Source organism: Ktedonobacter sp. SOSP1-85, from assembly GCF_016587415.1.
In the GTDB taxonomy this organism is placed as follows: Bacteria; Chloroflexota; Ktedonobacteria; order Ktedonobacterales; family Ktedonobacteraceae; genus Ktedonobacter.
The window spans coordinates 115343-576715 of record NZ_BNJI01000001.1 but is presented as its reverse complement, the minus strand read 5'-3'; the positions used below and the strand labels follow the sequence as shown (position 1 = coordinate 576715).

Annotated in this window: 428 protein-coding genes, 14 pseudogenes and 1 other annotated feature (2 of these 443 only partly in view); of the genes and pseudogenes, 242 read left to right on the top strand and 200 right to left on the bottom strand. The window is 53.8% G+C overall.

Annotated elements, in window-relative coordinates; genetic code table 11:
- The 7 genes from KTE_RS02765 to KTE_RS02735 form a co-directional block, all read right to left on the bottom strand.
- A protein-coding gene (locus KTE_RS02765; protein WP_201378257.1) for an HPr family phosphocarrier protein crosses the window boundary here: on the bottom strand, window positions 1–104 show its 5' portion. It extends 178 nt beyond the left edge of the window; the window shows 104 of its 282 coding nt (coding positions 1–104); it begins with the start codon at window positions 102–104; the stop codon falls past the left edge of the window.
- 96 nt (window positions 105–200) lie between these two features.
- The gene (locus KTE_RS02760; RefSeq protein WP_201378254.1) at window positions 201–605 is read right to left on the bottom strand and encodes a PTS sugar transporter subunit IIA; all 405 of its coding nucleotides are present in this window, start codon (window positions 603–605) and stop codon (window positions 201–203) included.
- Between the two features lie 193 nt (window positions 606–798).
- Window positions 799–1251, bottom strand: coding sequence for a PTS glucose transporter subunit IIA (locus KTE_RS02755; protein WP_201372203.1), 453 nt, complete (start codon window positions 1249–1251; stop codon window positions 799–801).
- 98 nt (window positions 1252–1349) lie between these two features.
- On the bottom strand, window positions 1350–2927 hold the full coding sequence (nagE, locus tag KTE_RS02750; protein ID WP_201378252.1) for an N-acetylglucosamine-specific PTS transporter subunit IIBC: 1578 nt from the start codon (window positions 2925–2927) through the stop codon (window positions 1350–1352).
- 370 nt (window positions 2928–3297) lie between these two features.
- Entirely contained in the window at window positions 3298–4206 is a 909-nt protein-coding gene (locus KTE_RS02745; protein WP_201378251.1) for a MerR family transcriptional regulator, read from the bottom strand.
- 451 nt (window positions 4207–4657) lie between these two features.
- Window positions 4658–4861 (bottom strand): hypothetical protein, encoded by a 204-nt coding sequence (locus KTE_RS02740; RefSeq protein WP_007904321.1) that lies wholly within the window; start codon window positions 4859–4861, stop codon window positions 4658–4660.
- A gap of 74 nt (window positions 4862–4935) precedes the next feature.
- A complete protein-coding gene (locus tag KTE_RS02735) occupies window positions 4936–5784 on the bottom strand; it encodes a hypothetical protein (protein WP_201378250.1) in 849 nt (282 codons plus the stop codon).
- 277 nt (window positions 5785–6061) lie between these two features.
- Between KTE_RS02735 and KTE_RS02730 the strand changes: the two genes are divergently transcribed.
- From KTE_RS02730 to KTE_RS02710, 5 genes are all read left to right on the top strand, one after another.
- Window positions 6062–6298 carry a hypothetical protein gene (locus KTE_RS02730; RefSeq protein ID WP_007904316.1) on the top strand — a complete coding sequence of 79 codons (237 nt, stop codon included), beginning with the start codon at window positions 6062–6064 and terminating at the stop codon, window positions 6296–6298.
- Between the two features lie 328 nt (window positions 6299–6626).
- Entirely contained in the window at window positions 6627–9383 is a 2757-nt protein-coding gene (locus tag KTE_RS02725; RefSeq protein WP_201378249.1) for an alpha-L-rhamnosidase, read from the top strand.
- Between the two features lie 200 nt (window positions 9384–9583).
- Complete coding sequence (locus tag KTE_RS02720; RefSeq protein WP_201378243.1) at window positions 9584–10405, top strand: sugar phosphate isomerase/epimerase; 822 nt, start codon at window positions 9584–9586, stop codon at window positions 10403–10405.
- Window positions 10406–10481: 76 nt separating this feature from the next.
- Window positions 10482–11555 carry a Gfo/Idh/MocA family protein gene (locus KTE_RS02715; protein ID WP_201378241.1) on the top strand — a complete coding sequence of 358 codons (1074 nt, stop codon included), beginning with the start codon at window positions 10482–10484 and terminating at the stop codon, window positions 11553–11555.
- A gap of 29 nt (window positions 11556–11584) precedes the next feature.
- The gene (locus KTE_RS02710; protein WP_201378239.1) at window positions 11585–12304 is read left to right on the top strand and encodes a glycine/sarcosine/betaine reductase selenoprotein B family protein; all 720 of its coding nucleotides are present in this window, start codon (window positions 11585–11587) and stop codon (window positions 12302–12304) included.
- Window positions 12305–12381: 77 nt separating this feature from the next.
- Here KTE_RS02710 and KTE_RS02705 read toward each other — a convergent pair whose 3' ends face one another.
- Window positions 12382–13998, bottom strand: a complete 1617-nt coding sequence (locus KTE_RS02705) for a peptide ABC transporter substrate-binding protein (protein ID WP_201378237.1) — start codon at window positions 13996–13998, stop codon at window positions 12382–12384.
- Window positions 13999–14591: 593 nt separating this feature from the next.
- Here KTE_RS02705 and KTE_RS02700 point away from each other — a divergent pair.
- Entirely contained in the window at window positions 14592–15242 is a 651-nt protein-coding gene (locus tag KTE_RS02700; RefSeq protein WP_201378235.1) for a CAP domain-containing protein, read from the top strand.
- Between the two features lie 41 nt (window positions 15243–15283).
- A complete protein-coding gene (locus tag KTE_RS02695; RefSeq protein WP_201378233.1) occupies window positions 15284–15865 on the top strand; it encodes a CGNR zinc finger domain-containing protein in 582 nt (193 codons plus the stop codon).
- Between the two features lie 41 nt (window positions 15866–15906).
- Here KTE_RS02695 and KTE_RS02690 read toward each other — a convergent pair whose 3' ends face one another.
- Window positions 15907–16638 carry a hypothetical protein gene (locus KTE_RS02690; protein ID WP_201378231.1) on the bottom strand — a complete coding sequence of 244 codons (732 nt, stop codon included), beginning with the start codon at window positions 16636–16638 and terminating at the stop codon, window positions 15907–15909.
- A 613-nt stretch (window positions 16639–17251) separates the two neighbouring features.
- Window positions 17252–18094, bottom strand: a complete 843-nt coding sequence (locus KTE_RS02685) for an MBL fold metallo-hydrolase (RefSeq protein ID WP_201378229.1) — start codon at window positions 18092–18094, stop codon at window positions 17252–17254.
- 351 nt (window positions 18095–18445) lie between these two features.
- Here KTE_RS02685 and KTE_RS02680 point away from each other — a divergent pair, with 351 nt between their 5' ends.
- The 4 genes from KTE_RS02680 to KTE_RS02665 all read left to right on the top strand — a co-directional run bounded on the left by KTE_RS02680 (window position 18446) and on the right by KTE_RS02665 (window position 22021).
- Window positions 18446–19120 (top strand): HAD family hydrolase, encoded by a 675-nt coding sequence (locus KTE_RS02680; protein WP_201378227.1) that lies wholly within the window; start codon window positions 18446–18448, stop codon window positions 19118–19120.
- Window positions 19121–19635: 515 nt separating this feature from the next.
- Window positions 19636–19908, top strand: coding sequence for a hypothetical protein (locus KTE_RS02675; protein ID WP_201378225.1), 273 nt, complete (start codon window positions 19636–19638; stop codon window positions 19906–19908).
- A 5-nt stretch (window positions 19909–19913) separates the two neighbouring features.
- The gene (locus KTE_RS02670; RefSeq protein WP_201378222.1) at window positions 19914–21032 is read left to right on the top strand and encodes a nodulation protein NfeD; all 1119 of its coding nucleotides are present in this window, start codon (window positions 19914–19916) and stop codon (window positions 21030–21032) included.
- Between the two features lie 107 nt (window positions 21033–21139).
- The gene (locus tag KTE_RS02665; protein WP_201378220.1) at window positions 21140–22021 is read left to right on the top strand and encodes a slipin family protein; all 882 of its coding nucleotides are present in this window, start codon (window positions 21140–21142) and stop codon (window positions 22019–22021) included.
- Window positions 22022–22109: 88 nt separating this feature from the next.
- On the opposite strand, the gene KTE_RS02660 is transcribed toward KTE_RS02665, so the two are convergent.
- The gene (locus KTE_RS02660; RefSeq protein ID WP_236038093.1) at window positions 22110–22760 is read right to left on the bottom strand and encodes an orotate phosphoribosyltransferase; all 651 of its coding nucleotides are present in this window, start codon (window positions 22758–22760) and stop codon (window positions 22110–22112) included.
- 567 nt (window positions 22761–23327) lie between these two features.
- Between KTE_RS02660 and KTE_RS02655 the strand changes: the two genes are divergently transcribed.
- Window positions 23328–25292 (top strand): ABC-F family ATP-binding cassette domain-containing protein, encoded by a 1965-nt coding sequence (locus tag KTE_RS02655; protein WP_201378218.1) that lies wholly within the window; start codon window positions 23328–23330, stop codon window positions 25290–25292.
- Between the two features lie 61 nt (window positions 25293–25353).
- Here KTE_RS02655 and KTE_RS02650 read toward each other — a convergent pair whose 3' ends face one another.
- Both KTE_RS02650 and KTE_RS02645 read right to left on the bottom strand, forming a co-directional pair.
- Entirely contained in the window at window positions 25354–25626 is a 273-nt protein-coding gene (locus KTE_RS02650) for a hypothetical protein (RefSeq protein WP_201378216.1), read from the bottom strand.
- Window positions 25627–25637: 11 nt separating this feature from the next.
- The gene (locus KTE_RS02645) at window positions 25638–27098 is read right to left on the bottom strand and encodes a tetratricopeptide repeat protein (RefSeq protein WP_201378214.1); all 1461 of its coding nucleotides are present in this window, start codon (window positions 27096–27098) and stop codon (window positions 25638–25640) included.
- A gap of 287 nt (window positions 27099–27385) precedes the next feature.
- Between KTE_RS02645 and KTE_RS02640 the strand changes: the two genes are divergently transcribed.
- The 8 genes from KTE_RS02640 (at window position 27386) to KTE_RS02605 (ending at window position 36726) form a co-directional block, all read left to right on the top strand.
- The gene (locus tag KTE_RS02640) at window positions 27386–28015 is read left to right on the top strand and encodes an IS607 family transposase (RefSeq protein ID WP_201378212.1); all 630 of its coding nucleotides are present in this window, start codon (window positions 27386–27388) and stop codon (window positions 28013–28015) included.
- Complete coding sequence (locus KTE_RS02635; RefSeq protein WP_201378210.1) at window positions 27975–29270, top strand: RNA-guided endonuclease TnpB family protein; 1296 nt, start codon at window positions 27975–27977, stop codon at window positions 29268–29270. The genes KTE_RS02640 and KTE_RS02635 overlap by 41 nt, the downstream gene beginning before the upstream one ends.
- A 184-nt stretch (window positions 29271–29454) precedes the next feature.
- Window positions 29455–30060, top strand: coding sequence for a dephospho-CoA kinase (gene coaE, locus KTE_RS02630; RefSeq protein ID WP_201378208.1), 606 nt, complete (start codon window positions 29455–29457; stop codon window positions 30058–30060).
- Window positions 30061–30540: 480 nt separating this feature from the next.
- The gene (locus tag KTE_RS02625; protein ID WP_201378206.1) at window positions 30541–31860 is read left to right on the top strand and encodes a branched-chain amino acid ABC transporter substrate-binding protein; all 1320 of its coding nucleotides are present in this window, start codon (window positions 30541–30543) and stop codon (window positions 31858–31860) included.
- Window positions 31861–32085: 225 nt separating this feature from the next.
- Window positions 32086–33099: a branched-chain amino acid ABC transporter permease gene (locus tag KTE_RS02620; RefSeq protein ID WP_201378204.1), complete on the top strand. Its 1014-nt coding sequence runs from the start codon at window positions 32086–32088 to the stop codon at window positions 33097–33099.
- A gap of 53 nt (window positions 33100–33152) precedes the next feature.
- Window positions 33153–35138, top strand: a complete 1986-nt coding sequence (locus KTE_RS02615) for a branched-chain amino acid ABC transporter permease (RefSeq protein WP_201378202.1) — start codon at window positions 33153–33155, stop codon at window positions 35136–35138.
- Between the two features lie 15 nt (window positions 35139–35153).
- On the top strand, window positions 35154–36017 hold the full coding sequence (locus KTE_RS02610) for an ABC transporter ATP-binding protein (protein WP_201378200.1): 864 nt from the start codon (window positions 35154–35156) through the stop codon (window positions 36015–36017).
- A 1-nt stretch (window position 36018) separates the two neighbouring features.
- Window positions 36019–36726 (top strand): ABC transporter ATP-binding protein, encoded by a 708-nt coding sequence (locus KTE_RS02605; RefSeq protein ID WP_201378198.1) that lies wholly within the window; start codon window positions 36019–36021, stop codon window positions 36724–36726.
- A 106-nt stretch (window positions 36727–36832) separates the two neighbouring features.
- On the opposite strand, the gene KTE_RS02600 is transcribed toward KTE_RS02605, so the two are convergent.
- Complete coding sequence (locus tag KTE_RS02600) at window positions 36833–37015, bottom strand: hypothetical protein (RefSeq protein ID WP_201378197.1); 183 nt, start codon at window positions 37013–37015, stop codon at window positions 36833–36835.
- Window positions 37016–37057: 42 nt separating this feature from the next.
- Entirely contained in the window at window positions 37058–38398 is a 1341-nt protein-coding gene (locus KTE_RS02595; RefSeq protein ID WP_201378196.1) for a PD40 domain-containing protein, read from the bottom strand.
- A gap of 157 nt (window positions 38399–38555) precedes the next feature.
- Here KTE_RS02595 and KTE_RS02590 point away from each other — a divergent pair, with 157 nt between their 5' ends.
- Both KTE_RS02590 and KTE_RS02585 read left to right on the top strand, forming a co-directional pair.
- Window positions 38556–40247 carry an ATP-binding protein gene (locus KTE_RS02590; RefSeq protein ID WP_201378195.1) on the top strand — a complete coding sequence of 564 codons (1692 nt, stop codon included), beginning with the start codon at window positions 38556–38558 and terminating at the stop codon, window positions 40245–40247.
- Entirely contained in the window at window positions 40240–40944 is a 705-nt protein-coding gene (locus KTE_RS02585; RefSeq protein WP_201372234.1) for a response regulator transcription factor, read from the top strand. Before KTE_RS02590 ends, KTE_RS02585 begins: the two co-directional genes overlap by 8 nt.
- 35 nt (window positions 40945–40979) lie before the next feature.
- On the opposite strand, the gene KTE_RS02580 is transcribed toward KTE_RS02585, so the two are convergent.
- The gene (locus tag KTE_RS02580; RefSeq protein ID WP_201378194.1) at window positions 40980–43013 is read right to left on the bottom strand and encodes an APC family permease; all 2034 of its coding nucleotides are present in this window, start codon (window positions 43011–43013) and stop codon (window positions 40980–40982) included.
- A 790-nt stretch (window positions 43014–43803) separates the two neighbouring features.
- Between KTE_RS02580 and KTE_RS02575 the strand changes: the two genes are divergently transcribed.
- The gene (locus KTE_RS02575) at window positions 43804–45204 is read left to right on the top strand and encodes a bifunctional UDP-sugar hydrolase/5'-nucleotidase (RefSeq protein WP_201378193.1); all 1401 of its coding nucleotides are present in this window, start codon (window positions 43804–43806) and stop codon (window positions 45202–45204) included.
- Window positions 45205–45313: 109 nt separating this feature from the next.
- Here the strand turns inward: KTE_RS02575 and KTE_RS02570 are convergent, their stop codons facing one another.
- From KTE_RS02570 to KTE_RS02560, 3 genes are all read right to left on the bottom strand, one after another.
- Window positions 45314–45847, bottom strand: a complete 534-nt coding sequence (locus KTE_RS02570) for a PadR family transcriptional regulator (protein ID WP_201378191.1) — start codon at window positions 45845–45847, stop codon at window positions 45314–45316.
- 241 nt (window positions 45848–46088) lie between these two features.
- Complete coding sequence (locus tag KTE_RS02565) at window positions 46089–47345, bottom strand: cytochrome P450 (RefSeq protein WP_201378189.1); 1257 nt, start codon at window positions 47343–47345, stop codon at window positions 46089–46091.
- Between the two features lie 114 nt (window positions 47346–47459).
- Window positions 47460–47702, bottom strand: a complete 243-nt coding sequence (locus KTE_RS02560) for a ferredoxin (protein WP_201378187.1) — start codon at window positions 47700–47702, stop codon at window positions 47460–47462.
- A gap of 395 nt (window positions 47703–48097) precedes the next feature.
- On the opposite strand from KTE_RS02560, the gene KTE_RS02555 reads away from it, so the two are divergent.
- Together KTE_RS02555 and KTE_RS02550 are read left to right on the top strand one after the other, a co-directional pair.
- Window positions 48098–48688 (top strand): Clp protease N-terminal domain-containing protein, encoded by a 591-nt coding sequence (locus tag KTE_RS02555; RefSeq protein ID WP_201378185.1) that lies wholly within the window; start codon window positions 48098–48100, stop codon window positions 48686–48688.
- Between the two features lie 36 nt (window positions 48689–48724).
- Complete coding sequence (locus KTE_RS02550; RefSeq protein WP_201378183.1) at window positions 48725–49519, top strand: class I SAM-dependent methyltransferase; 795 nt, start codon at window positions 48725–48727, stop codon at window positions 49517–49519.
- 145 nt (window positions 49520–49664) lie between these two features.
- On the opposite strand, the gene KTE_RS02545 is transcribed toward KTE_RS02550, so the two are convergent.
- Both KTE_RS02545 and KTE_RS02540 read right to left on the bottom strand, forming a co-directional pair.
- Window positions 49665–50723 (bottom strand): hypothetical protein, encoded by a 1059-nt coding sequence (locus KTE_RS02545; protein WP_201378181.1) that lies wholly within the window; start codon window positions 50721–50723, stop codon window positions 49665–49667.
- Window positions 50724–50845: 122 nt separating this feature from the next.
- A complete protein-coding gene (locus KTE_RS02540) occupies window positions 50846–51481 on the bottom strand; it encodes a TetR/AcrR family transcriptional regulator (protein ID WP_201378179.1) in 636 nt (211 codons plus the stop codon).
- Window positions 51482–51836: 355 nt separating this feature from the next.
- On the opposite strand from KTE_RS02540, the gene KTE_RS02535 reads away from it, so the two are divergent.
- The 5 genes from KTE_RS02535 to KTE_RS02515 all read left to right on the top strand — a co-directional run bounded on the left by KTE_RS02535 (window position 51837) and on the right by KTE_RS02515 (window position 55439).
- Window positions 51837–52658: an alpha/beta fold hydrolase gene (locus KTE_RS02535; protein ID WP_201378177.1), complete on the top strand. Its 822-nt coding sequence runs from the start codon at window positions 51837–51839 to the stop codon at window positions 52656–52658.
- A gap of 294 nt (window positions 52659–52952) precedes the next feature.
- Window positions 52953–53159 carry a WD40 repeat domain-containing protein gene (locus tag KTE_RS02530; RefSeq protein WP_201378176.1) on the top strand — a complete coding sequence of 69 codons (207 nt, stop codon included), beginning with the start codon at window positions 52953–52955 and terminating at the stop codon, window positions 53157–53159.
- A 159-nt stretch (window positions 53160–53318) separates the two neighbouring features.
- The gene (locus tag KTE_RS02525; protein WP_201378174.1) at window positions 53319–53867 is read left to right on the top strand and encodes a helix-turn-helix domain-containing protein; all 549 of its coding nucleotides are present in this window, start codon (window positions 53319–53321) and stop codon (window positions 53865–53867) included.
- A 38-nt stretch (window positions 53868–53905) separates the two neighbouring features.
- Window positions 53906–54604, top strand: a complete 699-nt coding sequence (locus KTE_RS02520; protein ID WP_236600254.1) for a transposase — start codon at window positions 53906–53908, stop codon at window positions 54602–54604.
- Between the two features lie 70 nt (window positions 54605–54674).
- The gene (locus KTE_RS02515) at window positions 54675–55439 is read left to right on the top strand and encodes a class I SAM-dependent methyltransferase (RefSeq protein ID WP_201378172.1); all 765 of its coding nucleotides are present in this window, start codon (window positions 54675–54677) and stop codon (window positions 55437–55439) included.
- Between the two features lie 182 nt (window positions 55440–55621).
- On the opposite strand, the gene KTE_RS02510 is transcribed toward KTE_RS02515, so the two are convergent.
- Window positions 55622–56431, bottom strand: a complete 810-nt coding sequence (locus KTE_RS02510; protein ID WP_201378171.1) for a carboxymuconolactone decarboxylase family protein — start codon at window positions 56429–56431, stop codon at window positions 55622–55624.
- A gap of 234 nt (window positions 56432–56665) precedes the next feature.
- On the opposite strand from KTE_RS02510, the gene KTE_RS02505 reads away from it, so the two are divergent.
- The gene (locus KTE_RS02505) at window positions 56666–57889 is read left to right on the top strand and encodes an MFS transporter (protein ID WP_201378170.1); all 1224 of its coding nucleotides are present in this window, start codon (window positions 56666–56668) and stop codon (window positions 57887–57889) included.
- 32 nt (window positions 57890–57921) lie between these two features.
- On the opposite strand, the gene KTE_RS02500 is transcribed toward KTE_RS02505, so the two are convergent.
- A complete protein-coding gene (locus tag KTE_RS02500; RefSeq protein ID WP_201378169.1) occupies window positions 57922–58569 on the bottom strand; it encodes a hypothetical protein in 648 nt (215 codons plus the stop codon).
- A gap of 9 nt (window positions 58570–58578) precedes the next feature.
- Complete coding sequence (locus KTE_RS02495) at window positions 58579–59127, bottom strand: cysteine hydrolase family protein (RefSeq protein WP_201372253.1); 549 nt, start codon at window positions 59125–59127, stop codon at window positions 58579–58581.
- Window positions 59128–59296: 169 nt separating this feature from the next.
- Between KTE_RS02495 and KTE_RS02490 the strand changes: the two genes are divergently transcribed.
- Window positions 59297–59830 carry a hypothetical protein gene (locus tag KTE_RS02490; RefSeq protein WP_201378168.1) on the top strand — a complete coding sequence of 178 codons (534 nt, stop codon included), beginning with the start codon at window positions 59297–59299 and terminating at the stop codon, window positions 59828–59830.
- Between the two features lie 234 nt (window positions 59831–60064).
- On the top strand, window positions 60065–61222 hold the full coding sequence (locus KTE_RS02485; RefSeq protein ID WP_201378167.1) for a glycoside hydrolase family 76 protein: 1158 nt from the start codon (window positions 60065–60067) through the stop codon (window positions 61220–61222).
- On the opposite strand, the gene KTE_RS02480 is transcribed toward KTE_RS02485, so the two are convergent.
- Both KTE_RS02480 and KTE_RS02475 read right to left on the bottom strand, forming a co-directional pair.
- The gene (locus KTE_RS02480) at window positions 61219–61356 is read right to left on the bottom strand and encodes a hypothetical protein (RefSeq protein WP_201378166.1); all 138 of its coding nucleotides are present in this window, start codon (window positions 61354–61356) and stop codon (window positions 61219–61221) included. The genes KTE_RS02485 and KTE_RS02480 overlap by 4 nt on opposite strands.
- Before the next feature lie 157 nt (window positions 61357–61513).
- Window positions 61514–61768, bottom strand: coding sequence for a hypothetical protein (locus tag KTE_RS02475; RefSeq protein ID WP_201378164.1), 255 nt, complete (start codon window positions 61766–61768; stop codon window positions 61514–61516).
- 21 nt (window positions 61769–61789) lie between these two features.
- Here KTE_RS02475 and KTE_RS02470 point away from each other — a divergent pair, with 21 nt between their 5' ends.
- Window positions 61790–62029 (top strand): hypothetical protein, encoded by a 240-nt coding sequence (locus KTE_RS02470; RefSeq protein WP_201378162.1) that lies wholly within the window; start codon window positions 61790–61792, stop codon window positions 62027–62029.
- 67 nt (window positions 62030–62096) lie between these two features.
- On the opposite strand, the gene thyX is transcribed toward KTE_RS02470, so the two are convergent.
- The 4 genes from thyX to glnA form a co-directional block, all read right to left on the bottom strand.
- A complete protein-coding gene (thyX, locus tag KTE_RS02465) occupies window positions 62097–63017 on the bottom strand; it encodes an FAD-dependent thymidylate synthase (RefSeq protein ID WP_201378160.1) in 921 nt (306 codons plus the stop codon).
- A 416-nt stretch (window positions 63018–63433) separates the two neighbouring features.
- Complete coding sequence (locus tag KTE_RS02460) at window positions 63434–63640, bottom strand: helix-turn-helix domain-containing protein (RefSeq protein ID WP_007922981.1); 207 nt, start codon at window positions 63638–63640, stop codon at window positions 63434–63436.
- Window positions 63641–63842: 202 nt separating this feature from the next.
- On the bottom strand, window positions 63843–64838 hold the full coding sequence (moaA, locus tag KTE_RS02455) for a GTP 3',8-cyclase MoaA (RefSeq protein ID WP_201378158.1): 996 nt from the start codon (window positions 64836–64838) through the stop codon (window positions 63843–63845).
- Window positions 64839–65094: 256 nt separating this feature from the next.
- Entirely contained in the window at window positions 65095–66528 is a 1434-nt protein-coding gene (gene glnA, locus KTE_RS02450; protein ID WP_201378156.1) for a type I glutamate--ammonia ligase, read from the bottom strand.
- Between the two features lie 518 nt (window positions 66529–67046).
- Between glnA and KTE_RS02445 the strand changes: the two genes are divergently transcribed.
- Entirely contained in the window at window positions 67047–67454 is a 408-nt protein-coding gene (locus tag KTE_RS02445) for a DUF3626 domain-containing protein (RefSeq protein WP_201378146.1), read from the top strand.
- On the opposite strand, the gene KTE_RS47275 is transcribed toward KTE_RS02445, so the two are convergent.
- Together KTE_RS47275 and KTE_RS47270 are read right to left on the bottom strand one after the other, a co-directional pair.
- The gene (locus tag KTE_RS47275) at window positions 67451–68029 is read right to left on the bottom strand and encodes an IS630 family transposase (RefSeq protein ID WP_236600253.1); all 579 of its coding nucleotides are present in this window, start codon (window positions 68027–68029) and stop codon (window positions 67451–67453) included. The genes KTE_RS02445 and KTE_RS47275 overlap by 4 nt on opposite strands.
- Window positions 67966–68457, bottom strand: coding sequence for a winged helix-turn-helix domain-containing protein (locus KTE_RS47270; RefSeq protein WP_236600252.1), 492 nt, complete (start codon window positions 68455–68457; stop codon window positions 67966–67968). The genes KTE_RS47275 and KTE_RS47270 overlap by 64 nt, the downstream gene beginning before the upstream one ends.
- Before the next feature lie 59 nt (window positions 68458–68516).
- Between KTE_RS47270 and KTE_RS02435 the strand changes: the two are divergent.
- The 4 genes and pseudogenes from KTE_RS02435 to KTE_RS02420 all read left to right on the top strand — a co-directional run.
- Window positions 68517–69230, top strand: a pseudogene (locus KTE_RS02435) (DUF3626 domain-containing protein); the annotation flags it as partial.
- A 319-nt stretch (window positions 69231–69549) separates the two neighbouring features.
- Window positions 69550–70866, top strand: coding sequence for an ABC transporter substrate-binding protein (locus KTE_RS02430; RefSeq protein WP_201378142.1), 1317 nt, complete (start codon window positions 69550–69552; stop codon window positions 70864–70866).
- A 5-nt stretch (window positions 70867–70871) separates the two neighbouring features.
- Window positions 70872–71360, top strand: a complete 489-nt coding sequence (locus tag KTE_RS02425; protein ID WP_201378140.1) for a hypothetical protein — start codon at window positions 70872–70874, stop codon at window positions 71358–71360.
- Window positions 71335–72654: an extracellular solute-binding protein gene (locus tag KTE_RS02420; RefSeq protein WP_201378138.1), complete on the top strand. Its 1320-nt coding sequence runs from the start codon at window positions 71335–71337 to the stop codon at window positions 72652–72654. Before KTE_RS02425 ends, KTE_RS02420 begins: the two co-directional genes overlap by 26 nt.
- Before the next feature lie 143 nt (window positions 72655–72797).
- On the opposite strand, the gene KTE_RS02415 is transcribed toward KTE_RS02420, so the two are convergent.
- Window positions 72798–74111: an RNA-guided endonuclease TnpB family protein gene (locus tag KTE_RS02415; RefSeq protein WP_201378136.1), complete on the bottom strand. Its 1314-nt coding sequence runs from the start codon at window positions 74109–74111 to the stop codon at window positions 72798–72800.
- Window positions 74112–74274: 163 nt separating this feature from the next.
- On the opposite strand from KTE_RS02415, the gene KTE_RS02410 reads away from it, so the two are divergent.
- From KTE_RS02410 to KTE_RS02340, 15 genes and pseudogenes are all read left to right on the top strand, one after another.
- Window positions 74275–74973: a hypothetical protein gene (locus KTE_RS02410; RefSeq protein WP_236600251.1), complete on the top strand. Its 699-nt coding sequence runs from the start codon at window positions 74275–74277 to the stop codon at window positions 74971–74973.
- Window positions 74974–74989: 16 nt separating this feature from the next.
- Window positions 74990–76195: an RNA-guided endonuclease TnpB family protein gene (locus KTE_RS02405; RefSeq protein WP_201378134.1), complete on the top strand. Its 1206-nt coding sequence runs from the start codon at window positions 74990–74992 to the stop codon at window positions 76193–76195.
- Window positions 76196–76308: 113 nt separating this feature from the next.
- Window positions 76309–76599, top strand: coding sequence for a hypothetical protein (locus KTE_RS02400; RefSeq protein WP_201378133.1), 291 nt, complete (start codon window positions 76309–76311; stop codon window positions 76597–76599).
- A 74-nt stretch (window positions 76600–76673) separates the two neighbouring features.
- The gene (locus KTE_RS02395; protein WP_201378132.1) at window positions 76674–76850 is read left to right on the top strand and encodes a hypothetical protein; all 177 of its coding nucleotides are present in this window, start codon (window positions 76674–76676) and stop codon (window positions 76848–76850) included.
- A 263-nt stretch (window positions 76851–77113) separates the two neighbouring features.
- The gene (locus KTE_RS02390; RefSeq protein ID WP_201378131.1) at window positions 77114–77272 is read left to right on the top strand and encodes a hypothetical protein; all 159 of its coding nucleotides are present in this window, start codon (window positions 77114–77116) and stop codon (window positions 77270–77272) included.
- Window positions 77273–80290 carry a LuxR C-terminal-related transcriptional regulator gene (locus tag KTE_RS02385; RefSeq protein WP_201378130.1) on the top strand — a complete coding sequence of 1006 codons (3018 nt, stop codon included), beginning with the start codon at window positions 77273–77275 and terminating at the stop codon, window positions 80288–80290.
- Window positions 80291–80486: 196 nt separating this feature from the next.
- A complete protein-coding gene (locus KTE_RS02380) occupies window positions 80487–80702 on the top strand; it encodes a hypothetical protein (RefSeq protein ID WP_201378129.1) in 216 nt (71 codons plus the stop codon).
- A gap of 25 nt (window positions 80703–80727) precedes the next feature.
- Window positions 80728–81339: a UbiX family flavin prenyltransferase gene (locus KTE_RS02375; RefSeq protein ID WP_201378127.1), complete on the top strand. Its 612-nt coding sequence runs from the start codon at window positions 80728–80730 to the stop codon at window positions 81337–81339.
- A 62-nt stretch (window positions 81340–81401) separates the two neighbouring features.
- Window positions 81402–82913 (top strand): UbiD family decarboxylase, encoded by a 1512-nt coding sequence (locus KTE_RS02370; protein WP_201378125.1) that lies wholly within the window; start codon window positions 81402–81404, stop codon window positions 82911–82913.
- Window positions 82914–83068: 155 nt separating this feature from the next.
- Window positions 83069–83683, top strand: a pseudogene (locus KTE_RS02365) (MFS transporter); the annotation flags it as partial.
- A 59-nt stretch (window positions 83684–83742) separates the two neighbouring features.
- Window positions 83743–84330, top strand: a complete 588-nt coding sequence (locus tag KTE_RS02360) for an MFS transporter (protein WP_374226795.1) — start codon at window positions 83743–83745, stop codon at window positions 84328–84330.
- A gap of 112 nt (window positions 84331–84442) precedes the next feature.
- Window positions 84443–84652, top strand: a complete 210-nt coding sequence (locus KTE_RS02355) for a hypothetical protein (RefSeq protein WP_201378119.1) — start codon at window positions 84443–84445, stop codon at window positions 84650–84652.
- Window positions 84649–84828 carry a hypothetical protein gene (locus KTE_RS02350; protein WP_201378117.1) on the top strand — a complete coding sequence of 60 codons (180 nt, stop codon included), beginning with the start codon at window positions 84649–84651 and terminating at the stop codon, window positions 84826–84828. The genes KTE_RS02355 and KTE_RS02350 overlap by 4 nt, the downstream gene beginning before the upstream one ends.
- A gap of 44 nt (window positions 84829–84872) precedes the next feature.
- The gene (locus KTE_RS02345) at window positions 84873–85403 is read left to right on the top strand and encodes a sensor histidine kinase (RefSeq protein WP_236600249.1); all 531 of its coding nucleotides are present in this window, start codon (window positions 84873–84875) and stop codon (window positions 85401–85403) included.
- 17 nt (window positions 85404–85420) lie between these two features.
- Window positions 85421–85681 carry a ubiquitin carboxyl-terminal hydrolase 14 gene (locus tag KTE_RS02340; protein ID WP_201378113.1) on the top strand — a complete coding sequence of 87 codons (261 nt, stop codon included), beginning with the start codon at window positions 85421–85423 and terminating at the stop codon, window positions 85679–85681.
- A 69-nt stretch (window positions 85682–85750) separates the two neighbouring features.
- On the opposite strand, the gene KTE_RS02335 is transcribed toward KTE_RS02340, so the two are convergent.
- Genes KTE_RS02335 through cofE form a run of 5 tightly spaced genes read right to left on the bottom strand, consistent with a single transcriptional unit; the run spans window position 85751 to window position 89256 of the window.
- Entirely contained in the window at window positions 85751–86158 is a 408-nt protein-coding gene (locus KTE_RS02335) for a PPOX class F420-dependent oxidoreductase (RefSeq protein ID WP_201378112.1), read from the bottom strand.
- A 54-nt stretch (window positions 86159–86212) separates the two neighbouring features.
- A complete protein-coding gene (gene cofC / locus KTE_RS02330; RefSeq protein WP_201378111.1) occupies window positions 86213–86827 on the bottom strand; it encodes a 2-phospho-L-lactate guanylyltransferase in 615 nt (204 codons plus the stop codon).
- Between the two features lie 36 nt (window positions 86828–86863).
- Window positions 86864–87796: a 2-phospho-L-lactate transferase gene (gene cofD / locus KTE_RS02325; protein WP_201378110.1), complete on the bottom strand. Its 933-nt coding sequence runs from the start codon at window positions 87794–87796 to the stop codon at window positions 86864–86866.
- Between the two features lie 17 nt (window positions 87797–87813).
- On the bottom strand, window positions 87814–88467 hold the full coding sequence (locus tag KTE_RS02320) for a nitroreductase family protein (protein WP_201378108.1): 654 nt from the start codon (window positions 88465–88467) through the stop codon (window positions 87814–87816).
- A gap of 21 nt (window positions 88468–88488) precedes the next feature.
- Window positions 88489–89256 (bottom strand): coenzyme F420-0:L-glutamate ligase, encoded by a 768-nt coding sequence (gene cofE / locus KTE_RS02315; RefSeq protein WP_201378106.1) that lies wholly within the window; start codon window positions 89254–89256, stop codon window positions 88489–88491.
- Between the two features lie 222 nt (window positions 89257–89478).
- On the opposite strand from cofE, the gene KTE_RS02310 reads away from it, so the two are divergent.
- Together KTE_RS02310 and KTE_RS02305 are read left to right on the top strand one after the other, a co-directional pair.
- A complete protein-coding gene (locus tag KTE_RS02310; RefSeq protein WP_201378095.1) occupies window positions 89479–89850 on the top strand; it encodes a DoxX family membrane protein in 372 nt (123 codons plus the stop codon).
- A 227-nt stretch (window positions 89851–90077) separates the two neighbouring features.
- Window positions 90078–91022 (top strand): class I SAM-dependent methyltransferase, encoded by a 945-nt coding sequence (locus tag KTE_RS02305; protein WP_201378093.1) that lies wholly within the window; start codon window positions 90078–90080, stop codon window positions 91020–91022.
- 75 nt (window positions 91023–91097) lie between these two features.
- Here the strand turns inward: KTE_RS02305 and KTE_RS47265 are convergent, their stop codons facing one another.
- The 7 genes from KTE_RS47265 to KTE_RS02275 form a co-directional block, all read right to left on the bottom strand.
- On the bottom strand, window positions 91098–91640 hold the full coding sequence (locus KTE_RS47265; RefSeq protein ID WP_236600248.1) for a hypothetical protein: 543 nt from the start codon (window positions 91638–91640) through the stop codon (window positions 91098–91100).
- Window positions 91601–92383 (bottom strand): transposase, encoded by a 783-nt coding sequence (locus tag KTE_RS47260; RefSeq protein ID WP_236600247.1) that lies wholly within the window; start codon window positions 92381–92383, stop codon window positions 91601–91603. The genes KTE_RS47265 and KTE_RS47260 overlap by 40 nt, the downstream gene beginning before the upstream one ends.
- 169 nt (window positions 92384–92552) lie before the next feature.
- Window positions 92553–94385, bottom strand: coding sequence for a cellulase family glycosylhydrolase (locus KTE_RS02295; RefSeq protein WP_201378091.1), 1833 nt, complete (start codon window positions 94383–94385; stop codon window positions 92553–92555).
- A gap of 49 nt (window positions 94386–94434) precedes the next feature.
- A complete protein-coding gene (locus KTE_RS02290) occupies window positions 94435–96327 on the bottom strand; it encodes a phospholipid carrier-dependent glycosyltransferase (protein ID WP_201378089.1) in 1893 nt (630 codons plus the stop codon).
- A 53-nt stretch (window positions 96328–96380) separates the two neighbouring features.
- Window positions 96381–97664 carry a glycosyltransferase gene (locus tag KTE_RS02285; RefSeq protein WP_201378087.1) on the bottom strand — a complete coding sequence of 428 codons (1284 nt, stop codon included), beginning with the start codon at window positions 97662–97664 and terminating at the stop codon, window positions 96381–96383.
- Window positions 97665–97757: 93 nt separating this feature from the next.
- Window positions 97758–99530, bottom strand: a complete 1773-nt coding sequence (locus tag KTE_RS02280; RefSeq protein ID WP_201378077.1) for a hypothetical protein — start codon at window positions 99528–99530, stop codon at window positions 97758–97760.
- A 42-nt stretch (window positions 99531–99572) separates the two neighbouring features.
- Window positions 99573–101810 (bottom strand): serine/threonine-protein kinase, encoded by a 2238-nt coding sequence (locus KTE_RS02275; RefSeq protein WP_201378076.1) that lies wholly within the window; start codon window positions 101808–101810, stop codon window positions 99573–99575.
- 372 nt (window positions 101811–102182) lie between these two features.
- On the opposite strand from KTE_RS02275, the gene hisI reads away from it, so the two are divergent.
- Both hisI and KTE_RS02265 read left to right on the top strand, forming a co-directional pair.
- On the top strand, window positions 102183–102635 hold the full coding sequence (hisI, locus tag KTE_RS02270) for a phosphoribosyl-AMP cyclohydrolase (RefSeq protein ID WP_201378074.1): 453 nt from the start codon (window positions 102183–102185) through the stop codon (window positions 102633–102635).
- Window positions 102636–103157: 522 nt separating this feature from the next.
- Complete coding sequence (locus KTE_RS02265) at window positions 103158–104498, top strand: ISKra4 family transposase (protein WP_201378069.1); 1341 nt, start codon at window positions 103158–103160, stop codon at window positions 104496–104498.
- A gap of 368 nt (window positions 104499–104866) precedes the next feature.
- Here KTE_RS02265 and KTE_RS02260 read toward each other — a convergent pair whose 3' ends face one another.
- The 3 genes from KTE_RS02260 to KTE_RS02250 all read right to left on the bottom strand — a co-directional run bounded on the left by KTE_RS02260 (window position 104867) and on the right by KTE_RS02250 (window position 108497).
- On the bottom strand, window positions 104867–106213 hold the full coding sequence (locus KTE_RS02260) for an FAD-binding oxidoreductase (protein ID WP_201378067.1): 1347 nt from the start codon (window positions 106211–106213) through the stop codon (window positions 104867–104869).
- On the bottom strand, window positions 106189–106377 hold the full coding sequence (locus tag KTE_RS02255; RefSeq protein ID WP_201378065.1) for a hypothetical protein: 189 nt from the start codon (window positions 106375–106377) through the stop codon (window positions 106189–106191). Before KTE_RS02255 ends, KTE_RS02260 begins: the two co-directional genes overlap by 25 nt.
- Before the next feature lie 638 nt (window positions 106378–107015).
- Window positions 107016–108497 (bottom strand): diacylglycerol kinase family protein, encoded by a 1482-nt coding sequence (locus KTE_RS02250; protein ID WP_201378063.1) that lies wholly within the window; start codon window positions 108495–108497, stop codon window positions 107016–107018.
- Window positions 108498–108890: 393 nt separating this feature from the next.
- Here KTE_RS02250 and KTE_RS02245 point away from each other — a divergent pair, with 393 nt between their 5' ends.
- Window positions 108891–109151 (top strand): transposase, encoded by a 261-nt coding sequence (locus KTE_RS02245; protein WP_236600246.1) that lies wholly within the window; start codon window positions 108891–108893, stop codon window positions 109149–109151.
- Window positions 109152–109302: 151 nt separating this feature from the next.
- On the opposite strand, the gene KTE_RS02240 is transcribed toward KTE_RS02245, so the two are convergent.
- From KTE_RS02240 to KTE_RS02225, 4 genes and pseudogenes are all read right to left on the bottom strand, one after another.
- The gene (locus KTE_RS02240) at window positions 109303–110529 is read right to left on the bottom strand and encodes an MFS transporter (protein WP_201378061.1); all 1227 of its coding nucleotides are present in this window, start codon (window positions 110527–110529) and stop codon (window positions 109303–109305) included.
- Between the two features lie 127 nt (window positions 110530–110656).
- Window positions 110657–111092: pseudogene (locus tag KTE_RS49420) on the bottom strand (Rrf2 family transcriptional regulator).
- Between the two features lie 262 nt (window positions 111093–111354).
- Window positions 111355–111840, bottom strand: a pseudogene (locus KTE_RS02230) (nitrilase-related carbon-nitrogen hydrolase); the annotation flags it as partial.
- Window positions 111841–112011: 171 nt separating this feature from the next.
- Window positions 112012–112482 carry a MarR family winged helix-turn-helix transcriptional regulator gene (locus KTE_RS02225; protein WP_201378058.1) on the bottom strand — a complete coding sequence of 157 codons (471 nt, stop codon included), beginning with the start codon at window positions 112480–112482 and terminating at the stop codon, window positions 112012–112014.
- Window positions 112483–112712: 230 nt separating this feature from the next.
- Between KTE_RS02225 and KTE_RS02220 the strand changes: the two genes are divergently transcribed.
- Window positions 112713–113180: a recombinase family protein gene (locus tag KTE_RS02220; RefSeq protein WP_201378049.1), complete on the top strand. Its 468-nt coding sequence runs from the start codon at window positions 112713–112715 to the stop codon at window positions 113178–113180.
- Between the two features lie 288 nt (window positions 113181–113468).
- Here KTE_RS02220 and KTE_RS02215 read toward each other — a convergent pair whose 3' ends face one another.
- Complete coding sequence (locus KTE_RS02215; protein WP_201378047.1) at window positions 113469–114053, bottom strand: PadR family transcriptional regulator; 585 nt, start codon at window positions 114051–114053, stop codon at window positions 113469–113471.
- Window positions 114054–114201: 148 nt separating this feature from the next.
- Between KTE_RS02215 and KTE_RS02210 the strand changes: the two genes are divergently transcribed.
- The 8 genes from KTE_RS02210 (at window position 114202) to KTE_RS02170 (ending at window position 122777) form a co-directional block, all read left to right on the top strand.
- Entirely contained in the window at window positions 114202–115128 is a 927-nt protein-coding gene (locus KTE_RS02210) for an oxidoreductase (protein ID WP_201378045.1), read from the top strand.
- Window positions 115129–115603: 475 nt separating this feature from the next.
- Window positions 115604–115774: a hypothetical protein gene (locus tag KTE_RS02200; protein WP_201378042.1), complete on the top strand. Its 171-nt coding sequence runs from the start codon at window positions 115604–115606 to the stop codon at window positions 115772–115774.
- A gap of 264 nt (window positions 115775–116038) precedes the next feature.
- The gene (locus KTE_RS49415) at window positions 116039–116551 is read left to right on the top strand and encodes an NAD(P)H-binding protein (protein WP_201378040.1); all 513 of its coding nucleotides are present in this window, start codon (window positions 116039–116041) and stop codon (window positions 116549–116551) included.
- Between the two features lie 109 nt (window positions 116552–116660).
- Complete coding sequence (locus KTE_RS02190) at window positions 116661–119834, top strand: LuxR C-terminal-related transcriptional regulator (RefSeq protein WP_201378038.1); 3174 nt, start codon at window positions 116661–116663, stop codon at window positions 119832–119834.
- 187 nt (window positions 119835–120021) lie between these two features.
- Window positions 120022–120240 (top strand): hypothetical protein, encoded by a 219-nt coding sequence (locus tag KTE_RS02185; protein ID WP_201374027.1) that lies wholly within the window; start codon window positions 120022–120024, stop codon window positions 120238–120240.
- A gap of 51 nt (window positions 120241–120291) precedes the next feature.
- Entirely contained in the window at window positions 120292–121905 is a 1614-nt protein-coding gene (locus KTE_RS02180) for an amidase (RefSeq protein WP_201378037.1), read from the top strand.
- A 31-nt stretch (window positions 121906–121936) separates the two neighbouring features.
- Window positions 121937–122341, top strand: coding sequence for a PPOX class F420-dependent oxidoreductase (locus tag KTE_RS02175; RefSeq protein WP_201378036.1), 405 nt, complete (start codon window positions 121937–121939; stop codon window positions 122339–122341).
- 22 nt (window positions 122342–122363) lie between these two features.
- Entirely contained in the window at window positions 122364–122777 is a 414-nt protein-coding gene (locus KTE_RS02170) for a hypothetical protein (protein ID WP_201378031.1), read from the top strand.
- A 325-nt stretch (window positions 122778–123102) separates the two neighbouring features.
- Here KTE_RS02170 and KTE_RS49410 read toward each other — a convergent pair whose 3' ends face one another.
- The 3 genes from KTE_RS49410 to KTE_RS02155 form a co-directional block, all read right to left on the bottom strand.
- Window positions 123103–123255, bottom strand: a complete 153-nt coding sequence (locus KTE_RS49410) for a Tn3 family transposase (protein ID WP_374226794.1) — start codon at window positions 123253–123255, stop codon at window positions 123103–123105.
- Between the two features lie 314 nt (window positions 123256–123569).
- Window positions 123570–123950 carry a tyrosine-type recombinase/integrase gene (locus tag KTE_RS02160; RefSeq protein WP_201378026.1) on the bottom strand — a complete coding sequence of 127 codons (381 nt, stop codon included), beginning with the start codon at window positions 123948–123950 and terminating at the stop codon, window positions 123570–123572.
- Between the two features lie 98 nt (window positions 123951–124048).
- On the bottom strand, window positions 124049–124453 hold the full coding sequence (locus KTE_RS02155; RefSeq protein WP_201378022.1) for a phage integrase N-terminal SAM-like domain-containing protein: 405 nt from the start codon (window positions 124451–124453) through the stop codon (window positions 124049–124051).
- Window positions 124454–124957: 504 nt separating this feature from the next.
- Here KTE_RS02155 and KTE_RS02150 point away from each other — a divergent pair.
- Window positions 124958–125767, top strand: coding sequence for an MBL fold metallo-hydrolase (locus tag KTE_RS02150; RefSeq protein ID WP_201378020.1), 810 nt, complete (start codon window positions 124958–124960; stop codon window positions 125765–125767).
- Between the two features lie 73 nt (window positions 125768–125840).
- On the opposite strand, the gene KTE_RS48755 is transcribed toward KTE_RS02150, so the two are convergent.
- Window positions 125841–125969 (bottom strand): hypothetical protein, encoded by a 129-nt coding sequence (locus tag KTE_RS48755; RefSeq protein ID WP_255552802.1) that lies wholly within the window; start codon window positions 125967–125969, stop codon window positions 125841–125843.
- A gap of 335 nt (window positions 125970–126304) precedes the next feature.
- Here KTE_RS48755 and KTE_RS02145 point away from each other — a divergent pair, with 335 nt between their 5' ends.
- Both KTE_RS02145 and KTE_RS02140 read left to right on the top strand, forming a co-directional pair.
- Entirely contained in the window at window positions 126305–129496 is a 3192-nt protein-coding gene (locus tag KTE_RS02145; RefSeq protein ID WP_201378018.1) for a LuxR C-terminal-related transcriptional regulator, read from the top strand.
- 126 nt (window positions 129497–129622) lie between these two features.
- On the top strand, window positions 129623–130837 hold the full coding sequence (locus tag KTE_RS02140; protein WP_201378016.1) for a cytochrome P450: 1215 nt from the start codon (window positions 129623–129625) through the stop codon (window positions 130835–130837).
- Window positions 130838–131118: 281 nt separating this feature from the next.
- Here the strand turns inward: KTE_RS02140 and KTE_RS02135 are convergent, their stop codons facing one another.
- Window positions 131119–131664 (bottom strand): hypothetical protein, encoded by a 546-nt coding sequence (locus KTE_RS02135; protein WP_201378014.1) that lies wholly within the window; start codon window positions 131662–131664, stop codon window positions 131119–131121.
- A 1364-nt stretch (window positions 131665–133028) separates the two neighbouring features.
- Window positions 133029–133205: pseudogene (locus KTE_RS02130) on the bottom strand (transposase); the annotation flags it as partial.
- A 630-nt stretch (window positions 133206–133835) separates the two neighbouring features.
- Here KTE_RS02130 and KTE_RS02125 point away from each other — a divergent pair.
- The 3 genes from KTE_RS02125 to KTE_RS02115 all read left to right on the top strand — a co-directional run bounded on the left by KTE_RS02125 (window position 133836) and on the right by KTE_RS02115 (window position 138819).
- Entirely contained in the window at window positions 133836–134735 is a 900-nt protein-coding gene (locus KTE_RS02125) for a hypothetical protein (RefSeq protein WP_201378012.1), read from the top strand.
- 754 nt (window positions 134736–135489) lie between these two features.
- Window positions 135490–137055 carry a LuxR C-terminal-related transcriptional regulator gene (locus KTE_RS47240; RefSeq protein ID WP_236600242.1) on the top strand — a complete coding sequence of 522 codons (1566 nt, stop codon included), beginning with the start codon at window positions 135490–135492 and terminating at the stop codon, window positions 137053–137055.
- A 72-nt stretch (window positions 137056–137127) separates the two neighbouring features.
- A complete protein-coding gene (locus KTE_RS02115) occupies window positions 137128–138819 on the top strand; it encodes an FAD-dependent monooxygenase (RefSeq protein ID WP_201378010.1) in 1692 nt (563 codons plus the stop codon).
- Here the strand turns inward: KTE_RS02115 and KTE_RS49405 are convergent.
- Together KTE_RS49405 and KTE_RS02105 are read right to left on the bottom strand one after the other, a co-directional pair.
- Entirely contained in the window at window positions 138787–139098 is a 312-nt protein-coding gene (locus tag KTE_RS49405; RefSeq protein WP_201378008.1) for a VOC family protein, read from the bottom strand. The genes KTE_RS02115 and KTE_RS49405 overlap by 33 nt on opposite strands.
- A gap of 26 nt (window positions 139099–139124) precedes the next feature.
- On the bottom strand, window positions 139125–139529 hold the full coding sequence (locus KTE_RS02105; RefSeq protein ID WP_255552966.1) for a helix-turn-helix domain-containing protein: 405 nt from the start codon (window positions 139527–139529) through the stop codon (window positions 139125–139127).
- A gap of 231 nt (window positions 139530–139760) precedes the next feature.
- Between KTE_RS02105 and KTE_RS02100 the strand changes: the two genes are divergently transcribed.
- Window positions 139761–141332 (top strand): hypothetical protein, encoded by a 1572-nt coding sequence (locus KTE_RS02100; RefSeq protein WP_201377998.1) that lies wholly within the window; start codon window positions 139761–139763, stop codon window positions 141330–141332.
- 10 nt (window positions 141333–141342) lie between these two features.
- Window positions 141343–143385 carry a DUF4132 domain-containing protein gene (locus tag KTE_RS02095; protein WP_201377996.1) on the top strand — a complete coding sequence of 681 codons (2043 nt, stop codon included), beginning with the start codon at window positions 141343–141345 and terminating at the stop codon, window positions 143383–143385.
- A gap of 441 nt (window positions 143386–143826) precedes the next feature.
- On the opposite strand, the gene KTE_RS02090 is transcribed toward KTE_RS02095, so the two are convergent.
- The gene (locus KTE_RS02090; RefSeq protein ID WP_201377995.1) at window positions 143827–144771 is read right to left on the bottom strand and encodes a LysR family transcriptional regulator; all 945 of its coding nucleotides are present in this window, start codon (window positions 144769–144771) and stop codon (window positions 143827–143829) included.
- A gap of 134 nt (window positions 144772–144905) precedes the next feature.
- On the opposite strand from KTE_RS02090, the gene KTE_RS02085 reads away from it, so the two are divergent.
- The 5 genes from KTE_RS02085 (at window position 144906) to KTE_RS02065 (ending at window position 147919) form a co-directional block, all read left to right on the top strand.
- Entirely contained in the window at window positions 144906–145760 is an 855-nt protein-coding gene (locus KTE_RS02085) for an oxidoreductase (RefSeq protein ID WP_201377990.1), read from the top strand.
- A gap of 225 nt (window positions 145761–145985) precedes the next feature.
- On the top strand, window positions 145986–146429 hold the full coding sequence (locus KTE_RS02080) for an NAD(P)H-binding protein (protein ID WP_201377981.1): 444 nt from the start codon (window positions 145986–145988) through the stop codon (window positions 146427–146429).
- Window positions 146417–146620 (top strand): hypothetical protein, encoded by a 204-nt coding sequence (locus KTE_RS02075; RefSeq protein ID WP_201377979.1) that lies wholly within the window; start codon window positions 146417–146419, stop codon window positions 146618–146620. Before KTE_RS02080 ends, KTE_RS02075 begins: the two co-directional genes overlap by 13 nt.
- 160 nt (window positions 146621–146780) lie before the next feature.
- Window positions 146781–147125: an epoxide hydrolase N-terminal domain-containing protein gene (locus KTE_RS02070; RefSeq protein WP_201377977.1), complete on the top strand. Its 345-nt coding sequence runs from the start codon at window positions 146781–146783 to the stop codon at window positions 147123–147125.
- Window positions 147101–147919: an alpha/beta fold hydrolase gene (locus KTE_RS02065; protein ID WP_201386937.1), complete on the top strand. Its 819-nt coding sequence runs from the start codon at window positions 147101–147103 to the stop codon at window positions 147917–147919. The genes KTE_RS02070 and KTE_RS02065 overlap by 25 nt, the downstream gene beginning before the upstream one ends.
- Before the next feature lie 323 nt (window positions 147920–148242).
- Here the strand turns inward: KTE_RS02065 and KTE_RS02060 are convergent, their stop codons facing one another.
- Entirely contained in the window at window positions 148243–148428 is a 186-nt protein-coding gene (locus KTE_RS02060) for a hypothetical protein (RefSeq protein WP_201377975.1), read from the bottom strand.
- 109 nt (window positions 148429–148537) lie between these two features.
- Entirely contained in the window at window positions 148538–148918 is a 381-nt protein-coding gene (locus KTE_RS02055; RefSeq protein ID WP_201386935.1) for an MFS transporter, read from the bottom strand.
- A 274-nt stretch (window positions 148919–149192) separates the two neighbouring features.
- On the opposite strand from KTE_RS02055, the gene KTE_RS02050 reads away from it, so the two are divergent.
- Both KTE_RS02050 and KTE_RS02045 read left to right on the top strand, forming a co-directional pair.
- Window positions 149193–149864 carry a tyrosine-type recombinase/integrase gene (locus tag KTE_RS02050; RefSeq protein WP_201377973.1) on the top strand — a complete coding sequence of 224 codons (672 nt, stop codon included), beginning with the start codon at window positions 149193–149195 and terminating at the stop codon, window positions 149862–149864.
- A complete protein-coding gene (locus KTE_RS02045) occupies window positions 149861–150091 on the top strand; it encodes a hypothetical protein (RefSeq protein WP_201377964.1) in 231 nt (76 codons plus the stop codon). Before KTE_RS02050 ends, KTE_RS02045 begins: the two co-directional genes overlap by 4 nt.
- A gap of 5 nt (window positions 150092–150096) precedes the next feature.
- Here KTE_RS02045 and KTE_RS02040 read toward each other — a convergent pair whose 3' ends face one another.
- Complete coding sequence (locus KTE_RS02040; RefSeq protein WP_201377962.1) at window positions 150097–150444, bottom strand: DUF2625 family protein; 348 nt, start codon at window positions 150442–150444, stop codon at window positions 150097–150099.
- A 241-nt stretch (window positions 150445–150685) separates the two neighbouring features.
- Between KTE_RS02040 and KTE_RS02035 the strand changes: the two genes are divergently transcribed.
- The gene (locus KTE_RS02035) at window positions 150686–151441 is read left to right on the top strand and encodes a tetratricopeptide repeat protein (protein WP_201377960.1); all 756 of its coding nucleotides are present in this window, start codon (window positions 150686–150688) and stop codon (window positions 151439–151441) included.
- A 307-nt stretch (window positions 151442–151748) separates the two neighbouring features.
- Here KTE_RS02035 and KTE_RS02030 read toward each other — a convergent pair whose 3' ends face one another.
- Window positions 151749–152387, bottom strand: a complete 639-nt coding sequence (locus KTE_RS02030; RefSeq protein WP_201377958.1) for a TetR/AcrR family transcriptional regulator — start codon at window positions 152385–152387, stop codon at window positions 151749–151751.
- A 328-nt stretch (window positions 152388–152715) separates the two neighbouring features.
- Here KTE_RS02030 and KTE_RS49400 point away from each other — a divergent pair.
- Window positions 152716–153932, top strand: a pseudogene (locus KTE_RS49400) (IS110 family transposase).
- Between the two features lie 20 nt (window positions 153933–153952).
- Here KTE_RS49400 and KTE_RS47225 read toward each other — a convergent pair.
- The 3 genes from KTE_RS47225 to KTE_RS02010 are packed head-to-tail and all read right to left on the bottom strand — an operon-like array spanning window position 153953 to window position 155648.
- On the bottom strand, window positions 153953–154612 hold the full coding sequence (locus KTE_RS47225; protein WP_236600241.1) for a hypothetical protein: 660 nt from the start codon (window positions 154610–154612) through the stop codon (window positions 153953–153955).
- Between the two features lie 12 nt (window positions 154613–154624).
- The gene (locus KTE_RS02015; protein ID WP_201377956.1) at window positions 154625–154819 is read right to left on the bottom strand and encodes a hypothetical protein; all 195 of its coding nucleotides are present in this window, start codon (window positions 154817–154819) and stop codon (window positions 154625–154627) included.
- Complete coding sequence (locus KTE_RS02010; protein WP_201377954.1) at window positions 154803–155648, bottom strand: NAD(P)-dependent oxidoreductase; 846 nt, start codon at window positions 155646–155648, stop codon at window positions 154803–154805. Before KTE_RS02010 ends, KTE_RS02015 begins: the two co-directional genes overlap by 17 nt.
- Window positions 155649–155829: 181 nt before the next feature.
- On the opposite strand from KTE_RS02010, the gene KTE_RS47220 reads away from it, so the two are divergent.
- The 3 genes from KTE_RS47220 (at window position 155830) to KTE_RS02000 (ending at window position 157513) form a co-directional block, all read left to right on the top strand.
- Window positions 155830–156183, top strand: coding sequence for a helix-turn-helix transcriptional regulator (locus tag KTE_RS47220; protein WP_236600240.1), 354 nt, complete (start codon window positions 155830–155832; stop codon window positions 156181–156183).
- Window positions 156168–156650 carry a hypothetical protein gene (locus tag KTE_RS47215; RefSeq protein WP_236600239.1) on the top strand — a complete coding sequence of 161 codons (483 nt, stop codon included), beginning with the start codon at window positions 156168–156170 and terminating at the stop codon, window positions 156648–156650. The genes KTE_RS47220 and KTE_RS47215 overlap by 16 nt, the downstream gene beginning before the upstream one ends.
- Before the next feature lie 245 nt (window positions 156651–156895).
- The gene (locus KTE_RS02000) at window positions 156896–157513 is read left to right on the top strand and encodes a TetR/AcrR family transcriptional regulator (protein WP_307811981.1); all 618 of its coding nucleotides are present in this window, start codon (window positions 156896–156898) and stop codon (window positions 157511–157513) included.
- Here the strand turns inward: KTE_RS02000 and KTE_RS01995 are convergent.
- The 4 genes from KTE_RS01995 to KTE_RS01980 all read right to left on the bottom strand — a co-directional run bounded on the left by KTE_RS01995 (window position 157504) and on the right by KTE_RS01980 (window position 160817).
- Entirely contained in the window at window positions 157504–158547 is a 1044-nt protein-coding gene (locus KTE_RS01995) for a medium chain dehydrogenase/reductase family protein (protein WP_201377949.1), read from the bottom strand. The genes KTE_RS02000 and KTE_RS01995 overlap by 10 nt on opposite strands.
- 101 nt (window positions 158548–158648) lie before the next feature.
- On the bottom strand, window positions 158649–158882 hold the full coding sequence (locus KTE_RS01990) for an alpha/beta fold hydrolase (RefSeq protein WP_201377947.1): 234 nt from the start codon (window positions 158880–158882) through the stop codon (window positions 158649–158651).
- 424 nt (window positions 158883–159306) lie between these two features.
- A complete protein-coding gene (locus KTE_RS01985) occupies window positions 159307–159942 on the bottom strand; it encodes an MBL fold metallo-hydrolase (protein ID WP_201377945.1) in 636 nt (211 codons plus the stop codon).
- 233 nt (window positions 159943–160175) lie between these two features.
- On the bottom strand, window positions 160176–160817 hold the full coding sequence (locus KTE_RS01980) for a TetR/AcrR family transcriptional regulator (protein ID WP_201377943.1): 642 nt from the start codon (window positions 160815–160817) through the stop codon (window positions 160176–160178).
- A 932-nt stretch (window positions 160818–161749) separates the two neighbouring features.
- Between KTE_RS01980 and KTE_RS01975 the strand changes: the two genes are divergently transcribed.
- From KTE_RS01975 to KTE_RS01930, 10 genes are all read left to right on the top strand, one after another.
- Window positions 161750–162739, top strand: a complete 990-nt coding sequence (locus KTE_RS01975) for an acetamidase/formamidase family protein (protein ID WP_201377941.1) — start codon at window positions 161750–161752, stop codon at window positions 162737–162739.
- 70 nt (window positions 162740–162809) lie between these two features.
- Window positions 162810–163103: an alcohol dehydrogenase catalytic domain-containing protein gene (locus KTE_RS01970; protein ID WP_201377939.1), complete on the top strand. Its 294-nt coding sequence runs from the start codon at window positions 162810–162812 to the stop codon at window positions 163101–163103.
- Between the two features lie 267 nt (window positions 163104–163370).
- Window positions 163371–164264 carry an NmrA/HSCARG family protein gene (locus KTE_RS01965; protein ID WP_201377937.1) on the top strand — a complete coding sequence of 298 codons (894 nt, stop codon included), beginning with the start codon at window positions 163371–163373 and terminating at the stop codon, window positions 164262–164264.
- 22 nt (window positions 164265–164286) lie between these two features.
- On the top strand, window positions 164287–165288 hold the full coding sequence (locus KTE_RS01960; protein WP_201377935.1) for an LLM class flavin-dependent oxidoreductase: 1002 nt from the start codon (window positions 164287–164289) through the stop codon (window positions 165286–165288).
- Between the two features lie 253 nt (window positions 165289–165541).
- Window positions 165542–166177, top strand: coding sequence for a TetR/AcrR family transcriptional regulator (locus KTE_RS01955; protein ID WP_201377933.1), 636 nt, complete (start codon window positions 165542–165544; stop codon window positions 166175–166177).
- Window positions 166178–166192: 15 nt separating this feature from the next.
- Window positions 166193–167020, top strand: coding sequence for an alpha/beta fold hydrolase (locus KTE_RS01950; RefSeq protein ID WP_201377931.1), 828 nt, complete (start codon window positions 166193–166195; stop codon window positions 167018–167020).
- A 551-nt stretch (window positions 167021–167571) separates the two neighbouring features.
- Window positions 167572–168711, top strand: a complete 1140-nt coding sequence (locus KTE_RS01945) for a hypothetical protein (RefSeq protein WP_201377929.1) — start codon at window positions 167572–167574, stop codon at window positions 168709–168711.
- Entirely contained in the window at window positions 168686–169165 is a 480-nt protein-coding gene (locus KTE_RS01940) for a hypothetical protein (protein ID WP_201377927.1), read from the top strand. The genes KTE_RS01945 and KTE_RS01940 overlap by 26 nt, the downstream gene beginning before the upstream one ends.
- Window position 169166: 1 nt before the next feature.
- Window positions 169167–169904 (top strand): HAD family hydrolase, encoded by a 738-nt coding sequence (locus tag KTE_RS01935; protein WP_201377925.1) that lies wholly within the window; start codon window positions 169167–169169, stop codon window positions 169902–169904.
- 105 nt (window positions 169905–170009) lie between these two features.
- Window positions 170010–170852, top strand: coding sequence for an HAD family hydrolase (locus tag KTE_RS01930; RefSeq protein ID WP_201377923.1), 843 nt, complete (start codon window positions 170010–170012; stop codon window positions 170850–170852).
- An 85-nt stretch (window positions 170853–170937) separates the two neighbouring features.
- Here the strand turns inward: KTE_RS01930 and KTE_RS01925 are convergent, their stop codons facing one another.
- Complete coding sequence (locus KTE_RS01925; protein WP_201386933.1) at window positions 170938–171462, bottom strand: NADH-quinone oxidoreductase subunit B family protein; 525 nt, start codon at window positions 171460–171462, stop codon at window positions 170938–170940.
- A gap of 689 nt (window positions 171463–172151) precedes the next feature.
- Between KTE_RS01925 and KTE_RS01920 the strand changes: the two genes are divergently transcribed.
- On the top strand, window positions 172152–174722 hold the full coding sequence (locus tag KTE_RS01920; RefSeq protein ID WP_201377921.1) for a PAS domain S-box protein: 2571 nt from the start codon (window positions 172152–172154) through the stop codon (window positions 174720–174722).
- A gap of 143 nt (window positions 174723–174865) precedes the next feature.
- On the opposite strand, the gene KTE_RS01915 is transcribed toward KTE_RS01920, so the two are convergent.
- The 9 genes from KTE_RS01915 to KTE_RS01875 all read right to left on the bottom strand — a co-directional run bounded on the left by KTE_RS01915 (window position 174866) and on the right by KTE_RS01875 (window position 186527).
- A complete protein-coding gene (locus tag KTE_RS01915; protein ID WP_201377919.1) occupies window positions 174866–175360 on the bottom strand; it encodes a DinB family protein in 495 nt (164 codons plus the stop codon).
- Window positions 175361–175816: 456 nt separating this feature from the next.
- Window positions 175817–179113, bottom strand: coding sequence for an isoleucine--tRNA ligase (ileS, locus tag KTE_RS01910; protein WP_201377917.1), 3297 nt, complete (start codon window positions 179111–179113; stop codon window positions 175817–175819).
- 73 nt (window positions 179114–179186) lie between these two features.
- Window positions 179187–179912: an alanyl-tRNA editing protein gene (locus KTE_RS01905; protein WP_201377914.1), complete on the bottom strand. Its 726-nt coding sequence runs from the start codon at window positions 179910–179912 to the stop codon at window positions 179187–179189.
- A 51-nt stretch (window positions 179913–179963) separates the two neighbouring features.
- Window positions 179964–180275 (bottom strand) — a binding site (T-box leader).
- A gap of 216 nt (window positions 180276–180491) precedes the next feature.
- Window positions 180492–181637, bottom strand: a complete 1146-nt coding sequence (locus KTE_RS01900; protein ID WP_201377913.1) for a site-specific integrase — start codon at window positions 181635–181637, stop codon at window positions 180492–180494.
- A gap of 65 nt (window positions 181638–181702) precedes the next feature.
- On the bottom strand, window positions 181703–181999 hold the full coding sequence (locus KTE_RS01895) for a helix-turn-helix domain-containing protein (RefSeq protein ID WP_236600238.1): 297 nt from the start codon (window positions 181997–181999) through the stop codon (window positions 181703–181705).
- A 2-nt stretch (window positions 182000–182001) separates the two neighbouring features.
- Window positions 182002–183342, bottom strand: coding sequence for a replicative DNA helicase (dnaB, locus tag KTE_RS01890; protein ID WP_201377903.1), 1341 nt, complete (start codon window positions 183340–183342; stop codon window positions 182002–182004).
- 6 nt (window positions 183343–183348) lie between these two features.
- A complete protein-coding gene (locus KTE_RS01885) occupies window positions 183349–184323 on the bottom strand; it encodes a helix-turn-helix transcriptional regulator (RefSeq protein WP_201377901.1) in 975 nt (324 codons plus the stop codon).
- Window positions 184324–184383: 60 nt separating this feature from the next.
- Window positions 184384–184869: a hypothetical protein gene (locus tag KTE_RS01880; protein ID WP_201377900.1), complete on the bottom strand. Its 486-nt coding sequence runs from the start codon at window positions 184867–184869 to the stop codon at window positions 184384–184386.
- Window positions 184870–185657: 788 nt separating this feature from the next.
- Window positions 185658–186527, bottom strand: a complete 870-nt coding sequence (locus tag KTE_RS01875; RefSeq protein ID WP_201377899.1) for a phosphoadenosine phosphosulfate reductase family protein — start codon at window positions 186525–186527, stop codon at window positions 185658–185660.
- 155 nt (window positions 186528–186682) lie between these two features.
- Between KTE_RS01875 and KTE_RS01870 the strand changes: the two genes are divergently transcribed.
- Window positions 186683–187807: a pentapeptide repeat-containing protein gene (locus KTE_RS01870; protein WP_201377898.1), complete on the top strand. Its 1125-nt coding sequence runs from the start codon at window positions 186683–186685 to the stop codon at window positions 187805–187807.
- A 28-nt stretch (window positions 187808–187835) separates the two neighbouring features.
- Here the strand turns inward: KTE_RS01870 and KTE_RS01865 are convergent, their stop codons facing one another.
- The 11 genes from KTE_RS01865 to KTE_RS01815 all read right to left on the bottom strand — a co-directional run bounded on the left by KTE_RS01865 (window position 187836) and on the right by KTE_RS01815 (window position 193164).
- A complete protein-coding gene (locus KTE_RS01865) occupies window positions 187836–188027 on the bottom strand; it encodes a hypothetical protein (RefSeq protein ID WP_201377897.1) in 192 nt (63 codons plus the stop codon).
- 88 nt (window positions 188028–188115) lie between these two features.
- Window positions 188116–188337 (bottom strand): hypothetical protein, encoded by a 222-nt coding sequence (locus KTE_RS01860; protein WP_201377894.1) that lies wholly within the window; start codon window positions 188335–188337, stop codon window positions 188116–188118.
- A gap of 12 nt (window positions 188338–188349) precedes the next feature.
- A complete protein-coding gene (locus tag KTE_RS01855) occupies window positions 188350–188871 on the bottom strand; it encodes a hypothetical protein (RefSeq protein ID WP_201377892.1) in 522 nt (173 codons plus the stop codon).
- 330 nt (window positions 188872–189201) lie between these two features.
- Window positions 189202–189438, bottom strand: coding sequence for a hypothetical protein (locus KTE_RS01850; RefSeq protein ID WP_201377890.1), 237 nt, complete (start codon window positions 189436–189438; stop codon window positions 189202–189204).
- Complete coding sequence (locus KTE_RS01845) at window positions 189435–189743, bottom strand: hypothetical protein (protein ID WP_201377888.1); 309 nt, start codon at window positions 189741–189743, stop codon at window positions 189435–189437. Before KTE_RS01845 ends, KTE_RS01850 begins: the two co-directional genes overlap by 4 nt.
- Window positions 189744–189746: 3 nt before the next feature.
- Window positions 189747–190439, bottom strand: a complete 693-nt coding sequence (locus KTE_RS01840) for a glucosaminidase domain-containing protein (protein WP_236600237.1) — start codon at window positions 190437–190439, stop codon at window positions 189747–189749.
- A gap of 148 nt (window positions 190440–190587) precedes the next feature.
- Entirely contained in the window at window positions 190588–190776 is a 189-nt protein-coding gene (locus tag KTE_RS01835; protein ID WP_007909315.1) for a helix-turn-helix domain-containing protein, read from the bottom strand.
- Window position 190777: 1 nt separating this feature from the next.
- Window positions 190778–191356 carry a hypothetical protein gene (locus KTE_RS01830; protein ID WP_201377886.1) on the bottom strand — a complete coding sequence of 193 codons (579 nt, stop codon included), beginning with the start codon at window positions 191354–191356 and terminating at the stop codon, window positions 190778–190780.
- A gap of 18 nt (window positions 191357–191374) precedes the next feature.
- Window positions 191375–192316 carry an ABC transporter permease gene (locus tag KTE_RS01825; protein WP_201377884.1) on the bottom strand — a complete coding sequence of 314 codons (942 nt, stop codon included), beginning with the start codon at window positions 192314–192316 and terminating at the stop codon, window positions 191375–191377.
- A gap of 192 nt (window positions 192317–192508) precedes the next feature.
- Window positions 192509–192787, bottom strand: coding sequence for a hypothetical protein (locus KTE_RS01820; RefSeq protein WP_201377882.1), 279 nt, complete (start codon window positions 192785–192787; stop codon window positions 192509–192511).
- A gap of 26 nt (window positions 192788–192813) precedes the next feature.
- A complete protein-coding gene (locus KTE_RS01815; protein ID WP_201377880.1) occupies window positions 192814–193164 on the bottom strand; it encodes a hypothetical protein in 351 nt (116 codons plus the stop codon).
- Window positions 193165–193675: 511 nt separating this feature from the next.
- Here KTE_RS01815 and KTE_RS01810 point away from each other — a divergent pair.
- Entirely contained in the window at window positions 193676–194539 is an 864-nt protein-coding gene (locus KTE_RS01810; protein WP_201377878.1) for a helix-turn-helix domain-containing protein, read from the top strand.
- 122 nt (window positions 194540–194661) lie between these two features.
- Window positions 194662–195177: an HD domain-containing protein gene (locus tag KTE_RS01805; protein ID WP_201377870.1), complete on the top strand. Its 516-nt coding sequence runs from the start codon at window positions 194662–194664 to the stop codon at window positions 195175–195177.
- Between the two features lie 126 nt (window positions 195178–195303).
- Here the strand turns inward: KTE_RS01805 and KTE_RS01800 are convergent, their stop codons facing one another.
- Together KTE_RS01800 and KTE_RS01795 are read right to left on the bottom strand one after the other, a co-directional pair.
- Window positions 195304–198555: a COR domain-containing protein gene (locus tag KTE_RS01800; RefSeq protein ID WP_201377868.1), complete on the bottom strand. Its 3252-nt coding sequence runs from the start codon at window positions 198553–198555 to the stop codon at window positions 195304–195306.
- 281 nt (window positions 198556–198836) lie between these two features.
- Window positions 198837–199163, bottom strand: a complete 327-nt coding sequence (locus KTE_RS01795) for a hypothetical protein (protein ID WP_201377865.1) — start codon at window positions 199161–199163, stop codon at window positions 198837–198839.
- A 338-nt stretch (window positions 199164–199501) separates the two neighbouring features.
- Between KTE_RS01795 and KTE_RS01790 the strand changes: the two genes are divergently transcribed.
- The 14 genes from KTE_RS01790 to KTE_RS01725 all read left to right on the top strand — a co-directional run bounded on the left by KTE_RS01790 (window position 199502) and on the right by KTE_RS01725 (window position 221312).
- Complete coding sequence (locus tag KTE_RS01790) at window positions 199502–199714, top strand: hypothetical protein (RefSeq protein WP_201377864.1); 213 nt, start codon at window positions 199502–199504, stop codon at window positions 199712–199714.
- Between the two features lie 237 nt (window positions 199715–199951).
- Window positions 199952–200929, top strand: a complete 978-nt coding sequence (locus tag KTE_RS01785; protein ID WP_201377863.1) for a DarT ssDNA thymidine ADP-ribosyltransferase family protein — start codon at window positions 199952–199954, stop codon at window positions 200927–200929.
- Between the two features lie 33 nt (window positions 200930–200962).
- Window positions 200963–202426, top strand: coding sequence for an ADP-ribosylglycohydrolase family protein (locus KTE_RS01780; protein ID WP_201377862.1), 1464 nt, complete (start codon window positions 200963–200965; stop codon window positions 202424–202426).
- Between the two features lie 403 nt (window positions 202427–202829).
- On the top strand, window positions 202830–204893 hold the full coding sequence (locus KTE_RS01775; RefSeq protein ID WP_201377861.1) for a class I SAM-dependent DNA methyltransferase: 2064 nt from the start codon (window positions 202830–202832) through the stop codon (window positions 204891–204893).
- Window positions 204893–206254, top strand: a complete 1362-nt coding sequence (locus tag KTE_RS01770; protein ID WP_201377859.1) for a restriction endonuclease subunit S — start codon at window positions 204893–204895, stop codon at window positions 206252–206254. Before KTE_RS01775 ends, KTE_RS01770 begins: the two co-directional genes overlap by 1 nt.
- Entirely contained in the window at window positions 206251–209193 is a 2943-nt protein-coding gene (locus KTE_RS01765; RefSeq protein WP_201377857.1) for a type I restriction endonuclease subunit R, read from the top strand. Before KTE_RS01770 ends, KTE_RS01765 begins: the two co-directional genes overlap by 4 nt.
- 1015 nt (window positions 209194–210208) lie before the next feature.
- A complete protein-coding gene (locus tag KTE_RS01760; protein ID WP_201377855.1) occupies window positions 210209–210862 on the top strand; it encodes an HNH endonuclease in 654 nt (217 codons plus the stop codon).
- 297 nt (window positions 210863–211159) lie between these two features.
- Window positions 211160–212125, top strand: coding sequence for a DNA recombination protein RmuC (locus KTE_RS01755; RefSeq protein WP_201377853.1), 966 nt, complete (start codon window positions 211160–211162; stop codon window positions 212123–212125).
- An 830-nt stretch (window positions 212126–212955) separates the two neighbouring features.
- Entirely contained in the window at window positions 212956–215790 is a 2835-nt protein-coding gene (locus tag KTE_RS01750) for a 2-oxoglutarate dehydrogenase E1 component (RefSeq protein WP_201377851.1), read from the top strand.
- Complete coding sequence (odhB, locus tag KTE_RS01745; RefSeq protein WP_201377849.1) at window positions 215780–217072, top strand: 2-oxoglutarate dehydrogenase complex dihydrolipoyllysine-residue succinyltransferase; 1293 nt, start codon at window positions 215780–215782, stop codon at window positions 217070–217072. The genes KTE_RS01750 and odhB overlap by 11 nt, the downstream gene beginning before the upstream one ends.
- A 212-nt stretch (window positions 217073–217284) precedes the next feature.
- Complete coding sequence (locus tag KTE_RS01740) at window positions 217285–218709, top strand: FHA domain-containing serine/threonine-protein kinase (protein ID WP_201377847.1); 1425 nt, start codon at window positions 217285–217287, stop codon at window positions 218707–218709.
- A 27-nt stretch (window positions 218710–218736) separates the two neighbouring features.
- Window positions 218737–219279 carry a DUF6391 domain-containing protein gene (locus tag KTE_RS01735; protein ID WP_201377839.1) on the top strand — a complete coding sequence of 181 codons (543 nt, stop codon included), beginning with the start codon at window positions 218737–218739 and terminating at the stop codon, window positions 219277–219279.
- Between the two features lie 17 nt (window positions 219280–219296).
- Window positions 219297–220211, top strand: coding sequence for a sulfurtransferase (locus tag KTE_RS01730; protein WP_201377838.1), 915 nt, complete (start codon window positions 219297–219299; stop codon window positions 220209–220211).
- Between the two features lie 15 nt (window positions 220212–220226).
- Window positions 220227–221312, top strand: coding sequence for a phosphotransferase enzyme family protein (locus KTE_RS01725; protein WP_201377836.1), 1086 nt, complete (start codon window positions 220227–220229; stop codon window positions 221310–221312).
- Between the two features lie 100 nt (window positions 221313–221412).
- Here the strand turns inward: KTE_RS01725 and KTE_RS01720 are convergent, their stop codons facing one another.
- Both KTE_RS01720 and KTE_RS01715 read right to left on the bottom strand, forming a co-directional pair.
- Complete coding sequence (locus tag KTE_RS01720) at window positions 221413–222171, bottom strand: zinc ribbon domain-containing protein (protein WP_201377827.1); 759 nt, start codon at window positions 222169–222171, stop codon at window positions 221413–221415.
- Between the two features lie 5 nt (window positions 222172–222176).
- Entirely contained in the window at window positions 222177–223049 is an 873-nt protein-coding gene (locus KTE_RS01715; protein WP_201377825.1) for a serine/threonine-protein kinase, read from the bottom strand.
- Window positions 223050–223534: 485 nt separating this feature from the next.
- On the opposite strand from KTE_RS01715, the gene KTE_RS01710 reads away from it, so the two are divergent.
- Together KTE_RS01710 and KTE_RS01705 are read left to right on the top strand one after the other, a co-directional pair.
- A complete protein-coding gene (locus tag KTE_RS01710; protein ID WP_201377821.1) occupies window positions 223535–224671 on the top strand; it encodes a class II histone deacetylase in 1137 nt (378 codons plus the stop codon).
- Window positions 224672–224694: 23 nt separating this feature from the next.
- Window positions 224695–225624, top strand: a complete 930-nt coding sequence (locus tag KTE_RS01705; protein WP_201377820.1) for a DMT family transporter — start codon at window positions 224695–224697, stop codon at window positions 225622–225624.
- A 77-nt stretch (window positions 225625–225701) separates the two neighbouring features.
- Here KTE_RS01705 and KTE_RS01700 read toward each other — a convergent pair whose 3' ends face one another.
- Window positions 225702–226331 carry a LysE family translocator gene (locus KTE_RS01700; RefSeq protein WP_201377819.1) on the bottom strand — a complete coding sequence of 210 codons (630 nt, stop codon included), beginning with the start codon at window positions 226329–226331 and terminating at the stop codon, window positions 225702–225704.
- A gap of 370 nt (window positions 226332–226701) precedes the next feature.
- On the opposite strand from KTE_RS01700, the gene KTE_RS01695 reads away from it, so the two are divergent.
- Window positions 226702–227709, top strand: coding sequence for a TIGR00730 family Rossman fold protein (locus tag KTE_RS01695; RefSeq protein ID WP_201377808.1), 1008 nt, complete (start codon window positions 226702–226704; stop codon window positions 227707–227709).
- Between the two features lie 474 nt (window positions 227710–228183).
- Here KTE_RS01695 and glgB read toward each other — a convergent pair whose 3' ends face one another.
- Entirely contained in the window at window positions 228184–230247 is a 2064-nt protein-coding gene (gene glgB / locus KTE_RS01690) for a 1,4-alpha-glucan branching protein GlgB (protein ID WP_201377806.1), read from the bottom strand.
- Window positions 230248–230535: 288 nt separating this feature from the next.
- Between glgB and KTE_RS01685 the strand changes: the two genes are divergently transcribed.
- The 4 genes from KTE_RS01685 (at window position 230536) to KTE_RS01670 (ending at window position 233720) form a co-directional block, all read left to right on the top strand.
- On the top strand, window positions 230536–230937 hold the full coding sequence (locus KTE_RS01685; RefSeq protein WP_201377804.1) for a TraR/DksA family transcriptional regulator: 402 nt from the start codon (window positions 230536–230538) through the stop codon (window positions 230935–230937).
- 168 nt (window positions 230938–231105) lie between these two features.
- Window positions 231106–231660: a signal peptidase II gene (gene lspA / locus KTE_RS01680; RefSeq protein ID WP_201377802.1), complete on the top strand. Its 555-nt coding sequence runs from the start codon at window positions 231106–231108 to the stop codon at window positions 231658–231660.
- Window positions 231661–231699: 39 nt separating this feature from the next.
- Window positions 231700–232653, top strand: a complete 954-nt coding sequence (locus KTE_RS01675) for an RluA family pseudouridine synthase (RefSeq protein ID WP_201377800.1) — start codon at window positions 231700–231702, stop codon at window positions 232651–232653.
- A 260-nt stretch (window positions 232654–232913) separates the two neighbouring features.
- Entirely contained in the window at window positions 232914–233720 is an 807-nt protein-coding gene (locus KTE_RS01670; RefSeq protein ID WP_201377798.1) for a hypothetical protein, read from the top strand.
- A gap of 112 nt (window positions 233721–233832) precedes the next feature.
- Here the strand turns inward: KTE_RS01670 and KTE_RS01665 are convergent, their stop codons facing one another.
- Together KTE_RS01665 and KTE_RS48740 are read right to left on the bottom strand one after the other, a co-directional pair.
- Window positions 233833–234192, bottom strand: a complete 360-nt coding sequence (locus tag KTE_RS01665) for an HU family DNA-binding protein (RefSeq protein WP_201377796.1) — start codon at window positions 234190–234192, stop codon at window positions 233833–233835.
- A gap of 428 nt (window positions 234193–234620) precedes the next feature.
- Window positions 234621–234755: a hypothetical protein gene (locus KTE_RS48740; RefSeq protein WP_255552794.1), complete on the bottom strand. Its 135-nt coding sequence runs from the start codon at window positions 234753–234755 to the stop codon at window positions 234621–234623.
- 33 nt (window positions 234756–234788) lie between these two features.
- On the opposite strand from KTE_RS48740, the gene KTE_RS01660 reads away from it, so the two are divergent.
- Complete coding sequence (locus KTE_RS01660) at window positions 234789–235442, top strand: zinc ribbon domain-containing protein (RefSeq protein WP_201377794.1); 654 nt, start codon at window positions 234789–234791, stop codon at window positions 235440–235442.
- A gap of 61 nt (window positions 235443–235503) precedes the next feature.
- Here KTE_RS01660 and KTE_RS01655 read toward each other — a convergent pair whose 3' ends face one another.
- Complete coding sequence (locus tag KTE_RS01655; protein WP_201377792.1) at window positions 235504–236661, bottom strand: mandelate racemase/muconate lactonizing enzyme family protein; 1158 nt, start codon at window positions 236659–236661, stop codon at window positions 235504–235506.
- A gap of 247 nt (window positions 236662–236908) precedes the next feature.
- Here KTE_RS01655 and KTE_RS01650 point away from each other — a divergent pair, with 247 nt between their 5' ends.
- The gene (locus KTE_RS01650; RefSeq protein ID WP_201377790.1) at window positions 236909–237643 is read left to right on the top strand and encodes a FadR/GntR family transcriptional regulator; all 735 of its coding nucleotides are present in this window, start codon (window positions 236909–236911) and stop codon (window positions 237641–237643) included.
- Window positions 237644–237945: 302 nt separating this feature from the next.
- Here KTE_RS01650 and KTE_RS01645 read toward each other — a convergent pair whose 3' ends face one another.
- The 3 genes from KTE_RS01645 to KTE_RS01635 are packed head-to-tail and all read right to left on the bottom strand — an operon-like array spanning window position 237946 to window position 240646.
- Window positions 237946–238614 carry an NUDIX hydrolase N-terminal domain-containing protein gene (locus KTE_RS01645; RefSeq protein WP_201377788.1) on the bottom strand — a complete coding sequence of 223 codons (669 nt, stop codon included), beginning with the start codon at window positions 238612–238614 and terminating at the stop codon, window positions 237946–237948.
- Window positions 238615–238616: 2 nt separating this feature from the next.
- Complete coding sequence (locus KTE_RS01640; RefSeq protein ID WP_201377786.1) at window positions 238617–239309, bottom strand: response regulator transcription factor; 693 nt, start codon at window positions 239307–239309, stop codon at window positions 238617–238619.
- A complete protein-coding gene (locus tag KTE_RS01635) occupies window positions 239306–240646 on the bottom strand; it encodes a sensor histidine kinase (protein WP_201377784.1) in 1341 nt (446 codons plus the stop codon). The genes KTE_RS01640 and KTE_RS01635 overlap by 4 nt, the downstream gene beginning before the upstream one ends.
- A gap of 298 nt (window positions 240647–240944) precedes the next feature.
- Here KTE_RS01635 and KTE_RS01630 point away from each other — a divergent pair, with 298 nt between their 5' ends.
- The 4 genes from KTE_RS01630 to KTE_RS01615 are packed head-to-tail and all read left to right on the top strand — an operon-like array spanning window position 240945 to window position 246322.
- Entirely contained in the window at window positions 240945–241712 is a 768-nt protein-coding gene (locus KTE_RS01630) for an ABC transporter ATP-binding protein (RefSeq protein WP_201377782.1), read from the top strand.
- The gene (locus KTE_RS01625) at window positions 241709–244246 is read left to right on the top strand and encodes an ABC transporter permease (protein WP_201377780.1); all 2538 of its coding nucleotides are present in this window, start codon (window positions 241709–241711) and stop codon (window positions 244244–244246) included. Before KTE_RS01630 ends, KTE_RS01625 begins: the two co-directional genes overlap by 4 nt.
- 35 nt (window positions 244247–244281) lie before the next feature.
- Window positions 244282–244881 (top strand): hypothetical protein, encoded by a 600-nt coding sequence (locus KTE_RS01620; RefSeq protein ID WP_201377778.1) that lies wholly within the window; start codon window positions 244282–244284, stop codon window positions 244879–244881.
- Complete coding sequence (locus tag KTE_RS01615; protein ID WP_201377776.1) at window positions 244865–246322, top strand: S41 family peptidase; 1458 nt, start codon at window positions 244865–244867, stop codon at window positions 246320–246322. Before KTE_RS01620 ends, KTE_RS01615 begins: the two co-directional genes overlap by 17 nt.
- A 332-nt stretch (window positions 246323–246654) precedes the next feature.
- Here the strand turns inward: KTE_RS01615 and KTE_RS01610 are convergent, their stop codons facing one another.
- On the bottom strand, window positions 246655–249879 hold the full coding sequence (locus KTE_RS01610) for a bifunctional cytochrome P450/NADPH--P450 reductase (RefSeq protein ID WP_201377774.1): 3225 nt from the start codon (window positions 249877–249879) through the stop codon (window positions 246655–246657).
- Between the two features lie 69 nt (window positions 249880–249948).
- Window positions 249949–250578 carry a TetR/AcrR family transcriptional regulator gene (locus tag KTE_RS01605; RefSeq protein ID WP_201377764.1) on the bottom strand — a complete coding sequence of 210 codons (630 nt, stop codon included), beginning with the start codon at window positions 250576–250578 and terminating at the stop codon, window positions 249949–249951.
- Window positions 250579–250786: 208 nt separating this feature from the next.
- Between KTE_RS01605 and KTE_RS01600 the strand changes: the two genes are divergently transcribed.
- The 3 genes from KTE_RS01600 to KTE_RS01590 all read left to right on the top strand — a co-directional run bounded on the left by KTE_RS01600 (window position 250787) and on the right by KTE_RS01590 (window position 253438).
- Window positions 250787–251713, top strand: a complete 927-nt coding sequence (locus tag KTE_RS01600; protein ID WP_201377762.1) for a sucrase ferredoxin — start codon at window positions 250787–250789, stop codon at window positions 251711–251713.
- 8 nt (window positions 251714–251721) lie between these two features.
- A complete protein-coding gene (locus KTE_RS01595; protein ID WP_236600632.1) occupies window positions 251722–252696 on the top strand; it encodes an ABC transporter substrate-binding protein in 975 nt (324 codons plus the stop codon).
- A 145-nt stretch (window positions 252697–252841) separates the two neighbouring features.
- Window positions 252842–253438, top strand: a complete 597-nt coding sequence (locus KTE_RS01590; protein WP_201377758.1) for a GNAT family N-acetyltransferase — start codon at window positions 252842–252844, stop codon at window positions 253436–253438.
- Between the two features lie 495 nt (window positions 253439–253933).
- Here KTE_RS01590 and KTE_RS01585 read toward each other — a convergent pair whose 3' ends face one another.
- The 3 genes from KTE_RS01585 to KTE_RS01575 all read right to left on the bottom strand — a co-directional run bounded on the left by KTE_RS01585 (window position 253934) and on the right by KTE_RS01575 (window position 259243).
- Complete coding sequence (locus KTE_RS01585) at window positions 253934–255166, bottom strand: MFS transporter (protein WP_201377756.1); 1233 nt, start codon at window positions 255164–255166, stop codon at window positions 253934–253936.
- Between the two features lie 296 nt (window positions 255167–255462).
- On the bottom strand, window positions 255463–257502 hold the full coding sequence (locus tag KTE_RS01580) for a prolyl oligopeptidase family protein (RefSeq protein WP_201377754.1): 2040 nt from the start codon (window positions 257500–257502) through the stop codon (window positions 255463–255465).
- A 253-nt stretch (window positions 257503–257755) separates the two neighbouring features.
- A complete protein-coding gene (locus KTE_RS01575; protein WP_201377752.1) occupies window positions 257756–259243 on the bottom strand; it encodes a PLP-dependent aminotransferase family protein in 1488 nt (495 codons plus the stop codon).
- 145 nt (window positions 259244–259388) lie between these two features.
- On the opposite strand from KTE_RS01575, the gene KTE_RS01570 reads away from it, so the two are divergent.
- From KTE_RS01570 to infA, 5 genes are all read left to right on the top strand, one after another.
- A complete protein-coding gene (locus tag KTE_RS01570; RefSeq protein WP_201377750.1) occupies window positions 259389–260468 on the top strand; it encodes an SIS domain-containing protein in 1080 nt (359 codons plus the stop codon).
- Window positions 260469–260668: 200 nt separating this feature from the next.
- Window positions 260669–261190, top strand: coding sequence for a DinB family protein (locus KTE_RS01565; RefSeq protein ID WP_201377744.1), 522 nt, complete (start codon window positions 260669–260671; stop codon window positions 261188–261190).
- Between the two features lie 150 nt (window positions 261191–261340).
- Entirely contained in the window at window positions 261341–261781 is a 441-nt protein-coding gene (locus tag KTE_RS01560; RefSeq protein ID WP_201386927.1) for a GNAT family N-acetyltransferase, read from the top strand.
- 575 nt (window positions 261782–262356) lie between these two features.
- Window positions 262357–262776: a pentapeptide repeat-containing protein gene (locus KTE_RS01555; protein WP_007903705.1), complete on the top strand. Its 420-nt coding sequence runs from the start codon at window positions 262357–262359 to the stop codon at window positions 262774–262776.
- Window positions 262777–262797: 21 nt separating this feature from the next.
- Window positions 262798–263037, top strand: a complete 240-nt coding sequence (infA, locus tag KTE_RS01550) for a translation initiation factor IF-1 (RefSeq protein ID WP_007903704.1) — start codon at window positions 262798–262800, stop codon at window positions 263035–263037.
- A gap of 70 nt (window positions 263038–263107) precedes the next feature.
- Here infA and KTE_RS01545 read toward each other — a convergent pair whose 3' ends face one another.
- The 4 genes from KTE_RS01545 to KTE_RS01530 all read right to left on the bottom strand — a co-directional run bounded on the left by KTE_RS01545 (window position 263108) and on the right by KTE_RS01530 (window position 271316).
- Window positions 263108–264886 (bottom strand): ABC transporter ATP-binding protein, encoded by a 1779-nt coding sequence (locus tag KTE_RS01545; protein ID WP_201377742.1) that lies wholly within the window; start codon window positions 264884–264886, stop codon window positions 263108–263110.
- A complete protein-coding gene (locus KTE_RS01540) occupies window positions 264883–266676 on the bottom strand; it encodes an ABC transporter ATP-binding protein (protein WP_201377740.1) in 1794 nt (597 codons plus the stop codon). Before KTE_RS01540 ends, KTE_RS01545 begins: the two co-directional genes overlap by 4 nt.
- A 572-nt stretch (window positions 266677–267248) precedes the next feature.
- The gene (locus KTE_RS01535) at window positions 267249–268499 is read right to left on the bottom strand and encodes an MFS transporter (RefSeq protein WP_201377738.1); all 1251 of its coding nucleotides are present in this window, start codon (window positions 268497–268499) and stop codon (window positions 267249–267251) included.
- Between the two features lie 453 nt (window positions 268500–268952).
- The gene (locus tag KTE_RS01530; RefSeq protein ID WP_201377737.1) at window positions 268953–271316 is read right to left on the bottom strand and encodes a xanthine dehydrogenase family protein molybdopterin-binding subunit; all 2364 of its coding nucleotides are present in this window, start codon (window positions 271314–271316) and stop codon (window positions 268953–268955) included.
- A gap of 286 nt (window positions 271317–271602) precedes the next feature.
- Between KTE_RS01530 and KTE_RS01525 the strand changes: the two genes are divergently transcribed.
- The 13 genes from KTE_RS01525 to KTE_RS01465 all read left to right on the top strand — a co-directional run bounded on the left by KTE_RS01525 (window position 271603) and on the right by KTE_RS01465 (window position 285475).
- Window positions 271603–272301: a FadR/GntR family transcriptional regulator gene (locus KTE_RS01525; RefSeq protein ID WP_201377736.1), complete on the top strand. Its 699-nt coding sequence runs from the start codon at window positions 271603–271605 to the stop codon at window positions 272299–272301.
- A 53-nt stretch (window positions 272302–272354) separates the two neighbouring features.
- Entirely contained in the window at window positions 272355–273236 is an 882-nt protein-coding gene (locus KTE_RS01520; RefSeq protein ID WP_201377735.1) for an NAD(P)-dependent oxidoreductase, read from the top strand.
- An 18-nt stretch (window positions 273237–273254) separates the two neighbouring features.
- Entirely contained in the window at window positions 273255–274268 is a 1014-nt protein-coding gene (locus KTE_RS01515) for a thiamine pyrophosphate-dependent dehydrogenase E1 component subunit alpha (protein WP_201377734.1), read from the top strand.
- Window positions 274261–275268 (top strand): alpha-ketoacid dehydrogenase subunit beta, encoded by a 1008-nt coding sequence (locus KTE_RS01510; RefSeq protein WP_201377733.1) that lies wholly within the window; start codon window positions 274261–274263, stop codon window positions 275266–275268. Before KTE_RS01515 ends, KTE_RS01510 begins: the two co-directional genes overlap by 8 nt.
- A 24-nt stretch (window positions 275269–275292) precedes the next feature.
- Window positions 275293–276594, top strand: a complete 1302-nt coding sequence (locus tag KTE_RS01505) for a Xaa-Pro peptidase family protein (protein WP_201377732.1) — start codon at window positions 275293–275295, stop codon at window positions 276592–276594.
- Between the two features lie 80 nt (window positions 276595–276674).
- Complete coding sequence (locus KTE_RS01500; RefSeq protein ID WP_201377731.1) at window positions 276675–277985, top strand: dihydrolipoamide acetyltransferase family protein; 1311 nt, start codon at window positions 276675–276677, stop codon at window positions 277983–277985.
- 182 nt (window positions 277986–278167) lie between these two features.
- Window positions 278168–279418: an amino acid ABC transporter substrate-binding protein gene (locus KTE_RS01495; RefSeq protein ID WP_201377730.1), complete on the top strand. Its 1251-nt coding sequence runs from the start codon at window positions 278168–278170 to the stop codon at window positions 279416–279418.
- Between the two features lie 173 nt (window positions 279419–279591).
- Window positions 279592–280470 carry a branched-chain amino acid ABC transporter permease gene (locus KTE_RS01490; RefSeq protein WP_201377729.1) on the top strand — a complete coding sequence of 293 codons (879 nt, stop codon included), beginning with the start codon at window positions 279592–279594 and terminating at the stop codon, window positions 280468–280470.
- Window positions 280467–281528, top strand: a complete 1062-nt coding sequence (locus KTE_RS01485; protein ID WP_201377728.1) for a branched-chain amino acid ABC transporter permease — start codon at window positions 280467–280469, stop codon at window positions 281526–281528. Before KTE_RS01490 ends, KTE_RS01485 begins: the two co-directional genes overlap by 4 nt.
- Entirely contained in the window at window positions 281525–282256 is a 732-nt protein-coding gene (locus KTE_RS01480; protein WP_201377727.1) for an ABC transporter ATP-binding protein, read from the top strand. The genes KTE_RS01485 and KTE_RS01480 overlap by 4 nt, the downstream gene beginning before the upstream one ends.
- A 4-nt stretch (window positions 282257–282260) precedes the next feature.
- Window positions 282261–282983 carry an ABC transporter ATP-binding protein gene (locus KTE_RS01475; RefSeq protein WP_201377725.1) on the top strand — a complete coding sequence of 241 codons (723 nt, stop codon included), beginning with the start codon at window positions 282261–282263 and terminating at the stop codon, window positions 282981–282983.
- Window positions 282984–283019: 36 nt separating this feature from the next.
- The gene (locus tag KTE_RS01470) at window positions 283020–284084 is read left to right on the top strand and encodes a S9 family peptidase (RefSeq protein ID WP_201377724.1); all 1065 of its coding nucleotides are present in this window, start codon (window positions 283020–283022) and stop codon (window positions 284082–284084) included.
- Between the two features lie 143 nt (window positions 284085–284227).
- A complete protein-coding gene (locus tag KTE_RS01465; protein ID WP_201377716.1) occupies window positions 284228–285475 on the top strand; it encodes an FAD-binding oxidoreductase in 1248 nt (415 codons plus the stop codon).
- A gap of 172 nt (window positions 285476–285647) precedes the next feature.
- Here KTE_RS01465 and KTE_RS01460 read toward each other — a convergent pair whose 3' ends face one another.
- The 3 genes from KTE_RS01460 to KTE_RS01450 form a co-directional block, all read right to left on the bottom strand.
- Window positions 285648–286115: a CBS domain-containing protein gene (locus KTE_RS01460; protein ID WP_201377714.1), complete on the bottom strand. Its 468-nt coding sequence runs from the start codon at window positions 286113–286115 to the stop codon at window positions 285648–285650.
- A gap of 271 nt (window positions 286116–286386) precedes the next feature.
- On the bottom strand, window positions 286387–286560 hold the full coding sequence (locus KTE_RS01455; protein WP_201377706.1) for a hypothetical protein: 174 nt from the start codon (window positions 286558–286560) through the stop codon (window positions 286387–286389).
- Entirely contained in the window at window positions 286557–286835 is a 279-nt protein-coding gene (locus KTE_RS01450) for a hypothetical protein (protein WP_201377704.1), read from the bottom strand. Before KTE_RS01450 ends, KTE_RS01455 begins: the two co-directional genes overlap by 4 nt.
- 528 nt (window positions 286836–287363) lie before the next feature.
- Here KTE_RS01450 and KTE_RS01445 point away from each other — a divergent pair.
- On the top strand, window positions 287364–288683 hold the full coding sequence (locus KTE_RS01445; protein WP_201377701.1) for an MFS transporter: 1320 nt from the start codon (window positions 287364–287366) through the stop codon (window positions 288681–288683).
- Window positions 288684–289037: 354 nt separating this feature from the next.
- Here the strand turns inward: KTE_RS01445 and KTE_RS01440 are convergent, their stop codons facing one another.
- Window positions 289038–289862: a family 16 glycoside hydrolase gene (locus KTE_RS01440; protein WP_201377699.1), complete on the bottom strand. Its 825-nt coding sequence runs from the start codon at window positions 289860–289862 to the stop codon at window positions 289038–289040.
- A gap of 285 nt (window positions 289863–290147) precedes the next feature.
- Here KTE_RS01440 and KTE_RS01435 point away from each other — a divergent pair, with 285 nt between their 5' ends.
- Entirely contained in the window at window positions 290148–291227 is a 1080-nt protein-coding gene (locus tag KTE_RS01435; RefSeq protein WP_201377697.1) for a zinc-binding dehydrogenase, read from the top strand.
- Here the strand turns inward: KTE_RS01435 and KTE_RS01430 are convergent.
- Together KTE_RS01430 and KTE_RS01425 are read right to left on the bottom strand one after the other, a co-directional pair.
- On the bottom strand, window positions 291133–291780 hold the full coding sequence (locus tag KTE_RS01430) for a TetR/AcrR family transcriptional regulator (protein ID WP_201377695.1): 648 nt from the start codon (window positions 291778–291780) through the stop codon (window positions 291133–291135). The genes KTE_RS01435 and KTE_RS01430 overlap by 95 nt on opposite strands.
- Before the next feature lie 129 nt (window positions 291781–291909).
- Entirely contained in the window at window positions 291910–292554 is a 645-nt protein-coding gene (locus tag KTE_RS01425) for a ThuA domain-containing protein (protein ID WP_201377693.1), read from the bottom strand.
- Between the two features lie 154 nt (window positions 292555–292708).
- Here KTE_RS01425 and KTE_RS01420 point away from each other — a divergent pair, with 154 nt between their 5' ends.
- From KTE_RS01420 to KTE_RS01410, 3 genes are read left to right on the top strand one after another with little or no spacing between them, the layout of a single operon-like run.
- Entirely contained in the window at window positions 292709–293743 is a 1035-nt protein-coding gene (locus tag KTE_RS01420; RefSeq protein WP_201377691.1) for a Gfo/Idh/MocA family protein, read from the top strand.
- Between the two features lie 30 nt (window positions 293744–293773).
- Entirely contained in the window at window positions 293774–294346 is a 573-nt protein-coding gene (locus KTE_RS01415) for a lactate utilization protein (protein WP_201377689.1), read from the top strand.
- Window positions 294347–294399: 53 nt separating this feature from the next.
- Complete coding sequence (locus KTE_RS01410) at window positions 294400–296760, top strand: LUD domain-containing protein (protein ID WP_201377687.1); 2361 nt, start codon at window positions 294400–294402, stop codon at window positions 296758–296760.
- Window positions 296761–297309: 549 nt separating this feature from the next.
- Here the strand turns inward: KTE_RS01410 and KTE_RS01405 are convergent.
- The 7 genes from KTE_RS01405 to KTE_RS01375 all read right to left on the bottom strand — a co-directional run bounded on the left by KTE_RS01405 (window position 297310) and on the right by KTE_RS01375 (window position 305855).
- Entirely contained in the window at window positions 297310–297588 is a 279-nt protein-coding gene (locus tag KTE_RS01405) for a phage integrase N-terminal SAM-like domain-containing protein (RefSeq protein WP_201377679.1), read from the bottom strand.
- A gap of 366 nt (window positions 297589–297954) precedes the next feature.
- Entirely contained in the window at window positions 297955–298653 is a 699-nt protein-coding gene (locus KTE_RS01400) for an ABC transporter ATP-binding protein (RefSeq protein ID WP_201377677.1), read from the bottom strand.
- Window positions 298653–299798: an ABC transporter ATP-binding protein gene (locus KTE_RS01395; RefSeq protein ID WP_201377675.1), complete on the bottom strand. Its 1146-nt coding sequence runs from the start codon at window positions 299796–299798 to the stop codon at window positions 298653–298655. Before KTE_RS01395 ends, KTE_RS01400 begins: the two co-directional genes overlap by 1 nt.
- Before the next feature lie 9 nt (window positions 299799–299807).
- Window positions 299808–302759 carry an FtsX-like permease family protein gene (locus tag KTE_RS01390; RefSeq protein ID WP_201377673.1) on the bottom strand — a complete coding sequence of 984 codons (2952 nt, stop codon included), beginning with the start codon at window positions 302757–302759 and terminating at the stop codon, window positions 299808–299810.
- Between the two features lie 337 nt (window positions 302760–303096).
- Window positions 303097–304578: a cell wall metabolism sensor histidine kinase WalK gene (locus KTE_RS01385; protein WP_201377671.1), complete on the bottom strand. Its 1482-nt coding sequence runs from the start codon at window positions 304576–304578 to the stop codon at window positions 303097–303099.
- Window position 304579: 1 nt separating this feature from the next.
- A complete protein-coding gene (locus KTE_RS01380) occupies window positions 304580–305263 on the bottom strand; it encodes a response regulator transcription factor (RefSeq protein WP_201377669.1) in 684 nt (227 codons plus the stop codon).
- Window positions 305264–305525: 262 nt separating this feature from the next.
- A complete protein-coding gene (locus tag KTE_RS01375; RefSeq protein ID WP_236600235.1) occupies window positions 305526–305855 on the bottom strand; it encodes a transposase in 330 nt (109 codons plus the stop codon).
- A 476-nt stretch (window positions 305856–306331) separates the two neighbouring features.
- Here KTE_RS01375 and KTE_RS01370 point away from each other — a divergent pair, with 476 nt between their 5' ends.
- Both KTE_RS01370 and KTE_RS01365 read left to right on the top strand, forming a co-directional pair.
- A complete protein-coding gene (locus KTE_RS01370) occupies window positions 306332–308032 on the top strand; it encodes a DEAD/DEAH box helicase (protein WP_201377667.1) in 1701 nt (566 codons plus the stop codon).
- 212 nt (window positions 308033–308244) lie between these two features.
- A complete protein-coding gene (locus KTE_RS01365; protein ID WP_201377665.1) occupies window positions 308245–308979 on the top strand; it encodes an HAD family hydrolase in 735 nt (244 codons plus the stop codon).
- A 16-nt stretch (window positions 308980–308995) separates the two neighbouring features.
- Here KTE_RS01365 and leuA read toward each other — a convergent pair whose 3' ends face one another.
- On the bottom strand, window positions 308996–310678 hold the full coding sequence (gene leuA, locus KTE_RS01360) for a 2-isopropylmalate synthase (protein ID WP_374226793.1): 1683 nt from the start codon (window positions 310676–310678) through the stop codon (window positions 308996–308998).
- A 676-nt stretch (window positions 310679–311354) separates the two neighbouring features.
- Here leuA and KTE_RS01355 point away from each other — a divergent pair.
- Together KTE_RS01355 and KTE_RS01350 are read left to right on the top strand one after the other, a co-directional pair.
- Window positions 311355–312200, top strand: coding sequence for an AraC family transcriptional regulator (locus KTE_RS01355; RefSeq protein WP_201377661.1), 846 nt, complete (start codon window positions 311355–311357; stop codon window positions 312198–312200).
- An 89-nt stretch (window positions 312201–312289) separates the two neighbouring features.
- Complete coding sequence (locus tag KTE_RS01350; protein ID WP_201377660.1) at window positions 312290–312688, top strand: ankyrin repeat domain-containing protein; 399 nt, start codon at window positions 312290–312292, stop codon at window positions 312686–312688.
- Between the two features lie 37 nt (window positions 312689–312725).
- Here KTE_RS01350 and KTE_RS01345 read toward each other — a convergent pair whose 3' ends face one another.
- Complete coding sequence (locus KTE_RS01345; protein WP_201377658.1) at window positions 312726–313970, bottom strand: hypothetical protein; 1245 nt, start codon at window positions 313968–313970, stop codon at window positions 312726–312728.
- A 234-nt stretch (window positions 313971–314204) separates the two neighbouring features.
- Here KTE_RS01345 and KTE_RS01340 point away from each other — a divergent pair, with 234 nt between their 5' ends.
- The 4 genes from KTE_RS01340 (at window position 314205) to KTE_RS01325 (ending at window position 317149) form a co-directional block, all read left to right on the top strand.
- A complete protein-coding gene (locus tag KTE_RS01340) occupies window positions 314205–314864 on the top strand; it encodes a hypothetical protein (RefSeq protein WP_201377656.1) in 660 nt (219 codons plus the stop codon).
- Between the two features lie 130 nt (window positions 314865–314994).
- Entirely contained in the window at window positions 314995–315384 is a 390-nt protein-coding gene (locus KTE_RS01335) for an aminoglycoside phosphotransferase family protein (protein WP_236600233.1), read from the top strand.
- 61 nt (window positions 315385–315445) lie between these two features.
- A protein-coding gene (locus KTE_RS01330; RefSeq protein WP_201377654.1) for an IS1 family transposase occupies window positions 315446–316185 on the top strand; the annotation gives its coding sequence in 2 pieces (ribosomal slippage) (window positions 315446–315701 and window positions 315701–316185; 741 coding nt in all).
- Between the two features lie 46 nt (window positions 316186–316231).
- A complete protein-coding gene (locus tag KTE_RS01325; protein ID WP_307811864.1) occupies window positions 316232–317149 on the top strand; it encodes an MFS transporter in 918 nt (305 codons plus the stop codon).
- 146 nt (window positions 317150–317295) lie between these two features.
- Here KTE_RS01325 and KTE_RS01320 read toward each other — a convergent pair whose 3' ends face one another.
- From KTE_RS01320 to KTE_RS01310, 3 genes are all read right to left on the bottom strand, one after another.
- Entirely contained in the window at window positions 317296–317784 is a 489-nt protein-coding gene (locus KTE_RS01320; RefSeq protein ID WP_201377650.1) for an SRPBCC domain-containing protein, read from the bottom strand.
- A gap of 80 nt (window positions 317785–317864) precedes the next feature.
- The gene (locus KTE_RS01315) at window positions 317865–318290 is read right to left on the bottom strand and encodes a hypothetical protein (RefSeq protein WP_201377648.1); all 426 of its coding nucleotides are present in this window, start codon (window positions 318288–318290) and stop codon (window positions 317865–317867) included.
- A 123-nt stretch (window positions 318291–318413) separates the two neighbouring features.
- Window positions 318414–319361 carry a methionyl-tRNA formyltransferase gene (locus KTE_RS01310; RefSeq protein ID WP_201377646.1) on the bottom strand — a complete coding sequence of 316 codons (948 nt, stop codon included), beginning with the start codon at window positions 319359–319361 and terminating at the stop codon, window positions 318414–318416.
- 67 nt (window positions 319362–319428) lie between these two features.
- Here KTE_RS01310 and KTE_RS01300 point away from each other — a divergent pair, with 67 nt between their 5' ends.
- The 5 genes from KTE_RS01300 to KTE_RS01280 all read left to right on the top strand — a co-directional run bounded on the left by KTE_RS01300 (window position 319429) and on the right by KTE_RS01280 (window position 325255).
- Window positions 319429–320034, top strand: a complete 606-nt coding sequence (locus KTE_RS01300; RefSeq protein WP_236600232.1) for an oxidative damage protection protein — start codon at window positions 319429–319431, stop codon at window positions 320032–320034.
- A gap of 17 nt (window positions 320035–320051) precedes the next feature.
- The gene (locus KTE_RS01295) at window positions 320052–321461 is read left to right on the top strand and encodes a CUAEP/CCAEP-tail radical SAM (seleno)protein (protein WP_201377644.1); all 1410 of its coding nucleotides are present in this window, start codon (window positions 320052–320054) and stop codon (window positions 321459–321461) included.
- 179 nt (window positions 321462–321640) lie between these two features.
- Entirely contained in the window at window positions 321641–322120 is a 480-nt protein-coding gene (locus KTE_RS01290) for a YbaK/EbsC family protein (RefSeq protein ID WP_201386923.1), read from the top strand.
- A 34-nt stretch (window positions 322121–322154) separates the two neighbouring features.
- The gene (locus KTE_RS01285) at window positions 322155–324701 is read left to right on the top strand and encodes a hypothetical protein (RefSeq protein ID WP_201377635.1); all 2547 of its coding nucleotides are present in this window, start codon (window positions 322155–322157) and stop codon (window positions 324699–324701) included.
- Window positions 324702–324724: 23 nt separating this feature from the next.
- Window positions 324725–325255 carry an FtsX-like permease family protein gene (locus KTE_RS01280; RefSeq protein ID WP_201377633.1) on the top strand — a complete coding sequence of 177 codons (531 nt, stop codon included), beginning with the start codon at window positions 324725–324727 and terminating at the stop codon, window positions 325253–325255.
- 270 nt (window positions 325256–325525) lie between these two features.
- On the opposite strand, the gene KTE_RS01275 is transcribed toward KTE_RS01280, so the two are convergent.
- Window positions 325526–326644 carry an integrase core domain-containing protein gene (locus KTE_RS01275; protein WP_201377631.1) on the bottom strand — a complete coding sequence of 373 codons (1119 nt, stop codon included), beginning with the start codon at window positions 326642–326644 and terminating at the stop codon, window positions 325526–325528.
- A 515-nt stretch (window positions 326645–327159) separates the two neighbouring features.
- A complete protein-coding gene (locus KTE_RS01270) occupies window positions 327160–327552 on the bottom strand; it encodes an SCO5389 family protein (protein WP_201377629.1) in 393 nt (130 codons plus the stop codon).
- A gap of 521 nt (window positions 327553–328073) precedes the next feature.
- Between KTE_RS01270 and KTE_RS01265 the strand changes: the two genes are divergently transcribed.
- From KTE_RS01265 to KTE_RS01240, 6 genes are all read left to right on the top strand, one after another.
- Window positions 328074–328328 carry an FmdB family zinc ribbon protein gene (locus KTE_RS01265; protein ID WP_201377627.1) on the top strand — a complete coding sequence of 85 codons (255 nt, stop codon included), beginning with the start codon at window positions 328074–328076 and terminating at the stop codon, window positions 328326–328328.
- Between the two features lie 49 nt (window positions 328329–328377).
- Window positions 328378–329028, top strand: a complete 651-nt coding sequence (locus tag KTE_RS01260) for a GNAT family N-acetyltransferase (protein WP_236600230.1) — start codon at window positions 328378–328380, stop codon at window positions 329026–329028.
- A 19-nt stretch (window positions 329029–329047) separates the two neighbouring features.
- Window positions 329048–330391, top strand: a complete 1344-nt coding sequence (locus KTE_RS01255) for a GTP-binding protein (protein ID WP_201377623.1) — start codon at window positions 329048–329050, stop codon at window positions 330389–330391.
- A complete protein-coding gene (locus KTE_RS01250) occupies window positions 330379–331434 on the top strand; it encodes a WD40 repeat domain-containing protein (protein ID WP_201377621.1) in 1056 nt (351 codons plus the stop codon). The genes KTE_RS01255 and KTE_RS01250 overlap by 13 nt, the downstream gene beginning before the upstream one ends.
- Window positions 331435–331449: 15 nt before the next feature.
- The gene (locus KTE_RS01245) at window positions 331450–332496 is read left to right on the top strand and encodes a GTP-binding protein (protein WP_201377619.1); all 1047 of its coding nucleotides are present in this window, start codon (window positions 331450–331452) and stop codon (window positions 332494–332496) included.
- Window positions 332497–332659: 163 nt separating this feature from the next.
- Window positions 332660–333082 (top strand): (2Fe-2S) ferredoxin domain-containing protein, encoded by a 423-nt coding sequence (locus KTE_RS01240; protein ID WP_236600229.1) that lies wholly within the window; start codon window positions 332660–332662, stop codon window positions 333080–333082.
- A gap of 103 nt (window positions 333083–333185) precedes the next feature.
- Here the strand turns inward: KTE_RS01240 and KTE_RS01235 are convergent, their stop codons facing one another.
- From KTE_RS01235 to KTE_RS01210, 7 genes and pseudogenes are all read right to left on the bottom strand, one after another.
- Window positions 333186–333767: a Fur family transcriptional regulator gene (locus KTE_RS01235; protein WP_236600228.1), complete on the bottom strand. Its 582-nt coding sequence runs from the start codon at window positions 333765–333767 to the stop codon at window positions 333186–333188.
- Complete coding sequence (locus tag KTE_RS01230) at window positions 333748–334047, bottom strand: hypothetical protein (protein ID WP_201377615.1); 300 nt, start codon at window positions 334045–334047, stop codon at window positions 333748–333750. Before KTE_RS01230 ends, KTE_RS01235 begins: the two co-directional genes overlap by 20 nt.
- Window positions 334048–334108: 61 nt before the next feature.
- Window positions 334109–334528 (bottom strand): metalloregulator ArsR/SmtB family transcription factor, encoded by a 420-nt coding sequence (locus tag KTE_RS01225; protein WP_201377613.1) that lies wholly within the window; start codon window positions 334526–334528, stop codon window positions 334109–334111.
- A gap of 32 nt (window positions 334529–334560) precedes the next feature.
- Window positions 334561–335562, bottom strand: a complete 1002-nt coding sequence (locus KTE_RS01220) for a metal ABC transporter permease (RefSeq protein WP_236600227.1) — start codon at window positions 335560–335562, stop codon at window positions 334561–334563.
- A 26-nt stretch (window positions 335563–335588) separates the two neighbouring features.
- On the bottom strand, window positions 335589–336092 hold the full coding sequence (locus KTE_RS49395; protein WP_374226765.1) for a metal ABC transporter ATP-binding protein: 504 nt from the start codon (window positions 336090–336092) through the stop codon (window positions 335589–335591).
- Between the two features lie 104 nt (window positions 336093–336196).
- A pseudogene (locus KTE_RS48730) lies at window positions 336197–336448 on the bottom strand (ATP-binding cassette domain-containing protein); the annotation flags it as partial.
- Window positions 336449–336469: 21 nt separating this feature from the next.
- Entirely contained in the window at window positions 336470–337429 is a 960-nt protein-coding gene (locus tag KTE_RS01210) for a metal ABC transporter solute-binding protein, Zn/Mn family (protein ID WP_201377611.1), read from the bottom strand.
- A 464-nt stretch (window positions 337430–337893) separates the two neighbouring features.
- On the opposite strand from KTE_RS01210, the gene KTE_RS01205 reads away from it, so the two are divergent.
- The 3 genes from KTE_RS01205 to KTE_RS01195 all read left to right on the top strand — a co-directional run bounded on the left by KTE_RS01205 (window position 337894) and on the right by KTE_RS01195 (window position 340373).
- Window positions 337894–338715, top strand: coding sequence for an IS6 family transposase (locus tag KTE_RS01205; RefSeq protein WP_201377606.1), 822 nt, complete (start codon window positions 337894–337896; stop codon window positions 338713–338715).
- A 49-nt stretch (window positions 338716–338764) separates the two neighbouring features.
- Window positions 338765–339835: a cytochrome P450 gene (locus KTE_RS01200; protein WP_201386917.1), complete on the top strand. Its 1071-nt coding sequence runs from the start codon at window positions 338765–338767 to the stop codon at window positions 339833–339835.
- A 169-nt stretch (window positions 339836–340004) separates the two neighbouring features.
- Window positions 340005–340373, top strand: coding sequence for a DoxX family protein (locus KTE_RS01195; RefSeq protein ID WP_201377603.1), 369 nt, complete (start codon window positions 340005–340007; stop codon window positions 340371–340373).
- Between the two features lie 451 nt (window positions 340374–340824).
- Here KTE_RS01195 and KTE_RS01190 read toward each other — a convergent pair whose 3' ends face one another.
- From KTE_RS01190 to KTE_RS01180, 3 genes are read right to left on the bottom strand one after another with little or no spacing between them, the layout of a single operon-like run.
- Entirely contained in the window at window positions 340825–341472 is a 648-nt protein-coding gene (locus KTE_RS01190; RefSeq protein ID WP_201377600.1) for a polysaccharide deacetylase family protein, read from the bottom strand.
- Window positions 341473–341527: 55 nt separating this feature from the next.
- Complete coding sequence (locus tag KTE_RS01185; RefSeq protein WP_201377597.1) at window positions 341528–342064, bottom strand: carboxymuconolactone decarboxylase family protein; 537 nt, start codon at window positions 342062–342064, stop codon at window positions 341528–341530.
- Between the two features lie 2 nt (window positions 342065–342066).
- A complete protein-coding gene (locus tag KTE_RS01180) occupies window positions 342067–343083 on the bottom strand; it encodes a VOC family protein (RefSeq protein ID WP_201377593.1) in 1017 nt (338 codons plus the stop codon).
- A 514-nt stretch (window positions 343084–343597) separates the two neighbouring features.
- On the opposite strand from KTE_RS01180, the gene KTE_RS01175 reads away from it, so the two are divergent.
- Window positions 343598–344812 (top strand): IS110 family transposase, encoded by a 1215-nt coding sequence (locus tag KTE_RS01175; protein ID WP_236600225.1) that lies wholly within the window; start codon window positions 343598–343600, stop codon window positions 344810–344812.
- Between the two features lie 1081 nt (window positions 344813–345893).
- On the opposite strand, the pseudogene KTE_RS49390 reads toward KTE_RS01175, so the two are convergent.
- Window positions 345894–346761: pseudogene (locus KTE_RS49390) on the bottom strand (IS5 family transposase).
- A gap of 268 nt (window positions 346762–347029) precedes the next feature.
- Here KTE_RS49390 and KTE_RS01160 point away from each other — a divergent pair.
- Window positions 347030–347344 carry a transposase gene (locus KTE_RS01160; RefSeq protein ID WP_236600224.1) on the top strand — a complete coding sequence of 105 codons (315 nt, stop codon included), beginning with the start codon at window positions 347030–347032 and terminating at the stop codon, window positions 347342–347344.
- Window positions 347345–347647: 303 nt separating this feature from the next.
- On the opposite strand, the gene KTE_RS01155 is transcribed toward KTE_RS01160, so the two are convergent.
- Window positions 347648–347842: a hypothetical protein gene (locus KTE_RS01155; RefSeq protein ID WP_201377573.1), complete on the bottom strand. Its 195-nt coding sequence runs from the start codon at window positions 347840–347842 to the stop codon at window positions 347648–347650.
- Window positions 347843–347925: 83 nt separating this feature from the next.
- On the opposite strand from KTE_RS01155, the gene KTE_RS01150 reads away from it, so the two are divergent.
- The 4 genes from KTE_RS01150 to KTE_RS01135 all read left to right on the top strand — a co-directional run bounded on the left by KTE_RS01150 (window position 347926) and on the right by KTE_RS01135 (window position 350897).
- Window positions 347926–348444 (top strand): helix-turn-helix domain-containing protein, encoded by a 519-nt coding sequence (locus KTE_RS01150; protein WP_201377570.1) that lies wholly within the window; start codon window positions 347926–347928, stop codon window positions 348442–348444.
- Complete coding sequence (locus KTE_RS01145) at window positions 348444–349058, top strand: transposase (protein WP_201386915.1); 615 nt, start codon at window positions 348444–348446, stop codon at window positions 349056–349058. Before KTE_RS01150 ends, KTE_RS01145 begins: the two co-directional genes overlap by 1 nt.
- Window positions 349059–349138: 80 nt before the next feature.
- On the top strand, window positions 349139–349354 hold the full coding sequence (locus tag KTE_RS01140) for a hypothetical protein (protein WP_201377566.1): 216 nt from the start codon (window positions 349139–349141) through the stop codon (window positions 349352–349354).
- A 397-nt stretch (window positions 349355–349751) separates the two neighbouring features.
- Window positions 349752–350897 carry a glutathione-independent formaldehyde dehydrogenase gene (locus KTE_RS01135; protein WP_201386913.1) on the top strand — a complete coding sequence of 382 codons (1146 nt, stop codon included), beginning with the start codon at window positions 349752–349754 and terminating at the stop codon, window positions 350895–350897.
- Window positions 350898–351019: 122 nt separating this feature from the next.
- On the opposite strand, the gene KTE_RS01130 is transcribed toward KTE_RS01135, so the two are convergent.
- From KTE_RS01130 to KTE_RS01120, 3 genes are all read right to left on the bottom strand, one after another.
- The gene (locus KTE_RS01130) at window positions 351020–351238 is read right to left on the bottom strand and encodes a hypothetical protein (RefSeq protein ID WP_201377564.1); all 219 of its coding nucleotides are present in this window, start codon (window positions 351236–351238) and stop codon (window positions 351020–351022) included.
- 86 nt (window positions 351239–351324) lie between these two features.
- Complete coding sequence (locus tag KTE_RS01125; protein ID WP_236600221.1) at window positions 351325–351552, bottom strand: pentapeptide repeat-containing protein; 228 nt, start codon at window positions 351550–351552, stop codon at window positions 351325–351327.
- A gap of 72 nt (window positions 351553–351624) precedes the next feature.
- The gene (locus KTE_RS01120) at window positions 351625–352446 is read right to left on the bottom strand and encodes an IS6 family transposase (protein WP_201377561.1); all 822 of its coding nucleotides are present in this window, start codon (window positions 352444–352446) and stop codon (window positions 351625–351627) included.
- Window positions 352447–352561: 115 nt separating this feature from the next.
- Here KTE_RS01120 and KTE_RS49385 point away from each other — a divergent pair, with 115 nt between their 5' ends.
- Entirely contained in the window at window positions 352562–352762 is a 201-nt protein-coding gene (locus KTE_RS49385; RefSeq protein ID WP_201386911.1) for a hypothetical protein, read from the top strand.
- Between the two features lie 157 nt (window positions 352763–352919).
- On the opposite strand, the gene KTE_RS01110 is transcribed toward KTE_RS49385, so the two are convergent.
- Both KTE_RS01110 and KTE_RS01105 read right to left on the bottom strand, forming a co-directional pair.
- Window positions 352920–353987, bottom strand: a complete 1068-nt coding sequence (locus tag KTE_RS01110; RefSeq protein ID WP_201377557.1) for a hypothetical protein — start codon at window positions 353985–353987, stop codon at window positions 352920–352922.
- A gap of 18 nt (window positions 353988–354005) precedes the next feature.
- Window positions 354006–354812 carry an acyl-homoserine-lactone synthase gene (locus tag KTE_RS01105; protein ID WP_201377554.1) on the bottom strand — a complete coding sequence of 269 codons (807 nt, stop codon included), beginning with the start codon at window positions 354810–354812 and terminating at the stop codon, window positions 354006–354008.
- A gap of 267 nt (window positions 354813–355079) precedes the next feature.
- On the opposite strand from KTE_RS01105, the gene KTE_RS01100 reads away from it, so the two are divergent.
- Complete coding sequence (locus KTE_RS01100; RefSeq protein WP_201386909.1) at window positions 355080–355790, top strand: IS6 family transposase; 711 nt, start codon at window positions 355080–355082, stop codon at window positions 355788–355790.
- Between the two features lie 704 nt (window positions 355791–356494).
- The gene (locus KTE_RS01095) at window positions 356495–356722 is read left to right on the top strand and encodes a hypothetical protein (protein ID WP_201377551.1); all 228 of its coding nucleotides are present in this window, start codon (window positions 356495–356497) and stop codon (window positions 356720–356722) included.
- Window positions 356723–356937: 215 nt separating this feature from the next.
- Here the strand turns inward: KTE_RS01095 and KTE_RS01090 are convergent, their stop codons facing one another.
- From KTE_RS01090 to KTE_RS01080, 3 genes are all read right to left on the bottom strand, one after another.
- A complete protein-coding gene (locus KTE_RS01090; RefSeq protein ID WP_201377548.1) occupies window positions 356938–357468 on the bottom strand; it encodes a hypothetical protein in 531 nt (176 codons plus the stop codon).
- A 422-nt stretch (window positions 357469–357890) separates the two neighbouring features.
- Window positions 357891–358409, bottom strand: coding sequence for an HIT family protein (locus KTE_RS01085; protein ID WP_201377545.1), 519 nt, complete (start codon window positions 358407–358409; stop codon window positions 357891–357893).
- Window positions 358410–359121: 712 nt separating this feature from the next.
- Window positions 359122–360018: a class I SAM-dependent methyltransferase gene (locus KTE_RS01080; RefSeq protein WP_201377542.1), complete on the bottom strand. Its 897-nt coding sequence runs from the start codon at window positions 360016–360018 to the stop codon at window positions 359122–359124.
- Between the two features lie 732 nt (window positions 360019–360750).
- Between KTE_RS01080 and KTE_RS01075 the strand changes: the two genes are divergently transcribed.
- Both KTE_RS01075 and KTE_RS01070 read left to right on the top strand, forming a co-directional pair.
- Window positions 360751–360906, top strand: a complete 156-nt coding sequence (locus tag KTE_RS01075; RefSeq protein ID WP_201377540.1) for a hypothetical protein — start codon at window positions 360751–360753, stop codon at window positions 360904–360906.
- Window positions 360897–361139 carry a transcriptional regulator gene (locus KTE_RS01070; protein WP_201377525.1) on the top strand — a complete coding sequence of 81 codons (243 nt, stop codon included), beginning with the start codon at window positions 360897–360899 and terminating at the stop codon, window positions 361137–361139. Before KTE_RS01075 ends, KTE_RS01070 begins: the two co-directional genes overlap by 10 nt.
- 187 nt (window positions 361140–361326) lie before the next feature.
- Here KTE_RS01070 and KTE_RS01065 read toward each other — a convergent pair whose 3' ends face one another.
- Entirely contained in the window at window positions 361327–361587 is a 261-nt protein-coding gene (locus tag KTE_RS01065; protein WP_201377522.1) for a hypothetical protein, read from the bottom strand.
- Window positions 361588–361950: 363 nt separating this feature from the next.
- Between KTE_RS01065 and KTE_RS01060 the strand changes: the two genes are divergently transcribed.
- The gene (locus tag KTE_RS01060; protein ID WP_201377519.1) at window positions 361951–362511 is read left to right on the top strand and encodes a hypothetical protein; all 561 of its coding nucleotides are present in this window, start codon (window positions 361951–361953) and stop codon (window positions 362509–362511) included.
- Between the two features lie 356 nt (window positions 362512–362867).
- Here the strand turns inward: KTE_RS01060 and KTE_RS01055 are convergent, their stop codons facing one another.
- Both KTE_RS01055 and KTE_RS01050 read right to left on the bottom strand, forming a co-directional pair.
- Window positions 362868–363776 (bottom strand): LLM class flavin-dependent oxidoreductase, encoded by a 909-nt coding sequence (locus KTE_RS01055; RefSeq protein ID WP_201377516.1) that lies wholly within the window; start codon window positions 363774–363776, stop codon window positions 362868–362870.
- Window positions 363777–364158: 382 nt separating this feature from the next.
- Window positions 364159–364914 (bottom strand): SDR family NAD(P)-dependent oxidoreductase, encoded by a 756-nt coding sequence (locus KTE_RS01050; RefSeq protein ID WP_201377513.1) that lies wholly within the window; start codon window positions 364912–364914, stop codon window positions 364159–364161.
- Window positions 364915–365109: 195 nt separating this feature from the next.
- Between KTE_RS01050 and KTE_RS01045 the strand changes: the two genes are divergently transcribed.
- The gene (locus KTE_RS01045; RefSeq protein WP_201377510.1) at window positions 365110–365997 is read left to right on the top strand and encodes a LysR family transcriptional regulator; all 888 of its coding nucleotides are present in this window, start codon (window positions 365110–365112) and stop codon (window positions 365995–365997) included.
- A 449-nt stretch (window positions 365998–366446) separates the two neighbouring features.
- Window positions 366447–366653 carry a hypothetical protein gene (locus KTE_RS01040; RefSeq protein WP_236600220.1) on the top strand — a complete coding sequence of 69 codons (207 nt, stop codon included), beginning with the start codon at window positions 366447–366449 and terminating at the stop codon, window positions 366651–366653.
- 266 nt (window positions 366654–366919) lie between these two features.
- Here the strand turns inward: KTE_RS01040 and KTE_RS01035 are convergent, their stop codons facing one another.
- The 4 genes from KTE_RS01035 to KTE_RS01020 are packed head-to-tail and all read right to left on the bottom strand — an operon-like array spanning window position 366920 to window position 369318.
- Entirely contained in the window at window positions 366920–367522 is a 603-nt protein-coding gene (locus KTE_RS01035; protein ID WP_201377507.1) for a hypothetical protein, read from the bottom strand.
- Window positions 367523–367564: 42 nt separating this feature from the next.
- Window positions 367565–368935, bottom strand: a complete 1371-nt coding sequence (locus KTE_RS01030) for an IS66 family transposase (RefSeq protein ID WP_201377505.1) — start codon at window positions 368933–368935, stop codon at window positions 367565–367567.
- Window positions 368936–368956: 21 nt separating this feature from the next.
- Window positions 368957–369109: a hypothetical protein gene (locus tag KTE_RS01025; RefSeq protein WP_201377502.1), complete on the bottom strand. Its 153-nt coding sequence runs from the start codon at window positions 369107–369109 to the stop codon at window positions 368957–368959.
- A 56-nt stretch (window positions 369110–369165) separates the two neighbouring features.
- On the bottom strand, window positions 369166–369318 hold the full coding sequence (locus KTE_RS01020; RefSeq protein WP_236600219.1) for a hypothetical protein: 153 nt from the start codon (window positions 369316–369318) through the stop codon (window positions 369166–369168).
- A gap of 58 nt (window positions 369319–369376) precedes the next feature.
- On the opposite strand from KTE_RS01020, the gene KTE_RS01015 reads away from it, so the two are divergent.
- Together KTE_RS01015 and KTE_RS01010 are read left to right on the top strand one after the other, a co-directional pair.
- The gene (locus KTE_RS01015) at window positions 369377–370024 is read left to right on the top strand and encodes a reverse transcriptase domain-containing protein (protein ID WP_307811980.1); all 648 of its coding nucleotides are present in this window, start codon (window positions 369377–369379) and stop codon (window positions 370022–370024) included.
- A pseudogene (locus KTE_RS01010) lies at window positions 369927–371107 on the top strand (IS3 family transposase). Before KTE_RS01015 ends, KTE_RS01010 begins: the two are co-directional and overlap by 98 nt.
- A gap of 74 nt (window positions 371108–371181) precedes the next feature.
- Here KTE_RS01010 and KTE_RS01005 read toward each other — a convergent pair.
- A complete protein-coding gene (locus KTE_RS01005) occupies window positions 371182–371856 on the bottom strand; it encodes an IS3 family transposase (protein ID WP_236600630.1) in 675 nt (224 codons plus the stop codon).
- Window positions 371857–371873: 17 nt separating this feature from the next.
- Complete coding sequence (locus KTE_RS01000; protein WP_201377496.1) at window positions 371874–372161, bottom strand: transposase; 288 nt, start codon at window positions 372159–372161, stop codon at window positions 371874–371876.
- A gap of 552 nt (window positions 372162–372713) precedes the next feature.
- On the opposite strand from KTE_RS01000, the pseudogene KTE_RS00995 reads away from it, so the two are divergent.
- Window positions 372714–373311 (top strand): annotated as a pseudogene (locus KTE_RS00995) (IS6 family transposase).
- Between the two features lie 899 nt (window positions 373312–374210).
- Here KTE_RS00995 and KTE_RS00990 read toward each other — a convergent pair.
- Window positions 374211–374672, bottom strand: a complete 462-nt coding sequence (locus KTE_RS00990) for a hypothetical protein (RefSeq protein WP_201377493.1) — start codon at window positions 374670–374672, stop codon at window positions 374211–374213.
- A 584-nt stretch (window positions 374673–375256) separates the two neighbouring features.
- Between KTE_RS00990 and KTE_RS00985 the strand changes: the two genes are divergently transcribed.
- Together KTE_RS00985 and istB are read left to right on the top strand one after the other, a co-directional pair.
- Window positions 375257–375520 carry a hypothetical protein gene (locus tag KTE_RS00985; RefSeq protein ID WP_201377490.1) on the top strand — a complete coding sequence of 88 codons (264 nt, stop codon included), beginning with the start codon at window positions 375257–375259 and terminating at the stop codon, window positions 375518–375520.
- A 656-nt stretch (window positions 375521–376176) separates the two neighbouring features.
- Window positions 376177–376946: pseudogene (gene istB, locus KTE_RS00980) on the top strand (IS21-like element helper ATPase IstB).
- Window positions 376947–377003: 57 nt separating this feature from the next.
- Here the strand turns inward: istB and KTE_RS00975 are convergent.
- Window positions 377004–377198 carry a hypothetical protein gene (locus KTE_RS00975; RefSeq protein ID WP_201377470.1) on the bottom strand — a complete coding sequence of 65 codons (195 nt, stop codon included), beginning with the start codon at window positions 377196–377198 and terminating at the stop codon, window positions 377004–377006.
- A gap of 736 nt (window positions 377199–377934) precedes the next feature.
- Between KTE_RS00975 and KTE_RS00970 the strand changes: the two genes are divergently transcribed.
- From KTE_RS00970 to KTE_RS00960, 3 genes are all read left to right on the top strand, one after another.
- Window positions 377935–378174 (top strand): hypothetical protein, encoded by a 240-nt coding sequence (locus KTE_RS00970; protein WP_201377467.1) that lies wholly within the window; start codon window positions 377935–377937, stop codon window positions 378172–378174.
- Between the two features lie 235 nt (window positions 378175–378409).
- A complete protein-coding gene (locus tag KTE_RS00965; protein WP_201377464.1) occupies window positions 378410–378580 on the top strand; it encodes a hypothetical protein in 171 nt (56 codons plus the stop codon).
- On the top strand, window positions 378577–379449 hold the full coding sequence (locus tag KTE_RS00960; protein ID WP_201377461.1) for an IS3 family transposase: 873 nt from the start codon (window positions 378577–378579) through the stop codon (window positions 379447–379449). Before KTE_RS00965 ends, KTE_RS00960 begins: the two co-directional genes overlap by 4 nt.
- A 259-nt stretch (window positions 379450–379708) precedes the next feature.
- On the opposite strand, the gene KTE_RS00955 is transcribed toward KTE_RS00960, so the two are convergent.
- Window positions 379709–380587 carry an SMP-30/gluconolactonase/LRE family protein gene (locus KTE_RS00955; RefSeq protein ID WP_201377458.1) on the bottom strand — a complete coding sequence of 293 codons (879 nt, stop codon included), beginning with the start codon at window positions 380585–380587 and terminating at the stop codon, window positions 379709–379711.
- 138 nt (window positions 380588–380725) lie between these two features.
- Between KTE_RS00955 and KTE_RS00950 the strand changes: the two genes are divergently transcribed.
- Window positions 380726–381202, top strand: coding sequence for a transposase family protein (locus KTE_RS00950; RefSeq protein ID WP_201377455.1), 477 nt, complete (start codon window positions 380726–380728; stop codon window positions 381200–381202).
- Window positions 381124–382494, top strand: coding sequence for an ISL3 family transposase (locus KTE_RS00945; protein ID WP_307811861.1), 1371 nt, complete (start codon window positions 381124–381126; stop codon window positions 382492–382494). Before KTE_RS00950 ends, KTE_RS00945 begins: the two co-directional genes overlap by 79 nt.
- 198 nt (window positions 382495–382692) lie before the next feature.
- Here KTE_RS00945 and KTE_RS00940 read toward each other — a convergent pair whose 3' ends face one another.
- The 10 genes from KTE_RS00940 to KTE_RS00895 all read right to left on the bottom strand — a co-directional run bounded on the left by KTE_RS00940 (window position 382693) and on the right by KTE_RS00895 (window position 391992).
- Window positions 382693–382944 (bottom strand): helix-turn-helix domain-containing protein, encoded by a 252-nt coding sequence (locus KTE_RS00940; RefSeq protein ID WP_201377449.1) that lies wholly within the window; start codon window positions 382942–382944, stop codon window positions 382693–382695.
- 524 nt (window positions 382945–383468) lie between these two features.
- The gene (locus KTE_RS00935; RefSeq protein WP_201377446.1) at window positions 383469–384185 is read right to left on the bottom strand and encodes an alpha/beta fold hydrolase; all 717 of its coding nucleotides are present in this window, start codon (window positions 384183–384185) and stop codon (window positions 383469–383471) included.
- A gap of 144 nt (window positions 384186–384329) precedes the next feature.
- Entirely contained in the window at window positions 384330–384824 is a 495-nt protein-coding gene (locus KTE_RS00930) for a cupin domain-containing protein (RefSeq protein ID WP_201377443.1), read from the bottom strand.
- Between the two features lie 322 nt (window positions 384825–385146).
- Window positions 385147–385452 (bottom strand): zinc-binding dehydrogenase, encoded by a 306-nt coding sequence (locus tag KTE_RS00925; protein WP_236600216.1) that lies wholly within the window; start codon window positions 385450–385452, stop codon window positions 385147–385149.
- A 332-nt stretch (window positions 385453–385784) separates the two neighbouring features.
- Window positions 385785–386057, bottom strand: coding sequence for a response regulator (locus KTE_RS00920; protein ID WP_236600215.1), 273 nt, complete (start codon window positions 386055–386057; stop codon window positions 385785–385787).
- Window positions 386058–386066: 9 nt separating this feature from the next.
- Window positions 386067–388997, bottom strand: a complete 2931-nt coding sequence (locus KTE_RS00915; protein ID WP_201377440.1) for a PAS domain S-box protein — start codon at window positions 388995–388997, stop codon at window positions 386067–386069.
- A gap of 325 nt (window positions 388998–389322) precedes the next feature.
- Window positions 389323–389625, bottom strand: coding sequence for an SDR family oxidoreductase (locus tag KTE_RS00910; protein WP_201377437.1), 303 nt, complete (start codon window positions 389623–389625; stop codon window positions 389323–389325).
- 2 nt (window positions 389626–389627) lie between these two features.
- The gene (locus KTE_RS00905) at window positions 389628–390584 is read right to left on the bottom strand and encodes an NADP-dependent oxidoreductase (RefSeq protein WP_236600214.1); all 957 of its coding nucleotides are present in this window, start codon (window positions 390582–390584) and stop codon (window positions 389628–389630) included.
- Between the two features lie 310 nt (window positions 390585–390894).
- Complete coding sequence (locus KTE_RS00900; RefSeq protein WP_201377434.1) at window positions 390895–391125, bottom strand: dihydrofolate reductase family protein; 231 nt, start codon at window positions 391123–391125, stop codon at window positions 390895–390897.
- Window positions 391126–391275: 150 nt separating this feature from the next.
- Window positions 391276–391992, bottom strand: coding sequence for an alpha/beta hydrolase (locus KTE_RS00895; protein WP_201377431.1), 717 nt, complete (start codon window positions 391990–391992; stop codon window positions 391276–391278).
- Between the two features lie 412 nt (window positions 391993–392404).
- On the opposite strand from KTE_RS00895, the gene KTE_RS00890 reads away from it, so the two are divergent.
- From KTE_RS00890 to KTE_RS00880, 3 genes are all read left to right on the top strand, one after another.
- The gene (locus KTE_RS00890) at window positions 392405–392662 is read left to right on the top strand and encodes a hypothetical protein (protein WP_201377428.1); all 258 of its coding nucleotides are present in this window, start codon (window positions 392405–392407) and stop codon (window positions 392660–392662) included.
- A gap of 1478 nt (window positions 392663–394140) precedes the next feature.
- The gene (locus tag KTE_RS00885) at window positions 394141–395034 is read left to right on the top strand and encodes a transposase (protein WP_201377425.1); all 894 of its coding nucleotides are present in this window, start codon (window positions 394141–394143) and stop codon (window positions 395032–395034) included.
- A 52-nt stretch (window positions 395035–395086) separates the two neighbouring features.
- Window positions 395087–396258 (top strand): IS3 family transposase gene (locus KTE_RS00880; protein ID WP_374226764.1). Its coding sequence is split into 2 segments (ribosomal slippage): window positions 395087–395342 and window positions 395342–396258, totalling 1173 coding nucleotides; the frame shifts between segments, so codons are not numbered across the junction.
- A gap of 604 nt (window positions 396259–396862) precedes the next feature.
- Here the strand turns inward: KTE_RS00880 and KTE_RS00875 are convergent.
- Window positions 396863–397075: an IS1 family transposase gene (locus KTE_RS00875; protein WP_201377423.1), complete on the bottom strand. Its 213-nt coding sequence runs from the start codon at window positions 397073–397075 to the stop codon at window positions 396863–396865.
- Between the two features lie 398 nt (window positions 397076–397473).
- Between KTE_RS00875 and KTE_RS00870 the strand changes: the two genes are divergently transcribed.
- The 5 genes and pseudogenes from KTE_RS00870 (at window position 397474) to KTE_RS00850 (ending at window position 402429) form a co-directional block, all read left to right on the top strand.
- Window positions 397474–398478: a GlxA family transcriptional regulator gene (locus KTE_RS00870; protein WP_201377421.1), complete on the top strand. Its 1005-nt coding sequence runs from the start codon at window positions 397474–397476 to the stop codon at window positions 398476–398478.
- Between the two features lie 418 nt (window positions 398479–398896).
- A complete protein-coding gene (locus KTE_RS00865) occupies window positions 398897–400375 on the top strand; it encodes a PAS domain-containing sensor histidine kinase (RefSeq protein ID WP_201377419.1) in 1479 nt (492 codons plus the stop codon).
- 289 nt (window positions 400376–400664) lie between these two features.
- Window positions 400665–400874 (top strand): annotated as a pseudogene (locus KTE_RS00860) (phosphohydrolase); the annotation flags it as partial.
- A 65-nt stretch (window positions 400875–400939) separates the two neighbouring features.
- Window positions 400940–401191, top strand: a pseudogene (locus KTE_RS00855) (IS6 family transposase); the annotation flags it as partial.
- A 689-nt stretch (window positions 401192–401880) separates the two neighbouring features.
- Window positions 401881–402429: an IS6 family transposase gene (locus KTE_RS00850; RefSeq protein WP_236600212.1), complete on the top strand. Its 549-nt coding sequence runs from the start codon at window positions 401881–401883 to the stop codon at window positions 402427–402429.
- A gap of 470 nt (window positions 402430–402899) precedes the next feature.
- Here KTE_RS00850 and KTE_RS00845 read toward each other — a convergent pair whose 3' ends face one another.
- Both KTE_RS00845 and KTE_RS00840 read right to left on the bottom strand, forming a co-directional pair.
- On the bottom strand, window positions 402900–403058 hold the full coding sequence (locus KTE_RS00845; RefSeq protein WP_201377415.1) for a MarR family transcriptional regulator: 159 nt from the start codon (window positions 403056–403058) through the stop codon (window positions 402900–402902).
- Entirely contained in the window at window positions 403055–403291 is a 237-nt protein-coding gene (locus tag KTE_RS00840) for a hypothetical protein (RefSeq protein WP_201377411.1), read from the bottom strand. The genes KTE_RS00845 and KTE_RS00840 overlap by 4 nt, the downstream gene beginning before the upstream one ends.
- 187 nt (window positions 403292–403478) lie before the next feature.
- On the opposite strand from KTE_RS00840, the gene KTE_RS00835 reads away from it, so the two are divergent.
- From KTE_RS00835 to KTE_RS00825, 3 genes are all read left to right on the top strand, one after another.
- Window positions 403479–403778, top strand: a complete 300-nt coding sequence (locus tag KTE_RS00835) for a hypothetical protein (protein WP_201377408.1) — start codon at window positions 403479–403481, stop codon at window positions 403776–403778.
- Window positions 403779–403893: 115 nt separating this feature from the next.
- Window positions 403894–404643 carry a vWA domain-containing protein gene (locus KTE_RS00830; RefSeq protein WP_201377405.1) on the top strand — a complete coding sequence of 250 codons (750 nt, stop codon included), beginning with the start codon at window positions 403894–403896 and terminating at the stop codon, window positions 404641–404643.
- Between the two features lie 15 nt (window positions 404644–404658).
- Window positions 404659–405570 carry a serine/threonine-protein kinase gene (locus tag KTE_RS00825; protein ID WP_201377402.1) on the top strand — a complete coding sequence of 304 codons (912 nt, stop codon included), beginning with the start codon at window positions 404659–404661 and terminating at the stop codon, window positions 405568–405570.
- Window positions 405571–405598: 28 nt separating this feature from the next.
- On the opposite strand, the gene KTE_RS00820 is transcribed toward KTE_RS00825, so the two are convergent.
- From KTE_RS00820 to KTE_RS00790, 7 genes are all read right to left on the bottom strand, one after another.
- On the bottom strand, window positions 405599–406900 hold the full coding sequence (locus KTE_RS00820) for a toll/interleukin-1 receptor domain-containing protein (protein ID WP_201377399.1): 1302 nt from the start codon (window positions 406898–406900) through the stop codon (window positions 405599–405601).
- Window positions 406901–406902: 2 nt separating this feature from the next.
- Window positions 406903–410973, bottom strand: coding sequence for a type VII secretion protein EccCb (eccCb, locus tag KTE_RS00815; protein WP_201377396.1), 4071 nt, complete (start codon window positions 410971–410973; stop codon window positions 406903–406905).
- A 4-nt stretch (window positions 410974–410977) separates the two neighbouring features.
- Window positions 410978–411352: an EsaB/YukD family protein gene (locus tag KTE_RS00810; protein ID WP_201377393.1), complete on the bottom strand. Its 375-nt coding sequence runs from the start codon at window positions 411350–411352 to the stop codon at window positions 410978–410980.
- A gap of 139 nt (window positions 411353–411491) precedes the next feature.
- Complete coding sequence (locus tag KTE_RS00805) at window positions 411492–411842, bottom strand: hypothetical protein (RefSeq protein WP_201377390.1); 351 nt, start codon at window positions 411840–411842, stop codon at window positions 411492–411494.
- A gap of 108 nt (window positions 411843–411950) precedes the next feature.
- On the bottom strand, window positions 411951–412961 hold the full coding sequence (locus KTE_RS00800) for an EndoU domain-containing protein (RefSeq protein WP_201377387.1): 1011 nt from the start codon (window positions 412959–412961) through the stop codon (window positions 411951–411953).
- A 110-nt stretch (window positions 412962–413071) separates the two neighbouring features.
- On the bottom strand, window positions 413072–413395 hold the full coding sequence (locus KTE_RS00795) for a hypothetical protein (RefSeq protein WP_201377384.1): 324 nt from the start codon (window positions 413393–413395) through the stop codon (window positions 413072–413074).
- A 119-nt stretch (window positions 413396–413514) separates the two neighbouring features.
- Complete coding sequence (locus KTE_RS00790) at window positions 413515–413811, bottom strand: WXG100 family type VII secretion target (protein WP_201377382.1); 297 nt, start codon at window positions 413809–413811, stop codon at window positions 413515–413517.
- An 810-nt stretch (window positions 413812–414621) separates the two neighbouring features.
- Between KTE_RS00790 and KTE_RS00785 the strand changes: the two genes are divergently transcribed.
- The 5 genes from KTE_RS00785 to KTE_RS00765 all read left to right on the top strand — a co-directional run bounded on the left by KTE_RS00785 (window position 414622) and on the right by KTE_RS00765 (window position 418966).
- A complete protein-coding gene (locus tag KTE_RS00785) occupies window positions 414622–415260 on the top strand; it encodes an HD domain-containing protein (RefSeq protein ID WP_201377379.1) in 639 nt (212 codons plus the stop codon).
- 149 nt (window positions 415261–415409) lie between these two features.
- Window positions 415410–415841 carry an alcohol dehydrogenase catalytic domain-containing protein gene (locus tag KTE_RS00780; RefSeq protein WP_201377376.1) on the top strand — a complete coding sequence of 144 codons (432 nt, stop codon included), beginning with the start codon at window positions 415410–415412 and terminating at the stop codon, window positions 415839–415841.
- Window positions 415842–415863: 22 nt separating this feature from the next.
- Entirely contained in the window at window positions 415864–417042 is a 1179-nt protein-coding gene (locus KTE_RS00775) for an NAD(P)H-binding protein (protein ID WP_201377371.1), read from the top strand.
- Window positions 417043–417470: 428 nt separating this feature from the next.
- Window positions 417471–418700 (top strand): MFS transporter, encoded by a 1230-nt coding sequence (locus tag KTE_RS00770; protein WP_201377368.1) that lies wholly within the window; start codon window positions 417471–417473, stop codon window positions 418698–418700.
- Window positions 418697–418966, top strand: coding sequence for a hypothetical protein (locus KTE_RS00765; protein ID WP_201377365.1), 270 nt, complete (start codon window positions 418697–418699; stop codon window positions 418964–418966). Before KTE_RS00770 ends, KTE_RS00765 begins: the two co-directional genes overlap by 4 nt.
- Before the next feature lie 260 nt (window positions 418967–419226).
- Here the strand turns inward: KTE_RS00765 and KTE_RS00755 are convergent, their stop codons facing one another.
- Entirely contained in the window at window positions 419227–419823 is a 597-nt protein-coding gene (locus tag KTE_RS00755) for a transposase (RefSeq protein WP_201377361.1), read from the bottom strand.
- 691 nt (window positions 419824–420514) lie between these two features.
- On the opposite strand from KTE_RS00755, the gene KTE_RS00750 reads away from it, so the two are divergent.
- A complete protein-coding gene (locus KTE_RS00750) occupies window positions 420515–420910 on the top strand; it encodes a hypothetical protein (protein ID WP_201377358.1) in 396 nt (131 codons plus the stop codon).
- Between the two features lie 947 nt (window positions 420911–421857).
- Window positions 421858–422484, top strand: a complete 627-nt coding sequence (locus KTE_RS00745; protein WP_201377355.1) for a hypothetical protein — start codon at window positions 421858–421860, stop codon at window positions 422482–422484.
- Window positions 422485–422594: 110 nt separating this feature from the next.
- Here the strand turns inward: KTE_RS00745 and KTE_RS00740 are convergent, their stop codons facing one another.
- From KTE_RS00740 to KTE_RS00725, 4 genes are all read right to left on the bottom strand, one after another.
- Entirely contained in the window at window positions 422595–422777 is a 183-nt protein-coding gene (locus KTE_RS00740) for a hypothetical protein (RefSeq protein ID WP_201377352.1), read from the bottom strand.
- 267 nt (window positions 422778–423044) lie between these two features.
- The gene (locus tag KTE_RS00735) at window positions 423045–423566 is read right to left on the bottom strand and encodes a hypothetical protein (protein ID WP_201377349.1); all 522 of its coding nucleotides are present in this window, start codon (window positions 423564–423566) and stop codon (window positions 423045–423047) included.
- Window positions 423469–423756, bottom strand: coding sequence for a hypothetical protein (locus KTE_RS00730; protein ID WP_201377346.1), 288 nt, complete (start codon window positions 423754–423756; stop codon window positions 423469–423471). The genes KTE_RS00735 and KTE_RS00730 overlap by 98 nt, the downstream gene beginning before the upstream one ends.
- An 86-nt stretch (window positions 423757–423842) precedes the next feature.
- Window positions 423843–424703 carry a class I SAM-dependent methyltransferase gene (locus KTE_RS00725; RefSeq protein WP_201377343.1) on the bottom strand — a complete coding sequence of 287 codons (861 nt, stop codon included), beginning with the start codon at window positions 424701–424703 and terminating at the stop codon, window positions 423843–423845.
- A gap of 72 nt (window positions 424704–424775) precedes the next feature.
- Between KTE_RS00725 and KTE_RS00720 the strand changes: the two genes are divergently transcribed.
- Complete coding sequence (locus KTE_RS00720) at window positions 424776–425156, top strand: hypothetical protein (RefSeq protein WP_201377341.1); 381 nt, start codon at window positions 424776–424778, stop codon at window positions 425154–425156.
- A gap of 766 nt (window positions 425157–425922) precedes the next feature.
- On the opposite strand, the gene KTE_RS00715 is transcribed toward KTE_RS00720, so the two are convergent.
- Both KTE_RS00715 and KTE_RS00710 read right to left on the bottom strand, forming a co-directional pair.
- Window positions 425923–427674: an FAD-dependent monooxygenase gene (locus tag KTE_RS00715; protein WP_201377338.1), complete on the bottom strand. Its 1752-nt coding sequence runs from the start codon at window positions 427672–427674 to the stop codon at window positions 425923–425925.
- Window positions 427675–428796: 1122 nt separating this feature from the next.
- Entirely contained in the window at window positions 428797–430386 is a 1590-nt protein-coding gene (locus KTE_RS00710) for an ISL3 family transposase (protein ID WP_201377336.1), read from the bottom strand.
- A 30-nt stretch (window positions 430387–430416) separates the two neighbouring features.
- Here KTE_RS00710 and KTE_RS00705 point away from each other — a divergent pair, with 30 nt between their 5' ends.
- Together KTE_RS00705 and KTE_RS00700 are read left to right on the top strand one after the other, a co-directional pair.
- Window positions 430417–432252: an ISL3 family transposase gene (locus tag KTE_RS00705; RefSeq protein WP_307811859.1), complete on the top strand. Its 1836-nt coding sequence runs from the start codon at window positions 430417–430419 to the stop codon at window positions 432250–432252.
- 213 nt (window positions 432253–432465) lie between these two features.
- Window positions 432466–432870 (top strand): VOC family protein, encoded by a 405-nt coding sequence (locus KTE_RS00700; RefSeq protein ID WP_201377330.1) that lies wholly within the window; start codon window positions 432466–432468, stop codon window positions 432868–432870.
- A 149-nt stretch (window positions 432871–433019) separates the two neighbouring features.
- Here the strand turns inward: KTE_RS00700 and KTE_RS48715 are convergent, their stop codons facing one another.
- The gene (locus tag KTE_RS48715) at window positions 433020–433295 is read right to left on the bottom strand and encodes a transposase (protein ID WP_255552960.1); all 276 of its coding nucleotides are present in this window, start codon (window positions 433293–433295) and stop codon (window positions 433020–433022) included.
- Window positions 433296–433313: 18 nt separating this feature from the next.
- Here KTE_RS48715 and KTE_RS00690 point away from each other — a divergent pair, with 18 nt between their 5' ends.
- From KTE_RS00690 to KTE_RS00630, 13 genes and pseudogenes are all read left to right on the top strand, one after another.
- Window positions 433314–436517: a LuxR C-terminal-related transcriptional regulator gene (locus KTE_RS00690; RefSeq protein ID WP_236600211.1), complete on the top strand. Its 3204-nt coding sequence runs from the start codon at window positions 433314–433316 to the stop codon at window positions 436515–436517.
- Between the two features lie 142 nt (window positions 436518–436659).
- Window positions 436660–436869 carry a hypothetical protein gene (locus tag KTE_RS00685; RefSeq protein WP_201377322.1) on the top strand — a complete coding sequence of 70 codons (210 nt, stop codon included), beginning with the start codon at window positions 436660–436662 and terminating at the stop codon, window positions 436867–436869.
- A gap of 92 nt (window positions 436870–436961) precedes the next feature.
- Window positions 436962–437390: pseudogene (locus tag KTE_RS49380) on the top strand (nuclear transport factor 2 family protein); the annotation flags it as partial.
- A gap of 21 nt (window positions 437391–437411) precedes the next feature.
- Window positions 437412–437858 (top strand): nuclear transport factor 2 family protein, encoded by a 447-nt coding sequence (locus KTE_RS49375; protein ID WP_201386905.1) that lies wholly within the window; start codon window positions 437412–437414, stop codon window positions 437856–437858.
- A 195-nt stretch (window positions 437859–438053) separates the two neighbouring features.
- On the top strand, window positions 438054–438683 hold the full coding sequence (locus KTE_RS00670; RefSeq protein ID WP_201377320.1) for an LUD domain-containing protein: 630 nt from the start codon (window positions 438054–438056) through the stop codon (window positions 438681–438683).
- A 51-nt stretch (window positions 438684–438734) separates the two neighbouring features.
- Window positions 438735–440282, top strand: a complete 1548-nt coding sequence (locus tag KTE_RS00665) for an NAD(P)/FAD-dependent oxidoreductase (RefSeq protein WP_201377308.1) — start codon at window positions 438735–438737, stop codon at window positions 440280–440282.
- A 35-nt stretch (window positions 440283–440317) separates the two neighbouring features.
- The gene (locus tag KTE_RS00660) at window positions 440318–440464 is read left to right on the top strand and encodes a hypothetical protein (RefSeq protein WP_201377305.1); all 147 of its coding nucleotides are present in this window, start codon (window positions 440318–440320) and stop codon (window positions 440462–440464) included.
- Between the two features lie 43 nt (window positions 440465–440507).
- Window positions 440508–440909 carry a hypothetical protein gene (locus KTE_RS00655; RefSeq protein ID WP_201377302.1) on the top strand — a complete coding sequence of 134 codons (402 nt, stop codon included), beginning with the start codon at window positions 440508–440510 and terminating at the stop codon, window positions 440907–440909.
- Between the two features lie 421 nt (window positions 440910–441330).
- Window positions 441331–443415, top strand: a complete 2085-nt coding sequence (locus tag KTE_RS00650) for a multicopper oxidase family protein (protein ID WP_201377300.1) — start codon at window positions 441331–441333, stop codon at window positions 443413–443415.
- A 339-nt stretch (window positions 443416–443754) separates the two neighbouring features.
- Window positions 443755–443943, top strand: coding sequence for an FAD-dependent oxidoreductase (locus KTE_RS00645; RefSeq protein WP_201377298.1), 189 nt, complete (start codon window positions 443755–443757; stop codon window positions 443941–443943).
- A gap of 127 nt (window positions 443944–444070) precedes the next feature.
- Entirely contained in the window at window positions 444071–444355 is a 285-nt protein-coding gene (locus tag KTE_RS00640) for a hypothetical protein (protein WP_201377296.1), read from the top strand.
- Window positions 444356–444689: 334 nt separating this feature from the next.
- Window positions 444690–444890 (top strand): hypothetical protein, encoded by a 201-nt coding sequence (locus KTE_RS00635; RefSeq protein ID WP_201377294.1) that lies wholly within the window; start codon window positions 444690–444692, stop codon window positions 444888–444890.
- 264 nt (window positions 444891–445154) lie between these two features.
- Window positions 445155–447440, top strand: a complete 2286-nt coding sequence (locus KTE_RS00630) for a hypothetical protein (RefSeq protein WP_201377292.1) — start codon at window positions 445155–445157, stop codon at window positions 447438–447440.
- On the opposite strand, the gene KTE_RS00625 is transcribed toward KTE_RS00630, so the two are convergent.
- A complete protein-coding gene (locus KTE_RS00625) occupies window positions 447382–448920 on the bottom strand; it encodes a DNA-3-methyladenine glycosylase 2 (RefSeq protein ID WP_201377290.1) in 1539 nt (512 codons plus the stop codon). The genes KTE_RS00630 and KTE_RS00625 overlap by 59 nt on opposite strands.
- A 185-nt stretch (window positions 448921–449105) precedes the next feature.
- Here KTE_RS00625 and KTE_RS00620 point away from each other — a divergent pair, with 185 nt between their 5' ends.
- The 3 genes from KTE_RS00620 to KTE_RS00610 all read left to right on the top strand — a co-directional run bounded on the left by KTE_RS00620 (window position 449106) and on the right by KTE_RS00610 (window position 453837).
- Window positions 449106–451355, top strand: coding sequence for a molybdopterin oxidoreductase family protein (locus KTE_RS00620; protein WP_201377288.1), 2250 nt, complete (start codon window positions 449106–449108; stop codon window positions 451353–451355).
- Between the two features lie 248 nt (window positions 451356–451603).
- Window positions 451604–452350, top strand: a complete 747-nt coding sequence (locus KTE_RS00615; RefSeq protein ID WP_236600209.1) for an SDR family NAD(P)-dependent oxidoreductase — start codon at window positions 451604–451606, stop codon at window positions 452348–452350.
- A gap of 971 nt (window positions 452351–453321) precedes the next feature.
- The gene (locus tag KTE_RS00610) at window positions 453322–453837 is read left to right on the top strand and encodes a putative immunity protein (protein ID WP_201377284.1); all 516 of its coding nucleotides are present in this window, start codon (window positions 453322–453324) and stop codon (window positions 453835–453837) included.
- A gap of 182 nt (window positions 453838–454019) precedes the next feature.
- On the opposite strand, the gene KTE_RS00605 is transcribed toward KTE_RS00610, so the two are convergent.
- Together KTE_RS00605 and KTE_RS00600 are read right to left on the bottom strand one after the other, a co-directional pair.
- Window positions 454020–454364 carry a hypothetical protein gene (locus tag KTE_RS00605; protein ID WP_201377275.1) on the bottom strand — a complete coding sequence of 115 codons (345 nt, stop codon included), beginning with the start codon at window positions 454362–454364 and terminating at the stop codon, window positions 454020–454022.
- A gap of 92 nt (window positions 454365–454456) precedes the next feature.
- Window positions 454457–454717 carry a hypothetical protein gene (locus KTE_RS00600; protein WP_201377273.1) on the bottom strand — a complete coding sequence of 87 codons (261 nt, stop codon included), beginning with the start codon at window positions 454715–454717 and terminating at the stop codon, window positions 454457–454459.
- 904 nt (window positions 454718–455621) lie between these two features.
- On the opposite strand from KTE_RS00600, the gene KTE_RS00595 reads away from it, so the two are divergent.
- The 4 genes from KTE_RS00595 to KTE_RS00580 all read left to right on the top strand — a co-directional run bounded on the left by KTE_RS00595 (window position 455622) and on the right by KTE_RS00580 (window position 459887).
- On the top strand, window positions 455622–456101 hold the full coding sequence (locus KTE_RS00595) for an ester cyclase (RefSeq protein WP_201377266.1): 480 nt from the start codon (window positions 455622–455624) through the stop codon (window positions 456099–456101).
- A 240-nt stretch (window positions 456102–456341) separates the two neighbouring features.
- Complete coding sequence (locus KTE_RS00590) at window positions 456342–456983, top strand: IS6 family transposase (RefSeq protein WP_255552784.1); 642 nt, start codon at window positions 456342–456344, stop codon at window positions 456981–456983.
- A gap of 810 nt (window positions 456984–457793) precedes the next feature.
- Entirely contained in the window at window positions 457794–459050 is a 1257-nt protein-coding gene (locus tag KTE_RS00585; RefSeq protein WP_201377264.1) for a PQQ-binding-like beta-propeller repeat protein, read from the top strand.
- A 312-nt stretch (window positions 459051–459362) separates the two neighbouring features.
- Entirely contained in the window at window positions 459363–459887 is a 525-nt protein-coding gene (locus tag KTE_RS00580) for a DUF3592 domain-containing protein (RefSeq protein ID WP_201377263.1), read from the top strand.
- On the opposite strand, the gene KTE_RS00575 is transcribed toward KTE_RS00580, so the two are convergent.
- Both KTE_RS00575 and KTE_RS00570 read right to left on the bottom strand, forming a co-directional pair.
- The gene (locus KTE_RS00575; RefSeq protein ID WP_201377262.1) at window positions 459811–460212 is read right to left on the bottom strand and encodes a hypothetical protein; all 402 of its coding nucleotides are present in this window, start codon (window positions 460210–460212) and stop codon (window positions 459811–459813) included. The two genes, KTE_RS00580 and KTE_RS00575, sit on opposite strands and share 77 nt — an antisense overlap.
- Window positions 460213–460347: 135 nt before the next feature.
- Window positions 460348–461373, bottom strand: the 3' end of a protein-coding gene (locus tag KTE_RS00570) for a tetratricopeptide repeat protein (protein WP_201377261.1). Its footprint extends 1557 nt past the window's final position; only the last 1026 of its 2583 coding nucleotides appear in the window; the start codon falls outside the window, past its right edge — the gene reads right to left on this strand; it ends in the stop codon at window positions 460348–460350.

The window sequence follows — 461373 nt, the reverse complement described above, 5'->3', positions numbered from 1 at the left end:
GAGATGGCCGAGGCGTATTGCGCGGCCCTTTTGGCAAAGAGGGCCGCTGGGCGTGCATGCAGCCCAACTTCATGTTGAATGATAACTTCCTGTGATGTAGCCAAAGGTATCTCCCTTTCCGGTATGCTCTACTCTCAAAGATGGGGGTAACGTTTGGGTTGCTCCTGTTACCTTTCTGAAGAACGGTTGTGAAGGTGGGCTTATTCGTCTTCGTCAGCAGGCTGACCACTGAGGCGAATGACCCCTTCGCGTGCGGTTTGAACCGCGAGGCTGGCTAACTCTTGCAGCGTCGAATTCTCGCGCTGGGTAAGCATCTCCAGGAGCATAGGTAGATTGGTGCCACAAATGACCTCTGTGTCGCTCTTGGCCAGGTGCAGTCCGATATTGGCCGGACTCCCGCCGAGAATATCTACAAGGACGAGTGCTCCTCCCTGGTCTCCAACTTGCAGGAGCGCGGCCTCTATTTCATGACGCAACGTGGCAAGATCCGCCTGAGGAGGCATGCCAATCGCGATCAGCCGCTCCTGAGGACCAATAATCATCTCCGCTGCATTTTTGAGACCTTCCGCCAGTGTGCCATGCGACACAAGGACAATCCCAATCAAGTGTTTCCCTCTCTTTGGTGCAAGCAAGGAGACACCAGGTGTGGTCGTGCAGGTGTCTCAAGGTACTGCCTCTTCGGAAACCTGAGCGCGTGAACGCTAGCCACGAGAGTGGCGCCGCGCCCCCGAGTGGGGGTTGGTTTCCGTCTAAGAAGGTAGTGAACGTTGAACGAATAGCCAGGAATAGAATACTAATCTAGACTTCCAGGACAAAAAGCACATCTCGCCCAGCTTTAACAGGCCCCTGGGCATGCTGTGTGACTGTTCCCGCACCCGAAGAGACGACGGGGCTGATGACGGATTTACCCAGGCGTTCGATGGTAGCCCGATTGAAGCGTACAATCGGCGTTCCAGCCTCAACGTGCTGGCCCTCGGTGGCGATATTCTCAAAGCCCTCACCGCCCAATTCAATTGTGTCCAGGCCAATATGGACGATCAGTTCCACACCTTCGGGAGTGGCGATACCAAAGGCGTGACCGCCAGGGAAGAGCTTGATGAGGTCGCCGCTCACGGGTGCGACCGCGACCGCACCTTCTGGCGCGATGGCGACGCCGTCTCCGGCCATCTTCTGCGCGAAGACTTCATCGGGAACGGTTTCCAGGGCGACGGCTGTGCCATCAATGGGTGCTAAAATGGGAATACGTGCCATTATGTTCCTTCCATCCAGGTAAAATGTAAAAACCAGGTATGCTAGCCGTATGAGTAGCCAGTCTATACAATGACTGGCTACTCATACGGCATCAGGCGTTAAGCGTTTTCTTCGACAGTGGTCTTCTCTTTAATAATGCGGCCCATACGAGCAGCGATGCGATCCGACTGGGTTCCCATCACTACCTGTACAACTTTACCGCGTTTGACAACCCCAGAGGCGCCAAGACTCTTCAAGCGAGGCTCGTCAATCGAATCAGGCTCGTTGATGAAGAGGCGCAGGCGCGTGATGCAGCCTTCAACGCTCTGGATGTTCTCTTTGCCACCCAGGGCATCAACGACGTTGCGCGCCAGGACTGTATCTTTGTCTTCATCAGCCGTGGTCGCCGTTGCGGTGGCAACAGTGCCTGGTTTGGGGCCGCGCTGGCTCTCGGGGAGAATCCAGTCCGCGCTCAGACCGGTGGATTCTTCGCCGCGTCCAGGTGTCCCCAGGTTGAAGCGCTTGATGCAGAAGCTAAAGACAAAGTAGTAGACGACGCCGTAGATGAGACCGATGAGCAAGAGTAACAGCGGGTTGGTCGTATTCGACTTGTTAAAGTTCAGGGCATAGTCGATAAAGCCAGCTGAGAAACCGAAGCCGATTTTAATGTTGAGCAGGGTACAGATGGCTAGCGCGGTTCCTGTGAGCAAGGCATGGATGACGAAGAGAACTGGCGCGACAAACAGGAACGCGAACTCGATAGGCTCTGTGATACCGGTCAGGAACGAGGCGAAAGCGGCGGAGAGCAGGATACCAGCCGCGACCTTCGGGTATTTCGCCTGGCGAATCATGGCCAGACAGGCGCCTGGTAGACCGAACATCATCATGGGGAAGAAGCCAGCCATGAAGTTGCCGGCGGTGGGATCGCCCGCGAAGTAGCGGTTCAGATCTCCATGAACCACGCCAGTCGCACCATTGTATGTGCCGAGCTGGAACCAGACATACGAGTTCAGCACGTGATGCAGACCAACGGGAATCAGCAAACGGTTCAAAAAGCCATAAATACCAGTGCCGATAGGACCAAGGGAGACGATGCCCAGGCCCACACTATTGATGCCCTGCTGGATAGGGGGCCAGATATAGCCCAGGACAATACCCAGAATAAGCATTGTGAAGGCGGTAATGATGGGGACAAAGCGGCGTCCGCCGAAGAAGGCCAGGTAATCAGGGAGGCGAATATCATGGAAACGTTTATACAGCCCGGCTGTGATGAGTCCAACCATAATACCAGAGAGGACGCCCATATTAATGCTGGGATCGGGCTTACCATCGACCTGAGGGATAACGGTATTGAAGACTGCCGTAAAGACCAGGAAGCCTACCAGGCCTGCGAGAGCGGCTGCGCCCTCACCACCAGCAAGACCGATGGCGATGCCGATAGCAAAAATTATTGGTAGGTTGCTGAAGACCGCATTGCCTGCTGCCGCCAGCCAGGGACCAAAGACATGGCTCCCGATAGCCACCATCCAGGGTAATTGTACGAAGTCGTCCTGTCCAAAGCGCAGCAGCAGGGCGGCGGCTGGCAGAACGGCGATAGGTAGCATAAGCGAGCGGCCAATACTTTGCGCGCCGCCTAAAATACGGTCCCATCCGCTCGATTGAGAGGATGTGGAGACAGCTGAATTGCCAATACTCATGTGTTGTGCTCCTCTTTCCTTGCGAGTCTGGCGTAATGAAAAGTCGCTTGTATGAAGGGGACCTTTCTCTACGCATTCCATTGCGCGTGAACCTCTGATCCGAACACCCTGAGCGCGACGCGCTAGACACGTATGTGGCGTTGGGTTTCGGAATAAGATCGAAGTCGAAAAATGAGAAAACGAGTGCTGTTTTGATACAAACATTGTATCGAAAGGACGAACGTTGTCTTTGTGGATTCACCTCCTTTTGCGTCTATGGTGCTCCATTGACATAGACTTTTCTTATTGGCCACATGCGCGTGAAAAACGAACAAAATGTGCTATCAGAACCTCTTGCTCGGGTTGAGCGACAGGGAAAGAGCAAGCGGACTCAACCCTTGGGTGTACCAACTCCATGGCCCTGGCGTGTCTGTTGACCGAAAAAGAAGGACGATTTGCTGGTATTGCTACTATCGCGCTTCTCAACGGGAAATTGAATCTCAGTGATATAAGACTCAAAATCCCCTTCGCGTTGCAGACAGACCTTGCGGCAATGGCCGGTAATAGTGTAGTCATTGACCTGGAGCCACATGCCCAATGCCTGGTAGGCCTCCATCATGGTATCGGGACTGCCGTGATGGAGGAGTGTTGCCATGGTATTGACTCCCGGAAGCTCGCGTACCGTGATTTTTCCACCGCTCTGCTCCACAATGTTGCCAACGGAGGAGCTATGCACGGGAACAGCGATCTCAATGCCACTGGTATCATCTTCGTGATAGCCACCATCTTGTTCGATATAGAGAAGATGATCGACCTGCTTTACGCCCTGGCGTTGAAGAAAGTCAAGCATCTCGTTCGCAAGTTGATGTCGTTGTGTGCTATTTGCCACAACCTTTCGGCTTGAAGCGACGATTTGAGGTTTAATCTTTTTGATGGCCACTTCGTGAGTAGGTTTCGCATCATCCATCTCAATCTGTTTGAGACGAGATTCGACACGTGCCAGCCGTTCTTGTTCTGCCTGGACACGTTGCTGGAGTTCGATTTGTTTGAGTCGGAGCATGCCACGTATTTGCGCAGGAGGAACCTCTTCGTCCAGGAGCTGGACGATTTGCGAGAGCTCAAATCCCAGGTCTTTAAAGGCCAAAATACGGTTCAGACGGGGTAACTGGTCAATCGAGTAGTAGCGATACCCCGTTGTGGGATCGACCTGTACTGGTTTGAGCAGCCCAATTTCATCATAGTAGCGAAGTGTGCGCATGGACACCTGACTCAACTTTGAGAAATCGCTAATTTTGAACAAGGCTTGCGTTCCTCTTTCTCTTGCAGAATCTCCAGGGATAGGTAGAACTCGTCATCGCGTTCTTGCTGAAGTTATTACTAAGCATAAACTTTGCCGTGACGTGAAAGTCAAGTCTTCTTCAGACGAATTTTTCTCTTGAGAGAAATGTAGCAGAAAAATAGTAAGCAAGCTATTGTGTAGAGAGAAATGTAGCAGAAAAATAGCAAGCAAACTATTGTGTAGAGAGAAATGTAGCAGAAAAATAGCAAGCAAACTATTGTGTAGTAGGTAGTGTGGCATGCTCTCGTAGCCTCAGGCTACGAGAGCATGCCACACTACCTACTACACAACGAGCGCCGCAGGCGCGAGGAGTCAAGTTAAATGCAGAGGCAGGAGAGAGGATATATGCTTCCTCTCTCCTGCCTCTGTCTCGCGTCTAGAGTCTTGCTTGAAGCAGCTCTAGGAGCGAGATTTAGCGCTCACGCGTGTTGGTGTTGCGCGGGGACTGTTTCTGCGAGCCTGAACTCATTTGCTGACAGGTGTCCATCAGGTTTTGTGCGGCCTGCTCGGGAGTGATGCCGGCCGCCTGAGCGGCAGTAACAATATCGCTCTGGGTGATATTGCGGCTATCACCATGATTGTCATTCACTTTGCCGCAACCACAGCTAACGCACATAGTAGATGCTCCTTATGCTGACTAACGATGTAAAAAAAGTCTCTCTCAGTGAACCCGTTACGGGCCAGTGCTGGCTAAACGCGAGCATAGGCCTCTTGCACCACACGATCAATCGTGTAATGAAGTTTTTGCGCGTAGAGAGCCGTCTTCTCACCAGTGAACCAGGCGGCTTCGCGAGCAGCCTGAAGTTGGCGGCTATCGTTGGGAAGACCACGCGCAATCGGGGTGCGTGGAGTCAGGCGATCATAGTTTTCGCGCAGGCTGAAGCGCTGCTGTACGGGTGATGTGCCCAGATCGACATAGCCACCATCGACGCCGAGCTGGCGGAACTGCCAGTAGTGTCCATCATTGGCGTTGAACCAGGTGATATAGCCACCGGGAAGCACCTGGCGGGGCTCAGTAATGGCGCCGGTGTAGCTATAGCGCTCGCCGTTGGCGCGCACAGGCTCATAGTAGTGAGGTGTGCAGAAGTCGGAGACGAGGATGTCATTGACGGTGTAGGCCAGTTCCGCGCCCTGACAGGGATCGCAGATGCCAAGGAGGTACTGAACGCGACCATGCTCTCTCTTCAAAGAGGGGCCGGCAACCAGGCGATTCCCATAAGGATCGGCCAGCATCTCCAGGCACTCATGGCTGGCGCTGAGTGACCAGCTATTGGAGTACTGGACGAGTGCGTAGGGCTGACCCTGCTCATCGAGGTGGAAGCCGAGTGCGTGATCAGGAACATTGGCGCGAACGATGATGGGCCAGTAACCCAGGGGCACATCCTCCAGGCGGCTGAAGGCATCAACGGTTCCATAGATATTCCAGATGGGGGAAAAATCGCGGGTTACCTGCTTTTGGAGTGCCGCGGCGACGCGAGTCAGTTCTGGCATGCTAATGGCATCGATCTCCGACACCAGGGCAATGTGTGAAAACATCATAGTATCTTTTTCTCCTGAATACTGTATCTGGCAGGAAATATGTTCCGTAAAAAGGAAGCGAGTGGCCAGTTGGCCTGCGCTCTCTTTTTGTTTCTACACCCAACGTACCCCTGCCGAAGCAAATACGCATTTGCAAAAGAGAACTCAAGAATGAGAGCAATAGAGTGGCATATAGAAAGAAGCCTTTCTTCCTGGCTTACCTAATCTTTAGCTTTTTCTGCTCGGTATAATGGCAATGGGAAAGAGCACCATGCAAGGAAAAAGGAGTGAGATAGCTATGTCGCAATGTGAACAATGTGGCAATGAGTATGACAAGGCCTTTGAGGTCAACATGTCCGGAAAGAGGCATGTGTTTGATAGCTTTGAGTGCGCCATCGCAGCTCTAGCGCCTACCTGTCAGCACTGTGGCTGTCGGATTGTGGGGCATGGAGTAGAGACGCATGGCTCGATGTATTGCTGCGCCCACTGCGCGCGCAAGGCGGGCGCGCAGGACATGCGTGACCGCGACGCTTAAGCAAACACAGATACTATTTTTGATATTGCTTATAGCCAAGTAGAGAGGGAAGCTGAATCCTATAAGTTTTAGCTGTATAGGGGGCTTCCCTCTTTTATTACAAGAAAAAGGAGAACAGCAGGGTCCCAATCCATTCTTTCTCAACTTTAAATTGACAAATATTTTTCTCGCAGTTACACTTTCGTTAATTACGAATTACTACTGATCCGAAAACCCTGAGCGCGAAGCGCTAGACACGCCAGTGGCGTTGGGGTTCGGAATAAGATTTTAATGTATTGGCCATAATGTGTTGGCAGAAAAAACTCAATGCTTGAAAGAGGGGTTAAGGATGACCAGGATTGCTGCGCTGCGCTGTGAATATGCCCAGAATCCACTCGGTATCGATTGTGTGTATCCCCGTTTCTACTGGCGTCTGGAGGCCTCCCAACGTGGGGCTCGCCAGAGCGCCTATCAAATTCTTGTTGCGTCTAGCCCCGAGGCATTAGCGAAGCGAACCTCGTTGCTCTGGGATAGCGGCAAGGTGCTTTCGGAGCATTCAACCCATATTGCATATGCAGGTCTCTCTCTCCAATCACGACAACGGGTCTGGTGGCAGGTGCGTATCTGGGATGAGCAGGGCCAGGTAAGTGATTATAGCGAGCCTGCATGGTGGGAGATGGGCCTATTGCAACGTGATGATTGGCGTGGGCAATGGATGGTTGTACCAGAGCCAGAGCAAGCTGCAGCCCATTTTTCTCCACACCTTGCACAGCAGTCAGGGGTGCTGGCGGAAGAAATTGAGCGCTGGCAACACATCCAGGCTGAATTTGACGAGAAGGCTCGCCCTTGTCCGCTGGTGCGCAAGGAGTTTCGGGTTGGCGCCGGACTCAAACAGGCGCGTCTCTATGCGACCGCGCGCGGCCTCTATCTCCTCTCGCTCAATGGGCAGCGTGTTGGTGATGACTATTTCCGCCCTGGTTGGACCGACTATCATCAGCGTTTACAGTACCAGACCTATGATGTGACTTCGCTCCTTGTGCCGGGCGAGAACGCTCTAGGCGTTATTCTGGGGGATGGCTGGTATCGTGGAGTCATGAGCTGGCTAGGCCAACGCAATTTTTATGGCCAGTCGGTGCAAGCCCTGGTGCAGCTTGAACTGGAGTATAGTGATGGCTCGCGTGAAGTCGTTGTCTCAGACGAATCCTGGAAAACGGCGACCGGGGCCTTACAGTACTCAGATATGTTGATGGGCGAGGCCTATGATGCACGCCTGGAGCAGCCTGGATGGGACCAGGCTGGCTTTGATGAGGCGCACTGGCAAGCGGTCACTATTCAGCCTCTGGATGCGACCTTACTCGTGGCACAGTATGGACCGGGTGTCCAGAAGGTGGCTGAGTTAACGCCGCAGCAGATTCGAGAGCTACAACCCGGTACCTATCTTGTCGATCTGGGGCAGAACATGGTTGGCTGGATGCGGCTACGCGTGACGGGGCCAGCCGGGACAACGGTGCAACTGCGTTTCGGCGAGATGCTGCAAGCTGATGGGACGCTCTATACCGAGAACCTGCGCACGGCGCGAGCGACGGATCTCTACACACTCAAAGGCGAGGGTGAAGAGGTGTATGAGCCACATTTTACCTTCCACGGCTTCCGCTATGTCGAGGTTACGGGCTATCCTGGTCAACTCACCAATGAGCATATTACTGGTATTGTTGTACAGACCCCGACGCCGCCAACAGGTTCCCTCCTGAGTTCAAACGCTATGCTTAATCAGCTTGTGCATAATATCGAGTGGGGGCAACGCGGCAACTTTTTAGAGGTCCCAACGGATTGTCCCCAGCGCGACGAGCGCCTGGGCTGGATGGGTGATGCCCAGATCTTCGCGCGGACCGCGACCTATAATGCAGATGTGGCCGCGTTCTTTACCAGGTGGCTGAGTGATGTGGCGGATGCCCAATCTCCCGAGGGCTGGCTGCCAAATATTGTCCCCAGCATCATTGATCCCAGGGCTGGCGCTCCGGCCTGGTCAGATGCCGGCATTATCGTTCCCTGGACGCTGTACCTGGCCTATGGCGATACCCGCCTGCTTGCACGCCAGTACACGTCGATGACGCGCTGGCTGGAGTTCCTGGTCGAGGCCAATCCCGATGGGCGCTGGCGCAAACGACGCAATGGCGGGGGTGAGGGGCAATGGGACTTTGGTGACTGGCTTTCTATCGAGGCTGAGACACCAAAGGACGTCATTGCCGATGCCTTTTTTGCGCACAGTGCCGCTCTCCTGGCAAAGATCGCACGTGTCCTGGGGCGCGAAGACGACGCAATGCGTTACGATAAACTCTTTGCGCGCATCCAGACTGCGTTCCAGACCTCGCATATCACGCCAGACGGGCGGGTGGCGGGCGAAACGCAGACTGGCTATGTTCTGGCTCTGCGCTTCGGCCTTATGCCTGAGGCTCTGCGCCCTATAGCCACACAACACCTGGTTGAGGATATCCAGCGTCGAGGCGGCCATCTCTCGACTGGCTTTGTAGGCGTTGCGCATCTCCTGCCAACGTTGACCGAGAATGGGCGCGTTGATGTTGCCTACCAACTCCTGCTTAAGGACACTTTTCCCTCCTGGGGCTACTCTATTCGGCATGGCGCGACCACCATCTGGGAGCGTTGGGATGGCTGGACGGCTGAAAAGGGCTTTCAGACCCCGCTGATGAATTCGTTCAACCATTACTCCTTTGGTTCGGTGGGAGAGTGGCTCTATCGCTATGCGGCGGGTATTGAAACCCAGGAGATGCCTGAGCCCGCCTTCAAGCAGAGCATATTGCGCCCCTTCCCGGACCCCTCTCTGCAACGCCTGCGCGCCGTCTATGATTCGATTCATGGCCGCATCGTAAGCGCCTGGGCCTATGAGGAGTCAACCTTTACCTGGCAGATTGAGCTACCGCCCAATACCACCGCAACGGTCTATGTTCCAGCCGCTCCAGGAGCGCTCATCAATGACCAGGAGCCCCAGGCGCTTCGGGAAGAGGGCCTCACCTTTGTACGACGCGAGGAGAATGCCGCTGTCTACACAGCGCAAGCAGGTCATTACCAGTTCACGGTTAGTATGTAGATAGAAAGCGACATTGTGGCAGCAATACTCTGGCAGGGGGAGAATGAGGCGCTCAGCGTGACGCTCTTATAGTCAACGCAGCAGGCCTTGCACTGGCACAAGCGAGCGCATTGGTGGCCTGAATTTCTTTTCCTGAAGAGGTGTATTGTGGCATACTACAACGTATAGCACAGTGGTTTAAAGCGAAGAGGGGAGATGTTATGGAAGACCCACAGAAGCGTATATCGTTTATGGGAGCCAACTATGTCGCTCAGCAGGTTGGCTATCATATGACGCAGGGTTGGGGCGAGGGCGATAGCTCCACCAATGCCTATTTTCGGCCCATTGAGACCTTCGCGCAGCGTTTCGAAGCCTTACTACTCGCTATTCGAGGGATGGGCTTTTCGCTGATGGATCTCTGGATGGCCCAGTTAAACTGGTCGTGGGCTACTCCTGAGCATGTCGCCATCGCGCGCGATCTGCTCCAGCGTTATGATGTTCGCGTCGTCAGCCTGGCGGGATACTTTGGCACGACCAGGAGCGAGTTTGAGGCTGCTTGCAGCCTGGCGCGGGACCTGGATGTCTCAATTCTTGGCGGCTCGACTGGTCTGCTGGCCGATGATCGTGCCTTGACGGTTGCCATTCTCAAGCAGTATGGCGTCCGTTTAGGGATCGAGAATCATCCTGCGGAGAAGACTGCTCAGGATATGCTCGACCTCATTGGTGATGGCGGAGATGGCTTTATCGGAACCGCGGTTGATACCGGCTGGTACGCCACTAATGGCTATGATGCCGTACGTGCCATTGAGGAGCTCTATCCTCATCTTGTCTATGTGCATCTCAAAGATGTGCTGGCGCCTGGTGCTCACGACACCTGCCGCTATGGTCAGGGCTGCGTTGATATCCCCAAGTGTGTTGAGACGCTAGAGCGCCTGGGGTATCAGGGGGTCTACAGTATCGAACATGAGCCAGAGCATTTTGACCCGACCGAAGATTGCATCGCCATGCGTGAAATGCTATTGAAGTGGCTCACACAGGCGTAGTTGGCTATGGACTGAACCGGGTAGGCAAAGGGAAGTGCGCCTACCTTTCCTCTCACCCTAAAAAGGAATAAACACTATGGAGAAAAAGCCATTTCGTATTGCCGTCGTTGGTTGTGGAAATATTGCTGGCGCCTATGCCAAAACCCTGGAGCCTTATTCTCATATTCAATTATTGGGTGCGACTGATGTGGATCTCACGCGCGCGGAAGCCTATGTCTCGACCTATGGCGGCCAGGTCTACGCCTCGTTAGATGAGCTGCTGGCGGATGAAGATGTAGACCTGGTAGTCAATTTGACCATTCACCATGCCCATGTCGAAGTGATCCGCAAGTGTCTGCTTGCCGGAAAGCACGTCTATAGCGAGAAGCCCCTGGCGCTGGATGGGCAGGATGCCTGGGAACTGGTCAAGCTGGCTGAGCAGCAGGGCAAACGTCTAAGCTGTGCGCCGATGACGATTCTCGGAGAGGCGCAGCAGACCGCCTGGAAGCTTATTCGCGAAGGAGCCCTGGGAACGGTACGCCTGGCGTATGCCGAGGTTAATTGGGGGCGTATTGAGTCCTGGCACCCGGCGCCGGGTCCCTTCTACGAGGTGGGTGCGCTCTTCGACGTAGGCGTGTATCCACTCACGATCCTGACTTCGATCTTTGGTCCGGCGCGGCAAGTGACCGCTTTTGGCAAGGTACTCTATCCAGATCGGGTGACGAAGGAGAATGTGCCTTTCCATATTAGTACGCCTGACTTTGCGGTGGCGGCCATCGAATTTGCCTCGGGCGCAGTTGCTCGCCTGACGACCAATTTTTATGTTGGCCATCATAGTCCTCAGAAAGGCATCGAGTTCCACGGCGATAAGGGTTCCTGCTTCCTGAATGACTGGCAAAATTTCTCAGGGAAGGTCGAGTTCACCGAGTTTGGGGGTAGCTACCAGCTGGTACCTTATGTGAAAGAGTCATTCCAGGGAACCGAGTGGGCGCGTGGTGTTGTTGAACTGGCTGAGGCTATCGAGGAGGACCGACCTGCGCGCATCACCGGGGCCCAGGCCGCCCATGTCGTCGATATCCTCTGCGCCATTCAAACCTCCTTTGGTGAAGGTCACCCAGTTGCCATCGCTTCGGAGTTTGCGCCTCCTGCTCCCATGGACTGGGCGCGCTAGTTTACATACATAAGAAGGAGATCTGGCGGATGCCAATGTCCAAACGGTGTATTCCCTACACCCCGCGCTCGCGCGAGCTAGCGGATAGCGTTATTGCGCTGGTGAGTACTGCGGGCGTGCACCTGCGCGAGCAAGAACCCTACAATGTGGATGGGGACAACGCCTGGCGCCTTCTTCCCGGCGATGTCAGCGCGAACCAGCTCATGGTGACTCATAGCCACTATAATCATCAGGATGCGAACCAGGATATTAATTGTGTGTTCCCTATTGATCGTTTACGCGAACTGGCTGCTGAGGGGATCATTGGGGGCATCAATGATAAACATCTTGGCTTTATGGGCTATACTCAGAACTTTCGTGACCTGTATGAGCGCGTGGCGCCAGAGATGGCGAAGCTTATTTCTCGCTCAAAGGCCGACGCTGTTGTGCTCACTGCTGGCTGCCCACTCTGTCATCGCGTGGCGGCGGCGTTAGCGCGTGAGATAGAGATGACGGGCCTACCCACCGTCTTTATCAGCGTCGCGCCAGATCAGACGAAGCAGGCTGGTCCTCCACGTGTCCTGGCCCCACAGCATTTTAAGCTTGGCAATAGCCTGGGAGGGCCTGGTCAGCGGGACCTGCAACGCCAGGTTTTGTTGGATGCCCTACGCCGTCTGGAAGCGCGCGAGGAGCCAGGTCGCTTCTGGGAGCTCGAGTACCCCGCATATGATAGCAGTCAGTGGCAGCCTATCAACCTTCAAGAAGGATAAACAGGGTAGTACATAGGCATAAAAAATTTCCAGGGGGCAGGCCTGCCCCTGGAAATTTTTTATGCCTATGTACTACCTTATGAGAGATAGACGTTGGACCAGTCACCGAAGTAGAGTCCGCCACCGTTCAAAACGACGCCATGGAGATTAGCGGGGATGATGCCCGCCAGTGTCTGATGCGAGAGCGGGAGCCAGCCCACATCATCGATAGCGACTCGCTCGGCCTGGGCATAGAGATCCAGGCGCTCCTGGCCTGATTTCTGTTCGGCCTGAGCCACCAGGCTATCGAACTTCGGATTGCTCCAATCGCCATTGTTATTGGCCGAGGTGGAGAGCAGGCTCAGGTCCAGCCATTCATAGGGATCGGGGAAGTAGACCCCCCACTGGGTAAAGCCAAACTGGACCGTGTGTTTCGAAGTCTCGCTATTATACGAGGTCAGTTCCATCGGATTGAGCTTGACCTGCACACCAAGGGCCGACTGCCACATTGCCTGCAAGGCTGTTGCCGCGTCCTGGGGAAACTGTGAACCAGGATACGAAAACGTCACGGGCGGCATCTTACTGACATCTGGGTAGACCGACTGGAGGAGCTGTTTGGCCCTGGTCATGTTATATGAAATGCCGGAATAATCTGGTTGGGCGCCGGGCTGGCCCGGCGGGATGATTGTGCTAGCGGGTGTAACAGAATCTTTAAAGATGTTTGTCGCCAGAAGGTTTTTATTTATAGCCGCGGCAAAGGCCTGGCGAACGGCCGACTTGTTGAAAGGCGCGGTCTTATTGTCAAAGAAGAGCAGATTGCTTTGCAGGATAGGCTTGCGAATGAAACCAGGCAGATTTTTCGCCGTCTCCTGGTCGTGTGGGGTAATGCCCCAGGTAAAGTCGTATTGTTTGGCCTGATACGCTTTATAGGCGGTCTCTGGTTCTTTGACGAAGAACATTTCGACCTTCTTCAACTTTGTTTTTGCCCCATAGTAGTTGGGATTGGGTACCAGGTCCATTTTGACCCCATGTTGCCAGGACTGGACGATGAAGGGACCTGTCCCCGCGCCCTGCCCTGCCACGTGCTGTGCCCAGTCGACCTGCCCATACTTGTCAATCAGCTTCTGATTGAGCGGATAAAAGAGGTTGACGGTCAGTAGTTGGAGGAAATAGGCGGTGGGACGTTCCAGCGTGACCTGGAGCGTCTGGTCATCGAGCGCCTTTACTCCCTCTAGCGTCGTGGTCTTGCCACTATTGACATCTTTGGCGCCGACAATGGCCTCCTCCAGGACTGGCGCGATAGGAGACTTCACCTCGGGTAGCAAGGCTCGTGTCCAGGTATAGACATAGGTCTGCGCAGTAACAGGAGTGCCATCAGAGAAGGTGATACCCTTCTTAAGATGGAAGGTGTAGACCTTGTTATCCTTTGAGATATCCCAGGTGGCCTGGTCTGGTTGAGCGCTCAGGTTCTGATCCGCCTTTACCAGGCCTGTGAAAAGCATGTTGATGGCCAGGTTAGAGTTAGAGTCGGAACCGCTGGCGGGATCAAGCTTGCCAATGTCATTGGTTCCAACGTTGGGGAAGCGCAGGACCTGGTTGTTTGTGGATTGATTGTTCTGCTGTGTGCCTCCGCAGGCTGCTAGGAGGAGGATTGCCAGGCTACTCAAGAGTAAAAAGGGCAACAGGTGTGTGCGCTGTTTCTGTGTATCGTGCATACACAGTCTCACTTTCTATGGTTCAGATATAGAGGGATGAGTCACGCTGGCCCAGGCTATTCTCTCTGCACAAAATACAGTTATCAACTTCGATATTATTTTCATGAACTTGTCAGAAAAGCGTTCCGGGTCGTGTATGACTTCTGGGTAGATGAGGCTATCTCCTCTTTAAGAAGATAGTTCTCTATAATAATACTCTATTGCTTGCTAAAATGGATATATTGGTGGGCTTCTCATTTATGTATCGGCTTGCTACCAGGCTTTCTCCATATCAAACAACTATATGGTAAAAAGTCAGGTCGAATTGTGGGGGCATGTTTTTCTTTAGCTCCGGCTATGATCTTATTCCGAAACCCAACGTCACTGGCGTGCCTGGCGCTTCGCGCTCAGGGTTTTCGGATCAGAAGTATGCAGGAAGTACCAGAAATTCGCAAATGCTTACTGTATCGGCGATTGTCTATGTTATGGTAGATAGGAGAATGGATCTGTACGAATGGAGGCGCTTTGCTGTGAAAAAACGCTTGTGTATTTTATTAGTGCTAGCTGTATGTATATTTCTGGTTGCCTGTGGCGCATCTTCAGGTTCTGCGGCTATGCCCGGTAAGAAAAGCGCGTCGGCGACATCAACCTCTACGCAGAAGCAAATGGGGACAGAGGTAGCGGAGCGTCCTCTCGCGACGCCAACGCCGAAAAAATCAGTTCAACCAACGCCAACACCACAACCTACGCAGGTCCCTACCCAGGGAGGAGCGAATGGTGGGAATACTGGTGGAAGCAGTGGTGGAGGCAATGGCGGTGGTACCCCTCCTGTTTCGAGCACGGATCAGCAGTTAGCGCAGCAGCTCTTCGCGCTGGTGAACCAGGATAGAGCCGCTCAAGGTCTGCCAGCGTTTACCTGGACGCCCACGCTTGTGGTGAGTGCGTCTCGACATACCCAGGTTATGGCAGGAGGGTGTGGGCTTTCGCACCAGTGTCCAGGCGAGAGTAGTCTGGGGACGCGCGAAACGAATGCGGGAGTCAACTGGAATGCCTGTGGCGAAAATATTGGTACAGGTGGTCCTGCCCCTTCCTACAATGCGCAGTGGAGCATGGCCTCAGGCCTTCATCGGAGTATGATGAATGAGACCCCTCCTAATGATGGGCATCGTCGTAATTTGTTGAGCAGCACTTTTCATCGTATTGGGATTAGCATCTTTGTCGATGCACACAATACGCTCTGGTTAACCGAGGATTTCGCGAATTAGCTGTATGAGGACTTTGTTCTCGTTCCTGGAGGAGATGTGTGATGGAAGTGCTGGCTCTCGATTTTTTAAATAGTGATTATCGTGATTATCGTGGAAGCGGTCGTGCAGAGAATCGCTTCCTGCAACTTGCCTGGCGCCAGCAATTTCTGGCGCGCTGGCACTTAGACGTGGATGCAGCAGCTCTAGATGAGAGTATGGTGCGTTCTCTGATCACACTTCGATCACACTTATGGGACTATGCGGCTCGCCTGGCGCGGGGGGAGCCGCTCGCTGTGGCTGATATGACGCAACTACAGCCGTATCTCCAGGCCTCTGCTGCGCGGCGAACTCTCTGTCAGGACCAGGATGGTCATTGGCGAATTGTGTTGGAGCCGTTGCAGAAGGATTGGCTCTGGGTACAGAGTGAGATCGTGACCTCTTTTGTGGAGTTGGTCACAACGCAAGAGACTGCACGCATAAAGATCTGTGAGAACGATGCCTGTGGCTGGATCTTTTTTGACGCAAGCAAGAACCGTAGTCGGCGCTGGTGTGCGGGGTACGCTTGTGGCAATATGATGACGGTACGGCGTTATAGAGCACGCCAGGCGCGTGATAGCCAAGCGATAGTAAGCGAGGATCACTAAAGTTCCTCGCTTACTATCGCTTGTGTTTTGCCTCTGCTGGGTCACGACGTTTTCTTCAGTTTGATATATGCATGCTGTTTGGGATCATAGCGGTAGACGGGATTGCCATCTTCATATTGCAGATCACCGCCTTTGCTTGATAGCCACATCAGAACCTGCGTATTCGGTGGGAGGTTTGTGTTCCATTGCCAGTGCCCCAGGGCCTGTGAACCCGTGACGCCATAGAGCCATATTCCGCCATCATCGTCAATAGTGTTAGGTGAGAGTTTACGACAAGGGACCATGTCATCGTCTTGCTGCCCCTCAAGGGTAAAATCGCAGGCTCGTAGCATCATCTTCTCTACCGTTGTGTGTGGTTCAAGATAGGGATAATTATCCAGGCCCGGCACCTTTTGTGGTTGCATCATTGCCAGCGCCCAGACCCATGAACCAACCTGGACATGCATATCAGTTGCGACAAAGAGGCTCACCGTATCGTTGTTGGTAATCTGGATCTGTAAATTGCAGCCACCGCTGCAATCAACATATCTATTTGCCTCCGCCTGCTGTCTGATGGTTTGTGGCAAGTGAATCAGAGGCGTAGGTGTTGGCTTCACAAACGAGGGTTCACTAATTTTGCGCACAATGCCACCGATGGCGACCAGGGGCGACTGAGGTTGGAGTGGGATGACGGCCCCGACTGTTAAATTCTGACAATTCTGACCAAAGACACGGTTCAACGCTTGTATAGAATTTTTTTGCGCGTCGTTAAAAATTTTTGTTGATTGCCCCATGTTCATTTGATTGGCCAGGATTTCATTACAGGAATCGCCATCTTGAATGGTGTAGGGAATAACTCCCATCTGTGGTGAGACGGCGGGAAACGGAAATGATGTATGAGGTGGTGGAAGGTCCGCATGTGCGCCGGTAATAGTTGAAAAAATTTGTGAAAGACTTAAAAGGCCGCTATTTGCAATAAATAGAGAGCAAGCGAGAAAAGGTAAGAAGCCAACAAAGCATATAACAATTCCAATAATAGTTTTCCACGGTAGCGAACGAACAATAATATCCACGTTCTCTGCCGATGAAGACCTGGGAAGAAATCGGCGGGACATGATATACTCCAATCTTAGCCTTCTATTGTTTATAACTTACATATTCTTATTATAAGAAGTACCGTAAAAGTTATAATGAAAACTATTTAAATATGCAGTTTGTTTTATGATAGGTATTTCATATAGGGATTGGTTTTGTGCGTTGGTTTTTCTTAGCAAGGACGCCTTCTATATCTAATCCCGTGGGTAAGTGCTTTCGGGTAGTATGTGTGATGCATGCCAGCCGATGGCTGGCATGCATCACACATACTACCCAGGCGAGCGCCGCAGGCGCGAGAGCCATGAAGCTTTGCTATTTCGTATAGACGAAACGTTTGCCATGCGTTGGCAGATGGCAGGAGATGTGTGGATGAAAGGTGCGAATGTAGTCAGCAAAGAAGCCTACGCGCCCGGTATTGGCGGCAAACATCTCATAGTGGGTCGGAATGACGCAATCTATGCCAGCGGCAGCAGCCAGGTCTGCGGCCTCGCGTTCATCCATATTCCCTACAAGTTGCTGTTGCTCGCGGAAGTAGTTTCGTCCGTTGATGGGGAGCAGGGCCAGGTCAATTGCATGGGAACGTAAGTGTGCGGCCATGCCATCATAGACAAGCGTATCTCCGGGATGATACAGGCATACGTCATCGAGGTCCAGGACATAGCCCAGGTAGCGATACTGCCCCTCGCTCTCCTCAAAGCCAAAGTTGTAGATTGCGGGAGGGCATTGAATTGCGTGTACAGCGGGAACGGGCCTGAGCCGACAGGTCCCTAACATATGTTCCTCGCCAGGCTGGACACCAAGAATGCGCTCGCTCTCTATCCCCATTTCAGTGAGTTGCCCGATGATAGGACGAGGAACGACGAAGCGGAGTTGTGGCTGACGCTGAGCCAGCTTTTGTAGGACAGGGAGATCCAGGTGGTCCAGGTGCTCATGTGTGCAGAGCACAAAGTCGATCTCTGGCGCGGTCGTGGCGCTAAAAGGAGGAACGACCAGCCGTCCCTCATGCTCTGAGAGGAAGGGGTCAATAAGCATGGTCAACGAAGCACTTTTGATGGCAAAGCCTGCCTGTCCCAGCCACCATAGGGCAATACTTCGGGTTGGTAGTTTTTCTGTGGCGCTTATCTCCTGAGCGCAAGTATGTGGATAGGTTTCCATAAAAAAAGCCTCCTTCTGGGATGCTTCCAACTTCATGGCTGGCAGATAGGTACAGCCCAGGTCTCTAGCATCTGGTGCCGTGTCTCTTGAGGAGAGATACCAGCCATACTAATTATTTTACTTCGAAAAATCCCTAATTGGATATGCATAGTGTAGATGATAAAAGCGGATCTGATCCGCACCGAAATTATTCCCGTAACGCATGGTCTACAGAAGCTTTGTGCCAGGATCTATGATGCTGTGCATATTCGTCGCCACATATTTTTCGTGAATGCTAACATTTGCATTTATGAATAAAGAGCGCTACACTTGAGCCATGATAGCTGACCTTTTTTAGAAAAGAGAGACACAATGCAGCAATGGTTGTTTGTAGATGCGGACGATACGCTCTGGGAGAATAATATCTATTTTGAAGAGGCCATCCATCGTTTTATTGAGTTCCTTGCTCATAGTAGCATGCAGGTGCATGAAGTTCGAGCCGTACTCAACGAGGTCGAGCATACTGCTGGATATGGCTCTAAAAACTTTGCGCGTAGCCTGGTAGAGACCTATCATCGCCTTGTCGAGCGGGAAGTGAGGGGCGAGGACCTGGACTATGTCAAGCGCCTGGGCGAGGAGATTGCGCACCATCCCCTGCAAATTCTAGAGGGTGTTGAAGAGACGCTCAAAGAACTCGCGCAGAAGCATCACCTTGTCCTTCTGACCAAGGGGGAGCGCGAGGAGCAGCAACTGAAGGTTGAGCGCTCTGGCCTGGAGTCTTACTTCCAGCGTATTGTGGTCGTAGAAGAGAAAAACACCCGCACCTATGAACTCTTGACACAGGAGTTTCAATGTCCTCTCGCGGACACCTGGATGATTGGGAACTCTCCTAAATCTGATATTAATCCCGCTTTAGAGGCAGGCCTGAATGCCGTCTTCATTCCTCATGAGCATACCTGGGTTCTTGAGCACCAGGAGCTGCGCGAACCGGGACCAGGCCGGTTGCTGATCCTGGACACCTTTGCCGATCTGCGCGCACTCTTCTAAGATCTTATTCCGAAACCCAACGTCACTGGCGTGCCTAGCGCTTCGCGCTCAGGGTTTCGGATAAGTAGTAAGCAGTTCCAGGCAGAGTCGAACAGCAAAGGAGCCACCAGAGGGAACAAGCTGTATGTATCAGCTAAGCCTCTAGTGGCTCCTTTGCTGTCTGTTCTTTAGAGGCATGCTAATTCTATATCCACCTTTTGAACGCTTTATCATGAAAAATGCTTGACAAGGAAAATAGCAATAAGCTATAATAGATATAGCTAAAAGTTATTATTAACTAGAGGTGAGAGTGCTACGGCAAGGCCGCAATTGCGGCACGTGTTGGCCTCCGTTGAGGCGCGCAAGAAGGTCGTAAGGATTGGCTCAGCCAATGAAATGCGGAGTTTCTTGGGCAAATATGGCTCGTAACTGGCGAGCGAACATGCTATTATATGGGTGTTTGCTGTCTCTTTAAATATGTTCTTTGATATTTATGGTTGTGGCGCGTCTTCACTATTATGATGGAGGATATGCGTATGTACTCGCGCCAGAAGAGAGCTCATTGGTCTTATTGGCTTGGGGCAGGCCTGTTACTTGCCTGCGCCCTGGTGTTCCAATTTGGCACTGGTTCATCGGTTGTCCTGGCAGAGACCAGGGCCACTGCCCATGTTGACCGGGTGGTTCTCAATAGTGATATCAATGCTTCTTCATTGCGCCTCCTTTCGCGGGCCATAGAGAGTGCCTCAAGTGACGGAGCACACGCGCTCGTGGTCGAGGTGGATTCTCCGGGGGCGACCTGGATTCCATGAAGGCGATGACGCAGAAGATCCTTGCCAGCACGGTCCCTGTGGTGGCCTATGTGGCGCCCGCGGGTGGACGAGCGGCTTCAGCGGCGGCGTTTGTCACCCTGTCGGCGCAAATCGCGGCTATGTCTCCTACGACGCGCATCGGCGCAGCCAGCCCGGTGACGAGCACTGGTGGCGATATTGAGAGCACCTTGAAGGCCAAGATTACCAACGATCTTGTCGCCTCGATGACCAGTATTCAGCAACGTTATGGACGCAATGTCTCCCTGGCCGTGCGGATGGTGACCAACGCCAGTTCCTACGATGATGCGACCGCGATTCGCTCCCACATTGTAGACCTGGGCGCCCCCAACCTGAACAGCTTACTGACGAGCATTGATGGGCGGCAGGTGCGTCTAAATAATGGGCAGCAGGTGCGCTTGCAGACGGCGGATGTCGGCATCCAGGATGTGAGCGAGACGCCCGCCGATGTGTTCTACAATTTTCTCCTTGATCCAACGGTCATTTTCTTCCTGTTCCTGGTCGCTATGCTGGGAGTGTACCTGGAGGTATCCCATCCGGGCGCGATTGTGCCTGGTGTGACTGGCGCCATTGCCTTACTCCTCTTCCTGTTTGGAGCAGGCTCACTTGCGCCAAACTGGGCGGGCTTGGCGTTGATGCTTCTGGCCTTTGTGTTGCTTGTGCTGGATGTGCGTCTCCCAACGCATGGTGCGCTGACCATTGGAGCTGTGGTCTCGCTGATTGTGGGCTCGCTGATTTTCTTCAACAGTGGCGGCGCATATAATGCAGCCTACCTCAACCCGTGGATCATTTACGGCGCGGGCGTGGTGGTTGGTTTGATGGGCCTGAGCATCGTCGCGTACGCTGTACGAGTGCGTCGAGCACCGGTACGAAGTGGCCAGGAGGCGATGTATGGCGCGAAGGCTGTGGCCTTAACACCGCTACAGCCTGAGGGACGTGTTAGCTATCAGGGCGAGAATTGGGCTGCACTCCTGGATGTTCCGGATCTGGCGGTAGATAGTGGTACGGAGCTTGAGATTGTCGCAGTGGAAGGGCTGCGTTTGCGCGTTCGCCCCCTGGTAACTCCTGGTGTGGATACTGGTAAGATTGCTCCACCTCTTGAGTAAAGAGGCGATTTCATTCATCTATTCGTTGTTTTGCATATGCATGAATGTCTACAAAGTAGACCGTTGGAATGAGCAGGCTCGTTTCAGCGCGTGCAGGAGGTTTTTTTATGGATGCCTTACTTGGTTTTGGCACATTCTTCATCATCTTCGTTATCATCGTGGTGGTGATCTTAGTGCTCTCTGGCCTGCGTGTGGTGCAGGAGTATGAGCGTGGCGTCGTCTTTGTCCTGGGTAAGTCGACGGGAGCGAAGGGGCCAGGCGTCTTCTGGGTGCCCCCATTCATCTCGCGCATGATTAAGGTCGATCTGCGTATCGTGACCTTAAACGTGCCCGCTCAAGAGGTGATTACGCGTGATAATATCACGATTAAAGTCACAGCGGTTGTCTATTTTTACGTGGTAAATCCTGAGGCTGCGGTCATTCGCGTCTTGAATTTTATCCAGGCAACCACCCAGATTGGGCAAACAACCTTACGTAACGTACTTGGTCAGTCTGAATTGGATGAGTTGCTTGCCCAGCGCAACAAGATCAACCAGGAGCTACAGAGCATTATCGATGAGCATACCGAAAGCTGGGGTGTGAAAGTCACGGCGGTCGAGATTAAGGATATCGAGTTGCCAGCGACGATGCAGCGCGCGATGGCCAAACAGGCCGAGGCTGAGCGCGAAAAGCGCGCGAAGATCATTCACGCCGGTGGCGAGTTGCAAGCCTCTGCACAACTGGCTCAGGCGGCTGGTGTCATCGGTTCGCAGCCCGGTGCCTTGCAGTTGCGCTACCTGCAAACCTTGACGGAGATTGCGGTTGAGAAAAACTCGACCATTATCTTCCCGCTTCCCATGGACCTGATCGAGCCACTGTTGCAAACAGCACGCCGCGATAGTGCCAATGGGCAGGCGAATGTCGAGGTTCCTCGCTATACACCGCCCACGCCCGCCCGTCCGCAGACGCCACCGGCACCAACTCAGCAGCCCCGCCATCCTCAAGAGTAGGTGGCATAGAAAAACGCGAGCAGGGACACACATACACATGCGTGTGCCCCTGCTCGTGCATACGTGAATGCGGCTCCCACTAGATGGCCTAGAGGTGAGGAGAGGAGTTATTCTCTCCCTGTTTCGCGCGGAGGTACTCAGCGCAGGCGCGATAGGTTTCCTCTGAGATGAGTCCCCTCGACATATAGTGGTTAAGCATCACATCTAGCTTTAAAATACTCATCAGGTTGTAGCCATGACGACGCAGGCGCTCAGCGGCACCATGCTCGCGGTCTACGAGGACAATAACATCTTTGACCGCCAGGCCATTTTCTTGCAGTAGGGATGCGGTCTCTACAATGCTACTGCCCTGGGTGACGAGATCGTCGATGATGAGGGCGGTATCACCCTTCGTAAAACGGCCCTCGATGCCTCGGTTCCCGGTTCCTTCTGGGCGAATACGGGCATAGATAAGCGGTGTGTTGTTTTCAAGGGAGTACGCGGTTGCCAGGAGAAGGCCACCAACCGGCACACCTGCCACAACATTAAAGGGATGTACCCGCGAACGGCGTAGTGATTGTGCCAGTTGAATCTCTTGCTGCATCAGTTTGCTGGCAACGCGAAGGGCGGTTGGATGACTGATTAAAACCTTGGGATTGACGAAGACCGGCGAACTGACCGCGGACTCGCTCACGGTAAAGTTGCCAAATTGAACGCCTCCCAGGTCGAAGAGAATCTGTGCCAACCAGAGATTATCCAAAGACTGCTCTTTTGCCACCTTAGCACTGCGGCGCAGTAGCTCTCTTTCAGAAGAGAGATGCACCGCCTCCTTTCTTTGCTCTAAACTCTCTGATGCATATGAAAACAAGCGAACATATGAGAAATGGAACCCTTCTTTTACGCGAAACCTGCATGCTCGCTTGCATCAGATAAGAAGGATGCGCTATTTCAGTATATCATAGTTCCTGAGTTGATAGCTAGGCAGGGGAGAAGGGCTTCTCAAACGTTCACCTTCTGGCCCTTTGGGTTCTATGCAAGGTTGTCGATTATGGTTAGGAGAGAAGGGTAAGTGTGCGCCAGATGCTGCGACCCCCTTTCAGTCTGCTCCTGTACCATATTTACGCAGGGCGAGGGCGAGGGATGGCGAGGAAAAAGCCGCGAAACAATGCTATAATATGCGCATAACATGACGCGATCGCTCTCTGTATACACCTCAGGATGCCATCTGTGTCGAGCATTTAGAAGAGAGACCTTCGTAGCGTGCGTGGAAGCGTAGGAGGTCTCGTTGTTCTCCATATTCAAAGAAATATAATTTAGGTGAGACTACATGCCTATTGTAAGTGTTATTCAATTGGGAAAATCCTTTGGTGCCGAGCGTATCTTCTCTCAGCTCAATTTTCAGATTGATCCCCTGGATCGTATTGGCCTGGTTGGCCCCAATGGCGCGGGAAAATCTACCTTGATGAATATCCTGGCCGGTCTTGAGGAGCCAGATGAAGGGACTGTAGCGGTCGGACGTACTATCCGTATGGGCTATCTCACGCAGATCTCTGCTTTTGACCCAGATAATACACTGCATGCCGAGATGCTGACGGTATTTGCGCAAATTCAGGAGTGGGAGCGCGAACTCAGCGACCTGGCTACCTTGATGGCGGCCCCTGATGCTCAGCAGGATCACGCGCTCTATGAGCGTATGCTCGCTCGCTATGCTGAGCTGCAAACGCGTTTTGAGCATGCTGGCGGGTATACCTACGAGAATCGCGTAGAGCAGGTCCTCGATGGCCTGGGCTTCACACGTGAGCAGCAGCACGCACCATTTAAGCATTTGAGTGGCGGCCAGCAGACGCGAGCCTCGCTAGGTAAGCTTCTGTTGCAGGAGCCAGATGTCTTGCTGCTGGACGAGCCAACCAACCACCTGGACCTGGACGCCCTGGAGTGGTTAGAGACCTATCTCTCTACCTGGAAGGGCGCGATTGTCATCGTGGCCCATGATCGCTACTTCCTGGACAAGATCGTCACGCGTACAATTGAGCTGGCGTTCGGGCGTATTGAGGAATATCCAGGCAACTATACCAAGTACCTGGAGCTGCGCGAGGAGCGTATGGAGCGCCGCCTGCGTGAGTACGAAGCGCAGCAAGCCTACATTGCGCATACAGAAGAGTTCATTCGGCGTTATAAAGCGGGCCAGCGCAGTAAAGAGGCGCGTGGTCGCCAGACCTTGCTGAATCGTATGGAGCGCGTGGAGCGACCGCAAGATTTCCAGACGATGAACTTTAAGTTCTCGCCTGTGGTAGACAGTGGCACAATTGTGTTTTCTACGCGTAAGCTCTTGATCGGCTATGGAGTGCGTGCGCGCCAGGATGTTCCCGCCGCGCAGGAACCGAAGGTGCTTGTGCAGGTGGCCGATGTTGAGTTTATGCGCGGCGACCGTGTTGGCTTGCTTGGTCCCAATGGTTCAGGGAAGACGACCCTCTTGCGCACCTTAACTGGCGAGCTCTCTCCGGTTGGTGGCCAGCTCCAGCTCGGACACAATGTGCGGGTGGGCTATTATTCCCAGACACACGAAGGGCTAAATATGGAGCGGACTATTCTGGACGAGATCCGCCAGGTGAGTGCCTTGAGCGAGGAGGGCGCGCGCACCTTCCTGGGACGTTTCCTCTTTTCAAATGATGATGTCTTCAAGCAGATCGGCTCCTTGAGCGGCGGTGAGCGCAGTCGCGTTGCCCTGGCCAAATTAACCCTCCAAGGTTCCAACTTCTTGATCCTTGACGAGCCAACCAACCACCTGGATCTGCAATCGCGACAATTTCTCGAAGAGGTGCTCAGCGACTACGATGGAACCCTGCTGTTTGTTTCGCACGACCGCTACTTTGTAGATCGCCTGGCGACAAAAATCTGGTCCATTGAACAAGGGGTCCTGATTCCCTACATGGGCAATTACACGGAGTACCGCACCTTCAAGCGGCCCCTGGTCCTTGATGTGCCCCAGCCACTGCTGGCGCCAGCCGTAAACAAGCAAGTGACAGAGCCAGAGCCAAAAAGCGCGAGCCCGGCTCGGCCTGCTGGCAAGAAGGGGAAAGGGAAGGTCAAGACTCGCACCATCGAGGATGTCGAGAAAGACATCGAGAAGGCGGAGACGCGGGTAAAGTCTCTGGAAGAAGAACTGTCCGAAGCAGCATTACAGGCAGATGCGGCACGACTTACTACGTTAAATGAAGCCTACGAACAGGCGAAAACGCAGGTGGAGGAGCTCTTAGCCGAGTGGGAGCAGCTGGCCGATGTTGCCAGTTAAGAATAGTTTGTCTGTAATAAAAAGCGCGGTGCTGAGCACCGCGCTTTTTATTACAGACAAACTATTCTTTGCCGCGTTTGCGTAGGCGATTGATCAGTCCCGCGATATAGCCGATGATGGCGAGGAAGAGGGCTAGCGTGCTTAGGATGGGCAAAGCAATCGCGAAGAAAATGGTTGGCTCAAGCAGCGAGGGATGCGTCTTAAATAAACTGATGAGGCGTGTCTCGCCGAATTTATAGGCTCCTCCCACAATGGCGAAGCCTACGAGGCTGAAGAGCAGCGTCGTGAACACGCTCTTAAGGCCATGGCGGAAGGCGCCAAGGAAGGCATGCACACATAAGAGTCCTAGACCAATACTGGCGATAAGCAGGCCAAGAGGCGCTGGAAGCTTTGGAACGAGAAGGAGAGCCAGCCCACCAATGGCGAGAAGTGTGCCCAGGAATTGCAGAGCGAGACTCCCCAGGAATCTTCCAGGGGGGAGGTGGTCGCGGCCTCTTTGCTCAGAGGCGTCATGGGACTTTTGCCGTTAGAGCTCTGGGCTGAGGCCAGGCTGGCCATGATATTGGTTTTGATCCCATAGGTCTCAGGATTATTGGGGTTGAGTTCCAGGGAGCGTTCTATGGCGACCAGGGCTGCCTGGTACTGACCACTGTTATTGAGCAGGACGGCACGCATGCTCCAACCAAGCGCGTTATTGGCATCAACCTGGATTAACTGGTCGACGGCCGTGAAGGCCTCGCGGGTGCGACCCAGCGAGCCGAGCAGTTGGCATTTGAGCGTCAGGGCTTCAACATTTGTTGGCTGCACCTGCAAGGCTTGTTCAAGTAGTTGCAGCGCGTAGGGTTGATTATTTTGTTGCAGTTGTTGTTGGGCCTGCGCTACTAACTGCGCGCTCTGTTGCTCTTTTTGCGCATTGGCATTGAGCTGCTGAGGAGGACCAGGAGGGGGAGCAACCTGGGTCGCAGTCGCAGTGCCAAAGTTGCCGGTAGTGGTATGCAGGGGTTGGTGCGCAGGTGATGAGCCTGCGGTGGCACGAACAGGCTCCACGGCTTGAGAGGTTGATTCTCCTGACAGTAGGAAGGGGGCCTGGAGTTGACCAATCGCGGTGATTTTATGCTGCTCATCCAGGTTTTGTGCCAGGACGCTCTGGAGCTGTTGGAAGGTAATATTCCCGCTCTGGGGATCTCTGGCGGGGCCGCAGAGGCCCGCAATCATGCGGTGAGCGAAAATGCCCAGGCCTTGTTCTCCGCGCTCCTCACCAAACTCATTGCCGCGACAGGAGAAGGTAAGCAGGTGTTTAGTTGGTTGCAGGCTGCCGGAGAGGGTGCGCCCAAGCAGGGGCGTAAAATCGAAGGGTGAGGTCCGGCGCATACTCCAGAGCTGCCCAGTCTGATAGCAGTCGAAGACGAACACAAGCTGTGAGGCGCGACTTTGGGGTAAAATCTGGCGTATCAGGGTCCCCAGGTGGAGTGCAGTCTGTGTATTCTGCATCTGTGTGTTTGCCAGGGCCAGGTAGCCATCACCGGTTCGCTCATCCACGAAGGCCTGCCCGGCAAAATAGAGCAAGACCTGGTCGCCGGGTGCCGCAAGCTGTGTACACATTTGTGACACGAGTGATTTAAATAATTCATGCGTAACATGCTGACCTTGGATCAACTGCACATCACCGGGTGACCACTTTCCACCCTGATTATTCACAAGCCACTGTGCAAGCGCGCGTGCGTCGTTCTCCGCGTAGCGCAACGGTCGAAAAGCGGGATCTTGAAACGTATTTATGCCAGCAATGAGGCCCAACCGCCTACTCATCTGAACTCCTTGATTATCCTGTGTATTTGGTCTGGCTATTGGGTTATTGTACGATATGAATTATGGAGAATGTAAGAAACAAGCAATAACAAGTACTTTTGGGAGAGCGTCTGCGTCGGAGCGCTACAGAAGGCGCGGCGTTCATCGATGAGGGCGTATGCGTGTCTGCTATCGACGGGCGCTGCTCTCGCGTGCTTTGCTCTTGTCTTATGTCTATCTTAACATGCCGAAAGGGAGATCTGTACTAGGTATTGACAACGTGTACGAAAGTGAGCTAAAATCATTACATGTACTCAGTAGCACAGTTTGCCAAGCAGGTGGGCGTCAGCGTGAAAACCTTGCAGCGCTGGGATCGGGAAGGCCGTCTCAAAGCGAAACGAACCCTTTCTGGGCGGCGCTACTATGATGAGGCCGATCTGGCTACGGCGCTCAACCTTCCTCAACGGCCAGCCATCCGCCGAACGGTGGCCTATTGCCGGGTGTCGAGCCCTGCTCAACGGCCGGATTTACAGAACCAACGGGCCGCCTTAGAGCGTTACGCCGTTTCCAAGCCACTGGTGGTGGATGAGTGGATCATGGAAATCGGGGGCGGCCTCAATTTTGAGCGCAAACAGTTTCTCAGGCTTGTAGACGCCATTGTCGAGGGAGAGGTTTCGTGCCTGCTCATCGCCCATGAGGATCGGCTGGCTCGCTTTGGCTTTGCTCTGCTCAAGCATCTGTGCGAGACTCACCACACGGAATTGGTCGTGATGAACACCGAGACGCTCTCGCCCGAACAAGAGGTAGTGCAGGACTTGATGAGTATTGTCCACGGTTTTAGCTCACGCTTGTATGGCCTCAGGACGTACCGCAAAGCCTTAGAGGAAGCGCTCAAGGATGAAAACCGCGCACAAGATCCGGATGAATCCCACCCCTGAACAGGTGGAGTATCTCAAACGAGCCTGTGGCACCAGACGTTTTATCTACAACTGGGGACGGGAACAATGGGAGAAGCAGTATCAGGCGTATAAAGCTGAGCAGGAAAGCGTTCCCGAAGAGCAGCGCGTGCTCACGCCTCCCAATGCGTTCGCGCTCAAAAAACAGTTCCACCAGATTCGGGAACAAGACTATCCTTGGACCTACCAGGTCACCAAATGTGTCGTAGAGGGAGCCTTCGACGACCTCAAGAAAGCGTATGACAACTTCTTTGCAGGCCGAGCGAACTACCCGCAGTACAAGAAAAAGGGGAAGTCGCACGAGTCGTTCTATCTCTCCAACGATAAATTCACCTTGGGAAGCCATTGGATCTCGATCCCCGGGCTTGGTCGCTTCATCCTCGATCAACGCCAAACGAAGAAGGACCGAGGCAAGCTGCTGCGCAAGCTTGGAACGGTCAATCTGGCAGAAAAGCTGCGCTTTGTCGAAAAGGGGAAGGCAAGCGTTCCCACGAAGAAACGCAACCAGCGCAAGCAGGTCGTGTGCGAACGAGTCAAGATTCTGGGGGGAACCGTCAGCTGTGAAGCAGGCCACTGGTACGTCTCCATTCAAGTAGACATCACACGGGAGCGTCCCAAAGCTCCCGAACCAGTGGTGGGGGTGGATGTGGGCTTGAAGCAAGCTGCTGTGGTGAGCGATGGACGCAGGCTTGAGAACCAAAGGCCATTAGCGCTCCATCTCAAGAAACTCGGCAAGCTGCAACGCAAGCTGTCAAAGAAACAGAAGACGAAAGACCTTCAAACCAAGCGAACCGTCTTCAGCAAGCAGTATGAGAAGCAACGACTCAAGGTAGCGCGCAAGCATCAGCAGATCGCCAACATCCGGCGGGATGTCCAGCACAAGTTCACGACCGAACTGGCGCGAACCTGCGGGGCCATCGGCATCGAAGACCTCAACATCCTGGGGATGATGGCCAACCGGAAGCTCTCGCGTGCCGTGGCCGATGCCGCGATGGGGCAACTGTTGCAGTTTTTGAAGACCAAAGTGGCCAACGCCGGGGGCGATCTCTTCATCGCCTCGCGCTGGTTTGCTTCGACCAAACGCTGTTCGTGCTGTGGGCAGGTCAAAAAGCGCATGCCGCTCAAACACCGCACCTATCAGTGCCTGGCCTGTGGGCTGGTCATCGATCGGGATCTCAATGCCGCCTTAAATTTGCTGTGGTTCGCAACACAACAGCTTCGCCAGCTTCACGCGTAATGCTGGCCGTCCTGGAGAGTGGCTACCGCCGGACGTAAAATGCCTGGGGAGTTGATGTGAGACCGAAACGGGAGGGCCGATCCAAAGGTTCCCGTGCGCTGGCTATCGACGATGAAGCAGGAAGAACTGACCGCTTGAGGGTGAGTTCGCGCACTTTCGAGTATGAGAAAGGTAGCAGATGCCAATGCCATATATATTGGGCCTGACTGGAAACATTGCCTGTGGCAAAACTTCCGTGGGTCAGATGCTGCTCGCCTCAGGTGCGCAGCGCTATATTGATGCTGATGCCGTCGTACATCGACTCTATGAAAAAGACCAGCCCATTGCGCGCCAGGTCGCCGCCGCCTTTGGTAACAGTGTGCTGAGTCCTAACGGCGATGTGGACCGTAAAGCTCTAGGAGCTATTGTGTTTTCTGATATAGAGGCCATGAAGCGCCTGGAGGCAATTGTGCATCCAGCGGTGAGTCGCGCGCTACAGGCTGAATTACAGCAGGTGGGTGAGAAGGATATCGTGGTGCTCGACGCGGTAAAGTTACTTGAAGGTGGCTCAGGCGCACTGTGCCAGGCAAAATGGCTGGTTGTCTGTACGCAAGAGCAGCAGCTGCGCCGCTTGATCCAGCGGAACGCGCTGAGTGAGGAGGATGCCTGGGCACGTTTGCGTGCGCAAGCGCCAGTTGAGCCGAGGAAGAAGCTGGTGGATGTTGTGATTGATAACAGTGGAACGCTTGAGGAGACGCGCAAACAGGTAGAGGCAGCTTTCACACATTTTTGCGAGCAATTTGTATATTAAAGGGCCCTGATAGGTGGTGTGGTGCGCCTGGGCAACCTTTGGTTGCCCAGGCGCACCACACCACCTATCAGGGCGAGTTTGCGAGCCGAGACGCAAGAGCATAGAAGCCGTTTGAGCAGTCCCAGGAGACAAAAGAAGGTATATTGACAGAAAACATTGTACTACGTATAATCGTCGCAACCTTAGCTTAGTTTCGTTTGGAGGACATTTCGCCAGGTTAGCGGGTGTTAATCGCTCACATGGTTTTCATAAGGGGAAATGGTTTTTCGGAGGGAACAGATTGGGGGACCTGAAAGTTCTGGTGAGATTTACGGTTTGAAGAACGTAATTCTTATTAAAGAGGTCACTGGAGCCGATCTATGACCAGTCGTTTTTTATCATCTGCCTGGCGTAGAATGCTTGCTTCCATTGTGTCCTACTTCCATAGTTATCGATGTGGCATGAAGGATAAGTGCTATTTCTAAGGAGGCTAACGTGCGTATGCAAAAACGTTGGACACGGATGTGTGCCCTGGCGTTGGGCGTTCCGCTGTTGCTGGCAATCCTGGCGGCTTGCGGCCCCGGCACTGCTACCACAGGCTCAAACGGTGGTGGTTCTGGCTCAACCATCATCAAAGTGGCAACCGACTTTCCCGCCTCTGGTCAGGATACCGCCAATGGTAAACCTGCTCAGAACGGCGCAGAATTGGCAGTTAATGAGTCCAAGAATTTAATCCCCGGCTACACACTGCAATTCGTACCCAAGGACGACGTGGGTGCGCAGGGTGTTAATGATCCAGATACCGGCAAAAAGAATGTGACCGAACTGATCGGTGACGCGCTGGTTGCTGGCATTGTTGGCCCCTTCAATAGTGCGGTCGCCCAGGCTGAGATGCCGGTCGCGAACCAGGCCCCCATCGTTCTTATCAGTCCCTCCAACACCAACCAGTGCCTGACCCAGGAAGGCGCCAATGTTGGTTGTACCGGTGCGCAGGACAAGGTTCCCACACTGCGTCCCTCTGGTAAAGTGACCTATTTCCGCCTGGCCACCACTGATGATCACCAGGGTAGCGTGATCGCTGACTTCCTCTTCCAGAAGAAGGGTTTGAAGAAGGCCTATGTGGTTGATGATACCACTGTCTATGGTGTCGGTATCTCCAATGTCTTCGTCCAGGAATGGAAGAAGCTGGGTGGCACCATCGTGGGCAACCGCGAGAGCAAGCAGAAGAGCAATGACTACGGCGGCACCGTCGCCAACGTCAAAGCCGCCAATCCCGACGTCGTCTTCTATGGTGGTACCGATAGCCAGGGTGGCACGCAGTTGCGCCAGCAGTTGCTGAACGACTCCGGTACCGCGAACCTGGCCTTTGCTGGTGGTGATGGTATCGTGACCACCGCCTTCGCCCAGGCCATTGGCACCAAGGGCGGCCCAACCTATGGAACCGTCGCGAAGGTCAATGAGACCGTGCTTCCCGCTGCCAAGAGCTTTATCGACAGCTACAATAAAGCCTACGGTGCGGACCAGTATGGTGCGTATAGCGCGGGCGGCTATGACTGCATGAAGGTGCTGCTCAACGCCATTAAGAGTGCTATTGATAGCGGGGCCAAGACACCAAAGGACTCCAACGATTCTGCCGGTGCCAAGACCTTCCGCCAGGCCGTCATCGACGCGATGATGAAGACTGACTACAATGGTATCACTGGCCACCATACCTTTGATAAGAATGGTGATACTACCAACAAGGTCATCTCCATCTACCAGGTCGCTGACGTCAATAGCAAACCTGACTTCAAGTTTATTGATCAGATTGCTGCGAAATAAGAGCAGGCGCATATGTCAGGAGGAGTAGAGGATGCTCTGCTCCTTCACTCTTGCAACGAAGCTTGGACAAGGCGCAATCGGCTACCTAAGGATTGTAGGTAGCTATGAACGACGCTGGGGGGAGTCAGCGACAGGTGTTGATCTGTGGCTACTCCTCCTTTGCTATTGAGGGTTACTCCCTGAAGGCGTGTGCCTCTCTTTGACAAAGACGGAGAAAAGACGTACATGATACACTTTTTTCAAGTCCTGACGATTGGCCTGGTGGCGGGCGCGATTTATGCCCTGATCGCGCTAGGATATACCATGGTCTATGGTATTATTGAACTGATCAACTTCGCGCATGGCGATATCTTCATGATCGGCTCGATGCTTTCTATTGCGGCGTTGACTTTGATGGGCGTGACTGGAAGCTCTCACCCCACTGGACTCGCGTTGGCAGGCTTATTGATTGTGTCGTGCCTCTTTGCTATGCTTGGCTGCGCGGTGTTGGGCGTATTAATCGAGCGTATTGCCTACCGGCCCCTACGCAATGCTCCCCGCTTAGCTCCGCTGATCTCGGCTATTGGTGTCTCCTTGATCCTTGAGGATATTGGCAAGCTCTGGAATGGCATTAACTTTGTTCGCTTTCCACAAATCTTCCCTCGTTATGACTACTGCCTCTGGCCTATCTCGCTCGATTCTGTTTTTCCTCCTCATGTGACCTGTCTTGCCAAGCCTGCGGATACCGTTATTATCACAAGCAATAACCTGCTCGACATCATTATGGCGGTTGTGCTGATGATTGCGTTGCAGTGGCTGGTGTCACGCACGAAACTAGGGCGCGCCATGCGTGCAGTTGCCCAGGATCGCGAGGCCGCAGCTTTAATGGGTGTGAATGTCGACCGTGTCATTTCAATGACCTTCTTTATTGGCGCGGCACTGGCTGGCGCAGCAGGCTTTATCTATGGCTTGCAGTATGGCAACACCATTTATTCTATTGGCTTCGATTATGGCCTGGTTGCCTTTATTGCCGCGGTCTTAGGTGGTATCGGCAATATTCGAGGCGCCATGCTTGGCGGCCTTTTTATCGGCGTCATCGAGGCGATGACGTCCTTTATCCCCGACTCCAATGTCTATGGCTTTGGCCTTCCCCATGGTGGTGGAGCCTGGACGCGTGCCGTTATCTTCGCCATCCTGATCCTGATCCTGGTGTTTCGTCCCTCGGGCTTGTTGGGTCAGCAAACACCTGAAAAGGTCTAGACAGAGACTAGAAATGCTCTTGCTGTCTTCCTATTCTCTTATGAGGTGAGGTTATGTTGTCTGCTCGTATGCTTCTTCCTCCACCCGAGACACGAAAGTTGTTGCTCAAGTGGGTCATCGCGCTTCTCATCCCGCTTGCGGTGTTTACCTTTGTCTGGAGTGGCGAAGGCATTATCAACAACGTCTTTTTGAGCTATGTCTCTCCGGGGGAGGCTATACTTCCGTTCGCAGATTGGCCCTCGCTGATCGAGGCCACTGTCTTTATCGGGCTCTTATACCTGACGATTATCGCGCTGGTAGGCTATCTGGTCGCTGCTGATAGTGGACGCCGTGGCATGAGCGAACTCTGGATCGATATGCTCTTCCAGGTGGTGGCTCCCCTGCTGCTGGTCCAGGCCCTGGGCCTGATTATGGGGCTGGCTGCCAGCATCATCGTCTGGGGCCTCTATGCCTTTGGACGCACCAGGATTCGCCAGGCGCTCAAATATGTGCCTCCAGCCCCTCAGGCCAGTCTGGATATCCTAACCGAGGAGGGGCGTGCGCAGCGCGTGCAGCAGGCTACTGCGGCGGGCCTCTGGTTTGCCCTCGCTTTTGCTCTTGTCTCTCTGGTGCTCGATATTGTCTACTACATCGCTGGCTCAATTCCCAATACATTGTTGATATGGATTGTTGCGCGCACGCTCTTGTTGCCAGTGGCAGGCTATTTCCTGGGTCGTCTTGGTGGTAGGCTCGCGATGCGCCGGGCGCTTCAGGCCAGCGGGAATGGCACGAATGGGAATGGCGCGGCCAAACGCACTGAGCGCCAGATTGCCGCCCTCTCTCTCTCTCGGGCGAAGGAGAAAATTCGCGAGATTGTGCCCACTGACCTGCCACTGCTGAGCCAGGGGGCGCAACGCTTCTATATGCTGTTGATTATAGCGTTCGCGCTCTTCTATCCCGTGTTGGACCCGCTCCTGTTTGGCTACGGTACGGATGGACGCCTGGCGGCATACGGCGATGCTGGGTATTATGTGATCCTGGCGCTGGGCTTGAACATCGTGGTTGGTTTCGCGGGTCTGCTGGACCTGGGCTATGTCGCATTCTTCGCCATTGGCTCCTATGTTTGGGGCTTCTTTGGCTCTACTCAGTTTCAGATCGTGACGGGCATTACAATTGCGCCAACCACCTGGGCCTGGCTCTTCTGGCCCATGGTCATTGTGGCGGCCCTGATCGCGGCCCTGTGGGGTGTGATTCTAGGTGCGCCTACCCTGCGCCTGCGCGGTGACTACCTGGCGATTGTGACACTGGGCTTTGGTGAGATCGTCCCGGTGATCTTTAAAGAACTGGATAAGTACACTAATGGCATCAATGGTATCGTCGGTGTCTACTCGCCAGCTTTCCCAGGGGTGAACTGGACCTCGATTACCGCGGGTCCCTATTACTACCTGATCCTGGCTCTGATTGCCCTGTGCGTCTTCGCTAACCTGCGCCTGCGCGACTCACGCCTGGGACGCGCCTGGATCGCCATTCGCGAAGATGAGATCGCCGCCTCTTCCTCTGGTATTAACCTGGTGAACACCAAACTGCTCGCCTTTGGCGCGGGCGCCTTCTTCTCTGGTATCGCGGGCGCCTATCACGCTGCCAAACTGGGAACGGTCTCGCCTGATAACTTCAATTTCAGCGACTCGATCATCTACCTGGCCATGGTGGTCATTGGTGGTCTGGGGAGCATTCCAGGTGTGGTTGTTGGCGCTATCGCCGTCTACGCGATCAATCTGCAAATCCTGGGGCAGCTCGATACGCTAGCGGCCGATCCCAACAATTTTCTGCATGTGTTCAAAACGCTTCCCAACTTTGCTTTTAGTAATATTCGCGGCTTGATCTTTGGCGTCATTCTGGTCGTGATCGTGATATATCGGCCAGAGGGATTGATTCCAAGTGCGCGTCGTAGGCGCGAGTTGCACCATGAGGAGGAGAAGATTCCAGAGGCGGATGCCGGAGATGCCCTGGAGGTTCCCCCAGGAACAACTGATTTTGAAGAAGGCGTGCGTGTTGAATAAGTCAGGAGCAAGAGCATGAGTGAGATGCAAGCAGAACGTGTTGAAGGCACGCCCTCTGAGCCTATAACAGGCGAAGCCTTGCTGGCGTTGAAGAACGTCACCAAGGCCTTTGGTGGCCTGACCGCCGTAGGCGACCTTGACCTGTTTGTGCGGCCTGGGGAAATTGTGAGTGTGATTGGTCCCAATGGTGCCGGCAAAACGACCGTGTTTAACCTGATTACCGGGATCTATCGGCCAACAAAGGGCGAGATTACCCTGGATGGGACGTCTATTGTGGGTCTGAACCCAGACCAGGTGCTGGTGCGTGGTATCGCTCGTACCTTCCAGAACATTCGCCTCTTCAATAACATGACAGTGCTGGAGAATGTCCTGGTGGGGCAGCATACGCAACTGAAGGCCAGTGTCCTGGGTTCGCTTTTTCGCACGCCGCGTGTGCGCCAGGAAGAAGAGGCGGCACGCGAACGGGCTATAGAGCTGCTGAGCTTCTTTGGCTCCTCCCTGGTGGATCGGCAAGATGAGTATGTTATTAACCTCTCCTATGCGGAGCGCAGGCGTGTTGAGATCGCGCGCGCGCTGGCGGCGAAGCCTAAGCTCTTACTGTTGGACGAGCCGACGGCTGGCATGAACGAGGCCGAGACATTGGAGGCAGTGGGCTATGTCCGGCGCCTGCGTGAAGAATTGGGCCTGGCGATTCTCTTGATCGAGCATAAACTGGCGGTCACGATGGGCATCTCAGATCGTATTGTCGTGCTCGATTATGGACGCAAGATCGCTGAGGGCCTCCCCGAAGAGGTGCGCCGCGATAAGAAGGTTATTGCTGCGTACCTGGGGCAGTCCGCTGAGGAGCCAGAACAGACAGAAGAGCACGAGGTCAAGTAGGATGTTACAACTCAGCAATGTCAATACATTTTATGGTCCCAGCCAGGTGCTCCACGAGGTGTCCCTGGAGGTGCAGAAAGGCGAGATCGTCTGTCTGCTAGGCGCGAACGCGGCGGGCAAGACCACGACCATGAAAACCATTTTTGGCCTGGTGCGTCCACGCGGTGGCTCTATCCTCTTCGATGGCAAGCCTATCGAGCGCCGTTTGACGGGCGATATTGTCGCCTCTGGCCTGGCGTTAGTTCCTGAGGCCAGGCGCATCTTCCCGCGCATGTCGGTGCTGGAGAACCTGGAGATGGGAGCATACACACGCAAGAGTCGCGCGGAGCTTAGCCAGGATCTGGAGCATGTGTGTGATATCTTTCCTCGTCTGAGGGAGCGCCTGAAGCAGGCGGCAGGCACGATGTCGGGTGGCGAGCAGCAGATGCTGGCCATGGCACGCGCCCTGATGTCGCATCCACGTATGATTTGTATGGACGAGCCCTCGATGGGACTCTCGCCCATTATGGTGGAGACCGTCTTTGAGACGGTCCAGCGCATCCGTAACGAAGGTGTGACCGTCTTCCTGGTTGAGCAGAATGCCTCCATGGCCTTGAAACTGGCGGACCGTGGGTATGTCTTGCAGACAGGCAAGATTGTGCTTAGCGATACGGCCACCAACCTTTTGACCAACGACCTGGTGCGCCAGGCCTACCTGGGCGGTGCCTAGTCGCCACTGACCAGAGGGGGACAACGCTACTAAAGTACGCGTCTACATATCCTGGTACGGGGCATCTCGTACGATGGATATGTAGACGCGTACTTTAGTAGCGCCGCTATGCCTTGGCGTCGAGCTTCTGGTGCAGTTCTTTGATCTGTTGGATGACATCGTCTAGTGTACGCACATTGAGCTCCTCCATGTCCTCGCGCAGCGTCTCCAGCCGCTCAAGAAGCTCCATGTCGTCGTATTCCTCCTCGTCAAAATCCTCGTCAAAGCTCTCGTCCTGGTGTTTATTCATCTGTGCTGTTTTCCTTCCTACGTATTGTTTTCCTTGTCCTGTTTAAAACAGGAAGGAGGTATTGGGGTCCTGGTAAGTCCAGCCGGGCTGGCTAATTGCGCCCGTTGCAACCAGGGTAGGCACCCCTTGTAGACCTCCATCAGGTGTCAGGGATACAGTATAAAGACCCTCTCCCTGGGCCAGGCGTTTCCCCTGCCAGGAGAGACGCTGCTGTGTCAGGAAGAGGAAATGCTGGCTATCGGCTGCCCAGGGACTATTGGGCAAGGGCTGGAGCAGCGCTTTGCTATCGACCGCGTTTCCTAACTGACCCCCTGTACCAGCGGGGCTGCTCAGGAGGGTCTGGGTACGTTGATGGGCGACATCTATCAGTATCAGGCTGTGTGGACTATTGAGCAAGAGAAAGCGGCCATCAGGCGACCAGGAGGGCGTGCTCTCTTGATCGGCATGGAAGCAGAACGCATGTCGCTGGTTGAGAGGTAAAATAGTAAATGAGGTACCGGTTGTATAGAGAATCGCGTTGCCATCGGGACTCCAGGCAAACTGCGTGCAGGCGCAGGTTGCCAGCACGCGTTGCTCTCCCTTTAGAGAGCGCAATATCAATTGTACCTGTGCCGGGTGTCCAGAAGATGCGGGCTGAGAATCCATGCTTTGCGCATACAGCAGACTCGTATCCTGGTGTTGTGGTTGCCAGAGCACGCGTTCGAGTCCAGCAGGAAGGGGATGCCCGGTGAGTCCCTGGTTGGTGAGCGCGCGTTGTTGTGTGCCAGCCAGGATTGTGGTGAAGAGTCCTTTATCAGCAATTCCCGCGACAAGATCATTCGTATAGCCGAAAGAAGGGAACGCATAGCTGGTGGGGAAGATTTTGGCGGCGATCCCACCGGGCTGATCGTTCTGGGTGAGCCACCAGGTGGCATCGCCAGCCTGAAAAGTATCGCCTACACTCGTTTGGCGGAGCAGGAGGCGATTCCCAGATGGATTCCAGGTGGCATTGCTATAACGTGCGTTGGTGTTTGAGAAGGCGACAACTATGGGCGTGCCACCATCGATTCCAACGGTACTGACGGCGCCAGGGGCATCCTGTATTATGCCACCTGGCCTCTGCTCTGCCAGGACACTTCTGGCTGCCGGGGTACGTGCGAAGTCCGTATCGAGCGTGCGAAAGGCCACAATCTGATGATTGGGCGACCAACTATACCCGATGACTGGCACATCTTGTTTGGCGATGGCGAAACTATTGGCGCCATTGGCGTCAACCGTCCAGAGTTGTCCATCTTTGAGATAGCCAATGATCTTTGTTCCATCATGCCCAGGTTGGCAGGCGATGAGGAGCAGGCTAGCCAGCAGTAGCAGGAGGGCGAGAATCGCCAGATCTTGTCGTTTCATGCTTGCAGTATATGCGCCACGGGCCGCGTGGTCAAGAGAGTTTTAACCAGGGCTTACAGTTACTTCTGAGATGTGCTATGCTTCTTTTTGGCAGTCAATTGTGAGGTTGTGCTGTGTCTCTAGATGGGGTTTGTGTGTAGTATATAGGCTCATCACTATGAAAAGAATAATCGAGCAACTTTTGTTCCTCAAAGCGGATAAGGGGCAGAAGGGACAGCTTTATATCATCGACTCATGCCTGGGAATTCTGAGTTCTCTGGCAGTGACGCTTTGTCTCTACCTTCTTAGACTGTATCCAACGATCCCAAACGTCTCGCTCATCTATTTACTTATTGTGCTGGTGCTGGCAAGTACACGGGGACTCTATGCCGCGACGGTGGCCTCTGTCGTTGCTTTCCTTTCTTTTGATTATTTTCTTGTCCCACCATTCTATACTTTTTCCATTGCTAAGTCTGAGGAATGGTTAGCGCTCTTCATTTTTCTCGTCACGGCTATTTTTACCGGTCAGCTAGCGGCTGCTCTGCGACAGCGCGCCCAGCAGGCAACAATGCGTGAAAGTGAGACGCGTGCGTTGTATGAACTGGTGAGCGCTACCACGAATGAGGCGAGTATGGAGCGCCAGCTCCAGGTGGTGGCCCAGGCGGTTGTGCGCGAGTTTACCTCGTCAGGGGTGCGCGATTGTGCTATTCTTCTCCCCAATGAGAAAAATCAGCTTGTTTTACATGCCGACGTAAAACAGACACCAGGTACAGTCATGGAATTAGTACCTGACGAGCAGGTGACGGCCATGACGGCCATGCGCGAAGGAAAGGTGATCGACCTCCATAGCGATGCGTTGGTCTCGGCGCGTGACCCTATCCGGTACTGGTATCGTCGCAGGATGGATGCCGACGCCTCAAAGCGGGGATACATTCGTATGTTGCCCTTGATGTTGGGACAACGCAGCGTTGGTGTCGTGCGTCTGTTGATGAATGAGGATCCACAGCAATTTATGCTGGGGACGCGTGCGCGTGGAAGAGGCGAGCAGCTCTCACAGAGAGCCGCGTTCTTCTGGACCTTTATGGACCAGGCGGCGGCGGTTATTGACCGGGCGCGCCTCCGACGTGAAAGCATGCAGGTTGAGCTATTACGGCGCACCGATGCCTTGCGCTCGGCACTGCTGTCTTCGGTTTCCCATGATTTGCGCACGCCGCTGGCCTCTATCAAAGCGGCGGCCAGCAGTCTGCTCCAAGAAGATGTCTCATGGGGTGAAGAGGAGCGAAAAGGCTTTATTCAGGCGATCGAACGGCAAGCCGATCGTTTGAATCGCCTGGTAGGCAATTTACTCGATATGTCGCGCATCGAGGGCGGGGCGCTCCATCCGGAGAAGGAGTGGTATCCTATTGATGAGCTTATTCACGATGTGCTGGGGCATATGCAGACAACATTAGAAGGGCGCGAGATTCGGACCTCGCTTCCAGAGGATTTACCCCCTGTTCAGATTGATTACCTACAGTTGGACCAGGTGGTCACGAATTTGCTGGAGAATGCGGCACGTTATACCGCTGTTGGCTCACCAATAGAAATCTCGGTTGAAGTCATGGATGAGAATATGCTTGTAAGTATTGGTGATTATGGACCGGGCATTCCTCCAGGCGACCTGGAGCGTATCTTTGACAAATTCTACCGTGTATCAGGAACCAGGCGCTCCAGTAGTAGTACAATGGGAACGGGATTAGGCCTGGCAGTCTGCCGTGGTTTAATCGAGGCGCATGGAGGTCGCATCTGGGCCGAGAACAGGCTTGAGGGGGGCGCGATTTTCCGCTTTACCTTGCCACTGACAAAGGGAGAAGAACTGGACTATGCATAAAAGTGGTGCTCGTATACTTGTAGTTGACGATGAAATTGAGATTGTGCGTGCCTTACAAAGAAGCCTGACGGCTTATGGCTATGAAGTCTTTTCTGCCTCCAGTGGCGAAGAGGCGCTGGAAGAGGTGGCGCGCCATCGCCCGGATCTTATCTTGCTTGATCTGGGACTGCCTGGAATCAGTGGGCTTGAGGTGTGCCGAAAAGTGCGGGAGCAATCGAACCTGCCCATCATCGTGCTTTCCGTGAAGGATACAGAGCGTGACAAGGTGCAGGCGTTGGACCTGGGGGCAGACGACTATGTCTCCAAACCCTTTGGCTTAAATGAGGTCCTGGCGCGTGTACGTGTGGCCTTACGGCATTCAGCCCAGGTCAAGGTGGGAACGGAACCAGTCTTTCAGGCTGGCCCCTTGCGCGTGGATTTCTCCCAGCGCCTGGTGCAGGTTGAGGGGAAAGAAGTGAAGCTGACGCCGACCGAGTATGATCTCTTGAAGGCGTTGATCCGTAACTCGGGCAAGATCATGACGCGTCAGATGTTGCTGTCGCAGGTATGGGGAACGGGGTATGGCACAGAGGCACATTATTTACATGTGTATATTGGGCAGTTGCGGCGCAAAATCGAGCCAGACCCAGCTCATCCTCGTTTTATTCTGACCATCTCGGGTGTTGGCTATCGCTTTAACAGCGAGGAGCCAGAATAGAGCGAGAACGAGCCATTGACTGGCAACATGCTGGCCTACCAGCGCTTGAGCAGGTGGGCCACTCTGCCTTCGGGTGTAACTTCGTAGCGAATACGATCTGGATTGATATTTTTGATCTTTTCGTTTTCCTCGACATCAGCTGCCGAAACGAGCGTATCCTTTGGATGGAGCATCTGCCAGATTTGTGTGGCAAGCTCTGGCTGCCCTTGCAGATACACATACTTGCGGACAGGCAACTTGGCATTGAGTGCCATGCTCTCGGCTTTGCCAAAGGCTTCTTTAGCCTGCTCATCATCCAGATACGGATCAACAATCTCCATCATACGAGGCGTATGAGGCCGCGTTTTCGCATCACTCAGATACAGGAAGACGACCGGACGATGTTGCTCATTATTATTGACCGCGGCACGGATAACCGCCTCATTACGTGGGTCACCTGGCTTGAGAATGGCCAGAATCGAGTTGGGCATCCGCTCTTCGATGCGTGTGACCACCACTGGTACAGTGACGCGGCCGGTGACTCTCCTGGAGCGCGCATGATAGAGGTAGGCAATAATCATACCCACAATCGTGATACTGCCACCGAAGATTGTGGCATCGCGCTTAAAGATCAGGTTCGTCACCCAGGCAATCGCAACCAGCAAAGTGGTCAGAATACCCAGAACATACTCGATCTTAAACCACAAGCCATGCGTCTCTTTTTGCGCTTCTTGCAGTGAGAGACCGGAGCCATTATTCAATGGCTTATCCGTATTACTGAGCGCTTCAATCTGCGAGAGTTGCAGGTCATGCGTCGAAGTGATGCTACCGACGCCAGCATGGCCATTCCCTTGTGTGTTCAATGCCATGCGCCTCTGACGTGCCGCGCGGGCCTTCCGCCAATCGCGCGTGCGAACCACGTCCAGGCCCAGGCAGGTGAGCGTAAAGGCGCCCAGGAGGCCGAAGGCATACAGATCACCCAGCAGGTTGATGTTACCGTTGACGGCGATAAGGATCGCAACCGGAATCAAGGTTGCCAGGGCAATAGAGAAGTGAGGGGTATCGCGCAGCTTATTGCGCTTCAAGATGACTTCCGGCAGGAAGCCCATCCGTGAGAGGGCCATAAACACATGATACGCACCGATAATTGCCGTATTACTGGCGAAGACCAGCAGCGCGCTGGCGCTGATAGCCACCTCTGTCTGGAGGGCAACGCTACCCCAATTACCTGCCAGTAGCGAAATGACCTGCCCGGAGGTATCCGGATTGGTCAGGATATTGGAAGGAAGTAGTTGTGTCGAGAAGAGCGTCAAAAGTGGGCTGGTGAGGCCAATCGTGATGACCACCAGAAAAAGGGCCTGTCCCGCAACCTTCTTATGTGGGCGCTTCATAACGGGGGAGAGCTGTGAGATACTCTCCAGGCCCGAGAAGGCCAGGAAGGCGCTGGCAAAGCCAGTTAGCAGGGCTAATCCCGTCAGATGCTGATTGGCAAACATTTTCGGGAAGAGCTGTAAAAACTCGCCGAATGAAATGTGGGTAAAGACGGTGAAGAGGATGGCGATATCACTGACAAAGGCGATAATCGCGCCAAAGAGACTCACCTTCGCGCTTTCACTGATGCCTACCCAGTTGAGGATGCCAAGGAGTATGACGACGACAACCGTAATCCAAAGGATATAGGGTGCCAGCGTAGGCAGAACCACGTTTAGGTACTGGATGCCGGAGAGACTACTAATGGCTGCGGTCAGAAAGTAGTCAACCAGGATAAACATACCCCCCAGCGCACCAAACCAGGGGTTAAGGGCCTGTGCTCCCACTGTCACGACGCCGCCGCCTTGAGGATAGCGATGTGTTACTTCTGCATATTTTAATGTGAGCAACACAAAAACGGTCATCGTTAAGAAGACGAAGAAACCCGCGAGCCCGTGAACGGTTTGATAGAGAATTCCAGGTGTGTAGTAGACCGAGGTCCCAATATCTGCAAAGACTACTGCCCAGCAGAGTAAAGGGCCAAGCATATTTTTTGTATTATGCTCGCTTCCCTCATGTCCTACCTCTGATGTTGTTGAAGCCACAGATTCCTGTGCCATGTCGAACTGTCATCCTTTTGGTCGAGAATGATGCGAGGAGGCTTGCCCTCCTCTAGGAAACTTGCATGCTTGCTAGATGTAGCATGCAAGGCTCTCACGCATGCTACATAGTGTAGCATACAAGCCATTTTAAGCCCAGCTCGACACTTTGCCAAACTGGTCTATTTCCCTCATTGAGGCTGCAAATGGTCTATATATGTTAAACCGTATCTACTTTTGACCAGGCACATTGCTGTCAATTTGACAGTCAGTTTCAAGCAGGCTACAGCTGCCTTTCTCCTCGTTTCGCCCATGAAATGGAGCGTTAATTAAAGACTTCTTACCCATCCGCAAGAGATGCAAAATAAACGCCATTGGTGTTTGGTCAGATACGGAATACACATGTTAGAAGTGTACCTCAATTGAACTAACGTTGGCAACAATCCTCGATCAAATAAAATCGCGCTTTTAAGCGCTTTCAGCGTATGAATTCCTACCGAGCAAATCGCTGGTGGAAGATGAGCTTGATGATGGAGAAAACGAGAAAGGGGATGCTTGCTTTCGGAACACAGTTGGTGCGCCAGTCACGTTCCTGGCATGAACCATGACTGCTTCTTTGTGGTCTCGCGCTTCGCCCGCTTGGCATTGGGAAAGCTCCTGGGCTGAGAAGATCACTTGTCTCAATTGAATAGTCAATAGGGATTCCAGGGAGAGACAGGAAAAAAGCCTTAACGTGGCAGGATCAAGGTGATGAACACGTGTGTTACAATAATTGCAATATAGATGAGTATGTATATTTGAAGGAAAATTTATGACAACACTCTCTCAACGGGTACGTATTCTGCATAGTAATGACATCCATGGACGTATTGATGGTCTGGCCCGCATTGCAACGCTGGTGAAGCAGGAGCGTGCGGCTTTTTCTCACCTACCGATTCTCTATCTTGATGGTGGTGACATAGAAGAATCCTCGGTACGCTTGAGCAATCTGACGCGTGGCACAGGAATGCACCGTCTGCTGGCGGCCGCAGGCTGTGACGTCGCGACGATTGGCAATGGCGGTCTGCTGCGTTATGGGTACGAGATTCTGAAGGAGTATGGAGAGGTTTCGGGTTTTCCCCAACTCCTGGCCAACCTGCGCCTGCCCAACGGCACGAATCCTGAAGGTGTACAGGCTGCTACCATTCTCAAGGCGGGAGCGTTGCACCTGGGTGTGATTGGCCTCTCTGAGAACATGTTTAACAACTATACAAAATATTTTGGCATGCTTGAGTTACCGGCAGTAGCGCTTGTGCGCGAACTGGTGGGACAGCTTCGCGAGCAAGGAGCCAACGTGGTGATCCTTCTCTCACATATGGGATTGAAGAACGATCGCGAACTTGCCAGCGAGCTACAGGGTGTGGTTCCCCTGATTATTGGTGCGCATACGCATGACCTACTACCCGAAGGCGAGCGTGTTGGTGAAGTACTGATTGTTCAGGCGGGCTGCTACGCGCAGCATCTTGGCTATCTTGATCTGCTCTGGGATGGTGAACGCCTCTCAGTCGAGCGCGTACGCGTCGAGCCCGTCAGCGAGGAAATTCCTCTATCTCCAGAGATAGAGGTAGAGGTCAAGCTGATTGAAGAGGATATTACGCATGTGTTTAGTGAAGTCATCGGCGAACTCATGGAACCACTGGACTTCTCAGAGGAGCGTGAGTGTAGTACGGTAAACCTCATGGCTGATATGCTGCGTGAACGAATGGGGGCCGAGGTGGCTTTGATAACATCGGGTGCCAGCTTTGTTGAAGCGCTTCCGTCAGGACCCCTAACGCGTGGAAAGCTCTGGGAAGCCTGTCCCTCGCCTGGGAATCCCGGGGTCGTGGATATGGCTGGTGCACAATTGCTTGCCGTTATCCAGCGTGGCCTCGACCCTGAAATGGTTGCCAGGCGACCCCGCCCATTGCGTGGACACGCGCAAGGCCTTCTCCACCTGAGTGGCGCAAGCATGCGTGCCGGGCAGCTCTATGTTGGAGATGAGCTGGTAGACCCAGAACGGATCTACCGTGTCGCGGGTTCAGACTGGGAACTGGACTCCTATGGAGGGTATACCGATCCCGCGTGGGGGCTCAATCCCACGTATGATATGCCTACTATCTTGCCTGAAGCTCTGGAGGCATATATCACACTACAGAAGCGTATCAGCGTGCCGGTGATGGGTCGCCTGGGGTAAAACATGCAGGAGCCATGATCTTGTAGAATCTCTTCCAGGTTGGCTGGATACGAGGATGGTTCCGCGAACCACAGAAAAGGGAGGTTCTGCCTGGAGCCTGTTATAAACTTTAAGGGAACTGCACCTGTTCGATCATTCGCGCCAGCCACTCAAGTTCCGCACGTATTCGTTGATCATTGAAAGCATTCAATTTTTCAACATAGGGCTGTACTTTGCCCACAATGGGGGAATCAAGATATTTCTGGTATCGTCCCTTTTCCAGGATAAGGGACTGGAGCGCCTGTATACGCGTTTGCAGGATCTTCACGCGATCCTCAGGCTCCAGGAAGCCGAAGAGGGCGAAACGCACATAGAAGTCCATATCGTTGCGAGCGATTGCGTGTGGGAAGTCGCGTAGCATCTCGCGCAGTTCGGACAGACCGTGGTCCGTCAAATGATAGATGTGGCGATTGGGCTTTCCTTGTTGCTCGATTGCTTCGCGTCGCACCACACCCATCTCCTCAAAACGCCGTAGCGCCGGATAGAGCTGATTATGGTGCAGTGTCACCAATCCGCCCAATGTCTGATCGTAAGCCTTCTTTATCTCATATCCATGCATTGGGCGAGAAAGAAGCGCGGCAAGTATAAGCATATCCGCAAGCATAGACGTCCATCCCCGATATATTCCACAAAAGAGCAAGAAAGACTGCGCTAGCCTTTCTGGAGCGTTGAGATCGTTTTGCCCGCTTCTATGGGCAAAATCTGTAGGGCTGCACGTGAGCCCATAGCAAGCTTGCGCAGTCTTTCGATGCGACCTCCGAATGTTATACCATAACCTCTGCCTCTCTACCACACTTTCTTTCAAGAGCAGAAAGGAAAATCAGAGATGGACAAGCGAGCAACTACTACCAGATCACCGGGAGATGAGCCGGACCGGTGGTCGCTGTATCGCCTGACCGCCAGGGCACCTCAGAAGGAGCGACTGCCAGGCGCACATTCGGCAGACGTTTGAGCAGCGTCGTCCAGAGCACCTGCATCTCCATACGCGCCAGTTGCTGACCCAGGCAGGCATGGATACCACGGCCAAAGCTGAGGATGGGATTTGGCGTGCGATCAAAATCCACCACGTCTGGATCAGAGAAGACCGATGGATCTTTATTGCCGGCATTAAAGGGTAGCACCAGCACTTCGCCCGGCGGGACATGGACGCCGCTGAACTCGACCTCTTCGCGGGTGATGCGCGGCCTACCGCCCGCACCCAGCAGGGTGACGCGCAGAATCTCCTCGATCGCGGAAGCCATCGCTTCTGCATCATCGACGCGCGCTTTCAACTGTTCCAGCAGATCTGGGCGTTGGAACAACACAAAAGCGGAATTGGTAAAGCTCGTGCTGGTCGTCTCAAAACCGGCGGCGATCAATCCAAGCGCGAACGAGAGCATCTCCTGCTCTGTAAGCACGCCATCGCCCTGTTCGTGGTTCTTCACCAGCAGACCCAGGACGGTATTGCTCGGATTGGCCCGCTCTTTCTCGATCAGGGGCATAATATACTGCACCATTTTCTGCCAGCGCTCCTGCTGTTCTTCTGAGGTGGCAGTGCGCGAGAGCAGATCGCGCCCCCATTCGCGGAAGAGCTTCTCATCTTCATAGGGAATGCCCAACAGGTCACAAATGACGGCCATCGGCGTTTTGATGGCGTAGTCCTCGTAGAGATCCGCCGGCGGTCCCTTGCGCTCCATCTCATCGATCAGCCGATTGGTCAGTGTGACCACCCCCGGACGCATCTCATTGGCATGCTTGACGGTGAAGGCCTGCGTAACCAGGCGGCGAATCTGGTTGTGGCGCTCAGGTGTCACTGTAAAGAGCGAACCCTCGCGTGTACGGGGCGAGACCTCCATGCGCGGCACATCGCCGTCTGAGCGGAGAATCGTGCCACAGCGCTGCGCATCGTTTGCAGCCTTCGTGATATCTGCATGGCGGGTCAACAGAAGCGCATCACCGCCGTAGGGCATCTTCACACGCGCTACCGGGCACGTTGCTTGCAACTCCGTATACTCTTTGGGTAGCTCCAGACGATGATCAGCCAGCGGAAACGGGAAATGGAGCGGTGCTGCTTCCTGCTGCACCTCCGGCACCTGAACGTTGACATCCTGTTCGTTACTCATAGGGCTATTTGCTCCAATCTAGAATTTGCCTGTTTTTATTACTATCTTGCTGAAATGAGGGAATCTTCGCAAGCGAGTTCCATGGAGGGTGGTGAATACCGCACCCTTCGTTTATCAGACCGCCTGGTCATTTTCTACAACAATGAGCTCTGAATCGTTTGCTTCGTCCTCAATGCTGAAGACCTGACCCGGACAGAGATCCACGGCCTGTCGCACTTTTTTCAGCAGTTCCAGAGAAGGTCGCTCATTGAGAACATGAACGGTGCCATCGCTGTCTCGCTGCTCAAAAACGTCGGAGCAGGCGAGCACACAGTTCCCGCCCGCAATACACTTCTGGGTATACGCGATCACGCGCACGTCATCACCTCCTTTCTGATATGTTACGTTGACATAGGTAATAATAATATATCAGAGAGGCAATGGGCAAGGTGATGAGAGGGAAAGTTAGGGGTGGAAATGGAGAGGAGGGATGCTAACAACATGTGTCAAGCACCCCTTGCAGTGTGTGCCACCTCGCGGTCGATTCTGGGCATTGTTCCGGTTTCTTTAGCCACGGCAAGAAGGGATGAGGAGAATAGTGAAGAGGTTCGTTCCTACAAAGAGCCAAGGAATGCGAGGCAATTGGACTGGCTTCGGATAAAGGATCACCCCTTGATGCGGTGGTATTTACCATGGTATAATCCAGAGTGGAAATACCACCGTAAATACCATCATATTCGCCCAAAAAAGGGAACAGAAACAGGAGCCGTTGTATGCCATCCAGTAAGGATCGTCAGCGTATCGAAATTCCAGTCCATTTCTATGAGCAACTGGCGCAGATCGCCGAGACGGAGGATCGCACGATCACCAGCGTCCTCAACCAACTGTTGTTTCAGGCTTTACAGGGCTATCAGCCGACATGGATACCCAGTAAACACCTCAGTCGCTTCAATGAGCATGCTCAGCATGTCCTCTCCCTCGCCCGCGAGGAGGCACTGTCCTTCAATCACCAGTATATCGGGACCGAGCACCTATTATTAGGTTTGTTGCGCGAACAAGAGGGCCTCGCAGCCCTGGCGCTGGAAAAATTGAGTGTCGCACTTGATCCTGTCCGTGCTGCTGTTGAAAAGAAAATTGGGCGTGGAAACCAACCTGCCAAGGAGGAAATTGACTATGTGCCCCGAGTTCGCAAGGTGCTCTCACTTGCGCTGGACGAAGCAGAGCGTCAGGGAAGTGCCTACGTTCGCACCGAGCATATCTTGCTGGGAATAGTGCGCGATGGTGGCGGTGTCGGCGCGGATATTCTCGATACTCTTGGGATTTTGGGAAAGGTACGCGCCCAGGTTTTCGAACTTCTCGGCTAGCTCTTCCCCTGCTTAAAAAAGGAAGGAGAAAACAGCATGACAGAAACTAGTGATGTTTGGACTGGCAAAGCCAGCAGCTACGATCGGGCGCGTCCGACGCCACCACCAGCTTTGCTCGATCTGCTGACGCAGTTGATTCACCTGCCGCATCCCGCTCTGATGGTGGATTTGGGCAGCGGGACTGGACTGTCAACCGCGATCTGGGGCGGGCGGGCCGAGCAGGTGATTGGGATCGAACCCAATGCCGATATGCGGAACGAAGCTGTCCGCAACGTCGAGGGCCATCCTTACGCAACACATATCGAGTATCGAGAGGGGCTTGCTCATCAGACGGGTCTGCCTGATGGGTGTGCGGATATCGTCACTGCTGCCCAATCGTTCCACTGGATGGAACCAACTGCGACCCTGGCCGAGATCACTCGGATTCTTCGACCCGGAGGACTCTTTGCGGCGTATGACTATGATTCGCCACCAGCAATCCATTGGGAGCTTGATTGGCTCGCCCAGGAGGGAAGTTTGCGCTTAATGGAGCTTGTCCGGGAGCGCGGATTGGCTCAGAGCTTCAAGATCTGGCCGAAGAACAAATCCCTCGACCCTCTGCGCGAGAGCGCTCACTTCCGCTTCACCCGCGAGGTATTGCTTCATCATATCGAGCAGGGAGACGCTGCACGGTTTCTTGAGATGATGCAGAGCAGTGCGCTCAGCCACCAGTTCCAATTCACCGAACAAGAGATCGGGTTTGATCGCCTCAGACAGGCCGCGCTCCAACATATCGGATCCAAACCCATTCCCTGGTATTTTAGTTACCGAGTCCGCATCGGAATCAAGTGAATGCGGGGATGTGAAAAAGCAAGTCCATCATACGTCGTCCTCATGATGGACTTGCTTTCTCCGTTCCTTGAGTGTATCTCGTTACGCAACCCGTGGGCACTATTCAGATCACATCAGAAACGCGCCTGGTATCAGCCCTGAGCGATCAGCCGTGGTAGTAGTCGGCGAGTGCGGTGAAGGCGGCCTTGGGTTCCCAGGGCATGTCGGGATAGGTGTCGCCGAGGCGGTTCTCCAGGATCTTGACAACGCCCCAGCTGGCCATGTCGAGGTCTTCGCGGGGGTTGCTGCGGTGTGGCCAGCCGTAGCAGACGAAGGTGCACGCGAAGGCTGCGTCGACGCCCTCGACGGTGAAGACGTCCAGCAACTCGCGCAGGTAGGTGGCCTGCTCTTGCTCGTCGCGGATGTAGTCGCCGTTGAGCCGGACCGGGGTGGTCCCGTCGAACTCGATCATCTCTCCGCCGCCGCGGGCGCCGTGGTCGGCCGCGCCGCGGTGGGTGGTGCAGCCGAACTCGGTGATCGCGACCGGCTTGCCCTGCGCGACCAGCGTGCGGACGCCCTGCTGGAAGACGTGGGCGATCTCCTTCGAGCGGTGGAGGTCGACCGAGACGATGTCGAATGGCGTCCAGTCGACGCCCTCGAACGGGATGGAGGCGTACGTGACCTTGCCACCGAACCGCTCGCGGACCACGGTAACGGCCCTGGCGAGGAAGTCGTTGATGCGGGCGGGTAGCCCGGTCAGCAGCTCACGCATCCCCGGCTCGCGCCGGAGCAGACGGCCGGTCCGCTCCTCGAGGCTGTTGCCCGGCAGGAACCCGCTGTTGAACAGGCTCAGCTCGGCGCCGGTGACGAACACGACCTCGGCTCCCCGGTGGCGGATCCGCTCGGCGCGCTCCGCGCCGTCGGCGAGCAGGTTGAGCATCTCCTCGGGACCGAACTGATAGGTGAACGGCGAGAACCAGACCTCCAGGCCCAGGTCGGCGGCATGGCTCGCGGCGAATTCGAGCCGGTCCAGGTCATTGCCGAACAGGCGCACCGCGCTGCAGTGCAGGTCGTCGCGGATGATCTGCAATTCGCGCCGGACGATCTCGTGGTCGAACGGCCGACGGGTGACGCCGTCAACACTGAATCCGGTGTCGTAACCGATGCCCTTGACTCGCGGAGATCTTTTTTGTTGCACGACTGATTCGGCTTTATTGATCTTCATACACGTTTTCCTTTCGAACACTTTTTTTGCTTCATACACTAAAACATAAGAAAAGGACAGGAGGGCATCAGGACATAGTATCCACTAAAGCGATACTCCCTTCAGCCTCCAAGCAAGCTGCTCTACGATTGTTCTGAGGCTTTCTTCTCGTCTGTTAAGGGCTGAAAAAGTCGCAGAACGATCTGGGCATCAGGAACGTAGGTGCGAAATTGTTCTGGATCTCGTAGAGCCCAACGGGTGAGGCCATCAAGACAGGCACTCATCACCGCTACCAGTTGATCCGGGTCGCCCGGCGCGACCTCGCCGGTGGCTTGGCCCTCGACAATCAGTTGTCTCATCGTTGTCAACAGCATTTGATAGCGTTTGCTGAGCGATTCGCGTATCTCTTCGGGCATAGCATCAGCATCGAGGGCATGTTGAAGCAGTTGATGGGCCTCAAGTGGTTCGCGCTGCCCTCGTGCTCCCACGATACTCGAAATCAGCGTAGCAAGATGTTCCCCTGGTGTTCCAGGCATCTTCACCAGCTTCTGGAACTCGGCAGAATCGTCTGGTACTGTTTGCTTGACCAGCTCAGAGAAGATCGCCTCCTTGTCAGCAAAGTAGCGGTAAGCCAGTCCAAGACTAATCTGAGCTTCAGCGGCAATATCTGTGATCGTCGCTTCCATCCCCTTGCGCGCAAAGACGCTCCTGGCACTTTCCAGGATCTTTGCGCGCTGCGCTTCGCGGATGCGTTGATTCGCTTCTGGCGTTCGAGGCATTCCACTGTCCTTTTCAATGAATAAAAATTTCTTTCATTGAAAAATATACCTCTTCAGCCCATCTTTGTCAAGCGCTTTCGGGGAGTGTACCATTCGATCAGAAAAACTTCTCCTAGTGTTGACACATCACCTTGCACACGCACTCACTACGTTCTTTCTCTCCAATACAGCTTCGTTGCCGAGTTGATCCTCTCCGCCGAATTCTTGACAACCTGGAAGTGAGCACCTATAATTATGACTGACTAAGTCAGTCATAATTCGAGAAGGAGGGACAGCGATGCCTCGAATAGCAGAGGCGAAGCAACACATTGTTTATAGAATCTATTGAGACAGAGAAACGAAGTGAGGAAGTGAAATGAGTTCAACGAAAAGCGGCACCTTGCGCGTGCCTGGTGCACATCTCGCCTACGAGGTACGCGGCTCTGGCCCCGTCCTACTTCTGATCCACGGCGGAGGTGGCGATGCCCGTGCCTTCAACGGCGTCGCCAAGCACCTTGCCAGCCAGTACACCGTTGTGACCTACGACCGCCGGGGCCTCTCCCGCAGCACGCTCGACAATCTAGAGGAAGAACAGCAGGTGGAGATGCATAGTGACGATGCTCACCACCTGTTGGCTGCGGTCACGTCCGAACCGGCGTATGTGTTTGGGAGCAGCGGCGGTGCGGTCGTCGGACTCGACCTGGTCGCACGCTATCCCGAACAAGTGCGCACATTGATCGCGCACGAGCCCCCATCTCATCTGTTGTCTGGGTTAGAAGAGCGCCATGATACCATCCGAGAAATCGCTCACCGTGATGGCGCGACTTCGGCGATTCAGCAATTCATGGCACAGATCGGTGTGACCTACGACGACCGGGAGCCGGATGCCGACCTGCCGGAACAAGGGGAGCGACCCACCCAGAACACCATGTTCTTACTGAAGCGGGAATTTGCCATGTATGACCGCTACCGGTTTGATTTCACCGCACTCAGATCCGCCTTGGTTCAGACTCGGATCGTGATTGCTGCTGGAGAGAGCGGACGAGCGTATGTCGGATATCAGAATGCGGTCGCAATGGCGGACAAGCTAGGGACGACCGTTGTGGAGTTTCCCGGGCACCATGTGGGTTACATCAGTCATCCGAGGGCCTTCTCCGCGAGGTTGCAAGAGGTGCTTGGCGAGACACCTCTCACGTAGGGTACAAGGGTGACCGCGTGTCGAGACATCGCGCAGACACGCGGTCACCCTCACGGTAGCTCTGGTCATGGAACGTAGCGCATATAGTATCGTTGACGCAACAGAACCCATCCCACGAGATCACGCAGCGCACCAGAGGCGTGGATGGCGAACGGTAAAATGGAGAATCGTATGGAAGAGCAGGAAGCAAGAGACAATGAACACGATCAAGCAGCAAAAGCGCATTTGGTCATGCTCATGCATGACCCTATTCCAGTTTGGGAGAAAGTCTAAAGCGAAAGCTTAGGTCATACGATGTTCAAATTCGATGACTCCAGGATTGCGGCTGCCGGGTCGGACTGGACGGTCCAGGTATGGAATGCGCAGACAGGGGCACAGCTCTTAACGTACCAGGGGCATCGCGACACTGCCTGGTCGGTCGCCTGGTCGCCTGATGGCAACTTCCTTGCTTCTGGTTCTGCTGATCACACAATCCAAATCTGGGAAGCGCCTCGGCTCTAAGCACAAGCGATCATGATGGTGTTCCGTTGCTCAAAGGAGAGTGGCACGAGAGTGCTATTCTGTACCGGAAATTCAACTAGTGGGTCAACTCGCAATTGGTTTGCAAAAGAGGAAAGAAAGGGGTAAACTGCAGGAAAAAGAAGCAGGAAGGAGCCAGCGATGGGAAGACCAAGAAAAGAAGAACTCCGAGATCTGAAGAAAGAAGAGCAGAAAGAGCTGACACGAGTAGTGAAAGCGACGAGTGAGCGTCTGGATGCCGTGAAACGAGCCAAAGCCCTGCTGGCAGTGGCAGCGGGAGCGACGCTGACAGTGGCGGGGCAGGAAGCGGGTCTGAGCCGGGAGGCAGTGGCTCAAATAGTTCACCGCTTTAACCAGTGTGGGCTTGCGGTTCTGGAAACAGCAACCGGGCGTGGTCGCAAACCAACGTATACGAGCGCGCAGCGGGCGCTTATCCTCGCAGAAGTCCAGCGCGAACCGGATCGTAAAAAGGATCAGACGGCCACCTGGTCGCTGATGCTGCTACGCGATGCCCTGCGCAAGACGGACCTGCCCCAGGTCGCCGCCGAAACGATTCGGGAGGTGCTCCACGAAGCAGGCTACAGCTACCAGCGCACGCGGACCTGGTGCCATACCGGCTACGCGCTGCGCAAGCGCAAAAGCGGGACAGTGACGGTGTATGACCTGGAGACGCCGGAAAAAAAAGACTGATCGAACTGGCCTGCGAGCAAGCCGAAGCAGACGGAATTGTGCAGTTGAACGAAGACGAAGCCGGACCCTATCAGGCCATTCCCCAGCCAGGGGCTTCGTGGGAACCAGAAGGCCATCCTGCTACGCAACCACATGAGTACGAGCGCGGGGGCACCGCCAAACTGCTGACTCTGTTCCGTCCAGCCACGGGCCACCTGCGCGCCAAAGGCGTGCTGTCTGCTCCTAACGCGGTGTTGCATCCCTGGCTGATCGAGCAACTCACCGAGATCTTAGCTGACATCGAAAAGAAGCATCCAGCAGCAAGCCAGCTGCCGGAGGAGGAGCGCCCTGTCTGCGCACGCTGGGAGACCTGGCTGGGCCATCCCCCACGCAATCCTGAGCCGCCCTTACGCATTGTACTGGTGCTGGATAATCTGGCGGGACACCTCTCATATGATCTGGTGCGTTGGTTCTTTGATCACGGAGTCATGCCGCTCTACACGCCCATTGGTGGTTCCTGGCTCAACATGGCGGAGTCGGTGCAGCGCATCATTGTGAGCCGCGCCCTCTGCGGGCAGCATCCCAAAGATGCGCAACAAGTCATTGAGTGGTTAGAGCAGACGGTGGCAGGCTGGAATGCTGATCCGACACCCTTTGTCTGGAATGGCAACCGACGCAGGCGTCGTGAACGCGCTCGCCTGCGCCGGTTAGCTGGCTCTGGGGCGGCCATGCGGGTTTGCCAGCCATTTGTCAGTTGACCCACTAGTTATATCGCATAATATAGATATGTATCTATCTAACCTGTGGAGCATAATGAAAGAGATCTCAATGCTTGATCATGATAACCTGGAAGAGTTCCGCGATCCGCAGACCTTTGATCTAGAGGACGAGGGCTACTATGCTGATTGGCCATTAACTAAGCAGTGGGCGCGTTCGCTTGGTGGACCGCTGCTTGACCTGGCGTGTGGAACAGGACGTATTGCCCTGCGCATGGCTGCGGAAGGTTACCAGGTTACAGGCGTGGACATAGTGCCAGAGATGATTGAACGGGCTCGCCAGAAGGCTATTCAGCAGGGCGTCTCGATTGACTGGGTGGTGGCTGATGCGCGCACATTCCACCTCCAGAAGCGTTTCCCATTCATCTACATGCTGGAAAATGTCTTCCAATTCTTTCTGACGCGAGAGGATCAGGAAGCGATGCTGGCACGTGTCCGGGAACACCTGGAGCCGGAGGGATGTTTCCTCTTTGAAACGCGCAATCCCACCCCACGCAATCTCCTGGAAGTCCGCCATCCCGACCCATCGAAGTACACGCTGCCTGATGGGGGACAACTTCTAACCACCGAAGAGCAATATTATGATCCCATGACCCAGATTCAGCATTATACCCGCCAGCTCACGTTCCTCCATCCAGATGGTCAGCGCCAGGAGAAGACCCTTCACACGAACCTGCGCTATGTTTTCCCACAAGAGATGGAAGCCTTGCTCTTCTACAATGGATTTCAGATTCGTGCCTGCTATGGTAACTGGCAACAGGATCCTCTGACCGCTACATCACCCGCGATGATCTATGTCTGCCAGAGGCGTAGCTAAATCCATGCATCAAATCGCTCAAGCTATGACAGGCCGCCTGTACCACAGAGAGGCTAACTGGTTCTAGCTCACAAACGTAAGTAGCAGGCCAGTCGACGAGCATTTTTAAGAGAGACGCTGTTAAGACGTATTACGCGTATATGTAGACGCATAATATATATTGGCAGCGCATCCCCACTTTTCTATCTCTCCTTAAAGACATTCCTGGCGACGCTGATGCCATTGAGGGCTGCTGGGAAACCTGCGTAGACCGCCATCTGTATGATGACTTCTACAATTTCCTCTTTCGTCGCACCAACATTGAGGGCGGCGTTAATATGGACCGCGAGCTGGGGCTGAGCTGTGCCAAGGGCGGTACACATAGCGACGGTCGCGAGTTCCGTGATCTTGTCGTCGAGTCCGGGACGACCGATAACATCGCCATAGGAGAACTCGATGATGAAGCGCCCCAGATCGGGGGCAATACCCTTGAGGCTTTCGACCACAGCCGCGCCAGAGCCACGGCTTACGCGCTGAAGCGTTTGCATGCCATGCTCGTAGCGGTCGCCTATCGTTGTGCTGCTATCAATCGCTGGTTTGTCTCCGCGTTGCCCAAAGACCTCACGGGCTGCTGTGATACCGTTGAGGGCCGCAGGAAAGCCAGCATAGACACTCGCCAGGATCAGGATCTCGACGATCTCCTCGGGCTTCCAGTCAAGGTTCCTTGCTCCATGGATATGGTAGCGCAGCTGGGGCGCAGCGGTACCCAGGGCTGCCAGGGCGGCTACAGTACAGATCTGCCGGGTCTTCAAATCAAGATTGGGGCGCGCTAAAACATCGCCATATCCAAATTCTACAGTGAAGCGGCCCAGCGCGGGCGCGATGTCGTCGAGGGCACGAATGGGGGCATCATAATTCTCCCCGCCAACTTTCTGGAGAATAGCTATTCCACGCGTATAGCGGTCTTCATCCTGTGCTACTTTATCAAATGTATCTACTTTTTGTTCATTCATACGATAAGATTCTTCTTTCTAGCCTTGGTTAGACCTTTCTAGAATATCACATCCACATATGTTGGTCATGTCCGAAAACCGCTAGACACGCTTCTCTTCAAGGCGTATAATAGCGCTTGCTCGCTTCGCTGATGGAAATGAAGCCATGGCTATTTCCGTGCATCTTTGGGTACGTGGAGTATCTCCTTTGTCAGGAACAAGATAGAAATAGAGAAATTAGGAAATCCATTAAAAATGCAGAAAGCACTCAATTTTCCTCGCTCACTCTGGGTTCTATGTATAGGCACCTTTTTTAACCGTATTGGTGGTTTTGTCAGTGCCTTCCTCATCCTCTATATGACAACCAAAGGTTATATCGCTACCCAGGCGGGTATGGCTGCCAGCGCCTATGGTATTGGCAGCATCAGCGCTGCTGCTCTTGGTGGCTATTTTGCGGATCGAATGGGGCGGCGAAATACAATTATGCTCTCTATGTTTGCTTCAGCCGCCACCATGCTTGTGCTATCGCAGGCAACAGCATTGTGGCTGATTATTGTGCTTGTTACCCTGGCGGGCTTGACGACGGAGCTGTATCGTCCAGCCTCCGGTGCGCTTATCGCGGACCTCGTTCCATCCGAGCAGCGGGTGGGTGCGTTTGCCCTGTATAGATTAGCGATTAACCTGGGGGTAACCGCGGGATCAGTAATCGCGGGCATTCTTGCCAGTCACTCGTTTATATTGCTCTTTATTGGTGATGCCTTGACCTCGGTCATCTTTGGCCTGCTCATCCTCTTTGCCCTTCCCGCTGATGTGCGTAAACGAGCAGAGCCGTCATCCAGACAAAGCAATTTCTTCCAGGCTGTATTGCCGGATCGCGGCTTCCTCATCCTCCTGGTAGCAGGGATCGCCGTTGCCTTTGTCTATCTGCAACACCTCTCTACTATGGCTCTCCAGGTTCAGGCGCTCGGCTTATCGAATGCTGTCTATGGGCTATTGCTTTCAGTCAATGCCCTCGCTGTTGTGTTCCTCGAACTGCCAATTAGTGCCATAACTCGCCGTTTTCCCAGGCCTGCTGTGATCGCGCTTGGTTTCCTGCTTATCGGGCTGGGCTTTGGCTTGTTCGCGTTCGCGCCCACTATTCCCTTGCTAGCACTGGCTGTGATCATCTGGACACTTGGCGAAATAGTCCAGGGACCGGTCACGACCGCCTATGTAGCCGATCTCTCGCCGGAGCACCTGCGAGGGAGCTATCAGGGGGCCTGGGGTATGACCTGGAGCCTCGGCCTGATCCTGGCCCCTCTGCTTGGCACACTTGTTTTTACGTGGAGCATGACTGGTTTATGGCTCCTTTGCGCTCTGCTAGGAACGCTGGCAGCGGCGAGCGTGCTGCTCATCACACGCCCAGGCCCCAAAGATAGGCCAGAGCAGGCCATCAGCAGTTCAGAGACCACCCTGGCCGATGTAGGCATGCAGGAATAAGAGGCGAATTGTAACAGCATAAAGCAGGATTGTTAGCGGGGAACGAAGTGCTCCAGGGGTGGCACGTGCTGGATATAGGTAATAAAATCCAGCACATCAGGGACGGCAGGTGTGATCGTTAGCTCTACGGGCTGGTGGCTGCGTGAGCGAGGACGCGTGTCCAGGGCTTTAGACTCGCTGAGCCAGCCCGATTGGAGCCAGGTCGTATAGGGCACAAAGGTTGCGGCTCCCCGGCGCGCAGGTTGGCGGCGTGCGTTCCCTGTGTTGATAGGCGTCAGTGTGGCCTGTTCCGCGTAGCGTGCCAGCAGGCGCTCGGTATCTATGCTGAGCACAATCTGTGGACGCTCCTTCATCGCCCCGCGCATCCGGTTCAATCGCTCGGGATCGAGCCAGAAAAAGACGCGGGCATTGAGCAAAGAGTACCATTGCGCTGGCGTCATCTCGTGCAGGCAGCGCTCCAGGGCCGTGGGAGGCATCGGCTTCTGATCCCGGATCAGGATGCCTCTGGGCAGTGTGAGCGATTCGGTACGCTGCTGCTCAAGCACGCTCCTCTTCTGCGCAGGCAGACCCGCCTGCTCAAGAAGAGTTTGAGCGCTGAGGAGGCCGTATTGCTGGATAAAGGGCCAGTTGCCTTCCTCAGCTATGTGATAGATTGTGGATGGTAGGCGCTGTTGTGACATATGTATGGCTTACGCGAAGGCGACCTCACTGGTTGGTTTGACTGTGATGGTGTGCTCGGGAGAGCCAAAACCATTGAGGGTCGCGTTATGATGGGCGACAATCTGCTCCGCGTTTAGCACGACACGATCAATGGTCGAATGGGCATCGCCGACCAGCGTCACATCATAGCCGTGACTGATCGCGGCCCGGCAGGTGGTGTCGACACAGAAGTCGGTGCGGCAGCCCGTGATGACGAGATGGGTAATCTGGCGCGCCTGGAGCTCCTCGTCCAGCGTCGTGGCGAGAAATGCATCGGGTGAGCGCTTGGGGATGATCGTCTCGCCTTCCAGCGGTGTGATGGATGGGTGAATGCGCCAGCCACGCGTGCCAGGAACCAGGGAACTGGGCGCCTCCTCCTGGTGCTGGATATAGATCACAGGCGTTCCGCTGGCGCGTGCCTGCTCCAGGAGGTGCGCGATATTGGCTAGCAACTCCTCCTCACGATAGGTTGGCCGCCCTGGAACTTTAAAGAGGGCTACCTGCACATCTACAATGATCAATGCTGTCTGCTTGCTCAAAACCTACTTCTCCTTTGATCCTCCGGCCCGCTTCTTCCAGCCCGGAGCATGTTGTCGCCCCCATTATACCTCATCTTCAGAAGCGTATTTTGATTCCATGTGCCGAGATACGTTAGGTTATATAATAGGCAGTTCTGCGCGATTTTTGCATGGCAAAGGAGTGCTATTTATGCTTCAGAAGACGGTGTCCTATAAGGCTCTTCTGCGAATCGTTGGCGTGTGCTTTCTGCTCTATGGGCTCTATTTGATTGTGCTTGTCCTTACCGCGCAAATCAGCACGAGAGGCAGCATACAATACGATGGTCCATTAATTTTTGAAGATCCAAATATGGTATGGAACTATCTCTTGTGTGGTGGCTGGTTTTTAGGAAACCCAATCCTGCCTGGTAACTTGTACCTATTTGGTCCTTTTGAGCCTGGTCCCCTCTTCTATGTGGGTATAGGAATACTTTGCCTGAGTGTGACAAGCAGGCGTGTACTGCCTGTGTATATATGTTTGCAAGTAGTCCTCTGGTTAATTAGCCTCTCTGTCTGGTTTCCTATTGCGATTCTGATGGGGATTACAGACTACGCTCCAGGCGTCTTCGTGCCTTTTGCTCTGGTAACACTTGTCATCTCGCTGGCGCTCCTGGCTTGCTATAAGCCTGTGACGCGCTTCTTGAGCAAGCTTTCAGAATCAAATAGCGTTGCGCCAAATGCCTAAATGTGAGCGCCCCAATTGTATGGATAAACGTGGCTGGTCTCGTTTTGCGTTGACAAATAGAAATATGCAAGCTATTATGTAATTGTCTGCGATGACATCGTTGTCATTTTTGATTGAAGTGGGGAACGGACACATGTTTTAACAGTACACCCTGTTGTGCAGGCAACAGGTAGGGATGTTGTACTGTTTTTATGCTACTAATCGTAATTTGGTGAAAACAAGGAGGTTTTTCGTATGAAACGACGTACCGCTATTGGTGTGTTGGGTGGGACACTTTTGAGTCTGGTTGGTTCACCTCTCATTACTGCCTATGCAAGTGAGAGTAACCAATCACGTGCCATAGCCTCATATGCTGCCTTGCAGAAGTATTTTTATGTTAATGATGGCTCCTATCTCTATCATGAGCAGTACCCGGTCGCAGCCACGGATAACGCTTACTCCTATGAGTGGCCCTTTTCGCAGGCGCACGGCGCAACGCTGGACCTCTCAAACCTTCCTGGAGGGGCTGGACGCGCGTATCGAGATGCTGTCAATGAACGCTGGTTGGGCCAGGAGCGCTACTGGAACACGACCGGGGCGACAGGCCTGCCGGGGTATGACTCCTATGCGCGCACGCCCTATGGCAATGGTGGCGATAAGTTCTATGATGACAATGAGTGGGTTGGCCTGGCCTACATTCAGCGCTACAAGATGTGGGGGGAGGATGCTGTTCTGGAGCGTGCTAAGCAGATCTTCGCGCTCGTCGTCTCTGGTTGGGATAACGATGCCACGCATCCCGCGCCTGGAGGCGTCTTCTGGACGCAGGCCCCCTGGAGCCATGATCGCAACACGGTCTCCAACATGCCCGGCGCCGAACTGGGCCTGCGCCTTTACCAGGTGACTGGGGAGCAGCACTACTTCGATTGGGCGAAGAAGATGTATGACTGGACCAATACCTATCTGCTCGCCCCCAATGGCCTGTACTGGGATCATGTCGACTTGCAGGGGAATATCGAGAAGACTCAGTGGAGCTATAACCAGGGCGTGCCAGTAGGCGTCAATGTCCTGTTCTACCAGGCGACTGGCGATGCAACCTACCTGCAGCGCGGCGAGCAGATCGCCCAGGCCGCGCTCGCTTTCTACGGCACCACAAATCTCGATAAGCAGCCAGCCTTCTTCAACTCCATCTTCTTCAAGAATCTGCTCCTGCTGCAGTCTGTCAATCATAACCAGGACTACGTAAAGGCCATGCAGGCCTATGCGGATCGTGCATGGGAGAACAATCGCGATGCCGCGACGGGTCTCTTCCACTTTAACGGCTCGCAGTCAACGCAAATGATAGAGCAGGCGGCAATGACCCAGATCTACGCCGTTCTCTCCTGGAGCCCCTCCCAGTACCACATATTGTATTAGTGGCGCATCCAGATAAATTGTAGGGTCCATGCTTGCATTGACTTGCTCTCGCGGCGAGAGAAGTCCATGCCAAGCATAGATTCTACAATAGGCTGGCGATGGTAGAGCAAGAAGGGCGTAGTGTGATCGATCACACTACGCCCTTTCGCTTTTTTTGTGTAATATATGCTACAGAGGGCAACCTTGACAGGTCGCCTGCCCTGGCGTATGCTCCTGCTCACGATGAGTGTGTTTGCTCTATGGTTGAGATAGTAGGAAGAAGTGTGATCGAATGCGCATACGACCCTTTCGCTACGATGATATTCCCGAGGTGCTGACGGTGCAGCGCGAGGCGACGCGTGTGGATGGAACTGAGGTAGTCAGCGCGGAGGACTTTGATGCCTGGTTACGCGACGAGGCGCTTGACGCGGCGGAGAACGCCTTTGTGATTACGGATGATGACGATGAGCTGAGCACCTGGAGCCAGGCGGGAACGCTGGAGGGGTTGAGGGCGAGATCGCAGGCTATACCCTGGTGCGCCTGGAGCGCGCCGCAGACGCCTACCACTTCATATGCCAGGGGGCGGTCATGCCCCAGCAGCGTAGACGGCGTGGCGGACGTCTCCTGCTGGTGGGCGCGCTCAACCGGGCGCGCGTCATGGCCTATGAGTTTGATTTCGAGGCCGAGCAAGCGGGGATACCTATTTATTTTGAGGTACTGCTACCCACACGCGACGAGGGCGCGCCCCACCTCGCCGCCCTCTGCGAATTGGAGGCAACCGACGATCCAGCCCCTGAGGGCTTTCGTCTCTACCGTCGCGAGCTATAACGGGTCCACAAAGCGAAAAGAGCGAGGCGCACGGCGTGCGCCTCGCTCTTTTCGCTTTTTCTAATCATCACACTTTGCGGTAGGTGGTGGTAACAGCGTGGGTGCCATCGGCGAGCTGCTCAATCTCATAATCGCCAAAGAGAATGGGGTCGGCCAGGTGCAGGCAGAGGAAGATGCGAACCGCCAGCTCGCGAATCTCGGTCTCCGCATGGGCGTCGGCGCGCATCTCGATTACATGGCGCCAGGAGCGCACATTACCCGTGACCACGATGGGGGCCTCGGTTTCATTTGGGAGCACTGAGCGGGCCGCCTGCTGGACCTTCTTGCGCAGGTCGGTGCGGGCCTCGGCGCTCAGAATCGTCGAGCCCTCTTTTTGCATCTCCAGCAGGCGCCTAGTGAGTTGGGCGTACTCTTCGGCGGCGCGGTCGACGCGCTGCTCAAACTGGGTGTGTAGCTGTGCGTCATCGCGATACTCTGGGCGCTCCACAAAGCGCAACATGCGGCCTGAGACGTACCTCTGACTCAGTTGGGAAAAACCCATGCCCGCCCTGTGTCGGATCAGCTCGTGGGTCAGGCTGCGAGAGACGCCGTAGAGGAGCAGGCTAAAGTTGGCGTGCTCGAAGACCGAACCATGGCCAGAGGACTTGAGATTCTCGAAATAGCGGCTGGCATTCTCGTTCATCGTGCGTTTGGGGCCAAAGCTCATATAGCAGGTCTGTCCGGCGATCTTACAGAGTTGTGAGCTTTCTGGAAGGGTGGTGGGATCATCAAGATACTGGCTAAAACCAAGTGAGGTATCAAAACCATCAAGGAAGCCTGCCAGGCCGGTGGGGTTGGTCTGAGGGCGCGCCAGCGTCACGACTCCAGGAACCTGTAAGTAGGGCGTCCCACCTGGAGTGTGATGGACTGGCGCATGAATCGTGGCAAAGCCTGCGTTCTCACTTCCGTTATATTCCTGGAAGAGAGTTTGTGAGTCGAGAGCAGACAATGAGAACCTCCTTGTTGACTGGTGGTGTTGGTTGAAAATCGACGTTTAGTGTAAAACCAATTGACATCTTTGGTTTTTCCATGTTATGCTTTTCCTGCAGATATAGGCTGGATGCGGGAAGCGAATGCTGAGCTATTGGACTCTTCCTTCGATCCGTCTGAGGATACTGCAATTAGTCTAACAGGTTCTCGGCCATTTGGCTATCTGCCCTTTGCGAAAAAGATATGATTCACTTTTTTGCCCCTTGCGTCCCATAGGCACCACGTTTACGGCGTGGGGATTCATCTTCTGGCGGGACTAGCACAGAAGATGAATCCCCACGCCGTAATAGTTTTCGCTATAAATTTGTAATGAATTACACCTATGTGAAAACCAACGTCGCTCGTGCACTCGGGTTTCGCATAGGCACTACTCATCTATTGACTCACGGACTCAGGCGGTGGGGCGAGCAGCTTTTCCAGGGTTGAGCGGCGAATACGGTAGGCCTGGCGAGCGCCTCGGTGGGGAAGAGTAATTGCTTCAAGCACTCCATTTTTGATCCAACGGCGCACAGTGGTATCATCCACACGTAATTGTCTTGCAACTTCACGAACTGTTAGCAGTTCCGCATCGTCGTATTCCACAGAGCCCTCTTTTCTGGTCATAAGGCGTATAAGAAAGTACGCCTGACCACAATAGCAGAAGAACGTTGAAGAAATTAAAGTATATCTTGGGTTCGCGCGATGAGTGATTTGATTATATAAACGGTTAAGGCACTTATTAGTAACAAAATCCCTAATAGCAGGGATACACTGTAATTACGTGTACCCCACTGGAATTGTTATATCAACCACCAATCATAGACATGCTGCGGTTCGCACGCTTAAAGCGTTTATCCCCGATGTAATGCTTCAACTCTTTATGCCACACTGCTTGTCGAATTACGCGGGCAAGTTCCACGTCATCTGCATCGGAACGAACCACGGAGCGCAGGTCGGTCTCCTCAGTGGCGAAGAGGCAGGTGCGCAGCTGGCCATCGGCGGTAATACGGATGCGATCACATTGGGCGCAGAAGGGTTCGCTTACGGGATTGATAAAGCCTACTTCACCAATGTTATCGCTAAAAGTATAGCGGCGCGCGGTCTCAGAGGGATCACCGGAGGTAATAGGGACCAGTGGGCCATAGGCGGCCTCAATGATAGCTTTAATCTCGCTGCCAGTTAAGATGTCTTCTTTGCGCCAGATCTGATCGGCATCAAGGGGCATAAACTCGATCCAGCGCATGACATAGGCTTTATCGCGTGCGAAGCGTACAAAGTCCAGGACCTCGGCCTCGCTAAAGTTGCGCATAGCCACCGCATTGATCTTTATGGGATGGATGCTGGGATAGGCGGCTAGCGCGTCCAGTCCTTCGAGAACGCGATCAAGCTGGTCACGGCGTGTGACCTGGGTAAATTTCTCATGTAGGAGCGTATCCAGGCTGACATTGATGCGTGTCAGTCCCGCCTCGGCCAGGGCCTTGGCCTGTTGTGGAAGCAGGATGCCGTTGGTGGTCAGGCTCAGGCTGCGTAGCCCTTCCAGTTCATGAAGCTGATGTACCAGCTCGGGAAGGTCGCGACGCACCAGGGGTTCGCCTCCTGTTAGGCGAATCTGCTCAATGCCCATGCTGACTGCCACGCGACTGATGCGCATGAGTTCCTCATAGCTCAAGATCTCAGCCTTTTTTAGCCAGGGAAGCCCTTCGGCGGGCATACAGTAGGTACAGCGAAAGTTGCATTTATCGGTCACCGAAATGCGCATGCTTTTGATGCGTCTTCCGTAGCTATCGACTAAAGGTTCCATTGGTTGGCCTCCCCAAAAGACTGTCTTGAACATGTTTTGCTCTATTTCACTATATCATATTTACGTGCCAATGTCACAGATCTGTCACGGGAAATAAGTACTTTGTGTTACAATGTCAAATAAAAGCAGTTAAATACATATTGTGTATGTGCTGTTCGATAAAAAAGGTCCGCCCCTTGTGTGTAGAGGGGCGGACCACTTTGTGTGTGTATTGCCACGGACAGGCAATGATGTGTGTTACGGGCGCGTGAGTTTTTTATGCGTCGTAGTACAGTGAGAACTCGATGGGTGTTGGGCGTAGGCGAACGATGTCATTCTCCTCACGCTTCAGCTCGATGTACTTCTCCAGGATGTCGCTGGTGAAGACGCCGCCCTCAAGCAGGAAGGCGTGATCGTTCTCCAGGGCCTTGAGTGACTCTTCGAGCGAGCCAGGAACCGAGCTGATCTCGTTCAGTTCTTCCGCCGACATATGGTAGAGGTCCTTATCGACCGGGCCAAAGCCGTAGTCGCTGGGCTCGATACCGCGCTTGACGCCGTCCAGACCAGCCATCAGCAGGGCCGCGAAGAGCAGGTAGGGGTTGGCCGTTGGGTCGGGCGGGCGGAACTCGATGCGCTTGGATTTGGGGCTCTCGGTCAGCGGGATACGAACGGCCGCGCTACGGTTGCCCTTTGAGAAGACCAGGTTGACGGGTGCTTCGAAGCCGGGAACCAGGCGCTTGTAGCTATTGGTCGTTGGAGCCGCGAGGGCCATGAGGGCCGGAGCGTGCAGCAGAACACCACCAAGGTAATGGCGTGCCATCTGTGAGATGCCAGCATAACCGTCGGCATCGTAGAAGAGAGGCTTCTCGTCCTTCCAGAGGCTCTGGTGTGTGTGCATACCGGAGCCGTTATCGCCAAAGACTGGCTTGGGCATGAAGGTCACGGTCTTGCCGTACTTGCGCGCGATGTTCTTAATGACGTACTTGTAGAGCAGAATGTTGTCAGCGGTCTTGAGCAGGGTGCCGAAGCGGATATCAATCTCGGCCTGACCGGCGGCGCCAACCTCGTGGTGCTGGGCCTCGACGGGGATACCCAGGGCCTCAAGCTGAAGGGCCATCTCGGAGCGCAGATCCTGCATGGTATCATTTGGCGCGACGGGGAAGTAACCACCCTTGACGCGCATCGAATGACCCAGGTTGCGGGAACCGTCATGGCGAGTCGCCTTGTTGGTGTTCCAGGTCGCCTCGTCTGAATCGACCTCGACGCTCTGAATATTATCGCTAGAGGTGTACTGAACGTGATCGAAAACGTAGAACTCTGCTTCGGGACCGAAATAAGCGGTGTCAGCAAGGCCACTGGATTTGACGTACTCTTCAGCCTTGCGCGCGATGTAGCGGGGGTCGCGGCTATAGGGCTTACGGGTGCCGGGATGGGCGATATCGCAGATCAGGCTGAGCGTGGGGACAGCGGTGAAGGGGTCCATGAAAGCACTGGTGGCGTCGGGAATGACTACCATATCGCTCTCATTGATTGCCTGGAAGCCTCGAACGCTGGAGCCGTCGAAGAAGAGGCCCTCTTCAAAAATAGATTCTGCAAGCGCACTGAAAGGAATGCTGAAATGCTGCCAGGTTCCTGGAAGATCGGTGAATTTCAGATCGACCATTTTGGCGCCATTTTCTTTTGCAAACCGTAAGACTTCCTCTGGGGTCATCAAAGTTTTCTCCTCTCGCGTTCAATCCCCGCGTCATTGCTGGTATTTAGTGGCTTGCCTTGCGCACTTTGTTGATGTGTTTAGATGTCTTTGGGTCATTCTGCATAATATAGTGGTCGTTTCCCAGCATCGTGCCAGGACTCAACTTCTGTACATATGATATGCTCTCAGCCCATGAGATACTACAGTTACTTTACCCGAAAGTTTTAGCCATACTTTTGTATATATTGCACAAAATTTTGTGAAGATAACTAGGTAAAAAGACAGCTATTACCTCTTCTCTGAGATGCTCCGGCTCCTGCTTGCTAGCAATCGCGATGGCAATCATCTCCTTGTGCAAATCACCTTGTGTCTCGGGCATATTGCATTGTATTATCGGCAGATGAGTGGCAACACTTGAGCCTTGTCTGCAGCGTTTGAAAAATTCATAATTGAGAAAACAGGTTTATTTTATCAACCAGGCTACCTTAAATAGCTGCAAAAAAGAGTAGCAAACTGAACAGGAAGAGAATATTTGCATGATGGATTTCAAGCTGACTAATGCCCAACAGAAGGCTCTTGATTACGTGTATCAGAAGGCGATACAGCATAAGAGTACTGATAGAGAAAGAATACAAAAGATATTAAATGTATGTGAGATTGAATGTGACGTCGTTGACCTTATCAAAGCCATCCGTGATCTATCACACCTTACGATCAACTTTCACCCCGACCGGCTGCTTGCCGATGGCCGTTCAGTGATTGCCGCGCTGTATGAAGAAGGCATATACCGCAGCCAGTTTGAGACTAGGATTTCTAATGGTGGGCTCACTGCCTTTGCTGGCGGAGACCGCGATATGTGGGAAGCAGCCATGCTTGGTGGAGCATATCAGGCTCAGGGAGTAACCGAGGCAGAACGTCCTATTGACCTCGTGAGAAACAACTAAACCTCATCAAGAGCATAGGCAAAGCAGTGTTGAAGAATGGTTCGTCGATGGCGAAGACGCTCTTTGGCACGCACGAGTTCCTGACGCAGGTGAGCCAGATCCCGACAACACAGATTCTTGAGTTCGCGACGTTTGAGCAGGTTCCACACCTGTTCCTGCGGATTCACCTCAGGGGCGTAGCCAGGCAAGCGTTCCAGATGCACCCGTTTGCCCATCGGACTTGAAAGAAACTGCTTGACCACCTCTGCGCGGTGGATGGGAGATCCATCCCAAATGACCAGGAGTGGGCCCGAGATCTTGCGCAACAACATCCGCAAAAAACGCACGACATCCTCGGCGTTGTATGCCCGCTCTTGCATCTGCATGAAGAGCCGTCCGGTCTTTGTGATCCCTCCAATGGCGGAGAGATGATCGCGCGTCAGCCTCACACGCAGCACTGGTGTCTGCCCTCGCAGAGCATAGGTTCGCACGACCATCGGCAACAGATAAAAGCCCGCTTCATCGACAAAGACTATCGTGCGGCGTTCCTGCTCGGCTTTTTTTTTAGATGGGGCCAGCGCTGCGTTTTCCAGCACTTGATCGCTTGCTCATCGCGTTGGGTGGCTCGTTCGACCGGTTTCTGCATGCTGTAACCCAGCTTACGTACCAGATACCCACAATGATCGGGGTGATAGCTCACTCCAAACTCTCGTTTGATCGCCACCGCCAGTCTCCGGCTATTCCAGATATCCCCGCGAAATCCATAGGCTGACGCTCCTTTCGCCAGCACGGCTGGGATTTGGGCTTGCTGCTCTGCCGTCAAGCGGGGCGTGGCTCCTTTCGCCGGATGCGCTTTAAGCGCTTCTTCCCCTCCTTCTCTTCCACTTGTCATCCACTGGCTCACCGCTCCCTCCGTGACCCCCAGAGCTCCTGCGATATCTTTTTGTTTCCATCCTTGTCGTTTCAGTTCCCAGGCGCGTTTGCGCCTCTCTTCTCGCCAATCGGCTTTCTTTGGTGCTCCCATGCCTCCTTTAATCGGCTCGATCCGCTCAAACTTTAGCTCTCTCTCACGAGGTCAATAAGTATGCTGGGTTAAATCTTATGAACTACAGTGACGGGGCCTGCCCGCGCTTTGGCTCCTGTCATTTACTCTTAAAGGCACAAACATTACAACGCGCGACACTTGTCTTTGGTGATAGCGCATCAGATCCTCAGGATATAGGGGTCATAAACGCTTTTGAATCGGTTCTCGCTGGACTACTGGAAGAAATGAAGGCTCATGGAAATGCGCTCGGGCGCAGAGAAGTAGACGTTACAACGTTTGTCAGTGCCTTGCTTCATCCTGGCAATACAAAAGCGTCGCTCTTCCATAGGTCACGGGGGCGCGCACTTGATGATTACATTGAGGCGCAAATACACGGTGAACTGTGTATGGCAGATGATGTAGATGCACTTGTCGCAGACCCTTCATTCCAGAACACGGCAACCGGTGAGGTATTGGAGGCAACCGCGAAGAAGTATGGCTTCCCCCTTGAATGGCACGAAGGCTTTGAGCTTTCCTTGAAAGAAGTGCCAAGCGACTTCCGTGGACCAGAAATGTTACCTCTTGCCCAGCGTGTATTGGAAAATCACGCGTTAAAGGATGGCTATCTTAATGCCGCAACGATTGGGTTAGCGGCTGTCTCAGTTGTTGCTGATCCTGAACAGTGGCAAGACTGGGGATCACCCAAAGATACGCTTCAACACATCAAGTATTTGTGGCATATTCTTGTGGTCTACGGAAAGCCCAGGATGTAGGTACAGGCCAGGTATGGGGGTATTTGGTCGCGCTGGAAAAGTTGAATAGGGTGAGAATCTGGCCCACTGGTGCTGAGCTTTGTAGCCGTTAGATGTAATTGATGAGCATACCTCTTGGAGAAATGTCCCGAGTAATTAGAAAAGCTGCAAAGAAGAAGTGGTATACTATCAAATTACAGGCAACGCTATAGAATTTTTTGACCATAGTTCACGTTCTATTTGTTAACAGGTATGTTTTTACGTCCTTCTTAATGAAGAAGAAATTTGGAGGGCTTGTGGCTAGGATGGCTACGGCTTGCAGCGCAAAGAGGCGAAGTGCATGAAGAATCAATCTGATGGCCCTATTTTGCCACTAACGAAGGTTATAAGATTTGTAATAGCTTTCACGCTTTTTATAACACTTGTATATTTGCTTAGTTTTTTGCATATACTTCCAGATTCATGGGGGAATTTCCTTCCAAACCTGGCGACGATTCTGGCCGTACCCGTAGGCATAATTGCTATCTTAGCTGCTCTCAAAAACTTTGAAAAGGCATTAGTGCAGGTAATGCCTCGGCCTACCGCCTGGGGGCCTCCAAAAATTCCAAAGATAAATAGAAAATTGTGGATGTTTGTGGGCCTGGTGGTAGCCATAGTTTTGATTGTTGTGGGGGGATACCATTATATATGGCCTGCACCTCAATCTACTGTGCCTCCGTTACTCTTCTCATACTCAACTCCTGATGGCCCTATTGGAATTAGTGATGGAAGCTATGTCTTCGATGTAAAGACGCGAAATAATCAAGGGCATCATAATGAGGCTCTTAAACAGCAGGCCGCGGATGCATTTAGGAACCAGAACTTCGATCAGGCCAGGCAGCTTTGGGGTCAAGCTCTCTCTGGTGACGATTCAGACGATGCTGAAGTCTTGATCTACCAGGAAAACCAGCGGATTATAAACTCCGGCAACCCATATATCACCTTTATTGCCGTCACCCAGCTCACTGGAAGCCACGAAGAATATGGGATTGGGCGAGAGGACCTGCAAGGCTACTATGTGGCACAAAAAGAGTTTAATAGCCAGGCTAGCCCATTTCGTGTCCGTTTGCTTATCGCGAATATAGGTGATCAGGAAACGTATGCGCAACAGGTCACGGATCGTATTCTCTCTTCGTATCAGCAAGATCCAACCATTAAAGGGGTCCTGGGATGGCCCGAGCGGACGCAGCGCATCAATTCTATGCTTCTGACTATGTGTAATAAGCATATTCCCATCGTGACTGTGTCTGCAAATGATAGTCGTAGTTCAGATGGTTGTAACTACAATTTTAGTGTTGCTCCTACGATTGACTCACAGGCAGCTACGGCAGTCCAGTATATCAAATCTGTTCTCAAGAAGAAACGCGTGTCTATCGTGTACGATCCTGCTAACGAATATAGCCAAAGTCTTTATAGAAGCTTCATTGATGATTTTCGTCGTGATCAGCCTTCGGATGCGGCTATTGTTGATCGCGAAACATACAGCATATATAGTAGCAATACGTTGCCAGGGTTACTGCGTGCCACGTTGCGGGGCAAACCAGACCTTATTTATTTCGCGGGATACCCGGCCGATCTTAATACTGTAATACAGTCGTTACCTGCTTCCGGGGGATAGACGTGATGGCTGCAAATATTATCTACCAGGCTCCTCACTTTCCCAAAGCACAACCTGTAGAGCATGTACGCGTTTACTTCACTGCTTTTGCGTACCCAGATCAGTGGGCAATCCTTCATCTGGCTCAGCCAGATTTCACGCAAGAATATATAAATGCCTATGATCCCCAGCAATTTCATCGAGGAGCCTATGGTTATGAGCGCGCTAATGATAGTGTGATGATTGCATATGACGCTTTAAAGTCCTTGATGGTGGCCAGTAAGGGCTTTCAAGACAACAAATTTCCTATGGATCAGCTACAAAGGGCTTTATTCAACAGTAAATATAAGGGCATTACTGGTGATATCCGCTACAACCAGGGCAGTGTTGATACGAAACCAGTGGTTGTCATCCAGTTCACTCATGGTTACAACGGCTTTAAAGGTGTGGATGGTTGCTATGATGACAATGCGCAAGGAGGGTGCTTTGATGTCAAAAACAATGGACGCCCTTAATGATGCTATCATGCATATGCGGGCCGGGCGAATAAAGCGACGGACTTTTCTGGAACGTGTCATTGCCCTGGGCTTAAGTGCAGGGGCTGCTTCTTCGCTGCTTGAAGCTTGTGGGACTATCTCTACGCGTTGTACGCCAAATGGCTGGGTTAGCCAGCCGAATACGATTGTCTGGAGTAGCGAGCATGACGATCAGGAAGAATTTATTAATATCGTCAAGAATTTTAACGCCCAGAATACCAATGCACATGTCATCTATAATAATGCTCCATTTAAAGATAATGCTCAATATAAAGATACGGTAAGCGCTCTACAAGCATGCGCCAGCGAGATGGACGTCATTTCAATAGATGTCGTCTGGCTAACAGAATTTGCGCATAACCAATGGATACTTCCACTAACGGAGGCGATTAAATCGAGCGTATTGCAGAACTATAAAGGGTTTCAGAGCATTGTAGACAGCTGTTCTTATAAGGGGCAACTGTATAGCGCCCCCATTCGTTTTGATCTAGGCATGTTATATTACAATACTGGCTTTGTGTCTTCTGCTCCACAAACGTACGACGAGTTAAGGGAGCAAGCGTCTCAGGTACTTGCCAACTCACAGGGGAAAGAGCTAGATGGTTATGTATGGCAAGGCGCTCAGTATGAAGGGCTGGTGTGCAATTTTATTGAGGTTCTCGCCGGTTTTGGAGGATCTTTTTTCGCGGAAGATGATCCTACGAAAGTAACTATTAATAGCTCGGAAGCCCATGATGCTCTATTTGAGATGGTAAATTGGCTATGGTTGGCCAATATCTCTCCTAATGGTCCCAATGGTATAACCACCTATCAAGAGAATGACGCACGTGTAAGATGGCAGAATGGCTTTGCGGTATTTATGCGTAACTGGTTTAATGTGCAACAGCTTGTAACAGATCCAGGTATCTCAGCCGTTCAAGGTGAAGTAGCGTATGCCGCTATCCCTCATAGCAAATCACAGCCTACTGGTCACTCCTGCATTGGTGGATGGCAAGTGGGGGTAAATGCCTCTTCGACAAATCAGGATCTCAGCTGGCAGTTTATTGATTTTTTACTAAAGCACACGAACGACTATCGCCCTACTGACGTTGTAGGTGATGCTTCTCTGAAGAGTATGTATACGAACTCGGTAGCGCGTCCACAATTGCCCAATTACAACCTGATTTCAGAAAATATTCAAAGACACGTTTTTAGTGCCCTCACAAAACGTGAGACACCATCAGAGGCACTGGCGAAAATGGAAGAAGAGCTGAAACAGATTATCTCCAGATAGCAGGCATAGTATTCTTGTTCATCCTCACCCTCTTTTTTGCATGGCATGTGTCATATGTGGTGCTGTAGGGCAAGCTGAGCAACACTCTGTACCCGTTAGGTGAGGTTGATGAGTATAAAAGGTAAGAAGTCAGTACCCTACGGCTAAAGCCGAGGGCTTGGAGTTGTGTCTGAACTCCACCGCAACTCAGCATACCTTTTCAGGCGTGCTGCTTTGGCTTCAACGTCCGACACATCAGGGCGTACTGACAAGAGGCCCGTTCCTATCCAGTCTTGCCGGATAAGAAGCGTTCGCATCGCAATGTTTCTTGCGCCAACCAGATCGGCATGGAGCGTGTACTGACAATTCTGACAGACAAAGAGCAAGCCCTTGTGAGGGCGATTCTCTTTGCAGGTGTGCCCACATTGGGGGCAAGACTGCGAGGTATAGTTGGCATCCACCTTGATTGCCATACTTTGATGCAAGAGCGCTTTATAGGCGATCATCGCGTGCAACTCACCAAAAGCCCATTTGGAGAAGGTACGATTGGCTTTTCGCTGTTTGGCACTGGCTTGTTTGCCTTTCCGTCGTTTGGTCCGCTCTCGAATGTCTGTCAGATGCTCCAGTCCAATCAAGCTTTGAGAATATTGGGTAACAATCCGTTTACTCACGACATGATTGGCGTTGGCTTTCAACCGTCTCTCTCGTCCACTGATGGCGACGAGCCTTCTCGTCGCGGAACGAGTGCCTTTCTTTTGCAGACGCTTTCTCAGTCGTGCGTAGTGGTGAGACCTGGTAATAGTAGAGATGTCAGCATGGAAGGTGCAATCGCCTTGCATCGTCGCCGTGACGGCAAGGTATCGCATCCCCACATCCACGCCAACGACTTGCTTGTGCGTTTCTGGGGTAGGATCAGCCGTCTCCACTTCCAGGGTGACGAGCAGGTAAAACTGCTTCTTGGGCTTGTCATACCAAAGTTTCGATGCACCTATCTCCGTACCACGCTGGATCAATGCCACGTGCTTGTCATAGCCAGTATAGGGAACCTTGACCCGTCCCTCAAGAGTGAGGAGACTCACCTGCTGCTCTTTCTTGAACGTGTAGTCCTTCTTATACTGGTAGGTCAACGTGGGGGAGAGAAACGTAGGAGCCTTATCAAGCCCTTTGTACCGCTTTTTGGTCGTCTTTGCCTTACGATGGGCAGCATTGTTCTTCACCTTTGTCCAGAGAGCTTTATAAGTGGCTCCAACTTGGCGAGGAACAGAACAGGCCATTTGTGAGGGAAGGTGAAAACGGAGGCGAATCTCATCATACGTGCCATCTTGCAGACGAACAGCATTACTCATCTTGCCATTCTCAAAGGCATATGTACTGACATAATTGAGAGCATCACGATATGCCAGTTGTGTCTCACGTAATGCCTTGAATTGCTTGGGTGTTGTATTCAATTTGAGTTTAGCTGTTAACACCGTTTTCATGCTTTAGAGCATATCATAGTTTTCATCTACCTGTCAATAGAAAAGGAGCAGATGAAAGAATGTCTACGGTGTCTCTCACCCAAGCCACCGACAAAGGAACGCCGCATTCCTCCCATGCCTGAAAGGGCAGGGGCATCCTGCGGCGGTTTCGGTGAATTATCCCATGCTAGGACAAGCTAGCGTCAGCGCTCACGCGACAGTTGCAGGACCAGCAGGCAATCTCAAGGCGGGTGCGATCTATGGCCCCTGTTGTCGCGTCAATATCTCCGCTGTCAACGGAGCCTTTAGCGGAGGGCAGGACGCGCGCGATTACCAAACTGTGACCCAACATGACATCGACATCGCTGGCATGAACTTGAAAGCCAGCCTTGACCAGAGTACCACCGCAGCACTACAAACCCAAGTCCAAAGCACAGAAACGCTTGTCACTCCGCTACATTGCCAGCAGAAGACGAGTGCCGACCATCAGCCAGGGGACGAGGCGACAAGTGTGCATGTGACCCTCGACGAGACATGTACAGGCATTGTCTACCAGACACAAGCCCTTCAAACGCTCATCACCCAGGCACTCACCACTCAGGCAAGACAGCAGCTAGGAGCCAGGTACATGCCGAGTGGGGAGGTACACATCGCCACTACAGCACAGGGAACAACGACCATCCAGGCGACAGGAGCAGATATGTGGGTGTATCAGTTCTCCCAAGCAGAGCAGGAGCACTTAAAGGCTAGTATTGCAGGCAAAAGCCAGGCTGAGGCTAAGAGCCTTTTATTAGCACGGCCAGGGGTGCTGTCGGTATCCTTCTCAACCAATGCGACCCTGCCAGATGTCCAACATATCCGCTTTGTGTTCATTTCCTATTGAAACTGGAGGAGAGGAGATGCTGATCAGTAAGAAGATCAGGCTTGAGGTCAGCCCAAGAGATGCCGCCACCCTTGAATTTATGCAGGGAAAAAGCCGGGGGTTGTACAATTGGTGGGTGATGCGCTTGCGGGATGGGGAGAAGTGGCCGGGATGGCAAGAGGCCAAGAAGACGCTGCAGCAGAGCAAGGCGCACGACCCGGAGCTGCGCTTTGTATACGGCAAGCTCTTACAGGAGGTCTTTTTCCGCCTGGATGGTGCGATGCAAGCCTTCTTTCGGCGCGTCAAGAACGGGGAAAAGCCCGGATTCCCGAGGGTGCGACCACGGCATTGCTTTTTCACGCTCATCTACCCGGCCACGTATATCCAGGTGGAAGGTTTGTCTCTCAGGCTTCCGACAGGAGGTAAAGGAAAGAACAAGCGGTACCCCGAAGTGTTTGTCAAACTGACGGAAGAGGCCCCAATCGGCTACAAAAATGTCGCAATTTCCAGGGATGGACAGGGACACTACTATGCATCCTTTGTCCACGAGGAGGAAGAAGAAACACACGAACACGATGGTGCGCTGGCTCTCGATCTCGGTCTGAAAACGCTGGCGACTGGTGTGAATGACCAGGGGCGTTTTTATCATATCGGAGGGTTTAAGGGGAATCGGTGGTATAATCGTCAATTAGACAAGATCCGTTCAAAGCGGGATCGCTGCAAGAAGGGGTCGCGTCGGTACAAACACTTGAGTAAGGTGTACAAGCGCGTTTCACAGCAGAAACGCAACAAACAACAGGACTGTTTGCATAAAGCAAGTCATCTCATCGCGCACACACTGGTTGAGAGAATCGTGGTGATCGGCGACCTTTCCCAACGGCAGATGACCATGAAAGAGCATCGAGAGAGGAACAGGTATTTGAATCGAGCGGTCTTCAACGATTGGGGGCTGTACCGTTTTGTTCAAATGCTGCTCTACAAGTGCATCCGTTATGGGAAAGAGCTCGTTATCTTAGATGAACGCGATACGTCGAAAACCTGTAGTAGGTGTGGACACAAACAAGACATGCCACTGTGGAAACGAACCTATCGCTGTAGTGAATGTGGACTCGTCATGGATCGAGACGAAAACAGTGCCGTCAACATCTTGATGAGGTTCCTTGCCCGGCTTGGGCCACACACGGACGAGTCCGTGCGGTGTGCGGACGTTTTCACCGCAATCGAAGGTGTGAATAACATTTAGAAAGGCAGATAGATTATGAGTTCGGGTCATGAGGATCTTACAGAGCCGGTCGCCAGGCCTGGCGCGACGCCCGCGCCACCAGCCCGGCGCGAGCGTCGCTCGGTAGGGGCCGGGTGTTTCATAGGCGTGATTATACTGGCCTTGCTATTGGGCGTTGTGGGGGCGTGCTTGGCTCGATTCTGTACGCAGCCAGCATTACGTCAAAGGCGCCAATCTCCACACCGAAACCCGATAATAAGCAGGCGCTGATGGTGCAGCTGAGCAATGACCTGATTACGGTTATCGCGGCCAAGCGTGTCAAGGACGTTAGCGTTCCTGGCACGTTGCAGAATATAAAGGTTTCGACGCCCCAGGCTGGTCAGTTGCAGATCGCGGGGAGGACCAGTTCTCCATCTTCGGGCTGACCGTGACCCGGCCCTTCCGCGTTGTGATGCAGCCATACATCGATACGTGCAAACCAAAGATGCGTGTTCTGAGCGTGGATACAGGAGGGATTCCCGTTGGTGGCCTGGGCGATAGCCTGGAAAACGTGATGAACTCGCAGCTCAGCGTCAACCTCTCCAGTTTGCTAAGTGGCTTCTCTTACTGCGCCACCGGAGTTACAACCAATAATAGCGGCCTGGTCGTGAGCTACTCAGTGACGCCGACAGCCTAAAATACAGGAAGAAAGAAGAGGAGACACGTTTTGCGGAAGACAGCATAAGGAAGCAGGGAAAGAGCCATCCCTAAGCTTTGGCCAGATACCAAGGTTGGTCGCGTGAGTGCCGCTTGGCAAGAGATCATTCTGCCTTTAACGTGTGCTCTCTACGAATAGGGAATCTTGCAAAGAACTGCCTACGGCCTATTAGGCCCGCAGGAGAAAGTCAATCCTGCTATATTTAGCGCCGTTGGGGAGAACATACACGAAAGAAGGATACCATGCCAAAACCTGCCTTCCATTCGCTCATCTGGTCGCAGGCAAACCATACCTATGATCTCCTGACTGATGGAGAAGACCAACAATCATTTGGAGGGGAAGATGAGGCAGCATGGCGGGATTGGCTGGAGGGCCAAAGTGGCTTCTCTTTTCAAGGGTGATTGGGGCACCTGAATGTCCTCAAGGAAGCACGCTCTCGCGGCGCAGGGTACTGGTATGCCTATGCTTTTAGTGACCAACGCCAGGTGAAACGCTATCTTGGAAAAACCAGCACCATTACCCTGGCTCGCCTGGAGGAGATGGCTGCCACGCTCACTCAGGAGAGCGCTCTTTCTGCTCAGTCCGTCAAGCCGCAGCCGGGGCAGATTCCTGCCTCCTCATTGATGTCGTCCGGGTCGGCACTGTCTCCTGATTTCTTGCTTTTGCCCAAGCTTTCCCCACCGCGTGTGCCCACAACGCTTGTAGTACGTGATCGTTTGCTCGTGCAACTGGACCAGGCTTTGACGCACGGACTAACGCTACTCTCGGCCTCGGCTGGTTTTGGCAAAACAACGCTGCTGAGCGCCTGGGCAGCGCACTGCCATTGTGCGGTGACCTGGCTGTCACTGGAGGAGCAGGACAATGATCCCATGCGTTTCTGGAGTTATGTGGTTGCCGCGTTGCGTACGAACGCGCCAGCAGTGGGGGAAACAGCCCTGAGCATGCTGCACGCGCCGCAACCTCCGGCCCTGACGACCATCCTGACGACGCTGATTAACGACCTGGCTGTTGGGCAGGAAGATCTGGTCCTGGTCCTGGATGACTACCATGTCATCGACGATCCCGCCATCGTCAGTTCCTTCGCCTTTTTGCTCGACCATCTTCCTCTCAGGCTACACCTGATTCTGGCCGGACGCACCGATCCGCCGCTGGCTTTGCCTCGTTTGCGCGCGCGCGGACAGGTCATTGAGATTCATGATCGTGATTTACGCTTTACGCATGCAGAGGCGGCGCGTTTCTTGATCCAGGCCATGGAGTTACCCCTAAAGGAATCAGAGGTCGAGGTGCTGGATCAACGCACTGAGGGCTGGATCGCGGGCCTGCAACTGGCGGCGCTCGCCATGCGCGCGCGGGGAGATCACTCCATGTTTGTCCAGCAATTGAACGGCAGCCAGCGTTTTATTCTGGAATATATGCAGGAAGAGATTCTGGAACGCCAACTTCCGGATGTGCAGGTTTTTTTGCTGCACACGGCTATCTTAGGCCGCCTGCATGCCTCGCTCTGCCAGGCGGTGACGGCGGGCACCAGTGAACAGGCCAGCCAGCAGATGCTCCTCGCCCTGGAGAAAGCGAATCTTTTTCTGGTTCCGCTTGACGAAGAAGGACGCTGGTATCGTTTGCATGGTCTTTTTCGAGATGTCCTCCAGGCCCGTCTGCAAGCTCTTTCCCCGGAACTGGTCCCCATCTTGCATCAACGCGCTGCCCATTGGTACGCCGGGCAGGGAGACGCGTGTGAGGCCATTATCCACGCGCTCGCAGGCACCGATTACGACTTTGCTGCAGCTTTAATGGAGCAGTCCGCAGAGCAGATGTACTTAAATGGAGAGGCAGCGCAGTTAGATACCTGGATCAAGCGGCTACCCAACATGCTGTTACTCGCTCATGGTCGCCTGGCCCTTACGACTGTCTTGCAGCTCTTATTTCACACGTTTAATGCTCCAGATGAGCGGTGGGAACAGGCGGTAAGCAAGACGGAACAGACTATCGCGCGCATAGAACCACTTTTGGAGAGCCAGCACGCTGCCGCTCTCTCAGAAGCAGAAGCGCGCTTGCTGCACAATCGCCTGAGCTTGTTGCGCAGCTGGATAGCGGACAGGGCCGCGCTTATGCAAAGGAATTGGGAGCAGAGGCGCCGGCTTGGCTCCCAGATGCAGGAATTGGCCAGAGAAGATAACATGGCGTGGAAAATGCTTCCGACCTTCAATCTCTACGAGATGAGCGCGAATACGGTAGCTCTGATTCCTCTGCTCTCCGAGTTGAAGCAGCAGGCCGAGAGAGAGCAGCATCACTATGAAACAGTCTGGCTTATGGGGATGCTTGGCCAGGCATATCAGCAGGCAGGACAACTGCGCCAGTCCTACCAGATCTATCGCGAGATGTTACAGCCCTTGCAGCAAATGGGGAAGGCGCGGTCCATGTTTGGGTACGTTCATCTTTATTTGGCTCAACTGCATTGGGTCTGGAACCAGCTTGAAGAGGCGCAGGCCCGTCTCGCTACGGCACTACAATTTGCTCTGACCTGGCAGCACGTAAATATGCGGATAAGCGCATATTGCCAATCTATCCCCGTTTTCCTCGCGCTGGGAAAACGGGCTGAGGCAGAACAGGTTTTAGGAGAGGCAGAGCGACTCTTTTGGCAGGATGAGTGGGAACTTTACCGCTTTTGGGTGATGACTGCATGGGCACAGATCTGGCTGGCTCAGGGCGATCTGGTTGCTATGGCCAATTGGGCAGCGCAAAAAGAGATCATCGATTCATACATCCTCAGTCTCATCGATGACCGAGAGTATGTAGAATACCTGACCCTGGTGCGTGTCTATCTTGCCTTGCAGCGAAATGCCGAAGCGCTGTCCCTGCTGGCATCTCTGTTCGCCCATGCAGAGCTGAATCAGAATACCTGGCACATCGTGCATGTTCTCGCCCTCCAGGTGGTGGCATTGCACGCCTCCGGCGAGATCGTTCAGGCCAGACAGGTCGCGCTGCATCTGCTCCAGTTGGCCGAGCCAGCAGACTTCCTGCGCGTGTATCTTGACGCGGGCGCACCCATGCAACAAGTACTCCAGAGTTTCATGTGTGCTACAAACACGCAGTCTGACCACGATGCTATCTCAACCGTTCTTACCTCTATCAAAACATTGCTGGCAGTTTTTGAGCAGCAGGCGAGCCAGCCAGCCCACACAGAGCAGTCGTCTGCCCTGTCGCCACAAGCAGCTTCTCTATCCCTGCTCTCGCCGCTCACCGCGCGCGAAAAGGAGGTCTTACATCTGTTGGCGCAGGGCACTACAAACCAGGAGATCGCCGATCAGCTGGTCATTTCATTCGCCACTGCGAAGAAGCACGTGGCCAATATTCTGAGCAAGTTAGGAGCCGAGAATAGAGTACAGGCCATCGCCCGCGCGCGTGAGTACGAGCTGCTCTAGCATCCATACACCCTCTCTTTGCTCTACCCTCAGGCAGAAATACTCCTCAGCAGTAGCCGTTCGGCTACTGCTTCTTCTTTGCTCTACCCTCAGGCAGAAATACTTCTCAACAGTAGCCGAAAGAATACTGCTAGTGGGGCCATGGAGCAGGTATTCTCTGTACAAGAGAAACGCGTAAACGGAGGCTTGAAAAACGATGCACTGTCGCATTCGGATCAATGGGCATCTTAGCTCATCCTGGGGGGAATGGTTTGAGCAGTTGGAGATCGTACAGGAGAATGCAGGGACCACCTATTTGTATGGGCAACTGGCTGATCAAGCGGCACTGTATAGCGTGCCTCTTAAAATTCGCAACCTCGGTCTGGTCTTGTGCTCGCTTGAGACAAGCGAGGATGAAGGCGAAATTTTGTGAAATAAGAGGAGAGTATGAATAAACGATGAGTGCACCACTACGCATGATTATTGGTATTAGCGGAGCTACTGGCGTTGTTTATGGAGTACGACTGCTCCAGGTACTCAAACAGCAGGGCATTGAAACGCACCTGGTGGTAACAAAAGCAGGAGAGATGACACGTGCCTATGAGACCGACCTCTCGATGCAGCAATTGCGCAGCATGGCCGATGTCTGGTATCCCGTCACTGATGTTGGGGCGGCGATCTCCAGTGGCTCTTTCAAGACCATGGGCATGATTATCGCTCCCTGCTCGATCCGCACCATGAGCGAGATCGCGCATGGCATCACCAGTAGCCTGCTTACCAGAGCAGCTGATGTCGTCCTGAAAGAACGTCGCCGCCTGGTGCTGATGCTGCGCGAAACGCCCCTGACGGCGGGCCACATCAAGAGCATGCTTGCGGTCACCGAGAGCGGGGGCATTATCGCCCCACCGGTGCCTGCCTTCTATACCCAACCTCAGACTATCGAGGATCTGGTCGATCATGCCGTTGGCCGTGTGCTGGATCTGTTCGATATAGAGATGGCAGGCGTACAACGTTGGGGAGAGCCCCCTACTCACGAGGATGTGACAGCGCCGGTTGGGCTTTCTGTCTAAGTTGAGTAGATAAGAGGAAGATAGCCCATGAGCTATCATGTGAAAGTCTGGAGATATTAAAAATGAATCAAGTAGCACAACTGACGACGAAGCACCGTCTACGCTCTCTACGAGAATACATCGATGCACTGCGCGAGATCGGTGAAATCGTTGACGTTGAGCGCGAGGTGGATTGGAATCTGGAAATTGGCGCGATTATCCGACGCGTTTATGAGCTTAGAGCGCCAGCTCCGCTGTTTGCGAACATTAAAGGCATTGCTTGCGGGTTTCGTGTACTGGGAGCGCCGGCGGCGGTAAGTTCAGCACCTGGACGCTATCTGAGCCGCGTCGCTCTTTCGCTTGGACTCTCCGCCACAGCGTCGGGTCGTGAAATCATTGAGGCTCTGGTTGAAGCACGGGATGCACAGGGTATTCCACCTCGGATCGTTGCGTCGGGGCCATGCAAAGAGCATATTGACCTGGGCGACGCCGTGGATTTACTGAAGTTTCCAACGCCGTTCTCTCACGAGGGCGATGGTGGTCGTTATATCGGAACCTACGGAACCATTGTGGCGCGCACTCCTGATGGGAGCTGGACAAACTGGTCGAATGCGCGTGTGATGCTGCTCGATGGCAAACGCATGGCTGGCATTGTCAGTCCATTTCAACACCTGGGCATGATTCACAAGATGTGGAAAGAGCAAAACAAAGACATGCCATTCGCCCTCTGTCTGGGAGTAGAGCCTGCGATCTCGTTTGTCTCAGGGATGCCGCTGCCTAAGTTCGTCAATGAGTCCGATTATCTAGGTGGCTACCTGGGCGAAGCCATCGATGTTGTCGCCTGCGAAACGGTGAAGCTTGAGGTTCCAGCGACAGCAGAGATCGTGATCGAGGGCTATCTCTCTGTGACTGAGACGACCGTGGAGGGTCCAATGGGCGAATATGCAGGCTATGTGTGGCCGGGAGCGGGTGAGATACGACCAGTGTATCATATCACGGCCATTACCTATCGTCACGACCCCATTTTGCCCGTCGTGGTCGCCGGTGAGCCGATTGAGGAAGATCATACGGTCCAGGGCATTCCGAGTGCTGCGGAGACGTTGGTACAGCTTCGACAGGCTGGTGTCCCGGCAACGATGGCGTGGGTAACACTGGAGAGTGCCAACCACTGGCTGGTTGTAACGCTGCCCAACAATTGGAAACAGCAGACAGGGCTAGAGCGTGACACCCTCTTCAAAAAGATTGGCGACACTGTCTTCCAGTCGAAATTTGGCGCGGTCATCCCTAAGGTGATTGTGCTCAATGATGACATCGATGCGAGCAATACAAATGAGGTCATATGGGGTTTTGCAACGCGTGTGCGCCCGGTTTCTGGAGAGCATTTTTTCAATCATGAAGCGACGAGTCCGCTGGTCGCCTTCCTGGAATCAAGTGAGAAGATGAGTTTCCAGACGACCAAAGTTGTCTACGATGGCCTGGCACCAGAGGAATGGGGTGAGCGTTTACCAAAGCGTACCTCATTCAAGCACAATTACTCGCAGGAGTTGCAGGAGCGCATCGTGCGCAACTGGGAGGCGTATGGCTACAAAGGCTAGCTGCTGATCTCAGGATTTTAGTGCATAGTGGTGCATTATACGGGTGCAACGTGCATAGTGTGCCACTATGCACATTCAGCGAAGCGCCACAGGCGCTGAGGCTTTGGAAAGAACTAACCCCAAGAGTTACAAAAATACCACGAGGGAAAACCACAATGATTATCACCTTAAATCCACAGCGCGGCATTGACTGGCGCATTCTTCTGCTCGCCCTGGGCATGTTCGCCCTGGGTACAGATGCCTTTGTTGTCGCTGGCGTTCTGCCAGTCATTGCTGGAGAGATGCATGTGACTGAAGGACTGGCTGGTCAGCTCGTCACCGTCTTCTCACTCACCTATGGGTTGGGGGCGCCCGTGCTGGCGGCTGTAACCAGTCGCTGGTCCCGCAATCGGATGTTGTTGCTCTCACTGGGCGCATTTTGTCTGGCAAATATTGGCTCTGCCCTGGCCCCAACCTTCTCGCTGCTCTTGCTGACCCGTTTCCTGGCTGGTTGTTGCGCGGCGACCTTCGCGCCTCTGGCCTATACCACAGGCACCTCACTGGCCCCTGCGGAGAAACGCGGACAGGCGCTGGCGCTGGTCGTGCTTGGTTTAACCGTTGCCACCGTCTTTGGCTCTCCGTTAGGCACATGGGTGGGCGAGCACTTCGGCTGGCGGCTCTCCTTTGGCCTGGTGGCGGCGCTCGCTGGCATCGCTTTCCTGGCGCTACTCATACGTGATCTCCCCAAAACCGCCAGCACGCCTGCGCTCTCACTGAAGGCACGCCTGGCTCCTATCGCGGAGCCTCAACTCCTGCTGGCCCTGGCCCCGCACTACTCTGGAATCTCGGCATCTACACGGTCTACACCTATATCGCGCCTCTGCTCCATCATAGTCTTACGCTCACAGACATCAGCGGCATGCTACTCGTCTCTGGTTTGGGTGTTGTCATCGGTAACTGGTCTGGCGGCTTTATTGCTGATCGCTTTGGAGCCAAACTGCCGCTCAATGTGAGCCTCGTCGTGCTTGCTCTGGTCTTTGCGATTCTCCCACTTGTGCTGACAACGCTTGTAGGCGCGTTGCTTGCCCTCTTCGTTTGGGGCATTGCGGGATCGCTCGTCTTTATTCCTCAGCAGCATCGCCTACTCACTCTTGCCCCCCAGCATGCGAATGTGATCCTGGCCCTCAATAACTCGACGCTCTACCTGGGCATCGCGGGTGGCTCGGCTCTTGGTGGCGTCATAGTGCAAGTTGCGCTATTGAATACGCTCGGCTGGGCGGGGGCCGCCTGTGCCTTGCTGTCCCTCCTGGTACTGTTTCTCAGTATGCAGGTGAGTGAGCGTGCTCCACGTCTTCCTCTTACCCCGCAAGAAGATGGGGCATTCGCCGTTGACCTGGCCGAGGAAACAGCGCTCTCACAGAGGGAGGGGCAGAAATAAACAGGGTGATAATGTGCACAACGGACCAATGAGAGGGAGGCAAGCGAGCGATGATTTTCATGCTATAATCAAGCATTGTGTCCATAAGGAAGAGAAAGGAATCAGATCGCCGATGCCCAAACCTGCTATTTTGCTGGTTGATGATGATACGGATGTCTTGCGCGCAATCGAACGGGATGTGCGCCGTCACTTTGGGGGAACGTATCGCGTTTTGCGAGCCTCATCAGGAGCGCAGGCGCTTGATATACTCACACAATTAGCCTTACGCCACGAACCGGTCGCTCTCCTTGCGCGGCAAGCACCCAACAGGCCGTCCAGGTGAGACTAGATACGTTAACGCAGAGCGAGCGCGAAGAGACCCTCACGGCCTGGCTGGAGGATCAGGATCTCTCCAAAGCATGGGAATTGGCCACCACCTTCGTCGAGGCGGGATTGGAAACGGCCCATTTTGAGCCGCTTGCGAGGAGGTCGCACGCGACCTGCTTCAGCCTGCGCTGACCTGGCTGGCCGCCACGCTTACGGCCAACGACCTGCTCGCTCAGGTGGAACAGAGCACCACGCGTATCTCCGCTCTCGTCAAAGCCGTCAAAGAATACTCCTACATGGACCGCGCACAATTGCAGGAGGTCGATATTCATGATGGCCTGGAGAATACACTTACCATTCTGGGCCATAAGCTTAGAGGGCACATCGACGTCACACGCGCGTATGATCGTCACCTTCCACGCCTGACTGTCTATGGCAGTGAACTGAATCAGGTCTGGACCAACCTGCTAGATAATGCTATCGACGCGCTCCAGGGGCATGGCCAGATTACTATCAGCACCTGGCAAGATGGTGCCTTTGTCTGTGTGGAAATCGTCGATAATGGGCCAGGCATCCCTCAGGACATTCAGGCACGGATTTTTGAGCCGTTCTTTACAACGAAAGAGGTGGGGAAAGGAACTGGGCTGGGGTTGGATATTGCCTATCGTATCATCGTGACCGACCATCATGGAGATCTTACCCTGACGTCCCGGCCAGGAGAGACCCGTTTTCGAGTCTCTCTCCCTCTTAAGAGTAAACAAAAATAGCATACTGGAGGAACAAAATGAGTACACAAATCTGCACCCATCAAGACGCCATTCAACCTGTCACCCCGCATACACGTGGGTGTGAAGAATGCCTGGTTAGTGGAGATAGCTGGGTACATCTGCGCCTCTGTCTCACCTGTGGTCACGTTGGTTGCTGTGATTCATCGAAAAATAAGCACGCAACCAAACACTTTCACGCGACCAGCCATCCCATCATTCAATCGATTGAGCCTGGCGAGGACTGGCGCTGGTGCTACATCGACGAAGCCGTTCTCTGACGTTTCTTTCCTCATCATAGGGAGACCTGTGATCGGCTTGCCAGTGCCGAGGCGGGTCTTCCTTTGCCCCTACCAGAGGCTTTCGATCACACGCTCGATGGAGATATGGATGCTGACGCGTTGCTCCTTGGCAAACATATCCTCCATACTCTGGGCTGCTTTCTCATCGTCATTGTAGCGCACGACCAGGCGATGAATGTCACGCTGTGCTGTCTCCTGATCGTCGATGAGGGTGACTTTGCCCGTGATTGTTAGATATCCTCCATCCTCGAAGCAGATGGAGACGCGGGGATCACGGCGCAAATTGCGCTCTTTGACGCGTCCCGCCTTTGTGTTCATGAGAATATGCTCACCTTCCAGTTGGTACCACATGGCCGAGAGTTGGGGTGTGCCATCGGCGTTGATTGTGCCCAGAACGGCGAAACGACGCTCTTCTAGGAAAGCGCGTACTTTTTCAGAGAGGATCGCGGTGCGCATAAAAATATATTCCTTTGCAAGTGTGATAGATAGCGTTTGTGCTGAATAAATAGCTTACCTATTGACCAGCGTTGCGCATTGATCATAGTGCCTGAAGAGTTGAAGATCTTCAATGGTGTCTATGTCCAGCTCGGTCCCTAACTGGCGGTAGAAGGTATGGTCAAGTTTGAGAGCGCGGGCCTGGGCCACGTAGTGTTGCAGGCTGTTGACGCCAAAGACATAGGGGACAACAAGCGGCGGGTTTGCCAGGAATGCATTGGTACCGGTGCCATCACGTGATGGTGCGAGCACGACCTGGTGTGAGGCCGAGAGCTCGATCATTGCACGCACGTCCTGCCCCTTCAGCAGCGGGAGGTCCGCCGAGAGGGTGAGCAGGGTAGTGGCACCGTGATGGATAGCGTGATGGGCCGCCGCGGTCAAGGCCTGGTTGTGCCCTGGCTGCTCTTCTACCAGGCCATGCGCGCCCCAGTGACGCGCGCGCTCCAGAACCTCGGGATCGGCGCTCACCACCGAGATGCATTCCAGGGCCTCGCTGGCGTGCAGGGCATCGATCACGCAATGGAGCATATCGAGCACGAGCGTTGAGCGCTGTTCTGGCGTCAAATGTTCTGAGAGGCGTGTTTTGACGGCCGATAGTTGTTTGACGGGTATTAATGCTCGATGCCCCATGCGTGCCTGACTTTCTACATTCTAGTATGATTGATACTAATAACGGAGGCCTGCGGCCTCAAGAACGGTGCGTGCCAGCGCGGTCTTGGCCTGTTGATCGCGCATGATGGTATCGGTGACCACACAGGGGATGCCCAGGTCCTCTACCTGCTCGGCCAGGTGCGCGTCCTGCTGATCGATAACCATCACATCCAGGAAATCACGATAGCAGCGCGTGACGCCAACCGCGGTGGCCTCCATGTGCAGGGCGCGCATCAGCCTGTCCGCTGGCCCCTTGATGGGAGCGCCGCCCACAAGTGGGCTGACTGCGACGACCATACCACTGGCCTCGTGCAGGGCATCATGAATGCCGGGAATCGCCAGGATGGTGCCGATGCTCACAATGGGGTTGCTGGGCGCGATTAAAATGGCCTCGGCCTGCTTAATGGCATCGATCACACCTGGGGCGGGTCGTGCCGTTTTAGCGCCGACAAATTTGACGCCCTGGACCTCGACGTTGAAGCGATGCTTCACAAAATATTCCTCAAAGTGGATGAGGCCCGCTGGCGTCTGGATATGTGTCTCTACGGAATCATCGCTCATGGGGAGGATGCGTGGGCCGATGCCCATACGCTGGCGCAGACCCTCGGTGATGGTGCTGAGCGTCTCCCCCTGGTGCAGAAGCTGGGTGCGATGGATATGCGTCGCCAGGTCCTGGTCGCCCAACTGGAACCAGTTCTCATGGCCCAGTGCACTGAGGCGTTGCATGGTGTGATAGGTATCGTTCCGCACGCCCCAGCCCTGTTTCTCATCGACGAGGCCCGCCAGCGTGTACATGACGATATCAATATCAGGCGAGACATGCAGGCCATAGAACTGGCTATCATCACCAGTGTTGGCGATCACAACAATCTCTTCTTGTGGGACGACCTGCGTCACACCCTGTAAGAAGCGGGCGGCGCCAACACCGCCCGCGAGTACCACGATCATAAGCTACTTTTCCACCCTTACTCAAAATGGACAATCAGTTCTTCCAAAGGAAGACGTTCCCGGCGCTTAGGATCAGCCGCAGCATAGCCAACAGTAATGAGCGCCTGTGGGATCAGCGTTTCGCTGAGCCCCAACGCGACGCGGGCGATATCGGGGCAGAAGAGTGGCGCGCACATCCAGCCCGTATCCAGGCCCAGATCGTAGGCCATAAGCAGCATATTCTGAATGGCCGCGCCGATGCTCTGGATCGCCATGGTGCTCTCGTTGGCCTGGCGCTGCTGGTCTGGGTAGGTATCCAGGTCTTCCAGGTAGAGACAGGGGATGATAATGGCGGGCGCCTTGAGAATGCGCTGGCGAGATTTCTCCAGGCGCAGTTGTACGATCTCGGTGGGTTGCCCGTCCATTTCCAGGTTGCGCTGCCAGTCCTCTCCCATCGCCGCGGCAAGCCGGGTTTTTGGCTCAGGCTGGGTGAGTACGGCGAAGCGCCAGGGCTGACGCCCGTGCGGTGAGGGCGCCCAGCGTGCCGCCTCCAGCATCTGGAGCAATGCCTCGCGTGGTACCTCGCGCTCCTGATATTGCCGGACGCTACGGCGCCCACGCAGCAGCCCGGCCAGGTCGTCGCTCCGCTGGAGGCCGCTGGAGGCACGCGAATGTGAGGTTGGTGTGGTCACAATATTCCCTTATATGTCTTCTTAGCGGAACATATCCGTGGCGCTCTCACGAATGAGATCGCGACCACTCCCCTGCCCCGTTTTATAAGTATACCCGCGGATAAGCGCAACGGGAATACGGTCGACTTTACCCATGACTAATTCAGCCGCCGCCGCCAGTTCGTCGGCGACGCCGATCATGCTGGCGCGCAACTCATAGCCATAGGGATCATTCTGTCCACGATAATCGGTGACAGGCTCCATACCCGCGATACCAATGGCCATATTGACCTGTCCATTGCGCCAGGGGCGTCCCCAGGTATCAGAAATAATTACCGCGAAGTCGAGATGCTCGCCCTCGCCGGTCAGCTCTTGCACGCGCTGGCGAACCTGGCGCGCGGAGCGGTCGGAATCCTCTGGGAGCAGGGCGAGAACGCGCTCGCCACCAATATTGGACTCGTCGACGCCAGCGTTGGCGCAGATAAAGCCATGATGGCTCTCACAGATCATTACTCCGTGATCCATACGCACGATGCGCTTGCTTTCGCGCAGAACGACCTCAACATGCTGGGCGTCCTTTTGGTAGCGCTGTGCGTATTGGAGCGCGAAGGGGGAGGGCTCGATATCGTCGAGATGAACAAGACGACCCTCGGCCTTAGAGACGATCTTCTGCGTAATAATGAGCACATCGCCCTGTTGCAGGGTCAGTTGCTGCTGCTTCAGGGCGTCATAAATGAGACGGCCCAGGTCATCTCCTGGGCGGATATCACCAATACCTGTAACAGGTAAAATTTGTATCTGTGTATGCATAGTTTTCCCTCGTACGGTATTATATCGTCTGTTCGCTCATACTGTAAAGAATAAAGTGTTGGACCGGATGGGTCAGCAGGCCCCCTGGTGAAACGGAAATAGCTGCTGCTACGAGAATAAAAGAGAGACGATGAATGGTAGATGATGGCCCGACGCTGCTGAAGCACGCGTCGCCCACGCACGGTTCTCTGATACTCTATCGCAAAAAGGGGGATATATGCAATGCTGAAAACCCTGGGTCGTATGCTTCTGGCATCGATTTTTATCTCAGGAGGCGCCAATACCTTTATGCAGCCCGATGGTCGGGCGGAGAAGGTCGCCGCGGCGGGAATACCCCAGCCACGGCAGGCAGCCATTTTGAATGGCGCGGTGATGGTCGTGGGAGGTGCCGCCCTCGCGGCAGGCATCGCGCCCAAGCTCGCGGCGACCGCGCTGCTGGGGGCCTTGATCCCCACCACCATCGTGGGCCATCCATTCTGGAAAGAGGAGACGCCAGCCGGGAAAGCCAGTCAGCAGGTCCAATTCTTGAAGAACCTCGCGGCGGTGGGTGGCCTACTTCTTGTTCTAGCCGACAATTCTCACGAGGAGGTATAGGCCAGGAGCGCCTTGGTACCGACCTGGCGGAGTTGTAAGGGATATGTAGAAGGGGAATGGATCAGCAGCCCATTCCCCTTCTACATACCCCTTATCTTGAAGGTTCGCGCAGCGAGTCTGAGATGTACGGAAAAGCCTACATACCCTAGCCAAAGCAACCTGCTTTCAGATATTATTAAAGACATGATACCAAGCAGATATCAAGAATTTTTGCATGGAGGCATAGAGTGTCTTTCTTTGATCTCTTTACGCGCTTATTTCGTGCGTTCAATTATAGAAATGCGGGAAGCGATATTCTTGCTAGTAGTGTGATCGATCACACACGAGCGGAAGAGTGGGGCATTGCCTATGTGGACGGGGCTGGCCGCAGGCGGCGCACGGATGTCCCCTATTTATTGCCAAAAGACGACCAGGAGATTCAGCGCCTGGATTACCAGCACTATATTTTACGCCAGGTGCTTCAGGGAAATATCTCCGCGCCCTTTCAGCTAGAGGCCCAGCAAGGCTATGTCCTGGACGTGGGCTGCGGTAGCGGTCGCTGGGCGAGCGAGGTCGCCACGAGCTATCCACATTTGCAGGTGATTGGACTCGACCTGGAGGAGGCTAACATTAAGGCCTCCTCGCGCCCGCTCAACTATCAATTTACGCAGGGAAATGTGCTGGAGAAGTTGCCATTCCCCGACGAGAGCATGACCTATGTGCATCAACGCTTATTAGTAGCGGCTATTCCCGCCGCAAAGTGGCCGTGGGTTGTGCAAGAACTGGCGCGTGTGACCAGGCGTGGAGGCTGGGTTGAGCTAGTGGAGATGGGTGGTGGATTTGTGAGCGAGGGGGCGGCAACGCAACAGTTTATGGCCTGGTTCAGGCAATTGAGCCAGATGCGAGGGATTGACCTTGAAGTAATGGGGCGCCTGGACATCTTGCTCCAGCAGGCGGGATTACATCACGTGCAGAAGAAGACGCAGAACCTGCCTGTCGGTTCCTGGGGTGGACGCATGGGCGAACTCCTGGCGCGCGACATGCTCTCCGGCTGGCCCAGTCTGCAACCCCTCTGCCAGCAGTATTTAAACATCCCCAAAGAGACCTTTGACGCGGTCATTGCCTCCCTGGAAGCCGAGTGGAATAGCCATCAAACTGAATACGAAGTATATGTTGTCTATGGGCAAAAGTAAATAGCAGCGTACGCAAGTAGCGGATCCGTCGCCCGCTACTTGCGTACGCTGCTATTTAGCTAGACATTATCCATATTATGCCGCAAAGGCGAGCGTCTGGGTGAGGCGCTCGAAAAGATCCCGTGGAATTTCTATCATATCGGGTTTGGCAGGCGACAGGTAAGAAAGTGTCACTGGCCACAAGTGCTGACGAACAAAGGCCAGCGTGTCGGAAAACGTGGGAAGCGCTTTGGTATACCAAGCTGCCTGACGAACAGGCAACGGCTGACCCTGGAGCAACTGATGAGCAAAGATCGTGACCAGAGAAAAGAGAGCGAGCAGAGCAGGGGTGGTGCGCAAGATAGCAAGGTCGGACCATTGTCGCTGCGTCTCCACGCCTAGATGCGTGCGAACCTCATGAAAGGTTACTTCCATCTGCCATCGCAAAACGAACCATTCTAAGATGGCTTGGGCCCAAGCCTGCTGATTGGTACACAGCAGCGCTTGGGAATCGAATTGCCCTTGCGGGTCCCGAATGAGCACCCAACGGATCGCAACTGGTGGCAGTCCGTTGTGATACCAAACAGCGGTCTCGCTCGTCAGTTCGACGGTGCGTGTGGTTTCGCCATACCAAGCCACGGTGATGCACTGCCAAATGGTGGCCGGATCGGTGAGCCGCTGCGCCAGGGTGGGCTGACGGGCCCCTTCTTGCGGGGACGTCCATTGGTTCCCGGTTTGCGAATAGGAGCAGGATCATAGAGAGCAGCATCCAGGCGTAAACGGGTGACGATGACGACAGGCTCGATCATCCTGGCCGCACAGGCGAGCAATTCCAGAACCGAGTAACTACTGTCTGCTACGACCACCAGCATGTGCTCAGGCAGCCAGCGACGCAGTTGCCGGATCATTTGCCGTCCCCAATCAGTGAGCTTTTTGTGGCGGCGGCGATGCTGCTGATTGTAGCGTTCAGAAGGGGCCAGCACGGTAAAAAAGGGCAAGGCCCAGACCCGACAAGCCCACGGAATAGGGGTCAATAACATCATCGAGATCCAGCGCAAACCACTCGTCTTCACAAAGAACTCTTTGCTCGAACGCACCGGATCACGATAGATACCTTTGGCCGCTATCTTGGTTCCACGACGGCGTTCAATTGTCTCATCAATACCCACCACAATGGGGGCATCCTCCGGCACAAAGAGACGGATCAACAAGTGCAAGAGAATCCGGCTGAGTGCCCGACTCGACCACTTCGCTCGGCTGAGCACCCGAGTGACGTGTTCTGGAATTGTCGTTCTTGATTGAGGCCCATCACGCGCAAAATCGCTGTCACTGTCCGTTCTCCTGGAGCCAGGATCGCTCCGATCAAGAGCACCTTGGCCCATTCCCACACTCGTTCGCTAAACGCTTCTTCAAAGGAGCGCAACACCTGTATAATCCTTTTAGGCAGATTGAGCATCTCTCTTCTCTTTTCGCAATCAGATTTGAGCGAAGCTTACTCTGCCTTTCATTTTTTGTCTAGCGAATGGATAAAGTCTAGCTTAGTGGGGAATGTCAGGCTGGCTCGCTGCCCCAGACGAGGTGGCCCTGGATATAGACAGTGATATAGGGAGCGAGCTGATAGCTTGTGCTATGGGCGTTGAAGGAGTAATCGTTGCTCTCATTATAGTTACTCCAATCAGTCTTATTGAAGCGAAACTTAATCTCGCCGGTATTATCCCCGGGTTGCAGGTTCCCGGTCCCAGGGGTGAAGCTGAGTTCCAGGTAACTGTCGGCGCTGGCGCGAGGTGGCGAGAGTAAGACAATGTGCTGGTTGATGTGCTCACAGCCAGGGGTGGCGTAGTCGCACCAGGTCTGCTGTGCCTGGGCGGAGTCGGGCGTGTACCAGTAACGAATCGTCACCGTCGAGAGGTCAAGCGGGGCCGCGCCTGTATTGACGAGTTTTAGCTGAGGCTGGATCTGATTTACGATAGGGCCGCTACCATTGCCGCTTTGGTAATAAAGCTCGATATGTTGTCCACTGACGGGAGAGGGCGCCGGGTGCGTAGCTTTTGGGTGCGGCGTGGGCGCAGGTGGGGTTTGATTTAGACTAGCCTGGTCAAAGGGATAGAGAATAGGTTGCAAGTAATTTTGCTTCTCCTGGTTGATATAGGTCCAATCGTCTTGTAGGAGCCCACCAGTATCCACAGAATCGGGGTTCCAACTCCAGAAGGTCCAGTTAATGCCATTGACCCCGCGCCCCAGGTAAGAGACCAGGCTTGTCAGCCATTGTTTATCCTGCGCGTTTTGCAGGCGAGTCCCAAACTCGCCAACCCAGACGGGCGCGATTCCCTGCTTTTGGATATAGCCCCAGTAGCTATCCCAGATAGCGGAGAGATTATGAGGAAAGCTGGGATCTTTAAACCAGAGCTGAGGATAGATGCTCACGGGATAGTCATGGACGGAGTAGACCAGGCGGTGCGCGACCTGTAGCTGAACTGGATGGGTCGCGACCCCTTTGAGATTGCTGCCCCACCAGGAGCAGTTTCCCGGCACCTGTTTATCGGCATTAGGATCGGGATAACACTCCACACCCTCGACAAAGATGAGCCAGTTGGGATTGACCGCGAGAATGGCATTGCCAGCACGCTGCGCAGCCTGTTGCCAGTCAAGTTTTGGATCGCCGCAGCCCCAGCAGGCAGGTGCTCTTGGCTCATTATGCAGATCGGCCCCGATGACCATGGAATTGTCTTTATAATGTTGTGCCAGCATCTGCCAATCCGTGATCCAGCGCGACTCAGGATACTGCGTGGTATACCATAGCGGCTCCTGTTGCGTAGCGCCGGGGCGGTGTCGGTCCAGAATGATATGTAGACCAATCTGGCTAGCATACTCCACAATTTTATCCAGTAGTTGCAATCCCCGTAGCCCGCGTAGTTCTTGATTCTTCGTATAGTCAATACCAGTAGGGGCGTTGTTGACATCGAAGAGATGGTTAGTATAGGGAAGGCGGAGCGTATTATAGTGCTGGGCCTTGATCTGATCGAGCATATCCTTGTAGTTGCGCGTTGCGAGGCCATGCACGACCAGCGTCTCAGTCTCAAAGCCGGACCAGTTGACGCCCGCGATGCGCACGGGCCGGTTCTGGGCATCGTAAATCTGGCTGCCATCGGTATGCCAGGCCCCGGCCCCGATCGCGCTAGCCGTGGTGGAAGGGAAAAGCGTGTTCTTGAGCAGGCCGAGGCTCAACAGCAAGAGTGAGCCAACGAGCAGAATAGCCAGACCGACAAGCACGATCCGGGAGACACCACGGGCCTGCCTGGGCGGCTCGGTTGACTGATGAGGAAGAAATGGCTCGGTGGGACTCGCGTGATCGAACGACTCCGAGCCATCTGCATTGTGCGTCATTGTGGCTCACTCCCTTTCTGTGATTTCTCTATATGATTGATGAATAGACTTAGCTACAACTAGTGGCGTCGTGAAGGACCTGGTAGACCTGGATACGCGATTGTGCATCGCCACTGGCAGCATCAAACTGCGCACGCAGTACCGAGCGATGAAGCGCGCGGTCCAGGAGCAGCATTGGCCCACCACGCGTCTGAATATCGCTCTGCATCTGAGCATCAACCACGAGATAGTCGATGCGATTCCAGCAGTCATGCAGCAGGGTATTATGGATCTCGGGATCAAAGGCCGCGTTCCAGTAGATCTGCGCCTGGGTGTAAGGTAAGCCCCTGCCAACGCCCATCCCTCCGGTCTCATGGAGGTCGGTATACAGGTAGCTATTGATGATAATAATGGAACTGGTAGGGGCATTGCGATTGATCCAGAGCAGCGCCTGGCGTTGCGGCTCTGCGGTATTCTGGCTGAATTGAGGATTTGCGCGCTGAATATTTAAGGGAATGAGTGCGCCAAGGAGTAGAAAGAGGAGCAAGGCCCGTGCCAGATCGAAGCCAGCGCGTTTGCTGAGCGCTTTGAGCGGTATATCCAGCGCCAGCGCGATATTCATCCCTAGGAGCGGCAGGAGCGGGAGTATCGAATAAGGGAAGATGTTCTGAATGCTTAACAGGAGCACCCAGTAACTGATAAAAAAGAGCACTATGAGCCATTGCAGGCGGTTCCACCAGCCACCAGCAATATTGATCACCAGGGCAATGCCTCCGGCGATAAACAGGGGCTGGTCCAGGCGAATCCAGGTATTCCAGCTTGTCGCAAAATCTCCCATATTGGGAACATATTGTATCTGTTGGAGCAGGGTGCCAAGCAAACTCGGGTGAGCATGAGTATCACCGGGGAGCAGGCCTGTTGGCAACAGCTCTCCCTTCAGGATCGCCAGCAGTGCATAAGCGGAACTGAGCGAGAGCACAATGTAGCAAAAGGCCACCAGGGCAAACTTGCGTTGGAAGCGTGTGGCAAAGAGCCAGACTCCGTAGAGCATCACAGGTATAAAGACCAGAAAGACCTCTTTGCTCAGGATGGCAATACCCAGCGCAAGGGCCGAAAAGATGATGTTGCGTAGGCGGCTATTGCCACGTACCACAAAGAAGACAGAAAGGAGCAGCCAGAAGGTTCCAATATTATCGAGAAGGATCTCGCGCTGATAGGTCACGCTAAGCGGAGAGAGGGTATAGATGGTCATTGCCAGCAATCCAGCGCTGCGGCTGCCACTGAGGCGGCGTGTGATGAGATAGACAAGTAGACCACTGGCGATGGCCAGCAAGAGCATCAGCACGCGTCCGCTATTGATCGCGGTTTCAAAGCTAAAGAAGCCGCCAGTGAGCAGCGTCCAGATCGCCAGTTGTATCCAGCCCAGAGGTGGGTGATCGTAGGTGTAGGGATAGGGTTGTAGATGACCATGCATGATGGCCCAGGCGTTTGCTATATAGGCGCCTTCATCCGGACCATACTGCGGATAGTTAAACATATTGAAGGCATGGGCGCCCAGTCCCAGACTTAGCAAAACCAGGACGACTAGCCCCTCAAGCCAGAGCGGTATGGGGACAGCGTTGCGTTGTGCTGGATTGAACAACTCAATACGCGGCAGCAGGCGTGTCTTGATCTTGGAGACACGTAGCTGCTCGGCGGATATCCAGCGTATCTGCTCCAGCAGCGAGGTATTGCCGCTGGCCTGCTGAATATTACGGCGATGGTTATCAGGAACGACCGCATGCACAAAGAAGCGGTTATTGCGGTATAGGGTCACGTTTCCTGGATCGAGCTTCTCCTCTGCCCCTGGCCTTGGTGTCTCGGCTGGACGCGCCGGAACAGGTGGGGTTGTTGGTAGTGTTGGCGCAGGCGTCTGCTCGCTCTTCTCAGAAGCTGGCCTCTGTTGTTGCTCAGGTCCTTGCATACTCTATCTCTCTTCTATTGGATTTGTTGAATTAGGAAGAATGGCGTTGTCTCTCAGCCTTTAGCGACGTTGCCGCGATGTTGTCCGATGTGAGCGGTTTTCTCCCAGTTGGAGGCGCCTTTGAGAAAGCGATAGACGGCGCGGATAGCGCCAATACCCAGTAAGATCTGGTAAGGCATAAAGGCTATCAGGAGCATGCCAGCCTCGCGCCAACTCCACTGGCGATTATGTACCTTCACAAACTCGTGCAGACCAGCCAGGTCGATAAACATGGCCAGGATAAAGCAGTAGAAGGGCATGAAGGTAAACATGGCCATCCACACGGGCAGCTTAACGAAGAAAAACATCACAATAGAGACGGGAATCATCAGCGTAAAGAAGGCCTGGACCTCGGGTAGGATCAGCACATAGAGCGCGAGCAGGCGCTGTGAGAGGTTTGGGAGTTTGAGCCAGCGCCCGCGGAAGAGAATCTGGATAAAGCCCTGGTTCCAACGGGTGCGCTGCTTGATAAATTGCTCAATCGTGTGAGGCGTCTCCTCTTTTGTGACAAACTCATCATCATAGATGATACGCACGCGTGCTCCCGAGAGGCAGAGGCGGATGCCCAGGTCCGCATCCTCGGTCAGGCAGTTCTCGTCCCAGCCACCGAGGCGTTGCATCAGGTTGCGGCGTACGAAGACTGTATTGCCTCCCAGAGGGGTCATGCCAACGCTGGCGAAGAAGTGCAGCGAGGACTTAAACCAGAAGAAGTACTCCAGGACATTTAGAAAACAGAACCACTTGGTATTATGATTCATAAGCTGCACGCCGCTTTGTACTACGTCGACCTGCTCATTTAAGTAGGTCGTATTAATGACCTGGAGGATATCGGGATGAGGCTCGTCTTCGGCATCAAAGATGGTCACGATATCGCCTTTGGAGACCTGTAAGGCCAGGTTCAGACCATGCGGCTTATTGATGGGTTTGTCGTTAAAGATGACCAACTGGACATTGGGGTCGCGCAACTCATTAATTTTGGCGCGGGCCTCGGCGATGGTCCCGGTATCGTCCTCGCGGCAGATGGCCATGATCTGCACCAGTTTGCGGGGATAATTGAGATCATAGACCTTCTGAATAGTATCGCGATAGACCTCCTCCTCGTGGCGCGCCGGCAGGAGAATGGTAAAGGAGAGCTGGGGTTGTCGATAGACCGTGGGCGCGCTATTGAGCAGGGCTTGCTCTGGCTCCTCCCAGATGAAGAGGCGCAGGCGAATATTAAAGATGGCCTGGAGCGTCATCAGCGCGATAATAAGCATATAAAGCGCCTCCAGGCATGTGATAAAAATGGTCCAGAGCATATATTACCTTCTATTTCTCCGCATGTATGTTTGGTGCATTCGCCACATCATATTGGAAAACGACCAGATACATCATATTCGAGAATTTCGTATTTAGCAGGTGATAGTGAGTGCCTCAGATTGCTGTCCACAAATGGTGTGGCGGATGCCTGGCGTGGGATCGCTGAATGTTGCCTGCGCGGGCGAGAATGTATAGGCCTCGTTCGTACCATTGCGATGTAGGGTGAGGAGCACCAGGCTATGCCCCTTCAGCGTCACATCCTGGGCATGCCAGGCACTGAGTGGGAGGAGACCGCTATTGGGCCGCACATGGACAATTTCTGTATTCATTTCCTTGTTAATCAAGAGCATGCTTACCGTATTGTGGGCGTCATCCTGAGTCGCATATAGGCTCACACTGTCGTTCTCGCTAGAGGTAGCGATATCGTCTGCTTGCAGGTGCGCGAAAAGCTGCATGATACGCAGCATGACGGTCTGCTGTCCATCTCTAGCGGTAAAGAGAGGATAGGGGGCATCAACGCCCTGGGTAGAGAAGAAGGCCGCATATTCAACCTGTTGATTCATGAGCTTCCCCAGTGTATCGGCCCACCAGAGGGCGGCATAGTCGGGTGGAGGAACATCGCCCTTCGGGTTTGTATTCACCTCCGTCACGGCGACGGGGAGGTCACGTCCAAAGTCCTGGCGTATGCTCTGGCGCAGGGAAGAGATGAGATCATTCCACTCACCGGTGCTGTTTAAGAGCAGATTGGTGGCCTGGCTAGCGTTATCAAGTGGATAACGGTGAAACGAGACGCCATCGAGCAGGTGATATTTCGTGTTAGGATGGGACTGCTCATAACGACTGACGATCTGAAGGAAGGTCTCCATCCAGAGGTTATGCGCACTATCGTAGGGGCCGAGTCCGGCACCATAGAACTGACTGATCTCAGGACCGAAGACCTTGATTGTGGGATCATTCTGGTGCATCGCGATAGAATACTGAATAAAGGCCTGAGCGTACTCGATAGCCGTAAAGGTTGCACCTGTATCTGGATTCTTCAGGCGATCCGGCTCATTGCCCACCGTCCAGTATTTAACAGGGTGATAGGGAGTGGTGGCACTGGCACGTTGAATACTTTTTGGATTATTCATATAGTCAACAAGCAAACCGGCTCTACTGGCACGTGTGGCAAGCGTGTCCTGCTGAGAAGGATTAGAAAGTTGGGACTGCATCAGACCATCGGCACCAGTTACCTGGAGGAGCTGGCTAAAATCATCGAGTTGAGAGGAAGAGAGTGTATGTTCCTCACCCCACTCTCCTCCTGGAAAGCGTAAGAGCCGTATCCGGGCAGAGCGTAACCCCGCCACAATACCCGCATCGTAACGCATAAAGCCGCTCCCCTGCTGGTCCTGTGAGTCACTACCCGCTTTAGGAAAGACATTGCTGCCAAAGAGATATGGACTAATTGGCAGGCTTTGATTCAGGTCCAGGTCGGACTCTTGCACATCGCCAATGCGCACAAGCAGGTGCATATTGGCACGCGTCATCGCCGAAGCCACCTGTACCAACCCTAAGATCAATACTACCAGCAGGAAGAGGGGGAGCAGATACTTTCGTTTCCCCACCCGACGTAAGGTGCCCCTGGGAGCCTGAGGAGGCCGATTCCCTGGACTGGATGAGAAACTCTTTCCCTGTGAGGAAGAGAGCGCAGCAGGTAACGGCGTCTCCGGCCCAGATAAGCGCGCGGACTCCCCCGTCGTCTGCTCATTGTGAGTAGACACCGCGCGTCCAGGAACATACCCTGGAATATGCCTTTGAATATGTATATATGACACGCCCTCAAGCAAAGAGGGACGATAGTTGAATGCATTCTCGTGAGAAGACATGGAATACCTCTTGAATAAGCTCTCAAACACGTTCAAAGCTCGCTAGCGCTTCGGTTTCCAGACCTGAACGGTATTATCTGCGCCGGAGGAGGCGATACGCCTCCCATCGGGCGACCAGGCAACGGAGTAGACACCACGCGAGTGCCCACGATAGGTGTAGAGTACCTGTTTACTGGAGGCATTCCAAACCTGAACGGTTCCATCTTCACTACAGGAGGCGATCAGTTTGCCATCAGGTGACCAGGAGATCCCATGCACGGCATCATTATGCCCAGAGTATTTGACTTTCGTGACACCATCGACCCCCCGCCCAATCAATACGGTTCGATCACCACCACCAGAGGCGATAAGCTGACCATCAGGTGACCAGGCAACGGCATAAATCTCCGCGGTATGGCCTCCATACTTGAAGATGGTCTGCCCTATCGCAAAGGCGTCGCTGGGAACGGTCGCCCAATCTTGTAGCGTGTCATCCCAGGAGCCTGAAGCGATGCTATGCCCATCGGGCGACCACGCGACAGAGAGCACACCCGCGCTATGCTGTTGATAATTGAGGAACAGCCCACCACTAGCACTATTCCAGACTTGAACCGATTTATCCTCGCTCGCAGAAGCAATAAGCTGACCATCGGATGACCAGGAGAGCGCATTCACGATTCCAGAATGCCCCTGATAGGTAGAGAGATTCTCTCCATTGCCAGTGTCCCAGACTTGAACAGTATGGTCCTCGCTCGCTGAGGCTAAGCGTGTACCATCGGGCGACCAGGCAACATTCGTCACGGCCCCTGTATGTCCTGTGTATGTTCGCTTGACTGCTCCAGTCCCAGCATCAAAGACCTGGATAAGCTGGTCATCGCTTGCCGAAGCGATCAGCTTCCCATCAGGGGACCAGGCAATAGAGTTCACACGAGCGGGATGGGCGCGATAGATCAACGTTCCATCACTTGTGATCTGAGGCTGTGTCGTGCGAGATGTCGTGTTCGTCGTGTTTATGCTATGGGAGACGTTTCCACTCTTACGCGTAATGAGATACCAGGTCCCGATAGCTCCGCCAGCCGCTGCCAGGCCAAGCAGACCCGTCATAAGCGCGCGTCGTGTAAGTGGCTCAGGCTCATCACGCCTGGCTGGCGAATACTCTACTGGAGGATCAATGGGAGCCAGCTCTGTCGGTGTGAGTGGGAGCGCTCCATGAATGCTGTGAGTCTGGCCTGCCGCCGGTGGTGGTGGTGTGGCGGGCAATGGCGGCACAGGTGAGAGTTGGGCAACGGAAGATACTGCTGATGAAGTAGTAGCACTAGTATGTGCTTGTGGCGAAGAAGATGTCGAGACCGACTCAACAAGCGTCAGCGTAGGTGTCTCTGCGATCTGCTGCTGAGGCACCGGCCTGGCTTCAGCCTCTGAGGAAGAAATCTTCTTAGCTGTGACCTGGCTCTGGGTATATGCCTCTTCCAGAGCCTTTACAAAGGCTTGAAGTGAGGAATGACGGCGGGCAGGCTCCTTTGCCAGGGCACGCATAATGACTTTCTCAGCCTGGCTGGCAATACCCGGCACTTTTAAGCGAAGCGCGGGTGGTTGAGTATGCACATGCTGATTGGCAACCTCCACATATGATCCCTGAAATGGCGGGTTGCCAGCAAGCCACTCATAGACGATCACTGCCAGGGAGTATTGATCACTCGCCGCACAGGGTTTCCCCTGAATTTGCTCTGGAGCGGTATAGGGAATGGCATCAAGCGCTTGCTGGGTATTCTGTTGCCCGACACGTTTACGATTCTTGATCAGGGCATCGAGGGCAAAATCATAGACCAGTACCTGATTATTGCGGTTGAGAAGAAGATTCTCTGGCCGGAGCTGCCTATGCAGATAACCCTTCTCATGAGCATATTGCAAAGCCTCACCTATCTGTTTCAAGTACGTAAGAAACTTCGCGAGAGGCTGAACTTTCTCTTTGGGGTAGACCTGACGCAGGGTGATATGTGGCACGTACTCGACGACCAGGAAGGGCATACGATTCTCCAACCCGGCATCGCGTACCTGGAGGATATGCGGATGCGTCAACTTCTCCAGATGACGAGCCTGCTGAAGAAAGGCTTCTTTCAGCTCATCGGCCAGGGGCTGAGTATGCATATCAAGCACATACTGCTTTTTGTGATGTATATGTTGCCCTAAAAAGGTACCAGCAAAGCGCCCCTGATCAAGCTGGCCAACCACCTGGTACTGCCCGATCTGTTGCCCTTTCTGATAACCTGGATTTTCTGCTTGCTCTTCTCTTTCCACCATGCAAAACTCCCACATCTATTTACGCTATTATTTTTGGCATAAGGATTATCACGCTTTGACGATTGGTAAGTGTATAAAAGTGAGTAACGCTCTTATAAAGAGTATGTAGCTTGTGCTACACTGCCAATCTCTATTCGGGCAATTCATCATTTGAACGAATGATAATAGATTTTTTAGCATATGGCAATGTTTGCGCTCACTGAATACTAGTGGGCTACTTCACTAAAGAATGATGCATTGACAATAAAAAATGTATCGATTGTCAGTCATGCTTGTTTGCTTGGTAAAGAAGAGCACTGTCTGTGCTACTATATAAAGCGGATGGCAATACTACTGGCATAGATAGCAAGGCAATCGGGAGGAGAGGCTGTAATGAGCGAACTACCACTGAAATTTGATCGGCAGGGATTGATTCCCGTGGTCATTCAAGACGATGCCACCAACGAGGTCCTGATGGTTGCGTTTATGAACGACAACGCATTGGAGCGGACACGAGAGAGTGGCTACACACACTTCTATAGTCGCTCACGTAACACCATATGGCGCAAGGGCGAGCAATCGGGGCACACGCAACAGGTGCGAGGCATATTCGTCAATTGCGAAGAGAACAGCATTATGATACGGGTAATCCAGCAAGGAGAGGCCGCGTGCCATGAGGGATACCGTAGTTGTTACTACCGGCGTCTTGAAGATGATAATAGCTATGTAACCATCGCCGAAAGGATTTTTGATCCCCAACAGGTCTATACACATGCAGTAGGTGTCAAGCAAGAACAGGCAAAAGACAAGGAGCATATTTCCATGGACATAAACCATCAAGTTTGACACTAAGCATGGTTGCTACTCTAAACACACACAGTCCGAAATTGTTAGCGCAAGAACTCAAGGAACTTATCTACAAACTAGGCAAGGTTCTTGTGTAGGACTTTGTCTCTGTATATACCGAGGGGAGTACGGGTTGTCGTCATCCACCGTACTCCCCCTCTTTCTTTTTGTCTATATCACCAAATGAGATCCTGCTGCAAAACAGGATTATGAAGTCGGTGGAGCTATTTCGCGTTTACGGTAGAGAGCCTGAGCAGGACCTTGTGCTTTTTTCGCGGTTACCTTAGAAACTTTGATTTTTTCGCGCTTACGTTGGAACGCACAGCCTGCCATATGAGTGAGCAGAAAAAGGTTTTGCGGATAAAGAAATCGCGTCACAATGCGTTTGTATCAGCCAAAGAGGTTAGAAGGGGTCCTCATTTGTAAGGTTGTGCCCAAAAGAGGGGGTTGAAGAAAACAAGAGGACTTCTCCGTATTGGAAACAGAAACGCAACATCTGAAGATCCAAAGGAGAATGCCCTCATGCAAGTGCAAGTATCGCTCACGCTCGAAGTTTCTGCAACTACAGGTTTGGCTGATTTGGAAGAGGCCATTGTGACACAGGGCCGTCAAAGCATGTGTAGGGCCTTGCAACAGGCTATCAGGCAGTGGGAACAGCGCCAGCGGCGCTGTCCTCGATGTAAAAATGACGATGTGCGCGTGGAAGGCACCGTTGGTCGAAGGGTGCTGCTGGTCTTTGGCCGAGTGCGCTTGGCCTTGCGACGCTACCGCTGTCAGCACTGTTTGCATCGCTGGTGTCCAGCCCGTCATCTCTTGCGTGATCTGCGTGGGCAGCAGGTGAGCCCTGGCCTGCGAGAGGCAGCCGTGCTTGCAGGAAGCTCCTGGCCTTACCGGCATGCTACTCAGCTCTTGGAACGCTTGAGTGGGGCTCAGATCAGTGCCGAGGAACTTCGTCAGCTCACGATGCAGCAAGGAGAGCAACAAGCTTGTGTCCAGCAGCAGCATGCTGAGCAGGTGCTGAACGCAGCTCCCAACGAAGGGAAGGGCGAAGCTGGCGTGGTGGGCATGGATGGGGGCTGGACGCACAGTTGCGAGCAAGCGGGAGGCATGGAAGGCAAGGTGGCTGTGGTTGCCTGCAACAAGCAGGTGCAAGAGCCCAAAGCGCAACCTGATCCCTCGCAATTGACCTGGTATGAGCTGGCGAAGCGCAGTGCGAAAGGAAAGCGACTGGGTCCAGTTCACCAGCGAGCTCGCTGGATGAAACGCTGCTACGTGGCCACCTTTGCCCCTTCCAAAGCCTTGGGGATATTGGCTGAGGCAGCGGCCCGTGAGGTGGGACTGGATCAAGCCAAGAGCGTGGTGGTAGCTGATGGGGCGCAGTGGATCAAGCAAGAAGCCAAGCAGCACTTTGCCAAGGCGACACATATCCTGGATTGGTTTCATCTCTGGCGCGTGGTGCGCAAAGCCATTCGAGAGACCCAACGCGACCAGCAATATCCTGAGACCTGGCTCACCGAGCAGATCACTGAGATCAAAAGCTGGTTGTGGCATGGCGAGGTCGATCAAGCTGTCAAGCGGTTACAGAGTTGGCAAGAGAAAGGGGAAGGCAAGGCCTTGAAAGCCGCTGTGACCTATCTGCAGGAGCAACGGGAGTGGATCGGCTCGTATGAAGCATGGAGACAGGCAGGCTATCCGGTGGGCAGTGGGATTATTGAGCGAGCGGTGTCTCTGGTCATCAATCGGCGTATGAAACGACGAGGGATGCGCTGGAAACGAGACAATGCCACAGCACTGGTGGCGTTGCGAACCGACTTTCTCAATGCCGATTGGCAGCGCCATCCATCTCATCGAGCATTTGTGTAGCCAACAGCCCCCAGTTTTGGGCACAACCCATTTGTAAATGTGGGAATTGGGTGAACGATATCAGGACTATTCTGTGGCTGTTTCTTGCTTCAAAGAGAGGAGTAGGCCTGCCACGGATTTATCAAAAATCCGTTCACATAATTCCCACATTTACATCAATAAGAGCAGATCGATGGTACAGAAGCTTCTTATGGAAGAGTCTACCATCCGCTGAAAGGTCTACCAATTTCACAAAAGCCTCCCAATTGGAGAGAGGAAAAGCCTACCATCTGCCGAAACGATCTATCTCAGCCGCTTGAAAGCTGATCAAGGCACGATAGAGTTCGTGCTCTTGGCTCTTGAGTACCTCAAACTCAAATCCCGCGATGCTAATTTGGAGGAATGCTCTGCTCAAAGTGAAAGGCATTCTCTGGGTCGTACATGCGCTTGACCTCCTGAAGCCTGGCAAGGTTGTTGCCGTAGTAGGTCCTGAGGTCGTTGATGCTGCGGTCGGGAACGTTAATGTAGGATCCATTGACATAGGGCTGCAGCGCTTCACGGAATTGCTCAACCCATGCGATGGCCTGTCCCTCCTCCGTATCATTCGTCCATGGGGAGTCCCACTCCATGTAGAACTGTGCCTTTCTATGGAAGAACGCCGTGGCTTCGGTCGGTATCCTGCCCACCGCGCCGCCCCAGCTCAAGCACCAGATATTGGCCTGCGGGATGGGGGCATTCGCCAGGAAACTGTGTACCGTTTCAATTGCCTTAGGCGGCAAGGCGCTATAGACCCAGACCGAGGAAAACTTGTCATTGTGCGGCGGATCGGGAGGGGCGGCGAAGTGAAGCCAGGCATCGAGATAGGACATGGTCTGGATCGTCACTTTGGGCGTGCCAATCCCAAGCAGAGGTTGGAGCAGCTGGCGCAACTGTGCCTCCTGTGATCCGATGAAGATACCATTGGATGCAATGCTGCCATTTTTCTTGGAATTCGGGTTGAAGGTCGAGCCCAGTCGATCGTCCGCAGAGGGGGCCAAGGACTGCCATACGCTCAAAAGCTCGCTCACATGCTGCCAATCGGCGGAACCCCATGTTGCGTCATAGATCGTGACAGTGGAGATGGGGCGAATTTTGAAGGTGAAGGAGGTAGCGATGCCGAAGTTGCCTCCTCCACCCCCACGGCAAGCCCACAGCAGGTCAGCATGGTTGTGCTCGTCGACCTGGATTACCTCTGCACCCTGCTTGCCGCTCGGGACCACCATTTCGAGGCCAATCAGGTGATCACAAGCCAGACCCATGGAGCGGGCGAGTGTGCCGATGCCTCCACCTAGCGTGACGCCACCTATACCGGGGGTCTTCTCTCCTCCGCTGGGAATGGCGTAACCTATCTTCCCCAGCGCGGTTACCACCGCCCCTTGCGTGGCCCCTGTCTGGACTGTAGCTACCTCCGCGCTTGTATCAACGTGAATCTGATTCATATTACTCACGTCAATGACCACTCCACCATCCAGAGCTGACCATCCTTCCAGGCAGTGCCGACCGCTTCGTGCCCGAAATGTGACATTGTGTTCTCGGCACCAACTGAGAGCATTCACGACATCCTGCACGTTTTGACAAAAAACGATGACGAGGGGGAACTGAGAGAACTGTCGGGCCCAGCCCAAACGAGCGCTGTTATAATCCGGGCTATTGGGAAATACGAGGCGCCCTGTCAACTTGGTCCCCCGGTAGCCCACTCACCAGGTTCTCCATCGCGAAGAACAGCCATGGCACTATCATCGAGACCAGCTATCTGCAGTCCTTCCAAACAGCTGGTTCCTGCGAGGGTTGCCAGGACCTGAAGAACCTTTCGCCGCGAGGTCGGGGCATTGGCTAATGCATCAAATCGAGTCCGTTTCATCTTCGTTTGCACCTTTTGGGGAGGCGAGCACAACGTCCTCACATCCGTAAGTCCACTAGAACAGTCATACAGATAAGTGGCTATTTATAGGTAACAACTAAGTAGAAGCTCTGCTTTCCTTTCTTAGTTGCCCCCAGGACAATATCCACTGTCAGTCTAGCCTATGTGCAAAAAAGAGAGATCTACCTACACTTATTATATAAGAAATTCCATAAAGAAGATGAATTCACTGTCTTGCGAACAAGATTGCTCTATGGGCAGCACTTGCTCCGTCAGGTGACGATTCCCCACGGCTGAAGCGTATGGGATCTTGCCCAGTAAAAGAAGAGTATGTGTAGGTGTCAGCACCGGTAAAATTCCGAGCAGATTGAGTGTGTTTTGCTTCAATGGCACATCATTTCTCTCTTAAAAAGATGTCATTTCAGCCTTAAACCGGCGCGTAATGACGTCGGCGTTAACACCTCAAGAGGTGACTCGAAGATAGGTGCAAAAAAAAGTACTGAATCTGGAGACGTGACCCCTGGCCACGCGTCACGCGCACCAACACCATTAAGATCCCCGCCCAGCCGTGTGCTATCCCTAGAGATCGTATGCATTTCCCCTCTTGAATGGTGGGTTCCTGACTCACAGAGATTACCTCAGTCGGCTAACCTCACGCGCGTAGCTTTGATGACGCCGCGTTTAGTCTTCTTCCCTTCGGCCAGAATTGTCTGGCCCTCCTGTAGTGCTAGGAGCCTTGCAGACGGCACGTGCTCCCCTGCCTTGTTGAGCACCTGCGTTCGCTTGTTTACGCGCACCGCGAGAACCTGGACCTCGTCCGTATCCTGTTTTTTGAACTTGCCAGCGACGATGGTGGTTGGCTGTTTCCCTTGAAGTGCAATGCTTCCAATAACTTCTATGTTATAGGCTGCTTTCTGCAAAATTGGGGGTTGCTCCTCGCTTTGCGGGTGCGATTGCTGTGGCGCGTTCGCTGGCTGTTGTTCAGCGAGCAGGAGTTGTTCCTGGGGTGAGGTGTTTCCTTTCTGCGGTGTTTTCTCAAACAGTGGGCCTGCATAGGTGCGTGGAACGGCAACGTGCAGCGCCTTTTGCCTGGCATCGAAGTGATAATCGACCAGCATCTGTTCTGGATCGTTGGTTTGTTGCAAGGCACGCTGTTCCGCTTTTGATAGGAGTTCTTCGGGTTTGACAGCACTCCCATCTACATGGATATCGATAGAGGCGGGGATTCGCAGCGAAAAATGCGTGCCGCGGAAATAGGTTGTGACATTTCTATCTGGCTTGTGCTGCGTGAGTAATGAAACGGCCTGTCCGATCGTCTTTAGTGGACTATTGGTGGTAATCAAAGTGACGTAGAGCAATCCATCATCGGCGCGCGAACCCGGTTCTATGTTGACCGCTCCCGCGAAGAGAGGCACCTTGCTTACATACGCTTCCCAGACATCTCCACGCCAGTGAGCGGTGACATTGCCCTTGTCATCTGTTTGCTGAAGTTCGACGGGAAACGGGCGCTGTCTGGGGAACTCTTTTGCTGCAGCGAGGTCGAAGGCCAGCGGACCAACTCGATACTTTAGAGGTTTGGATATATGTGCCATCATTGCGGCATCCAAGCCGATGCCAACGTTTAGCAAGAAATAGTGCCTGGTTTTTGTTGATTCTTTTGACTTTTTCGACTTTTTCCCATTGGGGGCTGGTTGCCAGACGTCTTTGGAATTATTGGCAGAGGTCAGACTGGTTGCCTCGATATGGCCGAGATCAAGGCTGCGTGGTTTGCTATCTACAAGGGCCAGGGCGGCTTTCACGGGATCATCCGGCATGTCTATTGCCTTTGCCCATACGTTGAAGGTGCCTCCTGGTATATCTGCGACGGCACCTTTCCCCTGGGCATACATGGTGCCATTGAGAAGGGCATTTAAGGTTCCATCGCCGCCGTAGCCGATCACGAGCGCATATTTCTCTTTGGCAGCCTTCTGTGCCAGTTGCATCGTCTCGCCTCCATATTCCTTCAGGGCGACGTCAGTTTTCCAGCCTGCAGCGGATAGAACGGTTGCTATCTCAGGGACGTGTACCAGGTGCTTCCCTGATCTAAGATCAACGATGATACAAGCGTTTTTGTTTCCCATGTGTTTTTTCCCCTTATGTAAAGCAATAACAGATCCTTGAAAGGGATACGGGCTAGAGACGTGCTCAGTTTCAAATGGCCTGGACCATTTGAAGCGATCTCTGGCCTCTTCTTTAAGCATCCGAGCACACTTAAGCCCTCGGATGCACCACACTGCTCAAGCGTGCAACGAACATTGAGAAGATTGCCAACGTTGTAGGATTTCTTGCCTCCCACACGCAAGCTACTTCACTGGTACGATCATCACCGCTGACGGCGGTCGCACAGCGATCAAGAGGTAGGGCTTTAGCATGTCAGTTGCAGAGTGTGCGTCGTTTCGGTATCCTTGGTATGAGAAGCCACAACAAACGCCTGGCATCTCTGTGATCAGCTCTGTCCTCTGGTTTCTTCGGTCATGGTCGCTCATCCGAACCTCGTGAAACTGATTACCACTGCTCGGGTGAAGACTGATGCGCGTGATACGTTGCATCTCGCCCGCCTCCTAGCCGCAGGTCTCATGCCTGCGGTGTGGATCCCTCCTCAGGATGAGCGTGAGTTGCGAGGTCTCATCGCGCACCGTACCCGCTTGATCCGTCAGCGGACGCAGGTAAGTGGGGTTGAGCGTCTCTGCAAAAATCTATCACAAGCTTGTGGTAGATTTTTGCAGAGATCCTAGCCCTACCTCCATACTCGTGCTTAACTCCCTGCAGGCCACGGCCCGCAGGGAGACATGCGAAACAGAACGAAGCTGGAAAAGGTCTTTCAACCATACACACAGTAATCGATCGGCGTGCAGAAAGCGCCATGCTTCATGGCCGAACTCCTTCTCAATGTAAAGGTTCCATCATGGCGGGATCTTTGCTGGGAACTGGCGCTTCCTGTTCAGGTTTGTGTCTGGGTGCATGTGGTGTGAACATGCGCGTGGTACTGAGAAGGAGGGTTCCCAGTGCCAGGAGCGCGGCAATTCCCCCCGCAATACCCAACGTTGAAATCGGAGCGTACGCGAGAACAAGACCGCCGAGACCCGATCCCGCCGCAATACCCAGGTAGAGGACCGATCCGTTCAGCGCCAGAATGATACTCGAATGTTCTGGCGCGAGAGCAAGCAAACGATGTTGTTGGGCCGGATAGAGCGACCAGCCTGCAATTCCCCACACCACCAGCGCAATGAGAGCACTGGCAAGGAAATGAGTTGTGATAGGGAGAGTCAGAAAGACCACGGCAAGCACAATCAGGCTGGCGAGAATGGAGCGAAACGTTCCCCAGCGATCAGCCCCATACCCTCCCAGACCGTTACCAGCCATGCTTGCCAGACCATAGATGAGCAGAAGGCCACTGACATCGTTCACATGGACATTTTCGCGCAAGAGCGGCGTGATATAGGTATAGATAGTAAAAGCGGCCACAGCCCAGAAGAATGTGAGGGCGAGCCCGAGAAGAATACTCTTTTGCCCAAGAGGGGAAAAGCGAGCTCGTAAACTCGCCACCGGGGGAGTGGGAACGGCAGGTAGGCTGAAGGTAAGAGCGAGCGCGGCTGCCCCCGCAAGTGCTGCCACGAGGCCAAAAGTCCAGACCCAGCCGAAGTGACCGCCAATCACGGTCCCAAGGGGAACGCCCAGCACGGTTGCCACGGTCAAACCGAAATTGACGGAAGCCAGGGCTTTTCCGCGCTGTTGCGCAGGAGCCAGCGTAGCCGCGATTGCCAGAGCGGTAGGCGAGCACAGGGCTGCACATCCGGCAGCCAGCACCCTGGTTATCAACATCCACCCGAAGGTAGGAGCCAACGCTGACAGAATATTTGCGGCACACAGTCCCAAAAGCACCGCAATAAGTAACCAGCGGCGAGCAACACGCGCTGTGAGAACGGCAAGAAGCGGCGATCCCACAGCGTAGGCCAGCGCAAAAAGTGAAACCATCAGCCCTGCCTGGTCAACCGGCACACGCAGATCCTGAGCGATTTCAGGGAGGATTCCTGCAATCACATAGGCATCGGTTCCTACCGCAAAAGTCGCAATCGCAAGGAAGAGAATACGCGGATTAAATGGTGTTTTCACAGCAACCCTTTCGTGTTTGTATCTTGAACATCATCGCGAACGAATGCCTTTCTTCTCTGCCACTGGCTGTAACTATCAAAGTTGCAGCGATGGGTAAAAAAAAGCCCTTTTTGGAAAGAGATGGGCTTTAGGACGAAGGGGTGAGCGTTTCACGCAAAACGTCAGCGACCGTCGCTTGGGCGAACTGCTGTTGCAGTGTGCGCTCGCCATCCTCATAAAAGCGTTTTAAGGCTGGCTGAATACCTCTTCCCACAGGACAGGTCTGGTTGGGCTGGCTGACTACGGTGCAATTCAAAGAGCGGCGGTTGTTCGACAGCTTGATAGACATCCAGCAGCGAGATCGCCTCTGGCGTGCGAGCCAATTTTCAGCCGGCCCCCGTTCTGTGTTGCACGATGACCAGATGTGCTTTTTCAAGCAATCCAAGAATCCGTCGAATAACGACGGGATTGGTATTGACGCTGGCCGCAATCTGATCTGAGGTCACAATCTCTCGTTGTCGTGCAACCAGAGCCATCCAGCTTAAGGTATGCAGTGCAACGGTAAAACGGCTATTTGCGCTCATATGTTCTCTCTCCTTTGGAGTTTCTGCAATTATCCTGGCGAGAGAGCTTTCCCTCCTTTGGCTTCCCAAACCAATTTCGAGGAAACGAGCCGAGGAGAAATGTCCTCTGATCAGCAGAGTAATTGCCAAAAAATCAACAGCCTCGTTTCCACTATTGGCAGATTACAGAACCTCGATGACCCTCTCCTCCTCGATAGTCGCGCGCAAAGTCTCAGCCTTCGGGTGCGCTCATGGATGTGCGACGCGGGCGTCCGATCGATCAGCAGGCGAGCTGTCCGATACGCCCAACGGCGCTCTCGACGGCGCGCAGGCCTGAGCCGTCACCCTGGCCCCAGATCATCCGCTCCTGATAGGTTGGCGTGATCTTGCGGCGGCGCTGGATCAGCGTCCCGTCCGCGTCGAAGAGCAGCTGCGTGTTGTAGATCGAGCCACCATCGCGCTCATTGACGCCGATTGAGACGACCATGTTCGCCTCCTTCACGGCCGCGCCGATCGCATGGGTCTCGGCAGACGGGGCTGTGACCGACTCTTCGAGCAGACGCTGATGCTCCTTCCCCAACAGCATGTCGTACGCTGACTGCACGAAGGAGAAATAGGGGTAGTAGGGAACGATGGTCTTGGGGAAGGTCGCGAACTGGATACCCTGTTTGCCCAGCTCACGGATCTTCTTCACAACCTTCTCGACGGTACCCTTCCGGCTGTACAGCACAGGGCTGATCTGCACGGCGGCTTTCACGATGGTGCTCATGGTATGTTCCTTTCAAGTTGACGTGGTGGCTTTGTTGTATTTTTTTTGTTGTATATACAACATTATGGATCTCTTTTTCCACAAGGTGGATGTGACGGGGTTTGTTACACTGTGCGTTGTATATACAACATTTGCTGCACTGTACCTTGCATAGACAACGCTTTGGGTGGTTTACTCCACGAGTTCGTCAAGCGGGATGCTGTCGGCCACGCCGACGATGGCAGTCACGCCTTCCTCGCCGAGCAACTGTTTGGCTCTTACCTGTGCTGCTCGCCACGCAGGTGCTGCCGAAACCAGTAAGTCTTTGCCGGCCTGCGAGAGGACCAGTGGACGGCTTCGACCGCCTTGGTCAGAAACCATTTCCTCGACCCACCCCTCTGCCAGGAGAAGCGCGAGATTGCGTGTCAGAGTCGAGCGCTCCTGGTAGTTGGCACGTCCGATCTCAGCACGACTTGCTCCTCCAAGCTTCGCAATGAGCACGAGTAATGAGAACTGCGGAGCATTGACGCCGTAAGGCCGAAGTGCCTGATCATACATGTTGGTGATGATGCGCGATATGCGGCGCGTGCGTGTGAGCAGGCAATTGCGAGTGATCTCGCCAACCACGCCGGCATCGGCTGTCTCAATCTCTGTACTCATCATCCTGGTCTCCGTATGAAGTGTATATACAACATGTTGTCTAGCCCCTATTGTAGTGTATATACAACATGCTGTCAAGACCTGGCACTGGCCTCTGAGGGGTAGCGCTACTGAACGTGTCACCAGCCGCAAAATGGCAGATAGAAACAGCAAAAAGATGTGGCTCACCCTTCTTCTTGTCGCCAAAGAAGAAAGAGCAATCGTCACAACCTGGTGGGCCAGACAAGGACAAGATGACTGGAAAGCGTTTTGACCGTCCAGAACACCTCAAGATGTTGGATCTTGCCCGGCCTGGAGACGTTATCGTCGTGTGGCGGCTGGATCGCCTGGGACGAAGCCTGAAAGAGCTCATCGAAACCGTGACGGACCTAGCCGTGCGTGGCATTGAGTTGAAAAGTTTGAAGGAGAACATCGACACCACCACGCCCACTGGCAAATTCATGTTTCACATCATGGCGGCGCTGACCGAGTTTGAACGCGATCTGATCAGCGAACGGACCCAGGCCGGACTGGAGGCGGCCAGAGCCCGTGGGCGCAAGGGCGGTCGGCCAGCCGTCACCAGGAAGATGAGCGTGGCCAACCTTGAACGCGCGAAGGAGTTGTATGCCAGTCAGACGATGAGCGTCGCTGAAATTATGAAACGGACAGGGTTTCGCAGTCGGACCACGTTTTATAAGTACGTTGTCAATGGAGACAGATAACGAACTGGCTCTTGCCAGATGCACGCGGATCTGCGCTTCCTGTACGTTCCAGAAAAACGTCTCACTGCGGCGTGCCAAAAGCTTGAGTTGAATAGCTGGAGCATGTATCTTCCTGAGAGGAGTGAGATCATTAAAGTCGAAATCTGTTGTGGAGGTGCGGTTCCTCTTCTTACGAGACTCGCTCGATTCTGCACGCCCCCATCTCCGAATGCACCAATGAACCTTCCCTGGAGCACGCATTGAGAGAGAACCGCGACCATCCTGTCTCACATGGAGAGGCAGGCATGTTCACGCCTGCCCTTCTTCCTGGCCGTGTTGGTGTTTCCGCTGCTCGAGATACTCAAGCATCGACTGGCACCAGGCAAGATAATTGTGCTCATACCCAATGATGTACTGGAACAACACATCCATCCCCTCGAAAAAATCGGCTTTCTCGTGCTTGGCACTGATCGCAAGCTGTTTCGACTGGAGCGCCTGTTCGTAAAATTCAAGCTTCTCCTGGTGGAGTTGAGCCTGTTCGCGGAATCGCTCTTCCATGCGCTCGGGATCAGCAAGCCAGAGGCTGTAGGCTTTCAAGAAAAACTCATCGTATAAGAAGACCAGAGGGGTAGGAGACTCGACCCATTGCCGCAGTGCGGCTCGGCCTTCCTCAGTCAGCTCATACACCTTTTTGTCTGGCCGTACGGCTTGCTGCTCGACGATGTGATAGCGGACTAGTCCCTTCCGCTCAAGACTGGCCAGTGCCGGATATATTTGCGTATGGCTGATTGGCCCAAAGGGGACGACACGCTGTTTCAGGACGCTTGCCAGATCATATCCCGACATCGGGTGACGTGCCAACATGCCGAGTAACTTATACTCCAGGGTCGTCATGGGGTTCCTCTCTTTTCTTCCACGAGCCATATGTAAGACATTGGCATATGTCATTCCCTATGATATCTTCCTATATGTAAGCACTTGACATATGTCACTGCCATTATTATTCTAGCAGAACACCTCGTCCTGTGGCAAGCAGAGCGAGATGAATGGAGAATCTTTTATGACTTTCCAAAACGAGAGCGCGAACGAACGCCATGTAAGCCAGGCAGGTACGCTGACCCTGGGCGACCTCACGATCAACCGGCTTGGTTTCGGTGCCATGCGTCTGTCCGCCAATGGTTTCCAGGGTCCACCCCGCGACCCCGAGGCTGGCTGTGCCGTCCTGCGCCGTGCCGTCGAACTCGGCGTCAACCACATCGACACCGCCGCCTTCTACCAAAGCCTCGACGGCTCTGTCCGTGCCAATACGCTGATCCGTGAGGCGCTTTCCCCATATCCGCCTGATCTGGTCATCGCCACCAAGGTCGGCCCAGTCCCCGGTCCCAATGGCCCAGTTCCGGCGACCGCCGCCGGCCTGCGTGCTCAGGTTGAAGACAACCTCAAGGCGCTGGGTCTCTCTCGCCTTGACCTAGTGTACCTGCGCATCGGCTTCATGGAACCCCCACACGGTGAGTCCCTCGCCGAACAATTCGAGGTACTCGCCGCGCTGCGCGAGGAGGGTCTGATCCGCCACCTCGGCCTCAGCAACGTGGACTCTGCTCACCTCACCGAGGCTCGCACGATTGCCCCCGTCGTAGCCGTCCAGAACCACTTCCATATCGCCAAGCGCGACGAAGTGGTCGTCCTGGATGCCTGCACAGCCAATGGTATCGCCTTCGCTCCTTTCTTCCCCCTGGGCGGCGGCAGAACGGACCTCAACAACGAACGCCTGGCCAGAGTTGCCACCCGGCACGCCGCTACCGTCTCGCAGATCGCCCTGGCCTGGCTCCTGGCGCTCTCACCGGTCACCATAGCCATCCCCGGCACTGGCTCTCTTGCCCACCTGGAGGAGAACATCGCTACCGGTTCCATCGCCCTCACCCCGCAGGATCTCGCAGATTTACACGTCACAGAAGGAGAACCGAAATAAACGAAACGCATCCGATCGCGGCCCTTTCACAAAGCTCAATTTCAGGGCCACATTGGACATCCACCAAATTTAGCAAGCATATATTGATGGATGCCTTAGTGAAACACGTCCTCGGCCTGATGTTCTACGGCATGTCGGATCTTGGAGAGATTCTCGAACAAAACCGAATGCGAGACACTCGTCATGGATGGAACGGAAGAAATCGCAAAGGTCAGGCGCAAAAGTTCTTTGATGCCCTAAAATGCCTCAAGCACTACATGTTGTTTGATACCGCACAGTCGCATTGCCAAATGGGAGCTTACTCCACTGCGTCAGAGTATGTGTTCGATTGGCTCGACAAACGACTTTGATGGTATTAAGTGTCATGCTACATCTACTGCATTCGATATTTGGGCGAACGCAAGCTCAAGGATGGCTTCTCTGTTTCGCCCTTTCAACATAAGGAAAAAGAATATGAAAAAAGAAAACGGATATATTGAATCAACAGCCAGCCATGGACCCATCCAAGCCGCAGCAGCCCTCTCTCCAGGATATACAGCGTTATGTCCAAAAGTGGGGCGATGAACCGCTAGTTGTTCACGAAGTGCAGAGTAATGTCTACTGGGTAGACGGAGCCGGCGGAAATTCCGGCATAGTGGTTGGCTAGAGTGGAGCAGGCGATGACTGTGAACACTCCCGCGCCGCCTACTGGAGGTCTTCGGTTCCCGAGTTTCGCCTCGGTCGATTACCACCAGCTCACGAAGAAATAGGCGCGCAGGATTGGGCGGGGCTAAGTCTGGATCTACGTCTCCCTGGTCAAGGGTGAACCGGCGTTCCCTGACCCCTCGGAATTGGCGCGAAGCCGAGACGCTCAGGATCGGTTGTGGCGCGAAAGCGCAGCCATGATCGGCAGCGAATAAAGGACAGGAATATGAAAATCGCAATCATTGGCGCAACCCATGGCATTGGTTTGGCTATGGCGCAAGCGGTGCTGGCAGATAGCCATGAGGTCTCTGCGCTCGCCCGTATACCAGACCGCATGCCAATGAGCCACGTACGCCTGTGTATCGTCGCAGGAGATGCCCAGGAGCCCGATGCGATCGCGAAGGTGGTGGAGGGGCAAGATGTCGTCTGTGATTGCCTGGGCACTACCAGAGTAATGCAAACGATAACCCTGTCTCCCGTTGCGCGGAGAACCTTTCGAAAGCGCTCAAGTCTGAACAATTGCTCATCGCCGTTACCGGTATCGGCTCCGGCGATAGCAGAGGACACGATTTCCCTTCTCTCACGTAGAGGTACAATGTTGAGCGAGAGATTCCAAGAGAACCAGGTCCTTCCTTTTCCATCTTCCGCTACGTCTGTGTCATATATAGATAGGAGGAACACAAAGTCGGAAGAGGAACGTTGCTCAACAGGGCGAAAAAAAACTATCCGTTTCCTCTGACAGAAAGGATCTTTTTTGTGCCGCAACAATCTCTTGCATTTTTGTTACCCAATGCGTATACTCCTAGGAAAAGAGAAGACCTTGGGTAACAAAAACCAATGAGGAGAGTATGCCAAAAGCCGCCCCATACCATCTGACCTGGCATGTAGAACATGAGAACTATGAAGTGTACGACCAGAGAGAGAGACCCATCCTCACGATCACCCCTGGAGAACCTGGGTGGTTTACCTGGCTCGATACGATTGCCTCCTTCGCCTTTCGCGGGAGGCAGGGACAACTGACGGTGCGGAAGGAGTCCAGGCAATGGGGCCATGGGTATTGGTACGCTTACAACCGCGTCGGTCCCAAGCTGATGAAGAGATATCTGGGACGGACAGCAGACCTCACGCTCATACATCTGGAGGAGATGGCAGCTCAGCTCAGTGGTGATGTGACCTTCCCACCTGATGACGTTTCTGGCGAGACGCTCTCCGATGAACGGGAACAGAACCCATGGGCAAGCGACGTGAGCGTGGATGGATCAACCATGCAAGCTGTGGAAACGGAGGCCAATCGTCTCCTGCCTTCCGAGTTGCCTACACAGCCCGCGCTCTTGTTCTCTACCAGGCTTCAGGTGCCGCGTCCAAGAGTCCGGTTGGTGTCGCGCACCCGTCTCGTTGAGCAACTCCAACAGGGGAGGGAACGCGGACTCACCCTCATTTCTGCACCCGCTGGCTTCGGCAAAACGACCCTGCTTGCCCAATGGCTTGCCGACCATAAGCATCTCCCGCCCATGTCTGTCGCCTGGCTTTCCCTGGAGGCGCAAGACAATGATTCTACCTGTTTTCTCTCCTCCCTGATCGCTGCCTTGCAGACCGTTAATCGGCGTCTGGGTGCGAACGCCCTCGCCCTGCTCCAAACAGGGGAACCTCTGTCACCAGAAACAGTGATGACCTTGCTGGTCAATGACCTGACGCACTACGCAAGAGAGGATATTACCCTTGTGCTCGATGATTACCACGTCATCGAAGCTCCGTCCATTCATTGTGCCCTTGCCACGCTCGTCGAGCACCTGCCCACTAGGCTGCATCTCATCCTTGCTACGAGAGCAGACCCCCCCTTGCCGCTCTCCCGCCTCCGGGCGCATGGGCATATCCTGGAAGTGCGTGCTGCTGCCCTTCGCTTCTCCCTGGAAGAAAGCAGTTCATTTCTCCAGTCCACGATGGACCTCTCGCTCTCCGAAGAGTCCATCACGACCCTCCAGAACCGCACCGAGGGATGGATCGCAGGCCTCCAACTGGCTGCTCTTGCGCTGGCGGGGCATCCTGATCCCTCTGCCTTTCTCTCGGCCTTCAACGGCAGTCATCGTTTCGTGCTTGACTATCTCAGCGAAGAAGTACTCTTACGGCAACCTGCTTCGATACAGTCGTTCCTCCTACACACGGCGATTCTTGAGCGCCTCTCTGCTCCGCTCTGTGATGCCGTCACGGGTGAGCCTGCAAGTCAGGCGATACTGGAAACGCTGGAGCGAGCGAACCTGTTTGTGGTCTCACTGGACGAGAAGCGAGAGTGGTACCGCTATCATCACCTCTTTGCCGAGGCCCTCACCAATCGCCTCAAGCTTACGATGCCCAATATGGTACCTGAATTGCATCGCCGCGCCAGCATCTGGTACGAGGAGCATGCATTCGTGATCGAGGCTGTACACCATGCGCTGGCTGCTCACGATGATGAGCGTATGGCTCGCTTGCTTGAACGTGATGCCATAGCTATCGAGCTGAACGGTCAGTATCAGACCGTTCTCAACTGGATGAGGAGACTTCCCGAAGAGATGATCCGTACGCGCCCAATGCTCTCTCTTATTCGTGCGATCGGACTCATCTTTGCCAGACAATTTGAGCAGGCTGAGGCGTGCCTGCGTGATGCTGAAGTCAGCCGATCTTTCGACCACCCTGACGAACACGTACAGATGATTCTAGGTGGGATAGCGTACTGTCGTACGGAACTAAGCAGCCTCTCCTCCAATGATCTGGCGGGCAGCGTCACAATGGCACGTCGGGCGCTCTCCCTGTTGCCACAGACGCGAGGTGCGGCTCCTCTGCGTGCCGGGGCGCTCATGTACGTGGCTCGTGCCTATCAACTCAGCGGAGATGTCACCTCTCCAAACGAACAGTCTGTGTTGACTGCAATGGCGCTGGTGCCTACCATCGGTCCTCTTGGACGTTTACGCATCACGCATCAACTGGCACGCTTGAGAGGGCTACAAGGTCGGCTCAGCGAGGCTCTTGCCATCTATGAACAACTGCTGCCGGTGGCCGAGGAGTTTCGCGCCTCAGGTGCCAGTGCCTTTTATTATCTCAATTGGAGTCATCTTCTGCGCGAACACAACCAGTTGGAAGCGGCTGAGCGCATCCTGGCAAAAGGGATGGAGGCGATGAGGATGGGGATCTTTCTTGAACCCATTACCGCCCTGCTTGGATACGCAACGCAGGCCCGCTTACAGCAGGCACGAGGAGAGTTCAGTCAAGCTCGTGCTACCATAGAAGAACTGGTTCAATTGACTGAGCACGATTGCTTCCCATCCCCTCTCAGAGCGCTGGCAACAGCAGTACGGGCGCAGCTCCTGTTAGCACAGAGCGATCTGGAGCGTGCCGTTGCCTGGGCGAATGCATCTGGCCTATCTACCGAAGACGAGGTAAGCTACCCACGTGAGATGGAATACCTGATCCTGGCCCGAATCCGCATTGAAGAGGGACGCAACGACCCGACAGGGCCGCTGCTGGGCAATGTTCTGCGCTTGCTCTCTCGCCTCCTCGAAGACGCGGAGGCGAAAGCACGCATGGGCAGTGTGTTGGAAATCCTCATCCTGAAGGCGTTGGCTCTCCATGCAAGGCGAGATCAATCAGGCGCCCTCACCACACTGGGGCGTGCCCTTGCACAGGCCGCGGGAGAGGGTTATATTCGCCTCTTCATTGACGAGGGGACACCGTTGCTCACCTTATTGCGCCAGGCTCAGGAACGTGGCATTGCGCCTGACTACGTTGCCACGCTGCTTTCCTCCTTCGGGGCAACGGCTCTCGACTTACAACCTCCATACCTGGGAGAACTTGCCGAACCCCTCACACGGCGCGAACGCGAGGTGTTGCAACTCTTAGCTTCGGGAGCCTCCAATGGCGAGATTGCTCGTCGCCTCGTCGTGAGTCTGGGCACCGTCAAAAAGTACGTCTCGAACATTACCGGGAAACTAGGGGTGCAGAACCGTACCCAGGCAGTCATTCGCGCTCAAACACTCCACCTCCTCTAGCATAGCCTCGCAGCAGGTGGGGCGGTATAGTAGAGGCAGCGGCTCAGCCCTGCCTGTGCTCTACCACAAAACCAACCCTCATTATCCACTTTAGTCTCCTGCCTCCCAACCACTCCCTACTCTATACTCAGCACAGATCACGAAAACACGCCGCGACAGAGATAGCACGGCGAAGGAGCGCACTGCGATGACCATCTACGAATTGCATGTCCAGGGACATCTTGATCAGCATTGGTCTGCCTGGTTTGAGGACTTGACGATCACGTATCAAGAAGACCACACCGTGCTGCGTGGTCCTCTGGCAGATGAGGCCGCTTTGCATGGAGTGCTGATCAAAGTACGCGACCTGGCTTTACCCCTGCTGGCACTGAAACGGGAAGACCAGGACGTTTCGAGTCAGCCCTGAAGAAGCCTACACATCCATTCCACCAAAGTAATCTCGAAAGGAGCATATATCATGACACCCTCTTCCTCTACACTGTCTTCCCATGAAGATGCCGTCCTCACCAGTCTGAGTGCATCGGAGCTTGCTTGCCATATTGCTGAGGGTCGCCTTTCCTCGCAGGAGGTCATTGAAGCGCATATTCGCCGTATCGAAGCGGTCAATCCACGTCTGAACGCCGTCGTCGTATCACTCTTTGAACAGGCGCGTGCCTCGGCACGCAAAGCTGATAGCCTGCTTGCGCAAGGAACACTCGTTGGCCCTCTCCATGGCGTGCCCATCACCCTCAAAGAGCAATTTATGGTCTCTGGAACCCCAACAACGGTTGGTATTCTGCATCAGAAATCTCGGCTCGTGGAGCAGGAAGGTCCCCTCGTGAAGCGGCTTCGTCAGGCCGGAGCTATTATTCTAGGAAAGACGAATGTTTCCCAACTGCTGATGTATCACGAATCTGATAACCCGGTCTATGGCCGGACGAATAATCCCTGGAACCTGGCCCGTACCCCTGGCGGAAGCAGTGGGGGTGAGGCCGCCATTCTTGCCGCTGGCGGCTCTCCTCTTGGCCTGGGAGGCGATTTCGGTGGCAGTATTCGTGTGCCCGCACATTTCTGTGGTCTGTATAGCTTGCTTCCCACAGCCAGAAGATTGACCCATCACGATACCGCTCCCCATGCCTACGTTGGTGGGCAGGAAGGCATTATCGCTCAGCCTGCTCCCATTGCCCGCAGCGTTGAGGATCTGCGCCTGGCAATGAACATTCTAACGGCTCCTGGCTTGAACGCTGTTGATCCATTAGTGCCGCCTGTTCCCTGGCCCGATCCCACTGCCGTCTCTCTTACAGGTCTGCGTATCGGCATGTATACCGATAATGGCGTTTTTTCGGTAGCTCCGGCTGTACGTCGTGCGGTGGAGGAGGCGGCGCAGGCCTTGCGCGCACGTGGTGCTATCGTTGAGTCCTGGAACCCGCCCAATGTGGCGGAAGCGGTCCGGCTCTATGTTGGATTGGTGGGTGCGGATGGTTTTGCGACCTATAAGCGCAATCTCGCAGGAGATCCCCGTGATCGCCGCATCAGCTTCAATATGCGGGTGAGCAGCCTGCCTGGGATCGTTCGTGCGCCATTGGTAGGCCTGCTCAGGCGAAGTGGACAGGCTCACATGGCGTCTTCGTTGCAGTCTATTCGTGGAGCGTTGTCGGTCGATCAGTACTGGCATCTGGTAGAAGAGCGCAATCAGTATCGCGAGCGCTTCCTTGCCGCGCTTAATGCTGACCATTTTGATGCTCTTCTCTGCCCGCCCCATGCGCTTCCAGCCCTGACACATGGCAGTAGTGGCACTTTAAATCCGACCAATGCTGGCAGCTATGCCATCCTCTACAATTTGCTAGGTCTGCCTGCTGGCGTGGCACCCGTTACCCGCGTTTACCCAGGTGAGGAGAGCGAGCGCAGCGTTGGGAAAGATAGCGTTGAGCGTGTAGCCCGTACCGTTGAGATGGGCAGCGCAGGTCTGCCAGTAGGCGTGCAGGTGGTAGCTCGCTCCTGGAGAGAGGATATCGTCTTAGCGCTGATGGCCGCACTGGAAGAGCATACAGGTCCATGCATGCCCGTTTCGGGAGATGCTCTACTATCTTAGATAGTGTTTTTTTGAAAAGAAAGAGAAGTTTATGTTTTCGGAAAAGGAACGTGCATTTCTTCAAAGCCAGACATTGGCGAGGTTTGCAACCGTGGCGGTAAATGGTCAACCTGACGTTGACGCGGTAGGCTTTGGATTTGATGGGGAGCGCTTCTACATTAGCGGCTATGCCTTAGAGCGCTCACGCAAGTATAAAAATGTCACCTCCGGACACACCCTCGTCTCGCTCATCATTGATGACCTGCCATCACTTGAGCCACTGGTGCCACGTGCGATCAAGGTTCATGGGGAGGCTGAGATTGTCACCCTTGAGCAAGGGTATCGAGGCCCCGGCACCTACATAGTCATTACGCCGAAAGTCTCCTGGAGCTGGGGCGTTGATGCACCGGCCTTTCAAGATGGGCAGTTTGTCACAAAGAAAATCACCTGGCCATAGAAGCAATGAAAAGGATTTTTTGATGAAAACAACAGTTCACATCATCCACTGGATAAGTAACATTGCGGGCGCAGGAGCGCTGGTGTTGGGACTTTTGCACTGGTTTGCCAATATAAGCTTTCTTTCTGCACATATGTGGTTCGGTCTTGTTGTCACGTTGGCTCTGCTTGCCTTGAGTATCGTATTGCTCTTGACCAGAGGAATGAGGGTAGCTGGAGCACTGGGCATCATCTACGCGATGATCATACCTCTCTTTGGGATGAATCAATTTCTGCTTCTCATTGGCGATTGGCACTGGCTCGTTCGGGTGGCGCACTTGCTGGTAAGCGCAGGTGCGATGGGGTTTGTTGGTATCATGAGTGCGCGCTATCTCAAGCTCAAGCAGGCCGAGGGAAAAGATGCACCTCAGATGTCTGCCCCCCAGACCGTGAGATAATGAATGCACTCCCAACACACATGCAGATAGCTGCGTTGGGAGTGCATTGCATCCTTTTTGCGAAAACGCGCAGAACTGGTTATGCCCGTGATGATGAAACTCCAGATGGAATGTGGAGTTTCATCTGGAATCCCACTAAACGAACGGTTTTGACACTCAGCAGTTTCATTATCACAATAAACCGCTGAGTATCGTAGCAGATCGAGAATCATCTGTTTTAGGAATGAGAGGACACGCCGCGATCTTCCGTGGGTGCCTCCCGTGCCTCTTGACCTTCCTGTTCTGGAAGCCGCAATGGTCGGAGATTGTCGAGGGAACGGGCCGATTAATGGCTAAAACTGTATTGCCCGATGAGATTGATATGTTTCCATCCCAGCAGTGTGATATGGGGGAGATACTCTTCAGGTACTACTTCGCCCCGCTTTTTCAGTTCTTCGACCACCTGGGACAAGTAGGGGTTTGCCCATAGTTGGAACAGAAAGTTGGAATAGGAATCTAGCCCAAAGAGGCTCCTTCATAGCGGTACTTGGGACAAAAGAGTAAGCAAGTCCATAACACGCTCTTGCCACCGATCTAGACTGTGTCCTCTCTCAGAATCCTCCGCGTAGAATTACCATAAGGTGCTCAGGAAAATGAGTAGAGTGCCGTGTTCTGCCACAGCAGATCACATTGTTCAGCAACATGCCAGCGTTCAATTTGCTCCAAATGGGATGGTCTCAGCTCCCATGCGCTTCATCCAAATGATCCGTGCCCGAACCAAAGAAAAGCGCATGGTGTTGAAGGGTGAATGGTTCATCCTCGGAGCCATTTCAGTTTGTCCTTGATCTGTTCACGACTGACCTGGGTATAGCCGAAGGTTGTTTGAATAGCCAGAGTCCCTTTCCTGGTCACATGACCCAAATAATAGGCCACTTCCTCCAGGCTCCAACCGGCCTCCCGCGCACGATGAGTAAAGTCATGGCGCAAATCATGAAAAGTCAGATCCGCGATATGCTCCCATTGCTCCCTGGTCGCACGCGCTTTTAGATTGCGAAACCAGTGATGGATTCTTTCTTCAGTCAACCGCACGTTTCGCTGGGAAGGAAAAACGTAGAGACGGTCTGGATCGTGTGTGGCTTGCAGGTACTCGTAGAGGGGTTTGCGTGCCTCGTTCACCAGGTCGATTCGCGCCATTTGCCGCCTTTATGACCGACGTGTATCCAGCCCACCTTCGGACTAACATGTGTATGGGTCATTTCCAGCCAGGACACGTCGCTGACCCGGCAGCCAGCCTAATATCCCAAGGCAAAGAGCGCAGCTCCGCGCCGATCAGCCTCCTGCTCGACCAGGGAACGGAGAATGAAGCGCTGATCTTCTGAGAGTTGGCGAGGCGCGAGCACTGGCATTGCTGACGAATCAATGCCAGTGCGTGGTTTTTTCGACAGGACCCCTTTCTCTTCAATCAACCACCGGGCAAAGGTGCTGAGCGCTGATTTGACCCGCGCACGATGTGCGATGCTCAAACTCTCGCGCTCCAGTACTGCCAGATACATCTCAACCGCTGTCTTCGTGAGATGATGGGGTTGAAACGGTCCACCATTGTCCGGTCGCGCGGCGATCCAGATCATGACCTGGCGAACAGTGCACAGATACGCCTCAATGGTTCCTTCGGCTTTTTTTGGCCAGAAAGAAGGCATATTCCCGCAACAGCGCTTCATTGATCCCTTGATGGGAGTCTGTGTCAGAGAATGGAAGCATGGTCATTTCGCCTCCCAAAATGTTTTGTTCCGAGTTTTTGGCGGCTCATTTGTTTGCAGCGCTGTCGTGTGGGGAGAGAATGCACGCAGGGTTCCTCTCCTTTTGTCTAACGAGTCATCGCTCGACTCGGAACGAAAGAACGGTTCTGTTCACACTTTTTCGTTCCGAGTTTGGCGCGCAGTTCCACCTGACTCCGTGAGGAAATGTTCTGTTGTGGGAAGCTCTCTTCCCCCTCAACAGACAGAGAACGACCGAGGTCTTCCTCTCTCAAGCTCGAATTTCTTTCCTATCGTCAATATATGCTTATAGGAATATAATGATGGCGTTCGCTTTGTGCAGGCAGGCGGATATATATCTGATCGTTGTCCTGGATCAGGGGACAGCAGACGCTGCTTCCTGTATCCATCATTCACACGGAAAGTTATCAAAAGGAAGGATCTTCAATGGTCAGCGCAGCAACCTACAGTTCTATCATGCTCGGCAACATTCGCATAACCTATCTGCCCGATGGATATATTCTCTTCAATCCAATGGCCTTATTCCCGACAGCCACCGCAGCGGACTGGCAGCCCTATCAACACCTGCTCGACAGCAACGGTCAGCTTGTTGGCAGTCTCGGCGCCTATCTGCTCCAGACGCCAGAGCATGCGATAGTAGTTGACAATGGATTCGGCCCCCAATCCTTTGAGAGCGACCGCTTCAATGCTTATGGAGGCGAACTCCTCTCAAATCTTGAGCGTGCGGGACTCGAACCTGCCGATATCGACACCGTTTTCTTCACACACATGCACTCGGATCATGTAGGCTGGACCGGGCACAAGGTCAATGGCAAACTGGTCCATACTTTCCCAAACGCACGCTATCTGGTACGGAGCGCTGAGTGGCACCGTTTCGACAATCAGCCAGCGCTCAGAGCCAGCATAGCCGACGCGCTCAATCTGCTGGAGCATCGTATCGAGTTTGTCGAGGAAGGAGAGTATATCGCGCCTGAAGTGAGGGTTCTCGCCACTCCAGGGCATACTGCCGGTCATGCTTCGTTACTGGTGACAGCAGGCGAGGAACGGGCCATTATTCTCGGCGATATCTTCCATAGCGCTCTACAGATCGAGTATCCCGAATGGACCAACACCTTCGACCGTGATCCTGAACAGGCAAAGGTCATGCGCAGGCGGTTGCTTCACGAACTTGCACAGCCCTCAACAACAGGGGGCGCTACTCACGTCGCCGATTCGGTCTTCATTTCGCTCGGCTGACTCCTGCACGGGATGCATTTGCGTACTTTCAATACTGGAAAGGACTTTATCATGCCTACCCTCAATCTTTCCATCAACGAATTGCTGACCACCACCTGAGCCGTGCGCAAGCGGCAGGCGTGGGAGTGTAGACCTCTGCCAGGTCTTTGCCCGAAAGTATCTGCTTGAAGCGAGGATAGGCGGTCCGCTCAATTGCCGTCATAGGTTGTACACTTCCACACATAGCCGTATCAACGAGACACAGCCATTGATTTCTGCTGCTATACAGTAGCAGAAAAGCAACGTGCAATCCGATAGGAAAGATGTCTACTAACGTTCCCAAGATGCCTTAGAGACCTCGCCACGACGTTGGTAAAAAGGTCGTGCAGTATCCCGTTGCAAAAAGACCTGCTCAATCCCGCGCTGTCTGGTATCCGCTTTACTTGCTACATAACGCCCTTCTCCCTGAATACAACCTGGCTCCAAAGGAAACGTAGTACTCAACAGATGTTGTAATGTTAGGTAGCATAAGTGCACGCTTTCCTTGGCGAGGAGAAGATGCCGAGACGTATATCTTACCGGTTACAATGGTTCGCGCCGAACCAGGAATACGCCGTCTTTCACGATGGGAGGCTGCTCATTCCCCACGTCAAGCCAGTTGGTTCGCACTGGTTTGACTGGCTTGAGACCATCTCCTCTTTCTCCTTTCAGAGTCGCTATGGAGGAAGTTGTACAGTTCGGAAAGAGACGGTGCAGCGAGGAGGAACCTACTGGTATGCCTACCGGCGCAAGGAACGGCGCATGGTGAAACGCTACCTTGCTCGTAGCACTGACCTGACGCTTGCGCGTTTAGAGATGATTACCGCTGCCCTCAATGATGCCGAAGTGCTCTCCGGGTCCTATCGTTTCGCCGATGTGGAGGAGTACCCCCAGGAGGGCGCAGAGGAAACACGCGCCACGCTCTCGCCTGAGCCCTCTCCCCCTTTTCAAATGCTCCTTACAACCAGGCTACTCATTCCTCGCCTGCCGGTGCAGCATGTCTCGCGCCCTCGCCTGCTCACACTCTTACAACAGGGCATCCAGAAGCCACTGACGTTAGTCTCGGCCCCCGCAGGCTCCGGCAAGACAACACTGCTGGCGGAATGGGCCTCTACCACAAACCTCCCGGTGACCTGGATCTCGCTCGAACCAACGGATAACGACCCGTTGGCTTTTCTTTCCTATTTTAAGGCCGCCATGGCAAGTCTGGATACATCTATTGACTGCGCCATGCGGGCATATCAATGCAACGACGTGCAGGACATCAAGAGAGTGCTCACCGGTATTCTCAACGATCTCACATACCTGCTGAAGCAAGATGCAGTCGTGATTCTAGACGACTATCATGTTTTGACAGCGAACACCATTCATTCCCTGCTGCATTTTCTGCTTGATCATCTCCCCCCTCACTTACATCTGATCATCGGAACACGTGTTGATCCTCCTTTGCACCTGGCGCGCTTACGGGCGCGGGGCCAGTTAAGCGAAGTACGCACTGAAGCGTTGCGCTTTGTCTCAGGTGAGGTCGAAGCTCTCGTACGTACCATGGGACTTGCGCTCTCTAGTGAGGCAACGAGCTTATTGGAACAACGCACGGAAGGCTGGATTGCTGGCGTGCAGCTGTTATCGCTCGCTCTCCGTGCACAACCCGATGCGACGGCCTTTCTACGGACATTTCGCGGCACGCATCGCTTTTTCCTCGATTATGTGAGTGAAGAGGTGCTGACGCAGCAGACACCCGAAACGCAACGCTTTCTGCTATTGACCTCCATTCTAGATCGAATGATGGGGCCGCTCTGTGACGCGGTCACGGAACTACCCGGCCCCTGCGGGCAAACCCGACTTGAGGCGCTACTGAGGGCCAATCTCTTTATAAGCGCGCTGGATGACACGCAAACCTGGTATCGTTACCATCCGCTCTTCGCAAGCGCCCTACGCGCCCGGCTTCAAAAGCTCGAACCAGAGTTGATCCCGCGACTTTATCAACGCGCAAGCTACTGGTACGAGCAGCAGCAGAGCATTGAAGAGGCGTGCGATTACGCTTTTCTGGCTGGCGATCTACCGCGCGCAGCGCGCCTGGTCGCGCGGATTTTGCCTCATATGGTGGAACAGGGACGCTTCGAACGACTCAAGTACTGGTTATACCAGCTTCCACCAGACCTGATAGCCACCTCGCCTCAACTCTATATCACTCTGCCCTGGCTCCATGCGCTGAGTAAACGCACGCCCGAACACACTGAACAGGCGCTCCAAAGCATGGAACAGTATGTGCAAGAACAGCAGCAGAGCGAGGCTGCCTCCTGGGCCGAGCCGCAGAGCGTCCTTACCCTCTTCCGAGCGCTTACTGCGTTATCGCAAAGCAACCCTTTACAAGCATTCAACCTTGTACGCGAGGCACTGCGCAACCTGACTTCACATGAAACTGACTTGAGCCTGCTGCTCAGGCGCTTTCTCCAGATCATTCTCAGCCTTACCTATGGCGCTCGCGGCGATCTGGTGGCAGCTGAACACATACTGCTCGACCTCAGTGTCTCACAATCAGCGGAATCGCTCTCACTCATACACATAGCGGCAACGTTCCTGCTGGGCGAATTACGCAAAGCCCAGAGCCAGTTACGCAAAGCAGGAACACTGTATGATGGTATCTTTCAGACATTCGGAGCACGGCAGGATCTTCCGTCTACGCCTCTGCTCCTGGTGGGGTTCACGCTGATGCGTAGAGCCTGCTTGCTGTACGAGTGGAACCGTTTGCCAGAAGCCGCGAGCGCGATACAACAGGTCGTAGAGGTCATTCCACACGCGATACTGGAGATCATACCGTCTCCGACTCAGAGTCCTCTGTTCGCATTCGGTCTCTGGGTACAGGCGCGTATTGAACTGACGCAGGGACAGCCACAGGCTGCCAGGCATTTTCTGGAACTGGTACACAAGCGGCCAGAAATATTCCCTCAAGGCAAGGAACGGTCACCGGTAGATGTGCCCACGCTCGCCGCGCGTCTCGCCCTCGCCTGCGATCAGGTGGAAGAGGCCGAGTATTGGATAGGCACCTGCGGGATACGCTATGATGACGCCCCCGTTACGCTTTTGGAAAGCCGACAGATGTTGGCGTATCTGACACTTGCGCGTATCTTGATCGTGCGTGGACGTACCCAAAGAACGGGAACAACGCTCTCACAGGCCCTGGTCTTGCTCGAAAACTGGCGCGACTGTGCGTCGCGCCTGGGCTTTCATGGCTGGTTGATTGAGGTTCAGGTGCTCACAGCGCTCGCCCTGCAAGCACAGGGCAAAACAAGGCAGGCGCTTGTCACGCTCGGTCCCGTTCTGGCCCAGGCAGAGCGGGAGGGGTATATACGGCTTTTCGCCGATGAAGGCCAGCCAATGGCGCGTTTGCTCGCGCAGGTCTCCGCATATACCACGGCCTCGCCCGGTTATATCCAGCAACTTCAGGCCACCATCCCTTTCACACACCGGATGGCTCTCGGTTCAACACAGCCAGAAGCATCGCAATCGCTCATAGAGCCTTTGAGTGCTCGCGAAGTGGAAGTGCTCTCGCTCCTGGCCACTGGCGCGTCCAATCAGCAGATCGCAGACCACCTGGTAATCAGCCTCAATACAGCCAAGCGCCACGTCAAACACATCCTGGCAAAGCTCTCTGTAACGAACCGGACGCAGGCAGTTGCGCGCGCCCGCGCACTCCACCTGCTTGAATGAAGCCCAGAATACCCCCTGGTAATGCTCACAAAGGGGCATGGCTGTTTCTTCCAACTGCGCTATGCTATGTAGCGACAACGATCAAACGATCGCTTGACAACGCAACGTATCGGAAGGAGTTACCCGATGTCTCGAATTAGCTTGCAAGAGTTCCAGTCACAGGAAACAAAGCGAGACCTCCATGTCTTCTATACACAACTACGCTCTATGGAACCACTTCACTATGTGGAGGATTTGAATTTTTGGTTGACGACTACCTATGAGGATGCGCTGTTTGTTCTGAAGGATCCTCGCTTTACCAAGGACAGGCGCAAGATCTCAACGCAGCAGCATGAGCAGGACCCTCTAATCGCCAGCATCTTCCAGAATATGCTCACGGTTGATCCGCCCGACCATTCACGTCTGCGCCGCCTAGTGTCAAAGGCTTTCACCCCTCGCATGATTGAGCAATTGCGCCCGCGCATCCAGCAGATTACCGATGAGTTGTTGGACGCGGTACAGGAACGGGGAAGTATGGATGTTATTACCGAATTTGCCTATCCATTGCCCATCACGGTCATCTCCGAAATGCTGGGTATTCCCGTCTCAGACCGGGCTTCTTTTCGCACCTGGACCCAGGCTATCGTCAATCAGCGAGAAGACACCCGAACTGCGCTAGAGGCCTTTCTGCACTATATTCAGTCCCTTTTGGCGGCAAAGCGCGCTCATCCAGGCAATGACCTTGTGAGTCGCCTGGTGCAGGTAAGGGAGAACGAGGACCAGTTGAGCGAGGCCGAACTGGTGTCGATGGTCTTCTTGCTCATTGTCGCTGGACACGAGACGACGGTCAATCTGCTTGGCAATGGCACGCTCGCCCTCTTACAACATCCCGATCAGATGAACCTGCTTCGGGCCGACCCTTCCTTGCTTCCGGCGGCCGTTGAGGAACTGTTGCGTTACACAGCCCCGGTAAGTCTCTCTGATGAGCGCTGGGCAAGCGAAGATATCCCATTGCATGGCAAGGTGATCCGCAAAGGAGAGCAGGTGATGGCTGCTTTGATTTCCGCGAATGCCGATACGCAACAGTTCTCAGATCCCACCGAACTGGACATCACCCGCCAGGAGAACCAACATCTGGCCTTTGGCAAAGGCATCCATTATTGCTTAGGCGCGCCGCTGGCACGCCTGGAAGGACAGATAGCCTTCGGTACGCTGCTCCAACGCCTGCCCGACCTGCGTCTGGCGATTCAACCGAACCAACTCACCTGGAACAATAATCCCATGCTGCACGGTCTTACAAGCCTGCCAGTGGTATTCCAGACAAGCGACCAGGTCTACAGCACGCAGGACGCACCCGCGTAAATCTTGTGCGTATGCCTTCATAGTTTCCCTCCTGGCAAAAGACAGTGCAACACGATAGGCTTGAGCCCGCCGCAAGCCATGCCATGCGAATGGCGTTGGTTTCGCGATCCCGTTGAATCTCGTCAAAACCGATGTAGCTTAGATCCTCTAGCAGGCAAGTTAAAAGCATTCGGATACGATCATGCAGAGAGGCAGGCGAAAAGGGTTTTCTTCCGCTTGCCTCTCTTGATGTTTGTTGTGCCTTGAACTTGTGCTTTCTCAGTGAAGAGGGCGGCGAGAGATCAATGTACGTTGTAGTCCGTCAGGAGCACGTAGCCTGCTATGTGGCTATTATCCAGGTACTGTAAGTTGGCGTAATTCATAACATTACTTCCAGAGGGGACAGAAAACGAACCACTGTAGGAACAATACGGGCCTGAAGCCGAATTGTACGGTGGGTAGAATCGATACGATGTTTCATTAATGTAGTTGCCATTGATGTACCACTGGTTCCACATGAGCAAGTCAAATGGCTGATGCGGTGGGACCGTGACGCAATCATGATCAGACACTTTTCCCAGATAGGCCCCACTTCCACAAGCACGGAACGATAACAATGAGACGTCCCATCGATAGCCGTTAATAGTTTGAATGGTTTCAGCATCTGTCGCCCAATAGGTACAACTAGCAGGTTGGTGTGTGTGTGCAGAGACAGCGCCAACCATAAAAACGGCGCTCAGTAAACCTGCGAGGATGATTGTGGTGAGTAATCTTCTCATCGTGGCCCTTTCTTTGGGTGTAAATTCGTTTTGGAACTCCTGGATAGCAAGAGCTTTTTGTAGTTTCATCCTCAGCTCCATGCCGGGTGTGCGGCTGCGACGCATGGTTTCTTTGCGTTGAAGCTGGTGGCTCTGTATAATTACGCTGGCGAGCAGGCAACCTGTACAAAGGAGCATTTGGAGCCGAAATGGCCCATAGGCAGCGAAAAGATTTCCTTTTGTACTTTCGATCCGAGGGTATCGTTCCGGCAGATCGTCATTTACGCTTATAATACGCCTTCTGTGCCACATGATATGGTTCAGACTGCCGCCGTGTCGAGAATGGCAGGGATGACTCTCGCGCCACGCGATCAATGGCGCAAGCGGGAAAACAATCTCACTGCCATCCTGGAACACTGTCCTTATTCTATGAGTGCGGAATGTTTTGGGTCATTTTTGTTCCCTGTTAAGGCTTTAACTCAGGGCTATTTACCACTCCCCCAGAAATCGTTTTGCCATTATAGACTCCAGTCACCGAAACGTAGGTGTGGAAGCTATCTGAAGAGAAGGTGGCTGCAAAAGGGCCATTATAGCCCACATAAACGCCATCTGCCCTGGCATCAGATAAGCAACCATCTGTTTGGCTCCAGGGAGTGTCTCTAGCTGTATCATCCCTGATACTGATGGTAACAGAGCATGAACTCCATAAAGATGGGGTCTGGGCTGTAAACGTAATATAGGTATTACTGACTATATTGCTGAAGGAGCCACTAATACATGATTTGTAAGTGAATTGAGACGTGCTAGGACCATAAGTGAACCAGCCACTACAGCCACCACCGGACCAATGGGGTTGTACCTTGCTTTTGTGAGCGATAGGTGCCGGGGATTTCGAGATAGAAGCTGCATGGGTCTGTGGTGTCGATGCCGAAAAGGCGAAGACACTCAGGAGCAGCGCGAGAGCGAAGATGAGGAGGAATTTGGTGGCACGAGACAGTTTCGCTTTGTACATCTTATCTTCTGAGCTCGACTTTGTACAAAATTTTCTTTGGCCAACGAGTGCCTTGAGGCTCTCCCCATCGAAAAGAGCTTCTGAAGAGCCCTGGGAAGCCTGCAGCAGGGAAAACGCGGGACCAGTTGCCTTTTTCAACGTCACCTGCACCAGCCTGATGTGGAAAAAGTCGACGAGCAGAGAAGCACTCTGTATTCCGTATCATACACAGACGGCTTGAGAGGCCTGCTGATACATTCACTGTCGGAAGCTGACCTCGGCGGGACTTGCAAAAATTGTACAAAGTCGAGCTTAGTACTACAGTGACAGTTACAAGATGAGAAGGAGAAGCGATCGGCCTGGGAAGCCGAGTGGCGCTTTGCCTTTGCAAACAGATGAAAGCGCTCCAGAAGCCATCTCAAATGCTAACTGTCACTGTAGTATTAGAGATTGTTTGTAAATGTCACTTTTTTGCTAAGCGTCGGACCATCAAGCGGGTCATGGCAATATACATCATGGCTTCGCTGCTTTCTGTCAGGGTTTCATAATCTTTACTCAAGCGACGACATTGGGTGATCCAGGCAAAGGTTCGTTTGACCACCCAACGCCTGGGTAGGACAACAAACCCTTTCTGATCGTCGCATCCCTATCCATCAATCCTGGAAACAATTCAACATCTCCATCAATCAGACGGTATTTTCTCCCAGGAAGATCCCAATGAATCCGACTACGAGAGAAACGCTCTAGCCCATGAAGAGCCGCCTCATGGTGTTTTCGCTGCACCACAAACTCTGCATTGGTGAACTCGCTATGATAGCCGATATGGCCTCGATCATAATGGGTACAGACAACCATTATCATCTTTGAGCATTGTTATGGCGTCATCATTAAACTCTACTGAACACTCTATGCCTATACTTGCTGCGAGAAAAAGGTCTTGAAATGTCTTTTGGCTTAGGTTACGGTTAATTACAGGAGGATGCGAGAGACCAACTTGTGGCGAGAGAAAAGGACATAGGCCTAAAATACAAAAATTTTGTATTTTAGTGATAGAGGCGCAAACAAAGTTTGTTCTTGTAAACACATTGATTGCTGATTTTCACACTCTTTGCGGTTGGCACTTTTGCGCTCACACAAAAAACTCTACTGTGATATAGGCCATAGCAAAAGGAAGAGCTTTTGGGTATTCTTTTGTTGTACATGTTGGGATCAAGCGGTGTCGAGTCACGTGGCTGCCCATCTCGCCGCCTGTAGTGTATTAAGGAGTGTCATGATGACTACCTCTCCATTCGAGAATACCAATAACCCCTTTGGACAGGGGGGTCTCCCTCCAACCAATTCTTCTCGTGTACGCTTGTATGTGCGGCCAATGGTGCTGCTCGTCCTCATGGGCGTGATAGGTGTCTTGCTCTTTGAAGGATTGCTGGGGTTTCCTGGCCTCTTCTTCTGGTTCATCGGTGGCGACCTGATGCAGCTCTGGTTCCTTGTACTGGTGGTGCTGGGATTGCTCTATCGAGGGTCCCTCGCTCGTCTGTGGAGAAGAGGGGCGGAAAAAAGAGGAATGCTGATGAGGCGCTATCAGGCATTCTCCCCTGAGTATCCTGCTGGTAAATGGCCTGCTTTGGCGCAAGAGCGTTCCTCAGGCAAGTTCATCCAGGGACTTCTTCACGTGCCCCTGGTGCTGTTGGTGGTATTTCTGGTGTATTACTTCTTTATTGTTGGCTATACCTTTCACGCTGGATCTCATCCAACGGTCACTGGCGATTGTAACGGGGGAACGATCACCGTCCAGGGAAAGGCGGGTAGCGAGATGATTTCCCTAAAAGCAGGGCTGCTGACGATTGAGGGCTCTGGGAACTACGATAGCTCAAATCATGTGCTCAATATCAATAGTAACCTGTGTGGTTTTACGCTGGAGGTGCCTGCAACCACAAACCTGCATCTTTCCGGCAATGATGCAACGATCTCGGTCAGAGGGGTCGCAGGGAAGATAGAGCTTGACAATAACGCGGGCGATATCACTATTGATGGGAGCGCCCTGCTGGCAGGATCGGTTGTCAGCAATAACGCCGGGAAAATCACGATCAGCAATTCGTGTCTTATGCCCGGGGTGAAGGTAGGAAGCAATGACAGCCCTATCACTCGTAGTCAGGTGAAACCCTGCAACTGAACAGGGAGGCAATGGGGCTTGCGATGAGTGGCAACATCTCTTCTCGCAGCGCATGATGGACTCGCCGGAACCGCTGAAGGTCTTCAATGACTTCTGGACCATGGCGTATGGCGCCATGGAATAGGCAATAGGCGATGGATAGCGGCGGGAGAAGAGATAGATTGTAAAGGCAGTTTGTGCTCACACTATGTATAGCGATCAGGAAATGGATATCGGATGTGATGCGATTCCATTCTCTGGGAGCGCTAGACATTCCTGTGGTTTTGGAGGGTTCGTATACAAAGGTATGCCGTTTTCCATGGGCGTCTCCAATCTTTTTATTCCGGGTGAGCACTGCGTGTATGTGGCTCCTTCTCTGATTGTCCATTATATCGATGTCCATGAGTACACTCCTCCTCAACCATTCTGCCAGGCGTTCTTAACGTGTCCTCCCATGCGCTCTCCTGCCTATTTTTGAGCACTTCTCGCAAGTGACGGAGGCCGCTCTTTAGTGAGATTATCTCGTCGCTAAGCAGCACTACAGATACGTTGCTCCCCTTCTTATGAACGATCACTTGTTTCTGGACCACGGGTTTGTTCTGTCAGAATAGCTTGACCGATTCGTCAGTTCCGCGTCTTTGTTTCTTTCTTTATCTCCCACCTTTACACAAAACTCGGCATGGCATCGCGGGCTTGAGCCCTTGCCTTTCTAGAGCGCAGAAATATATACTCTCATGAAGACGGCTTTGGGGAACAAAAAAGAATGAGAGGAGCGATGCCAAAGACAGCCCGCTTCACGCTTCTATGGTCAGCAGAACAGGACCTTTATCTGCTTTACGAACATGACCATCCTTTGCTTGAGGCCGATAGCGCCTCCTGGTTTACCTGGCTGACCACACATACCTCCTTCTCTTTTCGTGGAAGAAATGGTCATTTTAATCTGCTAAAAGAAGCGCGGAAAAAGAGCAGCGAAGCATACTGGTATGCCTATCAACGGCAAGGGAAACGTATCGCAAAGCGCTATGTGGGTCGCAGCATCGAATTATTTGTCACACGTCTAGAAGAGATCGAGAGCGCATTTCAGAAGATACAAATCCTTGAGACGAGTACCTGGCATGGACGAGAAGGGATGCTCAAAGAAGCAGTTGAGCAGAATCTGCGAGCACAGGACGCAGAACACGCAGCTGCCCTGATCGACTGCTATGTGACCGGGCGAGGCTTCGATGATATGCAGGATCTCTCCACGTTGCGGAACTGGCTGGGACAACTGTCTGATGACATTCTCTCCCAGTACCCGCTGCTCTGTCTTCACTACGCGCAAGTACTCTCAGTGAGCGCTGAACCAGAACAGCCGCCGGTTGGCATCCTTGAGCAGATAGAGACGCTGTTGCAGATGGCTGATTCGTGTTGGCGCGCTGAAGGGAATCTCCCTCGACTCGGAGAAGTCTACGCCTTTCGCGCTTACCTTGCGATGCGGCAGGGCATGCAAGAACAGGCTGTTGCCTATGCCAGTCAGGCGTTACGATGGCTACCATTCCTGGAGTCCCAGCATTGGCGCGGCGTTTGCCTCAACCTTCTGGGGTCAAGAGCCGTGTCGTGTGGGCAACTCACCCAGGCTACAGAACTCTTGCGAGAGGCCCTCACCATCTGGACAAACTTGCATCATTCACATGGTGCACGCAGTTGTCTGCTGCTGTTGGCAATGGTCTATGGTGAGCAAGGAGTGTTACAACACGCGGCAGCTTGCTATCGTCGCGTGATCCAGGAAGCCAGGGAGGTAGGAGATCGCGAGGATCTCATCCCGGCCTTGCTCGGACTGGCGCAAACCTTATGTATGTGGAGGGATATGGAGACGGCGGAACAGGTCGCTCAGGAGGCATGGGACGCGAGCGAGCAGTGGCAAAATGAGGAATTGTTGCAGCGCTCAACGTCTATTCTGCTACAGATATGGTCTCTCGGGGGATCCAAATCCCTTGTCCGGCAGCGCCTCACCGCGCTACAGGCGCGCTTCTCCGCTCATCCAGAACGCTTTGCATCTCTCCAGCCGCTTTTACTACAAACTCTTGGGCTGGATCGAGAAGCTCCACAATACGCGATAACAAGCCTTGAGCCCCTTTCGCGACAGGAACAACGTGTCTTACGTCTCCTCGTGGCTGAACTTTCCTATGCAGAGATTGCGCGCGAACTGGTTGTTTCGATCAATACCGTGAAAACGCAGGTGAGCAGCATTTATCGTAAACTTAACGTGCATAGCCGCCGAGAAGCGCGAGCTCTTGCTCAGGATCTCCGCCTTTTTTCAACAGAGAGCCACGAGAACGCCAAAAATCACGAGCGAAGGTGATGCGCTTTCACCCTTCCGCGCTCTATACTGCCTATCCAGACGGACGTATCACCTATGTTTGGAGGAAGTACAATGAGCGATAGTGCAACGAAACACGACGAGGATGTACCGGTCCTGATTGTTGGGGGAAGTGTGGTTGGTCTTTCAATGGCACTCTTTCTGGCATGGCATGGCATCCCTGCATTACTTGTTGAGCGACACACCACGACATCAATCCATGCGCGAGCGGGCGGCTTCAATGCGCGCACAATGGAGCTTTTTCGCCAGGTTGGCATTGAGTCTGCCATCTTTGCACAAGAAACGCCGCCAGAACACCTTGGCGAAATGGGTTTGCGCGTGGAAAGCTTGACGGGGAAGGTGCTCGACGCTACTGAGGCAACCGCGCACCAGCGGGCAAGCATCATTAATCCATTCGCGAGTCCCACGCGGACAGCGATGATCGGGCAGGATAAACTGGAGCCGATAGTGCGTATGCGGGCGACTGCCGCAGGCAGTGATATCCGCTTTGGCACGGAACTGGTGCATTTTGAACAACAGGTGGGAGGCATTACCGCTCTGATCCGCGACCGAGCTACCGGGCAGGAGAGCCGTATCCATGCACACTACCTGGTGGCGGCAGACGGCAATAGAAGTGCTATCCGGCAACAGCTTGGCATTGGCTCCTATGGTTATGGCATACTTGGACAATGGGTTAGCATCCTGTTTCAAATGGATCTGAGCGAGGTGCTTCAGGGACGAAAGGTGACGCTCTGTTTTGTCAATAACGCCACAGTTGATGGCATTCTTGGACAATCTGGAGCATCGAGAGATCGCTGGGCACTGTTCGCCAATCTCAAACCCAGGCCCGGCGAACGTCTCGACGCACCATCAGAAGCATATTGCCTTGACCTCGTACGCGCGGCGATTGGCATCGCCGACCAGCCCGTGAAGATTGTGAGCACGCTTTCCTGGGAAATTGCTTCACGCGTTGCAGAACGCTATCAACAGAACCGTGTCTTTCTGGTCGGGGATGCAGCGCATGTGATGACGACGATGGGAGCATTTGGGGCCAACACCGGTATTGCCGATGCCCACAATCTGGCCTGGAAGCTGGCACGCGTGCTCAAAAAACAGGCGCACGAGCATCTCCTGTTCACTTACGGTCAGGAGCGGCAACCCGCTGCGGATCTCGCCGTGAGTGTTTCCACCGGGTTATATGCCTATCGTCTGCCACACCATGAGCAGAGAGAAGCCATCGCGCGGAGTGCTCAGGAGATGCTGATGCGTGTCCGCAAGAGCCCTGATGCGCCTCAACCAACTGCCTTCAGTGTGATCTCTGGCTATCGATATCGTTCCGCTGCCGTTTCTCATGAGAATGGTGATGATGTGATTTTTGAAAATGAGCCGTCGGGACGCCCTGGAACGCGTGCTCCCCATGTCTGGTTACGCCACAATGGCGAGCAGAGATCCATCCTTGATCTCTATGGACGCAATTTTGTCTTGCTGACAGGGCCCAATGGACAGTGCTGGCTGGAGATGTTTGCAAAGGTGGCAAGCAGGTTGGGATTATCTATGGATTTGTACAGGATTGGGGACGATCAGCCGTATAGCGATGGCGAGGGCAGCTTTCTTGCAAGCTATGGGATAAGCGACTCAGGTGCTGTGTTAGTCAGACCTGATGGCTTTCTCGCCTGGCGTGCTCAAAACGCCGCGACCCTACCAGTTGGGTCTGATGACATTTTTACTGGTCTATCACGGTTGCTCGGATATGTTCCCCACCACTAGAAAATATAATCCTTTTGCCATTGGGAGATCAGGCCAGCCACCTGAGAACTCCCCGTGCGAAAGCAACGGGAGATGGAAGCCCCACACGTTGTCATCGTTTGGTTTGACGAAAATGAGACAATGCCTGCCTTTCCCTGCTTCGGAGGGAGCGATAGCACTCACGTGCATCCCTAGCACATCTTTGTAGGAATGAATGGTCGCGTCCAGATCCGCTGTGATTAATGCAATGTGATGAATACCATGCCAAGGAAGCTGAAATGTTTGCTCTGCTAGAGACATGCTTCTTTTGATCCTTCTTTCTTTTTCTATACGATGTATAAAGGCACACACGCAGGGCGGGGATCAGGAATGAGGTGCCCTCGCATCGCCCGCTGTTTAGCTCGGGCAAGAAACGCCGTTGGCGCGCAGCCTGCCCATGTCTTGAATTCATGGATGATATGGGCTTGATCTTGATAGCCAAGGTGGGAAGCGACGTCAGCGAGAGAAGAGGCGGGCTCTTGTATCAATGAGGTAAGCAACGCCTCGAAGCGGAGGAGACGTGCGAACACCTTGGGCGATACGCCTATGCGCTGCTGAAATCGTCGCTCAAATTGGCGTAATGAGAGACCACAGTCAGCGGCGAGTGCACTCATACGGATTTGACCTTGTGTGTTGTAAAGCAGCTCGAGTGCAGTTCGCAGAAAAGTCAAATCAGCAAGAGTCCAGCGCATTCGCGCGGCGTTAAATTGCTGCGAGGAAAGGATTTGTCTGGCAGAAGAACTGCGGCGTATCGTTCCCTCCAATGTGAGGGCAAGGCGGAGCCAGATGCCATCACGTGGGAACAATTGTCAACCACTCTCGTCAGGGATACATTACTTCAAAGCCTCCAGCCCTCCCAGCGACAAGAGAGACTCGACGAGCACAATAGTGCTCACTGTTTTCCCACCGATTGGAGATACGATATGTCAGCAACAGAACGAGAGCAAGCACGCGCGCTCCTCGCTACCTACCTTCAGGAGGCGGAGGAGGCTCAAATCATATGGCAACAGCTCAAGTCGCTCATTGAGCCAATCCTGCGAAAGAAGAACGAGCGACAAAAAGCGCAGCTTCTGCGAGCCGCTTTTCAGGAAGTCTCTACGCTCTACCACGAGACTATGGATTGGGAGAATATCCCCTTACAGCGGGTCATCATGCTGGTGGTGGTTTTGAAGGAAGAAGCGATCTCCTATACAATTGAAGACATACAGGACATTCTACAAAGTATTTCCCACCTCTTCACATCAGAGGTATATGACCCCTATGGTTATCGTCAGAAATACTTCCAAGAGATTGTTTTCGATCTTCTGCTGTGTTGGGAGCTAGTGTTCGCGCAAGCAGACCTCCTCGCGCATTTTCAGCCTGCATTGACAGCGCTCTATGCTTTTGTCGACAAGCGGAACGACTACGCGACGCTTCCCCAAGCCTATCAAGTACGTACGATGCTAGGTAATCTGTTGTACGCTGGAAGTCCCCCCGGACTCGCCACACTCCTGCGCGACTACGCGCAGGGGGCGGGACCTTCGCTTGAAGAGCAAGCTACTACCTGCCTCGCCAGGTATCATCAGGAACTGGGGAATTGGATAAGGGGGAAGCACCCGGCGCAAGAACTCTTGAGCCAGAAGGCTTCCCCGCGCTTAAAGGCCTTCCTGCTCAGGGAAGCGTTTCGGGAGGTGTATACCCACTTTCAGCCACACCACCGCCCTGCTATCTTCGATCAGGATGTCTACCTTATTCACCTTCTCCACTCTCAAGACGTATCCTATGAATGCGAGGATATACGCGACATTCTGGAAAGCATCGCTCGCATCTTCGCGTTACCTGACTATGCTCATGGCCAGTTCGATACCGTATTTAAGTCTGATATTGTAAATAAGCTGGAGGGACCCCTCTTGTGGGACGTGTTTGAGCATATGATGCCTCAACTCCAACAGCCGGAAACAGTGGACTTTTGCCGACGAGAGATTACCTCCATCTATACTTCTCTCTCGCACTATCCTTGGTATCGCCCGGACGAGTGGAGAAACAGGCTGCGTTTACGGCTGCGCCACCTTCTCTTTCCCAAGAGCGCGGGGCCGTTGATGGATTGTCTACAAGCCAGCGGCGCCCGCTTTGCACGTGACGGGGAACTTGCCGCCTTGCTCACAGCCTACCATCAGGAGATGGCCTGTGGTATGCCTTCCGCGTTAGATGCCGCTACAACACGGCTCGTCAAACAGCACCTCACGCCAGAGTCGACCGTGCGCCTCCTCTGCCTTCTTGCCGAAGAAGGTCATACACTACGGGCGCAGGCCGAAGATCAAGAACGCCAATGTCGAATTTCACAGAACCTTTGCCTCATACGAACGCTCTCTAAGAAGTCACTTCCCTTCCATCCTGAACATATTCATACCATCCTCCACGGGGTGAACGCATACCCATGGGGTGGCTGCATACCTGGACTTGCTCGACCTTCTCACCTATCTCCTGCTTCAGACCTTTCCCACTCACCTCACTGAGCCTGCAGTTATGGAACAATGTACTGCGGATCTGGAAACCATTCGCCAGATCGCGCAAGAGCATGGATATAACAACCGCTCCACAGGGCAAGAGCGGCGCTTTTGGCTGAAGCTGCAAGACTATCTCTCTCAACGCCAGCAACAATTCCACTACTCACTCCTGCCCGACGACTGGGGTACTCGCATTCTGGAAGACCTCAGCGCCCTTTCCCTCGAAGCACGTGCCCCCTGGCTAGCTCTCTTACAGCATTGCGCTCTCGCCAAGACGCCTACCCCTTCTCCCCAATGGCAGCAACAGGCACAAACACTGCTTTCAGCTCTGGACAGCGACACCTTCATGCCCACGCTCCATCGCTGGGTGCGCTTCTTCAGCGACAAAAAGGGTGGGCGTATGGATGGCACCAATTTAAATATTCTCCGTGGCCTGCTCTGGCTCTGCATGGGGCACAGTGACCGCTTCCTGGCCGCGCTGCTGGCAGATACCGCGATCGAAGGCTATCGCAAACTTTCGGGACTGGGACCCCGCAGTCCCAAGGTCGGAGATGCGGCGGTCATCAGCCTGCAAGGGATGCGCGGACGAGACGCGATTGGACAGCTAGAGCGTGTACGCCGCGCGGTCAAACAGCCATCCTATCAGGCGAAGATTGAACGCACTCTCGATGCCATCGCCCAACGCGAACAGATGTCCCGTCTCGACTTGGAAGAGCTCACCGTACCCACCTTCGACCTGCACGAGGGTCAATTACAGGTGCCGCTTGCCCCCTGGACAGCGCGTCTGTACGTAGAGGGCAAGGGCGTGCAACGGCAATGGCTTGATCCAGAGGGCAACCAGCACGACGCCCTCCCTGCCTCCATCCGGCGCGCGGCGAAAGAGGAACTGAAAACCCTCACGCGCCTGGTCACGGATATGAATTACCTGCTCAGTGACCAGCGACAGCGCTTAGAGCGCCTCTTTCTGCATGAGCGCCACTGGTCACTGGCGGATTGGCGGGAACGCTACCTGGACCATCCTCTGCTACATGTGCTGGCACGACGGCTGATCTGGCAGGTGCGTCATGACACGCAATGCTGGCGTGTCATCTGGCACCAGGGCCAACTCGTCACCAGTGACACGCAGGCAGTTGAACTGCCGCCAGAGGCGCAAGTTACCCTCTGGCATCCCCTGATGAGTGATTCACAAGAGGTTGAAGGCTGGTGCCTCTGGCTAGAGGCGCACCGCGTCACGCAGCCATTCAAGCAGGCGCATCGGGAAACCTACCCCATAACGGACGCGGAGCGCACCGCCCATAACGTTTCCCTGCGCTTCGCGAACCACTATATTCGCCAACACCAGTTGAACGCCCTGGCTCGTGCGCGCGGCTGGAGCTTCGTTTTACAGAGCGACTTTTCGGGATCAGTCCAGGATGATCCTGTGAGGTTCGACCTCCCCCACCTGGGGATACGCGCCGAATTTGCGCTCAACCCGCTCCCCGGCGAAGATGAGGCGATCCCGCAGTACCTGCTTACCTCACATGTGCGCTTCCCGCTGTTCGCTTCAAGCAACGGCAGCAAGCAATTGCTTCCCTTAGCCCACGTTCCCCCACTGGTCTTTTCGGAAATCATGCGCGACATCGATCTCTTTGTAAGCGTAACTAGCCTTGGAGCCGATCCCTATGGATATACACAAACGGGTCCACTTCTGGACTACTGGCAGGCCTACAATCAGGAAACGCTATCTCTCTCTGCGCAAAGGAGAAAGCAGATCCTAGAACGGCTAGTGCCACAGCTGGAAATTCGCGAACGTTGTACGCTAGAAGATCATTATCTGCACGTGCGGGGCGATGTGCGGACCTATCGCATTCATCTTGGTTCCGCTAACATTCTGATGGAACCAGGACCACAGTACCTCTGCATCGTTTTCGATACCAGCGCGAAGGCGGACTCAGACGAGCCGTTCTTCCTGCCCTTCGAAGGTGATCTAGTGCTAGCGCTCATTCTTTCCAAAGCCTTTTTGCTCGCCGACGATACGCATATCAAGGATCAATCGATCCTCAGTCAGATTCGCTCTCGATAGCTCGTCAAAACTAGGGGAGGCCAAAGCACGAGCCGGCCTCTCCTTGAGCGTGTTTCCCACGCGCCCGCCGCTCCTCCATTCCAGCAATAAGACTCAAAACGGCTGGTTGAAGTGCCTCAGACAGTTTCACCAGCTGTAAATCCCAACATTATTCTGGCGAAAATCCAACAATGATTCTGGTGAGCAGGCTGTTCGAGATAGTTTGCCCACCGGGATCATTATTGTAAAAGCGGCCAGTTTAATGTTGGGATTTACAGGAATTGGCAAAACAGCTTCGAGCAGAGCGCCCCGATTATCTTTATCTCAAAAGCGTCTTTCGGGCGCTGCGCGAGGAGCTAGCGATCGAGGTCCCTCGCAAACCCGAATTCCAATCCCTGTACCAGTCTCTGTGAAAGAGCGGGCATGATTGCGGGCGAGCGGTGTGCTTCTCAAGCGGACATTTCATTCTGCCTTCGGGAATATCCCTTCTTGATGTTGTGCATGGTGCGCGGTGAACTCTCGCGCAACTGCAAGGAATCCCTCAACAACTGGAGAGAAGCTCTTGCGATGCCACACAAGAGCGGTCTCGACCATGATGGCATCACCATCGTCGGAGAGCGGGCGATAGATAACTCCCTCCGTGCGCAAGGGCATCGCTGAGGCTGGCACAAGGGAGACACCCAGATTGGCAGCCACGAGCCCAAGCACCATACGGATGTCCGAGACCTCTTGCGTGACACGCGGACTCTCGCCACACCGTTGGATGATCCGTTCATAGAGAACAGGAGTTGATTGGCGCTGACATAAGATGAAGGATTCCTTGATCAAGGAACGCAACGCGACGGAGGGCTGTGACGCAAAGCGATGTTGTGGGGCAAGCACCGCGACAAACGGAATGCGTTGGAGCACCTCTGTCTCAAACTCCGCCGGCACACTCTGGAAACTGGCAACAAACCCCATCTGGATCTGCTGCTTTTGCAATGCCTGCAATTGCGCCTCAGGATGCATCTCGCGAAGGCGCACCTCGACCGCAGGAAAGCGTTGATGGTAGACTGCGAGCACATCGGGAATGATGGTCTCGGTTGCCACCGCATTGTTGACAAACCCGATATCCAGTCGACCCACTTGACCATGTCGTGCCTGCTGCATGCGTATGAGCGCCTGATCCACCTGCTCAAGAATACGGACCGCGTCCTCCAGAAACAACTGACCCGCATTGGTCAGCATTACGGAATGGTGATTGCGCTCAAAGAGACGGACCCCAACCATGTGCTCCAACTGGCGAATCTGTTGACTCAGCGGTGGTTGAGCCATCTGCAATTTCTCAGCAGCACGGCTAAAGTGCAGTTCCTCTGCTACCGCCACAAAATAGCGCAGGTGACGCAACTCGACGTTCTGGTTATACATGCAATCTCTCACCATCATATTGATCATATATTGGACATATGCTCATTTTACTGCTAGAGTCAAGGGAAGAAGTGAGTCAAGTCTCCTTCTGTTGGAGAAAAGGCACCAGGTTCTCAAAGGAAAAGGCAAAAGACATGAATACCAGACAGAAGACGTTTCTCATTACGGGAGTCAGTTCCGGTTTTGGGCGAGCATGCGCCATCAAAGCTCTCCAGGAAGGTCATCGGGTCGTGGGAACGGTGCGTAAGACAGAAGACGCGAGCACTTACGAGGCACTCCACCAGACCAACGCTCTTGCCAGGATTGTCGAGATGACTAACGAGAAGGCCGTCGCCGCGATGGTACACTCGGTCGAGCGTGAGGATGGACCCATCGATATTCTGATTGCCAATGCAGGCTACGGGCATGAGGGCTTGTTCGAGGAAGCGAGCATGGACGAGCTGAGGCGCCAGTTCGAGGTCAACGTCTTTGCAACCGTTGCTCTCATCAAGGCAGCACTCCCTGCTATGCGTACGCGCCGCACTGGTCATATCATCGCCATCACCTCTCTTGGCGGTCTGACGACCTCTCCTGGCTTGTCCTGGTATCATGGCAGCAAGTATGCCCTCGAAGGCATTCTGGAGACGCTTGGCAAGGAAGTGGCTCATCTGGGCATTTACGTCACCGCCGTAGAGCCCGGACCCTTCCGTACCGACTGGTTGGGGCGCTCCATGACGCACAGTGAACGCTCTCTCTCCGACTACGATGAGATGTACGAGCCGATACGCGAGGCAAGGCGTCGCAACAACGGATACCAACCCGGTGATCCAGCAAGGGCAGCGGCGGCGATCCTGCGCGTGATCAACGACGAGGCTCCTCCTCGGCACCTGGTTTTAGGCTCTGCCGCTTTGGATGCACTTGCTGCCAGTCGCGAGGCCTTTGATACAGATGTGAGGCGCTGGGAGACACTCTCCCGCTCAACCGACTTCCCTGACTATCGTCAGTCTTAATTGAATGGACAAAGATGGCACATTACATGGCCTGGTAAGTCTCAGTCTGGTTGACCATGTTGAGGGAGGGGAACGACGGGCCAGGGGCTTGATGCATCAGGCCGTCCAGGATCAGCTTGTGGCCTGGAAAGCTACGCACAAGAGTCAGTAGTCTGTTTTTTTGTCCTTTATCGAACGTCGTTAAATCTTTCTACCTCATCCAATGAGAGAAGGAAGGAAATTGTCATGAACACACCGAAAGAACTCCACGTCATTTTCGAAACAAGCCCTGTTGGAAACACGCTTGCTGACGAATTGTTGGCAAATGGGAAGCAGGTGCGCCTGGTCAATCGGAGTGGCGAAGGGCAGGTGCCAGCAGGAGCTGAACTGGTGGCGGGTGATGCCTCCAGGTTGGAGATGGTACAAGATCTCTGCCGGGGTGCCTCAGTGGTCTACAACTGCACCCACGCCCCCTATCACATCTGGCCGGAGACGCTTCCTCGTTTGCAAGAAAATATGATCGAGGGAGCGGCCTCTGCGGGAGCGAGACTCGTGGTGATCGATACGCTTTACCTCTATGGGGAAACGCATGGAGAGCCGATGACGGAAGCAATGCCTTACGCGGCAACATCGCGGAAGGGTCGTCTGCGTGCGGAATTGGCCTGCAAATCTTCAATGTGCCGACGATAGAGCAGGCCAGGGCAGCGGACGTCTTTGATGAGACCCTTGCACGCGAATATGACGAGTTGTTTTATCAGTATCACGAGCCGCAGATTGTCGACTCCAGCACCTTTGCACGGACATTTGGTCTGCACGCGACGCCTCTGGATGAAGCGATTCGTACAACTGTACGTTGGTATCGAGAGCATACGGGTGTATAGAAATGGGGAGTAGAGAGGCTGTTCGTTGATGCGCACCTTTCCTGATCTGGTGGGCTTGTACTACTTTGTTGTTTGTTTCTTTGTTGTTTGTTTCTTTGTTGCTTTCTCACCAGCCCTTGTATGGAAGTCGATGAAAGCTAGAAGAACGGAGGAGTGTCGTATGGTGAGCGAACCCTTTACCATTCATGTGGCTGAAGATGTCCTGATTGATCTCAGGCAGAGGTTAGCCAGCACGCGCTGGCCTGATGAACTTCCTGATGCGGATTGGGACTATGGAACCAGCCTGTCGTATTTGCAGCAACTCGTCAGATACTGGCATGACAGCTATGATTGGCGAGCCCAGGAACGCTTGCTCAATACCTTCCCTCAATTTAAAACTGAGATTGACGGTATCCAGTTGCACTTTCTTCACGCGAAGGGGAAAGGAACACCCCCCTCCCACTGCTCATCTCACACGGCTGGCCCGGGTCCTTCTTCGAGATGTACAAGATTATTGGCCCTCTGACCGATCCTGCCAGTTATCGTGGAGATCCGGCTGATGCCTTCGACGTCGTTGTGCCTTCGCTTCCTGGCTATGGCTTCTCAGGCCCGACGAACGTGCGCGGTGTCTCTGTCGCACGTATTGCAGGGGTCTTTGTCTCCTTCATGCAAGACCTGGGCTACGAACGCTTTGCCGCGCAGGGAGGTGGCTGGGGCAGCGCTATCAGCTCAGTGTTAGGGAGATCCTACCCTGACAACGTCGTTGGCATTCACCTGAATTTTCTGTCATCGCGCTTAAACTATAAGCAGGAAGATGCCACAAACGAAGAAGAAAGGCGCTGGCGCGAACGGCTCGCACGATTTACTACTGAAGGGTCTGGTTACTCTCGTATTCAAGGAACACGTCCCCAAACGCTGGCGTATGGCTTGAATGATTCCCCGGTCGGTCTGGCAGGCTGGATCATTGAGAAGTTTCGTGCCTGGAGCGATTGTCACGGTGACATCGAGAGCGTCTTCACGAAAGATGAACTCCTCACCAATGTCATGATCTATTGGGTCACTCAGACCATCAACTCATCGACTCGTCTCTACTACGAGACCTCTCGCCAGGGCGAAATACTTACTGGGCGAGTTGAGGTTCCGACCGGCGTTGCAGTTTTCCCGGAAGAAATCGCTATTCCACCACGTTCGCTTGCTCAACAACACTACAATATCCAACGTTGGACACAGATGAAAGCGGGAGGACACTTTGCCGCACTGGAGCAGCCACAGACATTGGTCGAGGACATACGAGCCTTCTTCCGCCCACTGAGAAACTAAATCATTCACCAGCAGCAATAACGCTTCGGCCTGCAGGCATGTGGCAGATGTTAAGTTTACTCGACTTTAGCTATAAAGGTTTGATATCTGTCACGTTGATCAGATAGGATGCCCGCTTCATGAGGAGAATCGCTCTGTATCGCAGTTTTGTGGCGACTATCTATCGCAAAACAAATGTTCTTTTGCGCCTTCAAAGTTGGTTGCAAGCAGAGAGAGCACTCTTGCATTCTGAGAGCTCCTTGTCACAAAACGGCGACACAGAACGATCCAATTGATACCCAAAGCCAAGGATCACAACGCCTTCTCTTGTGCCGTTTTTCTTTCTATTCCTTCGGGTGCTGGAGGGCAACAACGACAATGGTGAGGAGAAGCAGTGCTACTCCGACGCGCAGTCCCATGCTCGTCGCACTGGTGAATGCATCGCGAGTACCACGCAGGAGTTGGTCCCGAACAACAGGATTCGGGCGGCTCGCTGCGTATTGCAAGGCTCTCGTAATGGAGTGTTTCATAGCTTCTCCCTGAGCGCCGGGAACGTTTTGCAAAGCAGAAGGCAAGTGGCTCGCGAAGCGAGCGGTGAGAACCGGGCTGAGCACGGCAACGCCTAGTGCCGTGCCGAACTCACGAGTGGTACTGTTCAGTCCTGAGCTGGCGCCCGCTTTCTCGGGTGGGAGACATGGTTCCCGAAAGTGGCGGCATTGCGAGTCCCATGCCGACGCCAGCGAGAGCGAGGAGCAGACCGTAGAGCGGATAGGGGGTTGCGGCGGTGGCGAATGACAGCAGCGTCATCGCAGCGGCAAGCGTCAAGAGCCCAAGGATGATCGTGGACCGAGCGCCGAGCCGTGCGGCCAGTTTCGTGCTTTGAGCGCTGACGTACGGCATCACGATTGCCACCAGCAAGATGCAGATGCCAGAGAGCAACGGTGAGTAGCCTTTGATGTCTTGCACATACTGGGCATTGATGTAAAACAGACTGAATAACGCAAAGAACAGTGCAATAATCCCAAGCGCACCAGCGCGCCCCCGGCACGCAGGAACAGGCGTGGATCGAGCATCGGGGACGTGAGTCGCGCTTCATACCAGAGAAAGGTGCCAAGAAGCAAGATCGCAAGCAGCATTGATCTAAGCACCTGCCAGGAGATCCAGCCGAACTGCGGTCCTTCTATGATCCCGTACAATAATGCACCACTGCCTGCCGTCAGAAGGAATGCACCACCGCCGTCTAGGGGTCCCGCTACCTTGCAGCTGGTGTCACGGATCGTAGCGGGACCCCTAGATGGAACATCTGCCCTTGCCCCTTCAGCGCAACTTGAGGCGGAACTACTCATCACACGCCTTCAGGCGCACAAAAGCCGTTGAGCTGCTGAACCAAGGTATGTCGCTCGTTCTGGTGCAGCAATGGCTGGCGCATGCAAGCCCAGAGATGACCTTCATTTACGCCAAAATTTTGGATGAGACCATGCGCACGCAATGGGAAAAGACGGTGCAGCAGGGGATCGTCCGGTTCAACGACGGGAACCCCGAGTTTGTTCCTGGCAAGAAGTTGCTGCCGATGGCAGGCGAGAATACGTTTGACCCAGAACGGGTGCGCGAACACCGTCAAAATGTGAAGATGGCGCTTGGCTCGTGCTTGAAAACCGCCAAAATCGTGTGTAAATTTGTGGAACTGCCGTGTTTTCATTGTCCGGCCTATGTGCTTACTCCGGATGATCTTTCTGCACTCGAAGCCTACGAACAGCAAATCCTCGAACGAATTGAGATCGGCAAGCAGGCTGGAAATGCCCATTGGACTGAAGTCAACCAGGAAAATCTGGATGAACGAGTTCGCCCAGCCATTGCCTTGCTCAAACAAGGGCAGATCGTCGCAAAGACAGATAAGTACGAACGCGAGTACACTGACGAAGAATGGGAGCAACGCCAACAATCCAACCAGGAGCCGCGAGCATGAGTGAAAAGACTTGGGAGCGCAATACGGCTGGCATCGCCGCCCTGAGGCTCCAGGAAGTGGAACAACGCGTACGGGAACGTGTCGTTCAGCCTGCTGGCAAAACCGATGCCAGCCGCGACCTCGTCACTTTTGCCAAAGATTGTCGCATCAAAGCGTTAGAGGAGGAGAATCGCCAGCTCAAAAAGCAACTGCAAACGGCTCTGGGGAGAGCGTACGACCAGTTGTAGCTTACTCATCTTCTAGCGGATGATCCTGTCAAAAGATCCCCGCTATTCCAGGACTGTAAATTGCCACGCATCCGAGCGTTTCCCGACCCGAGAAAACGAAGCCATCCATGGTCGATGAGGATGCCCCCAGTTTTCAGTGCGATGGCTCCCATCGGTGAGCGTGTCGTCACCTGGAGATGGAGCAAGACTTCTTCACCACGCGTGCGATCGCTACCAAGGACCTCTACTTGATTCCGAGCAGTAGCAATCCATTCTTGGACCAGGGGCCAGCCTGGATCTTCAATATTGATCAGTTCTTTTTTCAGCCCCCAAAGAGCCGAAGACTGGTGCTCCTGATCGTCCTTCCCCCCCAACAGTCTCTAGCGCGCCCTGATTGATCAACCCAACCTCACGAATTATAATGGCTTCATAGAGATTCGGCCCGCTTTTTGGTGGATGTAGCAAGCATGAGACGTGCCGCCAACCTAGCGAAAACACTCTGTTTGAAACGGTTTTTTGCTAGGGGAGAGCGTCTCCTTGCAGGAACCCACCTTGCTCTAGCGAGCGAGCGCTCTTGAGATCATTGAGTGGTTCTCCCTGGAAAGGAATAGACACATGGAATCTCCACAGCCGCAGACCAAAGAACAATGGGTGCAGGAAGGCAATGTTCACGCCGCCTTCCACGAGTACCAGCAGGCAATAGCCGCCTATGGGCAGGCCCTTCGTCTCGATCCCAGCTATGCCCGGGCCTACCACAACCGCGGGGCCGCCTATGCTGATCTCAAAGACTACCAGCAGGCCTTGGCCGACTTTGACCAGGCCCTTCGCCTCGCTCCCGACTCCACCGCCACCTACTACAACCGAGGCACTGCGTATGTCGACCTCAACGAGTACCAGCAGGCGATCGCCGATTTTGACCAAACCCTCCGCCTCGATCCCAGCTCTGCCGACGCCTACTACAACCGAGGTTGTGTGTACCATGCCCTCAACGAGTACCAGCAGGCGATCGCCGACTTTGATCAAACCCTCCGCCTTGATCCCAGCTCTGCCGACGCCTACTACAACCGAGGCAACGCGCACGCTGCCCTCCATGAGTGCCAGCAGGCGATCGCCGACTTTGACCAGGCCCTTCGTCTTGATCCCAGCAATGTCCACATCTATCACAACCGAGGCGCGGTGTACGCGACGCTCCAGGACTACCAGCAGGCCTTGGCCGACTTTGACCAGGCCCTGGCCCTTGATCCGACCCATGCGCGCGCCCACTATCACCGAGGGCGTGCGCTTCAACACCTCGGCAGACAGGCTGAGGCACACCACGCTTTTCAACAAGCCGAATCCCTTGGGTATGAAGAAGCAAGAGAGGTCCTGTAGTCAGCCGTGCAGGAGGAAGGCCAAGAGCCTGGAATGCCAGTGATCTCCCCGCACGCCCACTCGGTCTGCGTACCAGAGGCGAAGAGCGAACGGAGGCAATAAGCGCTTCGGTTTTAGCGCTCAACTGAAGGCGTTGGCTCCAGGTATGGAAGGTTTCGGGCGTCATGCGCATGACGATTTCCCCTTACATTGACGTTTAGACTAAACCGAACAAGTGGAAGCATTCTGTCAGGGCTTCCTGTACCCATCGCGTGGCTCTTCTCGCCTCTGGGCATGCATCTTTCGGAAGTCGAGATGGAAAAGCCGCTCAATTAGGACGATTGGCGTGATGAGCCGCGAGGAAAAAGGTGACACAGGTATCAATATGATGCTCAATCTCTTCATTCGTCGGAGCGGGTCCTGCTCCCAGACGTGCTCGCTCGATAATCTGTCCCTGCAGTAAGGTCAAAAAAGCCTGCGCTGAGAGGCGAGGATCGGGAATGTGTAAACTCTCCTGGCGATCCAGTTCCTGAAAGTACGCGCTCAATCGATCAAGTGCCTTTTCCACGCTCAGGTGATAATACATCCGCCCCACTTCTGGGAAGTGTTCCATGGCACCGAGAATGACTTGATATAGAGCGATCTCCTCTGGATTGAGGGCGTAGGCGAGCCGCAACTGGCCCAAGCGATGCAACACCTCGGCAGGATTCCCCTGCCAGAACATGTCCTTGCCCTCCTTCGCTTTCTGGCTACACAGATGCTGGATCACCGCCTGAAAGAGGACATCTTTTCCACGAAAATGCCGATAGAGGGTCATAATGGAAACACCAGCCCGAGCAGCAACCATTTCCATGGTTGTATTGGCATATCCATGCCGTAGGAATAACTCTTTCGCCGCCACTTTAATGGCTTCCTGTTTGCGCTCAAGCAAACGAGCTTTCGGGTGATCTTCTGACCATGTTCGCATACAACTCCTGCCTTCTTCATCAAACAACGCACATCTCTTCTGCTTTTTGCGAAACAGATAATACGAGAGATTCTATTCTAGCATATTTCCTTATATGTTAATATTTTGACAAGCCCTCTCGATCAAGGGCTTAAGCAGGAGCGTACCTGTTCAATACAGAAGCCAGGGAAAAGGCTCTTTTTTCCACACGGCTCGACCGATAGAAGGAGATCGCGCTTCCCCCGGCAGCCTTCCTGGGTCTATCGATGATTGGAGGGTCGTTGCTTCGAGCACTCGGCATATAAGGACCCGATCCCCCAGGAATGTTTCTCGCAAAGGAGATGGAACGATGTGGTATGTTGGTTTGGATTGGGCAGACACCCATCATGACGTCGATGTCCTTGATGAAACCGGTAAACATGTTGGAGCGCGCCGCTTTTCCCACAGCCAGGAAGGCTTGCATGACCTGAAGCAGTTTTTGTTGAGCTTTACCTCGCACCCCGAAGAACTGGCTTGCATTCTCGAAACGAATCACGGGCTGCTCATCGCTTTCCTGCTCTCGGCTGGCATTCCCGTGTACCCGGTGAACCCGAAAACGATCAATGGGTTGCGGAAAGTGGCAGGAGCTCGCGACTGATCGCATTGACGCGTGTTTGTTGGCCAAAGTGGGATACTTCAACTTGGCCGAACTGCATCGCTTGGAACCTGATAGCCCTATCGTCCAGGAATTGAAAATGTTGACACGCGATCAGGATGCCCTGATTCAGATGCAAACGCGCCTGGTCAACCAATTGACCGCTTGCCTCAAGGAATACTACTTGGTGGCCTTGAAGTTGTTCTCCCGCGTTGCAGCAGCCTTCCACGCTGCGTTTTTTGCAAGCGTACCCGACTCCCCAAGCAGCACAGAATGCGTCGGTTGAAGAGATAACGGCGACCTTGCGTCTGGGAACGTTTCCCAATCCAGCACAGGCTGCCGCCTCGATGGTTGAGGAACTGCACCGTCCTCAGTTGGTCGCCAGTGAAGTCACCGTGCGCACCAAATCGCGGTTGATGCTGTCTCTGGTCAAACAACTGCTGGTAGTTATTGAGGACCTTGCCAGCTATGAGAAGGAGATTCAAGCCCTTTTTTTGACCCATAAAGACCATGAGATTTGGAGTTCTCTTCCACGGGCAGGCAAGCGCCTGGCTCCGCGCTTGCTTGCTGAATGGGGGGATGATCGCACACGCTATGCTGATGCCAACAGTGTCCAGGAACTGGCTGGGACGGCTCCGGTCCCCTCCCAAAGCGGCAATTACGCCAAGGCGCACAAACGCTTTGCCTGCGTGAAGCCCTGGCGCAATGATCTGTACCACTTCGCCTGGCAATCGACGCTCTCGGAGCCGTGGGCGGCTTCGTATTACCAACGTAAACTGGCCGAAGGCAAAACGCATAGCATGGCCCTTCGCGCTCTGGCCAATATCTGGGTGCGGATCATGTACCGGATGTGGATGAGTGAGACGTGCTATCAAGCCGAGACCTTTGAAGCCGCGAAGCTGGCTCACGCGCCTCGCCAACGTGCCGCCTGAACCCAGGCTGTCCCTTTCCCTCACGCTTGGTTGGGCACACTCAGCACTGCGAAGTCCTTTGTCAGTGCTGATGTCGTGTGCTCCAACGGAGTCGCCCAAGCGGTTCCCGCTGTGTTCCTGTTGCAGACCGTGAGCCGGTCCTGCGCACCTGCCCGTCGCTCCAACGTCTGCCGCAGCCCACCACCGCGTTCCCGACTCCCGGTGTGGGTTGCTCGCTGCAGACCACACCAAGTCAAGGCCGCGCAGGAGGTGAGGTGGTCGGATGTGGGCGCTCGCCTTGGCCTTGGCTGGTGTGGTAGACTTGCATCCCCACACGGGAGGCCGCTTCGCCTACGCTCACCCTGCTTTTTCCTTTCTCGGTTTTGGCTCTTGACATAGAGGGTCTCCTTCTCCAGAGGGCGAGCGACCAGGTCTTCGAGAAACACGGTACGCAACGCCTCAACCGGAGCTTGATCCAGCGCGGCGAGAAAGCGAGAGAGCGTCGAGCGATGAGGAAGACGCTCTCTCCCGAAGAGAGCCATGAACGGCGCAGCAAAAGGGCGTAAGGACTCATAGAACGTTTCCAACGTGCGCTCGCTACTGATGGCATAACCCAGGAGCACGACCACGAAGTCAATCAAGTCGTAATGACCAAATCGACGCCGGGCGAAGCGCACTCGCTCCTCGATGGCTGCAAGCACGCTCTGGCATGTTCAATGATGAGCAACCAGGACCACTTCCCCGAACCAGGAGGGCGTCGAGGGAACGGACTGAGAAGAGATCTGGAGAGCACTGTTCGCAAAGTAGGTCATCAATGGTTGCGTCGTGGTGCTGAGTGGAAACAGCGTGTTGCCGGTGAGAGACGAGTCTGGTCTCTCATCAACGACGGCATTAAAGCGCACCCGCATCTCTGGCGGCATAATACGAAGGATAGATGGGGCGGAAGCCCAGTTCATCGCGGATGCGGAGGGTATCGAGGATCAATTCCCACGGATTCTTGAAGGAGGTATCTGCATCACTTGCATCTTCTGACAGGCCATTCAAACGCCGCAACTCTGCGAGACTTACGGGTGCGTCATCGGCGACATTGTAGATCTGGCCATCGATCCCAGCGGTAGTAACAGCACGCAGCAATGCCTGCGAGACATCAGCATGATGCACCATATGCAGCCGTTTTGCTGGATGCCATTGACTTAATAGCGGCAGGGACTCATGCACATGCGTATCTCCTTCTCCATAGACAAAACCCAGACGCAGGATACGCACTCCCAACCCTCGTGTACGATACAGTTCCAGCAGCGCCTGTTCAGCCGCAACTTTGCTTTGTGGATACGTGGCTGTGGGTTGGAGGGGGTCATCTTCGCGACCAGGCCGATTAAGACCTGGACCATAGACGTTGCTCGTGCTGGTGAAGACAAAGCGCTCAACCCCTGCGGAAAGGGAGACGTTCGCCAGAGCCAGAGCACCATCCTCATTGGTCGTCCTGATTCGCTCCTGGTCAGTTCCCCGGAAGAAGGCCGCCAGATGAACGACGATCTGGACTCCTGCAACAGCCGAAGCGAGGCGATCTTCCTGGCTCAGATCTCCCACGATCACCTCAGCCCCCAACTTGTGGAAAGCCTCAGCCTGTTCCGCTCGGCGAACGAGAAGCCGCACGTTATTTTCACGTTGCAACAGACGGGGCACGAAGTGACTTCCAACCTTCCCAGTTGCACCAGTGACAAGAATGGTTTTCATGATCATTTGACTCCTTGTGAATGAAAGCTTTTCTCTTGCGACAGCAGAAGAGGTGTTGCCAGGTCTCTTCGCGCGTCTCGCTTGACCTGGATACCACATCCTTAGTATGCTTGAGGGACATTGAGATAACCAACCTTTCGTCATCGTATGATCGCGAGTAGTAGGATAAGGAGTGAAACAGATGGAAGAGAGCGAACGCCGACAAGCACTCGCGGCCTTCTTGCGCACCCGCCGCGCCCGGCTCTCTCAAGCAGAGGTAGGATTACCAGCACGCAGCAGGCATCGAACGCCAGGGCTGCGGCGCGAAGACGTGGCGGAATTGGCGAATATCGGGGTTTCGTGGTATACCTTGCTGGAGCAGGGAAAGGACGTTCATCCCTCAAAGCCTGTTCTGGAAAGCATTGCACAGGCGCTCAGGCTCACCCATGCAGAGGAGAAGTACCTGTTCCTGCTGGCAGGTCACACTCTGCCTGTGAAAGCGCCACCAGAGGAAGAAGAGGTCCCCCAGAACTACGGCGCGTGGTGGATGTGCTGACTCCTCATCCAGCCTTTGTGATCGGGCGGCGCTGGGACATTCTCTTCAGGAATCGAGCGGCTGACCTGGTCTTTTGCTTTGATGAGCCCTTTCTACCGCACTCGCTCAATGTGGTCTGGCGCTCCTTTCAGATGCAAGGACACTCGCTCGATCTTGACTGGGAGGTGCAGGCGCGCAATCTGGTGGCCCACTTTCGTGCCGATTACGCTCGCTATCCAGGCGATGCCTCGTTTGAGGAATTACTCCATGATTTGCAGCACATGAGCCCTTTATTTCGGGAATGGTGGGAGCAACATGATATACGAGGTTTGCCCAATGGACCACAACCCATGATGCATCCAGCGCTCGGTCTCCTGGAATTTGACCATGTGCAAGCCTCTTTTTCTGCCAATCTCCGTGTGAAAATCTATGCCGCTTCCCCTTCAACCGCTTCGAAGTTAGAACAGGCGTTGTCTGCTTCCTCTTGATGAGGGGATCTTAAGCAGCGCCTGTCTCGTTGCGCATCGCGTGGGATGAGCCAACCATTGTGGCAAAGGGCAATTTTGCGCACACTATCGAACAGTAGAGGTTAGACGCCTATTCGTGCATGCTCCTCCTTCCTAACATGGAGCCGCTTCTTGCAAGAAGCGGCTCCATGTTAGGAAGGAGGAGAACATAATGAGGGCCAAACGCTCCTTCTCCTCCCGTTTGCTGAAAGAAATGCTCTCATGATATACTACAATACAAAACTGTTCTGTATTGTAGTATTGAAAGGGAAAACATAACCGCGTCACATTCATCCGCACGTCAGCGTCTTCTGGAGACAGCGAGTGACTTGTTTTATCGAAAAGGTATTCGTTCCATTGGAGTTGACACGATTGCTGAGCAATCAGGTGTAGGAAAGCCAACACTTTACCGACACTTTTCGACGAAAGACAAGTTAATTTCCGCTTATCTTGAAGAGGAGAATTGCCTTCATTGGCAATGGTTTGAGGAAGCCATCGCACCACTCCAAGAATCAGCGAAAGCGCAATTGTTGGCGTTAATCGATGCCACGACCCAGATCCTGACGAAACCAGGATATCGTGGCTGTGCTTTCTTGAATGCCCTGGCAGAGTTCTCTGAAGAAGATCATCCTGCTCACCGCCAGGCCATAGAATACAAACATGCGCTACGGTTACGCTTGTACCAACTCAGTCAACAGGCTGGTGCGCGCGATCCCGATGCATTGGCTGATCAACTCTTGCTGGTGATCAATGGAGCGCTAGCTTCCGCTCCTCTCTTTGGTTCTTCCGGTCCATCGGCTCAACTCACAACGATTGCACCCTATTTGGTTGATTTTCAATTATGAGCATATGATATATGAGGAAGGAGGACCAGCTTCCCCTGGATTTGAGCGCTCTCGATCAGTTCATGGGCATAAACGACGTCTTCTAAGGAAAGGCGTTTCGCAATCACAGGCTTGATCTTTCCCTCTACCAGAAGCGCAAACAGCTTTGTGAGATCCTCGCGAAACCACTCTGGATGCCGATTTTTCATCCCAATAAGCGCTCCCGCAATGGCATACCACTGCGCATGTTTCCCATTAGGAAGGATGGACCAGTAGGCTAGTTTGGGTAATGTACGCAGCACCCCTGGCAGCAGATCACCCCCCCGGAGATTCTCAAGCGTGAAGCCATAGCCAATAAACCGCCCCCCTTTTCGCAGTGCTTGAAATGACCGGTAGAAGTGCTCACCACCTATCGCATCAAAGACCGCATCAACGCCATCGCCGGTTAAGGCATGAATGCGTGTGGCAAAATCCTCTTTGGTGTAGTCAATCGGTGTTGCACCTAAGCTCGCTATCACCTGCTGTTTGGCAGTGGATGCAGTTCCATACATCTCGAGATGCAGCAGATGGCCTAATTGCAACAGAGCTGTCCCTACACCTCCTGCTGCTCCATGTACCAGAATACGCTCCCCTGCTTTGACATGGGCAGCGCGGTATAACATCTGGTAAGCGGTCACGTAGTTTAAAACCAAGCTAACCGCTTCGGCTGGATCAATCTGCTCTGGCACCGGAACCACTTCTTGCTCAGGGAGACAGAGATACTGACTATAACTGCCCCATTGGGGAAGCGCGGCAACCATCTGACCTACTGTTCTCTCTTTGACCGACGAGCCACATTTTTCAATGACTCCCACGAGGTCATAGCCTGGGGTGAAAGGGTATGCAGGTATCCCAGGATACTTTCCCATCCGGATGAGGATGTCTGGAAATGCGACACCGGCAGCAAGAATCTTCACGCGAACCTCGCTCGCTTTGGGTTCTGGAAGTTCATCTTCTCGGAGTTGAAGGACCTGTGTCCCTCCGGCTTGTGTGGCAAGAATATGTTGATATTTCATGATTTCCCGCTTTCATACATGGGTATAGAAACAATGGTATGGATTAGCAACAATGTTACCACCAAAAAATTCAGCATTGACTATCTCACCCAACGCTTGAATTAGGCAGATAGGGTCTTCAAAAACTCAATGAGTGCTGTATTTACCTCCACAGGACGCTCCTGCTGGGTCCAATGACCGCAGCCTGAAAGGAGAAGTGTCTCCTTGAGATGATGAACCAAGGCACGCAAGTTAGCGATCAGCTCTCGACTACCAGGTAAGTTGGCTCCTAGATCTTGCTCACCGGCGATATAGAGGGCTGGTGGGAGGACAGGGACCCCTGTCCAAGCAGCCATCAGTTCCCAGCTCTGCTCAATCGTCCGATACCAGTTCAGTCCTCCACTGAAACCCGTTCGCTCGAATTCGCTACTATAGTAGTTGAGATCCTCTACAGTAGTTGAGATCCTCTACGCTCAGCCAGAAAGGCAGAGTTGTGGGAGCCTGTAAGATATCCAGCAGGCCCTTCCCCTGAAGGACAATAAGCTCAGCATCTACAGAAGCATCGCCTGAAGTCGCGTAGAACAACTTGCGGAGGCTTGTGCGCGCATCGCGCTCCAATTCTGTATCGGCGAGGCCTGTAATGAAACAAGATGTGTGTTACATTCTCTCTCTCCTATCTGGCGGGAACCTTGAGGGTAGAAAAACAGGGTACATACACCCGTTTGATGGTGTCCATTCGTTCAGAGGTCGCTAATATTGAAGAGATGATATTGATGACGTTTAACATTCAACCAGTGTCTCCCAGAGGTTCCCGCGTTGGATCGGCTCACCGTGAGCTGGGCAGACCCAGGTAAACGCATAGTTCCCGACTTCGCTCAGAGAGCGCTTCAATGCCGCTCTATCCCAGGTAGCCATCGCTGGCTGGGGCTGCAATTTGCCGTTTTTGTTTCTGACCAGATCCCCGCTAAACAGTATGTCGTGAATGCGAAACGAGACATGACCCAGGGTATGTCCTGGAGTAGGAATGACCTCCAGCCCAGCTATGGTTTGCCCGGGCTTGTAGGTTTCGTCGATCTGGGGAGCATCCACGCGATACAACATTTGGATAAGTCGTCTGACGCCAGGAGGATTCATTTCCCCACGGATATAGGGCAGATCCTCCCGAGGTGCCCAGAGTTTTGCTCCTGAGGCTTCGCGCAAAGCACGTGCATTGCCAATATGATCGACATCGTAGTGTGTCAAGAAAATATGTGCGAGATCGGTTGGTTTGAGACCGAGGTACTCCAGAGAGTCTAGAATAGTGTGAGCACGTCCTGGCAGAGAGGTATCAATCAGTACCGGCTCCTCTCCCAGAATCAGGTAGACATAGCTCCCTTTGGTCCCATCCAATAAATGAATGCCTTTGGTAATCTCCATAAATGGATTCCTCCTATGCACTCTCTTAAGAGAGTGCAGCACATGTTCTCAATTGTCTTCGCTTTCTCCCACATGCAGAACGTTTTCGGCTGGCCCCTGCTGTTCATACCAGGCTGCATACATGCTCGGCTCTCTTTTTATTGCGAAGAAACAACCGTACTAATAGGAAACAACGTTGCCACAATAAAAAAAAAACAGGTCCACATCTCCCACTTCTTGAAGGCAGGAACGACTTACGGTTGTGGGAACAGAGACAGAATCATGGCTTCAACCGCACGTTCAAAGACCAGCTTGGAGGAGGCAAAGCTGGTGAAATGTCCCAGCAGATGAAGACTCACCACGCCATGTAACGCTGCCCAGAAGGTTTGCGTCACTAGCGTCAAATCATCGCGGACTAGTAAAGCCTTCTCCTGATCATAATGCTGGAGGATCTCGATCACGACTCCAAAGGCAGTAGTGGTACCGTGAAGACTGGTGGCGCTGGGCTGATAATGAGGAATCGCGCCACAAAACATCACTAGATAAAAACTGGGATGCGCTAGGGCAAAGGTCCAGTAGGCCCAGGCAACGGCACGCAGATAGGCTGCCGGAGTCCCTGCCTTCGGCACCTGAGCAATGGTTTGCGCAAGGTATGCACATCCCTCTAGATACAGCGCATCTGCCAATCCATCTTTCCCCTTGAACATGGTATAGATGATCTTAGTTGAGCAATCCAGCGTCTGTGCCACATGTCGGACGGTGAGGGCTTCTGGCCCTTCTTCTCGCAACAGTCGGCTGGCAGCTTCAATGACGTTGCGCCGCAAAAGTTCACGGCCATAGTCTCGGACCTGCCTATAGGTAGAAATGTCGTTTTTATTTGGTAACTGTGTTTCCATACAAAAAGTATATGGCTTGACTCTTATTTTGTCAAGATCTGGAGAGCGTGTCGGCGGGCGGGGCTTTCCTGTTGGTTATGTTGTAAGGGATCTTGTGCCAGGGTGAACAAATGGCTGCGCACTTCTTAATCCCGTCGCAAAACATCCGCGAGGCGGGACAGGAAGTGCCATGAGGAGAAGACCAAGTCACTGAGCGAGTCGGCGTTTTACGTTGCATGTCATCGAAAGTATACCATAGATCTGAATTTCTCCTCTTCCAAAGGCGCCTTTGGGCCCCATTGGTATAGCCTCGTCTCAGCGTAGTGTTTAAGGCAAAATCTCTTTAACATCCATGAGTCTTACCTCAGATAATCGTCGAAAAATTACCTCATGGAATTTTCGTCTTTACAGGTATGTCATACCTTTTCGTTAAAAATACACCAATAGGCCTACTGGAAAAAAGACGATCAGGCACCTGCCCATCGGAGACGCCGTGTTGAAGGGATCATTCAACTCCCTTTGTTCGATCTGCCACCGATAGATATGGCCGCTGGTGCCGAAGAAGGAAGCGGCACAACATCCCCACGCTCCCATTTTTACCCGGTTCCCAAGCAACCGATGTGGCAGGAGACAGAAGAGTAGTCCAGCTGACCCTTCGCCTGGTACGAGGAAACCTCTCTACTTATTCTACCTCTGAGCCTAGCAAATCTATAGATTGGTGGATTTTACTCCACTCTCTACAAGCACAGGCAGAGATGTCTGTCAAACTTCCTGTAAGTGTGAACGTGCTACACAGAGTGATGTTTCGCGTGACGCATCATGAGGCGGTGAAAGGCAGAAGTGTCAGGTCCTATCGGGGGCAAGCTCTCGACTGGATCGGTACTATGCAGGTGTTGATGTGGTGTGTCCGTGTAGTCCCTCCCTGTTACAAGGGAAGTGTTGAGAGGCTAAAAATGGCAGTGCATTCTCTCAAGGCTGAGCCGAAGAATCTTCATGGCTTTTTTTCTCGTGACCTTTCCGCTGTTCTGACCGTTGACACGGGCGATACCGTCCGCTACGAAACACTGGATGCTGGCTGGGGGGCGCTTCAACAGGCGAAGAATTTGGGCATTCCCCAGGACTTCGCGCCCCGGGATCGCCAAAGAGATTTTGGCCACGCCCTCACTGGCCCTCTCGCCGTGCGTGGCGCTGAACCGGGTATGACCTTGGAAGTGCGGGTCAACCGAATCCGCACGGGCACTTGGGGCTGGTCGGCCGGGCCTGGATTGCCCAGCCAGATGGATGAAAGGCTGGGCTTCGCAAAGGCCCCAAGTGGCCCACCGGCGGTGATCACGGTACCCACTGGAGATCAAGCGACGATGTGGTCCCTGGACCCAAACCAAGGCTTGGCTCATAACCGGCTTGGTCAGACGCTTCGTATGCGCCCGTTCATGGGCGTCATGGGAATGCCCGCCAATGAGCCGGGCGTGCAAACCACCTTTCCGCCACGATTCTGCGGAGGGAACCTGGACTGCAAAGAACTCGTGGAACAAAGCCGGCTGTACCTGCCGATTGCTGTGGAAGGAGGACTGTTTTCTCTTGGTGACGGGCATGCCGTTCAAGGGGATGGAGAGGTGGCGGGACCGGCATTGGCCTGTCCGATGGAGTTGGTCGAGCTTGAGTTCCATCTCCATACGCGTATGCAATTGTCTCTGCCTCGCGCGTTCACCCCGGCAGGTTGGCTCACCTTTGGGTTTCACGAGGATTTGAATGAGGCCTGGGCCATAGCAACCCGAGAAATGGTGCAGTTAATGGGTGAGTTCTATCAGCTGCAACCGAAAGAAGCACTCGCTCTGGCCAGTCTGGTGATGGATTTGCGGATCACCCAGGTGGTCAATGGGGTTCGTGGCGTGCACGCGCTTCTTGCGCATGATGCAATTGATGCCAGTAAGAACGGAGTGTGACATCAAAGCCGCTTACATTGAACACCCCGGTCCGCCCGAGTCCATTCGCTATGGGGAGTTGCCGGCACCTGTGGTTGGAGAGCAGGATGTCCTTGTGAAGGTCGCTGCAGTGACGGTCGATCCTATCGACACCTACATCCGCAGTGGCACGTACAAAATGCCACTGCCCTGGCCGTTTATCGTCGGCCGCGATATGATCGGTGCGGTAGCCCAAATTGGGACGGCGGTGAGGCGGCTCAAGCCGGGTGAGCGCGTCTGGGCCAACAATCAAGGCTACGACGGCAGGCAGGGAACCTCTGCCGAATACGTGAGTGTGGACGAGCGCCTCCTCGAGAAACAAATGGCGGCGCTCCTCCGCATTTAGTTGCAGGGATGAAACTGTTCTGGACGGAGGCGAGCACGGCGGTTTTGTAAGAAATCGGCCAGCCCCGCACGGCGTTTGACTCTTTCTCTCATACGTCCCTCGTTGCTCCCCGCACAACGTCGTCTGGTGCAGGAAGCTATGACTTTCTAGACATATGATACAACACACTCCTGGTTAAGGCAGAGACGTCGTTTCATACTACCACCAGAGTGAAGAGGATATATGGGGAGGCAATAGGCGTTCCGTATCAAGGAGAGCAGAAAGCCAATGTTTTTAGAGAGCGTTATGGATAAAACCGATAAAATTCTTCTCGTTACAGGCGCTACCGGTCGGCAAGGTGGCGCAGTAGCGAAACATTTGTTGGCTGCGGGCTGGTATGTGAGAGCCCTCACCCGCGATCAAAACTCGCCTGCTGCACGAGCGCTACAGCGGTTAGGCGCTGAAGTCATCCAGGGTGATAACGACAACCGTGCCTCGTTGAGGGCAGCTATGAAGAGCGCTTATGGTGTCTTCAGTGTCCAGTTTGCCAGCTACGCTGACGAGGTTCGCCAGGGAAAAAACGTGGCGGAGGTGGCACAAGAAGTTTCCGTTCAGCACTTTGTCTATGCCTCAACTGCTGGCGCGCCAGACCAGGCTCGCCTCCGCCCGTTTAGCAAGTGGGATGTTGAGCAACACATCCAGGCACTTGAACTGCCAACGACGATCCTGCGTCCGACCGCATTTATGGACTATATTATCGGTCCGACCTTTGGTGTGCCGCGTGGGACGTTTACGAGCTCGTTCGATCCAGATGTGGCAGTGCAGTTAATTGCCGTAGATGACATTGGCGCGTTGGTTGCCCTGGCGTTCGAGCATCCGAAATTCTCCATCGGGAAAACGCTCGAAATCGCCGGAGATGCGCTCACGCCGCCACAGATCGCGGCGGCGATCTCTTGTACGATTGGGCGCACTCTCCCCTCTGTCAATATTCCCATGGAAACCCTTCGCCAGCAGAATGCAGATGCTGCCCTTGCGTATGACTTTGTGAACAGAGGAGGGTATCGAGCGGATATTTCCACACTGCGCAAGCTGCACCCTGGCCTGAAGGACTTTGCTACCTGGCTCGAGAAGGAAGGCAAGGCGAAACTTGAGGCCCTGACACCTCCATCACACAGAAGATAAATAAAAGAAAGAGATAGTATTCATGCAACAGAAAGACACGTTCAGCCAGCAACTGTCGTCACATGCGTTTCGCGCCCGTTCGCTCCGTGATCGCGTTGGCATCTACATTCAAGCAAGAGATACGGTGGACGCCATTGCCAAGATTCGTGAGGCCGAGCAGGCAGGTGTCCGACAGGCGTGGATGACGTCGGGAGGCGCAGGCTTCGCTGACATTGTAACCGTTCTGGCGGCTGCTGTCACGCAAACAGAACAGATCAAACTGGGAACGGCGATTGTGCCAGATGCTACACGACATCCACTGGTAATGGCACAGCAGGCTCTCGCAGTGCACGATCTCGCTCCCGGACGCTTGCGGTTAGGAATTGGTTCTGGCAATCGTCCGTTCCTTGAGAGTCGCTATGGCTTGTCACAGATCGCGCCTCTCAGGTATCTCAAAGAGTACATGGCGGTGGTGCGTGGCGTGTTATGGCAAGGAAGCATTGACTACCAGGGGAAGTTTTTTCATGTGATGGATACCCTGCCACGCACAGCTACGGTTCCCCTGCTCATACCTGCATTGGGCTTGAAAGCGTTCCGACTCGCGGGAGAGATTGCGGATGGCGCTCTTGCCTCGCTGTGCCCCATTCCCTATCTGCTTGACCAGGCGTTGCCTGCTCTGCGGGCTGGTGCCGAGGAAACATCTCGACCTGTGCCCCCTGTTGTTGCGTGTTTGCCGGTCGCTTTGAGTACAGATGAAGCAGCGGTGCTGGTGGCAGCGCGTCAGCTCGTCCAGCAATTAATTCAGACAAGTACCTATGCTCATATGTTTGCGCTCGCTGGTTGGGCTTCTGCAGTAGATGACGATGAGATGGCGTTACAGGCTTTGGCGCGGACACTCGTGATCAGTGGCAATGAGACAACGGTGCGAGATCGTGTGCAAGAATTGTTAACCAGTGGTCTCGATGAATTGCTGCTCTTAGTCATTCCTATTGTGGATGAGGTGATGGAGCGAAAACAAGTGCTCCATCTGATCGGTTCCCTGTAACATCCCCACCATCTGCCGCTCCATTGACTTGCAGCGTGGAGAACGCTGAGAAAGCAGGTTGAACATCGGCAGGAAGCTCGACGTGAACAATATCGCTTTCGTAAAGATCCAGAACACAACTTACGTGCCCTAGAGGAGCAACTCTCCCAGTGAAAAATGCCAACCTAGAAAAAAAGAGAGCTTGACATCCTTCTTCCTCTGCCTTATACTTACGTTGTAAGCTTACATTGTAAGTATAGAGAGGACGAGGATCATGACGAAATCTGGTGAGCCACTCACCCGGCAACGGGTGTTGGAAGCAGCCCTGCGCTTGCTCGATCAAGAGGGGCTGGAAGGCTTTAGTATGCGCAAGCTTGGAACTCTGCTTGGTGTCGAGGCAATGTCGCTCTACAACCATGTTGAGAATAAGCGAGCCGTCTTTGATGGGGTGATTGAACTGCTCATCATTCAGGCTCCGTTGCCTTTGCAACCCGATGCCACGCCACGTGAGGAATTGTGGACCTTTGCTCATGCCTTTCGGGATGTTCTCCGCGCTCATCCACGGGTGCTTCCGCTCGTGGCAACCAGTCCGCTGCGCACATCAGCCTCTCTCGCCATGTTAGATCATCTTCTTGAAACACTCCATCAGGCACAGATCACCGGCGTTCAGTCCATCTATGCGCTCCAGTGCCTGGTCGGTTTTATTGTTGGGCATACCTTGCTCGTCACTGGAACGCAAGCGGTCGCGGGTCTGGAACCAGGGCCAAACGGTCCGGCGGTCTGGCAACACTTCCCGGCAGAGCAATACCCGACGCTCCATACATTGTTACCAGTGATTACGCAGTGGACGCCTGACCGCGAGTTTGATTTTGGATTACAGGCGCTGTTTCAGAGTTTGTTTGAGCAATAGAAAGATTTATGCAGTATGGAGAGAATACAGGAAAAACACTACAAGATAGCAAACGGAGAAGTGCAACTCGCGGTCAGTGAGGCCGGGCAGGGGCAAACGCTCCTCTTCTTCAACGGAGGGGGAGCAACACAAGTGAGTTGGAAGCGCATTATTCGCGAACTTAGCGGGCAGTATCGCATTGTCACTTTCGACTTCCGCAGTCATGGCAAAACAACACGCTCACTCGATGTCTCTTTCGAGTCCTTTTTGAGCGATGCTGAGGTCATTATGGACAAGGTTGCTGGTCCTCGGCCTCTTGTAATTGGCTGGTCCCTGGGAGCTGATCTGTCTGTCTGGTATGCGGCACGCCATCCGGGGAGGGTGGCAGGGTTGTTTCTCATTGATGGAGCTGTGCCGGTCAACCTTGTGATTGATCCCGAGGATATAAGAAGGCGACTCAATACACCAGCGGTGAAATTCGGGCCTTTGCTTTTGTATCTGGTTGGCATGGGCTATCGCCTCACGCCTGACGAGTATGCGACTCTCACCATTGAGCTCAATAGACGCCGCGAGCAGCTTCTTTCGGCCTATGAGCAGCTGGATTGTCCCGTGGAACTGGTTCTGGCAACGAAAAGTGCCGGAGAAAAGGGGGAGCGCGCTGAGCGAAACAATGCCCTGTGGCGATCTGGAGGAGAACAATTGGGGCGCTTGTATCCAGAGTTTTCTATCCAGTGGTTGGACGGCAGCCATCAACTCCCATTTAAAGAGCCGGTCAGCCTCGCGCGCTCCCTTGACACGTTTGTCCAACGCATTCAGGCTGGCTCGCCAATCCCAACGGGAGACGAGCGACCATCCACCAACTGACCTCGCATTGGAAACACCGCAAAAGGAAGGGAAATGAGTGAGGCGCGCACACCCATGCTGGGTAAAAGCGCATGAGGCAAGTCGTCCGAAGTATTGGGAGAGTGAAGGAGAACCATCAGTCAGGTACCCCATACTGGCCTGGGTAGCCCACCAGTGGGGTATGATGTAGACAAGAACCCTGACTCACCAACATACCGCAAGTTTATACCCTATCGCCCTCATGCGGAAGTGGTTCGCTGGCTATTTGAGCGGTATAATGAGCTACAGCTTGATGTGTTTGCGTTGGCGAAAGAGATATGGGAGAAAAAGTATATTTTGTTTCCACTTCTCGATGACACCGTATCAGACCTGTTAAGGGGCAAGCTTCGCGTCACACCCGTAACGAAAGATGGTACTGCCCTCGGTGTATCGAAAGAGTCTCGGCAAGGCGCAGAGATTGTTGGGTATACTCTACATAGAGTGGGACTTGAGAGTCTCCTGTGTAAAACCCTACGTATATAGGCACGTGGGTATTTGAGGGGAAGGTTATAGAGCACAACCACGAACCAATAGTGGAGGAAGAACTGTTTTGGCCAGCGTTCCGCAAACTTAGCCCGTATAATCTTAATGGGAGCGTGAATGAAGAGTGTGGCAAGCAAACACGTTTTTCCCGGTTGCCAAGTGGTGAGGAAAGTATGCTCAAGCGCCTGCTCGCCACGCACCAAGAGGGGTTTACCGTCTATCTACGCCAGGGGAGAAGACAGAATCTCAACGATAAGGCTGTACGGAATGTGTTAATGTACGCAGTGCAAAAGGTAAACTTGGAGGCTCGCGATACCATTCTCATGGTAGATTCCTCAACTGTTGACGAAGTGGTGACAGACGCACTACTGACTATCCTGAACAATCCCGAGAAATTTGGTTCTTACTTCGATCAGATGGAAGCAGCCAGGAAATCTTACACGGAAGCGGAGAAGCGGCGCAAGACGTTGCTGGCGAAAGCCGAAAAGCAAAAGAAGAACCTTATCACGCAAATGACGTTACTTGACCCTACCAACCCTGAGGATAAGGATCTGCTTGATTCGTACAAGGAGAAACACACGGCGATTAGCAAGGAGATACGTGACTTATCGACACCGTTGCAGAGTGGTACCGAAGCGGGTGACTACTACACTCTATCGCAATTGCTCATACGGACGCGTGACTCATGGGAAAGTCTGTCTACTCATGTGCAACAAGAGCTTTGCCGTGCGACTATCTGCAAAGTGTACCTGGACCCTCTATCGCCTCGCTTCTACAAAGTAGCAATAGAGTGGAAGGTACCCGCGTGGGGCACAACCGTATTGGTTATTGAGCGACCCAGTGCAGCACAGTTGACTTGGACGCCCGAGGAAGACGAGATTTTACGTGAGCGCTTAGAGAAGAACGCAAGCGTAGATGAAACACTACAAGCGTTGCCTGTGCGCTCTCCATGGGTTATCAATAGGCGGATTAGAACGCTTGGCTTGTCTACCAAAGGGCCATTTAACGCTACAAAATTGAGAAACGAAGAGTATCGTACGTACTGTTTTGAAGACATGAAAGTGATGGAGGCATACAAACAATATGGAGAAGGACAAGTGGCTAACTCGGAGTTCCGTGGAGACAGAGCAGAAGCTACAGGACACATTACGTCAATTATATGGAGTGTACATCTACCTACGCGACCATGACCTGAGCGAGGAATCTAACACCTCGCGGCTCTTGCAGGAGCGCAGCCAGAGCTATCTCGCCTCGCGGTTGGGAGATGAGTTGGAGGAACTGGCGGAGGTACAGAGTGGGGAGCATGTGCATAGTGGGCGCCAGTCGGACACCGTCCTGGAGGGCAGCCAGGTTGGGTATTGGCTCTTCCTGCTGGCGGCAGGTTGCAGCATCCCCTACCCAGACTTTGAGCCACACCAGGCCCTACTAGAGGGTTATCACGGGCGTTATAACGACAGCCGGGTTATAGAACTGCGCGAAGAGTGTACACGTATGGTAGCCTCAGATCAGCCAGAGACTATTTCCAGGGGACTGACCATTGGTTTTATGTTGATTGGCTGGGCCTGCGCGGCCGCGGGCGTAGATCCCCTGGCTCCAGCGGAGTTCGACCTGGGACAGATGCGCAGAAAAGGGCTGGTGCAGTAGCATGGTAGGGCAAGCAAGGACGAACCTGCCATACGATGCCATTATCTTCGATCTTTTTGGCACACTGGTCGATGATCTACTCACAGAACCTTTTACCCAAACTCTAGAGGAAATGGCGAGTTTCATCGGCGCACCACGCGATATCTTCCTCCAGATGTGGATGCATGATACCTGGCCACTACGCGCAGCGGGCCATCTCCCCGACGTGGAAGCGAATATTCTCTATATTTGCACAGAGCTTGGAATTACGCCAAAGCCAGAGCAAATTCAGCGCGCAGTCCACCGACGCCTGGAACTGACACGACAATCGTTGAAGCCACGGCATGACGCGCTGGAAACGCTAGAGGCACTACGCACAGCAGGCTATAAACTAGGGCTCATCAGCGATTGCAGTAGCGAAGTGCCCCTGCTCTGGAGAACCACACCTCTGGCAGCATACATTGATGCCCCCATTTTCTCCTGCTCAGTAAAGTTAAAGAAACCAGATCCACGTATCTATCACCTGGCATGCGAACGCCTGGAGATTGCCCCTGAACGGGGCCTCTTTATCGCGAATGGCGAGAGCAACGAGCTGGCTGGCGCCCAGGCCATTGGCATGGAGGCAATGCTTATTCGTGTGCCCTATGCTGAAGAGCATAATCCGCGTTGCCATGAGGCGCGCACATGGCGTGGAGCACGTATCGAGAGTATTAAGGGCCTACTGGCACACCTGGACGGTGTCAGGGTGGAAGAGCTTTGATTGCTGGACAAAGCGAGGTGGAGAGGATATAATGCCAGTCCTCCCCTTAAGAGGCGTATACAAAGAAGAAAATGAGAAATGTGAGATTAAAACGGGTGGTTACACATGCCTGAGCATAGCGAAGACGCGGTGGCCAGTCCACAAGAGCAACTGCACAACGGAGAGGGCCAAGAAGAGAATCTGCCCACACGACAGGGAGTCATCCAGGCCATAGTCTTTGACCTGGGCGGAACACTAATTGACTGGCCCGATTGGGATGAAGATATCGAGCGACGCTGGGGACTCTCCTACGAGCATCTGGTTGCACGCTCCAACGAGCGGGAGTGGCCGACGAAAGAGGCGTACGTGCGCGCTATGCGCGAGGCTGAGAAGGCCCACTGGCAACGAGTTAACGAGCAGCATACCAGTAATACCCCTGATGTCGTGTTGCTTGATGGCTTCCAACGCCTCAATTGTGAAGTGAGCAAAGAAGCTTTAATGACGGCCCTGGATGGCTATGCTAACGCCATCATCGGGTGGGCCACAATTTTCCCGGAAACGGTCGAAACGTTGCTGGAGTTGCGCAAGCGTGGCTATCGCCTGGGTTTGCTCTCGAACACCTGGTGGGCGGGGGCCTGGCATGACGCCGACCTGGCGGCTCATGGCCTAACTTCGCTACTGGATGTCATCATGTATACGTCCGACTTACCCTACTCCAAACCCCATCCCTATGTCTTCCAGGAGGCCGCACGCCGGCTTGGCGTCTCAGTCAACGCATGTGTGATGGTTGGAGACCGCATGGTCGACGATGTGCGAGGCGCCCAGCGAGCAGGCATGCGCGGGGTGTGGCGTTATAACGAATATCCCTGGCCCAAACCCGAGGAGGTAAAGCCTTCGGCCATTGTCAAGACCCTCACGGAACTGCTGGAGTATCTGGAGGTCTGGGAGCAGGAAGCAGGAGACCACTAGCCGAGAGGGGGAGGACGAGCATCCTTGCCAAAGTAAGAATACTCGTCCTCCCCCTCACTTTGTCAACTCCTCTGAAGAGATACCTTCAGTTACTTGATTGAATGGCTAATTCCTGTTTCTCAATTTTCTCTCGCAGTTTGAGAATGCCCTCGATAAGAGCCTCTGGGCGGGGAGGACACCCAGGAATATACACATCGACCGGGACAATGGTATCAACTCCCTGAATGGTATAGTAGCTATCATAAAATTCTCCTCCCGAATTGGCACATTGTCCCATACTGATCACCCATTTAGGTTCTGGCATCTGTTCCCACAGCAAGCGCAGGCGAGGTGCCATTTTGATCGAGAGCGTTCCTGCAACGATCATGAGATCCGCCTGCCGGGGGCTTGCGCGGAAGACCTCGGAGCCGAAGCGAGCGAGGTCATACTGCGGAGCCGACGCCGACGCTATCATCTCGATCCCACAGCAAGCCAGAGCATACATGAAGGGCCACACGGAACGCGAGCGTGCCCAGTTCTGTGCCCATTGCAGCATATCTTTGAGCGTAGTAAGGACCACGGGCATTTCCTGCTGTCCAGGAAGATACTCATCTGGATGCGTTGCCATCATCAGTGGTATGGGCTGACGCCTTGTATGAGGCAAAGAATTTTTAGACATGGAGAGGCTTCCTTTCTGCCATATTCTTCGCTTTTGCTATTCTGAACGACTCAAAGCATAGACCTGATGACCGAAAGCCATGAGCAAAGGGAGTACTGATTTTCCAAGAACGCCTGTCGCACCAGTTACAAAGATGTTCATCTCTTTTGTTCTCCTCGTTATTGCCAGATTTCTTCTTTTCAAAGCTCTTTCTTTACGCTTCTAGAAAGGAGACAAGTGAGCTAATGAAAATGTGACAACGAAACCTCATAATATTTTGTATTTATGCTTCCGGTGGTTTATGATACAGTCAAATGCATGATTTTAGAGGGGAATATGCAAGGCAATACAATGGAGCAATTTCAACAACATCGTCCTCTGCTTTTCTCGATTGCATACTGAATGACCGGGAGCGCAAGCCAGAAGGTCAGGGCTTGTGAATTCTCCGGTACCAAGGCTAATCCGACAGTTTAGATAAGGACATCACTGACGTATCACATGGGCCCCCCAGATGAACGAGCAATTTCTCCGACAAAAGTATGGCTCAGTTTGCTTGTTTCTCGAATATAGCACATCATTGGAATAGATTTCTTGAGGTTAGAGCAGGAATGCGTCTTCGTTCTCAGGGATGGGGGGTACGTGAAAGGGAGAGCTACCGCACGATGTCGAATACCAAACGGACCCAGCATGTCACTCCTGCATCGAGTGACACGCTCCTTCCTCTGCTTGAGAGGCTTCCAGATGCCCTGTTTGTCGTCGATGAGGCCGCCACGATTGTCTATGCCAATGCGAGCGCGCAGGCCATCCTAGGCGCCACGCGAGAGGACGTAGTGGGCAAGCCCTTGTGGCGCGGTGCTCCCCAGTTGGTGAGCACCGCACTCTACCAGGCCGTCCAGAAGACCAGACAGACCCGAGCACCAAGCGAAGTGGAGTATGTGTCTCCCGTGACGGGGACCTGGCTGCATGTGCAGCTCTCTCCCACGCTTGAGGGACTGATGGTGCAGGTCCACCAGGGCAGAGCCGCAGCCCGACGAGAGGCGCCGGTTCCCCAGGGCGAGAGTTTCTCCATCGAGGACCTGGATGGCTTGTTGAGCAGGATCGGCGTGCTGACCCCCGAGGGGATCGTCCTGGAGATCAATGAGGCCCCCTTGGCGGAGGCGCGCGTCCGACGCGAGGAGGTCATTGGTCACCCGCTCACCGAAACCCAGTGGTGGTCCTGTTCTCCGACCAGTCAAGAGCGGCTGCGTGCCGCCATCGCGCGAGCCAGCAGGGGAGAAACCGTGCGATTCGAGGCGGTGGTTCACCCCAGGGAAGGCCTGGACCGTCACCTGGAGGTCGCGATCATTCCCCACAGGGATGTGGATCACCACATCGCGTACCTCGTCATCGCTAGCATCGACATCACCGAGCGCAAGCGCGCCGAAGCGGAACTCCATGCCCTCATCGATGCCATCCCCCAGCAGGTCTGGACCATGCGACCCGACGGCTATCATGACTCGTTTAACCAACGCGGGCACGACTATACCAGCCTGAGCCTCGAAGAGGCCCAGGGGGATGGATGGATGCAGTGTCTGCATCCGGAGGACCGGCCACGCGTCCGCTCCGCGTGGCAGCGCGCCGTCCAGACCGGCGGGGTATATGAAACGGAACTGCGCCTGCGCCAGGGCACGACCGGGGAGTATCTCTGGTTCTTAGCCCGCGCCATGCCCGTGCGTGATGACGCAGGCCAGATTCTCAAATGGTTTGGCACCTGTACCGACATCGATGAGCGGAAACGGGCCGAGCAGCAGCTCAAAGAAAGCCGAGAGAGCTTTCGCTTGCTCGCTGAAACGGTGCCGCAGATGGTATGGGTGGCACGACCCGACGGCCTGCACGAGTACACGAACCAGCGCTGGCAGGACTATACCGGGTTCACGCTTGAACACATGCAAAACGACTGCTGGGCTCATCTCCAGTTCATCCATCCTGCTGATCAGGAAGGCACCCTAGCCCACTGGCAGCATGTCCTGGAGACGGGGACCATGTTTGAGCGCGAAGAGCGTCTCAGAAATGGCCAGAATGGAGCGTATCGCTGGTTCTTAACGCGCGCCATGCCGATGCGCGATGAAGGCGGTCAAATCGTCAAGTGGTTTGGCACCTGCACTGACATCGAGGAACAGAAACGAACGGAGGAAGCCCTGCGCCAGAGTCAGGAGCGCATCCGCGCCCTCATCGACTCCAATATTATCGGGATTGTTTCTATCGAAGTGGAAGGAGAAGTGTTGGTGGAAGCCAATGATGCCTGGCTTCAGATGACCGGCTATAGCCGAGAGGAGGTGCGCAACAGAACGTTGAGCCGGGGGGAGATTACTCCCCCAGACCAGGCGCCTCTCGTTGAGCGCGCGATCCAGGAGATAGCCACACGCGGGCAGCACACGCCCTTTGAAACCGAACTGGTGTGTAAAGATGGCACTCGCCTGTCAGTGTTGGTGGGAGGCGTCCTCTTCCAGGAGCAGCCGCGCCAGATGGTTGCCTTTGTGCTGGATAATTCGGCTCGCAAGGAACTGGAACAACGCAAGGATGATTTTATCAGTATGGCCAGCCATGAACTGAGAAACCCGCTCACCGCCTTGAAGATGCAGACCCAACTGGTGCGCAAACGACTGGAAAAGCAATCCCAGCACGAGGCAGCCACAGCGCTTTCCCGGGTGGAGGGGCCCGTCAAGCAACTCGAACGTCTGATCAGAGAGTTACTGGATGTCTCCAAGATCCAGGCTGGCAGACTGGAGTACGTCCAGGAGCGGGTGGACCTCGACGAGTTGTTGCGGGAGGTCACCGCCACCATCCACCACCTCCATCCCAGCCATGCCATCCTGGTCCGTGGGAGCGTGCAGACCAGCCTGATCGGGGATCGAGACCGGCTGGGACAGGTCTTCAGCAACCTGCTCAGCAATGCCATCAAGTATTCTCCCAATGCCCAGACCGTTGAGATGGATCTCTCCGCCTCTGACGATGCGGTCACGATCCGTGTCCGCGATCATGGCCTGGGCATCCCGCGAGAGCTGCGCGACAAAATTTTTGAGCGGTTCTATCGAGTCACTGATCCCAAGCGGAAAGCGATTCCGGGCCTGGGCATGGGGCTCTATATTGTGGCCGAGATCGTCAAACATCAGGGAGGAACCATCACGGTGGACAGCGCCGTTGGGAAAGGCTCGACCTTTACGGTGACCCTTCCTCTCATGAGGAATGCCTGAGCAGTTGACGCGTGTGGTATGCGCGTCAACTGAGATGATGATGGCGATGGAAGCTGTTTCGGCGCGGCTGCCGCCATCACAGACCAGATTCTTGCGGACACACAAGGAATCAGCTCGCTTGCTCACTTTTGTTGATGGAACGGCTAACTCCTGCCGTGCGCTGCATACATAGCATCGTTATAGGACCAGCCATCGAGGTCGGGTGCCTCGATCCCCTGTTGACTCAACAGCGTAGCTATCTGCGAGCGATGATCGACAGTGTGATTGATAGCCTGAATCAATACGATCATGATAGGAGCCTCGTAGGTTCCCTCGTCAAGAGACAGGAGCCTGTTTAGCTTTCCCTGTTCAGCGAACGCAATAAGCTTTTCCCCCGACTGCTCTGCTCGTCGCCGCAGTTCGTCGAAGCCTGGAAACGAGGTGAGTTCTTTCAATCGAGGAGTAGGGGCTGTTCCAGTGACATGATGCGCATAACCTTCTTCGGAAGCAAGCATATGAAAGAGGGTCTCTCGCACGCTGCCGAATGTCCCTATCATAGTGGCGTCCAGTTGGGCATCGGAGAGTTGGGCACATGCGTCGAGCAAACGCAGGTTGGCCCAGAGGTTGTATTTGAAAAAGTCAGAAAGTCCCGTCGTCATGATTATAGTTCTCCTTCTATGGTTTACCTTCTAACAACATCAGGCTTTTCCCCCATCTTGCTGCTTGCTTCCCCATATGACATCTCTCTCTGGCAAAACCAGAGAGCGTGTTGCGCAAGAATCACACCACGTGTCATCCAGGCACAGAAAAATTCAGCGCTCATTCACGATAAGATGGCGCATGAACGATAGGGGCAAGAATGGTGGGATCTGTTTCACTGACTGAACAGGAAACAGGATGAAGTTAGCGGCACACTGGCATAGAAGTAGAACCTCCGAAAAATATGTAAATGTATTCGCATTATACACGTGTATCGATGAGCCCGTCAAGCCTTTCAAAAAGCTCAACTGTGTGTTAGTGATGTGCTCTGCAATGTTTCAGGAAGCAACCTCGTTCCTACGCTTTCAGCGTAAGGGGGCGTCTCACCAGAGACGCCCCCTTACGCTGAAAGCGCGCTACATTTTGCCGATCACAACCTCGATGGTGTATTTGTCCAGCTTCTTGGCGGAAGTGGGTGAGATGGACTCGCGGTAGAGTTCCGCGAACGCGGGTTTATCCTTCTCCTCACTGATCGAGATAAGCAGGTTATCGGCCAACGTATTGGCGCGGATGGCCTGGCCAAAGTCGAGAATGACATCTGCCAGTTCGCTATCGGTGTAGAGCGCCAGCCCGATATGGTCCTCGATGTTGAGGCCAGCCTTTTTGCGCATATCCTGTACATAGTGGACGAGGTCGCGCATCCAGCCCTTCTCACGCAGCTCCTGGGTGATCGTAGTATCAATAGCGGCGACGTAGCCATGCTCCTCCGCAGCTACATAACCAGGACGAGCGGTGGAGACCACCTGGACCTCTTCAGGCGTGAGCGAGACATGGGTCTCACCAAAGGTCAGATCAAGCTTGCCTTGCGTATTGAGGTGTTCGGCGGCGGCCTGGGCCTCGTCCTCCGTCAGCGTCTTAAAGTAAGCCAGGATCTTTTGCACTACGGGTCCATATTTGGCGCCCAGGACCTTAAATTGTGGCTTGAGGGTATAGGCCAGCATACGGCTATCGCGGCGCATGAGACGCAGGTACTCGATATTGAGTTCCTCAAGCACTTGCTCACGCAGGCGCTGGATGGCCTCTTCCTCCTGCGCGCTCGGCACACGGACATGGATGGTCTGGAGCGGCTGGCGTACCTTGATCTGTGCCTTGGCACGCGCGGCACGCCCCAGGCTCACGATTTGCATGACCAGGTGAGTATCGCGTACGAGCGGCTCATCGATCAGCTCTGGTTGGGGCACCGGCCAATCACAGAGGTGCACACTAAGAGGCGCCTGGGGATTGATGTTGCGCACCAGATTCTGGTAGAGTTCTTCGGCCAGGAAGGGCATGAATGGCGCCAACAGGGTCGCCAGCATCGTCAGGCACTCATACAGTGTCAAGTAGGTGGCGAGTTTATCCTTATCGAGTTCAGCCCCCCACACACGGTCACGGCTACGGCGGAGATACCAGTTGGAGAGGTCGTCCAGAAAGGATTGCACGGCCTCGGCAGGTTTGGTCGTATCGTATTGCTCCAGACCCTGGGTTACAGACTGGATCGTCTGCTGAAGCTCGGAGATGATCCAGCGATCCAGCGCATCGCGCTCGGCAACGGGCAACTGGTGCTTGGTCGGATCAAAGTTATCGATGTTGGCGTATTTGATAAAGAAGCCGTAGACATTCCAGAGCTTATCCATGGTCCGGCGCACCAGCATCCACTTTTCGCTCAGGCGTATAGGCTGCCCGGTAAGCTGGGACTTCTCCATCTCCTCTGGCGTGGGAATATTGGGGAAGTTCAGGTTCTGCTCGGAGACATGATTGCCATAGAGCCAGCGCATGGTATCCGCCCCGATCCGGTCTGCGGCCTCATCGAAGACCACCAGGTTCCCCTTGGACTTATGCATAGGAGTGCCATCCTCGCCATAGACGGTGGCGTAGCCCAGAAGCGTCTTAAAGGGTGCGGTTTGCTCTAGCACTGTACTCATGACCAGCATGGAGTAGAACCAGTTGCGGAACTGGCCGGGGAATGACTCGGTCACAAAGTCGGCCGGAAACCATTCCTGCCAGCTGGCATGATCCGTCAGGTAATGCAGGGTTGAGTAGGGCACGATACCAGCATCGAGCCAGGGATTGCCCACATCCTTGATGCGTGAAACCTCAGCGCCACACTGAGCGCAGTGGATCTTGACCGCGTCAACGTAGGGGCGGTGTGGTGTATGGCCATCAAACTCTTCCCAGCCGGAGACGGCGCGTGCCTTGAGCTCTTCCTTGCTGCCGATAACCTCGAAATGGCCGCAGGCGGGGCAATCAAAGATGGGCAGGGCCAGGCCCCAGTAGCGCTTCTTGGAGATCATCCAATCATCCATATTGCGCAACCAGTCCATCTCGCGCTCATAGCCCCAGGATGGCAGCCAGGTGATCTGCTTGACCACCTCCATGATCTCATGGCGCAACTGGTCCATAGAGATAAACCACTCATCGACCAGGCGGAAGATCAGTTCCGTCTTACAGCGCCAGCAGGTGGGGTAGCGGTGCTTATAATTCTGGGTGCGGTAGAGCAGGCCCTTCTGTGCCAGGTGATCGGCGACCTGCTGCCCCACGCTGGCCGTGCTCTGGCCTGTCAACCAGTCGAAGCCCTCGACATAGACGCCAAACTCATCGACGGGCGCGATGACCTCCAGGTTGAACTCTTTGGCCAGCAAGAAGTCCTCGCGACCACAGCCGGGAGCAGTATGCACAATACCCGTACCCTCAGTGGCGTTCACATCTTTTCCGGGGACGACACGGTGAACAATGCCTTTGGCCGCGGGTAGCTCATCGAAGGGGCCGCGATAGGTCCAGCCTACCATGTCATGGCCCTTGAGGGTCTCTGTCACGCGATAGTCGCCCTTATCATGGCCCTTGAGAGCCTTGAGGACGGGCAGCAACTGCTCCGCCAGGTAGTAATATTCCCCATCCTGCTCCACGCGGACATAGTTCAGGTCGGGATGCACTGCCGCAGCAACGTTGGCTGCCAGGGTCCAGGGCGTGGTGGTCCAGGCCAGGAGGTATTCACCGGGCTTCTCGACGAGGGGGAAGCGCACATAGAGGCTCAGGTGCGTCAGCTCTTTATAGCCCTCAGACTCCATTTCCATATTGGAGAGTCCGGTCGCGCAGCGTGGGCACCAGGGCATCACATCGCGCCCTTTGTAGATCAGGCTGCGCTCATGGCATTTTTTGAGAAAGTGCCAGATGGTATAGTTATTCTCATCGGAGAGGGTAAAGTAGTCGTTGCCCCAGTCCATCCAGTAGCCCAGGCGAATTGACTGCTCGCTCTGGACCTGTGCGAATTTAAAGACGCGCTCTTTACAGCGCTCGACAAACTCGGCGATCCCATAGGCCTCAATATCACGCTTGGTTTGCAGGCCCAGGGACTTCTCGACCTCGACCTCGACCCAGAGTCCTTGGGAGTCGAAGCCATTTTGATAGCGCTGTTTATAGCCCTGCATGGTCTTAAAGCGCTGGTAGATATCCTTGTAGGTACGACCCCAGGCATGATGGACCCCCATGGGATTATTGGCGGTAATGGGACCATCCAGGAATGAATACTTCTTCTCACTCTGCGCGTTACGCGTAAGATACTGCTGGCGAACCTGATGCTCATCCCACCACTGCTGGATGGAACGTTCCAGGGCTGGATAATCGACGCGGTCGGCATCGGGGACCGGGCGAAAAACGGTTGATGACACAGACACGACAACCTCCTCCTCGTCTTACAACAAAAGATAAGACCAGATAAAAAGATATTGGCACTTTACCTGGAGAGGGCTAGAGCGCTTCCTTGAGCACAATCTCCAGGCGTTTATTGATTCTCCCCTTGTTCTCGCTGCGTATGATCTGAATGCCACCGATTTCACGTGTGTGATTGACCAGGGTACCGCCATCGACCTGCACATCAAAGCCGACGACCTCGGCCATGCGGACCTCGTCCAGGTGGGGAGGAAGCTGGTTCATCCTGGCGCGTACCAGGGCCGAGAGCGAGAGGGCCTTCTCCCTGGGCAGCATGTAGGTATGAATTGGGTAGTCAGCCGCGATAAGCGTGTTCACCTGCTGCTCCAGCTCGGCGATGCGGTCCTTCTCCAGGTATTCCAGGGCGAAATCCATGCGCGCACGGTCGGGATAGATCTGCCCGCCGGTGACCTGAATGCCAAACTCCCTCCAGATCACACTGCAGAGCAGCAGAAAGGCGGTATGGGTGCGCATGGAGCGATAGCGAAAGTTCCAATCGATGGACTCGATGACCTCGGTCTCTGGTTTGGGTGGAATATAGTCGAGCGTATGCCAGACCGTTCCATTGCGATTACTGATGGAGATCACGTGCGCTTGATTGGCGCCCTGGTTCCAGCTCAGCAGGCCTCGATCCGCCATCTGTCCACCCCCACCGGGATAGAAGATGGTGGCATCCAGCGCAACCTCATCGCCACTCACAGCGACGACCTTAGCCGAGCACTCGTACGTATAGCTATTTGTTTGGTACAGTAGCTTCGTCTTCACCCGTTTGCGCTCCTTCAGTTGCAAAAGCCCAATAAAAAATCCCCTCGTCCTGCCAGGGACGAGAGGAGCCTCCCGTGGTACCACCCTTATTAGTCAGACGACAGTACGACAGAGACGTGCTGACTCACTCGGTTCTTCGTATTCCCTGGCCGCTGCTCAAAAGTGAGTGGCGGGCGGGATTACGTCCTTCACGATAACGGGAAGGGACCGGCCTGGCCTGGAGGGTCCCCTGTGAAGAGAGGGCTCTCGTTGGCAGACAGCTCAGGAGTGATCTTCGGCGACCCACTCTGTGCCTGATTTGCAGCAAGCTCAGGCTCTCTGTAACAGGATCTGGTCGCGTACTGGCTCCGTCAAAGCCTTCGTGTAACTCGCCTCATGCGAGTGTGTGAACAAGATATAGTGATAGTATAGCATCTTCACATTATCCGGTCTAGCCTGCGAGCGGCCGCGTTGCGATGGAAGCCATGTTTGACGGCAGTGTTGACGGCAATGTCTCCCAAAAACCTTGATTTTTTGCCCAAAAATAGGAAAAGAGAGGGCCAGGAAGAAACTGACTCTCTCTTTCAAATCCCGTATTTTTTATCCTTTCCCGAACTTACGATCAATCTCATCTGCAGCATTCTCTCGCATTTGAGGCGTAACATGCCCATAGATATCCATGGTCGTCGTAATCTTGCTGTGCCCGAGCAACTCTTGTACAGTCTTCATACTTACCCCGGCTTCCAGCAATGCCGTCGCTACGTTGTGGCGTAACTCGTGCGGCCGGAGATCTTCTGGCAGATCAATGGATCTGAAGAATTTCGCCATTTGCTTGCGGATTGTGTTGTACCAGGTGGGTTTGCCTTGAGGGGTGGTAAAGACCAGATTGTTATCTTCCCATTCTGATGCCTGCAATCGCATTTCAACCTGGTTGACATGGTGCGCTGACAGTGTTTCCAGTGATATGCGTGACAGATGTATCTTTCGTTCGCTACTCTCTGACTTTGGCTGAGTCTCGTATAATCCCAATCCCTTCCTATCGTACTTGAGCGTACTTTGAATGCGTATTTCTTTCTTCTCAAAATGGACCTCTGACCAGTGCAGCCCTTGCGCTTCTCCAATCCGGATGGCGGTTGTGATCAGCAAGAGTATAATCGCACCAATCTGCTGCCCTTCACTGAGAGCATCCTGGGCAGTAGCTATCAATCTTTGGGCCTCGTTAGCCGTCAGCAGACGCTTCTCGCGCTTTTCTTCCTCTTTGGGCAGCTTTACATAGCGTGCCGGATTTTTGGGAATACGTTCCCAGCGCACAGCGTCGTTAAGAGCCGCTTTGATGATACGGTGCAATAGACGGAGTGTAGTGCTTTGCAAACCCTCTTTTATGAGCTGATCAAACATGTGTTGGACGTGATCTACCGTCAGTTTCTGGAGTTGGATATGACCAAGGATAGGAATAAAGTGTTTGCGAATATAATATGCGTACATCTGGGCTGTTGAGCGCTCAATGGTTGGCCCATGTGTGGCAATCCAATGCTCAAAGTAGTCGCCTGTTTTTTGGCGGTTGGGTTCCACGTATTCATCGCGTGCCGCCAGTCGTTTGGCCTCATCGCGTTTCTGGCGAGCCTCTGTCTTAGTCTTCCCATAAAAGCTTCTGCGTTTGCCGTTGATAGTCGCAGTCGCCTCATAGCGACCATCAGAGCGCTGGAAGACGCTGCCCTCGCCATAGTGTGATTTTCTTCCCATCATATCCTCCACAAAAAAAATCCCGCCTATGCGAGTGTGCCATAGGCGGGAATACTTTTTATTGGTCGTTACTGTGCTACAGGAACCCGAGACTGAATGAGCCATTCATCAATTTCTTCAGGATGAAACCTGATTGCCCCACCAATCTTATAGTGAGGGATAGAGCGTTCTGCTACCATTGCATAGATTTGACTCCGCGAGAACCCCAGTTTTGCAGCAACCTGAGGTGCCGTCAAATAGGACACTGCTGGTTGCTCCTGTGTTGCTTTTCTGTTTGTTCTCGGCATGACTGACAACCTCCCAGCGGGTTTCAAAGGCGAGCTTTCAACATTGAGATTAGTCAGATGTTTTTGTCGTTGTGTCATTTTCATTCCTCACTTTCTGTCATTGACGTTACTTCCAAAGGAGAAAAGCGGGTTTGACTGGCATTGAAGGCCAGGCGTACGGTTCCGACAGGGCCATTGCGATGCTTGGCGATGATGATATCGGCCGTGTTGCGCGCCTCTTCGTTGTCGGGGTTATAGAGCTCTTCGCGATAGATGAAGAGCACGACATCGGCGTCGTTCTCGATAGCTCCCGACTCTCGCAGATCCGAGAGTTGGGGGATTTTTGCCTGCCGACTTTCAACCGCTCGGGAGAGTTGCGCGAGAGCCAGGACAGGCACGTTTAATTCTTTTGCCAGGGCCTTGAGGTTGCGGCTGATCTCCGCGATCTCCTGTTCGCGGTTTTGCGTGCGCTTCTCCTGGGAGACATGCATCAGCTGGAGGTAGTCCACAATGATCAGGTCTACCCCTTGCTGTGCCTGAAGGCGACGCGCCTTACTTCGCATGGCAGAGGGCGTTATCCCGGCTGTATCATCAATCCAGATAGAGCCTGTGGTAAGGGTGGCCGCCGCCTCGCTCACCTTTTCCCACTCTTCATCTTGAATCCAGCCCATCCGTAGCCGTTGCTGGTCCAGTTCCGAGGCTATGGACAGAAGGCGCATGCCCAGCTGCTGTTTACTCATTTCCAGCGAGAAAACCGCCACGCGTTGCTGATGGTGATAGGCCGCATTGTAAGCCACGTTGAGGGCAAAGCTTGTCTTGCCAACAGCGGGACGCGCCGCCAGGATGATCAGGTCAGAGGGTTGTAGCCCACCCAGGGGAACATCCAGGGCATTGAAGCCCGTTGGGACGCCTAACAGCTTCCCTTCGCGATTGCTGGCAATTTCTAGCATGGTGATACAGTCGCTCAAGATGGAGCTTACCGATGCAAAGTCAGATGTGCCGTGCTTTTGTGAGAGCGAGAATATGAGTTGTTCCGCTTTCTCTGTGGCCTGCTCGTCATCTTCATAGGCCGTAGCCGCGATTTGTCCAGCGGCATGAATGAGCCGCCGGGCCTGAGCAGTGCGCGCAATGATGCGGCCGTAGTATTCCACGTTGCCACTGGTTGGAACAATGTTCACCAGAGAGGTGATATAGTCATCGTTTACCACGTCGTCCAGTTTGCCACGCCTGCTGAGCTCATCATAGAGGGTCACCAGATCAGCGGGTTCTTGCTGTTCGTAGAGGGTCAGAATTGCTTCATAGATCGTGCTATGAGCCTGACGGTAAAAATCGTCAGGAGAGAGAATGTCAGCGACCAGGCCAATCGCTTCCGGGTCGATGATGAGGCTTCCAAGAAGCGCGGCTTCTGCTTCCAGGTTGGAGGGGGGAAGTCGTTCAACCATCGTGTCTCATCCTCCCTTTCGTGGGCCGCGTTGGGCCTGGAACTGTTGGTATTGCTGCTCCATGTGCATCAAACTTTTCCCAGCCAAGCTCTTACTCGTTGGGGGAGACGTGGGCGTCCTGTTCTCGGTACCCGTCGCCTCATGTTCAGACAATGACGATCGTCGTTTGTGTATGCTTGCGCACTCTCGTTTGAGCCACTCACGGAAAAAGGCGGGTGACATGCGTTTGCCCTTGCGGTTGCGCTGCCGATCATCAATCCATTCGCGTGCGGCGTCGGCTTCGCCTGTCAGTGAGAGGTGAGGCTCATGGGCGAACTCATACACCAGGCGAGACAGCGCGGCATTTGCAGGCAGTTGAAGAATCGTAGCAACCTGGGCAGTGAGAGCCTCAAGGTCTTTTCCTTTTTGCTCTTCATTGGCGTCGCCGTCGGTGCTTGGAGGAAAAGGGATGACATTTGCAGGCGGTAACGGTTGCGCTTTGTGGTCTTGCTCTTCACTTAGCTTACGTTGACTTAGATTATATTGACTTAAATTATATTGGGACGGACTTTCGCCGGATTTCCCGGAATTCCCCTGGGAAATTCCGCCGTCTCCCTGGGAATGTTCGCTTTCGTCTGAAGATGAAAGCGAAACCGTCTTTTCTCCCTTCTCAGAAGGCGGTGCAGGATGCTTCGAAGGCGTGATTTTTGCCAGGCTCAGACTTTGCCAATGCTTCCAGCGGGTCAAGCTATAGTAACGGTGTCGGCCGACCTGGTAAAGAATGATGAGTTCATTGGCTTCTAACTCAGAAAGCACTTGCTCAACCAGGTCAGGGGTATAATCCAGTTTGCGACTGATCAGGGACGCGTGAGCAAGTTCGCGGCCTTCATCGTCTGCCATAAGCACCAGGCCAATCAAAATCAATTGAGCGTCCTTGCTGCTCAGGCTCATCACATCGGGGTCCTCAAAGAAACGCGTGGGAAGACAACGCTTTGAAGCCATACACACCTTCCTTTCGCTGGTGAACGTGTTACAAAATGTGGGGAAAAGAAAGGGCGCGTGTCACTCGACCGCGCCCACACCATTTTCGATAGAAGACAAACGTTGCTCAGCCTCCTGTACCAGGTGTAAAAATCGTTCGTCAGGAAGCATAGCAACCCATTCAACTGCAATATCAGGATCAGCCTGGAAATCTTCCTGCTCTTCAGGTGAGACCAGCTGGTACTTGCAGGCCACGTCAGCGACGCAAAACTTGCACCAATAGTGACCGTCTCCCAGGTATGCGTCACAATGATGAGGCCAGTCAGCAATAGCAAGACCATGACAGCGTTCACACTCGATACAACCATAGGCGTTTTCTAGGTCCAGGCGCTTCCCGCACACACACGAAGCATGGTCGAGCAAGTCACTGAGTCGTTGGGTGTACCTGGTAAGGTTTGCGATACGCGCATAGGGGTTGTAGCTTTCGTTGAAGTCTTTCAACTTCCAGAGCAGTAAATCGCGTTTCCACTTCAATCGATAGCGCCACTTGAGCCAGAAATTGAACATGAAGGAACCTCCTTATCTGCGTTTGAATTGCCAGAAGATGAAGCCGAGTATGAGAAGAGAAGCCCCAATCCCAATACCCACGCTTTCAAGCGCTGAGAAAAACCTGGCAGGATCGTGCTGAGCGACTAAGACCAGAACTAAGACCAGAAGGACCATAAAAATGGTGCTGAATATTCTCCACACAATGCGAATTGCTTTAATCATGGGTCTCCTTTCGAGACAAGAACAGCCCTCCAGGTGGTTCTCTCCACCCACGGTATAGAGAAGAGCGCGCGTTACTAGACCGCGCCCTAAAGCTTTTATTGTGGCAAAGCGATAAGCAGGTTGGCACAATGCCCAAGAAGTACTGCAATTGCTCAAAGAGTATTCTCATAGTTTCTCCTTTCCAATAAAAAAGCAGGAAAGCCGCTTGAGAAGCTATCCTGCTCACTCTACTGTTTGACCTTTACAAGCCTGGTACGTTCAGTAGTATAGAACCGCAAAAAGGAGTGCAATAATCTATGATCAAGTCTAGGATCAAGCCATGTCCTGAGTGTGGAGGTCAACGGGTCTATGTCGAAGCTATAGTATCTGTTAAGATACCCGACACCTCCGTGATGCTTAAACAACCCAAGAGATCAACACCTCTTTTCAGTGGAAAAAGCAGATACTCTGATACAGTTGCATTAACCTGTCTCATGTGTGGATATACAGCCTTGTATGCTACAGAACCAGCCAACCTTGTGCCCAATAAGGAGTAACTACTTTATTTAAAGGGGCACAATATACTTACTCCGTGCCCCTCGTCTTTATACCAGCATCTCAGCAAGAGCATGTCCATGCTGGATCGTATGCCTTATCTTGGTTTCTATAGCTAACGCTCGTTCCATCACAGCCCGGCCTTCCTGGGTATAGTAGCCAGTGCGCAGCTGCTCAGGACTCTTGAGGAAGCACATCACGCACGACATCCGGGGGCCGCCTTCCACATCTGTCTCATACATGTCCTGCTCCGTCATGCCCTGGAGCTCATAGCAGTAGTGAGGCTCGACCTGATAGACACGCATCTTCTGAAACACTTCAATCCGTCGCCAGAAAAGCACGGGTCGCCATTCATGCATCCATCCTTGCTTCAAGCCAGAACGCCCACGCCAGACAGGGAGCTTGGCACGTCCACGCGATTCTAAGGCCCGTTCACCCAGACAGATCACAGGATGCTCACCCAGGAGCTGAGACTTAGCCCTGGCCCAGGAGTTGAAGTTATCGCGCTTGAAGTAGGATGTACAGAAGCGAACCGACAACGAGGGCCATGCTTGCCGCCACTCCACCAGATCAAGCACGCTTTCAACTTGACGCAAGTAGGAAGCACGGCGAGAACCACACGCCCGACACCAGGGGATTGAAAGCGTCGCACACGAGACAAGGTAGCGATGGTGACACTCCAGGCATTCGTAGCCGCTATAGCTTGCCTGTGTGCAGTAGAGGGAAACACCTAACCGTCGGCAAATTGTTTCACAATACTCCACGGTCCCAGGCCAGTCCTCCAGTACAATTTGATGGTGTGCTATCACCAGTTCATGAGGAACGGTTTCTAGCACCTCAAGCAACATAGCAATGCTGTCCTTTCCACCACTCACGGAGACAATAACTCGTGTTGCCTGGTGGAGATTAGGGAGGCTCATAGCTTTACCTCATAAGAAAAGCCCTCACAGCAAACGCTATAAGGGCTGGTTACACATCCATTTCCTACAAATGATATTGTTGTACTTTACCTCCTCTCTTGCGTTTACATCAGCAGAATAAGCAAAAAAGTTGTCTCGAAATAGAGGGAAAACAAATGCAGCAAAAACAACATCTTTGGGAACGACGTTCTTTCATGATCACTCTTTGTGCTTCTGTGCTTGGGCTAGGTCTGGTAGCATATCTTCTTTTTCTCGGTTATCAGGTCACATGGACAGGGTTTTCGGTTCCAGTCTGTCCTACTAATCAGCAATGTCCATCCCTCAAAACTTTGTGGGATTGGCTCCAACTGTTAATCGTTCCATTAGCCTTAACTGGTGCTGGCCTCTGGTTCTCACAAGTGCAGAAAAAAACAGAAGTGGCAATCTCTAAGGATAAACAAAGAGAAGATCTTCTTCAAGCCTACTTGGATCGTATGTCAGAATTACTTTTACGGGAGGATTTACGTCATTCTAAGCCAAATTCGGAAGCGCGCAACGTCGCACGAGTAAGAACACTGACTATCTTGAGACAGCTTGATACGCCTCGCATTAATCACGTACTCTCTTTTTTACGCGACGCAAAGCTTGTAACATCTCGACAAGGGGAAAGCATCGTTTCTCTCTGCAAAGCCGATATGCAAGGCTTGGATCTCCAAGGGATGAACGCCTATAATATAGACTTAAGCGGAGCTAACCTTAGCCATACTAATCTTGATGGTGCCAATTTCAGCGGAGCCAACCTTAGTAATGCCAAACTTGATAGGGCAACCCTTGTCAAAGCCCGCCTTAATGAAACCGACTTCTCAGGTGCCACGTTTGTCTATGCCAACCTCAGCAAAGCTATATTCTATAGAACTTGCCTCAGCAAAGCCCACTTAGGCTATGCCGATCTCAGAGGAGCCCGTTTCTATACACCTGATCTCTGTAAGGCTTACTTCGGTGATGCCAAACTTGATGGGGTAAACCTTAGTAAATTGGATCTTAGCGAAGCTGAATTCACTGGAGCTAGCCTCGTTGGAACAAACCTCAGCAAAGCCAATCTTAGCGATACGTGCTTTGAAGTAGCTGACCTTAGAGGAGCTAATCTTGAGGAAGCTAATCTTGAAAAAGCTGACCTTAAAGGAGCCAATCTTAAAGGAGCCAACCTTAAAGGAGCTTGTATTCAACACGCACTCAACTACACTGAGAGACAGCAAGAGAAAGAGAAGACATTAGAACCGCCCTTACAGCAGGCACTATAAGGGCTGGTTATATCACTAAATGAAAGATCTAGATGCGCTGAAGCTTGCTAGGTTTGTACCAGGAAGAGGGATAGCTCGTGCCTTTTAAACGATGGGGGCGGTCAAAGACGACCTTCACTAAACTTTCTGCATACGAACGATCATGCACAAACTGGGTGACTTTTCCTTTTGCACCTTTGGGCCATTGATCGATCACCTGCACACGATCACTTAGCTGCAATTATTCTTCTGCCATTTGCTGTTTACTTCTCCATAAGAAAAGCCCTCATAGCAGGCGCTACAAGGGCTGGCTAGCATACGATACTGTACTAATCACGTCGCCTCTTCATGGCGATGGTTGGGCGGTCAGAACCGCGGTCATCAAGGATGGTGATGTCTCCACGCGCTTCGGCCTCTCGCCACATGCGCGCCTGAGCCTTGCGTGCTCGTCGTCTACGCCCGCTACGTGAACAGATGGAGGCAAGAATCAAGAGCCAGACCAGGACGGCAAGAATGATGAAGGGGTTCATCGCAAGTATGATGTACTGCATGTGTTTCCCCTTCTAGGCAACCGCCTGGGTGTGCTCTTCAACGATGCGCTGACAGCGACAGCGCGACGCATAAGCTTCTTGTGCGGCCTGGGCCAATGCCTCATCAATAGTAAGGCCATAGATATAGCACTCATCCTGCCAGGCCCGACAGTGAGGACATCTACCTGCGTACACATTGACCACAACGCTGTAGCAGTAGGGGCTGCTCCCGTGCTCGTACCTGATATATGGTTTCCTGCCGGTGAGTGCCTCAATCTCGTCAATGTAGTGTACGCAGCGATCCGGGTAGACATCGCTGTACACTGCTAGCCAGAACCAGCTGGTTTGTTCGCGCTGTATCTTATCGCTTTCATGGCGAAGGCAGGCTTCAACGGCATCTTGCCGCCGTGGGAAACGTGCATCTTCGAGAGCGTCATCAAAGATGGGATCAAGGGAGATGAACTCTTCTGGATGCATTTTTTCTATTTTGATGGGATACCATTCGCCGTCGAGTTGGACGACTGCATACCCAGGGGGAAGCTTTTGCTGCTTCATAGCATTCTCCTACTATCAAAAGGCTCCATGAGGGAGCCGAGACGCTTTTATGCTGCTTGCGAGACGAGGGAGGCGATACGCTTTCTTATTTGCCGACGGTGCTTGATGCGCTCCAGGTGAATGCCCTGCTCACGTAAGCGGAGCAAGAAATCATAGTACCCATGGCAGGATGGGCAGAGACACAACAAAGCGGGCTGGGAGTTGAGCGTATCGTGAAGTTTGACGTGGGCCGCGTGAAGCCACACGGTATAGGGGTTGCCAGTGCGTTTACTTCTTCGTGTAGCCTTTTGTTGTACGCCGCATATCTCACATCGCCACTGCGCACGCGCTTTACAGGCTGTAGAAAGGGCTTTCCAGCAAGGGGGATACATGCGCCTGCGTCGCCACATCATGGCTGAGACCTCGCTCTCTGGTTTCAGTTGCACAGGTAGGGCAAAGGCACGAAGAGGCTTGTGGGGGAAAGGGAAGCACGTGCTGTTTGTACCAGCACCCAACACACAGGCGTGGCGCTTGCTGCTGGGCTTGCGCCAGCTGGCTGAGAAGCACATCCCATAACTGTTCGCTCATGGCTCGTGTTCCCCTTTCCTGGCTTCTTCAAGAAGCCTATCGAGAAGGCTGATCAGTTCGCGTTCAAGGATCTGATCAGCTTCATAAGCGTCATCTGTTGGGGTATGCGTGCCACGGGCCGCCCTCCGGTCGAGATAGGCCCGTTCGCGCTGCTGTTTGCGTACTAACTGATCGCGCAAGCCCTCTAGCCAACGTTGACCCTCTTCAGGAGTCATCAGGTCAAAGGGCTTGCGATAAAAGACAGTGGCCTGGGCATTGATGCGCCCAGGACCATGAGAAGAGGAATGTCGTGATGAGCGAGCCATGAGCTATACCAGCCCACGAGACCAGCGCTGTACATCGCTACTCACTGCCTGGACATAAGCCTGCTCACTATTCCCATCAGAAGTGGGTGCATAGTGCGCGATGATGGTTGTCAGCGTATTCCAGCCTTGAGGCAGGTACTCATTTTTGATCAGTCGGTACCAGTCCATAAGGCCATCTGACCAGGTGGTGTAGGAGCGGAAGCGCCCGATACATCGCGGCCAGCCCCTGGTGCAAATGATGTTGCCTATCGAGTGCGTCAGGGCCGCGACGCCGCGAAGCCCGTAGCTTGACTCATGATGGAAGAAAGCCAGCGCATAGGCGGGGTTGATACCGGCATTGACGCCAATGTCATAGAAGAGGGACCCTAGCCCCTTCGCGGGTGATCCTGCTTGAGCAAGAATGCTATCAATCTGCTGTGCTGTGATCGTGGGCTTGCCCGTGATCATCTCGGAGCTGGAGAGGGTTGTTTGCCCTGGGAGCGGATTGAATGTATGCAGTTTCGGAAGCACCTGGGACGAGAGCGAGAGCCAGAGGGCCGCGATAATGATTAGCACGCCCAGGAACAGAAAGGGAATGCTTACCCCTTTACTCCTTGGGCCTGAATCGGTATACCAACACACGAAGAGAATCAAACCGAGCACGAAGCCAACTGCGACAATAAACGTCGCCGGGCCGTTCAACTGAAGCATAGGCATGATGGGGTCTCCTTCCCAAAGGAAAGCCCACATGTTATACTATTCTGAACATGTGGGCTTCAAGGTTCACACGCGCGGTCTATCTCTGCCATGTCGCCAAACAGGTCTCAGAGAGCCGCGCTTTTTTGTCTTTTTTGTAAGAACTGTGCTAAGAGGCCGCGCTACTGGAAAGAACCTTATTAAGTGCTTCGCGCTTGATCCTGTACGCCTGGCGGGCGTTCACATGCGGCAAGACCACCGCCTCTAGTGCGCCCTGCTTGACCCAACGGCGTACCGTGGTATCATCGACGCGCAGGATACGAGCCACTTCAGAAACAGTTAAGAGTTCGCTACTCATGTTAAACTTCTCCTTTTTCTTCGCTATCCCATAGCTTCAGGGGACGACCTGGCCGCCGATGCCGCAGGCGTTTTACTTCCGCTTCCAGATCAAAGCGCGTGCGCTCGGGAAGTTTCATTAATCGCTCTACAGCCTCCTTGCGGCCAACAATGAGGGCTCCAACAAAGACGCAATGCCCATAGTGACCGCGCCGGAGCCGGTCAAACTTGTCAGGTTTATCGGGAAGGTGAAAGTCTTTGGTGGGAGGAAGCGATTGCTCGAAGCGTGTCTTGTAGGGCTCGTACCATTCCAGGCTGTCCATGGCCAGGACGGGAACTGAGAGGCAACTGTCGTGAGTCCCCACTACTGCCGCTTCCATGCCGCTGTTATAGGTGTTCAAACAAAACTTATACCAATCAGACGAGCGGGCCAGGATGACAACCCACAGTTCGCGCCGGTGCTTCTCGGAGTAGATGCGGATACGCCGCCCGTTACTAGAGGCGGAGCCAGGAAGAATGCGCACGCCTAGTTGCCGCTGCTGGTGCTGAATGGCCCGTTGCGTATCCTCAAGGGTGTACTGGCAGTAGCGCCGTTTAGGCATGCGTGCTCACCTCATTTCCTAGGCGTCATCTTCAGGCATCTCCTCAGCGACGCGATTGATTTGACGCATCCCAGCCTGAAAGACGACATCGAACACCGTCTTTTGTTGGGCGCGCAGTTCCTGCAACTCCTCGCGCTGGTTCTGAACCATCGCTTGAAATTGCCTGGCGTTATCGATCATCGACTGGGCATTGATCTGTGACTGGATGACGGTTGAGAGATTTGTGGCCCTGGTCGTGATTTTGGCGACTTTTTGCTCGATGGTCTCTTTCTTCTTGTGCAGGTGTCCACTACAGGCCCAGTCCGCGACTGCACAAAGGACCACGCGAATGGCGATGGCTGCATAAACCAACCAGGGAATGGTTGCCATGATCGCCTTCGCGCCCTGGGCAATCGCGCTATCGCCTGCTACTGATTGATCGCCACCAAGCGCCTGAATGACGATGGCTGATGCCAGTTGGGCAACGCCACAGCCCAGACTCATCACGGCCCAAATGATCAGCTGCGCTTTGTAGGCTTTCTTGCGCTCTTCGGACTTGCTGAAGTTCATCGAGTACACCATCGCTACACGCAAGCCCTCCAGCGCGTAGCCAATCACATACATGATCAGGATGAAGCGTTCCCAGGAGAAATCCCTAAATCCTGTCATGAAGAGGCCATCCTCATAGCCAAAGGAGAGGAAGAAGATGAGAGGAACGACCAGGCGCACCAGCACGATCCAACTATACTCGGCATGTTCTTCCAGACTATAGTGGTTCTGGCTGAGCTGATCGATTTCTTGCATCATATCCTCAAAACGTTGCTCCAGGCGTTCCGAGGTCGTGCGCGGGGTCTCGGGATCCTCTTTAGGATCAGGGAGAGAATGATTGCGCCGGCTCTGATTCCGTTGGTTAAACCCACTGCCCATTCGCCGCCATTGTGAGCCGACCCAATCGCGAAACCCTGCAAGCTTTCGTGCCATATTCCGTGTATCCTTTCACTGAAAAACGTGATGGAAAACTGTCAGGAAATGCGAGAGGGAAAAATTAAATGTGTAGTAGTGTCCCTATTCCGTACTACAAAAAAGTGTCTTTTTGAGCTCAAAATCGGGGGCTCCTGCGAGGTGACTGCGAAGTCACTGCGACGAAAACCCCCGAGGAAAACTGAGAGCAAACTAGGCCGTTTTTTGCGCGGAACCTGGCGCATTGCCAGACGAAGCGCCATTTTTCTGGCCGCGTGCCTGGCGCTGGCGACGGACGATCTCACGGCTTTCGTTCTTATAAGAGTTACCCTCGACACGGTGCTTAATCGCCGGGAGACGCTTATCGAGGTGTCTCAGAAGACCGTTGTAGGTTGCCAACAGGTACTCATCCTCGACCCCCTGGTTCACGGTATCGAGGATATTCTTCCGAAGTTGCTCGACCTGGGTTAACTGTTGTGATGTGATTGCCATAGGCGATGATCCTCCTAAAAATCGTGCTAGGCCGAAGCCTGCCATGTGAGCGGCCAGTGCTGGGAAAGTTCTGACTGGACACGCTGGTACAACTGTGGGTCACGTCCTGACCAGCCAAAGAAGCGGGATTGATGGGCGGGTAAATTGTGCTCATCGTCGTCGTGATCCTCTCCAGCCAGAAAGATCACTTCGCACTTTTCGTCTTTCTGATGGCGGTAGTGGTATTGGGCTGGGAGTGAAGGAACGTGCTTCCATGTCCTTGCCCTCATCTGGCGAACCAGGCGAAAACCAAGCTGCTGTAAGACCTGGCTCACTTCTTCAAAAGATGGGAGCTCAGAGCAAAAGGCGCTGCTTTCTCCTGGGTCGCCATTGCTCATTGCCGATAGACCTCCTTGTAAAACTAGCTGAGCCTCCTATCGGGCTCAGTCCTAGCACCTCATGAGAACTGCCAGAACTCAACCTCTAAGAGGGGAAGTTTGCACAAGCACCAGGGGAAGCGTTGATACCCTCCTTTCCTCTTCCTGGCCAGTGCTTGTGAACGGCCTTTACCAGCCGCGTGCTACCGTGGGCGTAATCGCTGCTTTGCAACATACGATAGAAGCCTGAGCTTCCATTGTCTGACCCCATTCGCCAGCCCAGCACGCCGTGTACACGTACGCGCCAGTGCTCGTTCGGTAGCGAAATCATATTCCCATTGTTAAAGTTCCGTGCGACTTAAGTTTCTAAGTTCGCAAGTTCAATTACAAGTTTAAGCGCATTCTATTGGTTTGTCAAGTCTTTAAGTTCGCAAGTTCAAAAACATGGAGTTAAAAAGATTAAGTCCATGGTATAATAGTCCGGAAGAACGCAAGATCACAAATGCTCTTAGACCGCACGGAGACTCGTTTTATGGAGAGGCAATTTTATACAGCAGAAGAGGCAATGAAGCTTCTCAACATGGCAAAAACCACATTTTACAAAGAGGTTGAAGCAGGAACTATACCAAGCATACTCGAAAAGGGACGCACAAGGGGAAGAAAATTTCCTAAAGAGGCTATTGATGCCCATGTTCGATTGTTATATCGAGGCTCTAATGTCAATCGCACTTTCGATAAAGCTACCAATGCCGACTTATGGACTGCTATTGAGTATGACCGGGAACTGTACGGCGATGAGGATATCATCAGTTACAGGAGAGCATTGGAGTGGAAAGAAAAGAATAACGAGATATTCATGATGCTTAAAGAGGGTGATGAATTAGCAGGTACGGTTACATTTGTCCCTCTAGAAGAGAGCACCATTCACGCTCTGATAAATGACAAGATACGAGAAAAGCGTATTCCTGACTGGGCAATTAGAAAATGGTCTGATTCCGAACTATCCATTTATGCAGCCACCATTTCGATATTTCCAACCGGAAATGTTGTAACAGATAAGGAGAGAGGCCGATCTCTGCTTTTCCATACTATTCAGTGGGGACTCTCTTTGGCTCAACAGCACGATATCAAAAATTGGTATGCAGTGGCTGCTACAGACGAGGGAGAAAAGCTGCTAAGAAAACTGGGGTTTCACGCACTCGAAGACGAGACGCCAGAAGGGAAGAAGTTAGTTAAGGAGCTAGGTATTACCTTAAGTCCCAACCAGAGAAAGGGCTATTATCTGAAAGATATCAAGAAGGCAATGCCTATAGTGCAGGAAATCTTTAAGAAGATGGAAAGTGACGATGAATGGGACATCTCCTTACCAGCACCAGAGATCACAGAAAAGCCTTAACATCGCAAGGCTCCTTAAAGAAAGCTTTCTAAAGAAAGCACCTGGATGAGAAACTCTTTCCGTCCAGGTGCTTTTTATGTTACAACCAAGCATAAAAGCCCCTTTTTGAAAGGTATACGAGCATGAGTAATTCCATCGCAATATGGGCTTCTGATCAGGCGATATGCCTCATCAGTTCTTTGGGGAATCGTTGGCTCCATGTACAAAGTGTAGTAGAACAAGCTCGCTGGGTAAGCCAAGTATTTGGTGAGAGCGAAGGAGAGTATCTCATGGCAGCTGCTTATCTACATGATATTGGATATGCGCCAGAGCTTAAGAGAGCAGGGTTCCATCTTATTGACGGAGCCATCTATTTACGAGCACAAGGATATGAACGCCTGGCCTACCTCGTCGCACATCATTCAGAATCCCAATTTGAAGCACGCTTTCGAGGACTCGAAAGCGAACTTGCGCAGTTCCTTCGTGAGCACTCGCCACTTGCGGAAGCGCTCAACTACTGTGATATGACTACAGGTCCTCAAGGCCAGCGCGTTAGCTTTGAGGAGCGCATAGCCGATATTTTGAGTCGTTATGGAGAGACAGATATTGTAGTGCCAAGCTATACGCTAGGCTACGCCTCAATTGCGGCAAGTGTTTGAACACACACAGGAACTACTTCGCAGTCACAATCTATAGCAGATAGAAAGAAAGAACCTGGAGTTAAGTCTCTAATCCAGGTGCTTTTAAAGTTGATGAAAGAAGTTGCTTGGGCTGCAATTCCGCGCCTACACATCAAGTTGTAGTGCTGGTGACTTGTATGACTGAGCGTGCTTTTCGCAAAGCCAGAGAATATTTCCATTCGGCGTAATTACTTTCTGAAGTCCTCCCCAGAACTGAGCCTTGTCTTTCTCTTTGAGGAAACTGTACAAAGCTCGTAAAGCAGGCCCAATCGTCGTTTGCTCTCGTCCATCATGAGGATGCTTATACTCGAATCCGCTTGGGTCACTCTCTACAATATTAGGAAGTTCCTCCGTCATCTTTTCCAGAAGATTGATCTCAGCCTCAAATTTCTTAACGTCAACGGCATCTATGACTGCTCCGGCAGCTCCTACAAAGGGAACCCCGTGTTTCAGAAAAGCAATGACGTATTTCAGCCAGGGAGATACCGCAAGCCACCACTCTCTCGATTGGTGCAGATCATAGGCACAGTCTTCATCAAGGCGATGTGGACCAGATGGATACTGACAGAGCAAATGCAGTTTGTATGTTTGTTGGAACCAGTGTTTGGGATTGAAGGGGGTCCCCTTATCTGGTAGGAGGATAAATGTATTGGGACATTCAGCCTCCATCTTACTCATTTCTAGATTCCACTGCCTAGTAAAGTTACGAACGTTCCACTCACATGATTGACTTACTTTCTGAATAAGCATGAGCAGTATATCATCGCGCTGCTGCATTGTGGCGAGTTGCCGCAAAATCTCTTGTTTACCAGCTTCGACTACTGCTATCACCTGGGGAGCAGTGCTTGCATGAATGCCGTAGAGTAAGGTTGGGATTGACACATATACTAAGCTCTTTGGACACTCAACTTCTTGCCTCCCATTCTCCATACGCCAAATCAAATCCTCTTCATATCTGTACATTTCCTGGCATGGTTTTTCCGCTTTTGTCTCACGATGACAGATACAAGGAACTTTTCGCTCAACATGTAAGCCTTCAAAGCGGCTTAAAATGAGATCTATTGTCTCTTTAAGAATAGTAAAAAAGTTATGTGGCTGTACTCCCCATACGGCCAACCGAAGTTGGCGCTTCATAGGGTTTAGCTCGACTCTTGCAAAGTGATTCTGATAGGTAAGAAGCACTCCTTCACGCCAGTGTTTATTAAGTGTATAGCGGTGCGTACGTACAATAAACCAGCTCATAATTCCAGCCGGAACAAAGTCAAAGTGGTACGTCATTTGGAGGTGTGTCTGTCCCTGGAGTGGACGCTCTGGCCACTGAGGAATATCAAGAGGGGGCTGATGAGGCAACAATTCGGGCACCAGGCTATGTGTAGGTCTCACCCCTGGAATATCTGGATCAATTTGATAGCTAAGATCAAACTTCTCCATGAGCCGTAAAAAGATGGGGTAGAGATAGGGCTCATAGGGTTTCCCTTCTTCGTCGACTGACCAGATGCTCGGAAGCTCTTCGTGCGCAAGGATGCCATGCGCGGCACGAACACCCTCATCTTCAAGTACTAGGCTAATAGCTTTGGTTACCCAGTTTGGCTTCAATACAACAAGGTTGCTCAGTTCATAGTCATCGCGAAAATAGAGAATTTTGCCCAGGTCGTGTAAATAACTCCCCAGCGTTCCTTGAGCCATCTTTGCTTGTATGCGTCGTACCGCACAGATACGCCTGTACCTCTCAGCATTAATATGATGTTCTCTACGAGCCAGCAAAGCTTTTTCTGCCTCAACCCAACTTGTCGGCCAGGGCTGTCCAACCAAGGGTAAGGTTGCGGCATTCTGTGCCAGGACTGATTTAAGAGTCTCTATTTCCGTGCCATGCTTATTACTCACGCTTATAGTGCCAATCAGTTGCGGGTAGGCATCTTTATACAATTGATAGTTAAGATCAGGATTACGTTCATCGCTATGGGTTGCGACCAGGAGAACAGGCGAATCTGGTGCCAGTGCTTTGATCGTGTCCAACCAGTAATGAAGCTTCCCCTGCTCTACTCCTAATCGTGCATTCCAGACCACAAGGTAAAAAGAGCGCTTTGTGAGAAAGAACTGGTGCGTGGCATGATAAATATGCTGCCCACCAAAGTCCCAGGTATTCAGCAGTAACTTCTCAGAACTTTTAGTAGGATGAGGTAGCTCCAGTGTATCCACTTCAATACCATGCGTGGTACTCAGCGAAGCCTCAAAGCTTTTCCCACCCAGGGTGCGCAGAAGTGATGATTTCCCCGTTCCCCCCTCACCAACCACAATAAGCTTAGCCTCATAGCGCCTGACAGAATCACTCTGAAGCGCCTGCAAAAATGCAAGGATAGCTTGTAGCCCCTGAGCGATAATTTCTGGTGGAGGAGTGAGCAAATGAGGGTTCTCTTCGAGATGTAGTTCCTCCAAATTGGAGAGCTTTCCCAATTCTGGGGGAATCTGCGTCAACTTATTTTTATTGAGAAAGAGCATCTGTAAGTTGGAGAGTCGGGCCAGCTCTAGTGGAACCTGAGTCAATTCATTAAAACTAAGGTGTAGAACCTGTAAATTGGAGAGTTGAGCAATTTCAGGAGGAACTTGTATCAATTCAATACCACTGAGATCCAGTACTTGTAAGTTGGGGAGCTGTATTAGCACCAGAGGAACCTGAGTCAATTCATTAAAACCAAGGTATAGAATCCGTAAATTGGAGAGTTGAGCAATTTCAGGGGGAACCTGTGCTAAATTATTACTATCAAGATAGAGTTCCTCCAAATTGGAGAGTTGAGCAATTCCAGGAGGAAGTTGAGTCAACTTATTGAAACTGAGATTGAGCACCTGCAAGCTGGAGAGCTGAGCAATTTCAGGAGGAACCAGCGTTAGCTTATTATTATCGAGAACCAGAACCTGTAAATTGGAGAGTTGAGCAATTCCAGGAGGAACCAGCGTTAACTGATTGACACCGAGATTGAGTGTGTGCAAGCTGGAGAGAAGATTAAGCACTGGTGGGAACTGCGTCAGCCCATTGTCCATAAGATTAAGAACCTTCAAGTTAGAGAGTAGACCCATTTCTATTGGAAGCTGAGTCAACTCATTGCTGGCAAGATGGAGTTCCTGTAAGTTGGAGAGCTGGCCAATTTCAGGAGGAAGCTGAGTCAACTTATTGAAACTGAGATTGAGCACCTGCAAGCTGGAGAGCTGACCAATTTCAGGAGGAAATTGAGTCAACTTATTGTTACTGAGGCCGAGCTTTATGAGTCGGCCTTGCTCATCATACTCAGTCATTTCTTCCAGTTCTCGCCTTATCTTTTGTTCTAGTCGTGCGACGATTGCTTGATCATCTTGCAGCATCTCCAAAGGTATCCCTTCTTTTCTCCCCGTGGATCGAATATAGGCAACTCTTGCCCAAGGAGTTTTTAAAAAGCGGTTGTATTTAACTTGTCCTTATATAAACGTATATGGATGAAAAGAGTAAAGCTTGCGCTGTTTAGCATAAAGTCTTATATGCTGGTGTTGAGTTTTGCTTGCATTGTATTTCTCTCCTTGAGAGAGATAAAAATAAAGTCCCCTGGATCATAATCCATCTCTGATCCAAGGGACTTTTCTCTTGATGAAAGGAGCTGCTTGTGCTGCTAAGGTTTTTCGGGTAGTCGCGCCAGTATCTGGGTGAGCAAGGCGGTATGTTCGTCAAACTTGGTTTCTAGTCGATCCAGGCGGTTTTCAACTCGCTCAGCGTGTTCTTTGATATCGCTTAAATTTTCTTTGATTGTGGCGATATCTTCGGCCTGGCGTGTGTAAAGACCAAGAAGAATAGTCCCATTCTCATTAAGTTCTTGCAGAGTGCGGCCTAGTTCTGCTGGCATGTTTCTCTCTGCGTTTTGTTCGTTATGGAGGCGACGCAGCTCTAAGTTCAATACTTTGCGCTCCAAGGCGGCGATCCTATCCTCATATGTAGACACTGGCATGCTCCTTTCTCTTTTATGGAGTATAACATAATTCGAAGAGTAAGTAGCTAAAGTTTCTTACCTTCAACACATATAGCAGAGAGGGGGTACATAACAATTTACTGCCACTGGTAAATTGGTCAAGACGGATAATCTAACCAGGATGAAGGAAAAAGTAATTTTTTTCATGTTTGGTTTGTTACCTCTTCAGAACAGCCCCTATATATCCTTTGTTTATAACTAAATATTCCTCTTTTTTCGAGGGGGATACCCCTACCCACTTCCCAAAGGCATACCCTCAAATATATACTTTAAATACAATTAATGTTTTATTGAGCGAAAGGAATTGCCAAATGGTTTTTCATGTAGTTACCGATGTAGCCAATGGTACGAAAATCCATACAGCTGTATGCCATTGGGCGCAAGAGCGTTCAAAATTAGCTAAAAATGGGCGATGGGAAGAAAATTTGCCATCCTATCAAGACGCATACAGATATGCTATGAAGAATAAAGGTAGAGAAGAGAAAGTAAATTGCAAAATTTGCCACCCCGAAAACTACCGTTAAGTAAATCATTGATTTTGAATCCGCTAATAATCTTGTGCCTCCTCGTTGATCTGTAGAGGAGGCACAATTTTTGTACACAACGCCTTAAAATTCTACAGATAAATTTGCCCGAAAACTAATTTAGTACGATTCTCACTCTGATACATAGATGTATGCAAGCTATAGCATGTCCATTTTCGAAGTGGTACTAACCTACTTTGTGCTTTTACAATTCTATTTTATTAAGGAAGGAACCTTATGACTCGTTTACATCCAGATGCAGATGTTATAATGTCTCGCTTAGAAATGGAAGGAATAACTGAGTTTTATCACTTTACGTCTGTTGAAAACTTACCTGGTATATGTCAGAAACAAGCATTATGTTCAAAGCAAGTGTTAGAAGTACAGGGAAATTGGCCTCCTCCTGTTCCAGGCGGGGATTCTCTATCACACGTACTTGATCAGCGTATGTGCAACTGGGACAAAATATCCTTAAGTTTAACACCATATACTCCTATGGCTTATTGGAAAAAGAAAGAACAACATCTTTGCTTTTTCGTAATCCGTCCAGAAGTTGCTACCTTGTTAGGGGTTGAGTTTACCCACACTAATGCGGCAAATACAACTAATTACCACCGTGGTGAAGGTCTTCAAGGTCTTGATTGTATTGATTTTGATGCAATTCGTTCAATTCCTCGACCTTGGGATAAGGAAGGTTGGGTTTATCCCGTTCAGGCAGAAATTCTAGTGCCTAGAAAAATTCCTTTTGAATACATAAAGAACATTGTTTTTGTTAGTAAAGCAAGCCTTTTATGTGCTGAGTATCTTTGCGGTTCGTTATCACACCCTTTATTTGTTAAAGATAGAAGTTTATTTTTAGAAAAGCCGGAGCCTGAGAATGCGGAAATGGAATTTTCCTATGTAGACAAATTATTGCTCACAGACGAAGAGATTGATGATATCAAACCTGGCGCATCTTTTAAATACAAGAAAAAAAATTTCAGAAGTAGCAGCAGTCGTGTAACCATATTAACCTTACTAAATTTGGTAGCAGATGCTACTATAGAGGTTCGTTGGTTTCCAGGTGGTATCACTGAAGCAAGTGAAATTCGAGGATCAGGATCATGGTATCATTGGCCACACATAATACTAAATAAATTACCTAAAGGTGAATGTTCAGTAGAATATTACTTGAATGGTGTGTTTTGGGCCGCAGATAGCTTTGAAGTAATTTGATTTGATAATTAGGAAGAGATTGGGATCTATGTCATGAAGCAAGTAAACTTATTTGATGAGTCACCTCAGCACAATAAAATACCTCCTGTTGATAAATTTCAAGGAGCCATGCTCTTTAGTGCTATTGGAGATGCGCTTGGATGGCCAACGGAGTTTTTAGATGCATCGGGGCGTCGCAAACCATCTTTTACGGTTCCTGTGACAGATTTTGTTCAATGGCAAAAGCTAGTCGGAGGAAAATGGTGGGGATATGAAGAAGTAATTGAACCAGGATCATATTCTGATGATACTCAGCTAGCTTTGGCTGTGGCCCGCTGTATTAACGATGTGGGAATTTTTGAAACAGCTCTCTTTGCTTATGAGGAATTGCCCTTGTGGCTTCAGTATGAGCGTGGAGGAGGGAGAACAGTAAAGACAGCTGCGAGGAATTTGATTAGTAGAAACGTTGATTGGCTGCATAATTTTTATAAGCAAGGTGATCTTAATTATAGCAATGCTGGCGCCAATGGTGCTGCAATGCGAAATCTTCCTATCACTCTTGTAAATGTTGGCAATGAAGAGCAAATAATTAAAGATTCTTTTTTTAATGCCATAATCACACATGGTCATCCACGTGCTATCATTGGAGCCATGCTCTTTGGATTGGCAACAAATTATGTTCTCACAATGCCTGATGCGATAAAGCCGGAAGTCATGGTTGAATATCTCATCAGTGAAATTGAGAGAGCTGGGAGAGCTGTTGCTGGTGATGTTTCAGTTGCTAAATGGATTTCTGCGTGGGAAAGAGAGAATAAAGAAACCACTTTCCGCTCTTCATTCCATAAATATCGTCAAGAAGCTATATCTTATCTCAAGAGTATTGGTGAACATATAGATACAGATCCTAAAAGCTACTATGCTTTTATAGGTGCGTTAAGTCCTGAAACCAAGGGTTCTGGTGTAGCAACGGTCTGTGCTGCCATATATTTATTTCTCAAATATGCTGATCAGCCCAAAGACGCTATTCTGGCCTCTGCAAATGTTTTTGGAAGCGATACTGATACTGTTGGTACCTTTTTGGGCGCATTGCTGGGCGCCCACAATGGACTCAAAGCAATACCCGATTATCTATTGATGAGAGTTCAAGATCGGGAATACTTGTGCAAAACAGCTGAACGGTTGCATTCTATTGCTTTAAAGAAGCAGCGTGGGCAATTAGCTAAGGCCCTTTCAGTAGATCGCCAAGAGACCTACAAGAAAATACTTGCTTGGGAAACTAGTTTGAGCAATATGTTTTTAGGAAAAGTTGATGAAACCAAATTAGTTGCTCATCCTGCTCTGGGTTCTGGAAAAATTATTCAAAGGCTAGAGAAACCTATTCAACGTGAAGGATATGTTGCGAGGCTCATTCATGTTCAGTTTGATTGTGGACAATCATGTATATTTCACTCAAGAATAGAAAAAGGCAATAAGATATCAGAAAGTTTGGCGAAAGATGTTTTAAAAGCCCTGAAGTAATTGCGGACCGTAAACTATTTTGTAGACCTTACTTAGTATCTTCTCGGCTTCAAGCTTTCACCTAGATAGCTAAGTTATGATGAGTTGCTGGCTCATCTGAACATATCTATCTTGAGCCTGGCGAACAGAGACTTAGAGTACTTACCCTTACTATAAGTACTTCAATTTCTTCATGTGTGAAGGTATTTGTGGATCATTTTTTGCAGGAGAAGTTCTAATATAGAGTTTCAACCTTATCTATGCTATACTAATCGCCACGAGATCGATTACTATGGGGTTATATGGTGGGGTCAGTATCTCTCTCGTGTCTAGATCGCCATTTTCCCTTTTGCATTCATAAAAATAACGGTGTAAGGGGAGGTTGCTCTAGCCCTTTCTATTTGCTCATGTAAAGGACTATTTCATGAACTTTGTTACTCATAATGCGATCGTGAATTTCATCTGGAACATCGCTGATGATGTATTGCGCGATGTGTATGTACGTGGTAAATATCGCGATGTGATTCTGCCAATGACGGTGTTGCGCCGCCTGGATTGTCTATTAGAACCAACGAAGGATGCAGTCCTGGCGAAGTATGATTCTCTCGAAACTTATGGTATTTCTCAGAAGGCTCCAGCGCTTACCACAGTTTCAAAGTATGTGTTTTATAATACCTCACGCTTTACCTTCAAACGCCTGCTTGATGAACCGAGTAAGGTTCGTGCAAACTTTGAGGCCTACCTCAATGGTTTCAGCGATAATGTACAGGTTATTATTGACAAGTTCAAGCTGCGCAATCAGTTGCAGACGCTAGAGGAGAGCAACCGCCTCTATCCACTCATTCAAAAGTTTGTTTCCGGTGATATTAATTTGAGTCCTGAGCCGGTGAAGAATGGGGACGTGGTTATTCAAGAGGGGCTAACGAACCGGGGAATGGGTTATGTCTTCGAAGAGCTTATTCGACGCTTCAATGAAGAGAATAATGAAGAAGCTGGTGAGCACTTTACACCACGCGATATTATCCAGCTGATGGCGAATCTGATCTTTCTGCCTATCAAGGATCAGATTAAGAGCACGACGTACCTGGTATATGATGATGCCTGCGGCTCGGGTGGTATGTTGACCGAAGCCGAAGAAGAGTTGAAGCTTCTGGCTGGCGAGGCGAACAAGAGCGTGGTTATCGAGCTGTATGGGCAGGAAGTCAATCCTGAGACCTTTGCTATCTGCCAGTCGGATATGCTCATTAAGGGACGTGATCCCGCCAATATCAAGTTTGGTTCAACGCTCTCCCATGACTATTTTCGCGGCATGGAGTTCGACTTTATGCTGGCAAATCCTCCTTATGGAAAATCCTGGAAGGTCGATCAGGAGGCGTTATTTGATAGCAAGAAGAAGTATATTACTGATTCACGCTATATCGTTAATGCTTTGGGAAATACTAATGAGCAGCTCTCACTGATGCCGCGTGTGAGCGATGGTCAGTTGCTCTTCCTGGTGAATATGTTGAGCAAAATGAAGCACGAGACACCGCTGGGGAGCCGTATCGCGATTGTCCATAATGGTTCGGCGCTTTTTACAGGTGACGCGGGCCAGGGCGAGAGCAATATCCGGCGCTGGATTCTGGAGAACGACTGGCTGGAGGCAATTATTAGCCTACCGCTGGACATGTTCTATAACACGGGCATCGCGACCTATATCTGGGTGCTCTCGAATCGTAAGCCCGAGCATCGCCGGGGCAAGGTGCAGCTTATTGACGCCTCCTCGGAGAAATACTATCGCAAACTGCGCAAGAACCTGGGCAAGAAGAACTGCGAGTTAACGCCTGACACAATTCAAGCCATAACCGAGCTCTTCCTGAACTGTGAGGAGACAGAGGATAGCAAAATTTTCGACAATGAGGACTTTGGCTACTGGAAGGTCACAGTTGAGCGTCCCCTGCGCCTTACCACTCACGTAACATCCGAAAAGTTGATGCTCTTCAAAACAAAAACTGACCCGCGCCTGGTTGACCTGGCGGAACGATTGTGGACCCTGCTAAAGAATGAACCCCACCACGACTGGAATGCCGTGTGTCGAATGCTGGAGACCGAGGCCAAGCAAAACTTTTTTCCCCTCAAGTCCAGAGATCTCAAAGTCCTGCGTGACGCCTTTACCGAGCGCGATGAAGAGGCCGAGCCAGTCATCGAGCGCCAGTTGCATGGAGCAATCTTCTACGAGGCTGATCCAGAGCTTCGCGATAGCGAGAACGTTCCGCTGAAAGAAGACATTGAGGAGTACTTCGAGCGCGAAGTAAAGCCTCATGTTCCCGATGCCTGGATCAATCACGAGAAGACCTTGAAGGGCTACGAAATCTCCTTCACCAAGTACTTCTATAAGTACCAACCGCTACGCAGTCTTGAAGAAATTACTGCTGACATCCTGGCCCTTGAGAATGAGACAGAGGGGCTACTTCATCAGATTGTCGCAGACGTGGAGGGAGCAGACTAATGGATGTCCTGGATACTACACCCACACAGGAAACTACCAGAGGGAAAGAGAAAAGATATTCTGCGTACAAAGCTTCTAATGTGGCATGGTTAGGAGAGATACCTTCTCATTGGGAGTTATTGAAAGGGAAAAGACTTTTTAAGCAGATGAAAAGGCCCGTCCGTGACAGCGATGAAGTTGTGACGGCATTTCGCGATGGTATAGTAACACTTCGTATCAATCGTAGAACAGAGGGCTTTACCAATTCAATGTTGGAGATTGGCTATCAAGGTATTCGCAAGGGGGATTTAATAATCCATGCAATGGATGCTTTTGCAGGCGCAATAGGGGTGTCAGATTCAGATGGTAAGGGAACTCCTGTATATGCGGTCTGTACGCCAATTAATAGCGCAAATCCTTATTATTACGCCCAAATTCTTCGTTTTATGGCTCATAGCGGTTATATTTTATCTCTTGCCAGAGGTATACGAGAACGTTCAACTGACTTTAGATTTGCAGAATTTGGTGATCTGGAACTTCCTGTTCCCCCTCCTGAAGAACAAAATGCCATCGTTGCCTTTCTAGACCGCAAGCTAGCTGAGATAGACCGCTTTATCGCCAAGAAAGAGCGGTTCATACAGTTACTCAAGGAGCAGAAGGCAGCCATTATCAATCGGGCCGTGACGCGTGGACTCGACCCGGATATGCCGATGAAGCCATCGGGTGTCGAGTGGCTGGGGGAGATCCCGGCGCACTGGGAAACTAAGAAACTCGGATTAATCTGTAATAGAATTGTTGATGGACCACATTTCTCTCCTAATTACGTAGATAGTGGAGTGATGTTTATATCAGCACGAAACATCAAAACTGATCGTTGGTCATTGGAAGATGCAAAATATATTTCGCCAGAAGATTATCAAGAGTTTTGTAAACGTGTTGTACCTAAAATAGGAGATGTTTTATATACAAAAGGCGGAACTACAGGAATTGCACGAGTAGTTGATTTAAAAATCCCCTTTAATGTTTGGGTTCATGTCGCTGTTCTCAAAATCAAACGTCAACTTGCAGATTCTTACTTTGTGGCCCATGCATTAAATAGTAATGCTTGTTACCAACAATCACAATTGTACACTCGTGGAGCGACAAACAAAGACCTTGGTTTAACAAGAATGGCAAATATAGTTATGCCTTGGCCACCACTAGGCGAGCAACATGAAATAGTTTCTTTTATCGATAAACAAGCAAACGTTATTAGTAATGCAATCACAAAAGCGGAGCGTGAGATCGAATTGATTAAGGAGTACCGCACGACGCTGATCTCTGACGTGGTTACAGGGAAGATCGACGTGCGCAGGGCAAGCGAGGAGAAAACACTGGTATGAGCTTCAGCGATACCTCGGAGACAGGCCTGGAAGCCATTATCGAGCAGAGCTTATTGGAGGAGGCGGGGTATCTGAAGGGGAGTCCAACGGAGTATGAGCGCACCTATTGCCTGGATACAGAGCAGCTCTTTGCCTTTTTGCAGGCGACGCAGCCGCTGGCTATGGATAGGTTGCGAGCGCGGCATGGGGCCAAATGTGAGACGAAGGTGCAGGAGCGCCTCGCCGCGCAGATCCGTGACCGGGGCGTCGTAGATGTCTTACGTAAGGGGATCAAAGAGGGGGCCGAGGAGCTCAAGCTGTATTATCAGCAGCCAGCCTCGCGCTTTAATCCCCAGGCCGAGAATGACTATGCCGCGAACCGCTTCTCGGTCACACGCCAGTTACGTTATAGCAGTGACCAGCGACGGCTGGCCCTGGATATGGCCATCTTTATTAATGGTCTGCCTGTCGCCACGTTTGAGCTAAAGAATCAGCTAACCAAGCAGAACGTTAAAGATGCCATCCGGCAGTACCAGAATGACCGCGATCCCAGGGAGCCGCTCTTCGCGCTCGGGCGCTGCCTGATCCACTTCGCCGTGGATGATAACCTGGTATACATGACCACTCACCTGCGTGGCCCCGAGACTGAGTTTCTCCCTTTTAACCAGGGACATGACGAGGGGGCCGGGAATCCTCTCAATGAGGATGGTATCAAGACGGACTATCTCTGGAAGCGTATCCTCACCCGTACGAGCCTGAGCCAGATCATCGAAAAGTTTGCCCAGGATACGGGACGCCAGCGCAAGGTTGAGCGAAAGGTAATTTTCCCCCGTCATCACCAGCTAGACCTGGTACGTTGCCTGCTCGCCGATGCACAGCAGCATGGTGCGGGGCGTCGCTACCTGGTGCAACACTCGGCAGGCTCGGGGAAGAGCAACTCTATCGCCTGGCTGGCGCACCAGCTCGTGGAGCTGACCGACGCGGAGACGGGTATGAACCGCATCTTTGATTCGATCATTGTCGTCACTGATCGCCGTGTACTGGATAAGCAGATTCGTGATAACATCAAGCAGTTCGCGAATGTAGCGGGTGTTGTCGAGGCCATTACGGAGGGGAGCCAGCAACTGCTCAAAGCCTTGCGCGATGGCAAGAAAATTATCATTACCACCATCCAGAAATTTCCCTTCATCATCAATGGCATCAAAGATATGGGCGATAAGCGCTTCGGCATTATCATCGACGAAGCCCACTCTAGCCAGAGCGGGCAGGCGGCGGCGAAGATGAATGTCGCTCTGGGCAAGGGTGAGGATACCGAGGATGAAGAGAGCCTTGAAGATAAAATTAACCGCATCATCGCTGAGCAGAAGCTGCTGACAAACGCCAGCTACTTCGCCTTCACCGCGACCCCCAAGAAGAAAACCCTGGAAACCTTTGGGCGGCGTAATCCCGAGAACGGTAAGTTTTACCCCTATCATGAGTATACGATGAAGCAGGCCATCGAAGAAGAATTTATCCTCGATGTGCTGCAAAACTACACAACCTACAACTGCTACTATAAGCTCTACAAAACCATTGAAGACGATCCACGCTTCGATACGCGCCAGGCGCAGAAAAAGCTCCATAGATATGTAGAGCAGCATCCCGAGGCCATCGCCCAGAAAACCAGGGTCATGATCACCCATTTCCAGGACGAAGTCGTCGCCAGGCGCAAGATCGATGGCAAAGCCAAGGCTATGGTCGTAACTAGCTCCATTGTGAGCGCGATCCGCTATAAACAGGCCTTTGATGAGTACCTGCGGGAGGTCAAAGCCCCCTACAAAGCCCTGGTGGCTTTTACCGGAGAGAAGAAAATCGGGGATCTGCCCTATAGCGAAGAGAGCATGAATGGCTTCCCCAGTGCCAGCATTCCCGACGAATTTGACAAGGATGAGTATCGCTTCCTGATCGTCGCGGAAAAGTTTCAGACTGGATTTGATCAGCCGCTCCTGCACACTATGTACGTCGACAAGCGGCTGGATGATGTCAAGGCGGTACAGACGCTCTCCCGCCTCAATCGTTGCTATAAACCCTGGAAGCAGGACACCTTTGTGCTTGATTTTGTCAACACGGCCGACCAGATCCGCGAAGCCTTTGAGCTATATTATAAGACAACCATTTTGAGTGAAGAGACAGACCTCAACCGGTTGAATGATCTACAAGATGCCCTGGATGCATTTCAGGTCTACACGCGGGAACAGGTAGAAAACTTAATGGAGCGCTTCATCAATGGCGCGGCCCGCGATACTCTGGACCCCATTCTCGATGCCTGTGCCGAAGTGTACAAGAATGATCTTGATACTGACCAACAGATTGATTTCAAGGCCAGAGCCAAGTCCTTTGTGCGTATGTACCAGTTCCTAGTGATCATTCAAGATTTCAGTAATCCATACTGGGAGAGCCTGAAAACCCTTTTGAAGCTTCTCCTCCCCAAGCTGCCCGCGCCCCAGGATGAAGACCTGGCAAAGGGTGTTCTTGAAAGTGTAGATATCGATAGTTACCGGGTCGAGCAGCAAGATACAGTACGACGGATCCAATTAATAGGAGGAGGTGAACTGGAGCCAACTCCTACAATTACACGCGTAGGGCAATATGAGTCAGAGATAGACATATTGAGTAACATTCTTAATGAATTTAATCAACGTTATAGCACCAACTGGACGGATGATGACCGGATTCGTCGGCTCCTCTTTGAGGAGATACCGCATGAAATCAGCCAGGATCAGGAGTATCAAAATGCCAAGAATGGTTCTGATCGGCAGAACGCGCGCATCACCCACGAAAAAAAGATGGTAAACAAGTTTCAGGAGATTATGGAGGATCATATAGAGCTTTATCGTAAGTTCACAGATGATCCTGATTTTCACACCTGGCTCTGTGATACCCTCTTTAAGATGGACTACGATAGTAAAAGAGCGAGCTAGGTCTGGAAGAGCTTGTAAACGGCAGATGATAAGTGTAAGGGGAAGTTCCAAGATGAGTCTTCATCTAGGGTGTGAGGAGAGCCACGCCTGACGATCTAGACGCTACCTGGAGAATAATCATCGCTCGGACAATGAGGCAGCCTATGAAACTTTCTTCCATGGGCAAATAGTGAAGAAGAGCCTGGTGCAAAAAGCTTGAGATTTTATCATCAATCTTTTTTATAGGCTTCGCTATGGCGAGCCACCTTTTTAGAGTGTCGAGGTGTGAGCTATGGACCCAACGAAAGAAGTACCTCCCATACCGCCAGGACATGAGCAGACGTCGTACCAAATACCACTTCCGCCGCCGCCACCGGCTGTATGGGTCGACAACCCCTATGATCCCTACTCGGTAGGCAAGAAGCATCAGCGTTTCTGGATATACGCTACTATTGCATCCCTTTGTATCCTCGGTTCTATCGGATTTATGGTTGCATCTTTCTCTGGAGTGTTGCACTATCCTCAGGGAGCGGCACCTGTACCTCCATCAGTAGCAACCACAGCCCCTTCTCAAGTTACTCAGCAACCCCCTATAACCCCTACTCCTACTGTCAAGACCGATTATACGGCTGATGATATCTTGCACGACTTAAATAATGCCGGGATTCACCCAAAGTTCGTACAGCGCAATCAAACTATCTGGAGCTGGAGCCAAGACCAGTATCAGACGACTTATCCATCAACCAGCTCGATCACATTTACAGATGACTCGGGTTGCACTGGCTACTGTTCTCCTGGTAACTTGGGGATTTGGGTATATGCAACGCCACAAATTGCACAACAAACCTACAATGAGGTGCAGCAGGATGGGATAAACGCGCAACTTACCCCGGCCACTGGGCCTACTTATTGGACATCTAACGGTTACATCCATGGTCGGTGTTTGCTTCTGGGTGGCGATCAAACTACTGTCTACGGTCAGGTGCTCACTGCCTACTGTGTGTAGGTAGTGAGATAAAGAGAGGCAGAGAACGACATGAGTGATATGAGCCCGACAGAGCATTGGTATGCATACGGGGATGAAAACGGTAATGGCCCGTGGAACGAAGATGTTGAGCCAGAGTATGAGGTTGGGTATTGCCAGAACTGCTATACCCAACTCCCGCTTCAACAAGCACTACGCGGGGCCTTGTTCTGCAGCGAGAAATGCAAGCAGACGGCAAACACGATTCGCTACGCGCGGGCGACCATAAAAGATGGTCGCTATAACGATCCGCTGGTACGCCAAGCCATTGAGATACGCATTGCATTGATCTTGGGTGGTGGCTATCCCGAAAAGGATCGCAAGCTCTCTCCTAAGCAACGAGAGACCATCTTTATACGAGACAACCATACCTGTCGCCTCTGTGGAAAGCCTGCCACAGATATCGATCATATCAATGGTTCCTCATCCAACCCCAGCAATCTCCAGGCGCTTTGTAAAGAATGCAACTCCGCCAAAGCAATAGCAAATTTTCGTCCAGCCACTCCTGAAGAGTCAAAGGAGGGCGAAGCCATATGGGAACGCATCAATGCCGAACAGCCGATGCAGCTATGCGACAACGAAGATAGATGGGTGGAAATCTACAAGGAGATCATGCAAGAGAATAGAGAGTGGGCTAACTCCTGGTGGCCATATCACATCTCATAGAGAAAGGTTTAAAGATGATAGATTGGTTTGGTTGCCCTATCCCTGAACCTGTGTCTGAAAGACCATAAAATGGTTCTCCCGCAGGCTCGATGATTCAGAGAACCGCAGATATGATGGCAATGATATGGCTCTGCATACGAAGCCCATTGCTCACATCGCTCGCTGGTTTTTGATTACTCACATCATCGAGCCTGCGGGAGAACCAAGTTATGAGTCAAATTACATGGAACAAGCCATGAGCAGTAGGCAGGATGTGCGACGCATTCATGAAAAGAGAAGGAGGAGGAGCAAGGGGTTATGGAAAACAGTACTATTTTTCTTTTTACTGCTATTTTTATCTGCTTTGCAGTTATTATTGGATTCCTTATCTATTTGCAAACCACGCTCGTTAAGTCTCGAAAGGATATAGAGGCAATGCATCGGGCCCTTGCTGAAGCTCGACAGGAAACGACGGCAATGCGCCGGGCTTTGACTGCCACACATGTTCAAGGCCAGTGGGGAGAGATGCAGTTACGACGTATTGTCGAACTGGCAGGGATGCTTCCCTACTGCGATTTTGAGCCACAAGTCACTTTATCTGGAGCAAAGGGTGGCCAGCGGCCCGATTTGCTTGTCAGGCTCTCGAATGGACGCACCATTGTCGTCGATGCTAAATCTCCCATTGATAGCTACATCCAGGCTCATGCAAGTCTAGATGATGCAACACGAGCAACGCACATGCGGCAATATGCGATACGTGTCAGAGGTCATGTGACTCAACTGGCAAACAGAGAATACTGGCGGCACTTTGAGCCATCGCCCGAATGGGTTGTGCTTTTGATTCCCAACGAAGGCATGTTTAGAGCCGCTGTAGAACACGATCCCCTTCTGCTAGACACGGCTATGCAGAAGCATGTCCTCCTCGCCTCGCCAGTCACACTCGTAGCCTTGCTCAAAGCAATGGCTTATGGCTGGCAGCAGGAAAATCGAGCTCGCAATGTCCAATCGCTCGTTGAGTACAGCCATACATTGCAACAACAACTCAAGGCATTCATCATACAATGGCGCAAACTTTACGGACAACTCAATGGTACAGTCGGCTCTTTCAATCAGTTGACCATGATCTATCAAAAAACTCTTTTTCCGGTGATCCAACAAATCTGCGACCTTGATGGAACAATCAATGCAGATGAGTATGATTTGTCTAGCACTCCTCCGCTTCAAGCTTCTAAGCCCGTGGAAGATGTACTCTCACCAACTGAAGAGCATTTAGCTGAAGACTGACACATATCTTGGAACTCCATCAGGTTTGGTGATGAGAGGAATATCTGAGCAGCAAAGCATGTTAAAACATGCCGCATGAACCTCACTGTGGCTGACCTCTGCTTCGTTGAACGCAGCTTTTGGGCTTTGTTTGTCCGGCTGCCCATGCTTTTCAGTCTCATCACCAAAATGTCGGGTGAATCGCGGATGAGCCCAGATCTCACACCAATAAAGCACAAGGCAGATTTAATAAACCCGCTTGGAGAGACAATATAGACGTGATAAGCAATGTAGAAAAATGACGGCAGTTTTGACGGCAAATAACATTGTATTCTATGGAATTTTGTGTAACATATAGGCAATTTGGAGGGCTGTAAAAGTGCTTAAAAACCAGTGTGGAAGAATGGAAGAGAATGCGAAAAGGGGAGCTAGAATAGTGATAGTATATCCACTTGAGGGTAGCACATCCCCTTGCATGAGTCATCCTGGTAGGAATACCGCCAGAAAAGTGGCTTATTACCAGTAAATAGGGAGAAAAAGTGACGATGCGGTGTGCTCATTCGTAGAAAGAGTAACGAGCCATCGTACTTTCCTTCGTTGCGGCGACTCGCCCCGGATATATTCGGGGTTTTACTGTTTTTAGTCATCCCATTTTTGCGAGACTAAGACCAGACTATAGCACAAGGAGAACTAATCTCAAATACTTTGAAGTATTGTAAAGCTATGATACCATAGGGGATGGTAGAAAAACAATAGCAGAAAACTCAGACACAAGGAACCCACTCAACGACGAGACGCAGTACAAAGAGGCACGCAGCCTGGTTCGTTGTGTCAATGAAAAGGGAACTTCCATGCACGACCTGGAAACGTTTTTTGGACCAAATGCTGGATATGTCCTTGAATTATATGAACGTTATCAACAGAATCCAGCAGCAATAGATGAGGCCACACGGGCCATTTTTGATTCCTGGTCTTCTACTGAGCAGCCTGTGACGACCGCACCCGTGGAAACACGTGCTCCCGCTCCTCAAGATCAAGGCAGAAATGTGGCTCATATTGTGGCCGCCAATAACCTGGCGCACGCGATCCGTGAGCGCGGGCATCTAGGGGCACACCTTGACCCATTAGGGAATGAGCCGCCAGGAGATCCTGCTTTGATGCTCGAGACCTATGGGTTAAGCGAATATGACCTGGCGCAATTGCCACCAGACATCATTGGCGGTCACTCCGCGGAGGGAGCCGCCAATGCATTAGAGGCGATCAATGCTCTGCGGGCGATGTATTCAGGATCAATTAGTTACGAGTTCGACCAGGTAAAAAGCCCTGACGAGCGTGGCTGGTTGCGCGATGCGGTGGGCCTGCATCTCTACCATCGCGAACCCTCGGGCGCGGATGCGCGCAGGCTGCTCAAACGGATGACGCAGGTAGAAGCCTTCGAGCGCTACTTGCACCAGGCATTTACCGCACAGAAACGCTTCTCCATTGAGGGCACCGATATCCTGGTGCCGATGTTGGATGAGATTATCTCTGCCGCGATTGATTCCGAAACCAAGAATGTAATGATTGGGATGGCCCACCGTGGCCGCCTGAACGTGATGGCGCATGTGCTTAACAAGCCATATGCAAGCATCTTCTCCGAGTTTACCCATGCGCGTCACGAAGAAGGTACGCCCCTTACCGATAGCTTTGGGTATGGGTGGACGGGTGACGTGAAGTATCACCTGGGGGCGGAACACGTCCTGGATGAAGGGGCATCAGTTGATCTAAAGGTCATCCTGGCTCCCAATCCTAGCCACCTGGAATTCGTCAATCCGGTGGTAAGCGGTATGGCACGCGCCTCACAAGAGATTCGCACCGTTTCTGGCTCACCACTGCTCGATGTCGACCACACGCTGGCCATTCAGATTCATGGTGACGCGGCCTTCCCCGGAGAGGGCGTGGTCTCCGAGACGCTAAATATGTGGCACCTGCGCGGCTACTGGGTTGGTGGCTCGATCCATATCATTGTGAACAACCAGCTTGGCTTTACCACCGATCCCGATTCCTCGCGCTCAACTCATTTCGCCAGTGACGTGGCCAAGGGCTTTGGCATCCCTATTATTCATGTCAACGCGGATGATCCCTATGCCTGCTTGACTGCTGTACGCATTGCCCACGCCTATCGCGACCGCTTCCATAAGGATGTGCTGGTCGACCTGGTGGGCTATCGGCGTTGGGGACACAATGAGGGCGATGAGCCAGCCTTTACCCAGCCACAGATGTATGAAATTATTCGCAGTCATCCGACTGCGCGCGAGCTGTTTGCACAACGTCTGGTCGAGCGCCAGATCCTGACGCAGGATGAGGCGCAGCAGATTTGGGATGAGGCCATTCATGAGCTAGAGCAGGCGAAGCGCGAAGCCGATAGCGGGGCGATTAAAGTTGAGCGTGTCGTCGATCAAGGCGATATGGCCCACTATCCCATCGATTTCTCGGTCCCCCCCGTTACCGCTGAGGTGCTGCAACGCTATAACGAGGAGCTCCTAAACTGGCCAAAGAGTTTTCATCCGCATCCTAAGCTGGAGCGCGTGATGCAGCGCCGTGCCAATGCGCTTGGACCAGAAGGTGGCATCGACTGGGGCCATGCCGAGGCGCTGGCCTTCGCGACCATCCTGGCAAGTGGAACGCCGATTCGCCTGACCGGCCAGGACAGCGAGCGTGGCACCTTTAATCATCGCCATGCCGTCCTGCATAGTAGGGAGGGCCACATGACCTTCCTTCCGCTACAGAAATTTCCCGAGGCTCGCTCCTCGTTTACGGTGTATAATAGCCCTCTGAGCGAGACCGCGCCCCTGGGCTTTGAGTATGGGTATAGTGTGCAGGCGCCCGATTCGCTGGTCCTGTGGGAGGCGCAGTATGGCGACTTCGCCAATGTTGCCCAGGTCATTATAGATCAGTTTCTGGCCTCGGGGCGTGCGAAATGGCGCCAGGACTCCTCCGTGGTGATGCTCTTGCCGCATGGCTATGAGGGAAATGGGCCAGAGCACTCGAGCGCACGCCTGGAGCGGTACCTGCACCTGGCTGCCGAGGATAACTGGCGTATCGCCAATTGCTCGACGGCGGCGCAGTACTTCCACCTCTTACGCTTGCAGGCCTATCTCCTCCCAAGCTATCCGCGTCCGCTGATCATCATGACGCCGAAGAGTCTCTTGCGTCATCCCCTTGCCTCATCGCGCTTAAGCGACCTGGTTGAGGGGTCGTTCCAATCGGTCATCAATGATCCACGCGCCAGTCAGGATCCCAAAGCTGTGCGCCGGGTTGTCTTCTGTAGTGGCAAGATCGCGATTGACTTGCTTTCACACGAGAGTCGTATGCATAATGAAGACACCGCGATTGTGCGTGTAGAGCTGCTGTATCCCTTCCCCAAGCGCTCATTGAAGCGAGTCCTTGAGGGGTATACCAATGCCAGCGAGTTCATCTGGGTGCAAGAAGAACCGCGCAACATGGGGGCCTGGGAATACATTGCTCCGCGTATACAACAGTTGTTGGGAGGCAAGGCCACGCTACGCGTGATCGCGCGCCCCGAGCGCTCAAGCCCGGCTGCCGGTTTCTGGGACATCCATGCTGCCGAACAAGAGCAGATCATTAAAGAAGCCGCGGGCGTATCAGTATCACAAAAAGAGACCGGAGGGAAACATGTCCGATGAGATTCGTGTGCCAATCCTGGGAGAGTCGATTGTCGATGCCACCATCGCAACCTGGCTCAAGAAAGAGGGCGATGCTGTCCACCAGGGTGAAACATTGGCCGAGCTAGAGACTGATAAAGTCAATGTCGAAGTCAACGCCGAGCAAGATGGCGTGATTCATAAAATTCTCAAGCGCGAGGGTGAGACCGTCCAGGTGGGTGAAGTGATCGCGTTCCTTGGACAGGAGGCCCAGGTCAGTGGTAAGGGGAGCAGCAATGGTGCCATTGCCACGGCTCCCGCGCCACAAAGCGAAGAGATCAAGCGCACGACCTCGCAGCCTTTAACATCCGCCGGGGAATCGCAGCGCCCACCATCGCCACTGGCCCGCCGGATCGCCGCCGAGCATAACGTCGATATTTCCCAGGTCAGGGGCAGTAGCCCGCATGGCCGGGTTACCAAAGAAGATGTCATGAGCTACCTGGAGGAGAGCTCCAGCCAGGCCGTTCCAGCCACGACAGCGGTATCCCCACAGACGACACCCGCGGCTCCCTCGCAGGCGGTACAGCCTGTGTTACCTCCGGCACAGCCCGCAGCGGATGCCTCACGTCGTGAGGAGCGCGTGCGCATGTCGCGCCGTCGTCAGACCATTGCCCAGCGCCTGGTCGAGGCCCAACATACGGCGGCCATGCTGACCACCTTCAATGAGATCGACATGAGTGCAGTCATGGATGTGCGTAGCCGCCGCAAGGAGGCCTTTAAGGAGCGCCATAATGTCTCGCTTGGCTTTATGTCCTTCTTTACCAAGGCCGTCGTGGGCGCGCTCAAAGCCTTCCCTCGCCTCAATGCCGAGATTCAGGGCAATGAAATGGTGCTCAAGCACTATTATGATATTGGGATCGCGGTAGGCGCGGAAGAGGGCCTGGTAGTGCCCGTGGTTCGTGACGCGGACCGCAAGTCCTTCGCCGCCATTGAGCGGGAGATCGGGGACCTGGCTAAGCGTGCCCGCACGAATACGCTTTCGCTGGCGGAACTACAAGGCGGCACGTTTACGATTACCAATGGTGGAACTTTCGGCTCGATGCTCTCTACACCTATCCTCAATGGGCCACAGGTAGGCATCCTGGGCATGCACAAGATTGAGCAGCGCCCCGTTGCCATCGATGGGCAGGTGGTTATTCGCCCCATGATGTATGTCGCGCTCTCCTATGACCATCGTATCGTCGATGGAAGTGAAGCGGTGCGCTTCCTGGTGAAAGTAAAGGAATTGGTGGAAGACCCAGAAGCACTTCTGTTGGAAGGGTAAGTTTTGTTGGATTTCTCTCGACAGAGTACGTTTCTATCTGTATAATCAAGGAGAAACAGGAACGCTTCAAAACGAGCGAAAGACTGTTTCAAGAGAGAAAACACAATGGGCGTTTTCTGTCGAGGGATGCCAGGTTCTTATGCGCTGATCTTTCTGGCGTAGTGGGAACCCACACCAGGCATCAAGTTTCGGATAACGGAGTTGTCAGGGGTATGCAACCAGAGAATATGTCTCCACGCCAGCCTGCTGGTCGTAACGAAGATGCGGGAGCACTCATTGGAAAGACACTAGGCCAATTCCGCATTGTAGAGCGCATCGGTGCTGGCGGAATGGCGGCAGTCTTCAAGGCATATCAGTCCACCCTGGATCGCTATGTAGCCATCAAGGTCTTGCCCGCCTATCACGCGCGCGACCCGATCTTTGTCAAGCGCTTTGTGCAGGAGGCACGCTCGGTGGCGAAACTGGCGCATCCTAACATCGTGCAGATTCATGACTTTGGCGAGCTTGAGAACATCACTTTCATCGTCATGGAGTACGTAGAAAGCGGTACGCTCAAGGACCGCCTCAAGGGTCCCATACCTGTGGCTGAGGCTGCGGATTTTATGATTCAGGCTGCTGAGGGCCTCGACTGCGCGCATCGCAATGGGATTATTCACCGCGATGTCAAGCCAGCCAATATGCTCCTGCGCAAGGATGGACACCTCCTGCTCTCCGACTTTGGCATCGCCAAGATTCTCGAAGGCACGACCAACTTGACTCGCGTGGGGACAGGCATTGGTACCCCGCAATATATGTCGCCTGAGCAGGGAACGGGCCAGGCCGTTGATCGCCGGAGCGATATCTACTCGCTGGGCGTCGTCTTCTTTCACTGCCTGACCGGGAAGGTCCCATTTTCGGCGGAGAACCCGCTCTCAATCACGCTCAAGCATGTGAATGATCCTCTGCCCATCGAGCGTTTGCAGGCCGAGAATGTACCTCCCGGGATCATTCAGGTCATCCAGAAGATGTGTGCCAAGTCGCCCAGTGATCGCTATCAGTCGGCGGATGACTTTATCTCCGCGCTGACCAGCACTATGGCGTCCTCAAACCTGTCGCTCTCTCGTTCCCGGCGGCTCTCTGGCCCCATGTCCTCGCCAGATCAAAGCTTCGTGCAGACGCCGAACTCGGGACAGCTGGCCTCTACGCCTGCCGCGAATATGCCAGCCCAGACGGTGACGTGTTTCCGCTGTGGCGCGCAGAATCCCGCGGCGCGCCTCTTCTGTACGACGTGTGGTGACGACCTGACGAATAAGCGCGCTATTATGGATCGCTATACAGATGCGAGCGGGCGGCCAGTGCTGGCACGCTTGACGCTCCAAAGCGGTCCCCTGGCTGGGCGTGCCTATCGTTTCCACCAGGATGTGACCAAGATTGGGCGCACCAATGGCTGCGACCTGGTCATCTCGGGGCGCACGGTCTCACGCCATCACGCACGCCTCTGGTTCGCCGAGGGACGCTGGTTCCTGGCCGATCTCAACAGCGTCAATGGCACCACGGTTAATAACATACGGATTCAACAGCCGGTGGTCTTAAATGATGGAGATGTCATCCATTTTGGGGATGAAGGCGTGGTGTTTAATATAACATATGGGCCGTAGTTTGCTGCCATAAGCAGGAAGGAAGATATGATGACGTCGATCAATCCACTGATTCAAGTTGCGCAACAATTGACGTTGGGTCCCGCTGTGCGTCAGAATCACGCGCTTGAACATGCCACGATTGTCTTACTGTCTCGTAAGTTTCCTGAAGTGCGTCTCTCTGGCATCTCCTTTGCCGCCGGTTTCTTTGTTTTTGGTGACCTCCCCACCGAGGCCATCCTACCCGCCGCCCAGGAGGCCCTCCAGCTCTTGCGCACCACCCAGCCCGAATTGGCGGTGCATGAGCGCTGTGGTACCAATCTGGCGGTCGCGGGTATGCTGACGGGCCTTTCGGCGATGGTGGTTTCCAAGATGCGCCGTCCCTATAGTACGGCCAACAACGCCATTCTGGCCTCGACGGCCGCCCTGGTCCTGGCTCGTCCCCTGGGCCTGGTCATCCAGCGCCATGTGACAACACAGACGCCCAATGGTTCGATGCGCATTCTGGAAATCAAGCCAACTACTGTGCTGGGAGCACCCGCGCATTTTGTGAGTACCGATAATCCAGAGGCCGCCAGGTTGTTCTCATAGAGAGGAAGAAAAAATCGTTGCAGCAGGAGAGCCTGAAGACGGAGACACAGCGTCATAATTTTCTGGTCGAGACGGACTGGCTGGCAGAGCATCTGCATGATCCGCATCTGCGCATCGTCGATATGCGCGGCTATGTCCGCAACATTGAGCGCGAGGGCCCTGATGGGACAAAGGTTCAGGACGCGCACTATGTCGGCGCGCGCGATGAGTATGAGCAGGAGCATATTCCGGGCGCGGTGTATATTGATTGGAGTAGCGACATCGTTGACCCGGATGACGCGGTAGAGGCTCAAGTGGCCCCGGCAGAGCGCTTCGCCGAGGTGCTGGGGCGCCTGGGGATCGGGGATCAACACCTGGTAGTTGCCTATGATGCGCACCCGGCCTCGCAGTTTGCGACCCGCCTGTGGTGGGCGTTGAACTACTATGGTCACACCCAGGTCGTGGTGCTCAATGGTGGCCTTCCCAAGTGGAAACGCGAGCAGCGCCCACTTACCTCAACGGTCCACACCTATGAGCCAACGAGTTTTACCCCCGTGACGCAGCCGCAATTGCGTGCGACGGCGCAAGAGTTGCTCGCGATGCTTGGACAGCAGGGGATGACCCTGGTTGACGCACGCGATACGGGTCAGTATAGCGGCCAGGTGAGACGTGGCGAGGGACGGGCTGGACATATTCCAGGAGCGCTCAGCCTACCCCGCGAGGAGCTCATCGATCCGCAAACAGGGACGTTCCGCAGCAACGAGGAGCTACAGCAGATCTTTACCTCGGCTGGCGTGGTGCCGGAGCAGCACGTCGTTGCTTATTGCAATGGCGGGGTAGCGGCCACCACGGTCCTGTTTAGCCTGGCGATGCTTGGCTATCCACGGCTGACCAACTACGACGGCTCCTGGAACGAATGGGGCAGTCGCGCCGACTTGCCCACAGAAATCTAGAGACCACAAACAACAATGGAAGAGCAAGAGAGAACGCAGAACACTGCCGAGGACCTGCTTGACGTACAGGGCGTCATGCAGGCCTTTGGCATTCATACATGGGAAAACCTCGGCCCAGCCGAGTTCTCCAACGACACAAGCCTGGGCCTGCTGGTCGGAATCGAAGGAAGGCGCTACATATTACGCGAGCGCCCCGAGAGTCCGATGGGACAGGATGAAGGGCACCGCTACGCCTTTCAGCGTTACCTGCGTGAGCAGGGCATTCCCTTGCCCGCGCTGCACCAGACGCCAGAGGGGGCGCCCTTTGTTGCCGTAGGCGAGGATTGCTTTGAGCTACAGGAGTGGCCTGAAGGCGAGCTCTTTAGCACGCTCAATCCACGCAGCTTTCAATGGTGCGGGTCCGCGGCTGCCATGCTGGGACGCTTACACCAGGCATCCAGCCGGTATCCGGGAGCGCAGTATCGCTGGCCAGCGGAGGCGCATATTGGCGCGATGGTCCAGAACTGGCTGGGACTGGCACGTGAGCGTGCGGACACATACGATAACCAGGCTATCGCCATGGCGCTGACCACCTGGGCGGAGCAGTGGGAGAAGATTCTGCCCGCCTCGATGATGGCGATTGGCGCAGGCAAGGATCTGCCCGAGTTCCATATTCACGGTGACTATCACGCGCTCAACCTGCGTTTCGATCCACAGGGGGTTACCTCTGTCATGGGTTTGGAGGCCTCGCGCTGGGAGAAGCGCATCTTCGAGGTCGCCTACGCCCTGTTCTACTTCTGCGCCCTCTCCTGGCATCCAGGAGAGACCCTGACGCCACCCCTGGTGAAGCGCGGCTTTGATCCGGAGCGCGCCCGCCAGTTTCTTGAGGCCTACGGCGAGGTCTTCCCGCCTGTGAAGGGCGAGGCTGCCCTCTTAGCGGACGCGCTGACGATTGTCGCGCCTATCGTGACGATCAATGGGCCGCTGGAGGATCTCTTCTTCGTGCAGGAGGAGTTCAGCGACACGCGGGTTGAAGGCCTGATGGAGCGCCTGGAGTGGGCCAATTCCCTACCCGCCTGGCTCAACCGCATCCGCCCGGCACTCCAGGAAATGTGGGCATAAAAGATTTAAAGATGGGGACGAAACGTCATGCGCCGCGTCCGTCAGCGGCGCATGACGTTTCGTCCCCATCTTGCACGCTGTATCTAAAAATATATGCTGTCTAGTGGTGGGTATTGCTTATGACAAAGACGGTAATGAGGGCGAGCAGGATGAGCGCGCCAAGCAAGACAGGCAAGAGAATGCGCAGGTTCAGTTGTGGCTCGTTGGAGCCTGTTGCGGCAGGTGGTGGCCCCTGGACAGGGGGAGCAGCTAGACGCTGGGGCACTTGAGGGTGTGGTTGTGGGCGCGTCTGTGGCGCCATACTCTGCTGTTGCTGCTGTGGGGCATAGACTCCCTGCTGTGCGGGCGCGGGTCTGGGCGTCTCTGTGCTGGCAGGTGCGGGCGTCTGCGCAATCGGTGGCAGAGATGGATTCGAGACGGCCTGCTTGAGCATCGTATTATTGGGCGCAAAGGAACCTTGCCCCCCTGCTTGCTGCCTCGCCTGGGCGGTACTCACGGAGTTGACGTTGGCCCTACTGGTCTGGGCTGGGATAACCGATGCTCCACAGTTGGGACAGGTTGCCGCGCCTGTAGGTAGCAGACTACCGCAGTGGGTGCAGGAGCGAGACTGTGTCTGTGGCTGTGGCGTGGATGCTGGTCCCGCCTGATCCGGGGCGGCTGGAATACGGCCATCAGCCACCATCTGATCATAGACGTCATCCAGGTCAGGCTGGGTGGTATGTGGATTCGGAGTTGCCTGCTTCACGGGCATGGGAGGCGGCGTTGGCAGGTGAGACATCACCATTTGCAGGTCATGCGCGAACTCCGCAACCGACTGATAGCGATCCTTGGGGCGCATCGCCATGGCGCGTTGAATCACCCGATTCAACTGCTGGAGCAGTTGCGGGGGAGGGCGCCAAGTTGCGCCACATGCCGCGAGTGGCGGGGGGCGGGCTTGCCCGGTTGGGAGACGCCCAGGCGAAACTGGCGCGCGGCCTGCGCTTCAGCGCTCTCTTCAGGTGGATTATTGGCCAGAACCTCTTGCAGCGAAGGGAGATCAGGACGCCCCTGCTGGATCGACTGGTTGCGAATAGAGACGCTGGGTGGCTCATGCGTTGTCAGCGCGAAGAAGAGCGTGCCCCCCAGGGCGTAGGTGTCGGAGCGGACATCAGTGCCTGTACCGCCTGGATATTGTTCTGGTGGCGCATAGCCGGGCGTACCCTGGTGGCGAATAAAGAAGAGCGTGCGCGCTCCGTCAGCGGAGGCCTTGGCGTTGCCCAGGTCGACCAGGATCGCCGTCCCATCGGGCATAATGCGAATATTATCAGGCTTGATATCGCGATGGATGATCGGCGGACGCTGGTTATGGAGAAAATGTACCGCGTCACAGATGGCAAGCAGCCAACCAGTAACACGTGCGATAGGGATCACCTCGCCGCGCTGACGCGTCAGGCGGACCAGGTCGGTTAAATCGCTTCCTTCAATGTAGTTGAGGACGATATAGTAGCGTCCGCGCTCCATAAAGGCGTCCAGGAAGGCAGGCAGATTGGGATGATGCAGCTGGCTGAGCACGGCGGCTTCATGGCGCAACTGTTCCTGTCCACTCGCGCCAGTAACCAGATATTCTTTGACCGCACAGAGATTGGTGTTGGTAATATTGGTTCCCAGGTAGACATGTCCGAAACCACCACTCCCCAGAACGCGCTCAATACGGTACCGTCCGTGGAGTATGGAACCTGATGGAACTGTTTCTATCATAACAAATAGTCTCCCCCGATGTCTGCCGAACAGTACCTGCCTTGTAAGCACTTAGAGGTAGGCGTGGTCCCCAAAAGTTTGCCTGCTCCGCTTACCATATTGTCTGGCCAAGGTGCAATCGCATTATACACCAGTTCCAGACTGATGTACACGCTAAAGAGCGCTTCTGGGATGTTTGCGTTATTGTCGGCAGCATGGTAATTTTTAGACTGTTCGGCCGTTCGGCCGTTGGGAAGTTCGGAAGCGTGCCTCCCAAATGTGCTTTACTAAGAAAGACGCTCTAGATCTACAAAATATGCCTATATATTTTGCGTTGTTTCTATGTCTTAAGCCTCTCTCAAATAGATGGGACTCCCCTGAAAGGATATCACGTTGAGGCCTTCTCCTTAGTGACACGTAGAAGCGTACCTGGGGAGAGATGCATTGGGTATTCTGGTTCACAACAACGGACAGGAAAAGCAAACGCAGGAAAGGTCAAGCAACTTATGACGCAGCGTAGTGGCCTGGTTTTTGATACACGCTTTCTCGCGCATGATACAGGCACAGAATCAGTTGTGCACCTGCGCGAAGGATCGTTCGAGCTCTCACCCGAACCACATCCTTCGTCAGCGTTTATTACGCGACGAATCAAGGAATTTCTGGATGGCTCGGGCCTAAGCGCGCAGATGCATCCCATCGCGGCGCGTCCTGCCACGCGGGAAGAACTGACAGCCTTTCATACGCCAGAGTATATTGAAGGGATACATGCCTTCTCTCAGGGCGGCCCTGATCACGGTCCCTGGGGCGAAGTGGATGAAGAGACGAAGCTCAGCCCTGGCTCCTTTGAGGCTGCGCTCTACGCGGCGGGTGGTGCGCTCAATGCCGTACAGGCCGTCATGGATGGCATAGTTCGCAACTGCTATGGGCTGCTGCGTCCTCCCTGCCATCATGCCACAAGCAACAAGGCCCTGGGCTTCTGTGTCTTTAATAACACGGCACTGGCGGCCCACTATGCACGTAATGTCTTTGGACTCAAGCGCATCCTGATCGTTGACTGGGACGCCCACCATGGCAATGGCACTCAAGAGGCATTTTATGATGATCCAGGCGTGCTCTTCTTCTCCATGCACCAGCAGAACTGGTTCCCGAAAGACTCTGGGACCCTGGAGCAGGTTGGGAGCGGCGCGGGCGTGGGCTATACCGTCAACATTCCTCTGCCACCTGGGACTGGTGATCGAGGCTACCGCGAGCTGTTTGAGCAGCTCGTCGTGCCGATTGGACACCAGTTTCAGCCAGAATTGATTCTTGTCACCGCCGGGCAAGATGCCAGCTGGCTTGATCCCCTGACCACGCTGATGATGAGCATGGACGGGTTTCGTGCGATCTCACAGTCGCTGGTCGACCTGGCTGAAGAGGTCTGCGGCGGGCGCCTGGTCATGCTCCAGGCGGGTGGCTATAGCTCGGCCTATGTCCCCTACTGCACCGCCGCCGCCCTTGAACCCTTGCTCGGCGTCGACCTGGGGATCGTTGACCTCTACGCTGGCGCCCCCGAGCTTGAGGAGTGTCAGCACAGCTTCTCACAGGAGACGCGAGAGGCACTCAACGCCGCGCTCGCGTGGCATCGCCAATGGTGGCACATCTAGCAGAAAAAGAAAGCTCACTCTCTATGATCAAACGTTCCCGGCAGGGAGGCTCATCCAGGCAGGCCATGGGCTATGCCATGGCTGCGAGCGCCTCACTGCTCTTTGGCTTTAACGGGAATCTCTCGCGCCTGCTCTTTGATGGTGGCATTACCCCGGTGACTCTAGTCGAATTTCGTATGCTTATTGGGGGACTCTGCCTGCTGGCCCTCATGCTCGTTGGCTGGCGGCAGGGCCTGAAGTGGTATACCCGCCAGTGGGGCTGGATCATTGCCTTTGGCCTGACCCTGGCCCTGGTCACCTACACTTATTTTATGGCCATCAGCCTGCTTCCCATTGCCGTGGCCCTGATTATTCAGTTTAGTGCCGCCGCCTGGATGGCTATGGGAGAGGCGCTCTGGCTGCGCAAACTGCCTACCAGGCCGGTGCTGCTGGCTCTGCTCTGTACACTGGGCGGCCTATTGCTCCTCACTGGGGCCTGGCACCTCAATTTGAACGGGTTGAGCCCCCTGGGCCTTCTCTTTGCGATTCTGGCGCTGCTCTCCTTTATTGCTTATCTCCTGCTGGGCAAACGCGTGGGACGCGATGTGCCCTCGCTGCCCGCGACGTCCTATGGAGCGCTCGTCGCCGCCGTCTTCTGGCTCTGCGTCCAGCCACCCTGGATGATTCCTGCCGCCACCTGGAACTGGCAGAACCTCCTGCTGATGGCAGTGGTTGGCATCGCGGGAATGGCCATCCCTTTCGCACTGGAATTGGGAGCCTTACGGCATGTGGAGGCGACGCGGATCGGCATTGTGACCACGCTAGAACTGGTTGCAGGCTCTATCATCGCCTATTTCTGGCTTGGGCAATTGCTGGACCTGCCGCAGATTATTGGCTGTGTGCTCGTCCTGGTTGGCCTGGTTGTTCTGCAATATGACGCGGCACCTGAGATCGCGGCCCCTATCACGAATTAGCGCCTGCCTCTCATATGTCGTGCTCCTTTAAACGTATCCTCCAGGCTTGAACATGTCTCAGGCCTGGAGGGTTGCCATTATCTGGATAAGGCCAGGCGTAGTCCCAGCGCGACGAAGAGTCCACCGGTGACCAGGTCCAGCCAGCGTTTTAAGCGCTGGTAGCCGCGCGCAACTGGGCCGAAAGAGAAGAGGCAGGCCACGGCGCTAAACCAGGCTGCCGCCATACCTAGCATCAGCAGGACGCAGACACACTGAAACCAGAGCGGAGGGTGCGCGGGCAGCAGGACGGCGAAGATGCTGCCAAAGAAGGCCAGCGCTTTGGGATTGCCCACGTTCGTCAGAAAGCCAATGCGCCAGGAGGAGCCGCGCCTGGGCGATTGTGGCTCGTTGCCTAGCATTTCCCCCGAGAGTTGAGGACGATAGGCGCTCCAGAGGGTGCGCACGCCCAGGTAGAGCAGATAGAGCGCGCCCAGCAGGCGAAAGAGATCGACCAGCCAGCTTACCTGGGCAAAGAGCACGCTCAGACCAGCCATGCTCGCGATGATCCAGAGCGCGATGCCACTGGTCACGCCCAGGCCAACCAGGATACCCTCGCGCCGTGAGCGCGATACCGCCGAGTGCACAGTCGCGACAAAGTCGGGCCCGGGACTAATGACTGCAATCGCCCATACCCCCATGAGCAGTGCCAGTTGTGGTACATAAAACATATATCTGCCTTTCGCAAAAAAATACGCCAATATATATATAGATTATAATCGATGAGACGGATGGCCGTGCTGCGCCAGGCCTAGCGAAAAAGTACTTTTTTGTTTCCGTTTAACGTATATATAACAGAGCGGATTTATGCTAGGTATGGTAGATGGAAAAAAACAGAAATACTCAAATGCCGTCTACGCCATACTTATGCATGTGTTTGTAGGTCTGTTCTGACGTGTACAGGAGGTGATAAGCCAATTCTTACAGGGAAATCCGGATATAGTAGCATCGTTTTTCTACGTGTTTCATGCTATACTGTATAGGCCCACCCATAACTGAAGAGTTAACGTATACAGGATAGCCAGAGATTGAGAACGTCTTATGAGTAACAATGAGTTTTCCTCACAGCACGCAGATGAGGGCAATAGCCACCACACACATAATAGCTCAAATGGTGATGGCGACCAGGTTATACACAGGCAAAACCACCATCATCCACAGGAGACACCCACACGCGAGTATCCCCGCAATACAATGCAACAACGAAGAGGCAATGATAATTACCGCTCGCTACGTAGGAAGAAGGGACGCCCTGAAACTGAGGATGAGCGACTCCTCAGGCGCCCCACGCAACCACTGGTCAAACCCACCGAACCAGTTCCCAGCGAACATGTGCGTCAGGAGGAGCATGCCACTGAGCGCGCACTCAATTTTGATTTCACCATTACCGATCCCTGGCGCGTCATGCGCATTACAAGCGAGTTTATCAATGGCTTCGATGCCCTGGCACATATCCCGCCTTCAGTAGCCATCTTCGGCTCTGCGCGCACCAGGCCCGATGATCCCGTCTATAAGGCTGCCTCTGAAACGGCGCGCTTGCTTGCACGGGCTGGCTTCGGCATTATTACAGGTGGTGGCCCGGGAGTGATGGAGGCCGCCAATAAGGGAGCACAGGAGGGCGAGAACACCTCCATTGGCTGTAATATCGAGCTACCCTTCGAGCAATCATCCAATCAATACCTGGATATCGACCTGGACTTTCGCTACTTTTTTGTACGCAAGACGATGTTTATCAAGTACTCTAATGCCTTTATCATCTTTCCAGGTGGCTTTGGGACGATGGACGAGCTCTTTGAGGCATTGACCCTCATTCAGACGAAGAAGGTCAGCAACTTCCCCGTGATCCTCTATGGCTCTCGCTACTGGAGTGGACTGATACATTGGATTCGCGAGACGATGCTTCCCGATGGTAAGGTCTCACCTGAAGATCTTGACCTGTTGCGTCTCTCGGACAACCCCGAGGAGATCGCCCACCTGGTCCGTGAAGCATACGAACGCAACCAGGAGCTTGAGAAAGAAGATCCTAACCGGGAGAAATCTATCCGTTAGAGCAATATTCAATAACTACTTATCCGAAAACCCTGAGCGCGAAGCGCTAGGCACGCAAGTGGCGTTGGGTTTCGGAATAAGATCTAAGTACGAGGGGCGAAGGCACTGCCTTCGCCCCTCGTACTTATCTCCTGGAGGCATTTATGACAAAAACGTTTGTAGAGGCTGCCGCGCCTCCCTCCTGGAGTTTACGGATCGCGTTCAATTTCGTCTGACGTGTGTAGCGTCCCTGCTCTCATCTTGCAGCCAGGCGAAGCGCGTGTCCAGCGGTACCTCTACTATGCCAAGTGTACCAGGCAGTACTTCCCCACCACTTTCTTACGCTTATCTGGCCTGGCAAAGGGAGGGAGAGCCATCTTCTCTTGTCGCAATGAAGCTACTTGCTCGCCTGATTACATAAGACATAGAAGAACAAAGAAAGACAAAGAGGGCGAAGGGAACACTCCCTTCGCCCTCTTTGTCTTGTCGCCGATGCTAGTTTTCAGTCTCGGAGGTAGTGAGGAACTCCGGATGCGGCATTTCATGTTCCGCGAAGGGGCGCCACTTCAAGACAATCGTGCTGAGTGGGGGCAGGGTCAGCAGAATGGAGTGCGGACAGGATTGCCAGTTGCGGGGAACACTTGGCATATACTGGTTATTGATAACTCCGCTGCCGCCATAGCGCAGGTCATCGCTGTTGATGACTTCGTTATAGACGCCAGGATAGGGCACGCCGATGCGGTAACCATAGCGCGGTACGGGCGTGAAGTTGCAGACAAAGATCAGGGTCTCTTCGTCCTTGTAAGCACGCCGCATAAAGGAGATCACGCTATTATCTGAGTCGTGGCAGTCGATCCAGGAGAAGCCCTCACCCTCGTAATCGCGCGTGGTCAGTGCAGGCTCTTGCTTATAAAGCGTATTGAGATCGCGTACAAAGTCCTGCAACTGCGCGTGGTGGGGATCGCTGGGGGCATCCAGCAGGTGCCAGTCCAGGCTCTCCTTAAAGTTCCACTCATGCCACTGGCCAAACTCGCCACCCATGAAGAGCAACTTCTTGCCGGGATGGCCCCACATAAAGCCATAGAGCGAGCGCAGATTCGCGAAGCGCTGCCAGAGATCGCCAGGCATCTTCGTAGACATCGAGCCCTTCAGGTGGACGACCTCATCGTGGGAGAGGGGCAGAATAAAGTTCTCGCTATAAGCGTACATCAGGGCAAAGGTGATGTTATTGTGGTGATAGCGGCGATGGATGGGATCAAGGTGCATATATTCCAGCATATCATGCATCCAGCCCATATTCCATTTAAAGGTAAAGCCCAGGCCACCCACATAGGTTGGGCGCGTCACCAGCGGCCAAGCCGTAGACTCCTCCGCGATTGTCACCGCGCCTGGAGCCTGGTCATAGACGGCCTCATTAAACTGGCGCAGGAAGTCGACGGCCTCCAGGTGTTCGCGACCGCCATAGTGATTGGGACTCCACTCGCCCGATGGGCGCATATAGTCGAGATAGAGCATCGAGGCGACCGCGTCGACACGCAGACCATCGATATGATATTCACGCAACCAGAAGAGGGCACTGCCAATCAGAAAGTTGCGTACCTCGCTCCGTCCATAGTCGAAGACGTAGGTGCCCCAACCCTTATGCTCGCCCTTGCGCGAATCGGAGTATTCATAGAGGTGGGTACCATCGAAGTAGCTCAGGGCATGACCATCTTTGGGGAAGTGTGACGGGACCCAGTCCAGGATCACGCCAATCCCCTGCTCATGCATATAATCGACGAAGTATTTGAAGTCTTCGGGCGGGCCAAAGCGACTGGTGGGGGCATAGAAGCCCGTCACCTGGTAGCCCCAGGAGCCATCGAAGGGAAACTCGGTAATAGGCAGCAGCTCGACATGCGTAAAGCCCAGCTTCTTAACGTAGGTCGCGAGCGACTCAGCCAGCTCGCGATAGGTCATAAAGCGGTCTTCTTCCACCGCGCCTTCCTGGTGGCGCTCAGGAATATGGCGCCAGGAGCCCAGGTGGACCTCGTAGATCGACATGGGAGAGTTCAGCTGTTGCCGCTGGGGACGCTGCTCCAGCCACTCCTGGTCGCGCCACTGGTACTGTGAGATATCAGCGACAACTGAGGCGGTGTTGGGGCGCAGCTCGAACTGGAAGCCATAGGGGTCCGACTTATCGGCGTGGTAATTATTGAAGCGCGAGCAGATAGCATACTTGTAGAGCGTGCCGGGCTCCAATCCAGGCACAAAGCATTCCCAGACTCCCAGATCGCCATGGCGTAGCTGCATGGGGGTGGCTTTGCGATCCCACTGATTGAAATCGCCAATGATGGAGACAGCGCGCGCATTGGGCGCCCAGAGAGCGAAATTGACACCCGTAACCCCATTCACGGTGCGTGGATGGGCGCCCATTTTCTCATAGATGCGATAGTCTTTTCCCTGACCAAAGAGATACAGGTCAAAGTCGCTAAAGAGAGAAGGCACATCTGGCATAGGCTTTATGGGTTGGGAGGGACGCTCTGATTCTCCCGGTTTTTGAGGCGTTTGTGATACCGACATACACGAAAATCCTTATGAAGTTGCATCTTGACGACATACACATGTTTAGCATAACAGATAGGACAAGCTCATTGTGTCTATCCAAGCCGAAATAGTGGTTCTCGATATCTACTACACGATTAAATTGCACCTGGAGAGAGAAAAGGCGAGTAGCATCCTTCTTAATTACTATATCATATCACGTGCCCTGGTAAAAAAAGTGGCAGGTGAGACCGTTCGCCTTGGTTCCACGTGTTGAGAGCAAGAGGGGGTTGTATGCCCCAAATCTGGCTGAAAGGTTGATTGAAGATGGCACTTGATCTACAACATATAAAAGAGCAACTTCAGGCAAAAGAGAAGGAGCTTCAAGAGAGCATCGCGGGCCTGACAGAGGCCTACCCGGAACCGGTCGATCCCATCCAGGCCAGTGAGGGGCCTCAGGACTTTGAAGAGATCGCGGTAGATTTCCTGGAGACGCAGCAGGAGCAGTCGATCATGGTGAACCAGCAGGCCCTGCTCCAAGAAGTCAGAGATGCCCTCAAACGCATCGAGGATGGTACTTATGGTCGCTGTATCGACTGTGGGCAGCCTATTCCCGAAAAGCGTCTGCAAGCCATTCCCTGGGCATCACGCTGCGTCCAGGACGCGGAGAAAATCGAGAAGCAGAACCTCAGCCGCGAAGAACTCTACGGCGACCGGCGCGAATTCTAAAGGGTATGGTGGCGTGGTGTATGGGCTGGAGGCCCATACACCACGCCACCATACCCTACTCTCTTCTCAAGCCCTTGGGTAAGGTGTGTGGGTAGGCGGCAGGGAGCGACTATGGTACAATGATCAACACATCTGGTCATCTCTGTTGGGGAAAGGAAGAACAAAAACGTGGTTGCCAAACATGCTCGCCTCCACGATGTATGCGCGCTCCTTGCCGCACTTATCGTTATCGGCCTCGATCAGTGGACAAAGGCTCTCGTGGTGGAGAACCTCAGCCCTCCTGGAAGTAAGCCCGACATCTCGCTACTCGGCCCCTACCTGGTGGTTCAATATATTCAGAACAATGGAGCCGCCTTTAGCCTCTTCGCCAATAGCACGCTGTTGATCATCTTGATCTCGGCGGCCATTGCCGTGGTTGTGTATATGTATGCCCGCATGATCAACACGGGTCCAGCAATCTACAAGATTATTCTGGGCTTAATTGTCGGCGGTGCCGTAGGCAACCTGGTTGACCGGGCGCGCCATAGCGGCTATGTGGTCGATTTCCTGGCCTTCCGTATTCCTCAGATTAACTACCGTTTCGCTATTTTTAATGTCGCGGATGCTTTCATTTCCGTCAGCGTCGTTTTACTCTTCTTCCTGGTCCTGCTGGGTGGGTGGCGACAGAACGAGGGCGAACAGAAGACAACAGAGCAGCAGCAGACTGAAGTTGTAAAGAAATAAGGGGACGTTCCCCAGTACATTGAAGGATGAAAGCCAACCATGTCCGCGAGTCAAGATACGACAACCGAGAATTTCTTACATTGGGATATAGAGAGTGAGCAGGTGGGCCAGCGCCTGGACCGTTTCCTGGTCTCGGTGCTGGACGGCGTTTCGCGCTCTGGCGTTCAGCAACTCATTGCCGATGACCTGGTCCTGGTCAATGGCAAGGCCAGCAAGCCTGGCTATGTGTTGCGCCTCAAGGATAGGGTCACCGCTCTGCGTGCCACACCTGTCTCGCAAATGAAACAGGTGACGCCCCAGAACCTGCCGCTGGAAGTCGTATTCGAGGATGACGACCTCTTGGTTGTGAATAAGGCGGCTGGCATGGTGGTGCATCCCGCACCGGGTAACTACGAGGGGACTCTGGTCAACGCGCTGGTCGCGCACTATCCCGAATTGCAGCAGGATGAGAGCGATATGCGTCCGGGCATTATCCATCGCCTGGACAAAGATACCTCCGGCTTGCTGATGGTCGCGAAGAATGCCCAATCTCAGGCTGCCCTCATCGAGCAGATGAAGCAGCATAAGATTATTAAGCGCTACCTGGCCCTGGTCGAGGGGAACGTCGAGCTGGACCAGGGAAGCATCGATGCGCCCATTGGTCGCGATACGCGCAACCGGCAAATGATGGCCGTGACGCTCACGGAGGGGCGCGACGCCGTGACGCATTTCCGCGTCTTGCAGCGCTTCAGAAAACATACCCTGGTCCTGGTCCAGATTGTCACCGGGCGCACCCACCAGATCCGTGTTCATTTTCAGGCCATTAAACACCCCGTCGTCGGCGATCAGGCCTATGGGTCGGGCCATCGCCTCCCCAACGTTGACCTCCAGCGCCAGTTTCTCCATGCCTACCAGCTAGAACTCACGCAACCCCGTACTGGCGAACCCCTGCATATCGAGGCTCCCTTGCCCCCAGACCTCCAAAAAGTCCTAGATAACGAGGCTGTCTTATAGGCGACTGGAAAAATCCAGTTAATCGTGATATACTAGGTTGCGTAGTAGTAAATGCTGTACGCAACCTATCTTCTTGTAGTGCCTCTTTCCTGACACTTCATAATACAATACATTCACTCAATTAGTATTTTTCCTCAACAGACGGTTCGCAAGCTCTATCTTCTATGGGTAACTTTACCCCACGGCGAGAGAATATTTTTTGCCTATGCATTTCGCCAGGAAAACGTAGCTTTCGTTCGCGAGGAGAGGAGAACGCGCTTATGCCAGTCTTAGCCAGAGATGACGAATTGGATATTACTCCACGGAGCCTGGTGCGGCACCGGCCTATTCTACATACAGAGAACAAAACAGCAAAGAAACGCAAGACCACGTCAAGCGTTCAACCACCGCCGCCGGCACCTCCTTCCCTACGAGCCTCTCGTACACAGGACGTTCCCACGACTGAGAACGCCGTGACGCAACCCGAAGCAGAAACCGAAGACGTCACACCTTTCACCCAGGCTGGCGCGCGAAACGACAAGTCACGCGTGCTTGTGCGGAAACAGCCGCCTAAGAGTACGAGGCGCCTCTCCCCCTGGCAACGTTTACGCCCACAGGGGCCTGCATCGCCGTTGCTCTATCTAGGACTGGGCATGTTTGCCATGCTGCTGCTCTGGATGGTACTGAACGCGACCTTGAACTGGTATACAACCTTTCTGGACGACTGGCATTATGGACGTCCCCGCACCTTTCAAACGGATGTCTGGGTGGGACACAACGAGCAGACTGGCCATCCTAGCCATTTTATCGCCATCAATCTCAATCGACGTATTCAAATTATTGAGCTCCAGGGAGGCGATGCTGCGAAGGCGCGCATCTACATGGGACCCCAGCTCTACGGTGCCAGTGACGACCTCGTCCCCGTCACACTGCGCTTCGCCGACCTCAATAACGATCGCAAATCCGATATGATCGTCTCCTTCCAGCAGACGCAGATCGTCTTCCTCAATGATGGCCAGGGTTTCCGCCAGGTCCAGCCCGCCGAAGAGCCGCAGATCGAGCAAGCCTTGCATAAGCTTGGAACTTAACACAAACACCAAAAAGCGAGGCGCCCGCTGTGAGATAGTATCATCATGGCACAGCGGGCGCCTCGGTTCTACGTCAGAGTATGAAGCAGCAATGTGGCGTGGGCCACGGGTGCTACTTGTTCTTCTTCATGGTCTTCTCGGCGGTGGTAACCTTGCTGCGGGCGTGCTCACCCTGAGCAGCCTGCGAGAGTACGGCACCAACGGAGAAGCCAACGCGCTTGCGCGCGGGGATGGTGATCTGATCGCCACCGCGAATGGACTTCACTTTGCGGGGGGCGACATCGCGCAGGTTCCAGGTGCCAAAGCCCATCAAGCGTACTTCGTGTCCCTGGGCGACATCCTCGCGCACCACGTCGGTGAAGGCATCAATAATCTTGCTGGTCTCCTTCAAATTCATGCCAGCCTTAGCGGCGACCTGGTGAATCAGTTCATCTTTACCAATCACGGTATGTTCCTTGGATGTGCTTTTCATTTGTATGTCACTCCTTCTACTGTGTTGTTTGTGCAGGGCATAGCTGAGCCTCTGCTCATTACGACAACGCGCTCAACTGTCGGGTCTGTCACCGTCTCGTAAAAAGTGACAGACAACGTTTCTTCTTTGCGCGTTGGAATGGTGCTACCTTCCACTACCACTATACAAAGGCCCACCAAATGCTATGGGTAACATAAGAAAAAGCAGATATCCCTTCAACGAATTCCCTACCTGTCTTCCTGGGCATGCAAGCTCATTCACACTACGTGCAAGCCTGCATACAGGAGAAACACTTCCCTCAAACCTGGATGATGACGCAAACTTTCCGCCTTGTGACACGTATACCTACCAGCGCTCTATCAGCAACTTCTCGCCCGATACAACGTACATAGAAGAGGAAGGCATATATGTAGCTACGCGGCTGTGGTCTACTTCACAGCATTGAAGATGTAGTATGTACTATGCTTCTGTTTTCTGGTGGTCGTGGTTAGCGGCGCGACCGCGCCGCTAACCACGACCACTATGAACTCCGCGAAGCGCCGCAGGCGCTGAGAAGTTTGCAAGAAGATTTTGCCGAAAAGAGGAATGAATAAAATATGGAGAATCGTTTCTACCCGCTTCCCCAGCTTGATCTTGAGCGCCTGGCGCGTGACCTGGAAGGCCAGTTTTCGCACCAGGGATACCAGGTGCAGCACTTTGGTACACGCGAGCAGATCGCCGTCCAGATCCGCAAGGGGGGAGAAATTGAGGGGCTGGTCGGCCTCCAGGCAGCGCTCACCGTCTCGCTGCAAAGAGTGCAGGGAGGTGTTACCGCCTCTATCGGCGAGCATCAATGGCTTGATAAGGCCGCAGTCGGCGCGATAGGTATGTTTTTCCTCTGGCCCCTGATGATCACCGCAGGCGCTGGCCTCATTCGCCAGGCGGGCCTGGAGACCCAGATCTATAACGCGCTCGATGCCGCGGTCTACCACCAGACCGGCCGTGGTCCCCAGCCTCAGGGGGCACAGCAGCGCCAGGGGGCACCACAACCCTCTGCACGACCAGCGCAACCCCAGCAGGTTCCCTGCCCCCAGTGTCAGGCCCTCAATGACGCGGACGATGCCTTCTGCTCCTATTGTGGCAAGTCCCTCCAGCAAGCGCAGCCCCAGGCGCCCAAACAGTGCGAGCAGTGCGGCGCCCAGCTCAAGCCAGACGCCGCCTTCTGCGCGAAATGCGGCCACGCTGTCGCACGCGAGGAATCCAGGCAATAATAGTTGATGATGTGGTGTTCCCTGGCGGCTGGCGGCCACCAGGGAACACCACATCATCAATTTACGACTGGCGCAACGCTTGGCGTCGCTGCCAGTTGTCGGCGAAGAGGTCGAAGAAGACCTCCTGGCGGGGATGCTGCGCGACCGCCTCTTCATCTAGGGTGACGCCCAGGCCCGGACCATGGGGCAGGGCGAAATAGCCATCGATCACCTCGGGATTACCGGGCGCGACCGACTTTACCCACTCATCAGAGAAGTCGTTGAAGTGTTCCTGAATTTTGAAGTTTGGCGTCGAGGCCGCGAAGTGTAGTGCTGCCGCCGTCGAGACGGGTCCGCCGACGTTATGCGGCGCCATGAGCATATAGTAGTTCTCGGCCCAGGCGGCCAGTTTCTTGGTCTCCAGAATGCCGCCAAAGTGGGTAATATCGGCCTGGAGGTAGTCGGCAGCCTGGAGTTCGATGACCTCGCGGAAGTCAAAGCGTGTATGGATGCGCTCGCCCGTGGCTACCGGGATATTAATCTGCTCAGCCGCCTTCTTCAAGGCTGCGGCGTTCTCGGGTGGTACTGGCTCCTCAACCCAGGATGGTTCAAATCGCTCCAGCTCGCGGGCGATGGCGATGGCGGTGGTGGGATTGAAGCGTCCATGCATCTCGATCAGAATCTCTACCTCGGGACCCACGGCATCGCGCACGGCCTCAACCAGGGAGAGCGAGCGTAGGCGCTCCTCGCGCTCCAGCTCATAGAAGCCCGCGCCAAAGGGATCAAATTTTAGCGCGCGATAGCCTTTCGCCACTACACGTTTGGCCGCGGCATGAAACTCCTCGGGCGTGCGCTCGACGGTATACCAGCCATTGGCATAAGCCTTGATCTGCTCGCGAACCGCTCCCCCTAGCAGTTGGTACACGGGCTTATTAAGTGCCTTGCCCACGATATCCCAGCAGGCCATCTCAATCGTTGAAATCGCGGACATAGCGATCTCGCCCGCCCGGGCAAAGTCATGGCGGTACATGCGCTGGACCAGGTCCTCAATATTAAAGGGATCATGCCCCAGGATATGGTTGGTCGCGGCCTCGTTCAAATAGCCCAGCAAGGCATCCGTATGGTTGAGCATACGTACCTCGCCCAGGCCCTCAAGCCCCTCGTCCGTCTTTACGCGCACAATGGTAATATTGCGCCAGGGGCTACCGACAACATGGGTTTGAATACCGCTAATCTTCATTGACTGTTCCTTTCTCTTCATGGACGACTGGGAGGGCCAGGCCTTCAACTCCGACTTGATCTCCTTCTCCCCTGGCGAAAGAAGCAAACTATTTGTGCTCGCGTATCACATTTCAGCACCTGAATCTGGTATGATGCCAGAGAAATCTCTCTCTGGCATTGGCAAGAACGGTCGCGTAACCCACGCATTGACAGGACCTTGCCAGCCGGGTATAGTGCTTATGTATTATTGTATGACAAATGAGGCTATGATGGCAAAAGAATTTCCCGCGCTGGAGCGCGCGAGTTTATATAAGCAGGTGGCGCGCCAGATTGGGCTGAGCATTATACGCCGGGACTATCTACCGGGCGAGGCGCTGGCGAGCGAGCCGGAGCTAAGCGTACAACTCAATGTAAGCCGAACCGTCTTGCGCGAGGCATTGAAGACGTTGAGCGCCAAGGGGTTGGTAGAGGCGCGGCCCAAAATCGGCACCCGTGTGCTGCCGCGTGCGCGCTGGAATCTCCTTGATCCCGAGATCCTGGCCTGGCATTACGAGGCGGGACCAGACACCGAATTTCTGCGTGCTCTCTCCGAGGTTCGCCTGATGCTAGAGCCAATGGCGGCACGCCTGGCGGCAGAGCGTGCCACGGAAGAGGAGATTAGAGAGATTGCGCACTGTTGCCAGGAGATGGCAGCAGTCACAGACGACGCTGAGAAATACATCGTCATCGATCTGAACTTCCACCTGCTCATCTGCGACGCCGCCCATAATGAGCTCTTGCGCAGCATTATGCAGACTCTCTCGCAGGCCATGCGCGCCAGCCGCCTGGTCACCGCCCAGATTCCCGGCGGAAACCGTGAGGCCATGCCGCTACATACCAACATTGTACAGGCCATCCAGCAGCGCGATGGGTCCGCCGCCGAGCTAGCCGCACGCACCCTGATCGAGCTCACCATGCAGGATATCTCCCGCGTCCTGGAGGGCGAGCCAGTGCGCGAATGAGGCAAAATTTTTATTTTAAGCGCGCTGTATGTGATTACAGAAACCGAGCCAGAAAGCCTCGGCCATTCATGCCGGGGATGAATGGCTCTTCCTTTCTTTGGGGTGGATCGGGTCGGGCTGATACGCTGGATCGTCCCACAGAAGAGAAGAATCCCCCTTGTTTTAGCAGGGGGAGTGTCAATATGTTGAAAGGCGGACCACAATGCAAAAAGCGCAACATCCCAATAAACTCAGAGCACTTCTTAGGAAAGCTGGTTGAAACCGACTCGTTGAGGGGGGCATAGGTGCAAAGTGAATTATTCTTATGAGCCGTGAGCATCAAAATATGCCCGGGAGTCACCACGCCAGACACGGAACGCTTCAAGGATACGCGTCGCATGACCCGGATCAAGATCATCAGGCAAAACATCCTCGGCGAACCAGCCCATTTCTTTTATCTCGTTAGCATGCGTGGGAGGATCAATGCGCTCAACGCCGGGTTTGAGACGACAGAGAAAGAGGAAGTGGTAGAGTTGAGCATTTGATACCGTGCCACAGAGACGAGAGTCATGTACTCCGACCAGGGAGACAGGCTCGCAGGCCAGGCCAGTCTCCTCCAGCGCCTCGCGAACCGCGCCCTGAGCCGGAGTTTCTCCCACATCTAATCCACCACCCGGCATAGCCCAGCGCAAATTATCGGCCCGACGAATCAGAAGGATGCGTCCCTGCTCATCGATAATCGCGGCGTCACTCACCGGAATAGGTGCGTGATGCGCGAAAAGGTCAGCGTGCAATGGCTCAAAATCTTCTACTGATTTTGCGGAGGCAAGTGCCAGCAGCTCTAGCGCAACCTCGCGTATCTTGCGGTAGTGTTCCTGATCATAGATGTTGGAGGCAAAATGCAGGCCATTATTGGCACGGGTAAGTAGAATATCAGCCCAGAGAGACAGTTTCTGCGCTGTATTCTGTGTGTCATTACCGGTTGTAGCCAAGATTATTCTCTATCCCGCGAAAGCAGACCGCGCTCAATGCCAGCGGCCACCGCTGAGACGCGCGAATCCACGCCAAACTTTGTGTAGATGCTCGTGATATGGGAACTGACAGTACGGAGACTGATGCCGAGTCGGGAGGCAATCTCTTTGCTGCGTTCGCCGCGTGCCACTGCCTGTAACACTTCGAGCTCCCGCTCGGTCAATATGCTATCTTTATCTGCTTCAGCGTCTGACGATGCCGGGTGGGGCGTATCAGTGGTGCGAGCCAGAATGCGGGCCATAACCTCTGGCTGCAGGAGCATATCACCACGAGCCGCCGCGCGAATAGCGTGAAACAAGGTCTCGCGGTCGGTATCCTTGAGCAGATAACCACATGCGCCTGCCCGTAGCCCGCGCAGCATCAAATCGTCTTCATTGTAGGTCGTCAAGATCACGACCGCAATATGCGACCAGCGCTCCCGTATCCGGGTAATGGCTTCCAGGCCATCCATCCCAGGCATCCGCAGATCCATCAGCACGACGTCCGGCTGAAGCTCTTCAATCACATGCACAGCCGTGGCTCCATCCGCCGCGTCGCCGAGCATGGTAAAGCCTTTGCCTTTGCCAGCGATCTCCAGCAACATGCGCAGCCCTTCGCGCACAACGAGATGGTCGTCAACTACCACGACGCGAATGTCATCCTGCTTTTCATTCATAAGCACACATTCTTTCTACAAGGAAGGCAGAGGCGTACTGTCGTGCCCTGACCCGGCTCGCTGTTGATCAGCAGATGGCCGTTCATCAGGCGCGCCCGTTCCCGCAGTCCCTGCAGGCCATAGTGCCCGGGCGTGATCTGTGCAGGGTCAAAGCCAATCCCATTATCTTCAATATCCAGCGTGATCATCCCATTCTCGACGCTTGACCGTATCCAGGCCTGGCTGGCCTGGGCGTGGCGCGCGATATTGGCTAATCCCTCGCTGACCATACGCAAAAGATGTTCATGATACTCGCCCGGCAGCTCCGTTTGCAGACAACAACTGCAGGGAATACCGGTCGCTAGCGTGAAATGCCGTGTCTCATTCTCAATGGCCGCGAGAATATCGCTGGTGGAGGCTGGTTCTGCGCGCAGGTCTGTGATGGCGGCACGCGCGCTGGTAATCGTGGCTCGCGAACGCGTCATGGCCTGCCGGACAATGGTGTGCGCCTGCTCATAACCCTGCTCGATCAGAAGCGAGTCGATGGTCTCCAGTTGCATCGTCAGGCCAACCAGCCCCTGAGCCAGCGTATCATGCAGTTCGCGGGCCATCCGTTGTCTCTCTGTGGTCAGCGTCAACTCCTTGACCCGTACCGCGTAGTCTTCGAGCTGTATATGAGCAGCCTCCAATTCGCGCAGAAGTTTCTGGTCTCTCTGGTGCGCCCTGGTTTGTTGGGTGTAGAGCATGGCGCTGGCGCAGACGAACGGAATAAGGTATGCGCTTTCCGAGACTAACCCGATCAGTTTGGATTCCTGCTGCATCGGAAGAACAAACAGCGTTAATCCTTGAATAGTGAAGTAAAAAAGCAAACATCCTGCTGCTGCTACAATGATCAGAGATATCCGTTTGAACAGGGTAATCACCTCAATAGCCAGCATGAAGCATAGTCCTGAAGGGACGTTATTTGCCCCGTTTGCCCCGTCTGTCATGAGATAGATAAGCCAGATGCATCCGGCCTGGAACGGGAAATAGAGCCACAGATAGCTCCGCTTACTATTTCTAAACAAAACCGACCAGTGCAGGCTACCATGAAACGCCATCAGGAGCGTAAAAACAACAAGAGCAAGGAGAACGTTGCTTCTGCTCTCTCTTTGGAAGAGCACTTCAACAAAGGAAATAGATGAAGGTTTTTCATCCCCTTTTTGCAACAGCAGCGGTATACGTGGCAGCACATATTGCATATAGATGAAACAGAGCCAGAGTAAAAGAAACCAATTCAGCGACCTTTTCGGTTGATCTTGTTGCTCCAGCTTCTTCCCCGCTTTTTTGGTGAAGAGATGAAAAAGTATGTGTGTCATCGTGTTCCTCGCTCTTTGTGCTTGCAAGGTGCGCCTTTCAGGGCGGGTTTCAGAAATGGAGAGAAGTTCTGCTCAAGTATAACATGGGCCTGCTCCTGGACACCACGTCAATTCGCGCAAGCACATATGCGCATCTCGGCAACAATCACCTGCGTATTTCGGCATCATCGCGCTGCCGAGCTTGACGATAAAGAAGTGCGTAGTTTCTCGATAGCTTTATCTTTCACTCCTGGCTACACTTTTGTCCAGGGCAAGCAATTGCCATAAGTAAAGGATTCTAAAGAAAGAGGTACCAGGAATGGAATTGGAACGATCCAGCGCTACACATCAGGAAGAGATCGTTATCGAAGCTCTCGATGTTCACAAGCACTACGATACTGGCAAGGTTGTGGTGAAGGCTCTGCAGGGGGTGACGCTGCGTATTCAGCGCAAGGAAGTTGTCGCCATCATGGGGCCGAGTGGCTGCGGCAAGACCACGCTGCTCAATTGCCTGAGCGGATTGGACCGGGTGACGGAGGGAACCATCAAGATTGCGAACCAGGATATTCGCCACCTCTCCGATCGCCAGCTCACGCTCTTCCGCGCTCGCGAGATGGGCTTTGTGTTTCAGACCTATAACTTACTTCCTGTGCTCACTGGATTGGAGAATGTGGAACTGCCGCTGCTAGTCAGCGGTGTCTCGGCCAGGATGGCGCGTACCCGCGCGCTTGCCAGTATTGAGCAGGTGGGCCTGCGCGATTGGGCCAGCCATCGTCCGGCGGAGATGAGTGGCGGGCAGCGCCAGCGTTTCGCGATTGCACGTGCCCTGGCAACCACGCCCTCGATTGTGTGGGCCGATGAGCCGACGGGCGCGCTTGATAGCACGACCAGCCAGGAAATTATTGATTTGATGCTTACCCTCAATCGTGAACTGGGCCTGACCTTTGTCTGGGTCACGCACGCGCTCGATGTGGCTCGCCAGGCCAGTCGCATGATCACTATGCGTGATGGCCTGATTAGTAGTGATGTTCTCATTGAGACACAAATGGAGATTGGCGCATTCGAGGGGAAAGGGGCGCAACGATGAATCTCTTGATGGATCTTTTTGGCCTCTCCGCGACAAACCAGGCCTTGCTGCTTGCCGTGCTGGTGGGAGGAAGCTTGCTGATCCTTGCAGGCCTGAGTGTGAACAACCCGCTGCTCTGGCGGATGGGTGTGCGCAATATCGTGCGTCACCGTGCGCAGACGCTCATCATGCTCGCTGGCCTGCTGCTCTCTTCGATTTTTCTCACGGTCTCCTTTGGCTTACCGGATAGCCTCTATCACTCAATGGCGGCTGACCGCCTGCTAAAAGTTGGTGATGTTGATGAGTCTGTCAGCGGCCAGTTTACGCAAGCTCAGATTGACAGCGCCCTCACGCACATTCGGCAACAAGCGACGGTGCAGGCAGCTACGGCGGCCTACCTGAACCCCCTGGCGGCGGATTTTCGTGTACAGCGCACTGGCGCTACCCAGACCAATCAGTATATTCTGGCGGTCCCGCCTGACTTTGACCAGGTCTATGGCGCTCTGCACAATAGCCAGGGACAGACTGTGTCTGGCGCGAGCCTTGGCTCTGGCGAAGTGTTGCTCAGCCGTTCAGTAGCAAGGTCATCGGATGTCAAGCCGGGCGATCACATACAGATTACATTGCGTGGGCTGGACGGTACATTAGACGCGACCGTGCGAGACATTCTCTCAAACGACCCGATCGTGACGGGGGGCGAACTTGCTGCCAATGGGTCCTATCCAGAAATCGTCCTTCCGCTGGGGACGCTCCAGCAATTTAGCCTGCAATCTACCCATCAACCTCTGCCCCCAGATATCATCTGTATCAAGAATGTTGGTGGTCCGGGGAACAGCCAGGCCGTTCTCTCCTTCTTAGAGCAGCTCTTTCACACACCGACGGATGCACGCGGGAGGCTTCCCGTTCCTCTTGATAGTACGACCATTCACCCTCTCAATCCAAATACGGTAGAGTACACAGGTTGGAACCCGCTCTCGAACAAAAGTGATTTCTGGACAACGTCGGCTGGCCGACAGGTTGAGCTGTTACTCCCTGTCTGTATGGGCCTGTTACTCAGTGCGGGCCTCTTGCTCCTGGTGTTATTGTGCCTGTTCCTGGCGGCGGATCGACGGATGGAACTGGGCATGGCTCGGGCCATCGGTTTGCAGCGGCATCACCTGGTCCAGGCCATGCTGATCGAATGTTGTGGCTATAGTCTGCTGGCAGTCGTCCCAGGGGTGCTGCTCGGCCTGGGCGTCCTGAAGCTTGAATTACTGACGCTCTCGACGCTCCCCTCTCTGAGCTTCGTATCGAGCGCGGGACTTCCACTTCAGCTCTGGATAAACTGGCAGAGCGTGCTGAGCGTGTTGTGTATCGGCTTGCTGGCAACGCTCATCGTAACATGGTTGACTGGCACCTGGATCAGTCAGAGCAACATTGTCACCACGATCCGTAATCTGGACGATCTTCCCGGCCAGGCGGGCCTCAAGGATCTTCTGGGCGAGCTGAGAACCGCGCCAGCGCTGACACGGCGCGGCGTCGTTATCCTGCGTTTGCTGAGAGCATTCTTCGTGCGCGGCCCGCTCTGCCTGCTGGTGGGATTCCTGTTGCTGCGACTGGGGCAGAGTCTGGGCACAAACTGGCTAGAACAATTGGGCATGGCCGTGCTGATCGGTGGCGCGGGCCTGCTTCTTACCTGGCTGAGTACTGTCCTCCGCCTCCCGGTGTCATTGGGCCACTGGCTTGGCCGAATGCTTATCGGCCTGGGCTGGCTTCTGTATGGCCTTCAGACAGGGGCAGGGACGTTGCTCTTCGTTTTTACCAGCATAATGCCATCATCAGGCAAGACCGAGCTCCAGGATATCGCGCTTAGCCTCCTGTTCAGCCTGCTCCTGCCGCTGATTGGCCTGGTTGTGCTGGCGCTGGTGAACAGTGACGGTCTGGCAAGCGCACTGCATACGATCTTCCGGCAGGTGCGGGGTCTGGCACCAATCAGCCGCACAAGTCTCTCCTATCCGCTGACATTTCGCTTCCGTACCGGAGTCGCTGTCTCCCTGCTCAGCCTGGTGCAGTTCCTGATCATGCTTGTCATGACGAACAATCTCGGGATCGCGCAGCAGGTGGTGGACACGTCCTCCAGCCCATCCGATGCACTGCTTGTCGCCGCACAAAATGCCTACACGACGAGCATTACACGGTTTTTAGTCGCGTACCTGGTCATTGGGATCTTCTTTAGCGCGGTTTCGATTGGCGTCATCGCTATTCGCGCCGTAGCCGAGCGACGGCAGCAGATCGGCATGCTGCGCGCCCTGGGCTTCTCACGGGTACTGGTACGGCGCTCGTTCTTGCTGGAGGCGAGTTTTATCGTGACATTGAGCCTGCTCATTGGCACGACCCTGACCTGGTGGCTGGTCTCACAGATTGCTCACGCCACCTCTAGAGATTTCTCGATCCCGCTGCTTCCCACGCTTGGCCTCTTGCTGGGCTGCTACCTGGTGTCTTTCGTGTGCACCTTCGTCCCCGCTCAACGAGCATCTGGCATCTTGCCCGCGGAAGCATTGCGCTATGAAGACTAGCTAAACATTTGACAAAGCAATAGAAGGAGTAAAGGATGCTGAACAAGGATGAGCAACAAATGAGACTGCTACAGCAAAAGCCACAGCAGCAGCAGAAATTGCGCCCTGCGCCTTTTCTGCTGCTGCTGGGAGGGATTGTTATTCTGGGCGCGCTGCTCGTGGTCGGCTGGCAGGTGTATACCACGAACAACGCCTCTTCGAGCACAGGTTCGCGCACAGGAGAGAGACCAACACAAGGCCCTACCCATGCTCCCTGGGATGACTATCCTGAGGTTTACTGGCAGACACTGAGAGCGCATGTTGCTCAGGGATTGCATATGACTGAGCAGCAAATACAGAGCAATTTACAATCGACGTTTCATGCAAACAGCAGTTCTAACAAGAAAGAAATAGCTGCAGCCGAGGTCGCGCAATGGTTAAGCAATCTTGCCAGCGCGCATGGCATTTCACAGACGCAGCTCCATACGATAGAGGTTACTGCGGTCCAACAGGCTCACGCAGTACTGGTAGAACAGCATGTTTTGACACAGCAGCAGGCAGACGAGAATATGCACAGTATGAACCAGGACGACTTAAATTTTCATATAGTAGATGCATTTTCCGAAGGAGACAATACAAATGGGAAAAGTAAGTGAAAAGCCGGAGATTCAGGGAAGAGAGACAATGGCGTCTCTCTCCGGCAGGCAATGGTGGCGGCAGGATAGTGTCACGCTGGTGCGCCTACTGATTGCGGCGGTGCTGATCGCTGCGGGCCTCTGGTATCTCACGTGGCGCGCGGCACCTCCCATCGTGTTAGGTCAGGCATCGTGCGATGCTGGATCGTCGCCATTTGCGCCAAATGCGGCCCCGGCTGCCAGCAGCGCACACACCATAAAACAGGCATATAACTGTATTCTCGATAGATATCCAACAGCTCTCGATTCCCGGAGCCTGCTCCAACACGCGATGATCGGTATGGTCAACTACCTTGTCCAACAGCACCAGGATCTGCGTAGCGCCGCCTTGCCCGCGCTGACCGGTGATCGTCAGAAGGACTGGCAGGCGTTTGAGCAGACATACACGACGATGACAGCGCATCGTTCGTTGAACCAGCGAGAACTTGTGGCAGCGGCGATTGCTGAGATGGTGAACAGTTTGCATGATAACCACGCCTATTATAGGCCCGCCCAGCCCGATCCGGGTGCCCAACCCAGCACCCGGATCGGGCTGGGTATTCACCTCCTTTTTGATCCCGACCAGTTCATGTATGCCTTGCCTCCGCTCTATATTCTGCAGGTTGATCCGGGCAGCCCGGCGGAGCAGGCTGGCGTGCGCCCTGGTGATACCATCGTCACGATCAATGGGATTTCCCCTTTTATCGGTCAACAACCAGTGCAGCAGGTAGTACTACAGATATCTGATTCGACGCCCGTACAACTCCAGGTGCGGCATCCCGGATCTGATAAGACCATAAGCGTAAACCTTACTCCAGCCGCTTATCCAGACGCTCCTCTCGTTTCTACACGGATGCTGGCTGGGAACATCCTCTATGTGCACTTCACGGAGTTTAAGAGAGGCGTCTATGAGCAGATCAACCGCGCCGTGCAAGGGGCGGGAGCGCAACTCAAGGGCGTGATTCTCGATCTGCGCGGGAACGGAGGGGGAGATGTAGAGGAACAGAGGCGCGTTATCAGTCTGTTTGTCCACAACAAGATCATTGCTTCCTTTGTTGACAAACAGGGGCAACGCACAGATCAGAGAACAGATGAACGTGTACCGCTGCTCCACGTCCGGCTAGTTGCTCTGATTGATCGAGGCTGCGGGTCTGCCTGCGATGCGACCGCAATGGATATTCGTGATCTCCACCTGGGACGCCTGGTGGGAGAAAGAACGGCGGGAGTGGTCTCTGGACCGTCTAGCGGTTTCTTTCTCGACGATGGGAGTGTCGTGATCGTGCCCGTTTCATTCATGCAAGGTCCAGCCGGAGAGATCGTCGATGGCATTGGTGTGCCGCCTGACGATGAAGTGCAGTCCACGCAGGCGGACCTGGCCGCGGGCCGTGATCCCGTTCTTGAGAAAGCGCTTCAGGGTCTCTAGCAAGGTCTCAGGTTTGAGCTAGTAACAAGGAGATGCTGGCGCTTTTATATCCAAACGGTTTCTCTACATCCTGCTGGAAGTAGCACAGCAAATGGGCTTTCTGTTCTTGCTCAACGCCGTGTTGCCGGCGGAGGAGTGCTTCTGAAGTGTGCTCCTCATATTCTGCCCGCTGTGCTCACCTTCGAAAAGAACTGTTTTTCAAGATTGAAATAGCTCTGGGTAGGCAGTAGGGCTATTTCCGCGTAAGAAAATGAGGGATGTATGCGCCATAGCGCATACATCCCTCACGGTGAACGGTGGTGAATAATAGGGGCGATAGGTGTCTATCGATATTAGTTGCCCCAGACATCCACAAGGTAGCGATTGCGGTCTACCAGCTCCTGGAGCCACTGCTGCGCCTCAGAGGCGCTCTTGCCGGTCTGCTCCTGATAGATGCGGGCGAAGGTCGCCTGTACGTCAGGTGCCATCTGGCTGGCATCGCCACAGACGTAGATGATGGCTCCCAGCTCCAGTAGCTCCCACACACGAGCGCGCTGCTCCCAGAGCTGGTGCTGGACGTAGACCTTCTGTTCCTGCTCGCGGGAGAACGCGGTATGCAGCTCGGTCACGCCTTGCTGCTCAAAGGCCTTCAATTCATCCTCGTAGAGAAAGTCCTGGCGCGAATGGCGGCAGCCGAAGAAGAGCAGGCTGGGTCCAACGGGCTGACCCGCCTCGCGCTGGGCGGCGCGCTCCTGCAAGAAGCCACGGAAGGGAGCCAGGCCGGTGCCGGGGCCAACCATGATCAAGGGAGTGCGCGCATCCTCTGGCAGGCGGAAAGTCGACCTGGTGTCGCGCACGAAGGCGTAGGCGATCTGGCCCGGCTCCAGGTTTTTCAGGTAGTTGGAGCAGACGCCCTGGTACGCACCATGCCCCGACCAGGCTGGCTCGTCGATGACGCCCACAGTAATACTGCACTGCTCGGCGTCCTTGAGGGGCGACGACGAGATGGAGTAGTAGCGTGGCCGAATCGGCGGCAACATCTCCAGATACATGTGGAAGGGCAACTCGCTGGCTGGATTCTCCTCCAGGAGGTCTATCAGGGTCTTGCGCTTGGCCAGGACCTCTTCGCGATAGCGTGCCGCGCTGGCCTCGTCATCGCCACAGAGGGCCAACAGGCGCATCTTTTCCGGCGGACACTCGGTCTGCTCGGCCAGGACCTTGATCTGTGTGCGGGTCGCGACCTCCTGAAGCTCGACATAGTCGGCGAGCAGGTCGAAGACGCGCACCGGCTCATTAATAGGCAAGTGCGTGCGGCGCTCATCGCCCTGGCGCAGGCGAATCTTGGCATCTTCCGCGAAGTGGAAGTGGGCCGCGACACGCTTGACCATCTCCGGTGTGTTGCGCGCGACAATGCCCAGGTGGTCACCCGCGCGATAGGCACTACCCATGGGGAGCGCCAGCTCAACATGACGCGTAGAGCGCTCCGCCTCTTTGCTATTCAACTCGCGATTGGCCACGATGCGCATACCATGCGCGCCGAAGGAGGCGACAAAGGGATTGGGAGCCTCCGTCTCGGTCAGGACCTCTACCTCGTAGCGAGGGCCCGTGGCCGCATCGCTGGCGCCGAGGTCCAGGTTGAGCGTCTGCCCCAACTCGCTCCAGAGCGACTGATACCAGGCCTGGAACTGGCCATCGAAGTCATCGGCGGCATCGCCCTCGCCGCGAGGATAGATGCGTTGCGCGCCACACTGCTCCAGGCGGCTATCGACGAGGCGCGGAATGGCCTGGAAGGTCGCGAACCAGTCGTGGTTGCCGCTGCCAAAGACAGTATATTTGACATCCTCGAGGGAGTTGGCAGCCATATCTTCCTGAAGCCAGGCGCAGAATGCAGCAGCGTTATCTGGCGGGGTCCCGTTATAGGACGAGGTGACCACTACGACCACGCCCTTGGTGGGGAGCTTACGTGTATAGTCGTCCAGCGAGGCCACCTGGGCGTCGAAGCCGCGTAGTTTGCCATCTTCCATGATTGTATGCGCCAACTCCTCTGAGGTTCCCATGTTCGAGCCATGTAGGACGAGCAGCGGCGTGTGGTGCTGGTTAGCGACCACCTGCGCCTTCTTCTTCTCCCTGGTATTGGTCACCTCGACTGGCTTAACGAAGCCTTGAAGGTTGCGTTCGGCATCACTGCGTTTGCGCACCTTCATCGCGAAGCCCTCGGGCTTAAGGGTCAGCGTCTGCTTGATCTTGAGCTCATAGTTATGGGGATCAAGCAGGTTGAAGCGCTGGAGGATCTGCCCCAGGACCAGGGTGGCTTCCTGCATAGCGAACTGGCGTCCGATGCAGGCACGTTCGCCATTGCCGAAGGGCTTATAGGCATTGGCTGGGCGGGTGGCCTCGGCCTCGTGGCTAAAGTGATCCGGATTGAACTCGTTGGCGTCTTCGCCCCAAACGCTCTTGTCGCGGTGGAGCATAGGAATAAGGATAGCCCATTCGCTATCTTTATCCATGCGATACTTATCGCCAACGACTGTCTCTTCATAGGGATAGACCGAAAAAAGGGGCGCGGTCGGCCAGAGACGCAGGCTCTCCTTGAGAATCTGCGAGATATATTGCAATTTATTGATCTGCTGGAACGTGGGCTTGACCGAGGTATCGGGACCCAGCACGCGATCTACCTCGTCATAGGCCTTCGCCAATACTTCGGGGTGCTTGAGCAGGAAGTAGAGCGAGAAGGAGAGCAGGCCGCTAGTAGTCTCATGTCCAGCGATCAGGAAGGTAATGATCTGGTAGCGGATATTGATATCGTCGAGACCCTCGCCCGATTGCTTATCAACGCCACTGAGCATATAGCTGAGCAGGTCTTTTTTCTGCGCGTTCTCGCCACCAGCCTTGCGTTCGCGAATGACCTGGTCCACCAGGTTGTTCATGAAGTCCACGTCGGCCTGGAACTGGCGATGCTTATTGACCATCAACTTCTCTTGCAGCGCCAGGCGGCGGCCACGCGCCATCGACTCGCCCAGAGCATTACCCATGCTCTGGATGAAGGGGTGCAGATCTTCGCGATAGAACGAGTTGAAGCGATAGTCAAAGCCGCACAGGCCAATGGTGTCGAGGGTCAGACGGGTCATGTCGCTGACCACGTCGATCTCCTCGTTAGCATTCAGGCGTTCCCATTTGCCTAGCAACTGTTCCGCGATGTCCTGCATCATGGGAATGTAGCCCTGCATGGCGCGCATACTGAAGTTTGGCAGCAGAATATTATGGGCTTTGTGCCAATTTGCCTCCTGGGTATAGGCGGTGAAGAGACCATCGCCAGCGAACATGCGCACATTTTGCAGGGGCCGCCAGACGCGTTTATCGAAGCGTGTCTCATCGCTGAGTTCGTCGGCTAACTCAAAGCCCGAGACGATGACGGTGCGGCGACCAGGAATCTCAAGTTGAAAGATGGGTCCCAACTCGCGAGCCAGGTCCATCATGCTCAGCGTGGGAAGTGCGTGATCAAGGGAGTACAGGTTCCCCACCAGTGGTTTTTTGGGTGGTTGGGGAATAGGCGCGAGTGCTTTTTCTTCTATTTGCATAAGTCTATTTAAATCCTCTCAGCAGTAGAGGGTTACCAGATCAAGGTAGTGCGTAGCAGGCAGGAAGCTTTACGCCTCCGGCTTGTTGCCGGTCAGCACCTGTTCGGGAAGCCCGTGGCGCAATAGAAACAGCATTTGCGCCACAATTTTCTCGGGATCGGCCTCCTCATGCTCCAGCCACTGCGCAATACCTTGCGTAATCATCCCTGTTACAAAGCAAATTTGCATGGAAAAATCGTAGCCCACCAGTGGTTCCTTCTCATGTGCGGCGGTCAGAATCGGCGTTAAGATCTCGGCGATGGCCGTCTGCACGCGAGAGATGCGGGCATATTGCATATCCGCGTGAAAAGCGATCCGAAAGAGATCGCGTTGAGCATAGGCGTAGCGGAAAATCGCCTGCAGGACCACCAGGAGGGATTGCCCCTCCTCCTCGACGGCCTGCTGGACGCGTTGGCGCGTCTCACTAAAGCACTCATGCAGGAGGGTGGTAAAGGCCTCGTCCTTATCGTGAAAGTGCAGGTAGAAGGTTCCTACGCCAATATCCGCACGCTCGGCAATTTCAGCTATGCTTGCGGCATGATAGCCACGAGCCGCGAAGACCTGGCGTGCGGCCGCCAGAATATCGGCCCTGGTGCGCGCCCGACGCCGGGAGCCGCGTTTTTCCTCTAGGTTGTGTGGTGTAACTGAATTGCCATTCATAAACTGAATTATAATTCACTATCTTTGATATGTCAAGGATCTGGGAGCATGTTTATGCCTTTGCACCCACACCCTAGACCCCCTTACCCCCTGGCGAGCTTGCGAACCAGGAAGAGAAACCTTGACGGGAGACATTAGGCTATGCTAATATCCGACTGGTACACTAGGTTTTGTACCCAAAGCACTATTGGATTGGAAGTTGTGGAACGTGACAGAGAGGACATTCTGCGCCCAGGTTTGTCGTGAAGAGCCCATCATTGGCAGCGCCACGCACGCAGATACCTGGCTGCTTCTGGAATATACAGGTACCTGGCATCATAAAGCCCTGGAAGAGAGCACCCTGCCCGAGAGCATCAAGGAGTGGGTGGCAGCTCAACGTCAAGGGCTACCGCGCCTGCGCGTACAGTTAATCAAGCAGCATAATCAGCCGGTCGCCGCGCCCCGGTGTTTTCTGGCCGTCGCCCGCGAGGGGCACTTCCTGCTCTATAGCTTTCAGCTGCGCCGGTATGAGGATCTGCTCGCCCTCGACATGGCAGATATCGCGCGCTATCCTCAGCGCCACCAGGCCCATCGCACCGATGAGCCACTCTACCTTGTCTGTACGCATGGGAAGCACGATCAGTGCTGTGCTAAATTCGGCTTGCCTATTTATAATGAGCTGCGCGCCCTGGTAGGGGAGCAGGCCTGGCAGACCTCGCACCTGGGGGGCGATAAATTTGCTGCCAACGTGGTCTGCTTCCCGCATGCTATTTACTACGGCCAGGTCACGCGCTCCGATGTGCCGCGCATTGTTGAGGCATATCGTCAAGAGCAGATCTACCTTGTAAAATATCGTGGACAGAGCTGTTATAATGCGGTTGAGCAGGCCGCTGATTATTTTCTCCGCCGGGCGTGTCACGATAACCACCTCCAGGCATTTCGCCTGGTTGAGACGCGCCAGGAGGGCGAGAGCTTGCTCTTCTCCGTTGTTTTTCAAGCTACTGGCGACGAGAGCAGGCATACACTTACGCTCGCATGCGAGCCACGCGAGGTCACCAGCTATAGCACCTGCAAGGGGACCTGGAAGCATACCATTACCTATTACCACTTGCGACACTATAGCCATGCCCCACTCGTCGCCTCTCATAAAGGATGATGTTGGTGATGGATACACGTGTCTCGCGTCGCTTCTGGGCAGGCTCCTGGCCGCTGCTCCTGGCTCTGCTCTGTCTGCTAACTGCCTGCACTGATACATCGGCTCCTCCCACGGCATCTCGTACGCCGACTGCGACCATGATAAGTACCCACCCACTCACGCACGCCATGGGGACGACCCAGATACCCATTCAACCCCAACGCGTGGTCGTGCTCGATACAGAGGCGCTGGATGATAGTCTGGCCCTGGGTATTACCCCTGTGGGAGCCGTCATACCCGAGCAAGGCGCATCCTATCCGGGGTATCTCCAGGAGGCGAGCCACCAGATCCCTACAGTCGGAACTACCGCGCAACCCGACCTGCAAGCCATTACAAAGCTCAAACCCGATCTCATCCTTGGCAGTAAGGTCTACCACGAGGACATCTACAGTAAACTCTCGCTGATTTCGCCCGCGATCTATACCGAGACGGTTGGTTCAACCTGGAAGGCGAACCTGACCCTCTATGCCAAAGCTTTAAATAAAGAGCAAGAGGGCACGCTCCTCTTGCAGCAGTATCAGCAGAGCATTACAGCGCTGAAAACCCAGGAGGGCGAGAGCCTGGGCAAGACTCATGTCTCAGTTCTGCGGATTATGCCTGACCGCGTTCGCATCTATATGCAGGATACCTTTATTGGCCGTATCTTGCAGGATGCCGGGCTTCCCCGTCCAGTGGGGCAGGACCAGCAGAAGAAATTCTCCCAGGACAACACCTACGATAATATCGCCCAGATGGATGGAGATGTCATCTTCATGACGCTCTATGATAGAAGCAATGATCAGCTCAAAGCGCTCACAAATCAGCCCGACTGGCAACAGTTAAACGCCGTCAAGGACAAGAAAGTCTACCAGGTTGACGACGATACCTGGATGGAAGGCCTGGGGATAGGCGCGGCTACCCACGTCGTCGCCGATCTCACCAAGGACCTGGCACCCGCACAGTAAAGTAGGCATGGGGGTGGTGTGATCGATGGCGAAAATAGGTAGCAAGAAAGTGGTATGAAAAAGAAGCGCGAAGTGGCACTTGTCTTGTATCCAATTGCCCCGTAGAATAGAGGCAGAAATGAAGTAGCAGAGGAGCAACACGCCCATGTCATATATGCACATCGCATCGATCACACTTGAAGGGAAGGTCGCCAGACTCGAACCACTTCAGCTGAAACACGCAGCCGATCTTTATGCCGCTGGCCAGGAGGCGCGGATCTGGCGCTATATGTCCGCCAATCCAGGCGTCTCGTTTGCAGCCATGGAGCAGTGGATCGAGACCGCTCAACAGGCCCAGGCAACTGGCCATGAATTACCCTTCGCCATTATCAGTCGGGAAACAGACAAGGCAGTGGGATCGACACGCTATTTAAATATTATCCCCAAGGATCGTGGTCTGGAGATTGGCTGGACCTGGCTCACTCCAGCCGTACAGCGCACCGGCATCAATACAGAATGTAAATATCTCCTCCTGCGCCATGCCTTCGAAACCCTGGGCGCCATTCGTGTGCAGCTCAAGACCGATAGCCGCAACGAGCAATCACAGCGAGCCATTGAACGCATCGGCGGTGTGAAAGAGGGCATCCTGCGCAACTGTGTCATCATGCCTGACGGCTACCTGCGCCACTCGGTCTACTACAGTGTGATCGATAGCGAATGGCCCTCCGTCAAAGCTCGCCTGGAGCAGATGATGCAGCGCTAATGCGCACTTTTCACACATATTTGTTGTAGATGTTGTAGATGTTGTTTTTGCACTGGACTGAGTGTGACTTTACACTGGACTGGGGAGAAAAGCCGCGCTTTTTCTCTCCAGCCCACCCCAACGCCACAAAGCCATTAACGAGAGGAAGAATATCCTCCAGAACAGGAAGAGCACAAAGATAACATCCGATGTTTCTTCTCTTCTTTCCCCCACCTTCGTTTAGAGGTGGGAGCGATTTGAGGATCACACTTCTTCTCTCCCCCAAATGGTGGGCAAGAGGTTTCTCTTTTTTTATTTTTTGCTGTTTAGATAAACAGGACCTATGAGAACTTGCAACGCAAGTTCTGCAAAAAGGAAAACATGCTCACATTGACGACTCTCGTCGAGAGATTAGCCCTTGGTTTTGGCTTTGCGCTTGCTTTTGAGAACCACGCCATAGCGTGGAGCAGGCTGTGGGTGAAACCCACAGGCTCGACCCACGGGATGTGCAACGAGTTAATGAGATTCCTCGACCTTTTTCTCCTTTGGCTTGTATTCTTGAGGAAGAGCGGTTGCATTTTCACGTGCACATGTTCTGCTTCGCTGGCTTATTTCGCTGCTCACAGGAGCAGGATTGCGTGGTATCAACAGGAGCAGACCGAGGAGAGAGGCGGCGCAGAGGACTGCAGCCACTAGAAATATTCCACTGCCATGTAGTCGTTCATAGAGTGTGCCAAACAGGTTGGTGCTTGCCCAGGTACCCAGTCCGAAGCTTGTACCATAGAACAATGTCTGCCCTGTTGTCCGCAGGTGAATCGGCACGTACCGATCGATAAAGGTCACCGCGGCGGTATAGAAGCTAGCAAACGAGACGCCATGTAGCAGCGTGAAGGCGAATAGTACGCTATAGTCCGTAAAGATCGCATAGGCTAGCCAGCGCACAACCGCCACACTCAAACCGATCAGCAGCAGCCATTTAACGCCTAATCGTTTCATCATGATGCCGGAGAGCATCATGGTCGGCAGTTCGCTCAGGCTTGCCATTCCCGATGCCAGGCCGATGGCCCTGGTGCTCACTCCAAGCCCACGCAGGTAGAGGCCAAAGAAGGTATTATAGGCTGCGAAGGTACCATAGCCTACCATACAGAGTAGCAGGAACAGAAGCAGCGTGCGATCATGAAGCAGTACTACCAGCTCACGCCTTTTCACGTGTGTCATGCTCACCTTGCTCTGAGTGGGCACGAAGAAGCTGGCGAGAAAAGGACCACAAAATACGACGGCTAGCAGCAGGAACAGCGCGGTGATGCCAACTTCATTCAGAAAGCTCCCCGCCGCAATGGCCGCGACGAGAAAACCAATAGAACCATAAACGCGGACCGTTCCATAGCTGCCACCACGCTGGCCGATCCATTGAAGTGTAATAGCATCGGCCAGCGGAATTACTGGACTGAGTGATATTGCCAACACAATAATACATAGGAGTAGCACTAGAAAGGAATGAGCAATCAGCCAGAGCAGAAGCGAGGTAATTATCGCGCCCAGTAGCGTTACGATCAACAATTGTTTACGCCAGCTATAGCGATCGCTGAGCAACCCCCATATTGGTGGCATCACCACGCCCGCCAGAGGCAACATCGAGGCGGTCAAACCTATCTGTGTACCAGATAGTCCAACGGCCCCTAGATAGAGACCGAGGTAGGGCAGGTAAATGCCCATTGCGGAAAAATAGCCGAGGTAGAAGAGTTTCATGCTCCAAGGTCCAGCGAGCACACTGGAGAGTCGGTCCCCTGATAGAGCCAATTTGTTGAACATACGATAAAAACTTTCCATATTGTTTTAAATAACGTTTGATTTAGAACAACCAGACAGCAATGAGCTATCACAGCGTGACCAGGCTGTCTAATCTATTAGACACGCTGAATCAACTGGAGTAGTGGCGCTTGCAAACGGTTCCTGCATGTTATTCTCATACAACCGCAAGAAGCCGCACGGTTTTCAACTGCCGGCGGAGTGTCACTGCAGATTTCCTGCAACTGGTAGCAACCCTATTGCATGGAAAAGGTCTGGAATAAGAAGGCCAGTATATCACTCTCCTCTTCAATAATCTTCGCAGTTGGTTTCCCCATTCCATGTCCAGCCTTCAGCTCAAAGCGCAGCAAGATCGGATTCTTTCCCTGGTATGCGTGTTGGAGTGTCGCGGCAAACTTCCAGGCGTGGGCAGGGACAACGCGGTCATCCGTATCCGCTGTCATGATCAAGGTCGGAGGATATTCGACCCCTTCCTTCACGTTGTGCAATGGCGAGTACGCGTACATGAATTTAAAATGCTCTGGGTTGTGCTCGGCATTACCATACTCTGAGATCCAGTAGCGCCCGACAGTGAACCTGTGGTAGCGCAACATATCAATGACTGGCACGCGACAGATGACCACTCCATACAACTCAGGGCGCTGGACCATGCTCGCGGCGACAAGGAGCCCCCCATTGCTCCCGCCTTCAATAGCGATGCGGGTAGGATTGCTATATTTGTTTTCAATCAGCCACTCAGCAGCCGCGATGAAATCATCGAAAACGTTCTGCTTCTTCTCAAGCATTCCAGCCTTGTGCCACTCTTCGCCGTACTCGTTGCCACCGCGCAGGTTTACTGTTGCGTATATCCCTCCACGCTCAACCCAGAGCAGTGGGGTGATGCCAAAGCTGGGTGTCAAACTGATATCAAAACCACCATAGCCGTAGATCAGAACGGGATTATTGTTATTAAGCACAAGCCCCTTCTTATGGGTAAGGAACATGGGGACATGTGTGCCATCCTTTGAGGTGAAAAAGACCTGCCGGGTCTCATATCCAGATGGATCAAATGTATGTGGTGTCTCCCACAACGGTTTTAATTCGTGACGTTCAAAGTCATAACGAAAGATGGTTGATGGGTAGAGAAACGAGGTAAAGCTTAAAAAGAGTTCATCGTCATCTGGCTCGCCACTTACACCCATGATTGAGCCGAGGGTGGGAAGCTCGATTTCACGTAAGAATGTGCCTGTTTTGTTGTAGAGCTTTACCTGGTGGTGCGCATCATGCATATAACCGAGCACAAACTGCTGATTGACGATCAACGCAAAATCCATCACGTCACTCTGTTCAGATACGATTTCACGCCATTGTGTACGTTCTGGCTTTGTTGTATCAATTACGATGATTCTTCCTCGAGGTGCATCCAGGTTTGTTTGGAAGTAAAATATTGCTCCATCGTTTCCCACAAAGTTGTAGCTTGCATCGGCCTCGTCTAGCAAGCGTGTGAAGGGCTCATCGCTCGTTACCTCTCGGTAATAGATGCGGTTCTTCGGGTCAGTTCCGCACCACACGTTGAGAAGTAGATAGACCCCATCGTTTGAGATGAACGGTGAAAAGCTTAACTCCTTGGCTTCTGGCCGTTCAAAGACGAGTTGATCTTCTTCTTGCTGGGTACCAACCTTGTGCCAGTAGACTTTACTATAGTTGGTCTGATCCTCTTCAGGTACTGTCCCTGGCTCTGGCAATCGATTGTAGTAGAAACCCGTGCTATCATGTCTCCAGGCGATCGAGGCGAACTTACAGTATTGGATTACTTCATCATAGTCGCGGCCATCGTCCACACGGCGAATGCGAATTTCCTGCCAGTCACTACCACTCTTCGACGTTCCATACGCCAGTAACTTTCCATCCTCGCTCATCGCTTGATTGGTGAGGGCGACTGTGCCATCTGCGCTGAGGGTATTGGGATCAAGCACGGTCTTCATATTCGCGCGCAGAGCAGATTGCGTATAGAGCACATTTTGATTCTGCAACCCCGTGTTCTTAGAGAAGAAGTATCTCTCTCCCTTCTTGTATGGAGTTGAGTAGCGAGGATAATTAAAGAGTTCACGGTAGCGTTGCTTGATCTGGTCTCTATCTGGAATGGCATCTAGGTATGTGCGGGTAGCGCTGTGCTGCTCCTGAACCCAGGCCTGTGTTTCCTGAGTCGATACCTCCTCTAGCCACCGATACGGATCGGCGACAAGGGTTCCATGATAATCTTCAACAGTATTTTCACGACGAGTAGCTGGTTGCAAAGTTGTACTCCTTTACATGAAAGCGCATTCGCGACATCGAATTACGCGTGTATTGGGCACTTGTTGCCTCTTTGGCCTCGCTGAAACAAGGCAGACATACGCCCTACCACGAGTTCCTCACGCCTATGCCTCGTTTCCGTCCAATGCCTCCTGACATTGAAAAGGATACCATATTATGCTTCCGGCTGAGTAAGGAATTTTTTGCTTCTTGGGCACGAAGAAGAAGAGGATGGGTTAAACGCCCGAGTGGGCCTTAGCTAAGCGCCCTTGCTATGTGCTCGACGGCTGTGCGTATGGCTTGCGGTTCCACGCCTGCGTAGCCGAGGACCAAGCCGCTACGTTGCGGAGGAGCAAGGTGGTAGGCCGAAAGCGGCGGAGTATCGACTCCCTGGCGTTGAATATGCTGGCTGGCGAGACGATCGTCCCAGCGTGGCGGCAGCCAGCCCACGACGTGTAAGCCGGTTGTGGAGGGCTGGATCTGCAGCAGGCCGTCTAGCTTCTGGCGGGCTACTTCTATCAACACCGCTTGGCGCTCGACATAGAGGTGCTTCATGCGCCGGATATGGCGTGCAAAGTGCCCCTCGTTCATGAACTCAGTCAGGATCATCTGGTCCAGCGCCGGGGAGTGCCGGTCGGCGATCGAGCGGGCCTGCACGAAGGTGTCTACGAGTGCAAGCGGAACAACCAGGTAACCCAGGCGCAGCGCGGGCAGCAACACTTTGCTAAAGGTGCCCATGTAGATGACCCGGCCCGTATTGTCTAAGCCCTGCAAAGCAGCCAGGGGCCGTCCTTCATAGCGATACTCGCTGTCATAGTCATCCTCCAGCACCCAGGCTCCTGTGCGTGTCGCCCACTCAAGCAGTGCCAGCCGCCGGGCCAGACTCATCGTAACTCCCAGCGGATACTGATGCGAGGGTGTCACATAGGCCAGGCGCACGTCAGGGCAACGCCGTATACCCTCCTCCACATTCAAGCCATCCTTATCGACCTCAACGGGTACCAGGCGCACACCCAGACCAGCAAAGACATGCCGCGCACCTAGATAGCCAGGGTCTTCAATCCACATGGCATCACCAGGATCCAGCAGCACCCTGGCCGTCAGATCCAGCGCCTGCTGGGAACCCGCCATGATGATCACTTGCTCAGGTTCACATTTCATACCCCTGGACGCCTTGAGGTAACCTGCGATCGCCTCACGCAAGGGCCAATAGCCATGCGGATCGCCATAGGAGAGCAACTCACGCGCCGGATAGCGCCAACAGCGGGCCGTCAACTTCGCCCAGAGATCAAAAGGAAACCTATCGATTGCAGGCACACCTGGCTGGAAAGCACGAGGATTGCGGGCATAGCGGATCGGCACGACCGATTTGGCCGTAAGAGAAGCTCCCCAGCGCGAAATGGCCGCGCCAGACATGGGAACCCCACTAGAGGCATTTCTCACATCGATGTTCGTCTTGAAGACATCTTCTGGTAGTATAGAGGTCACGTAGGTGCCTGCCCCAACCTTGCCTTCCAGGTAGCCTTCGGCGATCAACTGCTCAAAAGCATTCACCACCGTATTGCGCGAAACCTCTAATTCCTCAGCCAGTTCTCGCGTCGGCGGCAGGCGTGTCCCACCTTCAAGGTGCCCGGATAGGATGGCCTCGCGCAGGCCGGCGTAGAACTGGCGAAAGAGCGGTGTCGGCAACTGTCGATCCAATACAAGACAGAGAGAAGCGACAATAGAGGCAGATTGTGTCAAGGCCGTTCCCTTCCTAGTGCTATGCGGAGATGCTGTATTGGTCCTCTCACTTTAGCACAAAATGGCCCTGGTGGGGAGATCAATCTCAGGATATCATACTCTCACCAACATCAGGAGTATTCCTGACAAGAGAAAGGATCATCCCATGGCAGCCGAACCTCGCACCCAGCATCCCTTTCACATGTATGACGCAGTGATGACCCAACCCCAGGCTTGGGCTTCGATTATCCAGCATATTCGTCCTCTGACTGAGCAGATTGCTCCCAGACTCGCGCAAGCTCAGCGCATCTTCATCGTCGCCATCGGAACCTCGTTCCACGCAGCCGAAGTAGGCTATCACCTGTTCAGGTATTATGGTGTAGCAGTGCCCATCCAGACGATGCACTCGTTCGATTTCGCCCTCTACGGCCCCAACCTGAGTGCCAGGGATTGTGTGATCGTCATCAGTCATCGCGGTGGCAAACGCTACAGCCTGGAGGCCATTAAACGCGCCAGAGAAGCCGGTTGTTATACGCTGCTTATCACGGGCGAGGGCGCTCCCAGCACCATGCAGTATGCCGACATCACTCTCAAGACCACCGAGCAGGATAAATCTTCGGCTCACACGGTTAGCTACACTGGCACCATCGCCGCGCTGTCTTGCCTGGCTGAAGCACTCGGGCAGCAGCACCACGCGCCCACCTTCCTGCAAGAAGAGTTCCCCACCATCTTGCGAACCTGCCTGGAGACAGATGCGCGGATGGCGGAGTTGGCAAGCGCCCATCTGAAGCACCGCCGTATCTGGATCGTAGGAGGCGGACCATCTGGCATCACGGCCCTGGAGATCGCGCTCAAGATCAAGGAGACCTCGTATCTCCAGGCCGAAGGTATGCCGGTTGAGGTCATGCTGCACGGTCCATTCCAGTGTGTCGAGCCAGAGGACCTCTTCATTCTCATCGCCCCTGGCGGTCCAGCCCAGGCCCGTGTCCTCGAACTTGCCACCATGATTAAGGCGGTTGGTGCCCCCTTCATCGTGGTCAGCGATGGTACGGCTACCAGCATCCAGCAGGATGCGGCGGGTATGTGCACTATCCCACGTGCCCCTGAGCCATTCACTGCGCTTACCTGCCTGATCCCGCTCCAACTCTTTAGTTACCACCTGGCGCTGGCACGCGGTACCAATCCCGATGGGTTTCGCCTGGAAGATCCCCACTTCGCCCAAGCAATGAAACTCGTACAGTTGTAGAAGAGTTGCTGTCGGCTTTTGTTTGAAAAACAGCGGAACGAATGCACGCGCAGGGAGTGAAGGCGTTCCACTGTTCCTCAGAGGGCATGATATACTGAAGCAAAAAAGCTCCAGGAGCAAAAAGATGGAATTGGTGGAGGATGCCAAAGAGGTACTCAGAGAAACGGCAAAAAAACTCAAAGGAAGTAAAGGAGGTTCTCATGAATACTATGTTAGAGCGAGTACTTGCGGTCCTCTCTACTACCCCAGAGCGCTGGCAGCGATTGGTCAGCACACTTCCCAATGATCTGCTGATACGTCCGCCAGCCGCAGGGGAGTGGTCGGCACGCAATTGCTTACAGCATTTGGTGGATGCGGAACGTGCGCTCTTTCCTGTGCGCTTCCGCGCTCTTCTGACGGGCCAGGACTTCAGCGATTTCGATCCCAACGAGCCACACCCAGATCTTGCTACTCAGACGCCTGAACAGCTTGCGGCTGCGTTTGCACAGCATCGTCAAGAAAGTCTTGTCCTGATTCAGCAAGTGAAGGATGAGGATCTGGAGCGGACTGTCCAGCATCCGAAGTTTGGTACGGTTACCCTGGCACAGTTCCTTCATACATGGGCGGCTCACGATTTGAATCACACTATCCAGGCGGAGCGAGCGCTTATGCAACCCTTTATGCTCGGCTGCGGCCCCTGGCGTGCCTTCTTCCTAGATCACGAGATTGTGCCCCCGATGTAGGGTCCATGCTGGCATGGACTCGCCCGGCCCGCAGGCCGATACCCTGGCGCGGGTAGGTCGCTGCGCTCGGAGTCCATGCCAGCATGAGCCCTACAATCTCTTCAGTTCCTTTCTTCCTTGAATTTAGAGATACAATCAGGAGAGTACTACATGATCAGTATTGATAAGCTCATGCCGTCCGATAGGGCTGTCTGGGAAGCCCTGTTCCGCGCCTACATCGACTTCTATCAGCGGGTTGAGCCGCCCGAGATGTACGACCGGGCGTGGCGCGAATTCCAGGCAGATACGCACCTGCACGCCTTCGGTGCCAAGCTGGACGGCAGGCTTGTTGGTATAACCCATTTCCTTGTCCATCCCAGCACGTCGGGACCAGATGTCTGCTATTTACAGGATCTCTTCACTGCCTCGGATACGCGCGGTAAAGGCGTGGCTCGCGCGTTGATCGCCGCTGTCGTCGATTGGGCTGGGGCTCACGGCTGTTGTCGTGTGTACTGGACCACCCAGGCATCCAACACCACGGCACGGTACCTATACGATAAGGTGGGCGAGAACCGTGGCTTTATCCGGTATCAGATCGAACTGCCGCGTTAGTGCAGCCTTACAGACGCTACTTTGTAGGGTCCATTCCGGCATGGACCCTACGCTTCATGCTAGGCGGCAACATCCTTTAAAATCAAGACAGACAAGCTGAGCCCTCTTTAAAGAGCATGGCACATACTAAGCACACCTTTCCTACTGGCTGGTCGTATGCACATAGAGTAACTCTTGTAAATTTTGCTGATGGCTGCTATACTCTAGTTACCTGTTCAGCCAATGATGCCTTTGTATTGTTTCAGGCTGGATGCTCATTCAGCCAATTAGGAAAGGAGACAAATTGTGTTAGCACATGTTTTAGAGCATGGGCAGCAATACACGATGTGCCTCCTGGCCTTGCACACCCAGCAGGGTATCGTGTAACAGAGCCACTATCGATCTTCCTCTTTTGCTGCACCACCTCTCTGTGCTCTTTCTGATTATTCTTACTCCGTGCGAGCCACATCTTTTCTTCGGATCGAACGAACGCTTGAAGATGTTCTTCTTGCTCGATTTGAGGAGAATGAGCGTGTCTTTGCTCGCTCGCCTGGAGAGGAGTTACATTCCAATCAAGCTGAATGGGATGGATCATCATGCGTGTAACAGAGACACATTTGGAGGTAAACCAATTGGCGAATCAGCAACATCTTGACCTTCTCAAACAGAGTGTCCATACCTGGAATCAGTGGAGGCAAGAGCATTCGGATATTCGGCCTGATCTCAGTGGCTCCGATTTAGCCTGGGCTTGTTTGAGCAATGCCGACTTGAGCGGAGTAGATCTCAGCGGCGTCGACTTCACCTGGGCCGACCTCTATCGGGCCAACTTGATCAGAGCCAATCTCAGCCAAGCCAATCTCAGCGGCGCGGACTTGAGTGGCACCCATCTTTGTCGCGCGAACCTGTGTGGAGCAGACCTCAATGGGACATTGCTGTATCGAGCAAACCTGCGCGACGCGGACCTCAGCGAGACGAATCTGCAAAAGGCGGTTCTTGAAGAGACCGTGCTGAACTGAGCATGGCAAAGGAAGGATAATATGGCAAAAGAGAGAGATGACATTCTGGTCGTTGGGGAAGTGGTTGAAGTGTTTCCCAACGCCTTGTTTAAAATCCAAATCGATGAGCAGCATCATGTACTGGCAGTGCCTGCCGGACGTTTGCGGCTGTCAAATATACGTCTTGTGGCGGGTGATAAGGTGCGAGTTGCGCTCTCGCCCTACGACCTGACACGAGGCCGGATCACCTGGCGCATCAACGAAGGTCGTGGTCCCCGCTAAAACACAACCGAACCTGGCCAGGCTTTCAGAAAAATCCGAAAGCCTGGCCAGGTTCCTTAGTCCCTATTTGTTATTCATATACCTTCCCATCGTCTTCTTGCCAGAGCCTCCTCATCTCCTCACTGGTTGCGAGCAACTCGTCCAGTCTTCCTTCAGCGTCGACATGGCCATCCTTGAGCAGGATGATGTGATCGGCACGTTGCAGGGTGGCGCGCCGGTGCGTGACGACCAGGCAGGTCGTATCTTCGCGCTCAAAGATGCGTTCCCAGAGGGTGCGTTCGGTTTCGACGTCCAGCGCGCTGGAGAGGTCGTCGATTACCAGCAACTCGGCGCCGCGCACCAACATACGCGCCGCTGCCGTGCGCTGCATCTGTCCCCCCGAGAGCTTGACGCCGCGAGTACCCACTGGTGTCTCCAAACCTTCCTCCAGTGCCTGTACATCGCGCTCTAAAACAGCGCCCCGCACGGCAGCGGTCAGGGCCGCAGAGTCGTCTGGTAGCCCTAGAAGGATGTTCTGCCTGAGCGTCTCGCTGAACAGGCGTGGTACCTGTGCCGTGTATGCCGCACGGGGCGGCACAAAGAAGGAGGCAGCGTCGTCCACGACGTCGCCGTTCCAACGGATCTCGCCTGCCTCACTGGGCAGCAAGCCCAGGAGCGTCTGGAGAAGCGTTGTCTTGCCCGCGCCGACGCGCCCCGTTACCACCGTCAGTGTGCCATGGTTCAGGCGTAGGTCCACCTCGTCGATACCTCGCCCAGACTGCGGGTGGCGATAAGTTAGCCCTCGCGCCTCCACGAGGAATAACTGATCAGCCACACTGCGCGCTGGAGGCGGGACCTCGGGCAAAGGTCCACGCAAGTGCAACGGCGTATGCTCTACCAGAGCTGATGGCGGAGCATCCCCCAATAAAGCACCCATGCGGGCGAAAGCGACACCCGTCTGCTGATAGTGAGCCAGGAACTTTCCTAGCCCGGAGGTGAAATCGGCGATAAAGCTCATATATAAGACAAACAGAGCAAAGTCGCCCACCGTCATGCTACCACTGCGCAGACTGCCAGCGGCCAGCAACATGATGAGGGCCGTCCCCAGGCTCACCGTATTCTCCGTGATAGCGTCCAGAACCTGCGTCGCCAGGCGATCGGCCAGCATCGCTGTCCGGCGCTGCTCATTCAGTCGGCGGAAGCGAGCCAGGATTCGCTCTTCGGCCCCAGTGGCCTGCACCGTCTGCACCGCTGCCAGGATATCGCCGATGGCGCCAGTGACCTGGCTGGTAGCCTGACTACTGGCCTCGCGATAGCGACCCAGCGCGTTGCTCGCCCGCCGGGCGATGAGCGTCACGACCACGAGAGGCAGGATGGTAATCAAGGTCATACGAGCATCAATGTGCAGGAGCACCAGGAAGGCCACGACGGCGAGCAGACCCTGACCTGTAATCTCGTCGCTCCAGTCCACGCCATCCTCGCCTTGATAAGCATCGTCGCGAAAGCGACTGATGGTCTCGCCGATGGAGTAGGGGAGCGCATTGGCTCCTGGCCGCTTCAGAATGTGGCGCAACAGGTTGCGGCGTAGGAGCCCACTCATCGTGAAACGCATCATAATTTCAACAAAACCAGCGGTGAGCCACAGGGCCACGCGGCACAAGGCGATCACGACCAGCAGCATGATCAGTCCCGCTACCCCACCAGGCAAGTGTGCCTGACCGGTGAGGGTATCGAAGAAGGCGCGGGCTACCAGCCCTGCCAGGAGCCATGACAGGCTGAACGTCCCCCACAAGATCGCGTGCAGCAGGTAGAGCCAGGGCCTATAGCGGACCATTTGCAGCAGGTAGCGCCAGGTTGGAAGCTGTTTCATTGATAGACCTCCTCAGTGGCAACGCTCAACAAATCGGCAAAGCGTGAAGTAGGGTCGGCAGCAAGAGCCAGCCGTGGCCCGTATTCGCGCACCTGTCCATCCTCCAGAACCAGGACGTCGTGAGCATATGCGATAGTGGCCAGCCGGTGGGCCACGATGATGCCGGTACGGCCTTCAAGTAACCGCCCCAGTGCCGTATGCACCAGCCGATCCGTAGCTGGGTCCAGACGCGAGGAGGCCTCGTCCAGGATGACCAGGTCTGGATCGAGCAGCAAGATACGGGCGCATGCCAGCACCTGAGCCTGCCCGGCGGAGAGCCCTGCCCCATCGGGCAAGAGCTGGGTATCCAGCCCACACGGCAGTTCCCGTAGCCAGTTCCCCAAACCCAAGGTATCCAGCGCGGCGCGAATACGCTCATCAGGTATGCTATCATCGAAGAGCGTCAGGTTGTCGCGTACGCTGGCATGGAAAATGTTTACCTCCTGCGTGACCAGGCCAATGCGCGAGCGCAATGCCGAGAGATGAACTTCCCGCAGGTCCACTCCCCCCAGGCGCACTGCACCCGCCACAGGATCGTAGAAGCGCAGGAGGAGCCGCGTCAGCGTTGTCTTCCCGCTACCCGTGCGTCCCACCACGCCCAGCACGCGACCTGGCGCAAGCGACACGTTAACGCCACGTAGGACTGGCGCATCCTCCGCATAACTAAATGAAACATTCTCGAATTCCACCGCCAGCGGTCCTGGCGGTAGTACCACGCCAGGACCATCGATCACGCGTGGCCTGGTATTCAGGAGCGCCTCGACACGTGCCATGCTGGCGTCTGCCTGTTGCAGATCCTGTACTTCATTACGGATCTGTTCGGTTGGCTGGCGCAGCATCTCGGTACACTGAAAGATCAGGTAGACCGCGCCAATAGTCAGCGTGCCGGATGTAAACAGCATGGCACTTAGGGCGAGAGCGGCCGCCGTGCCGAGGGCAAACAACCCCTGGCTGGTAGCGCCCAGGCCATAGCCCCACATCTGTGCCTTGCGTGTGATGGCCAGCCACGAGCGCATCACCTCGGCGCAGCGGCGCAGGACAAACGCGCCCGCTCCGCTGGAGCGGATATCTTGCAAGCCAGCCAGGTATTCACCCAGGAAACCATAGAAATCAGCGCTGGCCTGGCGCTCCGCAGCCCAGGAAGGTGTGGCAGCGGCGCGGATGCGCAGCATACCCGTCAGGGCCAGTACGACAAAGACGCTCATTCCCAGGCCTACCCGCCAGTCCACGTGATAGAGTAGCCCGAGGACGCCTATCAGCAAGACGGCGTTGCCGAGCACATACACCACAAAGCGGGAGAAGAAGCGAGCCAGGGTGGCGACGTCACCATCCACCCGCTCGATTAACTCGCCCGGCGTATGGGCCGTGTGAAAAGAGGCATCCAGCCTGAGCAGGTGAGCCACAAGGTCGGCGCGCAACGTGTTGGTGGCCGTCCAGCTTACATTTTCGGCCACGTAGGTCTCGGCGACAGCCAGGCCCTGCCCCGCCAGTGCCAGGACCATGGTCAACAGTGCCAGAACGATCAGATTATGCAGATCCCCGCCCGAGGTGGCCTGATCGATAAAGTAGCTTGCGACCAGCGGTGTCATCACCTGTACAGAAATGGTGCCAACCAGGATCAGAGCTAGCAGGGCCATGCGTGGCCACTGGGGGCGCAGATAGCGGGCCAACAGCCGCCAGTAACGATTGAGAGCATGAAAGAGGTAAGTGGTCAGGAAGCGCCAGTAGCGTCTTAACTGAACGTATATCAAACTTGTTTCTTCCTTTGTCTATTGCGGAACATGAGGACACACGGTACACGTGTGCAGCATAAGAGCATAGCCTACGACAAGGTAAGGCTATGTGTGGTGGGGAAGCGGTGATGCTGAAGGGGAGACAATGTGTAGCCGCGTACGATACGCAGGCAAGCAAAAGTAGCCCTCTGAGGCGAAGTGGGCCGATTCTGAAGCGTGAAAAGAACGTCTACAGAAGAGCGGAAAACTATCTGTAGCTTCTCGAAGAAGGGTATGGCCGTATATTGAAGCGCGCAATCATCGCAATGACTCGCGGAGAGACGACCTTACCTAGTTGTAGACACAGCTCACTTCGTTTAGCAACACCTTAGCTGTGATTAAGTGCATGGTAGATTGGACCTCCAAAAATAAGATAAGCTCATAATAACCCATGCTTACTCGAAAGTCAAGTCGAAATTGAGCGGTGGATCAAAACACTCACCCATTATAGCGATGTTTTTCTGCAAGGGAGCGATCACTATCGGCGCTGTGCAAGTATTCAGCCATAGGCAGAGGTGATGCGCAGTCGCGCATCACCTCTGTTTGCATTCCTACTGAGCCGGGTCAGGCACAGGTAGCGAGGCCTGGCGAACTCGCTTATTCAAGGTGGTGGCGATGGCTAGGAGGATCAGCCAGCCTCCCAGGAGCAGCGTGCTCACCTTGGCACCCATGCTTTGAATAAGCAATCCACCGAGAATGGCTCCCAGGGATTGTGCGCCCCGGGTCATCAATTGCACTGTGCTGCTCATGCGGCCCCGCATGGTATCGGGGGTTGCCGTGAGGCGGTAGGTGTCAAGTGCGATGGAATAGATGGGGGCAACCAGTTCTTCCGCAGCGGCGATACAGCCCATCACGATGGCATTTGGGGCAATCGCGTAGAGGGGAAACATCAAGGCTTCGAGCCAGAGCATACTGATCGCGATGGTGCCGAAGGAGAAGCGCCGGCGTACCCAGTTGCTGGCGAGATTCCCGATCACCGCTCCAATCGCTGCCGCTGTGAAGATGGCTCCGATCCCGCCAGGGGAGGTATGAAGCTCCTGCGCCAGGATAAGGATCACCAGGTACCCGGCTCCATAGCGCAGGCTGTCCGCGCCGTTGACGAGGGTGAGAAATCTGAGCAAGGGCTGTTGCCACAGCCAGGAAAAGCCCTCGGCGAGGGACTGGTGCCATGGAAGCCGCACCCCCTCTTGTTGACTGCTCTGGAAATTTCCGCGCATGAGGCGCAATGAAAAGACCGACACGCCAAAGGAAAGGGCATTCGCCAGGAAGGGGAAGGCGCTCCCCAGGCTATAGAGTGTCCCCCCAAGGAGCGAGCCAAAGGTGCGTATCCCCGAGTACGCCGCCTGGGACTGGGAAAGAGCGGCAGGAAGCTGCTCCTGTGTTACCACGTTGGGCAACGAGGCCGCGTTCGCGACGCTAAACAGGGTTCCGAGCACGCCTGCCAGCGTCACCATGATATAGATGTGGAGCATGGTCAGCACATGGAACCAGAAGGCCAGGGGAATACTCAGGATCAAGAGCATGCGCCCGGCGTCGCAGAGCAGCATGACGCGTTTACGGTCCCAGGTGTCCACAAGCACGCCCGCGATGGGGCCGACCACCAGCATGGCTATGGTGCTCAAGCTTACGGCGATACCAGCCTGGAGGGCCGAACCAGTGAGGGCTAAGATCAGCAGCGGGAGCGCGATAAATTGTTGCTGATCGCCAACAAACGAAACAAGCTGACCACCCAGCAAGAGCAGGTAGTCACGGTTGCGCCAGAGGGGCTGCGTGGAGGTCGCGTTCTCTTTATGAGATAGCATGTAATAAAACTCCATTCTCACGATGTGGGGTAGAGAGGTACCCTTATATGGGGGTTCCCTGCATAGAAAAAGGCCGTGGGCAAAGACATATGGCTCACCCATGGCCTTGTTATCGCTGAGGAATGGAAGAGAAAAGCCGTGGGCGAGACCTGTATGTGTCACCCACGGCTTGTGCATTTGACGTTCTGGCTAGCTTTTTTCTCTCCAGCTTCGTGTCAATGGCTCCCTGGAAAAGGGCATAGTGAGGCCCTGGGCGACACGAAACGCGTTAACACACGCGTAACGAGAGCGAAAGCACCACGCGCTGGTGGGCTGTATCGTCGCGCTAGCCATCAATATCCCTTTCTTTGCTTTGCTACTGGAGTCGTGCATTGAGATAAGCCGAATGATAGCATATCTCTGCCTGGCAGTCAAGCAAGCTCCACTGCTGAAAGGCGGGACTTATATGTCTCTCTAGCGCCTGATATGGAGCAATGCCCAGATCTTCTCTGGCGTAAGCGGCATGTCAATGGTGGTAATACCAAGAGGGAAGAGTGCATCCAGCACGGCATTGACGATAGCTGGTGGTGCACCAATACAACCTGACTCAGCCACGCCCTTAGCCCCCAGGGGATTAAACGGCGAGGGCGTCTCGACAAAATCGGTGATAAAGGCAGGGAGCATATGCGCAAGGGGCAAGGCGTAATTCAGGAGCGTACCACTGAGAAGCTGTCCATCCTCATCATAGACAACTTCTTCATATAACGCCTGCCCAATACCCTGGGCTAGAGAGCCATGGATCTGTGCCTCCGCCAGTTCACGCTGGAGGACACGCCCACAATCATCGACGGCAACATAGTTGAGTATCTGTATCTCACCAGTATCGGGATCAATCTCCACGACAGCGAGATGCGCCCCCGAAGCATAGGCTGCACCAGCAGGACTATACTCACGCCAGGCGGCGAGTCCCTCAATCGCTGTCCCATTGGCGGGATTGGGGGCTTCACGTTCGATCAGTTCAGGCTGTTCCTCGACCTGACTCGCCAGGTCTCCAAGGGGTATAGCCTGTGTAGGTGTCCCACGAACACTGATACGTCCCTGCTCCAGTACCATGTCGGCTGCAGAAGCCTCCAGGAGACACGCGGCGCAGTGAAGCGCTTTATCTCTAACGGCTTCCGCAGCCAGCAGAACAGCCGAGCCGGTTACCTGGGTAATACGGCTCCCAAAGGTTCCCACACTATAGCCAGGCAGACTACTATCATTCATACGTACCTCTACCTGCTCATCTGGCAACTGGAAGACAGTAGCCGCGATACGGGCAAGGGTAGTGAAGTGGCCCTGACCATTATGGGCCACGCCGCATTGTACCAGGATGGTACCATCACGTCTGACGCGTACAGTGACGGCTTCGCGTGGCATATGAGCAGGAGGAGCCGCGCTATCGCCTGACAGTTCGATAAAGGAGGCGAGGCCGATGCCCAACAGCCTGGGATGTACACTCGCTCGATATGCTCGTTGCCTGGCGCGCCAGTCTGGGTAATCGCCCAATTCCAGGACACGCTCAAGGATGGCCTGGTAGTTGCCGCTATCATAGACGACACCTGTGACTGCGCGATATGGGAAATCCTGGGGGGCGATAAAATTACGACGGCGCACCTCCGCAGGATCGATATCCAGTTCATGGGCAATGCGATCCATGACGCGTTCCACAATATAGGTCGCCTCGGGTCGGCCTGCTCCCCGGTAGGGAGCAGTGGTGGCTTTGTTCGTAAATACGCCGATGACCTCGCTCTCAACCGCCTGTACCCGGTATGGTCCACATAACATGAGCGGAACACGTGTAGGCACCATTGTTGTAGTTGCAACGAGAAAGGCGCCCAGGTCGGCCAGGGAGCGTAGCTTTAAGCCAAGTAATATTCCATCTGCCTGAAAGGCGGCTTCAATATCGTGTATCTGTCCACGTCCCTGGGACTGAGCCTGCAAATCTTCATCACGTTGCTCAATCCATTTGACCGGGCGTTTGTGCGTCATCGCCAGGTAGGCGGCAACCACTTCTTCACCCAGAAATACATTCTTAGCTCCAAAGGCGCCTCCAACCTCGGCATTGTGTACGAGAATATTCTTGGTATCCAGCCCCAGGAACATGGCCAGCATCTCGCGGACACGAAAAATTGCTTGCGACGAAACCCAGGCTGAAAGTTGTCCACTGCCCGGGTCAAAGTCAAACATACAAGCCCGCGGCTCAAGAGAACTGGGCGCGAGCCGCTGATTCTCCAGGCGCAGGCGTAGGACATGATCGGCTCGTGCAAAGGCTGCCTCGCTCTCCCCACCACGCAGGTGATGCACAAAGGCCACATTTGATCCAAGATCCTCGTAGAGGAGAGGTGTCTCTGCCTCCAGGGCTTGCTCTAGATCAACCACGGCTGGCAGCACCTCGTACTCCACATCAACGAGGTCGCGCGCATCCTCTGCGATGGGCAGGGTCTCAGCCAGGATAACGGCAACAGGGTCGCCAACGTAGCGCGCTCGCTCTACCGCCAATGGATGCCGCCCAGGATCGAAGACACCCGGCATTGGGCCGATAGGCAATGTGGGTAGCGCGCCCACCAGTTCAGCGCCCGTAAAGACACCCACGACCCCAGTCAATGAGCGAGCTTCATCTAAATAGATGCGTACGATCCTGGCATGAGCGTATGGACTACGTACCACCAGCATGTGTAGCGCCGGAGGGCGTCCTACAGGTGATATAAGGTCATCAACATAGCGGGCGTTACCTGTTAGCGCCCTGTAATCCTCTCTGCGGCGCCCCGCTTGAAATGGTTGAAAAGGTTTCTGCATAGCGCCCTCTCTTTCCTAGTGGGTAGTAGCTTCTGTCATTATCAGAGAGATTTTTATATCACTCAGCACAAAACAACAACTGTGCTGAACTGTAAAAAGAGAATATCCTTCGCTTGCTTAGAATACATATGCTTGTGACTTTACACTCTTATTGGACGCAAAAAAATATGCAAAGCCATTTAGCATTGACTTTTATTTATATAGTTAGTATGATGATTATATCATCTTATCCCTGTAGTTCTGGATAGAATGTATTTCTAGGGACTTTTCAGGAAATTTTGCATTTATGTATGAACCAATTCAAACGTCTAAAGTTTTCAAGCAGATTGCTGAACAAATTGAGCAGCGCATTCTCAATGGCGAATTGCGCAACGGAGACCGGCTCCCGACAGAGCTTGAGCTGGCGAAACAGTTTCATGTCAGTCGAACCGCCGTGCGTGAAGCCATGAAAATTCTGGCCCAGAAAGGGCTGGTGGATACGCGACCGGGGCGCGGAACAATTGTCATTGATGGCGTGCATACCGCGCTCCAGAGCTCACTTGGGTTGGTCATGAAGTTGAAGTTGGGGGAGATGGGAGGGTCAGAGAATCTTTTGGAGGTACGCGAAATCCTGGAGACGGAGATTGCTGCAATCGCTGCGGAGCGTGCCACAGAGACAGAGATTACAGCCATGCGTGAAGCGATAGCAGTCATGGATGCACATATGCATGATGCCAACGCGTTTATTGTCGCGGACAATCGTTTCCACGAAGCCCTGGCACAGGCCACACAAAATATTTTAATCCTACTCCTGACCAACTCGATTGTGAACCTGCTGAGTGAGCAACGCAAACAGATATTCTCCGTTGCGGGAGGCCCTCAACGCGGGCAAATTCATCATAAGCGTATTTTTGATAGCGTCATCAGGCGTGATGCGGAGGCCGCGCGTGCAGCCATGCGTGAGCATTTACGCCAGGTGCGCGAGGATAGTGCTGATCCTGCATAGTAGTTTGTCTTGTATGATCCTGTTTACGTTGTGTGTTGCATTTGGAGGACGTTATGGCTCATCTTGGCTTTATCGGGCTAGGGGCAATGGGAGGCCGTGTCACAAAACGGCTTCTGGATGCCGGGCATACGGTGACCGGGTATAATCGCACCCGGTCGAAGGCACAATGGCTTCTCGATGCTGGCATGCGCTGGGGTGACTCTCCGCGAGCGGTGGCTGAGGCGGCAGACATTCTCTTTACTATGGTCACCAATACTAACGCATTACACCAGGTATTTCATGGTCCCGATGGCATTCTGTCCGGCCTGAGCGCTGGAAAAATCTACATTGATATGAGTACGGTCAGCCCCTCGGCTTCGCGTCACCTGGCCACCCAGGTGGCGGCAAAGGAAGCGCACATGCTCGACTCACCCGTGTCTGGGAGTGTGATTACGCTTGAGCAAGGGAAACTCTCGCTGATGGTTGGGGGCGAGAAAGCTATTTTTGAGCAGGTGCTACCGATCTTGCAGGACATCGGCCCAACCGTCAACTACGTCGGCGAAAATGGCCTGGCGGTCTTGATGAAAATCGCCATTAACCTGAATTTGCAGGTGCAAATAGAGGGCTTCTATGAAGGCTTACTCTTAGCCGTAAAGGGAGGTATCTCCCTGGAGACGGCGCTTGAGGTCATGCTCAATAGCGTCGTTGCCTCTCCCTCTCTCAAGTATCGCACTCCCTTTATTCTCAACATGCCTGAAGAGGCCTGGTTCGATGTAAACATGATGCAAAAAGATATGCTGTTGGCGGAAGAACTGGGGCGACAACTCGATGTGGCGCTTCCCAGTGTTGCACTCAGCAATCAGTTACTGACAGCGGCCCGCGCCCAGGGCCTGGCCAAACATGACTTCGCCATCGTCTACAAGGTTTTGGCTCGTATGTCCGGCATCGATCTGTAATAGCTGTGGGAGAACGCCATGTTACAGCCAGAGGCATCCAATTCTGTTCATCCAGAGTACACGCAAGGGGATGAGGAGCAGGCACGTTGGCTGGCTATGTATGAACAGATGCTCAAGATTCGCGTCTTTGAAGAGCATGTCAACGAACTCTATCGTACCGCCAGAATGCCTGGCCTGGCGCACCTCTATAGTGGTGAGGAGGCGATAGCGGTTGGCATCTGCCAGGCCTTACGACGCGATGACTACATCACCAGTACACATCGGGGGCATGGTCATTGTCTCGCCAAGGGGGCCAGAGTAGACCGCATGTTTGCGGAACTGCTGGGTAAAGAAGCGGGCTATTGCCGGGGCAAGGGTGGGTCCATGCATATCGCCGACCAGGACACAGGGAATCTGGGCGCTAATGCCATTGTGGGTGGAAGTGCTGGCATTGCCACCGGGGCTGCGATGTCCAGTAAGATGCGGGGGAGCGACCAGGTCGCGGTCTGCTTCTTTGGCGACGGTGCGCTTGGGCAGGGACTTCTCTACGAAGTCATGAATATGGCGTCCTTATGGAAGCTGCCCGTGGTCTATGTCTGCGAAAACAACCAGTACAACGAATACACACACAATGCTGAAACCACAGCAGGCGAGATGGCGCACCGGGCCAGGGCCTTTGGTCTTTTGACTGAAGAGATTGATGGGCAGGATGTGCGCGTTGTCTACGCAGCCGCGCACCGCGTGGTTGAGCGAGCGCGCCAGGGCGAGGGGCCTGCCTTCCTCCTGTGTGATACCTATCGCTACTTTGGACACCATGTCGGCGATATTCAGCGCTCCTACTACCGAGCGAAAGAAGAGGAGGAGCACTGGATACAACACCGCGACCCCCTCAAGCTCCTCGCCGAATGGTTGGGTACAGTGGGCTTCGCGGGGCATGAAACGTTTACGCAAATCGAACAACGCGTGAGAACCGAGGTTGCGGAAGGCGAGTACTTCGCACTCTCTGCACCTTTTCCCCAGCCAGGCGAGGTGGAACAAGATGTCTATGCTTAGCACCACAGCCAACCAGAAGGTCCAGGAGACCACACTTGGGCAGGCGATTCGCGAGGCCCTGGCCGAGGAAATGCGTCGGGATCCGCGTGTCTTCATCATGGGTGAAGACGTGGCCGAAGCCGGGACGCCATTCAAAGTCCTCTCCGGCCTCGTTGAGGAGTTTGGGCCCGCGCGTGTCATCGATACTCCCATCTCGGAGGCTGGAATTACAGGCATGGGAGTCGGCGGCGCAATGACAGGCATGCGCCCCATTATCGACATTATGTTTGGCGACTTTATTACCCTCGCCCTTGACCAGATCGTGAACCAGGCGGCCAAGGTTCACTATATGTCCGGTGGGAAGCTCAAAGTCCCCCTGGTCGTGCGTACGACCCTGGGGGCAACCCGTCGCACCGCGGCTCAGCATAGTCAGAGCCTGCACTCCTGGGTGAGTCATATTCCTGGTTTAAAGGTCGCCCTGCCATCCACGCCATATGACGCGAAGGGGCTACTCAAGACGGCCATTCGCGATGAGAACCCTGTCATCTTCTTCGAAGATAAGATGATGTATCAGTTGAAAGGCCCGATACCCGAAGGCGACTATACCATTCCCTTTGGGGTGGCTGATATCAAACGCGCCGGAACCGATATTACCCTGGTCGCGACCAGCAGTATGGTACAGGTCGCGCTTGAGGCGGCGGAGAAGCTTGAGACACTGGGGATAAGCGCGGAGGTGGTTGATCCGCGTACTACTGTTCCCCTGGATAGCGCGACCTTGATCGAGTCAGCCAGAAAGACCAGTCGCGTGATTGTAGTCGATGAAGGGTACGAACGCTATGGCGTCACCGCGGAACTTGCCGCAGTCATTGCCGAGGGCGCGTTCTACTACCTGGATGCCCCGGTCAGGCGCATGGGCGCTATGAATGTGCCGGTACCCTTTTCTCCCGTCCTGGAGGACCTCACAGTCCCTACCGCCACCGCGGTGGTAGATATAGCCAAAACGTTATGTGGTCGTGTCTAGACATTTCCAACGAAGGAGAGCGATATGGCGATCAAAACCTATGGCTTGATGGGCGTAGACTGGGAGGAGCGCGCGAATTTTGAGCGCTTACGCACCACGCGCCTTGCGCGGATCAAACATCTGCTGAAAGCATCGGAGATGGGGGCGCTCCTCTGCTTCGATATGAATAACATTCGCTATATTACGGCAACCCACATTGGCACCTGGGCCATGGATAAGCTGGCCCGTTTCTCTCTTTTACCCCAGGACGATGAGCCGATCATGTGGGACTTCGGCTCAGCCGCGCGCCATCACCAACTGTATGCGCCGTGGCTGAGTGAGCGTTCGCGCGCGGGTATCTCCACACAACGCGGTGCTATGTCGCCAGAGTCTGGCCGCGCTGAAGATGTGGCGCGCAAAATTCGCATCGAGCTAGAGGAACGTGGGCTCCTCCACGAGCCATTGGGAGTAGATGTGGTCGAATTGCCGGTGCTCTTCGCCTTGCAGGCCGAGGGTATTCAGGTGGTCGATGGACAGCAATTATTGCAACAGGCGCGCTTAATCAAGACAGAGGATGAGATTACGCTCCTGGCGACGGCCTGTATGATGGTCGATGCGGCGTATGACGAGCTCTATCGAGCGCTAAAACCGGGGATCCGCGAGAATGAGTGTGTCGGGTTGGTCAGCAAAGTGCTCTATGATCTGGGTTCGGAGCATGTCGAGGGTGTCAATGCCATCTCGGGCGAGCGGTGCAGCCCCCACCCGCACGTCTATACGGATCGCGCCTTGAGACCAGGCGATCCAGCCTACTTTGATATCTTGCATAGCTACAACGGGTATCGCACCTGTTACTACCGCACCTTTGTCGTGGGGAGCGCCTCCCAGGCCCAGGTCGATGCCTATAAACGGTGTCGGGAGATCCTGGATCGAGCCATCAATGCCATCAAGCCGGGTGTTACCACAGCTGATATCGTCAAGCTCTGGCCCAAAGCCGAGGAGTTTGGTTTCCCCAACGAAGAGGCCGCATTCGCGCTCCAATATGGGCATGGCGTCGGACTCTCGATCTGGGAGAAGCCTATTTTCAGCCGCCTGGTCTCGCTTGAACATCCCGAGGTCATTGCGGAAGGGATGGTTTTTGCCCTGGAAACGTTCTGGCCCGCTTCAGATGGCTGGTCCGCGGCGCGCATCGAAGAGCAACTGGTAGTGACCCATGATGGCTGTGAGGTCATTACGCGTTTCCCCGCGGAACAATTGCTGGTGGCTGGAGCGCACTACTACACTGCGACAGGCCCCCTCGCTGCTATACGTGAATCCCAGTCCAATCTCAATGCCCAGTCGAATAAGTGAACACATGCGATGTCCAGTGAGAAGAAAAGGGTGTGTCTGGTGCTATAAAACCCTCGCTTCCCACGCTTTCTAGGAGGTCCATGGTGACGGCACAAGTTATCTTACCAGCATTGGGAATGTCGCAAGACACGGGGAAGATCATTACCTGGCTCAAAGCTAGTGGCGAGCAGGTCACAAAGGGAGACCCCCTGGTAGAAATCGAGACCGACAAAGCCACGGTCGAGATCGAAGCTCCCGCCGATGGCGTGCTCGACCAGATCGTAGCCGGGCCTGGCGAGGAGGTTCCGGTAGGGCAGGTCATTGCCACGATTCTTGCTCCAGGCGAAAAGGCAGCCAGTGCCGGGGAGGCAACACATGCCTCGCTGTCTTCCCTGGGAGAACACACGCTCCGGCCGTCGTCTCTGCCTGCCAGCCCCCTGGCGTCGCGCATCGCCGCTGAGCACAACCTGGATCTGAGCCTTGTTCAGGCCGAGGGCAAACGCATTCAAAAGGCGGACGTCATGACCTATTTGCGCAATCAGCAGGTAGCACATAAGCAGCAACCTGCCACTCCAATAGCCCAGACGACACCGCGTTTAACGATGGCCTCGCCCAAAGCACGACGATTAGCGGCAGAGCAGGGAAAAGATCTCGCGCAGATCAAAGGGAGTGGACCAGGGGGGGCCGTACTGGCGGCAGATGTCGTATCTATGCCTCAAGCTGCGGCAGTACATGAAAAGCAGGATCAGCCATTGAGCACCATCTGGCGCATCATGGCTGAGCGCACAACCCAGAGCTGGACGAGCGTGCCTCATTTTTACCTGGTGCGCGAGGTCAATGCCAGTCGCTTAGAGGCCTGGTATCAACATAGGCGCAAGCACGCAACCGAGCAGACAAGCTACACCGATCTGCTGGTAAAAATTGTGGCGCTGGCGCTACGTACCTCGCCACGGCTCAATGCCTCATGGAGCGAAGGAACGTTGCATCTAGAGCAAGATATCCATATAGGTCTGGCCGTGGCTACCGAGCATGGGCTGGTTGTGCCCGTCATTCACCAGGCAGATACATTGAGCCTGCAAGAGATTACCCGGCGACGCAGAGACCTGGTAGCCAGGGCCCTGGCCAGAAAACTGAGACCAGAAGACCTGCGTGAAGCAACGTTTACGATCAGCAACCTGGGGATGCACAACATCGACGCGTTTAACGCCATTATTCAGCCGCCACAGGTTGCGATTCTGGCAGTGGGCCGTATCGCGGAACGCGTGGTGCCTGTACAGAAACAGCCCATGGTTCAACCTACGATGATGCTGACTCTCTCATGCGATCATCGCGCCGTCGATGGCGCGTTGGGGGCCAAATTTTTGTCGCTGCTCGCGGATCTCATTGAGGAGCCGCTAGGGCTATTGCAGTAGTGATTCCCATACAGTAGGCTCGCGAGGCATGAAAGGAGGGAAAGCAAGCGAACATACAAGGCACCACTTGTCATTCATAGCACATCCCAATTGCGCATGATAACTCCCACGATGTCAGGCCAGGCGCTAGCCTCCCCTGGCAATCTTTTGACGAATATTTTGCAGTACTAAGGAGAACACCCGTGGTAGGACGACACACTTTCTGGCAACGCAACAGACTTCCACTGCTGGCGCTCTTGATGATAGTGTTGCTGATGTGCAGCGCCTGCACGCAGAATAATACAGCCACGAATGGCCAGTCTCAGGCGCCCATCAAAATTGGCGTCTCTGTCTCGCTCTCAGGCGACTTCTCCGCCGATGGCAAGGCGACTGAGCAAGGCTATCAGCTATGGGCCGATACCGTGAATAAAAATGGTGGGCTGCTTGGGCGCCAGGTAAAGCTGGATTTTCTCTCTGATGGGAGCAATACAACCCAGGTTGTTACCAACTATCAGAAGCTGATTACCAATAACCATGACGACCTTGTCTTCGGCCCCTATTCAACGCTCTTAACCAAGCCAGCATCCGTGGTGGCAAATCGCTATAGCTATGCCATGCTGGAAGGTTCTGGTGGCGGTCCCTCAGTCTTTACCCAGGGCTTGCATAATATTTTTGATGTAACCGCCCCTATTGTGAATCAGATGGATAGCTTTGTCGAATATATCCTCTCGCTGCCAGCTAATCAGCGCCCACAGACGGTGGCCTATGCGACGGAAGACGATCCCTTTACACAGCCCATGATCGACCGGGCACGCCAGCTACTGGAACAAGGGGGCGTAAAAACCGCTTCGTACCAGGTGTACCCGGCAGAAACTACCGACTTCACCCCCATCGCGCAGAAGATCATCGCCTCTAATGCGCAACTCGTCGTGTTAGGCTCGATGCTCCCCGACGCGACCGCGTATGTGCAGGCCTTCAAGCAGCAGCACTTTAACCCCAAGGCTATTGTTGCCTCCGCGGGGCCTGATCAGGGAGCGCAATTTACCGGCCCCATAGGAGGAGCCTCTGTTGCGGAAGGCATCTTCTTTCCCAATGCCTGGGCTCCGGGTCTGACGACCTATCAAAACGCGCAGATGGTCCAAGACTATATCGCTAAATATGGCGGGACAGCTGACCAGATCAGCGCCGATACAGCGGAGGCCTACGCGGCAGGGCAGGTCCTGGCACAAGCCGTGAACAAGGCTCATAGTATCGACAATAAGCAATTGCTCGCCACATTGCACGCGGGCAACACCTTCCAGACGCTGCAAGGGGATGTAAAGTTCAACGACGTAGGCGAGAACGTCGATGGCAAGGGCTTTACCTTCCAGTGGCAGGGTGGTTCCGTGCAGCGTGTCTATCCGGCCAGCATTGCCACGGCGAAACCTGTCTACCCTAAACCGAACTGGCCCTAGTATGCTGTTTCTGCCAGACACAACGACGCGCCTGGCAGGAGTGGTGCCTGCCATCTTCCGAGTACTGAACAGATGGCAGGCGCGCTCATCTCTACAGATGCTTTATCCCCCTGATAACGCTTGTGCTAACCGGGGAGGGATTACCCATCTTCCAGCCCATAGAAGGAGGCTGCATGGTCGGCATTATTATAGAGGCCATCATTACGGGAATTTTAACGGGTGGCGTGTATGCCTTAATGGCATCGGGACTGACATTGGTATTTGGCGTGATGGATATTATCAATATCGGGCAGGGGGCGCTTGTGATCCTGGGAGCGTACCTGAGCTATGTTTTGGAGCAACAACTACACATCGATTTATTCCTGGGCCTCCTCATCACGATGCCCTGTCTGTTTCTCCTGGGCATGCTGATTGAGTGGTTCTTTATTCGCCCGATCAGGCGGGATCGCACCATGTTGTCTATCCTGGTAACGTTTGGCATTGCCCTCATCATCGAAGGTATCCTCAACCTGCTCTTCTCAGCGGACTATATCCAGTTACACGCCTGGTATGTAACGGCATCGTTTCGTATAGCCAGTTTCTATCTCTCCTACATTTATGTATTTGGTTTCCTGCTGGCAGTATTGCTGCTGGGAGCGCTCTATCTGCTGCTCTACCGTACACGCTTTGGACGCAGTATGCGCGCGGCCATGGAGAACCGGACAGCAGCTGAACTGATTGGCATCGATGTCGAGCGTGTTTCGATGATTACCTTTGGCATTGGGATCTCGCTAGCTGCCGCCGGGGGCATGGCCTTTGGCGCGACCAATACTTTCAACGCCGGGAGCGCCTATGACCTGATCTCACGCCTGCTCGCGATTATCATCTTTGGAGGGATGGGGAGCTTAACCGGTGCTCTTGCGGCCTCTGTGGGCATGCTGGTGATCGAGGACGTCACCGCCGTTACCTGGTCCCCGGTGTGGGCCAATACTGTCTTCTTTCTCTTGCTGGTGCTCATCCTGGTGCTGCGCCCCCAGGGATTGTTTGGACGGAGGGAAGGAAGAAAACAATGAGGATCGCCACGTTTGCGGGAGGAGGAATACTCCTGGTCTTTGCCTGCGCCTTCCCACTTCTCTTCTCTGATCCTACCGTGACCACAATCGCGGTCTTCACGCTCATCTTCGCGGTCGCAACCAGTGGGTGGAATATTCTCGCCGGGTATACGGGCTATGTTGCCCTGGGGCATGCCGCCTACTTTGGCCTGGGTGCCTATGCACTGGCTATCCTCTGCCAGGATTGGCATATTGCTGGTGGTTACGCACCCTTTCTCCTGGTCCCCCTGGCAGGGCTCATCGCGGCATTGATTGCCATCCCCCTGGGCTGGATTGCATTACGGGTACGGCGCCATACCTTTGTGGTGATCACGATTGCCATGTTTTTTATCATCCAGTTACTGGCCTATAATCTCTCCTGGCTTACGAAAGGCTCTACTGGTCTCAGCCTCCCCATTCCCCTCGATTGGGGCGGTGATTTCTTTAATATTCCCTTCTACTATGTGACATTGGCGCTGCTTCTGTTAACGCTGACGGTCTCCTGGGGAGTACGCCACTCAAAATATGGGCTGGGTCTGCTGGCAATTCGCGATGACGAGGATCGCGCGCTTGGCCTAGGCGTAAAGACTGGAATATCCAAGCTGCTCGCCTTTGCGCTTGCCGCGTTGATCGTGGGGATGGCGGGCGCCATCTGGGCGTATTTTGTCGAAGCGGTCTATCCCGCGACGGCCTTTGATCCCATGTTCGATATCGCCATCGCCTTGATGGCTTTTCTCGGGGGGCTGGGCACCATTACGGGTCCACTCCTGGGGGCATTGATCCTGGAACCAACGCAGCAATATTTTGCGTTGGCGTATGGGCAAAACGGCTACTATCTGATCGTCTATGGCGCACTCTTCCTGGTGGTGATCCTGCTTTTGCCCCAGGGCATTGTCCCCTCGCTACAGGTGAGGTGGAGCAGATTTCAGGCCGTGCGAGCGCAGAAACGAGATCGCACGACGAGCATGGTGAGCCATAGGCCTGCAGCGGAGGAAGATGGAAGCCCGGAGGTAGAAACGAAAGAGGAAGCCAATCTATGAATTGCTTAGAAATCCAGGATATGTACAAAGCCTTTGGCGGCATTCAGGCCCTGGACACGTGCTCGCTCTCGGTGGCGCAGGGGACGATTACCGGACTGATTGGTCCCAATGGCTCAGGCAAGACCACGATGTTTAATATTATTACTGGCTACGAGCGGGCTGATAGTGGGCAGGTACGTTTCCAGGCCCAGGATATCACAAATAAAGCGCCTGACACAATCTTTCGCCTGGGGATAGGGCGCACCTTTCAATTGACGCGTATCTTTCCGCGTCTCACGGTACTCGAAAATATGCACGTGGCCGTGCAACGCACGGATCTCAGGGGGATGTTTCGCTGGTGGAGCGCATCTCATGAGCGGCAACGCGCGCTCGAACTACTGGAGTTTGTGGGCTTGCACACGCTTAAGGATCTGCCCGCGGGCAATCTGTCCTTTGGGCAGCGAAAATTACTGGAGTTCGCCTTTATTCTGATTGCTGAGCCGCAGGTGATTCTCCTGGATGAGCCAGCAGGAGGAGTCAACCCCACCATGGTCAATTACCTGGCCGACCGTATTCGTACCCTCAATCAACGAGGGGTGACTTTTCTAATCGTTGAGCACAATATGGAGTTTGTGATGGAATTATGCCACCGGGTCACGGTCATGCATCGTGGAAACAGCATTGCCGAAGGAACGCCAGCGGAGGTGCGAGCCAATCCCGACGTCCTACAAGCCTACCTGGGAGACTAAGGAGATGCTACTACAACTTCGTGATGTCTATGCTGGTTACGATGGAGGCGACATTCTCAAAGGGGTTGACATAGCCATAGCGCAAGGAACCACGACCTGTATCGTCGGGCCAAATGGCGCAGGAAAATCGACGGTCTTGCGGGTACTTAGTGGCCTGTTGAAGCCACGGAAAGGCGCTATCTCCTTCGAGGGGCGCTCGCTTGTAGGCCTCTCGCCACGCCAGATCCTGGCTCTAGGTATCGTACAGGTTCCGCAAAGCCATAGCCTCTTTCCCAGCATGACCGTGTATGAAAACATCGAACTAGGGGCCTACCTGCTCAAGGATGCCCGGCTCATCAGGAGTCGCCTGCAAGAAATTCAAGCGTTGTTTCCACTCGTCAAACTGCGGGCACGTGAGAAGGCCGGGAGCTTATCGGGAGGGCAGCAACGCCTCGTTGAGTTCGCGCGCTGCCTGATGCTTGATCCGCGCGTAATCCTGCTAGATGAGCCATCAATGGGTCTCGACCCCCATACCTTCAAACACGTCATTGAGACGATTCGCCTCTTGCAGAGTACCGGTAGGACAATTGTACTGGTGGAACAGAATGCACGCACTGGCCTGAGCCTGGCGGATCAGGGTATTGTGCTAGAAAACGGGCAAGTGCGTTTGACGGGAACACACTCCGAAGTCCTGAACAACCCCGAGATCGCGCGCTTGTACCTGGGCGGAACTCTTTCGAATACCTGAGCAGACGGAGCAAGCAATCGCATAAAGGAGCGTGAGATGGAGAGAGACGCACGTGTTCAAAGTGCCATTACAAACTGGGCACCTCGCTTTGTTGCTAATGGCATTGATGTCAATGATTTCACACGGGTCACGAACAGTATTGAGAGATGGGATGCATGGTGTCAGACATGGGCTGACTGCGGCGCCATACACGAACAATTGGGTGCCGACGCTGAAGCCAGCGGATACTATGAGACTGCGGGTGAGCACTATTTCCACGCGGCCATGTGCTATCACTTTGGCAAATATCTCTTTGTCCAGGATCCGCACCAACTGCGGAACGCCCATGAGCACGTGGTGCGTGACTATCAGCGCGCATTACCATACTTTCTCTTTCCTGGCGAGCGAGTCTCCATTCCCTATGAGGGGGGCGCCACCATGTATGGCATTTTGCGCAAACCCTGGCATACGCCTCGCCCCCCGGTTGTCATCCTGGTACCAGGTCTAGACTCAGTAAAAGAGGAATTGCATGTTTACGGCGAGGACTTCCTGCGACGCGGAATGGCGGTCCTCGCCATTGACGGCCCTGGTCAGGGCGAGATGGAGTTTGAGCACGCTATGCGTCATGACTATGAGGCACCCATTCGCTATGCGATTGACTACCTGGAGCGCCGCCCAGATGTAGACGCCAGGCGTGTGGGCTTGATGGGAGTGAGTTTTGGAGGCCATTACGTTGTGCGGGCCGCGGCCTTTGAAAAGCGCGTCAAGGCCACAATTGAAAATTGCGGTGCCTACAATCAGCTTGAGAACTTTCGCGGACGCCCACAACTCAGTCGGGATGCCATGGTTTTTCGTCTCAAGGCCACAAGCGAGGAAGAGGCAGTCAAAAGACTGGAACAGTTCTCCCTGCAAGGAGTTGCGGAACGCGTGCAAGGTCCATTGCTCGTCATTCAGGGAGGGCAGGATGGGCTGGTTTCTCCAGAACATGGAAAGCGTATTGCGTCCGAGGCCGGAGCAAACGCCGAACTCTGGTTCTTTGTGGATGGGAATCACGTCTGCAACAACATCCCCTATAAGCATCGCCCACAGCAGGCGGACTGGATGCGGAAGCAGTTGAGTTAGTGGGGAGGGGCGTATAGAACAGTGATATCCACCATACCAGTCGCACCTTCCCTTGACGAGGGGACGCTAGTGCCCTATGCTTGTGGCATGATGACTGTTGATGAGTCAGAGCCGCTTGCGCTCATGAGGAAGGAGTAGGCCGCTTGCAAACCCCAGTGGACCCCGAACACACATCTATTTCCTATTGGCAGCGAACTGTAGAGGCGCTGCCGCTTGAGAGTCAGCTTCCTGCCGAGGCTGATATCGTAATTATTGGAGGCGGCATCGTGGGCGTCGCGCTCAGCTACTGGCTGGCAAGGGCAGGCAGAGCGCCAGTGTTGCTGGAGCGCGCGCACCTGGCTTACGGCGCGACGGGTCGCAATGGGGGTATTGTCGCCATCGGCCTCGCGGAAGGCTATCCCTCTGCTATCAAGCGCCATGGCGCCCAGGTCGCGCAGGCGATCTTACGCCTCACCCTGGAGAACCAGGCGCTCTTGCGCCAGGTCATAGCCGATGAGCAGTTTGATTGCCAGTACCGCGAAACTGGCCATATCGGGCTGGCATTGAGCGAACAGGAACTGGAGCACCTGGCACACGCCGCCGCCACCAAGGAGGCTGATGGCTACGAGGTACAGGTATTGACGCGTCAGGAGGTGCAGGAACGTATCCACACACGCCTGGGAGAGCGTATTTTGGGCGGGACCTTGTGGGCGCAGGGCGGGCTGGTGCATTCGGCGCGCCTGGTGCATGAACTGGCGCGAGTGGCACAACGCCACGGGGCGCGCTTCCTGCAGGCCGAGGTTGGACAGTTAGCGAGCGAGGGTGAGGACGTCGTGGTACGGGCGGCCCAGGGAAGCATACGTACCCGGCAGGTGGTCGTGGCGACCAACGCCTGGGTGGGCGATCTCTTACCCGCATTCCGTCCCTTGATTACACCGGTTCGCGGGCAGATGCTGGCCTATGAGCCGTTTCCCCAGCGCATTTTTGAATCAGGCATCTTTGCCGCGTTCACGCCAAGCGAGGAATATGGGCAGCAGACCCTGGATGGCTCTATCGTCATCGGAGGCTGTCGGGCCATAGCGCCTGGACGTGATGTGAACATACGCGAGCAGACGACATCGTCTGAGGTGCAGGGCGCCCTTGAGCAAGTGATTCCCACACTCTTTCCTGACCTGGCACACCTGCGCGTGGCGCAGCGTTGGGGCGGAACGATGGCCTTTACCCCGGATTACATCCCCATTATTGATCAAGAGCCGGCTCTGCCCAGTGTCTGGGGTATAGGTGGCTTTACAGGGCATGGTATGCCCTTTGCCATGCGTGTAGGCCAACTCCTGGCGGAGTCGCTTGATCAGCCACGGCGCGCCGCCGCCCTTGAGCCCTTCCGCCTGAAGCGCTCGACGCTTCTCTCCTGAGCAAAGGTATGGGATTAAAAAAGAGCATCTGTGGCGAAAGCCTTCGCCACAGATGCGTTCTATGTACATTGAATACGAATGTATTTGATAGTAAACAATAGCTTGTGGCTGTGACGCGATGAAGGCGTGATGAAACGTATGAGCTTCAGTTTTTCGAAGCCGTTCGAAATCGTTAAAAGCCTGGTGCTACTGGTTCGGTCATGCTGGCATAGGCCTGGGCGCCACAGCGCATACAGGTTGTGGGTGGCTCAAGCGCGCGCATGACCTCGCCACAGATGGGACAGAACCAGTGGGCCGCGACGGCCTTGACCAGGTCAGCGCGACTGATGATGCCCACCAACCGCCCTCGACTCACGACTAGGAGGCGACGAATGCGCTCATGGACGAGAATACGACTGACCTCCTCCAACTCGGTCTCCTCGCTGACGGTTATGACGCTTCGCGTCATGATATCGCGCACCAGTTGCCCTTTTCTGGCAATAACATCAAACTCCGTAACGATTCCTACGATAACGTTGTCGCTGTTTACCACAGGCATCCCACTGATTTTGTATTCAGACAAAAGGTGAGCTGCCTGTTGCATTGTCTGGTCTTCATTGACCACAATGACATCCTTAGTCATTACATTGCGAACCTTCATCGATGTTTGTCTCCTTCTGGTAACCCATCGCGAAACAGCCATCTCTTGTTTCTATTGTAACATGCCGCTGAGTTCTTTCTGGCGTGTCAGAGTGAAGCATTCTGCCTATCGGACAGGCGCGCCAATACTCATATTCTGGTAGCCAACACGATTTTCTCGTGGATTTGATGATCTACGAGGCGCAGGAGCATATTCCCACCATTGGACAGGAGAGCAATGTGCGGTCGCCGTGGAGTCAACGCCCCCTCCTCATACCAGGAAAGCAGCCTTGTCAGCGCATCAGGCACGAGGCGTGCCCAGTACCGCTGCCCGTGAAAAGGGGGTTCCAACCGGCGTGAATGTCGATGATGCGGTGAAAGCCTTGTTTCGTCAAAGCATCAGGCTTTACGAGGAGGGCATTGGTTTCATCCCGCGTGCAGGCCCCAGCCAAGCGTAATTCGCTCACCAACCGATCTTGAAACGTCCCCACAAGCGCTCCACGCGGCCCTTGGCTTGGGGAGAACGCGCGGCAATCGAGGTGATGTGGAGTTGCTCAAACACTCGCCCCAATTGTGTCTCGGTCTGCCGGACAGCCAACTGCTCGCCGACACTGGCGCGTTCCCTCGCATCGTGCCGACGGGCCGCAAACAGGGTATGCCGATCCGTCACAGTTTTGGCTGGCGGCCTCTTGACTGATGGGATTTTCTTTGCTATGCTTGGCCGACTACGCGAAAGGAACAAACATGATTACTACCTCCACCTTCGCGATGAAGGTCTTCTAACGCTTCATCCTCACGTACAGGACTTCATGTGCGAGGGAGCCTGTCACTTCTGAATACGCGACGTTCATCGAGCAAAAAGAACAGCTCTTGCCAGAGAACGACAATCTGTTCTAGTAGTTGCTCCTGTACCTTGCTGCATGGTGCATGCTCGTTGTGATGTTCGCGACCCCTCAAAGCTGCCAATCCTGGTAGCACTATCAGATATGCGATTCGCGCAGACGCCTGTTCATACTTTGATTCCTCATAGGGATGGTATCGTCTGCCCAATCGTTGCGGGGAAAACGCTTGTAACTCTTCCTGCTCCCGCATATACTGGCCGTCTGCGTCGTCTATGCTCGTCAGGCAGTTGTTGGCCTGATGAGGAAAGCGCAGGTGCCGTGGGGTGCTGGGGTCACAGAGACATGGGAAGAGAGGCGCTTTGCTGTCGAGGTCAATCTTTGTGCTGAGCGTGACTGCTGTTTCCCCGTTTTTTGATGGAGCAATGAATATGACTCAAATACACGATCAACCAGGCGGCGCGGAAAGCTCGCGCTCTTCTGAACTTATTTTAACGCCAGCAGAAGTGGCGGAGACGCCGCGCTATCCGTCGCTCTGGCGCAACCGCGATTTTATGCTGCTCTGGAGCAGCCAACTCCTCTCAAGCGTCGGCAGCCAGGTTTCGCTGCTGGCCTTTCCGCTGCTGGTCCTGGGCATTACACACTCAGCGACTCAGGCCGGCCTGGTTGGTGCGCTGGATAGTTTGCCTTTTGCTCTGCTCTGCCTGCCCGCGGGCGCGCTCATCGACCGTTGGGATCGCAAGCGGGTGATGCTGATCTGCGATACCGGGCGCGCGCTTGCCCTGGGCAGCATTCCCGTCGCGCTCTGGTTGGGCCGCCTGGGCCTTCTCCAACTTTGCCTGGTCGCGCTGATCGAGGGGACGCTGATGACCTTCTTTTCGGTGGCCGAGATCGCCTGCCTGCCGCACGTGGTGCCCAAAGCGCAGATCACCGCCGCCAGCGCGCAGAATCAGGCCATCAACTCGACCTCCTGGACGCTGGGGCCATTTCTGGGCGGCTTTCTCTATGGTATGGGGCACGCGGTCCCGTTCTTGACCGATGCGATCTCTTACGTTTGTTCGGTGCTCAGCATCTTTTTGATGCGCGCGCGTTTTCAAGAGGAGCGCACGGAGGAGCCGCGCAAAATCTGGCACGAGATCGGCGAGGGGCTTCTCTGGCTCTGGCGCGAGCACGTCCTGCGTTTCCTGGCCCTGCTGACCCTGGTCCTAGTCTTCTCCACGATTGGCTTTACGCTGATCCTGATTGTGCTGGCGCAGAACCTGCATGCCACGCCGCTTGCCATCGGCATGCTCTTCGCCAGTGGCGGTGTGGGCAGCATTGTCGGAGCAGTGCTGAGTAGTCCCTTGCAGAAGCGTTTTACCTTTGGCCAGTTAACGATCGGTTCAGCCTGGGTCTGGGCCGTTTCCTGGCTCGCCCTGGCCGTCGCGCCGAATCTCTGGGTGTTAGGGGTCGCCAACGGAGTGAGCTTCATTGTCGTGCCCATCTTTTACTCAGTCCAGCTCAGCTATCGCATGATCGCGATCCCGGACCATTTACAGGGGCGTGTGCAGAGCGTGTTCCGTCTCCTTTCTCTTGGCAGCCAGCCCCTGGGCCTCGCGCTCACCGGGCTGTTGATTCAATGGATTGGCCCGGGTCAGACGGTTGTGCTGCTCTTTGTGCCTCAAGCTCTCATTGCGCTATTCACCACCTTGAACCGTCGATTGCGCGCCATTCCATCGCTGAGCGAGCTGGCACGCAAAGAGCCTGGGTAGGATCAGCATCAGGCAGGATCACCGCAAGGTCTGGTTAAAGAGTGATCGGACCTCGCTGCACGTCGCCAGGAGAACGGCGTCCATATCTGTTTTTGCGCACATCTCCTCATTTTTCAGATTACCCAACCAGATCACCCAACATCAATAAGTATAGCAGAGATAAGGAAAACAGACAAATGGCGTTAACAGGAGTATGCGTGGTAGGATGGACATTTCGTGAGCGAGCCTGGTCGTCCCCTTTCAAAAGCTCGCTTCAGGTATGACCTTGTGCGCCTGAGGAGAAGCAAACGTTATGGGCGTGGTTTGGGACAGATGCCCCAAACCACGCCCATAACGTTTGCTTCGCGGTGGGGATTACGGAGTGGGCGTTGCGATGGGTGGCAGGGGGTCCACGACGACTTTGCTAAAGAGGGCGCGCGCCTGTGACGAGGTCGCGCCGTTGTGGACGAAGAGCGCGATCTGCCCCTTGGTATAGCTTGCATCTTCAATCTGCTCCACCTGGCTGCCATTGAGTATCAGGGAGAGGGAAGAGCCTTGCAATGAGACGGTCAATGTGTTTTTGCCTCCCATGGGGTGCAGGTGAGGGCTTACCTTGTCTGGAACCAGGTAATCATTGTGGGCGCTCTGGGTTTTGGTGTCCCAGGATTCCTTGACGATGCTATAGGTGGTATTCCCATGAATGTCAATGCGATAATCATGATCTAGATTTCCATCACCGCGTAAATAAATGCCGATGCTGTCGTCGGCGTCCCCTTGTTGAAACGTAAACTCGGTGGTCAATTGGAAATCATCAAAATTGCGGCTGGGGGGCAGGCTTTCAATGAGGACCTTGTGATTGAGCGCGGTCAGGCTCAAGCCCTGTTGCCCAATTTGCCGCTCATAGTCCTGCGTCGAACCTGTGAACCAGTCTTTGTATGTGTTTTTATCAGTAAAATCATCGATAAATAAATGGCGTGACGCCATTGCGGTGGCAGTGAGCTGGGCCTGTGAGGGGGAGGGCGTCGGGGTCGGAGTTGGTGCGCTCTGGGTATGGTTGCCTGCGGGAAAGAGATACAGGCCACCTACGGTGAGCAACAGGGCCAGGCACACGATACCCATCAGACCCGCGATAGTGAACATGTGTCTGCGTCGTGTGTTGGAGTGCGCTGTCTGCTCTTGTTGAGTTTCTTCGCCTATCATGTCTCTCTCTCTCTGTAACGGCATACTCACAACCTGCGCGCCGGAAACTGCGCGACTCCTTTTCCATCAATCTTGTCTCTTGACCAGGTGGGGGGACTGGCTCCAGTCCATGGAATTCTCTCAACGTGCATATATAAAGACGTATTGTAGCGCAGATTGTTTCGTATTTTTGGCTAGTAGTAATTTTTTCGTATGTGCTTCCCCCTTGAGATGGAAGGTGCTGGCGCCATATGATAGAAACATACACCTCTCATCAAGAGCCAAAGAAAGTCGAGCGATACAGCCATGTTGGCAGCCATGTTTTACGCACCGGGCGATCTACGCCTGGAGGAGCGTCCCATTCCGCAGCCAGGGCCAGGCGAGGTCCTGCTCCAGGTAGCGGCAGCCACGACCTGTGGCACCGATCTCAAAACCTTTCGCCGGGGACATCCCCTGCTCTTTCGCCAGACGCCAGCCGGCTTTGGACACGAAGTCTCTGGCACAGTCGCTGCAACAGGCGCCGGTGTGACAAAGGTGCGTGAAGGTGACGCCGTCGCGGTAGCCAACTCGGCCCCCTGCTACCAGTGTTTCTATTGTAAGCGTGGCCGCTATAGCCTCTGCGAAGACCTGCTACTCCTCAATGGCGCCTACGCCGAATACCTGCTGGTGCCTGCGCGCATCGTCGAGCATAACCTCTATCCTCTCCCAACGGATACTTCATTTATCGCGGCGGCCCTGGCTGAACCCCTCGCCTGTGCTCTCCACGGCGTTGGAGCCAGCGATATTCACGCGGGAGATACCGTCATCGTGCTGGGTTCAGGTCCACTTGGCCTCCTGCTCACCGCCGCTGCGACGCTACGTGGCGCGCGAGTTGTACTCACGGGCCGGGGTGAGGAGCGCCTACGCCTGGGAACCTATTTTGGCGCCTCATGTGTGATTGATGTCACTAGCATGACGCTGCAAGAGCAGTACGAAGTGGTACGCGACCAGACGGAGAAGCGGCGAGGTGCCGACGTGGTCATCGAGGCTATTGGCACGCCCGAGACCTGGCAACTGGCGGCCCAACTGGCATGTCCTGGCGGCCTGGTCAACCTCTTTGGGGGCTGCGCCTCGGGCACCCAGGTGACCCTGGAAACGCGTCCCCTGCACTATAGCGAGCTTACCATCAGGGGCGTCTTTCATCATACCCCAAGCTACTACGCTCAGGCACTGCACCTGATTGCTGAACGTCAGATAGATGTGGAGGCCCTGGTGACCCGGCGCTTGCCCCTGCATGCGGCCCTGGAGGCTATCAGTCTCCTAACGCAGAAGAAGGGGGTAAAATATGCACTGATTCCTCCGGACTTCGCGTCCCTTCTGGATGGAGCAGTAAGCCCTGATGGATGATCTGGTAGTAAATATCAATGACCTGTTGCACGCTCAGGCGTCCTCCAGGGTGAAACCAGGACGAGACCTGTGTACACATGGCGATAACAGCATAGGATGTAACTTTGGTATCGCTTGGACGAAAGACACCGCGTTCCATCCCATCCTGGAGCATACCCTGAAGCAGGCGATCATAGATATCGCGTAGCTCGACAATGTGCGCCCGCTGCTCGCCCTCCAGGGAGCGAAGTTCGGTATCAATGATAAAGAATTCGGCCTTGTTGCTGGTATGCAGGCGGATATGATTGGCGATGGCCTCACGCAAGCGCTCACGGGGATCATCATAGGTACGCAGGAGCATCTCTAGCTGGCTGTTCAGACGCTTCATATACGTCTCCATAATCTCAACCAGCAGCGATTGCTTATTGGGATAGTGATGATAAATACTGGCCGCCTGAATTCCCGCCAGGCGAGCAATATCGCGCAGGGGCGCGGCATGATATCCATACTCGGCAAAGAGTTGGACCGCAGCGGCGAGAATATTTTCGCGCATCGAGCGCCCTTCGACTGGCATAGGTAACACCTCTCTTCCTCTTCGGCTACAGGGTGATTGTATCAGAAAAAGGCAACGACCGTATAGCCCCGTGCTACTTGCGTACGCACCTACTCGTTCAGCAGTAGGTGCGTACGCAAGTAGCACGCTTTAGCGGCTGGCCCAGAGCATGCCGCGTTTCATGATTTCGAGTGCTTCGGGCACCTCAAAGTCACTGACGACATGTCCTAGCGAGGAGTAGAAGACGCGTCCCTGGCCCCAGCGTTTCTTCCAGACCACCGGCACGACGCTGCCCGCGATCCAGGGGGCATGCTCGCCGCTAAAGGTGGTTGTGGCCAGGACTTCATTGATGGGATCAATGTGCATATAGTACTGTTCCGAATGCATGTGAAAATCTTGCAATCCGGCGGTAATGGGGTCCTCAAGGTGAGTGATGTTGACTTCATAGTCAATGATATTGCCGGGATGCGCGACCCACTGGCCGCCAACCATAAATTGATACTCTGTGCTGTTGCGGAAGGAGTCGGCCATGCAGCCATGCCAGCCCGCGATACCAACGCCACTCTGGACGGCACGCAACAGGCCCTGTTCCTGTTCAGAGGTAATCGTGCCCATGGTCCAGATTGGCACAATAAGATCAAGCCGCTGCATTTTGGCTTCGTCTAAATAGGCGTCGAGCGTATCGGAGACCTCGACCTCGTAGCCCTGCTCACGCAGGAAGGGTGCGAAGAGGGCCGCGCCCTGCTCCGGCTCATGGCCTTCCCATCCGCCCCAGACAAGTAATGCTGATTTCATAAAAGAAGTCCTTTCTTTATGGTCCGGACCCTGATCTGTACCAGGTCAGAGTCTCCACATATTGACGTGTTACTGCTATTATGTCCCGAGAACCCCTGGGCAAGCAACCTGTCGAGAGGATATAATGCAAGCAAAAGGGAGGAAAGGAATCGTTATGGAGCAGAAAGATATGTTGCGCATTGTGCTGGTTGGATGCGGCGCCATGAGCCGTGCCTGGCTCCAGACCGCGACCGAGCTTGCTGACGTCGAGGTCGTGGGACTGGTCGATATTTATGAGGAGGCCGCGCATGCCAGGGCGCGCGAATTGCAGTTGACACAGGTTATGATTGGTACGGATCTGGGCGAGGTCCTGGAGCGCACACACCCCGATATTGTCTTTAATTGCACTATCCCAGAGGCTCATCTGCAAACAAGCCTACAGGCGCTAGAGGCAGGCTGTCATGTGCTGAGTGAGAAGCCACTGGCCGCCTCACTAGAGGCGTCGCGCACCCTGGTGGCGGCCGCACAACGCGTTGATAGATATTTCGCGGTTATGCAGAACCGGCGCTATGATGCGAATATTCTACGCGTACACCACGCTCTGGCCTCGGGCGAGTTGGGAGCGCTCACTACAGTCAATAGCGATTTCTATATTGGCGCGCATTTCGGGGGCTTTCGCGACCATATGCGCCATGTCCTGCTCCTGGATATGGCCATCCATACCTTTGACGCGGCGCGCTTCCTGACCGGGGCCGATCCTGTCTCCGTCTACTGCCATGAGTGGAACCCTGCTGGCTCCTGGTACGATCATGACGCCTCGGCAATCGCCATCTTTGAGATGACAGGCGGATTGATGTATACCTATCGCGGGAGCTGGTGCGCGGAGGGCCTGGCGACCACCTGGGAGAGCGACTGGCGCTTGATTGCCCAGCGTGGAAGCATCACCTGGGATGGTGGAGAGGACATACGGGTTCAGCAGGTACAGGAGACAGGGGGCTTTCTCTCCACATTTTACGACGTTGAGCCAGATCTTGTAGAGCGCACAGAGCGGACCCAAGGACATTCCAGCGCAATCAGGGATTTTATCGCCTGTGTACGCGAGGGACGAGCGCCCCAGACCAGTGGCACAGATAACATAAAAAGCCTGGCGATGGTGTTTGCCGCCATTGAAAGCGCTGAAAGCGGTAAGCGCGTCGCCGTTTCCTGGTAGCGCAAGAAGGTTGTCAAAGAAGAGGAACGCATGCAGATCCAAGAGCAACAAACTCTCTACAGCCAATTTGAACGTCGCCTACGCGCGGCAGGCGGCGAATCACACTATGCGGACTCTCTCGAAGAGGCCGCCCGCCTGATCGCGGAGCATCCCGCGCTGGCAGAGAAGCTCATCATGCTTCCTCCAGGCTTCGCACAACGTGAGCCATGGGGAGCGCTCCTGTCTCTGTTAGAAGCGCGAGGGATCACCCTCGAAGAGGCGGAGGGACCTCGCGAGATCGCCGACGCACCCGCCGGGCTCTCAGACGCCCACCTGGCCATTGCCGAGACTGGTTCGGTGCTGGTCGCCGAGAACAACCTGGCGGCGCGTGCCGTGACCATGTTGACCATCGCCCATTTTGTCCTGGTGCAAGCGCGAGAGCTTTATCCCATGCTGGAGAGCGCGGGTGAGCGTCTGCGCCAGCTCTCCACGCCTGGAACTGAGCAGCAACATCATATGACCCTGGTCACCGGCCCCAGTCGCACAGCCGATATCGAGCGCACCCTCACAATAGGTGTTCAGGGACCGAGAGTATTTTGTGTTTTGTTCGTTGAGAGCAACTAACGATTGTCTTTACCACAATGATGTGGGTGGTTACAGATCGGAGTAGCGTTTTTATGGAGCAGCCACAATCGTCTTCTCAACATGATACCCTTCAGCCCGCGCAGGTCGCGCTGACAGGGACGCTCACACCGCAACAGGTCGTGACCGAGGAGCAGGCCAACACAACTCACGAGCACCAGCCATTTGAAGAGCGCCTGACCCATGCCCTGCACGACACCAACTTGCAGGGCGCGCTCAAGCGCTTTGCCCCCAACTGGCGCGCTTCGCGTCTGCAAGTTTTCCAGCAAGAGCAAGAGGCCTATGGCGATGAGTTTAGTTTCGCGAACCTGCGGACACAATTGCGCCAGGCCAAGGACGACGCCATCGAGCACCAGGAAGAACTGGTCGCACGCTTTACAAGCCAGGCCGAGGCCGCAGGTGCCGTCGTATACCAGGCGCGCACCGCCGAGGACGCCAACCGCTATATTTACGAACTCTGCCAGCGTAAAGGTATTGAACTGGTCGTCAAAGCTAAGACCATGGCCAGCGAGGAGATCGAACTCAACGCCTACCTGGAAGAGCGAGGCATCACGGCTATCGAGACTGACCTGGGGGAGTGGGTCGCGCAACTCGACCACGAACGTCCCTCCCACATGGTCATGCCCATCATCCATAAGACGCGCCAGCAGGTAGGCGAGACGTTGACCAGGGCCACCGGGCGCGAGATCTCGCGTGATGACGTCGCTGAACAGGTCGCGGTCATTCGCACCGAGCATCGCAAGTCCTTCCTGACCGCGGGCATGGGGGTAAGTGGAGCCAACGCCCTCATCGCGGAGAACGGAACCGTGATGATGACGACCAACGAGGGCAATGGGCGCCTGGTGACCTCGCTCCCACCTGTCCATGTCGTCATCGCCGGCTGCGATAAACTCCTGGGAACCTTCGCCGACGCCATGACTCAGCTACGCCTGCTGGCCAGAAGCGCGACCGGGCAGGCCATGACCAGCTATTCAACCTTTATCACCGGTCCCTCGGCTCCCAACCAGGAAATGCATATCGTCTTGCTGGACAATGGACGTAGCGAGATGCGCGCAGACCCGCATTTTAAAGACGCCTTGCGCTGTATACGCTGTGCCGCCTGCGCTAATATTTGTCCCCCGTACCAGCAGGTAGGGGGACATGCCTTTGGCCATATCTACAGCGGCGCGATTGGCCTGGTCGTCACCCCGTTCCATCATGGCCTGGAGGCAGGGGCGGGTCCGCAGAGCCTCTGTGTAAGCTGCAATGCTTGCGAAACCGTCTGCCCGGTTGAAATTCCCTTGCCCAGCCTCATTCTGGATGTGCGCCATCGTGTGGCAGAGAAAAAGGGCCTGCATCCGATTAAGAGGATCATCTTCGAGGCCATGGCGCGTCCCTGGCTCTTTAACCTGGGAGCACGCCTGGGGAGCTGGGGCCAGTTGCCCCTGACCTGGGGTAGCCATTTTGTGCGCTCGCGTTACTTTGGTCTCCTGGGCAAGCTGCCCTTCCTCAAGGGGGTCGCGGACCAGGCGCGCTGGCGCAGCCTTCCAGCCCTGGCGTTACGCCCCCTGCGTGACCGGGTCAAGGCACGCAGCAAGTCTTATAGTCATGGAAAGCCCCTCGCTACTCAGGGGCAGTTGCATGTGACGGTGGCTTACTTTGCGGGGTGTATGACCGACCGCCTCTATCCTGAAATGGGGGAGGCTGTGATCAAGGTCCTGGAGAGCATCGGCGTGCACGTTGTATTCCCCCAGCAGCAGAACTGTTGTGGTCTGCCCGCGCTGAACTCCGGCGACCGGCGCAATGGCCTGCGCATGGCCAAGCAGACCATTGCCACGCTGGAGCAATCGCTGGAGGAGAGCGGAGCCGACTATATCCTCAGTGGCTCGACCAGTTGTGTCGTGACCATCATTCAGGATTACCTGCGCCTCTTCGAGGACTTTCACGAGACAACCTGGCTCAAACGGACTCAGGCCCTGGCGGATCGCGTCATCGACTTCGCAGGCTTCATGGATCGCGTCGTCATCCCCAGCGGCGTACAACTCCCAGTACGCGAGGAGAAGGCGAGCGAAGTCGTTGTGACCTATCATGACTCCTGCCAATCCTGTAACTGCTTGGGCTTGCGTTCCGAGGCGCGCCATGTCTTGCAGGATCTCCTGCACGTTGACCTGCGCGAGATGGCCCAGTCAGATGTCTGCTGTGGCTTTGGCGGCACGACCTCGATTGAGCAGCCCGAGGTCGCCGAGCGCCTCTTAAACAACAAACTGCAGAACGCGGAAGAGACGGGGGCTGCAATCCTCATCGCCGATAACCCCGGCTGCCTGATGCACTTGCGTGGCGGGGCAGACGCCAAGGGGAAACGTCTGCGCGTTCTACACCTGGCCGAGGTCGTCGCCGAGCGTTTGCAAGAAGAGTAACACATGCAGGGGTGAGAGCAGGCTAGCCTGCTCTCACCCCTGCATGTGTGCCCCTTTGTTTATAAATCAGCTCTCACAGGGGTCAGCGTATCGAAAGGTGAAAAGTGTACGCTAAGTGGTGCATCCGCTAAATTTAGGAGACTTTGGGCAAAACAGCGATGCCAGGTGGCGGTGAGCATTCCAATAGACCGTGGCCGCCTGGACCGCCTCTACCATCTGCTCCCACACTCAGTTTGAAATTGCACGCGCACAGGTTCGCATCCTCTTCCCTTCCACGCGATTGCTCCCATCGTTCATTGTTGCTGGGTCTTGGGGATTCAGAGATTGCGCTTGGTATGAAGCAGAAGGATCGAATGCATTTAAAAGGTGATGCGGATTCGATGATTCCGGTACAAACACACCATGTCGAGGAACATACGCAATGACCTCAAATTAATAGTATCGCAAATACGCGGGCAGATGGTATAGGAGCAGAGACGAGACCATCACCTATCCGTTGTTTGCGTATAGATGATGGCCCTGACATCGAGTTGAGAGGTCTCTTGCAAACTAGCCTTTGACTCTCCAAGGCAACGCGTGCCCACCAGAAAGCGCCTTACTGCGGGTCCGAGGTGCACGATCAGATCGCTGAAGCGCGTCCATATACCCACGTATTGCCGTTTCCGTCACGAGTCCCAGATGGAAAGGCATTCCTCCTGGCTGCGTGGCGAGCCAGGCCACAAAGTCACGCAGAGTTGCCAGGTAGGCTGCGATTGTTTTGGGATCACGCGTCCCCAGTGCTTCTCGGAACTCCTGGAAGATGGCCGGATCGGTGCGGGTATCTGGCATCTCTTTCTCCTAACTTTCCTCTCAAACGATTCTCCGACGAGATTTCGTGGAGAACTTTGACTTTTTTCCTTCTGTGCACAACGAAGCGGAGCATGAGGATGGGAAAAACTTGACCAAGAATGGCTATTCTCCTACAAGTGTTCTCCGACGAGATCTCCTTGCGATCGTGTGAATAGTGATGAGAGGCGAGGAATCCCCGACTCTGGTCTGAGTGAAATCCTCCCCAGTTCGATGTCCTCATGGCGGTTTTAGCTCATACTACAACAGGGGTAACGAGATTACCAGGGGTAAAACCTCCGCGAAGCGCTTCGCGGAGGTTTTACCCCTGGTAATCTCGTTACCCCTCGCAGAAAAAACTTCCTTCTCCTATTGTTCCACCAGCACCCCATCGTTGATCTGCACGATGCGATCGGCGGTGGTGATGACCATGGCGTCATGCGTGGCGACCAGCAGGCCAATGTTGGCCTGGCGCACAATTTGCTGCAAGAGATGTGTGATGGACTGGCCCGTGTGCAGGTCGAGATTGCCGGTTGGCTCGTCGGCAACGACCAGGCGCGGCTGGTGAGCGAGGGCGCGCGCCAGCGCGACGCGTTGCTGTTCCCCGCCGGAGAGTTCCAGGGCACGGTGATGGACGCGCCCGGCGAGACCAACCATCTCCAACGCTTCGAGCGCGCGCCGCTTGCGCTCGGCTGGCAACGCAGCCTGCAAACGTAGAGCCAGCTCGACGTTTTCCAGCGCGCTTAACGCCGGAAAGAGGTGCGCATTCTGGAAAAGTATGCCTACGCTCTCACGGCGCAGAGCCGCGCGGGCAGGCTCGCGAAGGGTCGCCAGGTCGCGACCAAGCACCTGGACCTGGCCAGCTGTGGGATTATCCAGGCCCACCAGGATATTCAGCAGGGTGGTCTTACCAGAGCCAGAGCGCCCGCGCAGCGCGACGAATTCGCCAGGCGCGATGCGGAGATCGATGCCGCGCAGCACGTGGACCGTTCCGCTGGCCATCTTGAAATCACGTGTGATACCGCGCGCCTCGACGACGGCTGTTGTTACCTGGGTTGTTTGCGTCATTATACACCATCCGTTCCAGTTGTCTGCCTTTGCGCGGGGATGAGCGTCTCCTGCGCACGCTCTTTGCCATTGGTAAAGGGCCAGAGGATTACGCGATCCCCGGCTACCTGCACCTCTGCGCGGCCATTTGTAGGAATGAGTTCCAGTGCCTCCCTCGGCAACTGGAGGCGTCCGACCCGATCAACCAGCACCAGTTCGCGATGCGAATCCAGCGAGAGGCCGATAATTGAACTCGTCCCTCTGCTCGGCATCTGGCGTCGTGTGCTCACCGGCCAGAGTTCGAGATGATTGCCCGCGACATGGATTTCCAATTGATTCCCCAATTGATGCTGTTCCAGGATACTCGTGAGCGTTGCTACCAGCTCAGACGCGGGCTGCGCCGTCTCGCCAGGCGCGCTGGAAACCATTGCTGGAACCTTCGTCCGGAGCTCGGCAGGCGTTTCTGGTGTGCGGCGGATCGTCTCGGTACTCGTGCGCCCATCGCGAATCGCCAGCGTGCGATCGACGCGCTGCGCCACGGCAGTATCGTGGGTCACCAGGATGATCGTCTGGCCGAGTTCGGTATTGATCTGACGCAGCACGTCGAGCAGTTCTTGAGCGGTCTGCGAATCGACCTCGCCCGTTGGTTCGTCGGCCAGCAGCAGTTCCGGCTGGTTGGCAAGGGCCACAGCAATAGCGACACGCTGCTGCTCGCCACCAGAAAGCTGGAAGGGGCGTTTTTTCGCATGACCGGCTAGGCCGACCAGTTCCAACAATGTGTGCGTGCGTTGAGCCGAGCGTTTGGCAGAGATGCCATTGAGCATCTGCGGCAGGTCAACATTCGCGGCTACGCTGAGATCTGGCAGCAGGTTGCGCCCGCTCTGCTGCCAGAGATAGCCCACGACGACGTTGCGGTAACGCGTGCGCTGCTCTTCATCCAGGCGGGTCAGGTCGTAGCCAGCCACGTTGCCATGCCCAGCGCTGGGAGCATCAAGACCGCCCAGGATGTTCATGAGCGTGGTTTTGCCGGAGCCAGAGGCACCAACCAGCGCGATCATTTCGCCGCGTGCGACCTCCAGATCCAGTCCCTGAAGTGCCACGACCTCCAGATCTTCGGTTTTATAGATTTTTATCAGATTATCGCAAGTGACAATGGATTCTTGCATAAAAACTCCTTAATCCTCGTTCAGACGCAGTGTCTGGCTCATAGAGGGACGAGAGACAAGGCGTGCCATCAGTGCCAGAGCCACTCCGCAAATCACCACGAGCGCGCCCAGCAGTCCGATGATCAGCCACGCAGGTACGACAAGCTGGACTGGCAGGGTATAGATCGAGGCCTTGCTACTCAGGGCCGTTACAACGTCGGTGAAGATCAGCGCTGGGCCGACAAAGGTCATCAGGAACAGACCCAGACCCAGACCGAGCACAACCGCGAACACATAGATCCAGCCTTGCTCCCAGAGCAGCACTGCTGCAATCTGACGCGGCGGCATACCAAGCGCGCGCAAGACAGCGAAGTTAGTCAGACGCCCCGAAGCATTCAGCCAGCTGAAGAAGAGCGTTCCAAGCAACGCCAGCAGGAGCGCAGTCGCGATGCCCAGGTAGAGCATACCATCGACATTGACATAGAGCGGATTCGATTCTGCGCTGGCCAGTTGTGCGCGCAAGTCTTGCAAGTTTGGGAAGGCAGCACGCACGCTGCTCAACGAGGTGCTGTCACTGTTGGTCTTTAACCAGACGAAATTTGGATCGAGCGTACTGCCGCTATTTTGCCGATAGACCGAGGCATAGCTCTGATAGTCGCACAACATGCCATACGTGATCAGGTCGCTGGAGCTATCGTAAACGCTGGGAATGTAGTGGACAATGCCTGCCACAACGTAGTGGATGCTATAGCCATCGGACGTGGGCAGAATAAACGAAGAACCAACGGAGAGGTGCTGATTGCTCGCCATCTCGTCGTCGATAATCGTATAGACGGTATCGTTGTTGGTCGCGTCGGCGCGATGGCTGATTAGCAGGGACATCAAACTGGCAAGCGATTGCTCTGAGTGCTGCGAGCTCCAGATGACCGTGCTGGCATACGTATCAGCATTCACAGCCACCACATCGGTCAGTGCACTTGTCTGCTGAACCGAATCCTCATAACCCAACGTAGCGGAAGTTACTCCCTGCACCTTTGTATAGGTAGCAGTCTCCTGCGCCAGCGTCAGATGCTGGGTATTGGGTCCGACGCTTCCGCTGAAGTCTGCGCCGATGGCGAAATCCACCGAATCGCTGGTGCGCTGCTGCTGGGTCGCGGTATAGACCAGGGCGAACATGGTCGTCGAAATGACCAGCAGAAGCAAGAGGATCATGCGCGAAGCCGGGCGAGGTGCGCGCGCCATCTGCGCGAACGCGAGCACGGCTGGAGCTTTGCGCCTGCGCGACGACAGGAATGTACATAGGCGCAAGCAAAGCGGGAAGAGGCGCAGGAAGAGCGTGAAACAAATGGCAGAAGCCAGGAATGGCGCGCACAATGCCATGACGCCCCGAATAACAAGCAGGCCCTTACCAAGTTGCCCCGCAATCGTGGGCTGCGACATGTACAGGTAGCCGAGATAGCCCAGACAGAGCAGCACAACACCAACGATATCCAGGTTGAGGCGTCGCCAGAAAGGGGCGCGTGTGCTACGCGAAGATTCACGTCGGAAAGCGAGCACATCCATTTGAGTAGCGCGCCTGACCGAAATGATCAACGTGAGCAGTGCGCAGGCGATTGTTGCCAGGGCGAACCAGCCCACGCTCAGCGCCGTCGAGAAGGGATTGTCCAGCAGGACATTCAGCGACGATTGAGGAGAACCGGACAGGAGCAAATGAACCAGCAATTCAACCAGCAGGATAGCGGCAAAGGGGCCGAGGATCAACGCAATCAGGCCCAGGATCGTCCCCTGGGTCACAAAGGCACCAAACACGTGGCGTCGAGTCGCGCCGCGGCTGCGCAATGTCGCAATCGTCGCGGTCTGGCGTTCTACCAGGGCCACCGACATCGTGCTCACCAGGAAAATCAGCAGCGCCAGGATCAGAACAAGCAGGGCGATAATGGGAATATTAGCGATTGCGATCTCAGTTTCGTAGTTTGAAATGGTATCAAAGAGTGGCCCTGCCGAACGCATCTGAAAAGGCGCGGCATCCGGCACCTGTTGCAACGATTGCCCCAGTTGTGAGGAAAGATTCGTGCCACCTTGCACAAGCGCGTCCATATTGTTCGTATTGACGCGTGTAATATCAAGCGGATAGCTCCAGTTCAGTCCGAAGAACGGCAGATTAGGAGAACCTTTACCACCAGCCGCAATAACCACGCCCTTATTCCCGAAAACCTGTTGATTATTCAGCGAGACCTGCAAAGAAGAGAGCTGTGGCAGGAGCGCGCTGCTTGAGGCCAGTACTGGATACGACGTGCCATGGGAACTTGTATTGGCCTGAAAGTCATTGGCATATTCCCAGTTCTTACTGGTTCCGAATATACCAACCACATGCAGGGTCCAGGTCACACTTCCCACGGAATCGGGAAAGGTTGCCTTCAGCACCGAACCAATACTCGCATGCAAGCTTGCCGCTTCGGCCTGAGTCAACGCGATCTCGATTTGATTGTTGAGGGCATCTGGCAGGTGCCCCTGAACAACAGTTAATTCGCTGCCGACCTTATCGAGATCGTAGCCAACAACTTGCAGCGTATTGGTGTTCTGGCTGCTGGCGCCCTGCGAGGCACTGGACTGCAACGTCAAAGGTGGCAGAGAGACCGAAAAGTCCGCGCTGCCGTTGACATAGAAACCAATATTGCTCTGCACAGCCTGATTAATCTGCTGTTGCGCCTGGAGAATCTGGTCGGAGGTCGGGTGCAAACTATAGAAAGTCGCATTGACCCTCTGCTGGCTCAGCGGGATACTACTCAGAACTGAGCGCAGACCAATCGTGCTGGAGACCTGAGCAAAGAGCGGAACGGAACAGATCAGCACAACCATTGCGATCATGCCCAGCCAGGTGACCAGCAACGAGCGCCACATCTGGCGCAGACGCCACCAGGCGAGCCTGACAATCGCGGGCAAGAGTGCCAGCGTAGAACGACGCGAGAGAGTGGAGGCCATAAACACTCCTTTACATTTGCATGTTTTTTGTGTGTGAAATGCGAACCAGGCAAGCTCTTCCACCCGGCACTCGGAATATAACTCATAGGCTGTAAAGAAGTTATGAAGATCTCGTCAAAAAGCCATCAGGTTTGAAAACTATGAGTCATCCCTGATGTTTCTCTCGCCTGCCTGGCGCCTCTGGCGCCTCGCAGTTCAAGGGAAAAGGGTGAGCGTCGGGTTCGTCGGGCCGCAGCCCGACGAACCCGACGCTCACCCTTTTCCCTTAAAGCCGCTTGCGGCGTTGCAGGACACACATTTCCTGACGCGGAAACATCAGAGATGACTCATAGGGATCTCATCCAGCAATGTCGTAATCAAGCAGCATCCCCTCAACAAGCGCGGGCAGTGTAAAAGCGAAACAGGAACCGCGACCTGATTGGCTCTCGACACTGACCTGGCCACCGTGCGCCTGGACCATCTGCTTGACGATCGCCAGGCCCAGGCCGGTGCCACCGGTCGAACGCGTGCGCGAGGAATCAGCGCGATAGAAACGCTCAAAGACATAGGGCAAATGTTGTGCCTCGATACCGCAGCCAGTATCCCGCACGCGGACCAGTACCTCATTGCCGTGTTCAGCAGCACTGACCGTGATCTTGCCGCCTTCGGGCGTGTGCATAATCGCGTTCCCGATCAGGTTGCGCAGGATCTGGGCCACACGTTCGGGATCAGCCTCGACCCAGGGCAGGCCAGGCGGCAGGTCGATATCCAGCGTGATCTCCTTCTCGGCAGCGCGCAGCTGAAGCACATGCACCGCCTTGAGAAGACACTCGTTGAGCGCCAGGGGACGGCGTATCAAGCACAGTTGTCCGGCCTCAGCCAGACTAAGCTCCTGCAAATCAGTGACCAGGCGCGTCAGCAGTGCCGATTCTTCATAGAGCGAGGCAATGGTCTCGGGCGTAGGCTCAACCACCTCGTCCTGCAACGCTTCCAGGTAGCCGCGAATGTTGGTCAGAGGGGTGCGCAGTTCGTGTGCGATATCGTTGATCAAATTGCGGCGCAGGTTTTCAGAGCGCTGCAACCCATCAGCCATGGTATTGAGGGCGTGCGCCAGTTCGCCAATTTCGGTGTGCGTCCTCACCTTCAGGCGCTGGCCGAGATCGCCTTCTTCCATGCGCCGGGCCACAGTGGTCATGCGTTTGATCGGCTTGATAATCGTGTAAGAGAAGGCCAGGCTGAGAATCAGCGCGATCAGACCCGCGAGGAAAACGCTAAACATGATCGAGCTGGTAACTGAATTGAGGAAACTTTGTTCGGGGGAGGCCAATGCCTTTGGCACTCCAAGGAATGAGCCTGGGAGATTGGGACAAAAAGGAATCGTGTTGGTCGAGAGCACGATGGTATCGCTGGACAATTCCGCGCAGAAGAGCGTTGAAGAACTCGTGCTCTCCTGTCCAGCAACCACTTTAGCGCGCTCCCGAAGAACAAAGCCACCGATCAGATCAGGCTCGTTAGAAGCGATCACCAGGCCCACGGGATTGACCACAATCAGACGGATATTATATGCGCGCCCGATTTGATCGACCATACCCTCCTCAATTTGCGGATCAGGATTATCGTTTGATTTGATATTAAAATTGTTTAACCCGGTTATAGCATCATTGAGTCCTGCCCGCTGTTTTGCAGAGACATACACTTTGAACAGACCAGCAGTGCTATGACCAGAAAAAAATGCCACAATGCTGATGGTAACCAGGACGATCAACAGGAACATCAGCCATAAGCGAAAACGCAGGCTGCGCGTGAAATGAGGCAGGCGGAGATGGCGTTCACGGAACATCTTACTCCCTCCGAAATTTATAGCCAACGCCGTACACAGTTAGCAGGTAGAGGGGGTGATTGGGATCGGCCTCTACCTTTTTCCGTAGGTTCATCAAATGGACATCGATCGTGCGCTCGAAGCCTTCGTATTCCAGGCCAAAGACGCGATTAACCAACTCGCTCCGGCTAAACGCGCGTCCAGGTTCACGCGCCAGGGTTTCCAGCAGCTTGAACTCCTTCGGCGTCAGGCGCACAGGTTCATCCGCGCGCATGACCTCGTGAGCGGCAAAGTCGATGCGCAGGTCGCCAATCTGCAGCGGCGGCGCCAACTCTTCCTCCTGGGTGAAACGCCGCATGACCACGCGTACACGGGCCACCAGTTCGCGCGGGCTAAACGGCTTGGTCACGTAGTCGTCGGCTCCCAGATCAAGGCCCAGCAACTTATCCTCTTCGGTCGAACGTGCCGTAAGCATAATGATCGGCACCTGCGACTCGACGCGCAGGATGCGACAAATATCCAACCCATCTACCTTTGGCAGCATCCAATCAAGAATAATCAAGCTAGGCGCACGCTGGCGCGCGAGTTCCAGCGCCTCGCGTCCATCGTAAGCGACAAGCACCTGGTGTTGCTCGCGTTCAAGGTAGAGGCGAATCAAATCCACGGTTTTTCGATCATCGTCAACAACCAGTATCTTTCGTTTCATCTGATAGGTTCCTATTAGCAGGGAAATAGTGTGCGCAAAAGGGGCAATATATGTACGGATAGCTCTCTATTTTGTCTCTAGTATAGCCAATTATTGTGAAGTTTTCATGAAGGAGATGATTGGCTCATTTCTAGCTTCATCCAAAAGAAGTCCATAGAAATTGTCAAGTCCCCTGTGGGCAGGTTAAAGAAACCCATCCGGTTTAAGATAAGACAGCATCCGCTGTGCGCTTGAGGATAAATCTGAAGCGCCTGAGGAGAACCTAGCTGGGGGTGGGGCCAGCGGCGACTTTGGTCGGATCGTAGTCCTTCCTAGTTCGGAGTAAGTGGGCAGCCCCCAGCATTTTGCGCATGACCGCCATCAGCGCCGTTTTTTTACAAGCCCCGCGCGCCCGCAGACGATGATAGTAGACCCCAAAGACCGAGTCAGGGAGCCAAATGCACCGCATCGCAGCCATGTAGAGCATGCGTCGAATCAGTCCACTGCCTCGTTTGGAGCGTTTGGCTTGCCCTTGCCACTTGCCACTCTGCTTGATTTCGATATCCATGCCAGTATAGGCAATTACCTGGTCGAACCGTTGGAAGCGCGTCACCCCTCCTTGGTGAGAGGCGGAATCTGCTAAGCGTACAGTTTTCACCTTTCGATACACTGACCCCTCACACTGGGACGAATGTGCTGTTGGACTTGACGAATAAGGATAGAAGAGGTACACTGCAAGGGCTATAGCGATGGGACAGGCCGCTCGTATATCCTGTTCCCCAGCAAGGACGCAGAAGAGTTCTCCGCAATCCTCTTTAGATTTTTCTTCCTGCACACACGTTAGATTTGATATCAGCAAGCAGCCCTGCTTTTGTATCCTACGGCTCGCTCCTGGTACGTTTTAAAGACACCGTGACTTCAGGGAGTTTAGAAACACCCACGAAGTGGAGCATTACCAGGCTCAGGGGAAGGCACAGGAGGTAGATCCTCCTGCCGGGGTGGGGACCTCTCACAACATTTTTTTCATGACCTGAGTGAGTACACTACGCATTTCGTAACGAGATTTCGTAGTGGCCGAAAGGATAAAACATGCCTTCTTTTCAAGACCTTCCTTTGCAGCCCGCAACACGTGCGGTGCTGGCATCCATGCAGATTACAGAGCAGACCCCTATTCAGGCCGAGGCGATTCCAGCCCTGCTGGCTGGTAAGGATGTAATAGGGCAGTCCGCGACTGGCTCTGGCAAGACGCTTGCCTATGGTATTCCCCTGATCGAACGCCTGGCAAAAAATAAACGCGTGGCGCAGGCGCTTGTGCTGGTTCCCACACGCGAACTGGCTGTGCAGGTCAATTCAGTCCTCAGCACATTTGCCGCGCCCCGGCGCCTGACAACGGCCCTGCTGGTGGGTGGGCGACGCTATGAGAAACAGATTTCCGCCCTCCGCTATGGTGCGCAGATTATCATTGGCACCCCTGGGCGTATCAAAGATCACCTGGAGCAAGGCAACCTGGTCCTGCGCGACATCCGCATCTGTGTGCTCGACGAGGCCGACCAGATGCTCGATAGCGGCTTTGGACCCGAGATTGAGCAGATCCTGGAAACCTCACCTGAGGACCGTCAGATGGCGCTCTTTTCAGCGACTATGCCTACCTGGATCGCGAAGTTGCAGGAGAAGTTTCTCAAAGATCCCGTCAAGGTAACGATTACCCCAGAGGCAGGCGTGCAAAGCACGATTGAACAGGTTGTCTACCAGGTGCCGCGGGGCAAGAAAGTAGAGGCACTCTGCACACTTCTGGCCTCCACCCAGGGCGAGATCAGCCTGATCTTTGGCCGTACCAAGATGGGCGTCGAACGACTGGGGGAACAGCTCAGTAATCTTGGTTTTGCCGTTGGGACCTTCCATGGCGATAAGAGCCAGCGCGCCCGCGAAGATGTATTGATGGCATTCCGCCGGGGCCAGGTGCAGATGCTGCTCGCGACCGACGTTGCCGCGCGTGGACTCGATATTCGTGGCATTACCCAGGTCATCAACTATGAGCTTCCCGACTCCGACGAACTCTTTACGCACCGCATTGGCCGTACGGGACGCATGGGACGCTATGGCAAGGCCGTCACACTTCTCGCGCCCTCGGATATGAGTAAATGGCGACGTATGTCACGTAGCTTCGGGCAGCCCGTTGCCGTGCAAAAAATGGTCCTGAATGATGAGGCCGCTCTGGCCCGGCCTATGGTAATGTCAGAGGGAAAGCAGACACGCGACCTGGAGCGCGATAGCGAGCAGACCTTGCTGGAAGACGAGGACACTCAAGTGGTGACGTTGAATGAGCGTCCCAGGCGGGAGCGCTCCAGATTCCAGGAGACGCAGGGAGCCTATACGAGGAAACGCCCCTATGAGCGGACGCGTAATGAGTTCTCCGCGCGTAGGCCAGAGCGCAGCACTGACACCTTTGCCGACGCCGAGCGCCCTGCTCGCTCACGTGTCCGGCATACAGAAGTGTTTGTAGAGACCGAGGGACAGGCACACGCACGCGCCAAGCGCGCGGAACTCTTTATTGAGCCTGAGCTTCCTGCTCGCAGACAGGAGCGCCGCGCAGCGACGTTTGAGAAACCATCCACAGACAAGACCCGAGAATACAAGAGAGGCACAGGGAAGCCCTCGAGCTTTGGCAAAGGTGAGGGCAAAGGCAGGAAGCCCGCGTTTTCCTCCTTTGATACACGCTCCGGGAAACGTACATCCGGGGGCACTGCCCACGACGCCCGCCGCACGCGGGACCGTATCTCCAGCCGGTAAATCTTCTAGCATAGAGCGAAAAGTAGACGAGTGAGCTGAGAATTTTTCTCAGCTCACTCGTCTTGCTACCAGTTCGATGCGTTTGCTCATTGACTCCTTGCTGGTGTGATCTCTCCCTCTTTTTCCGACGACCTCTTGAAAGCCCATGTCTATCTATGCTACCATAGGCTTCTTTGCAGAGCTCTACCTGTAGTACAGCAAAGGATGCAACTATGGCAGCAAAACCCATTATTTTGTTGGACGATGGCGGTGTGATGAATGATAATCGCCTGCGTGGTCCACAGTGGCAACGCCTGGTAGGTGAATTTTTCGCGCCCCGGCTTGGAGGCACACCTGCTGCCTGGGCTGAGGCCAACCGCGTCTTGATGATGGATATCTTTGGGCCAGCAAACTGGCAGGCGCGAATACAAGCTGCAACCGATTATGCCAGCTTCGAGCGCACCTACTGGTGCGACTGGCTGGGCGGTATGTGCCAGCTCGCGAATGTGGCGGTCCCATCAGAGGAAGCATGTCTCGAACTGGCTTGCCAGGCCGAGACCTACATCACCCATCGGGTGCGCGCAACCTTTCCTGGCGTGATCGAGGCCCTCCACGAGCTACACACCCAAGGATACACGCTGCATACCGCGTCAGGCGAATCCTCGCTTCACCTCCATGGTTACCTGACGGGTATGGGCGTACGCGATTACTTCGGACGACTCTACGGCGCTGACCTGCTCGGCATCCTCAAAGAGACGCCTGAATACTACGAACGCCTCTTCGCCAACGCTGACATTGCGCCCTGCGATGTCCTGATTGTCGACGACACCCCACGCGTTCTTGCCTGGGCTAGAGACCTCGGCGCGATGACTGTGCTCATCAACACTGAACAGGAGGCGCCCGATGGAACATTTTGCCTCAATAATTTGGCCGCATTGCCACAACTGGTGAGTCAGCTCACCAGATAGTTCTTCGGCTGAATAGTTAGCCCATCGTTGCCTGTACGCGGTTCACGGCATTGAGGACGGCCTTGATAGAAGCCTGTTCGATATTGGTTGCGATAGCAGCACCGAAGAAGGTACGTCCAGAAGGGGTCTCGATCTGGAGGTAGGCGACAGCGCGAGCATCCGAGCCATGATTGAGCGAGTGTTCAGTATAGGAGCGCACAGTGAAGTTGGTTAGTGAAGCCTGGTTCAAAGCACGAACAAAGGCATCGATGGGTCCATTGCCGCTTCCGCTCAACTCGTAGAGTTCGCCGTTCAAGATCACACGTGCGCGGCATACCACCTCGTCGGGAGAGCTTGCCCCAGCCTTTTCCGCGTGGAAGGCCTCGAGCGAGAAGGGGCTGGTGCGCTGAAGATACTCGTGCTCGAAGGCATCATAGATCTGTTGGGGCGTCAACTCATCGCCCCGGGCATCGGCGATCGTGTTAATAATCTTGCCAAACTCGACACGCATGGCCTTGGGCAACTGGAAGCCAAACTCGTTCTCCATCACATAGGCCACCCCGCCCTTGCCCGACTGCGAGTTAATGCGAATAATGGCCTCGTAGGTACGTCCAATATCCTTGGGATCGATGGGCAGGTAGGGAACCTCCCACACGGCATCCGGGGCACCATCCCAGGCCGCCATGCCTTTCTGGATCGCGTCCTGGTGAGAGCCGGAGAAGGCTGTGAAGACCAATTCGCCAGAGTAGGGATGGCGTACGGGAACCTGCATGCGCGTACATTCCTCATACACCGCGCGAATCGCGTCGATGTCGCCAAAATTCAAGAGAGGGTTAATGCCTTGCATGTACATATTGAGCGCAACCGTAATAATGTCTACATTGCCTGTACGCTCACCATTGCCAAAGAGGGTCCCCTCGACGCGCTCCGCACCAGCCATCAAGCCTAGCTCGGTTGTCGCGACGCCTGTACCGCGATCATTATGGGTATGCAGGCTGATAATAGCGCTCTCGCGGTCGCGCATATGGCGACAGAACCACTCAATCTGGTCGGCATAGATATTGGGGGTCGCGATCTGCACCGTCTCGGGCAGGTTCAAAATGATTTTGGCTTCGGGCGTGGGCTGCCAGACATCCACCACGGCCTCACAGATCTCCAACGAGAAGTCGATCTCGGTGAGCGCGAAGCTCTCGGGTGAGTATTGGAAGATCACCTGCGTCTCTGGAATGGTGGGTACGAGATCCTTGATGAGCCGTGCTCCACGGGTGGCGATATCGATAATACCGGCTTTATCCAGGCCAAAGACCAGGCGGCGCTGGGCGGGCGAGGTGGAGTTATACAGGTGGATAATGACCTTTTTCATGCCCTGGATAGACTCAAAGGTGCGGCGAATCAAATCCTCGCGCGCCTGGGTGATCACCTGCACCGTTACATCATCGGGAATGCGATTTTCATCTACGAGCCGGCGGATAAAGTCGAATTCGATCTGCGAGGCGGAGGGGAAGCCAACCTCAATCTCCTTAAAGCCAACCGAGACCAGGAGATCAAACAGTTTCAGCTTCTCTTCAACGCTCATTGGAATGGGTAGGGCCTGGTTGCCATCGCGTAGATCAACGCTACACCAGGTGGGAGCGGTGGTGATGGAGCGTGAGGGCCACTGACGCTCGGGTAGTTCAATTGGAGGGAATGCGCGGTACTTCGTGACGGAACCCTGCTGCATCCCCCCGTGACGGTTGACGGCGGTTTTGGTTGTCTGTGTGTTACGCATCTGATCCGAAATCATCGTATGCCTCCAAATGAAACATTGTGTCGTGCTTGCGCACCTGCTTCTCATCAAAAAATTTTGCTTCTTCTCCGAAAACCCAGAGCGCGAAGCGCCAGGCACGTCAGTGACGTTGGGTTTCGGAATAAGATCTTAGGAGGCAGGGAGAACATCCTTGAATTACCAGTAAGTCGTCATTGACTCACCTGATCTCTGCCTAAAAAAACAGCCGTGATAATATGCATCACGGCTGTTTTTGCGTCTCTTTGTACAACAACAAAAAAGCCGTGGACGCTTTAATCTTCTGGTCGTCCACGGCCCTGGGATATGATTGATTCTACGGAGTGGTTAAAGCAACCACTTACGACAGATGAACCATATGACCCTGGACGACCCGCATAAGGAGGAGGCCAAGTCCAGGGAGTGTAAGCTCATGTACTTTTAATTGTTGTGTAGCATCTGTCATGTGCAAAGTAGAATCCTTCGCTGTCTGTTTTCTTGCTTTAACTGTAACACCAGCACAAGCATTTGTCAATAAAAAAAGAGCGCTGAGGATAGATGTGCTATAATGAGGAGCGTTTGGGACGTTTGTTCGCTAATAGTCAAGCGTATCTGGCAGACTGGGGGTAACTCTATGGCGTTCCCTGGTGTCCTTTTGCACGAACGGGCGCGGGAGTATTATTGGGAGGGGCAGGGGAATGTATCACTAAAATCCTTTTACGCGGGTCGTGCCCTGTATACACTGGGGCAAGGCTACTATGCCGTCGATGATACGTGTTATTTGCTCGTCAACCAGGATCAGCCATATACGATTGCTATCGAAGCGGAGCAACCAGTCGAGTCGTTGTGTGTGTTTTTTGAGCCAGGTTTTTTGGAAGATGCTCAACGTGGCCTGGTTACTCCCATGAAGACGCTCCTTGATGAGCCAACGTGGCCTCTTGATCGCAAACTCCACTTCTTTGAACGTACGCACACCCGTGATCCGCAAATAGCCTCTGCCCTGGCACGTTTGCGGCTTACATCCTCAGATCATGAGTTTGTATCCATAGACCTGGCCGAGGCGATGTACGACCTGGCCGTGAGCTTACTCCAGGTCCATATGAATGTCTATAAGGAGATGGAGGCGTTGCCTGCGGTGCGCTCAGCAACGCGAGAGGAGTTGTATCGCCGCCTCTACCTGGCCAGAGAGTATATGTACGCCTTTTTTGATCGTCCCCTGGCGATTACAGAACTGGCCACGGTCGTCAACCTCTCCCCCACGCATTTTCTGCGCACCTTTAAACAGGTCTTCCAGCAGACACCACACCAATACCTCATCGGTGTTCGCCTGGAGCGTGCCCAGCACCTGCTTCTCCATACCGACCGCCAGGTGACTGACATCTGTTTCTCCCTGGGCTTTGAGAGCCTGGGGTCCTTTAGCTGGCTCTTCCGCCAGCGCCTGGGCTGCTCACCATCCGCCTATCGCCAGGCTAAAAGGTGATTTTGGAGAAGCATGCTGCCTCTTCGTTATGAGATACTAGCCTCACCCTGATTGGTATCAATAGATCGAAAATGATTGGAGAAGCACGCATGGAGAAGAGGTCCGCATTGTCCGCAGAGATGGTGCATGAGTTTGTCGCGAACGCACATGGAGATTTGCAGCGCGTCCAGGAACTCTTAGTACAAGAACCTGCATTGTTGAACGCAGCCTGGGATTGGGGTGGAGGTGACTGGGAGACGGCTCTTGGAGCTGCGTCCCACATGGGCAGGAGAGATATTGTCCTCTACCTGCTCAAGCATGGCGCGCGCATAGATATCTTCGCGGCGGCTATGCTCGGGCAGGTAGAGATTGTGCAAACCCTCTTGCAGGCCTTCTCTGGTATGGCCCAGGAGAAAGGCCCACACGGTATCTCGCTCCTGGATCATGCCAAAGCTGGAGGAGAAGAAGCGACTCCCGTTCTTACGTTCCTGCAATCTCTTTCGCAATAGCGTCCTTGCCCGACGCGTGCTTTCGCAGCGTCGGGCCTCACTCCTGGCCTTCCAGTCTGTCTTGCAGGCGTACGCGTGCCTCCAGGTGCTGTAGGCGTACATTCAGGCTCGCGATGACGGCCTGTTGCTGATTCAGCGTCTCCTGAAGGTGCTGCTGTTCCGTCGTGCGCTGCTTTGTCTCTTCCTCGTAGCGCCCGGTCAACTCCTGTACAATACGTTCGAGTTCAAGGTGGCTGACCACGACCTGTTCGCGGAGCAAGGCAACACTTTCATCGAAGGCCTGTTGCCGCTGTTGCAGAGCGTCCTCGTGGGCGCGCGCTGCTTGCTGAAGCTCGTTTTGCAGTTCTGCCAGGTGCGTCGCAGTCTCTTGCTGCCAGGTGTCGGCCTGCTCACTCCAGGTTGCCAGGCTCGTGGTCAGATTCTGATATTGTTGCTGAACCAGTTCTCCCTGCCAGACAATCTGGGTGGAGAGCGTTTGCACCACCTCGTCAAGTTGCCCCGTACACTCCTCAAGTTGCTTATGCTGTGTGGCGAGCTCGGTAAACAGGGTATGTTGTTCCTCCAGGAAGCGAAAGATCTCCTGTTGCTGCTGTGTTAGCTCCTGCTGGGTTTGAGTGGAGGTTGCCTGGTACTGTTCCACTGTCTCCCGAAGTTGGGTCGTGAGCTGCTCCTGAGTGTCCAGGCGCTGGGTCTGCTCCGAGATACGCTGCTGAACCTGTTCAAACTGCTGCTTCTGGCTGTCTAAAACATGGCGCAGTGTTTGAGCCTGCTCTTCAAGCTGGCCCAGCATCTCTTCTTGCTGGGTATCCAGGCGCTGTTCTACCTGGTCATGAAAGAGGCTCAATGCCTGTTGCTGTTGCTGAACTTGTTCCGCCAGGGCCTGAGAGTGTTGTTTACCCTGTGCCTCCAATTCCTGGTGAAGCTCCTCAAGCTGTTGTAAAATGCGCTGGTGCGATTCACGAAGCGCCGCTTGCTCACCGGGGATGCTCGTCAGGTTTAACTGAGTCTGTTCGCTAGTAATGACCGCGGAGTTATCGATGATAGGCGTCAACTGAGCCAGGTCGCTGGCTCGCACCTGGCGTGTACGCTGATTGAGGCCAACATTCTGTCGACGTACGGGCAGTAAACCGCTCTTAACCCAGCGACGGATGGTCACATCCTGGCGACGTGTCACACGCGCCGCATCAGTAAGTGAGAGCCAGTAGTCGTGCTCGTCAACCAGTTCATCGACATAGCGTTCCTGTGTATCGAAAGCAGGATGCTCTAACATATCGTGTGTCACTTGTCTATATCCTTCAGATAGGAAAACATATTTCGCACAAAGAAGCTCGAAGTAGAAATACAGTCACAAGAGGCCATCGTACGCGTGCAAGATTGTAGTTTCGCCTCCATACCTGCTCCAATCCTCTTGCCGTATACAGTATATCTGTGATATTGGCGAAGTCCTCGATTGCATGACTGAGAAGGCGGGTACGCTGGTACTTTTAGTTCTTCAAGCTATGGAGTATACAAGTATATGTCTACCTCTCAACGAAGGCAAGAGCCGCAACAGCGCTGGCGCGTCCTCCTAATAGGTGGTTCATCTGGAACAGGGAAGAGCAGCATTGCCAGGCAGCTTGCGGCGCAACTGGCAATATCCTGGCTCCAGGTTGACGATCTACGCCTGGCCTTGCAAAATAGCCGCATCTCCTTCCCCAAACAGGCCCACACCGATGCGCTGTACTTCTTCACCCGGCCAGGGATCTGGCGCGACTCACCAGAAGCACTCAGCCAGGCCCTGATCGCGGTCGGAGAAACACTGCGTCCCGCCCTGGAAATTGTGATTGCCAACCATATCGACATTGACGCCCCCGTGATCCTGGAGGGAGACAGCATTCTTCCATCATTACTAGAAAATCCATTGATGCACCAGTATAAGAACAGGGGGCGACTCCAGGCTGTTTTTCTCCAAGAACCCGACGAAAAGCAGCTTTCTATCAATATAACGCAGCGGGGGAGGGGAACTGCTGGCATGAGTGAGGAGGAATTGCGCACAGAGGCCAGGGCAAAATGGCTCTATGGGCAGTGGCTCGCGCATGAGGCAATGCGCTGGGGTTTGCCAGTTCTGGAACCACAGCCCTGGGAGACATTGGGCGCGCGTATTCTTGGGACTTGTTATAAGCGGGAGGACGGATAGTAAACCTGAGTGCCTTAAAGCTCAAGGCCAGCTTTATAACTTAGGCAAAATACAACCCACATGATAAAATGTCATAATGGATAGAGCTGATCATACACACAGTATAGTTGTACCTGAGCGAGTTCGGCTGATGGCCGAGCAATCAAGCTCCCAGACAAGACAGTGGCTCAAAGACCTCCCTGGTCTTATTGCCGAACTTGAGCAAGAATGGGAGCTTAGCATTGGCCAACCGCTGCCTGGAGGATCTTCGGCATACGTAGCGCCAGCAAAAAACGCGAGTAGAAATGCGATCGTAAAGATAAATATGCCGATCCGGCACAGTCCTTATGACTTTCAGCAAGAGATAGACACTATTATTCGTGCGAATGGCCACGGCTACGTTCGAGTGTTAAAGTTTGACTATGAGCGCCGCGCCTTGCTTCTAGAGCAGCTCGGACTATCCATGCAAGATAGTAAATTGGAACCTAAGCAGGCAATAAGATTGCTGTGCAAGATACTGAAACAAGCGGTAGTGGTCTAAGTGAGAAGGATATAGTAGACTATGATGGCCAATGACAAAGAATATGAATGAGGAGTATTTCATGGTGACGATCACCCTTCACTGTCCCCATTGTGGAAGCGAGGCGCTGGTGCGTGATGGGCATGCCTCCAACGGAAAACAGAAGTTTCGCTGTCATGCCTGTGGGCGTCGAAGCCGTGAGAACCCGACCCCCAATGTCTATCCAGAAGTTCGCCGCGAAGAGATTTTGCACGCCTACCAAGAACGCAGCAGTTTGCGTGGCCTCAGCCGTACCTTCGGGGTCTCTCGCGCAACCGTGTCCAGTTGGATCAAAAAAAAGTAGCTCAGCTTCCTCCTTTACGTACCACCTTGGTCACCCCAGACTTGAAAGATCCCACTTCCACGATACTGGAATTGGACGAACTCTGGTCGTTTGTGCTGAAAAAAGCAAACGACTCTTGGATTTGGATCGCTTTCTGCCGCCAGACGCGTCAAGTGGTTGCCTATGCGTTGGGTGATCGGAGCAAAAAGACGTGTCAACGGTTGTGGGAAGCCATTCCACCAGCCTACCGCCAGGGACATTGTTTTACAGATTTTTGGGCAACATACAGGGCAGTGATCCCTGAGGAGCAGCACACAGCAGTGGGCAAAGAGACCGGAGAAACTGCTCACATCGAACGTTGGAATAACACCCTGCGGCAGCGGTTGGCCCGTTTTGTCCGCATGACGTTGTCGTTTTCCAAGTCCGAGGTCATGCACGAGGCTTGCCTGCTCCTCTTTCTTCATCGCTATAATTTAGACAACACTATCCTTCTCAAGTGAGCCACTACCCTATCTCAATCTGCCCATTGGCCTGCTCGCCCTGTTCGTGCTCGCCATCTTCCTGCCTACTCATCCGTCAGCGCGGCAGGCCGACGTGATAAGCAGGCGTTCCGCTCTCCTGCGCGTTGACTGGTTTGGGGCGGGGTTGCTCGTGACAGCGACGTGCAGCCTGTTACTTGGGCTTTCTCTAGGCAGCACAGAGGTTCGAGGGTGGACGCAGCCCATGGTGATCGCACTATTGGTGGCTGCAGTGGCGCTCTATGGACTCTTTCTGGTGGTCGAACGTAAGGCTGCCGAACCCATTCTCCTCCTCGATGTATTTCGCCAACCTGTCTTTGCGATTGACGCGTTGCAGACGCTCATCCAGGGCATGATCCTTATCGGAGCCTTCCTCCCGCTCTCGTTGTTTTTGCAGGGTGTGCTGGCGCTCTCGCCAACCGCTGCGGGTGCCCTGATTACCGCGCTCTCGGTCAGTCTGACACTGGGCGCGGCGCTCGCGGGAACGAGCATTTCCTTGCGCAAGCGCTATCAACTGACGGCCATCACAGGTGCGGTCATGATGACGGCAGGAGCCCTCTTGCTCCTGCTCATGGGTGCAACGAGCAATCTCCCGCTGATTGGATTGGCTCTGATCCTGATCGGCCTAGGTGCAGGCTCCTTCTTTACGATCCAGATGGTCGTGGCTCAAAACGCCATTCCTCTGTCACATCTGGGAGTGGGAATCGGTGTGATTCGCTACCTCGGTCAACTGGGCATGACGTTGGGTGCGGCCCTGATGGGTCTTCTCGTGAACGGGGCGCTTGCTGGAAATACTGATGCCTCCCTTCCGACGAGCAGCGCTGCTCGGGTCCAGCTTTCCAGCGTGCTGCAGAACAGTTTCGGAATGGTGCTGGTGCTCAGCATAATGCTCCTGGTAACAACCCTCTTCCTGAAGGATGTACCCAGGAAATCTCAGACAGAGTAAACAACAGAGCAAGAGAGGCAGAAGAATGGAGGCTGTGCCGCAATCTCGCCTCCTTCTTCACCTCCTTCAGTAGCGAAGCTTTCGCCAGAAGATTGACAGACCGCTTCTTGGCCAATTGAGTGCTTAACGTTATCTCGTCGCCGGGCCTAAAGAGCCTTTACGCTATTTCGCCTCTCTACTGTTTCGGCGCGCACCTTCAGGTCCCGTGCCACGGCGTCGAAGCCATGCTGTAAGTCGCGTGCATACATAAACTGGAGCACGGGAGCAAAGAGGCCCGTAAACGTCTCACAGGTAAAATATTCGGTGGTCCCGGCATCGATGGGTTTGAGTTCCTGGAGGCGTTCACCGCGCAGAAACCAGGCGGGCGAGCGTATCTTCCAGGCCAGGAGGTGCTCTGGCTCGATGGCAGTAATCGTCTCGACACTGGTGGTCACGAAGTTTTCGCGCATCTGCACGTGCATCGTCAGCAGTGAACCGACCTGGAAGTCGGACTGCATAGAGGGGACAAAGCTATCCCATTCGTGATATTTTTCAAGATCGGTCAGAATCGACCAGACACGCTCGACTGGCGCCTGGATAGCTGTGCGAGCCTGAACAGTAAACCAGCCAGATTTTAGAGCTAGTGATTGTCGCATGCAAGGATCCGTCCTTTGTTTGTACTCTACAGCAAGCATACCACAAAGGTAGCTCCAGGTATGTGCCTCATGCTAGCTCACTACGAGGGCTTCTGGGTGGTTATGGAGAACATCAAGGGCAGGTTGGGTTGATCAGGTGGAAGGTGCCAGTGTCCCTCTGCGTGTACCATCTGCGCGAAGGGTTTGAAGTTTTGCGTATAGGGGTACTCTTGCAGGCTGGTAAGAGCTAGGCCTGACTGGAGAAGGGCCGTGACGATCTCGCCAATGCCCCATGTAAACTCGTGCGCGCGATGTGGATTTCTGAACTGCTGCACACCAGCACTGGTGAAGGCGGGGCTAAAGGTGGCAACATAATCGTCTACCCCTTCATCTATATCACCCAGTAAAGCCTTCTCCTCAGCATGAAGCTTGTTGCCACCATTCCGAAAAAAGGCGGCCTGGTCGCCCTTATGACTATTATGGGCGTCGGTCGCTGCGTTCCAGGAGAGGCGGTTCTCCTCGTGCAAGTCCTTACGCGTGCTTACGCTCCTTATCTTTTTGATTTCTCGCGCCTGCGGCGCTCGCTAGGTAGTTAGTGTGATGGAGCATGGCTGCCGCAAGCAGCCATGCTCCATCACACTAACTACCAGTTAGACCCTTACCCAGCCCTGTTTGCAGCGCACTATAAACGTGCTGCCTTCATTGATTATGCGGCGCTTGTCCTCTAGTGGTTCAAGGCCGTAAGCATAACAGTTGCGCACTTCGAGCGTCTCCAGTTCGCTATCGGGAGCCTCTATATGGAGGGGGGACTCCCAGTGGCCGACGCCACGAATGAAGTTGTAGACCTCCCGCGCGTCCCACTGGTCAACGGGGATGGCGAGGTTCTCATACGCTGGGAAGGAGTGATAGCTGCTGCGTGCCTCGTCTTGTTCGGTGATCTGGGCCTCTTCGCGGTAGAGTTGCCAGGTGGCCTGCGCGAGGAGGGCGCCGCCACGCTCGGCGCAGCGCGTCTCTAGCTGCTCATAGCTCATACCATCGGGGATGTCTATACGCTCTTGCAAGACGATTGGGCCACTATCCATGCCTCTGTCCATGAGGTGAATGGTGACGCCGGTCGCGTGCTGGTGCTCGCGAAAGGTCCAGAAGAGTGGCTCGGGTCCCCGGTTGGCGGGCAAGAGCGAGGGATGGACATTGAGGCAGCCAAGGCGGGGCAGGTCCAGGATGCGCGCGGGAATGAGGTGAGAGAAGCAGGCAACACAGACCAGGTCGGGTTCATAGTCCGCGAGGATGGCGTGGGTCGTGGGGTCATTTAAGCGGCTCACCTTCCAGAGCGGTAGGTGTCGTTTCGCTGCTATTTGTACAATATTGGTATGTAGCGAAGTATGCGCGAGCGGCAGCATAGTACGTACTGGTAGCGAATTTTCATGGCGCGTAATGGCGGGCGCGGCTCTCCCAGGGATGACATTGATAGGTAGCACCACGGCGCGGACGTCGATTCCCGCCTCCAGCAGCGCGTTTAGCGCCAGAGCCGAGAATGTCCCTTGCATACCGAAAAAGAGCACACGCGGCGCCGTTCCCTGCTCAAAGCTATTTGACATCGTCGATTGCATCTTGTAGTATCTCAATATCATTCAGTCTCGTTTGTGCGTAACAGGAGTTTTCATCATGCCACGAATGGTCTATTGTGTCAAACTAAAGCAGGAACTCCCTGGCCTGGACAAAGCGCCCTTCCCAGGCGAGCTTGGGCAGCGCATCTATGATAACGTCTCGCAGCAGGCATGGCAGATGTGGCCCAACCGCAGTATGCAGATTATCGCCGACCGGGGTCTGAATATGGCCGATCCCCAGGCCCGCAAAGCCATGCGCCAGGAGATGGAGAAGTTCTTCTTCGGCGAGAGTGAGCAGGCCAAACCCGCTCAAGCCGGGCAGGCTGGTCCGCACATCGTCTTCTGTGCTAAGCTGCAACGCGAGCTTCCCGGCCTGGATAAGCCACCCTTCCCTGGTCCCCTGGGGCAGCGCATTTATGAGAGCATCTCCAAGCAGGCATGGGATATGTGGCCCGCGCAAAGCACGCTCATCATCAACCACTATGGCCTGAACATGGCCGATCCCGAGTCACGCAAGATCCTGCGCGAGCAGATGGAGGACTTCTTCTTCGGCAAGGATGCGCGCATGCCCGAGGGCTGGGCACCTGAAGAGGTCGGCGCAGGCGCAGGAGGAGGTGGCGCCAGCCGTAAGGGCGGCGGTGGTGGCGCGGCACGCAAAAAGTAAGGAAGCGACAGGGAACAATGTCAGCAATATCAAACTGGCGACAACCAGGGGCGATTCTGCTGCTCTCCTGCTATGAGCAGGGGCATCAGCCCTTCCACCTCGCCTCGCTGAGCTCCATCCTGCAACAGGAGGGTTTTGCGCCCCACGCGGTAGATACCGCTATTGATACGCTCAGCGACGAGGCCATACAGCAGGCCCGCTTTATCGCCATATCCGTTCCCATGCACACGGCGCTGCGCCTGGGCGAGGCCGTGGCGCGCCGCGTGCGCTCAGTCAATCCAGGGGCATTTATCTGCCTCTACGGCCTCTATGCCCTGCTCAATGCCGACCACCTACTCCAGGGCGCCATCGATGCGGCGATTGGTGGCGAATATGAAGAGCCTCTCTTACGCCTTGTGCAGGCCCGTGAGCAGGGGCAAGACACAGCTATTCCTGGCGTACGCACACGAGAACATGAGAGCGGAGCCTGGATCGCGCGCACGCCCTTCCTGGTGCCCCAGCGCCGCCAGCTTCCCACCCTGGACCGCTATGCGCGCCTGCAATGGGGAGATGACCTGCGCATCGTAGGCTATACGGAGAGCACGCGTGGCTGCAAACATACCTGCCTGCACTGCCCCGTCACACCCGTTTACCAGGGACGCTTCTTCGCTGTCCCCCAGCAGATTGTGTTGGCCGATATCCGCGCCCAGGTGGAGCAGGGGGCGCGCCACATCACCTTTGGCGACCCCGATTTCTGGAACGGCCCGACACACGCGCTACGCATCGCTCGCGCACTCCACGCTGAGTTCCCCGAGGTAACCTTCGACGCCACGATCAAGATTGAGCACCTGCTCAAGCATGCATCACTGCTGCCTGAGATGCGCGAACTGGGCTGTGTCTTCATCGTCTCCGCCGTGGAGTCGCTCAATGATACGGCGCTGCTGCGGCTCGATAAGGGGCATACAGCTGCCGACGTGCGGCGCGCCTTTGCTTTGACGCGGGAGGCCGATATCGTGCTGCGTCCCTCGCTGCTCCCCTTCTCCCCCTGGGAGACGCTGGAGAGCTATATCGAACTCCTTGACTTCTTTGAGCAGCAGCACGCCATCGAGCATCTCGACCCGGTCCATCTCTCGATTCGCCTGCTCATCCCGCCTGGGTCCGCGCTCCTGGCACAGGAGGAGAGCCAGAACTGGTTACGCGACTTGGATGCAGAGAACTATACCTATCGCTGGCAACATCCTAATCCACGCATGGATGAACTACACGAACGCGTCTCCGCCATTGTCGCGCAGGGAGAGAACTGCCAGGCCGATTCTAGCGAGACCTTCTTCAAAGTCAAGGCCCAGGCCCTCGCGATGCTGGGACAAGACTTCTCACCTGCACAGGCACTCAGCGCCTACGGTCCCCGCGACATCCTCCCCCACCTGACCGAATCCTGGTTCTGCTGAGCAGAACCCATCAAGGACCAGTTGGCCCTATAACCTTTCACGAGTTGATGTCACAACCCTTTAGCTGGGGAAGTGGTATGTGGATGCTGGCGGTCACTGACCGCCAGCATCCACATACCACTTCCCCAGGCGAGCGCCGCAGGCGCGAGAAGTCATCAAATAAAGGAGAATTTTATAGCATGACGCAAACATTGAGTGCAAGCGCGCAACGCGTACAGGATATCCTCACCGAGCGTGGCTTTGATTGCCAGGTTCTAGAACTTCCCAGCTCCACGCGGACCGCGCAGGAGGCCGCGGACTCTATTGGCACCACCGTAGGACAGATCGTCAAATCCCTTATTTTCCGGGGCAAGGAGCGCGACCAGGCCATCCTCGTCGTTGCCAGTGGTACCAATCGCGTCAATGAGAAGCGCCTCAAGGCCGCTGTCGGTGAGGGTATTGAGAAGCCCAACGCCGATTTTGTACGCGAGCGCACAGGGTTCGCCATTGGGGGCGTTGCGCCTATCGGTCACACCTCTACACTCAAGACCTTTATCGACGCCGACCTCTTCCAGTATCAAGAGATCTGGGCTGCGGCAGGCACGCCCAACGCCGTCTTCCGTCTCACGCCCCAGGATTTGAAAGAGATGACTGGCGGCGAGATAATTGACGTCAAATAACTACGCATAGAGAAATGATAAAGGGCTATCCATCATGCGCTTCACATCCAGGCTCAAGCCTCCTACTCATTCCATGTATCAGAGTGCCTTGTTGGCGCTCAGCCTGGCGCGGTGGAGCTGGCGCCCAAATAGATTACTGCTCCTGACGATGTGCCTGGGTATGAGCGCGGCGGTGCTTTTGCTATGCGCGATTCCGCTCCTTGAACAGGTCACAGGCACAGCCAGTCTGCGCCAGGCTCTGCGCGTCTCGCCCGAAAATACACGCATTACAATCAGTGCGGAGGCGCAGGCCCTTTCCCCTCAATTACTGGCTTCAATGACATCAGCAAGCACAGCCCCGTTTAAAGAGCATCTTGCCCCCTACCTGACACAGGATCAGTCGGCACAATACCGGGTGTCTGGCTTTCCACTCGTGACACCGACTGGGCCCGACCCCGAGGATCAACTCGGCTTCATCTCTACCAGTATCCAGCAGATGCGCTCGCATATACGCCTGCTCAGTGGGCGCTTTCCTTCCAGTCAGCAGCATGGCGAGGTTGAAGTCCTTCTGACTCAGGAGTCCGCCGCGCTTTTGCGCGTTTCGCCTGGCTCAATCATAACGACCAGCGTCGGCTACTATACCAGCGTGGAAGCGAAGGAGGAGACACCTTTCAGCGATACTTCTTATAAGCGTACGACCTCGCTGACACTACGCGTCGTGGGCCTCATTGCTGCCAATACAAGCGACATTTTCTGGCATGGGACGAGCTTTCTACCCACGCCTCTCATCCCCAACTATACCAGACCTTTAAGCTTCCCTCTATTGCTCTCAAGCGATGCGCTGGGCGCCTGGTGCCAGGAGCAATTCTTGCGGGCGCAAGCGGCTGATACAACGAACTCCCAGCCTTCCTCACCAGAGGCGTTTGTCTTTGATTCCACCGTCTTTGCTTACTGGGACCTGTTTATTGATCCTTCGCGCCTGTCTATTGATCGCTATACCAGTTTTCGCGAGGCGTTGAGAAGCACGGACCTGGACTTCTACAATGGAGTTGCATTATATAGCTATACGTTATATAATCTGCCATCTCCCTACTTACTGGACTTGAGCTATAGTAGTCCCCTGGTGGGCACTGGCCCCTCGGTACTCAACCAGTTGAGCACGCATATAACGCTCTCTCACGTCCCGGTTCTCATTATTTCGCTTCCTACCATCTTGCTTGACCTCTTCTTCATGAGCGTACTTATTTCGCTGCTCATTGAGCGCCAATCATCGGGTATCGCCCTTCTTCGCAGTCGGGGAGCGAGTTCCTTTCAGATCATATGTGCCTTTTCACTACAAGGCCTGGTCGTATCACTTATTGCACTGATTGTTGGGATACTGCTCGCTCCCCTGGTAGTAAGCACGATTACCCAGCCACTCTTGCCATCATTGGCTCAAGACACCACAATGATCCTCTGGCAACAGCCAATGGTGACATTGCAAAGCGTCATTCCATATGCGCTGCTCGCGCTGCTCGCGGGGATGGGGAGTATGCTCTTCACCCTGGCACAAAGCTTGCGTTTGAACGTGCTCACGCAGCGATACGAGAGCGCACGCGTAACGCAACGCTCTTACTGGGGACGCTTCTACCTGGACGCCATCTCCGCAGTTATCGCGCTGGTACTCTATCTCATAGCGAACTATGTCTTTCAACTCCAGGGCTTGCTTTCAGATGACACGATTTACGCCATTGCTACCCCCGTTGCCCTGCTGGCACCGTTCTTTTTCATGCTCAGTATCCTCTTCTGTTTCCTGCGCTTCGCGCCTCGTGGACTCAATCTGTTAGCCCGGCTAGCCCATCGCGGGAGAACTGCTCCACCCATGCTCGCGCTGGCCCAAATGACGCGTTCGCCAGGCCGGCCCTTGCAGATCACGTTATTGCTCGCGCTCGCATCTTCGTTCATCATGCTGACGCTTATCTTTAATGATTCACAGCAGCAACGGCTCACGGAGCTTGCCCGCTATGAAAGCGTCGCTGACTTCAGTGGCTCTTTTGTGGGAAAGGTCACGCCATCAATCATAAGTGCATACCAGACATACAACGCGCTTCCAGGAGTCAGCTCAGTCTCGCTTGGTAGCGAGATCATCAGTTTTCAGGATAAGAGCCACTCCTTCCACATTCGCGCCGTCGATGCCAAAACCTACGCGCGAGCCACCTACTGGAGCACACAAAACTCCGAGCAACCTCTTGAGGCTCTGACACGTGAGCTCGCACGACGACGGCCCGCAGTCGGCTACCCTCAAGTGGTGCCTGCCCTGGTTGATACGCTGGGCTGGGAGCAGTTGCATCTTTCGCCAGGCAAGACCTTTACGCTGACTTCGTATGATTCTGGTCACGCCTATACCACTACCTACGAAGCACTTGCACGCGTCAATATGATTGAAGGGATGTACGATTCACCCTCCTCTACCGATCAGCCTGCGAGGCCAGCGCTCCTGGTAGACTACCAGACACTCGCGGCTTACCACGCGCATACAGATAAGCAGCCACTCCCCTCACACACGCATGGTTGCGAACCAGCGATAATCCTGCTCTCCTGGCTCGCCTGCGTGCGCAATTGAATGGTTCCAATGAAGAAGTAGGGTTGGCAAACCTTCAGGATCGGCGCGCGCTCCTTGAGGCGCTCCGTACAGATCCACTGACCCTGGATCTCTTGCTGATCCTCGCACTTGGCACAGCTACCGCGCTCCTGCTGGGCCTGTGTGGAAACATACTAATTACCTGGAATAGCATTCATGAGCGGCAACTTAGTTTCGCGGTCTTGCGGGCCTTGGGGACAGAGCCGCCCCTGGTGGCACGCATTCTCATCTGGGAACAGGGAGTTATTCATCTGGTCGCGCTCTTCTTCGGGGTCGTCTTCGGCCTGCTTTTCACTTTTACCCTGATTCCCAAGCTCATGATCAGCAGTACGCCAATAAATAACGCCCTGGGTAACGTCACGAGCCTGGACTTCTACATGCTGCAACGCACCATTCAAGTCCAGGTTCAGGCGCCCACTTCGCTGCTCCTGGCCTTCCTGGCCTTTGTTCTTGTCTGCGTACTCATTATCTTCCTCGTCACGCGTCACGTGCTACACCTGCTACCCGCGCAAGCACTGCGATTGAATAAGGATTAACTGTGTTGGCTACTTGGAATATCTGTTCATAAGATCGGGAAATTGGTCCAGGAGACGCTCTCGTCTTCCACATTGCTTTCACAAAGAGGCGCACCGCCAAGCAAGGGGAGGCCTTTGCTTCATGAGCAGAGAAGCACCGATCTCGGTAATGAAGCGGAGAAATAACCTGTTCTTTTGTCCGATGAGGGAAAACGGGCAAGGAACGTTCAGATACTCCATCTGATATTTTACGGGTTGCACCTGCTTCTTGGGGTATATGCTTGCCATTGTTTAAGCTGCTCTGCGGTAGTTGTGGTGGAAGCCACCCAACACAGGAATGGCGCTCACCTGGTTCGGTGGGTTCGGGAGAGGAGTAGATGGAATCGATGGATCAGGAATTCGCTGTCCCAGCCCTTGATGCGGTCGAGCCTGGTTGAAGTACACGACAGACGCTTTGAGAAGGCGGTACAGCTGCTTTTCCTGGAAGATCAGGAAGTGATCCAGGCATTCTCGTCTCACACTTCCCAGAAAGCGTTCACAGATGGCATTCGCTTGTGGGGTTCTGTACGGCGTTCGAAGGACGTTGATGCGGCTTGTGGTTGCTACTCGTGCGAATTCCGGCCCGAATTTGCGATCATTCTCCCGGATCAGATATTTTGGCGCGTGTCCATAGGGAGTCGCTTCTCGCAACTGTTGCGCTACCCAGGGATCGCTGGGAGAGCGCGTCACATTGACATGAATGACCTTTCGCGATTGCAACTCGATGATGAAGAACGCAAAAAGCGGGCGGAAGAAGAGGTCGGGGACCTGAAGGAAATCGCAAGCCCATATTTCTGCCGCATGGTTGCGCAGGAACGTTTTCCAGGTCTGTCCACTCAGCCTTTTGCGGCGGATGGGTCTCATATATTTCTGCATCGTGCGTTTACTCACCCGAATATCGAGCTTGAGAAGCTCACCGCGAATACGTTCCGCTCCCCAGAGCCGATTGTTTGCGGCCATCTCTTTGATCAAGCTGATCGTCTCGGACGAGAGCTTCGGCTTTCTCTCATGCACCTTCGATTTGAGCTTCCAGAACAGACGGAAAAGCTCGCGGTGCCAGCGGAGGAGCGTCTCTGGCTGGACAAGGAAAAGCGCCTGTTTCCAGGTTCGGACCATCCTGGCAAGGAGCACGAAAAGAAGCCGATCCGTCTTCCGATAGGTCGGTCGCTTGACCTGTCGATGCAGAATGATCAGTTGTTGTCGCAAGAGCGCATTTTCAGCCAAAAGTTCGGCTTTGCTGCGCGTCAGATCGGCGAACGTGCCGAGTACAAAGGAAGTTGTCGACGGTTTAATCCAACGCAAAACATGTTCTTGAAGCGTATGGAAGCAAAAAGAGACACGTTGCTTGATCGAGGAAAAGAGACGCAGCACAAATAGAAACCTCTTCTTTGTGAGAACGGCGTATGGTCGGAGGGCATACGTAGAATGGCCCCTGTTGATTGTACACGCATCTCACGTGCTTTGACAAGAAAGCTCACCCCATCATACATAACAGTCCGATTTATCGAACGGATGTCCCAAGTAGCCAGCACAGGTATCCCTTGTAAGGAGAAGCTGAGCTGTTCTTTTTCATAAGGCGTATTGTGTCATATTGCCCAGCTTTCAAGCAGGCTTCCAGTCAAGTTGACAATACCCGCTTGACGCCGGTTAGACGTTAAAATTGCTCGGCACTGAGATGGGTGAGCTTGTGATATTTTGATGTACTGCTTGTTTGATTCATGCCGCCAGTTTAGCAGACAGTGGGTTTTGAAAGAAGTCTATTGCACCCATGGTAGGTTACGCTCTTATGCCATGTCGGCTGCGCAATGAATCAATTTCCATCTATTTAGTAAGCAAAAGGGGAGGAGACGCCTCAATGGAGAGGCGTCTCCTCCCCTTTTGCTTCATTAGCAATCAACGAGTTCAGGACTCTGGTTGAGGAGTTGACTTCTAGGCGAAATAAACTCTTCGTAGCTCTTCTGATCAAATTGGTCTTTTGGGAAGAGGGCAACACGATGACAGTTCTGAAACGCCAGCTTGACGCCAAAATGGTTCTCTAAAGTGGTGCGCATGGAGTCACTGGCGAGGACACGCAGCAGTTGACCGCGCGCCTGTTCGCTGGGAGGTGGTGTCTGATTGTCAACAAAGCTGGCCCCGCTTTGATTGAGCTTACTCGCGAGGCCTGCAATGAGGTTCCAGGCATAGGGAAGCGAGTCCTTGATACAGGCCAGAAAATCGTCCTGTGAGACAGCACCCTGCTGAGCCTGTTCCAATAATGCTGGAGAAACCGTAAGAGACATAGCTATCCTCCTTTTGGCTGCTGATGTTCTCTCCTCAAGAGAGGAGAGAAAAGCGGTTCTATTGATAACAGTAGAGAAATGAGCAATGTGCTCAAGGAAAAGTCAGGATCGAGGTACGGGGTGATGTACAAACGCAATTTTCATACAATCTCACATTCACCTCTGCCTCTAAATGAGATTTTGTCTCATTTGCTATAGAGAGTATGCCATGCGCAGAAGAGAAAAGCAAGGGTTTTTAGGGCCGATATTGATATTACATCTCATTTGTGAAGAAATTGTCATACGAATTCTAACGGGTATATAGCGTTTCTCTTTGCCAAGCCGCCTCGTGTCGAGATAGCCTCTGGTTGAGGTTATGAAGACCAAGAAGATGGTATCTCTTCAGGTGTCCTATTTTCGTCCCGGCATTGCTAATGATACGCGGTATCATTGACAGAAAGCAAGGCAATCCGGTATACTATCAGCAACGCTTAATGATACAAAATATCATTAACAAAACAGCATCAGGGAAGTAGGGATATATGCCTGTCTACGAGTTTGTCTGCCCAGCATGTCGAACGCACTTCGACGAGTTACGACCTGTACGCGAGGCTGATGATACGGCGTGGTGTCCCGTGTGCGCAACGGAAGCGGTACGTCAACTCTCACGTTTTGCCTTCAAAAAGTCGGCCAGGGCCGAGACACGTGAGAGCACATTGCAACGTTCCGGTCCCATTTCGCATGCCAGTGGGTGTGCCTGCTGCTTACCATCACCATCTCGCACACAACGTACCTGAGCAACTGAAACAGAGACACGCTGGACCCTGGAAAGGATGACGCTTGATCGTGAACCAACGTTTGCAGGAGCTCAGGCAGGAGCGTCTGCGTCTTGCCCCGGCCATGCGCAATGACTTCGAGGCTGTCGCGACCCTCTTTGCCGCGTTGCACGCATATAATGCCTCGCTCAATGAGCAGTTCGCTCTGGCCGACAACTGGCGACCCTTGTTGCGGGAGCATTTTCTCCGTACGCACGAGACGGAGGGTGCGCTCTGGCTGCTGGCATGGGAGAGGGAGCGCCCTGTCGGTCTTCTGCTCTTAGAGAGCCATCTCGACTCGCCGCTCTTTCGCCATCGCTCCTGGGCTGAACTGGTTGCGCTCTATGTCGATCCCAGCTTGCAGGGCGCGGGGCTGGCACAGCACTTGATGGAGGAGGCGAAGAACTGGGCGACCCAACATGGAGCTTCACATATGCAGCTCTATGTCACAGCACAGAACGAGCGCGCGCGGGCCTTCTATCGCCGTTGTAGCTGGCACCTCATTCAGGAAATCTGGAGCCTGGACCTTCCGCCTGAGCCAACCTCACAGCCGTTGCTTGTTGATCCCTCGTGTGAGGGCGAGCTCCTCAACAATGGGCATCATCACCTGGCACTCAAAACACATACACAAGAAGATCAGGCTCAGAGCAAAGCATATACTCTTGAGCAGGAAGCACGTTAAACAGAAAGGCTAGATACTTATGACGACACAAGCGCAGGTCCCAGTGACCGTTCTTACAGGTTTTCTTGGTTCCGGGAAGACCACTCTCCTCAACTCTATTCTCACCATCGAGCATGGCAAGCGCATTGCGGTGATCGAGAATGAATTTGGGGAGGTCGGTGTCGACCAGGACCTCGTGATTGGAGCGGAGGAAGAGATCTTTGAGATGAATAATGGCTGCATCTGTTGCACGGTACGCGGAGATCTCATTCGCATTTTGGGCAACCTGATGAAGCGCAAAGATCGCTTTGACTACATCCTCATTGAGACGACGGGCATGGCTGATCCCGGCCCTGTAGCCCAGACTTTCTTCGTGGATGACGAGATGCAGAGCAAGATGCGTCTCGATGGCATCGTGACGCTGGTCGATGCCAAGCACGTCTGGGAACATATTGATGACAGTGACGAGGTCAGGGAGCAGATTGCCTTCGCCGACGTGATCTTGCTCAATAAGATTGATCTCGTGGCACCAGAGGATGTGGATCGGCTTGAGGCACGTATCCAGAGCATGAATGCCGCAGCGAAGATTTACCGCACACAAAACGCGGAGATTGATGTGGAGAAGATCCTCCATGTCGGCGGCTTTAACCTGGATCGTGCCATGGAGGTCGATCCCCAGTTTATGGAGCCAGAGTACCCTTTTGAGTGGGGCGGAAGCTATGCGCTTGAGGCGGGAACCTATCAGCTCGCACTCCAGCCGGGACCCGACCCCGAGATCAATGTCGCGCTCCTGCCTGTCCAAAAGGCGACACCTGAGGACCTGGCGGCACGCACGATGGATGCGGTATTGCTCTTCTCCAATGAGGAGCAGGTGCGTCGCCCTGGTGAGATACTCGAGAAAACAGATACGCTCTATCAATTGGTCCTGGAGGGACAGGAACTCAATTATACGATCTCGATAGAGCAGCCCGGTTTGTATGCGCTTTACACCCAGCATCATCCAACCGAGTTTGCGCTTGAACTGCGCTCTGAGTGTGGCCCCCTGACGGCTGTGATAGCCCATGACTACAAGCCGAAGCATGAGCACGACGACGAAGTCTCCTCCGTGGGTATTGATGTCCCTGGTGACCTCGATCCCCGCAAGCTCAATGAGTGGCTAGGTGAACTCTTGCGCACCCAGGGTCCCGATATCTTCCGTATGAAGGGAGTACTTAGCATCAAAGGGGCAGAGGAGCGCTATGTCTTCCAGGGCGTTCATATGCTCTTCGATGGCCGCCCAGACCGAGCCTGGGGGAGTACACCACGCCGTAACTCGCTGATTTTTATTGGCCGCAACCTCAATCGCGAACAGTTAAACAAAGGATTCAAGGCATGCCTGGCATAAGGCCTCACTCCAAGCGACTGCTTGATCCAACTTCCAGCCAGCGCTGGCTGGCGTACCTGGATGACCATGTCAACTCTCTGGCCTGGTCACCCGATGGGCGTTGGCTGGCGGCGGCTTCTGTCAGCGGCCCCATCACGATCTTCTCTGGCAGCACAGGCCAGGTTGCGCATGCCCTGGCAGGTCATAGCTTTGGAACCTGTGAGCTTGGCTGGAATGCTGAGGGCAGCCTCCTTGCCAGTGTGGGGCAGGATGGCAAGGTCAAGCTCTGGAACCCGCAGACGGGCGAGGAACGCTTCTCACTGCCCGGTGGTGGGGCCTGGGTAGAGCACCTGGCTTGGAACCCACAAAGCAATCTGCTCGCGACAGCAGCCGGGCGCAAACTCCGTCTCTGGGACGCGGCGGAGGGGAAACTGCTACGCGAGTATCCCGATCATCGCAGCACCATCGCCGATATTGGCTGGAAGCCAGCCAGTAACGTGCTGACCTCGGCGGCATATGGGAGCCTCACCTTCTGGAGTATGGACAAAGATGAGCCACTGGAGCGCTTCGAGTGGAAAGGCTCGATCCTGACGATGGCCTGGAGTCCTGATGGTAAGCATATCGCGACGGGCGACCAGGATGCGACGGTGCATTTCTGGATCTTCCAGAGCGGCGAAGACCTGCAAATGTGGGGTTATCCGACCAAGGTACGTGAGCTGTCCTGGAACAGCACGGGGCGCTATCTGGCGACCGGCGGCAGTCAGACAGCGACGGTCTGGGACTGCTCAGGCAAGGGGCCGGCTGGCAGCAAGCCCATTGAGCTTGAGGGCCACGCCAACCTGATCACGGCGCTCGCGTTTCAGCACAAAGGTCCGCTCATAGCGACCGCCAGTAGCGAAGGGAAAGTGATCTTCTGGAACGTTGAGCGTCCGCGTCGCCCCCTGGTGCAGGCCGACTTTGGCTCCGGCATCAGTCAGTTCTCCTGGTCGCCTGATGATCAGTATGTGGCCATTGGCACCGAGGGCGGGCTGGTCACTGTGTGTACGCCTCCGCGAGGCAAGTAGAAAGAGAGGCAGACTATGAGTATGCTCGCTCAGAGGCGCGCAGACCAGCGCGTTCCGGTGTATGTGCTCGTCGGATTCCTGGGGAGTGGCAAAACCACCGTGCTAGGCGAAATGCTTGGCTGGTGCGCCGAACAGGGCCTTAAGCCGGGTCTCATTATCAACGAGTTTGGCGATGTCTCCATTGATGGTGAGGCCTTGCGCGATGAGGGACTCGCGATGACCGAGTTGACCAATGGCTGCGTGTGCTGTACCGCGGGCGAGGAACTGGTCCCCGCGATTATGGAGATGGCACGCCGCCCAGATGTCGACCTGGTCTTCTTAGAAGCAACTGGCCTGGCTGACCCGGCAGATATGCTTGACGAATTGACGGACCCCTTCCTCTGGCAGAAGGTGGTTGTTGGCGGCATCATTTCGGTGATGGATAGCAAGCGCATCATTGAACTGGCTGGCAATCTGGAGTTGGCGCGCAGGCAGATTGAGTTCGCTGATGTCCTGGTCATGAACAAATGTGACTTAATCGACCCGGAGTGGCGCCAAGCCCTGCTGGAGTGGGTACCACGTTATGCCCCCAAAGCGCAGGTCTTTCCCGCCATCGAGGGATTACCCGAAGAGAGCGTCGAGGCCTTGCTTCTGCACGCGCTTCATCTGGGAGAGACGCGCTTAGAGCATATTCCCGCTCCTCAGTGTCAGGAGGAGCACGAGCACACACATGATGGACACGAGCACCATCATGAGCATGGACACGCTCATGAATCTATTCATACCGTGGGCTTGCCCCTTGATCAGCCGGTAGAGCGCGCCAGGTTTGAGCATTTCCTGCGTGAGTTGCCCGAGGAGATCTATCGTGCCAAGGGATTCGTGACTTTTGTGGATGATCCACAGGCTATTCATGTCTTCCAGTTCACCCCTGGCTTTCTGCGTATTCGCCCCTTCAAGTTGCAGCGGCGCGATTTGTTGCGTGCTGTCTTCATCGGGCAAAATCTCGAGAAAGCTGGGCTTGCGGAACAGCTCCAAACCTGTATGCAGGCGACCGCTTCTGAGCAGAGAATACACCCCAACTAGTTCTTGCTCTTCGCGACTCGCCACGCATCGTCTCCCTCGATACGCGGCGAGTTTTTCTCCCCTTAGAGGATGGTGTTGAAGGGCTTGAAAACTTCTGCAATACGTTGTCGTAGTAGACGCTGGGGGGCGTCTAGAAAGATAGAAGATGGAACATTTCACACGGATGAAAAACACGCTTGTCGTACGGGAAGATGGGAAACTGATCAAAGTCGTGCAGAAGCGGGGACATCTGTTTGTCTGCGCGCATGGCTGCTGCTGTGGAAAGACCGAGCGTGATTTTGCCCCGGTGCCAGAGGAGCTCTACCATCATGAGTGGGAGCGGCGTAGGTTGCGGAACAAGGTCCATTTGACCTTTTCGGCGTGCCTGGGACCCTGTTCGCTGGCGAATGTGGCCTTGCTCATCTTCGACGGCACAACCACCTGGTTCCACTCGCTCAATACTGCTGAACAGATTCTAGCGCTCTATGAGTACATCGAGAAACGCCTGCTCGGTGACGCACCTCTCCCCAAAGACTTGCAAGAGTGCGTCTTCGATGGATTCTCGCCTGCCGAGGTTGACACATCTCTCCTGCCCCTGGCTGATTGATCTCTCTCCTAACGCATATCAGGGAGATGAACATCCAATGAACGCTGTAGCTCTGCAAGACCACCCCTGCTACAGAACCAATGGCGAATACTACGAGTTGCCCCTATTCATGAGTGCCTTTTCTCTGTGGAGCGTCTTCTCTCATCTCTTCTGAAGGAAGAGTGACAGGCTGTGTCGAGGGAGAGGGTTCGTTACGGCATTGCGCGCAGCGTCCAAAGAGCGTCAGGGCCAGCCCTTCAAGCGAGAAATCGGTCTGGTGGCAAGCGGAGGCGAATTGCTCCATGGAAACATCCAGGTCAACCTCCACAAAGCGCCGACACTGGACGCAGGTCGGATGATAATGGGTCGTATCATGACAGACATGATAGCGATGCGTCCCGTCGGCATACACAATGCGATCCAGCAACCCCTGATTGACCAGGACTTCAATCGAGCGATAGAGCGTCGCGCGACCGAAATGCGGGTCCTGTCGACGCAGATCCTGCCACAGGTCGTCAATGGAGAAATCCGTCCCTCTGGAGCCCAGCTCGGCCAGGTGTTCAGCAATCAGGCGGCGTGGGCGGGTAATACGCTGACCTGCTCGGTCAAAGGCGGTCTCGATGTTCTTCGCAAGCATGGTATCTCTCTCAATCCTGACTGGCACAATGTACAGGCGTACACCCTCGTTATTGCTCACGCTCAGCATGACTCACACTTTTGGTGGGTGTAGTCGTAAGCGTAGCGATATCCTCTGGCGTGATCTCGGCGATAGACTTATGAATCTTGTACTGATGAGTTGAATGCGCTGTTTTTAGCAGGGCGATCACCGTTTCAATGGGAGGACATCCAGGTTCGGAACAGCGTAGCTCGGTTACCATGATGGAGGTCTCTTCGTCTGGATGCAGTGTCTGGCGAACCCAGCGTTTCACCTGTTCGACGAGGCGTGGATCGCTCTGACGCCTGGGTTCAAAAAAGTTGTTCAGCATGGTCTCTCTCTCCTTCTGGCGCGCGTGTCGCCGTTGATGTTATCACGAGGCACTGGCGAGCTCACCCCACGTAGGGATGAGGGGGAAGATTCTGGTAGACATGGTCGGCATGATACTCGGCCTCGCGAAAAAGGACCGCAAGATGCTCATCATCGAGTGAATAGTAGATACTATTGCCTGAACGGCGTTGCCGAACGAGCCGCCGATCACGCAGCAGCCGCAGCTGATGGGAGACCGCCGACTCCGACACGCCAACCAGAATCGCCAGGTCGCGCACACAGAGCGTGTGGCGTGTGAGCGCATAGAGTATTTTGAGCCGGGTGGAGTCGCCCAGAGCTTGAAACATTGTGACAACCAGGGAGAGCAGTGCTTCTGAGGGGGCAGAAGAACGCGCCCCCTCCAGGACCTCTGGGTCAATTGGTGTCAGGGCCGTAGGCGTGGCACGGCTTGGCTGTGGTGTTGGGTTTTGCGGTGTTCTCATGGTTTAATGATACATTGTATCTTTAGTGATTGTCAAGCGCTCTGCGAAGGCGTGAGCGCTACCTCTGTATGCGGTGAAGGCTCATCCTCCTGCTCTTCTAAGATCTCGCGGCGCGCATCTCGCTTGTGCGCAAGCAAGGGCAACAGGCGTACAAGCAGATACGTGAGAAAGGCAAAGGTGGTAATAAAGAAGCTTACCGGATAGGGGAGGTAGAACGCGACGAGCAGCCCCAGCCAGGTGAAGAGCACGGAGAGCGCCGCGGAACAGAGAATCGTGATGGGAGGGCGCGAGGTCAGGCGCTCGGCAATCGCGGCGGGCGTGACCAGGAGAGCGAAGATCATGAGGACACCCACGACTTGGGTGGCAGCCGTCACCGCCAGGGCCAGCACCACCATAAAGAGCAGCGAGAGCATCTGGGTGGGGACGCCTCGTGCCTCCGCGATCTCTTCATCGAGCGAGGCAAAGAGCAGGGGGCGATAGATGGCTAGGAGCGCGAGCAGCGTCACCACAGTCGTGATGGAGGTAATCACGACATCGTGCTGACTGATGCCGAGGACCTGCCCAAAGAGCACAGCATAGGCCTCGGTGGCGTACCCTTTGTAGAGGGAGAGGAAGAGCACGCCCAGGCCCAGCATCCAGGCCAGCACAATGCCTGTGACCACATCGCGCCCCTGCAAGCGCTTCCCCAATCCACCCATGACCATACCGCTCCCAATCGTAAAGGCGAGGAGGCCATAGAGCGAGCTCACACCTACGAGGATGGCGGCAGTCGCGCCCGCGAAGCCGATATGTGAGAGGGAATGCCCGGCGAAGGAGAGACCGCGCAGCACGACAAAATAGCCCACGATACCCGCGACAATGGCGACCAGCGTTCCCGCTAGAAAGGCGTTACGCATAAAGGCATAGCGGAAAATCTCCTGAACATCCGCGAGCAAGTCCCATGAGAAAGTGGGACTACTCGCCATAACCAAGCCATGCTCATTCGGTGCCTGGGACAGAAATGAGAGCAGCAAACTCACTGTGTGAAACATCATTAGATTCCTTCCCTCTGTGCCATAGATTATTTTGCCAACTCTAAACCGGAGACCAGGATGCGCCCCCGGCTATCGCGCATGACCTCAACGGGCGCGCGGTAGAGGCGCGAGAGACGCTCAGTCGAGATGATCTCAGCAGGTGTGCCGAGCGCGACCTTCCTCTGTGCGATGTAGAGCACCTGCTGCGTCATGGAGAGCAGCGGATTAATGTCATGGGTGACCAGGAGGACCGTCATCTGGCGTTCCTGGGCGACCTTGCCAATCAGGTGCGCGATGGCGTACTGGTTACGGATATCAAGGCTGGCCAGTGGCTCGTCGAGCAGCAAGAGGCGGGGCCGCCCCAGAATGGCCTGGGCCAGGAGCAGGCGTTGCTGCTCCCCTCCTGAGAGTTGTCCAACCGGGCGGTTGATGTAGCCAGTGGCTCCGACTGCATCGCATGCCTCTTCAACAAGGGATTGGCGTTCCTGCCGCTTCTCGGGGGACACAAAAGGGGAGGCAATACCCCATTTGTGTCCATCAAGGCCCAGCATGACAAAATCGTGTGCGCAAACGCGTAGATGCGCGTCCAGCGTTGCGGGACATAGCCGATCAAGGGATTGCCGCGTCTCGGTTGCGCTCCCAGCACGCGTATCTCCCCTTGCGCTGGTAGCATCAGACCAAGCACCAGGCGCAAGAGGGTGGTTTTGCCCGCACCATTGGGGCCAAGCGCGCAGACAAACGCACCGGCATGAATGGCGAAGGTGGCGTTGCGCCAGATGGTACGACTTCCCTGCCGCACCGTCAGGCCATGCGCTTCAAGCACGGTGTTGCGCACATCGTGTTCCTGCGAGAGTGTGGTTGCTGCCTGGTCTTGTCGTGCGCGTTCTGTCTCTGCTGGACCTGTCATGTCATTACTGCCTTTCTCTGGCTAACTGTTGTGGCTCTGGCTCAGGGCCTGCTCTAGTTTGTCGAGCTGTGCAAGCTGCCAATCCTGGAATTTGCCATTGGTGGGGCGTACGGTCTCGGAGACCTCGACAACTGGAATGCTAGCCTTCGCCACCTGCTGTTGCAGGTTCTTGACGCTATTGTCGATGGTCTGCACATTGAGAATGAAGACCTTCATCTCTTTCTTTGTCACCTGGTCGTTGAACTCGGCGATCGTGCTTGCAGGGGGTTCAGAGCCATTGGCTTCGGCAGTGTAGTAGGCTTCTGGCGTGATTACCTTGAGTCCCAGGGCATCGGTCATGTACATAAAGATGGATTCGGAGATACCAATTGGCACCCCTGTATACTTCGACTTCATCTCGGTAATCTTATCGAGGTAGGGTTTTAAAGCGACCTCAAAGGCGCTATATTGCTGATCAAAATAGCTAGCGTCGGCGCTATCTATCGCCTTGTAGTCAGCGGTAATCTGCCTGGCGGCCTGCTGTACATACGTTGGGTTATACCAGAGGTGGGGATTATCGCCCTCTTTCTTCCCTACCAGTTTGCCCACATCGAGCAGCTTGCGTGTGTCTGATGGATTGGCATCGAGCAGCTTGTTGCCCCAGGCATCATAGCCCGCGCCGTTGAGTATGACGTAATCCGCCTGCGCGATAGCGCGTGCATCGTCATTGGTGCTCTCGTAGTCGTGTGGGTCGCCGCTGGGGGAGCTAACCAGGCTCTTGACTGATACATGTTTGCCACCAATTTGTGTGGCGATACTGCCCCAGAAATTCTCGCCTGCTACCACGCTGAGTACTTTTCCGTTGCTGGCGTTACTGGCCTGGTTCTCGCTTCCACAGGCCACCAACGGCAGGAGCAGACCCAGGAACAGTAAAATACCAACATTGTGACGACCGATGAACAATGAGCGTTTCCCTCGCAGCGCTCTCTCCATAGATGACATAGATCCTCCCTGAACAGATACAATGTTTTAACACGCTAATGATACATAATATCATTAATTATTGAGACACTGTACCATTCCTCTTTGTCCATGTCAAGGGAAATGAAAGTAGTTACGAAGCTTTCTAGTGAACGTTAATATAGTCTCATATGAGCATATACACAGATAGATGTAAGGCGCCAGGAGTAGCGTTGCTTTCTTCCCCCTGGCAACGAGTTCCATGCATACCGCTTGCATTTGGGTCTGAAATTTCAGAATTCTTGAGATTTCGTCTCAGTAACTATTGACACTGCATCTCAGTAAATGGTACTGTAGAGGCATATTGATATCTTGTATCGATAGCTAAAAACAACCGTGTGGCTTCTGGAAACCTTCGTCGAGGTTCTGTCAGAACTCAGAAGATGATTTGGCACGATGTCCACTCAGATCGTATACTTGTGAGAAACAAACATTTGGAGTGATTCATGCATTGTCCGCACTGTACCTCCCCTTCGACAAAAGAGCAGCGTCAGAAAACGACTCTGGGGTATCGAATATTTCGTTGCTTCGCCTGCAAACACCTGTTTCATGAGCGTACGAACACGCCTTTCAACTATCTTGAATACCCTACAGACATCGTTCTCCTCGTCGTCGTTTGGCGGTTGCGCTACAAATTGAGTCTTCGTGATGTGGCGGAAATGTTTTTGGAGCGGGGATGGACCTTCACTCATGAGGCCGTAAGGGATTGGGAAGCTCGATTTACCCCGCTCCTTACAGACCAATTGCGAAGAAAGCGGCATGGACAAGCAGGAACCTCCTGGTATGTTGATGAAACATACATCAAGGTGCATGGGAAATGGTGCTATTTGTATCGAGCCATCGATCACGAGGGCAATCTCGTTGACTCGCGTCTTAGCGAGAAGCGCGATATGGAAGCGGCAAAACGATTTTTCCAGCAAGCTGTTGAGATCTGTGGTCATGCTCCTGAACAGGTGACAACGGATGGGCATACCTCCTACCCACGAGCAATACGCGAGGCCATAGGCAACCATGTTTACCATCGTACAAATAAATATCTGAATAATCTATTAGAACAAGACCATCGTGGCGTTAAACAACGGTATTATCCGATGCATGGTTTTGGAAACGTTGAAGCAGCATCTCGTTTCTGCTGTGCCTTTGATGAATTGCGCCATTACTTACGCCCTCGTTCTAGGAGGGAAGAAAACGTGTCTCTCGCGGAACAACGGCTGTTCTTTTCTCAGAGGTTCGCAGATCTACAAACGCTGATGATGGCAGTCTCCTAATGCAGAAATCATCAGTAAGGCTATGGGCACCTTTTTGATATCCTGAGTTCTGACAGAACCCTACGCCGATGTTGCGCGCATCCTGAGTGATTACGCGACGTTCTCTTCTGATGCGAACCGATACGTGCCAGCCGAGCACCGCGACCGCAGCCCGTTCAGTTCCACTATTCTGAACATGGACCCGCCGCGTCATCGCCAGTTGCGCTCCCTGGTCTCACAAGCCTTCACGCCGCGCATGGTGGCGCACATGGAGGCGCGCGTTACAGAGATCACCAATGGATTGCTCGACCAGGTGGTGGCACAGGACAAGATGGATGCGATCAGAGATCTGGCGTATCCGCTGCCAGTCATGGTCATTGCGGAGTTGCTGGGTATCCCCACAGAACTGCGCGAAGACTTCAAGCGCTGGTCCGATGCGCTCGTCGCTGGCAATGAGGAAACAACGGAAGAGGAAAGACAGGCACGCTTTCAGGAAATCGGAGGCATGTTCGGCTACTTCTCTCAGGTGCTGGAGGAGCGTCGCGCGCATCCCCAAAACGACCTGGTGAGCGCGCTGCTGGCGGCAGAAGTGGATGGAGAGCACCTGAACGCCCAGGAACTGCTGGGGTTCTGCGGGCTGCTGCTCGTCGCAGGCAACGAAACCACGACCAATCTGATCGGCAATCTGCTCCTGTGCCTGGATGAGAATCCCAGCACCGTGGAACGCCTGCGCGCCAATCGAGCACTTGTGCCCGGCGCTATTGAAGAGGCGCTGCGCTACTACTCGCCAATCAAGAGTGTGAGGCGGTTCGCCTCGACCGAGACGACCATCGGCGACCAGCGCATCGAAGCCGGCCAATTGATCATTCCCTGGATCAGCGCAGCGAATCGTGATGAGGCCCAGTTCCCTGATGCTGATCGGTTCGACATCGAGCGTGAGCCGAACCGGCACCTGGGCTTTGGGCGTGGCATCCACTTTTGCCTGGGCGCTCCCCTGGCGCGTCTGGAGGCGAAAATCGCGCTGGGTGTGATGTTCGACCGCCTACCTGGCGCATGGCACGTCGCCGATGTGCCGCTGGAGCCGATCAAGAGCTTTATCGTCTTCGGCACGAAGAATCTGCCCCTGACCTGGGGCAGATAAAAAAATGAGGGAGGGAATTGGCTCCATGCTCTCTTCCCTTCTTTCCTACTGTTGAGCCCTTTCGGGAGAGGATGCGCTGATTGTTTATAAGGCCCTAAATGAGCGAAGCCGCTGGAGCCAGCTCGCGTGCCGTTTTCATTATCTGTTGCCAAAAGAGAGGAAGAGGTTCATGGTCATCGCGCTTTGGATTGTCCGAGTTGTGGTCGCACTGGTGTTTTTCGTGATTGGCGGAATGAAAGTTATTCGTCGCACGAGACCAGGGAAGAAGCCTGGCGAAGCTGACGCTGCTATTCCTGTTCCTATGCGTTTGCTCGGGGGCGCTGAAGTCTTAGGAGCACTGGGACTCATTTTGCCTGTGGCAACGGGGATTGCGCCAGTCTTAACCATTGCAGCAGGGGTCTGCCTCGGTATTGTGATGGTGGGTGCGTCGATTCTCCATCTTCTCCACAGGGATAAACTACTGGCCTTGACTCTGACCTTGCTCGTGCTGGCTGTTTTCATTGTCATTGGTCATCTGGTTTGGGTGCCACTGGTCTAAGAGAACTCCTTCGAGAGTGTGTTCCAATGAAGCGAGCATGTTGCGAGGTTCCATTGTGTCCATTTGGGGATTGGTAAATGACCCGGAAATGTGGGTCTGGTTCACTCCGGGTGAATGATGAGCTTATCTGACACGTGGCCTCCTTGGTCTGAGTATAGAAAGGCAGGCAAAATAGCTACTACTAATGTGCTTTCACCAAAAAGCGCCAGTTCGCCTTTGAGTATTAACCACTCGACCTCCGGATACTGGTGGCGAAGTCGAAAACGAAGCTCTTTATAAACATGCATGCGTTCATTCTAGGCGTAAAAATGGACTTCGCCACCAGTATCACTTTGGGGGCTTACTGCCCGCTTCCTCCTGCGCCGGTTTCTGCTCCATATCCTTGCTAGCGGCCAGGGCAGGCAACAGGCCGCCGCTTGATGCATTTCCCCAACAGTATAGCCGCGGAGGCTCAGCCACTGGCGCGCGTCGTGTAGAGGTCGATCGGGGCTTGCAGGCGCCCGCGCTCGATCGGGATGCAGGAAGCCGGGAAGTCTTGGGCGAAGGTTGCACCGCGGTCTCGCGCCGCGCCGATAAACCGATCGAGTCCACTCATCGCCCCTGTAGGCAGGTCGTGTAGCACGACGAGCGCTTCAGGCTTTGCGAAGCACATCTCCAACGCTCTCTCGACCCAACCGTTGGGAAGGGCCCAGTCGCGAGGGATCACGTTCCAGAGCACGCAGGTATAGCCGCCCCGAGTCAGATGCTCGACCGCCTCCTCGTTGAGAAGGCTCTGGTCGATCACACCGCCGTTGCCGAAGGGCCGGAAGAAGCAGCGCGGATGGGCGAGATTGCCGATCAGCTCCTGGGTGCGCGCGATCTCGGAGGCGGCGGTTCCAGGCTCGGCCTCAAGACCAAGCGGCACGAGATGGTTGTAGGTGTGATTGCCAATCCAGTGGCCTTCGGCGTGGGCGCGCTCGGCGAGAGCTCTGCGGTCACGGAGCTTGTCACCGAGGACGAAGAAGGTCGAGAGAATGCTGTGCCGGTGGAGAGTCGCGAGCACGAGAGGCGTGACGTCCGGATCGGGGCCGTTGTCGAAGGTCAGGGTGATGGTGGTCATTGGGTGATCCTCCTCGGGAAGGGCACAGGTCTTCTGCGGCGATGAGAGACGGCGGCTAGCCTCGCTTGTACCAGTCCTCTATCTCGATTTCCATCGGCAACAGCATCCGGGCGACCGCGTTGTACCAGGCCACCGCCATCACGACATCCATGGTCTCGCGCACGGAGAAGTGCCTGCGCAGGGCGGACCAGGTCTCGTCGGAGACCTTGAGTGACAGGGTCACCTCGCGGGCGTAGCGGACGACGGCGCGCTCCCTTTCATCGAAGACATCCGAGGTCTCGGCATCGGCGAGCTGCTCCAGCTGCTCGCAGCGCACCCCGGCTGTGAGTGCCGAGTTCCAGTGATGGTTAAACTCGTAGCTCGCCCCGGTGACGAGTGCAACTGTCATGATGGCGAGCTCGCGCAGCCGTGCCTCAATGGCGGCCCCCTCCCGCATCTCGCGCGTGAAGGTCAGGAGCGGATCGAGGAGGTTCGGGATGTTGGCAAGCGTCAGGAAGATGTGTGTTTCGCCGCGCTCGCACAGCATGTGGTCGTAGGCGGCAAGGTAGACGGATGGATATTCGTCTCGCGTTGGGTAGGGAACGCGCGCCATGATCAGTCTCCTTTCTCTGTCACGGTGAGCCCGAGGTACTTCTCGAGCGTCAGCGGCGAGCCGGCGGCGGGCGGGTGGGTGACCTCGCAATCGAGGAAGCGCGAGCGCTGCGAGAACCAGGACGAGCGCGGCGGCAGCCCCCAGGCCTCTACGGGTCTCTTGACTGTCCGCACGTCCCAGACCACTGGCGGGTCGTCGCCGTCCATGTAGACGATCGGGGGCAGCAGCAGCTCGACGCGGTGCCCGTCTGGATCGAGCAGATAGACGTAGTAGGAATGGCCGAGGGAGTGCTTGCCCGGGCCAAACTCCACGTCCTCGCCCCAGCCGAGCTCGCCCATGATGTCACAAGCACGCAGCATCGACGGGATGTCCGGCACGATGTAGCCGAAATGGTGAAAGGCTGGGCCGTCCCGCTCCACGAAGACAATGTCGTAGGGCGTGTTCTTCACGTGCAGGAACACGCCGATCGGGTGGTCCCCCACCGTCAGGTAATCGGCGATGCGGAAGCCGAGCGAGGTGTAGAACACGGCTGCCTTGTGGACGTCAGGCACTGTGATCTGGTAGTGGTCGAAGCGACGGGACGCCGAGCCCTTGTGCATCTGCACTTGCATGTCGCGCCGCGGCTGATGCGTCATCGAGGCGACGATCTCAAGCGGAGTGCCCACTGCGTCGACGGTGTGCAGGGTGCGGCCCTGGAAGGGCTCGTCGGCCCAGCGGCACAGCAACCCGTGCTGCTCGAAGGTGTGCTTGGCGCGCTCCAGTTCCTCTTCGTCGTACACGCGCATACCAACGCGCAGGCAGGCCGGCTCGTCCTGGGTGCGCTTGATCGTGAGGCTGTGATGCGCCCGCTCCTCAAGCCCGCGCAAGTAGAGCGTGTCCTTGTCCTCGTCGCTTACCAGGAGCCCGAGCACTTCGGTGTAGAACTCGCGGCTCTTGGCGAGGTCGCGCGAGGTAAAGGTCGCGTGGCTGGCGCGCAGGAAGCGGAATGGCGGGTGCAGGTTCGTCTTCGGTACGGACATCGGTTCTCCTCCTCTTTTTCGTTCTCGTGCCCCGGTCATGCAGCTGGGCCCTTCGCTTCAAGGGCGATCGGGTTGCGAAGGAGGCCGATCCCGTCGATCTCACATTGGCAGATGTCGTCCGGCTTTATCCAGAGCGGCGGCTTGCGCGCATGGCCGACGCCGGCGGGCTATGATAACTATCCGCAAACAATATACCTCGCTCGTTGTAGACAAGCAAGCACGACAAAAGAGCGGGTTGTTGACGTAGACTGTAAATCGCAAGACATCATGCGCCATAGGCGCGCCACCCAGTAGAAAAACGCGTTAGACTGGAAGGGAGAAGATAGGCAGAGAGAGGACGTGTGTAAATTTAAGGCGAGAGAGCTTGTTTCCCAAGATGTTCCCAGGTATCTGGCCGAACCACCTGATATTGCCCCATGAGCATGCAGATGAAACTGGTAAAAAACAGACACCCCCTGCTGGTCTTTGAGCGTTTGTGATGAATGACGAAGCGTATCCGAAAGGAGAGGAAGCTATGGAAGTCGTCTATGAACGGTGCTGTGGCCTGGATGTTCATCGCAATATGGTGGTGGCATGTTTGTCGATCATCGAGGCCGGACAGCGTCGCAAAGAGATTCGGACCTTTCGCACGATCACCAAAGAACTGTTGTCAATGAGACAGTGGTTGCTCTCGGAAGGGTGCAGTCATGTCGGTATGGAGAGCACGGGAGTGCTGTTGCGTCCTATCTATGAAGGCTACTTTGAGCTTGTGCTGGTCAATGCAGCTCATATGAGGCAAGTGCCAGGACGAAAAACGGATGTGCAAGATGCCGACTGGCTGGCAGACTTGCTTCAGCATGGATTGCTCACCCCCAGCTTTGTGCCGGATCAGCCCCAACAAGACCTGCGCGACTTGACGAGGTTGCGAGTGCATCTGGTCCAGGACCGCGCCCAGGTGATCAACCGGATTCTCAAAGTGCTCCAACAAGGGGGCATCAAACTCTCAGGTGTGCTCAGTGATGTGGTGGGAGTGTCAGGACGAGCCATCTTACAAGCGCTTTGTGAAGGTGAGCGAGATCCGGAGCGGCTCGCTTTGCTCGTCCATAAAAGTGTAGCTCATAAACATGTGCAACTGGTAGAGGCTCTGACTGGAGACCTGCGTTCCCATCATCTGTTTCTCTTGCGAGAGTTGCTCAGTTTGCTGGAGGGAATGGAGCGATCCATCAAGCACATAGAGATCGAGATTGAGCAGCGATTGCAAGCGGAGGAAGAGAAGTTGGAACGGCTGGAACAGATTACAGAGGTCAGTCGGCACACCTTACATCTGTTGTGTGCAGAAGTGGGAGTCGACCTCTCTCGCTTCCCCGATGCCGCTCATCTCGCGTCCTGGGCCGGGATTTGTCCAGGGCAAAAGGAAAGCGCAGGGAAGCGCCAGAGTGGGAGGACGCGTCCAGCCAATCCCTATGTAAAAGCGGCACTGGTTCAGGCTGCGCATACAACCGTTCGTACTCAGACCTATCTGGGTGAGCAGTATCGACGCTTGAGCAAACGGCGAGGAGCGAAACGAGCTGCGGTGGCAGTCGGACACAGCATCCTGATCATCTTTTATCACATGATGATTACGGGGGAGCCGTATCACGAGAAAGGCATGGACTACTTCCATCACCGGGATTCAGGGAAAGGAGAAAGGCAATTGGTCAGGCGACTTGAGAAGTTGGGGTACCAGGTAACTACTCCTCCTGCCGCCTAATAGGATCGCTAACAACAGAATATCTGTTCTTTCAGCCAGTTCTTACTGGATTGGGGGGGTCTTTCTCGCCGAGCGTTTTCAGATGAATTTACAAGGTATCGATGGAAAAAGCCAGATGTGGAGTGGTTCTCTCAGGCATCGAAGCATCAATTCTGTGGTTTGCCAATCGGTTTGTCCTTTTTTGACATTTTATAGGTCAAGAGGCTGCTGGTCAGTTTATGGCTCATACGCAACCTCGCTGATCGGGAGAGATGAGATACAATCAAAAAAGTGTTGCGGCTTTCTGTGCAGGTATACGTACTTTCAAGTGAAGAGTTTCTGCTCAATGCCAGCGAGGTTGCGTAAGATTCAAAGAGATTGTCAAATCACAAATTCCCATGATTCAGAGCACATTCCCACCCTTCAGTGCAAAATCGGGTCTGGCTCACTTTCGGTGTTTAAGCTCATCAACAATTGAAAAGAAAGAGCTTGGGTGGCTTCTGCAGCGATCTTTTGCTGTGTTTTTCCACCGAAAGTGAGCCAGACCCTCAAAACCTGCTACGTCTTCACGCTTATTACCAGTTGTTTTACCAAAGCCAGCAGGCTCAGATATGAGAGTCAGTGTATAATCCAGTCGGACCCACAAAGGCTCTTGAACGTTAAAGCATAATGTGGCAAAACTTGCCTACGATATGCTTCACAGGTACATCGGCATAATATGCTTCACAAACCATGTTTTAATCTAAATGTAGGTTCAGGCCAGTTCTAGGCTTATTTGAAGCGTACAGAATGAAAATACAGCTTTGGAGAGTTACACATCTCATCCAAATGCTTCTGGCGCAAAGGTGGCCAATTCACTGCCAAAATATGGCTCATGATCGCTTCTGGTGAATTATATGACAAGAGCTAAATCATTGAGGAGCTGGATGACTCTAACGAGTCACGTCCGGTTCTGAAGCGTGCGACAGGGGTAACCCTGTCGCTTAGGCACCCGAAATCTGCACACTTGCCCCAATCCTACACATTGGACAACATTTTCTGGAGAAACCGCTCCACTTCCTCCTCTCTCACACCGATTTAGAGTGTGACTTAAGATGAAAAACTAGTACTTGGAAGGAGCTAAACGGGTCAAGAACAGACGAATAGAAGCGATCTGGATGAATGCCTCGCTGCTGGAGGGCAACCCCTCATAATCGCGTGCCAGCCGCCGAAAGCGGATGAGCCAGCCGAAGGTCCGTTCGACAATCCAGCGCTTGCGCTGAACCTGGAAGCCTCCCTTTGGGGTGCGAATCTGGATGGGTTGCCCATTGACAAGCATCCACTGCGTCTGCGCCTCATGTTCTTGCTGGGGGACAATTTCGATCTCCCATCCAAGATGTTCACCGAGCCATTGCTCGAAGGGTTCCCCATCATAACCATGATCGGCAAACAGATGCGAGAGACGTGGGAACCGTTGGGCAAGTCCCTCTAAGAAGAGGCGGGCACCGGTCACATCGGCGATATTGGCTGCCAGCACTTTGACCGCCAGCAGAAAGCCTTGCGTATCAACCAGGAGGTGTCGTTTGCGTCCCCAAATTTTTTTTCCCACCATCGTAACCACGCTCGATGCCTGGGACAGGACTGGTCTTACTGGATTGGCTATCGATGATGGCGGCGCTTGGTTCTTGCTCTCGCCCTATCGAGCCACGCACCTGGCGGCGCAAGGCATGCATCGCTCTCTCCCAGGTTCCATCGCGTTTCCAACAACGGAAGTAGTGATACACTGTTTTGCCATTGGGCAGGTCATGGGGCATTTGCCGCCAAGAACATCCTGTCCGCAGGACATAAAGGATACCATTGACGATTTCTCGTCTGGCAATCACCTCCTGGGTGGTGTTGGGAGAAGGTGGTGGAATGAAGGGGGCCAACAACTCCCATTGAGCATCGGTGAGATCCGATGGATAGCGCTTTCTGGTGAGGCTCTCATTCATCAGGTTTGGCTCCTTCTTGTTCAGTTTCTCGCGTCCCTTTGTTGTCTCCTTTCAGTTTACTCCTGGCTCTCTGAGCCTCTTACGACACTCTCTTAAATAAGGAACGGTTTCTTCGTCGGTAGTTTGCTCATGAACGCCTGTGATACATTCAGGTTTCCCTGCACTAACCAGGGCGGCGTCACACCCATCCACTGAGCCAATGAGATACTCTCATACTTGGGTGATCTAAAAACCTCCATGAATTGGAGCGGCGTATGATGCTGCCAGTTTGCAAGCCTTGGCTGGCACCGAGCCCGTGCCCTATGAAAGTGGCAAGTATACCAAACCGCATCGACGCTATGCCTGCATCAAGCCGTTGCGCAACGTGCTGCAGCAGTTCGCCTGGCAAAGCATCCAGACCGAAGCCTGGGCCAGCGAGTACTATGAGCGCAAACGTCGGGAAGGCAAAAGCCACAGCGTCGCTGTCCGTGCGCTGGCCAATGTCTGGGGACGCATTCTCTTTGCGCTGTGGCTCAAACGAGAAGCCTACCAGCCTGCGATCTTTGAACAAGCCAGACGCCTGCATGCGCCTCGTGCGGCGTGAGTGCTGAACTGACCAGAGCTGAGCAAAGCGCTCTTCCTCCCAGGCAAAACAGACGCCTGTTTTTTGCCTTTCAACTCGGCATGTCTTTTTTTGACCACGCAAGCTCAGGCGTGTCAAGGAAAGCGGAGCGGCTTGACGCGCCTGAGCGGCGTGGTACACTCCTTCATGCCGTGTTGAAAGCATAGTTCTTCCTCCTGCCTTCTTCATGTTTGCCTGGTTTCACATTGGTCATTTTAGGGCTTGACATAGAGAGTCTTCCTTTCCTCTCATCATTCTTTTTAGAAAAGCTCTTCTATTCTCTCGCTAAGTTGACAATACCGGTAAGATCGTTGAACCAAAGATGCGCAGATGATGTGTTCGCGCCAGTGTGGCAAGCTGTTGTATGCCATCGATAATTGTGCTTGCTTGCGCATTATTGTGCAGATCGTTGATCCCAATCTGGATAACCACATCTGTTACGGCTGCCTGACCCAGCACATCCCAGGCAAAGCGCTGCACTGTCGCCTTACCTGTGGCGGGAAACCGTGTGGCTAGTGCAGTAGAACGAAAGAAAGTAGGAAAGTGAACCGATATGAATAGGTATGAAAGCACCCATCTTCATCCGGCCACTCACCGAAAACGAACAAAACGAGATCCAGGCAAGATTACGTTCCTCCTCAGCCTTTGTGTTGCGTCGCTGCCAGATTCTCTTGGCAAGTGCTCGTCACGAACATGCCAGAGCCATAGCCAAGCAACTGGGTTGCGACGACCAGACCGTTCGCAATGTCATCAAAGGCTTCAACGAGCGCGGACTCGCCGTGCTCAAGCGCGAGTCCTGCCGCCCACATCACCTTCGCACAAGCATTCCCGACGACGCGTTAGAGGCGTTGCAAGACCTCTTGCACCGCAGCCCTCGCGACTTTGGGCTCAACCGCAGCCTGTGGAGCTTGCCTCTGGTTGCCAAGATCAGCTTCGAACAAGGAATCATTCCGACTGCGACCAGCGTCACGAGCGTGTGCCGTGCGCTCAAACGCTTGGGAACCAGTTGGAAACGCGCCAAGCACTGGATTACTAGTCCCGACCCACAATACCAAGTAAAAAAAACGCTCGGCAACGGTTGATTGCCTACGCGAGCCTTCAGTCCGACTGGGCCATTGGCTTCCTTGACGAGGTCTGGTGGAGTCGCTTTGCTCTTCCTCGCCTCCACGCCTGGCAAGACGCAGAGCACCCCGTCCGTCTGGTTGAGCAATCCTGGCTAAAGGATGATCCTGACCCCAAAGCACTGGCTTGTTATGGCGTCCTCTGGCAACAAGGGAGCCATGATGATCCTCTACGAGAGGAGATGTGGCTCCGTTTTGTCACGGGACGCCCAGTCAGCGATATCACCATTCAGTTTCTGGATTGGTGTTGCCAGCACTTGGCAGCACAAGGCAAACGGCATTGGCTCCTCATTTGGGACAATGCCTCCTGGCATGTGAGCAAGATGGTACGTACCTGGATCCGGGAACACAACCTCACCGTTAAGCAATCCCATCAAGGCGTTCGGATTTTGCCTTTTCAACTGCCCACCAAAAGCCCCTGGCTCAATCCGATTGAACCAAAGTGGGTCCATGGCAAGCGCAATGTGGTCGAACTTGATGGCTTGCTTTCGGCCCATCAATTAGCCAGCCGGGTCTGCGCTTACTATGGGTGCTCGTATGAACCACATTTAACTCTTTCCGAAATGGTTTCGTAATCTTGCACTAGCAACTCATTCCAACTGATGCCAGCATTGAGGACTGACAGAATGCCTGCTTTCCCGCGGGCTGCAAGCCGATGAGCCAGGTAATCTGGATACCGCCTGTTCGTATCAACGGTGGAGAAAGCACCATCTGTCGCCGAATCGCCCAGCGCGACAACTACGTTGGTTGGCTGCTCTGGCAGGACCTCTACGCTGGTCAGTGCTCACCAGGCTGTGGTCATCAGTGGATAGGCAGGGAAGAGGTTCTCTGCCGCTGGAAGGGTGCTGGCGTTTCTGGCACCAGGAGTTGACACATAAGAGGTCTGTGAGGCGATGAGGTGCCCGGTAGTAATGTCCCGTCCCCCTCTGCCACCACAAAGCTGATCACGAGATTATTGAACGCTTAAATCGGGTTCTGCCAAAAATAAAAATTCCCTATTGTTATGTTACCTTTGGTCTTTCCACATTGTGTTATCCATAAAAGATACGCTTAATTGCACAATTAATTATATTCTGTACAGTCGTATATTTGGTTGACCTGTGTGGAATACGCTGAAAAATACACGGGCGGTTTTTTGATGCCCGCGTATGTATTTCCTGATTCCGTGTCTCTTTATCGTGTAAGCGCCCTTCTTCTCATCGAGGAAGTGAGTTACATCGTAGTCACTGACATGTACAAACGCACACCCGTGTGCTTGGGGAAATATGATGAAAGCAGTTGTCTACAACGGACCGCGTAGCGTTAGTATTCAAGATGTGCCAGATCCAAAAATCGAGCGCCCGACCGATGCGTTGGTAAAGGTTACCACTACCAACATTTGTGGTTCCGATTTGCACATGTACGAAGGTCGCACTGACTTCGAAAAGGGCCGAGTCTTCGGCCATGAGAATCTTGGCGAAGTTGTTGAGATTGGAAATGCTGTTGACAGGATCAAGGTTGGCGACATGGTCTGCCTCCCCTTTAACGTTAGTTGTGGCTTCTGTCGCAATTGTGAGAAGGGCTTGACTGCTTTCTGCCTCACGACCAATCCAGATCCAAAGATGGCTGGTGCAGCATATGGCTTTGCTGATATGGGACCATACCAGGGTGGGCAGGCACAATACCTCCGAGTCCCATATGCCGATTTTAACTGCCTACGGTTGCCAGAGGACGCCCGTGAGAAGCAGGACGATTACGTCATGGTTGCTGACATCTTTCCGACTGGTTGGCATGCAACGCAGCTAGCCTGTGTGCAACCGGGCGATACCGTCGTCATCTATGGCTCAGGCCCGGTGGGATTAATGGCAGCCTACTCTGCGACGCTCAAGGAGGCGAGCAAGGTCATGGTTGTCGATTTCCACCCGGACCGACTCAAGCTTGCCGAGTCCATTGGGGCCATCCCAATTGATTTTTCAAAGGAAGATCCCATCGAGCGTGTCCTGCAACTTACGAATGGGAGGGGTGCAGATCGAGGCTGTGAGTGCGTGGGCTATCAGGCACATGATCCTCAGGGGCATGAGCATCCCAACATGACCATGAATAACCTGGTGCGTTCAGTAAAGTTCACCGGAGGGATTGGGGTCGTTGGCGTCTATGTTCCTAACGATCCAGCTCCACAAGATCCCCTCTACAAGCAAGGCGAGATTGCCTTCGATTGGGGTCTCCTGTGGTTTAAGGGTCAGAGTATCGGGACAGGACAGTGCAATGTGAAGGACTACAATCGTCACCTGCGCGACCTCATTCACCTGGGGAAGGCGAAGCCATCGTTTATCGTCTCGCACAGGTTGCCCTTAGAGCAAGCCCCCGACGCGTATCAACACTTTGATGCGCGCGATAATGGTTGGACCAAAGTCGTGCTTAAGCCCGCGGCATAATCTATGCCTGTTGGCTATCCCTGGAACCAAGCACCGCTCTTCATCAAATGAGGGTACACACGGTTCGAGGGGTAGCCTCGAGGGTGTATTTTGCAACTCTGGGTTTGCGGGATTGAACGAGGTCAGTCAGATTGAGCAGTCAGTGCTTTGGGGTCTTGTTCCGCCAACACTTCAAAATACTCAACCGTCCGGTGTAAGGCTCTCAGATGAGCTTTCACGATGTCCATAAAGAGGTGATAATCTTGCGGGTTTGTTTGTATTGCAGCCAGGTCTATACTTAATTTGATGGTTTCAATTTGTTGATGTAAACTCGCAAATTTCACTCCGTCATTATGCTTCATTGGATTCTCCTCTCTCGGGGCAGGGGGCATAATTATTTGGCAGTAGTTACAAGGCCTCTCCCAGAAATTAATAACCCTTGCAGTAATTATGGGATGTCTCTCGTTGTTTCAGCCTCAGTCTGGATTGGCATGATTGTTCCTTCAAGTGATTTGGCTTGAAGAAGTTGTGCCATAGTAACATTTGCTGCCAGAAGATTAAGCCCATCAAGTTTGGCCGCGCGTAAATTAGCGTTGCTCAGGTTTGCCGTGCGCAGATCGGCACCGCGCAGGTCTGCTCCGCTGAGATCGGCCCCGCTGAAATTGGCCTTGCTCAAATGGTTCTGTCAGAACTGAGATCACAGAAAAGCTTCTCGGACGAATGGAAGGCTCACCTCTCGCTCGTTGACCTATGAGGCTGCTTGTATAGCTGTCTGGAGAGCAGCAAGACGCTGGAGAAAAACCTGTCGTTGTTCTAGGAGAGAGACTGCTTCACCCATGGTGCGACGAGGACGAAGATAATTGCGCAATTCGTCGAAGGCACAACAGAAGCGTGCTGCCCCTTCAACTGTTCCAAAACCGCGCATTGGATAGTATCGTTGTTTGATTCCACGGTGGTCTTGCTCCAACCGATTGTTGAGATATTTACTCGTTCGATGGACAACATCGCTGCCCATTATCTCACGAATTGCTCGCGGATAGGAACTATGCCCATCTGTCGTCACCTGCTCGGGAATGTGACCAACAACGTCAACAGCCTGTCGAAAAAAACGTTTAGCCGCTTCCATATTCCGCTTCTCACTCAGCATGGAATCCACCAGCTTTCCATCCTGGTCGATAGCTCGATACAAATAACACCACTTCCCACGCACTTTCAGGTAGGTTTCGTCAACGTGCCAGGATCTTCCCGCCTTCCCATGCCGCTTGATTCGCAACTGCTCCGCTATCAGTGGGGCGAATCGTGCTTCCCAATCGCGAACGGCCTCGTGCGTAAAGATGAAACCACGCGCTAAAAACATTTCAGCAAGATCACGCAGGCTCAGTTTGTAACGCAGGCGCCAGAAAACGACGAGCAAAACAATATCGGTAGGAAATTCCAGGTAGTTGAAGGGAGTACCAGTTCGCTCGTTGAAAGCACAGTGACAATGAGGGCAGGAGAATGTCGCATAACCCAGTTTGGTTTTCTTCGCTCGATTCTTAGTGGTAGTGGCAGCACAATGGGGACAGTTCATCAGTCAATGCTCCTCATCCAATCCTGTTTTCGTGGGATCAGCATACTAGAAGTCTGACCGCTCCGCCAAGGGGTTGTTTGAGTTCTGACAGAACCCTGGCAGACCCGTTAACGAGATTTGTGACGAGCTACACATTTCTCGTGCCACGATGTATCGATGGCTACGAGAGGCCGCAAAGAAGGGAAACCCGAAAAAAGTGAATTCTTTTGGGGTATCTGGGATATCATCATTACCCGCGCATCCTGGGGATGTTCGACGAGTGCAAAAAAGACATGAAGGCCCTGAAGTAATCGAGAGTTATTATACCCAAGTGTGACTGTCAGTTCCGTGTCACAATGAGCACCAGGCACGCGCCTTGTGACCATTGGCAGCCGTCACCCAGGGGGTGACTAATCTGTTTGTTTTCACACAAGAAAAAGCACGCTACGCGAGAATGTGCATTCTGTGTAGCGTGCTTTTTTGAAGCGTGTGGCTTATGGTTGGCGTCGTGGAAGCTGTTGGGTTGGAGGTCGGTGTGGTTGCGCTGTTGGTTGCGCTTGTGCTGAACGGTTAGGAGCTACCGAGCCTGACATAGCGGTAAGCCGGTCAATGATAGGGTCAAGGAGTGTACCCGTACGGTTGGGCCAGAGAGGGCGGCGACCTGCCGCAAGATCGTCCAGCGCCGAAGCGAGGATCTGTGCTTCTTGCCTAGTACGGTTTAATTCGTGCTCTGACATGCCATAGCGTTCAAGGCGCTGGAGCATGTTATTGATGGAGCGGGCGATATCCCAGAGGACCGTGCCTTGTGGTACCTGAGCGCGCACTTTGAAATTTCCACTTGCCATTTGGGCGAGGGCCTCTCTCAAGGTTTGGGCGTCACGTTCGAGTTGTTGTTTGCTATTGGCTATCTCACGTTCCAGTGCCGCCACTTCCTCAGCTCGATTAGCACGATCAATGGCTTGATCCATAGAACGTATGGCAAGGAACGTTAATGGTCCAAGTAAAATTTGAAGAATGATTGGCCTGGCAAAAGCAATGCTAGGTCCGTGCCAGAGAGCAACAAGATCTTGCAGGTCTTTTGTATGAGGCAGGATATAAAAATCCCCTAAAATGAATGCTATGTGCAGAAGCACGAAAAACCAGATATAACTGCGCTTGAGCAACACTCCAGCTCCAACAAGAGGCACTGCAAACAGATCAAAGGTAAGAAGCCATCCGCTTCCTAATCCCCCTTGCGCGGTAGCTATCGTTCCTTCAATGATCGCTTCCATACTGAGGATGAGAAGGAGAGCTGCAAATTGCTGTCTGCCTAACCTATTTAAGAAGAGAGCTAAGACTGAAACGATCATGAGGGAAATAACAGCCGCTAGAGTCCCTGGGTCACTTATCTGTTGTACCAATAACAAAGGCGCAATAAAAACGGCAGGGGCGACAATGCTTGTCAATCCAGCGCGGCGCAAACGATCACGTTCCTGATAGGTTGGCGCTTGATCGTAGTTTGCAGTTCCAGGCGGAGCAGTGAGCCGAATCCACCAGGAGCCGCGTGCGTTGGTCTGATCCATCAGTAGTTTTCTCCTTAGTTAGTAGTGAATAGCTTCGAATGCTTTTTTGTCTTGACACAGGGCAAGCATACGGTTGGCGCGGTCTCGGTCACCATGTGCTCGAATAGCGCGCACGGTGGCGGGTAGATCGATAAGCGTCAATGCATACCCCTGTCTTCTATCACTGAGATTGTGTGCATGTAGCACCTCAAAGATGAACTTTCCGCGCTTCATGAGTTGTAAATAGCTTGAATGAACGAGGGCAAGCGCGAGATAACGGCCAGTCTCCTCTGCCACTTTATAGACGGCTGCGTATGCGAGGTCTCTGGCGATTGCCAAATTAAATCCTTCTGCCTCTTCGGCAAGGAGCGCGGCAGGAGGTAGGAAATGGGAGCCGCGCTTCACACAAAGCCGGGTAATTTCGATGAGGTCGGCGCAGGGACGTGAGGCCAACTTCTCCAGCACTGGATCTGGAATCATACCCGCATCCCGGAACTCACTCATCGTCATGGACGCGTCCCAGGAGGAAAGTGCGAATACCCGGACACCACCAAGGAAATATTCGGTTCGGTACTTTTTTCCAAAGACGCCAAACGAAAGAATTGTAGCGCTCTCTTGCAGATCATATTGATCGTATTCCCGCCCATCTGTTGCAGGAATATCCCAACCAAGGCGGTCAATAAAAGCCTCATGTCGAAGCCGCTGATAGGCAGCGTGCTGCTCAAAAGAGCCAAGCCGTTGAACCATGTAGCGGTGCCCCCGTAGACGGTGAATTCGGCTAACACTTTCCCCATGTTGGACCTTGTTGCCAGTGATCTGAGAGGCGATTTGTGTATCAATCGCCATACAATAATATTCTCCCAGGTTATGAAAATATGTCCTGATAGGCTGGAAAGGCAGATGAGGACATAGCAAAGAATGCCTTGTGTACAATATAGAAGTTGTATCATATGCCTGTCAATTGATACATGAAGATATAGGAGTATTGTAAAATTCGCTCGATTAGAAAAAACACATGTACATGATAAAAGCCGTTTATAAAGGATTGGGCTGTGTTGCAAGAACGGAACCTCATCTGGTAGGATGGAGCCAAAAGATGAGAAGAGAGTAATGATGGCGACGCAAACCCTGTTCAAATGGCGCCACTTTGAAGCCGAGATGATTTTGCTCTGTGTGCGTTGGTATCTGCGCTATGCGCTCAGTTACCGGGACCTGGAGGAGATCATGGCGGAACGAGGACTTCTGGTGGATCACACCACCATCTATCGGTGGGTGCAACACTACGCCCCCAAGTTGGAGAAGCGCTGTCGACCTCATCTCAAGGTCACCAATGACTCCTGGCGGGTCGATGAGACGTATGTCAAGGTCAAAGGGGTGTGGATGTACCTGTACCGCGCAGTGGATTCTCAGGGAAACACGCTGGAGTTCCATCTGAGTATCACTCGCGATGCTCAGGCGGCCAAGCGCTTTTTCGCCAAAGCCCTTGGGACCTCCCACACTATGACTCCGCGTGTCATCACCGTGGACAAAAACGCCGCCTATCCGAAAGCGTTCGATGAACTGAAAGCAGCTCAGGCTCTTTCTGCTGGTTGTGAACTCCGCCAGAGCAAGTATCTGAACAACCTGATCGAACAAGACCATCACTTCATCAAACGCCTGGTCAAACCAGGCACGGGCTTCTTTTCGTTCGAGACGGCTTGGCGAACATTGCAGGGATATGAAGTCATACATATGATGAGGAAAGGGCAGATGCAAGGAGTGCGCAAAGGAGACAGCTTGGGGCAGGCGGCGTTCATCGCAGAACTGTTCGGAGTGGCCATCTAAGCACAGCAGAAGAATGGCGAAGCTCCGTCCTTGGTGTTCCTCTTCGTTTTTTTGCAACACAGCCCTTCGATGACGATACTGTCTTCAGTGATCTGGATGTGCTCAACGAGCATCCTTTCCGGCAGGGAAAACAAGGATGTCCCTTCCATCATGACCTCATTCTTGGTGATGAAAGACGCTTCTGGAAAGGACTATATCACTGTTTACCAATGGCGATCCAGACAAGCGAACAGTAAGCCCCCAAAGTGATACTGGTGGCGAAGTCAAAAATGATGCTCCATGCCAGCTTGAATTCATTGAATCCCAAGAGTGAACCTCGACTTCGCCACCAGTATCCAAAGTGGTCAAGAGCCGCTCAAATGTTGGGATTTACACCCAAGAGGGTTTGTGGTTGGAGGATATGGGGGTGTGGATGTTGTGTTGGTGTCTTTGCCTTGCTGCCAGCGTGAGGGGAGCAGAATGCTGGCGCGAATACATTTCGGGAAAATCGGAAGAGTTTGCTCTGGAGGGGGAGAGGGAGATAAGGTAGGCTTCTTTCAAGACGATCGCGGGAGCTGCGGTCAAGAGGAGAAAGGAGCTGAGTCTATATATGAAGCGAAGGCGTGTTGATCGATATGTCCTGGCGTTGCTGCAGGCGGTGGCGGCCCAGTTGGTGGTGATGCTGGTGCGTCACTGGTTGCACTGGTAGGAGGGAGAAGAGGATCATGGAGATGATTGATGGTGAGGAGTGCTATAGCAGAGAGGAATTGTTTGCGGAGGTTCGCCGGCGGGGACAGGTAATTTACGACAGCCTCTTTGAGGAGTGGCAGAAGTCTGGTGTGATGGCGGTGAGCCGTCGGAAAGGGCGAGGGAGGAAGAAAGGAGTTGCGGGGTGGTGGTCGCGCTGGGTGAATGCTGTGCGTATTTCGTGTTTTGTGTGTATGAAATTGTGAGAGAGAATGGGGCAGTGAATGTCGATGAGGAGCGGAGTGAACGGCTTCAATTCCAAAGGAATGGGTACTTTCGCATCGATGGCGAGGGAACAAGCGGTCGTGATCGCCCGCCGCTTGTTCCCTCGCCATCGATGCCACATATCTTGTCAGCATTGCCGATGCTCATCCTACGAAGGCGTCCTGAAAATCATGTGTTTCGCGTCTTTCACCCCGAATTATCTACTGTTGCTCATTGGCTCACCTTTTAAGTCAATAACCAGCATGCGCTCATGGAAATGCAACCCCGTCTCTGTTAACCTTACCCCTCTTGACTGTAGTTGACGTGCTAACGCAGCGCTCAAAGCCTGATTAGGATCAGCCAGTTTCTCACTCACTCTCTGTTTCAGATTGAGAGCTTTCAGGGCAAGCTTTGCTGGCAATGGCGCATCCTCTTTAATATTCGATCCTATTAATTTCAAGTGTTGCGGAACTACATCGTTCTCTAAAGCACAGTCAACGGTAATAGTGGCTTTTATGGGAGCTTCTACACGAACATTCCCAGAAACGGTACCGACCTCATGCTCAATATGGACTGTTGGTTTAGGAACAACTGCTTTGATTTTTGCTTGTCCTGCCAGCAGACTTCGAATGACGCTTTCCATAACCTGAGCAACTTCCTGTTCCGATAGTTCCTTCTGATACCTCTTTTTTTCTCGTAGTGATGCTGCGACTTCATCAAAAAGTGGCAAGTTGGGAATATCTGCCATCTGTTTCGCTCCTTATCTCTCAGGTATCTTCCGCTTATCATCTGCCAGGAACCATTTTTTTCGAAGAAGAAAAACTGATACAATCAGTATCCTCTCCAAAAAGAGAGATCGACTGACTTGCTCAATTTCTGAAGCCGTATAAAAACAAGCTGTGTTGTAGAAAGAAGGCTGATCTGCCGTGGTGGCGAGAGCGGGTGAGGTCCGCGCGGATTTTCTCTCAAGTGGAGGTGTCGCCGCTGTGGCTGCCCCAGGGGATGAGCAGGTTGAGTTGCGTCCAGCGCGATCGAGGTCACGAGCACGACCACCTCCCCTCCGTTTCAGTGCTGCTCGAACAGAGGGGTTGCCTGGCTCACGAGATGCGCAATGAGCTACGTGCAAGGAATTGGACGGGAAGCCCCAGGACGCGCTGTGAACTGGAGGAATCAGTTCGAGGGAGGGGGCAGTGGGGAAGGACTGAGTTGTTCCATCGCCTGGCGAATGGAGCGAGCCAGTGAGGCCATTTCCTCATCTGGAATGGCGAGCACCCCTTTTGAGGAGTCAAGAGCAGCGGTTTGCTGAAGTTCATAGGGAACACCTGGAGGCAAGGGAGCAAGGTGCCAATGCACATGGCGATTGCCTTGTTGACTGCCAAGTGTTTGAATGTAGAGCCGTTCCGTCGGCACCACCCGTCTGATCGCTTCAGCGACCTGATAAATGAGCTGCTGAAGCTGGAGGTACTCCTCCAGAGTGAAGTCCCCGGTGGCTTGTTCGCGGTGTTCTCGTGGAGCGACCAGCGTGTAGCCATAGAGCGAGGGGTATTTGTTCAAAAACACCATGGCGCTCTGATCCTCATAGATCACATGATGAGGATTGGTGCCCGCCACCAGTTCACAGAGAAAACAGGGGCCTTCTTTCACTCGCTTTTCGTAGGCGCCGATATCAAAGGGATGCTTCTCAACCATGTCGTCTCCTGAATAGGTCATGAATGGCCTTGTCACGTGACTCCATTGTACGCACCTCAACCATTTTTTGCAAGAAAGGCGAAAGCTGTGACGCTCCCAGGTGAGCCGCTTCCGGATTGTGTGTGTCCTACCTACTCGTCAGGCCAAGCCAGTTGGCACAAGCCAGCTGGCAAAGGCTTCGGGGATGCCGAACAGCTTGAACGTGAGCTGAGCAGTCTGAGTCTTGCGAGCATTGCGAGCCAACCGCTCATCCCATGACAAGCGGTAATGCGCACGCTCTGCCTAAGAAATCGTCGGAGAGGAGACGGTTGGAGTGGGAGGACGATCTGGCCCCATCTGGATGTCCAGATGTTGAAGGTAGAGACGCAAACAGGCCCGCCGAAGGTTTCGTCTGCTCTAGTCTCGCCAGCGGAGCCGATCCCACTGGCAGGGGATGAAGCAGGAGGCTCACCTGGCGCGGTTTGGTCGTGGTGCTGCCGTTCCATTGGCACTGTTCGCGCAAGGAACACAGACGGCAATCGTGAATGCTGGCCCCATAGACCACGCGCAGGGGGCCATCGGCTTCGCGGCGGTGTTCGTGTGGGAGGAGTGTGCAGTAGCCAGGGAGGGAGAAGATCGGTGTGCTGGTCCTCTTGACCTGGAAGGAACAGCGCGAAGAGCCACATGGTCAACTCTTCGCGCGTTTTCTTGTGTTCGCGACCGGAAGCCGTGTTTAGTGGGGGCGCTGGCCGTAGGCGGCGTAGAAGACAGAAGCTGAGTGTAGTTCCTCCCATTCTTGACGCTGGAGGAGGATGTTTTTCTCGTATTCTTCGGGCGAGATGCCTAGCTGTGAGGTGATGAGTGGCTTCATAGCCTGATAGGCTGAATTGATGTTGGCGGCCATCATGGAGCCTACGCGCCCACCCCATTGGCCCATGGGAACGGTGACGCTGCGCGTAACAACGTTTTGTAGGCCCGCATTATTGAGATACGTACCAAGGTGAGGCACCTGAGAGGAATCGATGCCACGGCGTTTGCTCACCTCGATGATCCACTGGCCCATGCGTTGGGTGGCAGGACCCGCGTTGCGTGCCTGGATCTCGGACTCCACAAGCTCAATCCAGCCGCCGGGACGCGCCACACGCACCAGTTCAAGGAGTTCACTTGGCCATGCGTGCGCTGGAATGGCCAGGAAAAGTAGGCGCTGATGCACAAAATCAAAGCTGCGATCGCGGAAAGGAAGCCCTTTTAAGACATCGGCCTCAACGAAGCGATAGTTTGGTTGCTTAAAACGCTTATCCGTTGTCTGTTCTACCAGGTCACAGCCTGTTACAAAGGCTTGAGGAAAGGCCTGAGCCATCTCATCGGCCCAGCGTCCTGTGCCAGCGCCGACATCAAGGATATCTTTTGGTTGCGTAATGGGTGAGAGATAATTGCTCTGAAAAGCCTGGCGCAAGAGAAAATGTTGAAAGTCGAGGCGGCTAATCTCCTGCGTATCTTTAGGCAAGACATAGGGGGCGTCCGTTAAGACCTGGCGCTCTCCCAGTGCCTCAAGAGGTGATGAGGAAAAAATAGTATCTTCCTTTTGCTGCTGGCTTTGTTTGCCAAATATCCTGCTTAAGAAGTTCATTGGACGCTCTTTTCTCTATATTGGAGTTTAGATAAATTTAGGCCGAGCTGGCTTTCAGAGCGGGCTGAAGTCATTCTCTTAGAACGTGTCTCAAGTGGCCTCTAGCCTGGCTTCGTAATCAAAATGGATAAACGATACAAGCGACGATACCACAGAAGCGCACAAGCGAGTTGAATGAGAGCAAGAAAGTTTGTGGATTTTTTGTCGTAGCGAACCAGGAGAGCACGGCATTTACTCAGCCAAGCCAATGTGCGGAAGGCGTGTGAAGGGTGCAGGAGGAGGGTATGGTGGTGCGTGCGATGGCGTGTGGTGTCTGAGGTATCCTCTAGTCGGTAAGCGTTTGCCGTGGAGGGAGCGTGGAGAGGGGGTGTCGTGTGTGTGCCTCAAGATGTGGAATGGTTGGGAGGTGTGCCAGGCGTTGCAGGGCCGGAGGATGTGCGCAGGGTGTGTTGGGGGCGTGTGGAGGGCGTGTGAGCAGAGGTGAGGCAGTCTGTTGGTCGGATCATGCTCGTTATCGTCTTCGCCGTGGATGTGCGGAAGGCGTTAGAGGGGGTTGGTGGCCGTTGTTATCCTATAGCCAGTGAACGTCTGCCTGGGAGCAAGTGTGGAGAGGGGGTGTGCCTCAAGGTGCGGTGTGGTGGAGGTGCCCCGTGTACGCAAGGGGATGAGGGGGGAGACGAGATGAGGTACAATAGAGGCATATTTTGGGCAGAAGGAAGGGTCGCACACGTCATGCGATTGAGAAAGATGGCCGAGGGGAGAGTGTTTGCCTCGACGGTGCCCTGGGAGATGAAGTCCCTGATGGTGCTGGTAGAGCAGGGAAGTGAGTGGGGTTCTCTCTTCCTCTGGTATGGATACAAGGAAGGGTCGCAGAGCATATGCGATTGAGAAAGACCGAAGAGGGGGTGAGGGTGCAGTCGACGTTACCCTGGGAGGTGGAGCATTTGGCGTCGCTGGCTGCGCAGGGAAGCGAGTGGGTGTCGCTTTCCAGTATAGGCGCGCAGGGGCAGGTGCTTGGTGAGATCAACAGCCGGACCTACGCCATTCGGTTGCGTGCAGGCGTGCAGATTGTGGATCGGCAGGTGGTGGTGTTGAGTCCGCCAGAGTCGAGGAGAGGGTAAGCAAAAGGGTTCAGGGGAGGGAGAAACCGGCGATGTTTTCGATCCCTCCCCTGTTTTTCTTTGGGTTGTCTCGCGTGGTATCCCTGGTGCTGGCGCGACGGCGTGTGGGGAAACGGATGGCAGGAGGACTGAGGGGAAGCAGTGAACGGTGCCGCGCCTGCGAGGGGGCAAAGCGTCCTCGCCGTGATCAAGGTTCCGGGATATCGAGGCCATAATCGGTGATGTGAAAGCGGCCGTCGAGGGGGGAGCGTTCGACGACGCAATACGGCTCAAGGGGTGGGAGGTCGAAGGAGGGAGGGCGCTGTTGCGTGAGCCAGGTGGCGAGGGCTTCTGGGAGGTCAGGCATGTGTGGAGCAAGCCAGGCAATGAAGTCCAGGGCCTGCTCAGGCGTCAGGTGGATGTGGCGACCATCGGGGAGCTGTATGTCCAAGGGGGTGTCTATCGCCATAGGGATCTCCTTCTGTTGAACAGCGTGAGAGGGTCGACGGGTCCTTCTCTTTAGAGTATACCGCATGCTTGTCTCTCTCAAGCTGCGCGAGAGGACAGATGAGAGATATATTCATAGTACGGTGAGACGGTGAAACGGTGTGCTTCTTTGCTCTTTTGGCCTGCTCACCGATCTGGTGGGTGCGTCTGAGTCAAGAAGGTGCTGGGAGCGCGATCGCGCTTTGGAGAAGAACATCAAGGCGCGCGTGTGCTCTCCTGGTGAGGTCGCCGCAGGCTGATGTTATCCAGGTCTGGGGTGCCTGGTGTACCAGTGGCGGCGAGCGCTGGTTCGGTTGTTGGAATGCTTGTTCAGGGAGGATGTTGTATGATGCAAGAAGATGCACGGTCTCAGGAGGAGGTTGTCGCTCGTCTTCACAGTTGGCGATGCATCACCGCCGCCAAAGAACGGCGCTGTTTGTCTTGTTTGCAGCCACTGCCAAAGAAGGCGGAGAAATGGTGTCCAGCGTGTCGCGTAGCACATCTCTCCCCTGCTGCGCAGGCAGCGCGGGACGCGTTACGAGGCCTGCATCGGCAGCGCATTGGTGAATTGGATCCCCAGGTAGTTGTGTCAAGTATCAACGAGGTGCAATGCGTTGTGGCGTTTCTTACCGAGCTCTTGCGACCTTATCCAGGGGAGCGGTTGGTTCCGACAGAGAGACTCAGGGACGTGGTGCATACGTTGAGGTGCCTTGCCCGGGAGCAGCCCTGGCTCAATGATTTTCCCTATCATATCGACCGCTTTCCCTTGTATACGGCGGAGTTATTGCTATGGAATGACCCCACGACCGAATTCGTTGCGCTTTCCCCTGGGGTGATGCAACGAGCGAGGAGTTGTTTGCTTCCAATTATCATAGAATTGAAGCCGCGTTCTATTCCCACACGTTGAAAGCAAGGGCGTAGGGCCAGGATATGAGCAGGCTCAGCCCAGGGACTTCTGTTTCTCCGGTTGGAGAGAAACACAAGAGAAGAGCGTGGAGAGCCAGCTATGCGAGTGAGTGAGTCAGTGGTGTTGCCGCTGCCGCGTCGAATGGGGGTGATGGCGTTGGCCGCGGTGCTGTTTGTGCAGCAATATGGGGTGGGGGTCAAGATCGTTATATAGGATGGTTTTGTCAACCTCTTTGACGCGGTTCTTCTCCTTGGAGACGATGCTCACCGTCTACGATGAGAGCCTCTAACAAACGGAGCGCTTCTTTTGCGCGCCAACCAGAGCGCTGCGGCCCGTCTTGGATTGATGGACTTCTGTTAAGCATGAATTCGTGGCAAAACTTCTTCAACCAGTAAACGCAATGACGTTGTATCAGGAAATCCCTCATTTTTAAACTGGAAAGATACCACACCCAGATCAATAAATGGCTTGAGCTTCTCTATAATCTGTTTGGGTGTACCAATCAAAGAATTGGGGGAACTGTGCGAAATATTCACGTTGCTCATATCAGTTCCTTCAGGCACACACAGGCAGCCGCCAAACCAGCTTCGGCGTAACGTAGCTGGATCGCGGCCAACAGCAGCACAGGCCTTTTCGCTTTCTTTCACCAGGTCACGATAGTGTGCGATATCTTCATGTGAAATATTCCATTCGTCGGCGTGCCGCGCAATCAGTCGGAGCATACGTGGCTTCTCTCCTCCAATCATAATACGTGGCAATGGATCGGGCTTTGGCTCACACACAGCATTGAGAACGCGATAATATTTCCCCTCCACCGTGGCTCGGGGTTGGGTCCAGAGCGCTTTGAGAATAGTCAGCGTCTCTTCCAACTGCTCTACTCTTACGCCAGGTGTTGGATAAGGAAAACCATAGGCATCGTACTCTTCCTGATGCCAACCAGCACCGATACCAAGGATGAAGCGTCCTTCACTCATATACTGAGCAGTTGCCGCCATTTTCGCCAGCAAGGCTGGGTTGCGAAATGACTGAGCAAGCACAACATTCCCAAAGTGAAAAGAGGGATAACACGCTGCCATGTAGGTCAGGGCCGTCCAGCCCTCCAGGACCGGAGCATCCTGGAATTGCAAATGATCGACATACCAGATCGAGTGAAAATGCCCGGTGACAATATCCAGACTCTCGCGAATCCGTTTGAGGTAGATTTCACGTGTCATACCTCTGCTAGGTAGAGCGGGGAGTAATAAGCCAAGCGCGATGGATGACATAGATCTTCCTTCTTTCAAGGTTTCTCGGTTGCCTGTTATCGTACCACAGAGAAGCCCAACGCGGGAGACAGGCGCCAGGGCTGGTGCTGCCGTTGGTGTGCCTGGACCTGCTGTCTCCGCTAATGTAGAGAGCCAGATTTTAGAGCATCCAAGTCTCCTAGCCGCTCCCTTGGTATTCAGGACCTGCATTGTGTAAATCCCAGGATGAAACTGGTCCTTTTCCAACAATTATCCTGGTGGGCAAAGGGTTCCAGAGTAGTTTGTCCACCAGGATAATTGTGTGATTTTAGCCAGAATAATGTCAGGATTTACAATGACCGTGCTAGCTTGATATTCCTTTCTTCCCCCGAATACGTTGGAGCTGATGGCCGGAGGCGCGTCGTTACAGGGTGAGGCCTGAATCGACGGTGATTATCTGGCCGGTGATGCTCTCGTTGCGGGCTAGCATGACGTAGGCGGCGGCGACGTCCTCCAGCCTTGTTGCTTGCTTGAGTGTGGCTTGCTGTGTGGCTGCCTGGATGTATGCCGCGCTGAATGTGTCGTTCCAACGTGTCTCCAGAAAACCGGGTGCGACGGCGTTGACGCGAATGTCGGGCCCAAGGGCGGTTGCCAGACATTTGGTGAGATGAATGGTTCCGGCTTTGGAGACCGAGTAGGCTATGTTGCTCCCTCCACTGGCGCGGATACCAGATACGGAGGCTGTATTGATCACGTGTCCTCCACCATTTTGTCGCATGAGCGGAACCGCCGCTTGCGTCGTGAAAAAAGGAGCTTTGGTGTGTACGTTCAAGACGGTATCCCAATCCACTTCTGTCAGCGCCTCTATCTGAGGAAAAGGAACAGCTCTAGTGATACCAGCATTATTAATCAACAGATCAAGGCGTCCGAAGTGCTCTGCGACATCTTCGACCATACGCTTACTCTCGGTCACGACGCTTGGTGCGTTTAAGTCTGCCTGAACAGCCTGCGCTTTGACACCCAGGTCCTGCAACATCGTGACAGTCTCAAAGGCGTCACGCTCGGAACGTGAATATCCGACAGCGACATGCATCCCTGCCTGTGCCAGGTGCCGGGCAATGACGCGCCCAAGGCCAGTGCCTCCACCTGTGATCAAGACTACTTTTCCTTGTATATCCATATTTTCTCTCTTACTGACTTTGAATTTCCGACTAACCATAAAGCCTTGCCACACCTCTGGATCATCATTGATAGCTATCCAAAAGCCGTCACACGGATAATTTGCTTGCGCTCCATCAATATAACAGAGTATGATATATCGAACAACACAAAGTATTCGAAGCAAACATTCATCTTTACTGATAGTTGGAGGATTATGGATCTACGACATTTGCAGACGTTCAAGGTGATTGCGGAGACAGGTAGTTTTGTCCAGGCTGCCGAGCGACTGCAATACGCGCAATCAACACTCACATTACAAATTCAGCAACTTGAAGCGGAGCTCGGAGTCGAACTCTTTGATCGCCAACGGAGAAAAATCCAGCTTACCGCCGCAGGACACACACTCCTCATCCACACTCAGCATGTACTCAATCAAGTCGAGCAAATGCAGCAGGATCTCTCAGATCTCGCCGCAGGAGAGAGCGGCACGTTACGTGTGGGCATGATCGAGCCAATAGCACGCCTCTATCTTATGCAGGTCATGTGCACCTTTCGTGAGCGCTATCCCCGTATCCGTCTCACAATCGAGATCCTGAGCACAAACCGCACGCACGAACAACTCATAGCCAATCAGATTGATCTAGGCATCTCAACGCCACCACCCGCCAACGTAGGGCTCATCTTCGAACCAATCCTGACCGAAACGCCTGTTCTACTACTCCCCAAAAACCATTCTCTACTGCAACAAGACGAGATCTTGCTGAGCGATCTATGCGCTGAATGCTTGCTACTCACGGATCCGCCCTGTGCCTATCGCACGGCTATCGAGCAAGCCTTTATGGCACGCGGACTTCCACTGGCAATTGGCATTGAGATCGGTAGTCTCGAAATCATCAAGCAAGCCGTCCAGCAAGGAATGGGAGTCGCAATCATGCCTAAATTCGCCACATACCATATTCCAGACGACACGGTTATCCGACATATCAAAGACTGGAAGCTGCATATGCCTCTTGGTCTCATCACCAGAGAAGTTCCGCTTCCACAAAGCAAGGCGATACAAGCGTTCAGCTCCCTGTTAAAACAGGCCGCCGCAGACGCTTGAGCAGCGGCTTGATATCTACCAATAGGACACTACCGCACAACAGAAACAAGGGAAGTAATTTGCTGACAACCATCCATTCCCACGCCGGCTCATCTGGCAACAGCCCTAATCCTGTCACGTTTTGCACGTCGAAGTGGAGCAGACTCAGCAGCAGAAAGCAACTTGGTAAGCAAATAAGTAGACAACAGAAGATAGAGAAACGTGTCTGAAATTCTGGCTGCAGTACGACGCAGATGGCCAGAACATAGGTGTAAATCCCAGGATGAAACTGGTCCTTTTCCAACAATTATCCTGGTGGGCAAAGGGTTCCAGAGTAGTTTGTCCACCAGGATAATTGTGTGATTTTAGCCAGAATAATGTTAGGATTTACACCCTGAGTTACAGAGGTATTCCAATGGCATCCAAAAAACGGAAGATTATCTCGTCAATCATCCGAGCTAATATATCAGATGCGCGGCCAGGTGCAGGGGAAAGGGCAGCGGGTGCATGTCTTTCGTGAGTGGGTGGAGGTGGGAGCGCTGGACATGGAACTGGACCTGTTGGGGCTGAACGATCCGGAGTATGTTGTGGGAGAGAATTCTGATGAGGAAGAGGATGGGTTGAGGTGGGTCGTCCCGACGGGGCCAGGGGAATACCGGCTCTCGGAGCGAACATAGCGCATTGGTGAAATTCGGGAGGTCTCTGCTGGCGAGGATGAGGGCAAAAAGAAAAGGCCACACCCATGTGGCCTTGTGCAAACGATATATCTAGTGTACCTGATTTTTGGGGAAAAGTCAAGCGTCCTGTGATGACGTAACTGTTCAGACTTAGCTTAATGGGTTTGGTTGGATGTCCATGACAAAATGCAGAGTCGTATTTTTGAAGGGTTCCGCTTGGAACCCTGCCATGGACGACACCGAATGATCTTACGAACAGAACCCTCTTACTTCTCTCTGAATGTTCCGTACCAGTCGTAACCCGTCAGGAGTGATTGGATTCCATCGACCGTCTTTGGATACGTGATTTTTTTCTCTTTCGAAAAGAACCCAGACCGCATCACAATTCCCACGAACTCTTCGATCAACACATCCCACAAAGCACGGTCTGTTCTGTCAACTGCTGACACGGCCATTCGTAAATCCTTTGTAAATTGTTCAGCGTCATCAGACATCATCCACAATTCGGTCAGATCGATATGCACATATTTCGGAGGAAGAGCTGGGTGGGGAGCAAGACCTTTCAGGAAACGAAGCCATTGCTGATAGAGATCCATATAAGAATGAGGAAGGATGTGAAAGACGTTGTTTGCTCTTTCCTCAGCCCTCTCTATCCCTGTTGGCAAGTCGACGACGAGAGTAGGCGCTTGCTCTACGGGAGCATCATCCATCTCCACATCCATCAAAAACACATCGTTGGGTGAGTACAGAGTAAACCAAAATAAGGGGATGGAATAATTACATGCCAATAAAGCTTTTTCATTCTTGTCGATTTCATCGAGGATGGGATTCGCAGAATCATTGACCACCAAGAACACTTGATTTGCCATAACAGATTCTTCCCTTTTCCAAGCTACAAAGAAAGCTTTTCTTCAAAAAAGACGACCCTGCATGTTGTCATTGACAGGTTGGGTGAGGAGAGCGAGGCATTGGGAGAAAGGATTGAGTCCTTGCGCAACCCAGGTACCAAAGAGGCTGGCCAGGCCCATACGGGTCTGACTGCCCTTGGGGGAGTGTGTGCCGCCGCTGACCTTGCGGGCAATGACCAGGGGGCGCACACTGCGCTCTGCCAGGTTGTTATGCGCGGGAACCCCTGGAACGGTCACAAAGACAAAGAGTTCGGGCAAAAAGCTCCCCACGCGCTTGCAGAGGGTCTGTTGGGGAACGTCTTCTTGCAGAAAGGGGTGGCAGAGTTTCCACAAGCCCTGCTCAAAGACGTGTTGTTGCGCCACGCGAGCTTGGTGCTGCGCGCGTGGAGTCAGGCGTGGATCGGGAGCCAGCCTAGCCCAGGCCACTGCGTCATCGTAGATGGCTTTGACCTCTTTGGCCCAGGTGAGCAAAGCCTCATCCTGCGGAAACTTCTTCTTGAGCTCATGCACATTACGCAAGAAATGCACCCAACAGCGTTGATGCAAGCCCTCATGGATGTTGTATCCCGCGTAAAAATCGCTGCCTAGCACCCCCTGGAACGCTTCCCCGATCAACTGCTTGACTACTTCTCCGCCTCGTGAATGGTGGTACTCGTAATAGCGGAAGGTTGGAGTGCTGACGCTCCAGATATATCCATTGAGGCCATCTTCTCGCCAACCCGTTTCGTCGGCTTGCACCGCCGGACTCGCGCGGATCGTGGCCTTGAAGCCGTCAAGAACGGGTTGAGCATGGGCCACGAGACGGTGGAGGACCTCCACAATCTCTCCGATGCTCACCTCAAATCCGTGGAGGGTGTGCAAGAGCTCTCGAATCTGCCGAATGGGCAGGCGCATCACCGTGCGCAACGTAGCGATCAGACTACTCAACCGCACACCGATGCGTCCCTGCCCAAACACTTCGGCGTGCAGATCGACAGGTGCCTCGTGCCACTTGTGACACTGGGCACACCAGCCGTGGAAAATCCGATGGTGGATCACTTCCAGAGGAGGCGGGGGCGGCACATCGATCACTTCTCGTACTCGCGCCAGGCTCATGCCACCCAGGCGCAAATGACAGTCCGGGCAGGTGACGATGCGATGCTCCACGATCTGTGTTGGCACCATCCGCGTACGCCCGTGGTTGTGCTTTGCGTCACGCTTCTTGCGCGGCTTCTTTTCTTGCGCCCCTGGCTTTTTCACGTTCGCTTTGACAAACGCAGGGGGAGGTGTCTTCTGCTTTTCCAGTTCCTCGATGCGGGTCAGTGCCTGGCTGAGAGCTTCTCGTAGCGCCTGGTTTTCTTCTCGAAGATGAGCGATTTCTTCCTCGTGTGTCATAGCTTGAGTTTACCAGAGAGGTCAAGTCTGAACACTTTCCAATTCAGGCAAGAGCGTGCCCCCCTGCGCCGCAATCGCCGCCCGCAGGGCTGCCAACTGGCTTTCAATCGTTCTGGCTTCACTTTGTTGCTCAGAAGAAACGCGAGCATACAAACCAACCTGCATGATGGTCATTGAGCGCTCCTTTCTCGCTGAGAAGGGGTGGCTGGTGGGACAGGGCCAAGACGCCGCTATACAGCAGGGATGAGATGAGCATATGCCTGCTGAAGACACTCCTGTTCGAGACGGCTGGGTTCAAACATGACGTGAACCTCCAGGGTTTTTCGCTTCTTGCGCGAGGGGCGAGTGGGCTTGGGTGGCGGTTCCATCACATGTTGTAGCATCCTGCGGGAAAGCACCTTCGCCAGACACCTGACACCGTAAGGGAGCTCCTTTGAATCCATCACCATAAGCAGCACGAAGGCGCTGGCGCGGGATTTCCTCCTGATACTCGAACTCTATCACTTTTTTTGCAACTTTGTAGGAGAAGTAGCGTCCCCCTTGTTGGCCAACATCGCATTGCACGGGATGGAAGAGGCCATCGGCGTCACCTATGACTACCGAGGCCAACTCATCGGCAGGCGTGCAGTTGTGAGGTATGCCGACGACTTTGTGTGCTTTTGTGAAAGTAGGGAAGATGCCGAACAGGTACAGGGAATCCTTGTGGAATGGCTCAAAGAGCGGGGGCTGACTCTTTCAGAGGAAAAGACCCGCATTGTTCACCTGACAGAAGGGTTTGATTTTTTGGGTTTTAACGTTCGACATTACCCTGCACCACAGACCTCATGGACGGGATGGAAGCTCTTAATCAAACCCAGCAAAGAATCAGTCCAAGAAGTACAGAAGAAACTCAAAGACCAATGGAACAAAGCACAGGGTGTGATCTTGCCCCGATTTGAAAGAGTCCCTAAAGCTGAGATATACTCGAAGCAGATCAGAAAGGGGCTTAGCCATGGGAAAAATCCAAAAGGTCTATACAAAAGAATTCAAAGAGGAAGCCGTGCGGTTGGTGGAAACCTCAGGCAAGCCAATTGCGCAAATCGCTCGTGAGCTGGGCATCTCCGACAGTGCGATTCATAATTGATGCAAAGAATTGGCAGAACATGGGAAAGAAGCCTTTCCAGGCAAGGGGCATCAAACAGCACTCGAAGAGGAAAATCGTCGATTGAAACGTGAAGTCGAGAGGCTTCAACAGGAGCGTGATATCCTAAAAAAAGCAGTGAGCATCTTCTCACGGGAATCCAAATGAAATATCAGTTTATTAAGCAACACAAGGACGAATTTCCCATTGTTGTCATGTGCAGTGTGCTTGGAATCTCGGAAAGTGGCTTTTATGCCTGGCGCAAACGTTCAACTTGCCAGCGCAAACGAGAAGATGCTCAGTTAAAGCAAAAGATACGGCAGGTGTTTGTCGCGCATCAAGGACGATACGGAAGCCCACGCATCCTGAGGGAACTGCGTGATGAAGGGACCAACTGCTCGCGGAAACGAATTGCCAGGCTCATGAATCAGGAGAACCTTTCTGCGAGGCGCAAGCGACGACGGGTTATCACCACCACACGAGATCCAAGGCATCCAGTTGCTCCCAACCTCTTAGATCGGGATTTTCATGCGGAAGCCCCCAACAAAAAATGGGTCACAGACATCACGTATATTCCCACTCGGCAAGGGTGGCTGTATCTTGCAGTGATATTGGATCTCTATTCTCGAATGGTTGTTGGATGGTCGATGTCGAGCACATGTGATGAGCAGTTAGTAGAACGGGCACTTACTCAAGCCCTGGCCCGCCGTCATCCTCAAGCTGGATTACTGCATCACAGTGATAGAGGGAGTCAATACACTTCAAGAGCGTATCAGGCGTGTTTAGAACGATGCGGTATCCAAGCAAGTATGTCGCGGAAAGGCAATTGTTGGGATAATGCTGCGATGGAAAGTTTTTTCGGAACCTTAAAAGATGAATGTGTAGGAACGCTTGTCTATTCAACTCACGATGAAGCACGATTAGCGCTCTTTACCTATCTGGAAACGTATTACAATCGAGTTCGTCGACATTCTACACTTGGATATGTGAGCCCACTCACGTATGAACAGATGGCGAAGAAATATCGTAAAGTAACGTTAGATAACGTTTGACGTATTATCATTTTTATGTTAGAATACAAGCTCAAACGTTACGTTGCGTTACGTAAAAACGTTCTTCACTCTCCTCATCTCAAACCTCTAGAGACTCTATGAAATCGGGGCAAGCTCATGCTCACACGAATCCCTTGGTCCTGCAGAAACCTCTGATAGGCGTGGCTGGTATACTGACAGCCGCGATCTGAATGGTGAAGCAATCCCGCCTCTGGCTTGCGATGCCTGATCGCCATGGCCATCGCTTGCTCGACCAAGGCTTCATCTTGTTTAGCTGCCATGGCCCAGCCAACAATGCGCCGCGAGTAGAGGTCCAAGACCGCTGCCAAGTACATCCAGCCGTTTGCTGTCGCAATGTAGGTCACATCTGTGACCCATTTTTCGTTCGGGCGCTCGGCCTCAAAAGCACGATCAAGTACATTTTCGGCTGGCGTGGCAGCAGGATCGGCATGAGTCGTCAGCACACGATGGGTCGTGTGATGGGCAGCGAGCTGGGCCTGCTTCATGAGACGCACCACGCGTTTGCGGCCCACACGAATGCCTTCATCGCGCAGTTGCACATGAATGCGCGGACTGCCATACCGTCCCTGGTGCTGATGATAGATTTTCACGATCTCTTTGCTGATATAGCCATCTTCTCGTTCCCTCTGCGAGGGAGGGCGCTTCATCCAGGCATAGAACCCGCCGACTGAAACCGAGAGGACGCGACACATGATCCGTACCTCAAACTGCCCTCGGTGGTGCTCAATAAAGCCGAAACGGTCTTCTACGGATGCGAGAAGATGGTCAGCGCCTTTTTTAGGATGTCACGCTCCTGTCGCAACACGTCATTTTCCCGCCGTAAGCGGCGCATCTCCTCAGCTTCTGGCTGGAGATTTCCACTGCCAACAAACGCTCGTTCTCCGTTGGCCGCCAGCTCAGAGCACCAGCGGCTCAGTGTGCTCATCGCAATTCCTAAGTCTTCTGCTACCTGCCTCTGCGATTTTCCGCTTGTGTGGACTAAATTCACGGCTTCACGCTTAAAGGTCTTATCATATGTTTGTCCCGTTGCCATACTTTCCTCACTTCTTCTACGACCATCCACTTCCAGTTTACTGTTTCATCCAAACCGGGACAACTACAGGCAAAGGTACGTCCCTCTGGTAAAAAATCCATTTCAGGATGAAGACAGGTCACACGTACAGTGAAAGCTCTAGGTTTCACATCCACTATCTCGATGCGATAAAGATTGGTACTCACACGTCTTTCCTTTCTGACAACGACAACGCTTGACGCAAAATATCACCAAGAGGTCTTTCTTTTTCGGCACGATACAGGCGGTTGTGATTTGTCCCTAGTGCATTCCCCTGGTTTGCGATATGTAGGCTTTGACGGGCACGTTCTGGCTTTACGCTCTGGCGTTCTAGCTGGCCACGTTGTGGACTCGTCGCTTGTGGTGCTACTGGTCGATTGAAATACCGTTGCGCGAAGGATAGACTCAGATACATGAAAACACAAGCACCTGCATCCCTCTACAAAGGCTTTCGCTTCCCATCTGAGATTATTGGCCATTGCATCTGGTTGTACTTCCGCTTCTCGCTTCCGTTTCCGTGATGTCGAAGAGATAATGGCCGAGCGTGGGATCGTGTTGACCTACGAAACCGTCAGACAGTGGTGTTTGAAATGTGGCCAGACGTACGCCAATGAGCTGAAACATCGTCGCCCAAAAACGGGAGACAAGTGGCACCTGGATGAAGTGTATCTCAAGATCAACGGCAAGACGCACTCCCTCTGGAGAGCTGTTGATCAGAACGGCAATGTTCTGGATATCCTGGTCCAGAGCCGACGCAGCAAACATGCGGGAAAGCCAGTTCTTCCGCAAGTTGCTCAAAGGGTTGCAATATGTCCCGCGAGTGATTATCACCGACAAGCTGGCCAGCTATGCCGCTGCCAAGAGGGAAATCATGCGTAGTGTCGAGCACCGTCAACACAAAGGCTTAAACAATCAAGCAGAACGTTCGCATCAGCCGACGAGACAACGCGAGCGAACCATGCGGCGATTCACATCACCTGGCTATGCTCAACGCTTTCTTTCCGCTTTTGGGCCCATCTTGGATCACTTTCGGCCGAAACGGCACCGTCTCACTGCAAGGGATTACCGTGTTCTCATGCAAGATCGCTTTCTCATTTGGAACGAGGTAACCAGAGGGAAAACTGCCGCTTAACACTACGCCACCTCCTCTCATCCTCCACTTCTTTTCTGTTCTTTTCCCATCTTTTTAAAAAACTCTTCAATTACTTTGTCAAGTTGACAATACCACCCGGACACCTGTATAGGGGTGGAGTGGTGGTATAGGCGGCTGGCGAGGTATCGAAAAAGACCCTTTTCCATCCGCCCTTCCCCAAACCACGCATGCACGATTTCCATGCACGTGGCTTTCCAGTAGCGGCATTCCATTCGTTCAGAATATGCACATCTCGTGCTCTTCCCGAAAAAGAATGCAACTACCTGCGCTGCTTCCCCCTGTGTGTGGCCTTCCCACACTCCCTGGTGAGGCGTGACGCTCACGAGTACTATCAGCGCTCCGTTCCCTTGAGGCTCGCGCCTGGTAGGGAATCCCGTGTTCCGTCAAGGTGGTACGTATCGAGCATCCCGTAGGCAGCCGACTCATTTCCTTCAATGATCTCGTTCATCATCGTCCATGCTGGAGAAGGAGCACCAATCAACCTTCAAGATTGATGCTCAGCATGGCATCGGTTTCAGACACATTTCCGATGAGAGGACAGATACTCCACTGGAAATTGGGCTTCGGGCAATCCAGCTCTTACCATAGGATGCGAGTCTTGCAGCGCATGCTTCTGCTGTGCCTCTAGGGCATCACTGCTTTCCGTCACATGCTACTTTCCCCTTTCCCTTTCAGGTCCAGGTCAGTGAGGTGACTCAAGAACCTCCTTCTCAGTTCTTCCTGGCTGAACCAGGGATACCATCAAGCGTGACACGGCGCACAAGGTTGCTACCACCAGGGGCAGGACATCGGGCAATACGGGTAATGAAATAATAAAGAGGGATGACCCAGATCCTGTATCGCTGCGACTTCTTCTCCTCGCGTCGTCAAGAACATGATCATCTCTCTTTTTGCACCAGAAAGACAGGCGGATAAGGAGAATGGACCCGTTGGACCACTTCTCGCACAATGTCGCGCAGGAGCGCTTCCTCGGAACGGATGTGCCCATCAGAGAAGCGTTCGAAACGAACATTGAGAAACACGAGATCCAACAAATCCTGTGTTGCATATTGCTCGCAGGAGCCGCCAGCCTTCAGGTGTTGTAATAGAGGGTTAGCCCATTTCCAGGCTTCACTGATGTCCCCTCCGTGGCGTTCATAGGCATCATTGACACAAAAAGCCAGGGCGTGAACATCATCGTTCTGGTCGGGTTGTGTTGGGTCATCGATATACCTGCCGAAGGCATAGGTTGGTGGCCCCCACGGAAGAGGACTGGCAAGTAACTTCTCGGCCAGTTCTACCGGCCAGTGTTCAATCTTTTGGCGCTTGGACAGATACACTTTGTCAGGATGTTTTCTCAAGATCTTCCACTCCACTTCTTGCAAGAGGGTATTGACTCTCTCGTCCACTATTGATGACTTTCAACGCGCTGTGTGAGATGCATTCTTTAGAAACGACTAGCTCGCAGGATTATCACACGAACTGCCAGGTAAGCCCAGGGGACGGTAGAGATGAACAGAATAGCAGCATGGGCTTGACATGCTGGTTCCTCTCCAAAGATGTTTTCATCTGCATAGAATATATCATCTTGTGGCCTGTGTGACTCTTCTGGCTTGACAGAGCAGTGATGTGGAACTGGGGTGTCACACCTGACGTGGCCATGGCAACACGTGACCACTCCGGTTAATGGTAATTGCGCTGAATATTCGAACGAAAATATTGGGCTAAAGGCTATTGTATCGAACATTCAGCGCAATTACCAGGTGAAAAGGATAATAAGCCCATCCTTCACCTAGAGTAAGCCAGAGCCGAAGAGTGAGCACGGGGTGATGCAGGTCTGGGAAAACCGCTCCCCATCTGGTATACTTTCCTGAAAGATGTAAATTGTGTTTGCGCCTCGATAGACGGTACTTCAATCTCGTGGGTTTGTACATGCGAGGAGTGGATGGTGCAAATCACGATTACTCAGGAGCGGTGGGTACAACCCAGACCTTATGTAGATAGTGAGCAGCGTTACACTATCCAATTAAGCGAACCGTTGCTTCAAGATTCTGTGGAAGCCCAACAGCACTATATTCTTGGACTGATCAAGGCCGCGTCAGGATTAAATTTTGACGAGAAGACAACATGGCCTCCCCCCTATGTTCACAAGGTCAAGCAGGTGGACGCCCTGACCTGGACAGCTCTGGTGATCCTGCCTTCTGATTAGAAGGACAAGGGTGATATCCATGGCTGTATTGCCCGATGTGCTGCCCCTGGTGACAGCAACCTTGTGCGCCGTGTCACGCTTGATGGTATCCCTGGTTCAGCCAGGAAGAACTGAGAAGGAGGTTCTTGAGTCACCTCACTGACCTGGACCTGAAAGGGAAAGGGGAAAGTAGCATGTGACGGAAAGCAGTGATGCCCTAGAGGCACAGCAGAAGCATGCGCTGCAAGACTCGCATCCTATGGTAAGAGCTGGATTGCCCGAAGCCCAATTTCCAGTGGAGTATCTGTCCTCTCATCGGAAATGTGTCTGAAACCGATGCCATGCTGAGCATCAATCTTGAAGGTTGATTGGTGCTCCTTCTCCAGCATGGACGATGATGAACGAGATCATTGAAGGAAATGAGTCGGCTGCCTACGGGATGCTCGATACGTACCACCTTGACGGAACACGGGATTCCCTACCAGGCGCGAGCCTCAAGGGAACGGAGCGCTGATAGTACTCGTGAGCGTCACGCCGGTAGTGTTGCAAAAAATTTAAAGCTCAGCAAATTGAAGTGCACTCGAGCATCTCTCACCAGGAAAAGATGCAAAACATGCGCCTTTTCTCTGCAGCAATGATTCTTATGCCGTCATTGCCCGCTTCATTTTCTCTGCTCAATTTTTTTTGCAACACTACCTCAGAAGCTGGCTGCCCTCAAACTTGGGCGTATCCGCCAGGTCTACGACAGTTGGGTCCAACAGGCCGAAGCCAGTTCCCTGGGCTATGGCGAGTTCCTGGACCAGCTCTTGGCTGAAGAACTGCTGGCCCGGCAGGAGAACCGGCTCAAACGGAAGATGAAAGCGGCGGGCTTCCCATACCCGGCCACCATCGAGCAATTTGACTTCGCGTTGCGTCCAGAACTCAAGCGTCCGATGCTCATGCGCTTTTTGGACAGCAGTTTCGTGACCAATGCCAGCTCACTGCTGCTCATTGGGCCCAGCGGTCTGGGGAAAACACATCTGGCGATCGCGGTCGGAACCAAAATGGTGCAGCTGGGCTATTCCGTGCGGTTTGTGGTGGCGCAACACCTCGCGAATGCCGTCCTGAGCGCCGCAACCCGCGATGAGGTGACCCGCTTGATCGAGGGGCTGATCAGCACGGATCTCCTCATCCTCGACGAGTTGGGGTATCTTACCCTCGATCCCAAAGTCGGCCCTGTGCTCTATGAGGTCATTGCAGGCCGCTATGAGAAGGGAGCGACCATCATTACCTCCAACAAGAGCCTGGCCTCCTGGGGGAGCTCGTGGGCGACAATGCCCTCATGATGGCCCTGGTCGATCGACTCCTTCACCACGGGGAGGTGTTTTACCTGCGCGGCAATTCATATCGCATGCGTGGGAAAGAAGCCGTTACTTTAGCTACAGCTCCATCACCTGATCGAGCTTGACACCCTTATTGACTGCCTACTTTTAAACCGGAATCGTGCAGGCTTGACAACCGCGATTTACAAGTAGTAACCGAAAGCGACACTTTTAGCATTGGTGGCATCAGTTCTTCTTTCTTCGCTATTCCTGCGATATGTATAGTTTTTATCATCAGTGTTCTGCTTCTGAGCAAATATCTTAAGGGGTGGCGAAATGGTCTGGTGAAGGATGTTCAGCCGGGATTGCAAATCTGGGATAAGCTGTTCTACTGTCATCGCTGCGATCTCATCTTCAATCCCGATACCCGTGAGAGCGTGCCCCCGACCAGAATTCAGGAACTCTATCAGGCCACTCTGGTAGACAAGACGTATTCTACTGACTTCAATAGAAATTTCTAGATACCCAAATTGGCTGCTCCCTTTTGTTATTTCTCTCCTGGCAGAGGGGCGGCTGTATGCTCAGAATCAATTTGGAGAAGAAGTAGAATGAGCACATCGTAATACTTCTCCACTCCTGAGAGGGTAGGTTGTATTCTCACCATTGCATGCTCTCAAGAGGAGAAGGCCTGCAGAAAAGGGGATGAAGGGGTTGAGAAAAGCAGCAATGGCCTCTCATGTGCTTAAGAAGTCAGGTTAAAAAGATTTTCTAAGTGACTTTTAGCCCTTGCCATTCATAAAGTGCAGAAAGTAGAGTAGCTAGAATATGCAGTATCAGATTGATCCCATTGTTCTGAATGTTTTGGAAGCGGGAGAGCAGGTGCGGTGGTGGGGATATCCTGGACCTCACGCTCAAGTCGGAGGACCCACTCGGAAGAGACTTGTAACCGAGTCTCTGATCGGAGGTGCTTTTGGAGCCATTCTGTTTCCTACCTGCCTCTTCTATCTTTCACATCCTCGCCCCTCTATTTCATTTCTGGTAGGAGCATTTGTTATAGGCATGGTTTTCTTTCCTCTTATAATCTTTGCACGATCTGGACGTGGTTATAACAGAGCAAAACAGAGAGCAGAGTCCATGCGTAATGCATTGCGATATACACGTTATGCTATTACTGATCGTCGAGCACTTATTATTACTCAATTACCTGGACGGGCTCCCAGCATCATGGCGTATCGCCCTCATGAGCTAGCGCCTATCTCTCGTATTGATCAAGCAGCAGGTTGGGGTGACCTGAGTTTCGGCCGTCGACGAGGCCGTTTTGCCAACATTGCTTCTGTAAGCAATGTTGAGCAGATTCTGCGCAGCCTTCAGTAGCAGTGAGTGAGTGCGTTGTGTATCTTTGCCAAAAGGCTCAATCCACGACCACGTAAGGGCGCTCCACACGAGCAGCAGACTTTAGCGATGGGAGAAGTCTTGTCAAGAAGAAGGCTTATGAGAAAAGGAGAATGCACGTGACTACTCTAGTGTGAGAGCCATTCAAGCAACGTTGTGGAGTGAACCCTTCAAGCCGGGTCTGACGCATTTTTGATGATCATGATGAATCCACTGAATGGTGAAGAACACGCTGGCGCAGGAGGTCAAAATTCGCCCTGCTATACATCTGCCGCTTACCCCTTTAGAGGAAGAAAATCGCCAGTTGAAGCGAGAAGTGGAACGGTTGCGACAGGAGCGGGATATAGTAAAAAAAGCCATCAGCATCTTTTCGCACGTTCCAGCGTGAAATACCAGTTTATTGCGGAGCACAAGGACGAGTATCCGATCACGCTGATGTGCCAGGCGCTTGAGGTGCCGATGAGCGGCTATTATGCCTCGCGCACCCGGCCCGTGAGCCAGCACCAGCGAGAAGATGCCAGGCTTGCTGCCGAAATCCAAAGCCTTTTCCTGGAGCATCGTCAGGTATACGGGAGTCCGCGCATTCATGCAGCCTTACAAGCACGCGGCCTACGATGTGGACGCAAACGGGTGGTCCGACTGATGCAAACACTTGGCTTGCAAGCCAAGTGTCGTCGAAGGCGCAAGCCGACCACTACCAGCAACGACCCAACGGCGCATTTCGCTCCGAATCAGCTCAATCGCGATTTCACTGCAAGCCGTCCGAACACCAAGTGGGTGACGGATATCACCGCTCTTCCCACCGCAGAAGGGTGGCTGTACCTAGCTGTGGTCTTAGATTTGTTCTCACGTCGAGTCGTCGGTTGGGCAATGGCTCCAACAGAGAATGAACACTTGGTGACCTTAGCCTTGCAGATGGCCCTGGCTCGTCGTCATCCTCAAGCTGGCTTGCTCCACCATTCTGACCGAGGAAGTGAGTACACCAGCCTTGGCTACCAGGCACTCCTGGCTGAGTTGGGCATTGAAGTGAGCATGAGTCGTACGGCGAATTGTTACGACAATGCTGCGATGGAATCGTTCTTTGACAAGCTCAAAAGTGAGTGCGTGAACAGCACCCAGTTTCACGCACAGGCGCAGGCTCACTCAGCCATTTTCGAGTATCTCGAATGTTGGTACAACTCCGTGCGCTTGCACTCGACGTTACAGGATGTCAGTCCGCTTGCCTATGAGCAAGCGTTTGCCCAATCGGTGAGGTAATCGTCTTTCGGGCCTCCACAAATCTGGGTGATGGTCATCCGGGATATGCGTCAGATTTTTAGAGGACCCTGTTTGAAATGGTTCTGTTTTGCAGACATGCACAGAGCCAACCTTCAGAAAGGAGACCATTGCATGTGAGGGGCAAGCTGTTTGCCCCTCACATGCAATGGTCTCCATCTGCACCACTTCGACACGAGGACAGGCGAGAACTTCACCCCATAGCTCTCGTTGGAACTGCCATTCGGCGGTCTGGCTTCTGTCACGGCCATCCGGCGCCGGGTGCTGGTGCCTGGCTGATTACCACTTCCCCAATTCTGGCCGTGGCCACTTCCTTAATCTTATCGACGCCGCGGAATTCGGTCGCCAACAGAAACAGGGTCTTGCCATCTGGGCCACCAAGCGTTACCGCGAAAATATCCTTGTCGTGTTCAATGCGTTGCAGGACTTCTCCGCCTTCGCGTATCCGTAAAACTGCCCCTTCTGGAGAATCGGCACGATGAGTCACTGCCCGTATGTCGGCTGCCTGGACCCAGATGGCGCCCTCAGCATCCATTTTAATGCCGTCTGGGCCAAGACCTTCTGCCCATACCCGCTGATTGGATAGACTGCCATCTGAGGCGATATCAAATGCAAGAAGCCGACCTGTGAAGGATTCTGAGACGATCAGTGTTGAGTTATCAGGCGTTATCACCATGCCGTTGGGGAAAGAGAGATCATCCGCAACTTTCCGAGTCTTGCCATCCGGGGTGATTAAGGCAATAATACCTGATTTGGGTTGCTCCCCGGCAAGGAAGCCGAAGTTGATGCTATTCACGTAAATGTTCCCCCGACCGTCTACAACAAGTTCGTTCCAACCGAACTGAGAAATACTGCTCAGATCCGCATGCCGAACCATCGACCCATCCGGCTCCATGCGCATAAGCTCCTTACCTGTGATCAAGAGACGACCATCGGGTAACCAATCGATGGACCAACCAAAAGCAGGGGGAGCATGACGAGTGATGACTTCGCTTTTCCCATCGAGGTCTACGGCAACGATTTCACCCGTTCCCCAATGGGCAAACCATAATCGACCCTCATGCCAACGAGCCGATTCAGGCATGGCGAGCCCGGAGAGCAGGACTTTGGGTTGGGACATGGACGATGTTGTAAACGCTAGACTGATAGAGGCTCATCCTCACATTAAGTGAGCCAGCTTGCTTGGACAACGGTTCGGTTTTCTGATAGATTCTCATCGATGGTTATGTGCTGTTATGTTGCAAGGAGGGCATCATCGATGAGCCAGGCAGACGCCTCTTCTCCCTTTTTACCTCTTCCAGATGGCATGGTCATTGTTTCTATTGATGCGGAGACGAGCAGGGTGGTCGTTCATCTTGGCTGCTGTTTTTCCATCGCCCACTGTCCCCTCTGCGGGCAGCCATCTGAGCGGATACATGGCAACTATGTGAGGACAGTTGCAGACCTGCCTTGTGGCGGTCGTCGCATCATTTTGAAGCTTTCCGTGCGCAAATTTGTCTGTGGCACAGCCACCTGTTTGCGCCAGATTTTCACGGAGCGCCTCTCGGAGCTGGTGCAGTCGTATGCTCGCATGACCAATCGACTGTCGGAAGCTCTCCAAACACTTGGTTTTGCCACGTGCGGAGAATTAGGAGAACGTCTCGCCCCAAACTGGGAATGCAGGTTTCAGGCCCCACGCTCTTGCGGAGGATGCGCACGCATGCTTGTCCAGAGCCATCTTCCGTACGCATCCTAGGCATTGACGACTGGAGCTGGAAAAAAGGCGTGACCTACGGCAGTATTCTCGTCGATCTCGAATTACGTAAGCCCATCGCATTACTGCCAGATCGAACAACCTCGACTGCGGAAGCCTGGCTACGTACCCACCCTGAAGTGGAGGTCGTGAGCCGCGACCGGGGTGGAGATTACGCAGCAGCAGCCAAAAAAGGTGCCCCCCAAGCGACTCAGGTGGCTGATAGATTCCACCTCTTGCAGAACTTACGTGAAAGGCTCAAAGAGGTCATGGATCGCAAACAAGATTGTTTACCTGAAGTCGAAGAGCGCGCTTCTGATGCAATCCCGGCCAAGGCGCGAGGCATCAAAGATCAGGGCATCCTCCAGATGGCAGAACCACTAGCGGAGTCTGGACCAGAGAAACACTACAAAAACAGATCAGCCTTTCCCAACAAGCAACCAGAAAGGATGAGCTACGACGAATTTCAAAAGCAGGTCCGACGAGACAAACGCACGGCTCGCTATGAAGATGTGCGTACTCTCGTGGAACAAGGATTCTCACTGCGTGCCATTGCACGGAAATTGCATCTGGCGCGGGCGACGGTCAGCAAATTTGCTCAAGCTGAGGAGTATCCAGAGATGCACCATCCGAAACGCGGAGAAAAAAGGAGTATCCTTGACCCCTACAAGCGCTACCTCTTAGATCGATGGCAACAGGGATGCACCAACGGGGTTCAGCTCTACGATGAGATCAAAGCTCGCGGATATCCAGGATCGGCTCCTCTGTTGGGAATGTTTCTGGCAGAGCTAAGGAGAAAACACCAGGAGGCCGGATCAGCTTCCGTCTTGAGGCTCGATCCGGCTCTGCGGACGCTCGAAATTCCTCCTTCTCTCCCTCCCAAGCCTCGTATTACCCGTCGGATGTCTGGGACCCGTGCCTCCTGGCTCTGCGTCAGCCAGCCCGAGAAGCTCGATGAGAAGCAACTCCAGTCGGTTGAGCAGATCAGATCGGCGCATCCAGATCTGGAAACCGCCTATCAATTGGGGCAGGGCTTCGTCATGATGCTGGCAGAGCGCCGAGGAGGAGATCTGGACGCTTGGCTCACACAAGCTGAACACAGCGGGCTTCCCGAATTCCGCAAAATGGCAAACGGGATTCGCCTCGATTATGTAGCGGTCAAAGCGGCATTTTCGAGCGAGTGGAGTCAGGGGCAGGTCGAAGCTCAAGTGAACTGCCTGAAGCTTCAAAAACGGATCGTGTTCGGTCGGGCGAACTTCGATCTCCTACGGCTGCGCGTTCTCTGTCGTGTCTAGCAATCTATGTTCCGTTCTTGCCCTCGTCTTCAGGCTCGTGAAAGATTCCTTTCGTCGTAAGCAAGCTGGCTCACTTAATGTGAGGATGAGCCACTATCCCCTTGACGTTTACAGATGTGTGTGACATCAGTGCCTCCTTTTGAACTCTATCTCGTTGGAGTATACACTGACAGCTCCTTGAATACTTGTAAAAAACCGTCATGCGAGATAAAAATATCCTGCTTGACCGTGATGAAAATCATCAGCGTTGTGGGACAGGTTTGTAGGCGTCAGGCCTGAAAATGCCTTGATGTCACGAATAAAATGAGATTGATCATGGAAGTCGAGCGCATGTGCAACAGCTGTCAGTGCCTCAAATTGCCCGGTTTTCATGAGTCGTACTGCTTCGTTAAACCGCTTCACCCGGATATACGACTGAGGGGGTGAGCAACGATAGTCTTCCAGGCTCAAGTGCTTGCACCTGGGTGCGTTTTCTTTTCTCCCCTTGCCGCTGGTGGTTCTGAGGAAAGCGTGTTACAGGGGCTGCAGAGGGGGTTGCGTGAAAGAGGCCAGGTTCTCACACCTGGAGTGTGGTGCTGCTCTCTCTGATGAGTGCCGTTGTCTCGTTGTCTCTTCTGCTTGCTTTTTGCGCTCCCGGAGGAGGTATTGACCAGGCAATGGGGTGCATGCCTTTTCTTCATATCGCTATCGCGATTGCAGAGAAAGACACGTTTCTCTGCCCAACTGGAGGCGCCACTGCTCCTTTTGGTGACTACCTTTCTCCCTGTGAACACACGATGTGCAGAAGAGGATGGTGTCCCTGGACACAACAGGATGCGAGCGTGGATGTGGGTAAGGATGTGTTTTCTGGAAGAGCCTACGATAGGAAGAGCCTACGATAGAAGGTAGGACATGCCTCAGACAGGAAAAGACATGTCTGAGACGGCTTGCGGCAGGTTAAAGCCCAAGAATGTCAGAAGTCTCCCCGCCTGTCGCTATGCAAGCGACAAGAGTATCTCTGCCAATTTGTTAGGTGCTGCGAAAAAAGGAGAGTGACCAGTTGATAAAGAGAACACGCGCTCACAGGGAAGGTTTCGTTGCATATACCGTTGCATATACAAGCTATTCGCCCGATCGTGGAGAGTTTCCACATAGAAACGCGGGATACGAGCAAAGCGATCAGTTGTCTTGACAATCGCAGAAAAAGGTTCCAGGGGAGTTGGCCCGATAAGCATTTGGGCCAGCGTAATATCGCTTTCGGGACAATCATGGTAAAAGAGGTCGGCTACTCTCTCTACAGGAATTTCACTCACGCCTTGCGTTTCATTAATATGCGTGTTCCGAAGTATAATAGCATCTTTATCTTTTTGTGCATATTCCTGTAAAGTCGTGCCGTTGGGAACAAGGAATGCTGCGAGGTAGATGAGCTTTTGAATCGACTCCGAGCATTCTTCTGCTGTTTGGCTGATAACAATGCCACCCATCGAGTGACCCACAAGAATAACAGGTTCGTTTTGTTCCTTAATGATGTGACTGAGATGGTCGGTATAGATACGCAACGTTCCAGTAGATGGAGATATACTACGATCTCGGCCAAATCCGGGCAGATCAGGAACAATCACCTTATGACCTTGTTTTCGAAGTAACGGAGCGATATGGCACCAGACCCATGCACCATGCCAAGCTCCATGAATCAGTAGATATGTACTCATGAAATTTTTCCTTTTACCTGTTGACTACAGAAACTGGTAGAGTCACACGATCTGGTGAAGAACGCAGAAAAACTTGTGAAAATGAACTCGAACAAGGATGCCGTCACTATTTAATGTGGCTCTACCACATGTCTACGCGATAGACTAGAAGCTAAAGTGTATCCCGACTGCTGCATTTTCTTCTGGAGTAGCAATCCAATAACCATATTTGGCACTGATAGCCGCAAACTTCCCCAGTTCCTCCGGTGTGGGTAGCTGAAGCGTACCATCTATCGATCTTCCCGACTCTCTAAAGAATTGTTCCATCTTATTGGTTGTGATGATGAGCAGGATTGCTGGCTCATTGGAGGCATTGCGCCATGCGTGCCGTGCATTCCCAGGCACGTGGATATAATCCCCTACTTTCGCTGTGATCCACTCGTGGCTTTCTGGCTCTTGTTTAAGACACTGCATTTCACCAGCAATAACGATAAAGTCCTCCACATCAGGGTGACTATGCATGGGAACAAAGACGCCTGGTGGGACAACCCCTTTTAACACGCTGAAGCCACTTTCCGTTGTCAGAAACTCGACAGTGGGTCCAAATACTTCGACGGTCAGGCCAGTCGAGGGATTTTTTTCGGTACTTGCCGTGGTCATATCTATCTCCTTGTATTATTCTTTAATCGTGACGGTTATCCGTACTCATCATCCTCTAGCGGCCAGCACACCGCATAGGTTGCCTGTAGCTCCTGTCAGCACAAACCTGCTTGCCAAGGAATTTCTCAAGCTGGAAGCACAACGATGTAGATGGACACAATCACCCCATTGAGAAGCCATGATGAGGTTTTGCAAGCGAGAGTAATCTGATCTGATAGCTCATACGCAATAGGGTACAGCATCCTTTGAGGCCTTACAATGACAGCTATGTGAGGCCCCTGAGTATGAATAGAACGAAAAACCACGCTAAGGAAGAGTAAGGCTACTCCACCACCTGGATGACAACTTTGCCACGCATATGACCACTCAAACTATGCTCATATGCCTGACGCGTTTCAGCTAATGGATAGACGCTATTCACAACAGGTTTCATATGACCTTCATCAACGAACTCGGCAATGCGTGCTAGTTGCTCATGGTTAGGGCGAACAATAAACCACTTTGCATCCCGTTCATATTGCTTCGCCCACTCAAAGATCCTCTTCTCCTGCTCGCCAGCAATACCAACTAGGATACCGCCTTTTTTCAGTACCTTATTGGATGCCGAGGGGCTGGCGCCCCTTTGCACCCCCGGGCCCCTTTTTCAATCGAGCTGTAACAGAGCGCTACCTATCTGGCTCGAGCTGTTCTTGTTTGAAAGGTATGAACGTAGTATATACGTTGCCTTTGTGCTCGACCAGGGGCAAATGCTACAAAAAGGAGGACGAATTTAGCCAAAACTTCTCTCTGGCTTGCTTCGCCAGGATATACATACTTCTTCTGCTCCATTTCTCCTTATGGTGCAAGCAGTTCTGCGATCAGTTGCAATAGTGCCTCCAGGTCAAAGGGTTTCTGCAGGGTTCTCAGATGATCCAGGGCATCGTTTCCTTGTGGCAAATCAGCACTCATGAGGAGGATGGGTCACTGCTTCCCCCCTTCTCGGCGCCGCAGGTGGTCGGCAAGTTCCAGCCCATTCATCCCGGGGAGTTGGTAATCGAGCAGAAACAACGCAGGCGTGATGGTTGAAAGCATCATCAGCGCGCTCTCGCCACTTGAAGCAAGATAGCCTTGATAGGTCGTCTCCTCCTGGAACGTTTCCAGCAGCAGGTTCCCAAGCACGGGATCATCTTCGACAATGAGAATACTCTTGACAACGCCACCCTCGTTGTATACCTGGTATTGGGAAGTCTCCATGTGCGTTCCTCATGTTCTTTTCCGGGGAAGCATCACCTGAAAGGTTGATCCTTTTCCCGGTTCGCTTTCGACGGTGATGGTCCCCCCATAGTGTTTCACAATCTCCGCGACAATGTACAACCCCATGCCCAGGCCGGGGATCGCCTTCTGCCTGGGATCAGCGACCCGATAGAACCGGTCAAAAATCTTGTCGCGCTTTTCGCGCGGGATGCCCAGGCCGTGATCCTGCACACGGATCGTGACCGCATCTTCGGAGGCGGAGAGATCCATTTCGATAGTCTCTGCACCGGGAGAATACTTGATGGCATTGCTGAGCAGATTGGTGAAGACCTGTCCCAGCCGGTCGCGATCCCCAAGCAGGATGGCTTGCACGGTACCCCGCACCAGGATGGTATGGCTGGGATGCGTTTGCTGCATGGTGTCGACGATCTCCCGCAGCAACGCATCGAGATCTACCGATTCCTGCCGATACTCGAGCTTGCCCGCCTGGATCTTGGAGACATCGAGCAAGTCTTCCACCAGCCGGGTGAGTTTGTTGATCTGGGTTTGCATGCTGGAAAGCGCCGAAGCCTGGAGGCCTTGCCTGGCCAGTTGCCGGTGCAGCAAGGTCGTGTGCAGTTTCAAAGCGGTGAGGGGGTTCCTCAGTTCATGGCTGGCCATGCTAATAAAGGCATCCTTGCGTTGTTCCAGTTCCTTGCGCGCGGCGTTATCCAGCACAAAGACGATACCCTGGCGTGAGTGATGCTGTAAGACAACTCCCCCCACGAGCACGGGAAGGCGACTGCCATCTTTACAGATGTACTCTTTTTCGTAGGGCGTCATCGACTGCCGGGTGGCCAGTTCCTGATAGGCCTGCAGGGACCGAGCCAGATACTCTGACGGCGTCATCTGCATCCAGTTGATGCGCCCTTCGCGTAGGTCCTCACGAGTGTAGCCAGTCATGTGCAGAAAGGCGTCGTTGGCGTCCACAATCTGCTCTCTTTCGGCGACAATGATTCCGATAATGCTGGAGTTCATCAAGGCATTCACGCGTTCCTGACTCTGGCGTAAAGCTTCCTCCAAGCGTTTCTGCTCATCGATATTGGTACAGGTGCCAAACCATTTGAGTACGCGTCCCTGCTCATCGGTAAATGGGACGCTTCGCACCAGAAACCATTGGTAGTTCCCTGTCTTCCCCTCGCGCAGGCGATATTCGACATCATGGGATTGGCCTGTGCGGAGCTCCGTCTGCCAGACAGCCCACGTTTTTTGTCGATCATCGGGATGGACGAAACGCAACCACTGGTCTCCATTGAACCGTTCAAGGGGAACATTTAGATAGGTAAGGATGTGCTGATTGCCATATTCCAGAAAGCCATCCGGTCGCGTCGTCCACACAAGCTGAGGCATCGTCTCCAGCAAAACGCGAAGTTCTTCCCGGCTTTCTTTGAGCTGCTGCTCCACCCGTTTCTGGTCATCGATATCGGTGCAGGTGCCAAACCACTTGACGACCTGGCCTGCTTCATCACGCACCGGCATGGCGCGGGCTAAGAACCAGCGATAGCTCCCGGTTTTGCTGTCCTTGAAACGATATTCGATTTCATAGGGCTCATCCGCTGCGAGCGAGTGACGCCAGACCGTCAGGGTGCGCTGATAATCATCTGGGTGCAAAAACTGGCTCCAGCTATAGCCCAATGCTTGTTCGGGGGCGGCACCAGTATAGTCATGCCACCGTTGGCTCCAGTACTCCAGAGCTCCATCTGGGCGTGCCATCCACACGAGCTGCGGCACCGTTTCGGCCAGCACCCGCCAGTTCTCCTCGCTGGTTTTGATCCTCTCTTGGGCCTGTTTCAGCTCCTCGATGTCGGTGCAGGTGCCAACATATTTGAGGATCGTGCCCCGGGCATCTCTGTAGGGCGTGGCTTGCATGAGGAACCAGCGATACTGCCCGGTCGTACACTGGCGCAGGCGCTGTTCCGCTTCATAGGGGCTGCCGGTCTGGACGGCGCGCTTCCATGTCTGCAGGACGCGTTGGTGGTCCTCGGGGTGCGTACACTGCATCCATCCCTCCCCCTGGGCCTCTTTGGTACTCAGGCCGGTATAGTCGCGCCAGCGTTGATTGCAAAAATCGATATAGCCGTCTGGTCGCCCGGTCCAGACCAGCTGGGGGATGGCATTGATGAGGGTATGGAGATCTGCTTCGGCGCGCTTGCGCTCGGTGATGTCGATGCCGGCGATGACGAGGTACGCGATGTGGTGATCTGCATCCCTGCGGGGGGTGATCGCGACGTCCAGGTGGCAGTCCATGCCTTCCCTGGGATGAACCACTGCCTCGAACCGCACCCTTTCTCCCCTGCTGGCTCGCGCGATGGCGGCACACAGCTGCGCTTGACTGGTCGGAGAACAGGACCACCATCGGGTTTGGGCGAGCGAGTGACCAATGACCTCCTCGCGTCGGACGCGCGCCTCTGCCAAGGGGACCTCATTGATCTCGAGGACGATCCCCTCGGGGGTCAGCACGCCGATCCTGCTCAACAAGCCATCCAGGTCCTCGATGGAGAGACGCTCGCCCTGGGGAACCGGCGCCTCTCGTCGGGTTGCGGCTCTGCCCTGGTGGACCTGCACCATCAGCCCCCCAATCGTGGGAGCGAGCTGCACGTGCAGCCAGGTCCCTGTCACGGGAGACACATACTCCACTTCCGTTGGTGCCTGGGTCTGTCTGGTCTGCTGGACGGCCTGGTAGAGGGCGGTGCTCACCAGCTGTGGAGCACCGCGCCACAAGGGCTTGCCCACTACGTCCTCTCGTGTGGCGCCTAGGATGGCCTGCGCGCTGGCATTGGCATACATAATCGTGGCGGCATCATCGACGACAAACAAGGCCCCAGGAAGTGTCTCAAGAAGCGTGAGGAGCGTCTCACTCGACGCAGGCGTGAGACGCTTGGTCGGCTTGGTATTCGACATCGTGTGGTCAATCTCCCTTTCACGTGTCCCCATCCCTGGTGGCGAAGATGCGTACCTGCTCTGATATCTCGAAACAGCATTGAGAAATGTGAGAAGACGCGGAACCCCCTTCTACGTGAGACTACTTTCAAGCCCTTCTGTCGAGAGGGCTTGCGAGAGGGCTTGAGCAAGGGTATGCTTGCTCATAGGAACTGTCGGGTCCGAAAGGCGACAGGAACGTTTGTTGCTCGAGGAGGAACCTGCCCATGTGGTACGCAGGCATCAACTGGGCTGGCGAAAAGCACTACACCGTGGTTATCGATGATGTTGGCCATCAGAGTGGCACTTATTCCTGTTTGACGAGGTAGTGTACACCAGCTTTTCTGGCTTCCTCAGCCCATAGCTGCTCGGTCGCCAAGAGATGCGCAGTGACGGGGGAAAGAAGAGAGACGCGCTCGATTCCCTGAAGCGCTTTATGGACGCTTTCTCGCGCTGTCATATCTCCTACAAATGTTTCTACGCCCTGCGCCTCCAGCTTTTCAGCAACAGATGGTTTACGCACGAAGGCACGCACTGGGATCTTCCGTGCCAAGAGTTCTTTCAGGACGGCATTCCCAACAGCACTCGTTGTGCCTGTCACCAGCATCATGGTCATCTCCTCCTTTCCTCGTCCTCTACGCGCAAAATGATTTTTCCGCGCGTGTGCCCTTGTAGGGCCTGCTCAAACGCCTGGGATGCCTCTGAGAGCGGGAAGACCCGCTCGGTGATTGGCCGGAGCTGGCCTGTATCTATCAGGTCCCCGATGTCTATGAGCTGTTCTCGATTGGGCTTGACGACAAAAAAGAACGCACGCACACCAAAGGCGGCTGCCTGCTCTTGGGATGGGGGGCTAAACACACTCAGGAGCAGTCCGCCCTTCTTGACGACGCGCCAGGAGCGAGCTACTGTCTCACCGCCTATGGTATCAAGCACCATATCAACATCACGCACCACATCCTCGAAACGCGTGGTGGTATAATCAATGATCTCATCGGCTCCCAACGTGCGGAGGAATGCATGATTGCGTGCAGAGGCTGTCGCGATTACAGTGGCACCAGCCCACTTTGCCATTTGAACCGCCATGCTTCCCACGCCACCAGCGGCACCATGAATGAGAAGAGATTGCCCACTGGTCAGCCCTGCGTGTTCAAAAAGCGCTTGCCAGGCTGTCAGTCCAACCAGGGGGACTCCGGCTGCCTGGATGTGCTCAAGGGTTCGTGGCTTGGGCGCCACATCAGTCGCGCGTGCGACAGTGTACTCCGCAGCCGCGCCATCCCGCCAAAATTCGGTGAGCGCATAGATAGCCTCTCCTACAGCCACACCAGTGACGTCGGATCCTACTTCAACGACCTCACCAGAAACATCATGACCTGGTATGGGATGCTGACGTTCGATACCAGCCGGTGTTTTCCAGGTTTCTGACCAGGTAGGTTCCTGCCACATCACACTTGTCGCATGGACACGAATCAGGACTTCTCCTACTCCTGGCTGAGGTTGCGGTGCATCTTCGAACACACATTGATCGGGTCCGCTCTGACCATAGAGGCGAATAGCTTTCATCTCTTCCATGTCTCCTTGTTCTTCCTCATTCTTCCAGCGCATTTCCAGGCTGATCTCTCCAGCAAGACCGACACATGACCCAACGAAATGCCGCAGACGCCGAGAAGTCTTGAGCTAAAGGGGAGCTTCTGAATGGATACGTACCTGCATGTGGCTCCGAAGTGCTTTCCCTGGCAAAATTATAGAATCTTCCTACAAGGGCCATTTTCTATGGAAGGTACGGAGCCATTTTGCTATGCCAGGTTTTGGAACTGGTCTCTCTATGGCGAACGTGCCCTTGGCCGGAGAGGTGCGTTCATCCCCCATCTGTTGCTTCTGTTCATGCCTTTCTCACGCGGAAACGCAGGTTGGCCAGTTGCTCTGCTTGTGAGACGGCTATCGTCTCTAAGGCAACCTGTTCGCCCGCCTTTCGGGCAAAGAAGCGGACACCATCACCGAGCAAGATGGGCGCTACATGCACGAGGATCTCGTCAATCAGCCCTGCCTCGAGACACTGACGGGCAAGGCTGGCATCGATGATCAGCAGATTCTTCCCCTCTGCGGCTCGCAAACCTGTCGCAACTGCGGATCGAATGTTCGACGATATTTGAGCCGAAACACGAGAATTCGGTGCGAATGTTAGGAATCAACCGGCTCTTTCAAAGTGAAGTCGCGCCAGAAGCGACCTGTTGCACACCCATATTGTAAATTCGATGGCAGCTTAGATCACCGACCCCTTAACTCCTTGCACGGCTTTTTTGATGAGCTCAGCCACCGCATGTGGCTGCGAGATGTAGATTGCGTGACTGCCCGCTACCTCGACGACGGTCGAACCTGCGCGCTTGGACATGAAACGCTGGACTGGCGGTGGGATCATCTTGTCATCTGTGGCGACCAGGTACCAGCTCGGCCTGCTCTTCCACGCTGGCTCGCTGATCATACCGTTTAGCGCCTCCTCGCCCCACGGGACCTGCGAATCGGCCATGAAGACGGCCTTTTCTTCGTCCATGTCAGCCCCAAACGAGGCAGGGAACCGGGCCTTGTCTTGGTACAGATAGCCATCTTGGGGTGGAAGTATTGAGGATGCAGGCGTGCCAGGCTGGGCATCTTTAAGAAGTGTGGACACGGACTCGCCCGTGTCGGGGGCAAAGGCTGCGATATACACAAGTCCCACGACCTGTGGATCGTTGCCAGCTTCGGTGATCACCGCTCCTGCGTAGGAGTGGCCGACGAGAATCACCGGGCCGATCTGCGCGTGAACAATGCGTTTGGTGGCGGCGACATCGTCGGCCAGCGAGATCGTTGGATTCTGGACGATGGCGACAGGGCAGCCGTCCTTCTTCAGGATCTTATAGACGCCCTCCCAACCGGACCCGTCCACGAAGGCACCGTGGACAAGGGCGATTGTTATTTCCGCCGGATGAGATACTCCAGCCATGATGATTTCCATTCCTTCATGAGATGAGGACTGGTCCGCTGGTCGCCTCCTTCACATACGATATTCCCTTTTATTGGTCAGCACACGTGCTATCATAGGGAAAACCATCGTAGCGGTGGGAGGGAGTCACTTGGCCTTGCCCTCCCGCTTACCCCAGTCAGGCGTTGATCCGCATGCAGGACACATCCACTCGCTCTGCGTCGAGCTCTTATCTGCAGGATTACATTATGAGCCATTTACTATTACTATACACGAGGGAGGGTAGGATACGTGGACGTGGTCTATCACTATGAGCGATTTTTCCACCTATCCTGGCCCTCCCTCAACATGAGACGAACCATTTTGCCGTGAATTTACAAAAACGGTGCACAACGATCCACTCCAGAGGCGGTTTCTCAAGTAACCAATAGTTGTGCTGCTCAACATCCGCGCTGATTTTCCATGTTTCGCCTCAAAAATGGGTCTTGGTCACTTTCGAAACGTCATGCGTCGTGGACGCACCACTCCCAATGAGGTGCGACCTCAGAAGATACTGGTGGCGAAGTCCGATACGCCAGATGCTTCAGCCAAGCATGAAGCATCTGGCGAAGCCCTCCAAGTGGAGGAGCGACATTATGCCTGGCATATCGTGCAGATGTTAAAATATCGTGCATATCAGTGGAAGATGTAAACGTCTTTCACACATTCCGATTCAGAGAATGTTCTTACCAAGCCACGTTCATGTGGCTGGGAGGACTTCGCCACCAATATCACTTTCGGTGGAAAAACACAGCAAAAGATCACGGCAGAAGCCACCCAAGCTCTTTCTTTTCAATTGTTTATGAGCTTAAACACTGAAATTGAGCAAGACCCAAAATCTGACCACTCTTCGCTTTTACTACCATCTGTCGACAAGGAGTATGGCTCCAGAAGCAGTGTCTCACTCTCAAAGGGTGTCAATTCACAGGAGCATGGATGGAAAATGTTCGCCCCGGCTCTTTTCAAGATTCATGAGGAGACGGGGGCTCCTCGCTTCTTGAGGTTCCGTTGGAGCATGAAACTGGTGAGATTTGCACTCAAAAGGACGAGGGCGACCCCATAGCAGAGAAAGATGTTGATCAGGGCAACTCTGAACTGTCCCCGGCAATACGCACTGGGCACACCACACTGACCATTTGACATTGCATCAGCCTGGGAGGCAAGAGGAAGATAATATGCATAGATCCCTGCGATTACACATAATCCTGTCCCGATTGAGAGGGGGATCAGGAGTTTATTTCGTCTCTGTATAGTAAATGGAACGAACACACCCAGATAAAGTGGAAAGAGGGGAAGAAGGGAAGAATTGAGAAGCGCAGAAGTAATAAACTGTGCAAACGGAGAGGGGAGCATATCTACATGTGTCACAAAAAAAGCAAGAAGGAGGCCACAAGTGAACGCAACAGCCAGACGGGCGAACACTTGTATTATTGTAGGCAAGCGTCTCAGTGAGTGTACCAATCTACGACGCTCAGGAGTTATTTGTGGCTTCCTCATAGGTCGCGACATTTTTCTCTCCGTTCTGAAGATAGTCTTCGACAGAAAAACAGTCAACATCTCAATCTCTTTCTCTTCTTAAGAACGGTTTTGTCTTGCCAAAAAGCACAGGAGGATTTGAAAAGAGGTCTCCGTTTCGGGCCATGTACCATTTACAACAATGAAGAGTGAGACACTGCTTCTGGAGCCATACTCCTTGTCGACAGATTAGCAGTGCTCACTCTTCACGCCGATTGATCACGCGTTGCCCGAAAACCTGATCACTCTTCACCTTATACGGTAAACTTGAGACGAGGCCCTCCTACTGAGGGCACTAGGAAGTGAGTCAACTTGCTAGGCTGGACTTGCTTGGGAAAGCGCATTTTCGCCACTCGGCTCGACCGATAAAATAAGAATGAGCTTCCCAGGCATGTTCCTGGACACCAATGATGATTGGAAGGACGCGCTTCGAGCGCCAAGTATAAGGACACGCATCCTCCAGGAATGTCTTGCCGAGAAAGAAAGGATTCTCCATATGTGGTTTGCCGGCATCGACTGGGCTGATAATCACCATGACGTCGTTGTGATTGACGCAGCGGCCCATAAAGTCGCCCAGCTTCGCATCGCGCATACCCCCAAGGGGTGACGAAGTTGGTGAACTTCTTGCGTGAAATTGCACCACTCGATCAAATCGCCTGTATCATCGAAACCAAGCATGGTCTGCTCATCACCGCTTTGTTGGAGGCGGGAGTCCCTCTCTATCCTGTCAATCCAAAAACCATTGATCGCAAACGCGTGGCCTCTCGAGCCAAGACCGATCTGATTGATGCCTACTTGCTGGCCAAACATGGTCGCTCTGAGTTGGAGGATCTGCGGCGATTGGAACCCGATAGCCCGATTATTGCTGAACTAAAAGCCTTGACGCGTGATCAAGACACCTTGATCCAGATGCAAACCCGCCTGGTCAATCAACTGACGGCTTGCCTCAAAGCCTACTACCCCGTAGCCTTGACGTTGTTCACCAAGCTTCAGCAAAAGACGACGTTGGCTTTTTTGCAGACCTATCCTACACTCCAAGCCGCTCAGACGGCGACGGAAGAAGAGCTCTGCGCTGCCCTCAAGCAGGCGTGTCATCCAATGTACAAGAAGGTGGCGGCTAACATCTTTGAAGCCCTTCGCCAACCCAGTCTTCAAGCGGATTCGATCACCATTAAAACGAAGTCCCGCTTGCTGCTAGCTCTGGTAGCACAACTGCTCCCTTTGGTGGAGCAAATTGCGGCTTACGAGAAGGAGATTGTGCAGCTTTTTTTGACACACCCAGACAGCCAGATCTTTGAAAGTCTCCCCGGAGCTGGCAAACGGTTGGCACCTCGTTTGCTGGCGGAATGGGGAGATGATCGCAAGCGGTACACCAACCCAAACAATATCCAGGCGCTAGCTGGAACCTCGCCAGTACCCTTTGAGAGTGGCAACTACGCCAAAGTCCATCAGCGGTTTGCTTGTATCAAGCCGCTTCGGAACGCTTTCTATGATCCTGCCCCGATTTGATAGAGTCCCCAAAGCTGAGATATACTCGATCAAAATCAGGAAGGGGATCATCATGGCAAAGGTCCAAAAAGTCTACACACGAGAATTCAAAGAGGAGGCCGTGCGGCTGGCCCAAACTTCAGGGAAGCCCATTGCCCAGGTAGCCAGAGAGCTGGGGATCTCAGACACGTCCATTCACCAATGGCGTAAGGAACTAGCGCAGCACGGTAAAGAAGCGTTTCCAGGCAGTGGGCACCAGACCCCATTAGAGGAGGAAAATCGCCGACTCAAACGTGAACTGGAAAGAGTCCAACAGGAGCGTGATATCCTAAAAAAAGTAGTGAGCATCTTCTCGCGGGATTCCAAATGAAATATCAGTTCATTGAACAACAGAAGCATGAATTCCCCATCGTCGTTCTGTGCAACGTGCTTGGAGTCTCGGAAAGCGGCTTGTATGCTTGGCGCAAGCGTCCTACCTGTCAGCACAAACGAGAAGATGCTCAGCTTACTCAAGAGATTCGGCAGGTCTTTGTCACCCATCGAAGCAGGTATGGAAGTCCGCGCATCCATCGTGAGCTGAGAGATCAAGGGCGAAGAACTTCTCGCAAACGAGTGGCCAGGCTGATGCGAGAGGCGGACATGAGCGCCAGGCGCAAACAGCGCCGGATGCTGACCACCCGCCGAGATACTTCTCACCCAGTGGCCCCCAATGTCTTACATCGAGCGTTTACGGCCACAGAGCCCAACAAAAAATGGGTGACCGATATCACGTATATCCCGACAGTACAAGGATGGCTCTATCTTGCCGTGATCCTGGACGTGTATTCGCGCGCAGTCGTGGGATGGTCCATGTCAACCAGCTGCGATGAAACGTTGGTGGAAAGTGCTTTGAAGATGGCTGTGGCCCGACGTCGTCCTCCAGCAGGATTGCTGCATCACAGTGATCGAGGTTGCCAGTACACGAGCCACGCCTACCGTCAGCAACTTGAACTACTTGGCATGGTGGTCAGCATGTCCCGCAAAGGCAATTGTTGGGATAATGCCGTGATGGAATCCTTTTTCGTTTCACTCAAAGAGGAATGTGTAGGCAGTACCGTCTATCCCTCTCATGAACAAGCCAGATGCGCGCTCTTTGAGTACCTGGAAGTCTACTATAATCGGCAAAGACGCCATTCGACTCTCGGCTATGTGAGTCCACTCATGTACGAACAATGTGGAAACCAGCAAACGTTACGTAACGTTTGACGTATTACTATTTATCATAATAGAATAGAAACGTTAACGTTACGTAACGTAGAAACGTCTTCCATCCTCTCAGCTCCAATCGGTGAAGGCTCTACGAAAACGGGTCAAGGTCACTATCAATTTGCCTGGCAAAGTACCCAGCAAGAAGCATGGGCCAAGGATTACTACGAGCGGAAGCGCAAGCAAGGAAAGAGCCATAGCATGGCTCTACGTGCTTTGGCAAACATTTGGGTACGTATCGTGTTTGCCATATGGCAACGAGGCGAAGCCTACCAACGGGAAATCTTTGAAGCTGCTCGAGTGCATCATGCTCCCAGGGCTGCTTAGAAGGGCTTGTCTTTGACGAGGTTAAACCGCCTCTTTTCTGACCTTGAACTGAACATACCCTTCTCAGATCATGCAAGCGGCGCGGGATTAAGGGAAGCGAGAGCAGCCTTGCATCACACCGACGCATGATATGCTTCCTCATGCTCAATTAAAAGAACTCCTGCTTTTCCCTGCTTCATGTCTTCACGCCACCTTTTCTTCTTGATGAGTTTTTAGGGCTTGACATAGAAGTTCTTATTTACCAGGTGAGAGGCGGAATCTGCTTAGCGTACAGTTTTCAGGTTTGGATGCGCTGACCCCTACTACGTTCTTCGTAGGCCCGTAAAATCTCCTCGCGACGTTCCTCGGGGTAACCATTGGAGGTTGGATCTTCCCGACTTTGCCGATGACACACTCGGCAGAGGTATTTTTGTTTGCTGTTGGGAACTCGCCCATTACGCACTAGCGCCTCGCTCCGACAATGTGTACAATGGAGTGCGATCGTTACCATAAAAATCCTCATCCTTGAAATTGATGGCCTTTCTACTCTATCACATCATTCCCACTTTGACCACTACCTAACCATGCTCATTCTCGTCCCTACGAAAGTCGTGGAAGAGGCGTTTGGACATGCCAGGGCCTGGGAGCGTTATCTGGAACGAGGAATGGGTGTATCACCAGATGATAATGCTGAGGATGAAGAGGAGACGATTCCCGAAGTGCCAGCATTTGGCTCTGCAACCCTTTCCGCCATCTGTCGCTTCTGGCGAGATCCGTCCTTTTTTTTGCAGAATTTGCCCCTAGCAAAGCCCCTGGCTACGGTATATACTCGGTTCATCCCCTCTCAAGGGAGGGCTGATGTAGACATGTTTTCCTCGTGGTGTATCTCCGTGGAAGGGAGATATGGAGATGATGCACGTTCAGAATCAAAGCCCACTGGGGTCAACTGACAACAGAGTGCGGCGCATTGTGTTTTTTGTGCCCCCTCATGTGCATTTGCTTGACCTGGCAGGTCCTGCGCAGGTGTTTGATACTGCTCTCCGAGCAGGAGCGCCTTATACGTTGCACTATTGTTCCCCCCAGGCGATACAGGAAAGCGCACAGGGGATGGTTATCGCCCACCTTACCCCTCTTGCTTCTATCACGAGGGGGGATTTGATCATCGTGCCAGGAATGGAGCGGGAATCCTTTTCCTTAGAAGCGGCTCTGCCCGATCAGGAGACGTGCGATTGGCTTCGTTCCGCTTCTCAGGCTGGAGCGCACATCGCATCCATCTGTACAGGTGCCTTTACTCTAGGAGAAGCAGGGCTACTCGATGGCCGACGTTGTACGACCCATTGGGCGTTGGTGGAAGTACTACAAGCACGCTTCCCTCGCGCGCGAGTGCTCGAGAATGTATTGTTTGCCCATGATGGGACGATTACCACCAGTGCTGGAATTGCCTCTGGTATTGATCTGGCGCTGGCATTTCTGGAACATGCCCAGGGGCCGATGTTTGCAGCCCAGGTTGCGCGCCATCTGGTGGTGTATATGCGGCGCAATGGGTGCGAGCCGCAACGGAGCATCTATCTGGAATATCGTACTCATCTCCATGCGGGCGTTCACCGCGTGCAAGATTACCTGATTAGTCATGTGGCGGAGCATGTTTCGCTTAAGGAGTTGGCCACCATTGCCAAGGTCAGTTCTCGGGAATTGAATCGTGCTTTTAAGGAGGCCACAGGGCTGACCCCGATTCAATATCATCAACGACTGCGTCTGGAACTGGCAGCGACGTTGCTCGCGAATCCCACCCTCCGTGTCGAGGATGTCGCACTACAATGTGGATTTGAGGACGTGCGGCATTTTCGCCGGCTCTGGCAAAGACGCTTTGGTTTACCGCCCTCGTTGAGCCGTACCTTTCCCCACATCGCCTAGGAGCATGCTCCTTGCGCAGTGGGGAAAAGAAACAAAGAAGCATGGCCCTGACAGACCACATTCCTGTCCTGTTTGTCGGAGATGGAATCCGTTGAGGTTCCCTCTTTACGCTCTTTCCAGCCAACCGGACATAGAGCTGGCACAAACAGAAGCACTGGGCTGCTAGTACTTTCCATGAGAGCTGCTTTCGCGAGATGTCCTGGGGAAAGAGCAACCTAATCAGGGTGTTTTTTCCATGCGTTTGCGTCTCCTCTCTCTCATACACCTTGTTTTTCACGCCGATGACCATGCCTCGTGACAATGGCTCTGATGGCGAAAATGTTGGGGGAGGACGTTGAAGTATACGATGTAAGAGGAAGGGTAAGAACGCTTCATTCACACAAGGGATTGGGCACGTGAAAGGGAACAAGACCACGCTATGCTTAATGACACATCTCCAACGGGTGCCTCGCTCGTACCACCTCTTGACCTTTCAACGTTCTTGAGGACCATTCCAGAACTGGTTTGGACAGCACAGCCAGATGGTCGGATCGAATATGTCAATGCTTGGGGTTGCCGTTTATTGCAAGCCAACTTTGAGCAGTTACGGGATGATGGGTGGCGCCAATTTGTGCATCCCGAGGATCTTGAACGGACGCTGGCTCTGCGACAACATGCGTTCGAAACAGGGGACCCCTATGAGGCTGAATTTCGGCTCAGGGATGGTCAAGCAGGGACCTATCGCTGGTTTCTGGCTCGTGCGCTCCCAGTACGTGATACCGCAGGGCAGATCACCCACTGGCTCGGCATCAGTACCGATATCGAGAAGCAGAAATGGAGAGAGGAAGCCTTGTGCCAGAGCCAGGAGCGAGTGCGTGCCTTGGTAGATTCGAATATTATCGGAATCATCGTCGCAGAAGGGGAAGAAATTGTGGAAGCCAATGATACCTTTTTGCGGATGACTGGATATAGCCGAGAAGATCTGCTTCAGCGAAGGATAAACTGGGTTCACATCACAGCGCCAGAGGATCTTGATCGTACCCGGCAAGCTCATCAGGAACTCGCACACTATCAGTCAATGCAGCCTTATGAGAAAGAGTACGTGTGTAAGGATGGCAGCCATCTGCCCGTGCTCGTAGGAGGCGTCGTCTTCCCATATGACCCATCTCAAAGTATCTACTTTGTGCTGGATAATTCCGCACGCAAAGAGCTGGAGCAGCGCAAAGAGAACTTTCTGAGTATGGCAAGCCATGAGCTTAAGACACCGCTGACCGCCGTGAAAATGCGGATCCAACTGGCAAAAACACGCCTGATGAAACAAGGATATCATGAAGCGGCTGCGGTGCTCGCAAAGGCGGAGGGATCAGTGAAGCTCCTTGAACGCCTGATAAAAGAGTTGCTTGATGGATCCAGAATCCAGGCGGGGAAGCTTGAATATGTTCAGGAGCCAGTAGATCTGGAGGCATTGCTCTCTGAGGTTGCGGATACCATGCAGCAAGTGAGTGCGACCCATCCCATCGTGGTGCGTGGGACCATCCCATGCACGCTCATCGGAGATAAAGGGCGTCTCGAACAGGTCTTCATCAATCTGATCAGCAATGCGATCACGTATTCTCCTAGCGCCACCACGATTGAGATTGATTGCCATGTTTCCAGTGAGGCCGTCACGGTCAGCGTGCGTGATCACGGCATTGGCATTCCGCAGGAACTACACGAGAAAATCTTTGAACGCTTCTATCGTATCTCTGACCTGAGCCAGCGGGCGGTCCCAGGCCTGGGGATGGGACTCTACATTGTGGCGGAGATTGTCAGGCATCATGGAGGTACAATACAGGTGGAGAGTGAGGCTGGGAATGGATCAACCTTTCATGTGATGCTTCCCCTTAAAAGACTCCGTACGGTATTGCCAAGGGGATGAATAGAGAAGGTGCCAGAGCCAGGAAACGCTTCTTTTCAGAAACGGTTGTGTTCCAAAAATAGAAGCGGGCAGAGCAATATGGGGAGCAATTGTATGTGCTGGAGGAGGTTCGCGCAAAAAAGCCAGGAATATCGCGCTGCAAGCAGCATGATTGCCAGAGTATCTTCAATGTTCTCAGTTTCAGCAAACGAGTGTTGCGTTCTCTTCGTGCAAAAGCCACCCCACAAGCTCAGGACGCTTTTAAAAAACTGAGCCTGGATGTGGGGCAAATCCAAAGGAGCATGGTCATATGACAAAAAACATTGCTAGTATCATCGTTCCGGATAGTCAATTGGCAAAGGATGCCGCAGATCTGCTTCACGAATATGGCAGTTCACTCTTGTGGAACCATTCGCACCGGGTATTCCTCTTTGGATCACTCTTCGGTCGTCAAGAGAAACTGATGTACGATCCTGAGCTGCTGTATATTAGTGCATTGTTTCATGATCTTGGTCTCACCGGTTATGTTGCAAGAAGTAAGCAGATCGCTAAATTTGAGAGAAAAGAGCAAAAGAGGGCCTCGTTATGACAGATCAGCATCCATTCAAATGGCGTCACTTCCAATCCGATATTATTCTCCTGTGCGTACGATGGTACCTCCGCTATGCTTTGAGCTACCGGGACTTGGAAGAAATGATGGCTGAGCGGGGGCTTTCGGTCGACCACACGACGATCTATCGTTGGGTCCAACGCTATGCCCCGGAGCTTGAGAAGCGCTGCCGTCCGCGTCTCCAAATGACGACTGACTCCTGGAGGGTTGATGAAACGTACATCAAAGGTGCGACAAGAACTTGGCTACTGACATTATCTGAAGCAAAGGAGATTTCTTCTTTGGTAGGATTCAGGCTTTCCCCCAAAAGCCTGATGGCTACAGGCGTAGCTTCCGGTTGAGCAGTCGGAGGTGAAAGAGCTGCCTGGACAATGTGGACGAGAGGAGAAAACTCTCTCTCCTCACTCGGTTTGCTAGCCAAAGATGAAACTGGGTGACGTAAGAAAGCTCTGTTTGACGGGTCGTTAAGGTCCACACGGTGAGGGGAGAGTCGCCCCACAAGGGACAACCGTGAGTGGGAGGTATGGTGTACGCTTTGATTACACCAAAACGTTGGTTTTGTTTTTTTTCAGCAAGAGGCGATGTTACAGGGGTAGAAACGCGCCTCCCTTCCACGGCAGACGAGACGTGTCTGTATTCGGCCTAAAGGAGCCACCCAAAGGTCATCGTAGGATGTCAGGGTCCAAACTTGTGAGAGGTGATCTCTTCGCCTGTAACACTTGCGAGACAGGCAAAGATAGCTGCATCCGATGGAGAGATCATCAGTCAGAGCCATCATAGTACCCTTTGAAAGCCAGCTAATGACTGGACTGCGGGGAAGGATGGCAGCGGTTCTCGTTCAAGGAGGGGTGAGAGGTCTGGATACGTAGGACCGTTTGATTACCCTAAGAAAGAACAAAAGACCGCGGAGAGCCCGTTGCAGCGACGAGTTGCACGGCGGGTTCGGCGGAGGGGATGCGGAAACAGATGCTTCGTAAGAAGCATACTGCGCCGTGTCCCTATCCAATTCAAGAAGGAATGGATCTATCTCTATCGAGCCGTTGACTCGCAGGGCAATACACTCGACTTCGTACTAAGTTCGACCAGGGATGGGGAAGCCGCCAAGCGCTTCTTGCTGAAAACACTTGCCGCCCCTCATTGCAGCGAACCACGCATCATCAACGTGGACAAAAACGCCGCCTACCCCAAAGCCTTTGCTGCGTTGAAAGCAGAAAGGTACCTTCCTGAACACTGCGCATTACGGCAGGTCAAGTATCTCAATAATCTGATTGAACAAGACCATCGCTTCATCAAACGGTTGGTGAAGCCGGGGATGGGTTTCTTCTCGTTCGAGACGGCCTGGCGAACACTGCAAGGATTCGAGATGATGAACATGATGCGAAAAGGACAGCTACAAGGGGTAAACAAAGGAGACGTGAAAGGTCTGGTTGCCTTGGTTACCAGGCTCTTTGGAGAGGTTGCCTAAACAGAACAAAGGGAGACATTCTCTGCTCATCTTATTTTTTTCATCATTCTTGCAACACAACCGTATATAATACTGCCACCTCGGTATAGACATCCTGTGGATCACTGTACATCTTTGCATTACTGTAAGTCATAAAAAACCTTCATTCTGCTTTTACTTCAACATGCAACTCTTTCGACTTTCGCCAGTCGAAAGAGCGAAGAACAGATGTGTATCAATCCGTTTTCTGCCATGCTCACAAGAAATCTTCTTGTGGTCTGCGAGTGTGCTGGTACATCCCCTCATCATCTCGCTCACATAGCCAGCGCTGGCTATGTGCTAGTAATGCGATTCCCTGCGCAAAGTGGTTTACATGTAAACCACATGTGCAAAAAAAACATCCCGGTCCAAGAGCACAATCAAACATACATACCGGATGATAGAGCATCTGTTGATTCTCAGGGGAATTACCCCTCCAGACACGCAGAAACTCATGCTTCATGCTCCGTTACTGCGTGTGCGGCCAGCCCAGCGCATTGTTCGGTCAGAGAGGTCACATGCATGCGGCCATCCTGCGGGTCGGTCTGCCGCTCGGCTAACCGGCGATCCTCCAGGCGGTTTAGCAACCCAACGATGGTTCCTTTCGTCATATTGTCTCTGCCTGGTAGTTGGCACGTCCGATCTCAGCACGACTTGCTCCTCCAAGCCTCGCAATAAGCACGAGCAACGAGAACTGCGGAGCATTGACGCCGTGAGACCGAAGTGCCTGATCATACATATTGGTGATGATGCGCGATATTCGGCGTGTGCGCGTCAGTAGGCAATGACGAGTGATCCCGCCAACCACGCCGGTATCGGCTGTCTCAGTCTCAGTGCTCATCATCCTGGTCTCCAGTATAGTGTATATACAACATACTGTCAAGGCCTGGTGCTGCGCTGCGGCTTTTCGGTTTTCCCGAAAAGCGTGAAGGGGAGATCGCCGGCGGAGTGTCACTACACATGCTCAAGTGGCTATGGGAGCTCGATAAACGGGTCTCCATCCTTGCGGATGAAAGAAAGGAATGAGTGCTTTGAAATGCACAGCCAACTTGTGCATCCCCTATATTATCTTTCTGAAAGATGTGCTGCTGCTCTGTTCTGATGGCTTGTTGGAGATGACTTGTCCTCCTCTCATAGAAGCCCTTTTGCAAGATGCGACTCTTTCTTCAGAGCAGATCGTCTTCTTGGCCTTGCAAGGTAGGGGTCTGAACAACATTTCTGCGGCTGTTGCCCAGGTATCGATCATTGACATCAGCGCGCTGGTCACTACGCTTCTCCCTCCTTCCCAGCAACCCGGTACGTTCCTGCCTTCTAAGTACTCCCTGCCATAAATGCGAAGTACTCTGATGTAAGGTAGAAGGCCAGACGAGGGCCACAAAGCTCGCTTCTTGTTTGTGGCAGCCTGTACTAAGTATATAAGGATGGATGAATAGGAGATTAAGAGATATGTTCTATACTCAGCCCGCAACATTCCTGACACCTGCTCTCGTGGTTTATCTGATAGATGCGAGCTATTCCATGAACGATTCTTGCGGTGCCACAACAAAAATAAATATTGTGAATCAGGCGCTACGCGAAGCGATAAAAGATATGGTTCGTCGTTCGATGCGTGATGGGATTGTGCTACCGCGTTATAAAATTGCAATCATTGCCTATAGTACTGAAGTTGTGGATGTGCTCGATGGGATTTGTGATCTTCCAGATCTGGTAAAACATGGCATTCCAGTCATCAGTGCTGATGGCGAGACAGATACGGCAGCAGGTTTCACAGCAGTAGAGACCTTACTACAAAAACATCTCGCGAATCTTCAGACCAGCCCTGCTCCTATTGTTTGCCACTTAACCGATGCCTTAATTACGATGAGCTCCCCGGTTCCCGTTGTGCGCCGTATACAGGCCATGGCTGTAGAAGATGGCCCGGTTCTGGTAGAAAATGTCTATGTCGCGGACAATATGCTCCGGTCTCCTGTTGAGGATTGGAGTCAATGGCCCGGTGTGAGCAAACCAAAACAGTTGACCAATGAGTACGCCCGCTTTCTCTTGCAACTCTCTTCTCCTCTCCCCGAAACCTATCGCCAGAATATCAATAATTATGGTTATAGTATGCAGCCAGGTGCCGCTCTTTTCTTTCCGGGCACTCACACAGAGCTTGTGCGGCTTGCCTTTGCCATTTCAACGGCAACGCAGCTCAAGTAGGCAGGAGTGTAAGCGATGGCGAAATTTCGTCCTTCTGCTGGCCTGATTCTCGCTGTGGGAGAGAGAGCTTTCGAGTTTGTCCCCCATCCTTTGTTCTCCGATGAGAGCGATTCTGTGTTTGTAATGGAGGGGGGTGAAGCTCTTATCTATCAGGTGCGCGATGTGACAACAAAGAGCCTCTATGCTTTGAAGTTTATAAAACCTGCATATCGCAGTGAACATATTGCGCGTGTGACAGAGACAGTAAGGCGCTCCTCTGATATCCCTGGTTTCTCTATGCCCAATCGCATCTGTCTGACAATGGCTGAATACCCAGACCTGCTTAAGACCTATCCGGATTTGGAATATGCTGTCTTAATGCCCTGGTTGGTTGGGAAGACCTGGTCAGGGTTGATGCTGGATCAAGCTGCGAGTGCTCGCTATACCTTGCAACAGGCATGCGCCCTTGCCGCGACGGTTGCTCAGCTTCTACAGAAGCTTGAGTCTCTGCACTTGGCGCACTCTGACATCGCTGGTGGAAATATTTGGCTTTCTCCCGACCTCAAGCGCGTCCAATTCCTGGACCTTGAGGGTCTGTATATTCCAGGAGTACCCCCACCGCCATTCTACAGCCGGGGTACTCCTGGCTATCAGCATCACCATCTTGGACCACGAGGGCAGTGGTGCCCTGAGGGTGATCGTTTTGCTGGAGCCATTTTGCTGACGGAAATATTGACCTGGTGGAATCCTCGTGTGCGAGCATGTGTTGCTGATCAAGCCGAGACGCTTTTTCAGCCTGCTGAACTCCAGACGAATAGAGCGTCATGCTGGTCTGAGGTGCGCAATACCTTGTGGTCCATTCGTCCGGGTCTGCTCTATCTCTTTGATCAGGTCTGGTCTTCTACTTCCCTTACTGAATGTCCTGACCTTGCCTCCTGGTCTATCTGATTGCATTCAATGCGCTGCGGGTCATGCCTCAAAGCGTCCAGACTTGTGCATTGGTCAAGGTGACGCTCGTGCTCTGTGAAAAGGAAACGGCCATAAAGCCAAGCTGGCCTTTAGCTGAAAAGGTATCGCGGGTCTGTGCAAGAAGTTGCTTGTTGACATAGAGAAAAATCAGTGGCCCCTGAGCTATGACTGTGAGGAGCGTCGTGTGCTTGAGCGCAGGATCGATACCATGTAAGATAGTCTGGCTCGTATCGGTCAGGTCATACGATCCATCGATACCAACATGAAAGCGGTAGCCGTAGTCCCCATTCTGAGCACGGAAAAGGAGTCCGCCGCCATCGTGATTGGTCCCAGAGAGGATTGTCATCCGCGCCTGAAAAGCAAAATCGGAGAAGAGAAAGGTCCGCTCAAAACATGTCTGTAAACCAATGCTTCTTTGCGCTGGCATAGAAGCCTGATAAGCACTGCCCGTAAACTGACATCGATTTCCCTGATCCCAGTTAGCCTTATCCTGTTGACCCAAATCAGAACGATAGAATGCCGGACGGCTTGTCACTGCATCGTACAATTGCACTGGTGTGAGCTTGGTGGCATCGATAGGTGCCGGCGTTGTGGGAGCCGCCAGCGTTGTGGGAGTCGAAGGAGGCGACTTGACAGAAGCTGGACTCCAGCGGAGAAAGGCAGTTCCACCTGCAACGAGAAGCACCAGTACCAGTACCAGAGCAAGCGAGAAGAGGATGAACCGCGAACGGAGCGGTACATAGGCACGTCGTAGAGGGCGAATAGGACGATCCCTGACATCGGCTTGCTGGAGAGAAGCACCAAAGGGCTTTTCCCCAGCCCCTGTTGGCATTGGGGAGCCTACGGGCGGTCTGTGCGAAGCTGGTGGTGGAGCATAGGAAACTCCATTGGTATCTGTGAGGCCCAAATACAGACGGAGCCTTGCCAACGCTCTTGGATAATCCTGGCTTGCATCGAAACCAGACGCCGCCATGGCTGACGCAAGGGGAGCTGTTTGTTCCTCCGCTTCGTCGAAAGTGCGAGCAATCACGAATAACACACCTGCCATCCGGCCCTCTTGCACATGCTTGAGTGCGGTATCCACAATCGCTTGCATGCGCGGCGATTGGAAGGCTTCTGGCGTCTGTACTACAATAAGTTGTTGGGACTGCGGCAACTTCTCGTTGAGAAACTGCTCGAAGGCCGTGTCATGAATGTCAGTACTGTCCGTCGTAATCTCGGCACCATAAGCTTGAAGATCGATGGTAAGTTTTGTTGCAAAAGTTTTATCTGCTGGCTCATAGCCTATAAAAATGCGAAGTGCAGTCATATCTACTCTTTCTCTTCTGTGTACGTCGGTTTTGCGAAGGCGATCTGGACCAGGGTCGGTGGGTGATTGCGTTGTACGAGATAGCCACGACCCGGAGGTTGCAACGTTGCGGCCTGATTATGTATCAGACGACCTTCCTGCGAGTCGCCACTCATGATGATGGCCGACGTTCCCATTTCGCGCAGGCGCTGTAACATGGGCTCAAATGATGAGCGACCAACACCACCAACGCGACGAGCAAGAACAACGTGAAATCCGATATCACGTCCTGCGCTCAGGTAGTCAACCAGTGGGCTGAGAGGTGTGCTGGTTCCCGTTGCCAGAGAGTCGTAGTCATCGACAAACAGGAAGAAGTGCCGACCCGTCCAGCGTTTGCTCGCCTGTAAACGCGAGAGTGGTGTATCACCTCCATCCGCCACGCGCTTCTCCAGACTCGCCTTGAGATTGCCGATACACGCGGCCAGGGTAGGGGTGTTATAAGCATACGTCAAAAGATGCTGACTCTCGGCAAAATCCACCAGGGTTTTCCGGTAGTCGATAATGGCGAAGGATGCCTCTTCTTTCTGGTAGCGTTGCTCAATGCCACGCATCCAGGCACGTAGCAGCGTGGTCTTCCCACTTTCGGAATCGCCCAGGATGAGAAAGTGTGGTCCTGCGGAGATGACATCAATGAAGATCGGATCAAGACGCAGTTCTTCCAATCCCAGAGGGATACCAGCCGGGAGATTCTCTGCTGTAGCGGGTGAGGGAAGATCTTCCCAGCGCACGAGCGTGGGGAGCAGGCGCACAGGAGGGGCGGCCGGGCCGTTCCAGTGCTGTCGCGTGCGTTGAATAAAGGTGGAGAGAGCCTGCTGGACAGGAGGAAACTCTTCATCCGGGTAGAAATCAGCGAGAGGCAGTGCAATCTGAAATTGAAGCTTGTCTTTATTCACACCACGTCCGGGCACGCCGATCGGTACCAGGGAGGCAACCGCTTTCCCAAATTCTGAATCGACTGGATCATTCAAGCGCAATTCCAGCCGCGCGCCAATATTGTCGCGTAGCTTGGTACGAATCTCAACCCAGCGGTTGGCAGCGATCACCACATGAACCCCATAGGTCAAGCCGCTCGCCACCAACTCGGCAATCTCAGCCTCCAACTGGTCAAATTCTTGCGCAAACAGGGCAAAATTATCGATGATGAGAAAGACATCGCCAAAGGGGAAGTCCGCCAACTCGCCAGCTTGACGACGTGTACGGAACGTTGCCATACTGTCGATCCCCTGCTCGCGGAAGAGATATTCACGATCCTCGATCACCTTGCGCATCTGGCGCACCATGCGGCGCAGTTTATCACGGTCAGACTTGCCGCACACAGCCCCGACATGAGGCGCTTGCTCAAAGATGCGTAAAAGGCCACCCCCCATATCAATACCATAGATCTGGACATCGCGAGGAGAATGCGTGAGCATCAGAGAGGTCACAAGCGTACGCAGGAACGTACTCTTGCCTGCCTGGGGCGCTCCAACCAGCGCGAGATGACCACCCGAACCAGAAAAATCTAGTATGAGCGGCTCTTGAGCCTGTTGCAGTGGCATATCCAGCAGACCCAGCGGAACACAAAGCGTTCCAAAAGGAGACTGCTTCGGCCACTGGCGCCCGTCCAGATTCTGGTTCTGGCTTTGTTGCAAAATCGTACTCAGCGGCAATTGTTTGGGTAGCGGTGGTAAGCTGACCTGGTGAACAACATGACGAGACAGTGGTATTGATGTACGAGAGAGGCGCTCAATGATGACATCCATCTCTGTAAGCAGGTCACCTGGTTCTTCAGTCTCTAACTTAGCTGTCGATACAGAGGATGGGATTGATGTCTGTAGCTTCACTAATTTGCCGTCGGGGGTAAATTCGCGGATTCTAGAGCGTACAGAAACCTGCTCTTGCGCAGAGACAAAGGGTATCGAGACCAACGCGGTTTTAAACAAATGATAGGTATCGGTATCCACCTTGAAATATCCAACGCCAGGAGCAGAGGGGAGGTAATAGGCGTCAGGTGTACCCAGAACCGACACACTTTCAGCCGCGCTAAAAGTACGCAAGCAGATACGATAACGCAAATGTCCCTCTAGACCGCGAATACGTCCCTCTTCAAGACGCTGCGTAGCGAATAAGAGATGTAAACCCAGGCTACGCCCAACACGCCCCAAGGTGATAAACAACTCCAGAAATTCCGGCCGATGCGTCATTAATTCAGCAAATTCATCGGCGATGATCAATAAGTGAGGCATAGGCTCCATCTCAGGATTCATCTGCCATTTTGTCTGGTATTGCTTAATATTGTCGAGATTGCCAGCGTCGTGCAGCATACGTTGACGGCGTTGTTGTTCGCCAAGCAGTGCGTAATAGACACGATCCACAAGTGAAGTGTCATCCTGAAGATTGGTGATGATACCTGCCACGTGCGGCAAAGCCCCAAAATCAGCGAAGGAGGCTCCGCCCTTAAAATCAATCAAAACGAAGTTTACTGTCTGTGGATCATGTGTAGCCGCCAGACTCACAATGATCGTGCGTAACAATTCACTTTTGCCCGATCCAGTAGCGCCAATAATCAGTCCATGAGGTCCCATACCTTTTTCCGCGGCCTCTTTGACATCGATCATTAGAGGCTCACCGTCTCCACGCACTCCTATAGGTACCTTGAGCAAAGCATTTCGTTCGCGAGGAAGCCAGGTTGTCGAGACATCTAATGTATCAGCAGAAGAGATATTCATTAACTTGAGAAGCTGGACATCTTGCGAGAGATCTGGCTGCGCTCCCGCTTCGGCAAGCGACAAAGGAGCTATACAGCGTGCGATGCGTTCACAAAGCCTGGGATCAACAGCATCAGGTGTTACCCCTTCGGAGCGCAGTCCTCCAAGTTTTATCTCTTCATATTCGACCAGGCCAAGGGCAGAGACCGAGAGGCGTGCCTGGATCTGGGCGGGTTCCTGTCTGCGACTATCGACCAGGCAGATCACCGTCACACCCAAGCTTGCCGCATCACGCAAGAGCGCATTGAGTTCAGGTAATTGGCCCAACTCGTCAAAAGGAGAAAAGTTATCGAGGAGCACAAAAAGATGAGGCAAAGTAGTATCTCGCTGCGCGTTTTGCTGATTTTCGCTGAGTCTGCGCCGGCGATCTAGTTCAGGTTTGATCTGATCGAGCAAGAGATGGTTGACATCCTCAAGAGTATGAGCGATCATACAAAGATGATCGGGAGTGTGTTCCCCGTCAACTTTCACCTGGCGCAGGCGACGTACATGTGGTAACCATTTGAGCCACGACCACTCAGAGGTACTCTCTGCGGGAAAATACGCCATACAGCGTACATCTTCGGGGGATTGAAAAGCCACAACCTGACAGAGTAAAGCGCGAGCCAGGGCTCTGGTATCTGAACGCCTCCCATGAATCGCAAGTACACCGGTCGAGCGGAGGGAGATAAGAGCGGGCATATCCTTGAGGTAATTCCACTTAGCCACCAGAGCTTCTGCCTGTGAACGAAGCTCTGGAAGATACTGCACCGTCCTATCGGTGCTCAGATCCAGACTCACGCGGCAAGAGAGTGGAACAGGCCCCAGTCCAATCCGAACCGTCAGGAAATCGCCATCAGTTGGGCGGCGTTCCCAGAGATAAGTATGTCGCTCCAGTAAGGCAGCCAGAGCTTTATAGTCAGGATACAGGCGTTTGCCGACTTCGCGCTGTTTTTCTGCTAGCGATTTCAAACGAACGCGAGAGTGCGCCAGATAATCCAGGTAGAGCTTCTGTTCTCGTTGGCGGAGCTTTTTCTGGGAGTGCCGCTGTACCACACCCATAGTGATGCCTCCTCCAACGCTACACACCGCCATAGTGATGCCACCAATGATGAGCACGAGATTTTCACGATAGGCAAGCACAAAGAGCAACGAACCCAGACCTCCAACAGCGGGCAACACAAGCTGTAACCAAGCAACTGCCCCTTTCTGAGTTGGTTGCAGTACCGGTGGTGCGTCAATGATCACATCATTGACAGGCAAAACCGGAGGGTAAGAACGGGCGGGTCGGTAAAATGTTGTTTCCATGAAGTCATTCCAGGCTTTCCCAGGTGACACCAATGCCACCAGCATTTGTAGTGGGCCGCACTGATCTGGGCACCAATGGCCGTGGTGCAAGGTTTTCAGGCGGAGTAGAGGTCTGCAAGATAAGCACAGCACCGTCACCTACCTCAGCTTCGATCAGCGTTCGATTTGGTGCGAGAGGCGCACGTGCTCTTACCACTTGCAGATGAAAGGGAGACTGAAGCTCCTTTTGAGAAGGCGATCCCGGGGAACTGCAAAGTTCCAGAAGCAAAGGCAGAAGCTCACTCACAGGAACATCGCCTGGTAATTCCAAATCCAGCGTTTTTCCTGGTCCCTGGACTGTTGCCAGCACAGTCGAGGCCAGCACTCTTTTTTTTGGCATTGTTCTCTAAAAATGTTGATAAACATCTCTTCAGAGACCATTTTGCAAAAACCACTCTGAAGAGATATAGCCGACACGAAAGGAGGTACTGCTATCAAAAGTAGCTCTGAGACAAATGATCTGACAATTGGCCACTTTTCTAGGAGTTCTGAGGAGTCACGAGGGGTTTCGTGGCGTCCATCCAGATGACGATCAGCTCTCGTAGTTCACTGGTTTCTATAACACACTCGCTCTCTGGATCATCATCCTCAGCCAGAATATCCAGGATCGTCGTAAAATCTGGCCGGATCTCCAGTTCACAGACATTGCCAGTTTCTGTCCATTCAGGGATTTTCCCCTCTAACACTGGATCTATACGTGAGAGATAATGCTCTCCATTTGACCATTGGACATCGCTGAACAGGAAGGTTGTTACCAGAGAGATCTCCGCTGGGAGTTGCATAACAAGCGAACCATTCGGGGTACTTTCAAAATGATACTCGTATTTCATGTAATTACTCCTTTAGCTTTGGTGAGCAAGGCTTCTACTTGCTTTCGCAGACCATTATATATTTTTCTGCCACTGGCTGTGAGCACCTCTTCCTTTTCTCTGCTCCATTTATCTTACGGGGAAGGCACTAATGATCTTACCCGCTGCGTTTATATACATGTCTATGACCATACCTGTATAGGGACCACTCGTGAATGTATATTCGTATGTATTTTTAGATCCTGCAACAAACCCACTCGGATATGCATTACTGTATGCAGTATTGATGGCATCTACTACGTCCTGGGGACCCATAGATGTAGGGAAAAAGGTGGATATACCGCCATTCCCATTTTTTGGCAATCCTCCTGGACCGTTAACTTGCGCAGTAAAAACTCCATCTGGGTTCGTACTGATTACCTTAACTATCTTACCAAGAGCGTTGGCGGCCGCATAATGGAAACCACCAAAGATCGATTTTCCCTTTCTTGTCTTCACATCTCCAAAAAAAATGTGATCCAGCGCACCTGTAAGGAAATTTCCGGTGTTTGCCAGAGAGCCAGTACTGACAGGTATCGCCTGAGGAGTCGGAATAGGCAGAGGAATCGGAATAGGCGGAGGAATCGGAATAGGCTTCGGCTTTGTCCCCCCCATCCATGCTATTATTCCCCCGAGTGCCCATACTGCCAGTTTTCCAAAAATGTTGGAGAAGAAAGTTGTAGCTGCGGTAATGGCCTCCATCACACCGGCTATCACCGCTGGTATCCCAAAAAGAGCTATACCAGCAGTAATGACGGCGGCGAGACCAAGTCCTAATATCCACTTCCAGGCGTTGCTCTTTTTCTCATGGGCATCCTCCACCAGCGTCGCTGTCTTAGTAAGCGCCTGGGTAGCCTCCTGGAAATGCTCTAGATGTGCGTTCCCAGCTTCTTGGCTACGCGTGTGGAGGAGAGTATACGCCTGAGCACCGTCTCCCTCCCACGAATCTTTGAGATTACCGTGGCCCGTATCCAGGAGTCGCAGATATTCCTCGTGTTGGCTGGCCCAGTTCTGGAGATGAGACGCCAGCTCCCGAAAAATCTCAGCATTGGGAAGGTTTATAGACTCAAGTTCGTGTTTTGCATGTTCAATTGTTGTCATGAGAATTTACCTTTTTATGCCATTAACCCATTTTATTTATTTCCAAACCTCTTCTACAGAGGTTTTCGCTTCTATGGAAACCTCTTTCTGAAGTGTCTGCAGGCTGCTGACTAAGAAGGGCCCGTTTCGGTATTAAATGTTTGAGCGGTATTGTTGTCGACCTCATCGAAGCCGCTAACGGTATCCTCCAGGTGAGCGGCCATCTGTTCATGTAAATCAGCATGATTGAGTAATGAGGTGTGAAATGACTCCCACCAATCCAGATACGGTTGAAGCCCGGATGCCATATGGGAAGATTGAATTTCTTCGATAAAATTGTTATGATGCACCAAATACTGGCTGAGCATCTGGCGTGTATGATCAGCCAGATTGCGATGCTGCTGTGCCTGGCTCAGGAAAGGCTCATTGCTTGTTTTGGAAACTTTATCAGCCATTTTATTATTTTTCCTTTATCTCTCTCGCATAGGGCAATATATATTGCGTCTATTTAGGGAGGATTTCGCGAAATCCTCCCTAAATAGACGCAGCCGAAAGTAAGGTTGGTACTGCTCTATTAGAAGCCGGCAAAAGACCGGGCGATGCCAGCATCAAGATCCTGAAAACCGCTGTCAGCCTGGCGTACAGCATCACTCAGATGCTGTAAATCCTGACCAACATTACTCATGTCCGTATCCCACTTGCCCATCGCGCTCATGAAAGACTGGTAGCCATTCCCTTTCCATGTGCTTGCCAACTCATTCACGGCATTCCTGATATTTTGTGTAGCCGTCTCAAATTCCTGCACGCGATTCTTAAAATTGGCTTCAGCAGCTTGCATTGCTGCACTACTAGCACCAACGGTATCAGCCATAGAACTTTCTCCTTTTTATTAAAAGCATTTCAAAAGATGTGACTAGAATCTTCCTAGTTCAACCTCAATACAGTGATTGGATGTCATGAAAGACAGAGACCTCTTCCTATCTGGTTGCTTGCGTCATCTCGTTAAGCCGCCCATGGGTAGCTTGACCTCTGCATCTGACTCCTCGCCCTTATGGTAGAATAGTTCAGGCACAAAATGACTGTGCATTTCCCTACACTATTCCGATTGTTGGTTTCTCTTCGGATCTGTCAGAACTCAGAACACAGTCAGAGAATGGATGAAGGGTTTCCCCACTTTTCCTCTAAAACAGGGATCTGTCAGAACTCAGGACACAGCGAGAAATGTCCCCAGAAAGTGGGGAATGCCTCTTGCAAAACGAGCAACTGGTGGGGAAAACACAAGTATATGAGCGCTGTTTGAGAGGAAAAGTGAGGAAACCTTTCATCCATTCTCTGACTGTGTTCTGAGTTCTGACAGATCCGTTCCCTGAGTCCTGGCGAGATTCGTCCTCATATACACATGATTTGCCCCTGGTAAGGATAGAAGAAGATGATTATACTATGTCCATGTTTCCCTTGAAGGAGCTACAACAAGGGACAGAAACACATGTTGTTCTGATGTATTAGCAAACAAATGACAGCAACGTGATCTACCGCTACAATGAAATGGTGTTGACACCTTTGCAAGGGTTCTGTGGTCATTACTCTTTAGCTGCGTTGCCCCTGACTAGATGTCCAATAGCTGAAATAAGGAGCACCTGTATTGTAGAGTGTTTCCGAATCACATAAGGAGTCTTATACGATGCCGAAAAATATTGCTGGTATTGCCATTCCTGATAGTTCCCTGGCCAACGAAGCCGCAGAACTCCTGCGCGAACATGGGACCTCACTGCTTTGGAACCATTCACATCGCGTCTACCTCTTCGGAGCCCTGCAGGGGCACCAGGCAGGCTTGCGCTATGATCCTGAATTGCTCTACATTAGCGCACTCTTCCATGATCTCGGGCTAACAGAGAAGTACCGCAGCCAGGACAAACGCTTCGAGGTCGATGGAGCCAATGCCGCCCGTGATTTTCTTACCAGTCATGGCATTCCTCACGCCTCAATTCAACTGGTTTGGGATGCGATTGCATTCCATACAACGATTGGCATTGCGCAATATAAAGAACCTGTTGTGGCTCTGGTCAATGCTGGCGTTGGCCTCGATGTCATAGGAGAAGGCTATGAGGATCTTGCCGAAGAGGTTCGTGGGCAGGTCGTAGCAGCGTTCCCACGCGATGGCTTTAAACACAAGATCCTGCATGCCTTCCTTGAGGGCTTCGCACATAAACCAGAGACGACCTTTGGCAACATCAAGTCGGATGTATGCGAACGCTTCCTTCCAGGCTACAAGCGACCAAACTTCTGTGACTACGTCCTCCAGTCACCATGGAATGAATAGGGCCAGAGAGAGAAGACTTCTGAAGCAGAACGCGTGGCTTCTGCCTCTACAAGATAGAGGCGGAAGCTCAGGTTGCCTCGGATCCAATGTATGTCAACTGACTCATCAATCGAAGATAAAAAACATCCAAGGTTAAAAGGGAGAGGCGAATGAAAGCTATTGGCATTGTGTCTGAAAAGATTGGTGCTCCTGAGCTTTTGGAAGTGGTAGAGATTGCGAAACCGGTACCCGCTGCCGGGGAAGTGCTCTTGCGAGTGAAAGCTGCGGTATTAACACCGGATGAACTCACATGGCCGGAAACATGGTACAACCATGGGGAGAGCGCTCAGCCACGACCACGCCCTATTATCCCCAGTCACGAGGTTTCGGGGCTTGTTGAAGCAGTTGGTGAGGGAGTGACAGCATTTCAAGGAGGCGATGAAGTCTATGGGCTTCCTCGCTTTGATCGCGATGGTGTCTGGGCTGAATATGCCATTGTCACTCCCGATCGGATTGCCCTACGACCCCGATCAGTCAATCATGAAGAGAGTGCGGCTCTTTCCCTCTCGGCGCTCACCGCCTGGCAGGCACTCTCAGAATAGAAGGAAAGGACTACGATACACGATGGCAAATGTTCTTGTTACGGGAGGAACCGGCGAACTGGGTCGTCTGGTCGTCGCTCAATTATTGGCCCATCAACATACGCCTCGGGTTTTGAGCCGTCAGACTCATCTCGATCTTCCGGAGGGGGCCGAGCCCGTCTATGGCGAGCTCACATCGGGAACCGGGCTACGCGAGGCAGTTGAAGGAGTAGATGCCATCATTCACTGTGCCAGTTCGCCTCAAGAAGCGCTGGCGACTGATATTGGTGGAACGCGTATGCTCGTTCATGCCGCTCGCGAGGCCGGATCACCTCATTTCATCTATGTCTCCATCGTCGGCATTGATCGTGCCCAATCTGGTTACTACCAGGCGAAGTATGAAGCTGAACGCATTGTGATGCAATCGCAGCTTCCCTGGTCTATCGTGCGTGCAACCCAGTTTCATAGCTTCGCTCTGCACCTCATCCAGTCGCTTGGCATTGAGAGGTTGAACGTGATCCCTGTTCCGCCCAATGTGCGTTTGCAGACCATCGCAACTGGCGAAGTTGCAGAGCGCCTGCTTGCTCTGGCCGAAGGAGGCGCGACGGGGCAGGTCGAGGATATGGGAGGCCCACAGGTTCTCACCCTCGAAGAGATGATCCAGACCTATCTCCACGTGCGAGGCAGGGAGGGAAGCATGCGCGCTGTAGACCTGCCCAACTCCCTGTTTGCAACTTTTAGCTCCAGCGAGCGTCAGCATTCTGCCCCCGCTGTGGGGAAACAGACCTGGGAGGAGTTCATGCGTTACTGGTGTCATGAGAGGGATAGCTACCCTGTCCCGAAGACACAAAATCCAGTGCTGCTAGAGAAAACGGTGCAGGTTCACGATCCAGTACAGGTAAGTGTAATCGAGGTGTCGATGGAGCCCGGCGCATACACTACCCCACCTCATCGTCATCCAGGGCCTATCTTTGGCTACGTTGTAGAAGGCAGTGTCCTCTTTGAGATGCGCGGACACACGCCCACGATCTATCGGCAGGGGGATACCTTCTATGAGCCGGATGGATGCATTCATCTGCTTGCCAACAATCCCAGCCCGTCTGGCAAGGCTGTACTTGTCGCGGTTCTACTCGGTGAGCCCGGTCAGCCTATCCTGACACCCGTACAGCTGCAGGCAGGGACCAATGACCCTGTAGACGGTCGTCACGGCTCCTGCTCCTGAATTTACACTGGCATCGTGCGTTACCACCTCCCCGAGGCAGGCGACGCACGAACGCACCGCGCACCCAAAGGCTGAGGCCTTGCGCGCGACTATCGAGGAGGAGAGGGTCATCGAGGTTCTGTAATAGGTGCATATTGGAATGAAGCCGTTGCTTTTTGGCAATTACGCCGCTGATCAGAGGGCATTGCTCCTCGGCTCGTTGCCTCGAAATGGGTTTGGGATGCCAAAGGAAGGAAAGCTCTCTCGCCAGGATACTTGCAGAAACTCCAACAGCTTCATTCCAATATGTACACCTTCTTCCTAAAGCCCATCTCTTTTCAACAAGGGCTTTTTTGTCCATCGCTGTAATTTAACAGTTACATTCAGTGATAGAGAAGAACGGCATTCGTTCGCGATGATGTTCAAGATACAAACACGAAAGGGTTGCTGTGAAAACACCATTTCATAATCCGCGTATTCTCTTCCTTGCGATTGCGACTTTTGCTGTGGGAACCGATGCCTATGTGATTGCAGGAATCCTCCCTGAAATCGCTCACGATCTGCGTGTGCCGGTGGACCAGGCAGGGCTGATGGTGACCCTTTTTGCGCTGGCCTACGCGGTGGGATCGCCGCTTCTTGCCGTTCTCACCGCGCGTGTTGCTCGCCGCTGGTTACTTATTGCGGTGCTTTGGGGACTGGGGGTCGCAAATATTCTGTCAGCGTTGGCTCCTACCTTCGGGTGGATGTTGATAACCAGGGTGCTGGCTGCCGGATGTGCAGCCTTGTGCTCGCCTACCGCTCTGGCAATCGCGGCGACGCTGGCTCCTGCGCAACAGCGAGGAAAAGCCCTGGCTTCCGTCAATTTCGGTTTGACCGTGGCAACCGTGCTGGGCGTTCCCCTTGGGGCCGTGATTAGCGGTCACTTCGGCTGGGTCTGGACTTTTGGCTTCGTGGCCGCACTTGCGGGGGCAGCCGCGCTCACTCTTACCTTCAGCCTGCCTGCCATTCCCACTCCCCCGGTGGCGAGTTTACGAGCCCGCTTTTCCCCTCTTGGGCAAAAGCGTATTCTTCTTGGGCTCACCCTCACCTTCTTCTGGGCTGTGGGCGTTTTTACTGTCTATACCTATATCACGCCGCTCTTGCGCGAAAATGTCCATGTGAACGATGTCAGTGGTCTTTTGCTCATCTATGGTCTGGCAAGCATGGCAGGTAACGGTCTGGGAGGGTATGGGGCTGATCGCTGGGGAACGTTTCGTTCCATCCTGGCCAGCCTGATTGTGCTTGCCGTGGTCTTTCTGACGCTGCCTCTCACGACTCATTTCCTTGCCAGTGCTCTCATTGCGCTGGTGGTGTGGGGAATTGCAGGCTGGTCGCTCTATCCGGCCCAACAACATCGTTTGCTTGCTCTCGCGCCAGAACATTCGAGTGTCATTTTGGCGCTGAACGGATCGGTCCTCTACCTGGGTATTGCGGTGGGATCGGGTCTCGGCGGTCTTGTTCTCGCGTACGCTCCGATTGCAACGTTGGGTATTACGGGGGGAATTGCCGAGCTCCTGGCACTGGGGACCCTCCTTCTCAGTACCACGCGCCTGTTCACACCACATGCTCCCAGACACAAACCTGAGCAAGAAGCGCCAGTTCCCAGCAAAGATCCCGTCATGATGGAACCTTTCCATTGAGATGGTTTCCGCCATTGCGGGTCGCCAAGGCTCGTCCTGAGGATGTCGCCCTGGCGACCATGGAGTGTATGCTCGCTTCTCTTGTCAGCGAGGACCTCGCTGACAAGAGAAGCATCGAGGTCAAAACAGCACTCGCCACCGATCCAGTCGCCTTCTCTCGCCAGCAACAGCAACGCTGGGACAGCCGTGCGAAGGAGAAGCACAAAATGACTGGAGGGTCCACGCTGGCTTGGATTGTCCCCGACGAGGAGTCCGGCGTGGTCTAGAAACCCGAAGAAAAAAGTATCCTTAGAGTCGTTCGTCGCAAACCTTATCACGACCTGGTGGATCTCCCGCACTTTCGATACCGCTGGCGAATCCTTTCAAGCCGCATCGTAGAGGCGAACAAAAGCAGACTGACGAGTCTGAGCGCGAGGAAGGCCATTGAATCATGCCATACTGCGCACCACATTGAGAGCAGCAGCCGTGGCGATGTGCTGGAAATGGGTTTTTGCCTCTCCAAGATATCGCGAACGGCGTAAGCCCATCATGCGAACGCGCTTTCTGAAAGGGTTCCCTCAATCCCGGCCCGCTTCGCATAGACCTGGGCAAATGCTTGCGTGTGTTCTTGCTCCCGTCTCTGCATCAACGCCTGATACTGTTCCTGGGGGCGAATGGTCACGGTATGGCGTGTATGGCGACTAGATTGGGTACATAGCGATCGGGACGGACAGGCCTGACAATCTTTGGTCGAGAACTTGATCTTCATCACCTCGTTTTTCCGGTTGTCAATGGCCGGGGTCCAACTGATGCTCGTGTGTCCTTGGGGGCACGTTGCCTGTTGCTGCTCCCAATCGATGGGAAAGTGACTGACATCGAAGCCTGTGTTCTGAGTGGCTTGCCAGTGATAATTTTTTCTGGTTGCTCCTACCAGATCGACCTGATAGTCGCGCTGGCTTTCAACGAGGAGCTTGGCGTCGACATCGCCTGTATCAACGATGTGTTCTCTCGGGAGAAGGTGCTTGCGATCAAGCTCGGCATGAATGGTTGCCGTCATGGCGTCGTCGGAGACGGGAGCCGAGGTGGTTTCCACGTGGGTAATGAGCAACGGGAGATGCGCGTCACAACTTTCGGTAAGATGCACGCATGTCTCCTACCCACGTCGTGCTACGCTCCTTGGAGGAGTGAGCATCTTCGTCGTAGGGAGAACCGATGTAACGCGAGGGAGGTGGAATGTTGTCAGATGGACGCCAACGAACCTTGTCTTCAATGCGGTGGTGTGAACAGCTGGCGGCGCGTGAGCGAGAAAAGACTGGCCACCTGTTCGTGTCGCCATGTCCCGCGTGTGGCTCTGGAGATGCTGGAGAGCCTCATGGTTTTATGGAAAATTGCTGGTCCAGCGGGCTGTGGGCAGAGGATACTCTGGCTGTGTCGAGAGGGAGATGCGACCAGAGGAGGTATGGATCAGATGGAGAGACGAGTTTCCACGCTTTGGGGAATTTCCGAAGAGCAGCGAGCGGAAGCCTCTTGGCGGTATGAAGTGGTAAGAGCCTGTGTGGAAGAAGGGGTCTCACAAACGGAGCCGTCACGAGCATCGGGGGTGCCGCTTTCGACCTTACAACGGTGGGTGCGGAAGTCACGGGAAGATGGGTAGTGTGGATTGGCCAGGCAACCGCGTGCGGATCGAGGAACGCGACGCAATCTCTCGGAGGAGATGATCAAATTGATCGAGGGATTGGCGTTGCGCAAACCGCGCCGGTCGGTGGCTACCATTCAGCGGCAGGTGAGCGCTTTTTGCCTTAGCGCAAGGGTGGGGGGAACCGAGCTATCGGCAGGTGTATGAGATTGTCAAGGCGCTCCCGCCGGCGCTGGTGACGCTGGCGCAGGAGGGAGGGGAGACGTATCGGGAGGAATATGAGCTGTTGTACGGCCGGGAAGCAGCGAGGCCCAATGAGATTTGGCAAGTGGATCATTGTCTGTTGCCTATCCTGGTGAAAGATGGGCAGGGAAAGAGTGGGCGGCTCTGGTTGACGGTGATCGAGGATGAGAAGAGCCGGGCCATCGCAGGCTACCGTTTCAGTTGGTCGGCTCGAAGCCGTGATCCAGACGGCGTTGACGCTCCGGCAGGCGATCTGGCGCAAGGAAGACGCGCGAGGGCCCCGTGTGTGGCATTCCCGAGACCGTCTCCACTGATCACGGCACGGATTGTACGAGTGTGCATTTTTCGGTGAAGGTGCCGGGAGAGGATGAGGGTGAGGGTGGAAGTGGGGAGAGGAGAGAGCGTACTCTGGTGAAAGGGGCGAGAGCACGCATGTGTGTGCAATCGGCCTTCTCGCAGCCGCTGTGCGCAGAAGTATGGGCGCGCGACGGCCATGAGGGGTGGTATTGCGAGAGCAGTTATGTGAGCATGAGGCGTCTATTGTACGGTGGGCCGGTAGCCCGAAGGCGATAGCTGATCTCATGCAGCATGGAGGGACGGGGGCAGAACGCTTGCTGTGTGCTCTGGTGCTTTTGGGGGCAAGGCGCGGATCCGGGGAAAGGGCAAAAGGGATGCTCGACATGATCAGTGCTGGCCTGATCAGCCGTGTCTGGTACGGGGCTGACGAGAGAGGCAGAAGCTTTCTCTCGTCAGCTGTGTGTCTGTTTGCGGGGCTATATATCTGTCCCCTTGGAAAATGGCGCCTGCTTCCTTTGACGCCTGGGGCAGGCATTCGTGCGTCGTGCGAATGCCTCTTTCTCTCTTCACTGTAGCATGAAATGCCGCAATGTGCAATCCCCGAGAGAAACGCGCGGAAATGTATGGAAGAGCTTGATGAGCATGCGAGTCGACGTGATGCCATGGTGGAAGAGGATGCGAGCGTTTCTTCATGGTGGCGTGTCTTGATGTTTTCTTCTTGAGAGGATAACGCTCCCTTTTCACACAAGAGCAATCGTCACTGCCTGGCCCCACCTTCCACCGCTCCACCGCTAAGGCCTGAATGACGATTGCTCGCGCTTTCTCCACAATTGGTGCACACCCCCCTGGAAAACTTCGTGGAAAAAGGGGTTGTGCGTTTGCCTGTGGCTCAGGTATGCTTGGTGTGAACGAATACTGTTCCCCCCTCCTTGCGATTGCTCAGGCCTCTCTATTTCTTCTGTGATCTTGTTGTGCTTTTTCTTGTCAAAGGAGGGAACCCCTATGCCTGCAACCATCGAGGGGGAGGAGACTCGCCTCGCCCCACGCAGTCTCGTTGTGCGCCGCAGTCCGAGATCCTCGTCAGGAAAAGTGCCAGCGGTCCAGACCGCGCGTGCCTCTCAGTTCGCCAAAGCGCGAGCGCAGCGTTCCACGACACCCGAGGAGGTGCCAGAATTCTCGCGGCCGTCAGTTCTCCAGCCGAAAACGTCCCCAAGAGGGAGCAGCTGGCTCCTGCCTCTTGGACTGGGGATGTTTTGCGCTCTGTTGCTTGCTTTCGCTGGATTGGTGGCGATGAGCTGGAGTGGTCGATTCATTGACGATGTTCACTATGGATATCCGAGGACCACACAGGTCGATCACATGGTGGGCCACGAGGTCGATCCGCGCGTTCCCACCCATTTTATGGCCATCAATCTCAAAGGACAGGTGATAATTTTCGAGGTGTCCGGCGGCGATCCAGCACATGCGCGACTCCTGCAAGGTCCTCGCCTTGTTGGTCCTGGCGCTGACCTGGCGCCGGTTCTGCTCACCTTCTCAGGCGATACTCGCCATCCGGACCTGGTGGTGACCGTAGACGGCCTGCAGGTCGTTTTCCACAACACAGGAACGAGTTATGCGCCAATGCGGTAGGGAGATGCGGGCAGGCACCACATCTCCAGGTTACTGGATCTCGCGGTCATCGTGGAGTGTGGTGCCTTCGATCCGTACGTTATAGTACACCCAGTACTCTTCATCCAGGCTCACTGCTGCGCGGCCCGCGCGGCTCTGCCCTGAATACGCCAGGGACCACCGGTAGCAGGGAAGGGATGACGCTTGAGAGCGAGCCAGCCGGTGGCACGTGCACGGAGACGGGATGGCTCGCCTCCCTCCCTCCGAGAAGGAGATCCATGCGCCCAGGATGGAGCCTGCCTCATGGATCTCAAAGAGGTTGGCTTCTCCCCTTTCGCTTCTTGTGTGTTAGGAAAAAGCGTAGCCATCCAACCCAGGAGGTGATAGAGATCTATACGAGTGTTGCTACTACTGATGGATATTTTTACTGAAAACGCTGTGAGACATGACATTTTTGTCTCACAGCGTTTTCGGTAGAGAGATGCAGTTCCCTTATAGTTCCGTTAGCAGCTCAAGACGTTTCTCCACAACCGCACGTGGATTGTGAGGAGCAGAGCCACCCATTTCCACCACACTCGGTATCAGTGCCTCCATCGTATCGCATAAGCGACGGAGAGCAGCGAGGAGCAGGTCGCGTAGACGAGCGAGTGAGTATGGCTAATATAGGGTGGCCGTTTTCCCTGCAACGCAGAGCGAACTTCGTGAATGCTATTCTCCAGTCTGAGCAGGCCCAGGTGGAATTCGCACAGGTCACCATAAAGGAGGTTCTTGACGTTAGCCGCTGCAATCATCCAGAAGAAGCCCACAGAGTCAGAGGCATTCTTCATGAGTTCTTCCTGGCTTACCTGCTCCTCTTTTGGCGGTTCAGGTAGCCCCACTTTGTCGAAAAGCAGCAGTGCCTGGGGTTCATAATGGGCAATCTTCTGCGGGATCAGCATCCAGTCGATATTGTGCGCCGATTCCTTATAGAGAACATAGGTAAATGTCCCACCAAGCTGGTTATTACTATGTGCCTCGAAAAGAATGGTAGGGGTCCCAAACTGCTCGAAGAGTAACTTGGCGTTCCGGCGTGGTACGTGCTCCTGCCATCCAGGGGGTTGCACACAGTTTCTCACTATATTCCTCAGCAACGACGACGTGAATATCCAGGTCGCTGATCCAGGTCTGCTGGCTCCGTCCATAACTATCTGCTAGCCATGCAGCCACAAAGCGCTCATCGTTGTGCAGGCTCTCCGTTATCTCTGCCAAGAGACGTTCACGCGCCTGCACAAATACTTCTCGTTTACCTGACATCTTTTCTGTTCCGTTTCTTTCTTCGCCTAGCCAAGGAAAGGCAGCCCGACAGCGCAGGGTTCTCTCTCCCTGGCTCTGCTCTCCTTCTACTTTTGCCCAATATAGAGGAAGTGTCCTGTCAGACCCAGTCCTTCGGGGGTACGACCAGTCTCTTCGATCAGATTGAGCCAGGCCTCTGCCTGTTCAGAGGTGAGCTTGAGAAGATTCTCCTCATGGCCACGCGCGAAGGACTCGATGCCTGCAAAAGCGATTTCCTGAAAATCAGTGAAATCGGCTCGAAACTCAGCGATAGTGGTCAGATGCCAGATGGGCGGCACTCCAGGTTCAGGCTCGGGAAAATCACCAGTTCTGCTATATGGCACCAACCATTCCCACTCATCCAGAATGCTCTCAGGCCCATCCTTGTAAATCCAGCTGAGCATGGTCATGCGATTGATCCCTGCCGCCAAGAGCAGTCCACCCTTGCGCAGGATACGCCGGGCCTCGCCAGCGGCCTTGCGCCGCTCTTCTGGCAGGCTCAGGTTATAGAAGGGACCAAGCATCAAAACGGCATCACAGGATTCGTCCGGGATGAATGAGAGGTCCGTCGCCGAGGCATTGGCGATGCTCAGGATGTTCTCCCCCAACCCCGCCTTTATCAGCCGCTCCTGCGCGGCTTCTAGCAGGCGTGACGCGACATCCACCAGGTGGACGTTGCTCCCACGGCTGGCTAAAAGTTCGCTATAATGGCCCCCGCCCACACCGACATCTGCGACCGTCGCGCCCTCGGGGATATAACGCAACAGATAGCGTTTGGTGATGGCAGACTCGACCGGAGCAAATCTCTCCAGCCGTTCCATCTCATGGTTGACGCCATTGCGCACGCCCTCCGGCAGATCTGCGTTGTAGGATTCACCTATGAGCTCGTGATGTCTGACGAATTCATAGTGTTTGGCGATAGTTGACATGTGGAACCCTCTTTCCTTGAGAAAAACAGAACTTTGTAGCGATGCGTTGTGGGAACGATGGAGCGGAAAGAGATGATGGAGAATCAAGGATGTGCCTGCAAGAGAGTCGAACACTCTCTTTCACAGCGTAAAGGCAGCATGAATCTGCAGAAGGTGGGGGAATGGGAAAAATCAGCAATGCGCTTGCCGGAGATCCAAACCGAACACCTGTATTGCCGTGCGCTTCTCCATACCTCTGAGCACCATCGAATGCTTGCTTTGCCATTCGCTGGATTCTCTTCAGCAAAGCCGAAAGAATCGCCATGCGATGATCGCACCATCATCCAACCAGGTAGAGAAAGACTGAGCAATCATCCCCGGAAAGATGCATGGGATAGCCAGGAGCAAGAATGGTGGCGTCTGTTTCAATACATGAACATGAAACAGGATGGAGTTAGCGGTTATCCGGCATAGATGTGGGAACCTCTAAAAAATACTGAATGCTTGATCAGTATACAGGCTCATCTCTGTATCTGTCAAGAAGTATCACACTACACGCTACATATGAGAGGTACCGGTAAGTTATCTGATAAAACCTATCGCAAAGCAATTTGTAAATGTTATTTCGTTACTATTGTATTCGGCTTGGAAAGGCAATGCCCCCAGGCCGAATACAATTGTTGTTGATAAATGAAAAGGGGACCAAATGGCTCCGAATGATAAAAAAAGGGAGCCAAGAGGAGAGGAAGCCAAGGCGAGTGAGAAGGAAAGGAGCCACGGCTACACTTGTAAGGACATACTGTTGTAGGTGGGAGAGGGAAGAAGAGTGAAGGAGGATCATGCCACTGTGAGCGTGAGGAGAAATGAGAAAGAGGGGAGGACACCAGTATGGGCGCGGTGACGCCGTGCTGAGAGTTCTTGAGATAGGTCTCTGAAGAACAGACGAATCCATCGTCTTCTATGGCCTCACCATTCTGGCCAGCGTGCTGACGTTCCGCTTAGGGGCGCGGCTGCGCAAGCAAAGCACACAGTGCAGTTCCGATGGTATCGCCGTTCATGGGTGATGAACGGCGATACCATCCTCAAGAGAGCAAGGAAGCGATTCCCAACAGGAACAGCAGGGATCTGAAGATGCCCAAGAAAAAGAGAAGAATTTGGAAGGCCCTCGATCCAGCATGAGTTGACGTTCGCTCCGGGTAGGAGCGAACGTCAACTCATGGCATCAATTATAGCTAAAGTTCTACGCCAGGCCGAGCATCTGAGTCATGGCCTGGGTAAGTTCTGCTGTGCAGTCAGCAGATACCACTGCTTGTCGCCATCCCACATGAGCATCTGGTCGTACCAGTATACAACCGCTCTCGGTTACCTCCCTCAAGCGTGCCCAGTCATCGTAAGTGTCGAGCACCTCGCAACCAGGACCAATCACCAAACAGACAATGTCCACACCCGTACGTGCTGAAACGTCCTCCGCTGCCTTTTTCCAGGCTGCACCACCTTCAATGCCAGTGAGAAGGGTGAATCGACCTTTGCCCACCAGATCCAACGTACTGACAGTCTGCCCATCATGCTCTAGCCAACAATGAGGCAACCTTGCGCCAGGCCAGGTAGTAGACTGATAATAGAGTTCTGGGTCACGGATGTAAGTAGGCTCAGGGACCCCATCAGCAACGACCGCAGCAGAATGATAACGCTGATTGAATTCAACTCCATGGCTGTTAAACTCATAGTTTTTGAGTTCAATCGCCTTGCGCAATTGCTCCCTTTGCTCAGCGCCTCGCGGAGTATCTTTTTTGCGCATCTCTATGCCTTCGTACATCTGAGTAACATTCTGGGCTTCATTAAAGCCCAGAGCTTCATAAATCGGATTAAACTCTTCAATACTCTTGTTGGCACGCTCAACGATCTGCCGACCAACAGGTGGGCGCTCCTCATTATAGGTTTCCAATAGCGAATCATTCGCCAGGCCTTTAAGCACCAATGCTAGCTTCCATGCCAGATTATAGGAGTCTTGAATTGAAGTGTTTGAGCCAAGTCCATTGGATGGTGGATGCCGATGGACAGCATCGCCCAGACAGAATACATGCCCCTTTGAATAGCGCGTGGCGTACATGTTGTTGATGCCCCAGAGCGATTTGGAGTGGATCTTGATCGGAATGCTATCGTCTCCGATCAGGTTATGTACGATCTGAGTTGCTGTATCATCGTTGAGTTCAGGAGGATTGTTGATATCGTAGCCCCAGATAACAAGCCATTTGTGCCAGGGACGGACCATTCGAATCGTGCCCATCCCGATACCACCAATGTTAGACCCGGGTTGGAGTACCCAGTAGAGCACACCTGGCCGATGGGAAACATATTTCGAAAGATCGGCCGAGAAGACAATATTCATACTGCCTGCGACATCCATCTTTCCATGCGTTGGTAAGTCAATATCTTTGGCAACCAGGCTGTTGGCACCATCACAACCCAGGAGATATTTTGCTCTGACTTGATAGGTTTTATCACCAACTCGGTCTCGTACCGTTGCTGTCACACCATGAGAGTCCTGTTCAAGGGAGAGGTATTCGGTATTGAAACGAGCCAATGATCCATGAGCAGCGGCTTGAGAAAGGAGGATTGGCTCTAATAGATCTTGAGGACAATCGCAAATGTGGGATGGACTCGCAAGAGCATAGTCTGCAATGCGACTTGGAGATGTGCCCCATGTACGCAATCGCCCAAACTCCTCTCCTGCCAAACTCAGACAAAATACGTTGTTCCCCATAATTTCCTGCGGAGAAGCCTTTTCAATCACATCTCCTTCAATGCCCATGTCACGAAATATCTCCATAGTGCGCTGATTGGTGATATGCGCTCGTGGAGAGTTTGCAAGCCATCGGTGCTTGGTCAACACCATATTACTTATGCCATATTTGCTGAGGAAGAGTGCTGCTGACGCACCTGCAGGTCCACTTCCAATGATCAGCACGTCTGTTTCTATTGGTGAACTCATATTGCTCCCGTTACTATATTTTAATCTATACTAATCTGTGATTATTACTTCCTTTTAGTCATTTCCGTGTTATGATCACTATCTATCGTTCTCCTTCTTTCAGCTATTGGACATCTGGTCAGGGGCAACGCAGATAAAGAGTGATGACCACAGAACCCCTTGCAAAGGTGTCAACACCATTTCATTGTAGCGATAGATCATCTCGTCGTCTTGCGTTTGCTAGTACATTAGGACGACATGTAGTCCTGCCCCTTGTTGTAGCTCCTTCAAGGGAAACATGGACATAGTATAATCATCTTCTTCTATCCTTACCAGGGGCAAATCATGTGTATATGAGGACGAATCTCGCCAGGATGTCCAGTACCTGATATAATGGTTCTCCCGCATTTGTCGTGCTCAGTTATGCAGTTGAGAGAAGCACACGTTGGCGTAATAACTCAAAGCTCCCTCGCCCGTACATCGAACCCTTAATATGTTTGAGCTTGTTAACAAACCGTAGAGTAGGCGGCTAGCGCGTTACCATTACCGGCACGTTTCCAACCGCCCCTCCCCAAACTGGACATGCAAGTTTCCTGTGCATCCAGCTTTCCAGCCAACATGCTCGTGAAAACACGTCTTGAGCAGGACTTACGCATCACACGGCCTGCTCACCTGCTCTCGTTCGAACACATCAACCTGTCTTCCTTCCCCGTGTATCGAGCATTACTTCGATCATTTGAGTACTACGAAGACTCCGTGATCTTGAGCTTTTCGGCTTTTAGACCATCCCGTATTTGCACGCATAAGACGTAATAGAATGGGTAGGTGCCCGTTCGTTCCTTCTCACACTCATTGTGTGCCGTTCATCAGAGAGCGTGTAACGCACCCTCGAAGGGGAGGTGCGTCTTCTGATGACGCCGCGTCAGACATGCTGCGGCGAGCGGACCTGAACGCCACGCAGAACTTGGGTTCAACAAACACAGTTTCACCATACATTCAGGACTTGCGGATGCGATTACCATACATGTCTTCTGGCTTCTCCGCTTTACAGGCATGCTGTTGTCCTCGTCGGGTTTCCCCTCAAAGTTAGCCGTTGTCCTAAAGGTCCATTACGCTCAACCTTTCTCTCCTCTGGAGAGGATCTCATGCGCACCGAAACGGCGCACCTTCAGCCATCCCGTTGTTGTAAGCCAAAGAGCACGCTGCAACGAAAGCAGGCAGTTCTTTTTGTATGCCGAGGGCAAAGGCTTCCAGTTCTGCGATGCCCGATTGGGAGCAGATACCGATCCAGGCGGTGGCCTTCTCACCCTGCCTGTTCTTCATCAGTTGGAGCAGTTGCCGGGTCATCTGATACGCCAGTTCCAGTTCTTTTTCCTGGCGGATAAAGGCAAGAATCAGTTGGTCACGGCTTTCTAAACGCGCCGGGTCTTTGACGAAGAGATAGGAAAGCTGGCGAGCCGATGGGAGTTCGACCACAGGTTCGGCAGGAGTCTTCCCCTCCTGGGAAGCGGGAACAAGACGTGCTTCCCCTTCTGTCATGGTGTGAGAGGTCTCTGGCACGGCTTTCCTTCCCCAATCCTCTTGAAACTGGCGAAGCTCGTATCGGCGAGGAAACAGTCCTTGTGCTTGCAACCATCGGAGCACCGTCCTGGGATTGCCTGAGAAGCCTTGTTCATGGATTTCCCGATACAGTTGTTGCGCATTTTGGCATCCCTGAACACACCGTTCGTGCAGGTAGGCCGTGTAGGGAGCAATGAGTTTGCCCGTTCCAGGAGAGGGAGATCGTGGATGGCGTTCGGGAAAGCTCTCGGCAGCCAGATATTTGTAGACCGTTGTTCGTGTCAGATGGGCCTGTTGAGCAATCTGGGTAATCGAGAGTCCTTGCTGGTAGTACGAGAGCACTTCCTCGTAGCGAGCAAGGCGCTGTTCACGTGCGGCGTCGGAGATGGTCTGTTCGTGAACGGTGCGCGGCTTTTTGCGCTTCTTGAAGGGTGTCGATGGCTGCTGGAGACGCTGTTCAAGTCCGGCGTACAGCCGACTGACGACACGTTCGAGCGCCTCGCGCCAATTTTTGATCACATGCCATCGATCCATCACCTGTTGGGCTTCTGGTGCCCCAAGGTGTGCTCCGCGAGCATATTCCCCCGAGCGATCTCGGCTGATCCATTTCACACCTGGATGAGCTTGCAGCCAACGCTCCAGGGTTTCAGCCGTTCGATCTGCCAGAAGATCAACGACCTGGTGACGCTCCCAGTCAATGAGCAGCGTCCCATATTTCATCCCTCGACGAAACGCGAAATCATCCACGCCAAGGATCTCAGGGACGCTGCTTTCCACGGTTGGGCTTGTCCTGGCGAGACGCAGGAGGGTATCAGGACTCACCGTTGTTCCTACGGCTTTGAGCAGTCGTGCTCCTGGTTCTCCTCCACTCTGAATAGCGAAGACCGTCCACAGAAGCGTTAACCGAAACGTTCGCCGGGAAGTATGACCCACGAGATCGGGCAGTGGCTCAGCAAACGTCTGCTTTCCGCACGCCGTGTTCAGGCAGCGAAAGCGTCGCACCCGAAGGCGCAATTGAACCGTCTGGCCGCTGATCGGCAAATCACGTGGACAGCGTTGGTAATAACTATGAATACGATGCGAAACCTGTTGGCAAGCAGGGCAGTGGGCCTGTTCCGTCTGGGAGGTCGCACAGATCGTCAGCTTTTCTTCGGTGGATATCACTTCTGTCACTATAAAGCCTGGTAAAGAAAAGGGAATGGAATGCAAGAAAAGGCTCCTGATGAAGACAAATGTTCGTTCTTCTTTCTTTACGAACCAGTAGCCCAAAAGTTGAGCACGACAAGTGCGGGAGAACCAAAATTGGGGATCTCCGTCATCTTCCGTGCAAGAAAATATGGTATAATAAGAGGAAGATTCCTCACGAACATCTCCAGCTATCCAAGAAAAGAGTCTATGTCCCTCATCGCGTTATTACCTAACCTTCCTGGTTGCTCAGTGGAACAGGTGAGCCAAACCGAGGAAGCCATTGTGATCACGGCTTGTGCCACGACATCGAGCGCCTGTTGTCCTGATTGTCACTCTGCATCATCTCAGGTTCACAGCACGTACATTCGTTCACCAAAGACACTGCCTTCGAATGGACGACCGGTTCGTCTTCTGCTCTCTGTCCGAAGGTTCCGTTGTTCTCACCCGACTTGCCGTCGAAAAACGTTTGCAGAACCCTTTCCCCTTCTGATTGCTCCTCGTGCTCAACGGACCGGTTCTGCACAAGAATTGTTGCGCATCATTGGCGAGACAATGGGAGGGGAAGCAGGTGCGCGGCTGAGTAAACGACTCGCAATGACATGTAGTCCCACAACCCTCTTGCGACTCGTCCGCCAAGCCCCACTGCCTTTATCTTCCACCGTGCGAGTCGTGGGAGTGGACGAATGGGCATGGCGCAAAGGCCAGCGCTACGGGACGATCTTGGTTGACTTGGAGCGACAAGCCCCAATAGATCTGCTTAAGGATGCTACTGCCGAATCCTTTGCCTCCTGGTTGCAGATGCACCCCACTGTGGAAATTATTAGCCGTGATCGTGGCACGACGTTTGCAGATGGAGCCAACCGTGGAGCTCCGCAAGCGCTTCAGATCGCCGACCGTTGGCATCTCATTCACAATCTAGGTGAAGCCTTAGAGAAGGTGCTCGCGCGATATCATGCCAACTTGAAGCAGGCACTTCTGCGAGATGAGGAGCCTCAATTGAACCCTTCCGTAGAACCAGAGGTTCTCGCTTCTCCCAAGAGCCTATCTCAAGCTGAACAAGCACGCCAAGCTCGGCAGGAGCGGCGTCTGGCGGTCTTCAATCAGGTCCAGGAGTTGTATGCACAGGGGTGGAGTGGAGCCTCCATTGCTCGGATGCTCGGCATTCACAAAAAGACAGCGGTGAAATACGCGACCGCAAAACACTTTCCTGAATCGAGGAGTGATCGCGGGCGTAAACTTAGTCCATACCTTCCGTACTTACAAGCACAATGGACAGCTGGAGAGCACAATATTGCCTTCCTGTATCAAACAATTCATACCCAAGGATACTCTGGCTCGGAAACCTCTGTACGTCAATACATCACCTCGCTTCGAAAGGAAATCGGACCTGCGAGGCGACCGCGAAGATATGCCCCCGCGGTCTCAGAGGAAAGAAAGCGACACCAGCGCGTAGCCCTCTCAAGCCGTCGTGCCACCTGGTTGGTATTGCGAAGGCCTGAGGATCTTTCATTAGAAGAACAAAACCTGCTTGATCGCTTGAGTCAAGCGCATCCTCAGGTGAAGGAAGCATGTGAGCTGGCACAAACCTTTGCCCAGATGATCCGCAGAAGAGATGCGCCAGCACTCGAAGTATGGCTGCAAAAAGCAACCGTGAGTGACATCCCAGAAGTATGTACCTTCGCGAAAGGTATTCTGCGTGATCAGGCTGCTGTTCTGGCTGCTTTAACCTACGATTGGAGTCAAGGTCAGGTCGAAGGGCAAGTCCATCGCCTCAAGCTCCTCAAGCGTCAATCGTATGGGCGCGCTGGATTTGATTTGTTACGCCATCGTGTGCTTGCGCGAAGTGCATGAGCTTAGCACGGAAGACGACGGAGAACCCAGAGAATGGCTCATCCTCAATTTAAGTGAGCCTACCTGCTTCAGCGGCAATTTCCATCTCGCTCGTTAAAAAGCCGTTGCGCTGCTGACATACTGTCGTCACTCGCATGGGATACACTGTTGATATGAAAGAAATCAAGGACCACTGACGGGACAGCTCCTCAGCTTGGAAAGGAAGGAATACGCATGGCAAAACTGCTCGGACCTGATTTTATCAGCTTACAGGTGCGCAACCTCTCTACCTCACGGACATTCTACACCGAGATATTGGGCTTGACGGTTGATACGCGCTTTGATGCTCCCGATTTTGTCCTCTTCGATACCAACTCGATTCCCTTTGCTCTCAGCGAATCCAAAGTGAACCTGGATGAAGCACCACAGCCGGGACGGGGTGTGACGCTCTGGATCGACTGCGATCATGTTAATGAGTTGCATGCTACATTGGAAGCGGCTGGAGCCACCATCATCACGCCACCCTACGATGGTCCGTTTGGGCGTACCTTCGTCTTTGCTGACCCCGATGGGTACCGGCTCACGGCCAACGAGAACCCCTGGGATCGGTTTCCTTTAGGCGGTAGGCCCCAGAGTTAGAGAAGTACATCCTCAGTGTACCTGCGCAGAGATTCTGGTGCTGCCTAACGTTTGATCGGCAGGCACAACATTCTGGGATTGACAAGAGAGCTGGAATGTGCGGTAATTCCGGCTCTTGGCATACGCGAATCATCGAATTCGGAGCGCCTCTACACGCGACAGAGCACTCGGAGCCGGAGTAAATCGAAGTTGGCCCTGCCGAACACGATCCTTTTCTGAAGCTTCAAGCAGTTGACCTGCGCTTCCACCTGACCATTGCTCCACTCGGAAGAAAACGCCGCTTTGACGGCTGCATAATCGAGGCGAATCCCTTTTGCCATTTTATGGAGCGTTCCATGCCCAGGCTGACAGGCTGGTTTGCGGTTCGACCTTTGGGTGTAGTATACTTCTGCGTGTTGGGGATTGGGGGTGGATGGAATACCCAACGGCAAGGGAAGAAAACGATGCCTAAACCATTAGTCCATGCGCTCATCTGGTCACACGGACACAAACACTACACCCTCTCTAGCCACGGCCAACCCGAGCAGGATTTCCTTCCAGAAGACCCGTCGGCATTTGCTCGCTGGTTGGACGGACACACCGCTTTTGCCTTTGAGGGGCAAGCGGGAAGGATCTCGGTCCTCAAAGAAGCCCGCTCCCGTGGAAGCGGCTATTGGTATGCCTATCGCACGCACCAGCGCCGCACCCGCAAGCGCTATCTGGGACGGACGCAGACCCTCTCGCTGGCTCGCTTAGAGGAGACCGCCAGGATGCTCTGGCCCGAACAGAAGCCCGCGCACGCGACTTCCCAGGGGATGGCGCCACTTTCCAGCAAGCTCTCTCCACCTCGCTTGCCGAACGTGTTCGTCGCGCGCGAGCGCTTGCTTGCCGCCCTCGATGCGGCGCTTGCCACGAGGCTCTCCCTGGTCTCGGCTCCGGCTGGTTTTGGCAAAACGACGTTGCTGGCGACCTGGGCCAGTCGGCGAAAGAGCCAAGTCGCCTGGCTCTCGCTGGACGAACTGGACACGACGCCGACGCGCTTCTGGGTCGCGCTCATCGCAGCCCTGCGCCATTGCCCCAGCTTCACCCCGAGCTTTGGAGCAGGCCCGATGGCGCTGCTGCAATCCCCCCAGCCGCCACCACTGTCCACCGTGCTCACGGCGTTGCTCCAGGAACTGGAAGGTGGCGAGGGGCATGCTGACTCCATCGTGGTGATTGTGGACGATTATCAGGTGATCTGCGATCCAGCCATTCACGAGGGCATGTGTTTCTTCCTGGAGCATCTCCCTGCACACGTCCATCTGATCCTCTCCAGCCGCGTCGATCCGGAACTGCCCCTTGCACGCCTGCGGGTGCGCGGACACCTGACCGAGATCCATGCAGACGAACTGCGCTTTGCAGAGGGGGAGGCGAGCCAGTATCTGGGCCAGATGCTCTCCCCTGCGCTCGAAGCCGACGAGGTGCGCAGGCTGGTGAGCCGGACCGAGGGCTGGATCGCCGGCTTGCACCTGGCCGCGCTTACCCTGCAGCAACGCGCCGATCGCGCGGCCTATCTTGAGAAGTTGACCGGCAGCCAGCGTTATCTCCTGGACTACGTGCAAGAGGAGATCCTGGCCCGTCTGCCTGAGCGCGTGCGCGACTTTCTGCTCAAGAGCGCTCTCCTCTCGCACATGTCAGCCGCCGCGTGCCAGGCTGTGACTGCTGCACCCACCAGAGCAGCCAGCCAACAGATGCTCATGTTCCTGGAGCGGGCCAACCTCTTTGTGGTGCCTCAGGATGAGGAGCGGCGCACCTATCGGCTGCACGATCTCTTCCGCGAAGCCCTGCTCTCCGTTCTCCACACCACGCAACCAGAGCTGGTGCCGCTCTTGCACCAGAGGGCCGCTGCCTTTTATGAGGCCCAGGAGCAATGGTACGAGGCCATTCCCCATGCGCTTGCCGCCGCTGACTACTCCATGGCAGCGCGGTTGATGGAGCAAACCGTCGAGCAGTTCTGGCTGCGTGGGGAGGCCGAGACGATAGCGCGTTGGGTGCTCGCGCTGCCCCAACCGCTCGTGCACGAGCACGCTCGCCTGCTGCTCACGACCGCCCTCTACCTACTCAACACGGTCACACAGACGACCCGCGAGCAGCGGGCCAGGGTCTACCAGCAGGCGCAGCAACTCATGGCGCGGGTCGAGAGTGCCTTGCCGTTCCATGTGGACGAATGCAGCCACCTGACCGTAGCCACCCGTACAGGTACGGGCGCCGTTCTTCCCACCGAGGCTCGGGGGGCGAGGCTTTATCGGCGTCTGCGCCTGTTACACGCAGAGATGGCCTGGTATGAGGCGATGGCCACTTGGGAGTATGGGCGTTTAAGCGCTCTGTATCAGGAGATCCAGGAGCTTGACCAGGATGAGGAGATCATCTGGCAAATCTTCCCGCTTCTCTGCCGTTTCCTCCTCCACTACTGGGACCGGCAAGAGGGAGCGGTGCTTGTGCCGCAGCTGCTCTCCGCAAAGCAGCGGGTGAGCCAATCGGCAAGCCTCTATGCGATCAGCAGGGTCAGGGAATGGTTGGCGCTCTCGCACGTGGAGGCAGGACACCTGCGCCTGGCCTATCAGGAGAGTCTGGATACCCTCGACCTGGTCGAACAGATCGCGGGCTATGCTCCGCTGAAAGGATTTCTCCAGATCTGCCTGGCACTTGTGTTCTACCAGTGGAACCGTCTGGAGGAAGCACACAGCTTGCTGTCCACAATCGTGCAGGACGCCACAGCCTGGCCGCATCTGAATGTGCTCGGAATGGGATATGCCTGCTTGATACAGGTCGAACTCGCCAGGGGTGAGTGGTCGCTCGCCGAGCTGGCGCTGCATGAGCTGGAGCAGTTGGTAGAGCGCGAACGCTATTGGACCTACTCAGACTGGCTATTGACGCTGCGGGCGCAATGGTGGCTGACGCAAGGACAGCTCAAGGAGGCGTCCGACTGGGTGAGTGGTGTCCTTTTTCCAGAGGGGCCATGGGACAGGAACCTGTATGATGCCTTCCCGATCGTGATCCGCGTGTATTTCGCGAAGCTTCGCTTTCGAGAGGCATTGAACTCGCTGGAACGCTGGAGCGGACACCTGGATCGACCGGCCAATATCAGGATTACCATAACGTATCTGGCTCAGTTGTTGGTAGCGCTGCACCAGGCAGGCCAGCACGAGCAGGTACGCGAGATCGCAGCACGCCTCTTTGCCCTGACGGAACCAGAGGGCTGCCTGCGCGTGTATCTGGATGAGGGCGAATTCATGAGGGAGGCACTTCTAGCGTTGCTCACCACACACGTAGAGCAGCACGAGTTGGCTGCTGCCACCAGAGCCTATATCGCAAAGCTCCTGGCTGCCTTCGAGCAGGAGAAGCCAGGCGCGAGCAGGTCACTGGAGGGGGCAACCACACCCGAGCCTGCGCCTTCTTCGGCCCGGCAGCCATCGGCCATCTCCTGGGCGCCGGGGATTTCCCTGACCAGGCGCGAACAGGAAGTCTTGCGGTGGCTTTCCGCCGGAGCCTCCAATCAGGACATCGCCCAGGCCCTGGTGATTTCCCTGGACACCGTCAAGAAACACGTCAGTCATCTGCTCGGCAAGCTGGGAGCGAGCAGCCGCACACAGGCAGTGGCCCTGGCGCGTGCCCGCTCGCTGCTCTAGCACCTCCTTCTCCCCAACAGGGTGTCATCCTGCCTTTCAAAACTCCTCCTTTTCTTCCACTTTTGAGGGCTGTGTTGGAGGATACGCCCATCTATACTTTACCCATGATCAGAGCACTCCACTGAGACAGAGGAGGAGACCGATGTACTACCGCATTCGCATCCAGGGACATCTGGACCTATCCTGGCAGGACCGGTTTGGGGGATTACACATCGAGCAGCAGGAGACCAGTACCACGCTGCTCTCAGGAGTGCTGCCGGATCAGTCAGCGCTGTATGGGGTGCTCTTACAGCTCATCCGGCTTGGCCTGGTGCTGCTCTCGCTTGAAACGAGCCAGGCGGAAGGTGCGTGAGCAGACACGAGATCGCTCGTGAAAGACAGATGGTGTGCGCGTGACTCCGAGGGGTCATGGCGATTGAAGCACTCAGACGAAGGAGAAAATCAATGAGCAATTTAGAGAGTATTGTTGATCGCTTCGAGATCGAGGCGCTGCGCAGCGAGTTCACTGACGCAGTGATGATGCGTGACCCCAACCGCCTGGCGTCGCTGTTCACCGAGGACGGCGTGTGGCGGATACCCCCCATCGTCGAACTCACTGGCCGGGAGCAGATCCGCGCCGGGAGCAAGCGGTTGCAGGGGCAGTGGGACTACTTCGTGCAAACTACGCATCCAGGCACGATCCATCTGGAGGGCTCCACCGCGGTCGGCCGGGCCTACATCTGTGAGCTCGCGCGCCTGCGCGACGGCAGGTCCGGGCTGAACTACGCCGTGTACCACGACCGCTACCAGCGCACTGAGGACGGCTGGAAGTTCGCCGAGCGCGTCTACGAGGTCAGATACCTTGACACCACACCGCTTGCGGGCTCGGCGCCCCAGGCAGCGGAGGAGGAAACTATGCCAGTTGAAGACAACAAGAAAAACGATGAAGCCGAAATCAAAAAGGTCATCGAGGGGTTCGTCGAGGCACTTCGGGCGAAGAACCTCGATGGGGTGATGTCTATGTACGCGCCCGAACTGGTGTCGTTCGACATCGTGCCCCCGCTGCAATACGTGGGAACAGATGCATACAGGAAACAGTGGGGAGAGGCGTTCTCGTCGTTCCCGGGTCCGATCAACTATGAAATTGTTGACCTGTCCATCACGGTGGGTGGTGACGTGGCATTCGCCCACAGCTTCAACCGGCTGAGCGGAACCATGGCCACTGGGCAGAGGATTGGGAACTGGCTGCGTTGGACCGCTTGCTTCCAGAAGATCAACGGCACGTGGCTGCTCGTGCACATGCAGGCTTCGGTGCCTGTCGATTTGGAGCATGGCAAAGCGGTGCTCGACCTCAAGCCATAGCCATTCTTGAAGAGAAATTTTAAGATGAATCTGGTGACCTGTGGACCGTTCTTCTGCTGATGAACGCTTCTCGCGAGCCTCGAGAGGATCGACCAGATGAGGAGCGTGAGGGTAGCTCTTTAACAGCGTCATTAGCCACCTTCCACCAGATTCATCCCAACATGGACACAAGACAAGAAAGGGAAAACAATCACAATGACGACCAATCTCTCACCGTTCGAATTCACACAACTGGCCTCAGAGCAGCAGATCGAGAAGACCGTCCAGGCACTGCAAGCGCATGGCATACAAACTGTCGTCTTTGAGACTGGTGAAGAAGCACAAAAGTATGTGCTTGACCTGATCCCCAAGGGCGCGGCGGTCTATAATGGTCCCTCGCGCACCCTTGAGGTGCTTGGCCTCTCTGAGCAGTTCGGACACACACACCGCTTTCAATCGGTGCGCGCTCAGTTAGCGACGCTTGATCACACGACCCAGCGCAACGAGAAGCGCAAACTGGTCGCAGCTCCCGATGTCCTGGTGGGAAGCGTGCATGCGATTACCGAGCAGGGCGAGATCATGATCGCATCAGGAACGGGCAGCCAGTTGGGTCCGGCAGCCTCAGGCGCAGGCATGGTGATCTGGGTGGTGGGCACGCACAAGCTCGTGCGCACGCTGGAAGAGGGACTTCGCCGCATCCGCGAACATTGCCTTCCCTTAGAAAGCGAACGTTCCCAGCAGGTCTACGGCGTGCCCAGCGCGATCAATAAACTGCTGATCATCAATGCAGAGCACATGCTCGGTCGTATCACGATGGTCCTGGTCAAGCAGCAGCTTGGCTTCTAGGAGATCTGGTCGCAGAAAAAGAAGTAGAAGAATAAGAAAGGTGCTCTAGATATGCAGGATGGAACAACAACAGGAACGCAAGGAAAGCAACGGCAGGCCGTGGTGATTGGGGCAGGCATCGCTGGCCTGCTGGCGACACGGGTTCTTGCGGAGCATTATGAGCAGGTGCTGGTGGTAGAACGAGACGTGTTGCCCGTAGCGCCCCGACCACGAGCGGGCACGCCGCAGTCCCATCATCTCCATCGGGTGTTGCCACGAGGCAAGATGATCCTGGAACGCCTGTTTCCTGGTTTTCTTGATGGCTTGCTTGAGCACGGAGCCTTCTCTCTGGAGCAGACCAAAAGTCTTCTGATTGCCAAGGATGGACGCACGGCCCTCAGCGCTCCTAACGCGACGGGCAAGGATGCATCGTGTAGCCGAGCCCTGCTGGAGTGGGAAATACGTCAGCGCGTGCAGGCGCTGGCAGGCGTGCGTTTTTTGACCCATCAAGACGTGCTTGGCCTCGTCGCGTCATCTGACCGCAAACGCATCGCGGGGATCTGCGTGCGTGAGCACGGACAACTCGATGAGCGAACAACTATAGCAGCGGATCTGATTGTTGACGCCAGTGGACGTTCCTCCAAACTCACTCATTGGCTCCAGGAACTGGGCTATTCTCTGCCTGAGGATGAGCAGGTTCATTCCGCCATTGGCTATAGCACCCGCTATTACCAGTTCCCGCCAGACACGCATCACGAGTGGAGTACCGCGCTCAAACCGTTCTCTCAGAGCGATGGGGCCGCGTTCTCGCTCCTTGAGAACCACACCTGCGCCGTGATCATCGGCAATATCGGAGGCCAGTATCCTCCTACCGATGCCGAGGCGTTTGAGCAACGACTTACCGTCGCCATCGGGTCATACCTCCCCTCACTGTTGCAAGACGCTCAACCACTGGACGATCCGCGCGGCTATCGCATCCCGGTATGTGTGCGCCATCACTTTGAGCAGATGGAGGATTGGCCCACTGGTCTGCTGGTCATGGGTGACGCCTTCTGCAACTTTGACCCCATCTACGGACAAGGCATGAGCGTGGCCGCGATTGAGGCGGAGACGTTGGCGCGGTGTTTACACAAGCAGCAGAGCGCTCCTCAACCCGGCTTTGAACGACACATACTCCAACGCATGCAGGAAACCATCGCCCCGGCCTGGTGGCTCAGTAGTGTCTCTGATCTCAATACGCCTGGAGTGACCTATACGGGTTCCTCGCCAGTGCGCGGCGTCAGGTTGATTCAATTGTACCTTGACCTGTATCTCAAATATGGCCCGGTGCATGATCGGGAATTGCTCCAAAAAGGCATGCAGGGACAAACGTACATGCTCAAAAACTTCCTGATGAATGGACTGCTGATCTCTCCGCGCGAAGTGATCAATGCGCGCACGCTTGCCACCTTACTTGCGGTGGGAGAAGCCTCAGCGGAACGGCATCTACTGGCAGAGCTTCTCCAGGACTACCCTGGGAGCTTTGAGAAGATATTCGATGAGATCATCCCCGACTTTTCCCGCTCTTTTGAAGGTCTGCAAGCCTTTGCACAGAAGGAAGAAGTCGCAGTGTCGCAGTAGTCTGACTGTTTGCAACAAGAAAGGTTCATCCATCTATGGAACCATCAACGGAACAAGTGACCGTCGAGAATCTTGAACTGCATGTGCAGCATGGTTATGCCGATAATAACGGAGTGAAAATCCACTATGCCAGCCTGGGGAGTGGTCCTCTAGTGGTGATGATCCACGGCTTTTTTGAATGATCGCAAATACATCCTGATAAACCAAAGAAAAAAGGAGAAGTTCATGATCGCAATACGTATCATCCAAGTAATCGCGGCTCTCGCCGGGCTAGCCGCGCTGGCGCTTGGGCTTACCTTCTGGATTGCCCAGCTAAACTTCATCGGCTTTCATCTGCTCTTTGGCCTTCTCTTGACCCTTGCGTTGCTGGTCATGAGTATTCTCGCTCTCAGCACAAAAAGTCTGAGGATCTGGGGCATAGTCGGCATAGTCTATGCCTTGATCGTGCCGATCTTTGGTATGACGCACTCTGGTATTCTCACCGGTAATCTCCACTGGCTGATCCAGGCTGCGCACATGCTGGTTAGCATGGGAGCTGGTGCTCTGACGAGCATTCTGAGTGCTCGTTACGTGGTGCTCAAACAGACCACTGCCAAACCATCTGCCCAGCCTCAGGCAGTGCGCTAGGAGGAACGGTAATGATGAAAACGTTGCGCCGCCTGCTGGCTTTCTCAAACTGAAGGACACGTTTACCTCCCCATTCGTACAGGAGGGAACTGGCCCTTGGCTCAATGTCCTTTTGTTGACTTGCTACGAGAATATCTCCAACACATCAGTGATGTGGTCAGGAACAATCGCCTGTGAATGGTACTGCGTTGGTGCAGAGAAGAGAGCGTGCCTGCATGATACTGCTCTAGGGGGTACTTGTATCTACTATGAGTCACAAATGAAGATGGGGCCGAATATACCATCGTTCAGACGGGGTTTCTAGATATACATTGGATACAGAGCAAGAAGGAATGCTCGCTTCGATAGGAAAAAAGACTGAGAGCAAGGTTGAACGGCTGCTGTAGCGCACGTATGAAATAGAACACGTATGGAGGAATATATGTACGTATCAATTCACTTTGTTGATGATATCATTCTTTTTCTACTGCTTCTCGTATGGATCATTGCTGGATTTCAGGTTTTTCTTCTTCCCAGACAGGCGTCGTCGAAGAGGCAACGGCTGGGAATACGGAGAAGTTTGTTCTGGTTGGGATTGTCTGAACTGCTTGTGCTGATAAAGTTGGGGGCTGTTGTTGCGAAATGGGTCCTCTTTGGCTGGATTTTTGCTCAGGAGAGAATGCTTCTGGACCTCCCATTGCTGGTTCTGCCGGCTCTCTCCGTTCTCCTTTTCTCGTTTCCGTTCTTGCGCAGAATGTCGCGTAACCTCCCGCAAGATGGAGCGTCACCTGCCAAACAAGATGCTGCGGCACCGGCTTTGTTGGTACCAACTCTGATAACGGTCGTTGGTGTTGTGCTCGATACCTACCTTACGCTTATATACACCGACCCTTCGTCTTTGCCTCTTCTCCTGATCTTGTTTGCGCTCTTTTGTGTTGTTCTTTGGTTCTGGTCTACCTTTGGAAAGAAGCTACCTCTCTTCTCCAATGGGAGGAAGACACCTCAATTGGCAGAAACGCGGGTGAGATGGTGGCACCTTCCATTACGCATTGTGATTGTTCTCGCGGTAGTAACTCTCTGCCTGACCGGCTGGTTTTCCTGGTCCGCTCAAGCGAGTCGTCTTCCTGATCGCATCCCGATGACAGGCAATATGATGGACAATATGACGGGCGATATGACAGGTCACAATATGCAACATAGTCAGCAAAATGACGTTTCTGTGACCAGCCTTGTCGGACCGCAGAGCGGGGAGCCGAATGAGCGTTTTACCCTCGTTGCGCAGGAGGCGGAGATGCGCTTACGTTCTGGAGCGACGGTCAATGCCTGGATCTTTAATGGACAGCTCCCAGGGCCAGAATTGCGGGTTCACCAGGGAGATCTGGTGGAAGTCAAACTGATCAACAGGCTTTCCCATGCAGGAGTTACACTACACTGGCATGGGCTGGATGTCCCAAATGCAGAAGACGGCGTTGCTGGGGTCACACAAAATGCTGTTCAGCCGGGAGAGAGCTTTACCTATCGTTTTGTGGTAAAGGACCAGCCAGGAACCTATTGGTATCATTCGCATCAAGATTCTTTAGAAGCAGTAGAGAAGGGGCTGTTTGGCGCGTTGATCGTGCTCCCACGAGACGATTCGTTCACCGGAAAGGATATCCCGGTTCTTGCTCATAGCTGGCTAACAAAGGAGGGAAGCTCTCAGCAGGCATTTGATACGTTCGATACGTTAAAACGGCTGGCCGTACAGCCGGGGACTCCTGTTCGCTTACGCCTGATCAATACCGATAACCTCCCGATCAATTTTGTCCTCTCTGGCACCTCCTTTAAAGTGATTGCTATCGATGGGACGGATCTGCATGCTCCTACAGAACTGACCAGGCAACGGCTTCTGGTCGCCGCTGGCGGGCGGTATGATATTCAATTTACGATGCCAGATACGGCAGTGTCGCTCGATTGGCTGCAAAAGAGTTCGAAAGTGGGATTACTCCTGAGCCGAGACGGGACAGGGAACGCCCCTGCGCTGGCAGATGGTCCCGTCTTCAATCCAGCTACGTATGGGAGCCCGCTGAAGACGCCATTTGATCTGTCAAGTCACTTTGACAAGGAATTTACGTTGATCCTTGATGACATGATTGGCTTTTATGATGGCAAAATGGAATCGGTGTGGCCCATCAACGGGGAAGTGTTTCCCAATACGCCGATGCTGATGGTGCATGAAGGAGATCTGGTCAAAGTGAGCTTTGTCAACCGAAGCTGGATGGATCATCCCATGCATCTGCATGGACACCATATGCTGGTGCTGAGCTACAATGGACGACCGGTCACAGGAAGTCCCTGGTGGGTTGATACGCTCAACGTCGCTCCGGGAGAACGCTATGAAGTCGCTTTTCGTGCCGATAATCCGGGGATATGGATGGATCACTGTCATAATCTCGATCATGCGGCGGCGGGGATGATCCTTCATCTGGCGTATGAAGGGGTTTCCAGCCCCTTTGAGGTCGGACCTGGCACGGTAAACCAGCCAGAATGAAGCCTGGCGCGCTGGGAGTGCTTGGGATCCACAACGAAGGGACCCACCGCGACCATCGCGCGCCGAAATGGCGCACGATGGTCCTCTCTTGAGGGAAGAAAGGTTGAGAACGAACAAGACCTTTCGGACAAACCAACTTCCCTGGCGGGAAACCCTCAGCCTTTGTCACAAACAGGTCGCCTGTTTCGACTCATGTGTAAGGGGGGTGAAGCAAGAGAACGCAGATGGCCCTCGCACGAGGATGAGAGCAATGGTTCTCTGCCGCTCTCGATACGGTTTGAATGAAATGAGTGTCTGGCCGCACGGTCAGACAGAACACAACGAGAAATGGACATCTTGATGACGACACATACACATACGCAACCTCCTGTGATCATTGTTGGCGGCGGCCTCTCGGGCCTCTCAGCCGCCGCCTATCTTGCACGAGCTGGTCATGCCGTGACGCTTTTTGAGAAGTCCGGTAATCCTGGCTGCGATTTTATGGAAATTATGACACTCGCTCTTACTCATATCGTGGCAGTAGCTTGACGCTAGAGGCCGCTTTACACTGATGAGTTAAGAGGCTTTCTGAATCATGTCCTGGCAGCGATTCAAATTTATTACCCATATCTCGGCAGCAAGTCGTTTTTTGTCTTCTTCGTGTTATTTCTGATCAATGTTGTTTGACTCTCCTGCCACCATCGTGAGTCAGACGGAATATCATATCCCGCCAACCCAATATAACCATCGTTACGATTGGTCTAACACGAATCAAATGCTCACAAGCTACCAGGGGATGATAGGAATCAAGACTGGCTCTGGGAGTGGAGCTGGCTATTGCATCGTCTTTGAAGCGGTGCGCAATAACCGGATATTGATCGGGGCTGAACTAGGCGCTCCAAGCTTCGAGGTGCTCTGGGACGATGTGGCGCATTTATTGGACAGGAGCTTCGCCAGGTAAGTGGATATTCAAGAAAGCTCGAAGTGTGCTGTTCAGGGTATTGAATATTGTTTGTAGGAGAGAAGAGAGAAGCCCTCTCGAACTGGACAACGAAGAAGATTCGTCGGTTCGAGAGGGGAGATACGCTGCTGAAGGAATGAAGCTTACATTACGCGTCTAGTAGAGGGAGGTCCAGGATGTGAGATGTAAGTTGCAGAAGTATAAACCGTACGAAAAATCACACGAAGCGATGCCGCGACAAGTGCCCCAGAACCCCCTCTTTTTGCTAACAACATATTTAGGATATGTCATAAGCAACTTTCGGCCTGTAGAGCCAATTGGGCACCAATTTTAGATGATGCCATTTTTGCAGAGCTATCCAGGGGCAAATGGAACCAAAACGGGGTCAAACGCGGATGGCACGGACTGGTGTATGGTCTTCTCCGCTACTCGCCATAGGCATCTGCTCATTGGTGCCGAGATGCAGACACCCTCCGAGGATCAGGTGTTTACCGACGCAGAGAACATCCTTGATATGGACTTTGCCTCCGAGTAGCAAGTCGATCGGAGGAATGACTGACCAGGGGGCATGTTCATTCGTGCGGCGCCGGTGTTCCTTCGGGCGTGACTGATGGTGAGCATATTTCCCACACATACGGTTTTCAGACCTGTAGCGTGCCGCCAGCACGGACCACATATTCGCTACGGCAACAGGAAAGTCGGAGGGAAGATGATGGAGGTGATGCCCCTCCCATGCGCGGTGGCACCAGACCAACGCCAAGCAGCTAGGCGAGAGATTGTTCGGCAGATGGAGCAGGGAATGACCGCCACAGAAGCACGCCGAACTCTCCCTGTTCCGATGCATCGCACGACGGTCTATCGGCTGCTCAAGCGAGTCGAGCGTGAAGGGGAGCAGGCCTTGGCTGAGCGGCGCCACGGATACCCCACGAAGCTTCGTGGGGAAGTTCTGACGTGGATGTTGGACTATTGCCAGAACCACCGTACCGCCGCAAGCAGCGAGGTCCAACGCCTGGTGGCTGAACGCTTTGGGCTCTCCGTGAGTGTCAGTCAACTCAACCGCGTGCGTGCCGCTCACGGCCTGAGCCGCCAGGCACCGCCACGAGAAAAAACGCCAAAAACAGGCCTCATGATTGCCTCAGGACATCACGAACAGGCTGGTGGCTTGCTGCTCCTGGCAGCAGCCACCGAGACCGGCCTCCTCACGCCGTTGGAACAGGCGCTGCCACCTGCTCCCGATTCTCCCTGCCTTCCTATGGCAGGGAGTCCAGCGGTGCGCCGACGTCTGGTGCTCACCCTCCTGTTTCTGGGAGCAGTCGGACTCCAGCGCACCTGGGATCTGCGTGGCTATACCGCTGATAGCCTGGCGTTGCTCACCGGGAGAACGCGCGCCTATGGCTATCGCTATACCGAAGCGTTTTTGTCGCAAGTTGCCCGTGCCGATGGTGCCGAACGCATCACCGAGATGCTCGGCTCCTGGGCCACGCACCTCTGGCATCCGACGGAAGCCGCAGCAGAAGCCGAACGCCCGCACTGTCTTCAGGCATTGACCTGCTACGTCGACGGCCACCGCAAGCCGGTCTACAGCGACGTTCTGCTCCCACGTGGGCTGGTTGGACGCCTGAGTGTCGTCCTGGGATGCCGAGCGCTCCTTTTGCTCCACGATGAGCAGGGCCATCCCCTCTTCGTGACAACGCATCGAGGAGATCAGCATCTCACCGCCGGCGTCCCCGCGCTCCTGGAGCGCTATGAGCAGCAGGTGCAAACGAGCCATGTCGCCCGCATGATTGTGGATCGGGAGGGCATGGCGACCGAATTCCTGGCGCGGTTGCACGCGGAAGGACGCATCGTGGTCACGATCCTGCAAACCAACCAGTATCGCGATCTGTCCTCGTTCTCTGATGTCGGTCCCTTTGAGCCGCTGAGCATGGACACCCACGGGCAGGTCATCCGGGAAGTCGCTCCGGCGCGCATTACCCTCCCCCGTGAAAAGCATCCCGATGATCCCTTGCGTTTACAGGTGGCACTTATCCGTGACCTGCGCCGAAAAGTCGAGACCCGGCCCGATCCAGAGAAGACGGAGTATCCGCGACGCTGGGACGGCGATTTATCCCTGGAGGAGCAAGCCTGGTGGCGCGAAGGGTGGAAGGCCACAGCTGCCCCGGCCAAAGCAACCACGGCCAAGTTGATTCCCATTGTGACGACTGAAGCGATACCGACGATTGATGCAGTGGAACTCGCCCAGACCTACATTCACCGCTGGCCTGCCCAGGAAAATGTCATCAAGGACTATCTGCGACCGCTTGGACTGGATACCAATCACGGCTTTGCCAAGATTGCCGTGGAGAATTCGGAGGTGACGAAACGACGAACCCGTCTGGAACAGCGGATCGTCCGCCTCAAGCAGTGGGCCCAGAGCGCGGGTAAGCGCGAGGCTCTGGCGAGCCGCCGACGGGAGCGGCTGAGGCAAATCTTAGCGAGCCGTAGCAAAGAGTCGTATCAGGAACTCTGGGCATATCAACGCACGCTGGAAGAGCAAGGGGTAGCCAATCACGTGCTGCGACGAGAGGTCAAGGAGCGCAAAGCCATCGCAGATGCCGAGTTAGAACAGCTCCGCGCCAAAGAGTGGCACGCCTATGAACAGTGTAACGCGGAGTTCCGCAAACAAGAACGCTACTGCAAAGAGCAATGTGAGGTCCTTCGTGCATTAGAAGACCTGAAGGAGCAGGCGCGAACGATGTACGAGCTCGACAACCGAAAGGATCAGATTATGACCGTGTGTAAGGTGGCCATGGCGAATCTGGCGATGTGGGTGCGTGATCAGTATTTTCCGCCATCCTATGCGCATGCCACCTGGAAACGTCTGCTGCCGTTTTTTCAGCTTCCTGGCACCATCACACAGAACTCCACGATGGTACAGGCTGAACTGCGCCCATTCAATGACCGGGCGCTCAACCGAGACCTAGTCATCCTGTGTGAACGGGTTAATCAGGCATCACCTCGTCTACCAGATGGGGGTCGGCTTTCCTTTACCATCCAACCCTCATGTTGCGTTCTTGCTGCGCAGAAGGTCTCCAAAACACCGTGACTCCCTTTATAGGCTGAACGGCTGCCAAACTCGTCCATAAATGATAGGTCGCATATGCTCGCCAGGGACGCCATGCCTCAGCCCGGCGCTCGATCTCTCGCACATGCGGAGAAAGTCCTTGCAGTTCAAGCGCTCGTCGCACACCCGGGTCCGTCGCCGAGAAGGCATCAGGATCGCCGAGTGCGCGCATGGCAATATAGGACGCAGTCCAGGGGCCAACGCCAGGAAGCTGGAGCAGATATGACCTGATTTCCTCTCGTTCCATGCTCTGGTCCAAGACAAGATTGCCTGACGCCACAGCCTGAGCGAGCGCTTGCAAAGCGTTCTGGCGAGCGGGCGCAAGCCCCAATCCTTGCAGATCTGCTTGTGCCAGGGTTTGTGGGGAGGGAAAGAAAGAAGAGAGCGTTCCTTGCGACTGTTCGAGCGGGGTGCCAAGAGCCGCTACCAGCCGCCCGGTCAGCGTCTGTGCGCCTGCTACAGATACTTGCTGCCCCAGAATCGCCCGCACTGCGAGCTCAAATCCATCGGTGGTGCCTGGAACCCGCAGACCCAGGTGAGCAGTCACCAGGGGAGCCAGAAGCGGGTCGGCGCTCAAAACATCGGCGATGGCGGTTGGAACTGCATTCAGATCAAAGAGGTGTCGACAGCGTTGTACCAGCATACTCAGGTCACTCAGATCAGAGAGCTGGAGGTGGAGCAAGACCTCGCTGGTTTTCTTCGCTGGCTCCAATGCAATGATTCCACGAGAATGAGGGAGGACGATCGTTCGTCGATAGCATCCATCACTGATTTCTTCTACTCCCGCAATCGCCCGTTGTCCAAGATAACAGAAGAGTGCTTCCGCATCCAACGGGGGGCGATATTGCAAGCGAAGGGTCAGCTTTCCTTCCCCTTGGCTTACCGGAAGTGCACGGCGACGCAACTTTGAGGGGGGAAAGCCAAAGGCAGTGAGCATGGTCTCGTTGAATTGTCTCAAGCTGGCAAAACCAGCGGTGAAGGCAATGGTTGCGAAAGAGAGATCAGTCTGGTCGATGAGTAAGCGGGCAGTTTGTGCCCGACGGGTCCGTGCCAGTGCCAGTGGACCAACACCAACTTTCGCAATCAGTTCCCGGTGAAGGTGGCGCGGACTCACGGCAAGCCGCTGCGCCAGTCCACCAACTCCCTCGGTATCGACCACCCCATCAGCAATGAGACGGAGTGCGCGAGCAACCAGGTCAGCACGTACGTTCCATTCCGGCGAACCGGGACTTGCTTCAGGATGGCAACGCCGACAGGCACGAAACCCCGCTGCTTCTGCCGCCGCAGCGCAGGGATAGAAGCGGATATGCGATGCAAGCGGTATGTTCGCCGGGCAAATTGGTCGGCAGTAAATCCCTGTGGTGGTGACAGCCACAAAAAAGAGGCCATCGAAACGAGTATCACGGCTACAGATAGCGCGGTAGCACAGATCAAAATCAGTGTAGAGAGTGGATGTTTCCATAGCTGTATTCTATCCGAAAAAGATGAGAAAGACTCGCTATTTTCGGACATGATCGCCTGATCCATTTTGTCCGAAAGCTGCCAGACAGCACAGGATTTCCCCTGTACGCTATCCCTGGTCAAGCATGGGGCACATACAAAAGAGAAGATGGTGCATCTGTATCTTCATAGGGAAAGGAGCTATGCGTGACAGCAATAAAAACGAGCTACACCACTTGCCCGCTTTGCGAAGCGAGTTGTGGGTTAGAAGTGGTCACTCGCGAACGAGAGATTCTCTCCATCCGAGGGGACGCGAACGATGTCTTGAGTCGCGGCTACCTCTGCCCCAAAGCAGCGAGCCTCAAAGAACTGAATACCGACCCTGACCGCATTCGCGAACCAATGCTACGCAAAGGTGATCAATGGATGGCGGTGAGCTGGGATGAGGCCTTTACCGAGATTGAACACGGCCTTGCTCCTCTCATTCAACAGCATGGGCGCGACGCGATCGCCCTCTATGTGGGCAATCCAAATCTCCACAATCTCTCTAGTCTGCTCTATTTGCCTCTGTTCTATCAGGCTCTTGGTTCTCGTCAGATTTTCAGCTCTGCAACGGTTGATGGAATGCCAAAGTGGGTGGCAGCGGGTCTGATGTTTGGGACGCCTCTTTCGATCCCGGTTCCCGATGTGGAACGCACTGACTACCTGCTCATACTCGGCGCAAATCCGCTGGTTTCCAATGGAAGCCTTATGACCGCCCCTGATATGCGGGGCCGCCTGCGTCGATTACGTCAACGGGGAGGCAAAGTGGTCGTGATTGACCCCTATCGAACCCACACAGCACAAGAGGCCGACGAGCATCACTTTATTCGCCCTGGATGTGATGCCCATTTCCTGTTTGCACTCATCCACATCTTGTTTGCTGAAGAGCGGGTGGCTCCAGGGAGACTCACTGAATACCTTAATGATCTGGAGCATATTCGTCAACTGGCCCTACCTTTTACCCCTGAAAAAGTCGCCTCCCTCTGTGGTATTCCTGTAGAGGCCATACGTGCGCTGGCGCGCGCCCTGGTCACAGCGCCCCGTGCCGTCGTCTATGGCCGTATGGGAACCTGTACCCAGGAGTTTGGGACGCTTGCTAGTTGGTTGATCGATGTGCTCAATATTCTGACGGGCAATCTTGACAGGGAAGGCGGAGCCATGTTTCCCAGAGCCGCAGCGGGAGCACGCAACACGCAGGGTCAGTCAGGCAGCGGAAAAGGGGTGCGGATTGGTCGCTGGAAAAGCCGCGTTCAGAAGTTACCTGAGGTGTTCGGAGAGTTGCCAGTTGCCTGTTTGGCGGAGGAAATAGAGACGCCCGGTGAGGGACAGATCAAGGCCTTGATTACGCTGGCTGGCAATCCTGCGCTCAGCATCCCCAGCAGTCAACATATCCAACGGGCGCTTGGCACGCTGGAATACATGGTGAGCTTTGATTTGTATCGCAATGAGACCACACGGTATGCCAATGTCATTCTTCCGCCACTGTCTGCACTAGCTCGCTCGCACTATGCCGTCGTTGATTACCAGGTGGCTATCCAGAACGTGGCGCATTACTCACCGCCCGTTCTCGAATGGGAACCTGGGATGCTAGAGGAGTGGGAAGTTTTGCTGCGTCTGGCGGATCTTTTGAGTGGTCAAGGCCGTCAGCGCGACAGTCATATGCTTGATGATTTGGCTATTACAGCGATGGTCCAACGCGAAGTCGCGACATCTGGCTCACCTCTGCACGGGCGCGCGGTAAATGAAATTCTGGAGGCACTCACCCCACGACGCGGCCCGGAACGCATGCTCGATTTTCTGCTGAGAAGCGGCCCCTACGGTGATGGCTTTGACACCCAGAGCGCAGGTTTGAGCCTTGCTGCCCTGGAGAAGCGTCCTCATGGTATTGACCTTGGCCCATTGCAGCCACGCCTCCCTGAGGTGTTGCGCACCCCATCCGGCAAGATCGAACTGGCTCCCCAGCTTCTTGTACAAGATGTCAAGCGGCTGCAAGCCTCATTAGAAGATGTGGAAAAAGCAAATGGGCAGATAGTGTTGATCGGGCGACGCGACCTGCGCTCTAATAACTCCTGGATGCACAATCTCCAGATGCTTACAAAAGGGAAGGAGCGCTGTCTGCTCCATATCCATCCCATTGATGCTACACGCCTTGGGTTCGTTGACGGTGAGATCGCCTCTCTCACAACAAGAGCTGGAAGCGTTCTTGTCCCGATTGAAGTAACCGATGCGATCATGCCAGGAGTAGTAAGCCTGCCGCATGGGTGGGGACATCATCTCCCTGGTATACAGATGCAGATTGCCACCAGGCATGCTGGCGTCAACGCGAATGTACTCACCGACGAAGCAAACGTTGATCCGCTTTCTGGCACTGCTATTTTAAATGGTGTTCCCGTGACCCTGCAAAAGGCAGGGTGAAGAAAGGGAACGCAGAACACGGAGAGGATCTATGAAAGATCGAGAAGCTATGAATCATCCAGATCCATAGCTGCGGAGAGAACCAAAGAAATCGGAGAAGAAGCCTGAGGAGACGAGCTTCTCTTACCCATTGGAGCAGTGAAGAAAAGACGTAAAAGATAGGCAAAAAAAAGCTCTAAAAGGATTAATATACAAATATAATGATGAGACTGAATACAAGTGAAACGAAACAACACAGGTGTCGCCGTTTGGAGGGGAAAGTCGCTATCATCACTGGTGCGAGTCGAGGGATTGGGGCAACTGCGGCACGTCTCTTCGCCAGAGAAGGTGCCACTGTCGTGCTGGCAGCGCGCAGTAAAGAGGACATCGTCAGCATCGTAGCGGAGATTAAGGCTGATGGAGGTGAGGCGATGGCCGTACGAACCAATGTTGCTGAAGCAACTTCTCTTGAGACCTTAGTCAGAAAAGCGATTGAGACCTACGGACGGCTCGATATTGCTTTCAACAATGCTGGCATTGGCATTGCGAAGCCATTGATCTCGATCACTGAGGAGGAATTTGACCATGTGCAGGCAATCAACCTTAGAGGTGTGTTCCTTTCCATGAAATATGAGATCCCAGCCATGCTTGCGGGTGGAGGGGGAGCGATTGTAAATACGAGTTCCGTCGGGGGATTAGTTGGGGGTGTAGGAAACGGTGCCTATATCGCGAGCAAACATGGGGTCATTGGGCTCACGAAAGTAGCAGCACTGGAGTATGCGCAAAAGCATATTCGCATCAATGCCATTGCTCCTGGTCCTACATTAACGAGCATGATGGAGCGATGGCTCGTAGCCGATCCACAGGTCGAACACTATCTCACGGGTGCAATACCTATGGGACGAATGGCTGAGCCTGAAGAAGTGGCACAAGCAGCCCTCTGGTTATGTTCAGACGAGGCGTCTTATGTCACTGGCGTTACACTGCCTGTTGACGGAGGGTTGGTCGTTCCGTAATCAAGCGCACTGTTTTGAGGCTTCGATGCGTTACCCCTTTTTGGGTTATGTCCCTATTCCAACTTTCTGTTCCAATTGAACGTTGAAGCATAATGTGGCAAAACTTGTCCATGATATGCTTCACAGGCGCATCAGCACGATATGCTTCACAAACCACATTTGCGTCTGAATAGTGGCTCAGGCCAGTTCTAGACTTACCTGAAGCGTACTTAATGAAAATACAGCTTTGGAGAGCTGTGCATCTCATCCAGATGCTTCTGGCGCAAAAGTGGGCCTACCTGCTGCCAACATATGCTTCACAGAGCCATTTTGAGTTAGCGCGGACGTTCCGCGTAGGAAGCCATTGGTAAATAAGGTGAAGAGCGAGCAGGTTTTTGGGCTCTTGTTCATTTTCGGTGGAAAAGCTCATCATCAATTGAAAAGAGAGAGCTTGGGTGGCTTCTGCCGTGATCTTTTGCTGAGTTTTTCCACCGAAAGTGACCAAGACCCGGTTTTTGGGTCAAGAGTGAGCAATCAGCGCCAAGAGTGAGCAACACAACCACTCGCCACTTGAGAAGCCACTCCATATCTAGGGTATCAGGAGGAAATGTTGTAAATAAAAAGGGGGACCCAACGCTCATTCCAGCAGCCGAAGCCGCGACTCGATAGTGCGTCAAGCGATGCCAAGCTTCATGTAAAACTCTCAAGTCCGAACTTGAGGCTTTTTGTGATACACTCCTCGTTCTCTCACAGAACTCCAAGCATATTGAGCAGGCTCAGATCTATTCCTGTCCATACGCACGCGCCTTTCTTTCTTTCTACCCTCTCTTCTTGCATCAGTGTCGTACAGTAGAGACGTGATCCAGAAAAAGCCCGGCCAGTTTGGATCGGAGCTGATGTCAATGTTGGTGAGGACATGAGCAAGGTCAAATCTCATATCGGCGTCCAGCCCCAGTCCTCTTCTTTTTTGATAATTTGAAAGGGGTGTAGCCATGATCCTTCCGAAAGACCGCGACCCTCGCTTCATCACCATCCGCCGCGGGGGGACGCTCACAGACGACGACCATCAGCTGCTCGCCCTGTGGGCCGCAACGTGTGCGGAACACGTCCTGCACCTGTTCGAGTCGGCGCAACCTTCAGACCTGCGGCCTCGCCAAGCAATCGCTCAGGCTCGGGCATGGGCGCGAGGCGAGATCAGGATGTCTCAGTCCCGCGCGGCGGGTGGCCATGCCATGGCTGCGGCAAGAGAGTTGAGCGGAGCCGCTCGGCACGCTGCATATGCCGCCGGCCAGGCGGCGGTGGTGGCGCATGTTGCCGCACACGAGCTCGGTGCTGCGGCCTACGCCATCAAGGCGGCGCGTGCAGCCGCTCCTGAAGGCGAGGGTGAGAACTCCGGGCGGCTCGAGTGCCGATGGCAGCGTGACCAGCTCCCAGACGCGATCCGCGAACTGGTCCTGGATGATCAGCGGTTGCGAAACGACATCTGCTGGTCGGCGTTCGACTGCTGAGCCTTTCTCTGATCTGGCATGGAAAGATTCCTCGTATGATTGGTGGCCTGCTTGTTACCACATACCTGGTTTATCTCATCGCCGTGGTACGAGCTTAGAGCTAGAAAGCGGACAATTTACAAAACGCTCGTCGAAGAAATGAGGTGAAGAGAAGTTTCTCCAGCAAACATGGATACTGGTGCTCAGGCTTCACGCTGATTGCTCACTCTTGACCTAAAAACCGGCTCTTGTTCATTTTCGGTGGAAAAGCTCATCAACAGTTGAAAAGAAAGGGCTTGGGTGGCTTCTGCCGTGATCTTTTGTTGTGTTTTTCCACCGAAAGTGACCAAGACCCTAAAAACCTGCTCGCTCTTCACCTTATTTACCAGCCATGCCGCGCGAATATGTGAACTATTTGATGGCCTGTGCAGCATATCGTGGCCGTGAATATTCGCGGCAAGAGCGCTAAAGCCGATGATAAGGCAATGTGATGACGCACGGCCACGATATGCTGCACAATGCGGACTCACGGCCAAAAGATGCTTCACAACACATTGATACCTGATAGCCCTCAACCGGCTTGGGAGCGTGAAATGGGGCCAGGATATGCTTCACAAAAGCGGCCTACATGGGGGTAAAATCACACTTTGCTCCATAGGCTCTGGTGATTGACGTCGAGCTGGTCAAAGACGGCCTGATCGGGTAATTGTATTTCTCCTGATTGGATGGGCAAGCCGTGTTCGAGTACCTCGAGAAAATGATCTGTTATGGCTTGAGTATTACAAATCGGCTGAAAGACGACCTCATCGCGGATGCCAACCTTTTGCCAAAGCCAGATGCCAAAGTGATGCATTCCCGAAGGAAAGGAAGGATCAATCACTGAAAAAGCAGTATAGAGCACTTCGTTTTTTCCGAAGGTTCGAGCTGCTTGCTGGGGCAGGGGGTGGATGGCATTCAGAAATGTAATCTCCCTTTTGTCCGCCGCACACGTAGCATCGAAAGTGACTGGAAGATATGGGGAAGAACCTTTTAGCCATTTTTCCCATCCGCGGAAGACGGGTGAGGGCTGAAGAGGAAGCTGCTGAAAATGATTCAGGACAATATTACGAGCTTCCTGGCTCAGCCGGAGACGCTTTTGGGGCTTTTCACCTAAGATATAGGTTTGCTCGGCTCCGCAATGCTGCTCAAGGTACGCTTTAAGCTACCGCGATCTGGAAGAGATGATCAGCGAGTCACGCTATTTGGCGATGACCCTGCGCAGAAAGATTGCAACAGGGACACTCTCGCGTAAATGGAGAATGTGTTCCTTCAACAAGCGTGCTCAATTGTGATTTGGCGCTCTTTTGCCAGGGTGTCAACGAGGCTCCTTGATTTCCTGATGGATGTTTGCTCTCTTTTTCCATCCACTCCCCTCGTTGCATTCGCACCTTGCGCAGAAAGCTTCTTGATTACCAGGACCCCTGTTCAGACAGATGTGAGAGGTGTAAAATACGGTTTCTGTTTCGGCATCACTGCGGTTTATCGCCCTGCGCGAATCTGGCGCAATTGTGGCTTGGAGGCTTGTGCTCCTACACGCTCTGCTGGTTCATCCAGGGTGGGCTAGCCCACCCTGGATGAACCAGCAGAGCGTGTAGCCACTAAACCGGAATTCCTGCCTAAACGCTCACCGTACTTTACAAGAGGAACAGTGCTGGGTTTGCCAGGAACTTTTATACTAGATGGTGGGGATAACCAGAGTCTGTTTTCTGGAGAGGCAAGGAGGCATTGGACGATGATCAGTGTCACCACAGAAAGGATCACCACCTATGGTTATTCATGATGCAGCCACCCTTGTACGTACCCTCTATAGCCTGTACAATGCCCATCAAACTGACGCGGATTGGCTCGATAAAATAAGCATGCTTGTCTCTGAAAACTGCGAAGCGTTGAACGCTTCAACTGGCCATATATGTCGGGGGAAGGAAGGCTTTAAGCAATGCCTCCTCAATTGGAGTATCGCTTTTCCTGAAAGCTCGAACGAGATCACGAATGTCGTCGCGACCAACGATCAAGCCGCTGTTGAGTTCATCAGTCGCGGGACGCATAGCGGCGTTCTGCACACCCTGAAAGGCAACATTCAGCCAACAAACCGCAAAATCGAACTGCGCTGCTGCGATGTGTATCGCATCAGCAACAACGAGATTGTCACCCAGCACAGCTACTACGATGCTCTGGGATTGCGGGAGCAACTCGGTCTGACGCCAGCACGGCAAGGGCAGCGTGGCGAATCGCCACAGCAAGAGTAGCGTGACGGTTTGAGAAGTGAAGTGCCAAAAAACTGGCGCTTCGCTTTTGTTTTTTCTCTTGCTTCCCCCTGGCGGGTCAAACCTTTCGCTCTGGTCGGCTTGGCTCCCGATGGTTGCCGGACACTCCCCAGATACTGACCAGCGCGATCTGCTCCAGTAAGCTCGTTTTTTCTCCATCTGATCATTTTTGCCCTTCCACCAGGTCAAGGAGTCACGCTCTTTTGAAAAAGCTTGTTGCAAATGAGATGCGCAGACTTTTCAAAAGAGCGTGACTCCCTGATGATGCGCGAGCGGGGTCTGCAGGTGGATCATACCACCATCTACCGCTGGGTCCAGCGCTACGCTCCCGAGTTGAAGAAGCGCTGCCGTCCTCATCTGAAGACCACGAGCGATTCTTGGCGCGTTGACGAGACGTATGTGAACGTCAAGGGCGTCTGGATGTACTTGTATCGCGCGGTGGACTTCCAGGGGAATACGCTCGAGTTTCATCTGAGCACTACTCGTGATACGCAAGCCGCCAAGCGCTTTTTGGGGAAGGCTTTGAATGCTTCCCACACAAGCATCCCCCGCATGATCACGGTAGACAAAAACGCTGCCTACCCGAAAGCGCTCAATGAACTGAATGCAGCAAGGGCTGTTCCGGCTTCGTGTGAACTCCGGCAGAACAAATATCCCAATAATCTGGTCGAACAGGATCATCGGTTCATCAAACGCCTGGTCAAGCCAGGCATGGGCTTCTTTTCGTTCGAGACCGCGTGGAGAACGCTACAGGGATACGAGGTGATGCACATGCTGAGAAAAGGACAAGTGCCAAAGGTGGACAAAGGAGATAGCCTCAGTCAAGCAGCGTTCATCGCTAGGCTGTTTGGGGCAGTGGCCTAAACTCAGCAAGATGGAAATACCTTTGCGTGCTTCTCTCGCTCTCATTTCTTGCAACACAACCGTCATTAGACGTTTGTGTCAAGAGACAGGCTTTCACGGTCTTCTTGTGTACATCCAGACCTGCACAATTTGTATAGATGATCTCCATCTCAATGCTCCTGTTCTCCTCTCTCTTCAAAAAGGAGCCTTCGAAATGGGTGAGGAGAAACAAAGATTCTCTTCTGCGTGCTGCTGGCCAAAAACAGTCTTCTCGCCAGCGCAACAATGGGTGGTTCCTGCACTCACCCGGATCAGCCTCGTGGTCTGGCTCATAGGCACAATTTGCGCGCGATTTCTAGATCGAAGCCTCCATCTCTATTCTACTCTTTTTCCTCCTGGGTGGTGTAACCCTACATGAGCGTCTCGTGGGAAGATACGTAGACTAACACCCTTTCTGGTGGATGGATCTGTCTTTTGCTCATCGTTCAGAGAAATGACACCCTTTTGCTACCCTGGTGATACCTCTTCGCTATCTCCTCATAATCTCTTCCTCAGGCATACTATGAACATCGCAAAAGGATGGTGCGTGCTGGTGGGAAGGTGATCCTTTCCCGTATGTGGCTCACTTACCATCGTGATAGGTGGAAGAAACCAATGGATACACAAACTTTCTTCCTGTTGCAGTATGACGTGACTCTTACCTCAGACAGATAGTACCAGGAGTTGAGGTAGTTGAAGAATCTCAACTCCTGGTCGGACCATTTTTCGTTTGCAAAAGACTACCCTGAGATGTTGGAAAAGCAGAAACAGCCTTATCCATAAAAGGAGTCTATGATGACAACACCCGAATATACAAAACCGTCTCTTCCGGAAGAAGCATTCCAGCTTGGGAGAAAGTATCAACTTGGAGAAACATTTACAAGGAGCAAAAGATTGAGCAAGCCAGCAATAAAAACAGCCAAATCCAGCCCTCATCGCATTTCCCGTCGTACCCTCCTCGCCGGTATAGCGGTTAGTGGCATAGCAGCCATTGGAATTGGCGGTGGCATCGTATGGAAACAGACAGGTTCACAGCATTTCCAATCGTCCGTGAAAAGGGTTTCTGGAGCAAGCAGGAAATGGGTTCGTAATATAGGGAATGGTTTTGCTGCACCAGCAGTAGCGAACGGCATCGTTTATATTGAGTCCTCTGATCAGAAGTTGTATGCGCTTGACGCCATCTCCGGCCAGATAAAATGGGCTTATCACGTGGGGGGATTTTTGGCAATGCAAGCCTCTCCAGTCGTAGCCAATGGTCTGGTCTATACTGGCGCGGATCGTTCTTTCTGTGCGCTCGATGCTGCCTCTGGTCAGCTAAAATGGACGTTCAAGGCAGGAGGGGAGATAGGAACAACTAGCTCGACACCTACCGTAGCCAATGGTCTGGTCTATACTGGTGCGGAGGGTCACCATTTGTATGCGCTCGATGCTGCCTCTGGTCAGCTAAAATGGACATTCAAGGCAGGAAGGGAGATCGTTCCATCCTCACCAAAGGTAGCGAACGGCCTGGTGTATGTCGGTTCTGAGGATCATAATCTGTATGCGTTAGATGCTGTTTCTGGCGTGATGAAGTGGTTCTACAAAGCCGGAGATCAGGTTTACACGCCAATGGTGGCCAATGGCACGGTTTATGTTGGCTCTGAGAACCATAATGTGTACGCGCTCGACGCTATTACAGGCAGCAAAAAGTGGGTCTACCACTCGACAATCGATGATGGCATCGGTCGATCCACACCAACAGTAGCCAACGGTGTTGTCTACTTGTGCTCAAATAAAGGTATTGTCTATGCACTGGATGCTCCTTCTGGCAACTTGCTTTGGAGCACTCAGACAGACAGTAGCACTTTATCCGACCCGACAGTGGCTGATGGCATAGTTTATATTGGTTGCTACAATCATAATCTCTACGCGCTTGATGCCATTTCTGGCCATGTAAAGTGGGTATACGACATAGGAAGTCGGATTGACAGCACGCCAGTGGTAGTTGATGGAGTGCTTTATATTTGCTCAGCGGATAAAAAGCTCTCTGCTATTCAGCTGCCCGGATAACTGTTCCAGAGAGCTCGTTGCTGGGATGCGACGAGCAGGAAGACATTGCTCTCGTTTCGTGATTCAACGCAACACTGCGTTTTATTGTGGCAAAAAGATGCCTTATTCAAGGTTATTATTGCAACAATCCCCCACTTATAACCCTGATTCTTACCCACATCTTACAATCGGGTTTTGTGGAACAGCACCAGAGGCCAAATCTCTTGTTGGGCGTTTCACAAACACATCCATAGCGATTGGCTTCTGAAGACGCTCCAAAAAGATGTGGGTAAGAATCAGGCTTATAACCAAGAGATAGCAAGGAAAAGACATATGGACACGCAAGAAATCGATCAATCGTTGGGTGATCAGCGCAAAACTCTCCAGAAGAAACAAGCAACCAGGAGAAAAAGTAATACAATCACTATTTGGATCATGGCTATTCTGTTGGGAATTGCATCATTTTTCATGCTTATCGCTAATTCACGTGAAATACAGTTTATAAGCCAGAGCATCGTAGCTCAAGGCATCGTTATGAAGCAAGGAACAATGGCGTGCAGTTCTCGCTTAAGGGACTCTTGGCACGCCAACTATATTACTGTTCAATTCACAACGGAGACAGGGGATATTCAAGCAGCCAAAATTGACGGATGCGATGCCGATTCCCCCTACCTTACTACGAGCGAAGGACAGATGGTTCCGATCCGCTATATGCCAAGCGATCCAGCATGGGCGGAGATAGATGGGGTGTCCTCACATAAATTACAGATCTATACGCTGATTAGTGCCGGTGCTGGTATTCTGGCATTGCTGCTCGTACTTTGGGGAACGCTCCGAGTGGCTGCCGATCGGCATTGAGAAAGGCAGCTCGCAAAGCCACCAGCGCTGTGGCATTATCTCGTTTCCATCGCATCCCTCGCCGTTTCATGCGCCGATTAATGACCAGGAACACCACTCGCTCAATAATGCCGCTGCCCACCGGATAACCAGCTTGCCTACACGCTTCATAGGAGCCGATCCAGTTCCGTTGTTCCTGTAGATAGGTCACAGCCGCTTTCAAGGCCTTGCCTTCCCCTTTCTCTTGCCAACTCTGTAACCGCTTAATGGCTTGATCGACCTCGGCATGCCACAACCAGCTTTTGATCTCAGCGATCTGCTCGGTGAGCCAGGTCTCTGACTTCATGGAAAAGGTTTCATGCCGCCAGCGGCGGCAGAGAATTAAGACGCAGAGGGGCTGGCACCCCTCTGCACTCCCCACCTTTCCAATTAACTCTGACAGAGTATCGTTAATTCTTCCTGGCAGTGAAGATGCCATACGCTACATTGGTACTACCGTCGCCAGCCACTGCTCTATTTCAGGAACTTGGTAGTGTTCCATGCCTTGGAGAAGAACGAGACTGGCCTGTCCTAATTGGTGGGCCTTTTGCATATCTCCCTGGATGTGGGCAACACGAGCCTGTCCATACAGGGCAAGCGCCTCGCATTCCTGGGAGTTCTGGGCACTCAGTTGATACATTTCGATAAAGGCTGCGGCAGCGTCTGCGACTTTTCCCTGTTCCAGACAGAGTTTTCCCCACTCATTGAGTGTGCCTGCAAGCGCCCATGGGTTCCCCAGTATACGCGCGATGCGTAATCCCTCCGCCAGATATGCCTCTGCCTGGATGTAATCGCTCTGTTTCAGGAAAAGAAGCCCCAAATTCGCCAGCGTTGAGACCTGATATTCGCGATTCTCAAGACGGCGGGCCAGCGCAAGTGACTGTTCAAATGGCTCGCGGGCCAGCGCATATTTTCCCTGTTCCATGGCCGCTATCCCCAGGTGTTGCTGGAACAGGCACATTCCAGCGCGAAAACCAATCTGTATGGCGAGGTCCAGGCCTTCTTTAATTATCTTTTCTGCCTGTGCATAATGGGCTCGTGTGAGTGCTATCTGGCCGAGGTTGATGAGCAGCGCACAGGTGTGATCTGGTTTTCCTACCCGACGTGCCAGGACAAGCCCTTCTTGCAAATACTCCTCGGCCTGGGCGAACTTTCCCTGATCATTGGCAATTCCGCCCATACTTCTGAGTACGAGGCTCATGAGTTCGTCGTCCTTGCCTTGCCGCGCAAGAGCTAAAGCTTCCTGAAGGTGAGACTCAGCTTGGGCATAATCGCCTTGAGAGGAGGCACAGATACCGAGAACACGTAAGAAGCAGCTTCGAAGTGCGGGGGCGTCGAGTTCAGACGTTAGCGTGAGGCCGCGTTGCAGGTAGTCATATGCCCGAGCATATTCTCCCATGTTGATGGTAATGTCTCCCAGTTGATAGAGGGCAGTTGCTAAGCTTTGCTGGTTCTGCATAGCGGTTGC

Bases quoted from the DNA above. Each gene is read 5' to 3' on its own strand.
- KTE_RS02755 (WP_201372203.1), bottom strand. From the start codon at position 1,251: ATGGCACGTATTCCCATTTTAGCACCCATTGATGGCACAGCCGTCGCC.
- nagE (WP_201378252.1), bottom strand. From the start codon at position 2,927: ATGAGTATTGGCAATTCAGCTGTCTCCACATCCTCTCAATCGAGCGGA.
- KTE_RS02740 (WP_007904321.1), bottom strand. From the start codon at position 4,861: ATGTGCGTTAGCTGTGGTTGCGGCAAAGTGAATGACAATCATGGTGAT.
- KTE_RS02735 (WP_201378250.1), bottom strand. From the start codon at position 5,784: ATGATGTTTTCACACATTGCCCTGGTGTCGGAGATCGATGCCATTAGC.
- KTE_RS02730 (WP_007904316.1), top strand. From the start codon at position 6,062: ATGTCGCAATGTGAACAATGTGGCAATGAGTATGACAAGGCCTTTGAG.
- KTE_RS02725 (WP_201378249.1), top strand. From the start codon at position 6,627: ATGACCAGGATTGCTGCGCTGCGCTGTGAATATGCCCAGAATCCACTC.
- KTE_RS02720 (WP_201378243.1), top strand. From the start codon at position 9,584: ATGGAAGACCCACAGAAGCGTATATCGTTTATGGGAGCCAACTATGTC.
- KTE_RS02715 (WP_201378241.1), top strand. From the start codon at position 10,482: ATGGAGAAAAAGCCATTTCGTATTGCCGTCGTTGGTTGTGGAAATATT.
- KTE_RS02710 (WP_201378239.1), top strand. From the start codon at position 11,585: ATGCCAATGTCCAAACGGTGTATTCCCTACACCCCGCGCTCGCGCGAG.
- KTE_RS02705 (WP_201378237.1), bottom strand. From the start codon at position 13,998: ATGCACGATACACAGAAACAGCGCACACACCTGTTGCCCTTTTTACTC.
- KTE_RS02700 (WP_201378235.1), top strand. From the start codon at position 14,592: ATGCCCGGTAAGAAAAGCGCGTCGGCGACATCAACCTCTACGCAGAAG.
- KTE_RS02695 (WP_201378233.1), top strand. From the start codon at position 15,284: ATGGAAGTGCTGGCTCTCGATTTTTTAAATAGTGATTATCGTGATTAT.
- KTE_RS02690 (WP_201378231.1), bottom strand. From the start codon at position 16,638: ATGGGGCAATCAACAAAAATTTTTAACGACGCGCAAAAAAATTCTATA.
- KTE_RS02685 (WP_201378229.1), bottom strand. From the start codon at position 18,094: ATGGAAACCTATCCACATACTTGCGCTCAGGAGATAAGCGCCACAGAA.
- KTE_RS02680 (WP_201378227.1), top strand. From the start codon at position 18,446: ATGCAGCAATGGTTGTTTGTAGATGCGGACGATACGCTCTGGGAGAAT.
- KTE_RS02675 (WP_201378225.1), top strand. From the start codon at position 19,636: ATGTACTCGCGCCAGAAGAGAGCTCATTGGTCTTATTGGCTTGGGGCA.
- KTE_RS02670 (WP_201378222.1), top strand. From the start codon at position 19,914: ATGACGCAGAAGATCCTTGCCAGCACGGTCCCTGTGGTGGCCTATGTG.
- KTE_RS02665 (WP_201378220.1), top strand. From the start codon at position 21,140: ATGGATGCCTTACTTGGTTTTGGCACATTCTTCATCATCTTCGTTATC.
- KTE_RS02655 (WP_201378218.1), top strand. From the start codon at position 23,328: ATGCCTATTGTAAGTGTTATTCAATTGGGAAAATCCTTTGGTGCCGAG.
- KTE_RS02645 (WP_201378214.1), bottom strand. From the start codon at position 27,098: ATGAGTAGGCGGTTGGGCCTCATTGCTGGCATAAATACGTTTCAAGAT.
- KTE_RS02640 (WP_201378212.1), top strand. From the start codon at position 27,386: ATGTACTCAGTAGCACAGTTTGCCAAGCAGGTGGGCGTCAGCGTGAAA.
- KTE_RS02635 (WP_201378210.1), top strand. From the start codon at position 27,975: ATGAAAACCGCGCACAAGATCCGGATGAATCCCACCCCTGAACAGGTG.
- coaE (WP_201378208.1), top strand. From the start codon at position 29,455: ATGCCATATATATTGGGCCTGACTGGAAACATTGCCTGTGGCAAAACT.
- KTE_RS02625 (WP_201378206.1), top strand. From the start codon at position 30,541: ATGCAAAAACGTTGGACACGGATGTGTGCCCTGGCGTTGGGCGTTCCG.
- KTE_RS02620 (WP_201378204.1), top strand. From the start codon at position 32,086: ATGATACACTTTTTTCAAGTCCTGACGATTGGCCTGGTGGCGGGCGCG.
- KTE_RS02615 (WP_201378202.1), top strand. From the start codon at position 33,153: ATGTTGTCTGCTCGTATGCTTCTTCCTCCACCCGAGACACGAAAGTTG.
- KTE_RS02610 (WP_201378200.1), top strand. From the start codon at position 35,154: ATGAGTGAGATGCAAGCAGAACGTGTTGAAGGCACGCCCTCTGAGCCT.
- KTE_RS02605 (WP_201378198.1), top strand. From the start codon at position 36,019: ATGTTACAACTCAGCAATGTCAATACATTTTATGGTCCCAGCCAGGTG.
- KTE_RS02600 (WP_201378197.1), bottom strand. From the start codon at position 37,015: ATGAATAAACACCAGGACGAGAGCTTTGACGAGGATTTTGACGAGGAG.
- KTE_RS02595 (WP_201378196.1), bottom strand. From the start codon at position 38,398: ATGAAACGACAAGATCTGGCGATTCTCGCCCTCCTGCTACTGCTGGCT.
- KTE_RS02590 (WP_201378195.1), top strand. From the start codon at position 38,556: ATGAAAAGAATAATCGAGCAACTTTTGTTCCTCAAAGCGGATAAGGGG.
- KTE_RS02585 (WP_201372234.1), top strand. From the start codon at position 40,240: ATGCATAAAAGTGGTGCTCGTATACTTGTAGTTGACGATGAAATTGAG.
- KTE_RS02580 (WP_201378194.1), bottom strand. From the start codon at position 43,013: ATGGCACAGGAATCTGTGGCTTCAACAACATCAGAGGTAGGACATGAG.
- KTE_RS02575 (WP_201378193.1), top strand. From the start codon at position 43,804: ATGACAACACTCTCTCAACGGGTACGTATTCTGCATAGTAATGACATC.
- KTE_RS02570 (WP_201378191.1), bottom strand. From the start codon at position 45,847: ATGCTTGCGGATATGCTTATACTTGCCGCGCTTCTTTCTCGCCCAATG.
- KTE_RS02565 (WP_201378189.1), bottom strand. From the start codon at position 47,345: ATGAGTAACGAACAGGATGTCAACGTTCAGGTGCCGGAGGTGCAGCAG.
- KTE_RS02555 (WP_201378185.1), top strand. From the start codon at position 48,098: ATGCCATCCAGTAAGGATCGTCAGCGTATCGAAATTCCAGTCCATTTC.
- KTE_RS02550 (WP_201378183.1), top strand. From the start codon at position 48,725: ATGACAGAAACTAGTGATGTTTGGACTGGCAAAGCCAGCAGCTACGAT.
- KTE_RS02545 (WP_201378181.1), bottom strand. From the start codon at position 50,723: ATGAAGATCAATAAAGCCGAATCAGTCGTGCAACAAAAAAGATCTCCG.
- KTE_RS02540 (WP_201378179.1), bottom strand. From the start codon at position 51,481: ATGCCTCGAACGCCAGAAGCGAATCAACGCATCCGCGAAGCGCAGCGC.
- KTE_RS02535 (WP_201378177.1), top strand. From the start codon at position 51,837: ATGAGTTCAACGAAAAGCGGCACCTTGCGCGTGCCTGGTGCACATCTC.
- KTE_RS02530 (WP_201378176.1), top strand. From the start codon at position 52,953: ATGTTCAAATTCGATGACTCCAGGATTGCGGCTGCCGGGTCGGACTGG.
- KTE_RS02525 (WP_201378174.1), top strand. From the start codon at position 53,319: ATGGGAAGACCAAGAAAAGAAGAACTCCGAGATCTGAAGAAAGAAGAG.
- KTE_RS02515 (WP_201378172.1), top strand. From the start codon at position 54,675: ATGCTTGATCATGATAACCTGGAAGAGTTCCGCGATCCGCAGACCTTT.
- KTE_RS02510 (WP_201378171.1), bottom strand. From the start codon at position 56,431: ATGAATGAACAAAAAGTAGATACATTTGATAAAGTAGCACAGGATGAA.
- KTE_RS02505 (WP_201378170.1), top strand. From the start codon at position 56,666: ATGCAGAAAGCACTCAATTTTCCTCGCTCACTCTGGGTTCTATGTATA.
- KTE_RS02500 (WP_201378169.1), bottom strand. From the start codon at position 58,569: ATGTCACAACAGCGCCTACCATCCACAATCTATCACATAGCTGAGGAA.
- KTE_RS02490 (WP_201378168.1), top strand. From the start codon at position 59,297: ATGCTTCAGAAGACGGTGTCCTATAAGGCTCTTCTGCGAATCGTTGGC.
- KTE_RS02485 (WP_201378167.1), top strand. From the start codon at position 60,065: ATGAAACGACGTACCGCTATTGGTGTGTTGGGTGGGACACTTTTGAGT.
- KTE_RS02470 (WP_201378162.1), top strand. From the start codon at position 61,790: ATGCCCCAGCAGCGTAGACGGCGTGGCGGACGTCTCCTGCTGGTGGGC.
- moaA (WP_201378158.1), bottom strand. From the start codon at position 64,838: ATGGAACCTTTAGTCGATAGCTACGGAAGACGCATCAAAAGCATGCGC.
- glnA (WP_201378156.1), bottom strand. From the start codon at position 66,528: ATGACCCCAGAGGAAGTCTTACGGTTTGCAAAAGAAAATGGCGCCAAA.
- KTE_RS02445 (WP_201378146.1), top strand. From the start codon at position 67,047: ATGATGGATTTCAAGCTGACTAATGCCCAACAGAAGGCTCTTGATTAC.
- KTE_RS47270 (WP_236600252.1), bottom strand. From the start codon at position 68,457: ATGGGAGCACCAAAGAAAGCCGATTGGCGAGAAGAGAGGCGCAAACGC.
- KTE_RS02430 (WP_201378142.1), top strand. From the start codon at position 69,550: ATGAAGAATCAATCTGATGGCCCTATTTTGCCACTAACGAAGGTTATA.
- KTE_RS02425 (WP_201378140.1), top strand. From the start codon at position 70,872: ATGGCTGCAAATATTATCTACCAGGCTCCTCACTTTCCCAAAGCACAA.
- KTE_RS02420 (WP_201378138.1), top strand. From the start codon at position 71,335: ATGTCAAAAACAATGGACGCCCTTAATGATGCTATCATGCATATGCGG.
- KTE_RS02415 (WP_201378136.1), bottom strand. From the start codon at position 74,111: ATGAAAACGGTGTTAACAGCTAAACTCAAATTGAATACAACACCCAAG.
- KTE_RS02410 (WP_236600251.1), top strand. From the start codon at position 74,275: ATGCTAGGACAAGCTAGCGTCAGCGCTCACGCGACAGTTGCAGGACCA.
- KTE_RS02405 (WP_201378134.1), top strand. From the start codon at position 74,990: ATGCTGATCAGTAAGAAGATCAGGCTTGAGGTCAGCCCAAGAGATGCC.
- KTE_RS02390 (WP_201378131.1), top strand. From the start codon at position 77,114: ATGCCAAAACCTGCCTTCCATTCGCTCATCTGGTCGCAGGCAAACCAT.
- KTE_RS02380 (WP_201378129.1), top strand. From the start codon at position 80,487: ATGCACTGTCGCATTCGGATCAATGGGCATCTTAGCTCATCCTGGGGG.
- KTE_RS02375 (WP_201378127.1), top strand. From the start codon at position 80,728: ATGAGTGCACCACTACGCATGATTATTGGTATTAGCGGAGCTACTGGC.
- KTE_RS02370 (WP_201378125.1), top strand. From the start codon at position 81,402: ATGAATCAAGTAGCACAACTGACGACGAAGCACCGTCTACGCTCTCTA.
- KTE_RS02355 (WP_201378119.1), top strand. From the start codon at position 84,443: ATGCCCAAACCTGCTATTTTGCTGGTTGATGATGATACGGATGTCTTG.
- KTE_RS02340 (WP_201378113.1), top strand. From the start codon at position 85,421: ATGAGTACACAAATCTGCACCCATCAAGACGCCATTCAACCTGTCACC.
- KTE_RS02335 (WP_201378112.1), bottom strand. From the start codon at position 86,158: ATGCGCACCGCGATCCTCTCTGAAAAAGTACGCGCTTTCCTAGAAGAG.
- cofC (WP_201378111.1), bottom strand. From the start codon at position 86,827: ATGGGGCATCGAGCATTAATACCCGTCAAACAACTATCGGCCGTCAAA.
- cofD (WP_201378110.1), bottom strand. From the start codon at position 87,796: ATGATCGTGGTACTCGCGGGCGGTGTTGGCGCCGCCCGCTTCTTACAG.
- cofE (WP_201378106.1), bottom strand. From the start codon at position 89,256: ATGCATACACAGATACAAATTTTACCTGTTACAGGTATTGGTGATATC.
- KTE_RS02310 (WP_201378095.1), top strand. From the start codon at position 89,479: ATGCTGAAAACCCTGGGTCGTATGCTTCTGGCATCGATTTTTATCTCA.
- KTE_RS47260 (WP_236600247.1), bottom strand. From the start codon at position 92,383: ATGGGCCAAGGTGCTCTTGATCGGAGCGATCCTGGCTCCAGGAGAACG.
- KTE_RS02295 (WP_201378091.1), bottom strand. From the start codon at position 94,385: ATGACGCACAATGCAGATGGCTCGGAGTCGTTCGATCACGCGAGTCCC.
- KTE_RS02290 (WP_201378089.1), bottom strand. From the start codon at position 96,327: ATGCAAGGACCTGAGCAACAACAGAGGCCAGCTTCTGAGAAGAGCGAG.
- KTE_RS02285 (WP_201378087.1), bottom strand. From the start codon at position 97,664: ATGCTCTGGACCATTTTTATCACATGCCTGGAGGCGCTTTATATGCTT.
- KTE_RS02280 (WP_201378077.1), bottom strand. From the start codon at position 99,530: ATGTCTTCTCACGAGAATGCATTCAACTATCGTCCCTCTTTGCTTGAG.
- KTE_RS02275 (WP_201378076.1), bottom strand. From the start codon at position 101,810: ATGGTGGAAAGAGAAGAGCAAGCAGAAAATCCAGGTTATCAGAAAGGG.
- hisI (WP_201378074.1), top strand. From the start codon at position 102,183: ATGAGCGAACTACCACTGAAATTTGATCGGCAGGGATTGATTCCCGTG.
- KTE_RS02265 (WP_201378069.1), top strand. From the start codon at position 103,158: ATGCAAGTGCAAGTATCGCTCACGCTCGAAGTTTCTGCAACTACAGGT.
- KTE_RS02255 (WP_201378065.1), bottom strand. From the start codon at position 106,377: ATGAAACGGACTCGATTTGATGCATTAGCCAATGCCCCGACCTCGCGG.
- KTE_RS02250 (WP_201378063.1), bottom strand. From the start codon at position 108,497: ATGGGAAACAAAAACGCTTGTATCATCGTTGATCTTAGATCAGGGAAG.
- KTE_RS02245 (WP_236600246.1), top strand. From the start codon at position 108,891: ATGGTCGCTCATCCGAACCTCGTGAAACTGATTACCACTGCTCGGGTG.
- KTE_RS02225 (WP_201378058.1), bottom strand. From the start codon at position 112,482: ATGATGAGTACAGAGATTGAGACAGCCGATGCCGGCGTGGTTGGCGAG.
- KTE_RS02220 (WP_201378049.1), top strand. From the start codon at position 112,713: ATGACTGGAAAGCGTTTTGACCGTCCAGAACACCTCAAGATGTTGGAT.
- KTE_RS02215 (WP_201378047.1), bottom strand. From the start codon at position 114,053: ATGACGACCCTGGAGTATAAGTTACTCGGCATGTTGGCACGTCACCCG.
- KTE_RS02210 (WP_201378045.1), top strand. From the start codon at position 114,202: ATGAATGGAGAATCTTTTATGACTTTCCAAAACGAGAGCGCGAACGAA.
- KTE_RS49415 (WP_201378040.1), top strand. From the start codon at position 116,039: ATGAAAATCGCAATCATTGGCGCAACCCATGGCATTGGTTTGGCTATG.
- KTE_RS02190 (WP_201378038.1), top strand. From the start codon at position 116,661: ATGCCAAAAGCCGCCCCATACCATCTGACCTGGCATGTAGAACATGAG.
- KTE_RS02185 (WP_201374027.1), top strand. From the start codon at position 120,022: ATGACCATCTACGAATTGCATGTCCAGGGACATCTTGATCAGCATTGG.
- KTE_RS02180 (WP_201378037.1), top strand. From the start codon at position 120,292: ATGACACCCTCTTCCTCTACACTGTCTTCCCATGAAGATGCCGTCCTC.
- KTE_RS02175 (WP_201378036.1), top strand. From the start codon at position 121,937: ATGTTTTCGGAAAAGGAACGTGCATTTCTTCAAAGCCAGACATTGGCG.
- KTE_RS02170 (WP_201378031.1), top strand. From the start codon at position 122,364: ATGAAAACAACAGTTCACATCATCCACTGGATAAGTAACATTGCGGGC.
- KTE_RS02160 (WP_201378026.1), bottom strand. From the start codon at position 123,950: ATGGCGCGAATCGACCTGGTGAACGAGGCACGCAAACCCCTCTACGAG.
- KTE_RS02155 (WP_201378022.1), bottom strand. From the start codon at position 124,453: ATGCCTTCTTTCTGGCCAAAAAAAGCCGAAGGAACCATTGAGGCGTAT.
- KTE_RS02150 (WP_201378020.1), top strand. From the start codon at position 124,958: ATGGTCAGCGCAGCAACCTACAGTTCTATCATGCTCGGCAACATTCGC.
- KTE_RS48755 (WP_255552802.1), bottom strand. From the start codon at position 125,969: ATGACGGCAATTGAGCGGACCGCCTATCCTCGCTTCAAGCAGATACTT.
- KTE_RS02145 (WP_201378018.1), top strand. From the start codon at position 126,305: ATGCCGAGACGTATATCTTACCGGTTACAATGGTTCGCGCCGAACCAG.
- KTE_RS02140 (WP_201378016.1), top strand. From the start codon at position 129,623: ATGTCTCGAATTAGCTTGCAAGAGTTCCAGTCACAGGAAACAAAGCGA.
- KTE_RS02135 (WP_201378014.1), bottom strand. From the start codon at position 131,664: ATGAAACTACAAAAAGCTCTTGCTATCCAGGAGTTCCAAAACGAATTT.
- KTE_RS02125 (WP_201378012.1), top strand. From the start codon at position 133,836: ATGATGACTACCTCTCCATTCGAGAATACCAATAACCCCTTTGGACAG.
- KTE_RS47240 (WP_236600242.1), top strand. From the start codon at position 135,490: ATGCCAAAGACAGCCCGCTTCACGCTTCTATGGTCAGCAGAACAGGAC.
- KTE_RS02115 (WP_201378010.1), top strand. From the start codon at position 137,128: ATGAGCGATAGTGCAACGAAACACGACGAGGATGTACCGGTCCTGATT.
- KTE_RS49405 (WP_201378008.1), bottom strand. From the start codon at position 139,098: ATGTCTCTAGCAGAGCAAACATTTCAGCTTCCTTGGCATGGTATTCAT.
- KTE_RS02105 (WP_255552966.1), bottom strand. From the start codon at position 139,529: ATGCGCTGGACTCTTGCTGATTTGACTTTTCTGCGAACTGCACTCGAG.
- KTE_RS02100 (WP_201377998.1), top strand. From the start codon at position 139,761: ATGTCAGCAACAGAACGAGAGCAAGCACGCGCGCTCCTCGCTACCTAC.
- KTE_RS02095 (WP_201377996.1), top strand. From the start codon at position 141,343: ATGGAACAATGTACTGCGGATCTGGAAACCATTCGCCAGATCGCGCAA.
- KTE_RS02090 (WP_201377995.1), bottom strand. From the start codon at position 144,771: ATGTATAACCAGAACGTCGAGTTGCGTCACCTGCGCTATTTTGTGGCG.
- KTE_RS02085 (WP_201377990.1), top strand. From the start codon at position 144,906: ATGAATACCAGACAGAAGACGTTTCTCATTACGGGAGTCAGTTCCGGT.
- KTE_RS02080 (WP_201377981.1), top strand. From the start codon at position 145,986: ATGAACACACCGAAAGAACTCCACGTCATTTTCGAAACAAGCCCTGTT.
- KTE_RS02070 (WP_201377977.1), top strand. From the start codon at position 146,781: ATGGTGAGCGAACCCTTTACCATTCATGTGGCTGAAGATGTCCTGATT.
- KTE_RS02065 (WP_201386937.1), top strand. From the start codon at position 147,101: ATGTACAAGATTATTGGCCCTCTGACCGATCCTGCCAGTTATCGTGGA.
- KTE_RS02060 (WP_201377975.1), bottom strand. From the start codon at position 148,428: ATGAAACACTCCATTACGAGAGCCTTGCAATACGCAGCGAGCCGCCCG.
- KTE_RS02050 (WP_201377973.1), top strand. From the start codon at position 149,193: ATGGAACATCTGCCCTTGCCCCTTCAGCGCAACTTGAGGCGGAACTAC.
- KTE_RS02045 (WP_201377964.1), top strand. From the start codon at position 149,861: ATGAGTGAAAAGACTTGGGAGCGCAATACGGCTGGCATCGCCGCCCTG.
- KTE_RS02035 (WP_201377960.1), top strand. From the start codon at position 150,686: ATGGAATCTCCACAGCCGCAGACCAAAGAACAATGGGTGCAGGAAGGC.
- KTE_RS02030 (WP_201377958.1), bottom strand. From the start codon at position 152,387: ATGCGAACATGGTCAGAAGATCACCCGAAAGCTCGTTTGCTTGAGCGC.
- KTE_RS02015 (WP_201377956.1), bottom strand. From the start codon at position 154,819: ATGCGGGTGCGCTTTAATGCCGTCGTTGATGAGAGACCAGACTCGTCT.
- KTE_RS02010 (WP_201377954.1), bottom strand. From the start codon at position 155,648: ATGAAAACCATTCTTGTCACTGGTGCAACTGGGAAGGTTGGAAGTCAC.
- KTE_RS47220 (WP_236600240.1), top strand. From the start codon at position 155,830: ATGGAAGAGAGCGAACGCCGACAAGCACTCGCGGCCTTCTTGCGCACC.
- KTE_RS01995 (WP_201377949.1), bottom strand. From the start codon at position 158,547: ATGAAATATCAACATATTCTTGCCACACAAGCCGGAGGGACACAGGTC.
- KTE_RS01990 (WP_201377947.1), bottom strand. From the start codon at position 158,882: ATGGCTGCTTGGACAGGGGTCCCTGTCCTCCCACCAGCCCTCTATATC.
- KTE_RS01985 (WP_201377945.1), bottom strand. From the start codon at position 159,942: ATGGAGATTACCAAAGGCATTCATTTATTGGATGGGACCAAAGGGAGC.
- KTE_RS01980 (WP_201377943.1), bottom strand. From the start codon at position 160,817: ATGGAAACACAGTTACCAAATAAAAACGACATTTCTACCTATAGGCAG.
- KTE_RS01975 (WP_201377941.1), top strand. From the start codon at position 161,750: ATGGCAGTGCATTCTCTCAAGGCTGAGCCGAAGAATCTTCATGGCTTT.
- KTE_RS01965 (WP_201377937.1), top strand. From the start codon at position 163,371: ATGTTTTTAGAGAGCGTTATGGATAAAACCGATAAAATTCTTCTCGTT.
- KTE_RS01960 (WP_201377935.1), top strand. From the start codon at position 164,287: ATGCAACAGAAAGACACGTTCAGCCAGCAACTGTCGTCACATGCGTTT.
- KTE_RS01955 (WP_201377933.1), top strand. From the start codon at position 165,542: ATGACGAAATCTGGTGAGCCACTCACCCGGCAACGGGTGTTGGAAGCA.
- KTE_RS01950 (WP_201377931.1), top strand. From the start codon at position 166,193: ATGGAGAGAATACAGGAAAAACACTACAAGATAGCAAACGGAGAAGTG.
- KTE_RS01935 (WP_201377925.1), top strand. From the start codon at position 169,167: ATGGTAGGGCAAGCAAGGACGAACCTGCCATACGATGCCATTATCTTC.
- KTE_RS01930 (WP_201377923.1), top strand. From the start codon at position 170,010: ATGCCTGAGCATAGCGAAGACGCGGTGGCCAGTCCACAAGAGCAACTG.
- KTE_RS01925 (WP_201386933.1), bottom strand. From the start codon at position 171,462: ATGATGGCAACGCATCCAGATGAGTATCTTCCTGGACAGCAGGAAATG.
- KTE_RS01920 (WP_201377921.1), top strand. From the start codon at position 172,152: ATGTCGAATACCAAACGGACCCAGCATGTCACTCCTGCATCGAGTGAC.
- KTE_RS01915 (WP_201377919.1), bottom strand. From the start codon at position 175,360: ATGACGACGGGACTTTCTGACTTTTTCAAATACAACCTCTGGGCCAAC.
- KTE_RS01900 (WP_201377913.1), bottom strand. From the start codon at position 181,637: ATGATGGGAAGAAAATCACACTATGGCGAGGGCAGCGTCTTCCAGCGC.
- KTE_RS01895 (WP_236600238.1), bottom strand. From the start codon at position 181,999: ATGACACAACGACAAAAACATCTGACTAATCTCAATGTTGAAAGCTCG.
- dnaB (WP_201377903.1), bottom strand. From the start codon at position 183,342: ATGGTTGAACGACTTCCCCCCTCCAACCTGGAAGCAGAAGCCGCGCTT.
- KTE_RS01885 (WP_201377901.1), bottom strand. From the start codon at position 184,323: ATGGCTTCAAAGCGTTGTCTTCCCACGCGTTTCTTTGAGGACCCCGAT.
- KTE_RS01880 (WP_201377900.1), bottom strand. From the start codon at position 184,869: ATGTTCAATTTCTGGCTCAAGTGGCGCTATCGATTGAAGTGGAAACGC.
- KTE_RS01875 (WP_201377899.1), bottom strand. From the start codon at position 186,527: ATGAGCCTCCCTAATCTCCACCAGGCAACACGAGTTATTGTCTCCGTG.
- KTE_RS01870 (WP_201377898.1), top strand. From the start codon at position 186,683: ATGCAGCAAAAACAACATCTTTGGGAACGACGTTCTTTCATGATCACT.
- KTE_RS01860 (WP_201377894.1), bottom strand. From the start codon at position 188,337: ATGCAGTACATCATACTTGCGATGAACCCCTTCATCATTCTTGCCGTC.
- KTE_RS01855 (WP_201377892.1), bottom strand. From the start codon at position 188,871: ATGAAGCAGCAAAAGCTTCCCCCTGGGTATGCAGTCGTCCAACTCGAC.
- KTE_RS01850 (WP_201377890.1), bottom strand. From the start codon at position 189,438: ATGAGCGAACAGTTATGGGATGTGCTTCTCAGCCAGCTGGCGCAAGCC.
- KTE_RS01845 (WP_201377888.1), bottom strand. From the start codon at position 189,743: ATGGCTCGCTCATCACGACATTCCTCTTCTCATGGTCCTGGGCGCATC.
- KTE_RS01840 (WP_236600237.1), bottom strand. From the start codon at position 190,439: ATGCCTATGCTTCAGTTGAACGGCCCGGCGACGTTTATTGTCGCAGTT.
- KTE_RS01835 (WP_007909315.1), bottom strand. From the start codon at position 190,776: ATGAGTAGCGAACTCTTAACTGTTTCTGAAGTGGCTCGTATCCTGCGC.
- KTE_RS01830 (WP_201377886.1), bottom strand. From the start codon at position 191,356: ATGCCTAAACGGCGCTACTGCCAGTACACCCTTGAGGATACGCAACGG.
- KTE_RS01825 (WP_201377884.1), bottom strand. From the start codon at position 192,316: ATGGCACGAAAGCTTGCAGGGTTTCGCGATTGGGTCGGCTCACAATGG.
- KTE_RS01820 (WP_201377882.1), bottom strand. From the start codon at position 192,787: ATGGCAATCACATCACAACAGTTAACCCAGGTCGAGCAACTTCGGAAG.
- KTE_RS01815 (WP_201377880.1), bottom strand. From the start codon at position 193,164: ATGAGCAATGGCGACCCAGGAGAAAGCAGCGCCTTTTGCTCTGAGCTC.
- KTE_RS01810 (WP_201377878.1), top strand. From the start codon at position 193,676: ATGGAGAGGCAATTTTATACAGCAGAAGAGGCAATGAAGCTTCTCAAC.
- KTE_RS01805 (WP_201377870.1), top strand. From the start codon at position 194,662: ATGAGTAATTCCATCGCAATATGGGCTTCTGATCAGGCGATATGCCTC.
- KTE_RS01800 (WP_201377868.1), bottom strand. From the start codon at position 198,555: ATGCTGCAAGATGATCAAGCAATCGTCGCACGACTAGAACAAAAGATA.
- KTE_RS01790 (WP_201377864.1), top strand. From the start codon at position 199,502: ATGGTTTTTCATGTAGTTACCGATGTAGCCAATGGTACGAAAATCCAT.
- KTE_RS01785 (WP_201377863.1), top strand. From the start codon at position 199,952: ATGACTCGTTTACATCCAGATGCAGATGTTATAATGTCTCGCTTAGAA.
- KTE_RS01780 (WP_201377862.1), top strand. From the start codon at position 200,963: ATGAAGCAAGTAAACTTATTTGATGAGTCACCTCAGCACAATAAAATA.
- KTE_RS01775 (WP_201377861.1), top strand. From the start codon at position 202,830: ATGAACTTTGTTACTCATAATGCGATCGTGAATTTCATCTGGAACATC.
- KTE_RS01770 (WP_201377859.1), top strand. From the start codon at position 204,893: ATGGATGTCCTGGATACTACACCCACACAGGAAACTACCAGAGGGAAA.
- KTE_RS01765 (WP_201377857.1), top strand. From the start codon at position 206,251: ATGAGCTTCAGCGATACCTCGGAGACAGGCCTGGAAGCCATTATCGAG.
- KTE_RS01760 (WP_201377855.1), top strand. From the start codon at position 210,209: ATGAGTGATATGAGCCCGACAGAGCATTGGTATGCATACGGGGATGAA.
- KTE_RS01755 (WP_201377853.1), top strand. From the start codon at position 211,160: ATGGAAAACAGTACTATTTTTCTTTTTACTGCTATTTTTATCTGCTTT.
- KTE_RS01750 (WP_201377851.1), top strand. From the start codon at position 212,956: ATGCACGACCTGGAAACGTTTTTTGGACCAAATGCTGGATATGTCCTT.
- odhB (WP_201377849.1), top strand. From the start codon at position 215,780: ATGTCCGATGAGATTCGTGTGCCAATCCTGGGAGAGTCGATTGTCGAT.
- KTE_RS01740 (WP_201377847.1), top strand. From the start codon at position 217,285: ATGCAACCAGAGAATATGTCTCCACGCCAGCCTGCTGGTCGTAACGAA.
- KTE_RS01735 (WP_201377839.1), top strand. From the start codon at position 218,737: ATGATGACGTCGATCAATCCACTGATTCAAGTTGCGCAACAATTGACG.
- KTE_RS01725 (WP_201377836.1), top strand. From the start codon at position 220,227: ATGGAAGAGCAAGAGAGAACGCAGAACACTGCCGAGGACCTGCTTGAC.
- KTE_RS01715 (WP_201377825.1), bottom strand. From the start codon at position 223,049: ATGATAGAAACAGTTCCATCAGGTTCCATACTCCACGGACGGTACCGT.
- KTE_RS01710 (WP_201377821.1), top strand. From the start codon at position 223,535: ATGACGCAGCGTAGTGGCCTGGTTTTTGATACACGCTTTCTCGCGCAT.
- KTE_RS01705 (WP_201377820.1), top strand. From the start codon at position 224,695: ATGATCAAACGTTCCCGGCAGGGAGGCTCATCCAGGCAGGCCATGGGC.
- KTE_RS01700 (WP_201377819.1), bottom strand. From the start codon at position 226,331: ATGTTTTATGTACCACAACTGGCACTGCTCATGGGGGTATGGGCGATT.
- KTE_RS01695 (WP_201377808.1), top strand. From the start codon at position 226,702: ATGAGTAACAATGAGTTTTCCTCACAGCACGCAGATGAGGGCAATAGC.
- glgB (WP_201377806.1), bottom strand. From the start codon at position 230,247: ATGTCGGTATCACAAACGCCTCAAAAACCGGGAGAATCAGAGCGTCCC.
- KTE_RS01685 (WP_201377804.1), top strand. From the start codon at position 230,536: ATGGCACTTGATCTACAACATATAAAAGAGCAACTTCAGGCAAAAGAG.
- KTE_RS01675 (WP_201377800.1), top strand. From the start codon at position 231,700: ATGTCCGCGAGTCAAGATACGACAACCGAGAATTTCTTACATTGGGAT.
- KTE_RS01670 (WP_201377798.1), top strand. From the start codon at position 232,914: ATGCCAGTCTTAGCCAGAGATGACGAATTGGATATTACTCCACGGAGC.
- KTE_RS01665 (WP_201377796.1), bottom strand. From the start codon at position 234,192: ATGAAAAGCACATCCAAGGAACATACCGTGATTGGTAAAGATGAACTG.
- KTE_RS01660 (WP_201377794.1), top strand. From the start codon at position 234,789: ATGGAGAATCGTTTCTACCCGCTTCCCCAGCTTGATCTTGAGCGCCTG.
- KTE_RS01655 (WP_201377792.1), bottom strand. From the start codon at position 236,661: ATGAAGATTAGCGGTATTCAAACCCATGTTGTCGGTAGCCCCTGGCGC.
- KTE_RS01650 (WP_201377790.1), top strand. From the start codon at position 236,909: ATGATGGCAAAAGAATTTCCCGCGCTGGAGCGCGCGAGTTTATATAAG.
- KTE_RS01640 (WP_201377786.1), bottom strand. From the start codon at position 239,309: ATGAATGAAAAGCAGGATGACATTCGCGTCGTGGTAGTTGACGACCAT.
- KTE_RS01635 (WP_201377784.1), bottom strand. From the start codon at position 240,646: ATGACACACATACTTTTTCATCTCTTCACCAAAAAAGCGGGGAAGAAG.
- KTE_RS01630 (WP_201377782.1), top strand. From the start codon at position 240,945: ATGGAATTGGAACGATCCAGCGCTACACATCAGGAAGAGATCGTTATC.
- KTE_RS01625 (WP_201377780.1), top strand. From the start codon at position 241,709: ATGAATCTCTTGATGGATCTTTTTGGCCTCTCCGCGACAAACCAGGCC.
- KTE_RS01620 (WP_201377778.1), top strand. From the start codon at position 244,282: ATGCTGAACAAGGATGAGCAACAAATGAGACTGCTACAGCAAAAGCCA.
- KTE_RS01615 (WP_201377776.1), top strand. From the start codon at position 244,865: ATGGGAAAAGTAAGTGAAAAGCCGGAGATTCAGGGAAGAGAGACAATG.
- KTE_RS01610 (WP_201377774.1), bottom strand. From the start codon at position 249,879: ATGCAAATAGAAGAAAAAGCACTCGCGCCTATTCCCCAACCACCCAAA.
- KTE_RS01605 (WP_201377764.1), bottom strand. From the start codon at position 250,578: ATGAATGGCAATTCAGTTACACCACACAACCTAGAGGAAAAACGCGGC.
- KTE_RS01595 (WP_236600632.1), top strand. From the start codon at position 251,722: ATGGATACACGTGTCTCGCGTCGCTTCTGGGCAGGCTCCTGGCCGCTG.
- KTE_RS01590 (WP_201377758.1), top strand. From the start codon at position 252,842: ATGTCATATATGCACATCGCATCGATCACACTTGAAGGGAAGGTCGCC.
- KTE_RS01585 (WP_201377756.1), bottom strand. From the start codon at position 255,166: ATGAAACTCTTCTACCTCGGCTATTTTTCCGCAATGGGCATTTACCTG.
- KTE_RS01570 (WP_201377750.1), top strand. From the start codon at position 259,389: ATGGCAGCCGAACCTCGCACCCAGCATCCCTTTCACATGTATGACGCA.
- KTE_RS01565 (WP_201377744.1), top strand. From the start codon at position 260,669: ATGAATACTATGTTAGAGCGAGTACTTGCGGTCCTCTCTACTACCCCA.
- KTE_RS01560 (WP_201386927.1), top strand. From the start codon at position 261,341: ATGATCAGTATTGATAAGCTCATGCCGTCCGATAGGGCTGTCTGGGAA.
- KTE_RS01555 (WP_007903705.1), top strand. From the start codon at position 262,357: ATGCGTGTAACAGAGACACATTTGGAGGTAAACCAATTGGCGAATCAG.
- infA (WP_007903704.1), top strand. From the start codon at position 262,798: ATGGCAAAAGAGAGAGATGACATTCTGGTCGTTGGGGAAGTGGTTGAA.
- KTE_RS01545 (WP_201377742.1), bottom strand. From the start codon at position 264,886: ATGAAACAGCTTCCAACCTGGCGCTACCTGCTGCAAATGGTCCGCTAT.
- KTE_RS01535 (WP_201377738.1), bottom strand. From the start codon at position 268,499: ATGCTATCTCATAAAGAGAACGCGACCTCCACGCAGCCCCTCTGGCGC.
- KTE_RS01530 (WP_201377737.1), bottom strand. From the start codon at position 271,316: ATGCAGAAACCTTTTCAACCATTTCAAGCGGGGCGCCGCAGAGAGGAT.
- KTE_RS01525 (WP_201377736.1), top strand. From the start codon at position 271,603: ATGTATGAACCAATTCAAACGTCTAAAGTTTTCAAGCAGATTGCTGAA.
- KTE_RS01520 (WP_201377735.1), top strand. From the start codon at position 272,355: ATGGCTCATCTTGGCTTTATCGGGCTAGGGGCAATGGGAGGCCGTGTC.
- KTE_RS01515 (WP_201377734.1), top strand. From the start codon at position 273,255: ATGTTACAGCCAGAGGCATCCAATTCTGTTCATCCAGAGTACACGCAA.
- KTE_RS01510 (WP_201377733.1), top strand. From the start codon at position 274,261: ATGCTTAGCACCACAGCCAACCAGAAGGTCCAGGAGACCACACTTGGG.
- KTE_RS01505 (WP_201377732.1), top strand. From the start codon at position 275,293: ATGGCGATCAAAACCTATGGCTTGATGGGCGTAGACTGGGAGGAGCGC.
- KTE_RS01500 (WP_201377731.1), top strand. From the start codon at position 276,675: ATGGTGACGGCACAAGTTATCTTACCAGCATTGGGAATGTCGCAAGAC.
- KTE_RS01490 (WP_201377729.1), top strand. From the start codon at position 279,592: ATGGTCGGCATTATTATAGAGGCCATCATTACGGGAATTTTAACGGGT.
- KTE_RS01485 (WP_201377728.1), top strand. From the start codon at position 280,467: ATGAGGATCGCCACGTTTGCGGGAGGAGGAATACTCCTGGTCTTTGCC.
- KTE_RS01480 (WP_201377727.1), top strand. From the start codon at position 281,525: ATGAATTGCTTAGAAATCCAGGATATGTACAAAGCCTTTGGCGGCATT.
- KTE_RS01475 (WP_201377725.1), top strand. From the start codon at position 282,261: ATGCTACTACAACTTCGTGATGTCTATGCTGGTTACGATGGAGGCGAC.
- KTE_RS01470 (WP_201377724.1), top strand. From the start codon at position 283,020: ATGGAGAGAGACGCACGTGTTCAAAGTGCCATTACAAACTGGGCACCT.
- KTE_RS01460 (WP_201377714.1), bottom strand. From the start codon at position 286,115: ATGAAGGTTCGCAATGTAATGACTAAGGATGTCATTGTGGTCAATGAA.
- KTE_RS01445 (WP_201377701.1), top strand. From the start codon at position 287,364: ATGACTCAAATACACGATCAACCAGGCGGCGCGGAAAGCTCGCGCTCT.
- KTE_RS01440 (WP_201377699.1), bottom strand. From the start codon at position 289,862: ATGATAGGCGAAGAAACTCAACAAGAGCAGACAGCGCACTCCAACACA.
- KTE_RS01435 (WP_201377697.1), top strand. From the start codon at position 290,148: ATGTTGGCAGCCATGTTTTACGCACCGGGCGATCTACGCCTGGAGGAG.
- KTE_RS01430 (WP_201377695.1), bottom strand. From the start codon at position 291,780: ATGCCAGTCGAAGGGCGCTCGATGCGCGAAAATATTCTCGCCGCTGCG.
- KTE_RS01425 (WP_201377693.1), bottom strand. From the start codon at position 292,554: ATGAAATCAGCATTACTTGTCTGGGGCGGATGGGAAGGCCATGAGCCG.
- KTE_RS01420 (WP_201377691.1), top strand. From the start codon at position 292,709: ATGGAGCAGAAAGATATGTTGCGCATTGTGCTGGTTGGATGCGGCGCC.
- KTE_RS01415 (WP_201377689.1), top strand. From the start codon at position 293,774: ATGCAGATCCAAGAGCAACAAACTCTCTACAGCCAATTTGAACGTCGC.
- KTE_RS01410 (WP_201377687.1), top strand. From the start codon at position 294,400: ATGGAGCAGCCACAATCGTCTTCTCAACATGATACCCTTCAGCCCGCG.
- KTE_RS01405 (WP_201377679.1), bottom strand. From the start codon at position 297,588: ATGCCAGATACCCGCACCGATCCGGCCATCTTCCAGGAGTTCCGAGAA.
- KTE_RS01400 (WP_201377677.1), bottom strand. From the start codon at position 298,653: ATGACGCAAACAACCCAGGTAACAACAGCCGTCGTCGAGGCGCGCGGT.
- KTE_RS01395 (WP_201377675.1), bottom strand. From the start codon at position 299,798: ATGCAAGAATCCATTGTCACTTGCGATAATCTGATAAAAATCTATAAA.
- KTE_RS01390 (WP_201377673.1), bottom strand. From the start codon at position 302,759: ATGGCCTCCACTCTCTCGCGTCGTTCTACGCTGGCACTCTTGCCCGCG.
- KTE_RS01385 (WP_201377671.1), bottom strand. From the start codon at position 304,578: ATGTTCCGTGAACGCCATCTCCGCCTGCCTCATTTCACGCGCAGCCTG.
- KTE_RS01380 (WP_201377669.1), bottom strand. From the start codon at position 305,263: ATGAAACGAAAGATACTGGTTGTTGACGATGATCGAAAAACCGTGGAT.
- KTE_RS01370 (WP_201377667.1), top strand. From the start codon at position 306,332: ATGCCTTCTTTTCAAGACCTTCCTTTGCAGCCCGCAACACGTGCGGTG.
- KTE_RS01365 (WP_201377665.1), top strand. From the start codon at position 308,245: ATGGCAGCAAAACCCATTATTTTGTTGGACGATGGCGGTGTGATGAAT.
- leuA (WP_374226793.1), bottom strand. From the start codon at position 310,678: ATGCAGCAGGGTTCCGTCACGAAGTACCGCGCATTCCCTCCAATTGAA.
- KTE_RS01355 (WP_201377661.1), top strand. From the start codon at position 311,355: ATGGCGTTCCCTGGTGTCCTTTTGCACGAACGGGCGCGGGAGTATTAT.
- KTE_RS01350 (WP_201377660.1), top strand. From the start codon at position 312,290: ATGGAGAAGAGGTCCGCATTGTCCGCAGAGATGGTGCATGAGTTTGTC.
- KTE_RS01340 (WP_201377656.1), top strand. From the start codon at position 314,205: ATGTCTACCTCTCAACGAAGGCAAGAGCCGCAACAGCGCTGGCGCGTC.
- KTE_RS01335 (WP_236600233.1), top strand. From the start codon at position 314,995: ATGGCCGAGCAATCAAGCTCCCAGACAAGACAGTGGCTCAAAGACCTC.
- KTE_RS01320 (WP_201377650.1), bottom strand. From the start codon at position 317,784: ATGCGACAATCACTAGCTCTAAAATCTGGCTGGTTTACTGTTCAGGCT.
- KTE_RS01310 (WP_201377646.1), bottom strand. From the start codon at position 319,361: ATGTCAAATAGCTTTGAGCAGGGAACGGCGCCGCGTGTGCTCTTTTTC.
- KTE_RS01300 (WP_236600232.1), top strand. From the start codon at position 319,429: ATGCCACGAATGGTCTATTGTGTCAAACTAAAGCAGGAACTCCCTGGC.
- KTE_RS01295 (WP_201377644.1), top strand. From the start codon at position 320,052: ATGTCAGCAATATCAAACTGGCGACAACCAGGGGCGATTCTGCTGCTC.
- KTE_RS01290 (WP_201386923.1), top strand. From the start codon at position 321,641: ATGACGCAAACATTGAGTGCAAGCGCGCAACGCGTACAGGATATCCTC.
- KTE_RS01285 (WP_201377635.1), top strand. From the start codon at position 322,155: ATGCGCTTCACATCCAGGCTCAAGCCTCCTACTCATTCCATGTATCAG.
- KTE_RS01270 (WP_201377629.1), bottom strand. From the start codon at position 327,552: ATGTCTCTTACGGTTTCTCCAGCATTATTGGAACAGGCTCAGCAGGGT.
- KTE_RS01265 (WP_201377627.1), top strand. From the start codon at position 328,074: ATGCCTGTCTACGAGTTTGTCTGCCCAGCATGTCGAACGCACTTCGAC.
- KTE_RS01255 (WP_201377623.1), top strand. From the start codon at position 329,048: ATGACGACACAAGCGCAGGTCCCAGTGACCGTTCTTACAGGTTTTCTT.
- KTE_RS01250 (WP_201377621.1), top strand. From the start codon at position 330,379: ATGCCTGGCATAAGGCCTCACTCCAAGCGACTGCTTGATCCAACTTCC.
- KTE_RS01245 (WP_201377619.1), top strand. From the start codon at position 331,450: ATGAGTATGCTCGCTCAGAGGCGCGCAGACCAGCGCGTTCCGGTGTAT.
- KTE_RS01240 (WP_236600229.1), top strand. From the start codon at position 332,660: ATGAAAAACACGCTTGTCGTACGGGAAGATGGGAAACTGATCAAAGTC.
- KTE_RS01235 (WP_236600228.1), bottom strand. From the start codon at position 333,767: ATGCTGAGCGTGAGCAATAACGAGGGTGTACGCCTGTACATTGTGCCA.
- KTE_RS01230 (WP_201377615.1), bottom strand. From the start codon at position 334,047: ATGCTGAACAACTTTTTTGAACCCAGGCGTCAGAGCGATCCACGCCTC.
- KTE_RS01225 (WP_201377613.1), bottom strand. From the start codon at position 334,528: ATGAGAACACCGCAAAACCCAACACCACAGCCAAGCCGTGCCACGCCT.
- KTE_RS01220 (WP_236600227.1), bottom strand. From the start codon at position 335,562: ATGATGTTTCACACAGTGAGTTTGCTGCTCTCATTTCTGTCCCAGGCA.
- KTE_RS49395 (WP_374226765.1), bottom strand. From the start codon at position 336,092: ATGCTGGGCCTTGATGGACACAAATGGGGTATTGCCTCCCCTTTTGTG.
- KTE_RS01210 (WP_201377611.1), bottom strand. From the start codon at position 337,429: ATGTCATCTATGGAGAGAGCGCTGCGAGGGAAACGCTCATTGTTCATC.
- KTE_RS01205 (WP_201377606.1), top strand. From the start codon at position 337,894: ATGCATTGTCCGCACTGTACCTCCCCTTCGACAAAAGAGCAGCGTCAG.
- KTE_RS01195 (WP_201377603.1), top strand. From the start codon at position 340,005: ATGGTCATCGCGCTTTGGATTGTCCGAGTTGTGGTCGCACTGGTGTTT.
- KTE_RS01190 (WP_201377600.1), bottom strand. From the start codon at position 341,472: ATGACCACCATCACCCTGACCTTCGACAACGGCCCCGATCCGGACGTC.
- KTE_RS01185 (WP_201377597.1), bottom strand. From the start codon at position 342,064: ATGGCGCGCGTTCCCTACCCAACGCGAGACGAATATCCATCCGTCTAC.
- KTE_RS01180 (WP_201377593.1), bottom strand. From the start codon at position 343,083: ATGTCCGTACCGAAGACGAACCTGCACCCGCCATTCCGCTTCCTGCGC.
- KTE_RS01175 (WP_236600225.1), top strand. From the start codon at position 343,598: ATGGAAGTCGTCTATGAACGGTGCTGTGGCCTGGATGTTCATCGCAAT.
- KTE_RS01150 (WP_201377570.1), top strand. From the start codon at position 347,926: ATGAAAGCACCCATCTTCATCCGGCCACTCACCGAAAACGAACAAAAC.
- KTE_RS01140 (WP_201377566.1), top strand. From the start codon at position 349,139: ATGAGCCAGGTAATCTGGATACCGCCTGTTCGTATCAACGGTGGAGAA.
- KTE_RS01135 (WP_201386913.1), top strand. From the start codon at position 349,752: ATGAAAGCAGTTGTCTACAACGGACCGCGTAGCGTTAGTATTCAAGAT.
- KTE_RS01130 (WP_201377564.1), bottom strand. From the start codon at position 351,238: ATGAAGCATAATGACGGAGTGAAATTTGCGAGTTTACATCAACAAATT.
- KTE_RS01120 (WP_201377561.1), bottom strand. From the start codon at position 352,446: ATGAACTGTCCCCATTGTGCTGCCACTACCACTAAGAATCGAGCGAAG.
- KTE_RS01110 (WP_201377557.1), bottom strand. From the start codon at position 353,987: ATGGATCAGACCAACGCACGCGGCTCCTGGTGGATTCGGCTCACTGCT.
- KTE_RS01105 (WP_201377554.1), bottom strand. From the start codon at position 354,812: ATGGCGATTGATACACAAATCGCCTCTCAGATCACTGGCAACAAGGTC.
- KTE_RS01100 (WP_201386909.1), top strand. From the start codon at position 355,080: ATGGCGACGCAAACCCTGTTCAAATGGCGCCACTTTGAAGCCGAGATG.
- KTE_RS01095 (WP_201377551.1), top strand. From the start codon at position 356,495: ATGGAGATGATTGATGGTGAGGAGTGCTATAGCAGAGAGGAATTGTTT.
- KTE_RS01090 (WP_201377548.1), bottom strand. From the start codon at position 357,468: ATGGCAGATATTCCCAACTTGCCACTTTTTGATGAAGTCGCAGCATCA.
- KTE_RS01085 (WP_201377545.1), bottom strand. From the start codon at position 358,409: ATGGTTGAGAAGCATCCCTTTGATATCGGCGCCTACGAAAAGCGAGTG.
- KTE_RS01080 (WP_201377542.1), bottom strand. From the start codon at position 360,018: ATGAACTTCTTAAGCAGGATATTTGGCAAACAAAGCCAGCAGCAAAAG.
- KTE_RS01075 (WP_201377540.1), top strand. From the start codon at position 360,751: ATGCGATTGAGAAAGATGGCCGAGGGGAGAGTGTTTGCCTCGACGGTG.
- KTE_RS01070 (WP_201377525.1), top strand. From the start codon at position 360,897: ATGCGATTGAGAAAGACCGAAGAGGGGGTGAGGGTGCAGTCGACGTTA.
- KTE_RS01065 (WP_201377522.1), bottom strand. From the start codon at position 361,587: ATGGCGATAGACACCCCCTTGGACATACAGCTCCCCGATGGTCGCCAC.
- KTE_RS01060 (WP_201377519.1), top strand. From the start codon at position 361,951: ATGATGCAAGAAGATGCACGGTCTCAGGAGGAGGTTGTCGCTCGTCTT.
- KTE_RS01055 (WP_201377516.1), bottom strand. From the start codon at position 363,776: ATGTCATCCATCGCGCTTGGCTTATTACTCCCCGCTCTACCTAGCAGA.
- KTE_RS01050 (WP_201377513.1), bottom strand. From the start codon at position 364,914: ATGGATATACAAGGAAAAGTAGTCTTGATCACAGGTGGAGGCACTGGC.
- KTE_RS01045 (WP_201377510.1), top strand. From the start codon at position 365,110: ATGGATCTACGACATTTGCAGACGTTCAAGGTGATTGCGGAGACAGGT.
- KTE_RS01040 (WP_236600220.1), top strand. From the start codon at position 366,447: ATGCGCGGCCAGGTGCAGGGGAAAGGGCAGCGGGTGCATGTCTTTCGT.
- KTE_RS01035 (WP_201377507.1), bottom strand. From the start codon at position 367,522: ATGGCAAATCAAGTGTTCTTGGTGGTCAATGATTCTGCGAATCCCATC.
- KTE_RS01030 (WP_201377505.1), bottom strand. From the start codon at position 368,935: ATGACACACGAGGAAGAAATCGCTCATCTTCGAGAAGAAAACCAGGCG.
- KTE_RS01025 (WP_201377502.1), bottom strand. From the start codon at position 369,109: ATGACCATCATGCAGGTTGGTTTGTATGCTCGCGTTTCTTCTGAGCAA.
- KTE_RS01020 (WP_236600219.1), bottom strand. From the start codon at position 369,318: ATGCTACAACATGTGATGGAACCGCCACCCAAGCCCACTCGCCCCTCG.
- KTE_RS01000 (WP_201377496.1), bottom strand. From the start codon at position 372,161: ATGGCAACGGGACAAACATATGATAAGACCTTTAAGCGTGAAGCCGTG.
- KTE_RS00985 (WP_201377490.1), top strand. From the start codon at position 375,257: ATGGTGCAAATCACGATTACTCAGGAGCGGTGGGTACAACCCAGACCT.
- KTE_RS00975 (WP_201377470.1), bottom strand. From the start codon at position 377,198: ATGACAGTAGAACAGCTTATCCCAGATTTGCAATCCCGGCTGAACATC.
- KTE_RS00970 (WP_201377467.1), top strand. From the start codon at position 377,935: ATGCGTAATGCATTGCGATATACACGTTATGCTATTACTGATCGTCGA.
- KTE_RS00965 (WP_201377464.1), top strand. From the start codon at position 378,410: ATGGTGAAGAACACGCTGGCGCAGGAGGTCAAAATTCGCCCTGCTATA.
- KTE_RS00955 (WP_201377458.1), bottom strand. From the start codon at position 380,587: ATGTCCCAACCCAAAGTCCTGCTCTCCGGGCTCGCCATGCCTGAATCG.
- KTE_RS00950 (WP_201377455.1), top strand. From the start codon at position 380,726: ATGAGCCAGGCAGACGCCTCTTCTCCCTTTTTACCTCTTCCAGATGGC.
- KTE_RS00945 (WP_307811861.1), top strand. From the start codon at position 381,124: ATGCAGGTTTCAGGCCCCACGCTCTTGCGGAGGATGCGCACGCATGCT.
- KTE_RS00935 (WP_201377446.1), bottom strand. From the start codon at position 384,185: ATGAGTACATATCTACTGATTCATGGAGCTTGGCATGGTGCATGGGTC.
- KTE_RS00930 (WP_201377443.1), bottom strand. From the start codon at position 384,824: ATGACCACGGCAAGTACCGAAAAAAATCCCTCGACTGGCCTGACCGTC.
- KTE_RS00920 (WP_236600215.1), bottom strand. From the start codon at position 386,057: ATGGAGACTTCCCAATACCAGGTATACAACGAGGGTGGCGTTGTCAAG.
- KTE_RS00915 (WP_201377440.1), bottom strand. From the start codon at position 388,997: ATGTCGAATACCAAGCCGACCAAGCGTCTCACGCCTGCGTCGAGTGAG.
- KTE_RS00910 (WP_201377437.1), bottom strand. From the start codon at position 389,625: ATGATGCTGGTGACAGGCACAACGAGTGCTGTTGGGAATGCCGTCCTG.
- KTE_RS00905 (WP_236600214.1), bottom strand. From the start codon at position 390,584: ATGGAAGAGATGAAAGCTATTCGCCTCTATGGTCAGAGCGGACCCGAT.
- KTE_RS00895 (WP_201377431.1), bottom strand. From the start codon at position 391,992: ATGGCTGGAGTATCTCATCCGGCGGAAATAACAATCGCCCTTGTCCAC.
- KTE_RS00875 (WP_201377423.1), bottom strand. From the start codon at position 397,075: ATGGTAACGATCGCACTCCATTGTACACATTGTCGGAGCGAGGCGCTA.
- KTE_RS00870 (WP_201377421.1), top strand. From the start codon at position 397,474: ATGATGCACGTTCAGAATCAAAGCCCACTGGGGTCAACTGACAACAGA.
- KTE_RS00865 (WP_201377419.1), top strand. From the start codon at position 398,897: ATGCTTAATGACACATCTCCAACGGGTGCCTCGCTCGTACCACCTCTT.
- KTE_RS00845 (WP_201377415.1), bottom strand. From the start codon at position 403,058: ATGACGAAAGGAACCATCGTTGGGTTGCTAAACCGCCTGGAGGATCGC.
- KTE_RS00840 (WP_201377411.1), bottom strand. From the start codon at position 403,291: ATGATGAGCACTGAGACTGAGACAGCCGATACCGGCGTGGTTGGCGGG.
- KTE_RS00830 (WP_201377405.1), top strand. From the start codon at position 403,894: ATGTTCTATACTCAGCCCGCAACATTCCTGACACCTGCTCTCGTGGTT.
- KTE_RS00825 (WP_201377402.1), top strand. From the start codon at position 404,659: ATGGCGAAATTTCGTCCTTCTGCTGGCCTGATTCTCGCTGTGGGAGAG.
- KTE_RS00820 (WP_201377399.1), bottom strand. From the start codon at position 406,900: ATGACTGCACTTCGCATTTTTATAGGCTATGAGCCAGCAGATAAAACT.
- eccCb (WP_201377396.1), bottom strand. From the start codon at position 410,973: ATGGAAACAACATTTTACCGACCCGCCCGTTCTTACCCTCCGGTTTTG.
- KTE_RS00810 (WP_201377393.1), bottom strand. From the start codon at position 411,352: ATGCCAAAAAAAAGAGTGCTGGCCTCGACTGTGCTGGCAACAGTCCAG.
- KTE_RS00805 (WP_201377390.1), bottom strand. From the start codon at position 411,842: ATGAAATACGAGTATCATTTTGAAAGTACCCCGAATGGTTCGCTTGTT.
- KTE_RS00800 (WP_201377387.1), bottom strand. From the start codon at position 412,961: ATGACAACAATTGAACATGCAAAACACGAACTTGAGTCTATAAACCTT.
- KTE_RS00795 (WP_201377384.1), bottom strand. From the start codon at position 413,395: ATGGCTGATAAAGTTTCCAAAACAAGCAATGAGCCTTTCCTGAGCCAG.
- KTE_RS00790 (WP_201377382.1), bottom strand. From the start codon at position 413,811: ATGGCTGATACCGTTGGTGCTAGTAGTGCAGCAATGCAAGCTGCTGAA.
- KTE_RS00785 (WP_201377379.1), top strand. From the start codon at position 414,622: ATGCCGAAAAATATTGCTGGTATTGCCATTCCTGATAGTTCCCTGGCC.
- KTE_RS00780 (WP_201377376.1), top strand. From the start codon at position 415,410: ATGAAAGCTATTGGCATTGTGTCTGAAAAGATTGGTGCTCCTGAGCTT.
- KTE_RS00775 (WP_201377371.1), top strand. From the start codon at position 415,864: ATGGCAAATGTTCTTGTTACGGGAGGAACCGGCGAACTGGGTCGTCTG.
- KTE_RS00745 (WP_201377355.1), top strand. From the start codon at position 421,858: ATGCCTGCAACCATCGAGGGGGAGGAGACTCGCCTCGCCCCACGCAGT.
- KTE_RS00730 (WP_201377346.1), bottom strand. From the start codon at position 423,756: ATGTCAGGTAAACGAGAAGTATTTGTGCAGGCGCGTGAACGTCTCTTG.
- KTE_RS00725 (WP_201377343.1), bottom strand. From the start codon at position 424,703: ATGTCAACTATCGCCAAACACTATGAATTCGTCAGACATCACGAGCTC.
- KTE_RS00720 (WP_201377341.1), top strand. From the start codon at position 424,776: ATGATGGAGAATCAAGGATGTGCCTGCAAGAGAGTCGAACACTCTCTT.
- KTE_RS00715 (WP_201377338.1), bottom strand. From the start codon at position 427,674: ATGAGTTCACCAATAGAAACAGACGTGCTGATCATTGGAAGTGGACCT.
- KTE_RS00705 (WP_307811859.1), top strand. From the start codon at position 430,417: ATGCAAGAAAAGGCTCCTGATGAAGACAAATGTTCGTTCTTCTTTCTT.
- KTE_RS00700 (WP_201377330.1), top strand. From the start codon at position 432,466: ATGGCAAAACTGCTCGGACCTGATTTTATCAGCTTACAGGTGCGCAAC.
- KTE_RS00690 (WP_236600211.1), top strand. From the start codon at position 433,314: ATGCCTAAACCATTAGTCCATGCGCTCATCTGGTCACACGGACACAAA.
- KTE_RS00685 (WP_201377322.1), top strand. From the start codon at position 436,660: ATGTACTACCGCATTCGCATCCAGGGACATCTGGACCTATCCTGGCAG.
- KTE_RS49375 (WP_201386905.1), top strand. From the start codon at position 437,412: ATGCCAGTTGAAGACAACAAGAAAAACGATGAAGCCGAAATCAAAAAG.
- KTE_RS00670 (WP_201377320.1), top strand. From the start codon at position 438,054: ATGACGACCAATCTCTCACCGTTCGAATTCACACAACTGGCCTCAGAG.
- KTE_RS00665 (WP_201377308.1), top strand. From the start codon at position 438,735: ATGCAGGATGGAACAACAACAGGAACGCAAGGAAAGCAACGGCAGGCC.
- KTE_RS00660 (WP_201377305.1), top strand. From the start codon at position 440,318: ATGGAACCATCAACGGAACAAGTGACCGTCGAGAATCTTGAACTGCAT.
- KTE_RS00655 (WP_201377302.1), top strand. From the start codon at position 440,508: ATGATCGCAATACGTATCATCCAAGTAATCGCGGCTCTCGCCGGGCTA.
- KTE_RS00650 (WP_201377300.1), top strand. From the start codon at position 441,331: ATGTACGTATCAATTCACTTTGTTGATGATATCATTCTTTTTCTACTG.
- KTE_RS00645 (WP_201377298.1), top strand. From the start codon at position 443,755: ATGACGACACATACACATACGCAACCTCCTGTGATCATTGTTGGCGGC.
- KTE_RS00640 (WP_201377296.1), top strand. From the start codon at position 444,071: ATGTTGTTTGACTCTCCTGCCACCATCGTGAGTCAGACGGAATATCAT.
- KTE_RS00635 (WP_201377294.1), top strand. From the start codon at position 444,690: ATGATGCCATTTTTGCAGAGCTATCCAGGGGCAAATGGAACCAAAACG.
- KTE_RS00630 (WP_201377292.1), top strand. From the start codon at position 445,155: ATGACCGCCACAGAAGCACGCCGAACTCTCCCTGTTCCGATGCATCGC.
- KTE_RS00625 (WP_201377290.1), bottom strand. From the start codon at position 448,920: ATGGAAACATCCACTCTCTACACTGATTTTGATCTGTGCTACCGCGCT.
- KTE_RS00610 (WP_201377284.1), top strand. From the start codon at position 453,322: ATGATCCTTCCGAAAGACCGCGACCCTCGCTTCATCACCATCCGCCGC.
- KTE_RS00595 (WP_201377266.1), top strand. From the start codon at position 455,622: ATGGTTATTCATGATGCAGCCACCCTTGTACGTACCCTCTATAGCCTG.
- KTE_RS00590 (WP_255552784.1), top strand. From the start codon at position 456,342: ATGAGATGCGCAGACTTTTCAAAAGAGCGTGACTCCCTGATGATGCGC.
- KTE_RS00585 (WP_201377264.1), top strand. From the start codon at position 457,794: ATGATGACAACACCCGAATATACAAAACCGTCTCTTCCGGAAGAAGCA.
- KTE_RS00580 (WP_201377263.1), top strand. From the start codon at position 459,363: ATGGACACGCAAGAAATCGATCAATCGTTGGGTGATCAGCGCAAAACT.
- KTE_RS00575 (WP_201377262.1), bottom strand. From the start codon at position 460,212: ATGAAGTCAGAGACCTGGCTCACCGAGCAGATCGCTGAGATCAAAAGC.